At 63.0% G+C, this 457,731-nt stretch carries 391 protein-coding genes, 3 tRNA genes, 1 other RNA gene, 11 pseudogenes and 1 riboswitch (2 of these 407 running past the window's edge); of the genes and pseudogenes, 214 read left to right on the top strand and 192 right to left on the bottom strand.

From position 1 onward, the window contains the following. From B0G74_RS10905 to B0G74_RS10850, 11 genes are all read right to left on the bottom strand, one after another. Positions 1-410, bottom strand: partial view of a C40 family peptidase gene (locus tag B0G74_RS10905; RefSeq protein WP_132374805.1) — the 5' portion only. Its footprint begins 790 nt before the window's first position; only the first 410 of its 1,200 coding nucleotides appear in the window; it begins with the start codon at positions 408-410; its stop codon lies off the left edge, out of view. A gap of 205 nt (positions 411-615) precedes the next feature. Then, positions 616-2,475 (bottom strand): PhoH family protein, encoded by a 1,860-nt coding sequence (locus tag B0G74_RS10900; RefSeq protein WP_132374804.1) that lies wholly within the window; start codon positions 2,473-2,475, stop codon positions 616-618. 353 nt (positions 2,476-2,828) lie between these two features. Next, on the bottom strand, positions 2,829-3,290 hold the full coding sequence (locus tag B0G74_RS10890) for a peroxiredoxin (RefSeq protein ID WP_132374803.1): 462 nt from the start codon (positions 3,288-3,290) through the stop codon (positions 2,829-2,831). Between the two features lie 141 nt (positions 3,291-3,431). After that, positions 3,432-4,325 (bottom strand): polysaccharide deacetylase family protein, encoded by an 894-nt coding sequence (locus B0G74_RS10885; RefSeq protein ID WP_132374802.1) that lies wholly within the window; start codon positions 4,323-4,325, stop codon positions 3,432-3,434. A gap of 10 nt (positions 4,326-4,335) precedes the next feature. Further along, positions 4,336-5,382: a bifunctional UDP-4-keto-pentose/UDP-xylose synthase gene (locus B0G74_RS10880; RefSeq protein ID WP_132374801.1), complete on the bottom strand. Its 1,047-nt coding sequence runs from the start codon at positions 5,380-5,382 to the stop codon at positions 4,336-4,338. After that, positions 5,379-6,314, bottom strand: a complete 936-nt coding sequence (locus B0G74_RS10875; RefSeq protein WP_132374800.1) for a formyltransferase — start codon at positions 6,312-6,314, stop codon at positions 5,379-5,381. Before B0G74_RS10875 ends, B0G74_RS10880 begins: the two co-directional genes overlap by 4 nt. Then, complete coding sequence (locus B0G74_RS10870; protein ID WP_132374799.1) at positions 6,311-7,354, bottom strand: glycosyltransferase; 1,044 nt, start codon at positions 7,352-7,354, stop codon at positions 6,311-6,313. Before B0G74_RS10870 ends, B0G74_RS10875 begins: the two co-directional genes overlap by 4 nt. A 6-nt stretch (positions 7,355-7,360) precedes the next feature. Continuing rightward, positions 7,361-8,512 (bottom strand): DegT/DnrJ/EryC1/StrS aminotransferase family protein, encoded by a 1,152-nt coding sequence (locus B0G74_RS10865; protein ID WP_132374798.1) that lies wholly within the window; start codon positions 8,510-8,512, stop codon positions 7,361-7,363. Between the two features lie 257 nt (positions 8,513-8,769). After that, a complete protein-coding gene (locus B0G74_RS10860) occupies positions 8,770-9,141 on the bottom strand; it encodes an SMR family transporter (RefSeq protein WP_132374797.1) in 372 nt (123 codons plus the stop codon). 25 nt (positions 9,142-9,166) lie between these two features. Beyond that, positions 9,167-10,909 (bottom strand): glycosyltransferase family 39 protein, encoded by a 1,743-nt coding sequence (locus B0G74_RS10855; RefSeq protein WP_132374796.1) that lies wholly within the window; start codon positions 10,907-10,909, stop codon positions 9,167-9,169. A gap of 413 nt (positions 10,910-11,322) precedes the next feature. Then, positions 11,323-11,697: an Mth938-like domain-containing protein gene (locus tag B0G74_RS10850; RefSeq protein WP_132374795.1), complete on the bottom strand. Its 375-nt coding sequence runs from the start codon at positions 11,695-11,697 to the stop codon at positions 11,323-11,325. Between the two features lie 1,226 nt (positions 11,698-12,923). Between B0G74_RS10850 and ltrA the strand changes: the two genes are divergently transcribed. From ltrA to B0G74_RS10815, 7 genes are all read left to right on the top strand, one after another. After that, on the top strand, positions 12,924-14,624 hold the full coding sequence (gene ltrA, locus B0G74_RS10845) for a group II intron reverse transcriptase/maturase (RefSeq protein WP_132374794.1): 1,701 nt from the start codon (positions 12,924-12,926) through the stop codon (positions 14,622-14,624). A gap of 314 nt (positions 14,625-14,938) precedes the next feature. Beyond that, entirely contained in the window at positions 14,939-16,189 is a 1,251-nt protein-coding gene (locus B0G74_RS10840; RefSeq protein ID WP_132374793.1) for a pyridoxal phosphate-dependent aminotransferase, read from the top strand. A 97-nt stretch (positions 16,190-16,286) separates the two neighbouring features. Beyond that, positions 16,287-17,618, top strand: coding sequence for a homoserine dehydrogenase (locus tag B0G74_RS10835; protein WP_132374792.1), 1,332 nt, complete (start codon positions 16,287-16,289; stop codon positions 17,616-17,618). 8 nt (positions 17,619-17,626) lie between these two features. After that, a complete protein-coding gene (thrC, locus tag B0G74_RS10830) occupies positions 17,627-19,078 on the top strand; it encodes a threonine synthase (RefSeq protein ID WP_132374791.1) in 1,452 nt (483 codons plus the stop codon). A gap of 236 nt (positions 19,079-19,314) precedes the next feature. Continuing rightward, on the top strand, positions 19,315-20,577 hold the full coding sequence (gene glp, locus B0G74_RS10825; RefSeq protein ID WP_132376912.1) for a gephyrin-like molybdotransferase Glp: 1,263 nt from the start codon (positions 19,315-19,317) through the stop codon (positions 20,575-20,577). Positions 20,578-20,603: 26 nt separating this feature from the next. Continuing rightward, positions 20,604-20,861 carry a molybdopterin converting factor subunit 1 gene (moaD, locus tag B0G74_RS10820; RefSeq protein WP_132374790.1) on the top strand — a complete coding sequence of 86 codons (258 nt, stop codon included), beginning with the start codon at positions 20,604-20,606 and terminating at the stop codon, positions 20,859-20,861. 34 nt (positions 20,862-20,895) lie between these two features. Further along, on the top strand, positions 20,896-21,372 hold the full coding sequence (locus B0G74_RS10815; protein WP_132374789.1) for a molybdenum cofactor biosynthesis protein MoaE: 477 nt from the start codon (positions 20,896-20,898) through the stop codon (positions 21,370-21,372). A gap of 154 nt (positions 21,373-21,526) precedes the next feature. Here the strand turns inward: B0G74_RS10815 and B0G74_RS10810 are convergent, their stop codons facing one another. Further along, a complete protein-coding gene (locus B0G74_RS10810; RefSeq protein WP_132374788.1) occupies positions 21,527-22,072 on the bottom strand; it encodes a group III truncated hemoglobin in 546 nt (181 codons plus the stop codon). A 305-nt stretch (positions 22,073-22,377) separates the two neighbouring features. On the opposite strand from B0G74_RS10810, the gene B0G74_RS10805 reads away from it, so the two are divergent. Together B0G74_RS10805 and clpB are read left to right on the top strand one after the other, a co-directional pair. Beyond that, positions 22,378-22,878 carry an Rrf2 family transcriptional regulator gene (locus B0G74_RS10805; RefSeq protein WP_132374787.1) on the top strand — a complete coding sequence of 167 codons (501 nt, stop codon included), beginning with the start codon at positions 22,378-22,380 and terminating at the stop codon, positions 22,876-22,878. Between the two features lie 118 nt (positions 22,879-22,996). After that, a complete protein-coding gene (clpB, locus tag B0G74_RS10800; RefSeq protein WP_132374786.1) occupies positions 22,997-25,594 on the top strand; it encodes an ATP-dependent chaperone ClpB in 2,598 nt (865 codons plus the stop codon). Between the two features lie 149 nt (positions 25,595-25,743). Here the strand turns inward: clpB and B0G74_RS10795 are convergent, their stop codons facing one another. Both B0G74_RS10795 and B0G74_RS10790 read right to left on the bottom strand, forming a co-directional pair. Continuing rightward, positions 25,744-26,172, bottom strand: a complete 429-nt coding sequence (locus tag B0G74_RS10795) for a YidB family protein (protein ID WP_132374785.1) — start codon at positions 26,170-26,172, stop codon at positions 25,744-25,746. A 217-nt stretch (positions 26,173-26,389) separates the two neighbouring features. After that, positions 26,390-26,980 carry a helix-hairpin-helix domain-containing protein gene (locus B0G74_RS10790; protein ID WP_132374784.1) on the bottom strand — a complete coding sequence of 197 codons (591 nt, stop codon included), beginning with the start codon at positions 26,978-26,980 and terminating at the stop codon, positions 26,390-26,392. A gap of 321 nt (positions 26,981-27,301) precedes the next feature. Here B0G74_RS10790 and B0G74_RS10785 point away from each other — a divergent pair, with 321 nt between their 5' ends. Together B0G74_RS10785 and B0G74_RS10780 are read left to right on the top strand one after the other, a co-directional pair. After that, complete coding sequence (locus tag B0G74_RS10785; protein ID WP_132374783.1) at positions 27,302-27,796, top strand: MerR family transcriptional regulator; 495 nt, start codon at positions 27,302-27,304, stop codon at positions 27,794-27,796. After that, on the top strand, positions 27,748-28,197 hold the full coding sequence (locus B0G74_RS10780) for a carboxymuconolactone decarboxylase family protein (protein WP_132374782.1): 450 nt from the start codon (positions 27,748-27,750) through the stop codon (positions 28,195-28,197). Before B0G74_RS10785 ends, B0G74_RS10780 begins: the two co-directional genes overlap by 49 nt. A 181-nt stretch (positions 28,198-28,378) precedes the next feature. Here the strand turns inward: B0G74_RS10780 and B0G74_RS10775 are convergent, their stop codons facing one another. From B0G74_RS10775 to trxA, 8 genes are all read right to left on the bottom strand, one after another. Continuing rightward, a complete protein-coding gene (locus tag B0G74_RS10775; protein WP_132374781.1) occupies positions 28,379-29,758 on the bottom strand; it encodes an MATE family efflux transporter in 1,380 nt (459 codons plus the stop codon). 2 nt (positions 29,759-29,760) lie between these two features. Continuing rightward, positions 29,761-31,518, bottom strand: a complete 1,758-nt coding sequence (locus tag B0G74_RS10770; RefSeq protein WP_132374780.1) for a glycosyltransferase family 39 protein — start codon at positions 31,516-31,518, stop codon at positions 29,761-29,763. 293 nt (positions 31,519-31,811) lie between these two features. Continuing rightward, entirely contained in the window at positions 31,812-32,078 is a 267-nt protein-coding gene (locus B0G74_RS10765; RefSeq protein ID WP_064269917.1) for a type B 50S ribosomal protein L31, read from the bottom strand. A 238-nt stretch (positions 32,079-32,316) separates the two neighbouring features. After that, positions 32,317-33,150: a M90 family metallopeptidase gene (locus tag B0G74_RS10760; RefSeq protein ID WP_132374779.1), complete on the bottom strand. Its 834-nt coding sequence runs from the start codon at positions 33,148-33,150 to the stop codon at positions 32,317-32,319. Between the two features lie 15 nt (positions 33,151-33,165). Then, the gene (locus B0G74_RS10755; protein WP_132374778.1) at positions 33,166-34,722 is read right to left on the bottom strand and encodes an MFS transporter; all 1,557 of its coding nucleotides are present in this window, start codon (positions 34,720-34,722) and stop codon (positions 33,166-33,168) included. Continuing rightward, entirely contained in the window at positions 34,719-35,255 is a 537-nt protein-coding gene (locus tag B0G74_RS10750; RefSeq protein WP_132374777.1) for a MerR family transcriptional regulator, read from the bottom strand. Before B0G74_RS10750 ends, B0G74_RS10755 begins: the two co-directional genes overlap by 4 nt. A gap of 224 nt (positions 35,256-35,479) precedes the next feature. Further along, positions 35,480-36,748, bottom strand: coding sequence for a transcription termination factor Rho (rho, locus tag B0G74_RS10745; protein WP_006048863.1), 1,269 nt, complete (start codon positions 36,746-36,748; stop codon positions 35,480-35,482). A gap of 238 nt (positions 36,749-36,986) precedes the next feature. Further along, a complete protein-coding gene (trxA, locus tag B0G74_RS10740; protein WP_006048864.1) occupies positions 36,987-37,313 on the bottom strand; it encodes a thioredoxin TrxA in 327 nt (108 codons plus the stop codon). 444 nt (positions 37,314-37,757) lie between these two features. On the opposite strand from trxA, the gene ffs reads away from it, so the two are divergent. From ffs to B0G74_RS10700, 8 genes are all read left to right on the top strand, one after another. Continuing rightward, positions 37,758-37,856, top strand: an RNA gene (gene ffs, locus B0G74_RS10735) — signal recognition particle sRNA small type. Between the two features lie 230 nt (positions 37,857-38,086). Beyond that, positions 38,087-40,792, top strand: coding sequence for a DNA polymerase III subunit gamma/tau (gene dnaX / locus B0G74_RS10730; RefSeq protein WP_132374776.1), 2,706 nt, complete (start codon positions 38,087-38,089; stop codon positions 40,790-40,792). A gap of 67 nt (positions 40,793-40,859) precedes the next feature. Then, positions 40,860-41,186, top strand: a complete 327-nt coding sequence (locus B0G74_RS10725; RefSeq protein WP_007182071.1) for a YbaB/EbfC family nucleoid-associated protein — start codon at positions 40,860-40,862, stop codon at positions 41,184-41,186. A 265-nt stretch (positions 41,187-41,451) separates the two neighbouring features. Then, positions 41,452-42,048 (top strand): recombination mediator RecR, encoded by a 597-nt coding sequence (gene recR, locus B0G74_RS10720; RefSeq protein WP_132374775.1) that lies wholly within the window; start codon positions 41,452-41,454, stop codon positions 42,046-42,048. A 100-nt stretch (positions 42,049-42,148) separates the two neighbouring features. Beyond that, complete coding sequence (locus B0G74_RS10715) at positions 42,149-43,390, top strand: CaiB/BaiF CoA-transferase family protein (RefSeq protein WP_132374774.1); 1,242 nt, start codon at positions 42,149-42,151, stop codon at positions 43,388-43,390. Positions 43,391-43,464: 74 nt separating this feature from the next. Beyond that, entirely contained in the window at positions 43,465-44,502 is a 1,038-nt protein-coding gene (locus tag B0G74_RS10710) for an ABC transporter substrate-binding protein (protein WP_132374773.1), read from the top strand. A 112-nt stretch (positions 44,503-44,614) separates the two neighbouring features. Then, entirely contained in the window at positions 44,615-45,427 is an 813-nt protein-coding gene (locus B0G74_RS10705) for an ABC transporter ATP-binding protein (protein ID WP_132374772.1), read from the top strand. A gap of 58 nt (positions 45,428-45,485) precedes the next feature. Next, positions 45,486-46,310, top strand: a complete 825-nt coding sequence (locus B0G74_RS10700; protein ID WP_132374771.1) for an ABC transporter permease — start codon at positions 45,486-45,488, stop codon at positions 46,308-46,310. A 113-nt stretch (positions 46,311-46,423) separates the two neighbouring features. On the opposite strand, the gene B0G74_RS10695 is transcribed toward B0G74_RS10700, so the two are convergent. Next, positions 46,424-47,398 carry an NADPH:quinone oxidoreductase family protein gene (locus tag B0G74_RS10695; protein ID WP_132374770.1) on the bottom strand — a complete coding sequence of 325 codons (975 nt, stop codon included), beginning with the start codon at positions 47,396-47,398 and terminating at the stop codon, positions 46,424-46,426. A gap of 224 nt (positions 47,399-47,622) precedes the next feature. On the opposite strand from B0G74_RS10695, the gene surE reads away from it, so the two are divergent. The 6 genes from surE (at position 47,623) to rlmD (ending at position 53,832) form a co-directional block, all read left to right on the top strand. Further along, entirely contained in the window at positions 47,623-48,381 is a 759-nt protein-coding gene (gene surE, locus B0G74_RS10690) for a 5'/3'-nucleotidase SurE (protein WP_132374769.1), read from the top strand. After that, positions 48,378-49,445, top strand: coding sequence for a protein-L-isoaspartate(D-aspartate) O-methyltransferase (locus tag B0G74_RS10685; protein WP_132374768.1), 1,068 nt, complete (start codon positions 48,378-48,380; stop codon positions 49,443-49,445). The genes surE and B0G74_RS10685 overlap by 4 nt, the downstream gene beginning before the upstream one ends. Positions 49,446-49,450: 5 nt before the next feature. Then, on the top strand, positions 49,451-50,398 hold the full coding sequence (locus B0G74_RS10680) for a peptidoglycan DD-metalloendopeptidase family protein (protein ID WP_132374767.1): 948 nt from the start codon (positions 49,451-49,453) through the stop codon (positions 50,396-50,398). Between the two features lie 16 nt (positions 50,399-50,414). Continuing rightward, positions 50,415-51,497 (top strand): RNA polymerase sigma factor RpoS, encoded by a 1,083-nt coding sequence (rpoS, locus tag B0G74_RS10675; RefSeq protein ID WP_132374766.1) that lies wholly within the window; start codon positions 50,415-50,417, stop codon positions 51,495-51,497. Positions 51,498-51,501: 4 nt separating this feature from the next. Then, positions 51,502-52,278: a 3'-5' exonuclease gene (locus B0G74_RS10670; protein ID WP_132374765.1), complete on the top strand. Its 777-nt coding sequence runs from the start codon at positions 51,502-51,504 to the stop codon at positions 52,276-52,278. A 135-nt stretch (positions 52,279-52,413) separates the two neighbouring features. Continuing rightward, the gene (gene rlmD / locus B0G74_RS10665) at positions 52,414-53,832 is read left to right on the top strand and encodes a 23S rRNA (uracil(1939)-C(5))-methyltransferase RlmD (RefSeq protein WP_132374764.1); all 1,419 of its coding nucleotides are present in this window, start codon (positions 52,414-52,416) and stop codon (positions 53,830-53,832) included. Between the two features lie 94 nt (positions 53,833-53,926). Here the strand turns inward: rlmD and B0G74_RS10660 are convergent, their stop codons facing one another. Then, positions 53,927-54,787, bottom strand: a complete 861-nt coding sequence (locus B0G74_RS10660; protein ID WP_132374763.1) for an outer membrane protein assembly factor BamD — start codon at positions 54,785-54,787, stop codon at positions 53,927-53,929. Positions 54,788-54,825: 38 nt separating this feature from the next. Between B0G74_RS10660 and B0G74_RS10655 the strand changes: the two genes are divergently transcribed. From B0G74_RS10655 to B0G74_RS10595, 13 genes and pseudogenes are all read left to right on the top strand, one after another. Beyond that, positions 54,826-56,103 (top strand): RluA family pseudouridine synthase, encoded by a 1,278-nt coding sequence (locus tag B0G74_RS10655; protein WP_132374762.1) that lies wholly within the window; start codon positions 54,826-54,828, stop codon positions 56,101-56,103. Continuing rightward, positions 56,100-56,957, top strand: coding sequence for a peptidoglycan editing factor PgeF (gene pgeF / locus B0G74_RS10650; protein ID WP_132374761.1), 858 nt, complete (start codon positions 56,100-56,102; stop codon positions 56,955-56,957). Before B0G74_RS10655 ends, pgeF begins: the two co-directional genes overlap by 4 nt. A 639-nt stretch (positions 56,958-57,596) precedes the next feature. Next, positions 57,597-59,426, top strand: coding sequence for a class I poly(R)-hydroxyalkanoic acid synthase (gene phaC, locus B0G74_RS10645; RefSeq protein WP_132376911.1), 1,830 nt, complete (start codon positions 57,597-57,599; stop codon positions 59,424-59,426). Between the two features lie 136 nt (positions 59,427-59,562). After that, on the top strand, positions 59,563-60,744 hold the full coding sequence (locus B0G74_RS10640; RefSeq protein WP_132374760.1) for an acetyl-CoA C-acetyltransferase: 1,182 nt from the start codon (positions 59,563-59,565) through the stop codon (positions 60,742-60,744). A gap of 182 nt (positions 60,745-60,926) precedes the next feature. Next, positions 60,927-61,667, top strand: a complete 741-nt coding sequence (locus B0G74_RS10635) for a 3-ketoacyl-ACP reductase (protein ID WP_132374759.1) — start codon at positions 60,927-60,929, stop codon at positions 61,665-61,667. A gap of 132 nt (positions 61,668-61,799) precedes the next feature. Further along, positions 61,800-62,429: a polyhydroxyalkanoate synthesis repressor PhaR gene (phaR, locus tag B0G74_RS10630; RefSeq protein WP_132374758.1), complete on the top strand. Its 630-nt coding sequence runs from the start codon at positions 61,800-61,802 to the stop codon at positions 62,427-62,429. 291 nt (positions 62,430-62,720) lie between these two features. Beyond that, a complete protein-coding gene (locus tag B0G74_RS10625; protein ID WP_132374757.1) occupies positions 62,721-63,743 on the top strand; it encodes a tRNA-dihydrouridine synthase in 1,023 nt (340 codons plus the stop codon). Positions 63,744-63,824: 81 nt separating this feature from the next. Continuing rightward, complete coding sequence (rimO, locus tag B0G74_RS10620; protein WP_132374756.1) at positions 63,825-65,210, top strand: 30S ribosomal protein S12 methylthiotransferase RimO; 1,386 nt, start codon at positions 63,825-63,827, stop codon at positions 65,208-65,210. 3 nt (positions 65,211-65,213) lie between these two features. Further along, positions 65,214-66,164 (top strand): sugar kinase, encoded by a 951-nt coding sequence (locus tag B0G74_RS10615; protein WP_132374755.1) that lies wholly within the window; start codon positions 65,214-65,216, stop codon positions 66,162-66,164. 67 nt (positions 66,165-66,231) lie between these two features. Then, complete coding sequence (gene bktB, locus B0G74_RS10610) at positions 66,232-67,416, top strand: beta-ketothiolase BktB (RefSeq protein ID WP_132374754.1); 1,185 nt, start codon at positions 66,232-66,234, stop codon at positions 67,414-67,416. A gap of 49 nt (positions 67,417-67,465) precedes the next feature. Further along, positions 67,466-68,110 (top strand): hypothetical protein, encoded by a 645-nt coding sequence (locus B0G74_RS10605; RefSeq protein ID WP_132374753.1) that lies wholly within the window; start codon positions 67,466-67,468, stop codon positions 68,108-68,110. 139 nt (positions 68,111-68,249) lie between these two features. After that, a pseudogene (locus B0G74_RS10600) lies at positions 68,250-69,435 on the top strand (cystathionine beta-lyase). Between the two features lie 192 nt (positions 69,436-69,627). After that, complete coding sequence (locus B0G74_RS10595) at positions 69,628-69,918, top strand: hypothetical protein (protein ID WP_132374752.1); 291 nt, start codon at positions 69,628-69,630, stop codon at positions 69,916-69,918. A gap of 101 nt (positions 69,919-70,019) precedes the next feature. Here B0G74_RS10595 and serB read toward each other — a convergent pair whose 3' ends face one another. Continuing rightward, complete coding sequence (gene serB / locus B0G74_RS10590; protein ID WP_132374751.1) at positions 70,020-70,859, bottom strand: phosphoserine phosphatase SerB; 840 nt, start codon at positions 70,857-70,859, stop codon at positions 70,020-70,022. Between the two features lie 363 nt (positions 70,860-71,222). On the opposite strand from serB, the gene B0G74_RS10585 reads away from it, so the two are divergent. The 4 genes and pseudogenes from B0G74_RS10585 (at position 71,223) to B0G74_RS10570 (ending at position 77,005) form a co-directional block, all read left to right on the top strand. Further along, the gene (locus B0G74_RS10585; RefSeq protein ID WP_132374750.1) at positions 71,223-72,476 is read left to right on the top strand and encodes a cytochrome P450; all 1,254 of its coding nucleotides are present in this window, start codon (positions 71,223-71,225) and stop codon (positions 72,474-72,476) included. Positions 72,477-72,620: 144 nt separating this feature from the next. Next, positions 72,621-73,632: pseudogene (locus tag B0G74_RS10580) on the top strand (Ku protein). A 43-nt stretch (positions 73,633-73,675) separates the two neighbouring features. Beyond that, positions 73,676-76,669, top strand: a pseudogene (gene ligD / locus B0G74_RS10575) (non-homologous end-joining DNA ligase). Between the two features lie 42 nt (positions 76,670-76,711). Beyond that, positions 76,712-77,005, top strand: coding sequence for a hypothetical protein (locus tag B0G74_RS10570; protein ID WP_132374749.1), 294 nt, complete (start codon positions 76,712-76,714; stop codon positions 77,003-77,005). Positions 77,006-77,048: 43 nt separating this feature from the next. Here the strand turns inward: B0G74_RS10570 and B0G74_RS10565 are convergent, their stop codons facing one another. Then, the gene (locus B0G74_RS10565) at positions 77,049-78,002 is read right to left on the bottom strand and encodes a LysR family transcriptional regulator (RefSeq protein WP_132374748.1); all 954 of its coding nucleotides are present in this window, start codon (positions 78,000-78,002) and stop codon (positions 77,049-77,051) included. A 163-nt stretch (positions 78,003-78,165) separates the two neighbouring features. On the opposite strand from B0G74_RS10565, the gene B0G74_RS10560 reads away from it, so the two are divergent. Next, positions 78,166-79,188 (top strand): zinc-binding alcohol dehydrogenase family protein, encoded by a 1,023-nt coding sequence (locus B0G74_RS10560; RefSeq protein ID WP_132374747.1) that lies wholly within the window; start codon positions 78,166-78,168, stop codon positions 79,186-79,188. Between the two features lie 362 nt (positions 79,189-79,550). After that, the gene (locus B0G74_RS10555; RefSeq protein WP_132374746.1) at positions 79,551-80,108 is read left to right on the top strand and encodes a DUF6013 family protein; all 558 of its coding nucleotides are present in this window, start codon (positions 79,551-79,553) and stop codon (positions 80,106-80,108) included. 44 nt (positions 80,109-80,152) lie between these two features. On the opposite strand, the gene fetB is transcribed toward B0G74_RS10555, so the two are convergent. Further along, positions 80,153-80,959: an iron export ABC transporter permease subunit FetB gene (gene fetB / locus B0G74_RS10550; protein ID WP_132374745.1), complete on the bottom strand. Its 807-nt coding sequence runs from the start codon at positions 80,957-80,959 to the stop codon at positions 80,153-80,155. Then, positions 80,956-81,684 carry an ATP-binding cassette domain-containing protein gene (locus tag B0G74_RS10545; RefSeq protein WP_132374744.1) on the bottom strand — a complete coding sequence of 243 codons (729 nt, stop codon included), beginning with the start codon at positions 81,682-81,684 and terminating at the stop codon, positions 80,956-80,958. The genes fetB and B0G74_RS10545 overlap by 4 nt, the downstream gene beginning before the upstream one ends. A gap of 158 nt (positions 81,685-81,842) precedes the next feature. Here B0G74_RS10545 and B0G74_RS10540 point away from each other — a divergent pair, with 158 nt between their 5' ends. Together B0G74_RS10540 and B0G74_RS47435 are read left to right on the top strand one after the other, a co-directional pair. Beyond that, positions 81,843-84,344, top strand: coding sequence for an AsmA family protein (locus B0G74_RS10540; RefSeq protein WP_132374743.1), 2,502 nt, complete (start codon positions 81,843-81,845; stop codon positions 84,342-84,344). Then, positions 84,344-84,472, top strand: a complete 129-nt coding sequence (locus B0G74_RS47435; protein WP_279388571.1) for a hypothetical protein — start codon at positions 84,344-84,346, stop codon at positions 84,470-84,472. Before B0G74_RS10540 ends, B0G74_RS47435 begins: the two co-directional genes overlap by 1 nt. Positions 84,473-84,619: 147 nt before the next feature. Here the strand turns inward: B0G74_RS47435 and B0G74_RS10535 are convergent, their stop codons facing one another. After that, positions 84,620-85,114 carry a hypothetical protein gene (locus B0G74_RS10535; protein WP_091794435.1) on the bottom strand — a complete coding sequence of 165 codons (495 nt, stop codon included), beginning with the start codon at positions 85,112-85,114 and terminating at the stop codon, positions 84,620-84,622. Positions 85,115-85,527: 413 nt separating this feature from the next. On the opposite strand from B0G74_RS10535, the gene B0G74_RS10530 reads away from it, so the two are divergent. The 3 genes from B0G74_RS10530 to B0G74_RS10520 all read left to right on the top strand — a co-directional run bounded on the left by B0G74_RS10530 (position 85,528) and on the right by B0G74_RS10520 (position 89,791). Then, positions 85,528-87,147 (top strand): ATP-binding protein, encoded by a 1,620-nt coding sequence (locus tag B0G74_RS10530; protein ID WP_132374742.1) that lies wholly within the window; start codon positions 85,528-85,530, stop codon positions 87,145-87,147. A gap of 79 nt (positions 87,148-87,226) precedes the next feature. Then, positions 87,227-87,736 carry a response regulator gene (locus B0G74_RS10525; protein WP_132374741.1) on the top strand — a complete coding sequence of 170 codons (510 nt, stop codon included), beginning with the start codon at positions 87,227-87,229 and terminating at the stop codon, positions 87,734-87,736. Positions 87,737-87,817: 81 nt separating this feature from the next. Beyond that, positions 87,818-89,791: a response regulator gene (locus B0G74_RS10520; RefSeq protein WP_132374740.1), complete on the top strand. Its 1,974-nt coding sequence runs from the start codon at positions 87,818-87,820 to the stop codon at positions 89,789-89,791. A 119-nt stretch (positions 89,792-89,910) separates the two neighbouring features. Here B0G74_RS10520 and mscL read toward each other — a convergent pair whose 3' ends face one another. From mscL to mfd, 4 genes are all read right to left on the bottom strand, one after another. Next, complete coding sequence (mscL, locus tag B0G74_RS10515) at positions 89,911-90,357, bottom strand: large conductance mechanosensitive channel protein MscL (RefSeq protein WP_132374739.1); 447 nt, start codon at positions 90,355-90,357, stop codon at positions 89,911-89,913. An 88-nt stretch (positions 90,358-90,445) separates the two neighbouring features. Beyond that, positions 90,446-91,480, bottom strand: a complete 1,035-nt coding sequence (locus tag B0G74_RS10510; RefSeq protein ID WP_132374738.1) for a threonine/serine dehydratase — start codon at positions 91,478-91,480, stop codon at positions 90,446-90,448. A gap of 55 nt (positions 91,481-91,535) precedes the next feature. Then, a complete protein-coding gene (gene argE / locus B0G74_RS10505) occupies positions 91,536-92,774 on the bottom strand; it encodes an acetylornithine deacetylase (RefSeq protein WP_132374737.1) in 1,239 nt (412 codons plus the stop codon). Between the two features lie 164 nt (positions 92,775-92,938). Further along, positions 92,939-96,421 (bottom strand): transcription-repair coupling factor, encoded by a 3,483-nt coding sequence (gene mfd / locus B0G74_RS10500; protein ID WP_132374736.1) that lies wholly within the window; start codon positions 96,419-96,421, stop codon positions 92,939-92,941. 121 nt (positions 96,422-96,542) lie between these two features. On the opposite strand from mfd, the gene ispD reads away from it, so the two are divergent. Both ispD and ispF read left to right on the top strand, forming a co-directional pair. After that, complete coding sequence (ispD, locus tag B0G74_RS10495; protein ID WP_132374735.1) at positions 96,543-97,256, top strand: 2-C-methyl-D-erythritol 4-phosphate cytidylyltransferase; 714 nt, start codon at positions 96,543-96,545, stop codon at positions 97,254-97,256. Between the two features lie 45 nt (positions 97,257-97,301). Beyond that, positions 97,302-97,781, top strand: coding sequence for a 2-C-methyl-D-erythritol 2,4-cyclodiphosphate synthase (ispF, locus tag B0G74_RS10490; RefSeq protein ID WP_132374734.1), 480 nt, complete (start codon positions 97,302-97,304; stop codon positions 97,779-97,781). Between the two features lie 83 nt (positions 97,782-97,864). On the opposite strand, the gene B0G74_RS10485 is transcribed toward ispF, so the two are convergent. The 3 genes from B0G74_RS10485 to ompR form a co-directional block, all read right to left on the bottom strand. Beyond that, positions 97,865-98,413 carry a peroxiredoxin gene (locus B0G74_RS10485; protein ID WP_132374733.1) on the bottom strand — a complete coding sequence of 183 codons (549 nt, stop codon included), beginning with the start codon at positions 98,411-98,413 and terminating at the stop codon, positions 97,865-97,867. A 186-nt stretch (positions 98,414-98,599) separates the two neighbouring features. Beyond that, positions 98,600-99,949: an ATP-binding protein gene (locus tag B0G74_RS10480; protein WP_095419485.1), complete on the bottom strand. Its 1,350-nt coding sequence runs from the start codon at positions 99,947-99,949 to the stop codon at positions 98,600-98,602. A gap of 44 nt (positions 99,950-99,993) precedes the next feature. Continuing rightward, complete coding sequence (gene ompR / locus B0G74_RS10475) at positions 99,994-100,719, bottom strand: two-component system response regulator OmpR (RefSeq protein WP_033379433.1); 726 nt, start codon at positions 100,717-100,719, stop codon at positions 99,994-99,996. A 238-nt stretch (positions 100,720-100,957) separates the two neighbouring features. On the opposite strand from ompR, the gene B0G74_RS46545 reads away from it, so the two are divergent. The 3 genes from B0G74_RS46545 to B0G74_RS10460 all read left to right on the top strand — a co-directional run bounded on the left by B0G74_RS46545 (position 100,958) and on the right by B0G74_RS10460 (position 104,440). After that, positions 100,958-101,278 carry a hypothetical protein gene (locus tag B0G74_RS46545; protein ID WP_132374732.1) on the top strand — a complete coding sequence of 107 codons (321 nt, stop codon included), beginning with the start codon at positions 100,958-100,960 and terminating at the stop codon, positions 101,276-101,278. A 182-nt stretch (positions 101,279-101,460) separates the two neighbouring features. After that, positions 101,461-103,098 carry a DUF1800 domain-containing protein gene (locus B0G74_RS10465; protein WP_132374731.1) on the top strand — a complete coding sequence of 546 codons (1,638 nt, stop codon included), beginning with the start codon at positions 101,461-101,463 and terminating at the stop codon, positions 103,096-103,098. A gap of 97 nt (positions 103,099-103,195) precedes the next feature. Then, on the top strand, positions 103,196-104,440 hold the full coding sequence (locus B0G74_RS10460) for a DUF1501 domain-containing protein (protein WP_132374730.1): 1,245 nt from the start codon (positions 103,196-103,198) through the stop codon (positions 104,438-104,440). 44 nt (positions 104,441-104,484) lie between these two features. On the opposite strand, the gene B0G74_RS10455 is transcribed toward B0G74_RS10460, so the two are convergent. Beyond that, a complete protein-coding gene (locus B0G74_RS10455; RefSeq protein ID WP_132374729.1) occupies positions 104,485-105,309 on the bottom strand; it encodes a squalene/phytoene synthase family protein in 825 nt (274 codons plus the stop codon). Positions 105,310-105,718: 409 nt separating this feature from the next. Between B0G74_RS10455 and B0G74_RS10450 the strand changes: the two genes are divergently transcribed. The 11 genes from B0G74_RS10450 to B0G74_RS10400 all read left to right on the top strand — a co-directional run bounded on the left by B0G74_RS10450 (position 105,719) and on the right by B0G74_RS10400 (position 118,201). Continuing rightward, positions 105,719-105,805 (top strand) — tRNA-Leu (locus B0G74_RS10450). Positions 105,806-106,187: 382 nt separating this feature from the next. After that, complete coding sequence (locus B0G74_RS10445; protein WP_132374728.1) at positions 106,188-107,324, top strand: porin; 1,137 nt, start codon at positions 106,188-106,190, stop codon at positions 107,322-107,324. 156 nt (positions 107,325-107,480) lie between these two features. Beyond that, the gene (locus B0G74_RS10440) at positions 107,481-108,890 is read left to right on the top strand and encodes an MFS transporter (RefSeq protein ID WP_132374727.1); all 1,410 of its coding nucleotides are present in this window, start codon (positions 107,481-107,483) and stop codon (positions 108,888-108,890) included. Positions 108,891-108,899: 9 nt separating this feature from the next. Further along, complete coding sequence (locus tag B0G74_RS10435; RefSeq protein WP_132374726.1) at positions 108,900-109,445, top strand: GAF domain-containing protein; 546 nt, start codon at positions 108,900-108,902, stop codon at positions 109,443-109,445. A 162-nt stretch (positions 109,446-109,607) separates the two neighbouring features. Continuing rightward, entirely contained in the window at positions 109,608-110,756 is a 1,149-nt protein-coding gene (locus B0G74_RS10430; protein ID WP_132374725.1) for a branched-chain amino acid ABC transporter substrate-binding protein, read from the top strand. Positions 110,757-110,816: 60 nt separating this feature from the next. Beyond that, complete coding sequence (locus B0G74_RS10425) at positions 110,817-112,091, top strand: FAD-binding oxidoreductase (protein WP_132374724.1); 1,275 nt, start codon at positions 110,817-110,819, stop codon at positions 112,089-112,091. A 73-nt stretch (positions 112,092-112,164) separates the two neighbouring features. Beyond that, positions 112,165-113,067, top strand: coding sequence for a dihydrodipicolinate synthase family protein (locus B0G74_RS10420; RefSeq protein WP_132374723.1), 903 nt, complete (start codon positions 112,165-112,167; stop codon positions 113,065-113,067). 57 nt (positions 113,068-113,124) lie between these two features. Next, positions 113,125-114,123 carry a 4-hydroxyproline epimerase gene (locus B0G74_RS10415; RefSeq protein WP_132374722.1) on the top strand — a complete coding sequence of 333 codons (999 nt, stop codon included), beginning with the start codon at positions 113,125-113,127 and terminating at the stop codon, positions 114,121-114,123. A gap of 46 nt (positions 114,124-114,169) precedes the next feature. Continuing rightward, positions 114,170-115,405 (top strand): amidohydrolase family protein, encoded by a 1,236-nt coding sequence (locus tag B0G74_RS10410; protein WP_132374721.1) that lies wholly within the window; start codon positions 114,170-114,172, stop codon positions 115,403-115,405. A 133-nt stretch (positions 115,406-115,538) separates the two neighbouring features. Next, positions 115,539-116,216, top strand: coding sequence for a GntR family transcriptional regulator (locus B0G74_RS10405; RefSeq protein WP_243658260.1), 678 nt, complete (start codon positions 115,539-115,541; stop codon positions 116,214-116,216). Positions 116,217-116,584: 368 nt separating this feature from the next. Beyond that, the gene (locus B0G74_RS10400; protein ID WP_132374720.1) at positions 116,585-118,201 is read left to right on the top strand and encodes an aldehyde dehydrogenase (NADP(+)); all 1,617 of its coding nucleotides are present in this window, start codon (positions 116,585-116,587) and stop codon (positions 118,199-118,201) included. Positions 118,202-118,277: 76 nt separating this feature from the next. Here B0G74_RS10400 and B0G74_RS10395 read toward each other — a convergent pair whose 3' ends face one another. Next, positions 118,278-119,051 carry a pyrroline-5-carboxylate reductase gene (locus tag B0G74_RS10395; protein ID WP_132374719.1) on the bottom strand — a complete coding sequence of 258 codons (774 nt, stop codon included), beginning with the start codon at positions 119,049-119,051 and terminating at the stop codon, positions 118,278-118,280. Between the two features lie 129 nt (positions 119,052-119,180). Here B0G74_RS10395 and B0G74_RS10390 point away from each other — a divergent pair, with 129 nt between their 5' ends. Further along, on the top strand, positions 119,181-119,732 hold the full coding sequence (locus B0G74_RS10390; protein ID WP_132374718.1) for a cupin domain-containing protein: 552 nt from the start codon (positions 119,181-119,183) through the stop codon (positions 119,730-119,732). Positions 119,733-119,991: 259 nt separating this feature from the next. Here B0G74_RS10390 and B0G74_RS10385 read toward each other — a convergent pair whose 3' ends face one another. From B0G74_RS10385 to B0G74_RS10365, 5 genes are all read right to left on the bottom strand, one after another. Beyond that, positions 119,992-120,462: a DUF126 domain-containing protein gene (locus B0G74_RS10385; RefSeq protein ID WP_132374717.1), complete on the bottom strand. Its 471-nt coding sequence runs from the start codon at positions 120,460-120,462 to the stop codon at positions 119,992-119,994. Between the two features lie 10 nt (positions 120,463-120,472). Beyond that, on the bottom strand, positions 120,473-121,729 hold the full coding sequence (locus B0G74_RS10380; RefSeq protein WP_132374716.1) for an aconitase X catalytic domain-containing protein: 1,257 nt from the start codon (positions 121,727-121,729) through the stop codon (positions 120,473-120,475). Positions 121,730-121,831: 102 nt separating this feature from the next. Further along, complete coding sequence (gene hpnR / locus B0G74_RS10375; protein WP_132374715.1) at positions 121,832-123,370, bottom strand: hopanoid C-3 methylase HpnR; 1,539 nt, start codon at positions 123,368-123,370, stop codon at positions 121,832-121,834. A gap of 250 nt (positions 123,371-123,620) precedes the next feature. Beyond that, a complete protein-coding gene (locus B0G74_RS10370; protein ID WP_132374714.1) occupies positions 123,621-124,286 on the bottom strand; it encodes an ureidoglycolate lyase in 666 nt (221 codons plus the stop codon). A 96-nt stretch (positions 124,287-124,382) separates the two neighbouring features. Further along, positions 124,383-124,997 carry a TetR/AcrR family transcriptional regulator gene (locus B0G74_RS10365; protein WP_132374713.1) on the bottom strand — a complete coding sequence of 205 codons (615 nt, stop codon included), beginning with the start codon at positions 124,995-124,997 and terminating at the stop codon, positions 124,383-124,385. A gap of 85 nt (positions 124,998-125,082) precedes the next feature. Between B0G74_RS10365 and B0G74_RS10360 the strand changes: the two genes are divergently transcribed. Next, positions 125,083-126,213, top strand: coding sequence for an MBL fold metallo-hydrolase (locus B0G74_RS10360; protein WP_132374712.1), 1,131 nt, complete (start codon positions 125,083-125,085; stop codon positions 126,211-126,213). A gap of 451 nt (positions 126,214-126,664) precedes the next feature. Here the strand turns inward: B0G74_RS10360 and B0G74_RS10350 are convergent, their stop codons facing one another. Next, on the bottom strand, positions 126,665-127,573 hold the full coding sequence (locus B0G74_RS10350) for a LysR family transcriptional regulator (RefSeq protein ID WP_132374711.1): 909 nt from the start codon (positions 127,571-127,573) through the stop codon (positions 126,665-126,667). Positions 127,574-127,746: 173 nt separating this feature from the next. Between B0G74_RS10350 and B0G74_RS10345 the strand changes: the two genes are divergently transcribed. Next, positions 127,747-128,451 (top strand): SDR family NAD(P)-dependent oxidoreductase, encoded by a 705-nt coding sequence (locus tag B0G74_RS10345; protein WP_132374710.1) that lies wholly within the window; start codon positions 127,747-127,749, stop codon positions 128,449-128,451. An 80-nt stretch (positions 128,452-128,531) separates the two neighbouring features. Here the strand turns inward: B0G74_RS10345 and B0G74_RS10340 are convergent, their stop codons facing one another. From B0G74_RS10340 to B0G74_RS10300, 9 genes and pseudogenes are all read right to left on the bottom strand, one after another. Beyond that, positions 128,532-128,885 carry a RidA family protein gene (locus B0G74_RS10340; protein ID WP_132374709.1) on the bottom strand — a complete coding sequence of 118 codons (354 nt, stop codon included), beginning with the start codon at positions 128,883-128,885 and terminating at the stop codon, positions 128,532-128,534. 81 nt (positions 128,886-128,966) lie between these two features. Then, positions 128,967-130,139 (bottom strand): FAD-binding oxidoreductase, encoded by a 1,173-nt coding sequence (locus B0G74_RS10335; RefSeq protein WP_132374708.1) that lies wholly within the window; start codon positions 130,137-130,139, stop codon positions 128,967-128,969. Further along, positions 130,132-131,550, bottom strand: a complete 1,419-nt coding sequence (locus B0G74_RS10330; protein ID WP_132374707.1) for an NAD(P)/FAD-dependent oxidoreductase — start codon at positions 131,548-131,550, stop codon at positions 130,132-130,134. Before B0G74_RS10330 ends, B0G74_RS10335 begins: the two co-directional genes overlap by 8 nt. Next, entirely contained in the window at positions 131,540-131,920 is a 381-nt protein-coding gene (locus B0G74_RS10325) for a (2Fe-2S)-binding protein (protein WP_132374706.1), read from the bottom strand. Before B0G74_RS10325 ends, B0G74_RS10330 begins: the two co-directional genes overlap by 11 nt. Before the next feature lie 7 nt (positions 131,921-131,927). Continuing rightward, positions 131,928-133,076, bottom strand: a complete 1,149-nt coding sequence (locus B0G74_RS10320; RefSeq protein WP_132374705.1) for an FAD-dependent oxidoreductase — start codon at positions 133,074-133,076, stop codon at positions 131,928-131,930. Then, on the bottom strand, positions 133,073-133,870 hold the full coding sequence (locus B0G74_RS10315) for an ABC transporter permease (RefSeq protein ID WP_132374704.1): 798 nt from the start codon (positions 133,868-133,870) through the stop codon (positions 133,073-133,075). Before B0G74_RS10315 ends, B0G74_RS10320 begins: the two co-directional genes overlap by 4 nt. A gap of 16 nt (positions 133,871-133,886) precedes the next feature. Next, positions 133,887-134,759: an ABC transporter permease gene (locus B0G74_RS10310; RefSeq protein WP_132374703.1), complete on the bottom strand. Its 873-nt coding sequence runs from the start codon at positions 134,757-134,759 to the stop codon at positions 133,887-133,889. Continuing rightward, positions 134,746-135,825 carry an ABC transporter ATP-binding protein gene (locus B0G74_RS10305; protein WP_132374702.1) on the bottom strand — a complete coding sequence of 360 codons (1,080 nt, stop codon included), beginning with the start codon at positions 135,823-135,825 and terminating at the stop codon, positions 134,746-134,748. The genes B0G74_RS10310 and B0G74_RS10305 overlap by 14 nt, the downstream gene beginning before the upstream one ends. Positions 135,826-135,882: 57 nt before the next feature. Beyond that, positions 135,883-136,948 (bottom strand): annotated as a pseudogene (locus B0G74_RS10300) (ABC transporter substrate-binding protein). A gap of 157 nt (positions 136,949-137,105) precedes the next feature. Between B0G74_RS10300 and B0G74_RS10295 the strand changes: the two are divergent. Together B0G74_RS10295 and B0G74_RS10290 are read left to right on the top strand one after the other, a co-directional pair. Beyond that, positions 137,106-138,074, top strand: coding sequence for a LysR substrate-binding domain-containing protein (locus tag B0G74_RS10295; RefSeq protein ID WP_132374701.1), 969 nt, complete (start codon positions 137,106-137,108; stop codon positions 138,072-138,074). 201 nt (positions 138,075-138,275) lie between these two features. Next, positions 138,276-138,956, top strand: coding sequence for an alpha/beta hydrolase (locus B0G74_RS10290; protein ID WP_132374700.1), 681 nt, complete (start codon positions 138,276-138,278; stop codon positions 138,954-138,956). 120 nt (positions 138,957-139,076) lie between these two features. Here B0G74_RS10290 and B0G74_RS10285 read toward each other — a convergent pair whose 3' ends face one another. Further along, the gene (locus B0G74_RS10285; RefSeq protein WP_106283485.1) at positions 139,077-139,364 is read right to left on the bottom strand and encodes a hypothetical protein; all 288 of its coding nucleotides are present in this window, start codon (positions 139,362-139,364) and stop codon (positions 139,077-139,079) included. A 451-nt stretch (positions 139,365-139,815) separates the two neighbouring features. Between B0G74_RS10285 and B0G74_RS10280 the strand changes: the two are divergent. Further along, positions 139,816-143,227 (top strand): annotated as a pseudogene (locus B0G74_RS10280) (DUF2339 domain-containing protein). Then, positions 143,224-144,684 (top strand): DUF3999 domain-containing protein, encoded by a 1,461-nt coding sequence (locus tag B0G74_RS10275; protein ID WP_132374699.1) that lies wholly within the window; start codon positions 143,224-143,226, stop codon positions 144,682-144,684. The pseudogene B0G74_RS10280 and the gene B0G74_RS10275 overlap by 4 nt, the downstream one beginning before the upstream one ends. 27 nt (positions 144,685-144,711) lie before the next feature. On the opposite strand, the gene B0G74_RS10270 is transcribed toward B0G74_RS10275, so the two are convergent. Both B0G74_RS10270 and B0G74_RS10265 read right to left on the bottom strand, forming a co-directional pair. Then, positions 144,712-145,161: a MarR family transcriptional regulator gene (locus tag B0G74_RS10270; RefSeq protein WP_132374698.1), complete on the bottom strand. Its 450-nt coding sequence runs from the start codon at positions 145,159-145,161 to the stop codon at positions 144,712-144,714. A 62-nt stretch (positions 145,162-145,223) separates the two neighbouring features. Then, positions 145,224-146,369, bottom strand: coding sequence for a glycerate kinase (locus B0G74_RS10265; RefSeq protein WP_132374697.1), 1,146 nt, complete (start codon positions 146,367-146,369; stop codon positions 145,224-145,226). 566 nt (positions 146,370-146,935) lie between these two features. Between B0G74_RS10265 and tig the strand changes: the two genes are divergently transcribed. The 8 genes from tig (at position 146,936) to B0G74_RS10225 (ending at position 156,123) form a co-directional block, all read left to right on the top strand. Further along, complete coding sequence (gene tig / locus B0G74_RS10260) at positions 146,936-148,282, top strand: trigger factor (RefSeq protein WP_132374696.1); 1,347 nt, start codon at positions 146,936-146,938, stop codon at positions 148,280-148,282. Positions 148,283-148,474: 192 nt separating this feature from the next. Then, entirely contained in the window at positions 148,475-149,128 is a 654-nt protein-coding gene (gene clpP, locus B0G74_RS10255; protein WP_007182010.1) for an ATP-dependent Clp endopeptidase proteolytic subunit ClpP, read from the top strand. A gap of 183 nt (positions 149,129-149,311) precedes the next feature. Next, positions 149,312-150,583 (top strand): ATP-dependent Clp protease ATP-binding subunit ClpX, encoded by a 1,272-nt coding sequence (clpX, locus tag B0G74_RS10250; protein ID WP_006048928.1) that lies wholly within the window; start codon positions 149,312-149,314, stop codon positions 150,581-150,583. Between the two features lie 202 nt (positions 150,584-150,785). Then, positions 150,786-153,209, top strand: a complete 2,424-nt coding sequence (gene lon, locus B0G74_RS10245; protein ID WP_132374695.1) for an endopeptidase La — start codon at positions 150,786-150,788, stop codon at positions 153,207-153,209. A gap of 342 nt (positions 153,210-153,551) precedes the next feature. Further along, positions 153,552-153,824 carry an HU family DNA-binding protein gene (locus B0G74_RS10240; RefSeq protein WP_012432917.1) on the top strand — a complete coding sequence of 91 codons (273 nt, stop codon included), beginning with the start codon at positions 153,552-153,554 and terminating at the stop codon, positions 153,822-153,824. 73 nt (positions 153,825-153,897) lie between these two features. Continuing rightward, positions 153,898-153,973 (top strand) — tRNA-Val (locus B0G74_RS10235). Between the two features lie 49 nt (positions 153,974-154,022). Continuing rightward, positions 154,023-154,099, top strand: a tRNA-Asp gene (locus tag B0G74_RS10230). 86 nt (positions 154,100-154,185) lie between these two features. After that, complete coding sequence (locus B0G74_RS10225; protein WP_132374694.1) at positions 154,186-156,123, top strand: SurA N-terminal domain-containing protein; 1,938 nt, start codon at positions 154,186-154,188, stop codon at positions 156,121-156,123. 93 nt (positions 156,124-156,216) lie between these two features. On the opposite strand, the gene B0G74_RS10220 is transcribed toward B0G74_RS10225, so the two are convergent. Beyond that, positions 156,217-156,558, bottom strand: a complete 342-nt coding sequence (locus B0G74_RS10220) for a hypothetical protein (protein ID WP_132374693.1) — start codon at positions 156,556-156,558, stop codon at positions 156,217-156,219. Positions 156,559-156,676: 118 nt separating this feature from the next. Beyond that, the gene (locus B0G74_RS10215) at positions 156,677-157,348 is read right to left on the bottom strand and encodes an arylesterase (protein ID WP_207915635.1); all 672 of its coding nucleotides are present in this window, start codon (positions 157,346-157,348) and stop codon (positions 156,677-156,679) included. Positions 157,349-157,376: 28 nt separating this feature from the next. Between B0G74_RS10215 and B0G74_RS10210 the strand changes: the two genes are divergently transcribed. Further along, positions 157,377-158,063 (top strand): ABC transporter ATP-binding protein, encoded by a 687-nt coding sequence (locus B0G74_RS10210; protein ID WP_106307454.1) that lies wholly within the window; start codon positions 157,377-157,379, stop codon positions 158,061-158,063. Between the two features lie 137 nt (positions 158,064-158,200). Here the strand turns inward: B0G74_RS10210 and pgi are convergent, their stop codons facing one another. The 3 genes from pgi to B0G74_RS10195 all read right to left on the bottom strand — a co-directional run bounded on the left by pgi (position 158,201) and on the right by B0G74_RS10195 (position 163,077). After that, the gene (gene pgi, locus B0G74_RS10205; RefSeq protein ID WP_132374691.1) at positions 158,201-159,823 is read right to left on the bottom strand and encodes a glucose-6-phosphate isomerase; all 1,623 of its coding nucleotides are present in this window, start codon (positions 159,821-159,823) and stop codon (positions 158,201-158,203) included. Positions 159,824-160,070: 247 nt separating this feature from the next. After that, entirely contained in the window at positions 160,071-161,660 is a 1,590-nt protein-coding gene (locus B0G74_RS10200) for an NAD(P)H-hydrate dehydratase (protein ID WP_132374690.1), read from the bottom strand. A gap of 118 nt (positions 161,661-161,778) precedes the next feature. Then, the gene (locus B0G74_RS10195) at positions 161,779-163,077 is read right to left on the bottom strand and encodes an FAD-dependent oxidoreductase (RefSeq protein WP_132374689.1); all 1,299 of its coding nucleotides are present in this window, start codon (positions 163,075-163,077) and stop codon (positions 161,779-161,781) included. Positions 163,078-163,471: 394 nt separating this feature from the next. Here B0G74_RS10195 and purL point away from each other — a divergent pair, with 394 nt between their 5' ends. The 3 genes from purL to B0G74_RS10180 all read left to right on the top strand — a co-directional run bounded on the left by purL (position 163,472) and on the right by B0G74_RS10180 (position 169,451). Further along, positions 163,472-167,557 (top strand): phosphoribosylformylglycinamidine synthase, encoded by a 4,086-nt coding sequence (gene purL, locus B0G74_RS10190; RefSeq protein ID WP_132374688.1) that lies wholly within the window; start codon positions 163,472-163,474, stop codon positions 167,555-167,557. A 354-nt stretch (positions 167,558-167,911) separates the two neighbouring features. Further along, positions 167,912-168,169, top strand: coding sequence for a helix-turn-helix domain-containing protein (locus B0G74_RS10185; protein ID WP_132376909.1), 258 nt, complete (start codon positions 167,912-167,914; stop codon positions 168,167-168,169). Continuing rightward, positions 168,159-169,451 carry a HipA domain-containing protein gene (locus B0G74_RS10180; RefSeq protein ID WP_132374687.1) on the top strand — a complete coding sequence of 431 codons (1,293 nt, stop codon included), beginning with the start codon at positions 168,159-168,161 and terminating at the stop codon, positions 169,449-169,451. The genes B0G74_RS10185 and B0G74_RS10180 overlap by 11 nt, the downstream gene beginning before the upstream one ends. Before the next feature lie 163 nt (positions 169,452-169,614). On the opposite strand, the gene B0G74_RS10175 is transcribed toward B0G74_RS10180, so the two are convergent. The 5 genes from B0G74_RS10175 to B0G74_RS10155 all read right to left on the bottom strand — a co-directional run bounded on the left by B0G74_RS10175 (position 169,615) and on the right by B0G74_RS10155 (position 173,492). Next, positions 169,615-170,394 (bottom strand): peptidylprolyl isomerase, encoded by a 780-nt coding sequence (locus tag B0G74_RS10175; protein ID WP_132374686.1) that lies wholly within the window; start codon positions 170,392-170,394, stop codon positions 169,615-169,617. Between the two features lie 11 nt (positions 170,395-170,405). Further along, the gene (locus B0G74_RS10170) at positions 170,406-170,720 is read right to left on the bottom strand and encodes a BolA family protein (protein ID WP_132374685.1); all 315 of its coding nucleotides are present in this window, start codon (positions 170,718-170,720) and stop codon (positions 170,406-170,408) included. Position 170,721: 1 nt separating this feature from the next. Then, on the bottom strand, positions 170,722-171,252 hold the full coding sequence (locus B0G74_RS10165) for a septation protein A (RefSeq protein WP_095419421.1): 531 nt from the start codon (positions 171,250-171,252) through the stop codon (positions 170,722-170,724). Positions 171,253-171,419: 167 nt separating this feature from the next. Beyond that, complete coding sequence (gene msrB / locus B0G74_RS10160; protein WP_132374684.1) at positions 171,420-171,842, bottom strand: peptide-methionine (R)-S-oxide reductase MsrB; 423 nt, start codon at positions 171,840-171,842, stop codon at positions 171,420-171,422. A 93-nt stretch (positions 171,843-171,935) separates the two neighbouring features. Then, the gene (locus B0G74_RS10155) at positions 171,936-173,492 is read right to left on the bottom strand and encodes a protein adenylyltransferase SelO (protein WP_132374683.1); all 1,557 of its coding nucleotides are present in this window, start codon (positions 173,490-173,492) and stop codon (positions 171,936-171,938) included. Between the two features lie 191 nt (positions 173,493-173,683). Here B0G74_RS10155 and B0G74_RS10150 point away from each other — a divergent pair, with 191 nt between their 5' ends. From B0G74_RS10150 to B0G74_RS10140, 3 genes are all read left to right on the top strand, one after another. Continuing rightward, positions 173,684-175,375, top strand: a complete 1,692-nt coding sequence (locus B0G74_RS10150) for a 3-(methylthio)propionyl-CoA ligase (protein ID WP_132374682.1) — start codon at positions 173,684-173,686, stop codon at positions 175,373-175,375. 158 nt (positions 175,376-175,533) lie between these two features. Further along, the gene (locus B0G74_RS10145; protein WP_132374681.1) at positions 175,534-177,618 is read left to right on the top strand and encodes a 3-hydroxyacyl-CoA dehydrogenase NAD-binding domain-containing protein; all 2,085 of its coding nucleotides are present in this window, start codon (positions 175,534-175,536) and stop codon (positions 177,616-177,618) included. 87 nt (positions 177,619-177,705) lie between these two features. Continuing rightward, positions 177,706-178,884, top strand: a complete 1,179-nt coding sequence (locus B0G74_RS10140) for an acetyl-CoA C-acyltransferase (RefSeq protein WP_132374680.1) — start codon at positions 177,706-177,708, stop codon at positions 178,882-178,884. Between the two features lie 109 nt (positions 178,885-178,993). Here the strand turns inward: B0G74_RS10140 and B0G74_RS10135 are convergent, their stop codons facing one another. Further along, complete coding sequence (locus tag B0G74_RS10135) at positions 178,994-179,497, bottom strand: LEA type 2 family protein (protein WP_132374679.1); 504 nt, start codon at positions 179,495-179,497, stop codon at positions 178,994-178,996. 70 nt (positions 179,498-179,567) lie between these two features. After that, positions 179,568-179,942: a hypothetical protein gene (locus B0G74_RS10130; protein WP_132374678.1), complete on the bottom strand. Its 375-nt coding sequence runs from the start codon at positions 179,940-179,942 to the stop codon at positions 179,568-179,570. Between the two features lie 178 nt (positions 179,943-180,120). On the opposite strand from B0G74_RS10130, the gene B0G74_RS10125 reads away from it, so the two are divergent. The 6 genes from B0G74_RS10125 (at position 180,121) to B0G74_RS10100 (ending at position 186,255) form a co-directional block, all read left to right on the top strand. After that, positions 180,121-181,617 carry a PLP-dependent aminotransferase family protein gene (locus B0G74_RS10125; RefSeq protein WP_132374677.1) on the top strand — a complete coding sequence of 499 codons (1,497 nt, stop codon included), beginning with the start codon at positions 180,121-180,123 and terminating at the stop codon, positions 181,615-181,617. Positions 181,618-181,865: 248 nt separating this feature from the next. Further along, on the top strand, positions 181,866-182,255 hold the full coding sequence (locus B0G74_RS10120; protein WP_132374676.1) for a hypothetical protein: 390 nt from the start codon (positions 181,866-181,868) through the stop codon (positions 182,253-182,255). A gap of 409 nt (positions 182,256-182,664) precedes the next feature. Continuing rightward, positions 182,665-183,150: a PaaI family thioesterase gene (locus tag B0G74_RS10115; protein WP_132374675.1), complete on the top strand. Its 486-nt coding sequence runs from the start codon at positions 182,665-182,667 to the stop codon at positions 183,148-183,150. A gap of 116 nt (positions 183,151-183,266) precedes the next feature. Then, positions 183,267-184,265, top strand: a complete 999-nt coding sequence (locus tag B0G74_RS10110) for an NADP-dependent oxidoreductase (protein WP_132374674.1) — start codon at positions 183,267-183,269, stop codon at positions 184,263-184,265. A 58-nt stretch (positions 184,266-184,323) separates the two neighbouring features. Beyond that, positions 184,324-185,214 (top strand): SDR family oxidoreductase, encoded by an 891-nt coding sequence (locus tag B0G74_RS10105; RefSeq protein ID WP_132376908.1) that lies wholly within the window; start codon positions 184,324-184,326, stop codon positions 185,212-185,214. A gap of 81 nt (positions 185,215-185,295) precedes the next feature. Further along, a complete protein-coding gene (locus B0G74_RS10100; RefSeq protein WP_132374673.1) occupies positions 185,296-186,255 on the top strand; it encodes an alpha/beta hydrolase in 960 nt (319 codons plus the stop codon). Positions 186,256-186,299: 44 nt separating this feature from the next. Here B0G74_RS10100 and B0G74_RS10095 read toward each other — a convergent pair whose 3' ends face one another. Together B0G74_RS10095 and B0G74_RS10090 are read right to left on the bottom strand one after the other, a co-directional pair. Then, positions 186,300-187,145: an NRDE family protein gene (locus B0G74_RS10095; protein WP_132374672.1), complete on the bottom strand. Its 846-nt coding sequence runs from the start codon at positions 187,143-187,145 to the stop codon at positions 186,300-186,302. Between the two features lie 89 nt (positions 187,146-187,234). Further along, positions 187,235-188,308, bottom strand: coding sequence for a folate-binding protein YgfZ (locus B0G74_RS10090; protein WP_132374671.1), 1,074 nt, complete (start codon positions 188,306-188,308; stop codon positions 187,235-187,237). A 78-nt stretch (positions 188,309-188,386) separates the two neighbouring features. Between B0G74_RS10090 and mltG the strand changes: the two genes are divergently transcribed. The 11 genes from mltG (at position 188,387) to B0G74_RS10035 (ending at position 199,894) form a co-directional block, all read left to right on the top strand. After that, positions 188,387-189,397 carry an endolytic transglycosylase MltG gene (gene mltG / locus B0G74_RS10085; protein ID WP_132376907.1) on the top strand — a complete coding sequence of 337 codons (1,011 nt, stop codon included), beginning with the start codon at positions 188,387-188,389 and terminating at the stop codon, positions 189,395-189,397. Next, positions 189,397-190,017, top strand: coding sequence for a dTMP kinase (gene tmk, locus B0G74_RS10080; RefSeq protein WP_132374670.1), 621 nt, complete (start codon positions 189,397-189,399; stop codon positions 190,015-190,017). The genes mltG and tmk overlap by 1 nt, the downstream gene beginning before the upstream one ends. Positions 190,018-190,111: 94 nt before the next feature. Beyond that, positions 190,112-191,146 carry a DNA polymerase III subunit delta' gene (locus B0G74_RS10075; protein WP_132374669.1) on the top strand — a complete coding sequence of 345 codons (1,035 nt, stop codon included), beginning with the start codon at positions 190,112-190,114 and terminating at the stop codon, positions 191,144-191,146. 101 nt (positions 191,147-191,247) lie between these two features. After that, positions 191,248-191,772, top strand: a complete 525-nt coding sequence (locus B0G74_RS10070; protein ID WP_132374668.1) for a GNAT family N-acetyltransferase — start codon at positions 191,248-191,250, stop codon at positions 191,770-191,772. A gap of 33 nt (positions 191,773-191,805) precedes the next feature. Then, complete coding sequence (locus tag B0G74_RS10065; RefSeq protein WP_132374667.1) at positions 191,806-192,597, top strand: TatD family hydrolase; 792 nt, start codon at positions 191,806-191,808, stop codon at positions 192,595-192,597. A gap of 52 nt (positions 192,598-192,649) precedes the next feature. Continuing rightward, complete coding sequence (locus tag B0G74_RS10060) at positions 192,650-193,390, top strand: ankyrin repeat domain-containing protein (RefSeq protein WP_132374666.1); 741 nt, start codon at positions 192,650-192,652, stop codon at positions 193,388-193,390. A 317-nt stretch (positions 193,391-193,707) separates the two neighbouring features. Continuing rightward, positions 193,708-194,064: a Rap1a/Tai family immunity protein gene (locus B0G74_RS10055; protein ID WP_132374665.1), complete on the top strand. Its 357-nt coding sequence runs from the start codon at positions 193,708-193,710 to the stop codon at positions 194,062-194,064. Positions 194,065-194,464: 400 nt separating this feature from the next. Next, positions 194,465-195,688: a mechanosensitive ion channel domain-containing protein gene (locus B0G74_RS10050; RefSeq protein WP_132374664.1), complete on the top strand. Its 1,224-nt coding sequence runs from the start codon at positions 194,465-194,467 to the stop codon at positions 195,686-195,688. 212 nt (positions 195,689-195,900) lie between these two features. Beyond that, positions 195,901-197,313, top strand: a complete 1,413-nt coding sequence (otsA, locus tag B0G74_RS10045; RefSeq protein WP_132374663.1) for an alpha,alpha-trehalose-phosphate synthase (UDP-forming) — start codon at positions 195,901-195,903, stop codon at positions 197,311-197,313. 115 nt (positions 197,314-197,428) lie between these two features. Continuing rightward, positions 197,429-198,595, top strand: coding sequence for an AAA family ATPase (locus tag B0G74_RS10040; RefSeq protein WP_132374662.1), 1,167 nt, complete (start codon positions 197,429-197,431; stop codon positions 198,593-198,595). A gap of 231 nt (positions 198,596-198,826) precedes the next feature. Continuing rightward, positions 198,827-199,894, top strand: a complete 1,068-nt coding sequence (locus B0G74_RS10035; RefSeq protein WP_132374661.1) for a glycosyltransferase family 4 protein — start codon at positions 198,827-198,829, stop codon at positions 199,892-199,894. Positions 199,895-200,180: 286 nt separating this feature from the next. On the opposite strand, the gene B0G74_RS10030 is transcribed toward B0G74_RS10035, so the two are convergent. The 3 genes from B0G74_RS10030 to B0G74_RS10020 all read right to left on the bottom strand — a co-directional run bounded on the left by B0G74_RS10030 (position 200,181) and on the right by B0G74_RS10020 (position 202,152). Continuing rightward, the gene (locus B0G74_RS10030) at positions 200,181-200,768 is read right to left on the bottom strand and encodes a YSC84-related protein (RefSeq protein ID WP_132374660.1); all 588 of its coding nucleotides are present in this window, start codon (positions 200,766-200,768) and stop codon (positions 200,181-200,183) included. A gap of 401 nt (positions 200,769-201,169) precedes the next feature. Continuing rightward, complete coding sequence (locus tag B0G74_RS10025; protein ID WP_132374659.1) at positions 201,170-201,619, bottom strand: hypothetical protein; 450 nt, start codon at positions 201,617-201,619, stop codon at positions 201,170-201,172. A gap of 236 nt (positions 201,620-201,855) precedes the next feature. After that, positions 201,856-202,152 (bottom strand): PsiF family protein, encoded by a 297-nt coding sequence (locus tag B0G74_RS10020; RefSeq protein ID WP_132374658.1) that lies wholly within the window; start codon positions 202,150-202,152, stop codon positions 201,856-201,858. Between the two features lie 447 nt (positions 202,153-202,599). Between B0G74_RS10020 and B0G74_RS10015 the strand changes: the two genes are divergently transcribed. Then, a complete protein-coding gene (locus tag B0G74_RS10015) occupies positions 202,600-202,896 on the top strand; it encodes a YciI-like protein (RefSeq protein WP_132374657.1) in 297 nt (98 codons plus the stop codon). Positions 202,897-202,970: 74 nt separating this feature from the next. Here the strand turns inward: B0G74_RS10015 and B0G74_RS10010 are convergent, their stop codons facing one another. After that, positions 202,971-203,255 (bottom strand): hypothetical protein, encoded by a 285-nt coding sequence (locus tag B0G74_RS10010; RefSeq protein ID WP_132374656.1) that lies wholly within the window; start codon positions 203,253-203,255, stop codon positions 202,971-202,973. Between the two features lie 234 nt (positions 203,256-203,489). Between B0G74_RS10010 and B0G74_RS10005 the strand changes: the two genes are divergently transcribed. Continuing rightward, positions 203,490-204,683, top strand: a complete 1,194-nt coding sequence (locus tag B0G74_RS10005; RefSeq protein ID WP_132374655.1) for a transposase — start codon at positions 203,490-203,492, stop codon at positions 204,681-204,683. Positions 204,684-204,812: 129 nt separating this feature from the next. On the opposite strand, the gene B0G74_RS10000 is transcribed toward B0G74_RS10005, so the two are convergent. Next, positions 204,813-206,366: a mannose-1-phosphate guanylyltransferase/mannose-6-phosphate isomerase gene (locus B0G74_RS10000; RefSeq protein ID WP_132374654.1), complete on the bottom strand. Its 1,554-nt coding sequence runs from the start codon at positions 206,364-206,366 to the stop codon at positions 204,813-204,815. Positions 206,367-207,000: 634 nt separating this feature from the next. On the opposite strand from B0G74_RS10000, the gene B0G74_RS09995 reads away from it, so the two are divergent. From B0G74_RS09995 to B0G74_RS09950, 10 genes are all read left to right on the top strand, one after another. Continuing rightward, positions 207,001-208,398, top strand: coding sequence for an undecaprenyl-phosphate glucose phosphotransferase (locus B0G74_RS09995; RefSeq protein ID WP_132374653.1), 1,398 nt, complete (start codon positions 207,001-207,003; stop codon positions 208,396-208,398). Positions 208,399-208,438: 40 nt separating this feature from the next. Further along, positions 208,439-209,887: a UDP-glucose/GDP-mannose dehydrogenase family protein gene (locus B0G74_RS09990; protein ID WP_132374652.1), complete on the top strand. Its 1,449-nt coding sequence runs from the start codon at positions 208,439-208,441 to the stop codon at positions 209,885-209,887. 43 nt (positions 209,888-209,930) lie between these two features. Beyond that, a complete protein-coding gene (locus B0G74_RS09985; RefSeq protein WP_132374651.1) occupies positions 209,931-210,386 on the top strand; it encodes a low molecular weight phosphotyrosine protein phosphatase in 456 nt (151 codons plus the stop codon). Then, the gene (locus B0G74_RS09980; protein WP_132374650.1) at positions 210,386-211,609 is read left to right on the top strand and encodes a polysaccharide biosynthesis/export family protein; all 1,224 of its coding nucleotides are present in this window, start codon (positions 210,386-210,388) and stop codon (positions 211,607-211,609) included. The genes B0G74_RS09985 and B0G74_RS09980 overlap by 1 nt, the downstream gene beginning before the upstream one ends. Positions 211,610-211,741: 132 nt before the next feature. Continuing rightward, positions 211,742-213,940 carry a polysaccharide biosynthesis tyrosine autokinase gene (locus B0G74_RS09975; RefSeq protein WP_132376906.1) on the top strand — a complete coding sequence of 733 codons (2,199 nt, stop codon included), beginning with the start codon at positions 211,742-211,744 and terminating at the stop codon, positions 213,938-213,940. A 61-nt stretch (positions 213,941-214,001) separates the two neighbouring features. Next, entirely contained in the window at positions 214,002-214,934 is a 933-nt protein-coding gene (locus B0G74_RS09970; protein ID WP_132374649.1) for a glycosyltransferase, read from the top strand. A 100-nt stretch (positions 214,935-215,034) separates the two neighbouring features. Next, positions 215,035-216,210 (top strand): glycosyltransferase, encoded by a 1,176-nt coding sequence (locus B0G74_RS09965; protein ID WP_132374648.1) that lies wholly within the window; start codon positions 215,035-215,037, stop codon positions 216,208-216,210. A gap of 3 nt (positions 216,211-216,213) precedes the next feature. Beyond that, a complete protein-coding gene (locus B0G74_RS09960; protein WP_132374647.1) occupies positions 216,214-217,683 on the top strand; it encodes a glucose-6-phosphate isomerase in 1,470 nt (489 codons plus the stop codon). Next, positions 217,680-218,909 carry a glycosyltransferase family 4 protein gene (locus B0G74_RS09955; protein WP_132374646.1) on the top strand — a complete coding sequence of 410 codons (1,230 nt, stop codon included), beginning with the start codon at positions 217,680-217,682 and terminating at the stop codon, positions 218,907-218,909. Before B0G74_RS09960 ends, B0G74_RS09955 begins: the two co-directional genes overlap by 4 nt. A 79-nt stretch (positions 218,910-218,988) precedes the next feature. Continuing rightward, positions 218,989-220,155 (top strand): glycosyltransferase family 4 protein, encoded by a 1,167-nt coding sequence (locus B0G74_RS09950; protein ID WP_132374645.1) that lies wholly within the window; start codon positions 218,989-218,991, stop codon positions 220,153-220,155. A 129-nt stretch (positions 220,156-220,284) separates the two neighbouring features. Here the strand turns inward: B0G74_RS09950 and gmd are convergent, their stop codons facing one another. The 3 genes from gmd to B0G74_RS09935 form a co-directional block, all read right to left on the bottom strand. Beyond that, positions 220,285-221,328 carry a GDP-mannose 4,6-dehydratase gene (gene gmd / locus B0G74_RS09945; protein WP_106307326.1) on the bottom strand — a complete coding sequence of 348 codons (1,044 nt, stop codon included), beginning with the start codon at positions 221,326-221,328 and terminating at the stop codon, positions 220,285-220,287. Positions 221,329-221,488: 160 nt separating this feature from the next. Beyond that, a complete protein-coding gene (locus B0G74_RS09940) occupies positions 221,489-222,217 on the bottom strand; it encodes an SGNH/GDSL hydrolase family protein (RefSeq protein ID WP_132376905.1) in 729 nt (242 codons plus the stop codon). A gap of 5 nt (positions 222,218-222,222) precedes the next feature. Beyond that, a complete protein-coding gene (locus B0G74_RS09935) occupies positions 222,223-223,323 on the bottom strand; it encodes an acyltransferase (RefSeq protein ID WP_132374644.1) in 1,101 nt (366 codons plus the stop codon). A gap of 670 nt (positions 223,324-223,993) precedes the next feature. On the opposite strand from B0G74_RS09935, the gene B0G74_RS09930 reads away from it, so the two are divergent. From B0G74_RS09930 to B0G74_RS09920, 3 genes are all read left to right on the top strand, one after another. Next, positions 223,994-226,195: a hypothetical protein gene (locus B0G74_RS09930; protein WP_132374643.1), complete on the top strand. Its 2,202-nt coding sequence runs from the start codon at positions 223,994-223,996 to the stop codon at positions 226,193-226,195. A 63-nt stretch (positions 226,196-226,258) separates the two neighbouring features. Then, on the top strand, positions 226,259-227,725 hold the full coding sequence (locus B0G74_RS09925; RefSeq protein ID WP_132374642.1) for a flippase: 1,467 nt from the start codon (positions 226,259-226,261) through the stop codon (positions 227,723-227,725). Further along, positions 227,722-230,178 carry a glycosyltransferase family 4 protein gene (locus tag B0G74_RS09920; RefSeq protein WP_132374641.1) on the top strand — a complete coding sequence of 819 codons (2,457 nt, stop codon included), beginning with the start codon at positions 227,722-227,724 and terminating at the stop codon, positions 230,176-230,178. The genes B0G74_RS09925 and B0G74_RS09920 overlap by 4 nt, the downstream gene beginning before the upstream one ends. Positions 230,179-230,295: 117 nt before the next feature. Here B0G74_RS09920 and B0G74_RS09915 read toward each other — a convergent pair whose 3' ends face one another. Further along, positions 230,296-231,507, bottom strand: a complete 1,212-nt coding sequence (locus B0G74_RS09915) for an acyltransferase (protein WP_132374640.1) — start codon at positions 231,505-231,507, stop codon at positions 230,296-230,298. Between the two features lie 240 nt (positions 231,508-231,747). Between B0G74_RS09915 and B0G74_RS45720 the strand changes: the two genes are divergently transcribed. Together B0G74_RS45720 and galU are read left to right on the top strand one after the other, a co-directional pair. Then, entirely contained in the window at positions 231,748-231,891 is a 144-nt protein-coding gene (locus B0G74_RS45720; protein ID WP_165923841.1) for a hypothetical protein, read from the top strand. A gap of 307 nt (positions 231,892-232,198) precedes the next feature. Beyond that, positions 232,199-233,116, top strand: a complete 918-nt coding sequence (galU, locus tag B0G74_RS09910; RefSeq protein ID WP_132374639.1) for a UTP--glucose-1-phosphate uridylyltransferase GalU — start codon at positions 232,199-232,201, stop codon at positions 233,114-233,116. 145 nt (positions 233,117-233,261) lie between these two features. Here the strand turns inward: galU and B0G74_RS09905 are convergent, their stop codons facing one another. Beyond that, a complete protein-coding gene (locus B0G74_RS09905; protein ID WP_132374638.1) occupies positions 233,262-235,436 on the bottom strand; it encodes a malate synthase G in 2,175 nt (724 codons plus the stop codon). A gap of 117 nt (positions 235,437-235,553) precedes the next feature. Beyond that, a complete protein-coding gene (locus B0G74_RS09900; RefSeq protein WP_132374637.1) occupies positions 235,554-235,958 on the bottom strand; it encodes a heme-binding protein in 405 nt (134 codons plus the stop codon). A 343-nt stretch (positions 235,959-236,301) separates the two neighbouring features. Here B0G74_RS09900 and B0G74_RS09890 point away from each other — a divergent pair, with 343 nt between their 5' ends. Then, positions 236,302-237,183 carry an MOSC N-terminal beta barrel domain-containing protein gene (locus tag B0G74_RS09890; protein ID WP_132374636.1) on the top strand — a complete coding sequence of 294 codons (882 nt, stop codon included), beginning with the start codon at positions 236,302-236,304 and terminating at the stop codon, positions 237,181-237,183. An 83-nt stretch (positions 237,184-237,266) separates the two neighbouring features. Here B0G74_RS09890 and B0G74_RS09885 read toward each other — a convergent pair whose 3' ends face one another. Continuing rightward, positions 237,267-237,647 carry a response regulator gene (locus tag B0G74_RS09885; protein WP_132374635.1) on the bottom strand — a complete coding sequence of 127 codons (381 nt, stop codon included), beginning with the start codon at positions 237,645-237,647 and terminating at the stop codon, positions 237,267-237,269. A 116-nt stretch (positions 237,648-237,763) separates the two neighbouring features. On the opposite strand from B0G74_RS09885, the gene B0G74_RS09880 reads away from it, so the two are divergent. Continuing rightward, positions 237,764-238,972 carry a GAF domain-containing sensor histidine kinase gene (locus B0G74_RS09880; protein WP_132374634.1) on the top strand — a complete coding sequence of 403 codons (1,209 nt, stop codon included), beginning with the start codon at positions 237,764-237,766 and terminating at the stop codon, positions 238,970-238,972. Between the two features lie 32 nt (positions 238,973-239,004). Here B0G74_RS09880 and cobA read toward each other — a convergent pair whose 3' ends face one another. Further along, positions 239,005-239,820 carry a uroporphyrinogen-III C-methyltransferase gene (cobA, locus tag B0G74_RS09875; RefSeq protein WP_132374633.1) on the bottom strand — a complete coding sequence of 272 codons (816 nt, stop codon included), beginning with the start codon at positions 239,818-239,820 and terminating at the stop codon, positions 239,005-239,007. Positions 239,821-240,524: 704 nt separating this feature from the next. Between cobA and nirB the strand changes: the two genes are divergently transcribed. From nirB to B0G74_RS09835, 8 genes are all read left to right on the top strand, one after another. Next, the gene (gene nirB, locus B0G74_RS09870) at positions 240,525-243,065 is read left to right on the top strand and encodes a nitrite reductase large subunit NirB (RefSeq protein ID WP_132374632.1); all 2,541 of its coding nucleotides are present in this window, start codon (positions 240,525-240,527) and stop codon (positions 243,063-243,065) included. Between the two features lie 32 nt (positions 243,066-243,097). Continuing rightward, a complete protein-coding gene (nirD, locus tag B0G74_RS09865; RefSeq protein ID WP_132374631.1) occupies positions 243,098-243,451 on the top strand; it encodes a nitrite reductase small subunit NirD in 354 nt (117 codons plus the stop codon). Between the two features lie 43 nt (positions 243,452-243,494). Next, complete coding sequence (locus B0G74_RS09860; protein WP_132374630.1) at positions 243,495-247,691, top strand: bifunctional nitrate reductase/sulfite reductase flavoprotein subunit alpha; 4,197 nt, start codon at positions 243,495-243,497, stop codon at positions 247,689-247,691. Between the two features lie 200 nt (positions 247,692-247,891). Next, on the top strand, positions 247,892-249,259 hold the full coding sequence (locus B0G74_RS09855) for an MFS transporter (RefSeq protein ID WP_132374629.1): 1,368 nt from the start codon (positions 247,892-247,894) through the stop codon (positions 249,257-249,259). Between the two features lie 159 nt (positions 249,260-249,418). Continuing rightward, positions 249,419-250,093 (top strand): type IV pili methyl-accepting chemotaxis transducer N-terminal domain-containing protein, encoded by a 675-nt coding sequence (locus B0G74_RS09850; RefSeq protein WP_132374628.1) that lies wholly within the window; start codon positions 249,419-249,421, stop codon positions 250,091-250,093. Between the two features lie 61 nt (positions 250,094-250,154). Continuing rightward, positions 250,155-250,643 (top strand): MgtC/SapB family protein, encoded by a 489-nt coding sequence (locus tag B0G74_RS09845; protein WP_132374627.1) that lies wholly within the window; start codon positions 250,155-250,157, stop codon positions 250,641-250,643. Positions 250,644-250,748: 105 nt separating this feature from the next. Beyond that, positions 250,749-251,210, top strand: a complete 462-nt coding sequence (locus B0G74_RS09840) for an SRPBCC family protein (RefSeq protein ID WP_132374626.1) — start codon at positions 250,749-250,751, stop codon at positions 251,208-251,210. After that, positions 251,194-251,559 (top strand): metalloregulator ArsR/SmtB family transcription factor, encoded by a 366-nt coding sequence (locus B0G74_RS09835; RefSeq protein ID WP_132374625.1) that lies wholly within the window; start codon positions 251,194-251,196, stop codon positions 251,557-251,559. The genes B0G74_RS09840 and B0G74_RS09835 overlap by 17 nt, the downstream gene beginning before the upstream one ends. 77 nt (positions 251,560-251,636) lie before the next feature. Here the strand turns inward: B0G74_RS09835 and B0G74_RS09830 are convergent, their stop codons facing one another. Further along, positions 251,637-252,827: a porin gene (locus B0G74_RS09830; RefSeq protein ID WP_132374624.1), complete on the bottom strand. Its 1,191-nt coding sequence runs from the start codon at positions 252,825-252,827 to the stop codon at positions 251,637-251,639. 282 nt (positions 252,828-253,109) lie between these two features. Between B0G74_RS09830 and aldA the strand changes: the two genes are divergently transcribed. From aldA to B0G74_RS09810, 4 genes are all read left to right on the top strand, one after another. Next, positions 253,110-254,546, top strand: a complete 1,437-nt coding sequence (gene aldA / locus B0G74_RS09825) for an aldehyde dehydrogenase (protein WP_132374623.1) — start codon at positions 253,110-253,112, stop codon at positions 254,544-254,546. Between the two features lie 152 nt (positions 254,547-254,698). Then, the gene (locus tag B0G74_RS09820; RefSeq protein ID WP_132374622.1) at positions 254,699-256,021 is read left to right on the top strand and encodes an MFS transporter; all 1,323 of its coding nucleotides are present in this window, start codon (positions 254,699-254,701) and stop codon (positions 256,019-256,021) included. Further along, entirely contained in the window at positions 256,022-257,239 is a 1,218-nt protein-coding gene (locus B0G74_RS09815) for a mandelate racemase/muconate lactonizing enzyme family protein (protein WP_132374621.1), read from the top strand. It abuts the gene before it with no gap. A 70-nt stretch (positions 257,240-257,309) separates the two neighbouring features. After that, entirely contained in the window at positions 257,310-258,971 is a 1,662-nt protein-coding gene (locus tag B0G74_RS09810) for a GMC family oxidoreductase N-terminal domain-containing protein (protein ID WP_132374620.1), read from the top strand. Between the two features lie 129 nt (positions 258,972-259,100). On the opposite strand, the gene B0G74_RS09805 is transcribed toward B0G74_RS09810, so the two are convergent. From B0G74_RS09805 to B0G74_RS09790, 4 genes are all read right to left on the bottom strand, one after another. Further along, positions 259,101-260,036 carry a LysR substrate-binding domain-containing protein gene (locus B0G74_RS09805; protein ID WP_132374619.1) on the bottom strand — a complete coding sequence of 312 codons (936 nt, stop codon included), beginning with the start codon at positions 260,034-260,036 and terminating at the stop codon, positions 259,101-259,103. 120 nt (positions 260,037-260,156) lie between these two features. Continuing rightward, a complete protein-coding gene (gene styD / locus B0G74_RS09800; protein ID WP_132374618.1) occupies positions 260,157-261,635 on the bottom strand; it encodes a phenylacetaldehyde dehydrogenase StyD in 1,479 nt (492 codons plus the stop codon). A gap of 37 nt (positions 261,636-261,672) precedes the next feature. Beyond that, positions 261,673-262,683 carry a hypothetical protein gene (locus B0G74_RS09795; protein WP_132374617.1) on the bottom strand — a complete coding sequence of 337 codons (1,011 nt, stop codon included), beginning with the start codon at positions 262,681-262,683 and terminating at the stop codon, positions 261,673-261,675. Next, positions 262,664-264,649, bottom strand: a complete 1,986-nt coding sequence (locus B0G74_RS09790) for a primary-amine oxidase (protein ID WP_132374616.1) — start codon at positions 264,647-264,649, stop codon at positions 262,664-262,666. Before B0G74_RS09790 ends, B0G74_RS09795 begins: the two co-directional genes overlap by 20 nt. Positions 264,650-264,847: 198 nt before the next feature. Between B0G74_RS09790 and B0G74_RS09785 the strand changes: the two genes are divergently transcribed. The 3 genes from B0G74_RS09785 (at position 264,848) to B0G74_RS09775 (ending at position 268,855) form a co-directional block, all read left to right on the top strand. Continuing rightward, on the top strand, positions 264,848-265,852 hold the full coding sequence (locus B0G74_RS09785; RefSeq protein WP_132374615.1) for an AraC family transcriptional regulator: 1,005 nt from the start codon (positions 264,848-264,850) through the stop codon (positions 265,850-265,852). Positions 265,853-266,133: 281 nt separating this feature from the next. Beyond that, positions 266,134-267,585, top strand: coding sequence for an APC family permease (locus B0G74_RS09780; protein WP_207915634.1), 1,452 nt, complete (start codon positions 266,134-266,136; stop codon positions 267,583-267,585). A 55-nt stretch (positions 267,586-267,640) separates the two neighbouring features. Continuing rightward, a complete protein-coding gene (locus B0G74_RS09775) occupies positions 267,641-268,855 on the top strand; it encodes a porin (RefSeq protein WP_132374614.1) in 1,215 nt (404 codons plus the stop codon). Between the two features lie 875 nt (positions 268,856-269,730). Here B0G74_RS09775 and B0G74_RS09765 read toward each other — a convergent pair. Next, positions 269,731-270,096 (bottom strand): hypothetical protein, encoded by a 366-nt coding sequence (locus tag B0G74_RS09765; protein ID WP_132374613.1) that lies wholly within the window; start codon positions 270,094-270,096, stop codon positions 269,731-269,733. 165 nt (positions 270,097-270,261) lie between these two features. Beyond that, a complete protein-coding gene (gene tam, locus B0G74_RS09760) occupies positions 270,262-271,038 on the bottom strand; it encodes a trans-aconitate 2-methyltransferase (RefSeq protein ID WP_132374612.1) in 777 nt (258 codons plus the stop codon). Between the two features lie 146 nt (positions 271,039-271,184). Here tam and B0G74_RS09755 point away from each other — a divergent pair, with 146 nt between their 5' ends. Next, positions 271,185-272,081: a LysR family transcriptional regulator gene (locus B0G74_RS09755; RefSeq protein WP_132374611.1), complete on the top strand. Its 897-nt coding sequence runs from the start codon at positions 271,185-271,187 to the stop codon at positions 272,079-272,081. A gap of 189 nt (positions 272,082-272,270) precedes the next feature. On the opposite strand, the gene B0G74_RS09750 is transcribed toward B0G74_RS09755, so the two are convergent. The 3 genes from B0G74_RS09750 to B0G74_RS09740 are packed head-to-tail and all read right to left on the bottom strand — an operon-like array spanning position 272,271 to position 275,726. Next, positions 272,271-272,918 carry a GntR family transcriptional regulator gene (locus B0G74_RS09750; protein WP_132374610.1) on the bottom strand — a complete coding sequence of 216 codons (648 nt, stop codon included), beginning with the start codon at positions 272,916-272,918 and terminating at the stop codon, positions 272,271-272,273. Positions 272,919-272,971: 53 nt separating this feature from the next. After that, on the bottom strand, positions 272,972-274,330 hold the full coding sequence (locus tag B0G74_RS09745) for an aspartate aminotransferase family protein (protein WP_132376903.1): 1,359 nt from the start codon (positions 274,328-274,330) through the stop codon (positions 272,972-272,974). A 46-nt stretch (positions 274,331-274,376) separates the two neighbouring features. Next, positions 274,377-275,726 (bottom strand): glutamine synthetase family protein, encoded by a 1,350-nt coding sequence (locus B0G74_RS09740; protein ID WP_132374609.1) that lies wholly within the window; start codon positions 275,724-275,726, stop codon positions 274,377-274,379. Between the two features lie 206 nt (positions 275,727-275,932). On the opposite strand from B0G74_RS09740, the gene B0G74_RS09735 reads away from it, so the two are divergent. Continuing rightward, the gene (locus B0G74_RS09735) at positions 275,933-276,415 is read left to right on the top strand and encodes a hypothetical protein (protein ID WP_132374608.1); all 483 of its coding nucleotides are present in this window, start codon (positions 275,933-275,935) and stop codon (positions 276,413-276,415) included. Between the two features lie 75 nt (positions 276,416-276,490). Here the strand turns inward: B0G74_RS09735 and B0G74_RS09730 are convergent, their stop codons facing one another. Further along, complete coding sequence (locus B0G74_RS09730) at positions 276,491-277,321, bottom strand: oxidoreductase (RefSeq protein WP_132374607.1); 831 nt, start codon at positions 277,319-277,321, stop codon at positions 276,491-276,493. 219 nt (positions 277,322-277,540) lie between these two features. Here B0G74_RS09730 and B0G74_RS09725 point away from each other — a divergent pair, with 219 nt between their 5' ends. The 3 genes from B0G74_RS09725 to B0G74_RS09715 all read left to right on the top strand — a co-directional run bounded on the left by B0G74_RS09725 (position 277,541) and on the right by B0G74_RS09715 (position 279,670). Beyond that, entirely contained in the window at positions 277,541-278,488 is a 948-nt protein-coding gene (locus B0G74_RS09725) for an AraC family transcriptional regulator (RefSeq protein ID WP_132374606.1), read from the top strand. 74 nt (positions 278,489-278,562) lie between these two features. Further along, positions 278,563-279,186, top strand: a complete 624-nt coding sequence (locus tag B0G74_RS09720) for a glutathione S-transferase (protein WP_132374605.1) — start codon at positions 278,563-278,565, stop codon at positions 279,184-279,186. A gap of 205 nt (positions 279,187-279,391) precedes the next feature. Then, positions 279,392-279,670, top strand: coding sequence for a hypothetical protein (locus B0G74_RS09715; protein ID WP_243658157.1), 279 nt, complete (start codon positions 279,392-279,394; stop codon positions 279,668-279,670). A gap of 30 nt (positions 279,671-279,700) precedes the next feature. Here the strand turns inward: B0G74_RS09715 and B0G74_RS09710 are convergent, their stop codons facing one another. Then, positions 279,701-280,060 (bottom strand): darcynin family protein, encoded by a 360-nt coding sequence (locus tag B0G74_RS09710; RefSeq protein WP_132374604.1) that lies wholly within the window; start codon positions 280,058-280,060, stop codon positions 279,701-279,703. Positions 280,061-280,162: 102 nt separating this feature from the next. Here B0G74_RS09710 and B0G74_RS09705 point away from each other — a divergent pair, with 102 nt between their 5' ends. Continuing rightward, on the top strand, positions 280,163-280,801 hold the full coding sequence (locus tag B0G74_RS09705) for a TetR/AcrR family transcriptional regulator (protein ID WP_132374603.1): 639 nt from the start codon (positions 280,163-280,165) through the stop codon (positions 280,799-280,801). Between the two features lie 45 nt (positions 280,802-280,846). Here B0G74_RS09705 and fabV read toward each other — a convergent pair whose 3' ends face one another. Beyond that, positions 280,847-282,043, bottom strand: a complete 1,197-nt coding sequence (gene fabV, locus B0G74_RS09700) for an enoyl-ACP reductase FabV (RefSeq protein WP_132374602.1) — start codon at positions 282,041-282,043, stop codon at positions 280,847-280,849. Between the two features lie 170 nt (positions 282,044-282,213). Here fabV and B0G74_RS09695 point away from each other — a divergent pair, with 170 nt between their 5' ends. Next, complete coding sequence (locus tag B0G74_RS09695; protein ID WP_132374601.1) at positions 282,214-284,718, top strand: transglycosylase domain-containing protein; 2,505 nt, start codon at positions 282,214-282,216, stop codon at positions 284,716-284,718. Positions 284,719-285,036: 318 nt separating this feature from the next. Here the strand turns inward: B0G74_RS09695 and B0G74_RS09690 are convergent, their stop codons facing one another. Beyond that, positions 285,037-286,389, bottom strand: a complete 1,353-nt coding sequence (locus B0G74_RS09690) for an MFS transporter (protein WP_132374600.1) — start codon at positions 286,387-286,389, stop codon at positions 285,037-285,039. A gap of 117 nt (positions 286,390-286,506) precedes the next feature. Further along, on the bottom strand, positions 286,507-288,378 hold the full coding sequence (locus tag B0G74_RS09685) for a glycoside hydrolase family 15 protein (RefSeq protein WP_132374599.1): 1,872 nt from the start codon (positions 288,376-288,378) through the stop codon (positions 286,507-286,509). A gap of 144 nt (positions 288,379-288,522) precedes the next feature. Between B0G74_RS09685 and B0G74_RS09680 the strand changes: the two genes are divergently transcribed. The 3 genes from B0G74_RS09680 to B0G74_RS09670 all read left to right on the top strand — a co-directional run bounded on the left by B0G74_RS09680 (position 288,523) and on the right by B0G74_RS09670 (position 290,683). Beyond that, positions 288,523-289,095, top strand: coding sequence for a TetR/AcrR family transcriptional regulator (locus tag B0G74_RS09680; RefSeq protein ID WP_132374598.1), 573 nt, complete (start codon positions 288,523-288,525; stop codon positions 289,093-289,095). 111 nt (positions 289,096-289,206) lie between these two features. Continuing rightward, entirely contained in the window at positions 289,207-289,578 is a 372-nt protein-coding gene (locus B0G74_RS09675; protein WP_132374597.1) for a hypothetical protein, read from the top strand. A 289-nt stretch (positions 289,579-289,867) separates the two neighbouring features. Beyond that, on the top strand, positions 289,868-290,683 hold the full coding sequence (locus B0G74_RS09670; RefSeq protein ID WP_132374596.1) for an N-acetylmuramoyl-L-alanine amidase: 816 nt from the start codon (positions 289,868-289,870) through the stop codon (positions 290,681-290,683). A 63-nt stretch (positions 290,684-290,746) separates the two neighbouring features. On the opposite strand, the pseudogene B0G74_RS09665 reads toward B0G74_RS09670, so the two are convergent. The 3 genes and pseudogenes from B0G74_RS09665 to B0G74_RS09655 all read right to left on the bottom strand — a co-directional run. Beyond that, positions 290,747-290,965 (bottom strand): annotated as a pseudogene (locus B0G74_RS09665) (phosphatidate cytidylyltransferase); the annotation flags it as partial. 119 nt (positions 290,966-291,084) lie between these two features. Then, on the bottom strand, positions 291,085-291,516 hold the full coding sequence (locus tag B0G74_RS09660; protein WP_132374595.1) for a cupin domain-containing protein: 432 nt from the start codon (positions 291,514-291,516) through the stop codon (positions 291,085-291,087). Next, positions 291,513-292,190, bottom strand: a complete 678-nt coding sequence (locus B0G74_RS09655) for an NAD(P)H-dependent oxidoreductase (RefSeq protein WP_132374594.1) — start codon at positions 292,188-292,190, stop codon at positions 291,513-291,515. Before B0G74_RS09655 ends, B0G74_RS09660 begins: the two co-directional genes overlap by 4 nt. Positions 292,191-292,416: 226 nt before the next feature. Here B0G74_RS09655 and B0G74_RS09650 point away from each other — a divergent pair, with 226 nt between their 5' ends. From B0G74_RS09650 to B0G74_RS09630, 5 genes are all read left to right on the top strand, one after another. After that, positions 292,417-292,854, top strand: coding sequence for a MarR family transcriptional regulator (locus B0G74_RS09650; RefSeq protein ID WP_132374593.1), 438 nt, complete (start codon positions 292,417-292,419; stop codon positions 292,852-292,854). Positions 292,855-292,924: 70 nt separating this feature from the next. Further along, positions 292,925-294,442 carry an efflux transporter outer membrane subunit gene (locus tag B0G74_RS09645; protein WP_132374592.1) on the top strand — a complete coding sequence of 506 codons (1,518 nt, stop codon included), beginning with the start codon at positions 292,925-292,927 and terminating at the stop codon, positions 294,440-294,442. A 42-nt stretch (positions 294,443-294,484) separates the two neighbouring features. Further along, entirely contained in the window at positions 294,485-295,804 is a 1,320-nt protein-coding gene (locus tag B0G74_RS09640; RefSeq protein ID WP_132374591.1) for an HlyD family efflux transporter periplasmic adaptor subunit, read from the top strand. Between the two features lie 4 nt (positions 295,805-295,808). Continuing rightward, positions 295,809-297,371, top strand: coding sequence for a DHA2 family efflux MFS transporter permease subunit (locus B0G74_RS09635; protein WP_132374590.1), 1,563 nt, complete (start codon positions 295,809-295,811; stop codon positions 297,369-297,371). A 350-nt stretch (positions 297,372-297,721) separates the two neighbouring features. Continuing rightward, positions 297,722-297,913: a DUF2964 family protein gene (locus B0G74_RS09630; protein ID WP_132374589.1), complete on the top strand. Its 192-nt coding sequence runs from the start codon at positions 297,722-297,724 to the stop codon at positions 297,911-297,913. A 129-nt stretch (positions 297,914-298,042) separates the two neighbouring features. On the opposite strand, the gene B0G74_RS09625 is transcribed toward B0G74_RS09630, so the two are convergent. The 9 genes from B0G74_RS09625 to B0G74_RS09585 form a co-directional block, all read right to left on the bottom strand. Beyond that, entirely contained in the window at positions 298,043-298,738 is a 696-nt protein-coding gene (locus B0G74_RS09625; RefSeq protein ID WP_132374588.1) for an HD domain-containing protein, read from the bottom strand. A 420-nt stretch (positions 298,739-299,158) separates the two neighbouring features. Next, positions 299,159-299,437, bottom strand: a complete 279-nt coding sequence (locus B0G74_RS09620) for a DUF971 domain-containing protein (protein ID WP_132374587.1) — start codon at positions 299,435-299,437, stop codon at positions 299,159-299,161. After that, positions 299,434-300,432: a HEAT repeat domain-containing protein gene (locus tag B0G74_RS09615; protein WP_132374586.1), complete on the bottom strand. Its 999-nt coding sequence runs from the start codon at positions 300,430-300,432 to the stop codon at positions 299,434-299,436. The genes B0G74_RS09620 and B0G74_RS09615 overlap by 4 nt, the downstream gene beginning before the upstream one ends. Positions 300,433-300,495: 63 nt before the next feature. Further along, positions 300,496-301,284 carry an ABC transporter ATP-binding protein gene (locus tag B0G74_RS09610; protein ID WP_132374585.1) on the bottom strand — a complete coding sequence of 263 codons (789 nt, stop codon included), beginning with the start codon at positions 301,282-301,284 and terminating at the stop codon, positions 300,496-300,498. Beyond that, positions 301,281-302,135 carry an ABC transporter permease gene (locus B0G74_RS09605; protein WP_132374584.1) on the bottom strand — a complete coding sequence of 285 codons (855 nt, stop codon included), beginning with the start codon at positions 302,133-302,135 and terminating at the stop codon, positions 301,281-301,283. Before B0G74_RS09605 ends, B0G74_RS09610 begins: the two co-directional genes overlap by 4 nt. Positions 302,136-302,174: 39 nt before the next feature. After that, positions 302,175-303,605, bottom strand: a complete 1,431-nt coding sequence (locus B0G74_RS09600; RefSeq protein ID WP_132374583.1) for an ABC transporter substrate-binding protein — start codon at positions 303,603-303,605, stop codon at positions 302,175-302,177. A 65-nt stretch (positions 303,606-303,670) separates the two neighbouring features. Beyond that, positions 303,671-303,916 carry a ferredoxin family protein gene (locus B0G74_RS09595; RefSeq protein ID WP_132374582.1) on the bottom strand — a complete coding sequence of 82 codons (246 nt, stop codon included), beginning with the start codon at positions 303,914-303,916 and terminating at the stop codon, positions 303,671-303,673. 9 nt (positions 303,917-303,925) lie between these two features. Beyond that, positions 303,926-305,659: a fumarate reductase/succinate dehydrogenase flavoprotein subunit gene (locus tag B0G74_RS09590; RefSeq protein WP_132374581.1), complete on the bottom strand. Its 1,734-nt coding sequence runs from the start codon at positions 305,657-305,659 to the stop codon at positions 303,926-303,928. Beyond that, positions 305,656-306,435: a GntR family transcriptional regulator gene (locus B0G74_RS09585; RefSeq protein WP_132374580.1), complete on the bottom strand. Its 780-nt coding sequence runs from the start codon at positions 306,433-306,435 to the stop codon at positions 305,656-305,658. The genes B0G74_RS09590 and B0G74_RS09585 overlap by 4 nt, the downstream gene beginning before the upstream one ends. A gap of 241 nt (positions 306,436-306,676) precedes the next feature. Between B0G74_RS09585 and B0G74_RS09580 the strand changes: the two genes are divergently transcribed. From B0G74_RS09580 to B0G74_RS09565, 4 genes are all read left to right on the top strand, one after another. Continuing rightward, complete coding sequence (locus B0G74_RS09580; protein ID WP_132374579.1) at positions 306,677-307,999, top strand: LLM class flavin-dependent oxidoreductase; 1,323 nt, start codon at positions 306,677-306,679, stop codon at positions 307,997-307,999. 183 nt (positions 308,000-308,182) lie between these two features. After that, on the top strand, positions 308,183-309,001 hold the full coding sequence (locus tag B0G74_RS09575) for an ABC transporter substrate-binding protein (RefSeq protein WP_132374578.1): 819 nt from the start codon (positions 308,183-308,185) through the stop codon (positions 308,999-309,001). 94 nt (positions 309,002-309,095) lie between these two features. Beyond that, positions 309,096-309,836 (top strand): amino acid ABC transporter permease, encoded by a 741-nt coding sequence (locus B0G74_RS09570; protein ID WP_207915633.1) that lies wholly within the window; start codon positions 309,096-309,098, stop codon positions 309,834-309,836. Then, on the top strand, positions 309,833-310,585 hold the full coding sequence (locus B0G74_RS09565) for an amino acid ABC transporter permease (protein WP_132374576.1): 753 nt from the start codon (positions 309,833-309,835) through the stop codon (positions 310,583-310,585). The genes B0G74_RS09570 and B0G74_RS09565 overlap by 4 nt, the downstream gene beginning before the upstream one ends. 303 nt (positions 310,586-310,888) lie before the next feature. On the opposite strand, the pseudogene B0G74_RS09560 reads toward B0G74_RS09565, so the two are convergent. Continuing rightward, positions 310,889-311,092 (bottom strand): annotated as a pseudogene (locus B0G74_RS09560) (ABC transporter substrate-binding protein); the annotation flags it as partial. Positions 311,093-311,418: 326 nt separating this feature from the next. Between B0G74_RS09560 and B0G74_RS09555 the strand changes: the two are divergent. Continuing rightward, on the top strand, positions 311,419-312,285 hold the full coding sequence (locus B0G74_RS09555; RefSeq protein ID WP_132374575.1) for an SDR family oxidoreductase: 867 nt from the start codon (positions 311,419-311,421) through the stop codon (positions 312,283-312,285). Between the two features lie 25 nt (positions 312,286-312,310). Here B0G74_RS09555 and B0G74_RS09550 read toward each other — a convergent pair whose 3' ends face one another. Beyond that, entirely contained in the window at positions 312,311-313,345 is a 1,035-nt protein-coding gene (locus B0G74_RS09550) for a DNA-binding protein (RefSeq protein WP_243658156.1), read from the bottom strand. A gap of 193 nt (positions 313,346-313,538) precedes the next feature. Between B0G74_RS09550 and B0G74_RS09545 the strand changes: the two genes are divergently transcribed. Continuing rightward, complete coding sequence (locus B0G74_RS09545; protein WP_132374573.1) at positions 313,539-314,744, top strand: tyrosine-type recombinase/integrase; 1,206 nt, start codon at positions 313,539-313,541, stop codon at positions 314,742-314,744. A gap of 49 nt (positions 314,745-314,793) precedes the next feature. Here B0G74_RS09545 and ilvD read toward each other — a convergent pair whose 3' ends face one another. The 3 genes from ilvD to B0G74_RS09530 all read right to left on the bottom strand — a co-directional run bounded on the left by ilvD (position 314,794) and on the right by B0G74_RS09530 (position 318,739). Next, positions 314,794-316,656, bottom strand: coding sequence for a dihydroxy-acid dehydratase (gene ilvD / locus B0G74_RS09540; RefSeq protein WP_132374572.1), 1,863 nt, complete (start codon positions 316,654-316,656; stop codon positions 314,794-314,796). Between the two features lie 272 nt (positions 316,657-316,928). Further along, a complete protein-coding gene (locus tag B0G74_RS09535; RefSeq protein WP_165923840.1) occupies positions 316,929-317,936 on the bottom strand; it encodes a DUF1571 domain-containing protein in 1,008 nt (335 codons plus the stop codon). Positions 317,937-317,956: 20 nt separating this feature from the next. Beyond that, positions 317,957-318,739: an anti-sigma factor gene (locus B0G74_RS09530; protein WP_132374570.1), complete on the bottom strand. Its 783-nt coding sequence runs from the start codon at positions 318,737-318,739 to the stop codon at positions 317,957-317,959. 383 nt (positions 318,740-319,122) lie between these two features. Between B0G74_RS09530 and B0G74_RS09525 the strand changes: the two genes are divergently transcribed. Continuing rightward, positions 319,123-319,863 (top strand): hypothetical protein, encoded by a 741-nt coding sequence (locus tag B0G74_RS09525; protein ID WP_132374569.1) that lies wholly within the window; start codon positions 319,123-319,125, stop codon positions 319,861-319,863. A 32-nt stretch (positions 319,864-319,895) separates the two neighbouring features. On the opposite strand, the gene B0G74_RS09520 is transcribed toward B0G74_RS09525, so the two are convergent. Then, the gene (locus B0G74_RS09520; protein WP_132374568.1) at positions 319,896-322,355 is read right to left on the bottom strand and encodes a bifunctional diguanylate cyclase/phosphodiesterase; all 2,460 of its coding nucleotides are present in this window, start codon (positions 322,353-322,355) and stop codon (positions 319,896-319,898) included. Between the two features lie 368 nt (positions 322,356-322,723). On the opposite strand from B0G74_RS09520, the gene B0G74_RS09515 reads away from it, so the two are divergent. The 4 genes from B0G74_RS09515 (at position 322,724) to B0G74_RS09500 (ending at position 325,330) form a co-directional block, all read left to right on the top strand. Then, the gene (locus B0G74_RS09515) at positions 322,724-323,359 is read left to right on the top strand and encodes an MFS transporter (RefSeq protein WP_132374567.1); all 636 of its coding nucleotides are present in this window, start codon (positions 322,724-322,726) and stop codon (positions 323,357-323,359) included. A 4-nt stretch (positions 323,360-323,363) separates the two neighbouring features. After that, positions 323,364-323,550, top strand: a riboswitch (yybP-ykoY riboswitch). Positions 323,551-323,555: 5 nt separating this feature from the next. Beyond that, positions 323,556-324,146: a TMEM165/GDT1 family protein gene (locus B0G74_RS09510; protein WP_132374566.1), complete on the top strand. Its 591-nt coding sequence runs from the start codon at positions 323,556-323,558 to the stop codon at positions 324,144-324,146. A 192-nt stretch (positions 324,147-324,338) separates the two neighbouring features. Further along, a complete protein-coding gene (locus B0G74_RS46190) occupies positions 324,339-324,722 on the top strand; it encodes a hypothetical protein (protein ID WP_132374565.1) in 384 nt (127 codons plus the stop codon). A gap of 374 nt (positions 324,723-325,096) precedes the next feature. Further along, positions 325,097-325,330, top strand: a complete 234-nt coding sequence (locus B0G74_RS09500; protein WP_132374564.1) for a hypothetical protein — start codon at positions 325,097-325,099, stop codon at positions 325,328-325,330. A gap of 1,011 nt (positions 325,331-326,341) precedes the next feature. Here the strand turns inward: B0G74_RS09500 and B0G74_RS09490 are convergent. The 7 genes from B0G74_RS09490 to B0G74_RS09455 form a co-directional block, all read right to left on the bottom strand. Then, positions 326,342-326,854, bottom strand: coding sequence for a low affinity iron permease family protein (locus tag B0G74_RS09490; RefSeq protein ID WP_132374563.1), 513 nt, complete (start codon positions 326,852-326,854; stop codon positions 326,342-326,344). A 273-nt stretch (positions 326,855-327,127) separates the two neighbouring features. Next, a complete protein-coding gene (locus tag B0G74_RS09485) occupies positions 327,128-327,532 on the bottom strand; it encodes a GFA family protein (protein ID WP_132376900.1) in 405 nt (134 codons plus the stop codon). A 369-nt stretch (positions 327,533-327,901) separates the two neighbouring features. Next, positions 327,902-328,438 carry a hemerythrin domain-containing protein gene (locus B0G74_RS09480; RefSeq protein ID WP_132374562.1) on the bottom strand — a complete coding sequence of 179 codons (537 nt, stop codon included), beginning with the start codon at positions 328,436-328,438 and terminating at the stop codon, positions 327,902-327,904. A 106-nt stretch (positions 328,439-328,544) separates the two neighbouring features. Then, positions 328,545-328,739 (bottom strand): hypothetical protein, encoded by a 195-nt coding sequence (locus B0G74_RS09475; protein ID WP_132374561.1) that lies wholly within the window; start codon positions 328,737-328,739, stop codon positions 328,545-328,547. Positions 328,740-329,107: 368 nt separating this feature from the next. After that, complete coding sequence (locus B0G74_RS09465) at positions 329,108-330,502, bottom strand: TIGR00366 family protein (protein ID WP_132374559.1); 1,395 nt, start codon at positions 330,500-330,502, stop codon at positions 329,108-329,110. A 198-nt stretch (positions 330,503-330,700) separates the two neighbouring features. Next, positions 330,701-331,120, bottom strand: coding sequence for a DUF1810 domain-containing protein (locus B0G74_RS09460; RefSeq protein ID WP_132374558.1), 420 nt, complete (start codon positions 331,118-331,120; stop codon positions 330,701-330,703). Positions 331,121-331,176: 56 nt separating this feature from the next. Beyond that, positions 331,177-331,896, bottom strand: coding sequence for a Crp/Fnr family transcriptional regulator (locus tag B0G74_RS09455; protein WP_132374557.1), 720 nt, complete (start codon positions 331,894-331,896; stop codon positions 331,177-331,179). A gap of 621 nt (positions 331,897-332,517) precedes the next feature. On the opposite strand from B0G74_RS09455, the gene B0G74_RS09450 reads away from it, so the two are divergent. From B0G74_RS09450 to B0G74_RS09440, 3 genes are all read left to right on the top strand, one after another. Next, positions 332,518-332,751 carry a hypothetical protein gene (locus B0G74_RS09450; RefSeq protein WP_132374556.1) on the top strand — a complete coding sequence of 78 codons (234 nt, stop codon included), beginning with the start codon at positions 332,518-332,520 and terminating at the stop codon, positions 332,749-332,751. 88 nt (positions 332,752-332,839) lie between these two features. Beyond that, entirely contained in the window at positions 332,840-333,055 is a 216-nt protein-coding gene (locus B0G74_RS09445) for a hypothetical protein (protein WP_132374555.1), read from the top strand. 198 nt (positions 333,056-333,253) lie between these two features. Beyond that, entirely contained in the window at positions 333,254-334,543 is a 1,290-nt protein-coding gene (locus B0G74_RS09440; protein WP_132374554.1) for a divalent metal cation transporter, read from the top strand. A gap of 10 nt (positions 334,544-334,553) precedes the next feature. Here the strand turns inward: B0G74_RS09440 and B0G74_RS09435 are convergent, their stop codons facing one another. After that, positions 334,554-334,865: a chaperone modulator CbpM gene (locus tag B0G74_RS09435; protein WP_132374553.1), complete on the bottom strand. Its 312-nt coding sequence runs from the start codon at positions 334,863-334,865 to the stop codon at positions 334,554-334,556. Continuing rightward, positions 334,862-335,905 (bottom strand): DnaJ C-terminal domain-containing protein, encoded by a 1,044-nt coding sequence (locus B0G74_RS09430; protein ID WP_132374552.1) that lies wholly within the window; start codon positions 335,903-335,905, stop codon positions 334,862-334,864. The genes B0G74_RS09435 and B0G74_RS09430 overlap by 4 nt, the downstream gene beginning before the upstream one ends. Positions 335,906-336,264: 359 nt before the next feature. Here B0G74_RS09430 and B0G74_RS09425 point away from each other — a divergent pair, with 359 nt between their 5' ends. After that, positions 336,265-336,789 carry a universal stress protein gene (locus B0G74_RS09425; protein WP_132374551.1) on the top strand — a complete coding sequence of 175 codons (525 nt, stop codon included), beginning with the start codon at positions 336,265-336,267 and terminating at the stop codon, positions 336,787-336,789. Between the two features lie 24 nt (positions 336,790-336,813). Here B0G74_RS09425 and B0G74_RS09420 read toward each other — a convergent pair whose 3' ends face one another. The 7 genes and pseudogenes from B0G74_RS09420 to B0G74_RS09390 all read right to left on the bottom strand — a co-directional run bounded on the left by B0G74_RS09420 (position 336,814) and on the right by B0G74_RS09390 (position 345,198). Further along, positions 336,814-337,851, bottom strand: a complete 1,038-nt coding sequence (locus B0G74_RS09420; protein WP_132374550.1) for a zinc-dependent alcohol dehydrogenase family protein — start codon at positions 337,849-337,851, stop codon at positions 336,814-336,816. A 72-nt stretch (positions 337,852-337,923) separates the two neighbouring features. Then, positions 337,924-338,523, bottom strand: coding sequence for an acetate uptake transporter family protein (locus B0G74_RS09415; RefSeq protein WP_132374549.1), 600 nt, complete (start codon positions 338,521-338,523; stop codon positions 337,924-337,926). Between the two features lie 58 nt (positions 338,524-338,581). Then, positions 338,582-340,556, bottom strand: a pseudogene (gene acs / locus B0G74_RS09410) (acetate--CoA ligase). Positions 340,557-340,832: 276 nt separating this feature from the next. Beyond that, entirely contained in the window at positions 340,833-342,032 is a 1,200-nt protein-coding gene (locus B0G74_RS09405; protein ID WP_132374548.1) for a fatty acid desaturase, read from the bottom strand. 342 nt (positions 342,033-342,374) lie between these two features. Continuing rightward, positions 342,375-343,157, bottom strand: coding sequence for an ABC transporter substrate-binding protein (locus B0G74_RS09400; RefSeq protein ID WP_132374547.1), 783 nt, complete (start codon positions 343,155-343,157; stop codon positions 342,375-342,377). 283 nt (positions 343,158-343,440) lie between these two features. Then, a complete protein-coding gene (locus B0G74_RS09395) occupies positions 343,441-344,313 on the bottom strand; it encodes a manganese catalase family protein (RefSeq protein ID WP_132374546.1) in 873 nt (290 codons plus the stop codon). 417 nt (positions 344,314-344,730) lie between these two features. Further along, entirely contained in the window at positions 344,731-345,198 is a 468-nt protein-coding gene (locus B0G74_RS09390) for a sensor histidine kinase (RefSeq protein ID WP_132374545.1), read from the bottom strand. Positions 345,199-345,329: 131 nt separating this feature from the next. On the opposite strand from B0G74_RS09390, the gene B0G74_RS09385 reads away from it, so the two are divergent. Next, on the top strand, positions 345,330-345,746 hold the full coding sequence (locus B0G74_RS09385; protein ID WP_132374544.1) for a response regulator: 417 nt from the start codon (positions 345,330-345,332) through the stop codon (positions 345,744-345,746). Between the two features lie 43 nt (positions 345,747-345,789). Here the strand turns inward: B0G74_RS09385 and B0G74_RS09380 are convergent, their stop codons facing one another. Next, the gene (locus B0G74_RS09380; RefSeq protein WP_132374543.1) at positions 345,790-346,713 is read right to left on the bottom strand and encodes a LysR family transcriptional regulator; all 924 of its coding nucleotides are present in this window, start codon (positions 346,711-346,713) and stop codon (positions 345,790-345,792) included. Positions 346,714-346,829: 116 nt separating this feature from the next. On the opposite strand from B0G74_RS09380, the gene B0G74_RS09375 reads away from it, so the two are divergent. Further along, positions 346,830-347,687: an oxidoreductase gene (locus tag B0G74_RS09375; RefSeq protein ID WP_132374542.1), complete on the top strand. Its 858-nt coding sequence runs from the start codon at positions 346,830-346,832 to the stop codon at positions 347,685-347,687. A 158-nt stretch (positions 347,688-347,845) separates the two neighbouring features. On the opposite strand, the gene B0G74_RS09370 is transcribed toward B0G74_RS09375, so the two are convergent. Together B0G74_RS09370 and B0G74_RS09365 are read right to left on the bottom strand one after the other, a co-directional pair. After that, the gene (locus B0G74_RS09370; RefSeq protein ID WP_132374541.1) at positions 347,846-349,063 is read right to left on the bottom strand and encodes an MFS transporter; all 1,218 of its coding nucleotides are present in this window, start codon (positions 349,061-349,063) and stop codon (positions 347,846-347,848) included. A 113-nt stretch (positions 349,064-349,176) separates the two neighbouring features. Next, positions 349,177-349,611, bottom strand: coding sequence for a helix-turn-helix domain-containing protein (locus B0G74_RS09365; protein ID WP_132374540.1), 435 nt, complete (start codon positions 349,609-349,611; stop codon positions 349,177-349,179). Between the two features lie 157 nt (positions 349,612-349,768). Between B0G74_RS09365 and B0G74_RS09360 the strand changes: the two genes are divergently transcribed. The 4 genes and pseudogenes from B0G74_RS09360 to B0G74_RS09345 all read left to right on the top strand — a co-directional run bounded on the left by B0G74_RS09360 (position 349,769) and on the right by B0G74_RS09345 (position 353,879). Continuing rightward, a complete protein-coding gene (locus B0G74_RS09360) occupies positions 349,769-350,767 on the top strand; it encodes an aldo/keto reductase (protein ID WP_132374539.1) in 999 nt (332 codons plus the stop codon). A 14-nt stretch (positions 350,768-350,781) separates the two neighbouring features. Continuing rightward, positions 350,782-351,093 (top strand): high-potential iron-sulfur protein, encoded by a 312-nt coding sequence (locus B0G74_RS09355; protein ID WP_132374538.1) that lies wholly within the window; start codon positions 350,782-350,784, stop codon positions 351,091-351,093. A 71-nt stretch (positions 351,094-351,164) separates the two neighbouring features. Further along, a complete protein-coding gene (locus B0G74_RS09350) occupies positions 351,165-351,617 on the top strand; it encodes a (2Fe-2S)-binding protein (protein ID WP_132374537.1) in 453 nt (150 codons plus the stop codon). Continuing rightward, positions 351,614-353,879 (top strand): annotated as a pseudogene (locus B0G74_RS09345) (molybdopterin cofactor-binding domain-containing protein). The gene B0G74_RS09350 and the pseudogene B0G74_RS09345 overlap by 4 nt, the downstream one beginning before the upstream one ends. A 104-nt stretch (positions 353,880-353,983) precedes the next feature. Here B0G74_RS09345 and B0G74_RS09340 read toward each other — a convergent pair. Further along, on the bottom strand, positions 353,984-354,598 hold the full coding sequence (locus B0G74_RS09340; protein WP_132374536.1) for an ankyrin repeat domain-containing protein: 615 nt from the start codon (positions 354,596-354,598) through the stop codon (positions 353,984-353,986). Between the two features lie 72 nt (positions 354,599-354,670). After that, entirely contained in the window at positions 354,671-356,125 is a 1,455-nt protein-coding gene (locus B0G74_RS09335) for a catalase (RefSeq protein WP_243658259.1), read from the bottom strand. Between the two features lie 581 nt (positions 356,126-356,706). Here B0G74_RS09335 and B0G74_RS09330 point away from each other — a divergent pair. After that, positions 356,707-357,651, top strand: a complete 945-nt coding sequence (locus tag B0G74_RS09330; protein ID WP_132374535.1) for a cupin domain-containing protein — start codon at positions 356,707-356,709, stop codon at positions 357,649-357,651. Here B0G74_RS09330 and B0G74_RS09325 read toward each other — a convergent pair. Continuing rightward, positions 357,648-358,601, bottom strand: a complete 954-nt coding sequence (locus tag B0G74_RS09325) for a LysR family transcriptional regulator (RefSeq protein ID WP_132374534.1) — start codon at positions 358,599-358,601, stop codon at positions 357,648-357,650. The two genes, B0G74_RS09330 and B0G74_RS09325, sit on opposite strands and share 4 nt — an antisense overlap. Positions 358,602-358,907: 306 nt before the next feature. Further along, positions 358,908-359,792 (bottom strand): LysR family transcriptional regulator, encoded by an 885-nt coding sequence (locus B0G74_RS09320; protein WP_207915677.1) that lies wholly within the window; start codon positions 359,790-359,792, stop codon positions 358,908-358,910. A 78-nt stretch (positions 359,793-359,870) separates the two neighbouring features. Between B0G74_RS09320 and B0G74_RS09315 the strand changes: the two genes are divergently transcribed. Continuing rightward, positions 359,871-361,172 carry an aspartate aminotransferase family protein gene (locus B0G74_RS09315; protein ID WP_132374532.1) on the top strand — a complete coding sequence of 434 codons (1,302 nt, stop codon included), beginning with the start codon at positions 359,871-359,873 and terminating at the stop codon, positions 361,170-361,172. Positions 361,173-361,290: 118 nt separating this feature from the next. On the opposite strand, the gene B0G74_RS09310 is transcribed toward B0G74_RS09315, so the two are convergent. Beyond that, the gene (locus tag B0G74_RS09310) at positions 361,291-362,238 is read right to left on the bottom strand and encodes a pseudouridine-5'-phosphate glycosidase (RefSeq protein WP_132374531.1); all 948 of its coding nucleotides are present in this window, start codon (positions 362,236-362,238) and stop codon (positions 361,291-361,293) included. 137 nt (positions 362,239-362,375) lie between these two features. Between B0G74_RS09310 and B0G74_RS09305 the strand changes: the two genes are divergently transcribed. Then, a complete protein-coding gene (locus tag B0G74_RS09305; RefSeq protein WP_132374530.1) occupies positions 362,376-365,117 on the top strand; it encodes a glucosidase in 2,742 nt (913 codons plus the stop codon). Positions 365,118-365,215: 98 nt separating this feature from the next. Here the strand turns inward: B0G74_RS09305 and B0G74_RS09300 are convergent, their stop codons facing one another. The 6 genes from B0G74_RS09300 to B0G74_RS09275 all read right to left on the bottom strand — a co-directional run bounded on the left by B0G74_RS09300 (position 365,216) and on the right by B0G74_RS09275 (position 371,744). After that, positions 365,216-366,520 (bottom strand): MFS transporter, encoded by a 1,305-nt coding sequence (locus tag B0G74_RS09300; protein WP_132374529.1) that lies wholly within the window; start codon positions 366,518-366,520, stop codon positions 365,216-365,218. An 84-nt stretch (positions 366,521-366,604) separates the two neighbouring features. Continuing rightward, entirely contained in the window at positions 366,605-367,474 is an 870-nt protein-coding gene (locus tag B0G74_RS09295) for a class II aldolase/adducin family protein (protein ID WP_132374528.1), read from the bottom strand. A 115-nt stretch (positions 367,475-367,589) separates the two neighbouring features. Next, on the bottom strand, positions 367,590-368,498 hold the full coding sequence (locus tag B0G74_RS09290; protein ID WP_132374527.1) for a LysR family transcriptional regulator: 909 nt from the start codon (positions 368,496-368,498) through the stop codon (positions 367,590-367,592). A 25-nt stretch (positions 368,499-368,523) separates the two neighbouring features. Next, positions 368,524-369,279, bottom strand: coding sequence for a hypothetical protein (locus B0G74_RS09285; protein ID WP_132374526.1), 756 nt, complete (start codon positions 369,277-369,279; stop codon positions 368,524-368,526). Positions 369,280-369,646: 367 nt separating this feature from the next. Next, entirely contained in the window at positions 369,647-370,594 is a 948-nt protein-coding gene (locus B0G74_RS09280; RefSeq protein ID WP_132374525.1) for a PTS sugar transporter subunit IIA, read from the bottom strand. Between the two features lie 187 nt (positions 370,595-370,781). Further along, positions 370,782-371,744 (bottom strand): GlxA family transcriptional regulator, encoded by a 963-nt coding sequence (locus B0G74_RS09275; protein WP_132374524.1) that lies wholly within the window; start codon positions 371,742-371,744, stop codon positions 370,782-370,784. A gap of 190 nt (positions 371,745-371,934) precedes the next feature. Here B0G74_RS09275 and B0G74_RS09270 point away from each other — a divergent pair, with 190 nt between their 5' ends. The 4 genes from B0G74_RS09270 (at position 371,935) to B0G74_RS09255 (ending at position 375,288) form a co-directional block, all read left to right on the top strand. Then, the gene (locus B0G74_RS09270) at positions 371,935-373,128 is read left to right on the top strand and encodes an MFS transporter (RefSeq protein ID WP_132374523.1); all 1,194 of its coding nucleotides are present in this window, start codon (positions 371,935-371,937) and stop codon (positions 373,126-373,128) included. A gap of 331 nt (positions 373,129-373,459) precedes the next feature. After that, entirely contained in the window at positions 373,460-373,897 is a 438-nt protein-coding gene (locus B0G74_RS09265; protein WP_243658155.1) for a hypothetical protein, read from the top strand. A gap of 311 nt (positions 373,898-374,208) precedes the next feature. Then, complete coding sequence (locus B0G74_RS09260) at positions 374,209-374,799, top strand: hypothetical protein (RefSeq protein ID WP_132374522.1); 591 nt, start codon at positions 374,209-374,211, stop codon at positions 374,797-374,799. A gap of 285 nt (positions 374,800-375,084) precedes the next feature. Next, positions 375,085-375,288: a hypothetical protein gene (locus B0G74_RS09255; protein ID WP_132374521.1), complete on the top strand. Its 204-nt coding sequence runs from the start codon at positions 375,085-375,087 to the stop codon at positions 375,286-375,288. Positions 375,289-375,414: 126 nt separating this feature from the next. On the opposite strand, the gene dld is transcribed toward B0G74_RS09255, so the two are convergent. Then, the gene (dld, locus tag B0G74_RS09250) at positions 375,415-377,154 is read right to left on the bottom strand and encodes a D-lactate dehydrogenase (RefSeq protein WP_132374520.1); all 1,740 of its coding nucleotides are present in this window, start codon (positions 377,152-377,154) and stop codon (positions 375,415-375,417) included. A gap of 155 nt (positions 377,155-377,309) precedes the next feature. On the opposite strand from dld, the gene B0G74_RS09245 reads away from it, so the two are divergent. Continuing rightward, positions 377,310-378,209, top strand: coding sequence for a LysR family transcriptional regulator (locus B0G74_RS09245; RefSeq protein ID WP_132374519.1), 900 nt, complete (start codon positions 377,310-377,312; stop codon positions 378,207-378,209). 123 nt (positions 378,210-378,332) lie between these two features. Here the strand turns inward: B0G74_RS09245 and B0G74_RS09240 are convergent, their stop codons facing one another. From B0G74_RS09240 to B0G74_RS09225, 4 genes are all read right to left on the bottom strand, one after another. After that, positions 378,333-378,803, bottom strand: coding sequence for a universal stress protein (locus B0G74_RS09240; protein WP_132374518.1), 471 nt, complete (start codon positions 378,801-378,803; stop codon positions 378,333-378,335). 184 nt (positions 378,804-378,987) lie between these two features. Continuing rightward, the gene (glnA, locus tag B0G74_RS09235) at positions 378,988-380,493 is read right to left on the bottom strand and encodes a type I glutamate--ammonia ligase (protein WP_132374517.1); all 1,506 of its coding nucleotides are present in this window, start codon (positions 380,491-380,493) and stop codon (positions 378,988-378,990) included. An 82-nt stretch (positions 380,494-380,575) separates the two neighbouring features. Further along, complete coding sequence (locus B0G74_RS09230) at positions 380,576-380,785, bottom strand: hypothetical protein (protein WP_132374516.1); 210 nt, start codon at positions 380,783-380,785, stop codon at positions 380,576-380,578. Positions 380,786-380,847: 62 nt separating this feature from the next. Then, positions 380,848-381,141, bottom strand: coding sequence for a GYD domain-containing protein (locus B0G74_RS09225; protein ID WP_132374515.1), 294 nt, complete (start codon positions 381,139-381,141; stop codon positions 380,848-380,850). Between the two features lie 114 nt (positions 381,142-381,255). On the opposite strand from B0G74_RS09225, the gene B0G74_RS09220 reads away from it, so the two are divergent. Beyond that, on the top strand, positions 381,256-382,113 hold the full coding sequence (locus B0G74_RS09220) for a c-type cytochrome (protein WP_243658154.1): 858 nt from the start codon (positions 381,256-381,258) through the stop codon (positions 382,111-382,113). Positions 382,114-382,494: 381 nt separating this feature from the next. Here B0G74_RS09220 and B0G74_RS09215 read toward each other — a convergent pair whose 3' ends face one another. Beyond that, entirely contained in the window at positions 382,495-383,133 is a 639-nt protein-coding gene (locus tag B0G74_RS09215) for a septal ring lytic transglycosylase RlpA family protein (protein ID WP_243658153.1), read from the bottom strand. A 280-nt stretch (positions 383,134-383,413) separates the two neighbouring features. On the opposite strand from B0G74_RS09215, the gene B0G74_RS09210 reads away from it, so the two are divergent. The 4 genes and pseudogenes from B0G74_RS09210 to B0G74_RS09195 all read left to right on the top strand — a co-directional run bounded on the left by B0G74_RS09210 (position 383,414) and on the right by B0G74_RS09195 (position 386,531). Next, positions 383,414-384,376, top strand: a complete 963-nt coding sequence (locus B0G74_RS09210) for an AraC family transcriptional regulator (RefSeq protein ID WP_132374514.1) — start codon at positions 383,414-383,416, stop codon at positions 384,374-384,376. A 285-nt stretch (positions 384,377-384,661) separates the two neighbouring features. Beyond that, positions 384,662-385,205, top strand: a pseudogene (locus B0G74_RS09205) (peroxidase-related enzyme). Positions 385,206-385,245: 40 nt separating this feature from the next. Next, positions 385,246-386,070, top strand: coding sequence for an isocitrate lyase/phosphoenolpyruvate mutase family protein (locus B0G74_RS09200; protein WP_132374513.1), 825 nt, complete (start codon positions 385,246-385,248; stop codon positions 386,068-386,070). A gap of 41 nt (positions 386,071-386,111) precedes the next feature. Beyond that, positions 386,112-386,531, top strand: a complete 420-nt coding sequence (locus tag B0G74_RS09195) for a RidA family protein (RefSeq protein WP_132374512.1) — start codon at positions 386,112-386,114, stop codon at positions 386,529-386,531. A 109-nt stretch (positions 386,532-386,640) separates the two neighbouring features. Here the strand turns inward: B0G74_RS09195 and B0G74_RS09190 are convergent, their stop codons facing one another. Together B0G74_RS09190 and B0G74_RS09185 are read right to left on the bottom strand one after the other, a co-directional pair. Continuing rightward, on the bottom strand, positions 386,641-387,600 hold the full coding sequence (locus B0G74_RS09190) for a TIM44-like domain-containing protein (protein WP_132374511.1): 960 nt from the start codon (positions 387,598-387,600) through the stop codon (positions 386,641-386,643). A 79-nt stretch (positions 387,601-387,679) separates the two neighbouring features. Further along, positions 387,680-388,174: a CBS domain-containing protein gene (locus tag B0G74_RS09185; protein WP_132374510.1), complete on the bottom strand. Its 495-nt coding sequence runs from the start codon at positions 388,172-388,174 to the stop codon at positions 387,680-387,682. Between the two features lie 148 nt (positions 388,175-388,322). On the opposite strand from B0G74_RS09185, the gene nhaR reads away from it, so the two are divergent. Together nhaR and B0G74_RS09175 are read left to right on the top strand one after the other, a co-directional pair. Further along, positions 388,323-389,219, top strand: a complete 897-nt coding sequence (nhaR, locus tag B0G74_RS09180) for a transcriptional activator NhaR (protein ID WP_132374509.1) — start codon at positions 388,323-388,325, stop codon at positions 389,217-389,219. Positions 389,220-389,283: 64 nt separating this feature from the next. Next, positions 389,284-389,685, top strand: coding sequence for a hypothetical protein (locus B0G74_RS09175; RefSeq protein WP_132376896.1), 402 nt, complete (start codon positions 389,284-389,286; stop codon positions 389,683-389,685). Between the two features lie 28 nt (positions 389,686-389,713). Here B0G74_RS09175 and B0G74_RS09170 read toward each other — a convergent pair whose 3' ends face one another. From B0G74_RS09170 to B0G74_RS09160, 3 genes are all read right to left on the bottom strand, one after another. Then, positions 389,714-390,838 (bottom strand): aminotransferase, encoded by a 1,125-nt coding sequence (locus tag B0G74_RS09170; RefSeq protein WP_132374508.1) that lies wholly within the window; start codon positions 390,836-390,838, stop codon positions 389,714-389,716. Between the two features lie 45 nt (positions 390,839-390,883). Further along, entirely contained in the window at positions 390,884-392,125 is a 1,242-nt protein-coding gene (locus B0G74_RS09165) for an FAD-binding oxidoreductase (protein ID WP_132374507.1), read from the bottom strand. A gap of 117 nt (positions 392,126-392,242) precedes the next feature. Further along, positions 392,243-393,031 (bottom strand): ABC transporter substrate-binding protein, encoded by a 789-nt coding sequence (locus B0G74_RS09160; protein ID WP_132374506.1) that lies wholly within the window; start codon positions 393,029-393,031, stop codon positions 392,243-392,245. 239 nt (positions 393,032-393,270) lie between these two features. Between B0G74_RS09160 and B0G74_RS09155 the strand changes: the two genes are divergently transcribed. The 5 genes from B0G74_RS09155 (at position 393,271) to B0G74_RS09135 (ending at position 399,706) form a co-directional block, all read left to right on the top strand. Beyond that, positions 393,271-394,239 (top strand): ornithine cyclodeaminase family protein, encoded by a 969-nt coding sequence (locus B0G74_RS09155; protein WP_132374505.1) that lies wholly within the window; start codon positions 393,271-393,273, stop codon positions 394,237-394,239. A gap of 123 nt (positions 394,240-394,362) precedes the next feature. Then, positions 394,363-395,058: a PAS domain-containing protein gene (locus B0G74_RS09150; protein ID WP_279388568.1), complete on the top strand. Its 696-nt coding sequence runs from the start codon at positions 394,363-394,365 to the stop codon at positions 395,056-395,058. 388 nt (positions 395,059-395,446) lie between these two features. Beyond that, positions 395,447-397,765, top strand: a complete 2,319-nt coding sequence (locus tag B0G74_RS09145) for a sigma-54 dependent transcriptional regulator (protein WP_132374503.1) — start codon at positions 395,447-395,449, stop codon at positions 397,763-397,765. Beyond that, positions 397,755-398,972, top strand: coding sequence for a DUF917 domain-containing protein (locus tag B0G74_RS09140; RefSeq protein WP_132374502.1), 1,218 nt, complete (start codon positions 397,755-397,757; stop codon positions 398,970-398,972). Before B0G74_RS09145 ends, B0G74_RS09140 begins: the two co-directional genes overlap by 11 nt. Beyond that, entirely contained in the window at positions 398,969-399,706 is a 738-nt protein-coding gene (locus B0G74_RS09135; protein ID WP_132374501.1) for an aspartate/glutamate racemase family protein, read from the top strand. The genes B0G74_RS09140 and B0G74_RS09135 overlap by 4 nt, the downstream gene beginning before the upstream one ends. A gap of 265 nt (positions 399,707-399,971) precedes the next feature. Here the strand turns inward: B0G74_RS09135 and B0G74_RS09130 are convergent, their stop codons facing one another. After that, positions 399,972-400,334 carry a hypothetical protein gene (locus B0G74_RS09130; RefSeq protein WP_132374500.1) on the bottom strand — a complete coding sequence of 121 codons (363 nt, stop codon included), beginning with the start codon at positions 400,332-400,334 and terminating at the stop codon, positions 399,972-399,974. Positions 400,335-400,599: 265 nt separating this feature from the next. Here B0G74_RS09130 and B0G74_RS09125 point away from each other — a divergent pair, with 265 nt between their 5' ends. From B0G74_RS09125 to B0G74_RS09115, 3 genes are all read left to right on the top strand, one after another. Beyond that, positions 400,600-400,788, top strand: coding sequence for a hypothetical protein (locus B0G74_RS09125; protein ID WP_132374499.1), 189 nt, complete (start codon positions 400,600-400,602; stop codon positions 400,786-400,788). Between the two features lie 543 nt (positions 400,789-401,331). After that, positions 401,332-403,593 carry a catalase/peroxidase HPI gene (gene katG, locus B0G74_RS09120; RefSeq protein ID WP_132374498.1) on the top strand — a complete coding sequence of 754 codons (2,262 nt, stop codon included), beginning with the start codon at positions 401,332-401,334 and terminating at the stop codon, positions 403,591-403,593. 252 nt (positions 403,594-403,845) lie between these two features. Beyond that, positions 403,846-404,538, top strand: a complete 693-nt coding sequence (locus tag B0G74_RS09115) for an NnrU family protein (protein WP_132374497.1) — start codon at positions 403,846-403,848, stop codon at positions 404,536-404,538. 36 nt (positions 404,539-404,574) lie between these two features. On the opposite strand, the gene B0G74_RS09110 is transcribed toward B0G74_RS09115, so the two are convergent. Further along, positions 404,575-404,886 (bottom strand): hypothetical protein, encoded by a 312-nt coding sequence (locus tag B0G74_RS09110; protein WP_132374496.1) that lies wholly within the window; start codon positions 404,884-404,886, stop codon positions 404,575-404,577. Positions 404,887-404,902: 16 nt separating this feature from the next. Here B0G74_RS09110 and B0G74_RS46540 point away from each other — a divergent pair, with 16 nt between their 5' ends. Together B0G74_RS46540 and B0G74_RS09100 are read left to right on the top strand one after the other, a co-directional pair. Continuing rightward, complete coding sequence (locus B0G74_RS46540; RefSeq protein ID WP_243658152.1) at positions 404,903-405,334, top strand: hypothetical protein; 432 nt, start codon at positions 404,903-404,905, stop codon at positions 405,332-405,334. A 348-nt stretch (positions 405,335-405,682) separates the two neighbouring features. Next, positions 405,683-406,123 carry an NUDIX domain-containing protein gene (locus B0G74_RS09100; RefSeq protein ID WP_132374495.1) on the top strand — a complete coding sequence of 147 codons (441 nt, stop codon included), beginning with the start codon at positions 405,683-405,685 and terminating at the stop codon, positions 406,121-406,123. 75 nt (positions 406,124-406,198) lie between these two features. Here B0G74_RS09100 and B0G74_RS09095 read toward each other — a convergent pair whose 3' ends face one another. The 5 genes from B0G74_RS09095 to B0G74_RS09075 form a co-directional block, all read right to left on the bottom strand. After that, positions 406,199-406,642, bottom strand: a complete 444-nt coding sequence (locus tag B0G74_RS09095; RefSeq protein ID WP_132374494.1) for a hypothetical protein — start codon at positions 406,640-406,642, stop codon at positions 406,199-406,201. A gap of 95 nt (positions 406,643-406,737) precedes the next feature. Further along, the gene (locus tag B0G74_RS09090) at positions 406,738-406,968 is read right to left on the bottom strand and encodes a hypothetical protein (protein WP_132374493.1); all 231 of its coding nucleotides are present in this window, start codon (positions 406,966-406,968) and stop codon (positions 406,738-406,740) included. Between the two features lie 46 nt (positions 406,969-407,014). Further along, on the bottom strand, positions 407,015-408,499 hold the full coding sequence (locus B0G74_RS09085; RefSeq protein WP_132374492.1) for a CHASE2 domain-containing protein: 1,485 nt from the start codon (positions 408,497-408,499) through the stop codon (positions 407,015-407,017). Between the two features lie 38 nt (positions 408,500-408,537). After that, entirely contained in the window at positions 408,538-409,101 is a 564-nt protein-coding gene (locus B0G74_RS09080; RefSeq protein WP_243658151.1) for an OmpA family protein, read from the bottom strand. A gap of 47 nt (positions 409,102-409,148) precedes the next feature. Further along, positions 409,149-409,616 (bottom strand): FecR domain-containing protein, encoded by a 468-nt coding sequence (locus tag B0G74_RS09075; RefSeq protein ID WP_132374490.1) that lies wholly within the window; start codon positions 409,614-409,616, stop codon positions 409,149-409,151. A gap of 407 nt (positions 409,617-410,023) precedes the next feature. Here B0G74_RS09075 and B0G74_RS09070 point away from each other — a divergent pair, with 407 nt between their 5' ends. Next, the gene (locus B0G74_RS09070; RefSeq protein WP_132374489.1) at positions 410,024-411,481 is read left to right on the top strand and encodes a cytosine permease; all 1,458 of its coding nucleotides are present in this window, start codon (positions 410,024-410,026) and stop codon (positions 411,479-411,481) included. A gap of 120 nt (positions 411,482-411,601) precedes the next feature. On the opposite strand, the gene B0G74_RS09065 is transcribed toward B0G74_RS09070, so the two are convergent. Beyond that, the gene (locus B0G74_RS09065) at positions 411,602-412,972 is read right to left on the bottom strand and encodes an MFS transporter (RefSeq protein WP_132374488.1); all 1,371 of its coding nucleotides are present in this window, start codon (positions 412,970-412,972) and stop codon (positions 411,602-411,604) included. Between the two features lie 55 nt (positions 412,973-413,027). Further along, on the bottom strand, positions 413,028-414,278 hold the full coding sequence (locus tag B0G74_RS09060; RefSeq protein WP_132374487.1) for an amidohydrolase family protein: 1,251 nt from the start codon (positions 414,276-414,278) through the stop codon (positions 413,028-413,030). Between the two features lie 349 nt (positions 414,279-414,627). Between B0G74_RS09060 and B0G74_RS09055 the strand changes: the two genes are divergently transcribed. Both B0G74_RS09055 and B0G74_RS09050 read left to right on the top strand, forming a co-directional pair. Next, positions 414,628-414,834 carry a hypothetical protein gene (locus B0G74_RS09055; protein ID WP_132374486.1) on the top strand — a complete coding sequence of 69 codons (207 nt, stop codon included), beginning with the start codon at positions 414,628-414,630 and terminating at the stop codon, positions 414,832-414,834. 323 nt (positions 414,835-415,157) lie between these two features. Then, positions 415,158-415,565 carry a DUF2784 domain-containing protein gene (locus B0G74_RS09050; protein WP_132374485.1) on the top strand — a complete coding sequence of 136 codons (408 nt, stop codon included), beginning with the start codon at positions 415,158-415,160 and terminating at the stop codon, positions 415,563-415,565. A gap of 119 nt (positions 415,566-415,684) precedes the next feature. Here the strand turns inward: B0G74_RS09050 and B0G74_RS09045 are convergent, their stop codons facing one another. Beyond that, a complete protein-coding gene (locus B0G74_RS09045; protein ID WP_132374484.1) occupies positions 415,685-417,247 on the bottom strand; it encodes a class I adenylate-forming enzyme family protein in 1,563 nt (520 codons plus the stop codon). A 146-nt stretch (positions 417,248-417,393) separates the two neighbouring features. Beyond that, positions 417,394-417,837, bottom strand: coding sequence for a universal stress protein (locus tag B0G74_RS09040; protein ID WP_132374483.1), 444 nt, complete (start codon positions 417,835-417,837; stop codon positions 417,394-417,396). 320 nt (positions 417,838-418,157) lie between these two features. On the opposite strand from B0G74_RS09040, the gene B0G74_RS09035 reads away from it, so the two are divergent. The 9 genes from B0G74_RS09035 to B0G74_RS08995 all read left to right on the top strand — a co-directional run bounded on the left by B0G74_RS09035 (position 418,158) and on the right by B0G74_RS08995 (position 426,938). Beyond that, positions 418,158-419,258, top strand: a complete 1,101-nt coding sequence (locus B0G74_RS09035; protein WP_132374482.1) for a TIGR03118 family protein — start codon at positions 418,158-418,160, stop codon at positions 419,256-419,258. A gap of 106 nt (positions 419,259-419,364) precedes the next feature. Continuing rightward, complete coding sequence (locus tag B0G74_RS09030) at positions 419,365-419,559, top strand: hypothetical protein (protein ID WP_132374481.1); 195 nt, start codon at positions 419,365-419,367, stop codon at positions 419,557-419,559. 148 nt (positions 419,560-419,707) lie between these two features. Further along, the gene (locus B0G74_RS09025) at positions 419,708-420,781 is read left to right on the top strand and encodes a catalase family peroxidase (RefSeq protein ID WP_132374480.1); all 1,074 of its coding nucleotides are present in this window, start codon (positions 419,708-419,710) and stop codon (positions 420,779-420,781) included. 195 nt (positions 420,782-420,976) lie between these two features. Beyond that, complete coding sequence (locus B0G74_RS09020) at positions 420,977-421,522, top strand: RNA polymerase sigma factor (RefSeq protein ID WP_132374479.1); 546 nt, start codon at positions 420,977-420,979, stop codon at positions 421,520-421,522. Beyond that, positions 421,519-422,406: an anti-sigma factor gene (locus tag B0G74_RS09015; protein ID WP_132374478.1), complete on the top strand. Its 888-nt coding sequence runs from the start codon at positions 421,519-421,521 to the stop codon at positions 422,404-422,406. Before B0G74_RS09020 ends, B0G74_RS09015 begins: the two co-directional genes overlap by 4 nt. Before the next feature lie 288 nt (positions 422,407-422,694). Next, on the top strand, positions 422,695-423,696 hold the full coding sequence (locus B0G74_RS09010) for an anti-sigma factor (protein ID WP_207915632.1): 1,002 nt from the start codon (positions 422,695-422,697) through the stop codon (positions 423,694-423,696). A 73-nt stretch (positions 423,697-423,769) separates the two neighbouring features. Next, the gene (locus B0G74_RS09005) at positions 423,770-424,621 is read left to right on the top strand and encodes a hypothetical protein (RefSeq protein ID WP_132374477.1); all 852 of its coding nucleotides are present in this window, start codon (positions 423,770-423,772) and stop codon (positions 424,619-424,621) included. Between the two features lie 31 nt (positions 424,622-424,652). Further along, positions 424,653-425,546: a DUF3365 domain-containing protein gene (locus B0G74_RS09000; protein WP_132374476.1), complete on the top strand. Its 894-nt coding sequence runs from the start codon at positions 424,653-424,655 to the stop codon at positions 425,544-425,546. Between the two features lie 3 nt (positions 425,547-425,549). Further along, a complete protein-coding gene (locus B0G74_RS08995; protein WP_132374475.1) occupies positions 425,550-426,938 on the top strand; it encodes a serine/threonine-protein kinase in 1,389 nt (462 codons plus the stop codon). Here B0G74_RS08995 and tagF read toward each other — a convergent pair. The 16 genes from tagF to B0G74_RS08915 form a co-directional block, all read right to left on the bottom strand. Beyond that, positions 426,935-427,480 carry a type VI secretion system-associated protein TagF gene (gene tagF / locus B0G74_RS08990; RefSeq protein WP_132374474.1) on the bottom strand — a complete coding sequence of 182 codons (546 nt, stop codon included), beginning with the start codon at positions 427,478-427,480 and terminating at the stop codon, positions 426,935-426,937. The genes B0G74_RS08995 and tagF overlap by 4 nt on opposite strands. After that, complete coding sequence (gene tssM / locus B0G74_RS08985; RefSeq protein ID WP_132374473.1) at positions 427,477-431,031, bottom strand: type VI secretion system membrane subunit TssM; 3,555 nt, start codon at positions 431,029-431,031, stop codon at positions 427,477-427,479. Before tssM ends, tagF begins: the two co-directional genes overlap by 4 nt. Further along, positions 431,028-432,359: a type VI secretion system protein TssL, long form gene (gene tssL / locus B0G74_RS08980; RefSeq protein ID WP_132374472.1), complete on the bottom strand. Its 1,332-nt coding sequence runs from the start codon at positions 432,357-432,359 to the stop codon at positions 431,028-431,030. Before tssL ends, tssM begins: the two co-directional genes overlap by 4 nt. Before the next feature lie 65 nt (positions 432,360-432,424). Beyond that, positions 432,425-433,759 carry a type VI secretion system baseplate subunit TssK gene (gene tssK / locus B0G74_RS08975; RefSeq protein ID WP_132374471.1) on the bottom strand — a complete coding sequence of 445 codons (1,335 nt, stop codon included), beginning with the start codon at positions 433,757-433,759 and terminating at the stop codon, positions 432,425-432,427. Positions 433,760-433,763: 4 nt separating this feature from the next. After that, positions 433,764-435,224: a type VI secretion system-associated FHA domain protein TagH gene (gene tagH, locus B0G74_RS08970; RefSeq protein WP_132374470.1), complete on the bottom strand. Its 1,461-nt coding sequence runs from the start codon at positions 435,222-435,224 to the stop codon at positions 433,764-433,766. 9 nt (positions 435,225-435,233) lie between these two features. Then, entirely contained in the window at positions 435,234-437,210 is a 1,977-nt protein-coding gene (gene tssI, locus B0G74_RS08965) for a type VI secretion system tip protein TssI/VgrG (RefSeq protein ID WP_132374469.1), read from the bottom strand. Further along, complete coding sequence (tssH, locus tag B0G74_RS08960) at positions 437,197-439,800, bottom strand: type VI secretion system ATPase TssH (RefSeq protein ID WP_132374468.1); 2,604 nt, start codon at positions 439,798-439,800, stop codon at positions 437,197-437,199. The genes tssI and tssH overlap by 14 nt, the downstream gene beginning before the upstream one ends. 4 nt (positions 439,801-439,804) lie before the next feature. Continuing rightward, on the bottom strand, positions 439,805-440,833 hold the full coding sequence (gene tssG / locus B0G74_RS08955) for a type VI secretion system baseplate subunit TssG (protein WP_132374467.1): 1,029 nt from the start codon (positions 440,831-440,833) through the stop codon (positions 439,805-439,807). Then, on the bottom strand, positions 440,818-442,671 hold the full coding sequence (gene tssF, locus B0G74_RS08950) for a type VI secretion system baseplate subunit TssF (RefSeq protein WP_132374466.1): 1,854 nt from the start codon (positions 442,669-442,671) through the stop codon (positions 440,818-440,820). The genes tssG and tssF overlap by 16 nt, the downstream gene beginning before the upstream one ends. Positions 442,672-442,720: 49 nt before the next feature. Then, on the bottom strand, positions 442,721-443,227 hold the full coding sequence (gene tssE, locus B0G74_RS08945) for a type VI secretion system baseplate subunit TssE (protein WP_132374465.1): 507 nt from the start codon (positions 443,225-443,227) through the stop codon (positions 442,721-442,723). 6 nt (positions 443,228-443,233) lie between these two features. Then, positions 443,234-443,725: a type VI secretion system tube protein Hcp gene (locus B0G74_RS08940; protein ID WP_132374464.1), complete on the bottom strand. Its 492-nt coding sequence runs from the start codon at positions 443,723-443,725 to the stop codon at positions 443,234-443,236. 53 nt (positions 443,726-443,778) lie between these two features. Then, positions 443,779-445,296: a type VI secretion system contractile sheath large subunit gene (gene tssC, locus B0G74_RS08935; RefSeq protein ID WP_132374463.1), complete on the bottom strand. Its 1,518-nt coding sequence runs from the start codon at positions 445,294-445,296 to the stop codon at positions 443,779-443,781. A gap of 10 nt (positions 445,297-445,306) precedes the next feature. After that, the gene (gene tssB, locus B0G74_RS08930) at positions 445,307-445,828 is read right to left on the bottom strand and encodes a type VI secretion system contractile sheath small subunit (protein ID WP_132374462.1); all 522 of its coding nucleotides are present in this window, start codon (positions 445,826-445,828) and stop codon (positions 445,307-445,309) included. 47 nt (positions 445,829-445,875) lie between these two features. Then, positions 445,876-446,916, bottom strand: coding sequence for a type VI secretion system protein TssA (gene tssA / locus B0G74_RS08925; protein ID WP_132374461.1), 1,041 nt, complete (start codon positions 446,914-446,916; stop codon positions 445,876-445,878). 159 nt (positions 446,917-447,075) lie between these two features. Beyond that, on the bottom strand, positions 447,076-447,579 hold the full coding sequence (locus B0G74_RS08920; RefSeq protein ID WP_132374460.1) for a DUF3455 domain-containing protein: 504 nt from the start codon (positions 447,577-447,579) through the stop codon (positions 447,076-447,078). A gap of 51 nt (positions 447,580-447,630) precedes the next feature. Next, on the bottom strand, positions 447,631-448,386 hold the full coding sequence (locus B0G74_RS08915; RefSeq protein WP_132374459.1) for a superoxide dismutase: 756 nt from the start codon (positions 448,384-448,386) through the stop codon (positions 447,631-447,633). A gap of 172 nt (positions 448,387-448,558) precedes the next feature. Between B0G74_RS08915 and B0G74_RS08910 the strand changes: the two genes are divergently transcribed. The 3 genes from B0G74_RS08910 (at position 448,559) to B0G74_RS08900 (ending at position 449,974) form a co-directional block, all read left to right on the top strand. Then, positions 448,559-448,816 (top strand): hypothetical protein, encoded by a 258-nt coding sequence (locus B0G74_RS08910; RefSeq protein WP_132374458.1) that lies wholly within the window; start codon positions 448,559-448,561, stop codon positions 448,814-448,816. Between the two features lie 10 nt (positions 448,817-448,826). Next, positions 448,827-449,276, top strand: a complete 450-nt coding sequence (locus tag B0G74_RS08905; RefSeq protein ID WP_132374457.1) for an ester cyclase — start codon at positions 448,827-448,829, stop codon at positions 449,274-449,276. A 320-nt stretch (positions 449,277-449,596) separates the two neighbouring features. Continuing rightward, positions 449,597-449,974: a DUF1090 domain-containing protein gene (locus B0G74_RS08900; RefSeq protein ID WP_132374456.1), complete on the top strand. Its 378-nt coding sequence runs from the start codon at positions 449,597-449,599 to the stop codon at positions 449,972-449,974. Between the two features lie 36 nt (positions 449,975-450,010). Here the strand turns inward: B0G74_RS08900 and B0G74_RS08895 are convergent. From B0G74_RS08895 to B0G74_RS08860, 8 genes and pseudogenes are all read right to left on the bottom strand, one after another. After that, positions 450,011-450,793: pseudogene (locus B0G74_RS08895) on the bottom strand (helix-turn-helix domain-containing protein); the annotation flags it as partial. 6 nt (positions 450,794-450,799) lie between these two features. Continuing rightward, positions 450,800-451,483 (bottom strand): hypothetical protein, encoded by a 684-nt coding sequence (locus B0G74_RS08890; RefSeq protein WP_132374455.1) that lies wholly within the window; start codon positions 451,481-451,483, stop codon positions 450,800-450,802. Further along, positions 451,480-452,886, bottom strand: coding sequence for a selenium-binding protein SBP56-related protein (locus tag B0G74_RS08885; protein WP_132374454.1), 1,407 nt, complete (start codon positions 452,884-452,886; stop codon positions 451,480-451,482). The genes B0G74_RS08890 and B0G74_RS08885 overlap by 4 nt, the downstream gene beginning before the upstream one ends. A 327-nt stretch (positions 452,887-453,213) precedes the next feature. After that, a complete protein-coding gene (locus tag B0G74_RS08880) occupies positions 453,214-454,092 on the bottom strand; it encodes an ABC transporter permease (protein WP_132374453.1) in 879 nt (292 codons plus the stop codon). Then, entirely contained in the window at positions 454,089-454,919 is an 831-nt protein-coding gene (locus B0G74_RS08875) for an ABC transporter ATP-binding protein (RefSeq protein ID WP_132374452.1), read from the bottom strand. Before B0G74_RS08875 ends, B0G74_RS08880 begins: the two co-directional genes overlap by 4 nt. Positions 454,920-454,989: 70 nt before the next feature. Beyond that, complete coding sequence (locus tag B0G74_RS08870; protein WP_132374451.1) at positions 454,990-456,042, bottom strand: ABC transporter substrate-binding protein; 1,053 nt, start codon at positions 456,040-456,042, stop codon at positions 454,990-454,992. A gap of 69 nt (positions 456,043-456,111) precedes the next feature. Continuing rightward, positions 456,112-457,020 carry a TauD/TfdA family dioxygenase gene (locus tag B0G74_RS08865; RefSeq protein WP_132374450.1) on the bottom strand — a complete coding sequence of 303 codons (909 nt, stop codon included), beginning with the start codon at positions 457,018-457,020 and terminating at the stop codon, positions 456,112-456,114. A 184-nt stretch (positions 457,021-457,204) separates the two neighbouring features. Further along, positions 457,205-457,731, bottom strand: the 3' portion of a protein-coding gene (locus B0G74_RS08860) for a cytochrome c (protein WP_132374449.1). It continues 52 nt past the right edge of the window; only the last 527 of its 579 coding nucleotides appear in the window; the start codon falls outside the window, past its right edge; its stop codon occupies positions 457,205-457,207.

The raw sequence follows: 457,731 nt of genomic DNA, 5'->3' as shown, positions 1-457,731 counted from the left end.
ACGTGCGAATGCGCGCGCCCCGTCGTGTTGAAGAAAATCAGATCGCCCGGGGCGATCCCGTCCGGTTCGATCGATTCGCCGCGCCCGCTCATGTCCGCCGTCGTGCGAGGCAGATTCACCGACGCCGCGCGCAAGACGACATAGCGAACCAATCCGCTGCAATCGAAGCCGCTGTCCGGCGTATTGCCGCCCCAGCGGTATGGAATGCCGACGAGGCTCATCGCCTGAATCGAGATTTCCTCGCGGCCGATGCTGTGGTCGACGAAATTCGGGAAGCCGGGCGGCGGAGCATGATAAGCGCCGTTCGCCACCACGACCGAGCCGCCCGAGCGCGACGACGTTTTCTGCGGCGCGCCGGCGCAGGCGGCGAGCAGAAAAACGGTCAACAGCGAAAAGGCGAGTCGGCGCATGAAGACGAGGAGAGCGGTAAACGCCCGTTTAACGGCGAACGATGTCGGGATGGTAGCCCTTGGAACCTCGCTCCGGCAAGAATTCTTGACAAATTACATGAAGTTCGTGCGCTAAGTGTTGCCCGGCGAGAACGCGCAGTCAAGAAAAAAGCCGCGCCCGGAATACTCCGGAGGCGGCTTCTGGTTAAAGCTAACTAACTGAAACTTAAAGAATTTCCGATGCGTAGTCGGCAAGGCGCGAGCGCTCGCCGCGCGCCAGTGTCACATGCCCGCTGTGCGCCCAACCCTTGAAGCGATCGACCACGTACGTCAAACCCGAACTGCCTTCCGTCAGATAAGGCGTATCGATCTGCGCGATGTTGCCCAGACAGATGATTTTCGTGCCCGGACCCGCGCGCGTGACCAGCGTCTTCATCTGCTTAGGCGTCAGATTCTGCGCCTCGTCGATGATCAGATACTTGTCCACGAACGTGCGGCCACGCATGAAGTTCATGCTCTTGACCTTCAGGCGCGAGCGGATCAGCTCCTGAGTCGCGGCGCGGCCCCATTCGCCGGCTGCGTCGTCGGTCTTTTGCAGGACTTCGAGGTTGTCGTCGAATGCGCCCATCCACGGCTGCATTTTTTCCTCTTCCGTACCTGGCAGGAAACCGATGTCTTCACCCACCGGCACCGTCGCGCGCGTCACGATGATCTCGTTGTAGCGCTTGTCGTCCAGCACCTGCGCGAGACCGGCGGCGAGCGCGACCAGCGTCTTGCCGGTACCGGCCTGACCCAGCAGCGTGACGAAGTCGATCTCCGGATTCATCAACAGGTTCAGCGCGAAATTCTGCTCGCGATTGCGCGCCGTGATGCCCCACACGTTGTTCTTGTGGTGGCCGTAGTCGCGCAAGGTTTGCAGCAGCGCCGTCTTGCCGTTCAGCTCGCGCACCAGCGCGTGAAACGCCGGCTCGCCGTTCTGCGGCTCGAGATAGACGAACTCGTTGACCAGCATCGAGGCGCACAGCGGACCCGTCACACGGTAGTACGTGGTACCCGTCTTGGTGTCCTGCCAGCTCTCCATGCCCTTTGCGTGCTTGGTCCAGAAATCCTGCGGCAGCGCGCGGATGCCGGAATACAGCAGATCGCTGTCTTCGAGCACCTGGTCGTTGAAGTAGTCTTCAGCGGGCAGGCCGAGCGCATGCGCCTTGATGCGCATATTGATGTCTTTCGACACCAGCACGACCTGACGATCCATCCGGTCGCGCTGCAATGCGCGCACCACGCCGAGGATCTGATTGTCGGCCTTGCCTTCCGGCAGACCTTCCACCGGTTCGATGGCGGTCAGCTTGGTCTGGAAGTACAGACGCCCGGACGCCTCGCGGCTGCCCAGACGCGCGAGCGAAATGCCGTCGGACATGTTGCCGGCGTTCGCCACCAGCGCGTCCAATGTGCGACTCACCTGACGGGCGTTGCGCGCGACTTCCGACATGCCCTTCTTGTGGTTGTCGAGTTCTTCCAACGTCATCATCGGCAGATAGACGTCGTGTTCCTCGAAACGGAACAGGCAGCTCGGATCGTGCATCAGCACGTTCGTGTCGAGCACGAAAAGCTTCTGGACTTCGGCCGGCTGGGTGCCGGTGCCGCGTTTCTTGCTGGTGCCGCGCGTGCTCGGTGCGACGGCTGCGGGTGTGCTGGCTTCCGCCTGCTTCGCGCTCGGCGTGCGGGCGACGACCGGCTGCGCAGCCGGCTCGGCTTGCGGACGGGTAGCGGGAACCGGTTGCAGCAGGGCGGCGGTCTGCTTCGATTTGCGGCCGGGCGCCGTTGCGCTGCGCGCCGGAGCAGCTTGCCCGGCGGACGCAGCGGGAGCCGCCGACGATGCCGGCACCGGCCGCAAGGTGGTCGCGGCATTGGCGGCGTGCGCCATCGGCGTGGCGACGTTCGCGCGGCCGTAGTCGGCCGACTCTGCGGATTCCCCGTCGGCAGCCTGTTTCTTCGCGGCGGAGCGCGCCGGGCTGGCGGCTTTGGCCTTGTATTCGTCAGGCGGCAGGAGATTGCCGAGCTTGCTGGGGGGGGTAGGCAAAGGCATGGTTTCCCTCGAATTAATCGGGTCACATATCGTGCGCCGCCTGTCGCATTCTGCCGGTGCCACTGAGTGCGCACGCAGATTGCGCCCGGAGGCGCGCATTCGGTCTAGAGATGCCGGTTCGCCTGGTCTTCGATCGGCTCCTTAACGGAAGCGCGTGGCCGAGTGAACGAACGGCTGCGCGCAATTAAAAAAGCCGCCGCCCCGGCGTACGGGGCAAGCGGCTCGCCTACAGTGCTCGCGTTGCACCTCACGACTCCGACGGAACCCAGGAAACGGGAAGCGGCCGTCAAGTCTGGCGCAGCGGCAAAAAATTGGGGTGTACAGGCACTCATTGCAACCCAATATAACGCGCCTCAAAGCGCTTGTACAGCCTCCAGAATATCGTCGACGTGGCCGGGCACTTTCACACCGCGCCACTCCTGGCGCAGCACGCCTTCGCCGTCGATGAGGAACGTGGAGCGTTCAATTCCCCGTACTTCTTTGCCATACATTTTCTTCATTTTGATGACGCTAAAGAGCGCGCACAGCGATTCTTCAGGATCCGAGATCAGCGGGAAGGGCAATTCGAGCTTTGCCTTGAAGTTGTCATGCGAGCGCAGGCTGTCGCGCGACACGCCGAGGATTTCCGCGCCGGCCTTCTTGAACTTCGGATACAGATCACGGAACTGCAGACCTTCGGTCGTGCAGCCCGGCGTGTTGTCCTTCGGATAAAAGTACAGCACCACCTTCTTGCCCCGCAGCTTGGACAGCGTGATCTCGCCACCGGTAGCAGGGGCGGTGAAGTCGGGGATGGGTTGGTCGACTGCAATGGGCACGAGGTTCTCCGGTTGTGATGGCCTGCGCCGGATGAGTGCGGCGGCGTCGGCCTGGCATCGAGACTTGGGGGTGGGGCAGCCGGCGCGCGGCATGCTCTCGCGCGGCGGACGGATCGTCAGGGCCGGCTGCACGTTGATCAGTCAGGGCTGGACAATCAACTCGCCGGAGCGCCCTGGAATTTCGCCCCATGTAACAGGGTACGATGGCAGCGTGCTGCGGTCTAGCGTGGCGTAGTAATCGCCCATCGTCGCGAAGGTGTGGCCTTGCGCGCGCCAGCCTTCCAGAAGCTGCTCGAAGATCGGCGCGAGCTTTTGCCCTTCGAGTTCCGCATGCAGCGTGTACACCTGATCGTGTGGATTGTTTTCGGTGTGCTTCAACATCCATGCGGCGACGTTGTGCGCTTCGACACCGTCCACGCCGAGTACTTCGTCGAGCGTGGGCAGCGTGGTGGGCATCTGCACATGCGTGAGCGTGCGGCCGTCGACCACCGGCAGATACGGCGAGTGGCCGCGTCCGTCGGACGCGTAGCGCATGCCCCACGCGTCGATCTGTTCGAACGCATGGCCGTTCATCTGCCAGCCGGCCGCGCCGTGCGTGGTCGGCGGCGCGCCGAACACCTCGACGAAACGGTCGTGGCTTTGCTGCATCTGCGCCGTGGTCCATGCGCGATCTTTCGAGCGCACGTTGTCCTGCCAGTAGACGTGATCCCACGTATGAATGCCGCATTCAAAGCCGGCTTCGTGGATCGCGCGCATTTCCGCCGAGGCTTTGGCACCGATGTCCGGACCGGGCAGCAGCACGCCGTACATCAGCTGCTTGACACCGTAGTGTTCGACCACCGAGGTACGCGAAACCTTTTTCAGAAAGCCCGGGCGCAACACGCGGCGCATTGCCCAACCGGTGTGGTCGGGCCCGAGGCTGAAGAGGAAGGTGGCGCGCGCCTTGAAGCGGTCGAAGATACGTGCGAGGTTCGGCACGCCCTCGCGGGTGCCGCGCAGCGTGTCGACGTCGATCTTCAGGACGATACGAGCCAAGGATCAGCCCTTATTGCTGTTCGACGAGCGCGCGCGCTTCGCCGACGTGGCCGCGATACGCTTCGAAAATCTTGCGCAGCGCTTCGTCGAAGGTCGACTTCGGCGCCCAGCCGAGTTCCTGCATCGTGTTGTCGATCTTCGGCACGCGGTTCTGCACGTCCTGATAGCCCGCGCCGTAGTAAGCGCCCGACGACGTTTCGATCAGTTGCACCTGCTTGGCCGTATCCGCGTACTCCGGGAATTCGGCGGCGAGCGTCAGCATCTTGTGCGCGAGTTCGCGCACCGAGAAATTGTTGGTCGGGTTGCCGATGTTGTAGATCTTGCCCGTGGCGATGCCGTCCTTGTTCTCGATGATCTTCATCAGTGCGCCGATGCCGTCGTCGATATCCGTGAACGCACGCTTTTGCGCGCCGCCGTCGACGAGGCTGATGTTCTCGCCGCGCACGATATGGCCGAGGAACTGCGTGACCACGCGCGAGCTGCCTTCCTTCGGCGTGTAGATCGAGTCGAGGCCCGGTCCGATCCAGTTGAACGGACGGAACAGCGTGAAGTTCAGGCCTTCCATGCCGTAACCCCAGATCACGCGGTCCATCAACTGCTTGGAGCACGCGTAGATCCAGCGCGGCTTGTTGATCGGGCCGTACGAGAGTTGCGATTCTTCCGGATCGAACTGCTCGTCCGTGCACATGCCGTAGACCTCGGACGTGGACGGAAACACGAGGTGCTTGCCGTATTTGACGGCCGAACGCACGATCGGCAGGTTCGCCTCGAAGTCGAGTTCGAACACGCGCAGCGGCTGCTTCACGTACGTGGCGGGCGTGGCGATCGCGACCAGCGGCAGGATCACATCGCACTTCTTGACGTGATATTCGACCCACTCCTTGTTGATCGTGATGTCGCCTTCAAAGAAGTGCATCCGCTCATGATTGATCAGATCGCCCAGACGCTCGGTCTGCATGTCCATGCCGAAGACTTCCCAATCGGTCGTTTCGAGAATGCGTTTGGACAGGTGATGGCCGATGAAGCCATTCACACCCAGAATCAGGACTTTTTTCATGAGTAACGGGGAGTTTGGATGAGCTGGGCAAATTCGGCCGGAGTGACGACAGTCTCGCTGCCGTCGTGCTGGTGCCGCAATTCGTGGATGGCGATCGCGCGGCCGTCGCCGCATATCGCGAAAACGGCATTATCGCTTACGTGCAGGCCCGGGGGCAAATCCGAGCGAAGCGCGCCGGGCGCGGCGAGGCGCGCGCGCGTCACGACGAAACGCCGCTCGCCGATATCCGTGAAAGCGCCGGGATAGGGCGGTGCGACCGCGCGGATCAGGTTGTAGACCTGCTGCGCCGATTGTGTCCAGTCGATGCGGCCGTCTTCCGGCTTGCGCCCACCGTAGTAGCTGCCGTGCGCGATGTCGTTCGGCAGATGCGGCGCCTCGCCCGCCAGCAGGGACGGCAGCACGCGCCACAGCGTTTGCTCCGCGGCCACGGTGACCTTGTCGAACACTTGTGCGGCGGTATCGTCGGGCAGGATCGGCACCGGTGTTTGCGCGAGAATCGCGCCCGCGTCCGGCTTGGCGGCCATTTCGTGCAGCGTCGCGCCGGTTTCCGTTTCGCCGTGAATCACCGCCCAGTTGGTCGGCACGCGGCCGCGGTATTTCGGCAGCAGCGAGCCGTGCATGTTGTAAGCGCCCCGTGCGGCGAGCGCCAGCACGTCGACCGGCAGCATGTGGCGGTAGTAGAACGAGAAGATGAAGTCCGGGCGCGCGGCGCTTACCGCGGCGCGCAGTTCGGGGCTCTTCGGGTCGTTCGGCGTCACGACCGGAATGCCGTGCTCGGCCGCGACCGAGGCGACGCTGCCGAACCAGATGTTTTCGGTCGGGCTGTCTTCGTGCGTGACGACGAGCGCCACGTCCACGCCGCGCGCGAGCAGCACCTGCAGGCAGCGCACGCCGACGTTGTGATACGCGAATACGACAGCGCGTGGCTTCATGGATTCGGGCCCTGATCGAGGAGCGGCGCGGCCTGCACGGCCTGCACGACGGTCTGGCGCGGCGCTTCGGTCACGGTCGTGCCGTCGCGCTGTTCGAGAATGGTCTGCACGAGGTAGCGCGGACGCGCACGCACCTGCTGATAGATCCGGCCGATATATTCGCCGAGCAGGCCGAGCGCGAAGATGATTACGCCGAGCAGGAAGAACGTGATAGCGAACAGCGTGAACACACCTTGCACTTCCGCGCCGATGATGAAGCGCCGAATCAGCAGCAGCACGAACAGCGCCGCGGACCCGAGCGACAGGATCACGCCGATGAACGACAGCCATTGCAGCGGCACGACCGAGAAGCCGGTAACGAGGTCGAAGTTCAGGCGGATCAGCGAATACAGCGAGTACTTCGATTCGCCGGCGAAACGCTCTTCGTGCGCGACTTCGATTTCCACCGGATTCTGCGCGAAGGTGTACGCGAGCGCCGGAATGAACGTGTTGATTTCACCGCAGCGATTGATCGTGTCGATGATGTGCCGGCTGTACGCGCGCAGCATGCAGCCCTGGTCGGTCATCTTGATGCGGGTGATGCGCTCGCGCAGCCGGTTCATCGCGCGCGAAGCCTTGCGGCGCCACAGGCTGTCCTGGCGTTGCAGGCGAATCGTGCCGACGTAGTCGTAGCCTTCGCGCATCTTGTTGACCAGCTTGCCGATTTCTTCCGGCGGATTCTGCAGGTCGGCGTCGAGTGTGATGACGATCTCGCCGCGCGATTGCTCGAAGCCCGCCAGAATCGCCATGTGCTGGCCGTAGTTGCCGTTCAGCAGAATCACGCGCGTCGTGTCGGGGCGCGCGCGAAACTGTTCGGCGAGCAGGGCGGCGGATTTGTCGCGGCTGCCGTCGTTGATGAAGATCACTTCATAACCGGTGCCGAGCGCATCGAGCGCCGGATACAGGCGCGCGAACAGCGCAGCCAGACCGGCTTCCTCGTTGTACACCGGGATGATGACCGACACTTCCGGTGCGGCAGCGCGATGTTCCGAATAAATCATTTCCGCTTATTTTCCGTATTGTTCGCAAATTTCATTGACCGCGCGGCACACGCGCTCCACGTCGCCTTCGTTCATCAACGTGAAGAGCGGCAGCGTGACGTTGGTCGCGCCGAACCGCTCCGCATGCGGGAACATGCCTTCCTTGAAGCCGCGCGCGCGGTACAGCGAGAACAAGTGGATCGCCGGGTAGTGCACGCCCGAGCCGATGCCGCGCTCCTTCAACTGACCCATGAAGCCGGCGCGGTCGATCGACAGTTTCTCGAGCGGCAGCGTGATCTGGAACATGTGCCAGTTGCTGTTTTCAAGGTCAGCAAATGGCAGGCCGACTCCCAGTTTCAACGCCGCGCCACCTTCCAGGCCCGCGAAATACGCGCGGACCAGTTTCCTGCGCTGCGCGAGGAAACGCTTCAGATGCGGCAACTGGCCGAGGCCGACGCGCGCGGCGACATCCGTCAGGTTGTATTTGCCGCCGAGCACGTCGCAGTCCATGCCGTCGAAGCCGGTGCGCGTGATGCCCTGCAGGCGGTATTTTTGCGCGAGGATCGCTTCTTCCTCGTTGTTCAGCACCAGCGCGCCGCCTTCGATCGAGGTGAGGTTCTTGTTCGCATGGAAGCTGAACGAGACCATGTCGCCCAGCTTGCCGATGCGCTCGCCTTTCCACGTCGAGCCGAACGCCTGCGCGGCGTCTTCGATCACGCGCAGCTTGTGGGCGCGGGCGATCTCGTACAGACGGTCCATGTCGACCGGCAGGCCCGACAGATACACCGGAAGCAGCGCCTTGGTGCGCGGCGTGATGGCCTTTTCGAGCAGGTCGAGGTCGATATTGCGGGTGGCCGGGTCGATATCGACGAACACCGGCGTCGCGCCCACTTCATAGATCACGTTGCTGGTCGAAACCCACGAGGCCGGTGTCGTGATGACTTCGTCGCCTTCGCCCACGCCGGCGATGCGCAGGCCGATCTCCAGCGTCGCCGTGCCCGAATTGAACGTGCGCACCGGACGGCCGCCGCAGAACTCGGAGAGCGCCGCTTCGAATTTCTGGTTCTGCGGGCCGGTGGTGATCCAGCCGGAGCGCAGCACGTCGGCGACGCCCTGAATCGTTTCCTCATCGATCTCGGGTTTGACAAAAGGCAAGAACGGGACTGTTGACTGGCTCATGAATGCTTCGCTCGATTGAAAGGGCGCAACCCGAAGGGCGCGAAGTAAACCACACACTGAGCGCAAATTGTGCGCAAATCCAGGCCGCGGCAAAAAAGGGCGCAACCGCACAGCATACCGTGGTCAACCTTACGGATTCCTTAGCCGGTTGGGTTGCCCGCTTACGGTTTCTTTTGCCGTCTGCATCTTCCCAGTCGGCGCTGGCGATAAACAGTAATAAATTGTGTCCGGCACACCGTTGCCCCGGATCGCGGCATCTAGCTGCGCGCCAGCACCAGCACGCCGATCAGGATGATGCCGATACCGATCAGCTTCTGTACCGACAGCACTTCGCCAAACAGATACCACGCCGCGAACGCATTGACGACGTAGCCGAGCGACAGCATCGGATAGGCGATCGACACGTCCACCCGCGACAGCCCGATGATCCACACCGCCACGCTGATCACATAACAGGCCAGCCCGCCGATGATCGGCGGCTGGGTTGCCAGGCGAAAGGCGATGGGCAGGATGTTCGCACGGGTGAATTCGAAGTGTCCAACGGCATTCGTACCGGCTTTGAGCAGCAACTGCGCACCAGCGTTCAACGTGACGCCTGCAAGAATGCAAAAGAGGGAAATCGGGTTCATCGAACGGTTAGATCCTGATATGGGGTCATTGTTGTGGTTTTTCTACTGACGCGGGTGCCGATGCGTCGGTTGCCGGCGCGCCGGGCGTGGCCAGCGGCTTTTCCACCACCACGCGGCGCGAGTCACGGGCGATAACCTGCATCGGCAGGCCTTCCTTGAGGAGCCGGTCGTAGGTCGGCGGCGGGAGCAGTGCGAGCGCGTAGCGGTCGGCCTTCCAGCGCTCGATCCAGGCATCGATGGTGGGAATCCATTTCTGCGGCTCGACGGACACGCCGAACGCCAGTTCGTCCGGATGCTCGACCATGATCATGGCGTGGTCGACATAGAACGGCATCGTGTGGTCGAGCACGCCTACCGAGTAGAACGGCGTATCCGCCGGCAACTTCGCGATCTCCGCCTTGATGGCGGGCGCAAGCGGCGCGCCGGAACTCAGGCGGCCGAACACGTCGTGACCCGTGCCGGCGATGGTGCCGAGCAGCAGCCACGCCGCGCCGAAGGTGGCGACGGCACCGAGGCTGCCGGCCCGGCTGCGGCGGTTCAGCCACAGCGCGGCCAGCGTCAGCACGAAGGCGACCGCGAGCGCCGCCAGCACCCACGTGCGGTACTCCGCATAGAGTTCGGCCGGATTGCGGGCGCTGCCGAAGCGCGACATGAACAACGCGGCAAACGCGGCGACTACGAGAAAAAGTGCATAGCCGGCGAGATGGCGGCGCAGTTGTTCGCGCGTGACGAGCGGCAGGTACATGCCGATCAGCAGCGCGATCGGCGGCGCGATCGGCAGCGTGTAAGACAGCAGCTTCGAATGCGACGCGCTGAAGAACAGGAAGATGAAGACGGTCCACGTCAGCATCAGCGTGACCGGTGCGAAGCCGTTCGGCTGGCGCGGCAGGCGCCACGCGTGGCGCACGCTTTGCAGCGTCACCGAGAGCCACGGCAGGAAGCCGACGATCATCACCGGCACGAAGTAGTAGAACGGTCCCGGACGGTTCTGCTCGGGCGTCAGATAGCGCTTGAACTGCTGAACGATGAAGAAGAAGTTCAGGAATTCCGGGTTGCGCTGCTGCACCAGCACGAACCACGGCGTGACGATCGCGAAGAACACGATCAGGCCACCGATCAGATGCAGGCGCTTCCACACGGCCCAATCGCGCGCGATCACCGTGTACAGCACGAGCACCGCACCCGGCAGGATCACGCCGACGAGTCCCTTGGAGAGCACCGCCAGCGCCATCGAGCCCCAGCACACCCACATCCAGCCGCGCACGCAGGCGGTCGGCAGGTTGGGCCGCTGCGCGAGCAGCAGCGCGCAAAGCGTCAGCTCCATCCAGAACGACAGGCCCATGTCGAGCGTGTTGAAGTGGCCCATCAGGTTCCAGTACGGCGAAGTCGCCAGCACGATCGCCGCGAACACGCCGGTCGCCGCGTTGAACACGCGCGCGCCGGTGAAGCCGACCAGCAGCACGCCGGCAAAGCCCGTCAGCGCCGTGTAGAGCCGCGCCTGCCATTCGCCGATGCCGAACCACGCGAACGTGAGCGCGTTCGCCCAGGTTTGCAGCGGCGGCTTTTCGAAATACTTGTAGCCGTTGTAGCGCGGCGTGATCCAGTCGCCGGTGGTGAACATCTCGCGCGCCATTTCGGCGTAGCGGCCTTCGTCGCTCGGCAGCAGGTGGCGCCAGCCGAGCGGCACGAACCAGATCACGGCAAGGGCCAGCACCAGCAGCAGGATCGTGGTGCGGTTGAGCGGTAGCCTGGACGGCGTATCGTTCATGGATTTCAACCTTTGTGGCGACGCCGCGCGGGCGGCGAAGCGGTGTTGTTCGGAAATGGCGACCGTTCAGGCGGGCGGTCGCCCGCGAGGCGGCGGGCGCCTGGCGGGACGGCCATCCTCGGGGCGCGCGTGCATGAGACCGTCCGCGTGGCGTTCTGGTTGCGTTGCGACGCGCCGCTAGCCTCGACGGCGGCGCTTGCTTCACCTTCCGTCGACAGAGGTCGCTGGCGGCGCGCGCGGTCATGCTCAGACTGGCGGTCCGGCAATCAATGGCGCGCAGTGTACGTTATCGGCCGTGACGCGGCCAGGGCGTGCGCTTCAACGCGGTGGCGCGAACGCCCCGGACAAGTTGCAAAGCAGCCCGCGCGCGCGTTGCAACCGACACGCTCCAGGCCGGCAGCGCGACCACGGCTCTAGGCTTCGATCAGCAGCGCGGCCGCGACCTTGCGGCCCTCGGCCATCAGAATGTTGTACGTGCGGCAGGCGGCCTTGAAGTCCATCGTTTCGACGCCGATGCGCTTCGCAGTGAGCGCGGCGATCAGGCGCGGATGCGGAAAGCGCAGCCGTTCGCCGCTGCCGAACACCACCACTTCGGGCGCGGAGTCGACCAGCATGGCGAAGTGCTCGGCACTGAGCTGCTCGAAAGAGGAGACGGGCCAAGGGACGACCGGTGCGTCCGGCAGCACGAGAATGCTGCCCGAATGGCGCACCAGATTGATTTCGACGTAGTCGGCGCCGTAGCCGGTGACGGTGTTGAGGGCGCCGCTCGAATCCTGATGTAATTTCAAATTGGTTTTCCGAAGTCGTCGTGAGACATCATGCGTGTGGGCGGCCTGACCGGCTTGAGCCGAAGCAGGGCGATTCGACGCGAGTGGGACACGCGCATGGGGCACAAACGGGGCACAACCCGGTCACAAGCGGGTCACAAGCGGCCGAAAAGGCTTGCCGTTGCGGTTGGTGCATTGCGGAAGTCGGCCAAAATCCGCTAAATTATAACTTTTTGTGCGACGCGAGTCGCATCGACTGGACGGCGAAAGCCGTCCCATTGGTGGCACCTTGTGGCCACCCCTTGTGTAGCAAGCGAAACTGAGCGCTGTACGGTTTGGAATCGCTGCCTTACACGCGTGCGAGTCTTCGGACCCGTGTGCGTAATTGCATTGGCCTGATTACCGTCAGGTCCCGCCCAGTTAGCGGCTTCAACTCCGCTAACAAAGCGGATTGGAGTATGTGATTTTCAGGTGTGTCGAGCGCAAGCTCGGTGTGTCATTGTTCCAGCCCGCGGCTTAGTGCGGGAGAGGGAACCTGCTGTACGACCAGCAGTAGCCTAGGAGGACGTGCGTCACTGGTAGCGGTGGGGTATGAAGCTTCTCTGACAACGTAGCCCCCGGAAGTTTCGGGCGGGTGAGTGCCGTGAGGTGGTCATCCGGAGACTCCTAGCAGCAATGGGGTCGAGGAGCTAGGCTGGCTGATAAGGTTAATGCAAGTGAACTGCTGTTAAACCTCGTTAATAATGCAGTGCCAAAGCTGCTGACAGGCACTAACCAAAAGGTGAGCGGTCGGTCAATCCGCTAGAAGGTCGGATTGCGTCGTCGTTGGACCGTCGGGGAATAGGCAGAACCTAAGTCAGTCGTGTGACATGCCGGGAACGCGGTAAGCCCGTATCGTCGCCAGCGCAGTCTGGCTGGCAGGTGGACCGCAAGGAACGCTGTTGACGGTGCGGGTATGGGAGGACGGAAAAAGCGAATGCCGGGCTGTAATGGCCCGGATAGGGGTTGAGACATTACCTCACGCGAAAGCGGGCAGACTTCCGTCTGGTCTACCGTCGCAAGATGGCTGACAGACCTTATGACTTGGTGAGACATGGGCGCTTGCGTCCGTGCGTAGTACCTGGATGATGTATGGGCGCATGCGTCCATACCTGTTCAACTGTTGTTCCCCAGCGGGGTGTGTCTACCCCGCTGGGGAAGATGCGCCTTCTGCTGTGGGAATGATCAACCCAAGGTAGGAGAGCAGCATGAAAGTATCCGTCCGAAAGGATGGATCTGCGCTTTCCCACGCGCCGGACAACTGGTACGCCGTAGATTGGCGTCGAGTCGAACGGAACGTGAGAGGGATGCAGATTCGAATTGCGAAGGCGACGCGGGAAGGCGACTGGCGCAGGGTGAAAGCCCTGCAACGGATGCTGACCCGCACGTTGTCCGCAAAGTTGTACGCGGTGCGACGTGTTACGCAGAACCAGGGTGCGCGAACGGCTGGAGTCGATCGCGAACTATGGGATTCGCCTGAACGCCGATGGGAAGCCATCGGCAGGTTGAAGCGGCGTGGATACAGGCCTCTGCCATTACGGAGGGTCTTTATTCCCAAGGCCAATGGGAAGGAGCGCCCTCTGGGCATTCCGACCATGCGGGACAGGGCGATGCAGGCCCTGTATCTGCTGGCACTGGAGCCGGTGGCAGAGTCCACGAGCGACCCGAACTCGTACGGGTTCAGGATCAACCGCTCGACGGCCGACGCCATGTCCCAGATTTTTGTCGCCATGTCCCAGAAGGGCTCTGCCCGCTGGGTGCTGGAGGCGGATATCAAGGGATGCTTCGATCACATCAACCACGAGTGGCTGGAGAACCATGTCCTGATGGACCGGGAGATCCTGCGCAAGTGGCTGAAGGCTGGCCTGATTTACAAGGGGCAGCTACAGGCGACTGAGGCCGGTACGCCGCAGGGAGGGATCATCTCCCCGACGCTGGCAAACGTGACGCTGAACGGGCTGGAACGTGAACTGGTTGCGCACCTCGGTGCGAAATTCGGGATCGCGAAGGCGAAGAAGCTGAAGGTGAATGTGGTGCGGTACGCGGATGACTTCGTGATTACCGGTGACTCGAAAGAGGTGCTGGAAAGCGAGATCAGGCCTTGGGTGGAAGCATTCCTTGCTGTTCGGGGGCTGCAACTGTCGGAGGAGAAAACGCGGATTACCCACATCGAGGACGGCTTCGATTTCCTGGGGTGGAATTTCCGGAAGTACTCGGGAAAACTACTTATCAAGCCGAGTAAGAAGAACGTGCAAACGTTCTATCGCAAGGTGTCGGAAACGATCAGTGGCCACAAGACGGTGAGGCAGGAGGATCTGATCCGTTTGCTGAACCCGATGCTACGGGGCTGGGCGCAGTACCACAGTCCGGTGGTTGCCAAGCAGGCGTACAACCGCATGGAGTATCTGGTTTTTCGGAGACTCTGGTGGTGGTCAAAGAGGCGGCATCCGCAGAAGAACGCCCGCTGGGTGGGGCAGAAGTACTTCCACTCAGTTGGCGAGCGTCAATGGGTGTTCGCTGCTCCCGTGGTTTGGAAAGACGGCAGCAAAGGACTGTTTGAGCTGTACCAGATCAACGGTACGGTTATCAAACGGCACAAGAAGGTGAAAGGGGATTACCACCCCTTTGATCCGATGTGGGAGCAGTATGGCGAACAGTTGCGTCAGGAGCGCATGTGGGAATCGGTGCGTTACCGGAAGCAATGGGCGATGCTATATATGTCACAGAACGGGTTGTGTGCGCACTGTGGCTGCGCCTTGACGGACGAGACCGGCTGGCATGACCATCATCTGGAATATCGGATGCATGGCGGGTCGGACGCGTTGTCCAACCGGGTGCTGCTTCACCCGCACTGCCATCAGCAAGTGCACGCTGGTAAACTTGTAGTATCGAAGCCGGCCCCGTTATAGACGAGGCATTGTTTGTAGGCTCGAGCTGTATGCGGTGAAAGCCGCACGTACAGTTCCAAGGGGGCCCCTTTTCCGAGAGGAAAGGGGGCTACCCTACAGCCGCTTTGCGGCGCCCCTCGCTCATGTGCCGCCACAAGCCGCGCTGAGTCCACGGGTGCGGCCCACCGGCTACCCGCCTTGGTTTTGCCCGCTTTCGGCCGCTTTTCGTCTGCTTTTGTCTGTGTGTGTTCTGTTCGCTGCTGTACCGGTGCAATGCACCGCTGGCGCGCCTGAGGAACGCACGTCTGTTCGCCCAAGCCATCAACCAGGATGAAGTGCCCGCCGTGAAACCGATTCTCAAATCCAACAAGTTGTTGAATGTCTGTTATGACATTCGCGGGCCCGTCCTCGAACACGCGAAGCGGCTCGAAGAAGAGGGCCATCGCATCATCAAGCTGAACATCGGCAATCTCGCGCCGTTCGGCTTCGAAGCGCCGGACGAAATCATTCAGGACATGATCCTGAACCTGCCGGGTTCGTCGGGTTACTCCGATTCCAAGGGTGTGTTCGCCGCGCGCAAGGCGATCATGCATTACACACAGCAAAAGGGCGTGCACGGGGTCGAACTGGACGACATCTACATCGGCAACGGCGCCTCCGAGCTGATCGTGATGGCGTTGCAGGGCCTTTTGAACGACGGCGACGAAGTGCTGCTGCCCGCGCCCGATTACCCGCTGTGGACCGCCGGCGTGAGCCTGTCGGGCGGCACGCCGGTGCATTACATCTGCGACGAATCGAACAGCTGGATGCCCGACCTCGACGACATTCGCGCGAAGATCACGCCGAACACGCGCGCGCTCGTGGTCATCAACCCGAACAATCCGACCGGCGCGCTGTATTCGGACGAACTGCTGCTCGGCCTGATCGAGATTGCCCGCCAGCACGGCCTCGTAATCTTCGCCGACGAGGTCTACGACAAGATCGTCTACGACGGCAAGAAGCACACGTCCATGGCGGCGCTCTCCGAAGACGTGCTCACGGTCACCTTCAACAGTCTGTCGAAGAGCTACCGTTCGTGCGGTTACCGCGCCGGCTGGATGTTCATCTCCGGTCTGACCGCCGGCGAGAACCGCCGTCACGCCAAAGACTACTTCGAAGGGCTCGGCATTCTGGCGTCCATGCGCCTGTGCCCGAACGTGCCCGGCCAGTACGCGATCCAGACCGCGCTCGGCGGCTATCAGAGCATCAACGACCTGATCGTGCCGACCGGGCGCCTGTACAAACAGCGCGAACTCGCGTATGACATGTTGACGGCCATCCCGGGTGTGAGTTGCGTGAAGCCCGAAGCGGCGCTGTACATGTTTCCGCGTCTGGACCCGAAGATTTATCCGATTCAGGACGACCAGCAGTTCATCCTCGACCTTCTGCTGGAAGAGCGTGTGCTGCTCGTGCAGGGCACGGGCTTTAACTGGAAAACGCCGGATCACTTCCGCGTCGTGTTCCTGCCGAACGTGGACGATCTCGCGGATTCGATCAACCGCATCGCGCGCTTCCTCGACGGTTACCGCAAGCGTCACTCTGCCTAGCGCACAATAGGGCGTACGACGCGGCTCCCACCGCGTCGCGCCGTCCGCCAGGCGCCACCCGTTTCCTTTTAATCATCTACTCGAAAACACACGCTGCATGGAACCGATCAAAGTTGGACTGCTGGGCTTCGGCACGGTAGGCAGCGGCACCTTCACGGTACTGCGCCGCAATCAGGAAGAAATCAAACGCCGCGCGGGCCGCGGCATCGAGATTGCGCGCATTGCCGTGCGCAATCCTGCGAAGGCGACAGCGGCGCTGGGCAGCGAAGCCGGCACGGTGGCGCTGACCGATGACTTCAACGCGGTGGTCGACGATCCGTCGATCGATATCGTGGCCGAAATGATCGGCGGCACGGGCGTGGCGCGCGACCTCGTTCTGCGCGCGATCAAGAATCGCAAGCACGTGGTCACGGCCAACAAGGCGCTGCTCGCGGTGCACGGCACGGAGATTTTCGAAGCGGCGCGCGCCAACGGCGTGATGGTGGCGTTCGAGGCGGCGGTGGCGGGCGGCATTCCGATCATCAAGGCGCTGCGCGAGGGTCTGACGGCCAATCGCATCCAGTACATCGCGGGCATCATCAACGGCACGACGAACTACATCCTCTCGGAGATGCGCGACCGCGGGCTCGATTTCGCGACCGCATTGAAAGCCGCGCAGGAACTGGGCTACGCCGAAGCCGATCCGACCTTCGACATCGAAGGCGTGGACGCCGCGCACAAGGCGACCATCATGAGCGCGATCGCGTTCGGCGTGCCGGTGCAGTTCGACCGCGCCTACGTCGAAGGCATCAGCAAGCTCGCGGCGATCGACATCAAATATGCCGAGGAACTCGGCTACCGCATCAAGCTGCTCGGCATCGCGCGCCGCACCGACAAGGGCATCGAATTGCGCGTGCATCCCACGCTGATTCCGGAAAAGCGCCTGCTGGCGAACGTGGAAGGCGCGATGAACGCGGTCGTCGTGCACGGCGACGCGGTCGGCACCACGCTGTACTACGGCAAGGGCGCGGGCGCCGAGCCGACGGCCTCGGCCGTGGTGGCCGATCTGGTCGACGTGACGCGTCTGCACACGGCCGACCCGGAGCATCGCGTGCCGCATCTGGCGTTCCAGCCGGACAGCCTGTCGAGCACTCCGATCCTGCCGATCGACGAAGTCACGAGCGGCTACTACCTGCGTCTGCGGGTGGCGGACGTGACCGGCGTGCTGGCCGACATCACGCGCATTCTGGCTGACACCGGCATTTCGATCGACGCGCTGCTGCAGAAGGAATCGGAGCAGGTCGACGCGAACGGCAAGGGCGAAACCGACATCATCCTGATTACGCACGAAACGGTTGAGAAGAACGTCAACGCCGCGATCAAAACGATCGAAGCGTTGAAGACCGTTGTCTCGCAAGTCACGAAGCTGCGCATGGAAGCGCTGAACTAGGCCGAACTATGAACTACCTCTCCACGCGCGGCGCCGGAGCCGGCGAGCGCCATACCTTTTCCGACATCTTGCTGGGCGGCCTCGCCAAAGACGGTGGCCTCTACCTGCCCGCCGACTACCCGCGCGTCACGGCTGACGAACTGACGCGCTGGCGCACGCTGCCGTACGCGGACCTCGCCTTCGAGATCCTGTCCAAATTCAGCGACGACATTCCCGCCGAAGACCTGCGCGCGCTCACGCGTAAAACGTACACGGCGGCCACATACTGCAACGTGCGCGACGACGAAAGCGCCGCGCAGATCACGCCGCTGAAAACACTGGGCGTCGAGAACGGCGCGCCGCTGTCGCTGCTGGAACTGTCGAACGGTCCGACGCTCGCGTTCAAAGATATGGCGATGCAGTTGATCGGCAACCTGTTCGAATACGCGCTCGCCAAGCACGGCGAAACGCTGAACATTCTCGGCGCGACCTCGGGCGACACCGGCAGCGCCGCGGAATATGCGATGCGCGGCAAAAAGGGCATCAGCGTGTTCATGCTGTCGCCGCACAAGAAGATGAGCGCGTTCCAGACCGCGCAGATGTACAGCTTGCAGGACCCGAACATCTTCAATATCGCCGTGGAAGGCGTGTTCGACGACGCGCAGGACATCGTCAAGGCCGTTTCGAACGATCACGCGTTCAAGGCGAAGTACAAGATCGGCACCGTCAACTCGATCAACTGGGCGCGCGTCGTCGCGCAGGTCGTGTACTACTTCAAGGGCTATTTCGAAGCCACGAAGTCGAACGACGAGCGCGTGTCGTTCACGGTGCCGTCGGGCAATTTCGGCAACGTGTGCGCGGGCCACATCGCGCGCATGATGGGCTTGCCGATCGAGAAGCTGGTCGTGGCGACCAACGAAAACGACGTGCTCGACGAGTTCTTCCGCACCGGCATTTATCGCGTGCGCAAGGCGGCCGAGACGTATCACACCAGCAGCCCGAGCATGGACATTTCGAAGGCGTCGAACTTCGAGCGTTTCGTGTTCGATCTGCTCGGCCGCGATCCGGCGCGCGTGCTGCAACTGTTCCGCGATGTCGAGGAGAAGGGCGGCTTCGATCTCGCGGCGAGCGGCGATTTCGCGCGCGTGAAGGAGTTCGGTTTCGTGTCGGGCAGCAGCAGCCATGACAGCCGCGTGGATACGATCCGCGACGTGTTCGAACGTTACGACACGATGATCGACACGCACACGGCCGACGGTCTGAAGGTGGCGCGCGAACATCTGCAGCCGGGCATTCCGATGATCGTGCTGGAGACTGCGCAACCGATCAAGTTCGGCGAGACGATCCGCGAAGCGCTGTTGCGCGAGCCGGAGCGGCCGGCCGCATTCTCGGGCCTGGAGTCGCTGCCGCAGCGTTTCGAAGTGCTGCCGGCGGATGCGCAGCGCGTGAAGGACTTCATCGTGGCGAAGGCGGGCGCTTAAGACGCGGTTGCCGTGAAGCGTGAGCGCGTTGTCCAGGGCTCACGCAGCCTGGCCGACATGCTCCAGGCGCCTCACGCAAAATGACGCTTGCCGCGAAGCCTCGCGGCAAGCGCTCAAGCTCCAAAAAACTCCCCTCATAACGCCCGCCGCCCAGGCTATCTGCTTCGACCGCTACAATATTCTTTTAACCTGCGGCTTCGAGACCTGAGATGTCCACACCCACGCCCCGCGCGCCGATGCTCGCCACCGCCGAAGCCTTGGCGACCCTGCTCAGCGCAGCGAGTCCGATTGCCGGCACAGAATCGATCCCCACGCTGGAAGCGCTGAACCGCGTGCTCGCGGCCGACGTCACGTCGCCGCTCGACGTCCCGCCGATGAACACGAGTTCAATGGACGGCTACGCGATCCGCACGGCGGATCTGACGACGCAGGGCAACAGCCGCTTGCCGGTCTCGCAGCGCATTCCGGCCGGTCACGCGCCGGAGCCCCTGAAGCCCGGCACGGCGGCGCGCATCTTCACCGGCGCCACGGTGCCGCCCGGCGCCGACGCGATCGTGATGCAGGAGCAAACCGAAGCCGCCGGCGCGGAAATCACCATCCTGCACAGTCCGCAAGCGGGCGAATGGATCACGGCGCAAGGCGCGGATATCCGCAGCGGCTCGGTCATTCTTCCGGCGGGCACGCGGCTCACGCCGCAGGCGCTGGGACTCGCCGCCTCGGTCGGTTGCGCCGAACTGGTGGTGCGGCGGCGCGTCAAGGTCGCCGTGTTCTTCACCGGAGACGAGCTGACCATGCCCGGCGAGCCGCTGAAGCCGGGTGCGATCTACAACTCGAACCGTTTCACGCTGCGCGGCCTGCTGGAGAAGCTCGGCTGCGAAGTCACCGACTACGGCATCGTCGTGGACAAGCTCGACGCGACCCGCGCGACGCTGCGTGAAGCCGCCGAGGCGCATGACCTCATCCTGACTTGCGGCGGTGTGTCGGTGGGCGAGGAGGATCACGTCAAGCCGGCTGTGGAGGCAGAGGGCCGGCTTGCGATGTGGCAGATCGCGATGAAGCCGGGCAAGCCGCTCGCGTTCGGCGCGGTGCGCCGCGCGGCGCAGCGTGGTGAGGCGGCGGAGTCGGCATCCGCTGCGGCATTGGCCTCGGCCTCGGCGGAAACCTTCTTTATCGGCTTGCCCGGCAATCCGGTGTCCAGCTTCGCCACTTTCCTGCTGTTCGTGCGTCCGTTCATCCTGAGCCTCGCCGGCGTGCAGACGGTCGCGCCGCGCGCGCTGTCGCTGCGGGCGGATTTCACGCAGAGCAAGGCCGACCGCCGCAACGAATTTCTGCGCGCGCGCATCAACCCGGCCGGCGGCCTCGATCTGTTTCCTAATCAAAGTTCGGCCGTGCTGACGTCGACGGTCTGGGGCGACGGCCTGATCGACAATCCGCCGAATCACGCGATCAGCGCCGGCGAGACCGTGCGCTTCATTCCTTTTTCCGAATTGCTGAACTGAGGCCGGCCAGAGCCGGTGGCATCCCGATGAAGATTCAACTGCGATATTTTGCGAGCGTGCGTGAAGCGCTCGACCTGGCCGACGAAACCGTCGACCTGCCCGACGGCATCGCGACCGTCGGCGATGTGCGCGCGTGGCTGCGCGTGCGCGGCGGCATCTGGGCCGACACGCTGGCCGAAGGCCGCGCGCTGCGCATGGCCTGCAATCACGTGATGACCAGCGCCGGCACGCGCGTCACCGAAGGCTGCGAAGTCGCGTTTTTTCCGCCCGTCACCGGCGGCTGAACCGCCACGCCGCTTAACCGCATAGGAGCCACAGATGCCCGTTCGCGTCCAGACGGAAGACTTCGACCTCACCGCCGAGGTCGCCGCATTGCGCGCGCGCAATCCGAAGATCGGCGCGGTGGCGTGCTTCGTCGGCACCGTGCGCGATCTGAACGACGGCAGCGCGGTCGAGACGATGGAGCTCGAACACTATCCCGGCATGACGGAGAAGTCGCTGGAGGCGATCATCGTGAGCGCGCGGGAGCGCTGGCCGGGCATCGAGGTGTCGATCGTGCATCGGGTCGGCAAGCTCTATCCGCTCGATCAGATCGTGCTGGTGGCGACGACGGCCATGCATCGCGGGGAAGCGTTCGCGTCGTGCGAATTCGTGATGGACTACCTGAAGACCCAGGCGCCGTTCTGGAAGAAAGAGAAGACCGAGGCCGGTGAGCACTGGGTCGACGCCCGCGTCACCGACGACGCGGCGCTCGCCCGCTGGGGCATTGAATCGGGCAATCGGACGGGGGAATAGACGCGGCGGGTTCGGGTTTGCAGGATTCTGCGGGCCAAACAAGCATCTTGGCGTCACTCACGACGTTCTGAAGCGCTCGCAAAACTGTAACCGCTCGGGTGATGCTTTCCGGCCCGCCGGATGGGACAAAACGGCCCTGAAGCCTGAACCCGGCTCATTCATCCCGCGCCCGGCCAATGATCCGCGCCGGAAACGGCTCGCCTGACGGACGCGCCGCGTGAGCCGCATCCTCACCGTCGCGCGGACGCCGTTTCGGCGTAACGCGCTCCAGCAGCGCCTGCTGTTCCTCCGGAATCTTGTAGTCCCAGCCGAAACGGCTCAACTGTAGACTCTGCGCGATCCGCAGCGCCGGTTCCATGAAGCGCACCGCCGCGGCGGGCTGATAACGCGATTCGACCGTATCCAGAAACAGATACAGCCAGCGGCTGAAGTGCTGCGGCTCGATTCCCTCGAGCGGCTGATGCGCCTGCTGCACGTTGCCGCGGTATTGCTTCGCGCCCAGCACGAGGCTGCCCCAGAACGTGCACATCTTGGGCAGATGATCGTCCCAGCGGCCCGCCAGCGTCGCGTCGAATACAGGGCCGAGCAGCGCATCGGCACGCACGCGCTCGTAAAAGCCGTAGACGAGCTCGCGAATATTCGCCTCGGTGGGTTCGGCGGCGCGCTCGACGGCCGGCGCGGCAGGGAAGGACGGGTTCATGCAAATTCCAAGAGAATGCGGCTATTCATCGCGCCTCGCAATAGGGCGCCGCGGAGCGTCAGGAATGGCCTCAAATCGAGGCCGAATGGAAGGAAGTAGGATGCGAACACCCCGCTTTTCGTAAGAATGCCCCAGCCAGGAAACGTTACCATTACTGCCGGACGACCCACCCCGCCTGTCTGCGCAGAACCGGAAAATATGCGTAGCGCCTGCATCTTAGGGCGAAGCGACGGCCCACGGCAACCCTTGCATCGACGCGGTTATCTCCCGGATCGCGGCTTGCGCTCATTGCGATACCTGCACTCATGAGACTGACCGACTATACGGATTACTCACTACGCGTCCTGCTCTACCTCGCCGTTCGCGGCAGCGGGTTGTCGACGATCCAGGACATTTCAGACGCGTACGGCATTTCCAAGAACCACTTGATGAAAGTCGTGCAGCAACTCGGCGAACTCGGCTGGGTCGAGACCGTGCGCGGCCGCAACGGCGGCCTGCGGCTCGCGGAACAGACGAACGCGCTGACGGTCGGCGAAATCGTGCGCGCGACGGAAAGCGACTTTGCGCTGGTCGGCTGTTTTCCGGATCAGCACGGCGAGCGCCGTGGTTGCGTGATTACCGCGCAGTGCCGTCTGCGAAACACGCTCGAGGCGGCGCGCAATGCCTTCCTCGCCGAACTCGACCGTCATACCATTGGAGAGGTGGCGCAGCCGCACGGCCCGTTGGCCGCGCTGCTCGGTTTGAGCAACGTGATTCCGATTACGCCGGTCGCATCGGCTGGCGGCGACTCTGCGTCGCTGACCTGAATGCGCCAGGCATTTCTCTCGCGTCAAATGTTAAATAGTTGACGCTTGAGGCAAAAAAGCGCTTGAAACCTGGATAAAACGCCTCATTTTGGTGGTAATCGAAATTGGAGGTCGCTTGATGAGAATCGACAAACTCACCACTAAATTCCAGGAAGCGCTGGCGGATGCCCAGAGTCTGGCCGTCGGCCATGACAATCAATACATCGAACCGGTTCACGTCCTTTCGGCGCTCGTCGCCCAACACGACGGCTCGGCGCGCTCGCTGCTCTCGCGTGCTGGCGTGCATGTGCAGGCGCTGCAAACGGCGCTCGGCGACGCCATGACGCGTCTGCCGCAAGTGCAGGGCACGGACGGCAACGTGCAGATCGGCCGCGAGCTGACCGGTCTGCTGAACCAGGCAGACAAGGAAGCACAAAAGCTCAACGACACGTTCATCGCGAGCGAGATGTTCCTGCTCGCGGTCGCGGACGACAAAGGCGAGGCCGGCCGTCTCGCGCGTCAGCACGGCTTGTCGCGCAAATCGCTGGAAAGCGCGATCGCCGCGGTGCGCGGCGGCTCGCAAGTGCATAGCCAGGACGCCGAAAGCCAGCGTGAAGCGCTGAAGAAATACACCGTGGATCTGACCGAGCGCGCGCGGGCCGGCAAGCTCGATCCGGTGATCGGCCGCGACGACGAAATCCGTCGTTCGATCCAGATCCTGCAACGCCGCACCAAGAACAACCCGGTGCTGATCGGCGAACCGGGCGTGGGTAAGACCGCGATCGTCGAAGGTCTGGCGCAGCGTATCGTCAACGGCGAAGTGCCGGAAACGCTGAAGGGCAAGCGCGTGTTGTCGCTCGATATGGCGGCCTTGCTGGCCGGCGCCAAGTATCGCGGCGAGTTCGAGGAACGCCTGAAGGCCGTGCTGAGCGACATCGCGAAAGACGAAGGCCAGACCATCGTCTTCATCGACGAAATTCACACCATGGTCGGCGCGGGCAAGGCCGAAGGCGCAATGGACGCGGGCAATATGCTCAAGCCGGCGCTCTCGCGCGGCGAACTGCATTGCGTTGGCGCGACCACGCTCGACGAATATCGCAAGTACATCGAAAAGGATGCCGCGCTCGAGCGCCGCTTCCAGAAGGTGCTGGTCGACGAACCGACGGTGGAAGCGACCATCGCGATCCTGCGCGGTCTGCAGGAAAAGTACGAGCTGCATCACGGCGTCGATATCACCGACCCGGCGATCGTGGCGGCGGCGGAACTGTCGCATCGCTACATCACGGATCGTTTCCTGCCGGACAAGGCCATCGACCTGATCGACGAAGCCGCTTCGAAGATCAAGATGGAAATCGACTCGAAGCCGGAAGAGATGGACCGGCTCGACCGTCGTTTGATCCAGTTGAAGATCGAACGCGAAGCCGTCAAGAAGGAAAAAGACGAAGCGTCGCAAAAGCGTCTGCAATTGATCGAGGAAGAAATCGAGCGGCTGAATCGCGAATATTCGGACCTCGAAGAAATCTGGACTGCGGAAAAAGCCGCGGTGCAGGGCAGCGCGCAACTGAAGGAAGAGATCGAGAAAACGCGGGCGGAAATCACGCGTCTGCAACGTGAAGGCAAGCTGGAAAAGGTCGCCGAGTTGCAATACGGCAAGCTGCCTGGTCTCGAAGCGCAGTTGAAGGAAGTGACCAAGGCCGAGGCGAACGAGCAGAACAATCCGACGCGTCCGCGGCTCTTGCGCACGCAGGTCGGTGCGGAAGAAATTGCTGAAGTCGTGTCGCGTTCCACCGGTATTCCGGTGTCGCGCATGATGCAGGGCGAACGCGAAAAGCTGCTGCAGATCGAGGAGAAGCTGCACGCGCGCGTGGTCGGCCAGGACGAGGCGATCAGCGCGGTGGCCGATGCGATCCGCCGCTCGCGCGCGGGTCTGTCGGATCCGAACCGGCCGTACGGTTCGTTCCTGTTCCTCGGACCGACCGGCGTCGGCAAGACCGAGTTGTGCAAGGCGTTGGCGTCGTTCCTGTTCGATTCGGAAGATCATCTGATCCGTATCGACATGAGCGAATTCATGGAGAAGCACAGCGTCGCGCGGTTGATCGGTGCGCCGCCGGGATATGTCGGCTACGAAGAAGGCGGTTATCTGACGGAAGCCGTGCGTCGCAAGCCGTATAGCGTGATCCTGCTCGACGAGATCGAGAAGGCGCATCCGGACGTGTTCAACGTGCTGCTGCAAGTGCTCGACGACGGCCGCATGACCGATGGACAGGGCCGCACCGTGGACTTCAAGAACACGGTGATCGTGATGACGTCGAACCTCGGTTCGCAAGTGATCCAGTCGATGGTCGGCGAGCCGCAGGAAGCGGTGAAGGACGCGGTCTGGGAAGAAGTGAAGCTGCACTTCCGGCCCGAGTTCCTGAACCGGATCGACGACGTCGTGGTGTTCCATGCGCTCGACCGCTCGAATATCCAGTCGATCGCGCGGATCCAGTTGCAACGTCTGCACGAGCGGCTGGCCAAGCTCGACATGCAACTGGTGGTGTCGGATTCGGCGCTCGAACACGTCGGCAAGGTCGGCTACGATCCGCTGTTCGGCGCGCGGCCGTTAAAGCGCGCGATCCAGCAGGAGATCGAGAACCCGGTCGCCAAGCTGATACTCGCCGGCAAGTTCGGTCCAAAGGACGTGATTCCGGTCGAACTGGAAGAAGGCAAGCTGGTGTTCGAACGCGTCGTGCATTAAGCGAAACGCGTTCTACGGAGAGAGGAACGGCGGCGGTCGAGCCGTTCCCGACGACGTTAAAAGCGGCAACGAAGGTGACTTCGTTGCCGCTTTTTTATGCCCGTTGATTGCGCAAGCGGGCACACGGGCAGGCGAGGCCGCCCGCGTTGTTACGCGTTGCCTTTACCGAATAGCGCGGACAAGCCGCCGAGCGCGCCGAGTACGGTGGTGGCGTTCAGCTTGCCTTCGGCCGGCACTTCGCCTTCCGGCGTGGCCGCGTTGACGACGTGCGGCAGAATCTGCGACAGCAGGCCAGTGACCTGATCCGGCTGCACGCCTGCCTTCGCCGCAAGGTTGGTCACGGTCTCCGAGCCGAGCACGCTATGCAGCGCATCGGGCGCGATCGGCTGGTTCTCGCCGTTGCTGACCCACGAGGTCACGATGTCGCCGAGGCCTTTTTCCTTGAAACGGTCGATCAGGCCGTTCAGCCCGCCCGGCTGGCTATTGACGAATTCGAGTGCGGCCGAAACCAGGGCTTGCTGGCCACCGCCTTCGGGGGATTTGCCAACCAGGGAACCGAGTGTGTCGAGTAGGCTCATGACGGTCTCTCTTGAATGCCGACACGTGCTTGACGGGTCAGCGGGTGAAAACGCTGCGCGGTTGCGCGGCGCCGTGGAAGGAAGGCGGGCGGCGGCGCGGCGGCGCTGATGGTTCGTCGCGTGGGGATCACGCGCGTATCACCTGGGCCGTTACGCTGCCGGCGCACAATCCTGTTTCGTACTCCGTTTCATTCTGTCCGGTCCTCGTTTCGTGCGGTCAGGCACCGCCCGAGGCCGCCGCAGCCGATGCGGCCTTGCTCTTCTTGGCTTTCTTCTTCGATGCTTTGGTATCCGAGGCATCAGCCGGCGCCGCCGCTGCCGCAGTAGCCGGCGCGGAAGCTGCTGCCGCCTCGGACGCCGCAGCCTTGCTCTTCTTCTTCGACTTCGACGCCTTCGCGCCGGAGGCATCCACCGGGGCGGCTGGCGTCGTGTTCGCAGCCGTGGTTGGCGCCGCCGTAGGCGCAGTAGCCGCGGGCGCTGCCTTGGTGCCGGCCGTGCTGCTCGGCTTCGCAGCGGGCTTGGCGCCGCTCGGCGGCGTTGACGAGCCGTTGATCGTCAGTCCGGCCGCTTCGAGATTGGTTACCGATTTGGCTCCGATGCCCTTGACGCGCGTGGCGAGATCATTGGCGTCTTTGAACGGGCCATTCTTGGTGCGTTCGTCGATGATCGCTTTCGCATGCACCGGGCCAATACCCTTAACCGATTCGAGCGCCGCCTGATCGGCGGAGTTCACTTCGACGGCCGCCGCAAATCCGGCCGACAGCGACAAAGCCAAAGCGACGCAAAGCATTAAAAGCTTCTTCAGCATGGCAAGCACTCCATTGAGGGCAAAAAAGTGAGCCGCAAAGGGACGACTCAAACGACTCGGGACGACGCATCCTGTCAGCATTCGCTGCGCTTAAGCATAGAACAAATTGCGCGCCCTTATTTGCGAACGCGGACGATTTATACCGATCGATTCATGACAAGTAAATCAGTGTGAACAAGATTTAAACCTTTTGCCTCGTTATTAGGCTGTTATGAGTTTATCGATCAAACCCCCACGCCATAAAAAAATGACCGTGCAGACAAATGACAGCACGACGCGCTTGACTTAGAGTGCACTCGAAGTCCTAACCTGAGTTCCGTCATGTCGAATATCTCGAAAGCACTCACCATCGGGCAGGTCGTTGAAACGATCGGCGTTTCGACGCATACGCTGCGCTACTACGAACAGGCCGGGCTGATTCGCGCCGTCGGCCGCACGCAGGCGGGGCATCGGCTGTATTCGCCGGCCGATCTCGACTGGCTGCAGTTCGTGATGCGCCTGAAGGCGACCGGTATGCCGATCGCCGGCATGCAGGCGTTCGCGGCGTTGCGCGCGCAAGGTCAGCCGACGGTGGGCGCGCGCCGCGACATGCTGGTGGCGCATCGGGATGCGGTTTTGGCGCGAATCGCCGAGTTGCAGATCAACCTCGGCGCGATCGTCGACAAGATCGCGTACTACGAAGCGGCCGGGCGCGCACCGGCCGCCGATCATTCGAAACGACAGACCGACGAAACCCAGGCGCATTCACATTCGGAAGAGGACTCACCATGGACCACGCACACAACGACCGCTACACCCGAGGCTGGGACAAACTGAAGCAGATCGACGGCTCGGCCGGCGAGCAGGTGATCGCCGCGCTCGCGCCGATCGCGCCGGATTTTGGCCGTCTGCTGATCGAATTCGGCTTCGGCGATATTTACAGCCGGCCGCAACTCGATCTGCGCGCGCGTGAAATCGCCACCATCGCCTCGTTGGCCACGCTCGGCTCCGCGCAGCCGCAACTGAAGGTGCATATCGAGGCGGCGTTGAACGTCGGCTGCACGCGCGAGGAGATCGTCGAGGTGTTTATGCAGATGGCGCTTTATGCGGGATTTCCGGCGGCGCTGAATGCGCTGTTTGCCGCACGCGAGATTTTCGAGCGCCATGATCAGGCATTGAATGACGCGCAATCGGCGAGCGCCGCGCAGGTGCGGGAGGAGGAAACCCACGCGGGTTGAGATCCGCGAGGCAAGGGCAGGGCAAGCGGCTGCTTGGCGCAGCCGCTTTTATTGAGACTCCAACGCAACTAACGGTCTATCATTACCAGCCCCTACGACAGAGCGTGTGTGGGCAGGAACCAAACAGCGGCTTATCAGGAAGAAAGCCCGGCCATTCTGCAGCCTACGACAGACAGCCCCGTCAAGCCGCCGAATCCGCCCGAAGCGCCGCCTCGGCATGCGAATACCGCCTGCTCACCACACGCCAATACATCAGCAAGCCGATGCCCGCAATCGCCAGACTCGCGGTGTTCGCCACCCAGAAGCCGCGCGCGCCGGTCAGCCATTCCGGCGTGACGCCGGTCACGTTGAAGCCGAGCACATAGCCGCCGCCGAGCCCGACGCCCCACAGCGCCACCGCGTAGATCACGGTCGGCACGACCGCCACCTTGTAGGCGCGCAGCACGAACGCGGTGGTGATCTGCAACGCATCGAACAGGTGATAGCACACGACGATCAACACCAGCGGCAACGCCGCCGCCACGACCTGCGCATTCGGCGTATAGCCTTCGATGATGTAGGGCCGCAGCACCAGCACGATCGCGCCGTAACAGCAGGCGATCGCCATGGCCATCATGATGCCGTGACGCGACAGCGTGCGCGCCGCTTCCGGACGATGCGCGCCGAGCGCCTGCGCGACCAGCGTCGACGAAGCGATGCCGATCGACAGCGGCGTCATATACAGCACCGCGCCGATATTCCCGGCGATCTGGTGGCCGGCCAGCGTCGTCGTGCCGAAGCGCGCAATGAAGAGCGCCATGAACGTGTAGGAGGTCACTTCGATCAGATACGACAGGCCCATCGGAATGCCCAGCCGCAATTGCGCCGCCTGGCGTCGCCAGACCGGCCAGCAGAACTGCGCGAAGATCGCGAACGGCGCGAATACGTCGACGCGCGTCAGCAGCAGCATGCCGAGTGCGGCCAGCGCCCAGTTGATCATGGTGCTGGCGAGCGCGCAGCCCGGCCCACCGAGCGCCGGCACGCCGAACCCGCCGAAGATGAACCACGTATTGAGCGGCACCTTGAGCAGCAGCGCGCCGATCTGCAGGATCATCACAAGCCGCGGCTTGCCGACCGCATTGGTGATCGAACTGTAGACGCGAAAAGCGAGGCCGGCCGGCAAGCCGAAGGCCAGAATCCGCAGATACGCGACAGTGCGCTCGTGCAGCGCCTCGGGCACGCGCGCCAGCTGCAGCACGGGGCCCGGAAAAAACAGAATCAGGAAGCCGATCACGGTCAGCGCCGCCGCGAGCCACAAGGCCTGGCGAACTTCCTCGCCGATCTCGGTGTAGCGGCGCGCGCCGTAGAGTTGCGCGGTAATCGGTTGCAGCGCGGTCAGAATGCCGGTCAGGCCGATATATACGGAGATATAGATCGACGAGCCGAGGCCGAGCGCGGCCAGATCGACAGCCGAGTAGCGGCCGACCATCGCCGTGTCGATCACGCCGAACGCGATGATCGCCAGTTGGCCGATCAACACCGGCCACGCGAGGCCGGCGATTTTCCGTACGTCGGCGAGCATGCTCAGTCGGACTTCTTGTGCCAGTTGCGGCGTTTGACGACCGGCGGCTTCGGACGGTCGATGCGCACGTACAGACGGAAGCGTTCGTCACGGTCGGCCACGCGGCGGCCTTCCCACACCAGCTTCCAGACGAAGTCGGACATTGCGCTCGGTTCGCCGTAATCCTGCGTGTCCTGACGCAGGATCACGTCGCAGTCCTGGTCGAAGGAGAAGTGCATGTCGCCGAAATAGGCGAAGGTCGCGATCTGCGCATTGCCGAGGCGTACCGGTGAAATGCAGGTGTAATCGTCCGGCAGATGGGCGGATATCTGTTCAGCGACGTCCTTATAGGTCCGGCTGTAGTTGACGACCGGCAGCCATAACGTCATGAGCAGCACCCACATCAAGGTGGTGCCGGCGCTCGAAAGCACCACGCTGCGCCACAAGACTTTCGGATGGCGCGCGAGACGCCACCGCACCAGCACGAACCAGCAGATCGTCACGGCGACCGCGCACACGAACGACAGGATCTTGAACTGCGGCGCGAAGCCCGGCGCGAGACGCGCGAGGTTGCGCGCGAGCGGATGCGGGAAGCCGGTCAGCCCCGCGATATAGACCAGCCAGACGAAGCTGCCGAGAATCGTGAAGCTCAGGAGCGCGAACCAGTCGATCGCGTTGATCGCGCCGCGCTTGAGCGTGGGCAGCGCGAAAGCGGCCAGCACCGCGAGCGGCGGCAGCAGCAGCATGTAAAGCCGGTTCGACTGATGGCTCTGCAGCACGACCAGCACGAACAGCGGCCCGATCACCGACAGCGGAATGGCCACGTGCGGCGCGCGCCGCAAGCCCGACCAGCTGAACCATGCCCAGAGTGCCAGCGGCCACGCCGGCCAGGTGAAGAGCGGCAGATTTTTCAGCGCATAGCCGGCTACCGAGCCGGGCGGCCCGGCGAACGAACTCAAGCTGACGTGCACCCACTGATTGAGGTACCAGACGGCGTCGTTGGGGAAGGCGGCGAGCGCGGCGATCGGCCACGCTACGGACAGCGCGAGCGCCACCGGCAGACCCGCCAGCAGGAGCCAGCGCGAGCGCGTCTCGCGCACGATCAGGGTCATCGCCAGCGTGCCGAGCAGCAGTGCGCCGACCAGCACCGGGCTGCTGGCCAGGGTGACGAGCGCGATGGCGAGTCCCCAGATCAGCGCGCCCTGAATCGGTTTGTCGATCATGCGCACGAGCCCGTACACGAGCATCGCGATGCCGAAGAACTGCGCGAGCTGCGGCGTGGTTTCGTGGCCGCGCTCGGCGAGGCCGAAGCAGGCGAGCAGGATCAACAGCGCGCCGTCGGCAAGCGTGCGGCCGTAGTCGCGTGGTTCCGGCTCGCCGCCGAACGCGTACTTGAACGGCTGGACTTCGGCGCGGCGGCCGAGCAGGTAGGCGGCGTACCAGACGAACGCGCAGCCCGCGCAGAACATCAGGCCGGTGAAGACACGCGAGGCATTGCTCGCATCGACCCACGGCGCGAGCAGGCGGATCGCGCTGGCGCCGAACCAGTAGCCGAGCGGACCGTCTTCAGTGAGGTATTTGCCGACCAGATTCGGCAGCAGCCAGTCGTGCGCGCCGCCGTTCGCCATGGTCCACATGACGCCGAAGCCGGCTGCATCCTCGTTCTTCCACGGATCGCGGCCGAACAGTCCGAACGATGCGTAGACGATACAGATGGTCAGCAACAGCCAGCGCGGCAACGCACTGGTCGCTGAGGCAGTGAGGCGAACGACAGGTCTCATGCGGTGTGTGGATATCGGATAAGCGGTGCAGCCGGGACCGGACGGCATGTCCGGCTGGAGTGGCCAATTTGGAGCATCCGGCATTGTAGTCGTGCCGTGCGATGCGCGTCACGGCCGGTAACGGCTCGCAACGTCGTTGGGAAAGCTGTAACACGGGTTCGGCGCTGCGCCGCGCGCGAGCGTTTGACCCTCGGGCATTGGCGATGAATCAGCCAGGCGACAAAAAAGGGCAGCTCGCGCTGCCCTTTTTGCTCCTGCTTCGCTGCCGGCCAAAGCCGGCGACGAGCCAGGTATTACTTCGCTGCTGCCTTGCCGGTAGCGCGCGAGCCAAACTTGTTGCGGAACTTCTCGACGCGGCCTGCCGTGTCCATGATCTTTTGCTGGCCGGTGTAGAACGGATGCGATTCCGACGACACTTCGATCTTGGCGAGCGGGTAGGTCTTGCCGTTGAATTCGGCGGTTTCACGCGTCTGGATGGTCGAGCGCGTCACAAACTTGAAGTCGTTCGACACGTCGATGAACAGAACTTCGCGGTAATCCGGGTGAATGCCTTCTTTCATGGTCTTTCCTTTAATCTGGCGGTAGCCAACCCGCGTGCGACCGTATTTTAACGGACCGCATCTAGGCGCGAGCCACTTGCCTATGGTCGAAAAACGGCGATTATGCCAGAAAATCAGTCGCTTGACGACTTTTGCGCCGGCTTTTTGCTAACGGTGCATGCCGTTTTCACGGCTGTTTTGCAGGGTCGCGGCGCGTGTGCGCACCGGGCGGCGGCCGTTGCCTGGCGGGCGTTGCGCGTCAGGCGGACGTGAATGTCATGCCGACCCGTGCCGGATCCTGCCTGTAATAGCGTGCGAGCAACCGGTAAAGCTCCGGATACTCGGCTTCGAACGCCTGCGGTTGGACGAACAGCGCCTCGCTGCAAACGGCAAAAAATTCCGATGGATGATCCGCCGCGTACGGATCGATCAGCGAGTCGCGCTCGAAGCGCGCCCAGCGGCGCTCCGGCACCGCGTCGACTTTCGCGCAGAAGTGGTCGTAAGCGTGGTCGAACACGTCGGCCCACGCTTGGGAATCGAGCGGCGCGTGCCAGCGGCGAATGAGTGGTGGGTGGCCATCCGCCTCGCCGTTCAGCATGTCGATCTTGTGCGCGAATTCGTGAATGACGACGTTATAGGCGTCCGAGCCGTCCGTCATCTGCGCGTCTTCCCACGACAGCACCACGGGCCCGCCTTCCCATGCTTCGCCGCTCGCGTCCTGTTCGACTTCGTGCACCACGCCGTCTTCGTCCTCGACGGTTTTGCGGATCACGAACTCGCCCGGATAGACGATCACGCCGACCCAGCCGCGATACAGATCGAGGCTCAGGTTCAAAACCGGCAGACACGCTTGTGCCGCGATCGCCACGGTCATCGCGTCGGTCAGCTCAAGCTCGTGCGCGGTCGAAAATTCCTTCTCCGCGAGGAACAGGCTCGTCAGTTCGCGCAAGCGCACGAGCTCCGGCGCATCGAGATGGGCGAGGAACGGCAGGCCGTCGAGCGTGGCTTGCCACAGGGAATCGTCGATCGCGTAGTCGCGCAGCGCGCGCTCGCGGCGGCGTGTGCCGAACCATTGAGTCAGTTTCGAGAGCATGGCCTGAAGCAACCCTTAGTCGATCTGTTTTTGCCACGCGGCAAATAGGCCGCCGCATATCGCTACGCCGATCAGGAAGTAGAAGCCGTCCAGCGAAGCCAGAAAACTGGCCTGTTGCGCGACCGCGCGGCTGACTTCCACGATCGCCAGCGAGTGCGCCTCGGACGGCGAGCGGCCGGCGACGGCAAAGCCATTCGTCAGCGCGGCGAGCGAGTTCTGGAACAAAGGATTGTACGGATTCACGAACTCCGCGAGGCGAGTTTCGTGCAGCGCCTGCCGATGCTGCTCGACGATAATCACGGAGGCCGTCGCGAACGACATGGTCAGTTGCCGCACGATGTTTTTCAGCCGGTAGCCGTGCGTGAATTCTTCGATGGCGAAAATTCTGAACGTCAGATTGGCGACCGGCAGCACGATGAACAGCAACAGCAGGCCGCGCAACAGCAGCGGCAGCAGCAACGCCGCTTCGCCGACGCCGGGCGACATGCGCGTCATCCACGCCGCCGCGAACGCGGCCACCGCGAAGCCGGGCACGATGATCCACTTCTTGCGCGGCAGCAGCTTCGCATAACGGAAATAGACGAACAGGGCACTCGCCGAAATCAGCGACGTCACGCCGACCAGTTGCCCGGTGTTTTCGACCGGATAGCCGAGTCCACTCTCGAGAAAGCGCGAGATCAGATAGCTGAACACGGTCGAGATGTAGTAGTAGAACATGTAGAGCACGAGCCCGACCTGGAAGACCTTCTCTCGCAACGCATTGAGGCGCACGAGCGGCGCGGGATGATGCCACTGGTGATAGGCGAACCAGCCTAGCGCGACGATCCCGGCGACGCTCAGCAGAATCAGTCCGGGCGACGCGCTGAACAACTGGAAGCGCACCTGCTGCATCACGATTTGCAGCGCGCCTTGTGCGAACGCGAAGATGATGTACGGCCAGAAATGCGCGGCGCCGCGTTCCTCGGGCAGGCGGTTGCCGGAGTCGGGCAGCGCGAGCAAGGCCAGCATGGCGAACAGCACGCCCACGGGCGCCGTGCACGCGAACAGTGCGCGCCAGTCGAAATGCCCGACCAGTTGGCCGCCGATCAGCGGCGCGAGCGCGCTGCTCAGGACGATCAGCACGAGAAACGCACGGGTGGCCGCGGGCCGCTGCTGCGGTTTGAAACTCATCTGAATCAGGATGCGGCAGGTGCCCATCATCGGCCCGATGAAATAGCCCTGGAAGCCACGCGCGAACGCCAGTTCGATCGACGATTCGCACATCGCGGCGGCCATCGCACCGGCAGCATAGAGCAGCATGCAGCCGGCCACGTAGCGCCGGTAGCCGAAGCGTTCGACCCACCATTGCTGCTGCAGGATGCCCAGCACCGCCGCGACTGCATAGGCGCTCGACGCCCACACCAGTTCATCGGGCGACGCGTTGATGCCGCCGGCGATATAGCTGGTGAAAAACGAGAAGATCGAGTTGTCGAAATAATCGAGGCCGGTGACGACGGCCAGCACCCAGGGGAAGAAATCGCCGCGCAGTTTTTCGACGCTGAACAACGGTACGCGGGATGACGTCGTGCTCATGAAGATTCGCCCGGCGCGGGGTCGTCAGATTCTTTTGCCTGCTTTGCGGGTGGCGCATTGCCCGCTTTGGCGCGCGCGTTGCGGCGCTGCTCCAGCAGCGCCTCTGCGTTCTCGCCGGCGAGGCGCCGCTTGAGATAGTCGAGGTCGGGGCTCAGTTCGGCGCGCAGTTTCTGCGCTTCCTTCAGTTCGCGGCGCATGCTTTCGATGCGCGCGTCGAGTGCTGCGACCTGTTGCTCGATGGCGTCATGAATCTGCTGCAGCGATTCGGTCGAGTAGCGGTGCCCGCCGTCGACGGCTTCCAGCGGACGCTTGAGCATTTCGGTGACGCTGTGCAGCGAGAAGCCGAGCGAGCGCAAACGCAGAATGCGGCCGAAGCGCTTCAGATCGTCCTCGTCGTAAAGCCGGTAGCGGCCTTCGCTGCGCGTCGGCGAAACAAGGCCGCGTTCCTCGTAGTACTTCAGGGTGCGCGCGGTGACGCCGAGACGTTCGGCGGCGTCGCGTACCGTCAGCAGAGTGGGTGAGTCCTTGGACATAGGCGTGTGACAGATATGACGGACTGGTTGCATTGTACTTCAACGTGTACGTTCACGTACACGTTGCTGCGCTAAACGACATCGACGTTGGGAAGCTGACGTGGTTTGCGCGCGACGCGGAGACGACAAAAAAGACGGACGAAAAAAAACCGCTCGTTTGCGACGAGCGGCTTTTCTATGCGATGCGGATGAAACGGCTAGTGCGGCAATATCGGCCCAAGGCCTTAGCTGCCACCGCCACGACGCATCATGTCGAAGAACTCGGAGTTGCTCTTCGTCTGACGGATCTTGTCGAGCAGGAATTCCATCGACTCGACTTCGTCCATGTCGTGAATGAACTTGCGCAGCACCCAGATCTTTTGCAGCACTTCGGGCTTGATCAGCAGTTCTTCGCGGCGCGTGCCGGACTTGTTCAGGTTGATCGACGGGTAGACGCGCTTTTCAGCAAGACGGCGCTCGAGGTGCACTTCCATGTTGCCGGTGCCCTTGAATTCTTCGTAGATCACGTCGTCCATGCGGCTGCCGGTTTCGATCAGCGCCGTGCCGATGATAGTCAGCGAGCCGCCTTCCTCGATATTGCGCGCCGCGCCGAAGAAGCGCTTCGGACGTTGTAGCGCGTTGGCGTCGACACCACCCGTCAGCACCTTGCCCGAGGCCGGCACGACGGTGTTGTACGCACGCGCGAGACGCGTGATCGAGTCGAGCAGAATCACCACGTCGTTCTTCATTTCGACGAGGCGCTTGGCCTTCTCGATCACCATTTCGGCGACTTGCACGTGACGCGCGGCCGGTTCGTCGAACGTGGAGGCGATCACTTCGCCCGCCACCGAACGCTGCATTTCGGTCACTTCTTCCGGGCGTTCGTCGATCAGCAGCACGAACAGCACGACATCCGGATGGTTCTGCTTGATCGCGTGAGCGATGTGCTGAAGCATCACGGTCTTGCCGGACTTCGGCGACGCCACCAGCAGGCCGCGCTGCCCTTTGCCGATCGGCGCGATCATATCGATGATGCGGCCCGTGACGTTTTCTTCGCCACGCATTTCACGTTCGAGCAGCAGCACCTTGTTCGGGTGCAGCGGCGTCAGGTTTTCGAACATGATCTTGTGCTTCGAGGCTTCCGGCGGCTGGCCGTTGACCTTGTCCACCTTCACCAGCGCGAAATAGCGTTCGCCGTCCTTCGGCGTGCGCACTTCGCCTTCGATCGTGTCGCCCGTATGCAGGTTGAAGCGGCGGATTTGCGACGGGCTGATGTAAATATCATCCGTGCTGGCGAGGTACGAGGTTTCCGGCGAGCGCAGGAAGCCGAAGCCGTCCGGCAGCACTTCAAGCGTGCCGTCGCCGAAGATCGTGTCGCCCGTTTTGGCTCGTTTTTTTAGAATGGCAAACATCAATTCCTGCTTGCGCAGGCGGTTCGCACTTTCGATCTCGAGGCCATTGGCCATCTCGATCAATTCGGACACGTGCAGAGTCTTAAGCTCGGATAAATGCATACGGAGAACCCGCAGGAGAAGGTGCGACGAAATGAAATCTGGGAGGAGAGTGAGCGGAACCGCTCAAGGACTTACACGTCTTTTCGACGTTTTGCGGATTCTAGCATAGCACACGCCAGTTTCCGTCAGTGCGACGGCATGGCATCTTTCTTGTTGAGCGTGTTGCCGGCTGACAACACGCTCAACACAACGCGCCCGCGGGCCTCGGAAGGCTCGGAGCGCGCCGTTGCGACCGCTTTTACAGGTTGCCGTCGAGGAACGCGGTGAGTTGCGACTTCGACAACGCGCCGACCTTCTGCGCGGCGACAGCGCCGTTCTTGAACAGGATCAGCGTGGGGATGCCGCGCACGCCGAACTTGACCGGCGTCGATTGATGTTCGTCGACGTTGATCTTGGCGATTTGCAGGCGATCGGCGTAATCCTTCGCGACTTCGTCGAGGATCGGCGCGATCATCTTGCACGGACCGCACCATTCAGCCCAGAAATCGAGCAGCACGGGTTTATCGGATTTAACGACGTCCTGTTCGAACGATGCGTCGCTAATATGCTTGATTTGTTCGCTCATTGTATGAATACCTCTATCGGTTCGAGGCCCGCCTGAATTGCTCGCCACGATACGTCAAAACCTAAGGAAACTTCCGTTCGCTTTGCCGCAATCGGAGCCTTGCCGACACACGCCGGAAAAGGTGAAAGCCCGTTTCGGAATATGCGGAGAGCTCGCGCTTGCGGGTCATCCGTACGGCAGTTTAGCTTAATTCGCTATGCGTTGCCGGGGGCGATAGTACCCATCAGAGGCAGTGGGGCCAACGGCTGCCGATGAAGTGCCACCGTGTTTCATCAACCATGACGCCACCTATCTGGAGGCTCGACGGCCAAACTCAAGTGGCATCCGCACGGGTTGGTCGCGGCATTCGTCTATATGGTGTGAAGGGCGCGATTCGGCGCGCCGTTGACGCTTTGCTCGTATTAACAGTCGCACGGCGGCCCAAGCGGTGATAGAATGTTTCGTGACGGGCCTCCTCGCATGGAGGGATGGTCAACCTGGTCAGGTCGGGAACGAAGCAGCCACAGCCGTTTTCCACCAGTGCCGAGGGTCGGGCTCGTCACCTTCCTTTTTCTGTTTTCTCTAGTTGTTCTCCGCGGGTTCTTCCGCGAACGCTTTCCATCTCCTGTTTTACCCTGAGTGCAGCGGCATGCAACCGTGCCTTATCGTGTTTTCGCGCGCCTTATCTATTTTTTTCTATCGGTCCGTTAGGCAGTTTCAATGAAGTGGCGCGAAGCGTTCGCGCGCCGTCGCGAATCGGTTTTGCGCGGCATCGTTACTGATACAATTTCCGGATGACCTATCAAGTTCTCGCACGCAAATGGCGGCCGAAGGATTTCGCTTCGCTCGTCGGACAGGAGCACGTGGTGCGCGCGCTCACGCACGCGCTCGACGGCGGCCGTCTGCACCATGCCTATCTGTTTACCGGCACACGCGGCGTCGGCAAAACCACGCTGTCGCGCATCTTCGCCAAGGCGCTGAATTGTGAAACCGGCGTGACCTCCACGCCGTGCGGCGTGTGCCGCGCGTGCCGCGAGATCGACGAAGGGCGCTTTATCGACTATGTGGAGATGGACGCGGCGAGTAATCGCGGCGTCGACGAAATGGCGGCACTGCTGGAGCGCGCCGTCTACGCGCCGGTGGATGCCCGCTTCAAGGTCTACATGATCGACGAAGTGCACATGCTGACCAACCACGCCTTCAACGCCATGTTGAAGACGCTGGAAGAGCCGCCTTCGCACGTCAAGTTCATTCTCGCGACTACGGATCCGCAAAAGATTCCGGTCACGGTGCTGTCGCGCTGTCTCCAGTTCAATCTGAAGCAGATGCCCGCCGGCCATATCGTCTCGCATCTCGAGCACATTCTCGGCGAAGAGAAAGTGCCGTACGACGCCCAGGCGCTGCGCCTGCTCGCGCGCGCGGCCGACGGTTCGATGCGCGACGCGCTCTCGCTGACCGATCAGGCAATCGCCTATTCGGCCAATCAGGTCAATGAAGAAGCCGTGCGCGGCATGCTCGGCGCGCTCGACCAGAGCTACCTGATTCGTCTGCTCGACGCGCTCGCGGACGGCGACGGCGCCGCGGTGCTGTCGGTCGCCGACGAGATGGCGTTGCGCAGCCTGTCGTTTTCGACGGCGCTGCAGGATCTGGCGAGTTTGCTGCATCGGATCGCGTGGGCGCAATTTGCGCCGTCGTCGGTGCTGGACGAGTGGCCCGAGGCGGCCGACCTGCGCCGCTTCGCTGAAGCGCTGAGCGCCGAGCAGGTGCAATTGTTCTATCAGATCGCGACGATCGGCCGAAGCGAACTGGGTCTCGCGCCGGACGAATACGCCGGCTTCACCATGACGCTGCTGCGCATGCTCGCGTTCGAACCGGCGCCGACGGGCGGTGGTGGCGCAGTGGGTTCGGGCCGTGCGCCTGGTCAGGCGGGGGCGAGTGGGGCGAAACGCGCGGGTGCGCCGGCTGTGGCCGCGCACCAGGGCGCGTCGGCAGCGCCGGCGATCGCGGGTGCGAGCGCTGTGTTGGGGAGTTCGCGTGGAGCGCGCGTGGACGCCACTGCGCCGGTCCGCGAAACGCAGACTGGCAATGTTGCGGCGGTAGATAAGGGAGCTGCGGTTGGCGCATCGGTTCAGCCTGCGCAGCAAACCAATAGCTCGATTGAAGTGCGGCCTGCTGATAACAGCATGCAAGCTACGCCGCCGGATTCTGCTCAAGGCGTAGCAGCCGAACAATCGCTTGATGCGCAGCCGGCAATCACCGCCGAGTCGGCGCCAGTTGTTCATGAGGTGAATTCAGCGCCGTTGCAGGCGGTGGACGATGCCGTCGCGACACCTGCGTCGCCAGTGTCGTCTGCAGCCCCTGCGGCCGCCGCCTTGGCGCCGTGGGATGACGCGCCCGCCGACTCGGCGGTGAACGAAGCTTCCGTAACCGCTGGCGTTGATGGCTCGGCCACAACTGAAGCCCCCGCAGCCGCATCCCTCGACGACTCAGCGCCCGCGTCTTCGCTAAGCGCACCCGCAGCCGCCGCGTTCGCGCGCACCGAGCAGGCCGCAGCAGCACCGTCTCAAGAGCCGTCACCCGCAGCCGATAGCGCGCCGCGTCGCGCAGGCGGCGCGAGCGCCGCACTCGACGTCTTGCGCAGCGCCGGTTTGAAAGTGTCCTCGGACCGTGGCCGCGCAACCGCGGCAGCGGCCGCGAAGCCCGCCGCGCCGGCTACGCCGAAACCGGCCGCGCCGCGCGTCGTTGTTCCCGTGCCGACGCCGGGCGCCGCGCGCCGCGCACCGCAGCAGGATGCCGCACCAGCAGCGCCGGCCGCTCGCGCCGCAGGGTCAGCGCAGTCAGCGCCCGCGCAGCGTAACGGCGCCGAGCAAAGCGGCTCGTCGGTGCCGCCGTGGGACGACATGCCGCCCGACGAATACATGCCGCTCACCGCCGCGGACGAAGGCTACTACGGCCTGCCGGACGACAGCTACATGCCCGTGTTCGACAGCGGCCCTGACGATGTCCGCGTAAGCGCGACGCCAGCGGCCACACCCGCGCCGGTGGTCGATCAACGTCCGCTGCCGCCCGCCGTGCCGCTCGATCCGCTGGGTTTCAAAGGCGACTGGCCGGCGCTCGCCGTCGACCTGCCGCTCAAGGGCATCTCATATCAGCTCGCATTCAACAGCGAACTGATGGCGCTCGAAGGCAACACGCTCAAATTGAACGTGCCTGTTCCGCAGTACGCGGAAACCTCGCAGGTCGCTAAACTGAAAACGGCGCTCGCCGACAAGCTCGGCCAGACGGTCGAGGTGCTGGTCGAAGTCGGTCCGGCGCGCCGCACGGCCGCCGCGCACGACGCCGCCCTGCGCGCGCAGCGTCAGCAGGAGGCGGAGCGCGAGATCGGCGCCGATCCGTTCGTGCAGTCGCTGATCCGCGAGTTCGGCGCGAGCATCGTGCCAGGCTCGATCCGCCCGATTACTCCGGACGCCGGTTCGAACGGCGCGCCGTCGGTCCACTGATTCGCCGCGCGATGCACCATAGCGCGCCCGATTTCCGAATTTCACGCTATCAAGAAGGAGCATGTCCATGATGAAAGGCCAACTCGCCGGGCTGATGAAGCAAGCCCAGCAGATGCAGGAAAACATGAAGAAGATGCAGGAGCAACTCGCGCTGATCGAAGTCGAGGGGCAGTCGGGCGCCGGTCTCGTGAAGGTGACGATGACCTGCAAGAACGACGTGCGGCGCGTATCGATCGACCCGAGCCTGCTCGCCGACGACAAGGACATGCTGGAAGACCTCGTCGCCGCTGCGTTCAACGACGCCGTGCGCAAGGCCGAAGCCACCGCCCAGGAAAAGATGGGCGGCATGACCTCGGGGCTGCCGCTGCCGCCGGGCTTCAAGCTGCCGTTCTGAACCAGGCCGCCGCAAGGCGGCGGGTCACGCGCCGTAGCTGCTGTCGCCGCGGCGTGAACGGAACGCGCGAATTGCGCACGCTGCATGTGCCGTCTGTGCGGCACTCGCTGCGCGCGTGTTCCGGCTGGACCCGACCGGCCGTGGCTCGGCTGAAGTGCGCATCGCGCGCGCTTAACCGGGCCGTCGCCGGAATGATGTAAACCGATCGAATCAACCGCATCGCCACCCGGATAGCCGGGCACTACCCACTTCGACGCCGATCCGCATGAAACAACCTTCCGCCTTGTCGGCGCTCGTCGAAGCGCTGCGCGCGCTGCCCGGTGTCGGGCCGAAGTCCGCGCAACGCATGGCGTACCACCTGATGCAGCACGACCGTGACGGCGCCGAAAAACTCGGCCGCTCGCTGCTGTTCGCCACCGAGCATCTGCAGCACTGCGAGAAGTGCAACACCTTTACCGAAGCGCAGATCTGCGAGGTCTGCCTCGATGAAGAGCGCGATCCCACCTTGCTGTGCGTCGTCGAGACGCCCGCCGACCAGATCATGCTCGAGCAGACCATGACCTATCGCGGCCTCTATTTCGTCTTGATGGGGCGCCTGAGTCCGCTCGACGGCATCGGTCCGAAGGAGATTCATTTCGACCGGCTGGTCAGACGCGCGTTGGATGGCGTCGTCAAGGAAGTCGTGCTCGCCACCAATTTCACCAACGAAGGCGAGGCGACCGCGCATTACCTCGGGCAGACGCTCAAGGCGCGCGGCCTCGCCGTTACGCGCCTCGCGCGCGGCGTGCCGGTGGGCGGCGAACTCGAGTATGTCGACGCCGGCACGATCGCCCGCGCCATGCTCGATCGTCGCTCGATGTAGAAGGCGCCCGCCGCACGGCAACGGGCGTCAGGATCGGAACGGCTTTGCATGGGGCAGGAGTAGGCGCTAAAGCGCCAACTCCTGCCGACAAAGGAGACACATGAGCGCTACCTCTGAATCAGGCGCGAGCGCCGCGCCTCAGGATAAAATCGGCCCGCTCGCCGGCGTCAAGGTGCTGGAGCTCGGCACGCTGATCGCCGGCCCGTTCGCCGCGCGCTTTCTCGGCGAGTTCGGCGCCGACGTCATCAAGATCGAAGATCCCAAGGGCGGCGACCCGCTGCGCAAGTGGCGCAAGCTCTATCCGGAAGTCGGCGGCACGTCGCTCTGGTGGGCCGTGCAGGCGCGCAACAAGAAATCCGTCACGATCAATCTGAAGGCCGAAGAGGGCAAGGAGATCGTGCGGCGCCTCGCGAAGGAAGCGGATATCGTCGTCGAAAATTTCCGGCCGGGTTTGCTGGAAAAACTCGGGCTCGGCTATGACGTGCTCTCTGCGGACAACCCCGGCCTCGTGATGGTGCGCCTGTCCGGCTACGGCCAGACCGGTCCGTATCGCGACCGGCCCGGTTTTGGCGCGATTGCCGAATCGATGGGCGGCCTGCGTCATATCACCGGCTATCCGGATTTGCCGCCGCCGCGCATCGGCATTTCGATCGGTGATTCGATCGCCGCGCTGCACGGCGTGATCGGCGCGCTGATGGCGCTGCATCACAAGCAGGTGAACGGCGGCAAGGGGCAGGTCGTCGACGTCGCGCTGTACGAGGCCGTCTTCAACATGATGGAAAGCGTGGTGCCCGAGTACGGCGTCTACGGCATGGTGCGCGAGCGCACCGGCGCGTCGCTGCCGGGGATCGTGCCGTCCAATACGTATCCGTGCCGCGACGGCAGCATCGTGATCGGCGGCAATAGCGATCCGATCTTCAAGCGCCTGATGATCGCCATTGAGCGCGAGGATCTCGCGAACGATCCGGCGCTCGCGCACAACGACGGCCGCGTGCCCCGCACCCAGGAAATCGACGGCGCGATCGCCGCGTGGCTCGCCACGCGCACCATCGACGAAGCCCTCGCGGTGCTGAATGCCGCCGACGTGCCGGTGGGCCGCATCTACAGCGTGGCGGACATGTTCACCGATCCGCAGTTCATGGCGCGTCAGATGATCCAGCGTTTCAAGTGGCAGGACGGTCAGGAAATCACGCTGCCGTCGGTTACGCCGAAGCTCTCCGCCACGCCGGGCGAGACGCGCTGGCTGGGCCCGGAACTGGGTGAACATACCGATGAAGTCCTGCAATCGCTAGGTTATGATGCAGACCACATTGCAAGGTTGCACGCGCAACAGATCGTTTGAGCAGCACACGCGGCGCCCACGAGCGCCGTGCTAAAAGATAAAACCGGACAACAAAAGTTTGGAGACTCGAGACCATGCAACGGAGAAGTTTTCTCGCCGGCACCGCCGCACTCGCGGGCGCTACGCTCGCCGCCACGCCACTCGCCTTCGCGCAGGGCAAACCTGAAACCACCAAGGTGGCGATCGCCGTCGGCGGCAAGAACCTGTTCTACTACTTGCCGCTCACCATCGCCGAGCGTCGCAACTACTTCAAGGACGAAGGGCTAGAGGTCGAAATTTCCGACTTCGCCGGCGGCTCGCAAGCGTTGAAGGCGGCGGTCGGCGGCAGCGCGGATGTGGTGTCCGGCGCGTTCGAGCATACCTTGCTGCTGCAGGCGCAAAAGCAGATGTTCCGCGAATTCGTCCTGCAGGGACGCGCGCCGCAGATCGTGCTCGCGGTGTCGAAGAAGACCATGCCGAACTACAAGTCGATCGCCGATCTGAAGGGCAAGAAAATCGGCGTGACCGCGCCGGGTTCGTCGACCTCGATCATGGCGAGCTTCGTGCTGGCAAAAGCCGGGCTGAGCGCGAAAGACGTCGCGTTTATCGGCGTGGGCGCGGGCGCCGGCGCGATCGCCGCGTTGCAGTCGGGGCAGATCGACGCGATCGCCAATCTCGACCCGGTCATGACCAAGCTCGAGCGCACCGGCGAGATTCGCGTGGTGTCGGACACGCGTACGCTTGCCGACACGCGCAGCGTCTTCGGTGGCGATATGCCGGCGGGCTGCCTGTACGCATCGCAAAGCTTTATCACGAAGAATCCGAATACCACTCAGGCGCTGACCAACGCGATGGTGCGCGCGCTCAAGTGGCTGCAAACGGCGACCGGCAGCGAACTGATCAACACGGTGCCGGAAGGCTACCTGCTCGGCGACCGCGCGGTGTATCTGGACGCATGGCAGCACGTGAAGGAAGCGATGTCGCCCGATGGCCTGATGCCGGCGGACGGCCCCGCGACGTCGCTGAAGACCTTGCAGGCATTCGACCCGAACGTGCAGGGCAAGCCGATCGATCTGTCGAAGACGTGGACCAACGACTTCGTCAAGAAAGCGCTGACTACCGTCAAGGCTTAAGTTGAACGCGTGGACAGGGAGGCCGTGACGCGCGGCGTTTTCGCCCGGCCGCGGCCCCGCATGCCATGACGCGATCACCAACCCAATCCGATCTTTCGAAGCGAGCTGAACGATGACCGTTGCCGCACTGGCGCTCGACAACATCACCTGCACGTTCGCTGCGCGCGACAACCGCGCACAGCGCTACACAGCGGTGAAGGACACTACCTTGCGCATCGCACCGGGCGAGTTCGTCTCAGTGGTCGGCCCGACCGGCTGCGGTAAGTCCACGCTGCTCAATGTCGGCGCGGGTCTGCTGGGGCCGTCGTCGGGCACGGTCAGCGTGTTCGGCGAGCCGCTCAAGGGCATCAACCGGCGCGCCGGCTATATGTTCCAGGCCGACGCGTTGATGCCGTGGCGCTCGGCCATCGACAACGTCATGGCTGGTCTCGCGTTCCACGGCGTGCCGCCCGTCGAAGCCCGCGTCAAAGCCGACGAGTGGTTAAAGCGCGTCGGGCTCGGCGGCTTTGGCGATCGCTATCCGCATCAACTGTCGGGCGGCATGCGCAAGCGCGTCGCGATGGCGCAGACGCTGATTCTCGATCCGGACATCATTCTGATGGACGAGCCGTTTTCGGCGCTCGATATCCAGACGCGTCAGTTGATGGAAAACGAGTTGCTCGACTTGTGGGCCGCCAAACGCAAAGCGGTGTTGTTCATCACGCACGATCTCGACGAAGCGATCGCCATGTCGGACCGCGTGGTGGTGCTCTCGGCCGGGCCGGGCACGCATCCGATCGGCGAGTTCACGATCGATTTGCCGCGTCCGCGCGACGTTGCTGAAATCCGTTCGCATCCGCGTTTCGTCGAGTTGCATGCGCAGATCTGGAGCGTGTTGCGCGACGAAGTGCTCAAGGGTTATCAGCAGCAACTCACTGCCGTTTAAACGCGTCACGTTTTTGCGTCACGTATTGGCCACTCAATCGTCCAAGGCAAACCGAGTCATGTGGAAGACGTTGCGCCCGAACCGGGCGAATCTGGTGATCTGGCAATGGCTGCTGCTCGTGCTGTGCTTCGTGCTCTGGTACGTGCTGACCAGCCCGACGCTACTGCCGGCGTTCTATTTCGACGACCCCAACAAAGCCGCGTTCTTCTTCGGCGAGCCGCAGAAAGTGCTGCAGCGGATCTGGGAATGGTTCACGGGCGGCGAGATCTATCTGCACCTATGGATCACGCTGGTCGAAACCGTGCTCGCGTTCACGCTCGGCACGGCGCTCGGGCTCGGCGTCGGCTTGTGGCTCGCACTCTCGCCGCTCGCGAGCGCGCTGTTCGATCCGTACATCAAAGCCGCTAACTCGATGCCGCGCGTGATTCTCGCGCCGATCTTCGGCGTGTGGTTCGGGCTAGGCATCTGGTCGAAGGTGGCGCTTGGCGTCACGCTGGTGTTCTTTATCGTGTTCTTCAACGTCTATCAGGGCGTGAAGGAAGTCAGTCCGGTCGTGCTCGCCAACGCGCGCATGCTCGGCGCGAACGGCAAGCATTTGCTGCGCTTCGTCTATTTGCCGAGCGCGATGAGCTGGGTGTTTTCCAGCTTGCATACGTCGGTGGGACTGGCGTTCGTCGGCTCGGTGGTGGGGGAGTATCTCGGCTCGGCGCGTGGCGTCGGCTATCTGATTTTGCAGGCCGAAGGCACCTTCGATATCAATACCGTGTTTGCGGGGATTCTGGTGCTAACCGCGTTCGCGCTGATTCTGGATGCGATCGTCGGCATCGGCGAGCGGCGCTTGATGAAGTGGCAGCCGAAGACGGGCGATACGGAAAAGCTGTAGGTCGGCGCGGCGCGGGGTTGTAAAGCGCGAAGCTCAATAAAAAACGACGCGCCGGTGGAAAACCGCGCGTCGTTTCTTTTGGCGCCGAGCAGAATGAATCGATCGCGCCAGGACTAAGGCGTCACCACCACCTTCCCGATCACACGACGCTCGGCCATGTCCCGCAACGCGCGCCCGGTGTCCTCGAGCGAATAGCGCGCCGACACGTACGGCTTGAGCTTGCCTTCACCGATCCACCGCGTCATCTGTTGAAACGCCGCGTGATTGTGCTGCGGTTCGCGCTTCGCAAAGTCGCCCCAAAACACGCCGACCAGACTCGCGCCTTTGAGCAGCGTCAGGTTGAGCGGCAGCTTCGGAATCTCGCCGTTGGCGAAGCCCACCACCAGATAACGCCCGCGCCAGCCGATGCTGCGAAACGCCGGCTCCGCATACACGCCGCCGACGGGATCGTAGATCACATCCGGGCCTTTGCCGTCGGTGAGCGCCTTGATGCGCTCGCGCAGGTCTTCGGTGCTGTAGTTGATGGTGGCGTCCGCGCCGTGCTTGACGCAGGTCGCGAGTTTCTCGTCGCTCGACGCCGCCGCGATCACGCGCGCGCCGAGCGCTTTGCCGATTTCGACGGCCGCTAGTCCGACGCCGCCGGCCGCACCGAGCACGAGCATCGTCTCGCCCGCTTGCAAGGCGCCGCGATCGACCACGGCGTGATGCGACGTGCCGTACGCCAGCGTGAACGCTGCCGCCAGCTCGAAGTCGACATCGTCCGCCAACGGTACGCAGGCCGCGGCAGGCGCGAGCGCCTGCTCCGCGAAACCACCGTGGCCGGTGAAGGCGACCACGCGCGAGCCGGGCTTGAATTGCGTGACGCCGGCGCCAACCGCGCGCACCACGCCCGCGACTTCCGAGCCGGGCGTAAAGGGCAGAGGCGGTTTGAACTGGTATTTGTTCTCGATGATCAGCACGTCGGGAAAGTTGACGGCCGCGGCTTTGACGTCGATCACGACTTGGCCTGGCGGCGGCTCGAGGTCCGGCAGGTTTTCGACGACCAGGCTCTCCGGCGGCCCGTATTGTTTACAGCGAATCGCGCGCATCGTGTCTCCATATCGATCAGGGGTTCGCAAGTATTCTGAGTGTAAAACAATCAGCACGACCGTGCGTTTTTATTGCTTCGCACGCGATCGGCAAATGCTCGATGCATGTCCGGCCGCGGACTCGCGCCAGCCTTTCACGATCCCGACGCGTGCGTGTTGCATACGTCGTGCGCACGGCCTGCCGTGTCGTTCGCGCGTCTTCTTTCCTCGGTTACAATCGCCGCATGCGAATCCTACTCAGTAACGACGACGGTTATCTGGCGCCCGGCCTTGCCGCGCTTTACGAAGCGCTCAAGCCGATCGCTGACGTCACCGTGATGGCACCCGAACAGAATTGCAGCGGCGCGTCGAATTCCCTGACGCTGTCGCGGCCGCTCTCGGTACTGCGCTCGGCCAATGGTTTCTATTACGTGAACGGCACGCCCACCGACTCGGTGCACATCGCGCTGACGGGCATGCTCGACCATACGCCGGACCTCGTGGTCTCGGGCATCAACAACGGTCAGAACATGGGCGAAGACACGCTCTATTCGGGCACCGTCGCGGCCGCCACCGAGGGCATCATGTTCGGTGTGCCGGCCATCGCCTTCTCGCTGGTCGACAAGGACTGGGTGCATCTCGACGACGCCGTGCGCGTCGCCGCTGAAATCGTCGCGCACTATCTCGAGCAGCCGTTGCCCGGGCATCCGCTTCTGAACGTCAACATTCCCAATCTGCCGTACGAGCAACTCGGCGACTGGCAGATCACGCGTCTCGGCAAGCGGCATCCGTCGCAGCCGGTGATCCGCCAGACCAACCCGCGCGGCGAACCGATCTACTGGATCGGCCCGGCGGGCAGCGCGCGCGACGCGAGCGAAGGCACCGACTTTCACGCCATCGCCAACGGCCATGTGTCGATCACGCCGCTGCAACTCGACCTGACCCACACGCAAATGCTGCCCGCGGCGCGCGACTGGGCACGCGCAGGCAGCGGCGCTTCATGAGCAGCGAGCGCGCCAAGCGCTTTCCGCTCGGCCTCGAGGACCTGGTGCGCGAACCACGCAGGCCCGAAGGACGCCCAGGCGAAATCCGCGCGGCGGCGCTGGCCGCGAGCGCGGCACTGAACGCGCGTCAGCAACCCGCGAAGAACGCGCCGCTCGGTTCCACGGGTAAGTCCCAATCCAAGCAAGCGAGGGCGCAGACCGCGGTGCAGATAAAGCCGCAAGCCAAGCCCTCGGCGGTGACGCCGCCGAAGCCGCTGGCCGCGCCTTCCGCCAAAGCACCGGTCAAGGCGCCGCCTAAACCTGTCGTGCAGAGTTCGACCGCGCGTGCCGTGTCATCGTCGGCACCCACGCCGGCCAGGCCCGCTGCCCGATCCAACGAGCGCAGCGCCGCGCCGAATGTCGCTTTGAACGGCGCGATGGCACTGACGTCGGAACGGGTTCGCGAACGGATGGTCGAACGCCTGCGTGCGAACGGCGTGACCGATCAGCGCGTGTTGAACGCGATGTCGGTGGTGCCGCGCCACATGTTCGTCGACCCGGGTCTCGCGGTTCAGGCCTACGAAGATGCGGCCTTGCCGATCGGCCATCACCAGACGATCTCCAAGCCGTCGGTAGTCGCGCGGATGATCGAACTGGCCGCCGCCGGCCGCGCGCTGAACAACGTGCTCGAAATCGGCACCGGCTGCGGCTATCAGGCGGCCGTGCTGAGCCAGGTCGCGCGCGAGGTTTACTCGATCGAGCGCATCAAGCCGTTGTCCGAACGCGCGAAGACGAACTTACGTCCGCTGCGCATTCCGAACATCCGCTTGCACTATGGCGATGGGCGGTTGGGATTGCCGTCGGCGGCGCCGTTCGACGCGATCGTGATCGCCGCGGCGGGGCTCGACGTACCGCAAGCATTACTTGAACAACTCGCGATCGGCGGCCGTCTGGTCGCGCCGGTCGGCTCGCAGGACGGCCAGAACCAGGTGCTGACTCTGGTCGAGCGCCTCGGACCCGCGCAGTGGCGCGAGTCGCGGCTTGATCGCGTTTTCTTTGTACCCTTAAAATCCGGAGTGATTTGACACCGATGAGTATGTTGCGCGCGATGCAAAGAACCAGACTGAATGTCCCCATGACCGTAACCCAGCGTAGCGTGTGCGTGCTCGCCTTGTCCCTGTTGATGACGGCCTGTGCATCCCGGCTCGATCAGGCGCCGGTCGTCGACCGCTCCGGCGGCGGCGTGCTCACCACGCAAGGCGCGCAGCCAGCCGTGCCGCTTGGACCGCCGCCGCCGGGCTACTATCGCGTGAAGCCGGGCGACACGCTATACCGGATCGCGTTGGAGAACGGCCAGAACTACCGCGACATTTCGGCGTGGAACAATCTGACCAACCCGAATCAGATCGAAGTCGATCAGTTGCTGCGCGTCGTGCCGCCGGGAGCGAACACCGCGGCGCTGACGCCGGGCGTGTCGACTGCGCCGATCGGCAGCGGTGGTGCGGTGCAAAGCGCACCGCTCGGCAGCACGCCGCCGTCGGCGACGGGTGGGACTGCTGGCGCCGCCGGCGTCGCTGCACCGCCGCTCTATGGATCCGCCACGAACAACGCGTCGCTGACGCCGCCGGCCAGCCCGGGTGCGGCCAGCGACTCGAACGCCGGCGCGTCCGGCAACGTCGCCTTCGCATGGCCGGTACGCGGACCGCTGCTCGGCACGTTCAACGATTCGACCAACAAGGGCGTGAATATCGGCGGCGCTGCGGGCGATCCGGTGAAGGCGTCGGCGGACGGTCGCGTCGTTTATGCAGGAAATGGGCTGCGTGGTTACGGCAATCTCATTATCATCAAGCATGATGCAACTTATCTCACGGCGTATGCACATAACCGCGCTTTGATGGTAAAAGAGGGAGACGCGGTAACGAAGGGGCAGAAGATCGCCGAGATGGGCAATAGCGATTCCGACCGTGTGATGTTGCATTTCGAAGTTCGCCGGCAGGGTAAACCTGTCGACCCACTGAAGTATTTGCCGCCGCAATAAGCGATACGATACGACCATGCCGAAATCGAAGCGCCGCCCACCGCAAGCCGAGTCTGAGACGATCAGCCACGCTATGTCCGCTTCGGTCGAAGAAAGCGGCGCTTCGGAAGTGGAAGAAGAGATCGCCGAGGAGCGCGATCTCGACGAACGCCAGGGCGGCGTGGATGAAGCCGGCGAGACCCGTGAAGGCGCGGCTGAAGCCGCGCCGGATGCGGACGATTTCCGCGCGCTGCTGCAAGCCGAGCTGACGGCCGACACGATTCAGCACTACCTGAACCGTATCAGCGTCAAGCCGCTCCTGACCGTCGAGGAAGAGCAGAAATATTCGCGTCTTGCCAAGGCGGGCGAGTTCGAAGCGCGGCAGGTCATGATCGAGCGCAATCTGCGGCTCGTCGTCAGTATCGCCAAGGGTTATCTGAATCGCGGCGTGCCGCTGCTCGATCTGATCGAGGAAGGCAATCTCGGCCTGATGCACGCCATCGAAAAATTCGATCCGACGCGCGGTTTCCGGTTTTCTACTTACGCCACGTGGTGGATCCGCCAGAGTATCGAGCGCGCCATCATGAACCAGGCGCGCACCGTCCGTTTGCCGGTGCACGTGATTCGTGAGCTCAACCAGGTGCTGCGCGCCAAGCGCCATCTGGAAAAAAATTCGATGAATTCCGGCGAGGCCGCCGAGCGCCGCGACGCCAGCATCGACGACATCGCCTATCTGACCGGCAAGACCACCGACGAGGTCACCGACATCCTCGCGCTGAACGAGCACACCGCATCGCTCGACGCGCCGCTCGATCTCGATCCGGCGAGCAGCCTGCTCGATCTGCTGTCGGACGACCAGAGCCAGTCGCCGGATGCCGAAGTGCAGCACCGCGAACTGGAAACGCTTACACGCGCGTGGCTCGCTCGCCTGTCGGACAAGCATCGTCATGTGATCGAGCGCCGCTTCGGCCTGAATCACATCGAACCCGCCACGCTCGAAGAGCTGGCCGACGAAATGGGCCTCACGCGCGAGCGTGTGCGCCAGATCCAACAGGAAGCGCTCGTGCGGTTGAAGCGCTTCTTCGCCTCCAATGGTGTTCGGAAGGACGCCGTTCTATAACCTGATGACACCGATTCTTGTATTCGACATCGAGACGATTCCCGATGTCGCCGGCATTCGCCGCCTCGAAGATTTGCCTGCCACCTTGAGCGACGCCGAAGTCGCCGAGCATGCGTTCGCCGCGCGCCGCGAAAAAACCGGTAACGATTTCCTGCCGCACCATCTGCAACGGATCGCGGCGATTTCCTGCGTGTTCCGCGACAACAACGGTTTCCGCGTACGCTCGCTCGGCACGCTGGAAGACGGCGAAGCGGCGCTGGTGCAGTCGTTCTATCGCGTAATCGAGAAGTACACGCCGCAACTCGTGTCGTGGAACGGCGGCGGCTTCGATCTGCCGGTGTTGAACTACCGGGCGCTCGTCAACGGTATTCCCGCCTACAAGTTCTGGGATCTCGGCGAGGACGACCGCGAGTTCAAGTGGAACAACTACATCAGCCGCTATCACGCGCGTCATACGGATCTGATGGACGTGCTTGCCATGTACCAGGCGCGCGCCAACGCGCCGCTCGACGCGCTCGCCAAGATGTGCGGCTTCCCCGGCAAAATGGGCATGGACGGCAGCCAGGTGTGGCACGCGTACCAGCAAGGGCGCATCGAGGAAATCCGCAATTACTGCGAGACCGACGTCGTCAACACGTACTTGCTCTATTGCCGCTTCCAACTGATCCGCGGCGCGTTTTCGCCCGCGGAGTATGCTGATGAGATCAACCTGGTCAAGAACGCACTGGCGCTGGAAACGGCGCCGCAATGGGCCGAGTATCTGGCGGCATTCGATCAGTAAGGTTGTACGGGGAGGGGGCGACGCCGTCTGACTGGCCAGCGCGTGCAGCGGCCGTTGCCGCCGTGCCGAATGATGGCGAGGCGCGGCGCTTCGTCTACAATCTCGCCTTTCCCCAAGTTTGTCAGGAAGTCGCAGGTGTCCCGAACTGCCCCCCATCGCCGCGCACCGAAGCGCTACAAGACGCCCCCGCCCGCGCCGGCACACGTCGTCACCGGCAACGAGCCGGTCATCGAAATCGTTTCGCTCGATATGGAAGCGCGCGGCGTTGGCCGCACCGAGACCGACGACGGTACGCCCGGCAAGGTGATCTTTGTCGAAGGCGCGTTGCCCGGCGAGCGCGTCAGCTATTCGACGCATCGCAGCAAGCCCAAATTCGAGCAGGCCGAAGTGGTTCAGGTGTTCCGCGAAAGCGTGATGCGCACCAAGCCGAAATGCACTTACTTCGATATCTGCGGCGGCTGTTCGATGCAGCATCTCGACATCCGCGCTCAGGTGGCGGTCAAGCAGCGCGTGCTCGAAGACAACCTGCAGCATCTGGCGAAGCTGCGCCCGGAAACGGTGTTCCGGCCGATTCACGGGCCGTCCTGGGGTTATCGCTACCGTGCGCGTCTGGCAGTGCGTTTTCTGCCGGAAAAGGGCGGCATGCGGATCGGCTTCCACGAGAAGAAGAGCAGCTACATCGCCGACATGAAGACCTGCGAAGTGCTGCCGCCGCATGTGTCGGCCATGCTGATGCCGCTGCGTTTCATGGTTCGCAAGCTGTCGATCTACGATCGCATGCCGCAGCTCGAACTGGCGGTGGGCTCGTCGGTCACGGCGCTGGTGGTGCGCAATCTCGAGCCCATCACGGCCGCGGACGAGCAGGTGCTGCGCGATTTCGCCGACGAGCACAAGGTGCAGTTCTGGCTGCAGCCGGGCGGCCCGGACACGGTCATGCCGTTCTATCCGCTCGACGTGGAACTCGACTACACGCTGCCGGAATACGGCATCCGCATGCCCTTCAAGCCGACCGACTTCACCCAGGTGAATCACGCCATCAACCGCGTGCTCGTGAGCCGCGCGTTGCGGTTGCTGGCGCCGGCTCGCACGGATCGCGTGCTCGATCTGTTCTGCGGGATCGGTAACTTCACGCTGCCGCTCGCGCGGATCTCGAAGGAAGTCGTGGGCATCGAAGGCAGCGAGGTGCTGACCTCGCGCGCGCTGGACAATGCCGAGCTGAACGGCGTGGCGGGGCATACGTCGTTTGCGTGCCGCAACCTGTTCGACATCACCGCCGACGACCTGCGCGCGCTCGGCCACTTCGACAAGTTCCTCATCGATCCGCCGCGCGAAGGCGCGCTAGCCGTCGCCAAGGCGCTGGTGGAGATTGCGCAGAGCGGCAATGGGCCGCTGCCGAAGCGCATCGTCTACGTGTCGTGCGCGCCGGCGACGCTCGCCCGCGATGCCGGCCTGCTCGTGCACGAGGCGGGCTACCGGCTGGTGGGTGCGGGCGTGGTCAACATGTTCCCGCACACGTCGCATGTGGAGTCGATTGCGTTGTTCGAGCGGGATTGAGTCGCGCCGCGGCAAAGTAAGGCGCAAACAAAAACGCCACGACGGAAGTCGTGGCGTTTTCTATTGCCGGCTGATTTTCAGCGAGTCGCGTGGCTTAGAACTGCCACCACGACTTTTCCTTACCCGGCCTTGCATGCCCCGTGATGTACGGGCTGTCGGGGAAGGTGCCGGCCAGCACGCGCTTCGTGTCGTCGGCCAGTTGCGGCTGGTTCAGCTTCTCATACGACAGCATCATGATGTGCAGTGCGTCTTCGATAGCCGGTGCGTTCTTGTATTGCGTGAGCGCCAGTTGCGCGCGGTTGATCGCCGCGACATAGGCGCCACGGCGGTAGTAGTAATCCGCCGCGTGGACTTCGTGCGACGCCAGCGCGTTGACGATATAGCGCATGCGCTGCGCGGCGTCCGGCGCATACTTGCTGTTCGGATACTTGTCCACCACGACCTTGAAGGCGTCGTACGACTCGCGCAGCGACTTCGGATCGCGCTCGCTCATGTCCTGGCCGGAGAAGCGGCCGAACAGACCGAGGTCGTCGTTGAAGTGGATCATGCCCTTCAGGTAGTACGCATAAGCGATGTCCGGATGATCCGGGTGCAGCTGGATGAAGCGGTCGATAGCCTGGTCGGCGGCGGCGTTTTCGTTGTCTTTCCAGTTGCAGTACGCAACGTTGATCTGCGCCTGCTGGGCGAAGTGGCCGAACGGATCGCGACCTTCGAGCATTTCGAAGTACTTGGCGCACTTGCCGAAGTCACCACCGCTCAGGGCGTCGTTCGCCTCCGTATATAATTTGTTGTTGTTCCACGTTGCCGTCTCGTCGGTCTTTTCCGGCAGGCCGTGGCAAGCCGCGACAACCGCGACGGCTGCGGCGCACGCAATGTATCCGGCCACTTTCCGGGCCGCCTTCTTGATGGCCGCCAAATTGATCGCCGCTTTAGTGATGGTGTTCAAGGCTCGCATTTTCCAGTCTAGCTTTACGTCCAGGTGACCCAGACTCAATGACCCGCTCAAATACTCCAGGCGCCGCAACCGGCGCCGGGAATAGCAACAAAGATTATAGCGTAAGCGCTGACCCCTCCGACGCGTTGGGCGTCGATTCCCTCGACGACGATCTCGGCAGCGACGCGCTCGGCGCCGCCGTTCTGCCCAGCCACGTGCCGACCGTGGCGAGCCGCGTGGCGGACGAGACGCCGCGCAGCGTCGTGGTGCCCGACGAGATGGCCGGCGAACGTCTCGACAAGGTGCTCGCGCGGGTTTTTCCCGAGTTCTCGCGCAACCGTCTGCAGAGCTGGATCGAGGCTGAGCGCGTGCGGATCGACGGCAAGCCTGCGAAAATCCGCCAGCCCGTGCCGCTCGGCGCGACCATCGAGCTCGTGCCCGATCTGCTGCCGGAGCAGCTCGCGTTCACGCCGGAGCCGGTGCCGCTCGAAATCGTCTATGAAGACGACACCCTGGTGGTCATCAACAAGCCGGCCGGCATGGTGGTGCATCCGGCGGCCGGCAACTGGAGCGGCACCGTGCTCAACGGTCTGCTGTATCGCTATGGCGACGCGGCGGCGGGCCTGCCGCGCGCGGGCATCGTGCACCGGCTCGACAAGGAAACCTCCGGCCTGATGGTGGTGGCGCGCACGCTCGAGGCGCAGACCGACCTCGTGCGGCAGTTGCAGGCGCGCACGGTGAAGCGCCGCTATCTCGCGCTGGTGTGGGGCAACATGCCCGAAGAAGGCACGATCGACGCCCCGATCGGCCGCGATCCGCGCGAACGCACGCGCATGGCGGTGGTGACGAGCGCTTCGGGCAAGCCGGCGCGCACGCATTTCCGGCGTGTCGATTCGGCGATCTGGCAGCGTCAGCCGGTCACCGCGATTCATTGCGATCTGGAAACCGGGCGCACCCATCAGATTCGCGTCCATTGCGCGCACATCGGTCATCCGCTGCTCGGCGACCCGGTGTACGGGCGCGCCCGCGGCAAGCGTTCCGTCACGCCGCTGCCTGACGGGTTCGCGCGCCAGGCGCTGCATGCATGGCGCCTCGGCCTGATCCATCCGCAGACCGGCCGCACGATGCAATGGCGCGCCGATGTGCCGGCCGACATGGAAGCGCTGTCGGCGGCGCTCGGCCTCGGCCGCGACGACGCGGGCGAATTCGACGAGACGTACTACGAGGAAGACGACTACGATGCGTCGCTCGACGAGGACGCCGATGAAGACGTCGCACTCGAACACGACGAAGCCGACGACGAAGCCGATGAACACGACGAGGACGATCACCCATGAATGTGCCCGAGCTGAGCTTTGCCGATGTCGTGCAGCCCGCATGGAATGTCTCGCCGCGCGTGCGTGCGCTCGTCACCACGCGTGACGGCGGCGTGAGCGAAGCGCCGTTTGGCCGCTGGCAGGACGGCGTGGACTTGCCGGGTGGCCTGAATCTGGGCATGAAATCGGGCGACGATCTGGCCGCGGTCGCGGCTAACCGCGCGCGTTTGCTGAAGCTGGCCGGCGTGAGCGAGGCCGCGTGGCTCGAACAGATTCATGGCGCTGTCATTGTGCGAGCGGAAGACGTGCTCGCACAGGCGCATGCGAACGGCACGCCGACGCGCGCCGATGCCAGCGTCACGGATCGTCCCGGCACCGTGTGCGTGGCGATGGTGGCCGATTGCATGCCGGTGCTGTTCTGCGACGAAGCCGGCCGCGCGGTCGGCGCGGCGCACGCGGGGTGGCGCGGACTGGCGGCGGGCATCGTCGAACAGACGGCGCAGCGCGTCGCCGAACTTGCCGGCGTGGAGGTGGGCGCACTGCACGCTTATCTCGGTCCGTCGATCGGTCCTGATGCCTTTGAAGTCGGTGCAGACGTGCGTGACGCCTTCATGAACGGCGTCGGCGCCGCACAGCGCGATGCGACTGCGAACGCCTTCGTCGAGCATCCGCGCAATCCCGGCAAATATCTCGCCGATCTTCCGGCGCTGGCGCGTTTGCGTCTGCAACGGCTCGGCGTGACGCGCATTGTCGGTGGCGATCTCTGCACGGTCACGCAACGTGAGCGTTTCTATTCCTATCGCCGCGATCGCGAGACCGGCCGCATGGCCGCGTTGATCTGGCTGGACGATCAGGCGCAGTCGATTGCGGACTAGCTTGCGACGCGCATCGCGCGCGGCCATTTTTCTGCGGAATCCAAGGCACGTGTGCCCGCATCACGACGTCGACATGGCGAAACGTCCTGCATGCGGGCATGCTTGTCTGAGCATTGTGATGTGCCGTATGCCCCTTGCCCACGAACACACGTATGAGGGTTTGTTCGGAGAAGCACGGGCGTTTTTGCTGCGCTGCCGGAATTCCCGACGCTGGCGTAAATCTGCCGCCAAAACTGTCTGCCCGCGAACGGATAAATGCACATAAGCCCATGCAATTTGGGAGCTTTTTTCGTTCGCGTGCGTCTCGAATCACGCAGGTTCCAAAAGCGCGTTCTTCTACACAGGGAAAACGATAATTAAAAAACTATCGCACTGCGGCAAAATCGGGAACAAGCATTGACATGCCTTGCGATGGGGAGCAAGAATGTTCCTCACGGCTCCTCGTACAAGGGACAGGGCGTGACGAGGTCGCGAGCATTTGCTCACGTGCGCACGAACCTGCCTCTCAACCCGTCCGCAAGGACTTACCGGTCAAAAGCAGGTATGGCAGCTTCACATTCCTCAGCTTCCCCCAGCACGGACTCCTCGACGGAGCACACGCAGCAGGCCGGTACGAGCGGTGCAACACCGGCCGCAGGCATGCAGCAGTTTCTCGACGCCTGGATGAACGCATGGCGTTCGCTCGGCACATCGCCTGGCGGTAGCGGCATGCCTTTCGCGATGCCTCAGATGCCGCTGCAAATGCCTCAAATGAGTCTGCCGCAGGTTTTCCCTCAAATGCCTTCGTTTCCCGGCATGCCGGACTTCAGCAAACTGGCGGCGGGATCGATGCCCGGCATGCCGTCCTTCGCAGGTCTGAGCATACCGAGCGCGGCCATTCCCTCCGAGCGTCTACAGAAACTGCAGGCTGACTATTCGCGCGAGGCAATGGATCTGATCCAGCAAGCCACCACGTCCGCGACTCAGGCGCCCCAACTCAAAGACCGCCGCTTCAGCTCCGACGCATGGAGTTCGGCGCCGGCCTATGCATTCACCGCCGCGTGGTATCTGTTGAACGCGCGCTATCTGCAGGAAATGGTCGACGCGCTCGACACGGAACCCAAGGTGCGCGAGCGCATCCGTTTCGCTGTCCAGCAGTGGACCGCGGCGGCCTCGCCGAGCAACTTCTTCGCGTTGAATCCGGAAGCCCAAAAGACCTTGCTGGACAGCAAGGGCGAGAGCCTGCGCCAGGGCGTGATGAACCTCCTCGGCGACTTGCAGCGCGGCAAGATCTCGCAGACCGACGAATCGGGTTTCGTGGTCGGTGAAAATCTCGCGAACACCGAAGGCTCGGTCGTGTTCGAAAACGACCTGATGCAGGTGATCCAGTACAAGCCGCGCACGGCGACCGTGCGTGAGCGGCCGCTTCTCATCGTGCCGCCTTGCATCAACAAGTTCTACATTCTCGATCTGCAGCCGGAGAATTCGCTGGTCGCTCACGGGCTCGATTCGGGGCACCAGGTGTTCCTGATTTCGTGGCGCAATGCCGATCAATCGATCGCGCATAAAACGTGGGACGACTACATCGGCGAGGGCGTGCTCACCGCCATCGATACGGTGAGCAAGATCAGTGGGCGCGAGCAGATCAATACGCTCGGTTTCTGCGTCGGCGGCACGATGCTCGCCGCGGCGCTGGCGGTGGCCGCCGCGCGCGGCGAACATCCGGCCGCCTCCATGACGCTGCTCACCGCCATGCTCGATTTTTCGGACACGGGCGTGCTCGACGTGTTCGTCGACGAGGCGCACGTGCAGATGCGCGAGCAGACCATCGGCGGCAAGAACGGTACGCCGCCGGGCCTGATGCGCGGCATCGAGTTCGCCAACACGTTCTCGTTCCTGCGCCCGAACGATCTGGTGTGGAACTACGTCGTCGACAATTACCTCAAAGGGCGCACTCCGGTGCCGTTCGACCTGCTGTACTGGAACAGCGACTCGACCAGCCTGCCGGGCCCGATGTACGTCTGGTATCTGCGCAACACGTATCTCGAGAATCGTCTGCGCGAGCCGGGTGCGTTGACCACGTGCGGCGAGCCGATCGATCTCTCGAAGATCGATGTGCCCACCTTCATCTACGGTTCACGCGAAGACCATATCGTGCCGTGGCAAACGGCGTACGCGTCGGTGCCGCTTCTCAACGGGCCGTTGAAGTTCGTGCTCGGCGCTTCGGGTCACATCGCCGGTGTGATCAATCCGCCCGCGAAGAAAAAGCGCAATTTCTGGATGCTGGACGGCGACGTCAAGACGCTGCCGGAGAACCCGGAAGAATGGCTCGATCAGGCTACGGAAGTCCCTGGCAGCTGGTGGCCCGAATGGACCACCTGGCTCGATCAGTACGGTGGCAAGAAGGTGAAGCCGCGCGCCACGGCCGGCTCGGCTGACTTCCCGGTGATCGAACCGGCGCCGGGGCGTTATGTGCGGCAACGAGAGTAGGTTCGAGCGCGCTTCATGGCGCGGTTGTTTGCGGTGTGAATGAGCGTCTGATTGAGTTAGGGCGTGATTAAGAGCAACGAGATTTTTAACTTGACGGGCAGCGGCGCATGCGGCCGACCGCCCGGAGGATATGGAAATGACTGATGTTGTGATCGTATCGGCCGCCCGTACGGCAGTAGGCAAATTCGGTGGGTCGCTGGCGAAGATCGCCGCGCCCGAACTCGGCGCCACGGTGATTCGCGCCGTACTCGAGCGGGCTGGCTTGAAGCCCGAGCAGGTGAGCGAAGTGATCCTGGGTCAGGTGCTGACGGCAGGGTCGGGCCAGAATCCGGCGCGTCAGTCGCTGATCAAGGCGGGCTTGCCCACGGCTGTGCCCGGCATGACGATCAACGTGGTGTGCGGCTCGGGTCTGAAGGCCGTGATGCTCGCGGCCAACGCCATCATCGCGGGTGACGCGGATATCGTGGTGGCCGGCGGTCAGGAGAACATGAGCGCGGCGCCGCACGTGCTGCCGGGCTCGCGCGACGGGTTCCGCATGGGCGACGCAAAGCTGATCGACTCGATGATCGTCGACGGCCTGTGGGACGTCTACAACCAGTACCACATGGGCGTGACGGCGGAGAACGTCGCCAAGGAATACGGCATCACGCGCGAGCAGCAGGACACGTTCGCGGCGTTGTCGCAGAACAAGGCGGAAGCCGCGCAAAAGTCGGGCCGTTTCGACGACGAAATCGTGCCGGTCGAAATTCCGCAACGCAAGGGCGAGCCGCTGCGTTTCGCCACCGACGAGTTCGTGCGTCATGGCGTGACGGCCGAATCGCTGGCGGGCCTGAAGCCGGCGTTCTCGAAGGAAGGCTCGGTGACGGCGGCCAATGCGTCGGGTCTGAACGACGGTGCGGCGGCGGTGCTGGTGATGTCGGCGAAGAAGGCCGAAGCGCTCGGCCTCAAGCCGCTCGCGCGCATCAAGGCTTACGCCACCTCGGGTCTGGATCCGAAGGTGATGGGCATGGGCCCGGTGCCGGCCTCGCGCCGCTGTCTCGAACGCGCGGGCTGGACGCCGGCCGATCTGGACCTGATGGAAATCAACGAAGCGTTTGCCGCACAGGCGTGCGCCGTGAATCAGCAGATGGGCTGGGACACGTCGAAGATCAACGTGAACGGCGGCGCGATTGCAATCGGTCACCCGATCGGCGCATCCGGCTGCCGGATTCTCGTCACGCTGCTGCACGAAATGCAGAAGCGCGATGCGAAGAAGGGGCTGGCGTCGCTGTGTATCGGCGGTGGCATGGGTGTGGCGCTCGCGCTCGAGCGCGCCTGAGCAAGGGCGCGTGGCGGGCGCCGCGGGCGTCGGCCACGCGTCGAACGGAACGTTGTCGCGCGCTGTGGCGCGCGGTCAGCGGAGGCCTCGTCAGCCGGTCGCCCGGCGGCAGCGGAGATGAAGCACAGGCGAGGGAAGAGGCAGCCAGTCGGCGCCTCGAAAACGATAACGGAGTGTAGTTTATGACACAGCGAATTGCGTACGTAACGGGCGGGATGGGTGGCATCGGCACGAGCATTTGCCAGCGGCTGCACAAAGAGGGCTTCAGGGTCGTCGCGGGCTGCGGCCCGAACTCGCCGCGCCGCGTGAAGTGGCTCGAAGAGCAGAAGGCCCTGGGCTTCGATTTCGTCGCGTCAGAAGGTAATGTCGGCGATTGGGAATCGACCAAGAGCGCGTTCGACAAGGTCAAGGCCGAAGTCGGCGAGATCGACGTGCTGGTGAACAATGCCGGCATTACGCGCGACGTCGTGTTCCGCAAGATGACGCACGAAGACTGGACGGCGGTGATCGACACCAACCTGACCAGCCTCTTCAACGTCACCAAGCAGGTGATCGACGGCATGGTCGAGCGTGGCTTTGGCCGCATCATCAACATTTCGTCGGTGAACGGCCAGAAGGGCCAGTTCGGCCAGACCAACTATTCGACCGCGAAGGCCGGCATTCACGGCTTCACGATGTCGCTGGCGCAGGAAGTGGCCACCAAGGGCGTGACGGTCAACACCGTGTCGCCGGGCTACATCGGCACCGATATGGTCAAGTCGATCCGCCCCGACGTGCTGGAAAAGATCGTCGCGACGATTCCGGTGCGCCGTCTCGGCCAGCCGGACGAAATCGGCTCGATCGTGGCATGGCTGGCATCGGATGAATCGGGTTTCTCCACGGGCGCTGATTTTTCGCTGAACGGCGGTTTGCATATGGGCTGAGTCAGCGGCGCGCCGCTCACAAGGCAGCGCGCTTCGGCTCAGATGGTTCGGCGGCGTCTCGACTGCGCAATAGCCCGATTGCGCAGCCGCATGACGCCGTTTCCGCGCTCAACTTGCGCTCAAAGGCGTTACATGACCACTACTACAAAGAAAACAGCCGAACGACTGATCAAGAAATATCCGAATCGTCGGCTCTACGATACCGAGACAAGCACGTACATCACGCTGACGGACGTCAAACAGCTCGTGTTGGATCAGGAGGATTTCAAGGTCATCGATGCGAAGAGCAACGAGGATCTGACGCGCGCCATCCTGTTGCAGATCATTCTCGAGGAGGAGAGCGGCGGCTTGCCGATGTTCTCGTCGTCGATGCTCTCGCAGATCATCCGTTTCTACGGTCATGCCATGCAGGGCATGATGGGCACGTACTTGGAAAAGAACATCCAGGCCTTCATCGACATTCAGGCGAAGCTCGCCGACCAGTCGAAGAATCTGTACGAAGGCAAGGCCATGAACCCCGAGGTCTGGTCGCAGTTCATGAACATGCAGGCGCCGATGATGCAGGGCATGATGACCAGCTATATCGAGCAGTCGAAGAACATGTTCGTGCAGATGCAGGAGCAGATGCAGAACCAGGCGAAGTCGATGTTCGCCACGTTCCCGTTTACGCCGGGTGGTGCGGTCAACGCGGCCAATCCCGGGAATGCGCCGGCCAATCCGCAAAGTAATCCGGAAGTCAATCCGGAGCCGGAGAAGAAGTAAGGGCGGCAAGGGCGTTCGGGCGAGCGGGGTTTCCCGGCGTTGGCCGTCGCCGGGGCACGGCCCCGGAGCCCTGTCGCGTCGGCAGCTCAGCCTTTGCGATGGGGCCAGGTGGCCTGGCGGCGGCCGGTTGGTGCCGACGCGGTACAATCGCCACCTGCGTGTGTGGGGCATTTTCCTCGGAGAGGGCGCTCTGGCCGCCAACTCCAACCCCATTCCGACGGCCGATCGCATGTTTCATGGATGTCCCACCTATCCTCAGGGAAAGCGCCACCTCCCGGCGCCCATTCCTGCATGAGCCGGCTCTATCTCGCGCCGATGGAAGGCCTCGCTGACTACGTATTGCGTGACGTGCTGACCGGCATCGGCGGATTCGACGGATGCGTGTCCGAGTTCGTCCGCGTGACGGGCTCCCTGCTTCCGAGCCGCGTCTACGAGCGGGAAGCGCCCGAAGTGCTCGATGGAGCCCACACTCCCAGCGGCACGCCGGTGGTGATCCAACTGCTCGGCAGCGATCCCGAATGGATGGCCCTGAATGCCGCCCACGCGGCCACCTTGTCGCCCCATGGGATCGACCTGAACTTCGGATGTCCCGCCAAAGTCGTGAATCAGCACGGCGGCGGAGCCATGCTGCTGGCCGACCCTGAACAACTGAACCGGATCGTGTCCGCCGTTCGCGCCGCGGTGCCTGCCGGCATCGCCGTGACGGCAAAAATGCGCCTCGGCGTGTCCGACACCTCGCTGGCGATCGATTGCGCCACGGCGCTGGCGGAAGGCGGCGCGGCCTCGCTCGTCGTGCATGCAAGAACGCGCGATCACGGCTACCGGCCGCCCGCGCATTGGGAGTGGATCGCGCGTATCGATGCCGCCGTGGACGTGCCTGTCGTCGCGAATGGAGAAGTCTGGACGGTGGCCGACTGGGAGCGCTGCCGCGCGGTCAGCGGTTGCGCGGACGTGATGATCGGGCGCGGCGCCGTATCGGACCCTTTCCTGGCGCTGAGGATACGCGGACTGATGGACCGCTCGCCATCCGCCTGGGAATGGCAGCACGTGCTTGGTCACGTCGCCGGTTATCTGCGGAAATTGCAGGACCGTGTCGGCTCCCGGCACGAGCACGGACGCGTCAAAAAGTGGCTCAGCTACCTGCAGCGCACCTGGCCGCAGGCGGCCGAGCTGCATGCGGCGATCCGCAGAGTGCATGATTCGCACGAAATCCTGCAAGTGATCGAACGCGCTTTGAGCGTCGGCCAATTAATGGCGACGCATCAATCCGCGCGCGTCGGCCGACTCGACCTGGCGGACGCCGCAGTCGTTTGAGGGCGAATATTCAAAGACTTACGAGCGGCAGCCTTGGCGAACCGCTACAATTCAGGGTTTAACGTCTTCAAGCGGTCCCCCATGTCTGCCACCCCCCCGATTGCCCCGACTGCCACGCCGAAGGTCGGCTTTGTGTCGCTCGGCTGCCCGAAAGCCCTGGTCGATTCCGAGCAGATCATCACCCAACTGCGCGCCGAAGGTTACGAGATTTCCGGCACGTACGACGGCGCGGACCTCGTGGTCGTCAACACCTGCGGCTTCATCGACGAAGCGGTGCAGGAAAGTCTCGACGCGATCGGCGAAGCGCTCAACGAAAATGGCAAGGTGATCGTGACCGGCTGTCTTGGCGCCAAGAAGAGCGCGAGCGGCTCGGGGCTGATCGAAGAAGTGCATCCGAAGGTGCTGGCCGTGACCGGCCCGCACGCGCTCGGCGAAGTGATGCAGCATGTGCACACCCATCTGCCGAAGCCGCACGATCCGTTCGTCGACCTGGTGCCGGCTGCGGGCGTGAAGCTTACGCCGCGTCATTACGCGTACCTGAAGATTTCCGAAGGCTGCAATCACCGCTGCACGTTCTGCATCATCCCGTCCATGCGCGGCGACCTCGTGTCGCGTCCCGTCGCCGACGTGATGCTCGAAGCGGAGAATCTCTTCAAGTCGGGCGTGAAGGAACTGCTGGTGATTTCGCAGGACACGAGCGCCTATGGCGTCGACGTCAAATACCGCACGGGTTTCTGGAACGGCAAGCCCATCAAGACGCGCATGACCGATCTGGTCGGCGCGCTCGGCGAACTCGCCGCGCAATACGGCGCGTGGGTGCGTCTGCACTACGTGTATCCGTATCCGAGCGTCGACGAAGTGATTCCGATGATGGCCGAAGGTCCGTACAAAGGCCACGTGCTGCCGTACCTCGACGTGCCGTTCCAGCACGCGCATCCGGAAGTGTTGAAGCGCATGAAGCGCCCGGCCAACGCCGAGAAGGTGATGGAGCGCGTGAAGAAATGGCGCGAGATGTGCCCGGATCTGACTATTCGCAGCACGTTCATCGCCGGCTTCCCCGGTGAGACGGAAGAGCAGTTCCAGACGCTGCTCGATTTCATCCGCGAGGCGGAACTGGATCGCGTCGGCTGCTTTGCCTATTCGCCGGTCGAAGGCGCGACGGCCAACGAACTCGACGGCGCATTGCCCGACGAAGTGCGCGAAGAGCGCCGCGCGCGTTTCATGGAAGTCGCAGAAGAAGTGTCGGCCAAGCGTATCGCGAAAAAGGTCGGCAAGACGCTGAAGGTGCTGGTCGATGAGATCAACGCGGACGGCGGCATCGGCCGCACCGCGGCTGACGCGCCGGAGATCGACGGCGTCGTGTATATCGCGCCGGCCGTCAAGGCGTCCAAACGCTACAAGGTCGGCGATTTCGTGTCGGTGGAGATCACCGGCGCCGACGGTCACGACCTGTGGGGCGAGGTTTAATCGATGACGGTGAGCACGGCCGCAGTGCCGCAAGCCCGGCACCCCGAGATCCTCGCGCTCGGCGAGGCGATGATCGAATTCAACCAGTCGGCGAAAGACCAGCCGAACTATCTGCAGGGCTTCGGCGGCGATACCTCGAACTTCTGTATCGCGGCCGCACGTCAAGGCGCGCAGACTGGTTTCGTGTCCGCGGTCGGCGCGGATCACTTCGGGCGTTTGCTGGTCGATTTGTGGGAACGTGAACAGGTGGACACGTCGCTGGTGCGCGTCGATCCGCAGGCGCCCACTGGCGTCTATTTCGTGTCGCACGGTCCGAATGGCCACGCGTTCGATTATCTGCGCGCCGGCTCGGCCGCGAGCCGCTATGCGCCGCACGATCTGCCGCTCGACGCGATCGCCGCGGCCAAGGTGATTCATCTGTCCGGCATCAGCCTCGCGATCAGCCTGAGCGCTTGCGACGCGGCGCTCGAAGCGATCGCGCATGCGCGCGCCAACAGCGTTCGCGTGAGCTTCGACACCAATCTGCGTCTGAAGCTGTGGCCACTCGCGCGGGCGCGCGCGGTGATGCTCGAAGCCATCCGCCAGACGGACATCTGCCTGCCAAGCTGGGACGACGTCACCGACCTCACCGGCTTGACCGGCCGTGATGAGATTGTCGATTTCCTGCTGTCGCACGGTCCGAGCGTCGTTGCGCTGAAGCTCGGCAAAGAGGGCTCCTATATCGCGACGCCGAACGAGCGGCGCGTCGTGCCGGGCCACGTCGTCAATGCCGTCGACGCAACCGGTGCGGGCGACTGCTTCGGTGGCGCGTTCATCGCGCGCATCGTCGCGGGTGACGATCCATTCGCAGCGGCGCGTTATGCGAACGTCGCCGCGGCGCTGTCCACGCAAGGTTACGGCGCGGTGGCGCCGATTCCGTCGCGCGCGACAGTCGAACAACTTCTGGCGGGCTGAGCACGCGCGCTATGGAGCGCGGCCCGCCGAGGCAAGATCATCTTAGAGACTGGAAGAGGAGCGAGCGATGCAACGGGACGTAGTGGTGGTAAGCGGTGTGCGTACGGCAATCGGCGGTTTCGGCGGCAGTCTGAAGGATTTTTCGCCGACCGATCTCGGCGCACGCGTCGTGCGTGAAGTGCTGGCGCGCGCCAACGTATCGGGCGACGAAGTCGGCCACGTGGTGTTCGGCAACGTCGTGCATACGGAACCGAAAGACATGTATCTGGCGCGTGTGGCCGCGATCAACGGCGGCGTCGCACAACATGCGCCGGCGTTGACCGTGAACCGTTTGTGCGGCTCCGGCCTGCAGGCCATCGTCTCGGCCGCGCAAAGCGTGCTGCTCGGCGACGCCGATATCGCGATCGGCGGCGGCGCGGAAAACATGAGCCGCGCGCCTTACTCCATGCCGGCCGCGCGCTTCGGTCAGCGCATGGGCGATGCGCGTCTCGTCGACATGATGGTCGGCGCGCTGAACGACCCGTTCCAGTCGATCCATATGGGCGTGACCGCCGAGAACGTCGCGCGCAAATACGACATCTCGCGCGAAGCGCAGGACGCGCTCGCGCTCGAATCGCATCGCCGCGCGGCCAACGCGATCACGAGCGGCTACTTCAAGCAACAGATCCTGCCGATCACGATCCCGTCGAAGAAAGGCGACGTCGTATTCGACACGGACGAGCACGCGCGCATGAACGCATCGGCGGAAGACTTCTCGAAGCTCAAGCCGGTGTTCGCGAAAGAAAACGGCACGGTGACGGCCGGCAACGCGTCGGGCATCAACGACGCGGCCGCGGCCGTCGTGCTGATGGAGCGCAGTCTTGCAGAACAGCGCGGTATCAAGCCGCTGGCACGGCTGGTGTCGTACGCGCATGCCGGCGTCGATCCGGCATACATGGGCATCGGCCCGGTCCCGGCCACGCGCAAGGCGCTCGAACGCGCCGGGCTGACCGTTGCCGACCTCGACGTGATCGAGGCCAACGAAGCGTTCGCCGCGCAGGCCTGCGCGGTCAGCAAGGAACTGGGCTTCGATCCGGCCAGGGTCAATCCGAACGGCTCGGGCATTTCGCTCGGCCATCCGATCGGCGCGACCGGCGCGCTCATCACCGTCAAGGCGCTGTACGAACTGCAACGGATCGGCGGGCGTTATGCGTTGGTCACGATGTGTATCGGCGGTGGGCAAGGCATCGCGGCGATCTTCGAACGGATCTGATGCGCGGCATGTCAGTAGCAAGCGGTATCGAGCAATGAGGAAGGAAGGGATGCGGGAATTGAAAGCGATGAAGGGTGCGGTGCGCCGGCGCGGTTGGGTAGTGACGAGCGTCGCCGCATTGCTGTGTGCCGGCGCAGCGGCGATGCTGCCCGCGCAGGCATGGGCGGAAAGCGACGCGGTGAAGGAGTTGGCGGCGCCCCCGCCGATCCAGTTGCCGCTCAAGCCGAGCCCTGAATTCGCGAAGTTCCCGCGCTACGCCGGCATGCTGGGCTCGCGCCAGATCGTGCTGAAGCTCGGCCCGAAAAGCGACGACCCATCCGGCGTACACGGCGAGTATCAGTTCACGGATACCGGCGCCGTGATCCTGATCGCGGGCGACCGCGACGGCGACACGCTCGAAGTCGAGGAATCGAACGACGGCACGCATATCACTGGCAACTGGGTCGGCAAGTTCGCGGCGGACGGCTCGGTGGCGGGCGACCGCATGAACGTCGACGATTCCGACCCGCAGCCGTTCGACCTGAAACCGCTGGCAGCGGGGCAGGCGGTGCCGCCTGCCGGCGCGCCGGCGAGCGCCGCGAACAAGGCTGCGCCGCAGCCTTCCGCGGGCGCTGCCACGGTGCCGGCTTCAAGCGCCGCCGCTACCGGCGGCCACGCCGTGGGCGGCGTCAGCAACTTGCAAACCGGCGAGTGAACCCGCAGCCGCGCGGCGCCCGACAACTCGCGCGTTGTCTCTCAAGCGAAATCCCGCCGGCTCGTCTACTCTTGCGTGTGCGGCGCGCGCCCTGAAACCGCGTGCCTCCGTTTCCGTCTGCTTCTCAACGAAACTCACCATGACCCAATCCAAACTCCAACGCGGTCTGCAAACCCGCATCGTGCGTGCCGAGGACCAGCTCACGCCGGGCTTCGAGTCGTTCTCGATGCCGGTCACGCGGGCATCGACGGTCGTGTTCCCCGATCTCGCGACCATGCGCGCGCTCGACTGGAAAAACGACGCGCAATGGCGCTACGGCCTGCATGCCACGCCGACTTCGCTCGCGCTGGCGCAACGCCTTGCCACCATCGAAGGTGGCAACCACGCGTTGCTGCAGCCGTCGGGGCTGTCGTCGATTTCGAACGTGTATTTCGGCCTCGTCAAAGCCGGCGACGACGTGCTGATTCCCGATAACGTCTACTCGCCGAACCGCGATCACGGCGACTGGCTGGCGCGCGATTTCGGCATCACCGTGCGCTACTACGATCCGATGATCGGCGCGGGCATCGCCGATCTGATCCAGCCGAACACGCGCCTGATCTGGCTCGAAGCACCCGGCTCGGTGACGATGGAAGTCGCCGACGTGCCCGCCATCACCGCGGCGGCGCGCGCGCGCAACGTCGTCACGGCGATCGACAACACGTGGTCGGCGGGGCTGGGTTTCCGGCCGTTCGATCATGGCGTCGATATCTCGGTGCAGGCGCTCACCAAGTATCAATCGGGCGGCGGCGACGTGCTGATGGGCGCGACCATCACCGTCGATCGCGAGCTGCATCTGAAGCTGAAGGCGGCGCGCATGCGCATGGGCATCGGCGTCTCATCGGATGACTGCTCGCTGATTCTGCGCAGCCTGCCAACCATGCAATTGCGCTTCGAGCAGCATGATCGCGCGGCGCTCGGCTTGGCGAAATGGCTGAAGACGCGGCCGGAAATTTTCAGCGGTGTTGCACCCGGCGCTATCCGATTGTCCGGGCCATGAGTTTTACAAACGCGACTTCACGGGCGCGGGCGGGCTCTTTTCGGTCGTGTTCGACGGCCGCTACAGCCCGGCGCAAATCGACACGTTCTGCGAGTCGCTCGAACTGTTCTCGCTCGGCTGGAGCTGGGGCGGGGCGCACAGCCTCGTGATGCCGTACAACGTCGCGTCGATGCGCACGGCGGGGCAGTGGCCGCATCGCGGGACGTTGGTGCGGTTCTATATCGGGCTCGAAGCCGAGGCGGACTTGCGTGCGGATATGGAGCAGTCTCTGGCGGCACTGGGTTAAACGTCCGAGCGACGTTTTTCCGTAGGACAAGCAGGCCCATCGGGACGTGTTCCCGGTGGGCTTTTTTCTTGTCAACAGTGTGTGTCAAGGTAGCCAGTAAGCCTAACCATTCGGCTGAATGTTCAGCGTGAAATCTCGACGCTACGATGGCGTGCATCCCGGCTAACGGTTGCCGCACCATGGTGAGCTTCGATGAATTTTTTCTTCTGGATGTTGCTGAATCTCGGCGTGCCGATCATCGGCCCGATCTTTACGCTTGCGCTTGTTTCGCCAACGGAAATAGCCCTGTCAATTTTCTTCACGCTCGCTGCCGCAGCTTTCTTTGCATTCCTACATGTGCTGCTCATTTGGATTTTTCAGATAGTGCAGCATTTATACTGGTCCTCTCAAGGAGGCAATCATGAAAAAATTCTCGTTGTGGCTAGTCTCAGAGGAAATCTACCCACGCTTTTTGATGTGGACCACGATCATCGTGAGCCTTGATGCGATCAGCATGATCGTGGTACTCACAACGGACATTCTGAAAAAATAGAGCCACTGCCAGCGCTGGCCGTCATTGCATCTGCCAGCGCATCGAACCAATGTCAGAACAGGCGCAGCAGCCCGTCCAGCCCGACATGGTTGAACGCCACGCTTGCCGCTTCGCGCACTACCGGCTTCGCACGGAACGCAACGGAGAGCCCGGCCTCGGCCATCATCTTCAGATCGTTCGAGCCATCGCCCATGGCGATTGCCCGGCTCGGTTCAATGCCCAATTGCGCGCATGTTTCGCGCAGTGTGCGTGCTTTGACATCGGCATTGACGATCTCACCGATCACCTTGCCGGTCAGCTTGCCGTCCACGATTTCAAGCGTATTCGCGCGCGTGAAATCCAGGCCGAGACGTGCCTTCAGCTTCTCGGTGAAGAAGTTGAATCCGCCCGACACGAGCAGCGTTTTCAACCCAGCGGCCTTCGCACCAGCCAGCATCTGCTCGGCGCCCGGTGAGAGTTGCAGTCGCTCTTCGTATACACGTTCAAGCGCGCTTGCGTCGAGGCCTTCGAGCAGCGCCACGCGACGCGTCAGGCTTTCGTTGAAGTCCTTGATTTCGCCGCGCATCGAGGCCTCGGTGATCGCGGCCACTTCCGCTTTCAGCCCGCAGAAGTCGGCGATCTCGTCGATACATTCGATCGTGATCAGCGTCGAATCCATGTCCATCGCGACCAGCCCGAAGTCGCGCAACTGACGGCCGGCTTCGACAAACGCGTAGTCCAGTTGATGAGTGCCGCAATACACGTCGAGGTCGGCGCGCTGGGCGACATTTGCATCGGCGATGCGAATCGCGTTCGCGTCGATGACGCTGGCGTGCGAACCGCGCGCGAGCGCGACGAGCGCTTTGTGATGATCGGCGGAAAGGGGCGCGGAGCTTTGAATGACGAGGTTCATGGACGACGACGCAGTAACGCGGAAAAGGACGGACGCGCGGCGCGCGCGGAAAATCCCGCTATTGTAACGGTTCGCCGGTTGGCCACGCCTCTTGCGGATCGGCATGGAGCGCTGAGCCGCACCTGTTGCAACCGCTTGGGACGTTGCGTCCCGCCGCACCTCTTGCAATCCACCGGGCACGCCGCGCCGCACGCCGCGCCGTGCAAACCTGCGGCGCGCGGTCCATACTGGCGCTTCGAACAAACAACGCCTTGCAGCCAGTAAGTGCACCGGCCGGCGGCCGCGCCACCACACGCGGTGCGCAACGTCGCTATGCACTCACACCGGCACCCATGACGAGGCGCATCACTACGGAGACAACGCATGCCCCCGGCGACCGCCAGCGACGAATCCACTCTCGCGCGCGACTTCGATCTGCGCCACCTCAATCCCGCTTTCTATGCCGATCCGTATCCGGTCTACCACGCGCTGCGCGCTCACGAGCCGGTCAAGCGCATGCCGGACGGTTCGCTGTTTCTGACGCGATTTCGCGACGTGCAGGCGGTCTATCGCGACCCGAAAACCTTCAGCTCCGACAAGACCGTCGAATTCAAGCCGAAGTACGGCGACTCGCCGCTCTACGCGCATCACACCACGAGTCTCGTCTTCAACGACCCGCCGCGCCATACGCGAGTGCGCAAGCTGATCGCCGGGGCGCTGACGGCGCGCGCCATCGCGGCCATGGAGCCGGGACTGGTGCGCCTCGTCGACGGCTTGCTCGATGCCGCCGCCGAACGCGGCCGGATCGATCTGATCGGCGAGTTCGCGTCGGCGATTCCGGTCGAGATCATCGGTAATCTGCTGGATGTGCCGCACGCGGAACGCGAGCCGCTGCGTGACTGGTCGCTCGCGATTCTCGGCGCGCTCGAACCGTCGCTCACCGAGGCGCAGCTCGAACGCGGCAATCGCGCGGTGAGCGAATTCGTCGACTATTTGCGCGGTCTGGTCGCGCGACGCCGGCGCGAGCCGGGTGACCCGCAGCATGACGTGCTGACGCGTCTGATTCAGGGCGAAGAGGGCGGCGAGCAATTGTCCGAAGCGGAGTTGCTGCAAAACTGCATTTTCATTCTGAACGCCGGTCATGAGACGACCACCAATCTGATCGGCAACGGTCTCGTCACGCTGACGCAATGGCCCGAGCAGCGCGAGGCGCTGCTGCGCGAGCCGTCGCTGATCGGATCGGCGGTGGAGGAGTGTCTGCGTTTCGAGAGTTCGAATCAGCTCGGCAACCGCATGGCGACCGTCGACACCGAGATCGGCGGTGTCGCGGTGGCGCGCGGCACGCCGGTCACGCTGTGCATCGGCGCGGCCAATCGCGACCCCGAGCAGTTCGCGGATCCGGACCGCTTCGACATTCGCCGCGATCCGAACCGGCACCTTGCATTCGGTTTCGGCATCCACCAGTGCGCCGGGTTGTCGCTCGCGCGACTCGAGGCGCGCATCGCGATCGGCCGTTTCGTCGAGCGCTTTCCGGCCTATCGCCTGGATGGCGAGCCCACGCGCGGCGGGCGCGTGCGGTTTCGCGGCTTCGCCGCGGTGCCGCTCGAACTCGAACCGGCGGGATCCCAAACGACGTAGCGCACGGCGTAGCTTTTGCAGGCCTGACGCAAGACTTACAGCCTGTGCATGAGGGCGTCAAATGGCGGCGCGCGCCGGCTATGGCTGACAAGCGGTGGCACGCTTGCTGCTTGACGTCAGGTCTTAGGCATAGGGGAGCGCACGATGGCACACATGATCTGGAAGGGCGCAATCAGCTTCGGCCTCGTCCACGTACCGGTGCAGTTGTATCCGGCGACGCAGTCGGAGAAAGTCGGCTTCAATCTGCTGGATAAGCGCACGATCGATCCGATCGGCTACAAGCAGATCAACAAGCGCACCGGCAAGGATGTCACGCGCGAGAACATCGTGCGCGGCTTCGAGTACGAGAAGGACAAGTACGTCGTGCTCTCGGACGACGAGATCCGCTCGGCGAACCCCGAGTCGACGCAAACGGTCGATATTCTCGCGTTCGTCGACGCCCCCGACATCTCGTTTCTCTATCTCGACACGCCTTATTTCCTCACGCCCGACCGCAAGGGTGAAAAGGTCTACGCGTTGCTGCGCGAAGCCATGAAGGCGTCGGGCAAGATCGGCGTGGCGAGCGTCGTGTTGCACAACAAGCAGCATCTGGCGGCGCTGATTCCGGTGGGTCCGGTGCTGGCCTTGAACACGCTGCGCTGGGCCGCGGAGGTTGCGCGATTTCGACGACTTCAAGCTGCCGGCCGACGGTGTCAAAGCCGCGGGCGTGTCCGCGCGCGAACTCGACATGGCGAAGAAGCTGATCGACGACATGAGCGACAAGTGGGATCCGTCGCAGTATCACGATACCTTCCGCGACGACATCATGGCGCTGGTCGATCGCAAGATTCGCGCGGGCAAGACCGAGGAAATCACCGAAGTCGAAGCGCCGCACGAGTCGCGTCAATCCGCCGACATTCTCGATCTGTCCGACTTGCTCAAGCGCAGCCTTGGACGCGGCAAGAGCAAGCCGGCGGCGGGCGGCCGCAAGCGCGCCGCGGACGAGGACGGCGATGAGGACGACTCTGATGCCGAAACAGAAGCTCCAGCCCGCAAGAAACCGCGCACGGCGCGCACGGCAAGCAAGACCACCACGCGCGGCAGCGGCACCGGCGGCCGTGCAGCTGCCAAGACGGCAGCCACGCCAGCCGCCCGCAAACGTCGGGCAGCAGCCTGATTCGTCAACGTCGCGCTGAGCCACTCACGACGAAGTCATCGCCATGAACGACAGACTCGACCTCTACAACCGCAAGCGCCGTTTCGACGAAACGCCGGAGCCATCGGGCGCGCGTGCGAGTCGCAAGCAAGGCGCCCGGAAAACGACAAGACAGGCAGCCGACGAAGCGCTCTCCTACGTGATTCAGGAGCACGACGCGCGGCGCTTACACTACGACTTCCGGCTCGAACTGAACGGCACGCTCCTGTCGTGGGCGGTGCCGAAAGGGCCGAGCCTCGATCCGTCGGTAAAACGGCTTGCGGTGCATGTCGAAGACCATCCGGTCGAATACGGTTCTTTCGAAGGCGAAATCCCGGCCGGCAACTACGGAGCGGGCAGCGTGATCGTGTGGGATCGCGGCACCTGGGAACCGATTGGCGGCACCGCGGAAGCGGCGCGATCATATGCGGCCGGCAAGCTCAAGTTCCGGCTGCATGGCGAGAAGCTGCAAGGCGGCTGGACACTGGTGCGCAGCCATATGCGCGGCAGCGGCGACAAGGAGCAGTGGCTGCTGATCAAGGAACGCGACGACGAAGCGCGTGATGAGAGCGACTACGACGTTCTGAAGAAGCGTCCGGGCAGCGTGCTCAGCGGCAGCGCCTCGGCGGGTAAAGGCACGAAAACGACGCGGACAGCGGCAACCAAGGGAACTGGCAAAGCCGCAGCAGCCGCAAAAGCGACTGCTGGGGCTTCCGATACGACGCCAGCCGCAAAACGAGCCGGCAAGAACGGCGCGAAAGCCGCTTCATCGAGCCGCGCCGATCCCAAGCGACCCGACATCGTAGCGACGCGCAACGCGCAGTCGCTGCGCGAGCTAGCCGCCGCGCCCTCGATCGAGGGCGCGGTGAAAGCCCGCTTGCCCGCGACCTTCAAACCGCAACTGGCGACGCTTGTCGACGCCGCGCCTCCCGGCGATGAATGGTCGTACGAAATCAAGTTCGACGGCTACCGAGTGCTGGCCCGAATCGATCGGGACACCAAGGGAAGCTCAGTTAAAGTATTCACTCGCGCGGGCAACGACTGGACCGCGAAATTCAGCAAACAGGTCAAGGCGTTCGAACAACTCGGCATCGAAAGCGCATGGCTCGATGGCGAAGCGGTGGTGCTGGACCAGAACGGCGTGCCGAATTTTCAGGGGCTGCAAAACGCCTTCGATGCGAACCGTCCGCAAGACATCATCGTCTACCTGTTCGACATACCGTTCCTGAACGGCTACGACTTGCGCGGCGTGCCGCTCGAACAGCGCCGCGCGATTCTGCGCGCCTTGATGGAAGAGGTCGACGACAGCGTCCTGCGCTTCTCGAACAATTTCGACTTCAGCGCGGAAGACCTGTTGAGGAGCGCGTGCGATATGGCGCTGGAAGGCATCATCGGCAAACGGCGCGACAGTGGCTATCTATCGGGCCGTTCGTCGACGTGGATCAAGCTGAAATGCCGCCGACGCCAGGAGTTCGTGATCGGCGGCTATTCGGAACCGTCCGGCAGCCGCGCGGCGTTCGGCGCGCTGCTGCTCGGCGTCTACGACGGCAAAGGCAAATTGCAGTATGCGGGCCGCGTCGGCACCGGCTTCGATGCGGCGTTGCTGCGCTCGGTCAAGAAAGAACTCGACGCGCACGAGACCCAGCGCATGCCGTTTGCCGCCGCGCCGCGCGAGCGTAGTCGCACGCCGGTGCATTGGGTCGAACCGGTGCTCGTCGCCGAATGCAATTTCGCGGAATGGACGAGCGAGGGCATCGTGCGTCAAGCGTCGTTCGTGAGTCTGCGCAACGACAAGCCGGCACGCCAGATCGTCAAGGAAACACCTCGCCAAGGAGCCGACGTGCAACAGCAAACCGATTCTGGGTCCGACGAAGCGCCGAAGAAACGTGTGGCGCGGAAAACTTCCGTCAGTACTGAGGCCGTATCCGGCGCGGGGAAAACCGGTGCGGCGAACTCGAAGGCCGAGGCGAAAACGGCGGGCGCGAAAGACGTTAGCATGAGGAGCCGCGGCGTGGAGACAGGCAGCGCGAAGGCGAGTGCTGCGAAAACCGTTGCAACGAAAACCTCCGCCACCAAAGCCAACGCAACCGAAGGCAAAGCCACAAAATCAAGCGCCGCGTCCGCTCCCGCCGAGGTCGCAGGCGTCCGCATCTCGCATCCCGATCGCGTCATCGACAAAAGCAGCGGCGCGCGCAAGATCGATCTCGTGCAGTACTACGAATCGGTCGCCGACTGGATGCTGCCGCATCTGCAAGATCGCCCGGTGTCGCTGGTGCGTGCGCCCGAGGACATCGGCGGCGAGCTGTTTTTCCAGAAGCACAGCCAGAAGCTGTCGATTCCGAATGTCACGCAGCATCCTGGTCTCGATCCGGGCCATCCGGCGCTGATCACCGTCGATACGCTCAAGGCGCTGGTCGGCGCGGCGCAAATGGGCACCGTCGAATTTCACACGTGGAATGCCGTCGTGTCGAACATCGAAAAGCCGGACCGCGTGGTGTTCGACCTCGATCCCGACGCGTCGCTGGTTGGGAGCGCATGAATCGAAGCCGCGCAACTGACGCGTTCGCTACTCGAAGAACTCGGCCTCAAGTCGTTCTGCAAGACGAGCGGCGGCAAGGGCTTCCACGTGGTCGTGCCGCTCGCGAAACAGGCCGGCTGGGACGAAGTGAAGGACTTCTCGCAAGCCGTCGCGCAGCACATGGCGGCGACGCTGCCCAAGTACTTCAGCGCGAAGATGGGCGCGCAGAACCGCAAGCAGAAAATCTTCGTGGACTATTTGCGCAACAACCGCGGCTCCAGCACGGTCGCCGCATTCTCGGCGCGAGCGCGGCCGGGCCTGGGCGTATCGGTGCCGCTTTCGTGGGATGAAGTCGCCAGCACCACGGGCGGCGATCAATGGACCATCGAGAATTTGCATGAGCGCCTCGCCGACCTCAAAAGCGACCCGTGGGCGGACTATACGAAGACGCGTCAGCGCATCACCGCAGCCATGAAGAAGCGTCTGGATGACGCAGAGTAAGCGCTTCGACGGACCCGATTCAGAACGACAAGGAGCAAGACCATGAAGACCTCACCGCAATCGTCCGACGGCGACAAGCAGGCAGACCCGCATTCCAGGAAACAACCCAAATCGATGCAGGAAGCTGCGGCGCCGCTGCCGCATGAAGCCGATCAGGATCCCGAATCGCAGCACGAGGACGGTCCGCGCCATATCGGCAAGCAGGCGCATCGCGATCTCGAACGCGGGCTGAAAGATACCGACCGCCGCGGCGGCGACGAGTATCAGCAAAAAACGCAGAACGACGCGCACACCGACGTCAACTCCGACGGCAAAGGCGCCGGCGGCAAGCATTGACTCACGACGTATCGATTTGTGCACCATCGCCGGCGCATCTGTCTCAGCCCGGCTCTCTGTCCCAGTAAGGTGGGTCGCCGAAGTGCGCCGCCAGGAATTCGATCAAGGCGAGCGTCTTTGGCGGCACGAACGAACGGCTCGGATACACCGCCCAGATTGCCACGTTCTCGGCGAGCGGATAGCTGTCCAGCACGCTGACCAGTTCGCCGCTGCGCAAATAAGGCGCGACGTCCCAGGTCGATTTCAGCGCGATGCCGAAACCGGCCAGGAGGGCGTCGCGGATCACTTCGCCGTTGTCGGTGACGAGGCGCCCGCTCACGCGCACCTCGAGCGCTCCGGCGGGCGTCACGAAGGCCCAGTCGCGCTGGTCCGACAGAATCATGCACTCGTGCTCCGCGAGGTCCGAAGGATGATGCGGCGTGCCGCGCCCGGCAAGATAAGCGGGCGCCGCGCACAGCACCCGCCGATTCACCGCGAGGCGCCGCGCCACCAGCGACGAATCCTTCAGCACGCCGACGCGGATCGCCACGTCGATACCCGCATCGACGAGATCGACCAATTTATCGGTGAGCCGCAAATCGACGCTCACGCCGGGATAGCGGCGCAGAAATTCGCTGATCACCGGCGACACATGCTGCCGCCCGAACGACGACGGCATCGAGACCCGCAAGCGGCCCTGCGGCTCGGCCTGCGCCCGGCCCACCGAGGCGCGTGCGGCGGCGGCCGCGTCGAGCAGGGCTTCGGCGCGCGTCATGAAGACTTCACCGTCTTGCGTGAGGCTGATGCGGCGGGTGGTTCGATGCAACAGCCGCGCGCCGAGCAGCTTTTCCAGCTGCGCGATGCGGGAGCTGGCCACCGCCGCCGACAGCCCGAATTCGCGCCCGGCCGCCGACACGTTGGCCAGCAGCGCGGCGCGCACGAACAGGGCGACGTCGAGCAGATCGAGGCGCTCCCGTTCTCCGGGCGAGGTACGTATGGATGTAGCCGGAAGGTTCATTCTTCTGGAATTCAAAAAGATGTTTTAGCCATTATGACGGTTTTAAGAGAATAAGAACCGCCTTAGGATGACGCCAATGGGATCGATGACGCGCAAACGGCACCACAGGCCGCCCGCATAAACCGCGATCCTTCAAACCTCGTCTGAACCAACAGGAGCATGTATGAAAGCCGTCGGTCTCTATCGCTATTTGCCGATCGATCAAGCCGAAGCCTTGGTCGATGTCGAAATCCCGAAACCGGAAGCCACCGGTCGTGACCTGCTGGTCAAGGTCGAGGCGATTTCCGTCAATCCGGTCGACACCAAAGTGCGCGCGCCGAAAGACACGGTCGAAAAGACGCCGCGCGTCCTCGGCTGGGACGCCGCCGGCACGGTAGTCGCCGTCGGACCGGACGTCACGCTGTTCAAGGTCGGCGATCCGGTGTTCTATGCGGGCAGCATCACACGGCCGGGCGCCAACAGCGAGTTCCATCTGGTCGATGAGCGGATCGTCGGGCGCAAGCCGGCGTCGCTCGATTTCAGCCACGCTGCCGCGTTGCCGCTGACCGCGATCACCGCCTGGGAGGCCCTGTTCGACCGTCTCGGCGTGTCGCCGCAAGGCGCGGACGAGGGCCGCACCGTGCTGATCATCGGCGGCGCGGGCGGGGTCGGCTCGATCGGCATTCAACTCGCGAAGCAACTCGCGAAGCTGAAGGTGATCGCGACCGCGTCGCGGCCCGAGTCGGCCAAATGGGCCACGGAACTGGGCGCGGATCACATCGTCGATCACTTTGGCGACATGCCCGCGCAATTGAAAAAGCTCGGCATCGACCAGGTCGATTACGTGCTGATGTTCAACGACACCGACAAGAACTTCCCGGCCGCGGCCGAGGTGATCAAGCCGCAAGGCAGCATCTGCACGATCGTGGAAAACAGCAAGCCGGTGCCGGTCGAATTGTTGAAAGCGAAGAGCGCCGCCTTTCATTGGGAGTTCATGTTCACGCGCTCGATGTTCGGCACGCCGGACATGATCGAGCAGCACAAGCTGTTGACCGAAGTAGCGCGTCTCGTCGACGCGGGCACGCTGTGCACGACCGTCGGTCAGAACCTCGGCGCCATCAACGCCGCGAATCTGCGCCGCGCGCATCAGATGCTCGAAGAAGGGCGCGCGATCGGCAAACTGGTGCTGACGGGATTCGAGGCGTAAGCCGCAATTCGCCTGAACCGGGCCTGAACGAACATGGCCGGCGTCGCAGCAATGCGCGCCGGCCATGTTCATTTGATGCGCAACAAACGGTGCGATCGGGCGACGCGGCGTGTCGAATTGCAGCAGTGCGGCGCGGCGGGCGCGTGTGTGCGCCTGAGCCGCCACACGCGCAGAAAACGCGTCGCCGCAAGCGGGTTAACACCCGATTCGCGGGCAGCGCGCGCAGCGTCGCTTGGCGTTAGACTGGCAGGGCATCATGCTAAAACAGTTGCGTGTCTCGCAGCCCGGCGTCGTCCAGTCGGGCGGTGCGTGAGCAGTAGCGCTGAAGCGGGCGCGCAGCGGCACAACAACGAGGTGACAGTATGAGCTTCCGACTCTCCGCCGTTTCAGTTGTTGCTTCTCTCGCATGCGCGCTCGCGCCCGGCATGCTCGTGCCGGCGGCTCACGCCGCCACGCCGATCACGGTCACGTCCCAATCCGCCCTCGACGGCCCGATCCGCTACACGGTGCGCGTCACGTCGAAACAGTTCGGTAATTCGCAGGAAACGCGCACGATCCGCTCCGGCGAATCGGACGACTTCACGTGGAAGACCGTGCCGCCGGGTGGTCCGGTTCCCGCGACGGATGCGTGCCCGAACTACGCGTCGCTGCCGATCGACACCAACGGCGCGATGATCAGGCAGACGCAGATCCGGTTCGCGCCGGTCGTCGGCGGCGACGGCACGGCGACCGTGCAATTGAGCTTCCAGGCGCAGACGCCGAAGGGCGTGAAAACCGTGACGAGCGGCGGCAAAACGCTCAAGTGTCCGAACGACGTGACCGTCAGTCAGATCGTGCGATTCACGATGCCGGTCAATGGCAGCACGAAAACGCTCACGCTCAGCGACGGCACGGAAGTCGCGATCAGCGCGAAGCGTTGAGTCAGGCGTGTGATTGAGGGCACAGCGGCGGGTCGGAGCGCGGCTCAGCGCCGCGCCGCGGCCCGCTCGACCAGCCGCGCCGACAGAAAGCGGTGCTCCGCCGAAAAGAGCCGCCGGTACGTGAGCAGCACCGCGCCCACCGTCCCCAGGGCCGACGACGCGGCGATCAGGAACATGATCACGATCTGATAGCGCACCGCCTGCAACGGCGACTGCCCGGCCAGCACCTGGCCGGTCATCATGCCGGGCAGGCTCACTACGCCGACCACGGCCATCTGATTGAGCGTCGGCATCATGCCCGCGCGCACGGCTTGGCGCGCCGGCGCCTGCGCCGCTTCCCAGCGTGTCGCGCCTAGCGCGAGCGCCATGTCGACGCGGTCGCGCCGAGCGGTCAATTCCTCGGTCATCCGTTCGATGCCGAGCGACACGCCGGTCAGCGTATTGCCGAGGATCATGCCGAGAATCGGAATCGCATACTGCGGCTCGTACCACGGGTGAATGCGGATCACGACGAACAGCCCGACCGCGGCCACCAGCCACGAACTGAACCAGATCGACAGCACACTGTCCGCGCGTTGCCCGCGATAGGTGCGGTTGCCGCGCTGCGCGCCCGCGAAGCCGGCGATCAGCGTCATCACAATCATCAGCGGCAGCACCACGTACCAGCGGTCGTAACGGAACACCCAGCCGAGCACGTAGCCGATCGCCAGCAACTGTACGACGGTGCGCACGGCGGCCCACGCCAGCTTGCGCTCGAGATCGAGCTTGAGCGCCACCGACACGGCACCGTTCACGACGATCAGTAGCGCCGCGATCGCGACATCCCACAGACTCAGGTTTTGCAATGTCATTGGCCGAACTCCTGGTGACCCTGATGCGCGGGCGGTAGCTCGCGCTGCGCGGTTTCGTCGAGCACGCCGGCGCGCATGGTCAGATGCCGCGCGCTCATGCGCGTGGCTTGCGCCGGATCGTGGGACACCCAGATCGACGCATGACGCCCGGGATTGGCGTCGAACCATGCGTGCACCAGACCTTCGATCGCATGCGACGACTCCGGGTCGAGCGACGCGGTGGGTTCGTCGAGCAACAGAACCTCGGGCGCGAGTTGCAGCACGCGAATCAGCGCGGCGATCTGCGCCTCGCCGCCGGACAACTCGCTCGCGCGCTTGTCGAGAAAGTCGTCGTCGCGGCCGGCCTGAGCGGCGAGGCTCGCCGCGCGCGCGCGATCGAAACGCACGTCGTGGTACGTGCGCAACTCGAACGGATAGCGCAGATTGTCTTCGACGCTGCCGTCGAGCAGCGCGGGCCGCTGCCGGATATACGCGACGTTGCGCCGGTAGCGCGGAATAGCGGTGCGCTCCACCGGCGCGCCATGCCACATGATGCGTCCCGCATCGAGCGGATCGAGCAGCGCAAGGGCGCGCAGGAACACGCTCTTGCCCGAGCCGGATGGCCCGGTGATGGCGACGCGGTCGCCCGCGTGCAACGCGAAAGTGGTCGGCTGCAGTAGCGTCTGGCCGCGCACGGCATCGCGCCGGACAATGCCGTCGGCGAGGACGAAGGGAACATCGGTCATGAGTGAATTTGTAATGGGGGATGCGTAAGGTCGAAGCTCGCTGCGACCTGCGTGTGCAACATGATAAAGCGGCAAAGGCATAGCGCTTGCCGGCCACGGACCGGGCACGCAACGTGCTGCACGGTGCTCAACGTAGAAAAAAATAGCGGAGCTTCTCAATGGCAGTGTCGAGCACGATCGGAAGGCGGATCGGGAAAATCATCGCATGGCTGCTGGCGATCATCGTCATGCTGATTGTCGCGCTGGCCATTTTCATCATGACCTTCGACTGGAACCGGGCAAGACCCTATATCAACGACAAGGTCACGCAAGCCATCGGCAGGCCGTTCGCCATCAACGGCGATCTGAAGGTCGGCTGGCGGCATCCGGTCGGCGAGACCGGCTGGCGAGGCTGGGTGCCCTGGCCGCGTTTCTCGGCGGCCAATATCACGGTGGGCAATCCGGACTGGACCAAGCAGCCGCAGTTCGCCACGCTCGACGAGATCGACTTCCAGGTCAAGGTGCTGCCGCTGCTCGCGCACGATATCGTGATTCCCACGATCAACCTCGTGAATCCTTCGGTCGACCTCGAGCGCGTGCTCGACGGCCGCAACAACTGGACCTTCAAACTTGCGTCATCCAGCGGGCCTTCCGAATGGAAGCTCGATCTGCACGATATCGCCTTTGCCAAGGGCAATATCGCGCTGTCCGATCAACAGAAGAAGGTCGATTTTCAGATGGCGATCGACACGCTCGGCCAGCCGATTCCGATCGGCGAAGCGATGAAGCAGCAGGAAGCGGCATCGCGCAGTTCCTCGGCGCAGACAATCGGCAAGTCGGGTGCGAACAAACTGACGCAGCAGGCGAATGCGCAGGCGGCGTCGGAAGCCGCGGCGGCGTCCGCGGCGGCAGCCTCCGGCGCGTCGTCGACGGATATCACCGCGTCCGGTACGACGGCGGCCACGGGCGCTTCGGGCGGGCTGGTCGCGGGCGGCTCGAAGGGCGCCAGCGAGGCCGTCGCCGCCGGCGCGAGCGGGGCAGTCGTGGCGTCCGCGCCAGCATCGGCTTCGGGCGCGAGCGGGGCACAAGCTCAGGGCGGCGCGAAGCAGGAGATTCCGCCGTACGCCATCGGCTGGACCGTCAAAGGGACTTACAACAAGACGCCGGTGTCGGGCAGCGGTAAGGTCGGCGGCGTGCTGGCGTTGCAGGACGCGAACCGGCCGTTCCCGGTGCAGGCCGATGTGAAGGCGGGCGATCTGCATGTCGGCCTCGTCGGCACGATCACCGATCCCGCGCATCTCGCGGCGGTCGATCTGCGCCTCTGGCTGCAAGGCAACAGCATGGCGCGTCTCTATTCGCTGACCGGCGTGACCTTGCCCGACACGCCGCCGTATGCGACCGAGGGGCGGCTCGTCGGCCAGTTCAAGTCCACCGGCAACGTCTTCAAGTATGAAAATTTTACAGGCCGGGTCGGCGGCAGCGATATCAACGGCTCGCTGACGTACACGGCGCGTGAACCGCGTCCGCTGTTGCAGGGCGAACTGGTTTCGCGTCTGCTGCAGTTCTCCGATCTGGCGCCGGTGATCGGCGCGGATTCGAACGCGAGCAAAGCCAAGCGCGGTGATGCGACGGCGCAGCCGTCCAGCAAAGCGTTGCCGGTCGAGGAGTTCCGCACCGACCGCTGGAAGGCGATCGACGCCGACGTGAAATTCACTGGCCGGCGCATCGTCAAGGACGTGAATCTGCCCATCACGGATCTGTACACGCACGTCGTGATGACCGATGGCGTGCTCTCGCTGGAACCGTTGAAGTTCGGCGTGGCCGGCGGCACGCTCGCTTCGGATATTCATCTGGACGGCAGCGCGACACCGCTCAAAGGACGCTTCGCGACGTCGGCGCGGCATCTGAAGCTCAAGCAGTTGTTCCCGAACTTCAAGACGATGCAGAACGCGCTCGGTGAAATCAACGGCGACGCCGCGCTCACCGCGACGGGCAATTCGCCGGCGGCGCTCGCGGCATCATCGAACGGCGAGGTCAAGGCGCTGGTGACGGACGGCACGGTGAGCCGCCTGCTAATGGAAGCGGCCGGGCTGAACGTGGCGAACGTGGTGTATGAAAAGCTGTTCGGCAATCGCGACGTGAAGATCAACTGCGCGGCCGCCGATTTTGTCGCGACCAACGGCGTGCTCGAGTCACGCGTCTTCGCGCTCGATACGGACGACGCCGTGATCGATATCGACGGCAACGTGAACATGCGTGACGAATCGATGGATCTCGGCGTGCATCCGCATACCAAGGGTTTCAGGGTGTTCTCGCTGCGCTCGCCGCTCTACGTGAAAGGCACCTTCAAGGATCCGCACGTGGGCGTGAACGCGGCCGCGCTGGCGTTGCGCGGGGGCGCGGCGGTCGGCCTCGGTTTGATCAATCCGTTCGCGGCGCTGATTCCGCTGCTCGCGCCGAGCAACAACAAGCCGTTGCCGTGCACGCAGTTGCTGGCCCAGGTCCGGCAGGCGCCGACTGCGCCGCCGCCGGGCACGAAGCAGCAACCCAAGTCCGCCATTTCTCTGGATGGCGCGCCAGTGAACAAGTCTTCTGGCGGCGCTTCGTCGCCGGCTGCGACGGACAGGAAAAAGCCGGCGGTGATGTCGCCCGCCAGCGCGGCTGAATACAAGGGGAGTTGATGATGCCTTTCATCCTGCCTGCGGACTGGCTGAACTGGAGCTTCGGCGGCGGCCTGTCCTTGATTCTTTTGTGGCTCATCAGCGTGCCCCCCGGTGGCGACCACATCGATGACATCACGATGAAATGAGAAGGCGAAATGAGGCAAGGCGAGCGCAAACACATCACCTGAGATGACACGCGCCGAATCAAGGAAGGGTGATGACGCAACGCCGCCTGACGAGCTTTGCCAACAGACGGTGTTGCGAGTGTGAAGGTCTACCGTAAAGCTAAAGGTCTACCTGAGCGAGCGCGGCGCGGCGTCTCCGGCAGCATCCTGCCGACGCACCCCACGACGGGCGCCGCCAATGCGAGTCGCGCCGAATTCCGTCAGGATCTTGCCGCGAGCGCGGCTGGCGAACACCAGAAAGCCGAAACCGTCCGCCTCATACCAGTAGCCGCCGTTCTCGAGGCCGTCGAGCGGTTGCTCCAGCGCATTGGTAATCGATTCGATACAGCGACGTCGCAACTCCGCGGGTGCAGGATAGGGCGGTTGCGCGCCACGCACACTGCACAGAAGCACATCGAGCCCTGGCAGCACATGTGCATAAAGGACAGGCTCGTCTTGCGCGCGAGCGCGCGCAATCTTGGTGTCGAGCTGACCGAACGGCTTGAAATGCCGTAGTACCGCGAGGAACGACTCATCGCCGTCCACCTTCGCGCGTCTACGCTTTTTCGGGAAGGACATAAAAATTCGCCTGAAAAAGAATTGCAAGAAACGCAGCGTCCTCATGCGACCACTCCCGGCTTCGCGCGCCGCACGTCGATCTTTTATAGCATACGACAAGGCCGGATTCACGGTGATTCGACGATTACGCCGCCCCACCGCCTCCCGCACGAATCATGCCGAACCGCCTCGCCGCGCGCTTTCGCTTCCCAGCACATCTGTCTCCATCATAGACGCACGAGGCGCTGAAAAATCATCTCATACCAATAAAAAAGTCATTTTTGTGTGGACGAGCGCATCCTGCCGCTACGTTGAAATATCTCGAATTCACGTCGATAATGGCCCGTCCGGCTGCACTGCGCCGAGCTCGCCGATCCGGCACCGCAAAGTCCCGCCAGGGCGGCGCGGCGTGGCCGGTCACGCGACCGCCGCGGCTTGAGTGACCGCTTGAGTGACTCTTTGCGACCCTTCGGGCGAACATGAAACTATTCACCAAGGGTCTGCTGCTGATTGCAGTGCCGAGCGTGGTCGAGCTGGCGCTTCTCGGCGTCGTCTTCGATACCCAGGAGCAGACAGCGCAGGCCGCGCAGTGGGTCACCAACAGCAAGCAGATCCTCTATCAGTCGTCGGCCATCGTCGATCCGTTGCTGCGTCAGGCGGCGCGGGTTCGCACGGCTATGGTCATCGGTGATGCGTCGCTGATCGACCGCCATACGGTGTGGGTCGATCTGGGCGACCGGCTGTCGAATCTCGAGGTGCTGGTCGCCGGCACGCTGCAGCAGGTCGAGCGTGTGCACAAGATGCAGCGGGCGATCGACGCGTATCGCGCGCAGACTGTCGCGATCTCACAGGCGCTGCATGCGGGGCATCGCCCAAATTCGTTTGCCGCGCTGGAGACCGGCGCGTTGCCGCAGCAGATCGCGGTGTTTCGTGACGAGCTCGCGGCGTTCGGCGACGAGGCGTCGCGGCTCGACGCCGAGCGCTCGGCCGCGCTCGCGCGCCGGCGCGACCGCCAGCAGTACGCGCTGATCGGCGCAGTACTGGGCTCGATGTTGATCTGGGCGGCCACCGCGGTGGTTTTTGCGCGCAGCATCGGCCGGCGGCTGGAAGTGTTGACCGATAACGCCGAGCGTTTGGGCAGCGGACGCACGCTCGCGCCGCCGCTGTCGGGTAAAGACGAGATTGCCGCGCTCGACACCGTGCTGCATCAGACGGGCGCACGCCTGCGTGAGGCCGACGCCGAGCAGGCCATGCTGAAAACGCGGCTCGAAGCGCGCGCGCAGGAATTGGCGGGCGTCAACGAGGAACTGCGTCAGGAGACGCAAGATAATGAAATGTTCATCTACAGCGTGTCGCACGATCTGCGCTCGCCGTTGGTGAATCTGCAAGGTTTCTCGAAGGAGTTGCAGGTCTCGTGCGACGAGCTGGACAGCGTCGTCGCGGCGGCAAAATTGCCGGAGGCCGAGCATCGGCGCATGGCGCATATTCTCGACGGCGAGGTGCGCGAGTCCTTGCAATATTTGCGCGCGGCAGTGACGCGGGCCGCCGCGATCATCGACGCGCTGCTGCGCATCTCGCGCGCCGGCCGGCTCGAGTACCAGTGGCAACGTGTGAGCGTCGGGCGCGTGGTGGGACGAGTGGTCGACGCGCTGCAGGGCGCGATCGGGCAGCATGCGGCCGTGGTGACCGTGCGCGACTTGCCACCGGCATGGGGCGACCCGGGCGCGATCGAGCAGATTTTCAGCAACCTGATCGGCAATGCGTTGAATTATCTCGACCCGGCGCGCAACGGGCGTATCGAAGTCGGCGCGCTGGAACCCGAACCGGTCGAGCCGAGCGAGGCGGGCGAACCGCGCGCGGTGCGCATGCGCACGTATTATGTGCGCGACAATGGCCTCGGCATTCCGGCCGCGTATATGTCGAAAGTGTTCCGGGCATTTCAGCGCCTGCACGGCGACGTCGCTAGTGGCGACGGCATTGGCCTCGCGGTGGTGCGTCGCACGGTGGAGCGGCATGGGGGCCGCGTGTGGGTCGAGTCGGCGGAAGGCGCGGGGTCGACGTTTTTTGTGGTGTTGCCGGAACAGCCCGCGCGTCTCTGAATAAGAGCGGGTAGACGCGGCAGCGGCGCGGATCTTCACAAGTGGCAGGCATCAACCAATCGTTCAGCACGGAGAGCATATGAGTCACGGGGAAACGGTCAGCATCGTACTGATCGAAGACGACGACGGCCACGCCACGCTCGTCGAGCGCAATCTGCGCCGTGCCGGCATTTCGAACGGTTTCGTGCGCTTTCGCGACGGCCAGCAGGCACTCGATTATTTTTTCGGTCCAACGCCGTCCCCGGCGGACGCCGCCGCGAGTTCCTCGGCCGATCCCGCTGACAGCGCTGTACCCGCGCGCGAAGATTTGATGAATTTCGTCGTGCTGCTCGATCTGAAAATGCCGCGGGTGGACGGCTTCGAAGTCTTGCGGCGTCTGAAAGAGTCGCCGCAAACCGCCGCGGTGCCGGTGATCGTCCTGACCACGACCGACGACCCGCGCGAAATCGCGCGCTGCTACGAACTCGGCTGCAATGTCTACATCACCAAGCCGGTCGAGTACGATGCGTTCATCGAAGCCGTGCGGCGCCTCGGGTTTTTCCTGCAGGTGGTCAAGCTGCCCTCGGGGCATCGTCTCGCGGCGCCGTAATGGAAGGTTCGCATGAAGCCGGCCGAAAGCCGCTCGTGACAAGATAGACCACTTGAAGACCCTAGCCAGAGAAGACTCCGCATGACCGAAGAAGTGTCCACGCCGCCTGCCGCGTACGTGCTGGTCGTCGATGACGACGAAGGCATCCTGCGGCTCGCGCGCAAGTCGCTCGAGCGCGCGGGCTGCCGGGTCGCGATCTGCGCCGGCGTCGAAGCGGCCCGTGAGCGGCTTGCGGGCGGCGGTCCCGACTTGCTGGTGCTCGACTATCAACTGAGCGGCCCCGAGACCGGCCTGGACTTCTTTCGCCGTTTGCGCACGGAAGGCGTGCGAATTCCCGCCATCCTCGTGACCGGTTTCACCGACGAATCGCGTGTGATTGAAGCGCTGCGCGCAGGCGTGTCCGACGTGGTGCCGAAATCCGGCGATTACCTCGATTACCTTCCTGAAGCCGTCGAACGTGTGCTCTCGCAAGTGCGCCTGCAGCGCGCGTCGGACGAAGCCTTGTTGCTGCGCGATCGCGAGCAGCATTACCGCACCTTGTCGGAGGCCTTGCCGCACCTCGTCATGACTTGCAACGCCACGGGCGACTGCGATTTTCTGTCGAAGCAGTGGTACGACTATACGGGCCTCGCTGAAAGCTGTTCGTACGGTCTCGCCTGGCTCGACGCCGTGCACCCGGACGACCGCGAAGAGGTTCGCCGTAGCTGGCTGAAGGCGGTGTCGGACAAGGTCGGCGACTACCGGCACGAGTTGCGGATTCGCCGGCACGACGGCGAATACCGCTGGTTCGACGTCCGCGTGGTGGCGATGCGCGACGCCGAAGGCAACGTCAGCAAATGGTTCGGCAGTTGCACGGACATTCATTCGCAGCGCGAGGCGAACGAGGAGCGCGAACGGCTGCTGGCGTCGGAGCAGGCCGCCCGCCAGACCGCCGAAGAAGCCAATCGCGCCAAGGACCGCTTTCTCGCCATGCTGTCGCACGAATTGCGCACGCCGCTCACGCCAGTGCTGGCCGGCGCCAGCGTGCTGGAGATGATCCCGGATCTGCCCGATCAGGCGCGCGCGAGCGTGCGCATGATCCGCCGTAACGTCGAACTCGAAGCGCGGCTGATCGACGACCTGCTCGATCTCACGCGCGTGGCGAACGGCAAGTTGCGGCTGTCGCTCGAAACCGTCGACGTGCACGAGGTGATAGACAGCGTGCTCGAACTGTTTCGCAGCGAGATTCAGGTCAAGCAGCAGGACGTGCACGTCCATAAGGACGCCCAGCACCATTACGTGCTGGCCGATCGCGCGCGGCTGCAGCAGATGCTGTGGAACCTGATTCGCAATGCCGCCAAATTCACGCCGGACGGCGGCCATATTTATGTGCGCACCCGCGACGAACGCATGCACGTGCAGATATCGGTCGAAGATACGGGGATCGGCATCGAGCCGGACCAGATCGGCAAGCTCTTCAACGCGTTCGAGCAGGGCAATCAGAACATGACGCGGCAGTTCGGCGGCCTCGGCCTCGGACTCGCGATCACGAAAGCATTGACCGACGTGCACGGCGGCACGGTGACCGCGCAGAGCCCCGGCGCGCACTGCGGCGCGACCTTCACGATCACCTTGCCGACCGCTGCGGCGCCTGAGGTGACGTCACCGGTCGTGGTGCCGGACGAAGTGCATTCGGCCGGTCTGCTGAACATCCTGCTGATCGAAGACCATTTGGACACCGCCGAGGTCATGGAGCAACTGATTCGCAGCCTTGGCCATGAGGTCACGACCGTGGGCCGGGTCGACGACGCGTTGGCCGCGACTCAATCGCAGACCTTCGATCTGATCGTCAGCGATGTCGGTTTGCCCGACGGTACCGGCCTCGACTTCATCAAGGCGTTCCGCGAGCACTCGGACGCGCCCGCGGTCGCGTTGACCGGTTTCGGCACCGACGAAGACGTGCGTCGCTGCCTGAGCGCCGGCTTCACTTCGCACCTGACCAAGCCTGTCAACTTCGGCCAGCTCGAAACGATGATCGAAGGCGCGGTCAGTCAGAAGGAGCAGAAGGACGCTTGAGCGCGTGCCGCCGGCATCGGTCATCGGCGCTCGGTAAGGAAAAATGCCTGTTGCGAGGGAATCGCAACAGGCCTTTTGCTTGCGGCTTGTGGCTGGCTCCGGCTGAGACGCCGGCATGCTCAACGCGGTGAGCTCTTCAACGAATCGCGGATTTCACGCAGCAGCAGCACGTCTTCCGGTGTCGGCGGCGGTTCTGCCGGCGCGGCTTCAGCCGGCTTGCGCAGATTGTTGATGAACTTGACCATCAGGAAAATGATGAACGCGAGAATCAGGAAGTTGATCAGCACGGTGATGAACGAGCCATAACCGAACACGGCAACACCCGCCGTTTGCAAGTCTTTATACGACTCGGGACTGCCCTTGAAGCTAGGTGGAATTGCACCGAGGCGAACGAACTTATTGGAGAAATCGAGGCCGCCGGTGGCAAGCCCGACAACCGGCATGATCAAGTCTTTAACAATTGAATTGACGATGGTGGAGAAGGCGCCGCCGATAATCACACCGACCGCGAGATCCATCACGTTGCCCTTGAGGGCAAATTCCTTGAATTCCTTGACCATGCTCATAGAGGTTCCTCCCAGAAGTCGATATTCGAATGATACCAACCTGAGAATGATAGGCTAGTCTTTTGCCGGGGAATGCGAGGATTGTTTTTTATTGAGGAAACAGTGACTCGCTATGTCGCGCCTGGTCTATATGCGTGGCAAATGTGACCGGGTCGGTATTGGTGCCGCATAGCAGAACGCCCACGCGTTTGCCTTGCAACTGTTCGCGCAGCGGGCCGAGCAAGCCGGCGGTAGCCGCGGCGCAGGCCGGCTCGACCGCAAGCTTCAGTTGTCCGAACAAGGTCAGCATGGCCGCGCGCAACTGGTCGTCGGAAACCGTGACCAGCTGATCGATATGACGGCGGCACAATTCGTAGCTGTATTCCTCGGTATGCGGCGACATGAGCGAGTCGGCAATGCCGTGCATCTGGCGCATCTTGACCGTGTGATTGGCGGCGAAACTCTTGCCCATGACATCCGCGCCTTCGGGTTCCACGCCATATACATGCACGTTCGGATTCGCGAGCCGCATGGCGGTCGCCACACCCGCCGCGAGGCCGCCGCCGCCGATCGGCACGATCACCGCTTCGAGATCCGGCGTTTGCGTGGCCCACTCGTAGCCGAGCGTGGCCGAACCCAGCACCGTGCGATAGCCGTTGAACGGATGCACGAAATAGCGGCCTTCTTCAGCCTCGATACGGCGCACCAGTTCGAATGCTTCGGCAATGTCTTGCGCGAACACGATCTCCGCGCGGTATTGCCGGCACAGCGCTACGCGCGCCGGATTGGCCGCGTGAAACAGCACGACCTTCGCGCTGATGCCGAGGCGCATGGCCGCATACGCGACCGCCACCGCATGATTGCCGCCCGACACGCAAGTGACGCCCGCGCTGCGTTGCGCTTCGTCCAGTGCGAGCAGATTGGTGAACGCGCCGCGCGCCTTGAAGCTGCCGCCCGCCTGCAACAGCTCGAACTTGAAGTTCACCACCGTGCCTTCCAGCGACGGAAAGTCCGCCCTGTCGAACACCGGCGTTCGCGTCACCCACGGCGTCAACGCAAAGTGCTGTGCGGCGATGTCGTCGAGCGTGGGGATCGGCTCGCCGTCGATCGTATGGTCGGTGTGTTGCGGCGTGGCGGTGGACATGGCGTGGGGCGTGCTTGGGTCGGTATGGGTAAGACTCTTTCTACGCGCGTCAGTTTCAGTGCGCGTGCGCGTCGACCGACATGCTGTGAATAAATTTGTGCAGGAAACGCTCGCACGCCACCAGTTGATCCAGCGCGACGAATTCGTTGGGCTTGTGCGCCTGCTGAATGTCGCCTGGGCCGCATACGATGCTCGGAATGCCCGCCAGCGAGAAGAGGCCGGCTTCCGTGCCGTAGGCGACCTTGCGCCTGTCCTGATCGGCGGTCAGCGCGCGCACCAGTTGCGTGATGGCGGCTTGTTCAGACGAATCGAGTCCGGGCGCCGCGGCGATCTTCGTAATCTCGATCGCCGCCGATGGATGCTCGCGCAACATTTTCGGCAGCAGCGTTTCGCGTGCGTATTGATCGATGCGCGCGAAGATCGGTTCGGGATCGAGCGTGGGCAGGTTGCGGAATTCGAACTGGAACTTGCATTCGGCCGGCACGGTATTGATCGCATTGCCGCCCACGATCGTGCTGGTTTGCGCGGTGGTGAAGGGCACGTCGTACAGTTCGTCGAACGGGCCCTGCTCGCGGAACTGGTCGGCCATGTCGCGGATGTAGCAGATCAGCCGCGCGGCGTATTCGATCGCGTTCAAACCCTTCGGCGTAAGCGACGAATGCGCCGCCTGACCGCGCACACAGCACTGGTAAGCATTGATGCCTTTGTGCGCCACGATCGGCCGCATGCTGGTCGGCTCGCCGACGATGCAGCCGTCCGGCTTCACGCCGCGCTTCATCAGGTCGGCAATCAGGAGCGGCGCGCCCGCGCAGCCCACTTCCTCGTCGAACGACAGGGCAAAGTGAATCGGCTTGGCGAGTTTGGTGCGCTGCATCTCCGGCACGAGTGTCAGCGCCGCGCCGATGAAGCCTTTCATGTCGCAGGTGCCGCGGCCGTACAGCTTGTCGCCGCGAATTTCCGGCTTGAACGGATCGCTGTCCCATTGCTGGCCGTCCACGGGTACGACGTCGGTGTGGCCCGACAGCACCACGCCGCCGTTCGTTTCACCGTCGTGTGCGGGAATCGTCGCGAACAGGTTGGCCCATTTGCCGCTTTCGTCGTGCGTGAGCGTGGCCTGAATACCGACGGCACGCAATTCGTCGCGCACGGTTTCGATCAGGCCGAGATTCGGATTGCGGCTGACCGTGTCCATCGACACGAGACGGGTGACCCACGGGAGCGAGACAGGCGAGGAGGAATTCGAAGCGGAGGCGGACGATTGCGAAGACTGCGCTGATTCAGCGACATGAGACATGACAAGACTCCGGCATTTAAGTCTTTCGATCATACCCAAAAAAAAGCCGTCCGTATGCTGCGGCGCGCGTTTGCGCACCGCAGCATGAACGAAAAAACGCTAGACGTCCCGCGTTTTTTTTAACGCCGCGCCAACGCCGCATTAGCGCGGCGCGATCGACGAACTCATCGCGCAGCAACGCTGGCCGCGGTGCCGCGGCTCGGCGTGCCGAGCGCGCGCAAGGTTTCCTTGACCGTGGCGACACGCACCGCGAGATCCGGGCTGCGCGTTTCGATACGCAGCTTGTCCTGGCCCGCGAGCTTGATGTGCTTGTGCTTCTGCACCATCTCGATGATCCGCATCGCGTCGATCGGCGGATTGGGGATGAACTGCAAACCGATCACCGCTTCGCCGGCGTCGATCTTCGAAATACCCAGCGGCTTCGCCGCCAGCCGCAGACGATGCGTCTCCACCAGCGCATGCGCTTGCGGCGGCAACTTGCCGAAGCGGTCGATCAATTCTTCCTGAATGCCGTCGATCGAATCGTTGTGTTCGCAATTAGCCAGCCGCTTGTAGAGCGACAGACGCTCCTGCACATCGCCGCAATAGTCCGCCGGGAGAATCGCCGGCGCGTGCAGGTTGATCTCGGTGGTCGCGGCGAGCGGTGCGGTGAGGTCGGGCTCCTTGCCTTCCTTGAGCGCCTTCACGGCGTCGTTCAGCATGTCGGTGTAGAGCTGGAAGCCGATCTCGTGAATCTCGCCCGACTGTTTGTCGCCGAGCACTTCGCCCGTGCCGCGAATCTCGAGGTCGTGCATGGCCAGATAGAAGCCCGAACCGAGTTCCTCCATCTGCTGGATCGCTTCGAGGCGACGTTGCGCCTGTTTGGTCAGCCCTTGCGGATCGTGGACCAGCAGATACGAATACGCCTGGTGATGCGAACGGCCCACACGGCCACGCAACTGATGCAATTGCGCGAGACCGAACTTGTCGGAGCGATGAATCAGGATCGTATTGGCGCTCGGCACGTCGATACCGGTTTCGATAATCGTCGTGCACAGCAACACGTTGGCGCGCTGCGCAACGAAGTCGCGCATCACGCGTTCGAGTTCACGTTCATGCATCTGTCCATGCGCGACCGCGATACGCGCTTCCGGCACCAACGCTTCGAGCATCTGCCGGCGATTTTCGATCGTCTCGACTTCGTTGTGCAGGAAGTAGACCTGGCCGCCACGCTTTAACTCGCGCAGCATGGCTTCGCGAATCACGCTGTCTTCCTCGCGCCGCACGAAGGTTTTGATCGCGAGGCGCTTTTGCGGCGCGGTGGCGATCACGGAGAAATCGCGCAGGCCTTCGAGCGCCATGCCGAGCGTACGCGGGATCGGCGTGGCGGTGAGCGTGAGCACGTCCACTTCGGCGCGCAAGGCCTTCAAAGCCTCTTTCTGACGCACGCCGAAACGGTGTTCCTCGTCGATGATCACGAGTCCCAGCCGCTTGAACTGCACGTCGGACGAGAGCAGCTTGTGCGTGCCGATCACGATATCGACACTGCCGTCGTTGATCTGCTGGATCGCCGCGCTGACTTCCTTGGTCGACTTGAAACGCGACAGTTCGGCGATCCGCACCGGCCAGTCGGAGAAGCGGTCGCTGAAGGTTTGTGTGTGCTGTTCGGCGAGCAGCGTGGTGGGCGAGAGCAGCGCAACCTGCTTGCCGCCCATTACCGCGATGAACGCCGCACGCAGTGCCACTTCGGTCTTGCCGAAGCCGACGTCGCCGCACACGAGGCGATCCATGGGTTTGCCGCTCGTCATGTCGCCGATCACGGCCGCGATCGCGGCGGCCTGGTCGGGCGTTTCCTCGAAGCCGAAACTCTCCGCGAACTTCACGTAGTCTTTCGGTTCGAGCGCGAACGCATGGCCCGAACGGGCGGCGCGGCGCGCGTAGAGATTCAGCAGTTCTGCGGCGGTGTCGCGGATCTGTTGCGCGGCCTTGCGTTTGGCTTTTTCCCACTGGCCGGAGCCGAGCGAGTGCAGCGGCGCGCTTTCCGGATCGGCGCCGCTATAGCGCGAGATCACGTGCAGCTGCGCGACCGGCACGTAGAGCTTGCTGTCGCCCGCGTATTCGAGGTGCAGGAACTCGGTCTCGCCTTCGCCGAGATCCATGGTCACGAGTCCCATATAGCGGCCGATGCCGTGCTGCGAATGCACGACCGGATCGCCCACTTTGAGCTCGGACAGATCGCGCACCATCGAATCGACGTTGCTCGCCTGTTCCTGACGGCGGCGCCCCGAGCGACGCGCGAGCGGACCATACAGCTCGGTTTCGGTGATGATCGCGATGCCGTCGACCGGCACGGCAAAACCGTTGGCGAGCGGCGAGACGCCCAATGAAAAGCGCTCGTCGCTCGTGAGCCAGTCCTGGAAGCTGTCGCTCGATACCGGTCGCAGATGATTGTCGGCGAGCAACTGCAACAGCGTTTCGCGCCGGCCCGCCGATTCGGTGGCGAACAGCACGCGATTCGGCGTGGTGTCGAGATACGCGCGCAAGGCTGCGACCGGATCTTCCGCATGACGGTCGATCGCGAGATTCGGCAACGGCGTCGACCAGCCGCCGCCGGCGTTGGCGGGCAGCGAGAGCCGCGCGAAGGGTTTGGCGAGCGTGAAGAAGTCTTCGTCGGACAGGAACAGGCGCTGCGGCTCCAGAATCGGCCGGTCGCGGTCGTGCGAGAGGAAGTTGTAGCGCTGCTTCGTGTCGTTGGTGAAGCGCCGGATCGCCGCCTCGAGATCGCCGACGAACGCCAGTTGCGCGCCTTCGGGCAGGTAATGGAACAGCGTGGCCGTGTCGTCGAAGAAGAGCGGCAGATAGTATTCGATGCCCGCGGACGGCACGCTGTTGCCGATGTCCTTGTAGATCGACGCGCGGCTCGGGTCGCCCTCGAAGGTCTCGCGCCAGCGGCTGCGGAAAGCGGTGCGGGCGGCTTCATCGAAGGGAAATTCGCGGCCCGGCAAGAGGCGCACGTCTTTCACCGGGTACAGGCTGCGCTGCGTGTCCGGGTCGAACGCGCGGATCGAGTCGACCTGGTCGTCGAACAGGTCGATCCGGTAGGGCAAGGGCGAGCCCATCGGATAGAGATCGAGCAGCGAGCCGCGTACGCAGTATTCGCCCGGACGCACCACCTGGCTTACGTGTTCGTAGCCGGCCAGGGTCAACTGCGCCTTGAGCTTGGCTTCGTCGAGGCGCTCGCCTTGCGAGAAGGAGAACGTGTACGCGGCCAGGAACGAGGCGGGCGGCATGCGGTACAGCGCCGTGGTGGCGGGCACCAGCAGGATGTCGCAGCGGCCTTCGCCGAGATCGTGCAGCGTGGCGAGGCGCTCCGAGACCAGATCCTGATGCGGTGAAAAGGTATCGTAAGGGAGCGTTTCCCAGTCCGGCAGCAGGCGCACGCGCGCCTCGGGCGCGAAAAAGCCGATTTCTTGTGCCAAACGCTGCGCATCGACGGCGCTTTCGCACACGACCGCCAGCAGCGGCACCTTCTCGCGATACGCGAGATGGTAGCGGGCGATCAGCAGCGCGTCGGACGAGCCGTGCGTGCCGTCGAAGGCGAAACGCTGGCCGGCCTTGACGAGCGCGACGGGCGGGGAGTACTGCGATGATGCGGCGATGTCTGGCATAGATGAGAAAAAGCGGCCTCAGGCTCACACGTGACCGGCAAGTTTACGCGTGTCGGGGCGTGGATGCGAAGGACCTATTATAAAATCCGTCCTTTACTTTGACTTCGCGGCATCCGCACTCGTGACTTCCCGTCTATTTGCCCTGATTCCGTGCGCTGGCACCGGCAGCCGTTCCGGCGCCGCGATGCCCAAACAATATCGCACTGTCGCCGGCCGCGACATGTTGCATTACTCGCTGGCGGCATTCGACACCTGCAGCGAGTTTGCGCAAACCCTTGTCGTGATCGCCCCGGACGACGCGCACTTCGACGGCCGCCGCTTCGGCGGCTTGCGTTTTGCCGTGCGCCGCAGCGGCGGGGCCTCGCGCCAGGCGTCGGTGCTCAACGGCCTGCATGCGCTCGCCGAGTTCGGCGCGCGGGACGACGACTGGGTGCTCGTGCACGACGCGGCGCGGCCGGGCATCACGCCCGCGCTGATTCGCACGCTGATCGGCGCGCTGAAGGACGACGCGGTGGGCGGCATCATGGCCTTGCCCGTGGCGGACACGCTGAAACGGATCGACGCTAGCTCGTCCGACGGCCGGATCGCCCGCACCGAGGCGCGCGACGGCTTGTGGCAGGCGCAGACGCCGCAGATGTTCCGCATCGGCATGCTGCGCGAGGCGATCCTGCGCGCGCAGGCCGACGGTCACGACCTGACGGACGAAGCGAGCGCGATCGAGTGGCTGGGCTATGCGCCGAAGCTGGTGCAGGGCAGCTTGCGCAACTTCAAGGTGACGTATCCGGAAGACTTCGATCTGGCCGAGGCGATTCTGAGCCGGCCGGCGGCTGCGTGATCAGCGATTTCAATTTTAGTGAGCGGATTCAAGGACATGACGCATATGGATTTCAGAATTGGGCAAGGGTATGACGTGCATGCGCTGGTGCCGGGACGTCCGTTGATCATCGGCGGCGTGACGATTCCTTATGAGCGCGGCCTGCTCGGCCATTCGGACGCGGACGTGCTGCTGCACGCCATTACCGACGCCATTTTCGGCGCCGCCGCGATGGGCGATATCGGCCGGCATTTCTCCGATACCGACGCGAAATTCGCCGGCGCCGATAGCCGCGTGTTGCTGCGTGAATGTTTCGCGCGCGTGAAGGCGGCGGGTTTTTCCATCGCCAACGTGGATAGCAGCGTGGTGGCGCAGGCGCCGAAGCTGGCGCCGCATATCGAGGGCATGCGCGCCAATATCGCCGCGGATCTTGATTTGCCGATCGAGCGGGTCAACGTCAAAGCCAAGACCAATGAGAAGCTCGGTTATCTCGGCCGAGGCGAGGGCATTGAAGCTCAGGCTGCGGTTCTGCTGATCAAGAACTGATTGGTTTTACAACGAGCGCAGCGGCGGGAGCCTCGCCGCGGTGCACGCATTCAAGCCCCAGGCGGGCTTTTCACCAGCACCGCTTAGAGCGTGTCGCCGCCGACTTCGCGGTTGCAAGCACACTGCTCGTCCGTTTGCAGGCCGTCCAGAATGCGCAGCACTTCTTCCGGGTTGCGGCCCACGTTCAAATTGTTCACCGACACGTGCTGGATCGTGTTGTCCGGATCGACGATGAAGGTGGCGCGCAACGCGACGCCGGCTTCCTGGTCACGCACGCCCAGCTGGTCGATCAGCTCGCCCTTCACGTCGCCGAAGGCGTAGTGGTTCAGCCTGTCCAGGTCCTTGTTCGCGCGGCGCCATGCCAGTTTCACGAATTCGTTGTCGACGCTGCCGCCCATCAACACCGCGTCGCGCTCTTCGAAATCTTTGGCCAACTTGGCGAATTCGACGATTTCCGTCGGACACACAAACGAGAAATCCTTCGGGTAGAAGTAGATGATCTTCCACTTGCCCGGGAACGACTGCTCCGTGATCTCTTCGAACGCCGACATGCCGTTCTCTTCATGATGGTTGAAGCCCGGCTTCGCGGCAGTGACGGTGAACGCTTCGAGTTTATCGCCAACGGTTCTCATGGAAGTGCTCCTTCGTGTGTCGGAAAACAGCATGCTTCAGGCTATCAACTCGCCGCAACGAGCGCGTTCCATGTGATTCGCGGTCGTGCTATTGAATTATCTGTCCGATAGCTATAAATAACTAACCGGGTGGTTATTATTCGACGCGGCATATCCTCACGAAGGACGGATGACGCCCCGTTCCGATCAGATGCCCTTGGCGAGCGGAAACTCGATGGTGACCTCCAGACCCGGTCCAGGCGTGCGATTGCGCAAGCGCAGCGCGCCACGGTAACGGCCCACGAGGCGCTGGACGATGGCCATGCCAAGGCCCGTGCCGTTCGCCTGAGTGCGCGCCGAATTCACACGATAGAACGGCCGCGTGACAAGCGCCAACTGGTCTTCCGGAATACCGGGGCCTTCGTCGACCACGGACAGCTCGACCCGCGAGTGCGACACCCGCGTTTCCAGAATCACGTGCGGAATGCCGTCGCCGTCGCTCAGACCATACTTGCGCGCGTTTTCCAGCAGGTTGCCGACCACCCGCCTCATGTCGGTTTCGTCGGCTTCGATCACCGCCGACGGCGCGAGCCGTGTAATCAGGCGCATGCTGTCTTCGCTCTGCATGCGCGCGGCCAGTTCTCCCGCGATCACGGACAGGTCCACGGGTTCCGGCACGCGCTGCACCGGGCGCGCGTAATCGAGGAACCGGCCGATGATCATGTCCATCTGCTCGATGTCGTCGACCATCGCATCTTTGGTGGCCTGGTCGGACGGGCTCATTTCGGTTTCGAGCCGCAGCCGCGCGAGCGGGGTGCGCAGATCGTGCGAGATGCCCGCGAGCATCAGCGCACGGTCGGCCTCGAGCTGTTCGAGGTCCTGCACCATCTGGTTGAAACTGCGATTGGTTTCCGCGGCGACGCCCATGCCGCGCTCGGGCAGCGGCTCCGGCGACTGCCCGGAGCCGACCTTGCGCGCGGCCATGGCGAGGCGCGCGAACGGACGGTTCACGAGACTCGTAATGAAGGCCGCGCCGAACAGCGACAGCGCCAGCGCGAACACGCCCCAGCCGGCCCATTGCAAACCGGTGGCGTTGTCGAGCTGATCGCGGTCGAGCGCGACCCAGTAGTCATCGTCGTCGATCTTGAAGCTGATCCAGACGCCGGGGATGTCGTTCACGCTCTGGGCAATCACGGTGTCGTCGCCGAGACGGCCGCGAATGTCGTGTTCGATCAGCCGGTTCAGCGACTCGTCGGGCTGCAACTTGTACTTGTCGGTGGTTTCGCGCGGGTACACGCGCACCCCTTCATTGCTTTCCAGATCCTGCAGCAAGGCGCGCCGCAGGTCGGGATCGGAATAGAGGAGTGCGGTGCGCGTGAGCTTGACGATGGCGACGAGCTGCAACGCCACGCGCTGCGCGCGCGGCTCGCGTTCGATCACCCGGAAGCTCTGGAACCACGCGGCGAGACTGACTGCGATCAACAGCGCGATCAACAGAAAGGTCCGCCAGAAAAGGCCGCCGAACGCGAGCGTCAGGAGGCGCCGGTCGATCCGCATGGGCCCTTCTTATTTAGAATCAAAAGCAGCAGATGAAAACAAACTCAGGCTGCACCGTCGGGGATGAACACGTAGCCCAGACCCCAGACGGTCTGAATGAAACGCGGGCTGCCCGGATCGGGTTCGATCAGCTTGCGCAGACGCGAGATCTGCACGTCGAGACTGCGGTCGAAGACTTCGTACTCACGGCCGCGTGCGAGCTCCATGAGCTTTTCACGCGACAGCGGCTGGCGCGGGTGACGCGCGAACACCTTGAGTACCGAGAACTCGCCCGTGGTCAGCGGAATTTCCTGGCCCGCCTTGGTGAGCGTACGGGTGGCGAGATTCAACGCGAACTCGCCGAACTCGAACACCTCGGTGGTTTCGGACGGCGCGCCCGGCAACTCCGAAGGCGACTGGCGGCGCAGCACCGCGTGAATGCGCGCAACCAGCTCGCGCGGGTTGAACGGCTTGGGTAGATAGTCGTCGGCGCCCATTTCGAGGCCGACGATCCGATCGACGTCTTCGCCCTTGGCCGTCAGCATGATGATCGGCGTGCGGTCGTTGCTGCCGCGCAGGCGCCGGCAGATCGACAAACCATCTTCGCCTGGCAGCATCAGATCGAGCACCAGCAGGTCGAAGCGCTCACGCACCCAGAGCTTGTTCATGGACGGCGCGTTCTCGGCAACATAGACATTGAAGCCCTGTTCACCGAGGTAGCGGCGCAGCAGATCGCGCAGGCGCGGATCGTCGTCGACGACGAGGATTTTCGAAGGGTTTTTAGTTTCCATGGTCGGCATCTTAGCGCGATTAGAAAGTGGTGCGCGTTTGCATCATTTAACGGGTTACAGTCAGTTACAAAATTTACCCGCACTGTGGCACGACGTAAAGCGGGGGCAGGTAGACTCCTTTACTGAATGCGGCTGTTCGGTGGATACTTCACACGACTAAAACTATCGCACCCGGCTCGTTACCGGGGTTCGTATACGCATTTGAGGTAGCCGGTTGCCGCGCCACGAAGGGAACAACATGAAGGGAGGGGTTTGGCCGAATGTGCGCCTAAGCGTGATTGCACTGGCGGTAGCCGGTACGCTTGCAGGCTCACTAGGACCAACGCTCGCCCATGCCCAGCCTTCCGCCGACAGAGCTGCGAGCGAGCACGCGCCCAAGCAGGGCAAGCCCAGCCGCCACAACCCGAACACCGACCACCCCGCCTCAGACGTCATGTTGCGCACCGCAGTTCCCCCTGATCTTGATCAACGTCGTCGTGACGGTCATATGACGCCCGACGAACGGCGTCTGTTACGGCAGCATATCGAAGACGCTGTCCGCGAACTTTATAAACGGTAGCTATTATCGTGCCAGCCCTCGGCACGCGTTTCACGCTTCTTCCCCGCGTGAAAGAATTCATCGCACTTCCCCCGTCAACTTTCCCGTTCAGTCTGCCGTTGAGTCGTCAGAGCGAAGCGCGCCATGCACGCACTGCACGCGCCAACGCCTGTTCCATGACGTCGCGCCAATCTTGATGACCGATGATGAAATTGCTCACGCGTGGTAGTCATGGCCGCCGGTTCGCAGCATCGGCGATTGCGTTGGCGGTGGTGGCATGTGGCGGACCGGCCGCCGCTGTGCAGCCGGGCGCGACCCATGGTCAACACTTCAGGCACCGTGTGGCGACCGCCGATGAGCGTGCAGCTTCAGAGCGCGAACAGAGCATCCTCGATGCCGACGATGCGCGCTTCTTCCTGACGCGCGTCGGCTTCGCGCCGGATAGCGCCGAGCTTGCGCCATACGTTGGACTCACGCGAGCGCAGGCGGTCGACAAGGTACTCGCGAGCACTCGAACCGAGGCGGTCACGCCGTTGCCCGACTGGGTCCTCGAACCGATTCCGATACGCGAGACGCGCAAGGCGTGGACCGACGATCAACGTCGCGAAGCGCAGCGCCTGCGTGGCCAGCGTTACGAACTATTACGCGCGTGGTGGGTGCGCGAGATGTTGACCACACCGTCGCCGCTCACCGAGCGCATGACGCTCTTCTGGCATAACCACTTCACGTCGGGTCAGGACAAGGTGCCGTATCCGCAGCAGATGGCGCTGCAGAACATGTTGTTGCGGCGAGACGCGCTCGGCCACTTCGGCGAGCTGTTGCACGACGTCGCCAAAGATCCGGCGATGCTGCAATATCTCGACGGCGCGAGCAATCGCAAGGGCAAGCCCAACGAAAATTTTGCCCGTGAAGTGATGGAGCTGTTCACGCTCGGCGAAGGGCATTACACGCAGCGCGACGTGTCGGAGGCTGCACGTGCGTACACCGGTTGGAGTCTCGATCCGGACACGCAGGCCTACGTGTGGCGCGCCAGCCAGCACGACGACGGCGAGAAGACCGTGCTCGGCGAGACGGGGCCGTTCGACGGCGACCAGGTGCTCGATATTCTGCTCGCACGGCCGGAAACGGCGATTTTCGTGACCACCAAACTGTGGCGAGAGTTCGTCTCGGATACGCCGGACCCGTCGCGCATCGAACCGATCGCGGCGCGGTTTCGCGCGAGCCACTACGATATCAAGATCGCATTGCGCGGTGTCTTCCTGAGCGACGCGTTCTGGGACGACGACAATCGCGGCGTCCTCGTGAAGTCGCCGGCGGAGTTCGTGGTCGGCACGCTCCGGGCGTTCGACATCGGCTACGACAACACCGCGCCGTTCGCCTCGCAAATCCGCGCGCTCGGCGAGAACCTGTTCTATCCGCCGAACGTCAAAGGATGGCCGGGCGGCACGACATGGATCAACAGTTCCACGCTGCTCGCCCGCAAGCAATTCGTCGAGCAGCTGTTTCGCGCGACCGAGGCCGCCGGTCCGCGGCGCATGACCAATCCGATGAACGCAGAGTTCGCGGCAAGCGGCGCGATGCCGGACATGCAGACGGCGCCAACGCCGCAACGCACGATGGCGCGGGCCGCTCAAGGTGGCAAAGGTGGCGTACGCTTCGACATCGAGACGTGGCTCGCGCACTACAACACCGCGCCGACGGCCAGGCCGGGCGTGTCGGCCGAGTTGCAGTTGCAGCATGCGGTCTTGCCGCTCACGCCGGTGGATGCGATCGAAACCGGTTCGACCGCGAGTGCGTATCTGGAGGCATTGCTGATGGACCCGGCGTATCAACTGAAGTGAGGTGAGCCGCTGAAATAAGCACGCGCCAGGCCGCTAAAAAGAATGTGTCTGTCGACGGCGACACGATTCGCGCCGCGACAATCGAACGAGGTGCAGCATGAAACGACGCAGCTTTCTCTCGATGAGCGCGGCCGCCAGCGCAACGCTCTGGCTGCCCCGCGCGTTCGGCGCGCAGATGGCGGCGCCGGGCGCGTCTCCGGCACGCGGCTACGACAACCTGTTGATTCTCGTCGAACTGAAGGGTGGCAACGACGGTTTGAATACCGTGATTCCCTTTGCCGATCCCGCCTACTACCAGTTGCGCAAGAACATCGGCATCAAACGCGAGCAGGCGATTCAACTCGACGAGCGCACCGCGCTGCATCCGTCCTTGCAACTGCTGATGCCGCTGTGGCGCGGCCAGCAACTGGCGATCGTGCAGGGCGTGAGCTATGCGCAACCGAACCTGTCACATTTCCGCTCGATCGAGATCTGGGACACCGCGTCACGTTCCGACCAATACTTGCGCGAGGGATGGTTGACGCGCGCGTTTGCGCAGACGCCGGTGCCCGCCGGTTTTGCCGCCGACGGCGTGGTGATCGGCAGCGCCGAGATGGGGCCGCTCGCGAACGGCGCGCGTGCGATCGCGCTGGTCAATCCGGCGCAGTTCGTCAAGGCTTCGCGGCTCGCGAAGCCGGTATCGGTGCGTGAGCGCAATCCCGAGCTGGCGCATATTCTCGACGTCGAGAACGACATTGTGAAAGCTGCCGACCGGCTGCGTCCCGCGCAAGGACAGGCTCAGTTGAAAACCGTGTTTCCCGGCGGCGCGTTCGGCAGCTCGATCAAAACGGCGATGCAGGTAGTGGCGGCGGGTGAAGCGCCGAAGAAAGTTTCTTCGGGAAACGCGCCACAAGAACAGCCGAAGCGTGGCCAGGGCGTCGCGGTGATCCGCCTCACGCTGAACGGCTTCGACACGCATCAGAATCAGCCAGGTCAGCAGGCGGCGTTGCTCAAGCAGCTCGCGGAAGGATTGATGTCGATGAAGTCGGCGCTCGTCGAACTCGGCCGCTGGGACGATACGCTGGTGATGACCTATGCCGAGTTCGGCCGGCGTCCGCGTGAGAATCAGAGCAACGGCACCGATCACGGCACCGTGGCGCCGCATTTCGTCATGGGTGGACGCGTGCGCGGCGGCTTATATGGCGTGCCGCCGGTGCTGGCGCGGCTCGACGGCAATGGCAACTTGCCGGTCGGCGTCGATTTCCGGCAACTTTACGCCACCGTGCTCGGGCCGTGGTGGGGACTCGACGCGTCGACGATTCTGCAGCAGCGCTTCGAGCCGCTGCCGTTGCTACGCGTCTGACAACGTGCTGAGCGCAACTGGCGTGATGCAGCCGCGCCGGTCGATCACCTCGCGCGCCACGCGATCCAAAGCTTGCGGATCGGCGTCAACGCGATGCGCTGATGCAGAACGTGATAGCCGTCGCGTTCGATTTCATCCAGCAAGGCCAGCGCCAATGCCGCCTGCGCAACGAGCGTGCGCTGCGAGCGGCGCTCGCTGGCGGGCACGGCGCCGAGCGCGGCCTGCAACGCATCGCGGGCGCGCTTGGTCTCGAAGCGCATCAACTCGGTGAACGCGTCGCTATATTTTCGATTGATCAGGTCCGCGGCAGTCACATTGAAGCGCTGCATTTCGTCGATGGGAATATAGATGCGGCCGTGGCGCGCGTCATTGCCCGTTTCGACGACGATCTGCCCGAGCAGCAGCGCCTCGCCAAGCGGTGCGGACCAGTTCGACGCCTGCGCGGGATCTTTCGCCGTCGCGCGCGCGATCAACGACGCGAAGGTGCCGCCCACGCCTTGCACGTAGCGCCGCAGATTCGGGTAGTCGAGATAACGCGCCTGGTCGAGGTCCATCTCGAAGCCGGCGAGCAACGCCTGCAGCGCCGGGTACTCGGCTTTCACATCGGGCAGATAGGCTGCCAGCGCCTCGGACACCGGATGCGACGGCGAGCCCGAAGCCAGTGCGGCGAGCTCGTTTTGCCACCACGCGAGTTTCGTGCGGCCGATGGCCGGATCGTTGGTCTCCTTGACCGTTTCCTCGAACTCACGGCGCAGCGCGCACAGCGCGGTCAACAGCGGCTGGGTGGCTGCGGGCGCCTGCCGAAGCGCATAGTAAGTGCTCGATCCGGGCGGCGCCGCTTTCTGCTGGCAATATTCGTCGAAATTCACTGGATTGGAATGTGGGGAAGGGCAGGCGAAGAAGGGGCACGCCGTGCGTGCATCAAGCCAAAAATTGTAGCATCGGCGCCGCCCGGACAGATGCCAGGCAAATGCAGACAAGTGCGAATCAATCGGTTAGAATCTCGCGCTTACGCTTTCGGGCGCGTGTTTCTGACGCGGCTGACGGCATGCGGGACAACGGGCAGGCGCATCGTGCCATGTCCGCCTGCGCGGGTAGCGAAATGGGTGGACGCACCAGGTTCAGGTCCTGACGCTGCACCGGGCGGCGGCAGGGCTGAAGTCGCGGGAACCCGCGTAGAATAAGGGCTGTTGCTGGTATCGCAGAAGTTCGATGTCTCGCCCAGGTTTGTATCGCTCGCGATATCGTAGCGGTCCTGCCTGCCAGGTAAAAAAATTCGCGTGAGTGGCGAAATTGGTAGACGCACCAGGTTTAGGTCCTGACGGGAGCAATCTCGTGCCGGTTCGAGTCCGGCCTCACGCACCAAAGAAATAAGGCCACGTTCCCAAAAGGTACGTGGCCTTTTTTACGTCCGTCGCGCGCTCAAGCTGTCGATCCGCCATCAACGTCGGGCTTGTGATCGCATCCAGCATATTTGGGCAGTTCTCGCCATAGGCGCACGCCCGAGCCTCACAACATCCACTGAAACGCTGCGGGAACCGCTTGACCGATTATATTGGATCCAGGATATTGTAGTTCGTTGCGAGGGTCTTTCTGTGTGGAGACCGCAAGCGTCGTCCTGTGAAGATGACGGGGCAATCGGTTCCCGTCCGGCTGTCACCCAAGCCGCGCGGGCGGCGCCATACACAGAGACCTCGCAGGACATTCCATTTGCTATCAGTAGTACCACTTATTAAAGAGGGGCGAGATGAAGAAGGCAGGTATGGCAGCTGCGATCATGTCCACCGCGGTCGTGTGTCACGCGCAGAGTTCCGTCACGTTGTACGGCACGCTGGACGATGGGATCACGTATACAAACAACCAGGGCGGCCACTACAACGTCCAGGCCTCCAACGGTGCATTAGGCAGCACAAAATGGGGGTTTCTGATCAACGAGGATCTCGGCGGCGGATACAGTACGGTGGCCCGTCTGGAAAGCGGCGTCGATATCAATACCGGAAAGCTGAATAACGGTGGGCGTCTGTTTGGCCGTCAGGCCTACGTCGGCCTCGGCTCGCCCTTCGGTACCGTGCTGATGGGGCGCCAGTACGATCTGGTGCTCGATTCGCTGATCGGTCTTTCAGCTTCTGGCCGGTTCAATGGAATTCTCGCTACGCACGCAGCAGACGTCGATAACGTCTGGGGCAACTACTCGCTGAGCAATTCGATCAAGTACATCTCGCCTACCTACGGCGGTTTCAAACTGTCGGGGCTTTTCAGCCTGGGCGGCGTGGCAGGAGACTTCTCCAACGGTAAAAAGGAGGCGATCAGCCTCAGCTACGCGAACAACGCACTCAGCGCCAGCGCGGTATTTTCGCGAATCAATAACCCCGCGACGTCCATCTACGACGCGACGGCAAACCCCGTGGCAGGCGGCACGTTTGTGAACCCGATCACCAATCCGACTTACAGCGGGTACACGTCGGCCCAGACCCTGCAGGTTGCGGGCGCTGGCGTCAACTACCGCATCGGCGCGGCGCTGCTGGGGTTCACCTATACGAATACCCGCTTTGAAGACGTGGTGCGGACGTCGTCGACGCCGTTTTCGGGCACAGCGACCTTCAATAACTACGAGGCGCTGGCAACGTACAACGTCACACCGGCACTTCTGCTGGGAGCCTCATACGACTATACGAAGGCTGAATCGGCGAAATATTTGCAGCTCAACGTGGGCACTCAGTACAGCCTGTCGAGGCGGACGTTGCTCTATGCGACGACCTCCTGGGAGCGAGCGACCGGTATCGATTCGACCGGTAAGCCCGCCGTCGCGGCATTGTCCTTCCTGACGCCGTCGTCCACGAATAGCCAGGTCGCCGTCCGCGCGGGCATCCGCCATACGTTTTAAAGGCTCCAGATTCGGATTCACGGTCGCGTTCCGGGCGACGGAAGCACACGCGGAGGTTTACCCGGCCTTGACTCTGGATTTTGGATACAGGATATTGTTATCGCACTTCGGTCCGGAACTCCGGGCTGGTCGATCCCTCATTGCGGGAGCAACTACATGTCACCGATTGCAGCCCGGCTCGAACGCCTTCCGTTCAGCCGTTTCCACTTCAAGCTGCTCATCATGGGCGGCTTGGGCTTCATGTTCGAAGCCGTTGACGCAGCCATCATCGCGTTTATCCTGCCCGTTGTTCGTACCAAATGGCATCTGACGAGTTTCGAAACCGGGCTTCTCGGTAGCAGCACTTATGTCGGCTTTCTCGTCGGCGCGCTATTCGCCGGCCTGCTAGGCGACCGATTTGGCCGCCGTGTCGTCATGATGTGGGCGCTGACCTTCTTCTGCGTGCTCACGTTCGCCAACGCGTTTGTGAACGACTGGCACACGTTCGCCCTGCTGCGAGCCATAGCCGGCATCGGCATGGGCGCCGAGGGCGCAATCATTGCGCCGTTCCTGGTGGAGTTCGTCAGCAACCGCTATCGGGGCGCCTTCACCGGCGCACTGGCCGGCTTCTTCTCGTTCGGTTTCGTGGCTGCGGCGCTGATCGGCTACTTCGTGATCCCGCTGAACCCGGAAGGCTGGCGTATCGCGCTGGTGATCGTTTCCGTGCCTGTCGTCGTGCTGCTGTGGTGGCGGCGTTCGCTACACGAGTCGCCGCGGTGGCTGGAGATTCGCGGCCGTCATGCCGAGGCCGAAGCCGTCGTGTCCGATATCGAACGGCAGATCGAACGCACGGGTGTGACGCTGCCTCCCGTCGTGCCTGTGGCGGGTGCCGCCGCCAGCTATGAGCACTCGGGTTCCTTCTTCGGAAACCTGAAGCTGCTGTGGAAGCCGCCGCTCGCCAAAACGACGTTGATGAGCTGGTGTCTATGGCTGTCGGTGACGTTCTGCTCTTACGCCTTCTTCGTCTGGATCCCCGGCTTGCTCGTTCAGCACGGCATGACCATTACGAAGAGCTTCTCCGTCTCGATCCTGATCTACCTCGCGCAGATTCCGGGCTACTACTCGTCGGCATATTTTTGCGAAAAGCTGGGGCGCAAGGCCACGATCGTCACGTACATGGGACTGGCTTGCGTCGCAGGTATCTGGTTGGCGAATGCGGGCAGCGACACATCGATCGTGCTTGCTTCGATCTTCATGTCCTTCGCGATGAACGGCGTCAACGCGGGCGAATATGCCTATACCCCTGAGGTGTTCCCGACGCATCTGCGTGCGACGGGGATGGGCACGGCTTCGGCGTTCGGCCGCATCGGCGCGATCTGCTCACCCATGCTGGTGGGCTACATCTACCCGCTGTGGGGTTTTGCCGGCGTGTTCGGCATGACCACCGTCATCCTGCTGATCGGCGCGCTCGCTGTGATTTTCCTGGGCGTCTCGACGACCGGGAAGACGCTCGAACAGATTTCCGACGAGGAGTACGGCTCAATGCGTCCCGACGCGCAAAGCGCCGCGCTTCGAACCGCGAAATAAGGAGTTTTCATGACGAACACAAACCACGCACACAATTTTCAGGCGATCGAGCGTCTGGCCGCGATTCAACAGCAAGGCGGCGACGCCGACAGCATATGGTCCGAGTTCGAGCGCTCCCTCACGGAGGTATTCGGACAGCGACTCTTCACGGTGCTGGCGTATGACGAGGCGTCGAGCCGGCTGGGACGTCTGCATAGCAATCGCCTGGATATCAATCCGGTAGGTGGGCTCAAGCGAGTGACGCAAAGCCGCTGGTCCGACCAGGTGCTTCGCCGCGGTGAGATCTTTGTCGGCTCATCGCGCGAGGATATCAAGGCGGTGTTTTCAGAGTACGAGATGTTGTGGTCGATCGGGTGTGAGAGCGTGCTGAACATCCCCGTGCGCAAGAACGGCGTCACGCTGGGCACAATGAATCTGCTTGGCGAAGCTGGGCTGTATGACCATGCTGATATCGGACTGGCGCTGGTGTTCGCACAACTGGCGGTTTCGCCGCTCGAAGATCAGGTTCACAGGCTGCGCGGCCTCGAGGATCCTGACTTCATGGAACAGGTGTAGGACCTGGGGCGGGGCGGCCGTCATCGCGCGCCGCCAATATTTCGGACGCATTTGACAGACCCGCTGAAGGGGCGCATCATACGCAGAATATTTGTATATTGGATCCAATATAATATGTTGCGGCGAACCCAACGCGGCTTTATGGGTAGTAAGGAGACTGGTATGAAAGTTCGCACGATCGCTTTTGCAGCTGCTGCTTCGGGATTCCTCGTCCTGTCCCTCGGAGCCGCCCAGGCCGCCGAAACACAAACGGTCAAGCTGGGTCTGGCCGCTCCGATGACAGGCGCGCAGGCGCAGTACGGCAAGGATTTTGAATCGGGTGTGCAGCTCGCCATTGACGACTTCAATGCCACGAAGCCCAAGGTCGACGGCAAGGAAACGAAGTTCGTGCTGGAGGCGCTCGACGACCAGGCGGACCCGAAGACGGGCACGGTCGTCGCCCAGAAGCTTGTCGATGACGGCATCAAGGGCATGCTCGGTCACTTCAACTCCGGCGTGACGATTCCCGCCTCGGCGATCTATTCACGCGCAGGCATTCCGCAGATTTCGACGGCAACCGCGCCCGCCTATACGCGCCAGGGCTTCAAGACTACGTTCCGGATGATGACGTCGGATACGCAGCAGGGCAGTGTGATGGGCAAGTACGTCGTCGAGACACTCCATGCGAAGCGTATTGCGATCATCGATGACCGCACGGCATACGGTCAGGGTCTTGCGGAGCAGTTCGAGACGGCAGTGAAGGCGGCTGGCGGCAACATCATCGATCATCAGTTCACGTCCGACAAGGCCGTCGACTTCAAGGCCATTCTGACCGGCATCAAGTCGAAGAATCCTGATTTCATCTACTACGCAGGCGCCGATGCGCAGTCCGCACCGCTGGTCAAGCAGGCGCGCTCGCTGGCAATGAAGGCAACGTTTGCCTCGGGTGAAATGTCGAAGACGGAAGATTTCATCAAGATCGCCGGGACGGCTGCGGACGGTGCGATTGTCTCGCTCGCGGGGCTGCCGCTGGAGAAGATGCCGGGTGGCGCGGGCTTCACGCAACGCTACAAGAGCAAGTTCGGCACTGAACCGACAACCTATGCGCCGTACACGTACGACGGCGCGATGGCCATGATGCAGGCGATGCAGAAGGCCAATTCGTCGGACCCGGCCGTCTACCTGCCGGTGCTCGCGAAGACTGACATGAAGGGTGTCACGAGTGAGCACTTCGCCTACGACAAGTTCGGTGATCTGCGCGACGCAATCATCACCGTCTACAAGTGTGAAAACGGACAGTGGAAGCCGATCACGGTACTCGGATCCAAGTAACTGAAGCAACGGCGGACGGCGAGTCTGCCGTCCACTCATGCAATACCTCGACTCACGGAAATGACTCAGCAAGCTCAACACTCCCGGACGACTCCCGACGTCGTGGTTATCGGTAGCGGAATCGTCGGTCTCGCCTGTGCGTGGTCCGCACTGCGCGACGGCGCGAGCGTCACCGTCATCGACCGCGACTTCGAAGGCGACCGTACGTCGCACGGAAACGCGGGCGGTATAGCCGTGACGGAGAGCACGCCCATTTCAGTGAACGGGTTGTACATGAAGGCGCTGAAGTGGCTATTCGATCCGCTGGGGCCGCTGGCGCTCGACTGGAAACATGTGCCGAGCGCGTTGCCCTGGTTCATGGAGTTTCAGCGCTCGGGCAACAAGGACCGTTTCCGCGAAATCTCGCTGGCTCTCGCCAAACTGAACAATCGTGTCTATGACGACATCGTCCCGATGTTCGAGGACATCGGTGCGATGGACAGTTTCTATCGCCGCGGCGCCTTGACGGTCTACGAAAGCGACGAAGCCTTCGCCGCGGATCAGCATGAATGGGAATTCAAGCGGGATCTGGGCGTGCGCTGGCATGCCATGTCGGCCGACGAGGTTCGCGATTGCGAGCCGTCGCTCGCGCCGGTTTTCCGCCACGGCGTATTTCTCGACGACTGGTCGCACATCGGTGACCCGAAGCGTCTCGTGACGCAACTGCGTGAGCGCGTGAAGCAACTCGGCGCTACGTTTGTCGTCGGCACCGTCAAGGCACTCGATCTCGCTGACGAGCTTGCGCCGGCAGCGGTCACCGAGACCGGTGAACGGGTGAAGGGGCGCCGCCTCGTCGTGGCGACGGGTGCATGGTCCGCCGCGCTGGCCGGATCGATCGGCGACCGCGTCCTGCTGGACAGCGAACGCGGTTACAACACGACGCTTCCCGCGCATGGCATCAGCCTGTCACGCGAAGTGATTTTCGCCGAACGCAAGTTTGTCGCCACCCCGCTGGATATCGGTGTGCGCATTGGCGGCGCGGCGGAGTTCGCCGGCCTCAAGGCGCCACCCAACTACAAGCGCAGTGACGCGCTGCTCGCGCTCGGCAAGCGCTTCCTGCCCGGCATCAACGACCAGGGCGCCGTGAAATGGATGGGGCACCGTCCAGCCACGCCCGACTCGTTGCCCGTCATTGGCCGGTCGCCACGCTCGCCGTCCGTCATCTATGCGTTCGGCCACGGTCATCTCGGGCTGACACAATCGGCAACGACAGGTGCGCTGGTTGCCGACCTGCTTGCCAATCGAACACCTGGAATCGGCCTCGATCCGTACTCGATCAGCCGCTTCCGGAATTAACGGGGCCCCCGCGACCTCGATCGACCCGCGGGACATCCCGCCTCTGATTATCATTTTTTGAAAAGGTGTAGCCATGCAAGTCAACTGGAAAGGTGTATTCCCCGCTGTCACGACGAAGCTGAAGGACGACGGTTCCCTCGATCACGAAGCCATCAAGGCGGGTCTGAATCGCCTCATCGAGAACGGCGTCGGTGGCGTCGTCATGATGGGTATGGTCGGTGAGAACGCCCAACTCACGCCGGAAGAGAAGCGCACGGTGATCAAGCTTGCGGTTGAGGTCGTGAACGGCCGCGTGCCGGTGATCGCCGGTCTCGCCGAAACCAATACGGCAAACGCGGTCCAATACGCGAAAGAAGCGCAAGCGCTGGGCGTTCAAGGCCTGATGGTTTTTCCGGGACTGACGTACAAGTCCGACCCGCGTGAAACCGTCGCCTTCTATAAGACGATCGCGCAAGCGTCGACGCTGTCCATCCTGCTCTATAACAACCCGCGTGGCTACGGCGTGGACCTCACGCCGGACCTGGTGGCACAGTTGCTGGAAGAGCCGACGATCGAAGCCATCAAGGAAGAATCGTATGACACGACGCGCGTCACCGATCTGATCGGCCGCTTCGGCGATCGGCTGGCAGTCGTGTGCGGTGTCGACGATCTGGTGCTCGAGTCGGCTGCCCTGGGCGCGAAGTGCTGGGTCTCGGGCATGGCTAACGCGGTTCCGAAGGAATCGGTCGAGCTACTGAATCTGGCGATTGCCGGCGACTATGAATCGGCCCGCAAGCTATACCGTGTACTGATCGACCTGTTCCACCTGGATACGCATGTGAAACTCGTTCAGTACATCAAGCTGGCGGAGAACATCACGGCGGGTTACTCGGAAGCCGTCAAGGCTCCGCGACTGAAGCTCGAAGGCGAAGAACGCCGGAGGGTCGTTGCAATCGTGGAGAAGACGCTCGCCGACGTGCGCGCCCTGTCGAAGTAATCCGCACGGGCCTGGACCGGGCCACTTTTTGCAGGTCATTCTGGATGGAGCAGGGCTATGAAATCGACATTCTTTTGCATCGACGGACATACGTGCGGCAATCCGGTCCGCGTCGTCGCAGGAGGTGCACCGCGGCTGGAAGGCGCGAACATGATCGAGCGACGCGCGCATTTTGAGCGCGAGTTCGACTGGATCCGGACATCGCTCATGTTCGAACCTCGGGGCCATGAAGTGATGTCGGGCAGTATCCTCTATCCGCCGACCCGTTCCGATTGTGACGTCGCCATCCTGTTTATCGAGGTCAGCGGATGTCTGCCCATGTGTGGCCACGGCACCATCGGGACGGTGACAACGGCCATCGAGCACGGTCTGGTGCGTCCGCGTGAACCGGGTGTGCTGCGTCTGGACACGCCTGCCGGTCTCGTGGTTGCGCGCTACAAGATGGACGGAGACAACGTCGACTCGGTGCAACTCATCAATGTTCCGTCATTCCTTCACTCGACGGACCTGACAGTTGAAGTCGAGGGGCTCGGCGAAATCCGCTTCGATGTCGCCTACGGCGGAAATTTCTACGCGATCGTCGAACCGCAGCAAAACTTTGGTGGCCTCCATACACTCAAGCCTTCGGATATCCAGCGTCTGAGTCCGATCTTGCGCCAGGCAGCGAACGAGAAGTACCTGTTCGTTCACCCAGACAAGGCGGAAATCCGTGGTCTAAGCCACGTGATGTGGACAGGCGAACCCACGGTCGAAGGGGCAAGCGCACGCAATGCGGTGTTCTACGGTGACAAGGCGATCGACCGGTCACCCTGCGGCACCGGGACTTCCGCCCGTATGGCACAACTGGTCGGCAAGGGCAAACTCAAGATCGGCGAGCGTTTTGTTCACGAGAGCATTATCGGCACGCTCTTCACTGGTGTGCCGGAAGAAGCGACCAGGGTCGGTGAACTCGACGCGATTATTCCGAGCATCGAAGGGTGGGCGCGGGTGACGGGACACAACACGATCTTTGTCGATGACCGTGATCCGCTCGCCAAAGGCTTTTTGCTGAAATGACCTACCGCGGCCCGTGGGCCGCTCAACTATCAGTTGAGGAATCGAAATGTTGATCCTGAAGAACGCACGTGTCCTGGACGTGAATCACGAAAACGACACGGCCCGCTATTCGATTGTCGTGGACGGGGATGTCATCAAGGAAGTGACCCGCGAGCCGGTGTCGATAAATGGCGCGCAGGTCATTGACGTCGGGGGCAAGACAGTCATGCCTGGCATGATCGATTGCCACGCGCACGTCATTGCCTCGGTGGCGCACCTTGGTAACAACGGGCGTTTGCCGAATACCTTCGCCGTGTTGCGGGCGGTACCTATCCTGAGCGGTATGCTCAACCGGGGTTTCACCACGGTGCGGGATGCCGGCGGCGCCGACTACGCGCTCTCGCGTGCCATCGAGGAAGGCGTGATCGCCGGGCCGCGGCTGTTCGTGGCCGGCAAGGCGCTCTCGCAGACGGGTGGTCACGGCGACTTTCGCGAGCGCTTCGACAACTCCGATCCTGATCCTTGCGGCTGCCATCGCAATCTCGGGGCAATCGGACGCATCGTCGATGGCGTGGACGACGTTCGCAAGGCCGTGCGGGAAGAGATGCGCGCCGGCGCGCATCACATCAAGATCATGGCTTCGGGTGGCGTTGCGTCGCCGACGGATCCGATCGGCAACCTGCAATTTTCCGTCGACGAGGTCAAGGCCATCGTCGAGGAAGCCGCGTCGCACCAGACCTATGTCATGGCACATGCCTACACAGGGAAGGCGATTGCTCGCGTCGTGAAACTCGGTGTGCGCACGATCGAGCATGGCAACCTGATCGACGACGAGGCGGCGGCGGTCATGGCGGAGTTTGGAGCGTTTGCGGTGCCCACGCTCGTGACCTATGACGCAATGAACAAGGTCGGTGCAAAAGCGGGTGTGGCGGAAAGCGCGCTCGCGAAAAACGAGAATGTTCGTATCCAGGGCCTGAAGGCGCTTGAACTGCTCAAACGCAACGGCGTGAAAATGGGTCTTGGCACCGACCTGCTGGGCGACATGCACGAGTATCAAAGCGATGAACTGACGATCCGTTCAGCCATTCTCGGTGCTTTCGAGACGATCTGCCAGGCCACCGCCGTAGGTGCCGAGATCGTCGGACAGCAGGGGCGTCTGGGCGTCGTGTCCGCGGGAGCCTTCGCTGATCTGCTGGTCGTCGATGGTGATCCGCTAGCGGATATCAGCGTGCTTGCCGGGCAGGGTGAGCGCATCGCCGGCGTGATGAAGAACGGCGCGTGGGTCCGGCAAACGTTGCAGTGACGCGGCGTCGGTCATTGGATTTTGTATCCGAAAGCCGGGAGCATGGTAGCATGTCCACTGTATCCTGAATCCCCACGTGAACCTGACCATGCCCCCGGTAGCCGCCAAACGTCGTACCAAAGAGGCGTCCGCGATGAGCGAAGTTATCGCGGACGAAAGCACGCGAAAAATCGTCCGGCCAACTACGGTCGAACTCGTCACCACGGCGGTTCGGCAGCGAATCCTGAGCGGCGACCTGGCGCCGGGTGAGGTATTGCGGCAGGAGGCGCTCGCCGAAGAGCTCGGCGTCAGCCGTGTTCCTATCCGCGAGGCAATCACCCGTCTGACGGCAGAGGGCTTGCTGATCAATGTGCCGCACAAGGGCGCCTATGTCGCTGAGCTGTCGATAGGCGAGGTGAAGGAGACGTTCGACATCCGGCTTCGTCTTGAACCGTGGATATTTTCGGAAGCAATCCCGCGCATCACCGAAGCCGAGATGGGCAAGGCGGAGCGGCTTATCAAGGAAATGGACAAGGCGGACTCGGGCGTGTGGGGGCAACTGAACTGGCGTTTGCACGAAACGCTCTATCTGCCTGCGCAGCGGGATATCACGCTTCAGTTGTTGCGGGTACTGCATGACCGCTGCGATCGGTATTTCCGCTTTCAGGCCGTGCAGGTGCCGATCCGCGAACAGTCGCATGACGAGCACATGGCGTTGGTCGAGGCGTGCAGGAAGCGCGACGCGAAGCTTGGAGCCAAACTCCTGGAGCAGCACGTCAAGACGGCCGCACAGCAGATCATGTCGGTTGTCGAGGCGGTGGTGACCCGTTGATTCCGCTGGTCAGCGTGTGCAATGCTTCGTGCTGTCTACCCTTGTCACGCTGAGAGCGCAGATCAAGTCCGCAACGCGTTTCGGTAAGCTCGCCGCGCATCCGTAGTGCTGATAGTGCGCGTCCGCGCGCTGCTACTTTTCCACGCGCTGCTTTTTCAACGCTGATTGCGTTCCACTACATCGCAGAAACGAACCTGCTATCTGCCCGGCGGACCCAAGACCTCGGCGGTGTTTGCACTGCGTGCGGTGACTTGCATAACGCGGTCGAGTCTAGTCAACGGCATTCACGGCGTGGCCTTCGGTCCCTGTACGAACCACGACTCCGCCGTAGTCCACGCCATCCCATTGAACCTTTTGAGGATATCGACATGACTCTTACTGGCGAAATGCTTATCGGCTTTTCCGCGGTGCGTGGCACCGAAGGCAGCCAGCGCGCGTTCAATCCTGCCACCGACGCCGAGATCCCGGAGCCATCCTTTGGTATGGGCGGCGCGGCGGAAGTCGAGCGCGCGGCCTCTCTGGCCGCGCAAGCCTTCGACGTGTTCCGGAACGTCTCCCTTGCGAAACGCGCCGCGTTTCTCGATGCAATCGCCGACAACCTCCTCGGTATCGGAGATGAACTGATCGAGCGGGCCCATGCCGAGACGGGTCTTCCCGTTCCGCGTCTGCAGGGCGAGCGTGGCCGCACTGTCGGTCAGTTGCGTCTTTTTGCGAAGGTCGTGCGGGACGGGCACTTCCTCGGGGCCACGATCGATCATGCCCAGCCGGAACGGCAGCCGCTGCCGCGTGCGGATCTGCGCCTCGCAAAAGTACCGGTTGGTCCCGTCGCTGTGTTCGGCGCGAGTAACTTTCCGCTAGCCTTCTCGGTTGCGGGAGGCGACACCGCTTCGGCACTCGCGGCGGGCGCACCGGTTATCGTGAAGGCACACGGCGCGCATCTTGGAACCTCGGAGCTGGTAGGTCGCGCAATCCAGAAAGCAGTCAAGGAGCAGGGCTTGCCGGAAGGCGTGTTTTCGCTGCTTTTCGGCGCCGGCCGCAAGCTCGGCGAAGCGTTAGTCGCGCATCCTGCCATCAAGGCGGTTGGCTTCACGGGTTCCCGTCAAGGCGGTCTCGCGCTGGTGCGGATCGCGAACGCTCGACCCGAGCCGATTCCCGTCTATGCCGAAATGAGCAGTATCAACCCGGTGTTTCTGTTCCCGGGCGCGCTCGCGAGCCGCGCAGAAGCGATCGGCAAGGCTTTCGCGGACTCGCTGACGTTAGGTGCCGGACAGTTCTGCACGAACCCGGGGTTGGTGCTTGCGATCGACAGTCCGGACCTCGAGCGTTTCGTCAAGGCGGCGGGCGAAGCGCTGGCAAGCAAGCCGGCCCAGACGATGTTGACACCCGGAATCTTCGATGCCTTCCGCAACGGAGCGCAAAAAGTCGACGCGGTTCAGGGCGTGACAAAGGTGGCAGAAGGCAGGTCGGCGGGCGAACTTCCGAATGCCGCGCAGGCTGCCTTGTATGTGACCGATGCACGCCGCCTGCTGGCTACGCCCGAGCTTGAAGCAGAGATGTTTGGCCCGGCTTCTGTGGTGATTCGTGCCCGCGACTTTGAGGAATTGCTATCGGTTGCGGAACATGTGGAAGGGCAGCTTACCGTCACTCTGCAGATCGATGCTGTCGATTATGCAGACGCCCAGCGCCTGCTGCCGGTGCTCGAGCGCAAGGCCGGACGTATCCTCGCCAATGGTTTCCCGACGGGGGTGGAAGTCTGCCACGCGATGGTTCACGGCGGTCCCTTCCCGTCCACGTCGAATTCGATGTTCACCTCGGTGGGCGCGACAGCAATCGACCGATTCCTGCGGCCTGTGTGCTATCAGGATCTGCCCGATGCATTGCTGCCGGCAGCGGTAAAGGGAGCCAATCCGCTGGCCGTTTGGCGTCTGGTTGACGGCGAGCTGAGCGCACCGGAGCAAGCCGCGAGTGCAGCGGCCAAAAGCTGACGTGCCGGAAAGTGCGGGTCGCCAATCCAACACCGGCGACCTGCAAAGGCGGCGGACTTTTCCCTCGAGCAGGTGTTCAGCGATTCTTGATGCGTTCGAGAACGCGATCGAGGGCGAGGTGCTGAGCGTCCAGTGCTCCCGCGCGTTCAAGATCGGCTGTCATCTGCTCATTCAAGCCGCCCGGCGTTGAAAATTCCTTCGACAGCTCGGCAAAGGTTTCAAGCCGCGTTTGGGCGGTGCGCGCCAGCCCGCTGAATAGCGACGCGAGGTAAGTCCGCGCGTCGGCGTAGGGAATGCCTTTGTCTTGCAGCCAGATTGCGTGTCTTTCGAGCATGGCGAAAAAACTGCCCATCAAGGCGGTCGACGCGAAAAGGCTGTCGAACGCATCTTCGTCGTCGACGGGTATTGCTGTGCCGAGCGGTGCGAAAAGCTCGATCGCGACAGGATCGGCCGGAAACACGATGGTCGGGCCCATTGCCTGGGCGACCATCGGCAAGGGGGCCAGACGCACTATATGCGCGACATCAGGCATCAACGCGGCCAGCCGCTCGCGATTCCACGTAGCAACGAAGCTGAGAACGCGGTGTGTTGGCCCAAGCCGAAGCTCCGACAGTACCTGTTGTGCGATTTGAGGTCGAATTGCCAGACAGAGCACGGTGCACCGATCCGCGACGTCCTGGTTGTCGCGTCCGACGTGCACTAGCGGGTGTTCGTGTGAAAGCCTTGCAGCGGTTTCGTGATTGCGAGGCGAGACCCATATCTCGCGCAGACCGCGCGGCTGTGCCGCCAAGCCGGTGACGATCGCCTGCGTGATGGTGCCTGTCCCGATGAAACCTATTCGCTCGATCATTTCCAGACCTCCTGCCTGAATGCCCGTATTCGCGGTGTAGGGAAAATATGCGTTGAACCATCTTTGGATACAGGATATTGTTTCACACTAGTGGGCTTGCTGTGCATCCCGCTTACAAGTGAGGCGCAAATGACGGATGACGCATCCGATAGCCCGGCCTCGGGCGTCAATCTTGACGACCGCGACGGCAAATCCCAGTTCCTGATCGTGTATCCGGGCGAGGAAGAGAGCTACTGGCAGCCCGTGCCCGCCAATGGGTATGCCGCGGTCCACGTTGCGCCCCACCTCGTGTCGATGCAGCGACCCTTTTCGGCAGGCACGCAGACAGTTCCACCCGGAGGCTTCGTTCGCCTGCACGCGCATGCAGAGTCTGAAGAGGTGCTTCACTTCATTCGGGGAAAGGGAACGGCAATAGTGGAGGGGCGCGAGTATCGAATCGAGCCTGGCGTGACGGTCTTTCTCGGGCCTCGACAGTCGCATACGTTGATCAACGACGGGACCGAAGACCTGCACTGGGTGTGGTTCTTTCTACCGTCCGGCCTCGAGACATTTTTCAAGGCTATCGGACGTCGGCGCAATCCTGACGAAGAGGCTCCAGGCCCGTTTAAGAGACCCGAGAACGTCAGCGAAATCGAAGCGAGCACAGGGTTCGCACCGTTGGAAGCGAAGCGCGCAGAATAGGGCGCTTGCGTCGGCCGTTTCTTTTACTGTTTCAGGACAGAGTTTGTCATGGTACACATCGCATCACCGCGTTCATTCCATCACCAGATCAGGAACATTGGCCATCGCAACGGCCAACGCTCGAACGCTGCCGCGCTGGTTTCTTCCTATGCGGCACTTCTGAGGCCGCCGCTTTCGGGGCTAGCAGGCAATACGCTCGAGCGGGCTGATGTCGCTTCAGTCGCTATCCTGGGTTACAACTAGGGTTTGTGCGAAACCGCTACGCGTCGCGGCGTCCTTCGCCTTCACTGTCCTTGACATAGATGCTCGCAGGCCGCGCGGCATCGCACGCGTCAAGCTCCAGTGTCGCGGTGAAAGACGCAATCTGCGCGAACACGTTCTCGCCGACGCTCACCACCGGCACGTCGAGGGCGTAGAGCTCATTGGCGGCAATCACACCGATGGCGAGAATCAGGTCGCGTTCCGCCAATATGATGCCGCTCGGGCCAGTCCCGTTGCGCAACGCTTCAGCCAGCACGCTGCTGCTGGAACTCGATCCGCGCGCTCGCGCCATCACGAGCATCCGGCCTTTCAGGCTTTGACCGTAGCCGGAATGGGTCTTGTCGATGATCATCCCGCTTTCGGCATCGTAGCCGCCCCAGAAGCTCAGGGGCGGCAGCGCGATTGCAAGGCCGCTTGCGCGGCCCGGAACGAGTACTTGCCCGGCAAGCACGGTAGTGGGTGAAATCATGGTCGTCGCTTTAGCCGGCCAGTTCATCGATGCAAACTCTCCCTTCGAAGGCTGAGCGAACACACTCGGCCATGCTTCCAAACGCAACGGTGACACCGATGTTCGCAGGTGCGTAGTGGGCCCACTTCCCTGAGTTAGTCATCACGAGTCCACTGATCTGTTTCATCACGGGAGTGATGTAGGTGCAGGTGTCCACCACAATCTGGACGCCGCGGGAGGCGAGTTGCTGGGCGACCCCTTCAGCTTCGATCTGCCACAGCACGAAACGGCTCGTATTCACATAGAAGTCGCATCGTGGCGAGCCATCGTGTTCTTCGAACAGCTTGCCAAGCGTGTGGAACTCATCGACCGAAAAATGCGGGGTTCCCAGACTGATCGCGGCGAGTGGCTCGCTAGAACGAGCACCGTTCCACTTTCGATGGATGCCGACGAGATCCGCCTCGGTGACAACAATGGTCCGTTCCGGTTCGCCGCCTTGCAGCGCGGCGTCGAGTGTCGGCGCTTCCGGCGTGATGCCTACCGCGTGAAAGAGCGCCACAGAGCCACTGGAAGCGGCTGCCGCGCCCAGAGCCTTAAGCTCGTCTTCCGTTGTGTCGACAGGCAGTCCCGTGATTGCCGCCACCGTCGCGCCGGCATTGAGGCCAAGCAGAAAACCGAGCGCCGCGAAGCAGGCGTCGCGTCGCGGGGAATCACCGAAGCTGGGCGCTTCGAGCACGATGCGGGCGGCCCTGTTTTCGGTGACGTGCAGTCCGGCGTTTGGCACGCGGCCGGTAATGGCCGCCGCAAGATCAAGAAAATCGCCGTAGCGACTTGTACGGGCGCCCAACACGGAGTTGGCGAAAACGATCGCGTTCGATTCAGCCCATGCGATCTGATCGCCCAGACGCGGGCGGTGCTTGAGTTGATACGGCGCGCATGTGAAGGTCGCTTCGCAGCCGAGTTCCAGATGCGCTTCCATCAGGCGTTTGGCAGCATTCGCAATTTCCGCTTTGCCGCGATACAGCTCTGGATGAATGAGATCGAGCGATCCGACATTGAGCGTGGTCGGCACGGCGACCCGCGTTCCGGATGCGACAAACCGTTCGACGAAATCGAGACTGACGGATCCGTGATACAGACACCCGTCGATGTGGGCGGAGGAAACGTCGACGAGTTCCTGGGCGTTCATCACATGCGCCGTGGCGGCAACTATTCGCATCGCGAGCGCTGCACCTTCACCCAATTCACCACTCAGCATTGCTTTGTCACGAACCGATAGTTCAAGCACTGTCGCCTCTTCGTTGTGGTCATTCTCAAATCAGGAATGAGGATACCCGAAGTCCGCATCGGCGACTGTATGACCGCTGTAAAGAACGGCTAGATCAAAACATCAGCCCGCACCCGTGCGGGTTTCGTCGACGAAGCTTTCCGTTGCATCGTCGAGCTTGCGGCCCTTGCGTCCCGCCGGCCCGTGCACATACAGCACCTTGACATTGGCGTGCTCGGTCGAGGCGGCGGGCGGCGTCATCGAATACCGGACTTCGCGCGCGTGGTCGTTCAATTGCAGGTTCGGATTGAACACCGAGTTGAAGCGCCACAGCATCCGCACAAAGTTCGTTTGCCCGTGCATCAGCAGATGTGCCGCTTCGCTCGCCGCGCCGCGCAGTGCGCTCCAGCCAAGGTGTTTCCGGTTGAGTACCTGCTGCGTGCGCACCAGTTCGCGGTAGAACTCGGGCAAGGGCAGCTTCGTCGGCAGGACGGCGTGCTGGATGTCATAGAGCCGGTAGTCGAGGCTCGTCAACTGGCGATGCTCGCGCAGCCAGATTTCCGTACCCGGATAAGGCGTGTTCACGCTGATGTTGACGATCTCGGGAATCTCCAGACACCATTGCCTGATCGCTTCGAAGCGGTCATGGTCCCAGTCGGGATCGGCGATCAGATTGATCGCGACCGTGATGCCGAGCGAGCGCGCGAAGGCGAGCGCCTCGAAGTTCTTGTCGAGATTGACGCGCTTGCGAAACGCCTTGAGGCCTTCTGCATCGATCGCCTCCATGCCGATAAACATGTATTGCAGGCCCAACTCGCGCCAGTATTCGAAAACCTCCTTGTTGCGCAACAGCACATCGCCGCGTGTCTCGAGGTAGTACTTTTTACGTATGCCGCGGCGCTCGATTTCGCGGCCGATCGCCATGCCGTGATCCGCATGCACGAAGGCGACGTCGTCGACAATGAAGATGCCTGGCTCGCGAATCGACGCCAGTTCGTCGGCGATCACTTCGGGGCTGCGCGAGCGATAGCTGCGTCCGTAGAATGTCCACGCACTGCAGAACGTGCAATCCCACGGGCAGCCGCGCGCGAATTCGATCGAGGCACACGGATCCAGCACGCCGATGAAGTATTTGCGCCGATGTCGCAGCAGATCGCGCGCGGGGCGAACCTGATCGAGGCTTTCGGCGAAGCCTGGCAGCGGTCCTTCGCCGCGGCAGGTCACGACGCCAGGTATCGACAATAGATCGGCGTGGCGCGCGACGGCGTCGAGAAGTTCGGCGACCTTCGCTTCGCCTTCGCCTCTTAACACGCAGTCGATTGCGCCGTCGGCGTGCTTGAGCATATCGGCTGCGGTGAACGACGCGCTGTGTCCGCCCACGAACACGAAGCAGTCCGGCCACTGCGCCTTGATCGCTTTCGACAGATCGATGATTTCGGGAATATTGGCGAGGTAGTTGCCGGAGAAACACACGGCATCAGGGCGCCATTTGCGGATCAACCGCTCCAGATCGCGATGCGATTCGACTTGCAGGTCGAGCAACCGGACCTCGTGCGCAGCCGCGCGGAGGACGGCCGCGACTGTCTCCAGGCCGAGCGGTTCGAGTCGCAGGAACACGCGGGTGTACATCAAGCCACTGGGATGTACGGCGAGCACCTTCATGAGATCTCCTTGGCAGAAAGGGCGCGTCCGAGACCTGTCGGTGCGCGCCGGACCTTCCTGCAGAAATCCTTGGTACGGTTGACTGCCGCGCCTTGCGTCCTGGCGATGTCAACGCGCGCGGCTTCTTGCGATTCTACTGCCCGTCGTCGCGGCTTGCTCGTATGAGGGCAGAGGCGCAGTGACTGCGTCGCATTGATTTGGCACAGGCGACGACAAAACCATCCGCGCTCTACCGCTGCGGGTCGCCGCCTCAACCAGACCGTTGCGCCTCACGGGCGATCGGCGCCTCGAGAAGACAACCGAACTCGCGGGCAAAGTCGACAGAGACCCGTGCATGGACGGCGCCCTGCTTGTCAAAGAACCGCTGGGTCCCGCCAAGAGCGAACACCCCTTCATGCCAGATGTTCGGATGGATGTAGAGACCCTGCTGTCCATCGAAGCGAAAGCACACGAACTTCTCCGGCGCAATGTCGTCGCCGGGCAATGCCAAGGGAACGTAGAACGGGCGATGGTCGAGAGGGAAGAACAGTTGCCCACCATCCGGGTGGTAGTTCGCGTGCCAAAGCAACATCCGTTCCGGTGCATGGGCGTTGTCGTCACGGGCAGCTTCAGGCTCTGTCGCGTACGCAAGAATGTAGTCGCCGCCCACGGCCTCGTTTGAACCGTACAGAATGTCCCCGCGCCATTCGCTCACAAACGTGCCTTCGGTAGTGCCGGCCTCGTCACCGGTTCCGGCGTCTATGGGCCGTGTCCCCATTGCAGGCCACTGCACGATCTCGATCGGGCACTCGCTCGGATTCGCCACGAGCCTGCCAAATCCGTCAAGCGTTGTCGGGGTCGCGTCGACCACGGGCATCGACACGCGCCGGAGGCCAGGAGGAAGAGCGGGGTTGAGGTAGTCGATCTTTTGGGACATCGGCACAGTTTGAACGGGTCGAAAATACAGATTGTAGACGCTCGAACAAGACGTTTGGCCGACCCTTATGCACATGAAAACGCTCCGGCGGTCCGCTCATGCGTAGCGTGCGAGGAACATGTCGGCGGCCGATTCCGCGACCTGCTTTTGCTCCCGTTCGCCGAGCGGCGCCTGGCCCATCGTCACCTGCGGCCAGAAGGCGAAGGCCTTCACCAGCGCCTGCAGTTGCAGCGCCGCGAAGAGCGGATTGTCGGTCTTGAGACGGCCGTCGGCGACGGCCGCCCGGATCCACACGGTCAGGTCTTCCTCGCGTTCGCCGAGGCGCGCGACCATGTCCCGCGCCCGCTCCGGCGAATGGATCCCGGCCGCGATCGCCACACGTGCCAGCGACAGAAAGGACTCGTCGTTCAGGAGCCGCAGCTTGCGGCCCAAAAGGTCGAGCAGCTGCGCGCGCAACGGTTCGTCGGCGCGGTAGGCGGGCGCGTCGCCGCTCTGGCTCGCGTCCCACAACTGATGGAGAATCGCGGCGAAAAGGGCTTCCTTGCTTGGGAAATGGTTATAGACCGTACGTTTGGAGACGTTCGCGCGGGCGGCGATGCGGTCCATGCTGGTCGCGTCGTAGCCGGCCGCGAGGAATTCCTCGATCGCGGCTCCGACGATGGCGACCCGCTTGCGGTCAGTCAGGCGTTGATGGGTGGCACTGGGATCCATAAAAGGATTTTACACCGGGCAGTTTACTTTTCTCGAAAATAAACTACACTGGCTAGTGTACATTTATCTACGGATGGCCTGACTTATGACGTCGCTTCCCGCTGTTGTCAGCCGCATGCTTGGCTTTACCGCCGCGCGACGCGGTCGCGCGTTGTCCAGCACCTCGCCGCAGCACGACGGCGAACGCTTTCGCAACGTCAAGCCGCGTCCCGTCGAGGGCCTGCGCAAGACGCTCGGCATTGTGTGGAACGTGTTGCTCAACAAGCCGAACGGCACCGTTCCGACAGACGCGTTGCCCGTCGATGCGCTGACGCGTGCGCAGCTCGATGCGGCGCCCGACCGCAGCCTCTACCGGCTCGGCCATTCGACGATGCTGCTGAAGCTGCGCGGCCAGTTCTGGCTGACCGATCCTGTGTTCGCCGAACGTGCCTCGCCGTTCCGGCATCTCGGCCCGAAGCGCTTCCATGCGCCGCCGATCGCGCTCGCCGATTTGCCGCCGTTGCGCGGCGTGATCCTGTCGCACGATCACTACGACCACCTGGACCGCGAAACCGTGCTTGCGCTCGCGCAGACCACCGGCGTGTTTCTAACGCCGCTCGGCGTCGGCGACCGGCTGATCGAATGGGGCATCGACGCATCGAAGGTGCGGCAGTTCGACTGGTGGCAGGGCGCCGACGTCGATGGCGTGCAGTTCACCGCTACGCCCGCACAGCATTTTTCCGGCCGCAGCCTGTTCGACGGCAACAGCACGTTATGGGCGTCGTGGGTGATCGTCGACGATGATCTGCGTGTGTTCTTCAGCGGCGACACCGGCTACTTCGAAGGCTTCAGGACGATCGGCGAGCGCCTTGGGCCATTCGACGTCACGCTGGTCGAGACGGGCGCCTACGACGCGCAGTGGCCGTACGTTCACATGCAGCCCGAAGAAACCGTGCAGGCGCACATCGATCTGCGCGGCCGTTGGCTCGTGCCAATTCACAACGGCACCTTCGACCTCGCGATGCATCGCTGGCAGGAGCCGTTCGAAAGGGTGACGGGCCTGGCCCTCGCTCGCGGCGTCGTGTTGTCGACGCCCCGCATGGGCGAGCGGCTGGATCTGAGCGCGCCGCATCGCGGCGAGCGCTGGTGGCGCCACGTTGCCGAGACCGTCGCTGCACCGAAGGCCGCATGGCGTCTGTGCCCCGCGCGCAATGCCGGAGATGCGGAGTCTTCGTGATCTTTTGCGAGCGTCGCCTGTCTGAAGGCACGCTCACCTGGGGCCACACGGAGTGCATTGCGGGCATGACCATCGGCGCGCTGTCGACCGCCGGGTGATCTGCGGGCGGCTGCGTCGAACAGCAGCCAGATCAACCCGCCCAGGGTTCGTCGTCCCCGGTACTTAGCGTCGCGATGCGCACACGGTTGCGGCCTTCCCGCTTCGAACGGTAGAGCGTCTCATCGGCGCGTCGCAGGATGCCTGGCTACCCCATGTAACGGAAATGCGCCGGTCACGCCGGCAACCGCGACGTTGCGCCCAGCGATGCTAGCAGCAAACCTCGCTGCGGATTCGAGCGCTTTGACGAGCGGCACGGCTACCCGACCAGGCGTATCAGGCTGAATCCCCTAGCCCCCGCGCGAAGCTTTCAAAACACCCTGGCGAAACCGTTTGAGGCAAGCTCGACTTGCGTTCAGAACGGCACGTGCTGACGACACACGCTAAGCACCAGCTGCCGAAACCAACGATGAACAGGGTCATTCTCTAAACGAGGATGCCACATCTGAGAAATCGTAAAGCCATCGGTCGCTACAGGAAGCTCGAAAGCGTAGACGGACGCGGCATGCTGAGCGTTCGCGAACGATGCAGGCAGGAGCGCAACCAGATCGGACGCGCGCGCCACCGCCAACGCGGCCGGAAAGCTGGGCACGACCGCTACGGTCGTTCGTTCCAACCCTAACAGGGCAACCGCAGCGTCGAGAGAATCAATTATCTGGCGACCGTGCGGAGCGACTACGTGGCCAAACGCTGCGTATTGCTCGGTAGTCACTTGCTGTTTCATGTCGAGTGCATGTCCCTTTCTGACAACAGCGACGTAGCGGTCTCGAAACAATGCCCGGACGCGTATTTCAGGTCCCATTTCCTCCAGGACACCAATCTCGAGATCGGCCGAACCATTTCGAAGATACTCCGCACTCTTTTCCGATTTGGACGAGAAGTGCAAACGCACAAGTGGCGCCACTGCAGTCACTTCAGCAATCAAGGGTGCACCGAGGGCTTCCACGAAAGCTTCATTGGCACGAATCCGAAAGGTTCTGCGCAACGTTGAAAAATCTGGCGCCACCGGCGACGGATGGAGCAAGGCGCGCGCCTCAAGAACAGTATTGTGTGTCTGCTCACGAATCTCCTCGGCGTACGGCGTCAGCACCATGTGGCGCCCGGCGCGGACCAACAATGGATCGCCGGTCGCAGCACGAAGGCGAGTCAGCGTGCGGCTCATTGCCGAGGCACTCAGATGCAGCGACCGGGCAGCGCGCGTCACGTTTTTCTCGGTCAGCAACGCGTCGAGCGCGAAAAGTAGATTGAGGTCCGGTTCAGGCATCGCTTGATCGTAGTCAGCAAGGTGAGATAGGGCGTTCGATGCATATATTAGTTGCATTCAGCGCGGCTTCCGCCATGCCCCATGAACCGCTACATTGGTTTGCGTGATTGACCCAGGAGGATCGCTCCCGTTACGTTCAGGTTCGAGGGCGCCTTTGTTTATCGAGGATGCCAATGCAAAACACACTTTCGCAGAAAACCGTTCTCTTGATCGGCGCCTCGCGCGGCCTTGGCCTGGCGATGGTTGAGGAGTATCTGAAGCGCGGCTACCGAGTCATCGCCACCGCGCGAGCGGCCTCCACAGATAAGCTTCGGCACGTCGCGGAAGCGTCCGCTGGCGCCCTCGAAGTAGAGACTGTCGATATCACGATCCCCGAGCAGGTCGCAGCTCTGCGCGCCCGCCTTGAAGGTCGGCGTATCGATGTGCTTTTTGTGAATGCCGGTGTCAAAAACGACGATGGTGAAACGATAGCGGACGTCTCGACCGAAGAATTTATACGGGTGATGGTAACGAACTCGCTGAGTCCCATGAGGGTCATTGACGCGTTTCAAGACCTCGTCCCGCCGACTGGAACGATCGGTGTCATGTCGTCGGGGCAGGGCAGTATCACCAATGCCACTAACGCGAATTATGAAGTCTACAGAGGGAGCAAGGCCGCGCTGAATATGTTCATGCGTACCTTCGCGGCGCGCAGCGCGAGTTATCCGCGCAGCCTCCTGATCATGGCGCCTGGATGGGTCCGCACAGACATGGGCGGCCCGACGGCGCGCCTGACGATCGAAGAAAGCATTCCGAACCTGGTCAATACGATCGAGGCTTATGAAGGGCGCCCGGGCTTGCACTACCTCGACTATCTCGGAAGGCCCGTGCCTTGGTGACGGGCCGCTTGCAAACTTGCGCCGCCTCACGCGGTACATCAGTGCAGATGTGATTACCTCGGACGCGCTAACGGCACCTCTCAACCAAGCGCCACGACCGCGATCTCGACTAGCAGCTCGGGCGCGGCAAGCTTCGCTTGCACCGTCGCGCGCGCCGGTGCGTGACCTTGCGGAATCCACGCATCCCACACCTCGTTCATGCCTGCGAAATCGTGGGCGATGTCCGCGAGCCAGACTTGCGCGGAAACGAGGCGCGTCTTGTCGATGCCGGCCTTCTCCAGATAGCCGTCGATCTTTTCCAGCACCTTCGCGGTCTGGAGTTTCACGTCAGCGGTGTGATCGGCGGAAGTCTGGCCGCCGACGAACACGAGGCCGCCGGCTTTGACGACGCGGCTCATGCGTTGGTTGGTTTCGATGCGAACGATATCGGTCATGACAGTCTCTCCACTTGAACGCGAATGAAATCGCCGCGCGCTTCGACCGAAGGCGCGACGGAGCAAAAAAAATAAAACCGGTTAGTGCGTCACGAGATGCGAAGCGCCCGTGCGGGAAGCCGCCGCGTCGCGGCCAAAGCGATCGACGGCAAACGCATCGAGCGAAATGGACGGCGCGCCGTCCAGCATCAGTTCGGACACGAGCTTGCCGCAACCCGGCCCGAGCTGAAAGCCGCTGCCGCAATAGCCGAACGAGTAATACAGATTCGACGCCTGGCGGCTCGCGGAAATCACCGGCAGTTCATCTTCCGTAAAAGCTTCGACACCGGCCCAAGCGCGGTTCACGACGAGATTGCGCAGATGAGGAAACAGATCGGTCACGGTCCGCGCACTGCGCACGAGGCGGGCGAAGTCGACTTCGCCGTGACGGTTCGCCAGATCCGCGATGCCGATCAGTTTGCCGCCGATTACTACGGTGCCGTTGTCGAACTGCTTGAAGGACAACGGCCGGCCCGTTGCGCCGAGCGTCGCGTGGCAGAAGGGCGCGACGCGCTGCGTGACCATCAGCATCAAACCTTCGGCATGCACCGGCACCGGCTCGCCGACCTGCTTCGCCAATTCGCCGGACCATGCGCCCGCGGTGACGAGCAGCTGGTTCGCGCTGAACGTGCCATGCGGCGTGACGGCGAACCATCTGGTGCCGCGCTGCTCGATATGACGCACCGGCGTACCTTCCAGAAAACGCGCGCCGAGCCGCTGCGCGGCGAGCCGGAACGCCGTCGTGGTTCGATAAGGCAGCGCGTAACCGTCGCGCTCGACCCAGATGCCGCCCGTGAGATGCCGCGCCAGCGCCGGTTCGAGTTCGAGCACGGTTTCGCGGTCGATCACCTTCTCGTGCGTGAATCCATGCGATTCGAGCAGCGCGACCCGCTGGCGGCACGCTTCGAGTTCGTCATCCGTTTCGGCGATCTTCAACTGACCTGAAGCAACGAAGCCGCCAGTCTCGCCGAGCAGCTCGCTCATGCCGTGCCAGATTTCCCGCGACATCAGCGCGAGCGGAATTTCAGGCAGCGGACGGCCCAGCGTGCGCACGCCGCCCGCGTTCACGCCCGACGAATGACGCGCGACATAATCGGCTTCGAGCACGATCACCTTCACGCCGCGCCGCGCCAGGTGGAACGCGCTGCTCGTGCCATGCAGGCCGCCGCCGACCACGAGCACATCGGCTTCCTGGATGTCGGTCGGGTCACTCACCGGCGAGTTCTCCGAGCGTGAGCGGCTTGATCGGCGGACGGATGCGGTAATAGCCGACTTCGGCGGGCGAGACGCGGCGCGCATCGGCGATCACTTCCGTCACCGTGAGGCCGCACATGCGTCCCTGACACGGACCCATGCCGCAGCGTCCGAACGACTTTGCCTGATTCGGTCCGACGCAGCCGAGCTCGACGAACTTGCGCAACTCGCCCGCGGTGACTTCCTCGCAACGGCAGACGATGGTCTCGTCGCGCGGAATGCGGTTGATGTCGCGCGGACGATACAGGCTGTCGAGAAAAGGCCGGATGCGCATGACGCCCGCGAGCGCGCGGCGATGCGCGAGAGCTTCGGCATCGCGCGACCCGGAGGTGATCGCGCCGAGCTGCGCAGCCGCCGCGAGACCCGCGAGCGTGCCCTGCAAGGCTGCCGCCTGCGCGCCGCCGATGCCCGCGCCATCGCCCGCGACGAAGATGCCGGGCACGTCCAGTTCGCCCCACGCGTCGACTTTCGGCGTGAAGCACAGTTGTGCGTCGTCCCAGCGGTGCGAGGCGCGCAGCGCTTGCGTGAATTGCGTGTTCGGCACGACGCCCTGATGCAGCAGGATCACATCGGCTTCGAGACGATGTGCCGTGCCTTGGGTCGTGAAGTGAAGCGCGGCGGCGCGCTCGATATGATCCGTGCCGATCCGTGCTTCCACGCGCAGATCGTCGGCTGCCTCGAAGATCGGCACGTTCGCTTCGCGCAGTGTGCGGATCAGTTGCAAGCCTTTGCTCAGGAACGGCCACGCGCGCAGCGCCGCCAGCATGTGACGCTTGGCGCGCCAGCGGTCTTCGTGGCGCGTGGTGTCGACCAGCGCGCGGATCGGTACGCCGGCGCGCACGTATTGCCAGCCGAGCAGATACAGCAGCGGTCCGCAGCCCGCGAGCACCGGCGGCGCGGCGGGCACTTCGCCCGCGCTCTTCAACAGGATCTGCGCCGCGCCCGCTGTCAGCACGCCGGGCAGCGTCCAGCCGGGAATCGGAAAGGGCCGCTCCAGCGCACCGCTGGCGAGAATCACGCGTTGCGCGTCGAAGCTGCCGATCTTGCCGCCCTGCAGATAATTGACGCCGCGCTCGCGAGTAACCTGCCACACGCTCGCGTTCGTCAGGTGGCGCGCACCGGAGGCGGCGAACGCTTCGGCGACAGCCGCACCCGCCGCGTAGTCCGGCCCGAGAATATCCTTGCGGCGCGCATCGGCGCGGCCGATGGCGCGATAGATCTGGCCGCCCACGGCGTCCTGTTCGTCGATCAGCACGGTCGTGAGGCCGGCGCGCGCCGCGCGCGTCGCCGCGCTCATGCCGGCGGGACCGGCGCCGACCACGACGACATCGACGGCTTCGGAAGCGAAATCGGATGCGAAATCAGCGGTCATGGGCGTTCTCCAGCGGTGCGTCGGTCGCGGCACTCGCGCCGAAGGGCGGCAGATCGCGCGCGCCTTCCTGCGAGCGGATTCGCATGCCGGCCTTGACTTCGACCATGCAGGCCTGGCGGCTCGGCATGCCGTCGATCTCGACGAGGCATTCGAAGCACGCGCCCATCATGCAGAAAGGCCCGCGCGGTGCGCCGGATACAGGCGTCGCACGAAACCGCGACACGCCTGCGGCGAGCAGGGCCGCCGCTACCGAGCAGCCGCCCGGCACGGACAGCGGCTGATCGTTGAACCAGATGGCGACGTTCGTGGCGGCCGCGCCTTGCACGCCCGGCAGCGGCTTGAAAAGCGTGTGAGTCGATTGAGTAGTCATGTCGAATTCAATGAGCGGGAGTCAGTTCTCCGGCGTGCTCGAAGCGGCGCGCGGAGAAGTGGGGCAGTTCCTCGGGCATCGGCGCGCCCATGATCCACGGCGCGACGCGCAGCGCATGCGCGGCCGCCAGCGTCACGCCGCTATGGCAGGTGACGACGAACGCGCCGGGGTGCGCCTCGGAGTGGTCGTAGATCGGAAAACCGTCGGGGCTATAGACACGCAACGCGGCCCACATGCGCACGAGCCGCACGTGCTGCAACATCGGGAACGCACGAACGCCGCGCCGGGCGATGTCGGCAAGCACGTGCGTGGTGGTGAAATCGTTGAAGCCGACTTCTTCCATCGAATCGCCGAACTGCACGCTGCCTTCGTCGGTCTGGCGCACGTTGAGCGTCGGATAGTCGAGAAACCGCGCGACACGCTCGCTCACCAGCACCTGTCCGCGATTGGGCGCGACCGGCGCGTCGAGCCCGACGAACGGCGCGAGCGCGCGATTGCCGAGGCCCGCGGCGAGCACGACCCGCGCCGCGCGATACATCCCGCGCTTTCCGTGCACGACGAAGCCCTGCGCTTGCGGTTCGATGCGCTCCGCGCGTTCGCCCGACACGAGCCGCACGCCTCGCGCCTGCATGGCGGTATGCAGGCCGCGCAGGAGCTTGAGCGGATTCACGTGACCGTCCATCGGCGAATAGCTCGCGCCGATCACCGCGGGCCCGATTTGCGGAATGCGCGCGCGGACTTCGGCGGCGTCGAGCATCTGATACGGGTAATCGCCCAGTTCGGCTTGCAGCGTCGAGAGGCGCTGGTCGCGTTCAGCGAGTTCGTTGTCGTTGAAGCAGAAGTGAAAGCCGCCCGGTTGACGCAACGCCACGTCCACGCCCGTTTCCTTCAGCAGCGCTTCGGCGAGTCCCGGCCAGCGCGTGGCCGAACTGCGCGACCAGCGTGCATAAGGCGACAGGCCATAGCCCTTGCCCTGAATCCAGACGAGGCCGAAATTGCCGCGCGACGCGCGAAAGCCGCCGTCGTCCTCGTCGAGCACGGTCACGCGCGCGCCTTCGCGGGCAAGGCCGTAGGCCACGGCCGAACCGACGAGGCCGCCGCCCACAACCACCACATCCGCCGGGACGCCGGGGCGGGCGCTACTAGTCAATGTCATCGGGTTTCTCCGATCAGAATGCGATCCAGTCCGACCATGCGGTCGAGCAGGACCATCAGTAGGACCGTGCCGACGATCAGCACCGCCGACACCGAAGCGACCAGCGGATCGATCGTCTGCGCGATCTGGTTGTACATGGCGACGGGCAGCGTAGTCGTGCCGGGCGTCGCGACGAAGATGGTCATGGTCAGTTCGTCGAAACTCTGGATGAACGAGAGCACCCAGCCGCCCGCCACGCCGGTGCGGATCATCGGCAGGACCACGCGGCGAAACGCGGTGAAGCGGCTTGCGCCACAGGAGAGCGCGGCGCGTTCGGCGTCGCGATCGAGCCCGACGGCCGACGACAGCGCGAGCCGCAACGCATACGGCAGCACAATGATGACGTGCGCGCAGACCAGCGACCAGAACGATCCCGACAGATGCAGCAGCGAGAGAAAGCGCAGGAACGCGATGCCGAGCACGACTGCGGGAATCATCATCGGCGAAAGGAAGAAGCTCGTGAGCGCGGCGCGGCCCGGGAAGCGATAGCGCGCGATCGCCAGCGCGGCGGGCACCGCGAGCAGCACGCCGATGCTCGCCGCCGCGAACGCGAGCCGCACCGACAGCCAGAAGGCCGCCACGATGTCGCCGTTCTCGATGATCGCGCGGAACCAGCGCAGCGACGCGCCATCGAACGGCATCGAGATGAAGCCCTTGTCGGTGAAAGCCACCAGCATCACCACCGCGAGCGGCGCGAGGATGAAGGTCAGAAAGAACGCGTTGTAGACGAGCCCGAGAATGCCGTTCTGTTTCATGATCGCTGTCTCCCGCTCAATCGAAGATGTGCTGGAAGCGGCGCTCGGCGAGGCGGCTGCAGCCCATCACGATCGCCACGTTGGCGATCAGCAGCAGCACGGCGATGCTTGCGCCGAGCGGCCAGTTGAGCGTGCCGAGGAACTCGTCGTAGGCGGCGGTGGCGACCACCTTGAGGCGCCGGCCGCCGATCAATGCCGGCGTGGCGAACGCCGATGCCGACAACGCGAACACGATGATCGAGCCCGACAGCACCCCCGGCATGATCTGCGGCAGCACCACGCGGCGGAACACCGCGAACGGCGAGCCGCCGAGCGAGCGGCCGGCCCATTCGACTTGCGGATCGAGCTTCTGCATGGTCGCCCAGACCGACATCACCATGAAGGGCACCAGCACGTGCGTGAGCGCGATGATCATGCCGGTCATCGTGAAGACGAGGCGGATGGGTTCGTCGGTGACGTGCAGCGTCTGGAGCAGGTTGTTCAGCACGCCGTTGTTGCCGAGCAGAATCTGCCAGCCGAGCGTGCGCACCACTACGGAGATGAGCAGCGGGCCGAGCACGATCAGCAGACACAGCGACTGCCACGGACGCTTCATGCGCGCGAGCACGATGGTCTCCGGCACGCCGAGCACGATGGACAGCAGCGTGACGGCGAAGGCGAGGCCGGCGGTGCGCAAAAAGATCGTGCCGTAGTACGGGTCGCTGACGACTTCCCAGTAGTTCGCGAGCGTATAGGCGGCGGTGACGCCCGCCGTATCGCTGAAGACACGGAACGACAGCATCAGCGTGAGCAGCAGCGGCACCAGCAACAAGCCGACGAAGAGCAGCAGCGCGGGCCCCGACAGCAGCCACGGCGCGGCGCCGGGACGGGCGTCGTCAAGCGTGGCCATGAGCGTTCTCCGGATTGTCTTGCGTGAGCACGCGCAGGTCGTCGTCGGTCCACGCGAGACCGACTTCGTGGCCTTCCTCGGGCGGCGGCGCGCCATGGTTCGGTTGCGCGACGCGCAACTTGCCGAGTTCGGTGTCGACTTCGAGCAGCCATTGATTGCCGACGAAGACACGCGTCGCGATGCGGCCGCGCACGCGCGCATCGCCATTGGCCAGATGAACCTTTTCCGGGCGGATATAGACGTTCACCGTGCCGTCGACATGGCGGCCTTCGTGCGGCACATGCAGCGTCGTGCCCGCCACGTCGATTTCCGCGCAGCGCGGGTTGCGGCGCAGCACTTCGCCGGAAAACGCGTTGGTGCGCCCGAGAAACGTCGATGCAAACGGCGTGGCGGGACGCTCGTACGCGTCATACGGCGTGCTGAGCTGCGCAATGGCGCCGCGATGCATCACCGCGATGCGGTCGCTCATGGTCATCGCTTCAACCTGATCGTGCGTGACGAGAATCGTCGTGATGCCGAGGCGCTTCTGGATCGCGCGCAATTCGATGTGCATCTCCTCGCGCAGCTTGGCGTCGAGGTTGGACATCGGTTCGTCGAGCAGCAGCAGTTCCGGCTGCATCGCGATGGCGCGCGCAATCGCCACACGCTGACGCTGGCCGCCCGACAGTTCCTTCGGATAGCGGTGGCCGAGGCCCTTCAGACGCACGAGCGAGAGCGCTTCGGCGACGCGCTCATCGCGCTCCTTGCGCCTGACCTTGCGCATCTCCAGTCCGAAGCCGACGTTGCCCGCCACCGTCATGTGCGGAAACAGCGCATAGCTCTGAAAGACCACGCCGATGCCGCGCTTCTCGGGACGCTCGTTGGTGATGTCGCGGCCATCGAGCAGAATGCGGCCCGTCGTCGGCGTGATGAAGCCCGCGACCATTTGCAGCGTGGTGGTCTTGCCGCAGCCGGAGGGTCCGAGCAAAGACAGCAGTTCGCCGCGTTCGACGGCCAGATCGAGTCGATCGACCGCCGTGAAATCGCCGTAGCGTTTCGAGATGCCTTGCAGAGTCAGGAAGGCCATGCGCCTCGCTCCTTCATCAGATCGCGCGCCGCGCGAGGAACCTGCTGGTGCCGCACTTCAGCGTTCGACCGAACGGTTCCAGCGCTCGGTCCATTCGGTCCGATGCTGGTTGATCGTGGCCCAGTCCATTGCGGTCAGCTTCGAGATCTGCTCGGGACCGTAGGGCACGCGCGCGGCGATCTCAGGCGTGAGCTTGACGGTCTTGTTGACCGGACCCAGACCGATGCCTTGCGCCTGCAGTGCCTGCACTTCCGGGCTCAACAGGTACTGCACGAACTGCTGCGACAACTGCGGCTGCGCGTTCTCCGCGATCGCGCAGGCCGCCACCTGCAACGCGACCGCGCCTTCCTTCGGGTAGATGAACTTGAGCGGGAAGCCGGTGTTCTGCAAGGCGACCGCGCGGCCGCTGCCGTAGGGCGCGAGGATCACGTCGCCGGACTGCATCTGGCCGTCCATCTCGCCGGGCGTCGGCGCCCAGGACAGCACGTTCGGCGCGACTTGTCGGGTCATCGCGGTGAAGCCGGGATCGATGCTTCTCGCCGCCGCCGGACAGACGCGCGAGCATCACGAGCGTATGCAGACCATAGGTATTGGTGATCGGCGGCACGCCGAGTTTGCCCTTGATGCGGCTGTCGGTGAGCGCCTTCCACGAGTCGGGCGGCGGCAGGCCGGCCTTTTTGAAGGCCTCCTCGTTATAGCCGATGCCGGTTGCCACCATGCCGACGCCGATCGCGCTCGGCCCCAGCTTCGCGAGCGGGTACACGTCTTTCATCACGGGCGCGTCGTCGAGCTTCGCGCACAGGTTCAACTGCATCGCCTGGTACATGGGACCATCGTCCATGACCGCGACGTTGATCTGCTGATGGCCTTTCTGCGCCTGCAGCTTGGCGAGCGTATCGCTCGAATTGCCCGCCACGTAGACGATCTTGACGTTATGCGCCTTCTCGAACGGCGGAATGATTTTCTGCCGGTAGAGCTGCTCGTTCGAGCCGCCGACGTTGGCGACATAGAGCGTCGTTTCGGCCTGCGCGAAGAGCGGAGCGGCGAGGGCGCAGGCGCATAAAAGCGCCGCGAAGGCAGGGTGGGACGGGGCGGACAGGCGGCGATGCAACGCTCTTCTCATGACGACGATCTCCAGTTCCGGTGTGGGGAGGCGGGCTTCGCTGCCCGTCGTTGGAATGCAGTGTCGCGCCGGCTGGTCATGTCGTCCAATACGAATAAAATACCTATCTATGCATGGATGATATGGGTTGCAGGACGTCGTCTAAGGGAGAATACGGATGAATCTCAAGCACATCGAGGCGTTTCGCGCGGTGATGGTGTCGGGGTCGATGACCGCCGCGGCCAAGGCGCTCTTCACGTCGCAGCCGAACGTGAGCCGTCTGATCGCGCAACTCGAACGCGACACGGGGCTGCAACTTTTTCAGCGCAGCGGCGTGCGGCTGATTCCGACGAGCGAGGGCGAAGCGTTCTTTCGCGAAGTCGAACGCGCGTTTGTCGGCTTGCAGGGGTTGGCGAATGCCGCGGCGCAGATTCGCAATCTCGGCAGCGGGCGTCTGCGCATCGCGGCGATGCCCTCCGCGGGCATGACGCTGGTGCCGCATGCCATCAAGCGGTTTGTCGAACTGTTTCCGGATGTCACCGTTTCGCTGCACGTGAATACGTCGGGCACGGTCAATCATTGGACGGCGTCGCAGTTTTGCGATCTCGGCGTCGCGGTGTATGTCAGCGAGGCGTCCGATTGCGAGGTCGAACAACTGGCGGACGTGGCTGCCGTGTGCGTGATGCCGGCGGCGCATCGGCTGGCGGCGAAGCGCAGCATCAAGCCGGAGGATCTGGAGGGCGAGTCGTTCATCTCGCTGTGTCACGGCGACGGCACGCGCGCCTTGATGGACGAGGTGTTCCAGCGCGCGGGCGTGCAGCGTGTCATGGCGATCGAGGCGCAATACACCGCGATGTGCTGCGAGATGGTTCGTCACGGCATGGGCGTAACGCTCGCGCATCCGATCGTCGCGCGCGACTTCGCCGGGCCGGAAATCGCGATTCGCCCATTCCTGCCGGCCACGCGCTTTCAGACCTATCTGCTGTTTCCTCCGCACAGGCCGCGAGAGCGGCTGGCGTCGGCGTTCGTCGAGGTCTTGCGAGCGCTGCACGAGGAACTGCTCGCTGAGGTCGTGGCGCCGGCGCGGAGCGCGGCGGGACGCGGGCGGGCGCGGTCGCGGGCGGAGGCGGGAGGAGACAGGCTTTGAATCGAACGGCCTGCAATTGACAACCGGAGGATCACGGCGCTTTGGAACAAACAGGAGGCGAGCCGTGCTCGCGCCGTACTTTGATGACTGGGCCCGATGACAATCGAGATGACTGGTGTACCTTGTCTAACTTGGCGGTATATCCTCCCTGTACTCATTCCGATCCTCTGAACGTTTTCTGAAGCCGAGTAATCGCGATACATGAACGAGCAACCGTCCACCATCGAAATTGAAAGTGCGCCGAATCCCAGGTTCGCCGTGATCCTGATGCACGGTCTCGGCGCCGACGCCAACGACTTCGTGTCGCTCGTGCCCGAACTGCGTCTCGCCGATGCGCCCGCCGTACGCTTCGTGTTTCCCAATGCGCCGGAGATTGCCGTTACCGCAAATAACGGCTATGTGATGCGCGCGTGGTATGACATCCGGTCGTTTCAGAACATCAATGAGCAAGTCGACGAAGCGGGTATCGAATTGTCTTGTGCAACCGTGCGGCAATTGATCGAAGCGCAGAACCGGCGCGGCATTCCGACTTCGAACATCTTTCTCGCGGGTTTTTCGCAAGGCGCGGCGATGACCTATTCAGCGGGGCTGACGCACGCTGAGACACTTGCCGGCTTGATCGTGCTGTCGGGTTATGTGCCATCGCCGGGCTTTATCGACAGCCGCTTGAGCGCTGCGAACCGTGGCACGCCGATCTTTGCCGCGCATGGCATGTACGACGACGTGTTGCCGATCCAGTTAGGCGAGGCCGCGCGCGACTTTGCGATCACGCGAGGTTGCAAGGTCGACTGGAGCGCATATCCGATGCCGCATTCAGTGTGCGGGGAGGAGATATCGGCGCTGCGCACGTGGCTCGGCACAATTCTCGCAGCGTCGTCCTGAAGGGTATAGGCGTTCGACCTTCTCCTTCGCACCGTCTATTCGTGGAAGAAAACCCCGTTGAATCCGTGGACTGACAGGGTTCCGTTTTTCGGCGCTACCGGCGGCGCGGTCTGGCCGGGCTCAGGCGTCCGGCGTTTGCGCAGGCGCTTGCGTGCCCGGCAGGTCCGCTTGCGCGGCGCCTTCGAGAAAGCGGCGGGTCGATTCGAACGCCTGCAGCATCGGCTCGGGCCACGGCGTTTGCAGCATGACCGCCTGATGGTTTTCGAACGCCGACGACAACAGCTTCGCTAGCTCAGGCGAGCGCAGATGACGCAGCAGCACGCTAACCGCAATCGCCGTGGCCTGGCTCGCGCCGGCCGTCTGGAGTTCCGAAGCGGTGAGGGCCGCGACCTGTTTGTTGATGTCCACTGCAACTTCCTTGGATGAGATGTGGGAGATGGATGGCCCGATGGCCGGTGCCGAATTTTGACATGGTTGGCCGCTCGTCGTGAGCAGCGGGCGGTGCGAGTCTATATTGACGACCTCACGCAGGCCGAGCGTTAGACGTATGAGATGCTTTCCGGTAATGGCCATTGCCACAGTTTGCTAATTCGCCGGCTGAATTAATCGGGGTATTCGCTAGCGCGGCTTGCGCGGCTGCGGGAATCAATTCGCTGGGTATCAATGGCGGAATGTCGTAGGAAAAATCATTAAGCATCGTTGCATATTCGCTATTCACCGCGTTGTTGGCTCGAAAGCGCGATTTGCATGGTATTCTGCGCGCCGATTTTCGCCGTATCGTTGACGTAATACTCGCGGATTAATCCGTGCGTGACCAAACAGATCTCGCTACAGAACACAATAAAATGGTGGGGGTGCGATGAGCGTGATATTGACCGTGCTTGGCGCGGTGGTCGGCATGCTGGCCGCCTTATCGAACGATTTTTCGATCAGCCTCGGTGCACTGCTGGGCGCCGTGGCCGGTTTCGCGTTTTCGCGTCTGCTGCAAAAGAAGTCGTCGGGTGCCGCGACGGAATCTGCTGCCAAAGCGGCCGCGAGTGATAGCTGGAATTCTTCGGGTGAACTGGCGGCGCGCGTCGAGCGGCTCGAACGCGAGATCGTCGTGTTGCGCGGCGAGATTCGTCAGTTGCGTACGGGCGGCGTCGAGGGCGCTACGGATACCACTACGCAGGCCGCCGATAGTGCGGCGTTCAAGCCGCGGCCAGCGGACGCCGCGTCGAGTCCTTACGCGATCCCGCCTGCAAATGAGCAGACGGCACGTCCGCAGCCTGCGGTGCTGACGATGCAACTCGCTGCCGCGCGCTCACCGACAAGCGCCGAAGCCAGCGTGCCGGCCTCCCAGAGTGCGGCGCGCATAGCCGGCGCACCCGGCACTCCAAGCACTCCAGGCGCACCAGGCGCCACACCGGCCACCTCGACCGCACCACTGGTTTCAGCCCAGCCGACAACGTCAGCGCCGCTGCCTCCCGTACCACCTTCACCACCCGCGCCCCCGCGTGGCCCCGGTCTCGCCGAACGTCTCTTCAAAGCGGGCCGCGACTGGCTTCTAGGTGGCAACACGGTCGTGCGCGTCGGCATCATCGTGCTGTTTTTTCGGCATTGCCTTCCTGCTCAAATACGCGGCCGACAACAGCCTGCTGCCGATCGAATTCCGCCTCGCCGGTGTAGCGCTCGCCGCGACGGCCTTGCTCGTGCTCGGCTGGCGTATCGGCGAGCGACGCGGTGCGTACGGTCTGATCCTGCAAGGCGGCGGCGTCGGCGCGCTGTATCTGACCGTGTTCGCGGCCACGAGGCTTTACCACTTGCTACCGGCGGGCGCAGCCTTGCCGCTGATGGTCGCGATCTGCGCGCTCAGCGCGTTTCTCGCGGTGCGGCAGAACGCTTCGTCGCTGGCCTTCATGGGCAGCGCGGGCGGTTTTCTCGCGCCGGTGTTGCTGTCGACGGGCGGCGGCAGCCATGTGATGCTGTTCAGCTACTACGCGCTGCTCAACGCGGGCATCTTCGCGATCGCCTGGTTCAAGGCGTGGCGCCCGTTGAATCTGCTCGGCTTCGTATTCACGTTTTCGATCGGCGCCGCGTGGGGCGTGATGGCCTACCGCCCCGAGCTGCTCGCGAGCACCGAGCCGTTCCTGATTCTGTTTTTCCTGATGTACGTCGGCATCGCGCTGCTCTACGCGGTACGGCGCGAAATCGCGCTCAAGCATTACGTCGACGGCACGCTGGTGTTCGGCACGCCGCTGGTGGCGATCGGCCTGCAAGCCGCGCTGATGAAGAACACCGAATTCGGCCTGGCGTGGAGCGCGGTGGCGCTGGCCGCGTTCTATCTTGCGATCGCGGGCTGGCTCTCGCGGCGCCGCGAACGCCTCGGCATGATGTTCGAGGCGATGCTCGCGCTGGCGGTGATCTTCGCCACGCTCGCCGTGCCGCTCGCATTCACCGGACCGACGACGAGCGCGACCTGGGCCATCGAAGGCGCGGCGATCACCTGGCTCGCCGTGCGTCAGCGGCGCCTGAGCGCGTTTGGCTTCGGCCTGCTGTTGCAACTGGCGGCGGCGGGCGCCTACGCGATCGGCACGATCACGCAGAGCTCCGACGCGAGCGTCTGGCCGGTCCTGAACGGCGCCTATATCGCGTCCGTGCTGATCGCGCTCGCGGGCATCTTCACGGGATGGCGTTTGCACGGCCGCAGCGAAGCAGGCGAGTGGCACCTGTGGATGCCGCAGATCGGTCTCGTCGCCAGCGTGTGGGGTTTGTTGTGGTGGACCTTTGGTGGCCTGTACGAAATCCATGCGTACACGAGCGCTCATCCTGGCTACGGCCACGCCCGCTTCGACACCGCGGCCGTCGCGCTCTTCGCCGTGCTGACGGCGTGGCTCGCTCACGGCGCGCGCCGCACGCTGCGCTGGCCGCTTGCCGAATTGCCGGCGCTGGCGCTCGTGCCGGTCCTCGCGCTGCTGACCGCGGAGCTTTTCACGTTGGGCATGGCGCCCGTGACCGGCTACGGCTGGCTGGTCTGCGCGCTCGCAGCGCTCTCGGCGTATGCGTTGTTGTGGCGTCAGCAGCGCGACGTCAGCGATATCCTGCTCGCGCCGCTGCATACGCTGATGTTCTGGACGGCCGGCGCGCTCGCCGCGCTCGAAGGCTACTGGGGATTGCGGGCCTACGTGCCCGAAGGCGCGTGGAGCTGGAGCGCGTGGGCGTATGGCTTCGGTGTGCTGCTGCTGTTGCTGGCGGGCGCCGGCCATCGTCTGCGCTGGCCGGTCGCGCGCTTCATGCAGGCGTATCAGGTGTGGGCCGCGGCGCCGCTCGCCGTCCTGCTGTGGGCGTGGAGTATCGCGAGCGTGACGAGCGACGGCAGCGCCGCGCCGCTCGTGTGGTTGCCGATCCTCAATCCGCTCGACGTCGCGCAGATCCTCGTGTTCGTCGCCTGCGCGGTATGGCTGCGCAGACTACGCGCATTGGGTGTGCAATGGCATCCGCGCGCCTTCGATTACCTGGTGCTCGCCACGCTGTTTCTATGCTTCAACGCGCTGCTTTTGCGCACGCTGCATCATCACTTTCACGCGGCGTACGATGTCGATGCGGTGCTCGCGTCGTTCAGTCTGCAGCAGGTGTTTCTGGTCGGCTGGAGCGCGTTTGCTTTTGCCGGCTTGTGGCTCGCGCGCCGCGACAGTATCGTGCGGCTGTGCGCGATCGCCTCGACGCCGCTCGTGCTGGTGATGTGGATATGGACGTTCATTGCGAACCTGACGCAGGACGGCGGCACATGGGCGCGTCTGCCGTTGCTCAATCCGCTCGACCTGGTGCAGGCGCTGATATTCGCGCTGGCGGCGTTCTGGCTCGTGCGGATTCACCGGCTAGGCGTGCCGATCGGCGAATATCGCGTGCCGTTGCAGGTGGCGGCCGGCGCGACTGGATTCTTCTGGCTGAACGCCATGCTGCTGCGTACGCTGCATCATTGGACGGGAGTGCCGTACCAGCTCGAGACCATGTCACACTCGATGCTCGTGCAGGCGTCAATATCGGTATTCTGGACCGTGTGCGCGCTTGCCATGATGATCTGGGCGACGCGCCGCGCGAGCCGGATCTTCTGGTTCATCGGCGGCGCGCTGCTGGCGGTGACCGTGGTCAAGCTGTTCCTGTTCGACCTGTCTCACGTGACCGGAATCGAGCGGATCGTTTCGTTTATCGGCATCGGGTTGATGTTGTTGCTGATCGGCTACTTCTCGCCGTTACCGCCTAAGGCTCTGGTCGTGGAAACTAAGCAATGAAACGTGTCTTTACATTGACCGGCTGGTGTTTTGCGATCGTGGCGACGTGGGCGTCCGCGCCCGCGGTCGCGGCCGACGACTTCGCGCAGCATTTTGCGCTGCAACTCGACGAGAGCGCCGCGTACTACAGCGTGACGCTGCCGGCAACTGTCTACGCGGCAAGCCAGCGTCACGATCTCGGCGACGTGCGCGTCTTCAACGGCACCGGCGAACCCGTGCCGTACTCACTCGATGCGCCGCGCGAGCCTGCCCGCACGCCGCCCACGCTGCGTCCGGTGCGCTGGTTTCCGTTGCCGCCCGCCGCCTCCGGCAGTTCCGGCGCGCCGCTCGGCGTGACGATCGCCGCCGACGGTTCGCTGCGCGCGACCTCGGCTCCGCCTTCCCGCGCGCAACACGACACCGACCTGATCGACCTCGGACGCGCGTCGCGTACCAGCCGCGTGAGCGCGTTGCTCGTGCACCTGCGCGACGACAATTACCAGGGGCGCGTCACGGTCGAAGCGAGCGACGACTTGCGGCACTGGCAACCCGCCGGCGATGCGCAACTTCTCAAGGTCAGCTACAACGGCAGCACGCTGAGTCAGGACCGGATCGAACTGGACGGCATGCGGGCGCGTTACCTGCGTTTGCGCTGGCTCGACGGCGCGCCGTATGTCGAGTCGTTGGACATGGAGATACAGGCGCTGGCCGCCGACGCCGCGCAACGCGCGGAGCGGACGTGGCGCGAAGGCATCGTCGCGCACGCGGGGCCGAAACCCGGCGAGTATTTCTTCAGCACCGGCGGCCCGTATCCCATCGACCGGTTGCGCCTGAATCTGCCTCAGCCGAATACGGTTGCGCCTGCGGTCGTCTATTCGCGCGCGGGGCTGGATACGCCGTGGCGCGAAGTCGCGGGCGCGACATTGTTCCGCCTGCACAACGGCGACGTGGAGCAAAGCAATCCTTCGCTCGAATTGACGCCCGATACGGATCGTCAATGGCGCGTGGTGGTCGACCCGCGCAACGGCGGACTCGGCAGCGGCACACTGACCATTGCCGCGGGCTGGCGTCCGGCGACGCTGACGTTCGTCGCGCGTGGGACCGCGCCGTTCACGTTGGCGGTGGGTAGCGCGACGACGGTGTCCTCGGCGGTGACCCGCGACGAGCTGTTGATGGGTGCCTCAGCGGTCCCCGCGACGGCGCGCCTGGGTGATGCGCTGTCACCGGAGCAGGCCGCGAGGGCGCAGTCCGCGAAGGATCCCGATGCGATGCGCCGCTACCTGTTATGGGCGGCGCTGCTACTGGCAGTCGGTTCGCTCGCGGCGATCGCGTGGCGGCTCGCGCGTGGTGCTCATGCGCAGGCGGGCGTTACGCCCGTTGGCGCACCTGGCGCGTCGAAAGGGTCCGGGGTAGCGGGCGCGGCGGCTAGCGATCCCGGCGCGGGCGACGCGAACGGGCAGGGCGAGCGCAAAGGCTGAATTCAGCGCCCGCATGCGGCGCGCAGGTCACTCCTCGCGCGCCGTCATCGTGCCGATGATCTTGTCGAGCGCGTCGCCGAAGGCAAGCTTCTCCTGCTCGTCGAGACAGTCGAACATATCGCCGTTCCATTTGCGCGCGATCGGCATCACCTTCCGATACAGCGCGCGGCCCTCGGGAGTGAGCGACACCAGCACGACGCGGCCGTCTTCGGCGCTCGCCTCGCGCTTCACGAGTCCCTGCTTGATCAACGCCTCGGCGGCGCGGCTTGCCTGGCTTTTGTCGAGATTGGCATGCCTTGCCAGTTCCATGATCGAGAACGGCCCGAACGATCCCACCGACGCAATCACGCGCGCTTCAGGCAAGGTCACGCCGAGCTTGTTCTGATAGCGTTCGCTGATGCCGCGTTCGGCGAGTTTGTTGAGGACATGCAGACGGTACGTCAGGAACTGTTCGAGCCCGGCTTTGGCGTCCTTCATGGTCTTCCCGTAGTGTGTGAGCGGTCGCGGCGCTGTGATTGTTGCCGCAACCGTCTTGCCGGTCAACGCGTGCCGTATTTCAGGCGCGTCAACTGTTCGGCTTCGTCCGCCAACAGGCGCGCCGCGTCGCGGATCGCGACTTCGAGCGTGATCGGTCCAGGCGCCGGCGAGAAGCAGCCGCTGAAATATTCGGCGAGGCGCGGCAAGGCGGCGGAGTCGACGCCACCTGAGAGGAGCGTGGCCGGCACGCCGGCAGCCTGTGCGTGACGGCAGGCGATGAAGGGTGCCTTGCCGTGCAGCGTTTGCACATCGGAACGGCCTTCGCCGGTGATCAGCCAGTCCGCGCCTTCGAGCGCGGCGTCCAGCCCGATTTGTCGCGCGACGGTTTCCGCGCCCGGTTCGAACTGCGCGCCAAGCATATGCAGCGCGAAGCCGAGGCCGCCGGCCGCGCCCGCGCCGGGCAGTTCGCGCGCCGTGCGGCCGAGCGCCGGTTCGAGCAGATCGGCGAAACGGGCCAGCGCTGCGTCGATCGCGGCCACCTGGTCCGGTTTCACGCCCTTTTGCGGACCGAACACCGCGGTGGCGCCGTGATCGCCGGTAAGCGGATTGTCCACGTCCGACATGCCGACGAACTGCGTGTCGGCGAGACGCGCGTCGAGTTGCGACACGTCCACTCGCGCGAGACGGGCGAGCTGTTCCGGCGTGGCGTCGAGTTCATTGTCCTGGGCGTCGAACAGCTTGAGGCCGAGGCCGGCCAGAAGGCCCGCGCCACCGTCGTTCGTGCTGCTGCCGCCAAGCGCGACGAAAAAGCGCCGCACGCCGGCGTCCATCAGTGCGCGAATCGCTTCGCCCATGCCGCGCGTGCTGCGCGCCTCGACGGGCACGCCCATTCCCACCGGGTCCGTAATGCCGACGACCTCCGCCGTTTCGATGATCGCGCTGCCGTTGGCGAGCAGACCCGTGAGCGCGTCGCGCACCGGACCGGCCGCGCCGCGCACGCTCAGGGTGCGGCGTTCGCCGCCGCCCGTGAGCATGGCGTCGAGCGTGCCTTCGCCGCCGTCGGCCATCGGGCAGATGCGCACGTCCGCGTCAGGACGGGCGCGCTGGATGCCCGCTGCGATCGCTTGCGCGACCTGTTCCGCGCTGAGCGAGCCTTTGAAGGAATCGGGAGCAATGACGACGACGGGCGAGGACGGCGAATTCGGCATGGTGTCTCTGAATGGTTGGAATCGTTGCGAGGGCGGGTGAAATGTCGGGATGCGCGCGCAGCCCCGAGCGCGTCCATTAGCTTATCAGCATGGGCGCGCCGACTGAATATGTCGAATGGCATAGCCGGCATTGACAGCGTCAGCGCGCGCGCGCGGCGCGTGCTTTAGCTTTGCTCTTGCTTTCGTCCGCGCCGGGTGATGGAAGCGAAGCTGTCGGGAAAAATTCGTGCGGACAGGCGCGGCGTAGTAGTGGCGCGGCACTCCTGCCGCACTGGAACAGTGCGCAAACGGGCCTGAAACAGCGCGGAAAGCGGCCGGAATCCGAGCAAAAACGCGATAAAAACGCGCCCATGCATCGAATCCCGGCTAGGCGCGCAAATAGTTTGCTAAAATATTCGGCTCTTTGGACCCAACCGTGCTGCCGACGGCCTGCAAGCCCGCGGCGCAGGCGCGCAATCGGTGCGAAGCGATCAACACGCGACCAAAAACGCGAGATCGCGCGACATCGACAAGCGGCACGGAGAAGATAACTGATTCGCTCGAATAATTTTAGGACGATTGAAGCCATGGCTAACGTTGTTGAAAACCTCGGCAAGCTCGAACGCCGCGTAACGATTTCCCTGCCGAAGGACGCCGTGCAGAAGGAAGTGGACTCGCGTATCCGTCAACTCGCGAAGAACGTGCGCATGCCGGGTTTCCGCCCGGGCAAGGTGCCGCTCAAGATGGTGACGCAACAGTATTCGGGCCAGGTGGAAGCCGAAGTGCTGAGCGACAAGGTCGGCAAGGAATTTTTCGACATCAGCCGCGCCGAAAACCTGCGCGTCGCCGGTCAGCCGAGCTTCGCGCCGAAGGCCGAGGCCACTGAAGGCGACTACGCGTTCGACGCGACGTTCGAGGTGTATCCGGAAGTGAAGCTGGGCGACGTCGCCACGGCTGAAATCGAGCGCACCACGACCAGCATCAGCGAGGCGGAAATCGACCGCACGCTGGACATCCTGCGCAAGCAGCGCGTGCACTTCCACGCTCGCGGCGAAGCCGGCGAGCACGGTGATGGCGGCGGCGACACGGCAGCGAAAGAAGGCGATCGCGTGACGGTCGACTTCGTCGGCAAGATCGAAGGTGAAGTGTTCCAGGGCGGCAGCGCAGACGACTTCGCGTTCGTGCTGGGCGAAGGCCGCATGCTGCCGGAATTCGAAAAGGCAGCCACGGGCCTGAAGGTCGGCGAGTCGAAGGAATTCGATCTGGCGTTCCCTGAGGACTATCACGGCAAGGACGTTGCCGGCAAGACCGCGCAATTCACGATCGCGATGAAGAAGATCGAGTGGCCGCATCTGCCGGAAATCGACGCTGAATTCGCGAAGTCGCTCGGCATCGAAGACGGTGACCTGACCAAGATGCGCGCCGAGATCAAAGACAATCTCGAGCGCGAAGCGAAGCGCCGCACGCAAGCCATCGTCAAGAACCAGGTGATGGACGCGCTGCTGAAGATTTCCGAACTGGACGTGCCGAATGCACTGATCGAACAGGATCAGGAACGCCTCGTCGCGATGGCGCGTCAGGATCTGGAGCAACGCGGCGTGCCGAACGCCAAAGATGCGCCGATTCCGGCTGCCATGTTCAAGGAACAGGCTGAGCGCCGCGTCAAGCTGGGCCTCGTGCTGGCCGAGCTGGTCAAGGCCAACGAACTGCAAGCCAAGCCGGAGCAGATTCGCGCCGAAGTGGACGAGTTCGCGAAAAGCTACGAAGACCCGAAGGAAGTCGTCCGCTGGTATTATTCCAACCAGCAACGTCTTGCCGAAATGGAAGCGTACGTCGTTGAAGCCAACGTCGTCGATTTCGTCCTCAGCAAGGCCAAGGTGACGGACAAGGAAGTGAGCTTCGAAGAACTGGCAAGCGCAACGGCGCAAGCGTAAGCGTCGCTGCAACGGCGTGCCGGCTGTCGGAGCGACGGCCCGCACGCCGTTTTTTTGTGCTGTGAATGTGTATTGCGTTTTTGCTTCGTGTTGCGCGGCGCACATGCACTGATCGCGCACTTGAATACGGGGTTGTCGACCACACCTGTCCAGCATCTAATAGTTAGAATATTTCAGACAAGGATCCACTGCATGACCTTTCGCGCTCAAATGCTGGACACGTTGACCTCCCAGTCGTCGCGGGATCTCGAAGCGCAGGCGCTCGGACTGGTGCCGATCGTCGTGGAAACGAGCGGCCGGGGCGAGCGCTCGTATGACATCTACTCCCGTCTGCTCAAGGAACGCATTGTGTTCCTGGTCGGTGAAGTGAACGACCAGACGGCCAATCTCGTCGTCGCGCAGATGCTGTTCCTCGAAAGCGAGAATCCGGACAAGGACATCAGTTTCTACATCAACAGCCCGGGCGGCTCGGTTTCCGCCGGCATGGCGATTTATGACACGATGCAGTTCATCAAGCCGGACGTCTCCACGCTGTGCATGGGTCTTGCAGCCAGCATGGGCGCATTCCTGCTGGCGGCCGGCGCGAAAGGCAAGCGTTTTGCTCTGCCGAATTCGCGCGTGATGATTCACCAGCCGCTCGGCGGCGCGCGTGGTCAGGCGTCGGACATCGAAATTCAGGCGCGCGAAATCCTGTATTTGAAGGAACGGCTAAATCATCTGCTCGCGCATCACACCGGCCAGCCGGTCGAGCGTATCGCACGCGACACCGACCGTGACAACTTCATGTCCGGCGACGACGCGCAAGCTTACGGCCTCGTCGACCAGGTGGCGCACAAGCGTCCTTGAGATGGTGCGTTTTTGCCCCGAATTGGGGCAAAAACGTCGCCGGATCGGTTGTGAAATAATCAAATTTCGTCCGAGTGCCTGCGGCAAACGCCGTCACCTTGGCTCAAGCCCGGCCCCGCCCAAACTGCGAGGCCAGGGCAAACGGCGTATCATGTAATCGAGTGTCCGGAGGCTCACACATCTATGGCGGACAAGAAAGGTTCTAACAGCGAAAAGCTGTTGTATTGCTCGTTTTGCGGCAAGAGCCAGCATGAGGTCAAAAAACTGATTGCCGGCCCGTCGGTGTTCATCTGTGATGAATGTATCGACCTGTGCAACGAAATCATCCGTGATGAGGCTGCAGGTGCGGGCATCGAGGCGGGCTTGTCGAAGTCCGACCTGCCGAGTCCACAGGAAATCCGTGAAATCCTCGACCAGTATGTGATCGGTCAGGAACGCGCGAAGAAAATTCTCGCGGTCGCGGTGTACAACCACTACAAGCGTCTCAAGCATCTCGACAAGAAGGATGAGATCGAGCTGTCCAAGAGCAACATCCTGCTGATCGGCCCGACCGGTTCCGGCAAGACGCTGCTCGCGCAGACGCTCGCACGCCTTCTGAACGTGCCGTTCGTGATTGCCGATGCAACCACGCTGACGGAAGCCGGCTATGTCGGTGAAGACGTCGAGAACATCATTCAGAAGCTGCTGCAAAACTGCAATTACGAAGTCGACAAAGCCCAGCGCGGCATTGTCTACATCGACGAAATCGACAAGATCAGCCGCAAGTCCGACAACCCGTCGATCACCCGCGATGTGTCGGGCGAAGGCGTGCAACAGGCCTTGCTGAAGCTGGTCGAGGGTACGATGGCGTCGGTGCCGCCGCAAGGCGGCCGTAAGCACCCGAATCAGGACTTCATCCAGGTCGACACCACCAACATTCTGTTCATTTGCGGTGGCGCGTTTGACGGCCTCGAAAAGGTCATCGTCGATCGTACCGAGAAGACCGGTATTGGCTTCGGCGCGAGCGTGAAGAGCAAGCAGGATCGCGACGCCGGCGAAGTGCTGCGCGAAGTGGAACCGGAAGATCTGATCAAATTCGGCCTCATTCCGGAACTGATCGGCCGTCTGCCGGTGGTCGCCACGCTCGGCAAGCTCGACGAAGCGGCGTTGATGAAAATTCTCGTCGAACCGAAGAATGCACTGGTGAAGCAGTACCACAAGCTGTTCAACATGGAACGCGTCGAGCTCGAAATTCGCCCGGCCGCGTTGCAAGCTGTCGCGCGTAAGGCAATTCGTCGCAAGACGGGTGCGCGTGGTCTGCGCTCCATCCTGGAACAGGCGTTGCTTGATGTGATGTACGACCTGCCGCAAATGAAAGGCGTTAGCAAGGTCATCATCGACGACAACGTGATTGACGGCGACGGCAAACCGCTACTGATCTACGAAGACGCGCCCAAAGTGGCGGGTTCGAACTGATCGGCTTTCGGGTTCTGCAAAAAAAGCCGTTCATGGCAACGTGAACGGCTTTTTTCGTTTATCGTGTGGTCAGGCTGGTTGTTTTCACTATGGAGTCACTGAACCTTCGGAGTCACTGAACTTTTCCCACACGCGGAGGCTTGCAATCTTTTCTGCTGGCCTCACCTATCGAACGAACTGATTCCACTCATGGGGAAATGAAATGTCAGGAACCCAACTCCTTCCGCCGGAACGCATTACGCTCCCGCTGCTCCCGCTGCGTGACGTAGTCGTCTTCCCGCACATGGTGATTCCGCTCTTCGTAGGCCGCCCGAAGTCGATCAAGGCTCTCGAAGCAGCGATGGAAGGCGGCAAGCACATCATGCTCGTCGCCCAGAAGACGGCTGCGAAAGATGAGCCGACCGAAAAGGACATGTACGAAGTAGGGTGTGTCGCGAACATCCTGCAAATGCTGAAGCTGCCCGATGGCACCGTGAAGGTGCTCGTCGAAGGCTTGCAGCGCGCGAAAACGCTTTCCATCGAAGAACAGGAAACGCAGTTCTCGTGCGAAGTCATGCCGCTCGAACCCGACCACGCCGACAGCGCTGAAACTGAAGCGCTGCGCCGCGCGATCGTGTCGCAGTTCGACCAGTATGTGAAGCTGAACAAGAAGATCCCGCCCGAGATCCTGACGTCGCTGTCGGGTATCGACGAGGCCGGGCGTCTGGCCGACACGATCGCGGCGCACTTGCCGCTCAAGCTCGACCAGAAGCAGCACATCCTCGAAATGTTCCCGGTCATCGAGCGACTCGAGCATCTGCTCGCGCAACTCGAAGCCGAGATCGACATCCTGCAGGTCGAAAAGCGCATCCGTGGGCGTGTGAAACGCCAGATGGAGAAGAGCCAGCGCGAGTACTACCTGAACGAACAGGTCAAGGCGATCCAGAAGGAACTCGGCGAAGGCGAAGAAGGTGCGGACCTCGAAGAACTCGAGAAGCGCATCACGGCTGCCCGCATGCCGAAGGAAGCCAAGAAGAAGGCCGACGCCGAGCTGAAAAAGCTCAAGCTGATGTCGCCGATGTCGGCTGAAGCGACCGTCGTGCGCAACTACATCGACACACTGATAGGCTTGCCGTGGCGCAAGAAGAGCAAGGTCAACAACGACCTCTCGAATGCGGAACGCGTGCTCGACGAGGACCACTTCGGTCTCGAGAAAGTGAAGGAACGCATTCTCGAGTATCTCGCGGTCCAGCAACGTGTCGACAAGGTCAAAGCGCCGATCCTGTGCCTCGTCGGGCCTCCGGGTGTCGGTAAGACGTCGCTGGGTCAGTCGATCGCTCGCGCCACGAACCGCAAGTTCGTGCGTATGGCGCTCGGCGGCGTGCGCGACGAAGCCGAGATTCGCGGTCACCGTCGTACGTACATCGGTTCGATGCCCGGCAAGATTCTGCAAAGCCTGACCAAGGTCGGCGTGCGCAATCCGCTCTTCCTGCTCGACGAAGTCGACAAGATGGGTCAGGACTTCCGCGGCGATCCGTCGTCGGCTTTGCTGGAAGTGCTCGATCCGGAACAGAACCATACGTTCGCCGATCACTACGTCGAAGTCGACTTCGATCTCTCGGACGTGATGTTCGTCGCGACGTCGAACTCGCTGAACATTCCGCCGCCGTTGCTCGACCGGATGGAAGTGATCCGTCTGTCGGGTTACACGGAAGACGAGAAGGTCAGCATCGCGCAACGTTATCTTTTGCCCAAGCAGAAGAAGAACAACGGCCTCAAGGAAGGCGAGGTCGATGTGACGGAAACCGCGATCCGCGACATCATTCGTTACTACACGCGTGAAGCGGGCGTGCGTTCGCTCGAGCGTGAAATTTCGAAGATCTGCCGCAAGGTCGTGAAGATGCTTCTGCTGAAGAAGGCGGAAGGCGCGGTGAAGGTCGACGGCAGCAACCTCGATACGTTCCTCGGCGTGCGCAAGTACGACTTCGGTCTGGCCGCGAAGGAAAATCAGGTTGGCCAGGTTACGGGTCTCGCATGGACGGAAGTGGGCGGCGATCTGCTGACCATCGAAGCTGCGGTGATGCCGGGCAAGGGCAATGTGATCCGCACGGGTTCGCTCGGCGACGTGATGAAGGAATCGGTCGAGGCAGCACGCTCGGTGGTTCGTTCGCGTTCGCGCCGTCTCGGTGTCAAGGACGAAGCGTTCGAGAAGCAGGACATTCACATTCACGTGCCGGAAGGCGCGACGCCGAAAGACGGTCCGTCTGCCGGTATCGCGATGACGACCGCGCTGGTGTCGGTGTTGACCGGAATTCCGGTACGCGCCGATGTCGCGATGACGGGCGAAATCACGTTGCGTGGCGAAGTTCTGCCGATCGGCGGCTTGAAGGAAAAACTGCTGGCGGCGCATCGCGGCGGTATCAAGCTGGTGCTGATTCCGGAAGAGAACGTCAAGGACTTGACGGAGATTCCGGACAACGTGAAGAACGCAATCGAAATCGTGCCGGTCCGTTGGATCGACAAGGTGCTCGAACTGGCGCTCGAACGTGTGCCGGCGGCGTTGCCGGAAGAAGAGCCGAAGCCTGCTGCGCCGGTCGCAGCGGAGCCGGGCAAAGACGCCGCAGCAACGGAAGTCGTGAAGCACTAAGACAGTCAGTAACGAAGCTGTTTGCTTGAAGAAAACCCGCGGTCACGACCGCGGGTTTTTTTATGGCCGCGCGACTTGCGTCAGGCGTCGCGCGAGGCGCGTTTTCCCACCTATTGAGCAAAGCTGCGGTGCGCTTGCCAACTGGTTGTATGTGCATCGATTTGCGGCAACATCTTGTTATAGGAAGCCCCCTCGAAAACCACCCAAATCAGGCTCAACCCCGCTTGACACAGGGGTTTCGGCCAATTCTAATGATTGCGCCCGGCGTTGCCCGCCGGCCGCGTGATGCCAGGCGCTAACAGAGCGCCGTCACGATTGCCATAAACATTCTCGGGGGTTGGAATGAACAAGACGGAATTGATCGATCACGTTGCACAGCAAGCCGACATTTCGAAGGCAGCGGCAGGCCGTGCACTCGACGCTGTGATCGATGGTGTCAAAGGTACGTTGAAGAAAGGTGGTTCGGTGACGCTGGTCGGTTTTGGCACCTTCGCGGTTGGCAAGCGTACCGCGCGCACCGGGCGCAATCCGCGCACCGGCGCTGCCATCAAAATCAAGGCGGCCAAGGTTCCTAAATTTAGGCCTGGCAAAGCTCTGAAGGATGCGCTAAACTAATGGGCTCGCTGCTTGAGGAACGTCGGTTAACGAGAATCGGGCGGCAGACAGAAGAAGCACTGAATCGTGAAACGGGTGCTTAGCTCAGTTGGTAGAGCGGCGCCCTTACAAGGCGTAGGTCGGGAGTTCGAGCCTCTCAGCACCCACCAGTTTCAGATTCGTTTAAGTGTTTCAGCGCAGCGCAGTTGTGCTGCATAAGGAGTGGTAGTTCAGTCGGTTAGAATACCGGCCTGTCACGCCGGGGGTCGCGGGTTCGAGTCCCGTCCACTCCGCCAGTATCCTCGAAAGGCGAACTCCGGTTCGCCTTTTTTATTGCCCGCTGTTGTAAGATCGGGCGTTCTGTTTTTGGCACTCCTCACGCATGCTCGATTTTTTCCGCAATCACAAACGCCTGATGATGTTCATGCTCATCCTCGTCATTGTGCCGGGGTTGGGTTTTGTGGGTATTCAGGGCTTCCGCGGCTTCTTTGACGAAAGTGCAAACGTCGCGAGCGTCAACGGTCACAAGATCACGCGCGCTGAATACGACGACGCGATGCGTCAGCAACTCGACCGCGCCCGTCAGATGCTCGGCGCGCAGTTCGACATGAAGTCGTTCGACACGCCGGAACGCCGCGCTCAGATGCTCGATGGTTTGATCGAGCAACGCGTGCTGGCCGATGAAACACAGCGCCTGCATCTGACCGCGTCTGACGACGCCGTGCGCCGTGTGTTGATGAACGATCCGGTGATCTCGTCGCTGAAGAATCCTGACGGCACGGTCGACGTCGAACGCTACAAGCAGTTGCTCGCCATGCAGGGCATGACGCCCGACCAGTACGACGAACGCGTGCGCTACAGCATTGCCACGCAGCAGTTGCCGGCCAGCATTCAGGGCAGCGCGTTCACATCGAAAACGCTGGCTCAGCATCTGACCGAGCTCGCGGAACAACAGCGCGAAGTGCAGGGCATTGCGTTTCATCCGCGCGACTACGCCGCGAAGGTGCAGCCCACCGACGCGCAGCTGCAAGCGTATTACGACGCGCATCGCAACGAATTCGCTACGCCCGCGACGGCCACGATCCAGTATCTCGTGATGTCGCCGGCCACGCTCGCCGCTTCCGCGCAGCCAAGCGATGCCGATCTGAAGAAGTACTACGACGACAACATCGCGCACTACCGCACCGACGGCCAGGTGCGTGCAAGCCACATCCTGATCGCGGCCCCGAAAGACGCGAGCGCGGCTGACAAGGCCAAGGCCAAGCAGAAGGCCGAAGAGTTGCTCGCGCAGATCAAGGCGCATCCGGACCAGTTCGCGCAGATCGCGCAGCAGAATTCGCAGGATCCGGGTTCGGCGTCGAAGGGCGGCGATCTGGGTTACTTCGGCCGCGGCATGATCGCGGGCGGCCAGGCGTTCGACGACGCCGTGTTCGCGCTGAAGAAAGACGAAGTCAGCGGCATCGTGCAAACCGACTTCGGCTATCACATCGTCAAGGTGACGGATGTGAAGCCGGCGGTCACGAAGCCGTTCGACGAAGTGAAGGATCAGATTTCGAAAGACCTGAAGACGCAGTTGGCCAGCAAGGCGTTCACCGACGATTCGGAAGGCTTCACGTCGATCGTCTACGAAAAGGCGAAGAGCCTGCAGCCCGCTGCCGACAAGTACAAGCTGCAATTACAGACCGCCACGGTCACGCCGCAGCCGGATCCGAAGCTCGCGCCTGACAGTCCGCTGAACAACGCGAAGTTCCTCGCCGCGGTGTTCGCTAGCGACGCCACGACGGCACGCAACAACACGCAGGCCATCGACGTCGGCGGCAACACGTTGATCGCGGCGCGCGTGACCGACTACAAGGCCGCGGCGGTGCCGGCGCTCGACGCCGTCAAGGACGCCGTGCGTCAGAAGGTGATCGCCGTTCAGTCGAATGAAGCGGCTCACAAGGACGGCGTGGCCAAACTGGCCGAGTTCGAAAAGTCGAAGGCGACCACGGGCTTCTCGTCGCCGTTGAAGGTGTCGCGCAACGACGCGCAAGGCGTGCCGCCGGCCGCATTGAGTGCAATCTACAAGGCGGACGCGCAAAAATTGCCCGCCTATGTCGGCGTGGATCTCGGCGACGACGGCTATGCAATCTATCGCGTGAACGCGGTGGTGGCCGGTAACACGGTCGATCCGCAACGTCTGGCCGCAGCGCAGCAGCAGATCGCACAGGTCGACGCGCAGTCCGAAGCAGAGGCCTACGTCGAAGCGCTGCGTGCGCGTTCGAAGGTGAAATTCTACGGCTCGCTCGACAGCAGCAATGCGCAGGCGAGCGGCGAATAACACCGCGCAAACACAAAAAAGCCCCGCAATTGCGGGGCTTTTCATTTGACGAGTGCAAGCTCGTCAAACGGTTTGCTGCGGCACGCCGCGGTATTACAGGCAGCCGCTGATTGCACCCGTGGCGTCGCTGCCCGCAGCGCCATTCGCGCGGAAGCCGACCCACGTACCTTTGCCGGTGTACGACGGGCGTACGACAGCGGCTGCGCCATTAGGCGGCTGCTGACCCGGAACATAGACATCCATGGCTTGATCGTTAGCCAGCGTGTCTTGCGACACGACTTGTTGTTGCGAGCTGTCTGCCCACTTCTGCGCGATACAGGTAGCGACAGCCTTCGGCGGTTGCTGGCTTTGACCAACGGACTGAACGCCAGCGGGTGGTTGAGCGGCGCAGGCAGAAATTGCCACGGTCAAAGCGATTAACGGTAAATATTTCACGTTATCTCCTCAAAAGTCGCTCAAAATCGAGCCGGTTACGCGGGATTACGAAAGTGTCAGAGAGAACTTACCGATCCGCGTTCCCGCAGTTCTGGAAACAAGTTGTTAGCAGGCTTTTTCAGTGCGGCGAACTTGTGCGAAGGAGTGGCTTGACTGCGGGCCACACGTTGTTCAGTAGCACTGGCTGTGCCTGCTGGGTCGGATGAATCTGATCGGCCTGGAACATGTCCGGTTTGTCAGCAATGCCGGCGAGCAGAAACGGCACGAGCGGCACACGCAATTGCCTGGACAGTTCGCCGTACAAGCCGTGGAACTTTTGCGTGTAGTCCGGGCCGTAATTAGGCGGCACATACATGCCCACCAGTACGACCTTCGCGTGACCTTGCTGAGCCTGCTCGATGATCGTGCGCAGGTTGTCTTCGGTGGTGGAGAGCGGCACGCCGCGCAATGCGTCATTGGCGCCGAGTTCGACGATCACGATGCTCGGCTTCAGGCGCTGCATGAGCGCGGGCAGGCGGGCTCGTCCGCCGCTCGTGGTGTCGCCGCTGATGCTCGCATTGGCGACGCTATAATCGATTCGCTCGTCGGTGAGGCGCTGGCGCATCAAGGCAACCCAGCCCGTGTCTCGGGGCAGGCCGTATTCGGCGGAGATGCTGTCGCCGAGCACGACGATCACCGGCTTGGCCGGTTCGGGTGCGTTGGCGGCCCGGGCCGCGAGGCTCACTGAAAACAGGGTAGCGGCCACGGCAACGCCGCATGCCGTTGTCAGCGCCGTGGCGCGAGACGTCATGGCACGCACTTTCAACCTACGCTTCACCATGCTAAACAAAACTGATCCAGTCATTGAAGTGCGGGGTTTGTGCAAGAAGGTTAAGGATGCAACGGGCGAACTGACGATTCTCGACGACATCGATCTTGCTATCGATGCCGGCAGCAGTGTGGCAATCGTCGGTGCATCCGGATCGGGCAAGTCTACGCTGCTCGGCTTGCTCGCAGGATTGGACAGCGCGAGCTCGGGCTCGGTTCGGTTGCTCGGCCGCGAACTCGGTGAACTGAACGAAGACGAGCGCGCCGCATTGCGCAGCGGCTCCGTCGGCTTCGTGTTCCAGTCGTTTCAATTGATGCCTCATTTGACAGCGCTCGAGAACGTCACCTTGCCGCTGGAACTGCAAGGCGGCATCGGCACCCGCGAAGCCGCAACGCGCGCGCGCGGCTTGCTGGAGCAGGTCGGTCTCGGCAAGCGCACCAGTCATTATCCGAAGCTGCTGTCGGGCGGCGAGCAGCAACGTGTGGCGCTCGCGCGCGCGTTCGTCACACACCCGGCGATCCTCTTCGCCGACGAGCCGACCGGTAGCCTCGATGCGGCCACCGGTCACGCGGTGATCGATCTGATGTTCGAGATGAACCGCGCGAACGGCGCTACGTTGATTCTCGTCACGCACGACATCGAACTGGCGCGCCGCTGCGATACGACGGTGACGATCGAGGCAGGACGTCTCGCCTGAGCGGGCGTCGATACAAAAGCAAAAGCGGGCCGCAAGGGCCCGCTTTTTTCATCCGGCTCACTTCGTCAGCGGGCGAATTCGCCAACCACCTCAGCATAAAACTTCAGCGGCGCGGCGAAGCACCGTGCCGCTCACCATTACTTCTTCAACGCCGCGCGCGCCCGCGCGATCAATGCGGACGTCGACGAGTCGTGCTTCTTCTCATCGACGCTCGACGCCGTCAGGTCGGCCTCGACCACCTTGCCGAGAATCTTGCCCAACTCCACGCCCCACTGATCGAAGGAATTGATGTTCCACACCGACCCCTGCACCAGCACCTTGTGCTCGTACAGCGCGATCAATGCGCCGAGGGAACGTGCGGTGAGCGCGTCGACCAGCAGCGTGCTGGTCGGACGGTTGCCCGGAAATACCAGATGCGGTGCGAGTTCGGGCTTGTCCGCACCGGCCACTTTCTTCGCTTCTTCGAGCGTGCGGCCGAGCATCAGCGCTTCACTTTGCGCAAAGCAATTGGCGAGCAGCTTCGGATGATGGCTGACGAGCGGATGCTCCGGCGTCAACACAGCGATGAAGTCGATCGGCACGATCGTCGGACCCTGATGCAGCATCTGGAAGAAAGCGTGCTGACCGTTCGTGCCCGGTTCGCCCCACGTCACCGCGGCGGTCGGGTAGTCGACCATCGCGCCGTCCAGACGCGCGGACTTGCCGTTGCTTTCCATCTCGAGCTGTTGCAGATACGAGGGCAGGAAATGTAGTGCTTCGGAATACGGCGCGACCAAGTAGCTTTGCGAGCCGAAGAAGTTGCGATACCAGATGCCGATCATGCCGAGCAGCACCGGCAGATTTTTTTCGAGCGGCGCGTCGCGGAAATGCTGGTCCATCTCGTTGGCGCCGGCGAGCAGTTCGTCGAACTGCTTCGGTCCGATCGCAATCATGATCGACAGACCGACTGCCGACCACAGCGAATAGCGGCCGCCGACCCAGTCCCACATCTCGAACACGTTCTCTTTCGCGATGCCGAACTTGACCACTTCCGCAGGATTGGCCGACACGCCGACGAAGTGCTGCGCCAGCGCGCTTTCCGGGCAGCCTTTCTCGATGAACCAGTCGCGCAGCGAGCGCGCGTTGGTCATGGTTTCGAGCGTGGTGAAGGTCTTGGAGACGATGATCGCGAGCGTCTCTTCGGGATCGATCTGCTGCATCACGTTGTACAGATCGGCGCCGTCGACGTTCGACACGAAGTGCGTGGTGATCTCCGGCGTGGCCAGATGATGCAGCGCATGCACGACCATCTTCGGCCCGAGATCCGAGCCGCCGATGCCGATGTTCACGACATAGCGGATCCGCTTGCCGGTATAGCCTTTCCACTCGCCGCTGCGCACCTGGTCGGCGAACGCGGCCATCTTGGCGCGCTCGGCCTGCACCTGAGCGTAGAACGGCGCTTTCGGATCGGTGGCGCGCAGGGCGGTGTGCAGCACGGCGCGGCCTTCCGTCGGGTTGACGATTTCACCGGCGAACATGGCGTCGCGGCGTTTCTCGACGCCGGCTTCGCGCGCGAGTTGCACGAGCAGTTTCAGCGTCTCTTCGGTGATGCGGTTCTTCGAGAAATCGGCCGCGAGACCGCCGCCCGCGAACGCAAAGCGCTCAGCACGGGTGGGGGCGGGATCGTTCTCGGGGGCGAACCAGTCGCGCATATGTGCATCGCGAATCTTTTCGTAATGCGTTTGCAGCGAGGACCAGGAGGGGAGCGAGTTCTGGGTCATAGCGTCCGTCTAACCAAGTGGCACGAAGAAAGGCGCGCGCGTGAAGCGCTGCCGAGGATGATGCAACGATGCTGTTAGAGCGATGCCGCGCGGCCGGGTTCGCCATGGGTGGCGGGGAAAGTTCGCCGTTACCCGTGATGGCTCCGACGCGCGGCGCAGTCAGTCAGTATAACGGCGTTGCGTGACGGGCGGCAGCGGTTTGGGGCGTCGATCCATAGGTTGGGACGGACAGTTTCAGCACTTCGCCTCAGCACTCCGCCGCCGGGTAGAACAAACGGTTCAGCAAGGTTCGCACCATCGGCGCCAGTTCGCCCGCCGTCAGGCCGGCGGGACCGTGGCCTTGCGCGCTCAGCGTGTCGGCGGCGAGACCGTGCAGATAGACGCCCGCGAGCGCCGCTTCGTAGCGCGGCAGATGCTGCGCGAGCAGCGCGCCGATGATGCCGCCGAGCACGTCGCCGGTGCCGCCCGTCGCGAGCGCGGCATTGCCGGTCGGATTGATCGCGAGGCGGCCGTCCGGCGCCGCGATGACGGTGCCGGTGCCTTTGAGCACCACCACGGCGGCATAGCGCGCGGCGAGCGAGCGCGCCGCGGTGAGGCGGTCTCGCTGCACGCCCGGCGCGTCGGTGCCGAGCAAACGCGCGGCTTCGAGCGGGTGCGGCGTGAGGATGCACGGATCGCCTTGCACGCCGCGCGCGGTGACGTCGGCGGCGAGCGCGGAGTCCTTCGAGATCAGGTTCAGCGCGTCCGCGTCGAACAGCTTGGGCACGTCGAGTTGCAGCACGTCGTGCATCACGCGCGTGGCGCGTTCGCGATGACCCATGCCGCAGCCGACGGCGAGCGCGTCCATCTGGTCGAGCGGCAGATCGTCGATGGCATGCAGCATGAGTTCGGGATGCGGCGGGTCGTAGGGCGGCGCGCCTTCGCCCAGCAACGCGACGTGCACCTTGCCCGCGCCGGTGTACAGCGCCGCGCGCGAGGCGAGGATCGGCGCGCCGCACATGCCGGTTTCGCCGCCGACCACGGCGAGGCTGCCGAAGCTGCCCTTGTTGGTCGCGAAATCGCGCGCGGGCAGGAAGGCGGCGAAGAGCTCGGGCGCGTTCAACTGCACGGCCGTGCGGCCGCTAGTGTCGACGCCGATCGGCGCGACCGTGACCGCGCCGGCAAGATCACGCCCTTGCGCGGTGAAGAGCCCGGGTTTGGCGCCGATGAAGGTGACCGTATGGGTGGCATGGACGGCAGCGCCGTCGCCGTTGCCCACAACCGTGCCGGTGTCGCTGTCGAGGCCGCTCGGCACGTCGAGGGCCAGCACGCCGCCTTTGCGCGGCCGCGTTTTGGCCCGTTGCGAAAGCTGCCGGGCGACGGCCGCGAACACGCCTTCGAGCGGACGCGTGAGGCCGATGCCGAACATGCCGTCCACCAGCCACCGGTAGCCATCCAGCGACGCGGGCGGCGCGCTGCTGATCGCGACGCCGGCCGCGCGGGCCGTGTCGAGAGCCCAGCGCGCGTCTTCCGGCTTGACCTCGACCGGCATGCACAGTTCGACCGCGATGCCGGCTTGGTGCAGTTCTGTCGCGAGAATCAGCGCGTCGCCGCCGTTGTTGCCCGGTCCGGCGATGAGCCACACCTTCTGCCTCGATTTCTCGATCGAGGTATCGCGGGTGATCTGCTCGCGCAGGAAGCTCGCGGCGGCTTTCCCGGCGCGCGACATCAGCGTGTGTTTCGGCAGGGCGGCCGCCGCCTGGGATTCGGCGATCCGCAGGTCGGTGAGCGTCAGGAGCGGCAGCGCCCGATTGAGGGGGCTGATGAGCGTCGGCGGCGTGTTGTCAACTTCTGTCATAGCGAGGCTTGGCGGTTCGCCCTGGTGGCAGGCGAAAAAGCTTGGGGAATCGCTATGGTAGTGCCGATGGGCGCCAGGTGGGCGCCTCTTGCGGCCCGCTCGCGCGCGGGCCGGCCATTTACCTGAACCGATCCGGACGTAGGGCGGCCAGCGTGTCCGCGGGGACGTCCGGCGTGCCGCCCGAAATCAGGTCGGCAACCAGTTTGCCCGACCCGCAGGCGAGACCCCAGCCGGCGGGGCCGTGACCCACATTGACGAAAAGCCGCGGATGCAGTGCGTTGCCGATCACCGGCAAGCCGTCCGGCGACAGCAGTTTGACGCCTTCCCAAGGCAAGGCCACCGAGATTCGCGCGGCGCCTGGAATCCAGTCGTGCGTGGCCTGGCCGAGCAGGGCGAGGGCTTCTTTCGTCACCGCTTCGCCCAATGGCTTGTCGATCTGGCCGGCGCTTTGCAAGACCGCGCCGCCCGCGATCCGCAGCCGATGGTTCATGCGGCTGATCGCGATCCGCTTCACCGCGTCGACGATCGCGACGTGCGGCGCGCATTCCTCATGCGCGATCGGTGCAACCAGCGTGTGCAGGCGCAGCGGATGCAATGGCAGCCGCAAGCCGAGTCGTTCGAGCAGCGGCAGGCTGCCGTGGCCGGCCGCCACGACCACCGCGTCGGCGTGGATCACATCCACTTCGCGCGAACGGGAGGTCGCACCCGGCTGCGGCGCCAGTTCCACCGAGGCGCGCTGGCCTTCCAGGCGGATCGACGAAACTTCGCAGCCCAGCATGAATTGCACGCCGCCTTGCGTATCCAGCGTCTGCTTGATCAGCTTGGTGAAGAGCGGCGCATTGGCCGTGCGCTCCTGGTCGAACAGCACGCCGCCCGCGAATTCCGGCTCGGTGCGCACGGAGTGCTCGAACGCGGCGCATTGTTCGGGTGTGAACTCGTGGTGCGGCACTTCGAAAAGCTGGAGCAGGCCACGCGCGGGCCGCATCTGCTGCCACTCCTGTTCGGAGCGCACCAGATAGAGCACGCCGCTGGTCTGTTCGAACTCGAGGCCGAAGCGCGCCTCCATGTCCGCCATGGTTTCGCGCGACAGCTCGATCAGCGGTCGCAGCAGTCCGTATTGATGGCCGAACGCGTCGGGTTCCTGCAACTCGGCGAGCTGCTTGACGAACTGGCGCGCCGATCCGTTGAAGCCGGTCTTGTTGACGACGCCATTTTTGGCGTTTTGACGGCTCGCCATGAAAGTCGGGCCGAACCAGACGTCGAGCGGGGTCGGCAGGACGGTGCCGCCGTGTCCATAGGTTGCGCCCTGCGCGACCGTGGCGTGGCGCTCGACGACGCATACCCGATGGCCGGCCGCGCGCAGTTGATAAGCGGTGGCGACGCCCACAATCCCGCCGCCGATGACGATGACATCCATGTTCTGATTCGAGTTGCCGACGGGACGCCGAAGCGGCGCATTCCCGTTGAGCGTGACATGCGGCGCGCTGCCCGGCCTGCTCAGGCCGCTCGCGCCGATCTGGTGAAAGGGCGAATGATAGCAGTCAAACCGCTGGCGCGGCCACGCGGGTGCAACGCCGGAGCGCCGCCGCCGTGCGTGCCGCGGGCGAGCCCGAATCCGGCCGAAACGTGGCCGGGATCCGCACCGAAGCGCCGCGGAACCATCTCGAAACCCGCCCGAAGCCGCACCGCCAAGCCCGCTGGAAGCCTCTTCCCGGGGTATAATCTCGGACTTCCTGTCCGCCTCACGTCGCCTTCACGCGCGACTCATCGGCATCACTCATCGGCATCATTAGCGACGCAACGTCAAGTCCATGGCCCACTTCTCGTGTTTCCCCGGCGCTTCGGCCCTTTCCGATTTCCGTCAAACCCGCCTGCTCGAAACGCTTACGCGCATCGATCCGAACATCACCGGTGTGCGCGGGCAATATCTGCACTTCGTCAACGCCCAGACACCGCTCTCCGCTGAAGACAACGCGAAGATCGAAGCGCTGATGCACTACGGCGATCCGCTCGAAGAAACCAAGGAGCGCGGCACGGCCGAGACCTTCCTCGTGGTGCCGCGTTTCGGCACGGTGTCGCCATGGGCCAGCAAGGCAACGGATATCGCGCATCTGTGCGGCCTCACGCAGGTGCGCCGCATCGAGCGCGGCGTCGAGTACACGGTCACGCTGAAAAGCGGCCTGCTGGGCGGCAAGAAGGCGCTCACCGACGAAGCCCGCGCGGCCGTCGCGGCGGCCTTGCACGACCGCATGACGGAAAGCGTGTCACCGTCGCGCGACCACGCGCTGCATCTGTTCGACGAACTGCCGGCCAAACCGCTGCAAACCGTCGACGTGTTGAGCAACGGCCGTGGCGCGCTGGAAACGGCGAACACGGAACTGGGCCTCGCGCTCGCCGACGACGAAATCGACTACCTGGTCGACGCCTTCACGAAACTCGGCCGCAACCCGACCGATGTCGAACTGATGATGTTCGCGCAGGCCAACAGCGAACACTGCCGTCACAAGATTTTCAACGCGGACTGGACCATCGACGGCGAGAAGCAGGACATCTCGCTCTTCAACATGATCCGCAATACCGAGAAGCTGAATCCGCAAGGCACGATCGTCGCGTATTCGGACAACTCGGCGATCATGGCGGGCGGCATGGCCGAGCGCTGGTTCCCGCGCACGCCGGCCGATCTGGGCGCGAGTGAGCTGCCGGAGCACTACCGCCGCAGCAACGAACTCACGCACACCTTGATGAAGGTGGAAACGCACAACCACCCGACCGCGATCTCGCCGTTCCCGGGCGCCGCGACCGGCGCGGGCGGCGAAATCCGCGACGAAGGCGCGACCGGGCGCGGTGCGCGTCCGAAAGCGGGTCTGGCGGGCTTCACGGTGTCGAACCTGGAACTGCCGGACGGTGTCGAGGCTTGGGAAAACGCGCGCGACGCCGCGCAGCCGCTCGCGCACCGCAATCCGGACGACAAGCACGAAGCGTACGGCCGGCCTGATCGCATCGCCTCGCCGCTGCAAATCATGATCGACGGGCCGCTCGGCGGCGCCGCGTTCAACAACGAATTCGGCCGGCCCAACCTGGGCGGCTATTTCCGGGCTTACGAGCAGAACGTCGCGGGTCTCGTGCGTGGTTATCACAAGCCGATCATGATCGCCGGCGGCATTGGCAATATCTCGGACCAACACACGCATAAGCACGATCTGCCGGAAGGGTCGCTCTTGATCCAGATCGGCGGTCCGGGCATGCGCATCGGCATGGGCGGCGGCGCCGCGAGCTCGATGGCGACCGGCACCAACACCGCTGAACTCGACTTCGATTCGGTTCAGCGCGGCAACCCGGAAATCGAACGCCGTGCGCAGGAAGTGATCAACGCGTGCTGGCAACTCGGCGAGAAGAACCCGATTCTGAGCATCCATGACGTCGGCGCGGGCGGTCTCTCGAACGCCTTCCCGGAAGTGGTCGACGGCGCCGGCAAGGGCGCGCGCTTCGATCTGCGCAAGATTCAACTGGAAGAGAGCGGCCTGTCGCCGCGCGAAATCTGGTCGAACGAAGCGCAAGAACGCTACGTGCTCGCCATCGCGCCGGCCGATCTGCCGGCGTTCGCCGCCATGTGCGAGCGCGAGCGCTGCCCGTTCGCGGTGATTGGCACGGCCACGGCCGAGCGTCAACTCAAGCTGATCGACTCCGAACTGAACAACGACACCGCGCATGAGCCGGTCGACATGCCAATGGAAGTGCTGCTCGGCAAAGCGCCGCGCATGCACCGCGACGTCAAGCGCGTCGAGCAGAAGCTCGAACCGGTGGATGTCACCGGTCTCGCGCTGTCGGATGTGGCGGTCAGCGTGCTGCGTCATCCCACGGTGGCGAGCAAGTCGTTCCTGATCACGATCGGCGACCGCTCGGTGGGCGGCACGACCGCGCGTGACCAGATGGTCGGCCCGTGGCAAGTGCCGGTGGCCGACGTCGCGATCACCACCATGGACTACGCGGGCTTTACCGGCGAAGCCATGACGATGGCCGAGCGCACGCCGCTTGCCGTGATCGACGCGCCGGCTTCGGGCCGCATGGCGGTCGGCGAGGCGGTCACGAACATCGCGGCGGCGCCGATCGCGTCGCTCGACAAGCTCAAGCTGTCGGCCAACTGGATGGCCGCGTGCGGCGCAGCGGGCGAAGACGCCGCGCTCTACGACACGGTCAAGGCGATCGGCATGGAGTTGTGCCCGGCACTCGGCATCAGCATTCCGGTCGGCAAGGATTCGCTGTCCATGCGCACCAAGTGGGAAGACCGCGGCGTCGCGAAGGAAGTGGTCGCGCCCGTCTCGCTGATCATCTCGGCGTTCGCGCCGGTCGAAGACGTGCGCCGCCATCTCACACCGCAACTGCGCCGCGCCAGCGACGTGGGCGAGTCCGTGCTGATCGCGATCGACCTCGGCCGCGGCAAGCATCGCCTGGGCGGCAGTATTCTCGCGCAGGTCACGCAGCAGGTCGGCGACACGGTGCCGGACGTGGACGATCCGGAAGACCTCAAGCGTTTCTTCGCCGCGATCCAGGCGCTGAACCAGGACGGCAAACTGCTCGCTTACCACGACCGTTCCGACGGCGGCCTGTGGGCGACGGTGTGCGAAATGGCGTTCGCGGGGCACGTGGGTGTGTCGTTGAACGTCGACATGCTGGTGCTCGATCCGAACCATGAATCCGATTACGGCGACGCCAAAGATTGGGCGAAGCAGACCAGCGGCCGCCGCGAAGACCGTACGATCCGCGCGCTCTTTAACGAAGAACTCGGCGCCGTCGTTCAGGTGCGTGCGTCTGAGCGCGACACGGTGCTGGCTGCGTTGCGCGAACATGGGCTGTCGGCGTGCGCGCATGTGATCGGCAAGCTCAACGAGCGCGACACGATCGAAATCTATCGCGACGCCAAGAAGATTTATGAAGCGCCGCGCACCGAATTGCATCGTACGTGGAGCGAAGTGAGCTGGCGTATCGCGCGTCTGCGCGACAACCCCGCTTGCGCCGACGCCGAATACGACGCGCTCTCCGACGCGGCCGATCCGGGCATCACGCCGGTGCTGAGCTTTGATCCGGCTGAAGACGTCGCCGCGCCGTTCATTGGCAAGAGCGCGCGTCCGCGCGTCGCGATCCTGCGCGAGCAGGGCGTGAATTCGCACCTCGAAACGGCCTACGCATTCGACCGCGCCGGCTTCGACGCGCACGACGTGCACATGAGCGACCTGCTGGCCGGCCGCGCGAATCTCGCCGATTTCGCCGGCGCGGTGGCGTGCGGCGGCTTCTCTTATGGCGACACGCTGGGCGCTGGTGAAGGCTGGGCGAAGGCGATCCGCTTCAACGCGCAACTGGCCGATATGTTCGCCGCGTTCTTCGGCCGCGAAGACACGTTCGCACTCGGTATCTGCAACGGTTGCCAGATGATGAGCAGCCTCGCCTCGATGATTCCGGGCGCCGAAGCGTGGCCGAAGTTCACGCGCAACAAGTCGGAGAAATTCGAAGCGCGCTTCTCGCTGGTCGAAGTGCAGGCTTCGCCGTCGATCTTCTTCAACGGCATGGAAGGCTCGCGCATTCCAGTGGCGATCGCGCACGGCGAAGGCTACGCGGACTTCTCGCAGCAAGGCGATGCGTCGAAGGTCGCGGTGGCGATGCGTTATGTCGATCACCGTGGTCAGGCGACCGAGCAGTATCCGTTCAACCCGAACGGTTCGCCGAACGGCATCACGTCGGTAACGACGCTGGACGGTCGCTTCACGGTGCTGATGCCACATACGGAGCGCGTGCATCGCGCTGTGCAGATGAGCTGGCATCCGGAAGGCTGGGGCGAGGGCGCCACGGACGCAAGCCCGTGGATGCGCGTGTTCCAGAACGCGCGCCGCTGGTTGGGCTGATGATGTAAGACAGGCTGCCGTGTAGTTGGCACGGCAGCCTGCTGGCCCGACGGCTGTCTAGTCCGCTTGGCGCCGGCAAGGCGGGCGGCACATGCGCCGGCCCTCGCAGCAGTGAGCAGATTGTCGACGCCTTGGTCCGTATCCGATCTGGTACGGGAAGAGCGATACACTCCAAATTGTTATGTTTCGTATCCGTTCGGGTACGAAACAGGCGTATAAGCCTCCAAAACATCATTTGGTACCCGACCGGGTACGAAATCAAGCCTGCCCCTTCGCCCCGTGGCATAATGTTCCCGAGCGGGTACGAACATACAGGGGCGGAAAGTGGTGCAATCCGAGACTTTCATTGGCGATATGACGGCCTTAGGCGATCTTGTGCGGGCATCGCGGCTCGCACAAGGGCTGACGCGCGACGACGTCGCCACCGCGACCGGCCTGTCTCCCAAGTTCATCACGCATATCGAGGCAGGTAAGCCGACAGCGCAGATCGGCAAGGTGCTGCACCTGCTCGGCGAACTGGGTATCACGCTGCGCGCCCAGGTTTCCGTAGACATCCCCGCAGACGTCTCGACCAAGGCGTCCCATCGCCGACGGAATCCTCATGGCCGCTAGAACGCTCGTCGCCTATGCGAATGGCCAACGCGTGGGCATCGTAAGCGATGACAGCGGCGTCTGGTCATTTACCTACGACGAGGATTGGCTGAGTCGTCAGGACGCGTTTGCGCTTTCACCCGCTTTCCCACTGGAAGCCCGGCCTTTCGTCGACGGCTCGAGCCAGCGGCCGGTGCAATGGTTCTTCGACAACCTTTTGCCGGAAGAGGAAATGCGCAGTGCGCTCGCTCGTGAGGCCAGGGTCGATGCGAGCGATGCGTGGGGTCTGCTTGCCTATTACGGCCGGGAGTCGGCTGGCGCCTTGACGCTGCTTGCCGAGGGCGAACAGGAGGCACCGAGCGGTCTGCAACCGTTGACGTACGCGAACCTGGAGGCACGCATTCAGGCGATGCCGCAGCATGCGCTCACCGCCACGGCGCCCAAACGCATGTCCGCGGCGGGCGCCCAACAGAAGCTGCTGCTGACCTTGCGCGGCGACGCGCCCGATTACGTACTCTTTGAGCCCGTGGGCAGTGAACCGTCCATGCATCTGCTCAAGCCCGACATGCGAAGCACGGGCTATCCGCATTCGGCGATCAACGAATTTTTCTGCATGCAACTCGCGCATGCGATGGGTGTGCGCGTACCGCCTACGCATTTTATGCGCGTGCCTTCGGCCTGCTACGTGATCGATCGCTTCGACCGTGACACGAGCAGCGAGCCGGCGCGGCGGCTGCATACCGTCGACGCCATGCAACTGTTGAACTACGACCGCAGCTTCAAATATCAGAACGCCACGGCGCAGGTGCTCAGGGACGCCATCGAGAAAACGAGCACGCGGGCAGTGGCGCGTCTCGATGTATTCCGATGGGCGATCTTCAATGTGCTCATCGGCAACGCCGACTCACATCTGAAAAACCTCTCGTTCTTCGTCACCCCGCGCGGCTACATGCTGGCTCCGTTTTACGACCTGGTCAGCACGGTCGTCTACCATACGCCGACCTATCAGCCGCAGCAGCGGGATCGTTGGCCACACTGCGACCTCACCATGCCAGTCGGAGACGCCATGCAGTTCGCGCAGATTTCTAGGAAGAACATGCTCGCATTCGGCGAAGCGCTTCGTCTCGCGCCGAAAGGCTCGGAAAAATTGCTGGATGACATGCTGGCCACGCTCGACACCCGCGTGGCGGACACCCGGCGCAGCGTCGAGAAGATCGCGCAGCCGAATGCCGGTGAGGTCCGGCTGCTCGACTCGACTGTCGCGATGCCGCTTGCGGAGATGAGCCGGGCGCTGCGCAAGTGATTGCCGCCGGCCTGACCAGACATGAAAAAGCCCCGTTCAGTCATTGACTGAACGGGGCCATGAACAGAAGCCGGGACCGCTGACAAATAAGAACCGAAAAGAACCGAAAAGAACCGAAGTACCCGCTCGAAGCGAGCCGCTCGCTCTTCAGCGGCAAACCTGCTTACTGAATCTTGGCGTTCTTACGCAGACCTTCTTCGAACGCTTGCAGCTTTTCCTGCTGGATCTGCTGCACGATCTGCGGGCGCACTTGCTCCAGCGGCGGCGGCGTGACGTCGCGCACGTCGTCGACACGGATGATGTGCCAGCCGAATTGCGTATGCACCGGCGTGTCGGTCATCTGGCCTTTCTGCAGATGCGTGGCCGCGTCCGCGAATTCAGGCACGTAGGCCTTCGGGTCCGACCAGTCCAGATCGCCGCCGTTCTTTCCCGATCCCGGGTCCTTCGAGAATTGCTTGGCCAGATCCTCGAAGCTTGCGCCGGCCTTGATCTTCGCGATCAGGTCCTTCGCCTGCTGTTCGTTATCCACGAGGATGTGGTGCAGGTGATATTCCTTGCCGCCCGCGTCCTTGATCAGCGCGTTGTAACGCGCGGTGACTTCGGCGTCGCTCGGTGTGTTGTTCTTCACGAAGTCTTCGATCAGCGCGCGCAGCACGACGGTTTGCTGTACCACGGCGATTTGCGCCTTGATGTCCGGACGATTCGGCAGGCCGCGGCGCAGCGCTTCCTGCATCAGGATCTCGCGGTTCACCAGTTCTTCGCGCACGGCCGTTTGCAGTTGCGGCGTATTTTGCTGGCCTTGATGAACCAGTTGGTCGATCAGCGCGTCGGCGCGTGCTTTGGGAATCGGCGTGCCGTTCACGACGGCGATGTTCTGTGCGAATGCAGGTGCGGCTGCAAATGCAGCCAGCAATACCCAGAGGCGGGTTTTCTTCAAGGTCATCGAAAATTTTCCTAGCGGGGCAACAAAGCGAATTCTTCGGGCGTATACGCCGTGATGGCAAGGGCGTGAATGCCGCGCTGCATGGCATCGGCCAGCGCATCATACACCATGCGATGCCGCGCCACGCGGGCCTTGCCGGCGAATGCGGCGGCCACGATCGTGACACTGAAATGACCGCCGGCGGAGGCGCCGGCGTGACCGGCGTGCTGAGCGCTGTCGTCGGTGATCCGGATCGAAGTGACCGGCGCCAGCGCGGCGGCGAGGCGCGCCTCGATCAACGCGGCGCGCTCGGCGGTGGTGGCGTGCATGAATACATCGCTCGTCATGTCATTCTTCCTTCATATACTTCGACAACCACAAACTCTGCCCGACGATGAACACCACCAGGCACCCGGTGGCACCGAACAGCTTGAAATTGACCCACTGGTCGGTCGTGTAGTTGTACGCGACGAACAGATTGACCAGCCCGAGCAGCACGAAAAACACCGCCCACACGACATTCAGCTTGCCCCAGATCGCGTGCGGCAGCGTGATCTGCTTGCCCATCATCGCTTCGATCAGGTTCTTGTTGAAGGCCAGTTGCGAGACGATCAGCGCGACCGAAAACGCCCAGTAGAGCACGGTCGGCTTCCATTTGATGAACGTGTCGTTGTGCAGCACGAGCGTGGCGCCGCCGAACACGGTGACGACGCCGAGGCTCACCCACAGCATCGGATCGACCTTGCGGTGGCGGAAAGCCACCCACGCGATCTGCACCAGCGTGGCGACGATCGCCACTGCCGTCGCCGTGAAAATGCCCCAAATCTTGAAGGCGACGAAGAACAGGATGATCGGGAACAGATCGAACAGGAATTTCATTATCTGGTCGGGGAATCGGAAAGTGAGCGGAAAGCGAGTCGAAGAATAAGGGCGCGGTGCGAAGCGTCGGGGCAGCCGGTTCGCAAACTGGATGAAGGGTGTCGCGGCCGGCGCGCGTCTGAATGGTCGCAGACGCCGGCCGGCAACGCGCCGGACTCCGCGCTGCGTTACTTGGGCTCGAATTGTAACGCAGCTGAATTGATGCAGTACCGCAGGCCGGTCGGCGCGGGTCCGTCTTCGAACACGTGGCCCAGATGCGCGCCGCAGTTCTTGCACTCCACCTCGATACGCAGCATGCCGTGCGAGCGGTCGGTCTTCTCGGTGATCACTTCGCCGTCGATCGGCTTGAAGTAGCTCGGCCAGCCGCAACCGGCGTCGAACTTGGTGTCCGATTCGAACAGCGGCGTGCCGCAACAGACGCAGTCATAGATGCCGCGGTCCCAGTGATCGTGATAGCGGCCGGTGAATGGGCGCTCGGTGGCCGCGTGGCGCGTCACCTGATATTCGATGTCGGAGAGTTGCTTGCGCCACTCGGCGTCGTCTTTCTGCACGGCGGGGGCGTCGGTCTTGAGTTCGTCGGGCTTGTTCATGGTCGGGGTTCCTGTCTCGGGCTTGTTTTGAGGGGACGCATGATGATCATGCAGATTCGGCTCATCACGCGCGATCACACGGCGTTCAGCGCGTCACGACGAGCAGCTCACTTCCAGCGAACTCGCCCAGTCCGGCGGCAGCCCCGCATATGCTTCGTGCTCGGGCTGTTCGTCGAACGGACGGCGCAGCACGGCCGCCAGTCGTTCCACTTCGGAAAAATCCTTCTCTTTCGCGTGACGGATTGCCGTCTCCGCCAGATGATTGCGAAGTACGAATTTGGGGTTCACACGGTTCATTGCAATGGCGCGCTCGGCGTCGTCGCGTGTTTCTTCGGACAGCCGCGCGCGGTAGTCGTTCGCCCAGGCGTCGAACGCGGCGCGGTCGAGAAACAGGTCGCGCACCGGCGCGTCGGCGCTCGCGTCGTGCTTCGACATGCGCGCCAGGTTGCGGAAAGTCAGCGTGAAATCCGCACGATTGGCGTGCATCACTTCGAACAGACCATTCACGAGCGAAGCGTCACCGTCACGTTCGGTTTCGAGGCCGAGCTTGGCGCGCATGCGCCGCTCCAGCGCCGGGGCGAAACGATCCTTGAAGCCGCCGAGCACGCGCTGCGCGTCTTCGATCGCCTTGTCGCCGCGCACACTTTCCTCATGCTTTTCGCCCAGCAGCGGCAACAGCCCCTGCGCGAGGCAGAAGAGATTCCAGTAAGCGATCTGCGGCTGCATCTTGTACGCGTAACGGCCTTGCGAATCGGAGTGATTGCAGATGTAGCCGGCGTCGAAGCCGTCCATGAAACCGAACGGACCGTAGTCGATGGTGAGGCCGAGTATCGACATGTTGTCGGTGTTCATCACGCCGTGGCAAAAGCCGACCGCCTGCCACTCGACCATCAGGTCAGCGGTCGACATGACCGCTTCGTCGAGCAGCGCGAGATACGGATCGTCGGCTTCGCGGCAATGCGGATAGAAACGCTCGATCACGTGATCGGCGAGCGCGCGCAGCGCGTCGGTGCGATCGTTCGAATAGAAGTGCTCGAAGTGGCCGAAGCGCACGAAGCTCGGCGCCACGCGCGTGACCACCGCCGCCGTTTCGATCGTCTCGCGCCGCACCGGCTGATCGGAGCCGATCACGCACAGCGCGCGCGTGGTCGGAATGCCGAGGTGATGCATCGCCTCCGAACACAGATACTCGCGGATCGACGAGCGCAACACCGCGCGGCCGTCACCCATGCGCGAATAGGGGGTGCGCCCCGCGCCTTTGAGCTGCAACTCGAAGCGCTGGCCGTCGTGTTCGACTTCGCCGAGGCCGAGCGCGCGGCCGTCGCCGAGCTGGCCGGCCCACACGCCGAACTGATGCCCGGAATACACCGACGCATAAGGCAGCGTCTCGGCCGGCCACTCGCGCGTGACGTTGCCGGAGAACAGTTCCGCAAAGCCCGGATCCTTCTCGAGGCCCGGCTCTAGACCGAGCAGTGCGGCGGTTTCGGCCGAGAACCCGACGAGGTACGGCGCGCTGAGCGGCGCCGCGGGCAGACGCGTCAGAAACACGCTGCCGAGCCGTGCGAACGCGCTCTCGTGCAACGTGGTGAGCGCGTCGGAAAGGGCCGTCAAAGGCCCGGATAACCCTGCAATGCTTGGGGAAAACGACATGTTGAGCGCCTCTGGATTAACCGATATTGTAAGTCCGCGCCCGCGGAGCTGCTGGCCGGCCGTACGTCTGTCACGTACCGATCCTGTCCAGATCGTTTGCCGGCTTCGCGCTTTTCGCCGATGGCGCGACGAGGCGCGCCCCCCGAGCTGCAAAACCAATTGAAACGATCAAGCCGAGGAGACCACTCTTTATGACGACGCCGCTGCTTGGCCAGATGATGGACGTGCCGCTTACAGTGCCTTCGTTGCTCGCACACGCCGCGCGGCATTTCGGCAGCACCGAAATCGTGTCGCGGCGTATCGAAGGCGACCTGCATCGCTATACCTATCGTGATTGCGAAAAGCGCGCGAAGCAGCTCGCGCAGGCTTTGATCGCGCTTGGCGTCGAACCCGGCGAACGGGTCGCGACGCTCGCATGGAACGGCTACCGCCATCTGGAAGCGTATTACGGCACGACCGGTTTCGGCGCCGTTTGCCACACGATCAACCCGCGTCTCTTTCCCGATCAGATCGCTTACATCATCAATCACGCCGACGACGCCTACGTGCTGTTCGACACCACGTTCGCGCCGCTCGTCGATGTCCTCGCGCCGCAATGCCCGAAAGTGCGCGGCTGGATCGCGCTCGCCGACGAAGCGCATCGGCCCGCCATGCAGACGCCGGCGCTCAGCTACGAAACGCTCGTCACCGCGCAGGACGGCAACTTCGAATGGCCGCCGCTCGACGAGCGGCAAGCCTCGTACCTGTGCTACACGTCGGGCACCACCGGCAATCCGAAGGGCGCGCTGTATTCGCATCGCTCGACGGTGCTGCATGCGTTCGGCGCGTCGCTGCCTGACGCGATGAGTCTTTCCGCGCGCGATTGCGTGCTGCCCGTCGTACCCATGTTTCATGTGAACGCATGGGGCATTCCGCATGCCGCGCCGTTGACCGGCGCGAAGCTCGTGTTCCCCGGCAAGGAACTCGACGGCAAGTCGCTGTATGAATTGATGGAAAGCGAACGCGTTACCTATTCGGCCGGCGTGCCGACCGTGTGGCTCGGCCTGCTCAACTACCTGCGCGAGGCGAAGGTGCGGTTTTCGTCGCTCGATCGCACGGTGATCGGCGGCTCGGCCTGTCCGCCGGCCATGCTGCGCACATTCGAGGACGACTACGGCGTGCAGGTGATCCATGCGTGGGGCATGACCGAAATGTCGCCGCTCGGCACGCTGTCCAAACTGACGTGGGAACAGAGCCAGCGTCCGCTGGAAGATCAGCGCAAATTGCTCGAGAAGCAGGGGCACGTGCTCTATGGCGTCGACATGAAAATCGTCGGCGAAGACGGGCGTGAGCTGCCGTGGGACGGCGTGGCATTCGGCGATCTGCACGTGCGCGGACCGTGGGTGATCAACCAGTATTTTCGCAAGGACGACTCGCCGCTCGTGGACGGCTGGTTTCCCACCGGCGACGTCGCCACCATCGACCGCGACAGCTTTCTGCACATCACGGACCGCTCGAAAGACGTAATCAAGTCAGGCGGCGAATGGATCAGTTCGATCGACGTCGAGAACGTGGCAATCGCGCATCCGGCCGTGGCCGAAGCGGCGTGCATTGCCTGCGCGCATCCGAAATGGACCGAGCGGCCGCTGCTGGTGGTCGTCAAGCGGCCCGGCTTCGAAGTCACGCGCGAAGAACTGATCGCCTTCTATGACGGCAAGGTCGCCAAATGGTGGATTCCCGACGACGTGGCCTTCGTCGACGAACTGCCGCACACGGCGACCGGCAAGCTGCAGAAACTCAAGCTGCGCGACATTTTCCGCGACCATGTCCTGCCGTCCGCGCTCGAAGACGAAAAGGATTGTCCTCTGACGCCGCTTGCCAGGGGAAACCCCGCCTGGAAATAAAACGAACGAGAATTGAACGAGCGTGCTTTTTTGTGTATTCTGCCTGCTGACCTCGGGAAAATCAGACAATGGGTCGGATCGCTGATCCGGCTCGATGAACCGGAAGGGCGGCGCGCCCACGCGTCGCGGTATTGCATGGATCGCATGGAGGCAGGCAGATGGCAGTGGACTACACAACTCATGACGGCGTGGCCGTCATCACGCTGAACAATCCTCCCGTGAACGGCCTCGGCCTGTCGACGCGAGCGGGTATCGTCGAGGGGATCGAGCGCGCGCAGAACGATCCGGCCATCAAGGCCATCGTGCTGACGGGCGCGGGCAAGGCCTTCTCGGGCGGCGCCGACATCACCGAATTCAATACGCCGAAAGCGACCCAGGAGCCGACGCTCGCCACGGTCATCAAGATCGTGGAAGGCAGCGCGAAGCCGGTGATCGCCGCGATTCACAGCGTCGCGATGGGCGGCGGTCTGGAACTGGCGCTCGGCGCGCATTACCGCGTGGCCGCGCCCGGCGCGCAAATCGCGCTGCCGGAAGTGAAGCTCGGCATTCTGCCGGGCGCGGGCGGCACGCAGCGTCTGCCGCGCGCCATCGGTCTCGAAGCGGCGCTCAATATGATCGTCTCCGGCGCGCCCGTCATGTCGGAGAAGCTCGCCGACTCCGGTCTGTTCGATGAACTCGCGCAAGGCGATCTGGCCGAAGCAGCGCTGGCGTTCGCGCGCAAGGTCGGCGCGAAAGAAGGCCCGCATCCGAAGGTGCGCGACCGTAAGATCGAGCATCCGAACGCTGCCGGGTTCATTCAGTTCGCGCGCAATACCGTCGCGGCCGTCGCGAAGAATTTCCCCGCGCCGCAGAAATGTATCGACGCGGTGGAAGCGGGCGTGCAGAACGGCTTCGACAAGGGCCTCGCGTTCGAACGCGAATGCTTCATGGCGCTCGTGCAGACGCCGGAAAGCCATGCGCTGCGTCACGCGTTCTTCGGCGAACGCGCGGCGAGCAAGATTCCCGATGTGCCGTCGGACACGCCGGTGCGCGACATCAGCCAGGTGGCCGTGATCGGCGCGGGCACGATGGGTGGCGGCATCGCGATGAACTTCATCAACGCGGGCATTCCGGTCACGCTGCTGGAAACCAAGCAGGACGCGCTCGAGCGCGGCCTTGCCACGATCCGCAAGAACTACGAAGCGACCGTCAAGAAGGGCAAGCTCAAGCCCGAGGCGCTCGAACAGCGCATGGCGCTGATCACGCCGACGCTTTCCTACGATGACCTGAAGAACGCCGACCTGATTGTAGAAGCGGTGTTCGAAGAACTCGGCGTGAAAGAGCAGGTGTTCAAGCGTCTGGACGAAGTGGCAAAGAAAGGCGCGATCCTCGCCTCGAACACGTCGACACTCGACGTCGACAAGATCGCCGCATTCACGAAGCGTCCGCAGGACGTGGTCGGCATGCACTTCTTCAGCCCGGCCAACGTGATGAAGCTGCTCGAAGTGGTGCGCGGCAAGGAGACGGAGAAAGACGTGCTCGCCACCGTCATGAAGCTCGCCAGGAAGATCAGGAAGACCGCGGTGGTCTCGGGTGTGTGCGACGGCTTCATCGGCAATCGCATGATCGAGCAGTACATCCGCCAGGCGCTCTTCATGCTCGAAGAAGGCGCGCTGCCCGCGCAGGTCGATCGCGCGATCGAGAAGTTCGGCTTCGCGATGGGTCCGTTCCGCATGAGCGACCTGGCCGGCAACGACATCGGCTGGGCGATCCGCAAGCGCCGCTATCAGGAACATCCTGACATGCACTACTCGAAGATCGCCGACCGTCTGTGCGAGACCGGGCGCTTCGGCCAGAAGACCGGCGGCGGCTGGTACGACTACAAGGCGGGCGACCGCACCGCGTATCCGTCGAAAGTGGTCGATGACATGATCGTCGCGTTCTCGAAGGAAACCAATAGCGAGCGCCGCAAGATCTCCGACGAGGAAATCGTCGAGCGACTCGTATTCGCGCTCGTGAACGAAGGCGCGAAGATTCTCGAAGAAGGCATTGCGTCGAAGGCGTCGGACATCGACATGGTCTATCTGACGGGCTACGGCTTCCCGCTCTATCGCGGCGGCCCGATGCTGTACGCGGATACGGTGGGCCTCTACAACGTCGAGCGCGCGATTCGCCGCTATGCGGCGCGGCCGAACGGCGACGCCTGGGAACTGGCGCCGAGCATCGCGGAACTGGCGGCGAAGGGCCGCGGGTTCACCGGCTGAGCCGGCGCTCTTGTGAACTGACTGAGGTGGCGCCGCGCGACGATTCGCCGGCGCGCCACCATCGATATCTGGAAGTAGGAGATATGCATGACTGATGCCGTAATCGTATCGACCGCCCGTACGGGTCTCGCCAAATCATGGCGTGGTGGTTTCAACATGACGCACGGCGCGACGCTCGGCGGCCACGTGACGCAGGCCGCCGTCGAGCGCGCGAAGCTCGACCCGGCGCGCGTCGAAGACGTGATCATGGGCTGCGCCAATCCGGAAGGCGCGACGGGCATGAACATCGCGCGGCAGATCGTGCTGCGCGCCGGTTTGCCGGTCAGCGTGCCGGGCATGACGGTGAATCGTTTCTGTTCATCGGGATTGCAAACTATCGCGCTGGCCGCGCAACGCGTGATCGCCGGAGAAGGCGACGTGTATGTGGCAGGCGGCGTCGAATCGATCTCGTGCGTGCAGAACGAGATGAACCACCACATGCTGACCGAAGGCTGGCTCAGCCAGAACAAGCCGGAAATCTACTGGTCGATGCTGCAGACCGCGGAGAACGTCGCGAAACGCTATTCGATTTCGAAGGAACGTCAGGACGAATACGGCGTGCGTTCGCAACAGCGCGCCGCGGCCGCACTCGAAGCCGGCAAGTTCAAGGACGAGATCGTGCCGTTGACGGTGCTCGCCGGTGTCGCGGACAAAGCTACCGGTCGTCTCTTCACGAAGGAAGTGACCGTCAGCGGCGACGAAGGCATTCGCGCCGACACCACGCTCGAAGGCGTGTCGAAGATTCGCACCGCGCTGCCGGGCGGGGTCATCACCGCGGGCAATGCGAGCCAGTTCTCGGATGGCGCGTCGGCTTGCGTGGTGATGAACGCGAAGGTGGCGGAGCGCGAAGGCCTGCAGCCGCTCGGCATTTTCCGCGGCTTCGCGGTGGCCGGTTGCGAACCGGACGAGATGGGCATCGGGCCGGTGTTCGCGGTGCCCAAACTGCTCAAGCAGGCGGGTCTGAAGGTCGAGGACATCGACCTGTGGGAGCTGAACGAAGCGTTCGCGGTGCAGGTGCTCTATTGCGCCGATAAGCTCGGCATTCCGCAGGACCGTCTGAACGTGAACGGCGGCGCGATCGCGGTCGGCCACCCGTATGGCGTGTCGGGCGCGCGGCTGACCGGCCATGCGCTGATTGAAGGCAAGCGGCGCGGCGCGAAGCTGGTCGTCGTGACCATGTGCATCGGCGGCGGGCAGGGTGCGGCGGGGTTGTTCGAAGTGATTTGATCCGGCAGGAGCGGTAGCGGACAGCGGGTGCCATGTGGTTCGGCGCGAGAGCGGCGAAACCGCGGCACCCGTTTTTATTCGTGCATGGTGTCCACCGTCATGAGCCGTCTCAGGGCAAAGCCATGCTGGACGACGGCAGGCTCAGAGTTCCCTGGTCGATGAAGCGTGTCGTGCCCGTCAGTCCGCCTGCGAGCTTGCCGCGCAGAATGTACGGAATTTGTCCCGACTCCGTGGCCCCCGCGAAGGCAAACGCCTGCCGGATTGCGGCGAAAGCCGGCACCGTCAACGGCACATTGACGACCGTTTCTCCGTAGCGCGGCACGGTGCCCGCCTGGTCGCTCACACCGCTCGCGAACGGCTTGCCGTTCAGTTCGAGATCGAGCGACACGCCGTTGAAGTTGACCGCGGAATCGTTCGGATTCTGCACGCGCAGTTTGACGTTGAAGCGCATCTCGAGGCCTTGACCGTCGATCGGTTCGATGCCCGCCACGTTGACGCGCATCGGGTCGCCGCCGAAGAAGCCGGCGCAACCGTTGAGCGTCAGCGTGACGAGGGCGAGGATCGTGGTCAGACGAACGGAACGTCCGGACAGCAGCGCGCGGAAGAAGGACATGACCTGCACCTCGCAAGAAGCGACTTGTGTCATGCATTGTACCGGGCCGTGCCTCGCGCCAAGCGGTGTTTCAGGCCGCGCGCCGCAGCCGTGTTTTGACGAGGCTGGCCAGATGGTGCAAAGCTTGGCCTATCAGACTGCGATCGTCCTTCCGCGCGCCCGGAGGTTGTACGACAAACGCAGCCGCGTTCACATGCGCGGCACTGATCGACACGACGCCGCGCTGCGGCGTCACGAAGCACTCGCCTTCGTGCAAGGTGATCGACGTGAGCGGCACGGCGTCGCCGAGCCATGCCAGCGAGTGATCGCGGAATTCGAGTTGCAAGTCGCCTTCCACTGCGACGATCGAGGTCCGGGCGCGCAGGTCGCGCACGGCCAACTGGCCGGCCGTGAGGCGAGAAGCAGCGCCGCATGCCGGACCAAAGCGGGATTGACAGACTGACATGGCCGATTCCTTTAAAGCGTTTCCATACCACTCAGCTTATTGAGTTCGTTCGCGTGGAAACAGCCGCAGCCACCGGCAATGTGAACCGGTACAGCAGCGCGTTTCGGTGCGCTGTATTGGTCGGAATCGAACGGATGTGTATCTGTCGCGACGCGCGAACTGTGCGCACCATCGGTTCATGACCCAATCCCTCCTGACCCGGCAGGCAGCACCTGCGGACCGACTGCCGGATAGCCAGCCTCTCTATCGGCAATTGGCTGATCAATACCGTCGTGCGATCGGCAGCGGTGTGCTGCGTCCGGGCGACCGCATGCCGTCGATGCGCGCCTTCATGCAGCGGCACGGCGTGAGCCTCGCCACGGCGACCGAAAGCTACCGCGTGCTGGAACGCGACGCGCTGATCGATGCCCGGCCGCGCGCCGGCTACTTCGTGCGCGTGCCGCCCACGGCTGCGCTGCCGGGCGCGTCCGAGCCCGATCTGGGGGTGCTACCGGGCGCCGCGCAGTTCGTCGGCATTCACTCGGCGATTTCCGCGATCGTGTCGAAGTTCCAGCGCTATCCGGACGCGCTGAATCTCGGCGGCGCGACGGCGTCGCCCGATCTGTATCCGACAGATGCGTTGCAGAAAGCCGCGCTGCGCGCGTTGCGCAAGCGGCCCACCTTGCTGACCGCCGCCGGGCACGACCAGGGCGATCCAGCCCTGCGCGCGATCATTGCGCGCCGCGCGCTCGACGCCGGCATCCAGATCGGCGCCGACGACATCATCATGACGCACGGCGGCATCGAGGCCGTGAACCTCGCGTTGCGGGCGGTGACCCAGCCCGGCGACACCGTCGCGGTCGAGTCGCCGTGTTTTTTCGGACTGCTGCAGGCGCTCGAAAGCCTCGGCTTGCGCGCGCTCGAAATTCCGGCCAGTCCGAGCACCGGCCTCGCCGTCGAAGCGCTGGCCTTCGCGCTGCAAACGCATCCCGATATCAAGGCCGTGGTCGCGGTGCCGAACTTGCAGAACCCGCTCGGCAGCGTGATGCCCGACGCGCACAAGGCGCGGCTCGTCGAGCTGTGCGCGCGAGCCGGCATTCCGCTGATCGAAGACGATCCGTACCGCGAACTGGCCGACACCGCCCAGCCGCCCAAATCGCTAAAGGCGTGGGATACCGACGGCACCGTGATTCACTGCACGTCTTTCAACAAGGTGCTGGCGCCCGGCATGCGGGTCGGCTGGATCAACGGCGGCCGCTGGCATCCGCGTATCGGCATGCTGAAGTTCGCGCAGTCGCGGCACAACGAACAACTGTCGCAAGTGGTGCTCGCCGAATTTCTGGAAACGAACGCGTATGAGCGGCATTTGCGGCGCTTGCGTGACCGGCTACGGCTTCAGCGCGAACGGATGGCGGCCGCGATCGCGACCTCGTTTCCCGACGGCACGCGCTTCACGCCGCCGGGCGGCGGGATGTTTTTCTGGATCGAACTGCCGCGGGAAATATCGTCGACGGCGTTCTTCGAGGCCGCGCTGGACGACGGCATTCGCGTGATGCCGGGGACGGTGTTTTCGAATGCCGGGCGCTTCGACCATTTCATCCGGCTCAGTTCACCGAGCACGGATCTCGATCTGGCCGACGAAGCCGTGCGCAGGTTAGGGCGGCTGGCCGCGCGCATGGCGGCGCATTCAGGTTGATGCGGATGCGGCGCCGATGTATAAGTGCTTGAAGAACCACATTACTTTGATAATCGGCGGATCGTCTGCCAGCGCAGTGGTTCGTTGCAAGGAGTCACGAAAGACCTGGAAAGCACTCCGAATGGCATCTTCCTATCATTAGCAATCCGGTCATGTGCTGATTGCTCCCTGACTGCTTCTGGCAGATCGTTTTGAAGGCAATGCCGATCTGCCCCGCGTTACCACTCGAAGATCACCACGGAGACGATATGCCATTCATTTGTGAAAATGTCGAGTGCCGAGCTGTGCTTGCCCGCAAACAGGTCAAACCGAATCGGGACAACAATTCGTTTTACTTCTATTGCCCCGACTGCAATACGCGCAACGAACTGATCGACGTCGGCGCCGCCGGCGGTCCCCTGGAACTGATTCAGCCCGTCCGGCAAGGGCTTCCGCACAAGGTGGTCGCAACGGCCCGGCCTCTGGAAGACGGAAGATACGCGGCGCAGTTATGCATCCAGAAAGCGCTTGGAATCAAGGGGCCTTTTGCTGCGGAGGAACGTTGGGATCAGCTAGGCATTTTCCCCGACCCGCAAGATGCCGTCAGCTATGCGAAGACCACCGCAGCCGATTGGCTGGGGGCTGACTTCAGACACTAAAAACGCCGGACGGTTCGGTGCCGCGCTCGCGCGCCGATCTCGACGGTTTGTCTGTGAACGTCTCGTAGGCTCCTTCTAATTCGCCGCCGACTTAGCCTGTACCCGATTGGAGTCAATCGCCGACTCCAATCGGGGAGCAGCCCTGCCGGTCGTCGCAATGCCTTTCCGTTCGACCCCACGGGCGTGATTTCGCCGCAGTGCGCAACGTTCGCGAGCGAGCCGTCAACCGCATCGCCGGGGCCCGTTTCTGCCCGCCCAAACCGCCCGATAAAACTCCACCCATCGCGTAAGTTTGATAGGCTTGCTCTTTGCCTTGGCCGATGAGGAAGCTCGAACAAAATGCCAAAGCCTCCTCACGCGCCCCGCATCAATCTCATGAACGTACCGACTACACAATCTGCAAACAGCCATGACCGATTCGCCTTCATCTAACGCGAGCACTGCTTCGATGCCCGAGAGCCCGTTCGTCGACCGCCTCGGCGCGCAGCTCCTCTCGGCCGCGGACGGCGCCAGCGAAGTCGTGCTGCCGCTGCGGCAAGATCATATGAACACGTGGGACGTTGCCCACGGCGGCGTCACGATGACGCTCGCCGACGTCGCGCTTGCGATGGCCGCGCGCAGTCTCGCCGGCGACGGCGTCGGCGTCGTCACGGTCGAGATGAAGGTCAACTTCATGCAGCCGGGCCGCGGCGAATTGCGCGCGAGCGGCCGCGTGCTGCACCGCTCGACCACCATGGCCTACTGCGAAGGCGAGATCCGCGACAGCGAAGGCCACTTCGTCGCCAAGGCGCTCGGCACCTTCAAGTACATGCGGCGTCTCGCCGTGGGCCGCGACATCACGCAACAGCGCCTGCGCAGCGACCCGTCGGCAAAGCCCGGTCCTAGCGACGGCTGAATGCCACCGTGCGAACCGCGCGTGTGTGCGAGAGAGCCGTGCGCTGGTTCCTGCCTTCACAAAACGCCGTTCGAATCATTCGCCGAATTCATCGGCAACTCATGGAGACGATCGTCATGCCCCAGATCAACCGTCAACTCGTGCTGGCGTCGCGCCCGCAAGGCGCCGTGACGCCCGACAATTTCCGCCTCGTCGAAACGCCGCTCGCCCCACTGGCCGACGGAGAATTGCGCGTGCGCAATCATTTCCTGTCACTCGATCCGTACATGCGCGGCCGCATGAACGACAGCAAGTCGTACGCGGCGCCGCAGCCGTTGAACGAAGTGATGATCGGCGGCACGGTCGGTGAAGTGGTGGAGTCGAAGAATCCGAAGTTCGCGGTCGGCGACAAGGTCGTCGCGATGTTCGGCTGGCAGGAATACGGCACCTCGAACGGAACCGGCGTGCAGAAAGTCGATGATACGCATGTGCCCTTGTCGGCCTATCTCGGCCCGGTCGGCATGCCGGGTGTCACGGCGTGGTACGGGCTGAACCGCATCATCGCGCCGAAAGCGGGCGAGACCGTGGTGGTCAGCGCGGCGAGCGGCGCGGTGGGCAGCGTGGTCGGCCAACTGGCGAAGCTGGCGGGCGCACGAGCGGTCGGCATCGCCGGCGGCGCGGACAAGTGCCGCTATGTCACCGAGACGCTCGGCTTCGACGCTTGCGTCGACTACAAGGCCGGCAATCTCTATCAGGACCTCAAGGCCGTGACGCCGAATGGCGTGGACGGTTACTTCGAGAACGTCGGCGGCGAAGTGCTCGATGCGACGCTCGCGCGCATGAACGCGTTCGGCCGGATCGCGCTGTGCGGATTCATCGCGGGCTACGACGGCCAGCCGCTGCCGCTCAAGCATCCTTCGCTGATGCTCACGCAGCGTTTGCTCGTGCAAGGCTTCATCGTCAGCGAGCACATGGACGTGTGGCCGGAAACGCTCAAGCAACTCGGCACGCTGGTCGCGCAAAAGAAGCTGGAATATCGCGAGACCATCGCGCAAGGACTCGATGCGGCGCCCGACGCGTTCATCGGCCTGCTCAAAGGCAAGAACTTCGGCAAGCAACTCGTCAAGCTGATCTGATGGCGACGGCGGTCAAGCGAATCACACAACACGCCGATCAACCCAGGGGAGTCACATGATGTTCGAATTCGCAGGCAAGGTGGCGGTGATCACCGGTGCGGCGAGCGGTTTCGGCCGCGCGTTCGCGCAGAAGGGGGCGGCGCTCGGCATGAAGCTCGTGCTGGCCGACGTCGATCCCGACGCGCTCGCGCAAACCGTCGATGCCTTGCGCGCCGACGGCGCCGAGGCGATCGGCGTGCCGACGGATGTCGCGAGCGCCGCGCAAGTCGAAGCGCTCGCGCAAGCGGCGCTCGACGCCTACGGCCGTGTGCATCTGCTCTTCAATAACGCGGGCGTGGGCTCGGGCGGCTTCCTCTGGGAAAGCTCGGCGAACGACTGGTCGTGGGTGTTCGGTGTGAACGTGATGGGTGTCGCGCATGGCGTGCGGGTCTTCACGCCGATCATGCTGGCGCAGAACGAGCCGGCGCATATCGTCAACACGGCGTCGGTGGCGGGGCTGCTGTCGCCGCCCGCGATGGGCATCTACAACGCGTCCAAGCATGCCGTGGTGTCGCTCACCGAAACGCTGTATCACGACCTGCAGTTGGCCCAGGGTGGAGAGGCGGCAGCGGGTGGGCTCGTCGGCTGTTCGCTGCTGTGTCCGGCCTTCGTGCCGACCGGCATCGCCGATGCGGAACGCGCGCGCCCCACGGACCTGCGCAACGACAGCGGCCCGACGCGCTCGCAGATCGCCGCGGGCAAGCAACTGCAGCGTGCGGTGCAATCGGGCAAGCTGAGTGCCGACGATGTCGCCGACATGACCTTCGAGGCGATCGCCGCGCGGCGTTTCTACATCATCACGCATCCAGGCATCATGGCGACGGTGAAGCTGCGTCACGAGGACATCGAGCAGTTGCGCAATCCCACCGATCCGATGTCGCTCAAGCCGGAAGTGAAGAACGCCGGTTAGGCGCGACTTTCGTCGCATCGCCGGCGCGCTATCGCGCCGGTTTTTTTGAACCTTCGGCGCTCATGCGCCAACAGACGCACCATGCCGCTGAATCCGAAGATCGAGCAGGTGCTCGACATGATCGCGCGGGCGAAGCGCCCGAAGCTTCACGAAATGACCGCGCAAGACGCGCGGGCCTCGTACGAAAAAAGCGCACCGATTCTGGAGATCGCCAGCGCGCCGATGTTCGCGCTCGAAGATCTGCGAATCCCGACACGCGACGGCGCGACGATTCGCGCGCGCCTTTATCAGCCAGTCGAGCCGAGCTGGGCCGAGCCCGCGCCGGCGCTGGTGTACTACCACGGCGGCGGCTTCACGGTGGGCAGCATCGATACGCACGATGCGCTGTGCCGCATGTTCGCGCGCGACGGCCAGTGCACGGTGATGTCGGTCGATTACCGGCTTGCGCCGGAGCACAAATTTCCCACAGCCGTCGACGACGCGTTCGACGCTTTGATCTGGCTGCATACGCACGCCGCGGAATACGGATTGGATACCGGCCGGCTCGCGGTAGGCGGCGATAGCGCGGGCGGCACATTGGCGACGGTCTGCGCGGTGCTCGCACGCGATGCCGGGATCAAGCTCGCGTTGCAAATGCTGATCTATCCGGGCACGACTGGCTATCAGCAAACCGATTCGCACTCGCGCCTCGCAAACGGCTTTCTGCTGTCGGGCGACACGATTCAATGGTTCTTCGAGCACTACGTGCGCGATACAGGCGACCGCGACGACTGGCGTTTCGCGCCGCTCGACGGCCAGCGCGGCGCGCCCGATTTCAGCGGCGTTGCGCCGGCATGGATCGCCACCGCCGAATACGATCCCTTGAGCGACGAAGGCGATGCCTACGCGGAGAAATTGCGCGCCGCGGGCAATGCGGTCACGCTCAAGCGCTATCCGGGCATGATCCACGAGTTCTTCAAAATGGGCGGCTTCGTACCCGAGGTCGCAGAGGCGCACGCGGATGCCGCCGCGGCATTGCGTGCGGCGTTCGGCATCGAGTGAACGCGGTTGTGTGGCTGGCCAATCAACCGCCGACGGAATGACCTTCAGACAATCTCGCGTTCGATATTGAAAGCGAAGCTGCGCTCGAAGTCGCCGGGCCGCGCGATCCGATGCGAGCCGTTGTCGTCGCTACGCTCGGCGACGGCCACGCTGATCACTTCGCCATGCGCGGCCACGCGCAACGCGGTCGTGCCGCGCGTGCCGTACTCAGGTGTTTCGATGAAGGCCGCCGACAACGCCCGCTCGCGTTCGAGCGGAATGCCGGTGGACGGCAATTCGTCGTCGCGCGCGAGGCGCGGATCGCGCATCAGATCGATCAGGCGTTCGAGCGGCGGCATGGCGTCGCGCGCGAGCAGCGTGCCCAGTTCCGCGCGCTTTTTCACCAGCTTCGGCCACGCGGTATCGAGCACCGCGTTCGAGATGCCGTGCGTGCCCGGAGCGAGCAACGCGGGCGCGAGATCGCCCCGGTTGCAGTACCAGGCGAGTTCGCGGCGCGTCCAGTCGCCCACCAGCAGATTGAAACCGTTGTAGATGTCGCCGGTTTGCGCGACGTGTTGCAGGTACGCGAGCGGGGTGTCGTGCGGGTTTCCCGCCGCGTCGCGCGCGGCGCCGCTCAGCCAGTTGCTGACGAGCGTGCCGCGGGTCGGCGCATCGGCGCGCATTTCGTGCGGCGCGCGGTAATTGGTCAGCGCGGCGAACCGGCCGTCGCGCGACATGCCGAGCCACGTCCCGCCGCCCACCAGATCGCGGCCGGCCAGCACGCCCGGCTCGTCATGCCACCAACTGATCGGTTCGGCCGTGCGGCGAAAGAATTCGTCGCGATTCGCGGCGAGCGTGAAAAGCGGGCCGTCGACCGCGTCGGGTCGCCAGTCGAAGACGATCAGGCACATCGGGGAGCATCTCCCGGTGGGGGCGTTGCAGTTGAAGAGACCAGTAAAAAGCGGCGCCTGATTGCGCCGCTTCGTACCATGCGAGAAGTTCAAATTTCGGTCGGCAACCCGTAGGGCAGCGCGAGAAAGCGAAGCGCCGGGCCGTCCGCCGCGCCCAGATGCACCGAGCCGTTTTCCAGCGCCGCGAGCTTGATTTCGACCAGCACATCGACGCCGCCGTCCGGCGCCGACGCCGCGTTCACGACCATGCCGCACGGCTGGCCCGGATCGTCCGAATGGAACAGTTCCGCGCCAGCGTGCACCGTGTCGAGTTCGCCGGCCACGTTGGCCAGCGACGTGCGCCGCTTGATCGTGCCGCGATACTGGCTGCGCGCCACCACTTCCTGGCCGGGATAGCAGCCTTTGCGGAAATTCACCGCGCCGAGCACGTCGAAATTGACCATTTGCGGCACGAACTGCTCGACCACCGGCTGGGTGATGCGCGGCTCGCCTGCGCGAATGTCGAGCCAGTCCCACACGGCGGGCGAGACGCGTTTGAGTTTTTCGTCGAGCAAGGGCAGGACCGACTCGACCTGCGCTTTCGGGCCGATCCACAGAAAACGCAGATGTTCGAGCGCATCCGGCACGCGAATCAGCGAGCCCGCCGCGCCGTCCACCTTCACGTGCACACCGTCCGGCAACGCGTCGAATACGCCGGAGAGCGCCTTGCGCACGTCGCCGGCGAGGCCGATCACGGCCAGTTCGCCGCTCGCATCGGCGAGCTTGGCTTTGGCGCGCAGCACGAACATGGAGAGCCGCTTCTGCACGGCGGCCTGCACGTCTTTCGACGCCAGCAGGCGGATCGTATCGCCGCTGCGCCAAGTCAGGAACGACGCCAGCAGACGTCCCTTGGCTGAACAATAGCCGGCCAGACGCGCATTGGCGGCGTCGAGGTGCTGGGTGTCGTTGGTCAACTGGCCGTGCAGGAAGCTCGCTGCGTCGTCGCCGGTGGCGTCGATCACGCCGAACTGCGTGAGCGGCATGTATGCGCCGTGGTGAATCACGGCGTCGAATTCATCGGCAGAAGGGCGCGGCAGCGTGGGCAGGCCGGCGGGCGCCGTGGAAGCTGCCGTGACGGCGGTGCCAGAGAGAGTGCCTGAAGCGGTAGCGAGCGGTGTGTTCATGGATTCCGAGAACAGTCAATTCTGACTTTAGCTAAGGCAAACAAGTATTATATGCAGTCCAACCCTGCCACGTTTCGCATGACCCTTTTCAAGAAATGTTTCGTCGCCGGCGCAATCGTCGTTGTGCTGGCCGCAGCCGCAATTGCCGGCGGGTACCACTGGGCCAACAGCCCGCTCGAGCTGACCCCCGCGCAACTCGATGTCACCGTCAAGCCGCACAGCAGCTTGCGCAGCGTCACGCTGCAGCTCAATCGCGGCGGCGTGCCGGTCGAGCCCGAACTGTTCGTCATCATGACGCGGCTGCTGGGGCTGCAAAGCGAGCTGAAATCGGGCAACTACGAGTTCAAGACGGGCGTGACGCCCTATGAGGTGCTGCAGAAAATCGCCCGCGGCGACGTCAACGAGTATGTGGCGACCATCATCGAAGGCTGGACCTTCAAGCGCATGCGCGCCGAGCTGGACGCCAATCCGGCGCTCAAGCACGACACGATCGGCATGAGCGACAGCGATCTGATGAACGCGATCAATGCGCCGGAAGCGCCGATCGGCAATGGTGAAGGACTGTTTTTCCCGGATACGTATCTGTTCGACAAGAACACCAGCGATCTCGACGTGTACCGCCGCGCTTACCGCCTGATGCGCCTGCGTCTGGATGAGGCGTGGACCGCGCGCGCGCCGAACCTGCCGTACAAGACGCCGTACGACGCGCTGACCATGGCGTCGATCATCGAAAAGGAAACCGGCAAGAAGTCCGACCGGCCGATGGTGGCGGCGGTGTTCGCGAACCGTCTGCGCGTGGGCATGCCGCTGCAAACCGATCCGACCGTGATCTACGGCATGGGTGACGGCTACACCGGCCACATCAGGAAAAAAGACCTGCAGACCGACACTCCCTACAATACCTACACCCGGATGGGTCTGCCGCCGACGCCCATCTCGCTGCCCGGTGTGGCGTCGCTGCAAGCGGCGCTGAACCCGGCGCAAACCACCGCGCTGTATTTCGTGTCGCGCGGCGACGGTAGCAGTATCTTTTCTGACACCCTCGGCGATCACAACAAGGCCGTGGACAAATACATTCGAGGGCAATGATGGCGCGGGGTAAATTCATTACGTTTGAGGGCATCGACGGGGCGGGCAAGACCACCCACCTCGGCTGGTTTCGGGAGCGCCTCGAACAGAAAGTCGCAAGCACCGGCCGCGCGGTCGTCATGACGCGCGAACCGGGCGGCACGCCGCTTGGCGAGCAGATCCGCGAGATTGTGCTGCATCAGAAAATGGACCTCGAAACCGAGGCGCTGCTGATGTTCGCGCTGCGCCGTCAGCATCTGGCCGAGGTGATCGAGCCGGCGCTCGCGCGCGGCGACTGGGTGCTATCTGACCGTTTCACCGACGCGACCTTCGCTTACCAGGGCGGCGGCCGCGGTCTGCCGCGCGACAAGCTCGAAACGCTGGAGCGCTGGGTGCAGGGCGGTTTCCAACCGGACCTGACGGTGCTGTTCGACCTCGCGCCGGAGGTCGCCAACGAACGGCGCAGCGCGGTGCGCGATCCGGATCGTTTCGAAAGCGAGTCGGTGGCGTTTTTCAACCGTACTCGCGCCGAATATCTGCGCCGGGCCGAGGAAGCGCCATACCGGTTCGCTATCATTGACTCCGCGCAGAGCATTGTGCAGATTCAGAGAAAACTTGAAGAGTGGATCGCAGTTCTTTGATTTTAAAAGAATATAACTTCGTTTTATAACACTATGCAGAGTTCGTGTTATGTCTCATAAAACTCCTGCAACAGTTTGATTTCAAAGAGAAACGATGATTTATCCGTGGCAAGCCGATGACTGGAACCGCCTGCAGCAGCTGCGCGGCCACTGGCCGCACGCCCTGTTGCTGCATGGACAGGCCGGAATCGGCAAGCTGCGCTTCGCGCAGCATCTCGCGCAAGGCCTGCTGTGCGAAGCGCAACAGCCCAACGGCGAGCCGTGCGGCGCGTGTGTGGCCTGCACCTGGTTCGCGCAAGGCAATCATCCGGACTACCGCATCGTCGTGCCCGAGGCGCTGGCCGCCGAAGCGGGCCTGAACAATGCCGCGGACGAGAAAGCCGACAAGGCCGAGGCCGATGAAAGCAAGAAGACCCGCACGCCGAGCAAGGAAATCAAGATCGAGCAAATTCGCGGCTTGCTCGACTTCGTCGGCGTGGGTTCGCACCGCGGCGGCGCGCGCGTGGTCGTGCTGTACCCGGCGGAAGGGTTGAATATCGCCGCGGCCAACGCGCTCCTGAAAACGTTGGAAGAACCGCCGGCGGGCGTCGTGTTCCTGATGGTGTCGGCGCGTATCGACCGCCTGCTGCCCACCATCATCAGCCGCTGTCGCCAATGGCCGATGACCATCCCCGCGCCCGAGGTGGCGACGAAATGGCTCGCCGCGCAAGGCGTGGCCGAAGCGCCCGCGCTGCTCGCCGAAGCCGGTGGTGCGCCGCTCACCGCACTCGCGCTCGCCAGCGACGAGAACCGCGCGCTGCGCGACTGGACACTCAAGCAGCTCGCCGCCGGGCCCGATTGCGACGCCTTCGCCTGCGGCGAGGCGCTGCAAAAACTGCCCGTGCCGCTGGTGCTAGGCTGGCTGCAACGCTGGATGTACGATTTGCTGGCGCAGCGCACGGCAGGCGCGCCACGGTACTTTCCACAAGCGTCGGCGGCGCTGACGCGCTGCGCGTCGCAGGCCGATGCCAGCGCGTTCGCGCGCTTCATGCGCAACGTCACGCGCCAGCGCGCCGTCGAGAACCATCCGCTGAATGCGCGGCTGGTGTTCGAAGAACTGTTTATCGGCTACCGCGAGCTGTTCGCGTAAGCCCTGTCCGCGGGACAGGCCGGCAGCGGCGCGCGGCTGGCGCTCCGGTCCATCTTTCGTCCTGTTCCTGCATTGGCCTTTCATCTCACGTTCAACGCACCATGAGCCTTTCCTACCGCGATGCCACGCTCGACGATCTGCCCGCCATCGTCGCCATCTACAACTCGACTGTGCCGTCCCGGCAAGTCACGGCCGATCTCGAGCCGGTCAGCGTCGAAAGCCGGCTGGGCTGGTTTCACGCGCACGGTCCGCAAAAGCGCCCGTTGTGGGTGGTGGAAGATGCGCAGCAGCCCGGCCGCGTGATCGCGTGGTTGAGCTTTTCGGACTTCTACGGCCGTCCGGCCTATCAGCGCACCGCCGAGGTCAGCATCTATCTCGACGAAAGCGCGCGTGGCCGCGGCCTCGGCAAGCAAATGCTGGCGGCTTCGCTGGCGGCGGCGCCGGCGCTCGGCATCGACTCCGTGCTCGGTTTTATCTTCGGCCACAATGAGGCGAGCTTGCGCCTGTTCCGCGCGTTCGGTTTCGACACGTGGGGCGAGCTGCCGCGCGTGGCCGTGCTGGACGGCGTGGAGCGCGATCTCGTGATTCTCGGCAAACGCCTTGACGCCGCCGCGGCCGCCGCCTGATTCACCCCGAGCACTCCTACGCAGGACATCATCATGTTTGTCGACTCGCACTGCCATATCAATTTCGAAGGACTCGCCGACCGCCTGCCGCAAGTGCTCGAGAATATGCGCAGCCACTCGGTCACGCATGCGCTGTGCGTGTCCGTCGATCTCGAAACGCTGCCGTCCGTGCTCGATATCGCCAGCAGATATGAGAACGTGTACGCCTCGGTCGGCGTGCATCCGGATCACGAGGACATGCGCGAGCCGAGCGTCGCCGAACTGGTCGAACTGGCCGGGCATCCGAAGGTGGTCGCGATCGGCGAGACGGGTCTCGACTACTACCGTCTGGAAGGCCGCACGATCGCCGACATGGAATGGCAGCGCGAGCGCTTTCGCACCCATATCCGCGCGGCGCATGCCACTGGAAAGCCGCTGATCATCCATACGCGCTCGTCGTCGGAAGACACGCTGCGCATCATGGCCGAGGAGCGCGCGGGCGAGCCGGGCGGCGTGATGCATTGCTTCACGGAGCCGTGGGCCGTCGCCGAGCAAGCGCTGGCGCAGAATTTTTACATCTCGCTGTCGGGCATCGTCACGTTCAAGAGCGCGACGGATGTGCAGGACGTCGCGCGCCGCGTGCCGCTCGAGCGCTTGCTGATCGAAACCGACTCGCCGTACCTCGCGCCCGTGCCGTATCGCGGCAAGCCTAATGAACCTGCGTACGTCAGTTATGTCGGACGCTTCATCGCGCAGCAACGCGAGATGCAGGAAACGGCGCTGGCCGCCGCGACCACGCAGAACTTTTTCCGCCTTTTCAAGATCCCCGCGCCCACTGGCGTGTGAGACGTAAAGTCGATCAATATCAAAAGGATAGGGACGTTTCCTAAAGTTAAATATGAGAGAAATTTCGATGTCGATCGCAGTATTCCAGGACACTTTGGCGGCGCGTGGCGCGCTGGCTTCGGCACGGCGCCGCGCCTCGCGCGTCGCATTCGCGGCAACGCTGGCCTGTGCGGCGCTGACTTCGCTGATGGTGTCTCCGGCTCAGGCTGCGCCGATCGATTCGCTGATCAAATCGGTCAAGTTCGACGACGTCGACGGCGTCAACAAACTGCTCGCCAAGGGCATGGACCCGAACAGCGTGGACAACCAGGGCATGCCGCTGCTGGTGCTGGCGGCGCGCGAAAAATCGGACAAGGTCGGCGCCGCGCTGGTCGCCAATCCGAAGACCAACATCGAGATTCAGGACAAAGCCGGCGAGAACGCGATGATGATGGCGTCGCTCAACGGCGACCTCGACTTCGTCAACCTGCTGATCGCGAAAGACGCCGAGGTCAACAAGAAGGGCTGGGCGCCGTTGCACTACGCGGCGGCGAACGGCCATGACGACGTCGTCAAGGTGCTGCTCGATCATTCGGCCTACGTCGACGCCGGTTCGCCGAACGGCACCACGCCGCTGATGATGGCCGCGCGCGGCGGCCATGTGTCGACGGTGAAGCTGCTGCTCGACAACGGCGCGGACCTGACGGTGAAGAACCAGATCGGCATGACGGCGCTCGATTTCGCCAAGACCTACAAAGAGCCGGATGTGGTCGAAGGGCTGACCGCGCGCCTGCAGCAGATGCAACAGAAGTGATGCGCGCGGCGGCGCGAGTCGGCGGCGGTTCATGGGCAGCCGACGCGCGTCGCCCAAACGCCGCGCTCAAAGGCGAGCCTGGTCAGCCGGCCGCCTGGCGCGCTATCCGAGCTTCAGGCGTGCCAGCGTCGAAGCGCGAAAGTACCGGTGCAGCGGCCGCCGCCTGGCGAGGCAGTAAAAAGTGCCTGAAGATAGCGGCGCCGCGCACGCTTGAGCTTCGCAAAACAGTGCAGAATGACGACTTTGGCGCGCCGCCTGGGCGCGCCGTTTGGACGCGGCGAAAGACCGCCTGATAAACGACCCTGGAAAGGAACACCATGCTGCGGGCTTTGATTTTCGCCAGCGCGCTTGCCGTACCGCTATCGGCAGCCGCGTTTACGGGAGGCGACCTCAACAAGCTGTGCACCAAGACGGACGTGGCATCGCGTAGCGCGTGTGCCGCTTATATCGAAGGCGCCGCCGACGGCATCTTCAACACCATCGACGCGATCGGCGGCACGACCGGTCCGCGCGTCGGCCAGTACTTCTGCTTGCCGCAGGACGCGCGTTCGGCGCAGCTGACTGACGCGGTGCGCAAATATATTGCGGAGAATCCGAACGTCGCGGGCTACAACGCCAGCACGGCGATCTCGCTGGGGCTCGGCAAGGCGTTTCCCTGCAGGAGCGGTAGTTGAATTGAATCACGGCTGATGCCTCGCGTGCCCGCATCGGGTGCGTTGGGCGTTTTAGCTAGCGGATGTGTTTCGGGTTTTCAGCCGCCGAAACCCCGCCGGGGCTTTTTCGAAACCCCGCCTGAAAACCGGTTTGAACCCCGGCCGTCCGTTTGCAGAAGCGGCTCGCCTCGGCACCTTTCCAGGATCGCGCTGACGAACGGCCTAAGATGGTTGTAGGCAGTCCGCGACGGCGCGCAGTCGTGCGGCCCGCGCCCGCTTCTTTGGCGGATGCTTCGCCACCGGCGCCGTTCGGCGCAAGGGCGCATCACGCACCACCGCAGCCACGTTCGATGCTCGCCGGTTCCGCGCCCGCTCTGCGCTGGTCCTGTTCACCGCTCAAGCCAGGAGGAAAAGCCCCTTCATGCCAACTCTCGACGAACTCAGCCGCATGGCCGAAGCGCCGCTGCATACGTGGCTCGGCGCGTTGGTCGTCTCGGTCATCGCGATGGTGCTGGCGGTGGGCATTCATCGGATCGGCGCGCGCATCGTGACGCGGGTCGCGCGGCCTTATCCGCTCACCAGTGTGATGCTGCGCTATATCGACAAGCCGTCGCTGTGCGTGCTCGTGATCCTCGCGCTGGAGGCGGTGTGGTGGGAAGCGCCGGACACGCTGACCTTCATCACGCCGTTGCGCGACGCCGTCGCGATTACGCTGATCGGCGCGATCACGTGGCTCTCGGTGCGCTCGGCGGCGGCGATCGGCGAGGCGATCATTCAGGCCCATCCGCTCGATACCGCCGACAACCTGCAGGCGCGCCGCATCCATACGCAAGCACGCGTGCTGGCGCGCTCGGTGATGTTCGTGATCGTGATCGTCGGCGTGGGCGGGGCGTTGATGACGTTTCCCAACGTCCGGCAGATCGGCGCGAGCCTGCTGGCGTCGGCGGGGGTGGCGGGCCTGGTCGCCGGTATCGCGGCGCGGCCGGTGCTCGGCAATCTGATCGCCGGCTTGCAGATCGCGCTGTCGCAGCCGATCCGTCTCGACGACGTCGTCGTGATTCAGGGCGAGTGGGGGCGTATCGAGGAAATCACCGGCACGTATGTGTCGGTGCGTCTGTGGGATCAGCGACGGTTGATCGTGCCGCTGCAATGGTTTATAGAAAACCCGTTTTCCAATTGGACCCGCAGCAGTTCGCAGATCATCGGCACGGTGTTTCTTTACGTCGACTACCACATGCCGCTCGCGCCGTTGCGCGAGGAGCTGGCGCGCATCGTCGAGGACGCGCCCGAGTGGGACCGGCGCGTGCAGGTGCTGCAGGTCACGGACGGCACCGAACGCTCCATGCAATTGCGTGCGCTGGTCAGTTCGCTCGATTCCGGCCTGAACTGGGATTTGCGCTGCCGGGTGCGCGAGGGGCTGCTCGATTTCATCCAGCAGCATTACCCGCAGTATTTGCCGCGGGCCCGTGCGGAAGTGTCGGCCGAACTCGAAACCGGCAACGGCGAACCGCTCGACTGGGTGCCGCGCAGCACGCAGACGCCGGCCGGCAGCACCGCCGCGCATACCGAGGCCGATCCGGTGGCGAGCCGCGCCGGACGGCCGTCGGCGGCCGATGCGCCGCGGCAGGTGAAGGAAAAGGTTTGACACCGGAAAGCAGCGTACTCTGGCATGGCGGTGCCGATGAATGCAACTGATCCGGCACCCAAGCGGTCGAACCGTCCACGCACTCACCAACCTGGCGCGGCATCGCGTGCTTCATCGTGCTTCCGGTTCTCGCTGCGCCATTGCGCGCGAGACACCGCGAACACCTGACAACGCACCCGAGCGCGCCGCGCGAACCAAGGAGGACATGCAACATGGGCCGACTGATCGTCGTGTCGAATCGCGTCGCAACGCCGACGGAAACCAAGGGATCGGCCGGCGGCCTCGCGGTCGGCGTATTCGGCGCGCTGAAGGATGCCGGAGGAGTGTGGTTCGGCTGGAGCGGCGACGTGGTCAGCGAGACCGTCGCCAACGCCGGTCCGACGCTGGAACAGGACGGCGCGGTCACCTTCGCGACCGTCGGTCTGACGCGCAAGGATTACGACCAGTACTATCGCGGCTTTTCCAACGCGACGCTGTGGCCGGTGTTCCACTACCGCAACGACCTCGCACGCTACGAGCGCGAGGAGTACGCGGGCTACCGGCGTGTCAACGCGTGGCTCGCGCACAAGCTCATCAAGCTGCTCGAACCCGACGACGTGATCTGGATTCACGACTACCATCTGATCCCGTTCGCCGAGGCGCTGCGCAACGAGGGCATTACGAACCGCATCGGCTTCTTCCTGCACATTCCGTTTCCCGCGCCGCAGATCCTGCTGAACATTCCACCGCATGAAGAGCTGGTGAAGTCGTTGTCGTGCTACGACCTGCTGGGTTTCCAGACCGCCACCGACGAGCTTGCCTTCAAGGATTACGTCACGCGCCACGCGCGCGGCACGGTGGGCGCGGACGGACTCGTCGAAGCATTCGGCCGCAAACTGCGTACCGGCGTTTACCGCATCGGCGTGTTCCCCGACGAAATCGCCGAACAGGCGAAGCGCTACGAAAGCCGTCAGCACGTGCTCGACCTGAAGCAAAGCCTGGAAGGCCGCAAGCTGATCATGAGCGTTGACCGGCTCGATTATTCGAAGGGTCTCGTCGAGCGGTTCCGGGCGTTCGAGCATCTGCTGGAGCGCTCGCCGGAATGGCGCGGCAATGTCACGCTGGTGCAGATCGCGCCGCCGACCCGCTCGGACGTCGCCACCTATCAGAAGATTCGCCAGGACCTGGAGTACGAAGCAGGGCGCATCAACGGCCGCTACTCGGGGCTCGACTACACGCCGATCCGCTATCTGAACCAGCAGTACGACCGCTGGAAGCTGATGTCGCTGTTTCGCGAATCGCAGATCGGTTTCGTCACGCCATTGCACGACGGCATGAATCTGGTCGCGAAGGAATACGTCGCCGCGCAGAATCCCGACGACCCCGGCGTGCTGGTGCTGTCGATTTTCGCTGGAGCGGCGGCGGAGTTGACCGGCGCGTTGCTGGTCAATCCGCATGATGCGATCGGCATGTGCGAAGCCTTGCAGCGCGCGTTGCAGATGCCGCTCGACGCGCGTCAGCGGCGTCATGAGATCAATATGGCGGCGCTGCGCGAGAACGATCTCGGCGTGTGGCGCGATACCTTCCTGCGTGATCTACGCAGCGTGCCGGCACAGAAACCGGGCAAGGGCGGCGGGCATAAGTGATGGGGCGTGTCGGCCAGTGTTTGTCCGGCGTCGGGCGCGGCCGCGTGAGCGCGTGTCCAGGTACGGCAGAGTTAAGGAACGCGCGCGCGTGCGCGACTGAATGTCGGGCCGGCGCATGCTGACCACTTTGGCAATTGCCGGCTATCGCTCGTTGCGCGAGTTGATCGTCCCGCTCGGCAGGCTGAACGTGATCACAGGTCCAAACGGCAGCGGCAAGTCGAGTGTGTATCGCTCGCTGCGGCTGCTGGCCGAAGCGGCGCGCGGCGGGTTGATTACCTCGCTCGCGCGCGAAGGCGGTTTGCCGTCCACGCTATGGGCCGGACCTGAGCGCTTTTCGCGCGCCGTGCTGGCGGGCGAGTTCGCGGTTGAACCGCTGCGCCGCAAAGATCCGGTTAGTCTGCGGCTCGGTTTTTCCGGCGATCAGTTCGGCTACGCGATCGATCTCGGTTTGCCGCTCGTCAATGACGCCACGCGCTTTCCGCTCGATCCGACCATCAAGCGCGAATGCATCTGGAGCGGCCCCGTGCTGCGGCCGTCGGCCTTGCTGGTGGACCGCCATGGCCCCGCGCTGCGCACGCGCGACGAGCGCGGCGACTGGCAGACCATTCCACAACCCGTCGCCAGCTTCGACAGCATGATGACGGAGTTCTCCGACCCGCGGAGCGCACCCGAGATGATCACGGTGCGTGAGCAGATCCGCTCGTGGCGCTTCTACGACCATTTCCGCACCGACGCCGACGCGCCCGCGCGTCTGCCGCAGATCGGCACGCACACGCCCGTGCTCGCCAACGACGGCGCGGACCTTGCCGCCGCGTTACAAACCATCCGCGAAATCGGCGACCCGGCCGCGCTCGACGCCGCCATCGACGACGCCTTTCCCGGCTCGCGCCTCGACGTCACGACACAGGACGGCCGCTTCGAGGTGGTGATGCAGCAGCACGGCCTGGTGCGGCCGCTGAAAGGCGCGGAGCTGTCGGACGGCACCTTGCGCTATCTGCTGCTGGTCGCGGCCTTGCTGACGCCGCGTCCGCCTGAGCTCCTCGTGTTGAACGAACCCGAGACGAGCCTGCATCCGGACCTGCTGCCGGCGCTTGCCCGCCTGATCGCGCGGGCCGCCGCGCATTCGCAGGTGCTGGTGGTGTCGCATGCGGCGCGTCTGATCGCGGCGCTCGAACGTGAGGAGGCGAGCCAGTCGATCGTGCTGGAAAAGCCGTTCGGCGCGACCCGTATCGCCGACGCCGACGACCGCGATTTGCCGGCCTGGAAATGGCCCACGCGCTGACACGCGCCGCTGTTCACGTACGGAGCCGTATGTAAGCTGAATGTAACAGCACCGAGGAAATGCAAGACCAGAGGCTTTTTGTTGTCCTGTAGTGAATAATGCTTCGATGCCGGTGGTGCACGCGGCCGGATTCGGCCGTTGCATTGATCGGAGGTATTGGCGCTGTCATACTCAGCGCCGCTGACGCGCACCGCCCTCAAGGCGCAAGCCGCCAGCTCACGGAGACATAATATGAAGATTGCGCAGATCGCCCCTTTGACCGAATCGGTGCCGCCGAAGCTTTATGGCGGCACGGAGCGCGTCGTGTCGTACATCACCGAGGCGCTGGTCGATCTCGGCCATGACGTGACGCTGTTCGCGAGCGGCGACTCCGTCACCAGCGCGAAGCTCGAACCCGTCTGGCCACGCGCGCTGCGTCTCGATCCGGGCATTCGCGACCGCGTGGCGCCCCATATGCTGCTGATGGAACTGGTGCGCCGCCAGGCCGAAAATTTCGACGTCCTGCACTTTCACCTCGACTACTACTCGTTCTCGGTCTTCAAGCGCCAGGACACGCCGTTCGTCACGACAATGCACGGCCGCCTCGACTTGCCCGAGCAACAGCCGGTGTTCGACACGTTCAACACCGCGCCGGTGATCTCGATTTCGAATTCGCAGCGGCATCCGCTGCCGCAGGCCAAGTGGCTGACCACCGTCTATCACGGCTTGCCGGAACAGCTCTACACGCCGCAGCCGGTCGAGCAGAAGTACCTCGCGTTTCTCGGCCGGATCTCGCCGGAAAAACGAGTCGACACCGCGATCCGGATTGCCCGCCGCTGCGGCATGCCGATTCGCATCGCCGCGAAAGTGGATGCCGCCGATCGCGAGTATTTCGAGCGCGACATCCGGCCGTTACTGGATTTGCCTTATGTCGAGTTCATCGGCGAGATCGCGGATAACCAGAAGGCCGAATTCCTGTCCGGCGCTCACGCGCTGCTGTTTCCGATCGACTGGCCGGAGCCGTTCGGCCTCGTGATGATCGAAGCGATGGCATGCGGCACGCCGGTGATCGCGTTCAACCGCGGCTCGGTGCCGGAAGTGCTGGAAGACGGCGTGACGGGTTTTATCGTCGAAGACGAAATCGGCGCGGTGGCGGCGGTCAATCGGCTGCATAAGATGCCGCGCGCGGGTGTGCGGCAGCGCTTCGAGGAGCGCTTCACTTCGCACCGCATGGCGCAACAGTATGTGGATGCGTATCAGTTGGTGATTCGCGCGCAAAAGCGTTCGCGCTTCAAGGTGATCGATACGTCGGGCAGTTGAGCTGAAGAGATTCGGCTCACGCGGTAGAGTGAAAAAGAGCGGCGATGCGTGGTACGCATCGCCGTTTTTTATTGGCGCACGACTTGAGACGAATGAGGCTTTTGCATCCGGCAACGGGCGGTGGTCTGCGGCTGCGGCCCACAAAAGCTCGCCGTCGCGGCCGCATGCCACGTTGCTCCCACTGCAAAGGCAGGCTGCGCAGGATTGCGTCTGACCCGGCCACCGCTGCTCACGGAACCCGGCGGATCAGACGCACACCCCGCAGGCCGGCAACCAGACGGCGTGCCTAGATCTTCAGACGCGTGACCTTGGTGCCTTGCAGCGATACATCGGCCATCAGGCCGGCATTGGTCAGCACGAACACTTCGACCGGGGCGGTGGCCGTGGTGGTGTCGATCGCGCCATTGGCGCCCATCTTGATCAACGCGACGGACGCGTCGCCGCCCGCCGACCAGCCGTCGGCATTGCGGAATTTGTCCAGTGCGTCCTGCGTCATGAACAGGAAGATGATCGCCTTCGACTGCGCACCCGCCTGCAGGCCGAATGAGCCGGAAATCGTGCTGTAGTAACCGACCGTGCCGCCGCCTACGCGCAGCGAACCTTCGCCATACTGTCCGCCGACGACGAAGCCCACCTGCAGCACCGACGGGAACACGAGAACGCCACGCGCCTTCGAGACCAGTTCGCGCGATCCCTTCACCGTCGTGAAGAGCCGCGACATGGTGCCGTCGACGCTAGCGTCGATCGACTGGCGCTTGGCTGAATCGGTGGCGGGTGTATCCGGGTTGCCTTTGTTGGTCGTACAACCAGCCAGTGCAAGGCCTCCGAAAGCGAGCGCAGCGGTAGTCTTCAACATGAAGTTTCGTCTTTGCATCGTTTTTCTCCGTCATGGTTCCGGGGCGCAACCTCATCTGATTTGCCGGGTTGCCTTTGAGTTATATCACACGCAAGCACAAAAGGCGCAGTTCGTCGCTAGGCGAAAAGCCTTGTGGGGCGGGGGTTTCGGGCTAATCGTAAGGCGCCGTGCCGTAATTTTGACCGGCACCGCAGCGCGCGTGGAAGCTACGCGCAGCGCGCTTTCAAATGGGCTCCGGCGATTCGCGCCGGGTTTGCCCGCAGCCAATAGGAGCAAGGCAGCGACGGTGTCGACCATTCGTTTTTACCGATTTTACGCCGCGCAAATGTGCGTTGAAATCAAATTGAAAGTGTTGCCTCGACGCTGCAGATCGGCCGACGTAGCGGCCCGCAAATCGGCCTTCTGATCCGGACGCGCGCTCAGCCGTGGTTCGCCGGACTCTTGACCGCCGGCGGACGCCGCAGCGCGCGACGCACCATGCCGATCAGCACGCCGAGCAGAAACAGCACCACGGCCGGCACGATCCAGTAGCCGACGAATGCATGCCAGAGATAGGCCATCAAAGTGGAGCGGCGCACGCTGTATTCGTTGCGGGCGTCCTGCTGACGCGGCGCGTTGGCGGCCAGCACCTCGGCCGGACAGCCGGCGGCTTGCGCTTCGTCGGGCTTGCCGTGGCAGCGCGCGGGGGCGCCGGCGGCGCGCTGCGCGTCGGTGAAATTCCAGGTGGTCAGCGCACGGTCGAGGTCGACGGCGTTGTACGCCATTTCCTCCCGGATCTCGCTCACCGCCACGATCGCCACGGGCACCGCCCAAAATATGATGACGACCAGCCACCGCCTTAACCAGCGGTTTTTATGCTTCGATACCATCCTTGCCTCCGATGGATGCTCTGCAGCACCAACGACAAGATGGCGGCCCGTCTAATGTTGTATAGGGGGGTGGGCCGTCTCCGCAGCCATCATAGAAGAAAAATGGCGGGTTCGGGCAGATGGACTGTGAAGGGCGGGGCGGGACGCGGGGCGCGAGTGCCGGATGGCAGCGCCGCTGTGTTCGAGCGGCGCGCGCTCAGGCGCCGCGCATGTCGCGCGACGCCGATTCGTTGTGTTTAATTAGCCGGTGCGGACGACAGGCAGGTCTTCATGAACGCCTTGCGGTCATCACCCTTCTTGCCGGTGGCTTGCGCGTTGCACGCCTTCATCTTGTCCTGCTGGCTCATCGGCGCAGCGGCGGCCGGCTTGGCGGACAGGCAGGTCTTCATGAACGCCTTACGGTCGTCGCCCTTCTTGTCACCGGCCTGCTTGTTACAGTCGGCCATTTTGGTTTGCTGACTGTTCTCTGCGAACACCGGCGAAACGAGGACAGCGCCCAGCACCAGCGTGGCGATAGCGGATTGGATTTTCATGTGACACTCCATCGGTGGTGAAAACGTTTTTGGTCGTTCGTGCGCGCGGGCGTCAACCGTATCCAGGACCCTCGGCACGTCCATTATGGCAAATGCTGTCTGCCAGAACGGCTAAAAGCGCATTCCGGTTGACAGGCGCTCACGCTGGTTTTCCCTTACGTGGCGGGGACTGACGGCGGATTGGAGTATCCGGTGGCAAATGGCGCGAACGTGGAATGATGTTATGCATTCCAGATTAAATGCATGAAGCAAATTCAAACGAATTAGCACCAAGCTATTCCATAAGATTGATGAAAAATTAACACAAACTTTGCGCATTGCTGCACACGCAATTGAATTGTAATTCGGCAGGAAATTCCACCGCCCAACATATGGGTAATATTGACCAGGATGCGTGCCGCCCATTGCGTCGCTGGTCTGCTCTCACGCCGGCCAAGGAGGCTCGCCATGCACTATCTGTTGATGTACGACCTGGTGTCCGACTATCTCGAACGGCGCGCCGCGTATCGCGATGAGCATCTGAAGCTCGCGTGGGCAGCCACGGAGCGCGGCGAGCTGCTGCTGGCCGGCGCGCTGGCAGAGCCCACCGACACCGCCATGCTACTCTTTCAAGGCGACTCTGCCGCTGCCGCCGAAGCCTTTGCCAAGGCCGATCCGTATGTGCTCGCCGGTCTCGTGACACGCTGGCGCGTGCGTCAATGGACGACAGTGGTGGGCGAGGGCGCGGCGAACCCGGTGCGCTGAAACCTGGTCTATCGGTTGTATCGGTGGAGTGTCGAGCGGCGAAACCGGTCGCTCACTCAATGCTCCCGCGTCGTTCAGGCCGCGCTATTTTCATCGCGTTGATGCACTGCACATAGCGTGTTCAGCGCTGCTTCCCGCGCTTTGGTCGATTGGCCAAAGCCGAGCCAAAATGCATCGAAATCCTGTGTCAGACGGACGACCGATTCATAAAAGTTATTCGCCTGTGATGCATTTTGATTGTGCGGTGCAATAGCGTCATTTCGCCGCCGAAAGCGACCGGACTTTTGTGACGGCATTGCGAGAAAAGACGCAGCAAAAAGGACAAGTTTGTTTCCATCCGTAACACTTGTCTCATTCATATTCACGGAAACCCTGGGGATGGTATGCTTCGTGCACAAATTCTCCCATGCACGAGTGAGACCACGTTTTGTGCTTCGCAATAGGGACAAACCGCACTAAGTCGGGGCGGTATTGACCAGCCAACAGAACGTACAAAACATATTTGTGCAACCGAGGCCTGCACACGGGTCGTGACAGTTGAATCCGTGGCAGTCCAAAGCCGCAGCCCGGCCAGGCTGCGTGGAGAAAACCCAATGTTTTTCGATGAGCTAAGCAATGACGAATGGGCGCTGCTGGCAGCGCTTGTTTCAGATGAGCCGGCCGTCCGTCTAAACCGACGCGGCCGGCCCCGCGCCGAACCACGCATCGTGGCGAATGCCGTCCTGTGGATTCTGACAACCGGTGAACCCTGGTCGAAACTGCCAGGGCGCTATCCGTCGGGTCCGACTTGCCGGCGCCGTTTTGAAGAGTGGCAGTTGAACGGCACGCTGCTGGAGATGGTTCGGCTGTTGTCGCAAACCGGGCGCACCTTTGCGTACGTCCCCCAACCGGCGCCGCCCGTCGCGGCCAAACCCGCGGCACCGGTAGCGGAAACCCCCAGCGTGCGCGACGAGCATCCGCGTGGCGTGTCCTGGAGAAGCCCCGAGTCGTGGCAAGCGCCCGGCGGCATGTCGAATAGCCTGAGCAGTTGGCGTTCGGCCGATCCGATCGCCGACATCACGCGCCAGTTGTCCGGCGTCGCGAATGTGCCGCCGGTATCTCGTGCGCCAGCGGCACCCGTCGCGGCGCCCGCACGGCATGTCGTGCGGGCCGGCTTGCCGCGCCCGGATGAAGCGCGCGCGGTAGGCGCGGCCATGCATGGTTTGAATTCGGCCGTCGCTTCGGCGCGCGGCACGGCTGTGCCTGACGATCGGCGCAGTCCGTTGTCGATGAGCCTCGCGCCCCGCGGCACGGAAATCCTCGACCGGCGTGGCTATGTGATTTACGTCGCGGCTGAGCAGGTGCCGAACGCCATGTATCGCGCGTGGGCGGAAATCATGAAGGACGGCAAACGCGTCGAGCGTTCCGGCCTCGTCGGCCCGCGCTTTGAGCAAGCCGAGGCGGCGGAGCAATACGCGCTCGACTGGGCGCGGCAGTGGATCGACCGCGAATGCCTCACGTTGGCGGCAGCGGCGCAATCCGCGGCTGCGGCACAAGCATCCGCTCAAGCGCCGGCTCATGTCTCAGCGAACCCTGCGCCCACGGCGGCTCGTCCGTTGCCTGCCTTGCGCCATGTGCCCGAGCCAGTCGCGGCCAATCACGGCGCGCCGTTGCATGGACCGCTCAACGCGTTCCGTGGTCCGTTGCGCCGTTATCCCGGCGAACCGGCCGCTGCCACGGCGGCGACCGAGAACAGTGCATCCGATCGTTATCCGTCGTACACAGAACTCATCTCCCACGCGGGGTGAGCACAGCAGTTCCCCGCGGCCGGTAGGAGCAACCGCCGCAGGTTCCCGTTTCATTCGTTGTGACATTCGCTGTGATTCACTGGTGTTATCAGAAGGACGCCGTCCACCGACGCCCCTCGTCCACGCGCGTTACTGACGTCCGTAGGTGTCGTCGAAACGCACGATGTCGTCCTCGCCGAGATACGAACCGGACTGGACCTCGATCATTTCGAGCGGCATCTTGCCCGGATTCTCGAGACGGTGGGTGACACCCAGCGGAATATAGGCCGATTCGTTTTCGGAAACGATAAAGCGCTCTTCACCGCGCGTGACGAGCGCCGTGCCGCGCACGACGATCCAATGTTCGGCGCGGTGATGATGCATTTGCAGCGAGAGCCGCGCACCCGGTTTCACCACGATCCGTTTGACCTGGAAGCGCTCGCCGGTGTCGACGGAATCGTAGTTGCCCCACGGACGATGCACCTTGCGATGGTTGGCCGCCTCCAGCCCGCCGTCGTTGCGAATCCGGCCCACGATCTTCTTGACGTCCTGCACGCGCGACTTGTCGGCGACCAGAATGGCGTCGGCCGTTTCCACGACCACGAGATCCTGCGTGCCCACGCAGGCGATCAGGCGTCCTTCCGAATGCGCGAAGGTCGAGGCCGCGCCTTCGAACATCACGCGCCCACGGCCCACGTTCTGATCGGCGTCCTTATCCGAGATGTCCCAGATCGCGTCCCACGAACCGACGTCGGACCAGCCGGCCTGCAACGGCACGACCACGCCCGAGGCCGCGCTTTGATCATTGCCGAGTTGCTCCATCACCGCGTAGTCGATCGAATTCGACGGCGATGCGCTGAACGCGTCGCGTTGCAGCCGGAAGAAGTCGCCGTCCGCCTTGCCGCCCGCGAAGGCCGCATCGCAGGCTTCGTAAATGGCCGGCTGGAAATGGTGGATCGCCTTCAGCCAGGTCGACGCGCGCATGATGAAGATGCCGCTATTCCACCAGTACTCCTTCGATTCGATATATCGCTGCGCGAGCTCCAGATGCGGCTTCTCGACGAAGCGATCGAGTTTGTGCGCGCCGACCTTGCCGGTCACTTCCGCGTCGGCTTCCTGCGTGTCGTTAGTCGTGCCAAGGGCCGCGCCAATGCGAATGTAGCCGTACCCCGTTTCCGCGCGCGTCGGCACGATACCCATCGTGACGATATGACCGGCCGCTGCATGCTGCACGCCGGCGGCCACGGCCGCGTGAAAGCCGTCGATGTCGGTGACCGCGTGATCGGCGGGCATCACGACCATGATGCCGTCTTCGTCCTGCGCGGCGACCGAGAGGGCGGCCACCGTGAGTGCCGGCGCCGTGTCGCGGCCGGCGGGTTCGAGAATCAGCCGGGTCGGCTTGCCGCTCGTGCGCAATTGCTCGGCGGTGGTGAAGCGCTGTTCTTCATTGGCCACCACGACGAGTTGCTCGGTGAGCGGATAGCCGGCCTCGAGTCCCTCGAGACGGCGCGTGGTGGATTGCAGCAGCGAATCGTCGCCGAGCAGGCCGATCAACTGTTTCGGATGCTGTTCGCGCGACATCGGCCACAACCGCGTGCCGGAGCCGCCCGCCAGAATCACGGGATGAACCTTGAGCTTGACGTTCAGGGACTTGACTTGCGTGGACCGGGTGTCGGCGGGCGTGGCCGTGACCGGAGCTGTCATGATGGACTCCTCGAGGCTGGGTGAATGCGTCGAGTTTTATCACGAACTCTGGAATCAATAAAAGCGCGTTAAATAGAAACTATATAAAACGCCTAATAAATTTCTCCATTTCGTGAAGAAAAAATGTCCCGATAATTTTTTAAAAAGAAAAATTACGCGAAAAAAATCGCCGGCTATTTTTTTATCACCGTTCATGCCGCAGAATGATGACGGAAGGCGCGGCGTAAGCTTCGTAGGAAAACACTCGGAAAGTACGAGATTGGCTTACATCAAGGCTTGCAGGATGCCTGTCAAACGCAGAATCCGGTAACAATTGCCGAACAAAATTCAGAAAAAATGCCGAAACATTGACCGATACAATTTGAGATTTTTTGCGGTCTTGCAGTGGGAATTTTAATATCGCTTTATCTATACCTGTACAAGGGTATTCACTCATTCCGACACAGGTTTCCCAATCCGGCTGTTCAGACAGTTTTTCGGGCGGGAAACAGAAGGGCAATTAGCACCGGTTCAAACAGTTACGCGTCGCGCATGGAATTGCATGACGCGGTTACCGGCGTTGTGCGTCCCGTCGCCGGACTGGATTTCAACCAACCAACGGATGGCACTTGACTGACGAACTGAGGGGCAGCGCATGCTGAGCGTTCTATCGAGAATCATCGACATCGCCATGGTCGCGCTCGGCGCCGCCATCGCGACGGCCGTGCACAGCGGGAAAGTCGTGTGGCTGGACGATATGCAAAGCGTCTCGCTCGCATTCGACTGCCTGCTGGTGGTGGTGTTTTTCCCTGCGCTCGGGATCTATCAGTCGTGGCGCGGCAAGCCGCTGTACGACCTGCTGTGCCGCGTGGCGGGCGGCTGGCTGCTGGTGGAAGTTACCGGCGTGCTGATCAGCTTCAGCCTGCACCGCTCGGACAGCCTGTCGCGGCTGTGGCTCGTCTATTGGGCCGTGGCCACGATCGTGCTGCTGATCGTCACCAAGGTGATCGTCTATTCGATTCTGCGCGGACTGCGCCGCGAAGGCTTCAATCAGCGCGCGGTGGCGATCGTCGGCGGCGCACCGTATGGGCGCTTTCTGATCCAGCAGATGCGCAGCCGTCCGGACGCGGGCTTCTCGCCGGTCGTGGTGTTCGATGAAGACAGCACGATCAATCACTACGAAGACCCGGATGCGGGCGAGGTGATCGAAGGCGTGCCGGTCGAGCGCGACTATCAGCGCATGCTGCATCTCGTGCGCCAGCGTGCGATCCGCGAGCTGTGGCTGGCGCTGCCGATCTCGAAGGAGAAAGCCATCCATCGCTTCGTGATGGATCTGCGCAACGACTTCGTGAACATCCGCTTCATTCCGGACGTGCGCAGCCTCACGCTCTTCAATCAGCCGATGGTCGATCTGCTCGGCGTGCCGGCGATCAATCTTGCCGCCTCGCCGATCACGGATCTGCGCGTGCTGCCCAAGCGCGTGTTCGATCGTCTGTTCGCGCTGGCCGCGTTGACCGCGCTCGCGCCGGTGATGCTGGTGATCGCCGCCGCGGTGAAGCTGAACTCGCCGGGCCCGGTGTTCTTCCGGCAAAAGCGCAAAGGCATCGACGGCAATCAGTTCGAGATCTACAAGTTCCGCTCGATGAAGATGCACAAGGAAGAGCACGGCAAGATCACCCAGGCTACGCGGCGCGATCCGCGCATCACCGCGGTCGGCGCGTTCCTGCGGCGCACCAGTCTCGACGAGCTGCCGCAGTTCATCAACGTGTTGCGCGGCGAGATGTCGGTGGTCGGCCCGCGTCCGCATGCGCTCGAACACGACGACATCTACAAGGATCTGGTGAAGGGCTACATGCACCGTTACCGGATCAAGCCGGGCATCACCGGGTGGGCGCAGATCAACGGCTATCGCGGCGAAACCGACCGCATCGAAAAGATGATGGGCCGTGTCAAGCTCGATCTGTACTACATGCAGCACTGGACCTTCTGGCTCGACATCAAGATCGTCGTGCTGACGCTGTGGAAAGGCTTCGTCGGCAGCAACGCTTACTAAGCTCCTTTCCCAATCAACTCAATTCTGCGAGGTGTAATACATGAACCTGACGATCATCGGTAGTGGCTACGTAGGCCTCGTGACGGGCGCATGTCTGGCCGACATCGGCCACGATGTGTTCTGTCTCGACGTCGATCAGCGCAAGATCGACGTGCTCAACAACGGCGGCGTGCCGATCCATGAACCGGGTCTGCAGGAGATCATCGCGCGCAATCGCAAGGCCGGCCGCCTGAAGTTCTCGACCGACGTCGAAGCCGCGGTCGCGCATGGCGATATCCAGTTCATCGCGGTCGGCACCCCGTCCGACGAAGACGGTTCCGCCGACCTGCAATACGTGCTCGCCGCCGCGCGCAACATCGGCCGCCATATGACGGGCTTCAAGGTGATCGTCGACAAATCGACGGTGCCGGTCGGCACGGCCTCGCGCGTGCGCGAAGTGATCGCCGCCGAACTCGCCGAACGCAATGCCGCGCACATGTTCTCGGTGGTGTCGAATCCCGAGTTCCTGAAAGAAGGCGCGGCGGTGGAAGACTTCACGCGGCCCGATCGCATCGTGCTTGGTTGCGACGAGGACGTGCCGGGCGAGAAAGCGCGCGACCTGATGAAGCGCCTCTACGCGCCGTTCAACCGCAATCGCGAACGCACGCTGTATATGGACGTGCGCTCGGCCGAATTCACCAAGTACGCGGCCAACGCGATGCTCGCCACGCGCATTTCGTACATGAACGAACTCGCGAATCTCGCCGACCGCGTCGGCGCGGATATCGAGGCCGTGCGTCGCGGCATCGGTTCCGATCCGCGCATCGGCTACGACTTTCTGTATGCCGGTTGCGGCTACGGCGGCTCGTGCTTCCCGAAGGACGTGCAGGCGCTGATCCGCACGGCCGCCGATCACAAGGCGAATCTGCGCATTCTCGAAGCGGTCGAAGCGGTCAACGACACGCAGAAGAAAGTGCTCGCGAACAAGATCGTCGCGCGGCTGGGCGAAGACCTGTCGGACCGCACCTTCGGCGTATGGGGCCTTGCCTTCAAGCCGAACACCGACGACATGCGCGAAGCGCCGAGCCGTCCGCTGATCGCCGAGCTGCTGCGCCGCGGCGCGCGCGTGAAAGCGTACGACCCGGTCGCGATCGACGAATCGAAGCGCGTGTTCGCGCTGGACCTGAAGGACGTGCCGCAACAGCACGCGCGGCTCGAGTTCGTGAAGGAAGAGATGGAAGCCGCCGAAGGCGCCGACGCGTTGGTGATCCTCACCGAGTGGAAGGCGTTCAAGAGCCCGGACTTCGACTCGCTCAAGCGGATCCTGAAGACGCCGCTGATTTTCGACGGCCGCAACCTGTACGAACCGGACGCGCTGCTCGAGCTCGGTATCGAGTATCACGCGATCGGCCGTCAGCACGCGCTGCGCATCGCGCCTGCGAAGGTCGGCTCGAACGGCTTGCCGCTCGCGCAGGAAGAAACGGCGGACGCAGCCGAAGCCGGCCGCTGATCCGCTGCCACCGCATCGACAAGCCGTTATCACGGAGCCCGCCATGTTCGCCAACGTTCTGATCGTCTGCCACGCAAACGTCTGCCGTTCGCCCGCCGCCGAAATGCTGTTCAAGGCCCGGCAGGGCGCGGCGTCGCGTTCGCAGGCGGCGCCGATCGCGTTTCATTCGGCGGGCATCCGGGCAGTGAACGGCCACGGCATGGACCCGGTCATGCAACGCCTGCTCGCCGAGCAGGGCGTTGCCTCGGGCATCCACTACTCGCGGCGTCTTGACCGGCAGCTCGTGCGCGACGCCGATCTGGTGCTGGTCACCGAGCGCGCGCAGGTGAGCGACGTCGAAGCGCTCGATCCGGCCTCGCGCGGCAAGGTCTATCCGCTCGGCAAGTGGGAAGCGGATTCCGACGTCGCCGATCCGCATGGCGGTGCGGAAACCGCTTATAGGGAGAGTCTCGTGCTCATCGAACATCTGGTCATGGGATGGCTGAAGAAAATATGCTGATGAAAAAACTCACTGCACACTCATTCGCGAACGGCAAGTCGACGCATTTCAACTCGAAACTTGCCGCCACGCTTTTGCTGACGTCCTTTCTGTCGGCCTGCGCCACCGCACCTGGCAACTACCTCGATACGTCCCGTCTGAAAGACGACGGCCAGCACGACAGCCAGCCCGCGGAAACCTATCCGGTCCATGTGATCGATGCCGCCGTCGTGACCGCGCAGGCGCAAGCCGCCGCCGCGAAGACCCAGGTGCTGCCGACCTCGACCCTGAGCGACCCGTCGCAGTACGTGTACCGGCTCTCGCCGCAGGACATTCTCGGCATCACCGTGTGGGACCACCCTGAATTGACCACGCCGCAGGGCAGCACGCTGTCGGCGGGCGGCAACACCACGCAGTCGATCGGCGGCGCCTTGCAGCAGCCGTACACGGCCGCGCTGCCGGGCCAGGCCGATCCGTACGGCCAGACCATCGCGGCCGACGGCACGATCTTTTTCCCGTTCGTCGGCCGTATTCGGGCCGCCGGCAAAACCGTCGGTGAGTTGCGCGATCAATTGAGCTCCGGCCTCGTGCGCTATATCCGCAATCCGCAGGTCGACGTGCGCGTGCTGTCGTACCGCGGCCAGAAGGTGCAGGTGACCGGCGAAGTGAAGACGCCGGGCCCGCTCGCGGTGAGCGACGTGCCGCTCACGCTGGTCGACGCGATCACGCGCTCGGGCGGCACGAACGCGGACGCCGACATTCAGCGCGTACGTCTCACGCGCAACAACAAACTCTACGTGCTCGACGCCGACCGCATGCTCGATCGCGGCGACACCACGCAGAACGTGATGCTGCAAAACGGCGACGTGATCAACGTGCCGGACCGCACCGACAGCCGCGTCTTCGTGATGGGTGAAGTAAAGACGCCGATCCAGTTGCCGATCATCAAGGGCCGCATGACGATCGCCGACGCGCTGACGCAAGGCGGCGGCATTCTCGACACCGACGCCAATCCGCGCCAGATCTTCGTGATGCGCGGCATGAAGGATCACCCGACCACGCCGGACGTATACCGCCTCGACATGACGCAGCCGGACGCCATCATGCTGTCCTCGCAGTTCCAGTTGCAGCCGCTGGATGTCGTGTATGTGGGCACCGCCGCGTCGACCACCTTCAACCGTGTGTTGCAGCAGGTGTTGCCGAGTGTGCAGACGTTGTTCTACCTGAAGCAGCTGACGCGTTGATCATCTGAACCGCAGTCTGAGCCGTCGTCAGGCCCGCGCCGCGCCGTCCGTAAAGGACGCGGCGCGGGACCGAAGCAAACACCGCTGTAACCGATACGGGATCGAATTGTGAGCAACCAAATCTCTCCACACATGGCCGGTCCGATCAAGACCGAAGAAGAGGACGTCGTCCTCGGACAACTGGTGCAGGTGATCCTCGACGACATCTGGTGGCTCATCGCCATCGCCGCGGTGATCGTCGGGATCGCCGGCGCCTATTGTTTTCTCGCCAAGCCGATCTATTCGGCGGATGCGCATGTGCGGGTCGAGCAATCCGACAACACGTCGCAGGCGCTCACGCAGACGCAGACCGGTGCGGCCATCACCACCGGCTCGACCTCGCTGCCGACCGACGCCGAAATCGAAATCATCAAGAGCCGCGGCGTGGTCGGCCCGGTCGTGCAGCAACTGAAGCTGAACTTCAGCGTCACGCCGAAGACGCTGCCGCTTCTGGGCAGCATCGCCGCGCGCATGGCGACGCCGGGTCAGCCGGCGCGTCCGTGGCTGGGTCTGTCGTCGTACGCATGGGGCGGTGAAGAGGCCGACGTCGATTCGATCGACGTGATCCCTGCGCTGGAAGGTCAGAAGCTGACCATGAAGGTGATCGACGACCAGCACTACAGCCTGTATGCGCAGAACGGTTCGCTGCTGCTGCGCGGTCTCGTCGGCCAGCAGGAGCAGGGCGGCGGCGTGACCATCATGGTCAATAAACTGGTGGCGCGGCCGGGCGAGGAATTCACGGTGATGCGTGCCAATGACCTCGACGCGATCTCCGCGTTCCAGTCGGCAATCACGGTGCAGGAGCAAGGCAAGCAGACCGGCGTGATCCAGATCTCGCTGGAAGACAAGAGCCCCGAGCATGCCGCGCTGGTCGCCAACGCGCTCGCGCAGTCGTATGTGCGCCAGCACGTGCTGAACAAGCAGGCCGACGCGAGCAAGATGCTCGACTTCCTGAAGAGCGAGGAGCCGCGCCTGAAGTCCGATCTCGAACGCGCCGAAGCCGCCCTGACCGCGTATCAGCGCCAGTCCGGCTCGATCAACGCGAGCGACGAGGCCAAGGTCTACCTCGAAGGCAGCGTGCAGTACGAGCAGCAGATCGCCGGCTTGCGTCTGCAGATGGCGCAGCTCACCGAGCGCTATGGCGACGACCATCCGATGCTGGTGGCCGCGCGTGAGCAGATGGCCGAATTACAGGCGCAGCGCACCAAATACGCCGACCGCTTCCGCGATCTGCCGGCCACCGAAGTGAAGGCCGTGCAGTTGCAGCGCGACGCCAAGGTGGCGGAAGACATCTACGTGCTGCTGCTCAACCGCGTGCAGGAGTTGTCGGTGCAGAAGGCCGGCACCGGCGGCAACGTGCATATCGTCGACGCCGCGCTGCGTCCGGGCGTGCCGGTCAAGCCGAAGAAGGCGCTGATCCTGTCGGCGGCGGTGATTCTCGGGCTGATCGCGGGCACCGGCTTCGTGTTCCTGCGCCGCAATATGTTCAAGGGCATCGACGACCCCGATCACATCGAGCGCGCGTTCCATCTGCCGGTGTTCGGCCTCGTGCCGCTCTCCGCCGAACAGGGCGTGCTCGAAGCCAGCTTCCTGCGCGGCGGCGAGCGTCTGCGCTCGGTGCTGGCGAATGCGCGGCCCAAGGACGTCACGGTCGAAAGCCTGCGCAGCCTGCGCACCTCCATGCAGTTCACGCTGCTGGACGCGAAGAACCGCATCGTCATGCTGACCGGCCCGATGGCGGGCGTCGGCAAGAGCTTCCTGACGGTCAATCTGGCGGTGCTGCTCGCGAACTCGGGCAAGCGTGTGCTGATGATCGACGGCGACATGCGCCGCGGTGTGCTCGAACGCTATCTGGGCGGTGCGCCGGATAACGGCCTGTCCGAATTGCTGAGCGGCCAGATCTCGCTGGAAGAAGCGATCCGCAGCTCGCAGGTCGACGGCCTGAGCTTCATTTCGTGCGGCCGCCGTCCGCCGAATCCGTCGGAACTGCTGATGTCGCCGCGCCTGCCGCAGTACCTCGAAGGCCTCGCCAAGCGCTACGACGTGATCATGATCGACACGCCGCCGGTGCTGGCCGTGACCGATGCGTCGATCATCGGCGCGTATGCCGGATCGACCTTCTTCGTGATGCGCTCGGGCGTGCACAGCGAAGGCGAAATCAACGATGCGTTGAAGCGCCTGCGCGCGGCCGGCGTGCACGTGCAGGGCGGCATTTTCAACGGCATGCCGGCCCGCTCGCGCGGCGGCTACGACCGTGGCTACGCGGCGGTTCAGGAATACCTGAGCACCTGAGCCCGCAGGTTTGCGGATGCATTCCGAACCTCGCGCAACGACGATTAAAAAGGACATCACGATGAAAGTGACGGTACTGGTTCCGACTTACCGCCGCCCGGCCGATCTGGCGCGCTGCCTCGCGGCGCTGCAACGGCAGTCGCGGCTGCCTGACGAAGTGGTGGTGGTGGCGCGCGCCGACGACGATGCGACCCACGCGTGCCTGCGCGATCCGGCCGTGCCGGGCGCGCTGCCGCTCTCGGTGGCGCTGGTCGAAGCGCCCGGCCAGGTCGCGGCTCTGAATCGCGGTCTGGACGCCGCGCGCGGCGACGTGATCGCGATCACCGACGACGACGCCGCGCCGCACGCCGACTGGGTCGAACGCATCGCCGCCGCGTTCGCCGGCGACGCGCGCCTCGGCGCGCTCGGCGGACGCGACTGGGTGCACGAGAAAGGCCGCGTGCTGGACGGCGAGCGGCCGCTGGTGGGCAAGGTCACGGCGCACGGCAAGATCATCGGCAATCATCATCTGGGCGTTGGCGGTGCGCGCGAAGTCGACATTCTGAAGGGCGCGAATATGAGCTACCGCCGCGAGGCGGTGCGCACCATCCGCTTCGACGCGCGCCTGCGCGGCGCCGGCGCGCAGGTCCACAACGACATGGCGTTCAGCCTCGCCGTGAGAAACGCCGGCTGGAAGCTGATGTACGACCCGCGCGTGGCGGTCGATCACTTTCCCGCCGAGCGTTTCGACGACGACCGGCGCGACGCGCAAACCATGGCGGCCTTGCGCAACGCCGCCTTCAACTTCCATCTGATCCTGCGCGACCAGTTGCCGCCGCTGCACCGCGAAACCGCCTGGTGGTGGTGGACGCTGGTCGGTACGCGCGTTTATCCGGGGCTCACGCACGCGGCGCTCGCGCTGCTCTCGAAGCAGGCCGGCCTGAAGCTGACGCGCTGGCGCGCCGTGCGCAGCGGCGCGCACGAGGCGCGTCGCGCGCTGTCACGCGCCGCGTGATCGCTCTGGCTCGCACCACGTCCCGCACGTTCGTGCATCGGCGCACGGCCCGCGTCAGGGCCGCCGATGCCCCTTTCCACCGGCAGAGCGGAGTGTCTGCATGAGTACGAAAGTTCACGTTCATCTGTTTTACGGCGCCGACCCGCGCTTTTATCGACAGGGCGACGACATTGGCTGTCTGTATGGCTATCACCACGCGGAATCCGACGCGTTCAAGCTCACCTATTCGCAGGATGCCCGCGAAGGCAAGCCGGTGCGCCTGCTGCGCCGCGCGCTGAAGGCGGCGCTCGGATTCGACTTCATCCATACGTGGCGCAACCGCGCCGAGATGCTGCGCTCGGACGTGATCTGGACGCACACGGAACAGGAGTGGCTCTCCGCGGCCCTCATGCTGCTGCTGAGCGGCCGCAAGGCGGGCGCCGATGCCTCGCCCTTGCTGCTCGCGCAAAGCGTGTGGCTGCTCGATAAATGGCCTTCCTACGGCATTCTGCGCAGCTGGCTGTATCGCAAGCTGATGACGCGCGCCGATCAGCTCACGACGCTCGCCAGCGAAAATGCCGAGCTGTGCCGGCGCTATTTCGATCGCGACGCCAAACCGCTGCTCTATGGCCTGAACACGCGCGACTTTCCGGTCAAGACACCGGCCGAATGGGCGCCGCACACGCCGATCCGCATTGCAGCGATCGGCAACGACCGCGACCGCGATTGGGAGACGCTCATCAAGGCGTTCGGCAACGACGCCCGCTACACGGTAAAGCTCGCGACCCGGCGCCGGATTCCCGCGTCGCTGCGCGCGCCGAATGTCGAAATCGCGCTGTTCTCAGGCATCAAGAAGCAACACGAACTGTACGACTGGGCCGACGTGATCGTCGTGCCGTTGCGGCCGAATTCGCACGCCTCGGGCATCACCGTGATGCTCGAAGCAGCGGCGGTCGGCAAGCCGATGGTGGTGACGAATGTCGGCGCGTTGCAGGATTATTTTCCGGCGGGCGAGGCGTCCTATATCCCGCCGTTCAATCCGCAGGCATTGCGTGAAGCGGTCGACCAGCTCGCCGCCGCGCCGCTGGAGGCGCTGCGCCAGGCGCAAGCGGCCGCCGCCGGCCTGCTGTCGCGCGACCTGACCACGCAGCACTACGCGATGCAGCACGTGCGGATCACGCAGGAGATGCTGCGCGCGCGCGCCTCGTCACGCGTGCGCTCGGCGGCCGGCATGGCGACCGCGGCGGGCGTGTCCGACGCTGAGCGGCCGGCGCGGCAGTCGCGCGGAGGTCTCTGAACGATGTCGACGATTGCGCGAAGCGCCGATAGCGTGAACGGCACCGGACGGGCGCCGTCCCGCGGCCGCAAGGAATGGCTGCCGGAGGCTTTGCTGTGGTTCGTCACGACGCTGCTGATCGGCGCGCATCAGGGCACGGTGCTCACGCTCGCGTTTCCGATGCTCGCGATCCTCACGGGCCTGTGGCTGTACTTCAAGAGCCCGGCGCGCTATATCGGCTTCATGTGGTGGCTGTGGTTCCTGAGCCCGGAAGTGCGGCGTCTGGCCGACTGGTCCAAGGGTTCGTTCACGCCGACCAGCCTGATCCAGGTCGCGCCGCTCGCGGTCACGATGATCAGCGCGCTGTCGCTCCTGCGCTACTACAAACTGCTGGCGCAACGGCGCGGCCTGCCGGTGCTGCTGATCCTGCTCGGGCTCATCTATGCGTTCCTCGTGGGCGTGATGTCGAGCGGGCCGCTCGCGGCCACTTACGACCTCGCGAACTGGCTGTATCCGATCCTGATCGGCTTTCACATCATGGCGAACACGCGCCAGTATCCGCAGTACCGCGACACCATCGTCAACACGTTCATCTGGGGCATGCTGGTGATGGGCGGCTACGGCCTGGTGCAGTTCTTCATCATGCCGCAGTGGGACGCGTTGTGGATGCTCGGCTCGCAGATGAACTCGCAAGGCGACCCGGTGCCGATGGGCGTGCGCGTGTTCAGCACGATGAACTCGTCGGGACCGTTCGCCTTCGCGATGATGGGCGCGATGGTGTTCGTCATGGCGGCCACGCACCGGGTGCGCTGGGTCGCGGCGGCGCTGGGTTTTTTCGCATTCGCGCTGAGCCTCGTGCGCTCGACGTGGGGCGGCTGGGTCATCGCGTTGCTGATTCAGCTCGTCAAATCGAACAACAAGGTGCGGGTGCGCATCGTCGCCAGCGCGGTGCTGTTGGCGGGGCTGTGCGTGCCGCTGCTGGCCGTCGGTCCGGTGGCCGAGCGGATGCAGGCGCGTCTCACGACTATCGTCAATCTGAACGACGACCAGAGCTACGCCGCGCGTAACGAGTTCTATGCGACCTTCGCCAAAACAGCCTTTACCGACGTGTCGGGCGAAGGCATGGGCGCCACCGGCACCTCCACCAAGCTCTCGAACGACGGCGGCCAGCTCGGCCAGTACGGCAACTTCGACAGCGGCGTGATGAACATTCCGTTCGTGCTCGGCTGGCCCGGCACGCTGCTCTATATGTCCGGAATCATCTGGCTCGTGACGCGCGCGGTGCTCGCGTCGTTCAAGCTGCGCAACGACAAATTCGTGTCCGCCTGCATGAGCCTGAGCCTCGCGACTTTCGCGATGCTGGTGTTCACCAATTCGCTGGTCGGCACGGGCGGACTGCTGCTTTTCATGGGTGTTTTTTCGATCCTTTCCGCGGTTCATTACGAAAAGATAAACCGCAGACGCACGCTATTTCTCCACGGAGGCACTGATTGAGAGTCGCCATTGTCACGCACGTTGTGCGCCATAACGACGGCCAGGGGCGCGTCAACCACGAGATCGCGCGCGCGGCCCTCGACGAGAACATCGGCGTCACGCTGGTCGCCTCGCACGTCGCGCCGGATCTGCTCGCGCATCCGAACGTCCGCTGGGTGCCGATGAAAATCGGCCGCTGGTGGCCGACCAATCTGCTGCGCCAGCAGGTGTTCGCGTTCAAAAGCGCAATGTGGCTGCGCGCGCATCGCCGCGAATACGACGTGCTGCACGTGAACGGCTTCATCACGTGGATGCCCGCCGACGTCAACACCTCGCACTTCGTGCATAGCGGCTGGTTCGGCAGCAAGTACTATCCGTTCGGGCTCACCAAGGGCGTGTGGTCCGCCTATCAGTCGGTCTATACGCGCTGCAATGCGCTGCTCGAACGCTGGGCCTACCGGCGTTCGAAGGTGATTACGGCGGTGTCGCAAAAGGTCGCCGACGAGATTCACGCGATCGGTCTCACGCCCGATAACCGTGTCGATGTGATCTACAACGGCGTGGATACGCAAGGCTTCGCCGCGGCTACGGGCGACCGCGAGAAATTCGGCCTGCCGAAGGACGCGTTTTTGCTGCTGTTCGTGGGCGACCTGCGCACACCGCGCAAGAACCTCGGAACGGTGCTCGCCGCGCTCAAGTATCTGCCTGAACACGTGCAGATCGCGGTGGCGGGCTTCCTGCCGGGCAGTCCGTATCCGGAACAGGCGAAGGCGCTCGGCATTGCGCATCGCGTGCATTTTCTCGGTCTCGTGAAGGAGATGCCGGTGCTGATGCATTCCGTCGACGCCTTCGTGTTTCCGTCGCGCTATGAAGCAATGAGCCTGTCGCTGCTCGAAGCGATGGCGGCGGGCTTGCCGGTGGTCACGGCGCGCACCGCGGGCGGCGCTGAAATCATCACGCCGGAATGCGGCATCGTGCTCGACGATCCGGACGATCCCAAGGCGCTGGCGCGCGCGGTCGCACGCCTCGCCGACAACCACGTCGAGCGCCGCGCGATGGGCGTCGCCGCCAACGAACTCGCGACCGGCTTCGGCTGGGCGCGCATGGCCGCGCAATACATTGCGCTGTATCGCCAACTCGCGGGACAGCAGAAGCATCGCCGGCAAAGCGAGGCGGAAGCGGCAGCGGTCGCCAAGACCGACGCGTTGACGCTGAACACGCTGGCCGGCCAGAAGAGCGCGGAATGACGTTGCGGGGTTCATTAACCCGGCTGGCGCATTCATCGCTCAACCATCACAACTCTCAAAACGCACAGGGGTCACAACCATGACGACGAGTTCTATCAAATCGCTGCAGATCGGGATGCACTGGTTCCCCGAGCGCGCGGGCGGCCTCGACCGCATGTACTACTCGCTGGTCGGCGCGTTGCCTGGCGCGGGCGTCGCGGTGCGCGGCGTAGTGGCCGGCTCGCCCAAAGTGGCCGCCGACACCGGCGGCGCGATCAACGGCTTCGGCTCCGCCGCGCAATCACTGCCTTTGCGGCTGATGGCGGCGCGCCGCGCACTGCGCCAGGAAATCAGCACGTCGCGCCCCGACGTGATTTCCTCGCACTTCGCGCTCTATACTTTTCCGGGTCTCGACGTGACGCGCGGCATACCGCAGGTCTCGCACTTTCAGGGGCCGTGGGCCGACGAGAGTCACGTGGAAGGCGCCGATTCGCTCGGCCAGCGCGCCAAGCGCTATCTGGAACAATCGGTCTATGCGCGCTCGTCGCGGCTGATTGTGCTGTCCGAGGCGTTCGGCAAGATTCTGACCTCGCGCTATCGCATCGCGCCGGACCGTGTGCGCGTGGTGCCCGGGTGCGTCGATGTCGAGCAGTTCAATCTGCCGATCTCGCCCGCCGAGGCGCGTCTGAAGCTGCAATTGCCGCAAGACCGGCCGATCGTGCTGGCGGTGCGGCGTCTGGTGCGCCGCATGGGTCTCGAGGATCTGATCGATGCGGTGAAGCTGCTCAAGCGCAGCGCGCCGGATGTGTTGCTGCTGATCGCCGGCAAAGGGCGGCTCGAGGGCGAACTGCAGGCGCGCATCACCGAGGCGGGTCTGGAGGACAACGTGAAGCTGCTGGGTTTCGTGCCCGACCAGCATCTGGCGGCGCTGTACCGCGCGGCGAATATCAGCGTCGTGCCGACGGTGGCGCTGGAAGGCTTTGGCCTTATCACGGTCGAGTCGCTGGCCTCGGGTACGCCGGTACTGGTCACGCCCGTGGGCGGCTTGCCTGAGGCGGTGGCGGGTTTGTCGCCGAATCTGGTGCTGCCGGAGACGGGCGCTAAAGCCATCGCGGATGGACTCGCGGGCGCGCTCAACGGCACGCTGAAATTGCCCGATGCCGATGCATGCCGCCGCTATGCGCGCGAGAACTTCGATAACTCGGTGATCGCGAAGCGGGTGGCTTCGGTGTATAGCGAGGCGATTGCGGCGGGTGGGGTGCACTGAGCCAGACGTGAACTACGCTCGTGGCACGATGAAATAAAAAAGACGCGGAGCCTCGATCATCAGGATCAGGCTCCGCGTCTTTTTTTGCATGGAAGATACGCGACCGTGGCCGCGCATCTTCGTTGGGGATCAGAACGTCTCGTGATGCTCGTTACGTCCGAGATCCGCATGAACCATCATGTGGCACAACTGCTCCAGCGTGGTTTCCGGCTTCCAGCCGAGTTTTTCGTGAGCCTTGTCAGCGCAGCCGATCAGCAGGTCCACTTCGGCCGGACGATAGAACTTCGGATTTACGCGCACCAGCGTCTTGCCGGTGGCGACGTCGATACCGGATTCGCGCTCTTCCTTGCCGGACCATTCGAGCTGATAGCCCGCTGCCGCAAACGCCATGCGCACGAAATCGCGGACCGTTTCGGTGCGGCCGGTGGCGAGCACGAAGGTGTCCGGTTCGTCGGCTTGCAGCATGCGCCACATGCCTTCCACGTATTCGAGCGCGAAGCCCCAGTCGCGCTTGGCGCTCAGGTTGCCGAGCTCGAGCACGTCCTGCTTGCCGAGCTTGATCTTGGCGACGGTGTCGGTGATCTTGCGGGTGACGAATTCGCGGCCACGCAGCGGCGATTCGTGATTGAACAGAATCCCGCTGCTCGCAAAGAGGCCATACGACTCGCGATAGTTGATGGTCGACCAGTGCGCGAACAGCTTGGCGACGCCATACGGGCTGCGCGGATAGAAGGGCGTGTCCTCGCGTTGCGGAACGGCCTGCACGAGGCCGAACATTTCCGACGTCGACGCCTGGTAGTAACGCGTCTTCGGATTGAGGATACGGATGCCTTCCAGCAGATTCAGCGCGCCGATGCCGGTCACTTCGGCGGTGGTCACCGGCTGGTCGAACGAGACGCCCACGAAGCTTTGCGCGGCGAGGTTGTACAGTTCATCGGCTTGCGCGCCTTCGAGCAGGCGCAGCGTCGAGCCGAGGTCGGTCAGATCGTGTTCGACCAGACGCAGATTCGGATGATCGAGCACGCCGAGCTCACGCATGCGCCAGAAATTGACGGAGCTCGTGCGCCGGTAAGTGCCGGTCACGATATAGCCCTTGTCGAGCAGCAGTTTGGTCAGATAGGCGCCGTCCTGTCCGGATACGCCGGTGATGATCGCTTTGCGTGGTTGGCTCATAGCTTGCCTTCAAGATTGTTAAAAGAGAAAAAGAAAAAGCAGTCGCGCCGGCTAGGGCGCATTTCATCGGCACACTCGGAAGCGCATCTCAGAAGCACGTTTCGCAAGCATCAAAAACACCCAATGCACCCAATGCACGAAACGCACTTGAAAAAGCGTTTCAGGGCGTGCCGTCCAACAGCCGCCGCACCAACGGTTCGACGACCTGAAAATCCTGTTCGGCCTTCAGCCGGTACAAATCCGGCTTGGGATGCGCGCCGTCGGACATCAGCGTCTTCCAGTCCGGCAGACTGCTGATGTAGGCGAACTGATCGACGAGCGGCACCTGCTGCTCGGCGGCCACGCGGCGCGTCATGGCGACCATCGTCGCGAGCCGCGCGTTGAGCCGGTTGTCGGGCATCGGGTTGGCGGTCTGCAGAACCGGCTGCTTGCCGAGCGCGCGAGCGGTTTTCACGAGCGTCGTTTCGGCCGTGTAGAACTGCTCGGGCGTCTGGTTCTGCATCACTTCGTTGATGCCGTAGTTGATCAGCACGATCTGCGCGGGCGAGGCGGCGAGCCGTTCCTGCCACGGCAACCCGGCCGTCGGGCCGGCGCGGCGATTGCCCGTGCCGTCGCGCAGCTGCGTCGCCATCGTGTTGCCCACGCCGTAGTTCGTGACCAGCACCCGTTCGCCGTGGCGCGCCTGCAATTCATCCTGCAGGTACGCCACGGCGTTCTGCGCCTGCGGACCGCAATCGCCGCCGCTGCAGGTAATGCCGAGCGTGGTCGAGTCGCCGTAGGCCTCGATCAGCACTTGCGATCGCGGGCCCGGCGCCGCGGCGAACGCGGCGGATGCGATGAGCGATGCCGCGGCGCATGCGCTTGCAGCGAGCCGTGCACGGCGCTTCATCCACTTCATGCGCGGCTTTGCGGCGCTTGCGGCGCGGTGCTGACGCCGCCGCCGTTGGCGGATTGCGTCGGCGCATGCGCGTTGCCCGCCGAGCCGAAAATCAGGCGCTTCTCGAACGCGAACCACGTGACGGTGGCGTAGACGAGCGTGATCGCGAGCGCGAGCGCGGCGGTCACGAAGCGGTTCAGATGCAGCGGCCACAGCGCGTACAGCACGCTCAGGTGAATCAGATAAATCGTGTAGCTGATGGTGCCGATATAAACCAGCACGGGATTGCACAGCAGCCGTTTGACGATGCCCTTGCTTTGCAGGGCGATGACCACGACGGAAGTACAAAGAACCAACGAAACGCTGTAGAGCCCGGCGTTCGAGAGCGGCGTATTGGCCGCGCGAAAGCGGGGAAAGTGCAGATGCAGCCACGCGAGTACCGCCAGCGCCGCGACCAATCCCAGCACGGCGACGCCTTTGTAAGGCTCGAGCGCATTGCGGTCACGCCGCACGGCCACCGCCAGCAGCGCGCCGGCTGCGAGCAGGTCCATGCGGAACGGCGTCAGGTAATAGATCGGCCAGAACGAATCGAACCAGGGCGTGGCCACCGCGCGCAGCACGGGCACCAGCAGGATCAACACGGCGGCCACGTAGCCGAGCACGCGCTCGGGCACGAGCAGGATCACGAACGGCCAGACAATGTAGAACTGCTCTTCGACGGCGAGCGACCACAGCACGTTCAGACTGTCGTGACCGCTCTGATTGAGCGCGTCGCCGATATTGGTCGCGAAGAACGCGTACCACTGCCAGTGCTGCGCCCAGCCGAGGCCGAACAGAATCGACGACACCACCATCAGCAGCACATATGGCGGCAGGATGCGGCGCGCGCGGCGTGCGTAGAAATAGCCGAAATACGACTGCTGACGCGCTTTGCGCTCGAGCAGGATGCCGGTAATCAGAAAGCCGCTCAAAACAAAAAACAGATCGACGCCCATCCACAGCGGCGCTTTCAACGCGTGCTGCGCGAACACGGCAAGCACGGCGATGGCGCGCAAGCCGTCGAGCTGCACGATGCGGCGGGAGTGGGAAGGCGCTAAGGGCAGTGCGCTGGCAGTCATGAACCGTCCATGGTGTGAAGCAGATGGGCCGGGCGAAGGATCGCGCGAGGGTTCCGGGGAACAGGCGCGCTCGCTTCGCATCGCAACGGAAGTGCAATCGATTCTAGGGAAAATAAAATCGTGAAAAAACGGGAATGAATTGGATAAATGAATCAGATTGCAACAGGGTGTTTCGTTATCCATTCGCAATGGATTTTTATGCTTGTGTCGAACGGATGACGGGATATGTAATAAGTGCGGATCGCGTTGCTGCGCATCGGTAAGGATGGGTGCCGAGGGGCGCGTGCGGATGTGCACCGTACTTGATTTCGTTTTAATCCATTTTTAATGGTTTTCTTTCACAACGCTTAAGGCGTCGAATATTTTTGAATTATTTTCGATTTTCGTCGCGGTGTTTTTTCCGCGTAATGTGAGCCGTGCGGATTGGGTGGCCAAGGAGGGCGCGTGGGCTGCGCGCTTTGCTTGCCGCCGGGCCCCCGGACTTGGGTTGGCCGTCCCGTCGACGACGCTCGGTCCGTGCACCGCTCCGCACGAATCTGTCTCATGTCCTTGCACGGCTTCTAGCGGTTTGCATCACGAGATCGGCCGCGATTCGTAGCGTCATTTCATTGAGTTGTGTTTCCGCGCGAGCCTTATTGCCCGCGCGCGACGCTGATTGGAGGAAATACCTTTGCCCCGTTTCACGTTCAAAAGCTGGCTCGCTGTCTTTGCGTGTGCCGTCGGACTGGCTGCGGGATCGGCCAGTTTCTCGGCTCATGCGGAAACCGCGTTGAACGCGAAAACGTCGTGGATCGGCAATACCTTCGGTTTCGGCGACGGCACCTGGGCGCAGATCAACATCACCGCCATTGCGGTGGCGCCGGACGGCAAGGTCTATACGAACGCGCCGTGGGACGAAAGCGGCGCTGAAGCGAGCGTCTATCAGAACGGGAAGATGCTCGGCTTCGCGGGCGGCACGCATGGCTGGGGCAACGGCGGCGGCAACGCGGTCGCGGTGAATCGCAAGTACGCGTTCGTTGCGATCGCGGTCGGTAACGAGAAGGGGCGCCTCGTCGAGCAGGGCGTGTGGCCCGAAAAGGGCAAGCAATGGTTCGGCATCTCGCGCCGGCAGATCGCCGATCCGAAACGCGCCGCGCCGTTCCAACCTGCCGCGAAAAGCGCCGACCCGCACGCGCAACTGGCGGCCGGCTTCCTGATGATGAACGAAGTGCCGACCGGCACGAGCGCCGAGATCGGCGGCCTCGCGGCGAACGACACCACGTTGTTTGCGGCGAACACCGCGCGCGATCGTATCGAGGTGTACGACGCGGAATCGATGCAGCAGAAAACCACCTGGAGCGTGCATGAGCCGGGCCGACTCGCGTTGGCGCCGGACGGCACGCTGTGGGTGTTGAGCGGCACGCGCAACGACCGTGAGCCGCATGTCGAGCACTACACGGCCGCGGGCAAACGCATCGACGAAAACTTCGCGCTGCCTGCCGGAACGATCGCGGTGGATATCGCGGTCGATGCGCAAGGCCGCATCCTGATCGCGGATAACGGTCCGCGTCAGCAGGTGCTGTATTTCAGCAAGAACAACGGCCGTTATGCCGAGTCGGGTTCGCTCGGCGAGCGCGGCGGCATTTTCAGCGGCGTCGCCGGCAAGCCGGGCCCGCAGCGTTTCAACGGCCTGACCGGCGTGGGCGTGGATGCGCGCGGCAACGTGTACGTGTCGACCAACGGGATTGGTCCGCGTTACGAGCCGATTGGCGCGGGTCTCGGAGCGACGCTCGAAAGCTATGCGCCCGACGGCAAGCAGAACTGGCAGGTGCAGGGGCTGCTGTTCGTCGACAGCGCGTGGATCGATCCGTCGCGGCCGGACAGCGTCTATACGGGTAATAAGCGCTTCGAACTCGATCTGTCGAAGCCCGCGGGACAGGACTGGAAATACGCGGGCTTTCTGTCGAACCGCTTCAAGTATCCGGACGATCCGGTGTTTCACACCGATCAGTATCCGGGCCTGCCGATCGCCCGCAAACTGAAGGGCCGCACTTTCCTGTACCTCACGGACATGTACGCGGACCATCTGAAGATCTATCGCTTCGACCCGCAGCACGACGGCGAAACGGCGATTCCTTCCGGCTTTATCGCGGGACGCGAGCGCGCGGTGGCCAAGGTGCCGAATGCGCCGCCGGGCGGTGACTGGATCTGGCGCGATGCGAACGGCGACGGCAAGTTCAACACCGACGAATTCACGCTCAATACGAGCGGCACGAAACTCGCGGGCGGCTGGGGCTGGTGGGTCGACACCGCCGGCGACATCTGGCGCACGCGCGATACCAAGGGCATCTATCGCTTCCGCTTCGGTGGGCTGGATGCGAAGGGCAACCCGGTCTACTCGTATTCGAACATGACGCAGTACCCGGTGCCGCAACCGTTCACGGAATTGCACCGTGCGATTTACGACCCCGACACCGACACGATGTACGTGACGGGCTACACGCCCGACACGCCGGTCGATCGCGGCTTCTGGAAAGAAGTGGGCCGCGTGCTGGTGCGCTACGACAAATGGTCGAGCGGCAATCCGGTGCAGCGCTATGCGATCACGCTGCCGTGGCAGACGCAGAGCAAACCCATCGCCACCATCATCGGCCTCACGGTCGAAGGCCAATACATTTTCGGCGTCGAGCCGGTTGGCGCGGTGCACGTGTGGGACAAGGAGAGCGGCAAGGAGATCGGCGTGATCCGGCCGGGCCCGGAAGTGGGCGGCGCGTCGGGCTGGGTCGATGTGCCGAACGGCATCAGCGCCGCGAAGCGCACCAACGGCGAGTACCTCGTGTTCGTCGAGGAAGACGCGCGCGGCAAAGTGATGATGTACCGCTGGAAACCGTGACGGCGCACAGCGCTTCGCAGGTAATCAGCCATCCCAGGTAATGCAGTCAACTCAAGGCATCCGATGGACAAAGGCATTCTCAAGAACGTAGCGATCAACTTTTTCGGGCTGGTGTTGCCGACTTTCGTCTCGCTCGTGACCGTGCCGTCGTATATCAAGCTGCTCGGCGTCGAGCGCTACGGCGTGATCAGCCTCGTGTGGACGCTGATCGGCTACTTCGGGATTCTCGATCTCGGCATGAGCATGGCCGCGCAGAATCACATCTCGAAGGCGCGCGCAAGCGGCGACAAGGACGAGAGCGCGCGCGTGTTCTGGAGCGCGACGTGGCTCAATCTCGCGACCGGCGTGATCGGCGGATTGATCATCTATTTCGGCGCGTTTCTCTACACCGCGTATTTCACCAAGGTGTCGCCAGAGCTGCAGCACGAGGTGTATATGGCGCTGCCGTGGCTCGCGGTGGCGATTCCGATCGCCAACGTGTCGTGGGTGTTCGCGGGCGCGATCAACGGCGCGGAACGCTTCGGCGTCTATAACACCAATCAGACCATCGGCACGTTTCTGTTCCAGCTGCTGCCGCTCGGCGCCGCGCTGTGGATGGGCGCGACCTTGCAGAACGTGCTGGCCGCAGCAGTGTTCGCGCGGATCGTGGCCGCGCTGCTGCTGGGCCGCTCCGCGGTGAAAGTGCTGGAGATCCGCCGCATTCTGCCGCCGCAATTCGGCGTGGCGAAGGGGCTTTTCAATTTCGGTGGCTGGATGCTGATTGCGAGCGTCACCACCATGATTGCCGACTCGCTCGATCGCGTGATGCTCGGCACCAGTCTCGGCGCGCGTTTCGTCACGTATTACACGGTGCCGCAAAACCTCGTGACGCGTCTGAACATCGTGCCGACGGCGCTGGTGCGCACGCTGTTTCCAAGGCTCTCCGCAGTCGGACGCGCCGACGCCGACACCATCACCCAGCAGTCGCTCGAATTTCTCAACGGCGTGTTCACACCCGTCGCGCTGGTCGCGATGCTGGTGCTCGAGCCGTTCCTGCACCTGTGGGTCGGCAACGAGATCGCCACCGTGGCGGCGCCGGTGGGCCGCATCATGATCGTCGCCGTGTGGCTCGTCGGCCAGGCGAACGTCACGCGGATTCTGATCCAGTCGCAGGTCAATCCGGCCACGGCCGCGCGCGTCGGTTTGTTCGAATTGCCCCTGTTTGCAGGGGCATTGTGGTTCGGCATCACGCATTTCGGTCTGACCGGCGCGGCGGTGGCCGTGGCCGGCCGGGCGCTGTTCGACTACGCCGTGCTGCTGCGCCTGTCGGCGATTCGCGCGAAGCAGATCGCGCTCGACATGCTCGCCCACCTTGCCTTTCTGCTGGCCAGCCTGTGGCTCGCCAGCTTCCTGCCGAGTCTCGCAATGGCGATTGTTGCCGGCGTATTGATGGTAGGCGCGAATGTCGCCTGGTCGATCACGATGACACCCGCCTTGCGCGATCTTGCGCGTTCACTGCTGTTGCGACTGAATCCGAGGAAAAGCGCATGAACCACGAAGTCCTTGAAGAAGCCGTGCTGCAACCCGCGACGCGCAGCGCATTGGCCGAACTCACCACCGTTCCCGGCGGTCAGGCGCCACCGCGGCGCGCCGCGTTGCGCGCCGATAAAACAGTGCGCGTTGCGATCGTGCACGACTGGCTCGTCACCTATGCAGGGGCGGAGAAGGTGCTCGAACAGATCGTCGCGTGCTTTCCGGACGCGGATCTGTTCAGCCTCGTCGATTTTCTCGACGACCGCAGCTTTCTGCGCGGCAAGTCCGTCACGACCTCGTTCATCCAGAAGCTGCCGCTCGCGCGCACCAAGTACCGCTCGTATCTGCCGTTGATGCCGCTCGCGATCGAACAGCTCGACGTGTCCGCGTACGACGTGGTGATTTCGAGCAGCCACGCGGTCGCCAAGGGCATTCTGACCGGCCCCGACCAGGTGCATATCAGCTACGTGCATTCGCCGATCCGCTATGCGTGGGACTTGCAGCATCAATATCTCAAGCAGTCGAAGCTGACCAGCGGCCCGAAGTCGGCCATGGCGCGGCTGATTCTGCACTACATGCGCAACTGGGATATCCGCACCTCGAATGCGGTGGATGGCTTCGTCGCCAATTCCGAGTTCATCGCGCGGCGCATCAAGAAGGTCTATCAGCGCGATGCGCAGGTGATCTTTCCGCCGGTCGATGTCGAAGCCTTCGCGCTCTGCACCGAGAAGGACGACTTTTATCTGACCGCCTCGCGCATGGTGCCGTACAAGAAGATCGATCTGATCGTCGAGGCGTTCGCGCGCATGCCGCAGCGCAAGCTCGTCGTGATCGGCGACGGTCCCGACATGCAGAAAATCCGCGCGAAAGCGGGGCCGAACGTGGAGATCATGGGCTATCAGCCGTTCAAGGTGCTCAAGGAAAAGATGAGCCGCGCCAAGGCCTTCGTGTTCGCTGCGGAAGAAGACTTCGGCATTTCGGTGGTCGAAGCGCAGGCGTGCGGCACGCCGGTGATAGCCTACGGCAAGGGCGGCGCGCTCGAAACCGTGCGCGATCTGTCCGAGCCGCGGCCCACCGGCATGTTCTTCGACGAACAGAACGCCGAGTCGATCATCGCCGCGGTCGAGCGTTTCGACGGCCACGTGAAGCGTTTTTCGCCGGTGGATTGCCGCGCGAACGCCGAGCAGTTCTCCGCCGCTCATTTCCGCGAACGCTTCTTCGCGCATGTGCGGGCGGCCGTGCCGGCGTTGCGCACGGCGACGCTGCCGCCGTACGTGCCGTATAAAGCGCCAACCGTTGCGAACGGTCCGCGCATTCTGGCCGTCGATCAAAGCGGCGTGCTCGGCGGCGCCGAACTGTCGCTGCTGGAAATCGTCAAGGCGTTGCGCTCGCGCATCGAGGTCGTGCTGTTCGACGACGGCCCGTTCCGCACCGCGCTCGCCAAAGCGGGCGTGGCCGTCGACGTGCTGGATGCGGGCGCGCTGCGCCATGTTCGCAAGCAGGGCGGTTCATTGCCGAAGGGTCAGGCGCTCAAGGGCCTGCTGTCGCTCGTGCGCGCCACGGCCAAACGCGCGCGCAAGGCCGACGTGATCTACGCGAACACCCAGCGCGCGATGGTGATCGGCGCGATCGCCGGCAAACTGGCGCGGCGCCCGGTGGTCTGGCATCTGCGCGATATCGTGAGCCCCGAGCATTTCGGCGGCAAGCAACTGGCGATCATCAAATGGTGCGCGCGTCTGGGCCTCACGCATGTGATCGCCAATTCGGCCGCGTCGGCGCGCGCATTCGCCGATCTCACGCAGTTCGACAAAAAACGCATCGACGTGGTGTTCAACGGCATTTCCGCCGCGCCGTTCGACGCCTTGCGCCCGGTGCCCCAAGCGACGCTGCGCAAGCGCCTCGGCTTGCCTGAGGATGCGTTTCTGGTCGGCTCGTTCAGCCGCCTCGCACGCTGGAAGGGGCAGCACGTGCTGCTCGAAGCGATGGTGCTCAACCCGCAGATGCATGCGGTGCTGGTGGGCGCGCCGCTCTTTGGCGAGGACCAGTACGAGATCGAACTGCACGCGTTCGTCGCCGCGCACAACCTCGGCGGCCGTGTGCATTTTCTTGGCTTCCAGCACGATATCGCGGCCTGCATGTGCGCGGTCGATGCGGTCGTGCATACGTCGATCACGCCGGAGCCGTTCGGCCGCGTGATCGTCGAAGGCATGCTGGCGCAGCGGCCGGTGGTGGCGGCGCGCGCGGGCGGCGTGCTGGAGATCATCGACGATTACGAGAACGGCGTGCTGTGCACGCCGGGGGACGCGCACGGCCTTGCCGACGCGCTCGCTGAATTGCGCTCGAACGACGAACTGCGCAACCGGCTGGTCAGCAACGGCTATCAGACGGCGCTGAGCCGGTTCGGCACCGCAACCTATGTCGAGGGTGTCGAGCGGATTCTGAAGCGCGTGGCGGGGCCGAAAACGGCTTAGGAAGGTTTTTACGCGGGGGTAGGCAGGGACATGGCCAGTCCCTGCCGTTGGCGCAGCGGAGCGAAAGTCTCACGACGTTCGCTCCGTTTTTTTATCGCGTGGTTTTGAGGCCTTGGTTCAAGCCTTTTTCAAAGCCGCTTTCGGCTTGAAGCTGGCCGACCATTTCATGGCTGGCAGTTCGACCAGCCGGTAGAACACATAGGCCACCGGCACGGCCACCAGCATGTAGCCGAACGACGGCCAGATCGACATTTGCAGCGACGAGCGGAACAGCAGCGACGACAGCAGCACGAAGATCGGCAAATGGATCAGATAGAGCGAGAAACTGAAGTCACCGAACCGCCCGAGCAGACGCGTGCCGAACGCAGGGCCGCGGTCCGCGTTGCCGCGCTCCAGCGCCTTGTACAGGTAGAACGCGAAGCCGATGGCCCAGAGTTGGAACGCACCGTACTGGCCGAAATGGAACGCGGCGCAGCCGAGCGCGACGAACCCCGCAGCGAGCGCGTAGAGCCATACCGAGGAGCGAGCCTGCGGCGCGCGACGGGCCCGGGCGTCGGCGATCCACGCGCCGAGCGTCCACGAAAACCAGTATGACGTGAAGAACTGAATGTCGTGGCGTTCTAGCACGTAGGCGGACACCACGTTGATGACCGCAACGATCGCCAGCACGGAGGTCATGCCGATGCGCCGGCGCAGTGCGAACAGTAGCGGATAGATCGCGTAGAACTGCACTTCGAGCGAGAGCGTCCAGAGCGCGCCGTTCGAGCCGAACGTCTTGCCGGCCACGCCTTGCAGCGAGAACAGATTGACGAGGAAAGCCTGCAGGCCGATCTCGCGGATCTTGTGACTGACGGGCGGCAGTTGCAGGCTGAACCAGTCGAGCGCGAAGGTCAGCACCAGTGCGGCGAGCAGCACGGGATAAATGCGCGCAAAGCGGCGCACCCAGAAATTGCCCGTATCGAGCCGGTAAGCGGGATTGCCGGCCAGGCGCAGCGCGCCGCCGCGGTGAATGCAATAGCCGCTGATCACGAAGAAAATCGGCACGCCCGCGGAGCCCCAGGCAATCGGGAACGTCAAATACGCGGCAATCGAATTCAGACTGAATGCGTGGCCCACGCTCTGGTGAAACGCCTGCATGCCGACCCATTCCACCTGGCGGCAATGAAAATACGCCACCAGCAGCGCGGCAAAGCCCCGCATGGCGTCGATGACATGCTCCTTGCCGGCGCTGTCGGCGCGCGCTTCGCTCTGGGCGCGCGGCGTGGCGGCCGTGCGAGGCGGGGAGAGGGGCAGGGATGAGCCGGCGGCATCCAGTGCTGAGTCGCTCATGCGCGGTCCTTATTCTGACGGAGGAAAAACGAATTCGCGCGGGCGCCATACGCGCCTGCGGTACATGACATGCTAGTGCACAGCGCGGGTAAAAAATCGATAAAAAATTGCGTGGTGAATTGAATTAATTGGCGATTTGTGACGAATTGTAATTGAGCATAAGCAGATGCAGCAGCGAATTATTTACCGCTTTTGTCGTGCTACTTTAAGCCACGGATTCTCTTGACCCGAGGTGAAGTCATGAACCTGCATTTACTCGCCGGCATTGCCGTGCTGCTGATCCTTGTCGCTGCCTCCGCCTATCGGGAGGCGCTGCGCAACGAGCCCATCCGCCGTTTTCGGATGAATCCAGGCAAGCTGCCGCAGCTCGACGAGAACGAATAACGCGGGCCTGAAGAGCCGCGAGGCGCGCCCGTGATCCATCCGCCGGCGCGCCTGGCGCATCTGAAGGCCAGTTGTCAGGATATGTAAAATTTTCGGAATTGCCGGAAAATAAATCGATTTCAATGCGTAATTGTTGCCCGTCGTTTGTCACGCTGCGGCATATTGAAGAAGAATAGATTTATTTATTCCAATTGAGGAAATTTCACATACGGACTGGCGTCATTTTTTTGCTAGTCTTTCCGGCGACATCGATTGGCCGCCAGGCCCGCGAACACACCAATTTCTAACCGATGTGGGAATGCCTACCATGCTGAAAGTCACCAAAGCCGTGTTTCCCGTAGCGGGCCTCGGGACACGATTCCTGCCGGCAACCAAAGCAAGTCCTAAGGAAATGCTGCCGATCGTCGACAAGCCGCTGATTCAATACGCGGTCGAAGAAGCGATTGCTGCCGGCATCACCGAGATGATCTTCGTGACGGGCCGCAGCAAGCGCGCCATCGAAGATCACTTCGACAAGTCCTACGAGATCGAAGCCGAACTCGAGGCGCGTAACAAACAGAAGCTGCTCGATCTGGTGCGCAGCATCAAGCCGGCCAACGTCGACTGTTTCTATGTGCGTCAGGCCGAAGCGCTCGGCCTCGGCCACGCGGTGCTGTGCGCGGAGAAACTGGTGGGTGAGAGCCCGTTCGCGGTGATTCTGGCCGACGACCTGCTGCACAGCTCGAAGCCGGTGATGAGCCAGCTCGTCGATACGTTCAATCACTATCACAGCTCGGTGATCGGCGTGGAAACCATCGCGCGCGAAGACAGCCGCTCGTACGGCGTGGTGGATGGCCGCGAGTGGGAAGACAACGTGATCAAGCTGTCGGGCATCGTCGAGAAGCCGGCACCGGACAAGGCGCCGTCGAATCTCGGCGTGGTGGGCCGTTATGTGCTGATGCCGACCATCTTCAAGCATATCCGCGCGTTGAAGCCGGGCGCGGGTGGCGAACTGCAATTGACCGACGCGGTGCAATCGCTGCTGACCGAGGAGCAGGTGCTCGCGTATCGTTATTTCGGCACGCGCTTCGATTGCGGCAGCAAGCTGGGGTATCTGAAGGCGACGGTGGAATTCGCGCTGCGGCATCCGGAAGTGAAGGCGGAATTCGAGGCCTATCTGCAGGCGTATATGCAGACCAATATGCAGGACGGCGTGCCGGCGCAGTATGCGGCAGAAGCGGCTTAAGCGGCGTCAGTAGTCGCTGCAAATTCACCACGCAGAGGTAACGCGCAGCAGCACCGCGCGCATTAAAACGGGCGCCGCAAACCACGCGGCGCCCGTCTTTTTTTCACCCGACCCGCGCATCACGCGCGGCCCGGCAAACCCGCTGTCAGACTTCCTTCTTCACTTCCAGCCGGAACTTATGCAGCAGCGGTTCCGTGTAACCGCTCGGCTGCTGACGTCCTTCGAACACCAGCGCCTGCGCGGCCTTGAAGGCGATCGTATCGAAGCCCGGCGCCATCGGTTTGTAGAGCGGGTCGCCCGCGTTCTGCTCGTCGACCACCTTCGCCATACGCTTGAACGTCTCTTCGACGAGCTCGCGCTTCACCACGCCGTGATACAGCCAGTTGGCGATGTGCTGGCTGGAAATACGCAGCGTGGCACGGTCTTCCATCAGGCCGACGTTGTGAATGTCCGGCACCTTCGAGCAGCCTACGCCCTGATCGATCCAGCGCACCACGTAGCCAAGGATGCCCTGCGCGTTGTTGTCGATCTCGCTGCGGATCTCGTCGTCGCTCCACTTCGCCTCGGCGACGACCGGAATCGTCAGCAAGCCGTCGAGCAGTTCGTCGCGCACCGTCGCGTATTCCGTGCGTTCCAGTTCCCGCTGAACCTTCTGCACATCGACTTGATGGTAATGCAGCGCATGCAGCGTGGCGGCGGTCGGCGAGGGCACCCATGCGGTGTTCGCACCGGCCTTCGGATGCGCGATCTTCTGTTCGAGCATGGCGTGCATCAGATCGGGCATCGCCCACATGCCCTTGCCGATCTGCGAGCGGCCGCGCAAGCCCGCGCTCAAACCAACCAGCACGTTGCTGCGCTCATAAGCGGCGATCCAGGCGCTCGACTTCATGTCGCCCTTGCGCATCATCGGACCGGCTTCCATGGCCGAGTGCATTTCGTCGCCGGTGCGGTCGAGGAAACCCGTGTTGATGAACGCGACACGCTCCGACGCTTCGGCGATACAGGCGAGCAGGTTCACGCTGGTGCGGCGCTCCTCGTCCATGATGCCCATCTTGATCGTGTTGCGCGGCAGCTTCAGCAGGTCTTCCACGCGCGCGAACAGCTCGCTCGCGAAGGCGACTTCGGCCGGCCCGTGCATCTTCGGCTTGACGATATAGATCGAGCCGGTGCGCGAATTCAACTGGTGCTTGCGGTCGTGCAACGCGCACAGCGTGGTGATGACCGCGTCGAGAATGCCTTCCGGAATCTCGTGGCCGTCTTTGGTCAGCACCGCCGGATTGGTCATCAAATGACCGACGTTGCGAATGAACAGCAGCGAGCGGCCATGCAGCACGACCGGCGCGGTGCCGTTCGCGGCGGTGTACACGCGGTCGGCGTTCAGCCGGCGCGTGAAGGTCTTGCCGTTCTTCGTGACCTCTTCGGTCAGGTCGCCGGTCATCAGGCCAAGCCAGTTGCGGTAGAGCAGGACCTTGTCGTCCGCATCCACGGCCGCGACCGAGTCTTCACAGTCGATGATCGTGCTCACCGCCGCTTCGACCACGACGTCCTTCACATGCGCCGCATCGGTCTTGCCGATCGAATCGTTCGCATCGATCTGGATTTCGAAGTGCAGGCCGTTGTGCTTGAGCAGCACGGCGGACGGCGCGCTTTCCTCGCCCTGATAGCCGATGAATTGCGCCGGCGTCTTCAGCTCGCTCGTGCCGTTCTTCAGCGTGACGATCAGCTTGCCGCCCTCGACGCTATAGCGCGTGGCGTCGGCATGCGAGCCGTTCGCGAGCGGCGCGGCCTGGTCGAGGAATTTGCGGGCATAGGCGATCACCGCGGCGCCGCGCACCGGATTGAAAGACTTCTGCTTTTCCGCGCCGCCCGTCTCGGGGATCGCGTCGGTGCCGTACAGCGCGTCGTACAGGCTGCCCCAGCGCGCGTTCGCCGCGTTCAGCGCATAGCGCTGATTCGACAGCGGCACCACGAGTTGCGGGCCGGCCTGTTCGGCGATTTCGGTGTCCACGTTGTCGGTCGTGGCTTTGACGCTGGCAGGCACGGGCACGATATAGCCGATGCCTTCGAGAAACGCACGGTACGCTCGCAGATCGCGCACCGGACCCGGATTGGCGCGATGCCACTTGTCCAGTTCGGTTTGCAGGCGGTCGCGCTCGGCGAGCAACGCACGGTTCTTAGGCGCCAGCTCGTGCACGAGGGCGTCGAAACCTGACCAGAATGCGGCGCTGTCGATTCCGGTGCCGGGCAGGGCTTCGGTTTCGACGAACTGGTCGAGGTTGGCGGCGACTTGCAGTCCGCCGCGCGTGTTCATCTGAGTCATCGACTGCTCCATCTATCTGAATGGGGCCGATGAGGGGGCATCGGCCCGCGTTGTGCAACGGTTAGCTTGTTTGTTTCATGGCGGCCGCTTTGGTCGGTTTGCGAACCACCCGCAAACTCAAGCGGCGATGGCCTGAATACCCGCCTTGGCGATCTGCGCGTCCTGATCCGACTTGACGCCCGACACGCCGACCGCGCCGACCACCTGGCCGTCGACGATCACCGGCACGCCGCCTTCCAGCGTGCCTTGCAGCGGCGCGCTCAGGAAAGCGGTGCGGCCGTTGTTGATCATGTCTTCGTATACCTTGGTTTCACGGCGGCCGATCGCCGAAGTGCGAGCCTTTTCGGTCGCGATGTACGAGCTGGCCGGCGCGCTGCCGTCCAGACGCAGCATGCCGAGCTGATGGCCGCCATCGTCGACCACCACGATGGCGACGGCCCACTGGTGTTTCTCGGCTTCCGCGCGGGCGGCTTCGAGAATGCGGGTCGTTTCGGCGACGGTCAACACGGGTTTGCTCAGCATAATGAATTTCCTGGTTTGGTTATGGTAAGGATGCTTCTACACGTTCTATCCAGTGGCGCGCGGGAGTGCGGCCGCGTTGATGTTCGGTGACAGCGCGGATTGCACGCAGCCTTCCAGGATCCACATTGTGCGCGGATGCCGCGGCGCCGGCCTTGTCATTGCCCGAGCGCTTTGCTTGGGGATTTTACGTCCAAGCGCGGCCGGAAGAAACGGCGGCATCGCCCCGGCCGGTCTTTGGCGGCTCGTTTGGCCGCCATTCCGGCTGGAACGATGAGCGCGGAGGGCTTTACAATCAGGCATCAAACACAAGAATGCGCACGCTCCCCACGTGCATACCCACGCCATGCCGACCATCAGCGAGCTATTCGTCTATCCGATCAAATCCTGCGCGGGCATTGCGCTGCCTGAGGCACGCCTCTTTGCCACCGGCCTCGAATACGACCGCTACTGGATGGTCACCGACCCGGCCGGCGCCATGCTCACGCAGCGCGCGTATCCGCGCATGGCGCTGATCAAGGCCGAAATCGGCGCCGAGGACCTCATGATCCGCGCGCCCGGCATGAGCGAGTTGCGCACGCCGCTGGAAAGCGCGCGGCTCGAGGCGTCGCACGCGGTAGAGACCAAGGTCTGGCGCGACGCCGCTTACGGGCTCGACACCGGCGAGGCGTGTGCCGCGTGGTTCTCGACGTTTCTCGGCGTGCCCGCGCGGCTCTTGCGCTTCAATCCCGAACGCGAGCGCATTGTCGATCCGGACTACACGGGGAGCGTGGGCGGCGCGACCACCCATTTCGCCGATGGTTTCCCGCTGCTGGTGATCGGCCAGGCGTCGCTCGACGATCTGAACACGCGCCTGAATGGCAAGGGCGCGCCGTCGATTCCAATCGACCGGTTCCGTCCCAACGTGGTGCTGACGGGGCTCGATGCGTACGAAGAGGACTATGTGGAGACGCTGAGCGTCGACGGGGACGGCGACAAGGGCGCCGCCGTGCAGTTGCAACTGGTCAAGCCGTGCTCGCGCTGTCCGATGCCGACCATCGACCAGGCGAAAGGCGCGCCCGATCCGGACTGGCCGAACGAGCCGACCGACACGATGAACGTCTACCGCGCGAATCCGCAGCGAAACGGGGCGATCACGTTCGGCAACAATGCGCTCGTCGCGAGCGGGGCCGGGACGTGGCTGCGCGTGGGGCAGGCGGTGGAAGCGGAACTGGGCTTCGGCGATTGAGGGCGGTGACGGGGTAAAACCCGGTTAAACCTCGGGCACGGGAGCTGCGCGCAAAACCAGGGCACCTGCCTGGACAACACCGGCTAATGCCGGACACGCCCGGTCAACGCCGCGAGAATCACCGGCATCGGCACCGGCTTGACGAAGTGATGGTTGAAGCCCGAGCGCAGCGACTCGCTCTTTTCCTCGGCGCGCTCGAGCCCGCTGACCGCGACCAGCGTGGGCGCAGGGACATCGCCCACGTAGCGGATTCGCCGTGCCACCGCGCGCCCGTCCAGACGCGGCATTTCGACGTCCAGCAGCGCGGCCTGCGGATGCCATGCGCAATATTGAGCCAGCGCGTCGAGGCCGTTGCGCGCGGTCCGGACCTCGAAACCGTGCGCGCTGAAGTAGAGTACGTAAGCGGCCAGCAAATTCGCGTCGTCGTCAGCGATCAGAAGGCGTGCGGCTGGGTGATGGGCCATCTGATTTCCCTCAGGTTGTGTTCCTGATAGTGAGCAATTTGAAGTCCCGATAGAATCGATACTCGATAAAGTGTTTTTTCAGGCCAGATCGGCAAGGGTGCGCAGTTCCGCTTCTTATGAATAATTTACCGATCGGCAACGACGAAGACGCCGACATCGCACTCGATATCGAAGCGGTTCAGCGTATCGATGCCGTGCCTTCCATCCTGCGCATGATCTGCAAGAACACCGGCATGGGCTTTGCCGCGGTGGCCCGCGTCACGGAGCAGCGCTGGACGGCGTGCGCGGTACAGGACGAAGTGAACTTCGGTCTGGCGGCGGGCGGCGATCTGGACCTGCACACCACACTGTGTTTCGAGTCGCGCGCCGCGCGGGCCTCGATCGTCATCGACAATTTCCACACGGATCCGGTTTATCACGGCCATCACACGGCGCAAATCTACAAGCTGGGCAGTTATATTTCCGTGCCGATCATTCTTCCCGACGGCAGCTATTTCGGTAATCTCTGCGCGATCGACCCGAATCCCGCCGAGGTTTCGAATCCGCGCACCTTGCGCATGTTCGAGGTATTTGCCGACCTGATCGCGATCCAGCTTGCGAACGAAGGCCGCCACCAGGCCACTGAGGCCGCCTTGCGCCATGAGCGGGAAAACTCCAGCCTGCGCGAGCAGTTCATCGCCGTGCTGGGGCACGACCTGCGCAATCCCTTGTCGGCGGTGAGCGCGACGGCCGAACTGCTGTCGTTGCGCAAGAACGAGCCCGATCTCGTGAAGATCGGCCAGCGTCTGAAGTCCACCACCTTGCGCATGGCTCGCCTGATCGACGACGTGATGGATTTCGCGCGTGGCCGGCTCGGTTCGGGCATCGGCGTGTCGATCGACGACGTCGACGATCTGGCGATGGCGCTGCGGGTGGTCGTCGCCGAAGTGCGCGAGGCCAATCCGGATCGGCTGCTCGCCGACGATCTCGTCATCTCCGCGCGCGTGCGCTGCGACCGCACCCGTGTGCAGCAGTTGCTTTCGAACCTGCTCGGCAACGCGGTGACGCATGGCGCGGCGGAGTTTCCGGTGCGGGTGCGGGCGCGCATCGAAGACGATGAGCTCCTGCTGAGCGTCCTGAACGGCGGCAACGCGATCGCGCCGGAGAGCTTGAGCAAGGTCTTCGAACCCTACTGGCGTCCGGCGACCAGCAAGCCCGGCGGCGGCCTCGGACTCGGCCTCTATATCTGCAAGCAGATCGTGAGCGCGCATGGCGGCACGCTCGAAGTCAGATCGTCCGCGCAAGAGGGCACGTGCTTCGTCGCAAGACTGCCGACCGGTGTTTGAACTGAGCGGTTGAGATGCGCGCAGACGGCTCATCAGGCGGCCTGCGCGATCGCCTCGCGCGCGTTCTGCATGTCAGCCTGCATCGCGGCTGCTTCGTCGCGCCAGGCGTTATCTCCCGCCCACGCATGCTCGACGCTCTCGCCGATCGCGCTGCCGACCAGAATCACCGCCGGGCTGCCGAAGCCCGCGCGCGTCGCATCCGCGGCGAGCCGATCGAGGCGGCTCACGAGACGCCGTTCGTTGCTGCCACCGGCCCATTGCACGACGGCTGCGGGCGTATCGGCCGGCAGACTCGCGAGCAACGCGGTTGCAATGCTGCCGATGCGCCGCATCCCCATATAGATTGCCAACGTGGTGCGCGTCGCGGCCAAGGCGGCCCAGTCCGGCTCACCGTGATCTTCCGTGTGCGCGGTGACGAAGCTCACGCCGTGGCAATGGCGGCGATGCGTGAGCGAGATGCCGAGCCCCGCGGCGGCCGCGAACCCCGACGAGATGCCGTTGACGATCTCCACCGGAATGCCGGCGCCGCGCAAGACCGCGAGTTCTTCGCCGGCGCGTCCGAACAGCAGCGCTTCGCCGCCTTTTACCCGCACCACGTGCAAGCCCTTGAGCGCATAGCGCTGCATCAGGCGTTCGATAAACGCTTGCGGCGTCGACCGGCAGCCGCCGCGCTTGCCCACACGAATCACGCGTGCTTGCGGCGCAAGCGTCACGATCTCGGGGTTCGCGAGGTCGTCGAGCAGCACGACATCGGCGGCGGCCAGCGCTTTGGCGGCCTTCAGCGTGAGCAGATCCAGGTCGCCGGGGCCGGCGCTCAATAAGGTGACCTTGCCGGTATTCGTGTTCATCGCGGTATCTATCACGGTGTCCTTCGCTTCAGTGTCGGCCGGCGATCGCTGTTTCGCCGGCGCCAAATAAAAAAACGGCGTCCGCTCGTGATGGTCACGAGGGGACGCCGTTGTCCGTTTACTGCCTGGTGTGCTGCTGTTTCGCTTCAAGCGCGGCGAAACACAACGTTGTGTTTCGTCTGCATCGGTGTGTGCGACATGTCATGGCGGCTGCGTTGCCGCCATGAACTCGCCACGGCTTACGCAAGGACTACGCCATCCATCAACGAAGTGCGCTTCACGCCTTGCCACACCTCGCGAATAACGCCTTGAACAGTCGCGCCACGCACCGTTCGCGGGCCCGCACCTCGCACGTGCGGGGTGCTGCGTCGCACCATCCATGTGCCTCGCTGCATCAAAACGCGTCGCGCGTGCGCTGCACCGCGCAGCTGTGCCATGGGCCGCAAAGCCCCGTGCCACGGCCTCTTTGCGGGTATTTTCCGCAACTGGCACAGGCTTTGCATTAAGCCTTGCCATCGGATCAACGTGGATCCGGCGCGCGTGCAACACAAAGTACTCGCTGCAGGACAGGTCAGGACAACGGCGTCCCCCGAATTCAGTCATCGACTGGGTTCGCGGGACGCCGTTTTTTATTTCCGGAATTCGTTTTCGCCCCATGCCATACGGCGTTGCACGCAACCCAGCACATTGAGGAAACCGCGGTCATGAAAATCATCGTTATCGGTCACGGGATGGTCGGTCACAAACTGATCGAGTGCCTCGCACAAGACGCCGCGCACGGTCTCGACATCACGGTGCTGTGCGAAGAATCGCGTCCGGCCTACGACCGCGTGCACCTGTCCGAGTTTTTCGCGGGCAAGACGGCGGACGATCTGTCGCTGGTCGAGCCGGGTTTCTTCGAACGCCAGAACGTTTTGCTCAAGCTGAACGCGAAGGCTGTGGCGATCGATCGCGATGCGCGCACCGTGACGGTATCGACGGGCGAAACGTTGGCTTACGACAAGCTGGTCTTCGCGACCGGCTCCTATCCGTTCGTGCCGCCGGTGCAAGGCCGTGAGCGCGCCGATTGCTTCGTGTACCGAACCATCGACGACCTCGAAGCGATGCGCGAATGCGGCGCGCGTTCGAAGACAGGCACGGTGGTCGGCGGCGGACTGCTCGGTCTCGAATGCGCGAAGGCGCTGCGCGACATGGGTCTGCAAACGCACGTGGTCGAATTCGCGCCGCGTCTGATGGCCGTACAGGTGGACGATGGCGGTGGCCGCGTGCTGCGTACCAAGATCGAAGAACTGGGCGTCACGGTGCACACGCAGAAGAACACCACAGCGATCGTCGACGGCGAAGCGGGCACGCACCGCATGCAATTCGCGGACGGCAGCCACCTCGACACCGACATGATCGTGTTCTCCGCGGGCATCCGTCCGCGTGACGATCTGGCTCGCGACAGCGGCCTGGCGCTCGGCCCGCGCGGTGGCATCGTGATCGACAACGCGTGCCGCACCAGCGATCCGCACGTCTATGCGATCGGCGAATGCGCGCTGTGGAACGGCCAACTGTTCGGCCTCGTGGCGCCGGGCTACGACATGGCCCGCACGGTGGCGAAGCAATTGCTCGGTGATACGGCCGAATTCGCCGGCGCCGACATGAGCACCAAGCTCAAGCTGATGGGCGTGGACGTGGCGAGCATCGGAGACGCGCACGGCAACACGCCAGGCAGCCGCGCCTACCAGTTCAGCGACGAACGCAAGCAGGTCTACAAGAAGCTGGTGGTGTCCGAGTGCGGCAAATATCTGCTCGGCGGCGTGATGGTGGGCGACGCCGGCGAATACGGGACGCTATTGCAGATGATGCTGAACCGCATCGAATTGCCGGCATCGCCTGAATTCCTGATCCTGCCGCAAGCGGACGGCAACGCGAAGCCTGCGCTCGGCGTCGATGCCTTACCCGCTTCAGCGCAGATCTGTTCGTGCAACAACGTCTCGAAGGCCGACCTGTGCGCCGCCGTGTGCGCGGGCGCCGCCGACATCGGCGCGCTCAAGTGCGCGACCAGCGCCGGCACGTCGTGCGGCGGTTGCGTGCCGCTCGTCACGCAGGTGATGAAGGCCGAGATGAAGAAGCAGGGGCTCGCGGTCAACAATCACGTCTGCGAACACTTCGCGTATTCGCGCCAGGAGCTGTATCACATCGTGCGCGTGGAAGGCGTGCGCAGCTTCGGCGAATTGCTCGCGAAGCACGGTCACGGCCTCGGCTGCGATATCTGCAAGCCGGTGGTGGCGAGCGTTCTCGCGTCGTGCTGGAACGAGTTCGTGCTGAAGAAGGAGCATGCCTCGCTGCAGGACACCAACGACTACTACCTCGCCAACATTCAACGCGATGGCACCTATTCGGTCGTGCCGCGCATGGCGGGCGGCGAAGTCACGCCCGACGGTTTGATCGCGGTCGGCCAGGTCGCCAAGAAATACGGCCTCTACACGAAGATCACCGGCGGTCAGCGCGTCGATCTGTTCGGTGCGCGTGTCGAGCAATTGCCGCTCATCTGGGAAGAACTGATCGCCGCCGGTTTCGAATCCGGCCACGCCTACGGCAAGTCGCTGCGCACCGTGAAGTCGTGTGTCGGCTCGACGTGGTGCCGCTACGGCGTCGGCGATTCGGTGGGTCTCGCGGTCGAGATCGAAAACCGCTACAAGGGCCTGCGTACCCCGCACAAGATCAAATTCGGCGTGTCGGGCTGCACCCGCGAATGCGCGGAAGCGCAGGGCAAGGACGTCGGCATCATCGCGACCGAGAAGGGCTGGAATCTCTATGTATGCGGCAACGGCGGCATGAAACCGCGCCACGCCGAACTGCTCGCGTCGGACCTCGATAAGGAGACGCTGGTGCGCTACATCGACCGCTTCCTGATGTTCTACGTGCGCACCGCCGACCGTCTGCAACGCACCAGCGTGTGGCGCGAGAACCTCGAAGGCGGCCTCGACTATCTGATCGACGTGGTCGTCAACGATCGGCTTGGCGTGGCCGGTGAACTCGAGTCGGAGATGCAGCACGTGGTCGACACCTACGAATGCGAATGGAAGAAGGCCGTCACCGATTCCGAAACGCGCAAGCGCTTCCGTCATTTCGTCAACAGCGGCGAGTCGGACAGCAACGTCGCCTTCGTCGAGGAGCGTGGCCAGATCCGGCCGGCCACGCTCGCCGAGCGGCGCTCGAAGCTCGCCGCGATTCCTGTTGTCGTTGAAACCGTTTGATTGAACCGCACCATTCACCGAGGACTTCCGTCATGAACAACGATCGCCTGCCACGCGCCTGGACGCCGGTTTGCCCGCTCGACGACATCGTGCCCAACACGGGTGTTTGCGCGCTCGTCAACGGCGAACAGGTCGCGGTTTTTCACGTGAACAAGGGCGACGCGGACAGCATCGTGTACGCGATCGAGAACTTCGATCCGGGCTCGCAGGCGGCGGTGCTCTCGCGCGGATTGATCGGCAGCCTCGGCGAACGGATCGTGGTGGCCTCGCCGATCTACAAGCATCACTTCGATCTGCGCACTGGCGAGTGCCTCGAAACACCGGCGCATTCCGTCGGTGCGTTCGCCGCGCGCGTGGAAGACGGCCACGTGTGGGTCGCGGTTTGAGCCGCCGATTTGTCTGAAACCTTTTCGAACGACGTTGCCCGCCATGTCCTCCACTAGCGTAAAAACCGTGTGCCCTTACTGCGGCGTTGGCTGCGGCATGGTGCTGCACGTCGAGGACGGCCAGGTCGTGAAAATCTCCGGCGACAAGGAGCATCCGGCCAACTTCGGACGGCTGTGCACGAAAGGGCAGTCGGCGCATGTCGCGTTGCGCAAGTCGGGACGTCTCGAAGACGCATTCGTGCGTCACGCGCGCGGCCAGGACCCGGCGCCGCTGCCGATGGCGCAGGCGATCAGCACTACGGCGGCGCGTCTGCGCGGCCTGCTCGATGAGCACGGGCCGGACGCGCTGTCGTTCTACGTCTCCGGGCAGATGTCGATCGAAGCGCAGTACCTCGTCAACAAGCTCGCCAAGGGCTTTGTCGGTACCAATAACATCGAATCGAATTCGCGCCTGTGCATGGCGAGCGCGGGCAGCGGCTACAAACTGTCGCTCGGCGCGGACGGCCCGCCGGGATCGTACGAAGACATCGACCACGCCGACCTGTTCTTCGTGATCGGCGCGAATATGGCCGACTGTCACCCGATTCTGTTCCTGCGCATGATGGATCGCGTGAAGGCCGGCGCCAAGCTGATCGTCGTCGATCCGCGCCGCAACACGACCGCGGAGAAGGCCGATCTCTTCATGCAGATCAAGCCGGGCACCGATCTCGCGTTGCTCAACGGCCTGCTGCATCTGCTGCACGAAAACGGCCATACGGATGCCGCATTCATCGCCGAGGCGACCGAAGGGTGGGACGCGATGCCCGCGTTTCTCGCCGACTACACGCCGGAGCACGTCGCGTGGATCACCGGCCTCGCCGTCGAGGATATCCGCGAGGCCGCACGCATGATCGGCAGCGCCAAAGAGTGGATCAGTTGCTGGACCATGGGTCTGAATCAAAGCACGCACGGCACGTGGCACACCAACGCGATCTGCAACCTGCATCTGGCGACGGGCAAGATTTGCCGGCGCGGCAGCGGCCCGTTTTCGCTGACGGGCCAGCCCAATGCGATGGGCGGCCGCGAGATGGGTTACATGGGGGCGGGCTTGCCGGGGCAGCGTTCGGTGCTGGTCGAAGAAGACCGCGCGTTTATCGAAGACCTGTGGCGCATTCCGACGGGCTCGCTCAAGCCGCAGGTCGGCAACGGCACGATCGATATGTTCGCGCGCATGGCGGCGGGTGAGATCAAGGCGTGCTGGATCATCTGCACGAATCCGGTGGCGAGCGTGGCGAATCGTCAGAACGTGATCGACGGATTGAGCGCGGCGCAACTCGTGATTGCGCAGGATGCGTACCTCGATACCGAGACCAACCGCTACGCCGACGTGCTTCTTCCTGGCGCGCTGTGGGCCGAGGCCGAAGGCGTGATGATCAACTCCGAGCGCAATCTCACGCTGATGCAAAAGGGCATCGAGCCGCCGGGCGCCGCGTTGCCGGATTGGCAGATCATCGCGCGCGTCGCGTGTGAAATGGGGTTTGCCGATGCCTTCACTTATGCGAGCGCCGAGGAAGTCTTTGCGGAAATCACCCGCGCGTCGAATCCGAAGACCGGCTACGACCTGCGCGGCGCGAGCCATCGCCGCCTGAAAGAAACGCCGTTGCAATGGCCGCTTGCATCGGATGATTCGGCCGATCGCAATCCGGTTCGCTATATCAACGACGGTGTGAGTCAAGCGCTCAAGGAACGGCCGGACGGCAGCCGTCCGCCGTTCGTGTTTCCAACCGCGAGCGGCAAGGCAGCGTTCTTCGCGCGCGACTACGCGGCGCCGGCTGAACTGCCGGATCGTGAATTCCCGATCGTGCTGAATACGGGCCGCTTGCAGCATCAATGGCACACGATGACCAAGACCGGCAAGGTCGCGATGCTCAACAAGCTGAACCCGGGCCCGTTCGTCGAGATTCATCCCGAAGATGCGGCCACGCTCGGCATCAAGGCAAAAGACCCGGTGGAGATTCGTTCGCGCCGCGGCCGCACGGTCTTGCCGGCTGTCGTGACTGAACGCGTGAGCGCGGGCAACTGTTTTGCACCGATGCACTGGAACGACGTATTCGGCGACGACCTGTGCATCAACGCGGTGACGAGCGACGCCATCGACCCGGTCTCGCAGCAGCCCGAACTCAAGTTCTGCGCGGTCGCGCTGAACCCGGTGGCGCCCGAGCGCGTCGAGTCTTTCCTGAATGACGACGACGCATTGTTGACCGATGCATCCGTTGCGGTTGCCGCGAGCGTGGCGCCGGCCAACACCGTATCGGCAAGCGCCGAGGATCTGGATATGCCCCGTATCGATGCACTCACCAGCCTGTTGCAGGTGCCGTCGACACCCGCGCCTTCGTTCACCGATCAGGAGCGTGTCTATCTGGCCGGCTTCGTGAATGGACTGCGCTCGGCGGAAGCGCAAGGCATCGACCGCGTGCCGGTTCTGCCAGGCAACGCGCCGTTCGATACGACGAGCCGTCTTTACGTGGATGGTTTGTTGGCCGGTCTCTATAGCCGCAGCGCGACTACGCCCGCCACTGCAGTTGCGGCGTCGCATGCCGAAGCTTCGCACGCATCCGGTGTGCGCATCGTGCGAGCGCGGCCGAAGGTCACGTTACTGTGGGCCTCGCAAACCGGCAACACCGAGTCGCTGACCGAAGCCTATGCCACGCGGCTAATGGAGTCGGGCTTTGAAATCCGCACGTCGTGCATGGCGGACTATCAAGCTTCGACGCTTGCCAAAGCCCAATACGTGTTGCTGATGACGAGCACGTTCGGCGACGGCGATCCACCCGACAACGCACAAAGTCTATGGACGCAATTGAGCGGCGAAAGCGCGCCGCGGCTCGACGGCGTGCGCTTCGCGGTGCTCGCTCTGGGCGATCGCAACTACGACCAGTTCTGCGGCCACGGCCGCCGCCTCGATGAGCGGCTCGCCGAGCGGGGCGCGCTGCGTTTGATGGAGCGCGTCGATTGCGATGGCGAGTATCAGCAGAGCGCGGACGCGTGGCTCGAACGCATCGTCGTGCGTATCAAGGAAGAGGATGCCGCGCTGTATGCCGTGCCGCCGGGCGGCATGATCAACGCGGTGGTGCCGGGCACGGTGCCGACCAAAACGCGGCCGGCCGCGTCGCGGCTCGTTAGCAATCTGCGCCTGAACAAGCCGGGCGCGGCGAAAGACACGCGCTACTTTTCGCTGAGCACACGCGATTCGGGACTCGAATACGAAGCAGGCGATGCGCTCGGCGTATGGCCGAGCAACTGCCCGGAACTGGTCGACGAATTGATCGCGCTGAGCGGCGTGAACGCGGATGCCGCGGTGAACGTGTCAGGCGTCGGCGAGATGCGTCTTGCCGACGCACTCGGCAAGCACTACGAGATCGCGCGCCCGAATCCGGATCTGCTCGCGTTCGTCGCCGCGCGCAGCAACAACGGGGCGTTGCGCGATCTGCTGTCGCCCGAGCGCAAGGCCGATCTCAAGCAATGGTTGTGGGGCCAGCAGATCGCCGACGTTTTGCATGAATTTCCAGTGAGCCTCACGGCAGCCGAATTGACCGGCCTGCTCAAGCGTTTGCAGCCGCGTCTGTATTCGATTGCGTCGAGCCCGAAGGCGCACACGGGCGAAGTTCATCTGACCGTTGCCGCGGTGCGCTACAGCAATGGCCGGCGTCATCGCAAAGGCGTGTCGTCGACGTTTCTCGCCGACCGTGCGGGCGATGTCAACGTGCCCGTGTTCGTGCAGAAGTCCGCACACTTTCGTCCTCCTCATGGTTCGGACACGCCGATGATCATGGTCGGTCCCGGCACCGGCGTTGCACCGTTTCGCGGCTTTCTGCACGAGCGGCGTGCACGCGGCGACACGGGGCGCAACTGGCTCTTCTTCGGCGAGCAGCACGCTGCCTCGGATTTCTACTATCGCGACGAACTCGAATCGATGCGCGACAGCGGCGTGCTGAACCGGCTCGATGTCGCGTTCTCGCGCGATCAGGCGGACAAGGTCTATGTGCAGGACCGAATGCGCGAGCAGGGTGCGCAATTGTGGTCATGGCTCGAAGACGGTGCGCATTTCTACGTATGCGGCGACGCCAACCGGATGGCGAAGGATGTCGACGCGGCGCTCAAGGAGGTGGTGGCGCAGCACGGCGGCATGAGCGATGAAAAAGCCCTCGACTACGTGAACCGTCTCGCGCAGGAAAAGCGCTACGCACGCGACGTTTATTGATGGCCGCGGGGTTGTCAGCGCGACGAACACGCTCGCCGCTTCAAGGTTTCAAAGAGTACGCAGTACAGCTTCAAAAGACGGAGCCACATGGCATGGAGGTTGCATGTTTATGCCGGTTTTCAACATCGTGATCATTCCGGTGCGTGGCGCGTAGCGCGATCTGCCGGATAGTCGAAAAATCAGTTTTGTGAGGATATCTGATGAAAAACGTGATGAGCTCCCTAAAGAGTGGGGACTGGCGCGCGCTAGTGGCGTGTTTCCTCTATTTCGACACTGGCTTTACCGTCTGGGTCCTGTATGGACCGCTCGCGCCATTCATCAGCAAGAGCATCGCGATGACGCCCGCGCAACAAGGTTTGCTGGTCGCGGTGCCGGTGCTCTCGGCCGCGATTCTGCGCGTGACGCTCGGCAACCTGTATCAATCCGCGCACGGCAAGCGCATTGCGCTGATGGGCGTGCTGCTGTCGGCGGTGCCGACGATCGTGTTGCCGTTGATGCCGTCCGTGCCGTCGTACACGGTGCTGCTGGTGCTCGGCGTATTTCTCGGCGTCGGCGGTGCCAGTTTCGCCGTGGCGCTGCCGATGGCGGGCAGCAACTATCCGCCGAAGGTGCAGGGCCTCGTGTTGGGTCTCGCCGCAGCCGGCAATATCGGCGCGGTGCTCGACGGCTTCCTGTTCCCGCAACTGGCCACGCACTTTGGCTGGCAGATGGCGGCCGGCGGCGCACTGCCGTTGCTCGCGATTGCCGCGATCACGTTGTATTTCTGGGCCAACGATTCCGGCGTGAAAACCGGCAGCGTGCTGCGCGCATTCGGCAGCTTCGCGGTGACGCTGGTCGGATTGATCGTGCTGGTGCTGCTGGTCGAAGCCGGCATGTTCGGCTCCGGCAAGACGGGTGTGCTGCTGTTGCCGGTGATCGGTGCACTGCTCGCGATCGCGGTGTTGCCCAAGCGCTATCGCGCGGTGCTGGCCGAGCGTGACACGTGGGCGATCATGCTGGTGTACAGCATTACGTTCGGTGGTTTCGTCGGCATGTCCTCGTATGTGTCGCTGCTCCTGACCAACCTCTATCAGCTCTCGAAGATCGACGCGGGCCTCTTCATGGCATTGCTCGCCGCGACCGGCGCAATGGTGCGTCCGCTCGGCGGCCTGATCGCCGACAAGGTGTCTGGGGTGCGCGCGCTGACCTTCCTGCTCGCCATCATCTCGCTGTGCGACTTCGTGTTCGCCGCGGCCATGCCGGCGATGGCCGGTGGCATCACGCTGCTGCTGTGCCTGTATGTGGCTTTCGGTCTCGGCAACGGCGCGACCTTCCAGCTGGTGCCGCATCGCTGGGCGGGCCGCACGGGCTTGATGTCGGGCATCGTCGGCGCCGCGGGCGGTATCGGCGGATTCTATCTGCCGGTCGTGATGGGTATCGCGAAGGAAAGCACGGGCAGCTATCAGATGGGCTTTGCGACGTTCGGCGCGCTGGCGGCATGCGCGTTCGTCGCGATCGTCGCGCTGCGCCGTCCGTGGATGGCGTGGTCGATGCACTCCGGTGTGATGCACGCGCACGCGACGGAGTAATGCAGTAATGCAGTAACGCAGTAACGCAGTAACGCAGTAACGCAGTAACGCAGTAACGCAGTAACGCAGTAACGCAGTAACGCGAGCGATCCGCGCCTCCACGCTGAGTGGAGGCGCGGATCGCGCGACGGGGCCGATCAAAATCAAAAAGAAGTCGACATGAGCATCACGACAGAACGGGTTCACGCACCACCGTCCGAAGCGCACGTCTCCAGCGAGGTGTTGAGCTCGTTGATCAATCTGGCGGGGCGTCAGCGGATGCTCTCGCAGCGCATCGTGTTGAAGGCGATGCTGGCGTTTCAACAGTTCGACGGCGCGCTGGCGATCGCACGCGATACCCTGAACACATTTACCGACAGCCACACGGTGCTGACCCAGGGCCGCGATGGTCTGCCCGGCCTGTTTTCCCCAGCGTTGCGCGAAGCATTTCACGGCCGCGACAATGTCGCGAGGAAGATCGCGGACTTCATCGCGCTGGCTTCGGCGGCGTTGGACGCGATCGGGCGCGCTTCACCGCGCGCGGACGATGCGTTGAATGCGCTGATCGATTCCGTCGATCCGTTGTTGACGCATCTGCACGGCGTCACGGCTGTCTATGAACAGGAAAGCCGGCGTATAGCGCGTTTGCAGAAAAAAGAGCAACAGCAGTTGATCGAGCGGATCAAGGCGATCGCGAAAGAAGCGCATATCGTCTCGTTCAACGGTCAGATCGTGGCGAGCCGCGCGCATGTGACCGGCCGCGAGTTCGCCGTGGTGGCCGGCGTGATGACATCGATCACGAAGGAACTGGAGGCTGTGGTGAGCGCGTTCGTGAAGAAGACGACGGCGGGATGAGCCACGCAGTGCGGCGTTATTGTCGTATGCTTGGCGTTTTCCGGACTGTCGGGCAAATGTAATGGACAACTGGTGGCACGCGGTGTGGGCAGTCGCCCGGGCAGAATTCTCCGACCTCGGCAGCATGGCCGACGTCTTGCAGGTCCTGATGCGCCTCGGACTCGCGTTGATACTCGGCGGCATACTCGGTTTCGAGCGCGAGATGTCACGGCGCGACGCCGGCATGCGCACGCACATGATGGTGTCGGTCGGCGCGGCCTTGTTCGTGGTCGTTCCGCTGCAGGCCGGGTTCTCGCAGGACAACATGAGCCGGGTGTTGCAAGGACTCGTGTCCGGTGTCGGTTTTCTGGGCGCGGGCGCCATCATCAAGCTCAGTGCCGAGCGCGAGGTGCGCGGCCTGACGACGGCGGCAAGCCTGTGGCTGAGCGCGGGCGTCGGCGTGGCGGCGGGGCTCGGGCGCGAGGCCACGGCGATTCTCAGCGTAGCGATCGCGCTCGCCATTCTGTCGAGTGCGCGCCTGTTCAAAAGTCGCGAACAGGAAGAGAAGTAGGGACGTGGCAGGCCCTCGTTCCTACGAAAAAACGCCATCGAAACATGCAGGCAATCACTTGCATGTTGACCACGTTGCTCCTAATATGCAGTCAGGAGGCTGCATATGAACACATCGACCGATCGCATTGAAAAACAGATTCTGCTGAAGGCGCCGCGCTCGCGGGTCTGGCGCGCGTTGTCCAATGCCGAGGAATTCGGCAACTGGTTCGGCGTGAATCTTACCGGCAAGCAGTTCGTGGCCGGCCAGTCCGTGAAGGGCAATATTACCTATCCGGGTTACGAGTATCTCGTCATGGACGTGCATGTCGAGCGCGTCGAGCCGGAGCATCACCTGTCGTGGCGCTGGCATCCGGCCGCGGTCGACATCACGGTGGACTATTCGCCGGAGCCGACTACCCTGGTCGTCTTTGAGTTGACCGAGGTCGCATCGGGCACGTTGTTGCGCGTAGTCGAGTCGGGCTTCGATCAGCTTCCCGCCGGCCGCCGCGAAGAAGCGTTCCGCATGAATAACGGTGGGTGGGAAGAGCAGATGGCCAACATCGAACAGCATGTCACCAAGGGTTAAGAAGGCGTTTGGCGCAGCGGATCTGAAGGCGTCGGTGCTGCGCAGTTCCGCGCCGATTTTCGCCGCGCTCGGCGATGAGACACGTCTACGTCTGGTCGCCGTGTTGTGCGCGGGCAGCGCGATGTCGATCGCGCAACTCACTGCGGGAACGGACATTACGCGGCAGTCCGTCACGCAGCATTTGCAGGTGCTCGCCAATGCGGGTCTCGTGCGCGACGTCAAGGTGGGCCGTGAACGCTTGTGGGAATTCGAGCCCACCCATCTCGACGAAGCGCGCCGCGCGCTCGACGCGATCTCGCGGCAGTGGGATCACGCGCTGTCGAGGTTGAAGGCGGCGGTGGAGGAGTGAGGGATGCCGACGTGGGCGTTCAACCCGCGTTGTATACGGAACGTGAACAAAGAAAAAATTTGAACACCCCAGAAAGGCTACCGCCGCCCCCACAATCCTGCTAAAAACTTATGCCGCAGCGCAACCCGAACAGCGACCTGCGTGCCCGTCGACGACGGCGCCTGCACACCCGGAATGAACGCATTGTCGAGAATCGAGTTAGTCGAATCGCCCGCGACCTTCTGATACTCGCCCTGCACATACACGTCGGTACGCTTCGACAGGTTGTAGTCCGCCATCAAGCCCACCGAGTGAATCTTCGGCTTCACGCTGCCTGACGACGCATCGTAGGTTTCCATCGTGTACACGTACTGAGCGCCGACGAAGAACGCCGGCGTGAGCTGGTATTTGCCGTTCACTTCGAAGTTCTGATACTTCAGCGTATTCAACGTCACGCCCGGCGCGGCTAGCGGAATGCCGATATAGCCGTTGCCGGTCGGATTCTTGTAGTTCGAATTGGTGTAGGCAAAACCGGCGGTCGCCGAACCGAATGTGTAGTTGATGCCGCCGCCGAACACCCGCATGCGTCCGGCGATAAAACTCGCGTCGTTCGCGGTAATCGCGCCAGTCGAACCCGCGCCGGGATTGTCCGCTTGCATATAGGCCGCCGCGACCAGCAGGCCGCCGTTCGCATACTGTCCGCCAAAGCTATACGCGCGGTTGTTCGCAAAGTTGGTGTCGTTGCTGAAGGCGTAAGCGCCGCCGAACTGGAAGCCCGCCATCTCCGGGCTCGCGTACTTCACGCTATTGCCGAGACGGAACGAGTTGTCGGTGTTGTCGTTGTCATACGGATGCGCGAACAGGTAGCCGGCCCAGTTGCCGTTGGCCGTGGTCTGCGCGAGGTAATCGACCACCGAATCGTACTGGCGACCGAGCGTGACCGTGCCGAAACGGCCGTCGCTCAGCCCGACGTACGCCTGGCGGCCGAACATGCGGCCGCCCTGGCCGAGCCGTCCCGAACTCACGTCGAAGCCATTTTCCAGTTGAAACACGGCCTTCAGCCCGCCGCCCAGATCCTCCGAACCCTTCATGCCCCAACGGCTGCCTTGCGCATAGCCGCTCGCCATTTCCCAGACCGCGCCGTGCCCCGCGTTGTTGGTGTAGTCGATGCCTTCGTCGAGCACGCCATACAGCGTCACGCTGCTTTGAGCGAAGGCCGGCGACGCCGCCAGCGCAATGAGTGACGTGAGCGCCGTGAATGCGGCGGTGGCAATGCGGTTCTTTTTCATCGTGAGCTCCAGACCTTGGTAGTGAGCGGGCCGAATTTCGGGCAGACCCGAAGGCGTTCGACGCCCGCTGCTTTTTGGCAAAGCCCGGATTCTGCTATTTGCGATGGCAAACGCGTATGAGGCACATCCCTGGATAAACATGATTTTTTCGAATGTTTGTCCCGCGAATTATTCGCTTGTGGCCGGCAGTGCCCCGGAGAAAAATTCCGTTCATGCACCTTTGGCATGCAAGCCATAGCCGAGGGCAATGCGTTTTTCGCACCATGCTTTCAGGAGACGACCATGCGACTCGATCGGAATTTCGCTAACGGCCGGTTTATCGAACCCGCGACTGACACCGCTAGCAGCGAGCTCATCGCCGTTTGCAATCCGGCTACCGAGGCCGTGATCGCCCATGTCACCGGCGCCACCCAAGCGGAAGTCATCGCGGCGGTCGATGCCGCCGCCGTCGCGCAGAAGGGCTGGCGCAAGCTGCCGTCAGCCGAGCGCGCGGTCTATCTGCACAAGCTCGCCGATGCGCTGACCGAATGCGCGCCGGCCATCGGCGCGGCGCTCGCGCTGGAGTCGGGCAAGAGCTTGGCCGACTCCACCAACGAGGCGATCTACGCCGGCCAGATCACCCGCTATCACGCGGAGTGGGCGCGCCGCATCGAAGGCGAAGTGATTCCGAGCGATACGCCCGACGAAAACCTCGTGTTGCATCGCGAGCCGATCGGCGTGGTCGCGTGTCTGATCCCGTTCAACTACCCCGTCTATACGTTCATGCGTAAAGTGGCGCCGGCGCTGATCGCCGGCAACACGGTCGTCGTACGCCCGAGCAACAACACGCCGACGTCCGCATTCGAAATCGCCAAGGCGGTGGAGAAGGCCGGTTTGCCGGCGGGCGTCGTGAACATTCTCGCGATGAACCATGCCACCGCCGAAGCGCTTTGCACGCATCCCAAGGTCGGCATGATCACGCTGACGGGCAGCGTCGGCGCGGGCCGCAAGGTGCTCGAATATTGCAAGGCGAACATCGCCAAGCCGTCGCTCGAACTGGGCGGTAAGACGCCCGCGATCATCGAGGCCGATGCCGATCTCGAGAAAGCCGCGCGCGACCTGGTCGCCTCCAAGACCACGCATTGCGGCCAGTTGTGCACGGCGATCGAACGGGTCTATGTGCAGGAAAGCGTGCATGACCGCTTCGTCGCGCTGCTGAAAAAGCACATGAGCGCGGTGGAGAGCGGCGATCGCAGCGAGCAGCCGTCGCTGATGGGTCCGCTCGTCAACGAGGCGTCGCGCCAGTCGATCCACGCGATGGTTCAACGCGCCATCGCGGCGGGCGCCACGCTCGAAACCGGTGGCAAGCTGCCGCAAGGCAAAGGCTTCTTCTATCCGGCCACGTTGCTGTCGAATTGCCGTCAGGACATGGAAATCATCCAGGAAGAAACCTTCGGTCCGATCATGCCGGTCGTCAAATACCGCACGCTCGACGAAGCGCTGGAAATGGCCAACGATCATCAATTCGGTCTCTCGTCGGTGCTGTATACGGAGAACTATCGCGGTGCGATGAAGATCGCCAACGGCATCGAAGCCGGCGAGCTGTATGTGAACCGTACGCCGGCCGATCCGTATCAGGGCTTTCACGCCGGCTGGAAACGTTCGGGCCTCGGCGGAGACGACGGCAAGCACGGCATGCTCGAATTCACCCAGACCCGTCTCGTGGTCATGAAGTACTGAAGCCGAACCGGCACGCGCCGCACGTTGAAACGACGGCGCGTGTCTCCTTTGCAACCTGAAAAGCGCGGCGAATCTGCTGCCAGTCCATAACAAAACATATTGGAGACCGGGCGGCCCGATGGGCTGGCGCTGTGTCTCTGAGGAGCGCTCACGTGTCATCTCAACCCGTCCGAACCGACGCTTCGCTCGCTTTAAGCGACGAAGAGGCCGCCCTGCAAAACAGTAAGGCGCAACGCTATATCCAGCTCATCCTGCTGGTGATCGCAGCCGGCGCGATCTACCCGATTCTGTATCTGCGGCAGGTGTATCAGCCAACGATGCTCGAAGTGTTCCACATCACCGATAGCCAGCTCGGCTACTTGTATTCGTCGCTGGGCACGATTTTTCTGTTGAGTTATCTGCCGAGCGGCTGGCTCGCGGACCGGATCGCGCCGCGTTTGCTGATCTGCTTTTCGCTGATCGCCACCGGTGTGCTCGGGCTGTGGTATTCGACCGCACCGTCGTTCCCGATGCTGATGATGATCTTCGGCGGCTGGGGTTTGTCGACCGGCTTGACGTTCTGGGCCGCGGTCATCAAGCGCGTGACCATGATTGCCGGCACGCATGAGCAGGGCCGTTTCTTCGGCTTGCTCGACGGCGGACGCGGCCTGATCGAAGCCATGCTCGCGACCATCGCGATCACGCTGTTCGCATGGGTGACGCAGACCAAAGGCGAACCGGTCGCGGCCGGTTTCAAGCTGGTGGTCTACATGTACGCGTTTCTTTGCATTGCGCTCGGCGTCGTGCTCGCACTCGTCAAAGACCCGCAAGGCACCGAAGATGCAGCCGCCAATCGCGCCGCGCGCCAACGCAACAACGTGCTGGTCGATCTGAAGACGCTCGCGAAGATTCCAGAACTGTGGCTGGTCGCCGCCATCGTGTTCTGCGGCTACCAGGTGTTCTGGGCTACTTACAGTTTCTCCGCCTATCTGCATGAAGGCGAGATCGGCCTGACGGTCGTGATGGCCGGCACGATCACTACGCTCAAGCTGTGGATGCGGCCGATCGGCGGCATTGGCGGCGGCTTTCTCGGCGACCGCTATTCGAAGGTCTCGGTGCTCGTGATCGCGCTCTTTCTCGCCGCGCTGTCGCTGGTGGGCCTGATGGCGGCGCCGCGTATTTCGAGCCACGCGCTGCTGGTGTTCCTCGTGCTGTTCATCGGCATTCTGACTTACGCGATTCGCGGCCTGTACTGGTCGCTGCTGGATCGCTGCAATATTCCGGTGACCACGATGGGCCTCGCGATCGGCCTGATCTCCGTGCTGGGTTATTCGCCGGACGTGTTCCTGCCGCTCATCAACGGCTATCTGACGCAGACGTTCCCAGGCGTCTTCGGCTACCAGCTCTACTTCGGCTATGTGGCCGCCATGGCGGCGCTCGGCGGCTTTGCCGGGCTCGCGCTGAGAAACATGCTCAACAGAAAAGAAGGTGCGTAAATGAAAGTTGTCTCGCTCGAAACGCATATCGTCGCCGTACCGCCGCCGCATGTGGGCGGCATGTACTGGATCTTCGTCAAGCTCAAGACCGATTGCGGGATTGAAGGTGTCGGCGAAATCTATTCGGCGACGTTCCATCCGAAAGCGATGACCCACATCATCGACGATGTATTCGGCCGCTATCTGCTCGACAAGGACCCGCATCACATCGAGCGGCTCTGGCGCGAGGCGTATTCGAGCGGTTTCACGCAACGCCCCGATCTGACGATGATGGGCGTGGTCAGCGGCCTCGAAATGGCATGCTGGGACATTATCGGCAAAGCGGCTAACAAGCCGGTGTATGAGTTGCTGGGCGGCATGGTGAATCAGCGCCTGCGTTCATATACTTATCTGTACCCGAAGAACAGCCGCGGCGAATACGACTACGATGATCCCGATCTGGCGGCCGAATGCGCGCTTGAAAACGTCAAGCGCGGCTTCACTGCGGTGAAGTTCGATCCGGCCGGACCGTACACGGCGTACTCGGGTCATCAGTTGTCGATGGAAGTGCTGGACCGTTGCGAAACTTTCTGCCGCCGTGTACGTGAAGCAGTGGGCAACAAGGCCGACCTGCTGTTCGGCACGCACGGGCAGATGGTGCCTTCGTCGGCGATCCGGCTCGCGAAGCGACTGGAAAAATACGATCCGCTGTGGTTTGAGGAGCCGGTGCCGCCGGGTCAGGAAGGCGCGATGGCGCAGGTCGCGCAGCACACCAGCATTCCGATTGCGGCCGGCGAGCGCCTCACCACCAAGTACGAATTCTTCAAGCTGCTCGAAGCCGGCGCCGCGTCGATTCTGCAACTGAATGTGGCGCGCGTGGGCGGCCTGCTCGAAGCGAAGAAAGTCGCGGCGCTGGCCGAGGTGTACTACGCGCAGATTGCGCCGCACCTGTACAACGGGCCGATCGGCGCGGCGGCCAGCATTCAGCTCGCGACGTGCACGCCGAACTTCCTGATTCAGGAAAGCATCGGCACGTGGGACGGTTTTCATGCAGCCGTGCTGAAGAAGCCGATTCAATGGGAAGACGGCTACATCATTCCGTCGCAGGAACCGGGTCTCGGCGTCGAACTGAACATGGAGGTCGTCAGGCAGCACACGCCCTACACCGGCGAGCGTCTGCATCTGCAGATGGCGGCGCAACCGGCCGATGTGAAAGACCTCGCGCCGGCCAAGGGTTGAGCGCGGTTTGAGTCTGGCGGGTTTCACCACTACGTTTCAATGGATTGAGCGCCGTCTGGCGACATAGAGCATGAACTACGATTACATCATCGTCGGCGCGGGTTCGGCGGGCTGCATTCTCGCCAATCGCCTGTCGGCGTCGGGCCGATATTCGGTGCTGCTGCTCGAAGCGGGTGGCAAGGACAGCTCGTTCTGGTTCAAGATTCCGGTGGGTTTCACCAAGACGTACTACAACGAAACCTATAACTGGATGTACTACAGCGAGCCGGAAAAAGAACTCGACAACCGGCCGATCTATTGTCCGCGCGGCAAGGTGCAGGGCGGCTCGGGCTCGATCAACGCGATGATCTACGTGCGCGGCCAGCCGCACGATTTCGACGATTGGGCCGCCGCCGGCAACACGGGCTGGGCGTTTCGCGACGTGTTGCCGTACTTCCGCAAGCTCGAATCGCATCCGCTCGGCAACACGGAATATCACGGTGCCGACGGCCCGATCCGCATCTCGCCGATGAAAGATGCGGTGCATCCGATCTGCCACGTGTTCCTGAAGGGCTGCGATCAGGCCGGTTATCAGCGCAGCGACGACTTCAATGGCGCGCAATTCGAAGGCGCCGGCATCTACGACGTGAATACACGTAATGGCCAGCGCTCGTCGAGCAGCTTCGAGTATCTGCACCCGGTGTTGTCGCGCAAGAATCTGACCGTCGAGCGCGACGTGCTGGCAAGCCGCGTTCTATTCGACGGCAACCAACGCGCGATCGGCGTGAGCGTCACGCAGAACGGCGTCACGCGGCAATTCATGGCGACGCGCGAAGTGATTCTGTCGGCGGGCGCGGTCGATTCGCCGAAGCTGCTGCAACTCTCCGGCGTGGGCGACAGCGCACTGCTGGCGAAGCATCGCATCGCGATGGTCAAGGAACTGCCCGCCGTGGGCCAGAATCTGCAGGATCATCTGTGCGTGAGCTTCTACTATCGCGCGAACATGAAGACGCTGAACGACGAGATGCGGCCGCTGCTCGGCAAGCTCAAGCTCGGTCTGCAATATCTGCTGACGCGCAAGGGGCCGCTCGCGATGAGCGTGAATCAGTCGGGTGGGTTCTTCAAAGGCAACGATCAGCAAGCGCAGCCGAATCTGCAGTTGTACTTCAATCCGTTGTCGTACCGCATCCCGAAGAGCAACAAGGCGAATCTCGAGCCTGAACCGTACTCGGGCTTTCTGCTGGCGTTCAATCCGTGCCGGCCGACGAGCCGCGGTTCGATCGAGATCGCATCGAATCGCGCCGAGGATGCCGCGAAGATCCGTATCAACGCGCTGACCACCGAGAAGGACATCGACGAAGTGATCCAGGGTTGCGAACTGGTGCGCAAGGTGATGGCGTCGCCGGCGCTGAAAGCGATCACGGTCGAGGAAATCTCGCCGGGACCGCAGGTGAATACGCGCGAAGGTTTCCTCCGGTACTTCCGCGAGCAGTCGGGGTCGATCTATCACCTGTGCGGTTCGTGCGCGATGGGCGACGATCCACGCACGTCGGTGGTGGATGCGCGTTTGCGTGTGCACGGCATTGACGGCTTGCGCGTGGTGGATGCGTCGATCTTTCCGAATATCACGTCGGGCAATATCAATGCGCCGACCATGATGGTGGCGGAGAAGGGCGCCGACATGATTCTCGAGGATGCGGCGCGCGAAATTGCGTACCGGCCCGCGGCGGCGGAGATGGCCGCGGCGGCTTAATGGCTCGCTTGGCCTGGCGGTGTTGGGCTAGTGGCCACGTAGTGTGAAACCGCGCCGATGGCATCGCATCGGCGCGTTTTTTTTCGTTCGAAGCGGTGCATAGGGCGCACCGCGATGCCGCTCAGCGCCTCAACCCGCGTCGCTCAACGGCGCCGACTCCGATGCATCGAGCGCCCGTCCGCTCAACCAGATTTCCTGTTGCAGCCAGTCGCGGAACAACGCGACGTGCGGTAGTTCATCCTGTTCCGCGCGCGTGACGAACCAGTACGACTGATGCCCGTCCACATGCACATTCAGCACCTGCACGAGTTGGCCTTCGGCCAGTTCGCGCGCGATCATATGACGGTCGGCGATGGTCACGCCGAGCCCGTCGATCGCGGCGCGAATGGCGTGATCGAGCAGATCGAATTCATAACCGCCGCGAGTATCCACGTTTTCAATCCCCGCCGCCTTCAGCCAATGCTGCCACGTGAGGTAGCGCTGATCGGCGCTCGCCAGCACGTGCAATAGCGTGAACTGATTCAGGTCGATCGCGGCGCGGCCCGCCTGACGTGCGAGCAACGCGGGCGAGCAGACGGCGATATGCCGCTCGCTCATCAACAGACGGTTGTCGACGCCTTCCCACTCGCCATTGCCGAAGCGGATCGCGCAGTCGAGCACACCGGATTCCGCGAGGTTATCGTCGACACGGGTCGACAGACTCAGTTCGAGTTGCGGATGCGCATCACGCAGGCGGCCGAGGCGCGGCATCAGCCAACGGCTCGTGAAGGTGGGCGGCGCATTGATGCGCAGGCGGTTGCGGTGGGTTTTTTCTTGCAGGCCGCGAACCGTGAGTTCGATGCGGTCAAAGGATTGCTGCAGCGCTTGCAGAAGAATGCGGCCGGCAGCCGACAGTTCCAGATGGTGATGGTGACGCTGCAGGAGCGTCTCGCCCAGTTGCGCCTCGAGCTGCCGGACCTGGCGGCTAACTGCGCTTTGCGTGACGTTGAGCAGTTCCGCGGCGCGGGTGAAGCTGCCCGTGCGGCCGGCGACTTCGAAGGCTTTCAGCGCATTCAGCGCGGGCATTTTGCGTTTCAAGATGGTCGACCGGAGGTAAGGCGCGGTAGCGCGATGTCCCGGTATTTTACTGGTTTGCCTGCGCGGCGCGTTGCCTTGCTCGCGATGCGCCGCGCAGGCACCGCATCATTAGTAAGCGATGCAGATCGACTTGCTCTCCGTATACGAGTCGATGATCGCCTTGCCATGTTCACGGCCGATGCCGGATGCCTTGAAGCCGCCGAACGGCATGGCCGGGTCGACCATATTGTGCGTGTTGACCCATACCGTTCCGGCCTCGATGCCGTCCACGAGCCGCAGCGCCTTGTCGAGCTGGTTGGTCCACACGCTCGCGCCGAGTCCATACTCTGAGGCGTTTGCCTGAGCGAGCACTTCGTCCAGGTCGTCATAGGGCATGGCGACCAGCACAGGGCCGAACACCTCTTCCTTGACGACGGAAAGCGGCTTGCAGGCGCGATTGGCGATCACCGTCGGACGCACGAAGTAACCGTCGCGGTCCACGTGGGCATCGCGCGAGAGGATCTCGCCACCTTCGTCCTTGCCTTGGACAATCATGCCGGCCACCTTGTCGCGGTGCCGTGCGGAGACCATCGGGCCCATCTGCGTCGCCGCGTCGAAACCGGAGCCGAGCGTGATGCCGTCCGCGACGGCGGCAATGCCTTGCACGACTTCGTCATAGATCGAGCGCGCGACATACAGGCGCGAGCCCGCCGTGCAAACCTGGCCGTGGTTGAAGAAGATCGCGCCGGCCGCGCCTTCGATCGCCTTGCACGGGTCGCAGTCGTCGAGCACGATCACCGGGCTCTTGCCGCCCAATTCGAGCGACGCTCGCTTCAGATCGTCCGCGCATTGACGACCGATGATGCGCCCGACCTCGGTCGATCCGGTGAACGTGACCTTGTTCACAAGCGGATGCCGCACGAGCGCCGCACCGGCGGTTTCGCCACGGCCAGTGACCACGTTGAATACGCCGGCAGGGAAACCCGCTTCGTGCGCGAGTTCGGCGAGGCGGATGGCGGTCAACGGAGTCTCTTCAGCGGGTTTGAGCACGACGGTGCAACCGCAGGCCAGCGCCGGGGCTATCTTCCACACTGCCATCAGCAGTGGGAAATTCCACGGGACGATCGCCGCGACCACGCCGGCCGGCACGCGTTTGGTCGACGCGTTGTAGCGCGTGCCAGGCGGGAAGGGAATCGACAGATCGAAGGTGGTGCCTTCGATCTTGGTCGCCCAGCCGGCCATATAACGCAACCACTGGACGCTGCCCGCCACTTCCAGCATCTTCGAGAAGCCGATCAGCTTGCCCTGATTCAGCGTTTCCAGCGTGGCGAGTTCGTCGCTGTGCCGCTCGACGAGGTCGGCCAGTTTGAGCAGCAGGCCCTCGCGAACGGCCGGCGGCATTCTGCGCCATGCGTCGGTTTCGAAGGCCGCCTTCGAGGTTCTGACCGCGTGATCGATATCCGCTTCGGATGCGTCGGGGATCTGCGCGATTTCTTCGGCGGTGGCCGGGTTGAAGACCGGAAAGGTTTTGCCCGCGGCACTACCGGTTTTTTCGCCGTTGATGAACATGGTGCGCGGCAACGTGGCCGCTAGCTTGTGTTCGGTCATGGTGGTTCGTCTCCGTTGGGGTTGAGTGGCCGTGGCGCTAGCCGGAAGGGTTCGCCTGACGGCGGTATGGACCTGGGGGAAGATGGATGTGTTGCCTTGCACGCCAGTGTGTTGCTAACGACGCGGCACAGATCACGTTCGCCGTCGCGCTCAATGTGTACAGCACAACGAATCCGTCGCCGAAAAAGTAGGGTGTGGTCGACAATGCCGCGCCGAGCACCATGCCGATGTGATGCGCGACGCCGGGGCAGCTCGCGCGCAATACGCTGGTCGAGTTGCCGCGCAAGTTCACTAGTGCGGGAATCGTCAGGCAGTCAAGAATCAGGAAGATCGCTGCCGCAAGCGGTGCGAGCGCGGGATTGTCGCTTGCCGCGAGCGTGCCGATCAGCACCGCACGCGCGATGTACAACCCCATCAGCATGCGATGGCCGCGCGAGCGTTCGGCGATGATTGCCAGCGCGCAGACCGCGGCAAGTGAAAGCGCAATGTGCCAGAACGGCTGTGCATCGCTTAAGCCGCAAATCGCAAAGAACTGGAAGCGGGCGAGACTGCCGCTCGACAGTCCCGCAAGCAACGCGAGCAGAGCCGTTGCGCCTGAAGGAGTCGCCGCCTTGACCGAGTCGGAGTCATGCGCGCTGCTGCGATCCACGTCGTGACGCGATTCGGCGTTGGCGAGCAAACGGTAGAACAACATGCCGAGGAAGCCCGTCACGATCATCAGCAAGGCAATGGCGATGCCATGCGCTGAACCATTCAGATACGCCGGTACGCTATTCATTGCGCTGATCGTCACGATCAGCGTCGCCGCACTAGCCAGCATCGTGTAGCGGCCCGATGAGCGCGACATCAGCAATGGCACGCTCATCATGGCCGCCAGCATCAGCGCGCTCATCCACAGCGCGGTGGCGTGGCGACCGAGAGCGGCCTGTGTCAACAGCGCAGCGCCGCCGCCCGCGAGGCACACGCATGCCGCACTCGCGCACAGCGTGCACGCGAGAGCGGCGTGCCGTGCGCGACGCACGACCGGATCAGTGCTTGCAGCAGCCATGATCCGTGGACTTGCCGTCTTCGACGCTGTTCAGATCACGTTCGGCCGGCAAGTCCATGGTCGGGTTGCCGGAGAAGAAGTTGTTCGGCTTGAGCATGAAACCGGCGTACTCCACCGGCATCACCGGGAAATCCTCGGGTTTGCACACATGCGTGTGGCCGAAGCTATGCCACAGCACGACGTCTTCGTTCTCGATGTTGCGATTCGCCTCGATATAGCGCGGCAGGCCGTCGCCCCCCGAATGCTGATTCGGATAGTCACCGCTCGCATAGCGCTCAGCCGGATCGAACGGCGTGACCCACACGTGACGCGTGGCAAAGCCGCCGCGCTGACGCACCTTCGAACGCTCGTCGGCCAGCATCAGCGGCGAGTCGTTGACGACCAGCTTGTAGCCCGGATTTGCGCCCACGGCATTCTTCACGTTGGGGTTGCTGACCTTCCAGTAGCGACCCGTGCTGCCGCTTGCCACACGTGCGGCTTCGCTTTCCGTTTTCAACACGCGTTTGGTCGTGTCGAACACATTGCCGTACGGATTGTTCTCGCCCATAGGACGCGGCACGAATTCGTGTTCGGTCACCGTGTTGCGCTCGCCGTCCACCATCATGTGCAAGCGCGCGTTGAAGAAGTGCTGATGCGTCGGGCCACCGAGGTTTTCCGTGATCATGCCGCCCCACGGATAAGTGTCGCCATCAGCCACCGCCGAGGTCTGCACGATGCCGGTCAGCTTGCATTCGAGCTGAATCGTGCCGTCCTGATACAGATACCAGTAGAAGCCGTAGTCGTAATTGCCGACGGTGGCGAAGAAGGAAATCACAAGGCGTCGCGAGCGGCGCATTTCGAATACGCCGGTGCGGAATTCGTAGTGCTTCCAGAGCGTGCCGTAGTCTTCTTCGTGCATGCAGACCGCGTTCTTCATCACGAATGCGTTGCCGAAATCGTCTGCGGACGGAATGTCGAAATAGCGGATCGTGCCGAGGCAGTCGCAACCGAGTTCGAGTTGATTCGCCAGTTTGCCGAGACCGTATTCGCCCGCGTCGAACGCGCTTTTCCAGTAGTGGTTGGTGCTCGGGTCGGAGTAGGGCACGCACATTTCCGTGACGCTCGCACGGTAGATGATCGGGCGCGTGCTCCTGCCGTCGTCCCACGACAGTTGATGCAGCACCAGCCCTTCGCGCGGCGTGAAGCCGACACGGAAGTTCCAGTTCTGCCAGTTCACATGCCAGCCCTCGATCGTAAAGCTCGGGCCGTCGGGTTGATTGATCGACAGCGGTTTGAGCGTGCTGCGCGGCTCGCCGAGACTCGGCGTGTCGTAGTTATGCTTGGCGCGCGGAATCGGAATGATGCGGCCGTCGTCCACCAGTTCGATCACTTTCTTTTCGAGCAGATCGACCACGGCCATCACGCCTTCAATTGGGTGTGCGTAGCCGTTATCGGTCAGCGTCTCGCGGTAGTAGCTCACGCAACGCACCAAACGCCGGCCGTTTTCGTTCTCGCGATCGAAACAGCCCGCCGAGAACGGATCGACCTGCACGCGTTCCAGATCTTTTTCGCTGAGGCCGCGCTTCATGACAGCCACGCGCCATGCTTCATCGCTCTTGACGATCTGTTCCGCGTTCATGAAGTCGTCGATCATGATGGGCGGCTGGCCGTAAGGCGCCTCGCCAAACGGCATGACACGGCGCGCGGCAATTTTCTTTTCTCTCAGGTCCACCTCGAATTCGATCGTCGCGCCATTCGACCGATCGATTGCGAGCACGAAGGCCGTGCGCGAAAAATATTCGCCGGTCTTGAATGCCACCACTTCGGCTTTTGGCGGCTCGCGCAATTCGACCATCGGAAAACGCGCGTGCGAATCGAGTTTTTCGGCGGCTTTCACGAGGTCGCACGCGAGCTGCATTTCTGCGCCGCTCAGTGGGTCGAGCGGATGAGCGGGGGCATGAGCGGCTTTCGTGGCATTCGTGTTCATAAGATTCCCGTAAGAAGTTGCTGGACCGGACAGCGTGCTCGCGAGGCGAATGAGGCGCGGCGAACGCTGAGTCGATGGCAAATCGTAGGAACCCAATAATATTTTCGCGCTTGCCTATCGCGCCAAATGAACGATAAAGTGCGCCAAGAGGAATGACACGAGCCACCATCAGCGAAGACTGGAGAGGAGACGCTCAGCATGAAAAAAGTCACGCTCAACGGCAGTTTCCCGATGATCCGCGCCGCGGTCATGGGGCCGGTTGTGCGCGCACTCGATGCATCGGGCGCGCAATGCGACGCGCTGCTGGAGGAGTTCGGCATGAGCCGCAAGCTCCTGTCGAATCCCTATGAAATTCTGCCGCTCACGCGCTATGTGACGGCGTTCGAGCGCGCCGCCGAGGTGCTCGGCGAGGCCGCGCTCGGCCTGCGCCTTGGCAGTGAGTTGCAATTGACGGAGCTGGGGCCGGCGGGTCTGGTGTTTCTTTCGTCGCCGACCTTGAATGCGGCCATGCGCAAGTTCTCGCTCGCGCTCGCCTCGTGGCAGAACACCACCACCTGCGAATTGCTGCGCGACGACGAATGGCCGATCTGGACCTACCAGATCGCCAGTCCGCAAATCTGGCCGCGCCGGCAGGATGCGGAATACAGTCTTTCGACGATGTGCCACATGGTTCGGCTCGTGCGCGGCGCCGCGTGGAATCCGGTAGAAGTGCATTTCGAACACGCTGCGCCGGCCGATCTCAAACCGTATGCGCGTATCTTTCGCGTGCCGGTGCGCTTTCAGCAGCCTTTCAACGGCTTGATTCTGCGGCCCCAGGATCTCGACGCTTCGCTCAAAAGCGCCGACACGCAAATGGCGCGCATGATGGAGCGCCACGCCACCGATCTGATCGCGCGCGATGCGATGCCGCACAGCATCGTCGAGCAGGTTCGGGATCTGGTGACGCGGCGGCTCGCGCACGAAAAGCTGATCGTCGCCGACATCGCGAAGGATCTCGGTCTCTCGCATCGCTCGTTGCAACGGCACCTCGCGCAGGAGGGCACATCAGTGCGGCAGATCGTGCGCGAAGAACGGCAGCGCAGCGTCGAAGGGTTGCTCGAGCGAGAAGAGCTTACCAATGCGGCGATTGCACGCGCCGTTGGTTATGCCGATGCCACGGTCTTGTGGCGCGCCACACGCAACTGGAAAAAGAATAGCGCGTGACGTCGGTGCATTTTCTTTCACTCTGAAAGCATCTCGCGGTTTTGCCATTGCCGCGCGAGAATAATTCAGGTTCCTAAGTATTCGCTGCAAACCACCGCACTCGGGCTTCCCCGCATTGGCGCAAATTATCGAAAATTTGGCGCGGTTCGCGAAGTCGCTTTATTTTTTAGCTACCTACCATGCGCACACACCGAAGCATCGGAGATCGGTCAAGTGAGCGTCTGGATCAGCAGTACGGGGTTCAGGCGAGTCCCAGACTAGCCAACACACAAGAGGCAGCGATGAGTGAACCCTATTCTCCGACCCGAGCGGTCGACGCGGAGAACCCCGTGGAATTGAAAGGCAATACGCTGGGCTTATGGCAGATCGTGTTCCTCGTGATTTCGGCGGCCGCGCCGCTGACCGGCATGCTCGGCGCGGTGCCGCCCGCGATCAGTCTGGGCAATGGCGCGGGCATTCCGGGCGCGTTCGTGATTGCCGGCGCGGTGCTGCTGATTTTCAGCGTGGGCTTTGCGTCGATGAGCCGGCATGTGGTGCGCGCCGGCGCGTTTTACGCGTATATCACCGCCGGACTCGGGCGGCCGCTGGGCATGGCCGGAGCGCTCGTCGCGCTGATGTCGTACACGTTCATCCAGATCGCGCTGTACGGATTGTTTGGCTTCTTCTGCACGGTGATCCTCTCGCCGCTTTTGCATACCGCGTTGCCCTGGTACGGGTATTCGCTGATCTGCGTGGCCGTGGTGCAATTCACCGGCATCCGCGGCATCGATCTGAATAGCCGCCTGCTCGGCGTGCTGATGTGTCTCGAACTGGGCATTCTGCTGGTGCTCGCAATTGCGATCGTCGTGCATGGCGGCGGACCTGACGGCCTCACGCTTGCGCCGTTCACACCGCAGCATGTGTTCAGCGGTCACCTTGGCATTGCGGTGATGTTCGCCTTTGCCTCGTTCATCGGTTTCGAAGCGACCGCGATATACGGCAAAGAATGTCGCGATCCGAAGGTGACGGTGCCGCGCGCCACGTACGTATCCGTGATGCTGATTCTCGTGTTCTTCGCTTTCGTCACGTGGACGATCGTCTGCGCGTATGGCCTTGCGGATGTGGTCACGGTCGCGACCAAAGAGCCCGGCGATTTCTGGTTCATCCAGTCCGGCAAATATCTGGGCGGCGCGGTGACGACGGTGATGAGTTTCCTTTTGCTCAGCAGTATCTTCGCGAGCCTGCTGTCGTTTCATAACACGCTGGTGCGTTATATCCATGCGCTGAGTCTCGAAGGCATCCTGCCGCAAGCACTCAATCGCGTGCACGAAAAATATCGTTCGCCGTATGTGGCGAGCTATCTGCAGACACTCTCCGTGTGCGTGCTGCTCGGACTTTTTATCGCGGCGGGCAGCGACGTGTTCAACATCGTGTTCAGCTGGAGTTCGGCGCTCGGCACGATCGGCATTGTGATGTTGCAGGCGGTGACGAGTTTTTCGGTGATCGCGTTCTTCCGCAAGACGCGCAAGGACACACGCGTATGGCACTCGTTCGTCGCACCGCTGGTGGGTGGCTTCGGCCTGTTGTATATCGGCGTGATTCTGGTGCGCAACCTCGATGCGCTCAGCGGCTCCGATAGTCCGATCGTCAAATCCTTCCCCTGGATCGTGTTCACGGTGGCGCTGGTCGGCGTGGTGATCGGTCTCATCCTGCGCAAGAAGCGCCCGGATATCTACGCGCGCTTCGGCCAGTAAGGGAAACGCGCGAATCGCGCGACAACCACCTACCTCACTTCTCGACAAGACAATCATGGCAGACACTTTCGTCAAGCGCTCGGCGCTTGCGTTGGCCGCGTTCGGCCTTTCGATGGGCGCGCACGCGCAATCTTCGGTGACGCTTTACGGCACGGTCGACGCCGGCCTCGTCTACACGAACAACCAGCAGACGACGCTCGCCGACGGCAACACCAACGGACACGCGAACTATCAACTGGCGGGCGACAATCTGGTGCCGTCGCGCTGGGGCTTGATCGGCACGGAGGATATCGGCGGCGGCACGACGGTCAATTTCGCGTTGGAGAACAGCTTTCTGATCGGAAGCGGCGCGATGCTGCAATCGAATACGCTGTTCAATCGCAATGCGTGGGTCGGTGTGAACAACTCGACGTATGGCGCGCTGACGTTCGGTCGTCAATACGATCCGTTCTCGGACTACATGGGCGCGTATGCATCGAGTAATAACTGGGCGACGTTGTACGGTTCCCATTTCGGCGACGTCGACAATCTGAACGAGGCGTTCAACTTCAACAATTCGATCAAGTACATCAGTCCGAGTTTTGGCGGGTTGACTGTTGGGGGATTGTTCAGCCTTGGTGGCGTGGCGGGGAATTTTTCGCAGAACAAGGGGTGGGCGCTGGCGGCGAATTATGTGCAGGGACCGTTGTCGCTGAGCGCGGGGTATCTGGAGTTGAATCAGCCATTGCAGGCGGCGTTGGGGGGCACGAGTGGCTATATCGGCGACTTCAGTTGTGCGAATGCGGACGCGTCGTATTGTCTGTTGCAGGATGCTAGCAAGGTACGGATTTTTGGGGCAGGGGGGTCGTATTCGTTCGGCAAGGCGAATGTGGCGGTGACCTATACGCATACGCGGTTGTCGCAGAGTCAGTACTTTGCGAGTGCGGCGCGGCCTGCCGGGGCTGATGTGTCGTTCGATATTGCCGAGTTGAATACGACTTATGCGCTCGCGCCGGATTTGCAGCTAGGGTTTGCTTATATTTTCAATGACGCCAAGCCGAGCGGCAGTGCTTCTACTCGCGTGCATCAGATCAACCTTGGTGCTGTGTATAGCTTGTCCAAGCGCACTGCTGTTTATGCGGTGGCGATTGGGCAGAAGTCCTCGGGGGCTGGATTAGGGATTGACCCGGCAACCGGCGCGACGGAGAACCTGGCGCAGATTCCGAATATCGTTAATTCGGATACGGATAAGCAGGTTTCTGTGATTGTGGGGCTGCGGCATAATTTTTGAGGTTGGTTTTTTTGGGTGGTTGAATTGGATGTGGTCTTTTTGGGGTTTTGGGCCTTTCCTTGGAATCTTGTCGGTCTATTGGCGTTGCCCCTGTGCGGGGCGGCACCTACTTTCTTTGCCGCCGCAAAGAAAGTAGGCAAAGAAAGCGGCTTCACACCGCCAGCTTGTAAGCGGGTCCCCCGCGCAGCCACGGTAGTGGTCCATCTGGAATCCGTGCCCCCGCACACTCCGCGTTCGTGACCAGGCTGTCATACTTCCCGCCTCGCACTGCGTGCGCGTCGGAAGGGTATGCACTGAAACCAGTGGTTCGTTTGGGTTTGGTGGGGGCCATCTGCTTCGCCTCGGCGAAGCGTCGGAACACGGTGGGGGATGCGAGAACTGCCCCTCGGCGCAAGAGACCGTCGTTTCAGAAATGCTTGGTAGCGCACGAAACGTTAGCAAAATGCCGGATAGCGCGCGAAACGATTGGCAGCGTGAGAAGTACCCGCGAGCGCGAAAAGCGCTGGCTTTGGAAACTCCCGTTGGCGCGAAGACTTGGGACGGTCACGACGCGCAGCCGCGCCGCGAGAAACGGTCGGCAGTTGGAAAGTGCCGCTGACGCAAAAAACGATGGGCAATACTTGAAGTACCGCGACGGTGCGCGCAGCGCCGCCGGAAGAATGACGGCCTTGTCACTGGGGCTGAATGTGCGGGGGCACGGATTCCAGATGCACCACTACCGCGACTGCGCGAGGGACCCGCTTAAGAATTAGCGGTGTGAAGCCGATTTCTTTGCCTACTTTCTTTGCGGCATGCAAAGAAAGTAGGTGCCGCCCCGCACAGGGGCTACGCCAATAGACCGACATGATTTCAAGGAAAAAGGCCAAAACCCAAAATCAATCCGCCAACCTCTTATCCGCCAAAGCACTCTGACAATCCGCAATAACTTGCCTCACAAGCCTTGCTTGAGGATCGAGCTCATCAGTATCAAGAATCTCCTCAACCGCATCTCTCGCCCAATCCGCTTCGACAAACTGCGCATGCCGCCGCGCAATCTCCACCGCGGTAGCGCTCAACTTGGCGATCGTGAGCCAATCAGCCTCGCGCGCCCGCCGGTCGAGCCACTTATGCGCGGCCTGCACATGAAACGCCGCGTCCGGCCAGTCCTCATTCAGGTAATAGGCGCCAAGACTCCCGCATGTGAGCCAGCACAACAGCTCCAAACGGTCTCGTGGACTCAGATGATGGCGTACATCACTCATGGCGACGCTCGCTGCTGAAAATTGCGTTCCGGTGAGAACGGCGAGTCGCCGTTCCCCACTTTCATTGAACAATATCACGCAGAATTCAAGCAGGGCAATTCCTGAGTACCCTGGCGCGCGCCGGCGCCACAGCCGGCACGGCCACCCGCTCGCGGGCCGCCGCCGCTAGCGGGTGGCGACGATGAACAGCCGCGGAAATGGCAGCAGCACCGTGCCGTCGGCGAGCGCAGGATAAGCCGCGGCGATCGCGTCCCGGTAACGCTGCAAGAAAGCGGCTTGCCCGGCGTCGTCGAGCTCGGCGAGGAACGGCCGCAGCGCGCTGCCCTTGAACCATTCGACCACCGCGTCCGCGCCGCCCGCGAGCGGGTGATGGTAGACGGTGCGCCACACGTCGACCCGCGCGCACAGCGGTTCGAGCAACGCGTAGTACCAGCCGGCGCCGTAGCGCATGGTGCGCTCGACGCCCTTGAGCTGGTGGGCCCAAGGGCCGTCCGCAGCGATTTCGCGCAGCAGACGGTGCGCGGGTTCGTCCAGATTGTCCGGCATCTGCACGGCGAGGCTGCCGCCCGGCGCGAGCTTCGTCACGAGCGACGGAAACAGCCGCTCGTGGTCGGGTACCCATTGCAGCACCGCATTGGCGAGGATCAGGTCGTACGGTCCCGGCGCGTCCCACGTGGAAATGTCGCTCACGTCGAACTGCAATTGCGGCAGACGCTTGCGGGCCGCCTCGATCATGTCGGGCGAACTGTCCATGCCGCTGACCGCCGCGCCCGGCAGGCGCGCGGCGAGCGTCTCGGTCGAGTTGCCGGGTCCGCAGCCGATGTCCACCGCGCTCTTGACCTCCGTCGGCGGCACGGCCGCCAGCAGATCCCTGACCGGGCGGGTGCGCTCGTTTTCGAACAACACGTACTGCTTCGCGTGCCAATCCTTCTTCGACGTCATCTGATGCTCCTTGTGTCCGTGGTGGCCGGATCGGTGGGCGGCGATTGCGTCTCTTCGACGGTTCGAACCGATCCAATCCGCTCATTCTCAGCGCCCCCAAGGGCGGAGTAAAATGAATTTATCATTCCGATTCCTTCATTTTTCTAATGAAAATCGACACGCTCGGCGTTCAGGCGTTCGTCGCCATTGCGGATCGCGGCAGCTTCCAGAGCGCCGCCGATTCATTGCACGTCACGCAAACGGCCATCACGCAGCGTCTGCGCAAGCTCGAAACCTACCTCGGCGTCACGCTGATCGAGCGGACCACACGCTCCATGGCGCTCACCGAAATCGGGCGCAGTTTTCTGCCGCAAGCGCGCCGCTTGCTCGGTGAACTGGCCGACGCGCTGGTCGAAATCCGCGAGACCGGCGTGGCGCGCCGCGGCGATGTGTCGATCGCCTGCGTGCCGACGGTGGGCGTGCAATATTTGCCGCGCATTCTGCAGGCGTATTCGGCGCGGTATCCGCATAACCGCATCAGGATTCTCGATCACGCGTCGTCAGCGGTGGAGGCGGCGGTTTTGGGCCGGGAGGTCGAGTTCGGCATCAATATCGCGCGCGAGCATCATCCGGATCTGGCCAGCGTGCCGCTCACGGAGGACCGCTACGTTCTGATCTGCCACGAGCATCATCCGCTGGCCAAGCGGCGCCGCATCGCCTGGCAGCAGCTGCAGGCTTATCCGCTGATCTTTGCGGGCGAGGTGAGCGGCAACCGCGCGTTACTGGACGTCGCGCTGGAAACGAGCGAACTGGCGCTGCGCTCCTTTTACGAGGTGCAGCGCAGTTCGACGGCGGTCGGGCTGGTCGCGCAGGGCGTGGGCGCGGCCGTGGTGCCGGCGCTCGCGCTTCAGAAGGGCGCGTATCCGACGGTGCGCACCGTAGAGCTCACGCATCCCGCCGTGTCGCGCACGCTCGTTCTCGTGGCGCGCAAGACCGCGCAGTTGTCGCCGGCGGCGCAGGCGCTTTACGACATGATTCTCGAGCAGGCGACGCTAAAAGGCTGAGCGCGGCCAGGTCACTCCGGTGCTTCAGGTCGGAACGTCCTCAGGCTCGGCAAGCGCAAATATGTTGTTGCGTGGCGCAGGTCGCGTTCAGTCACCGTCGCACGGTTCAGAGTGAGCATCTTGGGCAATGCGCCCGCACACACATTGCTGCACGACTCGGAAGATTGCGCCCGATCACCCATCGCATGCCTACAAGCACTGCGCCCGCAAGCACGTCGCAGCATGATTCAGGTCACGCTCGATCGCCCGCCGCACGCCGGCAGCGTCGCGCGCTCTGGCAGCGCTCAACAGATCGTCGTGCGCATCATTAAGCGAATCGGCAAATAGCGCCTCGCCGAACAGCAAATTCGAAATCGGCCCGACCTGCAGCCACACGGTTTCGATCAACTCCAGCAGCAGCGGCGAGCCGGCCGCCCGGTACAGAATCAGATGGAATGCCTCGTTGGCGTCGAGATAGCCTTTAGTGTCGGCACTGCGCAACGCCTGCGCCATCTGCACATTCAGTTTTTCCAGCGTGCCGAGGTCGTGCGCCGTGAGATGCGGCACGCCGAGTTCGGCGGCCTGGCCTTCGAGAATCAGGCGCACGCGCAGCACATCGTCGAACTGTTGTTTCGACAGATGCGGCACCGTCACGCCGCAATTGGGCACGTTGACGAGCGCCGATTCGGCCGCGAGGCGCTGCAAGGCGGAGCGCACCGGCATTTCGCCCACGCCGAGTTCGGCGGCGACGTGGCGGATCTTGATGCGCTCGCCGGGCACGAAGCGTCCGATCGTCAGCCACTGCCGCAGCGTGTCGTAGGTCTGGTCCTGCAGCGTGTGATGGCGCGAAGTTTTCATAATGCTCGATGCAAAACCCCTTCAAAAAGGGTGCAAAAAAAGTCGACGCGACTTTAGGTCAGTTCGCCAAGGCAGGCGTCGAACGCGGCGACCAGCTTGTCCACGTCTTCTATCGACGTTTCCGGGCAGACCAGGATCATGTTGTGAAACGGCGTGATCAACACGCCACGGTTCAGCAAATAAAGGTGCAAGACGTGTTCCAGTTCGGGATCGAGTTGGCGCCCGGCTTCGCTGCCGTTGCGCGGCGGCGTCGGCATGAACTGGAATTCGTTGCGGGCGCCGACACGCGTCACGCACCACGCAAGTCCGTGCCGCCCAATCGCGTCCCGCAGTCCGCTCTCGATGCGCTCCGCCAGCACGAACATATGCTCGTATGCCGCCTCGGTCATCACCTCGGCGAGCGTGGCGCGGATCGCGCTCATGGCCAGCATGTTCGCGGTGAGCGTCGTGCCGATGCCGGAGTGTCCCGGCGGCGCACCGCGCTTGGCCTGCTGGGCACGCGCGGCGAATTCGGCGCTAAAGCCATATACAGCGCACGGAAAGCCGCCGCCGACCGGTTTGCCGAGCACGAACAGATCGGGTTCGAGCCCGTGCGCCTTCGTATAACCGCCGGGGCCGCAACTGATCGTGTGCGTTTCGTCGAAGGCGAGCAGCGTGCCGTAGCGGCGCATCAGCGCTTGCGCCTCGCGCCAGTAGTCCGCCTCGGGCAGCACCATGCCGATGTTGGTCAGCGCGGGTTCGGCGAGCACGCAGGCCACGTCGCCATCTTTTAGCGCGTTTTCCAAGGCGGCCAGGTCGTTGAATTCGATGACGCGCGTGCTGCCGAGCAGGTCGTGCACCTGGCCGATCAAACTGTTGCGCTGTTGCGGCTTGCCGTCGACCAGATCGACGAAGACGTCGTCCACGGTGCCGTGATAGCAGCCGTTGAAAATCACGATCTGCTTGCGCCCGGTCGCCGCGCGCGCCCAGCGCAGCACGAAGCGGTTGGCGTCGCTCGCGGTCATCGCGAACTGCCAGTACGGCAGCCCGAAACGGCGCGCGAGTTCTTCGCCGACCCAGGCGGCGTCTTCGCCCGGCAACATGGTCGTCAAACCGCGTTGCGCCTGCGCGGCGAGCGCTCGTGCGACGGGCGCCGGCGAATGGCCGAACATCGCGCCGGTGTCGCCGAGGCAGAAGTCCGCATAGCGGTGACCGTCCACATCGGTGAACGCGGCGCCGCGCGCCTCTTCGACGTAAAGCGAGAAGGGTGTCGACCAGTCGTTCATCCAGTGCAGCGGCACGCCGAACAGCAGGTGACGCGCCGCGCGTTCGGACAACGCGCGCGACTTCGGCATGGCCTCGACGAACGCGCGGCGTTCGCGTTCGACGAGCGCTTGCGCACGCTCCCAGTTGATGCCGTGACGGGTATTCAATTGCAATTGCACGCTCTCCAATCAGATTGTCGGCGGCGGTCCACGCTCAGACGAGCAGTTGCAGATGCTCGCGTTCCCACGCGGTAATGCCTTGCGAGAAGGTCTCGAATTCCTTTTCCTTCACCGCGCAATACGCCTGCACGAAGCTGTCGCCGAGCACCTCGGCGAGTTCGCTGCATTTCGACAGCGCCTTGAGCGCGTCTTCGAGACCGCGCGGCAATTCGTACTCGAGGTCGTAGGCGCTTTCGATCATCGGCGTCGACGCTTCCTGCTGCTCCACCATGCCGAGATAACCGCAGGCGAGGGTGGCCGCCATGGCGAGATACGGGTTCACGTCGACGCCCGGCACGCGGTTTTCGAGCCGCCGGCCGTCCGGCCCGGAGTTCGGCACACGGATTCCGCAGGTGCGGTTGTCGTAACCCCAGCGCACGTTGATCGGCGCGGCGGTGAAGCGCGACAGGCGCCGGTAGGAGTTCACGTACGGCGCGAACATGGGCATGGCTTGCGGCATGTACTTCTGCAAGCCGCCGATATAGTTGAAAAACAGCGGGCTCGCCGAGCCGTCCGGCAGCGAAAAAATGTTCAGGCCACTTTCCCGATCGACGATGCTTTGATGAATATGCATCGCACTGCCCGGTTCGTGCTCCATCGGCTTGGCCATGAAGGTGGCGAAAATGCCGTGACGGAAGGCCGTTTCGCGCACCGCGCGTTTGAACAGGAACACGCGGTCGGCGAGATCGAGCGCGTCGCCGTGCGAAAAATTGATCTCCATCTGCCCGGCGCCGACCTCATGCACGAGCGTCTCGACGCCGAGCTGCGTCATCTCGCAGAAACGCGACAGGTCCTGGAAGAACGGATCGAATTCGTTGACCGCGTCTATCGAAAACGACTGGCGGCCGGCTTCGTGGCGCCCCGCGCGGCCGAGCGGCGGGCGCAGCGGTTCATGCGGATTCTTGTTCTGCGCGATCAGATAGAACTCCATCTCCGGCGCGACCACCGGGCGCCAGCCGCGCTCTTCGTAAAGCTGCAGCACGCGGCGCAATACCGCGCGCGGCGAGATGCCGATCGGTTTGCCGTCCAGCCCGACGCAGTCGTGAATCACCACGGCCACCTGTTCGATGGCCCACGGCACGAGGCGCACCGTGTTCGGATCGGGAATGCAGACCATGTCGGGATCGCTCGGCCCGACAAAGCGCTCGAAATTCGCGAATTCGCCGTTGACGGTGATCATCAGCAGCGCATTCGACATATGCATCTTGCCTTCCGAGAGAAACAGGTTCTTAGGCACGATCTTGCCGCGCGCGACGCCGGTCATGTCCGGTATCACGCACTCCACTTCATGGATCCGGTGATGTTCGAGGAATTCGCGCAAGCCGCCGTGTAGGTCGCTTTGCAAGGTTGACTCCAGTCGGTTGATGACAGCGGCGCGAGGCGCTTTCGACAACGGAGCGCGATGAGCCGCTTGTTCGGAAAAGCTGGATTTTTTTGCATTGTGGGATTTGATCAAATCATGCCACGAATTCTGCCTTCGTGAAATGGGATGAAACCCGTGCGCGCGGCGCCCGGTTCCGCCGTTCCCTGGGTTGCTTTGCCGCAGGCTTTATGCGACGCGGTGTCACTCTCGTGGCGTCGAGCTATGCGGAACAATCGATCGCATGGCATCTTTTCACGCAGCAGCCGGGCACGAAGTCCAATCGCATCGCAGGACAGTTCCCGGTGACCGCGGGCTTGCCGCTGAGCATGAGATATATCCAGTCCGAGCAATCCGTGGTCGGCAAGGGCTATAGCGCGTTCGTGGTCAACAACATTGCTGAACACGGCGAGAAGGACAAGCTGGTCGACGTTCTTTCGCTTGGCCCCATCAACAAGCCGGCGCGCGGCGCCGAACGGATCGATGGGGAGCCGGTGAAACATCAATGGAAGTCGGCGTGGACCAACGCTACCGCGGTGTCGATCAGCATGATGCCGACAATGGGCGGCACGTCCAACCGGGGTAACGGTGGCCACGCGCAGCCGCAACTTTTCCCGAACGGCGACTTGTTGTGCAACAGCATCGGCGGCCCGATTCGGGTTCGCAATCAGTAAGCGGTCGAGTTAGCCGAGGCGCCGCTTTTCACCGCGCCCCTCACGCGCCCATGGCGGCGCATGAGGGGCGTTGCTTCAAGCGAAGTCTGTGGAGCGCGACAGTGGTTCCCACTGTTCGATCTCCTCGTTCAGCGCCGCCAGCTTCGTCTTCACCAGGTCGAGCGCATCGTTGCCGAGCAGCAGATGCACCGGCGGATTCTTTGCCGCAACGATTTCCAGCAGCGCCTGCGCCGCTTTGTGCGGATCACCCGCCTGCTTGCCGCTCTTTGCTTCGCGCGCCTCGCGGATCGGGTCGAACAAGGTGTCGTAGTCGGCGACGCTGCGGCTTGCCCGGACCATCGAGCGGCCCGCCCAATCCGTACGGAACGAGCCGGGCGCGACAGCCGTGACCTTGATGCCGAAACCCGCCACTTCTTTCGCCAACGCGTCGGTGATGCCTTCGAGCGCGAACTTGCTGCCACAGTAGTACGCAATGCCGGGCATCGTGGTGAAGCCGCCCATCGACGTGATGTTGATGATGTGACCCGAGCGGCGCTCGCGCATGACGGGTAGCACGGCCTTGATCATCGCGACCGCGCCGAAGACATTGACATCGAATTGACGGCGCAGATCGTCGAGCGGCGATTCCTCCAGCGTCCCTTCGTGTCCGTAGCCGGCGTTGTTGACGAGGACGTCGATCGGGCCGACCGTTTGCGCGATCGCGGCGACAGCAGGCGCGATCGCCTCGAAATCCGTGACGTCGAGCACGACGGCATGCGCCCGTTCGGCCGCCAACGCCGTGAACGCATCGCGCGCCGCCGCATTGCGCACCGTGCCGACGACGGTATGGCCCGCGTCGAGCGCCGCCTGCGCGAATGCGCGGCCAAAACCGGAACTGACGCCGGTGATCAGAAACGTTTTGCTCATGGTGATCCACTCCTTTGTTTTGTCCGTCATCACATAGCGCTTTCGGGCGAAAACGCGTGGCATCGACGGAAACCAGCATAGGACTGAATGGTAGGAGCGGCAGGGCTGGGCGCAAATGCCGGTTCGTCTGCGGTGACTGCCTAATTCTATGAGTGGATGGATTTTCCGGTGCAACGATGGCACAGTGCAATCTGCTTAGCCATGTCGACGGAGCCCGCAGTGAAGCACAAACACCATGATCCGAGCGCGCGGCAACGTATGGTGGCCTTGCTCGAAAATCTCGCGCCGCTGGAAGGCTACAACCTCACCGCGCTGCCCGACGTGCGCTTTCTGCGCTCGAACCGGCCGCTCAGCCGCACACCGGTGCTGTACGACCCCGGCGTGGTGATCGTGTGCCAGGGGCGCAAGCGGGGCTTTCTCGGCGAGACGGTCTATGTGTACGACGCGCAGCACTACCTGGCCGTCTCGGTGCCGGTGCCGTTCTCCATGGAAACCGAAGCAAGCGAGGCGGAGCCCTTGCTCGCCATCTATTTCCGCCTCGACTTCAAGTTGGCCGCCGATCTGATGCTGCAACTCGACGAGCGGGAGGCAGGCGTGCCGGCCGAGCCGCGCGGCATGATGTCGACGCCGCTTGACGCGAAGCTGAGCGCTTCGGTATTGCGCTTTCTTGAGGCAATGAGCGTGCCGCTCGAGGGCGAGTTGCTCGGCCCGGCACTCGTGCGCGAAATCTACTTCCACGTGCTGACCGGCGAGCAGGGCGGATCGATGCGCGCCGCGCTTACCGCGCAAGGCCAGTTCGCCCGAATCGCCAAGGTGATCCGCAAGATTCACGCATGCTATCGCGAGCCGCTCGACATCGAGCAACTCGCGCTGGAAGCGAACATGAGCGTGCCGAGCTTCCACTCGCATTTCAAGGCGGTGACGCGCACCTCGCCGATGCAATATCTGAAGTCGACGCGGCTTCACCAGGCGCGCCTGCTGATGGTGAGAAACGAGGTGACGGCGGCGCTCGCGTGTGTGCAGGTGGGGTATGAAAGCGCCTCGCAATTCAGCCGCGAATTCAAGCGCCTGTTCGGTCGCAGTCCGGTCGAGGAGGCCGACCGGATGCGCAAATCCTTTGCCGTGCCACCGCCCGCGCCGGGGTCGATCTTCGTCGCGTCGCACTGAACGGCGCTGGCCCGGTGCGCATGACGCAAACTGTGCCTGTCCGTTTCATCGAGCCGTCGATACGCTTTGAACCCATGCTACAGATACTCGGCAAGACCTCATCCATCAACGTCCGCAAAGTGTTGTGGACGTGCGCGGAGCTCGCGCTTCCATTCGAACAGGAAGACTGGGGCTCCGGTTTCCGCGCGACCAACGTGCCGGAATTTCTTGCGCTGAATCCCAACGCGATGGTCCCCGTTATCAAGGACGGCGAGTTCGTGTTGTGGGAGTCGAATTCGATCATCCGCTACCTGGCGGGCCGCTATCACGGCGAGTCGTTATATCCCGTCGAACCTGGCGAGCGCGCCCGCTGCGATCAGTGGATCGACTGGCAGGCGAGTGAATTGAACCGTTCATGGAGCTACGCGTTTCTGGCGCTGGTCCGGCATTCGCCGGCGCATCAGGATCCGCAGCAGATCGAGCTGTCGTGCGCGAACTGGGCGAGGCATATGGCCATGATCGAAGACCAGTTGCGGAAAACCGGCGCGTTCATCGCGGGGGACGCATTTTCGCTCGCGGACATTCCGATCGCGCTGTCCATCAACCGCTGGCTGGAAACGCCGTTGCAGCACAGCGAATTGCCCGCGGTCGCGGCGTATATGGCGCGTCTCTCCACGCGCGAAGCCTACCGAACCTATTGCCGCAACGGCACGCCATGACGCGTTCGCGCGCACGCGCGACGCTTACAAGAATCCGTATGCGATGCTTACGGATTCCTGCTCATGCAAGCGCTTCTGCGTGGTACGCCCCGACTCGCCTACAATGGCCGCTTTTGCGACACCGATTGAAGGTTCCATGATGCGGGTATCGAAAGTTGCGCTGGCGTTTGTGGCCGCGTGTTCCACTCTGAATGCGAGCGCCGAGATGACGGCCGCCCAGTATAAGAAATGGGCGCATGCCGATAACAACTCGGTCTACGCCGCGTACATTACCGGCACGATCAACGCGTTCGGCTGGGCCAACGGCGAGCTGGTATCGAAGAAGAAGCCGCCGCTCTTCTGCCCGCCGCAAAATCTCGCCATTGGCAACCAGAACGTCTATCCGCTGCTCGACGAGTTCTTCAACAATCACCCGGGCATTTCGGACGACTTTCCGATCGGCCTGGCGATTCTTCGTTCGCTCCAGGCCGCGTTTCCCTGCTGAAGTGGATCGTGACGGCGCGGCGGGCGCGGCTCAGGCCGCCGTCAGCGCGTCGCGGTCGTAGTTCTTCGCGTAGGCGTTCTCCACGCCCGGCAGAATCTCCACGATGTCGAAGTAGCGGTCCCAGAACGGCGTCTCCCGCAAGGCTTCGACCACCATTTCATACGCGTGATGGCTCGTCGCATTCCACACGCAGATATCGGTGACGCGCGCCGAATAAAATTCGATGTCGTAAAAGCGCATGCTGACTTCGTCGGCGTGACGCTTGAGGATCGGCTCGACGTGTTCGGCCAGCAGACGGAAGCGTTCGTCGACGGAAAAGCCGAGCCATTCGGGCGTCGTTTTGACGAGCATGAATACGGTCAGTACGGGTGCTTTGGCGGATGAAGTCATGAGGCTCGAGTCCTGTTGGATGTCGAAGGGCTAATGGGGGTTTTCGCGAAAACAGGATTAGAATACGAGCGAATACTCACATTTGAAACTCGCATTCCGGACATGGCCAGATCAGCTTCCACGCAGCGTCTGAAGCCCCGTAAAGCGCCCCTTCAGCGGCGTTCGGCGCAAACCGTCGAGACCGTGCTCGAAGCGGCGGCTCGCATTCTGGAGACGCGCGGACTCGACGGCTACACCACCAACGCAGTCGCGGAGCGGGCCGGCGTCAGCATCGGCTCGCTTTATCAATACTTTCCGAATCGCGACGCGTTGACCGTTGCGTTGATCGAGCGCGAAACCGCGCAACTGGTGGTGGACGTCGAGGCGGCGTCGTTACTGGAGAACTCGCGTGACAGCGTGCAGGCGATGGTGCGCGCGTCCGTCTCGCATCAGATGCGCAGGCCGGTGCTGGCGCGCATCATCGATGCCGAGGAGCGCCGCTTGCCGGTCGACGAGCGCAATCAACGCATCGCCGACACCATTCATACGGCGCTGGTCAGCGCGCTGACGGAAAAGGCGCAGGTGCCCGAACTGGACGACGTGGATCTGGTCGCGCGCGATCTGCTGGCGATCGTGCGCGGCATGGTCGACCAGGCGGGTGAGCGCGACGAGCGTGACGCGGCCGCGCTGGAAGTGCGTGTGATGCGCGCGGTGGACGGCTACGTGGCGCAGTCTAGGAGGGTGGACGGCGACGCGATTTAGCGGCGCAAGAGACTGAAGCGGGGCCGCCCAAGGCCCCGCGCTTCATCAAACCTGCACGAGCTTCGGAATCTGCACGTCCGGATTGACGTCCGCTTCATAATCCACGCCCGCGATTTCGAAGCCGAACAGACGCAGGAAATCCGTCTTGTAGCCGCTGAAATCAGTGAGTTCGTAGATATTGTCGTTGGTCACCTGAGTCCAGAGTTCCTGCACGCGGTTCTGCACTTCAGGATCGAGCTCCTTGTAGTCCGCGCGCAGACGTCCTTCGTCGTCGAGATGCGGCGCCGCGCCGTACATGCTGTCCTTGTACAGGCCGTAGACCTGTTCGATACAGCCTTCGTGCGTGCCTTTCTCCTTCATCACCTTGAAGAGCAGCGACAGATACAGCGGCATCATCGGGATCGCGGAGCTGGCTTGGGTGACGACCGCCTTGAGCACGGAGACGCGCGCGTCGCCGCCCTTGGCCGCCAGCTTCTCGCGAATGCCCAGCACCTTCTGGTCGAGATCCTTCTTGGCCGCGCCGATCGAGCCGTTCCAGTAGATGTCGTGAGTGATCTTCTCGCCGAGGTAGGTGAACGCGGTGGTCTTCGCGCCGTCCGCGAGCACGCCGGCTTCGAGCAGGGCGTCGATCCACATTTGCCAGTCTTCGCCGCCCATCACCGCGACGGTGTCGTCGATCTCTTGCTGGGTGGCGGGTTCGAGTACGGTCTCCTTGATGACTTCCTTGTCCGTGTCGATGCCGCGCAGATTCACGGCACGGCCGACCGGCTTGAGCGTCGAGCTGAACACTTCACCGCTTTTCGGATGCGTGCGCTTGGGCGCGGCGAGGCTGTAGACGACCAGATCGACCTGACCCAGATCGCGCTTGATGACTTCGATGGTGCGCTGCTTGACTGCGTCGGAAAAGGCGTCGCCGTTGATGCTGGTCGCGTACAGGCCTTTTTCCGTGGCGAATTTCTCGAAGGCGGCGGTGTTGTACCAGCCGGCCGTGCCCGCCTTGGTTTCACTGCCGGCGCGTTCGAAGAACACGCCGAGCGTGGCGGCGTCTGAGCCGAACGCCGCGCTGATGCGGGCGGCAAGGCCGTAGCCCGTGGATGCGCCGATCACGAGCACCTTCTTCGGGCCGTTGGCGATGGGGCCGCGTGCCTTGACGTAGTCGATCTGTTCGCGGACGTTGGCCTCGCAGCCGGTCGGATGGGTGGAAACGCAGATGAAGCCACGCACGCGCGGTTTGATGATCATGAAGCACCTCTTGTCGGAATTGGCGACATTATAGTGGGCCGCGATTGTTGCGGGCGCGCCGCGGCGGTTTGGCGGATTGCGAGGCGCTTGCAGCGCGTTCGCGGCAAAAAATCGGCCGCCGCCGCGCATCTTGGTAGGATTGCGCCTTTCCAAGCCGACGGTAAGCTAGTGTGAAGCGCTTCATCCCCTCATTTCTGGCGGCCCTTGAAAAAGGGCTGACTCTCGCGAACCCGCTCGTCGCGCAGGCCCTGTGGCACTTGCGCCATCCTACGCGCCGCGGCGTGCTGAAGGCTTGCGCGGCGCTTCCGCTGCTGGTCGTGCTGTATGTGCTGATCCTGATTCCGTTCACACCGAGCATCGGCGATATCCGCAAGGCCAAGATCGAGCAGCCGGCGCAGATTCTGTCGGCGGACGGCAAGCTGCTGGCCGAGTTCAAACCCTCCAACCGCGAGTGGGTCAAGCTCAAGGACATCTCGCCCAACGTGGTGAACGCGCTGATCGCCACCGAAGATCACCGCTTCTACGAGCATTGGGGCCTCGACTGGCGGCGTACGGCGTCGGCCGCACTGCATACGTTTTCCGGCGACCGGCAGGGCGGCTCGACCATTACCCAGCAGCTCGCCCGCAATCTGTATCCCGACGAGATCGGCCGCGCGCCGACGCTCACGCGCAAGCTCAAGGAAGCGATCACGGCCTTCAAGATCGAGGCGCTCTACACCAAGGACGAGATTCTCGAAACCTACCTGAATACGGTGCCGTTCCTCTACAACGCCTACGGCATCGAGATGGCCGCGCGCACCTATTTCGACAAATCGGCTTCCGATCTGACTGTGCTGGAAAGCGCCACGCTCACCGGCATGCTCAAGGGCAACAGCTACTACAACCCGGTGCTCAATCCCGAACGCGCGTTGCAGCGGCGCAATACCGTTCTCGGGCAGATGGTCAAGTACGGCAAGCTGACGCCGGCGGCCTACGCGACCTTGAGCCGCCGGTCGCTGCGGATCGATTTCGAGCGTCAGACCGAGCCGCCCGGACCCGCGCCGCATTTCGCGCAGCAACTGCGCAAGTGGCTGGCGTCGTGGGCGGATCGCAACGACTACAACATGTATGCCGACGGCCTGGTGGTGCGCACCACCATCGATTCGCGTCTGCAGACCATGGCGACCCAGGCCGTGACTTTGCAGGGCAATCAGTTGCAAGGCATCGCCAATTCCGCGTGGGGCACCCGCGCGGGCTGCTCGAACGGCAAGGATCTTCTGCAGACCTTCCTGCGCGAAACACCTGATTACCGCGCCGCCAAAGACGCCGGCCTGAGCGATGACGACGCGCTCAAACGCGTCTCGTCCGACCGCGATCTGGTCAAGTCGGTTTGTGAGTCCAAGACGCGCGTGCAGGCGGACTTTCTCGCAATGGACCCGCGCAACGGCCAGATCCGGGCGTGGGTGGGCAGCCGCGACTTCAGCCAGGACCCGTTCGACCACGTGCAGCAGGCGCGGCGCCAGCCGGGCTCGACCTTCAAGCCGTTCGTCTACGCGGCGGCCTTCGAGTCGGGCGCGAAACCCGCCGACACCTTCGTCGACAAGCCCGTGGAGATTCCGCTGGCAGGCGGCGAAGTCTGGCGTCCGAGCGACGAGGACGAGCCGAGCGAGCGCAAGATCAGCCTGCGCGACGGCCTCGCGTATTCGCGCAACCGGATCACCGCGCAACTGATGGAAACGGTCGGCCCGAACAAGGTCGCGCGCCTCGCTCGCGCGATGGGCGTGCGCGATAGCGAACTGGACCCGGTGCCGTCGCTCGCGCTCGGCACGAGCCCGGTCACGCTGAAGGAAATGGTCTCGGCATACGGCACGATCGCCAACCTCGGCGGCTATGTGGAGCCGGTGATGGTGACGCGCATCGAGAACCGCAAAGGCGAAGTGCTGGCCGAGTTCGCGCCGGCGCCGTCCAAACAGGAACTGTCCGCCGACGCCGACCGCGTGCTGATCGACGTCATGCGCGACGTGGTGAACCGCGGCACGGGCTCGAGCATTCGCAGCCGCTTCGGCGTGCGTGGCGACGTCGCGGGCAAGACCGGCACGACGCAGGGCAACGCGGACGGCTGGTTCATTCTGATTCATCCGCAGCTCGTGGCGGGCGCGTGGGTCGGGTTCAACGACAGCCGCGTGACCTTGCGCAGTGACTATTGGGGCCAGGGGGCGCACAGCGCGCTGCCGATCGTGGGCGATTTCTTCCAGCGCGCGCAGCGTTCGAGACTGGTAGATAGCCGCGTCAAATTCGCGACCGACCAGGAACCGGGCTGGTTCGCCGAACGCTCGGAGCGCTTGCGCGGCTGGTTCCAGAACCTCTTCGCGAAGTCGCCGACGAAGCAGGAGGCGCCGGTTGTGCCGCGCAGCACGACGCGTCGTGCGCCGGCTGCTACGCCGGTCGAGCCGTCAGTTGAGCCGTCGGCGTCGGCCGCAGTGGCGGAGCCGCGAACCTTGCCGCAACCGCCGATGCTGCCGGCGCCGGGTTCCGCGCCGGTGGCGGCGAGCGGGGCGGTCGACGGTGAAGCGCGCGGCGGCGGTGAGCCGGCCTTGGCGCCGACGCCCACGCCGGACGATGTGGTGCCGCCGGATGCCGGCAGTCCGGCTAACGCGCTGCCGGAAACGCCGGCGGGCGGACGCGGCTCGCCTTGAGCGGTGTGGTCTGGCCGCGCTGCGCGGTTGAGCCGGGTCGGCGCTTTTCGCAGGCGCGGCTGAGCTCGTGCGGCGCTTTTCCATCGACGCGGCTGAGTTCGTGCGGCGCTTTCGCCAGCGCGACAAGACTCGCAACGCTTTCCGCAGGCCTGGCTGCGCTCGGGTGGTTTCTTTCCAAAAGCACGGCTCAACTCGCGCGGCATTTTCCACAAATGCGTCAGAGCGACGCATCTCTTTCCAGAGGCACGGATGCGCGCGCCGCGCTTTCCCACGGACGCGGCGGTCCACGCAATCCGCATTAGCCGCGGCACCAGGCCCCTACGACCTCACCGCCTCGCTCCCGCTCGCCACGTCAGGGTCCGAAAAACCCGCGCCCGCTTCGAGCGAAGCATCGTGATGCAGCAATAGCACGGCCGCGACTCCCACCAGACCGGCGCCCGACAGACACAGCAGACCGGCGCCGAAGCCGCCGGTGCTGTCCTTGATCCAGCCCATCGCGTACGGTCCGAAGAAGCCCGCCAGATTGCCGAGCGAGTTGACCGCGGCAATACCGCCCGCCGCCGCCGCGCCTGACAGGAACGCGGCCGGCAAGGTCCAGATCACCGGCAGGCAGCCGAAGATGCCGAACCCGGCGATCGACAGCGCGATCATCTTCTGCACCGGATTGTCGAGCCCGGCCGCCGCCGCGATGCCGGCCGCCGCCACCAGCAGTGCAATCGCTACGTGCCGTTTGCGTTCGAGCTTGCGGTCCGAGTGACGGCCCCAGAACACCATGCTGATCACGCCGACGATATACGGCAGCGACGTCACGAAGCCCGTCTGCAGATTGGTGAGCCCGAACGATTTGACGATCTGCGGCAGGAAGAAACTCAGTCCGTAGTTGGTTGCGTTCGCACCGAAGTAGATCAAGGCGACGGCCAGCACGCGCGGATTGAAAAGTGCTTCTTTCACGCTGAAAGCATGCACCGCTTCGCGATGCGCGCGCTCCTGCTTCTGGCGCGCGACCAGCCAGCCGCGTTCCTCGGCGGCGAGCCAGGTGGCGTCGGCGGGCTTGTCGGTGAGGTAGTAGAGCACGACGAACGCGAGCACCAGCGCGGGCGCGGCTTCGATCAAATAGACCCATTGCCAGCCGGCCAGTCCGCCGAAGCCGTCCATCGACAACAAGGCGCCGGAGATCGGGCCGCCGATCACGGTGGACAGCGGAATCGCCGCCATGAAATAGCCGACCACGCGACCGCGATATGCCGCTGGAAACCACAGCGTGAGCAGGAAGATGATGCCGGGAAAGAAGCCTGCCTCGGCCACGCCGAGCAGAATGCGCAGTCCGTAAAACACGTGCGCGGCGGAGAGTCCCGTGAAGCGCGCAATATCTGGGATATACGCCATCGCGCCCGCGAGAATGCCCCACGTGAACATGATCCGCGCGATCCAGCGGCGCGCGCCGAATTTCTCCAGCAGCAGATTGGAGGGGACTTCAAAGAAAAAATAGGCGATGAAGAAAATCCCGGCGCCAAAACCGAAAGCACTCGCGGACAGGCCGAGCGCCTTGTTCATCTGCAGTGCAGCAAAGCCGACGTTGACGCGGTCGAGATAGGCAATGAAATAACACAGGATCAGGAACGGCACGAGCCGAACCGTTACACGTTTCATAGTGCGTGCTTCGAGCTCCATCGATGTCTCCTCCGGTTCAGCGTCCGGCTGGTTTAAATGGTGTTGTTACAGACTAGACGCTGAAATCCGATTCCGGAAGATTTTTGCGCTGTCGGCGATGCGAGCGATGCTGCGTGCTCAGGTCCACGGAACGTGAACCTTGTCCAGGTTGCGGTCGAGCTGATAAGCCGCGCTGATCAGCGCGAGATGCGTGAGGGCCTGCGGAAAATTGCCGAGCGCCTCCCCGCTGGTGGCCACTTCCTCGGAAAACAGGCCGACGTGATTCGCATACGCGAGCATCTTCTCGAACACGAGGCGGCCTTCATCGACGCGTCCGGCCCGCGCCAGCGCTTCCGCATACCAGAACGAACAGGCGCTAAAGCCGCCTTCGATGCCGGGCAGTCCGTCGAGTTTCGTGCCGCGCGTGTAGCGGAAGATCAGCGGGTCCACTTTCAGTTCGCCGCCGATCGCGTCGAGCGTGCCGAGCCAGCGCGGATCGGTTGGGCCGATGAAGCGCACGAGCGGCATCATCAGCGCGGACGCATCGAGCCGCTGCGAATCCGGCGTCTGCACGAACGCGTTCAGTTCCTCGTTCCAGAAGTGCTCGTGGATATCGGCGTGGATCGCGTCGCGCGTGTCGAACCAGCGCTTGAGCGGCGCGGGCAGCGAACGCTTTTCCGCGAGACGCAGCGCGCGGTCCACGGTGACCCAGCACATCAGCCGCGAATGGAGCAGGGGCCGCAGGCCGTTGCGAAACTCCCAGATGCCGTGGTCCGGTTCGCGCCAGTGCTCGACCACATAGTCGACGGTACGCGTGACGTCGTGCCAGCCGTCGTGCGAGATCGCGGCGCCGTACTTGTTGTACAGATAGATCGCGTCGAGCAGTGCGCCGTACACGTCGAGCTGGATCTGATCGCGCGCGGCGTTGCCGATGAGCGGCACGCCCGCCACGCCGTTTTCGTTCGACAGCGCCGCGATTTCGGTTTCTTCAGGCGGCACTTTGCCGTCGACGGTGTACATCACGCTCAGCGAGCCGTCCGAGTCGCAATGACGGCTGCGCCCGGCAATCCACGTCATGAAATGCCGCGCTTCGCCGGTATAGCCGAGGCGCAGCAGCGCGTACACGGAGAACGCGGCGTCGCGAATCCAGGTGAAGCGGTAGTCCCAGCGGCGCGAACCGTCGAGCGCTTCGGCGAGCCCGAAAGTCGGCGCGGCGACGATCGCGCCATGCTCGCTGGAACTGAGCAGCTTCAAGGTCAACGCCGAGCGCATCACGACTTCGCGGTAGCGGCCGCGATACGTGGATTGCGCTGACCAGCTTCTCCAGAAGCGGATCGTATCGGTCAGCGCCGCTTCGCAATCGAACGACTTTTCGCGCAAGCCTTCGGCATCGCCGAAAGCGAAGCCGGCCGACTCGCCATTGCGCAGTTCGAATTCGGCGTGCGCCGCGCCGTCGTCGAGCGTGAGCGGCAGGGTGCTGTTCAGGCGCAATTGCATGCCGCCTTCAATGCCAGCGTCTGCTGCGGCGTGGAATTCCACCGCGCCTTCCTTATCGATGTGAGCCGTGTGCGCGCCGCGCGCATAGTCGAAGCGCGGCTCGCAACGCATCCTGAACGCCATGCGCCCATGCACGACCCGCACGACGCGGATCACGCAGTTGGGCAGCGGCGCGTCGGCGCTGGCGCCGCTGCCGTCCTCGGGCACCGGCATGAAGTCCATCAGTTCGCACACGCCTTCGGGCGTCATGAAACGCGTCAGCAAAACGTTGGTATCGGGCAGATACATCTGCTTGACGTTGGCGGTGTCGAACGTGGGTTCGATCGAGAAAGCGCCGCCGCGCGACGGCTCGAGCAGTCCGGCGAAAATGGCCGGCGAGTCGATACGCGGAAAGCACATGAAGTCGATCGAGCCGCGCAGCGAGACGAGCGCTGTGGTTTTCATGTTGCCGATCATGCCGCGCGCGTCGGTCGGCAGTGCCGGTCTCGGTGGGATAGGTCGGTGATCGGGCATGTCTGCACACTCCGTGAAGCGAGCCGCGATGCGCTCACACGAAACCCTTTAGCAACGACTGTGCCGCGCCGTTCGTGCGGGCCGTACGGCGCATGAAGAACGCCGCCGAATGTTAAGATGCGGGCGGAATTCATGGAGCTATCGATGCGCGAAAGCAAGCGCCAGCAGGTCGTGGACAAGGCCACCGAACTCTTCTCGAAACACGGCTTTCACCCTGTCGGCGTGGACTGGATCATCGACGATTCGGGCGTCGCCAGAATGACCTTGTACCGGCACTTCGCGGGCAAGGACGATCTCGTCAGGGAAGTGCTGGAACAGCGCTACGACTACATCATCGAAAGCGTGGGACAGCGTGTTCAAAGTGTGGGCGAACCGCTTGCGCGCGTGAAAGCGATATTCGACTGGTACGAAGCCTGGTTTCGCACGCCGGAGTTCGCCGGTTGCCTGTTCGAGCGCGCTCTCGCCGAATTCGGCACGTCCTACCCGAAGGTCTCCGAAGTCGCGATCCGTTACCGCGAAAAAATGGTGGACTGGATCGACGAGATCCTGCGCGACATCGTGCCGCCCGACACGGCGCGGCATTTCGCCAGCGTGTGCATGATGCTGCTCGACGGCGCGACGGTCGAAGCGCGCGCGTTCAACGATCCGTCTTCCGCCAAGCGCGCCTGGCAGGCGGTCGAATTGATGCTGAGCCGGAGCAAGGTGGCGTCGTCCTGAGCGATTGTTTAGGCGCCAGCAACAGTGTTTTCAGGTGGTGAGGCTGATCTCTTACGCGTGATTGCGGATAATTTCATGATTGGTTAATCCGCAAAAATGTGCAGGTGATACATGTTCAATACTGTCTCAGGCCGCATGCCCGAACAGGAGGGCGCAACCGGCGCGCCCGCGGCGCGAAACGCTTTGTCGAGACGGGCGCGCGCCTTCATTGCGGCCGTGGCGGCGTGCGCGAGCCTCGTGGGCTGCGCCAGCTCCAGCGACGTGGTCGCCACCAGCAAAGCCAATAGTTATACGGTCGCGGCAAGCGCGACCGGCGGACGCCTCGCCTGGGCCCGCGCGCACGAGCACGCCATGAACGAGGCGCGCGATTACTGCGAACGTCGCGGCATGCAGACCAGCGTGACGACGGAAACCGTCAGCGGCGTGCAAGGGCTGACGGAGCACGGGTCGTCCATGAGTTTCGAATGTCATCCGAAGTTCTAGCGCCGAGCCTGATCGGCCAGCCGAGTGCGGTAAATTCTGGATCGCCTTTTGATTTTCAAACTTTGAAAAAGGAAAGAAAGATTCGCGGCCGCGTTATTCGCGACCCATTGCCACAGTAAAAATTAACAACTGCGGCGCACTGACCCGATACAGTGCAAGTGAAAATCAACCGCAGAGCAACTCGCTCGATTAAAATCCCGCTTGATCATTTCCGCCGAAAAAAACGTATCGCACATTTCTAGTTTAAGACCGCCGCGAATATCATCGTTTATGAATGCCGGCGCGCTGAATGAAGGCAATCGCAAGCACTCGCAGGCAATCCGGCATTTCAAAAGTCCGCGTGCCGAAGCTCAATAAAAAGGACTCGATTGTGATCACGGCGTCGAAACGACAGAAACATGCGGTTATCGCCTCGCGTTACGCCGCATGGACACGGCGCGCGCTGCTCGCCAGCTTTACCGTCGCGGCGCTGGGCGCCGTTCCGTGCGAGGCGGCTTATATCGTCGTCGACACCGGGCACACGCCGCAGCGGCCGGGCGCGACCGGGGCAAGCGGTCGTGTCGAATATCTCTACAACCTGGATTTGAGCGCGGCTGTCGCGCAAGACCTGCAAGCGTATGGCGATCACGTCGCGCGCACCTCCGCCGACGGCAAGGAGATCGCGCTGCAGAATCGCTCGACGCATTCGCCCGGCGCCGATCTGTTCGTGTCGATTCACCATGACTCGCTGCAGCAGGCATGGATCGATGCGGGGCGTCGCCGCGACTATCGCGGCTACGCGATCTTCGTGTCGCAACTGAATCCGCATTACGAAGAGAGCCTGCGCTGCGCGAAGGCCATCGGCGAACAGATGCTGGCCGCAGGGGAAAAGCCCTCGCTGTATCACGCCACGCCGATCAAAGGGGAGAACCGGCCGTTGCTGGATCAGCGCCTTGGCATTCATCGTTTCGACGATCTGATTGTGCTGAAAACCGCGCCGATGCCCGCCGTGCTCGTCGAAGCCGGCGTGATCGCGAACCCCGACGAGGAAACCCGCCTGCGCAATCCGGCGACCATCGCGCGTATCGCGCAAGCAATCAGCAAGGGCATCGAGGCTTGCCGCTGACGCGCGTCGAGTGCGCGCGCGGCGGCGAGGACGAAACGCGTAAAAGTCCAGAACGGCTTTCGGTTACGGCACGTACAGATAACGCACGAGGTGGAAAAATACCGGCGCGGCAAAACGGATCGAATCGACGCGGTCGAGCGCGCCGCCGTGCCCGCGATCATCGCGCCCCAGTCTTTCGCACCGAGCGAGCGCTTGGCGGCCGGGAGCACCAGTCCGCCGACAAAAAAAACCCGCCAGCACGATCGCAAGCGACATCAGAAACGCCGCACCGAAACTGAACGGCGGCGGCTGGCGGCAGCCGGTGTGAGCGCCAATGCGACGGAGCCGGCAAGCAGGCAACTCGGGCGTGAAAAGCCCCGCGCTCACCTGCATGCCGCTCACGCGTCCGTGTCAAAGCAGATTCACTTCTTGTCGAACGTAACAAGATTCTTGTCTTTCGTATCAGCCACGAAGATCGCCAGCAGCTTCGCCGGTTCGGTATCGCTCGCGTTTTCGCTGACCGTGTGATGCACGCCGGGCTTCTCGGTCCAGTGCTCGCCGGCATGGTAGACGCGTTCTTCGCCGTCGTTCACGCGGCTGCGGATCGCGCCCGACAGCACATAGCCGACCACGAACGCCTGACCGTGCCGATGCGACGGCGACTTGGCGCCTGGCGCATAGTCGACGACGAGCGCCGTGATCGTCTTGCCGGGCACGTTGGCGATCGCCTCGGCGAACGCAGGCGTGATCGTCTCGTGCTGCGCGGTTGTGTCAGCGGCGAATGCGGACTGCGAGGTCCCCAGAATAGAAAGGCTGGCGAGTGTGGCCGCCGCGATCAGTGTGCGAATTTTCATGCTGTAACTCCTGACAAGAGATCCTGGGTTTCCTTGCTCGAATCCGACGACGCCCAGCCCGACGCCACCGCGTCGAGTTCGGCACGGGCGCGCCGAAGCGCTTCGGTACGCGCTTCGGGATCGGCAAACTGCAGCGGCTGAGCATCGACAAAGGTCGGATCAGCAACGCCGAGAAAGCCGAACGCAGCCTTCAGTGAGGGCGTGAGCGCATCCATGCCTGCGTAAGGCGAGCCCGGACGCAAATCCGCGCCGCGGCTCGTGATGAAGAGCACCTTCTGACGTGACAGCTGACCAACCACGCGGCCGTCGTCCGCGTTCACATAGGTCAGGCCCGTACGCGTGACGCTGTCGATAAACGCCTTGAACGCGGAGGGCATCGACCAGTTGTACATGGGCATGGCGAAGACGAACGCGTCGGCGGCGAGCAGGCGTTGGCACAGCGCGTCCGAGCCGGCCAGCGTCGCCTTCATGGCAGGCGTGCGATCCGGCGCGGCCGTGTAGGTGGCAATGGCGAAATCCTCAGTGACGTGCGGCGGTGTGTCGATCGTCACATCCAGATAATCGACTTCGAACTGGCCGCCTTCTTCGCGCAGGCGTTCCAGAAAATAGCGGCTCAACGCGCGGGAGTTGGATCGCTCGCGTTTGGCGCTGGCGTCGACGTGCATGATCTTCATGGTTTCCGTCCTTCCATTTGTGATTTAGCGTGAGGGCAGATTAAACGCTCGAGTGGCTTTGTGAAATGACCGGTTTTGGCTAATTCAAGGTGACCACTTTTCACGCTTTCGGTAGCCGCGAAGAGGCGCGATTGTGCACGTGACTGAAACAGTCATATGCCGAAATCGATCTTTGACAATATCTGACTCTGCAGATAAAGTTCAAGCCATCGAACAGGAGGCATGAATGAACCACTACACGCCGGAAAATTTCAGCCTGACGCAGAGCGTGGGTTTCTCGATCAACAAAGCACGTAACTTGCTGATTACTGAAATGGACACTGCGCTGAAGGATCTGGACATCACCAGTCAGCAGATGGGCATTCTGCTGTCCGTGCACTGGAGCGTCGCGACCACGCCGTTCGAACTGTCGCGGCTGCTCGGCATCGACACCGGCCTGATGACGCGCATGCTCGACAAGCTGGAAGCCAGGGGGTTGCTGGAACGCTCACGCAGCATCGAAGACCGCCGCGTCGTCAACCTCGAGTTGACAAAGGAGGGCAACGCGATCGCCGTGCAGCTTCCTTCGATCGCTCCGGTGGTGCTGAACCGGCGCCTGAAGAGGTTTACGAAAGCCGAGTTCGAGGAGTTTCGCCGTCTGCTGAACAAGTTTCTCGCCGAGTAGGCGAGGCCAGCCAATCATGCTGCGGACGCTCGCGGCGTTTTTTTCAACCATATATCTGACAAGTCAGAAAATGAAACCACAGTTAATTCCACGGATAGCCGGCTCGCGGGTCGCGAAGGCTGGTGTGACGGTGATCGTCGCGGCCGTGCTCTCCGCTTGCGCGAATTACGCCGGTATCTCGAGCGACAAGCAGATGGCGCAGCCGCAGACTTACGCGACTCAACAAAGCATTCCGCAGGACAACGGTCATTGGCCCGCCGCCGATTGGGCCGACCAGTTCGGCGACGCGCAGCTGAAGGCCTTGCTTGCCGAAGCGCTGAAAGGCAATCCGTCGGTCGAGCAGGCCCGCGCCCGCGTCGCAGCGGCTGCCGCGTACAGCGACACGGCGAAGGCGAGCACCCTGCCGAAAGTCGGCGCGGACTATTCGTTGACGCGCCAGCAGTATTCGGGCACGGCGCTCGTGCCGCCGCCGTACGGCGGTTCGTGGCAAACGGAGAACAAGGGCTTGCTGTCCGCGTCCTACGATCTCGATCTGTGGGGCAAGAATCGCGAAGCGCTGAAGGCCTCGCTGTCGCAGTTGCAGGCGACCCAGGCGGACGCGGAAGTCGTCAAGCTGTCCCTCACGTCGGCCACCGCGCGTGACTACAACCAGCTTGCGCGGCTCTATGCGTTGCGCGACATCGCGCAGGAAGAAATCACGCGGCGCGAACAGATCGACCGCATTACGGCCGGCCGCATTGCAACGGGCCTCGACACGCAAGTCGAACGCAAGACGGCGCAGGCGAATCTCGCCACGAGCCGCGGGACGCTCGCTTCGATCGACGGCAGCATCCTCACGACGCGCTATCAGTTGGCCGCCTTGCTCGGCGCCGGACCGGACCGCGGTCTCGCCATCGCTCGGCCGACGCTCGGCGTAGGCGACGAAGTGCGTCTGCCCGACAACCTGCCGGCCGATCTGGTGAGCCGCCGCCCGGACCTGGTCGCGGCCAAATGGCGCGTCGACGCGCTCACGCACGACGTGAAAGAGGCCAAGGCCGAGTTCTATCCCGACATCAACCTGAGCGCCGCGATCGGTCTCGACGCATTCGGTTTCGGCCGTTTCCTGACGGCGGCGAGCCGCACGGCGTCGGTCGGCCCAGCGATCCATCTGCCGATTTTCGACGGCGGTCAATTGCGCGCGCAATTGAAAGGGCGTTACGCCGATTTCGACTACGCCGTCGCCACGTATAACCAGACGCTCGTCACCGCCCTGTCCGAAGTGGCGACGCAACTCGCGCAAATCCGTTCGACGGACGAGCAGCTCACCGACGCGCAAGCCGCCCAAGAAGCCGCCCGCGGCGCCGATCAACTGGCGCTCACGCAATACAAGGCCGGCCTCACGAATCAGTTGACCGTGCTGAACGCCGACACCACCGCGCTCGCCGCGGACCAGCAGGTCGCGAATCTGAAGATGAACCGGCGCGACCAGCAGATCGCGTTGGCCGCGGCGCTCGGCGGCGGTTATGTCGACAACGCCGATTCTGTCGCCAGCAGCGGCGCCGTCGTTCCAGCAGCATCCGCCAACCCCATCGTCGCCGCCGCTCGCTAAAGCGCCATCGCGACACTTTCCCAATCAGTCAGGACTCCCATCATGAGCGATACGATCGACACCAAGCGCGCGACGGCGGACGCGGGCCAACCCGTGCAAGCGCAGACCCCCACGAAGCGCAAACTACTGCTCTCCCTGCTCGCGGCCAGCGTCGTGCTGGCCGGCGCGGGCTACGGCGCGTACTACTTCACGACCGGCCGCTACTATCAGTCCACCGACGATGCGTACGTGAGCGGCAACCTAGTGCAACTGACACCGCAAGTGAGCGGCACGGTGGTCGCGGTCAACGCGGACGACACGCAGATCGTCAAGCAGGGCGCGCCCATCGTCACCTTGGATAACGCCGACGCGAAGGTCGCACTGTCGAACGCGGAAGCGACGCTCGGCCAGACCGTGCGGCAGGTGAGCGGCCTGTACGTGAACAACGATTTCTATGCGGCGACCATCGCGCAACGTCAATCGGATCTGGCCCGCGCCAACGACGACCTGAAACGTCGTCAGGCGGTGGCCGAAACAGGCGCGGTGTCCGGCGAGGACATCGCCCACGCTCGCGACGCCGTCAGCTCCGCGCAGGCCGCGCTCGACGCCGCTCGTCAGCAGGCCGAGGCCAACCACGCGCTGACCGACCGCACGTCGATCGAACAGCATCCGAACGTGCAGGCCGCCGCCTCGAAAGTGCGCGACGCCTACCTGAGTTACGCGCGCAACACCTTGCCCGCGCCGGTGACCGGCTATGTCGCGCGCCGTTCGGTGCAGGTCGGCCAGCGCGTGGCGCCGGGCAACCCGTTGATGGCGATCGTGCCGCTCGACGGCGTGTGGGTCGACGCGAACTTCAAGGAAGGCCAACTGAGGCACATGCGCATCGGCCAACCCGTCACGCTCACAGCGGACGTGTACGGCTCCAGCGTCAAGTATCACGGCCGGGTGGTGGGCTTTTCGGCAGGCACGGGCGCGGCGTTCGCCACGCTGCCCGCGCAGAACGCCACCGGCAACTGGATCAAGGTCGTGCAGCGTCTGCCGGCGCGGATCCAGCTCGATCAAAATGAATTGAATGCGCATCCGTTGCGGATCGGCCTGTCGATGCAGGTCGACGTCGACACCCACGAGGAAACCGGCGCTCAACTCGGCGCGGCGGTCAACACCTCGTACCACACGGACGTATTCGCGCAATACGGCGACGAAGCCGACGCGGAGATCGCGCGGATCATCGCGCAGAACATGCCGGCGAAGCACGAGATGGCCGCGAGCACCGCGCAGAAAAAACGCCGCACGCAAGGCAGGCTGAATCCGCGGCCACCGAGCGCCGTTTTTTTTGCACGTTTAACTGATAAGTCAGATTGTTTTACCGTTCCCGACAGGTGATGAAATGAATGGATCGACGAAGCCCGCCACGCTGCCGCCGCTGACCGGCGGCAAGCTGGTGCTGGCGACGCTTGCCGTGGCGCTCGCCACGTTTATGAACGTGCTGGATTCATCGATTGCGAACGTGGCGATTCCGACCATCGCCGGCAATCTCGGCGTCTCGGTGGACGAGGGCACGTGGGTGATCACGCTGTTCGCCGCCGCCAACGCCATCGCGATTCCGTTGACCGGTTGGCTCGTGCAGCGCGTCGGGCAGATCAAGTTGTTCGTGTGGGCGATTCTGTTGTTCGTGCTGTCGTCGTGGTTGTGCGGGATTGCACCCAATCTGCCGGTGTTGCTCGCCGCGCGGATTCTGCAGGGCGCGGTGGCCGGTCCGTTGATTCCGCTGTCGCAAGCGATTCTGCTCGGCTCGTATCCGAAGGAAAAATCTTCGACTGCGCTCGCCTTGTGGGCGATGACCGCGACGGTCGGTCCGATTGCGGGTCCGGCGCTCGGCGGCTGGATCACCGACAGCTACTCATGGTCATGGATCTTCTACATCAACATCCCGGTGGGCCTGTTCGCGGCCGGCGTGACGTGGGCGATCTATCGCACCCGCGAAACCCCGACGAAGCGTTTGCCGATCGACAAGGTCGGCCTGCTCTCGCTGATCGCATGGGTTGGCTCGTTGCAGATCATGCTCGACAAAGGCAAGGATCTCGACTGGTTCAACTCGCGGGTGATCGTCGCCCTGACTGTGTTCGCGGCGATCAGCTTCGCGTTCTTCGTGATCTGGGAGTTGACTGAAAAGAACCCGATCGTCGACTTGCGGTTGTTCGGAAAGCGCAACTTCCTCGGCGGCACGGTTGCGATTTCAGTGGCGTACGCGGTGTTTTTCTCCAACCTCGTGCTGTTGCCGCAGTGGATGCAAGAGTATCTGAACTACCGTTCCGTCGATGCCGGTCTGGCCACCGCGCCGCTAGGCATCTTCGCCGTGATTCTCGCGCCGGTCATGGCGAAGATTATGCCGAAGTCGGATGCGCGGGTCCTGGCGACGCTGGCTTTCGTCGGTTTTGCCGGCGTGTTCTTCATGCGCTCGAACTACACCACGGGTGTGGATACATGGACGCTGGTTTTGCCGACGCTGTTGCAAGGTATCCCGACGGCCCTTTTCTTTGTGCCGCTGACCGCGATCATTTTGTCCGGCCTTGCGCCCGACCGGATTCCGGCCGCGGCGGGCCTGTCGAATTTCGCGCGGGTGTTCGCCGGCGCGGTGGGAACGTCGCTGGCTTCGACCGGATGGAACGACCGGACGATCCTGCATCATTCGCAACTGGCCGAGCAGACGAGCGTGAACAATCCGACGTACACGTCGGCACTGGATGCGCTGCAAAGTTCGCTGGGAGGCAGTCACGCCCAGGCGATGGCGTTCTTCGAACGTTCGATGAATGCCCAGGCGGCCATGCTGGGACTGAACGATATTTTCTGGCTGTCGGCGGTGCTCTTCGTACTGATCATCCCGCTGATCTGGGTGACGAAGCCGGATCGCGCCAGTTCGGCTGCGGCGGCGGGAGCGGGCGGTCATTGAGGGCGGCGCAGGCGGCGAGCGGCATGGTTACCCGTATTTACTATTGCCCGTTCGCCGCCTACGATAGATTGAGGTTTCGGGCTGACGACGCACGTGATCGCCGTAGCCGAGATTCGATGACCGGCTGACAGACCGGCTTATAAACTGACTTGCAACGGATTCAAGGCGAACCGACGCAAGCTTTCCGACAGGCATCGCCGAAGCATGAGCGCACCGGCTCATCGCGATGACCCGAGCGGAAGACCCGACTGCAGCGCGCAACGCTGGTTGCCAGAAAAAATACTGCGCGGTTCGAGGTCTTCCGTTGTTCCTGTGCGTCTTACGGCACCAACATCTTGCGGGAGAGCGCCATGATTCGCGCCGAACGTCGGATCGTATTCGCGGCCATCGCGGTGTTCGTCGCGCTGGGCGGCATGGCGATGGTCATTCACGGTGTGCTGTTCGACACGCGCAATTCCACGCTCTATGGCGGAGTGTTGCTGGTGCTCGGCGTCGCAGTGCTGGCGCTGATGCTGACGCCGCGACCAACGGATAAATCGTGAAGTAAGGCTCGCAACGGCCGTTGAAATATGGCCGCGCCAACAGATGTGGCGCGCCACCGGCTTTCCGGTTCGGCGCGCCCTGAGTCCTGCAGCGGCCGGCACAATGCGCCGGCCGTCCTGCGCAAGCAGTTATTCCGCCGCTGCGCCGTGACTGCATCCAGCGTGATGAACGTGACCTGCCTTGCTGTCGTCCCATGCCGAGCCGAGAATGATCTTGCAGAAATTCAGCCGCTTGTAATTGGGATCTTTCATCTCGAGGACATCGGCTTTGACGTTGCCGAACGTGGTTTCGGGTTTGCTGATCGTGCCTTGCGCAAACGCATCGATGATCTTGTTCTTGAAGTCCTGCTCGCGCGGATGCGCGGCCACCACGCTGACGCGTTGCGCGTCGTCGAATTCGTGATACCGCATGCCGAGCACGTCCATTTCCACGCCCGCGGTCACCAGCGAGACGACCGGCTTCAGGTGCTCGGGCACACCCGGCGTGGTGTGAAGCGCGATCGACAACCAGACCTGTTCGATGTCGTACTCGTTGACGCCGTGGCTCTTGAGAAAGTCGCGCGCGGCATTGGCGCCGTCGACTTCGAAGCGATCTGTTTTGCTGCTGTAGTCCGGCGTGAGGCCCATGTCATGAAACATCGCGCCGATGTACAGCAACTCGGGGTCGTACGCGAGGTTGCGGCGCGCTCCCGTCAACGCACCCCACAGGAACACGCGGCGCGAGTGATTGAAAAGCAGATCGTTCTCGGTGTCGCGGACCAGATCGGTTGCTGCCCGCGCGAGACGGCTGTCTGGAATGTGAATGCCGGCAATGGTCGTACTCATCGAATTTCTCCTGGACAAAGATAGTGCCTCGTGAGGCGATGGACTTCGTGTCGTTCGGGCAATGCCCGGACAGCGTTCTTGATTCGCTGTGAGCACCGCCCGGTGATGTCCAAGTATCCGTCGGAGTCGCCTCTGGGTGAGGCGCAATCGACCGGTAAAGCGTGCCAGTGATACGCCGTTTTCTGCCATCCGCGCCCATTGCGCGGTGGCCAGTGGCGGACGAGGCGCTTGTGGCGCAACCGCCGGGTTTGATTTCGCTAGTTCACTGGCGAATATGGATCGATGGATTTGTTCGTGGCGAGATGCGAGAGAGAGGCGCCGAGAATCCAGTGAGCCGCGCGAGAATTCTGGTATCGATATGTCGGCACAGACTAAAGGCTTGCTGACGCAGAAGATGAGTACCGGCCCTGATGCCTGTACTCAATCCAGTCTCTTCAGATATTCCCACGGGTAAATCCCCTGCGCGTGGCCATCGCTGAAGACGATCTGCACGCCATAGCCCATCGGCTGCATATCGACGATCGCGACGCGCGACGAATCGAGTCGCGCCTCGCCCGAATGCGTGAGGCGACGGCATGTCGAGCAAGGGCAGCGTTCTCTCAACGTTGTGTTGTCGATCGATTGCGTACGTCCGTCATCCCACGTGAGGGACAATCGCCCGCTCGCGGCGTGGACCGTGATCCGCTGAGGGGCGTTCATCGCCGTGCGCTTTCGATTTGAGTCGAGGCGATCCGCGCCGCCTTGCGGACTTCCGGATCGGGATCCGTCGCGGCTGCCTGCAAGGCCGCCAGCGACGCTTCGTCGCCCAGTTCGCCCAGCGACAAGGCCGCTTCCTTGCGCAAATTGCTGATCGCGTGTGTCAGCAGCGACGCGACCGCCGTGCTCGTGCTTGCGTCGCGTAGCTTGCCCAAAGCGCGGACCGCTTGCAGCCGGACTTGCCAGTAGTCGTCGGCAAGAGCGTCGATTAGCGCATCTCTTGCGGCCGTCGCGCGCAGTTTGCCGAGCGTGGCCGCCGCTTCTTCACGGACCTGCCACGCGGCATCGCGTAAGGCGCCGAGCAACGCGACAACGGTGTCTTCGGTCGACGCAGCGCCGATCCCCAATGCACCGATCGCCGCGCGCCGCACGGCGGCATTCGGATCCTGCGCGGCGATGCTGGTGAGGGGTCCAAGCGCGCGCTCGCTTTTCAGCCAGCCGAGCACGCTCACGGCTTCGAGCCGCACGAGGTCTTCGCTCGCTGTCAGCGCGTCCAGCGCGGGGTCGAGTGCGCCGGCATAGCGCAACTCGCGTAGCCCGCGAAGCACCGCCTGGCGCACGAACGGATCATGGTGCGTGGTCCAGGCTACGAGCAGGGGACCCGATTGCGAGTCCTTCAAACCGGACAGACTCTGCGCGGCCGCTTCGCGGACTTCATCATCAGGATCCGCCAGCGCCTCGCAGAGCGCCGTTACCGCATCGGCGCGTTCCCACGCACCGAGCACCTGAGCGGCCTGCGCGCGAACTTCCGACGACGTGTCCTGACGCAACGCGGCGACGATCGGTTCGAGCACGGTTTCGTCCTCGAGATCGGCAAGCGCGAGCAGGGCGATGCGGCGCACCGCGGCGTCCGCGGATGTCAAACGCGGCAACAGTTCGGCGGCTTCCGGATCGAGAGAGGCGGGGTCGAAGGTCAGCGGAAGCGAAATATCGGTCATGAAAGGAGTGATGTCTGGAGTGGAACGGATAGGGCCATTACGCCGCTCGGGCAGGCGAAGTCGTCATGCCGCCGCTTCGCGCAGCAATGCGAGGCAGCGCCGCTTGATCTCGACGAATCGCGCTTCGGTCGTGGTCTCGTCGTCGCGCGGACGCGGCAACGTCACGCGCAGATCGGCGACGATGCGCGCGGGCCGCTGCGAGAGCACGAGAATGCGGTCGGCGAGAAACAGCGCTTCGTCGATATCGTGCGTGACGAACAGCACGGTCGTGGGGACCTGCGTCCACACGTCGAGCAGCAAGGCCTGCATCATGCGGCGCGTTTGCGCGTCGAGCGCGCCGAACGGCTCGTCCATCAGCAGCACCCGCGGCCGGTTGATCAGCGCGCGTGCGATTTCCACGCGCTGCTGCATGCCGCCCGACAACTGTGCCGGATAGCGTGTGCCAAATCCGCTCAGGCCAACCAGATCGAGCAGGTCGCTCGCTTGGCGGCGCCGCTCGTCGGCGGCGAGGCCCTTCATCTTCAGGCCGAACGCGACGTTGTCGATCACGCGCTTCCACGGAAACAGTGTGTGCTGCTGAAACACGAGGCCGCGTTCCGGATGCGGACGCAGCACTTGTTCGCCGTCGACGGCGATCTCTCCCGCGCTGGCCGACACATGACCGGCGAGCGCGGCCAGCAGGGTGGATTTTCCGCATCCCGACGGTCCCAGCACGCAGACGAATTCGCCGGGTTCGACGCTGAAGTCCAGTTGATCGAGTGCGGTGAACCGCTGCTCGCGCAAACCCACTTCGACGCTCAGAGCCCGCACGTCGATGCGGCCCGCCGGTTTCGATTGCAATTGCGTACTCATCGCTGCGATGCCTCCATGCGGTACCACGGTATCAGCGCGAGGCCGGCACGCCTCACCAGCAGACTGCTGCCCATGCCCAACGCGCCGATCAGCAGCATGCCGACGACGATGTCCGCGTAGTTCTGCAACGTGTACGACTCCCATGTGAAATAGCCGATCCCGTATTGACCCGCGATCATCTCGGCGCTCACCAGACAGAACCACGCGGTGCCCATGCCGATCGACAGGCCCGTGACGATGGCGGGTGCGGCGCCGGGCAGGATCACTTCGCTGAACAGTGCGCCGCCTCGCGTGCCGAGCGAACGCGCCGTCGCGACCAGCCGTGGATCGACGCCTTCCACGCCGTGAATCGTGTTGAGCAGGATCGGAAACAGCGCGCCGATAAAAGTGATGAACATCATGCTCATCTCCGATGAAGGAAACATCAGGATGGCGAGCGGGATCCACGCGACCGCGGGAATCGGCCGCAATACTTCGAGCGGCGGCAGCAAGGTGTATTCGAACGCGCGATAGCGGCCGATAGCGAGCCCGAGTCCAATGCCGACGACGCTCGCCGCAACAAAGCCAACCAGCACGCGTGTGAGGCTCGACAGCAGATGCATCGGCAGCTTCGGCGAGTGGAGCAGGGCCCACGCCGCCGGCACGACATCGCTCGGCGCCGGCACATTGGCGAAGGTCACGAAGCCCAACGAGACATGATGTTCGGCGAGCACTTGCCAGATCCCCACGCACGCCAGGACGGCGGCGATCCTGGCCAACGCGCGGATAAGGCGCGCTGGTCTCCAGATCTGCTGACCGGCTGCGGCGCGCCGGATGCTTGCGGTTTGCGCTGCTTCAAGAATGGCTGACATCGAGGACTCTCCTGAGTGAGGCAGGCCGCGGCTCGGCGGTTAGCGCGCCGCGACGGCTTGTGTCGCGTCGGTTTTGGCGGCGGCGAAATCCACGACATTGCCGTTCACCTGTTTCGCGTAGCTATCCGCGTTTTCTTTCAGGAGGAATCCGGCGAGGTTGCCCTTGGCATCCTTCACGTACCAGGCCTGATTGGCAAAGAGCTTCAGTCCGCTCGAATGATCCTGGATGTAGACGACGCGCACTTTCTTGCCGCCTCGCTCGAGCGTATTGACGGCGGCGAACGCTTCCTGGGCCGACGCGTAGTCGCGCACCTTGCCTTCGCCATCGACCCAGACCTGCGTGACGCTGCGCAGATCGGTGATGCGCTTGCCGGTTTGCGCGTCATCGGCGACGAGCGGTTGTTTCGCGTAGTTCTTGAGCGCCGCGTCGTAGTTCAGGCCGGATTGCTTGAACGCTTCGCGGATATAGCGATCGTCGATGAAGGTGTTCACATCCAGATCGACGTCGGTCTTCTTCAGCAGCTTGAGCGTGCTGATGGCCGTGACCGTCGCCTGGCGGTATTCGGGCTTCCACGTCAGATCACGCGTTTGCAGACCGAGCGGCCCGTGGAACAGATAATTGACTTCGGCGTCGATGCCGGTCACTTTCTGGATCAGCTGACTGTACTTCTCCGGATCTTGCGCGAACAGCTGGTTGGCTTCGATCACCGCGCGCAGATACGCGACCACCACCTCCGGATAGCGCTTCGCGTAGTCGGCATCGACCAGCGTGCCGTGGAAGGTCGGCGCATGCGTCTGCGCGCCGTCGTAAATCTTGCGCGCAAAGCCGCGGAACGGGAACAGTTCGGCGAACGGCACGAAGTCGGCATGGGCGTCGATCTTATGCGCCTTTAGCGCGCTGCCTGCCACTTCCGGCGACTGCGTGATGATGTTCACGTCAGTGTCGGGATTCCAGCCTTGTGCCTTCACGGCCCGCAACAGCATGCCGTGCGCTGCCGAGGCGAACGGCACCGAGATCGTCTTGCCCTTCAGGTCGGCGACCGAGCGGATCGGCGAGTCGTCCGGCACGACAATGCCGTTGCCGCTGCCCTCGATGCTGCCTGAGAGCACGGTAATGAACACGCTCTTCTTACCCGCCTTCTGGAAGGCCGTGCCGTTCAATGAACCAGGAAAGTCCGCCATCGATCCGAAATCGAGCTTGCCCGCGACCATCTCATTGGTGATCGGCGCGCCGGACGTGAAGTCCTTCCATTGCACGTCGTATTTGACGTCCTTGTACTTGCCGTCGTGCGGCAGATACTTGTCGAGCAGATTCAGTTCGCGGATCAGCAGGCCGCCGGTGGCGCAATTGATCGTCGTGTCCTGAGTGCCGATCGCAATGCGGATGGTCTCGGCGCGCGCCGCGCCGGCGGTGAGCGCCAGCAGGCCGCTCGCGAGGAGCGTCGTGGCAAGCAGATGACGGATATTCATGAGTTAAACCCCGGTTGATAAGCGGCCGTGTTTCAAAGTGGATGGTTCGTCGCGATGCTTCGTCGTTACCGCAGCAGATAGGGAATCTCGACCCTGACCGCATCGGTCGGGCAATCTTTTTCGCAAGGCATGCAGTACCAGCATTCGTCGAACTTCATATAGGCCTTGCCTTTGCTCAGATCGATCGCGAGCAGGTCGAGCGGGCAGACATCCACGCAGACCGTGCAGCCTTTGTCGGCAATGCACTTGTCCTCGTCGATCGTGACGGGTGCGGCGCTGCGCTGGAAAATGTTGTGCGGTGTCGTCGGCATGGTGGCTCCTCAGGCGTCGGCAAGCGCGGGTTCGCCGATGCGCAAGTTCTGATAGGCGTGACTGTCGTGAGCGTCGAGTGGCACCACGTAGGGTTCGACGGCGCGTTTTTCGCTGCTCATGCGACCCGTTGCGTCCTTGCGCAGATGCGTGTGGCAAAACCAGTCCGCGTCGTTGCGCTGCGGATAGTCGACCCGATGGTGGTACAGCCCCCAGCGGCTCTCCGTGCGATACAGCGATGCGTGCGCGGCCATTTCGGCGCAATCGCGAATCGCCCGCACTTCGGCGGCGCGCATCAGTTCGTGCGGATTGTCGGCCTTGATCCGGCCGATGTCGTCGGCGATTTCGGCAAAGCGCTGCTGGCCGATTTCCATCTTGCGCGTGACTTTCGGCGGTTGCAGATAGTCGTTCACCATGCGGCGCAGCTTGTATTCGACCTGCGCCGGCGCGAGCCCGGTGTCCCGTTCGAGCGGGGCGTAGATGCGTGAGCGCTCAGCTTCGATCTGCTCGTCGTCCAGCGCGGCATGCTCGCGGCCCTCGATGTATTGCGCGGCGTTGTGGCCGGCGAACCAGCCATAGGTAAACGCGCCGAGCATGTAGTTGTGCGGCACGGCCGCCATGTCGCCGGCAGCATAGAGACCCGCAACCGTAGTTTCCGCGCGCTCGTTCACGTACACGCCGGATGCGCTATGACCGCTGCAAAAGCCGATCTCGGAGATGTGCATCTCGATCATCTGCTCGCGATAGTCGGTGCCGCGTCCCGCATGAAAACGTCCGCGGCTCGGGCGCTCGTTCGTATGCAGAATCTGCTCGATGGTCTGAATGGTTTCTTCCGCGAGATGGTCGAGCTTCAGAAACACGGGGCCATTGCCGCTCTGCAGTTCCTGATAGAACTCCCACATCATCTGCCCGCTCCAGTAATCGCATTCGATGAAGCGTTCACCCTTGCCGTTGGCCGTAAAACCGCCGAGCGGTCCCGTCACGTAGGCGCAGGCCGGGCCGTTGTAGTCCTTGATCAGCGGGTTGATCTGGAAGCACTCGAGGTTCGCCAGCGCGGCGCCGGCGTGATAGGCCATCGCGTAGCCGTCGCCGGCGTTGGTGGGGTTCTCGTAAGTGCCCATCAGATATCCCGACGACGGCAAGCCGAGCCGGCCCGCCGCGCCGCAGCAGAGGATCACCGCCTTGGCGCGCACCACGTAGAAATCGGCCGTGCGGCAATCGAAGCCCAGCACGCCGCAGGCGCTCCCTTGCGCATCGGTCAACACGCGAGTGACAACGATCCGATTGGTGATCGCAATGCGCGCGCGTTTGAGCTGCCGGTACAGCACTTTCTTGATGTCGTGGCCTTCCGGCATCGGCAGGACATAAGAGCCCATGTGATGCACTTTCTTGACGGCATAGTCGCCGGTACCGTCTTTTTCGAACTTCACGCCCCAGCGGTCCAGTTCCTCGATGGTCTTGAAGCTGTGCCGCGCGTAAGCGTAGACGGCCGACTGATCGACGATGCCGTCGTTTGCGATGGTGATTTCGCGCGTGTATTGCTCGGGTGTCGCGTGACCGGGGATGATGGCATTGTTCAGGCCATCCATCCCCATCGAAATCGCGCCGCTGCGCTTGACGTTGGCCTTTTCCAGCAGCAGTACCTTGAGGTTCGGGTTCTGTTCCTTGGCCTTGACGGCAGCCATAGGGCCGGCCGTGCCGCCGCCCACGACGACCAGGTCGTACTCGATCACATGCGTATTCATTTCGTCTTCCTTGTGCTCTTCTTCTCTTTCTGACGATCGATGCGAAAGCGGTACTGGAATGCATCGCCGCGGAAATAGAGGTATTCGTAGTCGATCGGCGTGCCGTCCGCGCTATGGGTGAGACGTTCGATCCGCAGCACTGGGCTGCCTTCCTCGACGTTCAATGCTTCGACGATGTCTTCGTCGGCGAGAATGGCGTCGATGGAAACGTCCGCGTGGCCGAGCGGCACGGCGCAATCGTTCTCGAGAATCAGAAAGATGTCGCGCGTGACGAGGTCGGCATTGGCGAGGCGCTTGCCTAATGCTTCGGGCACCCATGTGATTTCCAGCGACACCGGTTCACGATTGAGCAGACGCACGCGGTGGATCTCGGCCACTTTCGCGCCTTCGGGCAACTCAAGGCGCTGAGCGATCTGGGCGGTGGCCGGCATGAAACGGATGTGCTTGAGCTGGTTGACGATTTCATAGCCCATCGACGACATCGCTTCGGCGAAGCCCTGCAGCGCGCCGACGTTCTGGAATGCTTTCGGCTTGGAAACGAAGGTGCCCTTGCCGTGCAGCTTGAAAACGAGGCCTTCCTTCTGCAGATCGCCGAGTGCTTGCCGCACGGTGATGCGGCTGACGTCGAACATCGCGCACAGATCGTTTTCGGAGGGCATCTGCGAATGGGCCGCATACGTGCCGTTGAGAATGCGTGCGCGCAACTCCGTCTTGATCTGCTCGTAGAGCGGAGCAGCGGCAAGCGGCAGCACGTTGGCGAGGTCGGGTTTCGTCATGGTTTTGCGGGGTTGTCCGTACTTGTTATGACAAGTTGAATCACAGTCTAGTGATGGAGTCGTGCCGGGCGAACGAAGATTTTGTGCTTTGTATTTCTTCAGGGACGCATTTGGGATGGATGCCGGCGCGCATCCGCGCGGCACGGCGGCCGGGAGTGGGAATGACCCGCGAATCGGCCGCAAGCAGCCGCGGCGAAGCGCGATTAAACTGGCCCGACCTATTCGCAATGGAGAGCGGCACATGTCACGTCAGCTTCGCCTCGGCGCCTTCATGCGTCCCACGACGATTCATACCGGCGCATGGCGCTATCCCGGCGCCTATCCGGACGCCAACTTCAATTTCGGCCACCTGAAGCGTTTTGCGCAGACGCTCGAACGCGGCCGCTTCGACGCGTTCTTCATGGCCGACCATCTCGCGGTGCTCAATATGCCGCTGGATGCGCTCAAGCATAGCCACACGGTCACGTCGTTCGAGCCGCTGACGCTGTTGCCCGCGCTGGCGGCGGTAACCGAAAGGCTAGGGCTGGTCGCCACCGCGTCCACCACGTTCGACGCGCCTTATCACGTGGCCCGGCGTTTCGCCTCGCTCGATCACATCAGCGGCGGCCGCGCAGGATGGAATCTCGTGACGACGTCGAACCCGGACGCCGCGCTCAATTTCGGCCTCGACGAGCATGTCGAGCATGACGAACGCTATCGGCGTGCCCGCGAGTTCTTCGATGTGGTCACCGGCCTGTGGGACAGTTGGGCCGACGACGCCTTTGTCCGCGATACGGCAACCGGTACCTACTTCGATCCGCAGAAACTGCATGTGCTGAATTACAAGAGCGACAGCTTCTCCGTGCGCGGACCGTTGAATATCGCGCGCCCCATTCAGGGCTGGCCGGTCATCGTGCAGGCCGGTTCATCCGAAGCGGGGCGGCAGATCGCGGCCGAAACCGCCGAGGTGGTGTTCACCGCGCAAAGCAATCTGGCTGACGGAAAGCGCTTCTACGCCGATGTAAAAGGCCGCATGGAGAAACTCGGTCGGCAGCGCGATCACATGAAGATCTTGCCGGCCGCCTTCGTCGTGGTGGGCGATACGCTGGACGAGGCGCAGGAGACGCGCGCGCGACTCGACACGTTCGTTCACTACGAGAGCGGCCTCGCTTCGTTGTCGATTGCATTGGGGCACGATGTGTCCGGCTTCGATCCGAACGGCCCATTGCCGGAAATCCCCGAAACCAATGCGAGCCGTACGGCACGGCAAAGGGTGGTCGAATGGGCGCAGCGTGATGGCCTGACGATTCGCCAGCTCGCGCAGCGCATTGGCGGCTACTCGGGACTTGAGATGGTCGGCACGGCTGCGATGATCGCGGATCAGATGGAGCAGTGGTTGGTGGAGGAGGGCTCGGACGGGTTCAATGTGATGTTCTCGCACCTTCCCGCCGGCCTCGATGACTTCGTCGATAAAGTCATTCCTGAATTGCAGAAGCGAGGGCTGTTCCGGCGCGAGTATGAAGGCGTGACGCTGCGCGAGAATCTCGGGTTGCCGCGGCCTGAAAACCGGTTTTTTCCCGCGTGATGTGAGCCGCTCCTGGCAACGCGGGCATTCCAGCGCCGGCGATATGACTTTCGCCGCTTAGCACCTGAGAATTGCTTCGTTTGTTCTGTCCGGCAGCGTTGGTAGAGTGAGTGGCTCACGCGCAAGAAAGAACGTCGATCGACGTCTTGCGCGGATCATCAAGAACAACAGGAAACCACCGCTATGAATTTCAGAGTGCTTGGGGCAGTGCTTGCCGGAAGTCTGCTCGTCTTGTCTACCGCCGCGCACGCGGATCGCCTCGACGACATCAGGAAAGCGGGCGTGCTGCGAGTTGCCGCGTTCGACAGCAATCCGCCGTTCGGCTTTGTCGATCCGAAGAACAACCAGATCGTCGGGCTCGACATCGACTATGCGCGTGCTCTCGCGACCCGGCTCGGCGTCAAGCTCGATATCCAGCCGACCAATCCGGCCAACCGCATCGCCTTCCTGAAGTCGGGCAAGGTGGATCTGGTGTTCGCCAACTTTACGATTACCGACGATCGCAAGAAGGAGGTGGATTTCAGCACCCCGTATTTTGCGTCCGGCACGCAGTTCATCGCGAAGAAGGGCACGCTCACGTCGCCGCAGCAGTTGAACAGCTTGCGTATCGGTGCGGACAAAGGCACGACCAATGAGCAGCAGGTGCGCGCGCAATTCCCGGGCGCCACGATCGTCGCTTACGACGACACGCCGTTCGCTTTCGCCGCGCTGCGCACGGGCAATGTGCAGGCGATTACGCAAGACGGGCCGAAGCTCGTCGCGTTGCTGGCTAAAGTGCCGGACAAGGCGAACTACGAGATCCCGCCGTTCACCATCTCCAACGACTACGAAGGCGTGGGTGTGCCGAAGGGCGAGACGCGACTGCTGAATGTCGTCAACGAGACGTTGAAGGATCTGGAGGCCAAAGGCACGGCCGGCAAGATTTACGACACCTGGTTCGGCCCGACAAGTGCCGCGCCGTTGCCACGTTTGTTCAAGATCGGCGACGCGCAAAAGAGCTGACGTACGTCGCTTTCTAAGCGCCTGAATACGGCCCGGTCATGACTCGAAACGCGCGGCCGGGCCGTCTTGCTGATAGAGGACCGCGGTTTTTCGAATGCATTTCATGAATCTCTGGCTGGAGCCTCGCTATCTCGACTGGCTCGCACATGGCTTTGTCATCACCCTGGTTCTGTCGGCTTGCGTGAGCGTATGCGCCACGTTGCTAGGCTTCGGGCTGGCCGTGGCTCAAATCTCCCAACATCGCACGGTCGCCGCTGCGGCACGGCTCTATGTGCTCGTGTTTCGCAATTCGCCGCTGCTGGCGCAGTTGCTATTCTGGTACTTCGGCGCGGCGACGCTGCTGCCCCAGCTGTGGATGACGTGGCTGAACGCGCCGCATCTGTTGAACGTTGGGCCTATTGTTCTGCGCTGGCCGAGCTTCGAGCTGTTCGCGGGCTGGCTCGGCTTGACCTGCTACAGCACCGCCTTTATCGCCGAAGAGTTTCGCGCCGGCATTCGCGGCGTGGGCGTCGCGCAATATCAGGCCGGCGCCGCCTTGGGCATGACGCGTTACGCCACCTTACGTCATGTGATCTTGCCGCAAGCGGTGCGTATCGCCACGCCGCCGCTCGCGGGGCAATACATGAATATCGTGAAGAACTCGTCGCTGACAATGGCGATCGGCGTGGCCGAGCTGTCGTATATGTCGCGTCAGGTCGACACGGAGAGCTTCCGGACTTTTCAGGCCTTCGGTACGGCAACCGTGCTGTATGTCGTCACCATCGCGTTGATCGAAATTGCATTGGTGATCTGGCAACGCACGGGTGCGCGTGCGTTGCAAAGGGGGCACGCATGAGTGCGCTCGAATCGCTGCCGACGCTGCGATATCTGCTGCTAGGTGCGTTCCCCAATGGGCCGCTGGGTGGCGCGGCGTTGACTGTGGTGCTGTCGGTGGTGTCGGCGCTGCTGTCCGCTGCGGTAGGTCTGGCAGGCGGTGTGGCGCTCTCGATGACGCGCGGCGCCGCGCATCTGCTTCTGCTCGGAATCGTCGCGTTTTTCCGGGCGATTCCGGTGCTGATGCTGATTTTCTGGACGTTCTTCCTGATGCCGATTCTGCTGCATGTCGACGTGCCGGGTCTGGCGGCGGTGGTGTGCGCGCTGTCGTTGATCGGTGGCGCGTATCTGTCGCATTCGGTACATGCGGGCATCGTCTCGATCGGAGCGGGCCAGCAGAACGCGGCGCTGTCACTCGGGCTGACGCGTTGGCAAGCGTTACGCTATGTGGTGCTGCCGCAGGCGGTACGCGTGATGATGCCGTCGTTCGTCAATCAGTGGGTGTCGCTCATTAAAGATACTTCGCTCGCGTATATCGTTGGGGTGCCGGAATTCACCTTTCTCGCCAATCAGGTCAACAGCCGTCTGATGATTTACCCTGCGCAGATTTTCGTGTTCGTCGGGATCGTGTATCTGGTTTTGTGCTCTGCGCTGCAATGGATTGCGTCTCGTGTGTTGTTGCGCGCGCCAGCCGTTCACGTCACTGGCACCGACACGGAAACCGAGGCCGGCACGGCGCGCAGCAGAGAGCGTGGCGTGGCGATGCCCTAACGCGCTGTGTTTGTGCATGGACCGGGGCACGGCTCGTTGGCGTGACCTGTGCGCCGATCCGGGACGTTCAGTGCTGCCCGACAGTCCCGATCAATCCGTCCAGTAACTGCAAACGCAGTTCCGTCAACCACAAGTCGCGCCTGTCGCGCGGCCTCGCTGTGTCGATGGCGGCAACGCAAGTCCCGCCACGCGCCAGGTCTTCAGCGGATCGCGTCGTGGTGGCGCTTCGCGATGCCGTCGAACGGTTGATGCGGAGTCCTCGAGCGACAGTGAATCGTCGGTAGCCATGGCGGTGTGGTCGGCTTACTTGCCTGCGTCGGCCGCGATAATTGGCTGCGCGGGCTTTGCATCGATCAACGCGTCGATGATCTGGTTCAGGTTCGTGTCCGGTTTAACCAGTTGCTCCTGCGTGAGAATAGGCGCAGCGGCCTTGAGCGCGGCGAGTTGTTTGACGCCCGGTTGCGGCTGGCTGAAGTCGTTGCGGCTCAACTGCAGTTTCGCCACCGGCTTGCCAAGCGCGACGATGTCGTCGTCTCGCTCGTGGGCCTCGATGCGTTCAACTGGAAGCTCGCGCGTTTTACGCTGAGCACGGCGCCGCTGCGCGCGATTCGAGGGTGTCGTCGGCTATGAAATCGCCTATCTGGCTGCGCCGGGGCTGGCGCGTCCGCGGGAGCTAACCGCGCATGCCGTGCCGACCACGCCGTTGAGCAGCACGCATGCCTGACGACGGTTCGGTACGGCGATGCGCGCGGGCCCGAACGTTGCTGCGTCTACGGCAGCCGCCGCGTGCTTTTAGCGCGCCGCGTATGTTCATTCGCGCTTTGGAGATCGCCATGACCGACCCGCAACGTCCCACGCCACCGTTTCCAAACCAGCAGCAGGACCAGACGCCGGGGCAAACCGCGCCCATGAAGCCGCAACCGGATCACGGCGAGCAATCGTATAAGGGCTCAGGGCGTCTTGCCGGCAAGGCCGCCATCATTACCGGCGGCGACAGTGGAATCGGCCGCGCTGTCGCCATTGCGTTCGCGCGTGAGGGCGCGGACGTGTTGATCTCCTACCTCAACGAAGACGACGATGCGCGCGAAACCGCGCGCTGGGTGGAGGAGGCCGGCCGCAAGGCGTTGCTGCTGCGTGGCGACATCACGAACCCGGCGCACTGCAAGGAGATCGTCGAGCGAGCCGTCGAGGCGTTCGGGCGCCTCGACGTGCTGGTCAACAATGCGGCCTATCAGATGAGCTATCCGTCGCTCGAAGACATCAGCGATGAAGAATGGGACAAGACGTTCGATACCAACATCGGCGCGATGTTCAGGATTACGCGGGCGGCGGTGAAGTATATGAAGCCAGGGGCGTCGATCGTGAATACGTCGTCGATCAATGCGGATCATCCCAATCCGGGGTTGATCGCCTACGCGACCACCAAAGGTGCGATTCAGAATTTCACCGGCGGTCTTGCTCAATTGCTGGCGGAGAAGGGCATACGGGCGAATTGTGTCGCGCCCGGGCCGATCTGGACGCCTTTGATTCCGTCGACCATGCCGCGCGAGAAAGTGGAGAAGTTCGGCGAGCAGGTGCCGATGAAACGCCCGGGCCAGCCGGCCGAACTGGCCGCCGCCTACGTGATGCTCGCCTCCGATGAAGCGAGCTATATCTCGGGCGCAACGATCGCGGTGACGGGCGGAGCGCCCATTATCTAAGATCACACGCGCGTACCACGTTGCGTCAGCTTTCCGAGGTTGACCTGCGAACCGCCGCTGTTTCCGTGAACTTCAAATCGCGGCGCACGTCCCGTCTCCTGGCTGATGACGGGCGGCGAGAAGAGGGTGAGGACGTCGCAGCAGGGCGCCCGCTTTCCACCAGTTGACGAGACAGCGCTTCAAGCTTTTTGCGAAGGAGTTCGCTCGCCGCGATTTGTTCGTCGAGCGCAATGTCCCGTGATGCGAGTTCTCCTTCGACGCTCGCGCAACGTGTCATCGACGTCGCCAACTGGGTTTTCGCCGCAGCGAGCGCATCGCGCAGCTGATCTCGTTCTGCCTGATGCGTGGCCTGCGCCTCGGCCATCCGATCGATAGCGGCCTGCAGTTCCTGGCGCGTCTGGCGCGCGGCCGTCCGCTCGCTGTCGATCTCCAGGAGCGCCCGCTTTTCAGTCGCGGCGAGGCGCTGTTCGCTCTGATTGTGCATGACGCGTAGCTTGCTCAACTCCTCGGCGAATTCCCGTCTGGCTTCCGACAGCGCCGTGGCGGCAACCGCGCTTTCGTTTCTGGACTGCGCGAGCTGATCAGCGAGCATGGTTTTGGCGGTTTCCAGTTCGACGAGGCGCGCGAGCAGCTTTGCGTTTTCAGTGCGAACGTTTGCCGCGTCGCGGGACGTCTGCTCGGCGGCGGCGATCGCAGTGTCGCGTTCCGCAGCCAATCCTCGTGCATGTTCGCGTGCCTCGGCTATTTCGCGCTGCGCGTCTTGCCTGAAGACTTCCAGCGCCGCATTGGCCGCGTCGCCCGATAGCCGCCAAAGCGTCGCCGCCAGTTCGCCGGCGGCGCTCGCGACCTCTGGCGGCAAATCTGGTTGCCCGACGTCGACCCGCGTCCTGTCCCTGACTTCCGTCCAGAAATCCCGCAAGGCTTTCGCCGGAGCGCTCATGCTGCCTTTGCGAACAAGTTGATAGAGCTTGTTCGCTGTCGGCGTTTCTCCGTAACGGAAGAACATCAGCGCGCAAACCTCACGATAAAGCTCCTGCGTGTCCGGGACGCGTTCACGCAACGCTTCGATATCGGCTTCGAGAGTCATAGGAATCCTTGGGCGGCTGTATTATCCGAATGTGTTGATAATACAACGTATAACGTCGAATACACAATTTACTCTTATCCGCTACACGACATTAGTACTATAATGTCGTGTATGATGTGCCGAGTGCTTTTCGCGCAAGAATCTCGTCTTTGGGACCTTCAAAACCGTGCCTGATGCTCAACTCGTTACCGTTCAGCCTGTCGAATCGCTAGTCGTTCCCGAAATTCTCGACGGTCGTGACGGCACCAACCGTGGCGCAGCCAGTGGCTCACAGCTGTCGGCCACCAACGATCTGGACGCCGTCCGCGCGTGGCTGTCGAACTACGCCGACACCAAAACGACGTTCGACAACTACCGCAAGGAAGCCGAGCGGCTGCTGCTGTGGGCCGTCGTGCAACTCGGCAAACCGCTGTCGTCGCTGACGCACGAGGATCTGCTGCGGTTCAAGGGGTTTCTCGTCGATCCGCAGCCGGCGGCGCGCTGGGTTTCGGCCACCGGCGGCAAATTTCCCCGCGGCGACGAGCGCTGGCGTCCGTTCAATGGGCCGCTGTCGCCGGCCAGCCAGCGTCAGGCGCTGATCATCCTGAACGCGATGTTCACGTGGCTGGTCAACGCCGGCTATCTGCGGGGCAATCCCATGGCGCTGCTTCGACAACGCGCCAAACGCTCCGCGCCCCGAGTGACGCGCTATCTGTCGACGTCGCTATGGGACGAAGTGAAGGTGTTTGTCGAGCAACTGCCGCGCGAGTCTGCCGATGAGCGGGCGTATTACGCCCGTAGCCGCTGGCTGACGACGCTTTTCTATCTTCAGGGCATGCGGATATCTGAAGTCGCCGGCGGGAAAATGGGCGACTTTTCCCGCTGGCTAGGCGCTGACGGCAAAGATCAGTGGTGGCTTGAAACGCTCGGCAAAGGGAACAAGGAGCGCATCGTCCCCGCCTCGCCTGAGCTGATTCAGGAAATGCGGCTTTACCGAACTGAAAATGGTTTGGCGCCTCTGCCGACCCGGAGCGAAGAAACGCCGTTGGTCATTCCGTTCAGAGGCCGGAACCGGAATCTGTCCCGCTCCGCCATTCACGACGCGATCAAGAGCATTTTTGGCAATGCCGCCAGTTGGTTGCGCTCCAAAGGCGCCGAGTTCGCCGATCGAGCGGACGAACTGGAAAGAGCATCGGCGCACTGGCTTCGACATACCGCGGGTTCGCATCAAGCAGACGGCGGTGTGGATCTGCGGACGATCCGTGACAATCTGGGCCACGTGTCACTCAACACGACCAGTCTTTACCTCCATACCGAAGACGATGCGCGCCATCGCGAAACAGTCGATCGCCACCGCATGAACTGGGACGATTCCAAACCTGAGGGGAAGTGAATCCGGCCGGCCCTGACCGCCCTGCTGCGGGTGCCAGAGCCGTCCCATCTCATTTGCGCTTAAGTTGCGAAATATCCCGCACCGCGCCGCGATCAGCCGAGGTCGCCAGCGCGGCGTAGGCCTGCAACGCTTGCGACACCACGCGTTCACGATTCACCGGCAGCCAGGCCTTGTCGCCGCGTGCCTCCATGGCTTCGCGACGGCGCGCCAGTTCCGCGTCCGACACCACCAGGTGCATCTTGCGGTTGGGAATGTCGATCTCGATCACATCGCCCTCTTCCACCAGGCCGATCGTGCCGCCTTCCGCAGCTTCCGGCGACGCGTGCCCGATCACCAGCCCCGACGAACCGCCCGAGAAGCGGCCGTCGGTAAACAGCGCGCAGGTCTTACCCAATCCCTTGGACTTCAGATACGACGTGGGGTAAAGCATTTCCTGCATGCCGGGGCCGCCCTTGGGACCTTCGTAACGGATCACGACCACGTCGCCCGCCACGACCTTGTCGCCCAGAATGGCTTCGACGGCGTCGTCCTGGCTTTCGAAGACGCGAGCGCGTCCGGAGAAGATCCACTGCGATTCGTCGACACCGGCGGTCTTGACGATGCAGCCCTTGTCCGCGAGGTTGCCGTAAAGCACGGCGAGGCCGCCGTCTTTCGAATACGCGTTCTGCTTGCTACGGATGCAGCCGGTCTTGCGGTCGGTATCCAGCGACGCGAACGTGGCTTCCTGGCTGAACGCGACGGTGGTCGGAATGCCGCCCGGCGCCGCGCGGAAGAATTTCTGCGCTTCTTCGCCCGCGTCGCCGGCCACGTCCCACTTGGCGATGGCGTTGCCCAGCGTGCCGCTATGCACGTTGCCGCACGACAGGTCGAGCAGCTCCGCGCGGGCCAGCTCGCCGAGAATGCCGAGAATGCCGCCGGCACGATGCACGTCTTCGATATGGTATTTGTCGGTGGCGGGCGCCGCTTTGCACAGGCACGGCACCTTGCGCGAGATGCGATCGATGTCGGACATCGTGAAATCGACGCCGGCTTCCTGCGCCGCTGCCAGCAGGTGCAGCACGGTATTGGTCGAACCGCCCATGGCCACGTCGAGCGCCATGGCGTTCTCGAACGCCTGCTTGCTCGCGATGCTGCGCGGCAGGACCGACACGTCTTCTTCCTGATAGTAGCGGCGGCACAGGTCCACCACCAGGCGGCCGGCCTGCTCGAACAGGCCCTTGCGCCAGGCATGCGTGGCGACGATCGTGCCGTTGCCGGGCAGCGCCAGACCGATCGCTTCGGTCAGGCAGTTCATCGAGTTCGCGGTGAACATGCCCGAGCACGAGCCGCACGTCGGGCAGGCGCTGCGCTCGACCTCGGCCACTTCGGCGTCGCTGATCTTCGGGTCGGCCGCCTTGATCATCGCGTCGATCAGGTCGATCTTGGCGATCACCTGGCCGTCCGTCGGCGATTTGACCTTGCCCGCTTCCATCGGACCGCCGGAAACGAACACGACGGGGATGTTCAGGCGCATGGCGGCCATCAGCATGCCCGGCGTGATCTTGTCGCAATTGGAGATGCAGACCATGGCGTCGGCGCAGTGCGCGTTGACCATGTACTCCACCGAGTCGGCGATCAGTTCGCGCGAGGGCAGCGAATACAGCATGCCGCCGTGACCCATGGCGATGCCGTCGTCCACGGCAATGGTGTTGAATTCCTTGGCGACGCCGCCGGCCGCTTCGATTTCCTTCGCGACCAACGCGCCGAGGTCGCGCAGATGCACATGGCCCGGCACGAACTGCGTGAACGAGTTCACCACCGCAATAATGGGCTTGCCGAAATCACCGTCCTTCATTCCGGTGGCGCGCCACAAGGCGCGTGCGCCGGCCATGTTGCGGCCATGGGTCGAAGTTTTCGATCGATAGTCAGGCATTTGTGTCCTCAGGTATTGGGGTCGTCGACATTGGAATTGTGCCCAGGCCGCCACATGCACCATCGCGAACGGCGACCGGCGCGGCGATTGCCGCAGGGTGGCCCGCAATGGCGCGCGCGTGCGCGTGCGGCTGGGAAGGTACGAATAGTGCGAGAGGGCGCTTAAGACGTCCAATATATTTTTCCGGTGCAATTAAGTCGGAAAAAATATTAATGGACGGTCGGCGCAGGCGAGGAACTGGCGGTTGCGTGAACGTTCCGCCGGGCGGTGCATCAGCGGAAACCGTATTCAGGGTTGCCACGATCGAAAATGGATTCGCTCCACTGACGAGGCACGACATCTTCGAAGCGGATCAGCTCCAGCAGGCCGCCCTGTTCGTCCCACGCGGCTTCGCCACAGGGCCAGGTGTGCTGAAGATCGAACAGCAGTCTGACGCGCGGGGCGTAATGCGCGGGCGGTCCTGACGGAGCGGTCCATGTCCACGCCAGCAATCGCGTGCCGTGCGCGTTCATGAGTTCGATGCGGCCCGGCTTTTCGCTGAGGCCCTCTTCACGAAAGCTGCGCGCATCGTGCTCGACAGTGCGCGCGATGAACTGCAAGCCGAGATCCCGGACGCTATGGCGGGACTGGGCGTGCGCGAACGGGCCGTCGACGGCGACCTTGCCCGACACGAGACGCAGCCGGCCGCCTAGATGGCCGAACATGCTTTTCGGGTCCGTGGTTTCGTCGTAAAGGATCTCCTGGCCCGCATGAGCGCCATCAGGCAGCCATTTTGCGTAGACTTTTCGAGGGCTGTGCTGGTAGCGGATAAGCATGTGATCGGGGCGCTCCGGCCATCTTCCGGATATGCGCTCCTGACGGAACATGCTGTATTCGTAGGCGTCTTCGGCAATCATGTCGGACTTCGCGTACTCGACGAAGGCCTCAGGCTTCATCGCGTCCATCAGGGCGAGGATCTGATCGTCGGTCAGGGACAGTATCGAGTGGTTTTCGATCCGCGTGCGCAATGACGCTGCCTGTTCGCGAGCCGGGAGACACCGGAACTGCTCGATATCCGCATTCACGGTATCCGACGCGACAGCATTCGCGCATTCCGCCGCTGTCCCGGATGAAGCCGGCGCAATCGGGCTGGTCGATTGGGCGAACGCGCCCATTGAGACGATCAGGCACGTCAAGGCGAGCCCATGCAACAACGTCCGCGCGATTGTCCGCCATCCCGCAGCAGGCAGCGTGCGCCGGCGTACCGGATGATTGGAGATGCCAAATCCGCAAAACGTCATGGGTTTAATCCGTGGCTGGTTTACCGGCGTTTGAAGGGTTGCCCTAGCATGCTGCATGCGTCGATCGCCATGGGTCGCAATTGCGCCTCAGAGAGTTGACCGGTCAGCGCGCAGCCCGTTCCCTGGCTCCCCCAGTAGAACGTGCTGCGATTGCCGTCACGAAACAGGCGGAATGCTGTCGCATCCTTTGGAATCGCTGCGACGTACATCGTAAGCCGGGCGCCTGCCGTGTTCTGATACATGAATTGCGCGGCAGGCCCGGACTCGCCGGGCAGCAGGCGGCCGCCCATCAGCGAATACCCATATTCCCGAAGCGAAGCCACCGTCAACTGTCGATCGAGGCGCCGTGACAACCAGTTGACCAGTTGATCGCGTTGCAGCGCCGCGACCTCTACGGGGTGGCGTTTCTCGGGCGCGTACACCGCGAAAGCGATGTCGGCGCGCTCCGCGAACACGGGCGGAGCGGCCGCGAAATTCGCCGACACCCAACCGGATGACGAGCCGAGCGCCACGCCTATCGCCATGCAGGAGGCTGCGAGGCCAGCCTGCCGCCACCACGGCGTGAAGCGGCGGCGCACGACGATGCAGCGCGCGTCGTCTCGCGGATCCCTGAACAATGCCGCCAGCGCGGCTTTTTGCGCGCGGTAGTCGCCCACGCGTTCGGCCGCTCCCAGGTCGGTTGCCAGCCAATGGAGCGCGGCTGCGCGCTCCGACGCGGAGAGTTCATTGTCGGCAAACGCCGATAGCGGCCGCAGATCGGTACCACCCAAGCCTTGAGTCCTCCGGTCACGGTCGTCGTTCATGGCTAGTTTGCAGGTTGCAACTGCTCTGCCCTGATGCCTCTTGATGACGGAATGCCGTCCGTCGCAGATCCACGCACACGCGCGGTGAATCGGAGCCCGCGGCATAACCCCTTCTTTCTAGCCGGGAATGACGTTCCGGCACAGAACGGGCTCGAAATATCCGGCGCCAATACCGTGAGTAAACGTCCGCATGGTGCGCTCTATTCCAATCGTATGAAGTGAGCGTTTGCCGTTGCGTATCTGTTTATCGCGCAAAGGTCCGCCCGCCGCTCAGGCGAGTCAATTTCGCCGAGCCTACTCAGCATGAAGGTTTACGCGAAAGATGGAATAGGCGGTCGCACCGGATCGTTTAGACAGCATGTCCGAACCAACGGCAGACTTCGATGAACATTCGACAGCAGCACTTCATTCGGCCTGTCGGCACAACGCTGCTGATGGCATCCATGGCGTTGGTCGCCGGCTGCGGAGGCGGTGGTGGTAGCGGCAGCAGCACGTCGATGATTTCGATCGCCGGCACCGCGGCAACCGGCAAGGCACTTGCGAACGCGACGATCAACATCGACTGCGTGCGAGGCTCGATGGCGGTTGCGGCGGATGCGAACGGAAACTACCACGTGACGCTCGGCGCAGTGATGCCCTGCCTGATCGCCGCAACCTCGGGCGTGACGATGCTGCATTCCGTTGCATTCGCCGGCGGCACGTACAACGTCACGCCGGAGACGGATCTGCTGGTGTCGTATCTGGCGGCGCAACTCGGCACGAATGAAACCGGACTGATCGCCGGCTTCGGGGTGAACACACAGTTCCAGCAGACGCTCGCGAATCAGACCGACGTGCTGACCGCGCAGGCCGCGGTCGTCCAGAATCTACAGCAAACGTATGGTGTTACGCTGTCCACACCCAACTTCCTGACCACCACGTTCGCTGCCGGTCAGCCTGGCGAGGACAGTGATCTCGAAGCCCTCCTCGCTCGCGGCGCCATCGACGCCAACGGCGAACCGGCCGCCGCCGCCGTCGCGCTGATGGCCACGGCGGGAGCGGCACATCCGATTGCGGTCTCACCGAATAACAGCACGGGTGGGACCGGGGTCGGCGGCATTGGAAGCTCGGGCGGCATGATGTGACCCGACAGGTCGAGCCACATGACGCCCGCGAGTCAGAGCAATTCCATGGTGACGTCCCCCGCTAAGTCGCTGCGGCTGGAGCTGGAAGAACGCGCGCGAAACAGAGTCGTGAACTCTTCCGCAGGCAGAGGCCGCGAAAAAAGATAGCCCTGTCCCGCCTGGCAAGACCATTCCCGAAGGAGCCGTGCTTGCTCATCCGTTTCAATCCCCTCGGCCGTGACGGACAAGCCAAGAGACTGCGCCATGGAGATGACGGCTCGAACGATGGCGTCGTCTTCGGCACTCGTGCCGATGCCCTGAACGAAGGAGCGGTCGATCTTCAGCACATCGAGCGGCAGCTTGCGAAGATAGCTTAGCGACGAGTAACCCGTACCGAAGTCGTCGATTGCGATCGTTACGCCAAACTCTTTCAGCTTACGGAGCGTCTCGATGCTCTTTGCCGTATCCCGCATGATCAGACCTTCCGTGACCTCCAGTTTCAGCGCCGCTGCGCCGATCTGAGCACTGGACAGCGCCGCCGCCACGTCGGCAACGAGGTTGGGATCATCGAACTGCCGGGGCGAGAGATTGACACTGATCTGCAGGGGCGGCTCGGTTGGGAACTCCTGCTGCCAGCGGGCGACTTGCTGGCAAGCCTCTTCGAGTACGTATCGTCCGAGCGGAATGATCAGGCCGCTTTCTTCTGCAATCGCAATGAACTCGGACGGCGGCAACAAACCTCGCGTGGGGTGCTGCCACCTCACGAGCGCTTCCATTTCACTGAACCCTGCTGCCTGGAGCTGCATGATGGGCTGAAAATACACGCGTAGTTCACGATGCTCGATCGCGTAACGCAGGTCCGTCTCGATCTCCAGCTTCTTGACGGCTTCGGTGTGCATGTCTTCTTCGAAAACCACATAGCGGCCCTTGCCGCCGTTCTTGGCCCGGTACATCGCAACGTCGGCGTCCCGCAACAACGTTTCAGCATCGCCGCGGCCACCGCCGGCGCGCGCGAATGCGAGCCCGACGCTCGCGCTGACGATGTACTGCTTGTTGTCGAGATCGAACGGTTGACTGAATTGAGCAAGGATGTTGTCCGCGACCAGAGTGCCTTCGCTGGTTGCTTCACTGCCGAGGTGTTCCAGCAGGATGACGAACTCGTCTCCGCCCAATCGCGCGACGGTATCGGAGGGACGAACGCAGCCTTCGAGGCGCTTGGCCGCTGCGATCAGCAGCCGGTCTCCCACGTGATGCCCAAGACTGTCATTGACGCGCTTGAAGTTATCCAGGTCGATGAAAACGACGCCGATCATCGCATTGCGCCGACGCGCGCGAACTTCGGCCTGACCAATCCGATCGAGCAGCAGCGCGCGGTTCGGTAACGCGGTGAGCGTATCGTAGAACGCCCTTCGCGCGAGTTGCTCCTCGAAGTTCTTTCTTTCGGTGATGTCGCTCGCTGTCGCCACGATCGCACCGACCGCCGGTTCGTCGAGCAGATTCGTCAAAGTAAGCTGAATATAGCGCCACGTATCGCCCTCGCCTCGCGTGCGAATCTCGATGGACTTCGTGGATCGAGTCGTCGACGCTACGGTTTGCAACAGATCCGCCAGCGCGGGACGATCAGTGGGATGAATCGGACCGAGCAGACTGGTGCCGACGAGCTGACCCATGTTCCGCAACGGATCCGGTCTTCGCGTCGGCGCCTCGTAAGTCACCGTCCCATTGATGTCGGAAACGAGTATCGCGTCCGACGTGTTCGCGACAAGCGCCTGCAGCCGCTGTTCGCTCGTGCGCAGTGCATCCTGGGCCGCCGCGTCCGCGTTCTTGCGAATACGCCGCAGCATCCGCAGAAACAGCAGCGTCAGCCCCACCCCGATCGCCAGAACCACCGGGGTCGATATCAGAACGATCCGTTGCACGGCGACGAGCCGGTTGAGTTGCGTCGTCGCATCGTCGCGATGCTGTGCCGCTGCTGCAAGGACCTGGTGCTCGATATCGTCGAAGAGCGGATCGGCCGAATCCTCGTCGATCTCATTGGCTTTGGCGATGTCGTGATCGTCGACGGCCTTGAACATCGGCTTCGCGAACGATCGATACTTCGCGTGCTTCTCCAGCAGGCCGAGCAGCATCGTGCTGCTGCCGGGTTCAAGCACCATCGCCTTCTTCAGCGAAGCATCCAGTGCCGCGCCGGCTTCGCTGTGCTCCCGCAGAACTTCCGGACGTGGGTCGAGGAAGTACTTGCGTTCGGCCGACTCCTCCCATGCGACGCTATAGCGGGCTTCCTCGAAAGCGTTATCCGCCTCGTTGACGGCTTGCGCGGCGAAACCGGCGCTCAAGCTTTCATAGGCTCCCCAGAAGGCCAGAAGCGGCACGCTCAGCAGAACGAGGATCAGTCCGAATACTGCGGTGCGCCGCGCCGGCGGTACATTCAACGCCGGCTGCTCCAATGGGTCTGCTCCTGAATTGCCTCGCCACAGGTAACGACGCCTTTGGGTATCTTTCTTTCTGGTCACGATTGCTCCAATGTGGAACGTCACGTCGACGGGTTGATCTGTTCGAGCAGGCTGGGCGGAAGGCCATCAGAGGTGCCGGTCTTCTGGGAGAAGACGCGCGCATTCTGAAGTCGTGGCCCTGAGCGTGACTCAATTCATTCCTTGACTCCGAATCGCGTCGATGACGAACGACGCTGATTCCGGCCCGCGTTTTATCGGACCACCGCTTGTTTACGGCACACGCCGGATCTTCTGGAGGTCTCGCGCTGTCGTTCCACGCCGGGAACACGGTTTTGCCGTAGACGGATTTTGTTCGCCGGCTTTTCGCACGATCATAGACACCATTCCCGCTCGCGAAAGCGAGCCGACAATCGTAGCGAGGAGACAGTATGCAAGCGGCCATTCCGACGCCAACGGGCTGTAGTGAGCAAGCAGAAGCCGCCCGATTCCGTTGGGTGATTCTATTTTTCGCGTGGGCCGGGCTCATGCTGAGCACGGTCTGCCGCCTCGCCTGGGGAACGGTGGCACTTCCCGCAGGACAGTCGCTCGGGCTTCCCATTGCCGCCCTCGGTGTGTTTGTCACGGCGTTCTACGCGGGCTACGTTCTCTCCAATGTCGTGGGGGGTGTCACGACCGATCGGATCGGTGGCCGCATAACCCTGTCGGTCTCCCTTTTCGGCCTCGCAGTCGCGACGTTCTGCTTCGGTTACACCCCCTCATTAGCTGTGGGGCTCGTATTGCAATGCATCATGGGGCTCACCGCGGGCGCCGACTACGCGGCCGGCGTGAAACTCGTTTCGACCTGGTTTGCCCGGCACGAACGCGGCAGAGCCGTCGGTCTGCTGATGAGCGCGTCGTCCATCGCGGTCATCGTGACCAACGCGGGTCTGCCTGGCGTCGTCACCCAGCTTGGCTGGCGCAACATCTATCACGGACTCGGTATTTGCGCGCCTCACGCCGTTCCATCTCGACGCACCGGCTTTCGGAAAACTGACGATTTGCGTTACCGGGCCAGGACACTGTAGAATCGCCCCTCTCATTGGGGAGTAGCCGCCTCGAGCGCAATGTTCGAGGGTGCCCGTCAACATACTTGGTGGTCGACAGACCGCCATGGCGTGCACAGCACTATGCCTGGCAAGACCGATGACTCGCATTCCGACCTGACCGGGTCGCCGGAATGCGCGTCATCGCGTACCTATTGCGCGGCCCGGCCCACAACCTATGCAATCGTTCCTCGTTTCGACCAGCGTGGTCGGCCTAGCCGAAATCGGCGACAAGACCCAACTGCTGTCCTTGGTGCTCGCTGCCCGATATCGCAAGCCCATTCCGATTATTCTCGGCGTCTTTGTCGCAACGCTCGTCAATCATGCGGCGTCCGGCGCGTTGGGGGCATGGCTTGCGAGCGTTCTGAGCCCCACGATCCTGAACTGGGCGGTCGTCGCATCATTTGCTGTCATGGCCGTCTGGATTCTGATTCCCGACAAGCTCGACGGTGCCGAGGCGGTGTCGACCAGGCATCCGATGGGTGTGTTCGGCACCACTGCGCTAACGTTCTTTCTGGCCGAAATGGGTGACAAGACGCAGATCGTAACGATCGCTCTGGCTGCGCGATTTCACGAGTTCTTCGGGGTGGTCGCCGGGACCACGCTCGGCATGATGCTGGCAAACGTGCCCGTCATCTACCTGGGGCACAAGTTCGCCGACCGTCTGCCAACCAAGGCGGTCCACATTCTGGCCGCCGTCATCTTCGTTGTCCTCGGTGGCTTTGCCCTCAGGACTGCGCTGTATCCGCACGAGCACCCGCTGTTCTAGGTCGAAGGGTTGCTTTTGTATGATCGAGGTCGTGCCGTCCGCGGTCGCCTGAGATGCCCTCGAAGATCACAGAGCCGGCCCCGACATCTGTTGCCTACGATGTTGGGCCTGTTACTTCAGCACGGCTGATAAGCATGCTCTGACGAACGCTGAAGAGTCAAAGTGCCCGCACTGCCTCGCGGGCACTGTTTGATGAACACCTTTTGCAAAAACACGCGAAAGGATGGGTTGCCGAAAATTTCCAGCGTGCCGTTGCGCGTTGGAGAAAAAAGCAGCCCTACCGTTCCGGTTTTCACCTTTGTAAAGGAAAGCGTGCTTGCATCGGGCGATGGGTATACAGTCAGTACATGGGTCGCACTTAGCGTCCCTTGCTCTGGAATCATCATGCGATCACAAATCAAAATTGCAGCACGCACGTCTGGCAACGTGAGCGAATACGCTCTGTCGCGTCAGGCACAAGCACTCTCCCTCGAACAGGCGGATCGTGCACGGGCGGAAAAACGACGCGTCAATGACGCCCGCATCGATTCAAACGCAAGCAAGTGGCGCTATTCAGCGCCGTCGGCAGAGCGTTGACGCTGAGGTCTCTGACCACATCCACTTGATTGACCGGCAAGCCTACTGGCATGCGGCACGCGGCCGTTCCGGATCCGCACACTGACTGCAAGGCCTGAAGAGTCAACGGCGGCACTTGCCACTGGCTCAACAAACGCGTTTCTGTTTCGTCCTGTCCGAATCGTGTCTCGCCGCTTTCACTCGTTGCTGCGGTCGCTGCAACGCAACTATTCCGGACGTCGATGCCTGCGGCACTTCGTGTACGAAAAAGATCGTACGAGCTGGCGCGCAAAGAAGACCGTGCCCGGAACTACGAATGTGCCCCGTCGCCGACGTTATGGGACGGATGCCGACATCCCGTTGGTGAAGCCGTTTTCTATTGCTAGGAGAGAATCATGAATGATGACCAGGTCAATACAGAGGAATTGGAAGAAAGCAGAAGGCGAAGGGAAGCCGCGGAAAATGCGACGGATGATGGCATGCCAGTGGTTGCGGAAGAAAAGGAACGCGACACGGAGTCGGCTCAATTCGTAACGAGCAAACGATGGATCAGGCACACGGGAAATGCCCGTAGGAACTGGATATTCACGGGCCTGCGGCGGAACTCGATCTTGATTCGCCACGTATGAATGCCTCGCAGCGTCGTTGTCCATTCCCGCGCGAGAAACAAGGCCTTCGCGGTACGGCACCGTACGGACATGCTCCCGCATGGCAGATAGATTGGAAACGACAACTGCAATGCTGCAGTGATGCACCGCGAATCGCACATATGGCCGTTAAAGCGTCCATGTGATGATTTCCATTTGGATAGTGTCGATATGGGCGAAACGAAAATTTCGCCGTCGCATGTCCACATCCAGATGTTGATGGCCGACAGCGCATGCGTATAGAGGCTTGCACAGTCCGTGACGCGCTCGGCATGGCTATGCGCGGCTATGGCCAACGCCAAAAACGGTGAGTGATCATCGAATACCAAGCGGTAATTCGTTGCCTGCGCGCTTCGGCCGCTTCGTCGGTGATCTCCACACCCTCCTTTCCGAGGTTCCTGGTTGCATTCGAGGACTAGTCGGTCGGCGTAGCCAAGTGAACCGTATACAAGGCTCTGCCGATAAATGGCGGAGGGACTGGCCGCCATATCGACTGGAGCGTCAGGTTTCCGGAGCTTCAATCTCGGCAAAAGGATCAATATGTCGCATCATCAGCTTGAAAAAGATCTCGCTCACCTCGAACACATACTCCCGCAACTCGTCACCAACAATGTTCTTGGACTTGTCTATTGGCGTCAGCGTATTACAGCGCTCGAAACTGCGCAGACATTGCTTCCCGGCAGTGCAAGGCGAGTGACTCGCCTGCGATTCATGTTTGACCAGATAGACAGTGGAATTAGCCGCCTGTAAAGCAGCGACATAGTCAATTGTTGATCAACAGGTACTGGCCGGCTTTCACGCCGCCATGATCGAATCGCCCTTGCCACGCCGTCAACGCTGCCAGCGGAACGGCTCGCGAGTGCGGCACAGCCCCACGCAATCGCCTAAACCGGGCGAGCGACTCGCCTTCCACCCTGAACGCCCGCTCACAAAAAAGCGGGCCATGAAACGTTGATGCAACGCTTCGCGCGACACTGTTCGCCAGCACTGAAGTCAACTTTCGACGGGATGCCCGGCAAGTCCCTCTACTACGCCGCCCTTTCCGGGCGAACCTTGAGCATCACACTGAGTGGACAAACGTAGGTAAGCTGCCGCCAGTCTTCGGAGTTCTTCCTCAGACGCGTCCTCGATGCCGATCAGATTGTTGTTTGCGGCTCGATGCGAGGAAAGCAGTTCATTCAGCTTGAGATGCAACGCGACGCTGTCTTTGTTCTGGCTCTGCTGGATCAGAAAGACCATCAGAAACGTAACGATGGTGGTCCCGGTGTTGATGACAAGCTGCCATCCGTCCGAGTAGTGAAAGATAGGCCCCGTAAGCACCCAGGAAACGACTGTCAGCACCGCGAGAGAGAACGCAGCGGGTGATCCGGCCCATCGCGTGACGAGGCTCGCAAACCGGTCGAATAGACGCGTTAGCGGGTGGCGGCCGGCGTACGCAGGACTCGATGTGTCTGGAACGGTGTCGAGTTCGTCAGTTGGCGAAGGGGCGACAGGTTGGGTGGTCATGACCGGCTCCAGAAGGTTGCGCGTCTCCTCTTCTGCAAACTTGATGCCGCGGCGGCAGGTTGGATTCGTTCTGCAAGGATAGAGCCGCCGCGGACGTCGATTGATCGCTCACAGCGGCGTCCGCGTGGATTGCGCTATGGCAACTGATACCGGCTTTGTACTTCTTGCCTGGTGAGAGCGACTTCAAGATCCAGCAAGCAAACCGCGTTCGGCACTGGTAGGCGACCGTAGCATCCACGCCATCAAACTTCCCCTGCTTTCATCGAACAAGCGTCATGGTCCGTTCTCGTTATATTCGGCGCGCACTCCGCCGGGCAGCCACGGCTCTTTATGGCAGCACCAAAGCTCGTAGCTCGGCTCATACAGGCCGACGCGGTCGAAGGCTCCCAGCGGGAGATCCAGTTCGTCGCTGCCGAGGTATTCCATGAACGCGACCGATCCACATGTCGGGCAAAAATGTCTTCGCGCCTCAGGCGAACTCTGCCACGCCTGCGTAGCGCCGGAAAACTCCACAGCGCCACGCTCGAACATGGCATAACCGCCGAACACGTTGCCATGTATTCGCCGACACGTCATGCAGTGACATATCGACACTCGCCGGGGCCGGGCGCTGACGCGGAATCGCACCGCGCCGCACGCACATCCGCCGGTTTCTTCGACTGATTCACTCGTCGCCATCACCACGCCCTCCTTCGCGGACTCCGAGGTCTGCGCACCAGCCTTTACTTGTCGCTCTTCTTCGAAATCTTCGCGCCGACTTGCGCCCCCGGCTCGACGCAATCGCTGCAGCCTGTTTGTGCGGCTTACCCTGTTTCGTTTTGGCCTTGCTACTGTGCGACACAGTGCCCTTCGACGTTCCTTTCTGCAGCGGTGCTGATCGTGTCCTATCAAGAGCAAAGAGTCTTGAAGAGGCAACCGCTCAACGAAGCGGCTGCCGGGTAGAACGACGGCAGCATACAGCGTGCCTTTCTCGCAGCGGGCTGCTCCAGCGTTATATATTTTCGGTTTTTTGCCGCGCGTTCGCGATCCACTATCGCTTTGCTACGCTTAAAGCGCCGCCGTCTTATCGCCCACCGATCTGCTCCCCACCGCATCGAGCTTGCTCTGCAGTTCCGCCTTGCGTTTCGCCATCTTCTCGCCCAGCGAGCGCAGATTACAATTCGACTTGCGCAGTTCCGGAAAGAGTTCCTCCTCCTCTTCCTCGACGTGATGCCCCACCATCTCGCTCATCACCTTGAAGGTCGCGTCGAAGCCTTTATCGCCCGCTTTCATCGTTTCAAACTTCGCGATCAGCGTCTTGACGAGGAAGTGCTTGACGTACGCTTCTTCGACGTCGACCTTGTCGCTGTCAGGCAGAGCTTCCTGCGCCGCCGGATAAAGCAGTTCCTCTTCGAGCATCGCATGAATGGATAGCTCTTCGCAGGCGCGCTGCGCGAGCGCCGACTTCGCTTCAAGATCATCGTCCGCGGCTTTCTCGAACGCCGTGAATAATCTTTCGACCGCGCGATGTTCCGCCTCGAGAAAGGCTAAGGCATCGTGCGCGCCGGATACAGTCGCCTTGTTGTCCTGCTTTGTCGCTTCCATGCTGCTCTCCTCGGTGATCGGGTTTAACGGTTGAACGCTTAATCGCGCAAGCGTCATGCCCAGTCACGGTGAGTTCTGCCGAAGTGATCGGCCGGACGTGTTCGCGTCAGCCCGACTGCGCGAATGTACAACTGGTGTGTTCAATTCGCCGTCGGTCGGAGAAGCGATTTCCGCCGGTAGTTGCCGTCTCGCGCGCGCGATCTGCCGATTTACGTTCGGCAGGATCGATTCCGCGCTCGATTTGCACCGGCGCGCCGATCGCGGTCCGATAGGTATGCCCGTTGCGATCTTCGTTCGGCATGAACTGGACAACCCTTAATCGATCGGGCCTGACATGAAAAATCCGTGGATGAAAAAGAATCCCTTCCTCAGCATGTGGTTGAGCGGCGCAAATGCAGTGGCGGGTTCAGCGCGCGGTCACGCGACGGCGGCGGCGAAGCGCGGGACCACCGCTTTCTGGACCGCTGCGCTCGCGCCGCCGAAACCCAAAAAGAAAAGGCGAACGCGTCGCTGACTCGCACCTCGTGTGGCATGTCGAACGCGATGAAGCGTGCGATTCATCAGACCATGCCCACCCGCTTCCGAGCGAGCGACGCGCGTAAACCAGGCCTATCAACAGACGCAGCGGCGCGCCAGCAGCTTCTTCTGCTCGGCGCACGTGTAATCGGATCACGGAATCAGCCAAAGCGCCGCTGCATAGATCACGAGCGATACAACAAAAGTGATCGCCGTGTAGCCCATGACCCGCTGGATGCGAATGCCAGCGATTGCAACAACGGGCACCGCCCAGAAAGGTTGCAGCATGTTCGAGACGTTCTCGGCCATGGCGACGCCCATCGCCGTGCGCGGAACCGAAGCATGCAGGCTCAATGCGGCCGGAAGAACGAAAGGCCCCTGAACAGCCCAGTGTCCGCCGGCGCTGGGAATGAGCAGCGTGATGATCAGCGAGCTGAAGTAGCTCAGGACGGGAAGCGTCACCGGCGTGGCAATGGCCACAAACGTCTTGGCGATCGTCGACGCCAGTCCGGTCCCCGTCATGATGCCCATGATGCCGCCGTACATCGGATATTGGAGCAACATCGAGCCGGTCTGCCGCGCGGCGCGGCGAATTGCATCGGCATAGGCGATCGGTGTGCGCTGCAGCGCCAGCCCTGCCAGCAGGAAGATCAGGATCGTCGTGTTGATGTCCAACTCGAAGCCTTTGCTGGACCACGTCAGCGCGAGATAGCCCACGCCCAGCGCCAGCAGGAGCAGCGTACCGAGCATGGACCGCTCGGCGCGGGCAGCGAACGATGATGTCTTCGCGTCCCTCGCATGCGGATCGGCCTCTGTCTGTGCTTCAGGCGCCGGCTGCGTTTCATTGAAAGCGACCACATTCTCCTGCTTCGGGTGCATCCAGATGAAGATCGCCGTCATGACGACAACGACGAGGACGGTCGGGATGAAGACGAAAGGCGCAAACACGGTCTCACTCAACGGAATCACTTGTCCGGTGGCTTTTTCGACCAGGTTCAATGCATTGCCGTGCGATGCCTGTGACAACGCGATCGAACTGGACAAGCCGCTATTGCAGACCGACCACGCGGAGTAGCTACCCGCGACGAGCCATGCGAAATCCACCTTTACGCGCCTCGCGATTTCGCGCGACAGGAGCGCGCCGACAACCAGGCCGAGCCCCCAGTTGAGCCACGCGGCCACCGCGACGATCGGAAAGACCAACAGCGCGGCGCGCATCGGCGTGCGCACGCCCGCAGCCATCGCCCGCAGTCCGCGCTGGACGAGCGGTGCGTCGGCGATTGCATAGCCGGTCGCGAGAATCAGGATCATCTGCAGCGCGAAGCCGAGAATGTTGAACGTGCCGCCGTACCACGCGCTCAGGATGACGGCGAGCGACGCATGCGGTGCGAAGGCCATGGCCAGCAGGACCACCACGAGGGTCAAGCCAATTGCAAGGACGAATGGGTCTGGCATGACCTGTTCGAACACGTAGACGAGACCCGCGACGACGTTCCGGCGGCGCGCGCTGCGAGTTGTGCTGGCTGAGTGAATGTCTTTCTCGTTCATGATTGTCCAAAGCGTTATTGACATTACATCGCTTACGGCACCGGCAATCGATGACGGGCCGCTCGCAGATGCGTTCGCTACTTTGTACGCTCGCGAAGCGTCCTGGACAAGGCTTACTGTTCGCCTGAAAGGTGGTCGATGGGGGGGAAGTTGAATCAATGCAGGGCGCAGCAATTGCGCTGCGCCGGCAGGTGCCCGCTAGAGGCGCTCTAACGTTAGAGGATCGCCTCGGCCATGGAAATACTTGCCGAGCGCTTGCGCAAAGGGCTCTTTATCGATCGCCGCGCGCTCGAATAGCGTCATCGACGAGTGAAACTTCAGGTAATCCGGATACCCGAAAATTTCCTCGATTGAACGACCATCGACAACGTTGACCAGTTGCGTCGATTGCCTCAGCCGTTCGCCCAGAAGCGGGTGGCGCAGATAAGCATCGGCCTCGGCCAACGACGAAATCGCGAACCGCTGCGCCATCGAACTCGTTCCAAGCCCCTGGATCTGCGGAAACACGAACCACATCCAATGGCTGCGCTTACGCCCGTTGCGCAGTTCGTCACAGACCTGCGCGTACAGCGGATCCTGAGCGTCGACAAAGCGCTGAAGGTTGAAAGGATCGTCCAATTCGCTCTCCGTTCACACTGAATTGAATTCGCGCCAGCACGCGCTCACACCGTTTTTTATAGCGCTTTCAAAGCCGGCAGCAACCGATCGAATTCGCGCTTCACTACGCCGTAACATTCGCACACACGCTTTTCTAGCCCCGGCCGATCCAATACCTCGATGTGTCCATGGCTGTACCGAATCAAACCTGCATCTTGCAGTTTCAGTGCGGCCTCGGTTACGCCGGAGCGGCGCACGCCCAGCATATTGGCGATCAGTTCCTGCGTCATCTTCAGTTCGTTCGACGAGAGGCGGTCGATGCTGAGCAGCAGCCACCTGCACAGCTGCTGGTCGATCGAATGGTGACGATTACATACAGCGGTCTGCGCCATCTGCGTGATCAATGCCTGGGTATAGCGCAGCAAAAGGCGCTGGACAGGCCCTGCACGATGAAACTCCTCTTTCAGGATTTGAGCGTCCAGGCGATATGCCTGCCCCGCGCTTTGTACGACCGCGCGGCTCGGCGTGGTTTCACCACCCATGAAAAGCGCGACGCCGATGAGCCCTTCGTTGCCGACGATCGCGATTTCGGCGGACGCCCCGTCCTCCATCACATACAGCAGCGACACAATGCAGGTGGTTGGGAAATAAACGTAACTGAGGCGATCGCCGGATTCATAGACGACGTTGCCAAGCGGCATCTCCACGAGCGACAGATGCGGCGCCAGACGCTCCCACTCCAGGTCAGGCAACACGGCCATCAGATGATTTTCGTTTTGACGGTGATCTTGAGACATTTCACACTCTCCGCAGCTCGCCCGGAACCGCGCCGCTTTCGCCGACGATTTCCTGACGGGTGAATATGGATAGAAGGAGGAATGCTCCAACACCTTTGCGGCTTGTGCCGCAGCGCGTCACGATGCGGTAATCTTCGCGTTACTCGAGATCTGGCTAATACGCAAAAAAGATTATAAGTCGCGTCGAAGTCACGCGCCGATCCGTGTCCTGGCATGAATTCACGGTGCGAGACGCCGTGCATGCGGATTGCACGACCTTCGAAACGATTGCCATGCTCGGCCTTCTCGACCTAACCGCTCGGCTGAACGGCAATCGTTGGTTCCACTTGTACGTCGCCAAAAAAGGCGCTGCCGGACGCGTATTGAGCCGGAGTTCAACGAAATGAAGGTTTAGCCCACGTCTGATGATTGCCGCAAGCCTTGGCGGATCAGTGCCCGCCGACATCCAAAGAATCTCGCGAGACCGGCGCGGATTGTGCGTTTGAACATGGACGGGCGTCTGTACGTTGTCGTACCGCTTTCTCCCGCGCGTGCGCGTAGCGTGTCTACTATCGTCGCCCAGCGATGACCGAGGAGTCGCTAGTCCGTTGTATTCAAAGGCATATAAGGCAGGAGCAGGTCATGAGGCAAAACATCCAGAAGTTGTATCAGGCCCGTATTCATACATTCACCCCCGAATGCATGGAACTGCAGGACGGCACCTTCAATTTTCATCTTCGGCATGCTGTGGAAGGTTGCCTTCCTTCCGCCGACCAGCACTATGACGTCGGCGTCTTTGCAACCAGCGAGGAAGGCTATGCGGCTGCACTCGCATATGGCGACAGATACATTGCGGAACACAAGTTCGGGATGTAGCAGCGCCGACAGTTATCGACGAACCTCAAGCTTAACCCGGCAGCGACGGCGACCAGCGTGGCTGTCGTTCAATCAGACAGGCGGCACCATGGCAGACAGAATCATTTCAAGCAGGACACACGACGCCTACATGACGGTCAAAGATCATGTCGCCGATGGCTGGGTGGCGAGCGTGTGTATCGTTCGGAAAGGCGCGGCAAAGGGCAAGGAACTGATCAAACTCGACACTTTCTTCGAACGTGAAGATGTCGCATGGGAATCGGTCGAGACGCTCGCGCGTGCCGAACTCAACAATCTGAAATAGCACAGGGCCGCACTTCCAAAGCTCGTTGTGCACGGCGCAGCAGCCTGCATACCTCTCACCTTTTCAAGGACCACTCGCATGGCTCCCTATGACGTCGGAATCGCGGTCTTCGACGACCACCGTAACGCCGGGTCCACCGCACCCGATACTGCCTGAGAGTCCGATACCGACTCGCCCGCCACGAGGAGCGCCCCGCTCATGGACACGCTCACCCACGATCCGGTCAAACAGCCGACTCGTCCAAAGCTGCTACAGGTGATGGGCCCCGGCCTCATCACCGGCGCATCGGACGACGATCCGAGCGGTATCGCAACGTATTCCCAGGTCGGTGCGCAATTCGGCTATGGCCTCGCCTGGACACTCCTGTTCAGCTATCCGTTGATGGCCGCGATCCAGGAGATCAGCGCGCGCATCGGGTGCATCACCGGAAGCGGCATCGCCGGCAATCTGCGCGAGCACTATCCGCGCTGGTTGTCGACCAGCCTGGTCGGATTGCTGCTCATCGCGAACACCATCAACCTGGGTGCGGACCTGGGCGCGATGGGCGCTGCGCTCAAGCTGCTGATCTCCGGTCCTGTCCTGCTCTACGTTTGCGGTTTCGGGCTGCTGTCGGTCGTGCTGGAAGTATTCACGCGCTATGCACGCTATGTGTCGGTTCTGAAATGGCTGTGCCTGTCGTTGTTCAGCTACGTGATCTGCGCCTTTGTCGTTAAAGTGCCGTGGGATCAGGTCGGCTGGGCCGTACTATTGCCGTCGCTATCCATCAAACCGGATTATCTCGTCGCCATCGTCGCTGTCATGGGTACGACGATCAGCCCCTATCTGTTTTTCTGGCAGGCAGAGCAGGAAGTCGAAGACGAAAAGGAGCGACCCGGCGCGCATCCGTTGACCCACGCACCGTGGGAAGCGCCTGCCGAGTTCGCGCGGATCCGCGTCGACACGTACCTCGGCATGGCACTTTCGAATGTGATCGCGTTCTTCATCGTCGTGACGACGGCGACGACCTTGCACGCGCACGGGCTCTTCGATATTCAGACTTCGGCGCAGGCGGCTGAGGCGCTGCGTGGCATAGCAGGTCCATTCACGTTCTTTGTGTTCGCCGCCGGCATCATCGGCACCGGTTTGTTGACGCTGCCTGTGCTGGCCGGCTCGGGTGCCTATGCGGTGGGCGAATTGTTCGCGTGGCGGGTGGGCCTCGCGCGGCTTCCCTCGCAGGCGAAGGCGTTCTACGGCGTGATTGCCGCCGCGACGGCAGTCGGCGCCGGTCTGAACTTCACGTCGATCGATCCGGTCAAAGCGCTCTATTGGAGCGCCGTCCTCAACGGTGTTGTCGCGGTGCCCGTGATGATCGTCATGATGCATCTCTCGATGCGTACCCGCATCATGTCCGGCTTCACGCTGCCGCCAGCTCTACGCATCCTTGGCTGGGTGGCGACAGGCGTGATGGCGGCTACGGTCGTAGCGATGGGGCTCGCATGGTTCACATGAGGGAGCCGTACTATCGCCTCGTATACTGCGCTCGCAAGGCTTCGATTTCATCCAGCAGATCGAGTGCGAGCGCGATACCCGCAGCGTTGATCTCGAGATCCCGCGCAAGATGACGGGCCTTGCGGGCACGTCGCAACGAGGCGCCGTCGAAGTGCGGGCCGTCGTCCTCGCTGACGCGTTTCGGCTCGATCGCGCCTTGCTCGATCCAATCGAATATCTCATTCTCAGAAGCGCCGGACACCCGGCACAATTCGTGTAGCGTGAACTCGATCTCTTCCTCGACGATCAGGCATTCGAGCCAGCCCGTGCGCGATTCGTTCATGATGGATCACCTGAGAAATGCGCGCGCGGGTCGAATTCGCAGGCCTGTCGTAGTGCCTCGTAAGCCGCGCGTGCCGGCTCACTGTCAGCCGACGGCAGGACGATGTTCAATTGCGCATAGAGATCACCCGATGTACCGGCCGGACCGCTCGCGGGGATTCCCTTGCCTTTCAGGCGCAAGCGTTGGCCGCCGCCAGAATCTTTGGGCACGGTTATTTCGACGGCTCCGTCAGGCGTCGGCACGGTAACGCGTGCGCCCAGTGCCGCTTCCCAAGGCGCAACCGGCACGATGATCGTCACATCGCGGCCGTCGACACGGAAATGTGCATGCTGGCGCAACGTGATTTCCAGGTACAGGTCTCCGGCACGCCCCTCTCCGAAACCGGCGCCCCCTTGGCCGGCCAGCCGCAGATGCTGCCCACCGTGCACGCCCTTCGGAATGGAGACATCGAGCGTGCGCGATTTCAGCACGACATGTCCGCTTGCTTCGAGCACCGGCGTCTCCAGCGAAATCGTGCGCTGCGCTCCACGATAGGTATCCTCCAGATCGATCACCACTTTGGCGTGGTGATCCTGACCCGGAACCGAGAAACCGACACCGGCATAAGCATCTTCCAACTCCTGGTCCGTCGCGCGTGCGTGACCGGCGCCGGCAGTATGTCGCGCCTGCCTGGTCGACTTACGATCACCACCGGCATCCTGGCCACGAAATAGCGCGTCGAAAAATTCACTGAAGCGTGCATCCTCCGCACCGCTGTTGTCGGCGCCGCTGAATTCGAACCCTTCGTCCCATCGTGGCGGCGGCTCGAAGTCCTGACCATTGCGCCACTGGTCCCCCAGCCGGTCGTAGGCCGCACGCTTCTCCGTATCTTTGAGCACGCCATACGCCTCGCCTACCTCCTTGAAGCGCGGCTCCGCATCGTCGAGTTTGCTCAAGTCCGGATGATACTTGCGGGCGAGCTTGCGATACGTACGCTTGATGTCGTCCTGCGTCGCACTGCGCGGCAATCCCAGCACTTCGTAGTAGTCTTTGTATTTCATACCGAAGACCTTTAAGAAAATCCGCGCGCGCTGACTTCAGCGGTACCACAGCGGGACGAAGGAGCCGATGAAATGGCACCGTCGAGGCAATGCGAACCCTTCCATTCCACGGTGCGCGCAGGACCGACCGAAGTCGGTACGCTGCCGTACCGCATCGCGGCAATTCAGGTGATCTGTTCATTGCATTACACCGCTATTGAGCGCAAGGTGGGCTATTCACTGTGCTGTTTACCATCGACTGGCACGCCGTCGATATCCGAGTCGAGCCCAGCGAAATACACCGTTCGTCAAGGAGCCCATCATCATGATTATCCCTACCGCGACATACGACGGACACGAACGAATTCTTCGAGGCCGACATGTATAAACGCATTCTGGTAGCGATCGACGGTAGCGAGACGTCTGAACACGCGTTCGACAGCGCGCTGCAACTCGCACGCGCCAATGACGCGCAGTTGCAGCCACTCTATGTGGTCGACAACGCATTGATGGCATACGACGCCTCCGGCTATGACCCGACAATCCTGCGCGATGCCTTTGTTAAAGAGGGCGAGCAACTGCTGGCCGACGCACTGGCGCGAATGAAGCACGAGAACGTAGCCGGCACACCGCGAATCGTCGACGTCGCGCCGATCGGCGAGGACATTTCGGAACGGATCCGCATTTCCGCCAACGAATTCAATGCGGACCTGCTGGTGCTCGGCACGCATGGGCGACGAGGTTTCAAGCGACTGTTCCTGGGCAGCGTGGCCGACCGTGTCGTGCGCAGTGCAAGCCTGCCCGTGTTGCTGGTCCCGAGCCGGCAAACGCAAACCACGGTCGCGCAGACCGCCGGTCCCGCACACACCGACGTCGCCGCGGCAATGTATGAACTGCCGCGCTAATGGCGACCGATGCATCGCGGCGCGCTAGGCGGCGATGATCACCTTGAGCGCGCGGGTGTCGGCCGCGTGCGCAAAGGTTTCATACGCATCGAGGATCTGCTCGAATGTGAAGCGATGGGTGATCAGAAGTTTGGGATCGAGCCTGCGGGAGCGCAACGTCTCCAGCAGCATCGGCGTGCTCACGGTATCGACCAGCCGCGTGGTGATCGTGATATTGCGGTCCCATAGGTGCTCCATGTGAAGGTCCACCTTCACGCCATGCACGCCGACGTTTGCAATCGTGCCGCCCGGCGCGATGATCTCCTCGCACAATTCAAAGGTGGCGGGTATGCCCACCGCTTCGATGGCAGTATCGACGCCACGCCCGGACGTGAGCGTCATGATCGCATTCACTGCGTTGCCGTCCGCGCTGTTGATCACCGCGGTTGCACCGAATCGCTTCGCGGTCTCCAGCCGGTTGTCGTCCAGATCGACCATGATGATCTCGGCAGGCGAATAGAAGCGCGCCGTGAGCAACGCCGCGAGTCCGATCGGCCCGCTACCGACGATGGCTACCGTACTGCCCGGTTCAACCTTGCCATTGAGCACGCCGCATTCGAATCCCGTCGGCAGGATATCGCTCAGCATCACGAGCGCTTCTTCGTCGGCGTTGTCGGGAATGCGGTAAAGACTGGTATCCGCATGCGGGATCCGGACGAATTCGGCCTGCGTGCCGTCGATCTTGTTGCCGAGAATCCAGCCGCCGCTCACGCAATGGGAGTACATCTGTTTGCGGCAATACTCGCATTTGCCGCAAGCACTAATGCATGAGATGAGAACGCGCTCACCCGGCCCGAACGTGGTCACGCCCGGCCCTACCTCGTCGATGACGCCCGTACCTTCATGCCCGAGCACCCGGCCCGGCTGGCAGGTCGCGACGTCACCCTTGAGAATGTGCAGGTCTGTTCCGCAGATCGTCGTCTTGCTGATCCTGACGATGGCGTCGGTGGCCGCGTCGATGACCGGTTTGGGACGGTCTTCAACCGCTTTCTTGCCTGGGCCGAGATAGACCAGTGCCTTCATTTTCGGTAACTCCGGTTGCATGCGCGAGGTGCTGACTCTCGCCTCTTGCGGATTCAGCATCGGTTCGAGCGGTCAGAGCGCGACGGCGTGCCGGCTGAAGACTCGTGGCTCGCCAATCGGCATGACTATCCGGCCGTGCACCTCGTTGATCACATCGGCTGCGGACAGATAGAACGCGAGTGCCGCCGTGACAAGTCCCATGTAACCACCGGCCATTCGCAAGAGAGCCGAACCCGTCCACTCGCCACCCGCCAGCAAGCCGAACGTGATCCACAGCGCCAGAAAGATAGCCTGCAGCGCGCGGGGCGAACGAAACGTGGCCAGCCACATATAAAACGTAAACACGCCCCACAGAAACAGATACCAGCCAACGAAAGCGGCCGGCACTTTATCGTGCAGAAACAGCACGAAGAGCGCGAATGACCACCAGAAAGCCCCGTAGCTTAGAAAGGCCGTCGCGCCGAAGGTGTTGCCGCGCGGCAACTCCATCACGCCGGCAATCGCCTGCGCGGTCCCGCCGTAGGCAAGCGCGCAGGCGAGCACGAGACCCATCGACTCGCCCGAGAACCAGCCGGTGTTGATCATGCTCAGCAGCCACGTCGTCAATGCAAAGCCAGCGAGGCCCAGTGGCGCCGGGTTCGCTAGTGTGGTTCGAATCGGTGCGCTGGCCATGGCCTGCTCCTGAAGAGTAAAACGTTCGTTCCGGCGATCTCGCGACTTTCGCGAGCTATCACCCGAGCTGATCGAGAATCGCCGGATTTTCCAGCGTAGATATGTCCTGGGTGATTTCTTCGCCGGCCGCAAGCGAACGCAGCAAACGGCGCATGATCTTCCCTGAACGGGTTTTCGGCAGATTCTCGCCGAAGCGGATTTCCTTGGGCTTCGCGATTGGCCCGATCTCCTTGCCGACCCAGTTGCGCAGCTCATTCGCGATTCTGATCGCCACGTCACCGGTCGGGCCGCTCGCCCTTCAACACCACGAACGCGACGACGACTTCGCCGGTAGTCTCGTCAGCGCGCCCGACAACAGCGGCCTCCGCAACCAGCGGATTGGCGACCAATGCCGATTCGATCTCCATGGTGCCGAGCCGGTGGCCCGATACGTTGAGCACGTCGTCGATCCGACCGGTAATCGTGAAGTAGCCCGTGTCTTCGTCACGCACCGCCCCGTCACCCGCGAGATACAGCTTGCCGCCGAGTTCTTCGGGAAAGTAGCTCTTCGTGTAGCGGTCCGGATCGCCCCATACGTTGCGCAGCATCGAAGGCCATGGACGTTTGACGACGAGGATGCCGCCCTGCCCGTTCGGCACATCGCGCCCGGTCTCATCGACCACCGCGGCCATGATGCCCGGCAACGGCAGCGTGCATGAGCCCGGCACGAGCGGCGTGGCGCCCGGCATTGGCGCGATCATGTGACCGCCCGTTTCGGTTTGCCACCAGGTGTCGATAACAGGACAATGGCCGTGACCGACGTGCTCATAGAACCATGTCCACGCAGCCGGGTTGATCGGCTCGCCGACCGTGCCGAGCAGACGCAGCGTCGACAGGTCGAAGCGGTCCGGATGAACCTTCGGGTCGGAATCGGCCAGCTTGATCAGCGAGCGGATGGCGGTCGGTGCGGTGTAGAACACGGTCACCCGGTGTTTCGCGATCATCTCCCAGAAGCGGCCGGCGTTCGGCCACGTCGGCACGCCCTCGAACACGACCTGGGTCGCGCCGATTGCCATCGGACCATACGCAATATAGCTATGACCGGTGATCCAGCCGATGTCGGCGGTGCACCAGAACACGTCGCTACGTTTTGCGTCGAAAGTCCACTTCATGGTCTGCGCGGCCCACATCAGGAAGCCACCCGTAGAGTGCTGCACGCCCTTCGGCACGCCGGTCGAACCGGAGGTATAAAGGATGAAGAGCGGATGCTCCGCGCCCACCCATTCCGGCTCGCAAACGTCTGCCTCGGCTTGCGTGAGATCATGCATCCACAGGTCGCGCCCTTCGTGCCACGCGACCTTGCCGCCCGTGCGCCGATAGACGATCACGCTCTTCACCGCGTCGCAGCCGCCCATCGCGAGGGCTTCATCTGCAATGTTCTTCAGAGGCAACGCCTTGCCGCCGCGCATCTGCTCATCGCAAGTGACGAGCGCAATCGCCCCCACATTGACAATCCGTTCATTGAGCGACTTCGACGAAAAGCCGCCGAACACGACTGAATGCGTCGCGCCGATCCGGGCGCAGGCCTGCATGGCCACGATGCCTTCGATCGACATCGGCATATAGATCACCACGCGGTCGCCTTTTTTCACACCGCGGGTTCGCAGCGCGTTGGCAAAGCGGCTCACCTTTTCGAGCAACGCGCGATAGGTGACATGCGTCACAGTACCGTCGTCGGCTTCGAAAATCACGGCGACATGATCCCCGTTACCCGCTTCGACATGGCGGTCGAGACAGTTGTACGAGGCATTTAGGGTCCCGTCTTTAAACCATTCATAGAACGGCGCGCGGGATTCATCGAGAATCGAGGAAAACGGCGTTTTCCATTGCAGCGTTTCGCGTGCGAGACGGGCCCAGAATCCGGTGTAATCGCGCTCCGCCTCGGCAACCAGCGCGCGATAGGCATCCATGCCGGATATCTCGGCGTAAGCCGCGACACTGGGGTGTGGGAGGAATGCCTGTGGCTCCTCCAGAGTCGAATCGGTAGTTGACATCATGTGTTCCTCGCACGCTTTTGCGCGTGCTTGAAAAATGCTTTCCGGCAAGCCGTTGCGCCGCCGTGGCGCAATGACCGGGCATGGCAATAGAAATCGGTGAGGGAGATCGTGACACGAGAGATTGCTTCGTTTCCGGTGGCTGCGCCACGCCAGGACCTTGCAATGACGGTGCACGCGCAGTGACCAGAAGTCGGTACGGTGGCGTACCAGTCTGGGAAATCCGCTTCGCTACGGAGATCGCCGGCCGGGCCGCGATCGATCTAAACCCAGCTATCAACCGTAAAGACGAAGACGTAGCGAAAATTGCCTCAGGGCGTCGATGCGACTTTGTTCCGCACGATGGCACCAGTCCTGCAACTGGCAGAGTAGCTGTTCACGAGAGAGATTCGAGCGCGTCCAGATTGCCGACAGATCCTCGCGCAATTCGACGTAGACACGAAGCGTCGGGGCGTGCTCGTATAGTCCTTTGGGCACCGGTTGGCACGCCTTGGCTTGCCCTGCCTGCCCGTCGTCGCGAAACCAGTGCCTGACGCCACGCATAAGCAGGGCTTTCTCGCGGCGGCTCGTGTATTTCACATGCACCAGTTCCTGCCGGAAGGCACGCTCAGCCGTTCGGGCATAGCTTGCCATCACCTCGAAACGGTTTCGAAGTACAGCTTGCAGCGTGTCGTCGTCGATCTCCGCTTTGCCTTTGACCAGATGCGGCCGCGGCGCCACTTTCCTGACCGTGGCCAGCCCAAGCGCGGAAAGGACGCAAATGTACATCCAACCGATGTCGAACTCGTACCATCGGTTCGACAACTTTGCGGATGTCGCATAGGCGTGGTGATTGTTGTGCAGTTCTTCGCCGCCGATCAGCACGCCGATGGGAATCACGTTCGTGCTCGCATCAGGAGTGCCGAAGTTGCGGTAACCCCAGAAATGCCCCAGTCCGTTGACCACGCCGCCAGCCCAGAAAGGAATCCAAATCATCTGGATGGCCCACACCGACACACCAACGACTCCAAACAACGCAACATCGATCACGATCAGCAGGCTGATGCCGAGGTTCGGATACTTCGCATAGACGTTCCGCTCAATCCAGTCGACCGGCGTGCTGTGGCCGAATCTGCGCAGTGTTTCCTCGTTATTCACTTCAGTGCGATAGAGTTCGGCACCGCCGAGCAGTACTTTCCAGATGCCCTTGATTTGTGGGCTGTGAGGATCTTCTTGTGTCTCGCACTTCGCATGGTGCTTGCGGTGCACCGCAGCCCACTTGCCTGTCACCATGCCGGTCGTCATCCACAGCCAGAACCGGAAAAAATGGCTGACGAGAGGATGCAGGTCGAGTGCGCGGTGAGCCTGGCACCGGTGCAGGTAGACCGTCACACTGACAATCGTGACGTGCGTCGATATCAGCGTAGCCAGCAGGATCTGCCACCCGGAAAGGGCAAGCAGGCCGTCCGAGAGGAATGCGAGCGAAGTACTGAACAAGTTGGCCTTCTTTCTACAGCAACGTAGCGCCGATCCGAACGTTTCGCTGCCGACCAGTCGTATCGCGCAGCGTGCAAGACCTTCAGGATGCCGGAATCCGTAGGAGGCGTCGGTACGGTGCCGCACTGGTTGACAACACTTCGTGACAGGTGCTCGCTTAAGTGGGGACAGCGTGGCGGCAAAAGTGCAGATTCTTCGCTGAAGGTTGCCGCGCACCCGGAGCGAAAAGCCCGGGACCGCAGCAACCCGGCCAGATGCGAGCTTTGCGGGAACTAGGGTGACATTGTCCCTAAGCGGACATTGAACGCGCTGATCCGCCGCGTCCACGCGTTGTGGCCGCGTTCACTGGCCATAGACGTCAAAGTCGAAATATTTTTTCGCGATCCGGTCGTATGTGCCGTCCGCGCGTGTGTCGGCGATCGCCTTGTCGATCTTCGCCTTCAGGTCGGTGTCTTCCTTGCGCAAACCGATAGCAGTGCCGCTTCCGAGCGTCTTTGCATCGTAAAGCGCATTCCCGGCGAACGCAAAATCCTTGCCTCGCGCCGTGCGCAGGAAACCGACGTCAGCCTGCACGGCGTTCTGCAGCGATGCGTCGATGCGGTCAGCGATCAGGTCGGAGTAAACCAGATCCTGATCCTGGTAAGAGACGATCACCGCGCCGACCGGCTCCCAGTAAGTCTTCGCATAGGTTTCCTGGATCGAGCCCTGCTCGACGCCAATTCGCTTGCCCTTCAGCGTTTCCGGCGTCGGCGTGATCGCCGAGCCCTTCTTCGCGACGAGGCGTGTCGGGATACGGAACACCTTCGACGAAAATGCGATCTGCGCCTGACGCGCCGGCGTCATCGACATTGTCGACAGCACGCCGTCGAACTTGCGCCCCTTCAGCGCCGGAATCATCCCGTCGAACGCGTTTTCGACCCACACGCATTTTGCGTTCAGACGACGGCAAATCTCGTTGCCCAGGTCGATGTCGAAGCCAACGAGCTTGCCATCGGTGGATTTCGATTCGAACGGCGGATAGCTCGCGTCGACACCGAACCGCACGGTCGACCATTCCTTCGCGATCGCGTTGCCGGAAGATATGGCCAGCAGCGCAATGGTCAGGCTTGCAAGCAGGTATTTCATGTTTCTCCTTTCATGATTTTTTAAACGAATGAGCGGCGGGCCCCGTTGTCGGAGCCACGTCCGGCGCGCAGCGCCCGCCATTCGACCGTAATTTGTCCGGTCTGACCAATTCATTAAAAAAATCAACTCATGCGTGCGGTGCATGTCAACACGCCACCGGCCGGCGGCCGAGTTCCTGACGCGCCTTTTCATTCCATGACGAGATGAGCGGGCGTCGGACTGAGGCAAGGCCCACGGAATGGAAGGCGCAGCCGTCAGGACGGCTGCGACTTCGCCGACAACGTCAGACAGTCTGACCCGCGCCGAGGTCCGCACCTGTCGTCGGATCCGAAGCCACATCCGACGCCGTTCTCGATGCCATGGCCTGCAACACCTTCACGTCGCGTTGCGATACGTTGACGGTGGCCATGCCGTCACCACCATCCACGGCCGGCTCCGGAGACTCGACGAACTCCCAATCCGGGCCTTCGTTCCATGGCCCACGCGGCGCATCGTCGCCTCGCGACATGTTGTAGTACACACTCGTGTATTGCGGCACGCCAGGGAGCTTGCCCTGCGGAAAGTTTGGCTGGATCGAATGCAACGCCTTCTCGAACGATTTCTGGTGGGCGATTTCTCGTGTCATCAGAAAGCCGAGTGTTTCCTTGATGCCCGGATCGTCGGTGACATTGATCAGGCGTTCATAGACGATCTTCGCACGAGCTTCTGCCGCGATGTTCGAGCGCAGATCGGCCGTCGGATCGCCGATCGTGTCGACATAGGAGGCGCACCAGGGCACGCCGGCCGAATTGGTCAGGGCCGGGCCACCACCGTACAGCAGCGCCGTCGTGTGGGAGTCGTTTCCTCCCCCCGTCATCGAACGATAGAGCTCCGCCTCCGCTTCCACGGCTTCGGCCAGTTGGCCCTTGGCACTTTTGTTCAGCATCGCGACGATCGAGCCAACGATTTCCAGATGGCTCAGCTCTTCGGTTGCGATATCGAACAACAGATCCTTACGGCCAGGATCATCTTCGCCGACCGCCTGGGTGAAGTACCGGCAGGCGGCACCGAGTTCGCCCTGCGGCCCACCGAACTGCTCCAGCAGCAGATTCGCAAGACCCGGATTCGGCGCGGCGACGCGCACGGTGTACTGCAGGCGTTTGTTATGGATGAACATGAGGTTTCTCCGGTAACTGGCAGAAGCAACTCCGTGCGGGTGCAGACGTGGACCTGTTATGTCCCTGTACCTGTCCAGAATCGCATGCGACCATGGATCAACCCGGACAGCGGTGCAACCGAATGGCTGCCCGCACCCAACGGTGGGCGTCCGGCTCTCAGAGCGGACGCTCTGGCGGATGCACGGCGGAAATGCCGTGCATGGCAACGCATTGCCGATCGTTGTTCAGCATGCGCTGTGCCCATCGTGCAAATCCGTTGCTCAACTGGCCATGCGGGGCTAGCACCATGGCTCTGCGGAAAAATCAGCGAGGTGGCGCCGACGCCTCGTGAGTTCAATTGACAGGCACGCCCGCAAGTACAGAAGAGTTATTTACGTGCTCGCCGCCAGGCATTTGGGTAACGACACAGTGAATTGCTACCTGGTGCGCGGCAGTCGTACGGCGAACGCAGTTTCGCCTTGTCCGGAACGCAGTTCGATCTCGCCCCCGTGAGCCTTCGCAATTTCGCGCACGATATACAGTCCGAGACCGAGGTGGCTGTCCTCCTCGTAGCTTTCCGCAGGACCCCCACCGCGTTTCAGAGGCTCAAAAATCTGTTCCATGTCTAACGGCTCAATTGAAGTTCCACTATTGGCGACAACGATACGGACATCCTCCTCCTCACCGGTCACTCGGGGCGCACGTCCCCGTGATTTTTCAAGTTGTGCTTCCCTCGTCTGGGCGGTCGACAGATCCTTCGCCACTGCCTCGAGAATCTGTTGCGCGTGGTCGCGTAACGCCGGGGATTCCATGTTCGCCGCGGCTGGCAACAGGGTGCCGGCGAAAGCCTCCCATTGCGCCAGGATCGCTTCCATGTTCCGCAGGATGAAGTCAGCCAGTCGCATGTGCGCCTCGAATAGTGGCAAAACCTTGAACTGCGCGGTGATGCCACGTCCATGTTACGCGGAAATCCGCCGTGCGATCGGTCCGGGTCCGCCAATTGCGTTCGTCCGCTACACGATCCGGAGAAACGGCGATGAAGCCTGTCCGCTCTCACCACCTACTCATTGCAGACGACGACCCTGCTCTGCTCGCCGCATACGTCCAGTATTTCGAGCTTCACGGCTACGAAATTCGAGCCACACGAGACGGAGTCGATGCGTTATCCGAGTACTGCCGGTGGTTTCCCGCAGTGGTTATTCTTGACGTTCAGATGCCTCGACTCGACGGTCGAGAGGTGGCCAGGAAAATCAGGGGTCTCAGGGGCAAGCCCATACCATTGCTTGTCGCGGTGTCCGGGTTGTCGTCGCAGACCGAGAGGGCCGTATCGCTCAGGTCCGGTTTCGATCACCATTTCGCCAAACCGGCCCAGCTTCCGGTCATTCTTTCCGCGATTGCTTTCCGCTCACGTACCCGCGACCCGGACATCGCCCAGCTTCAGAGCCGTTGTTGACCATCCGTTCTCGGAGCATGCGCACGCCGGCAAGCTCGCAGATTCAACGGGCCGCACGAAGTTCGGACGGCTCGAAATAAAAACTCCTGTTCCCCGCCAGGCGCGCGACCATGAAGTCGATGAATGTCCTCACCCGCAGCGGCTGCTCGGTTCGATGACGATAGTAGATATAGACCGCCTCGCGCTGCGTGACATGCTGAACCAGCAACGGAACCAGTTGGCCGCTCCTGATCGGCGCGATGGCGGAAAAGCTGCCGAGTTGACCAATGCCGAGTCCGGCGATCACGGCCGCCGTCTCGGCGTCGGTGTCGTTGACGCATAGGGCCGTCGCAACGTCGCGGTAGACGATTTCATCCCCGATCAGGAATTCCCACGGGGCCTGCTTGCCCGTGTTCGCGCGCCGGTATCCCGTGCAGCGGTGAGCGTCGAGTTCGTCGATAGTGCGCGGCGCGCCATGGCGCTCGATATAGGCGGGCGACGCGCAGACGATCAACTGGATCGGCAAAAGCCGCCGCGCGATGGCGCCGCCCGACGGCGGAGACCCGCCGCGAAAGCCCACATCGGCGCGATCGTTGATCAGGTCGGTGAAGTGGTCGTCGAGTTGCACGTTCGGATGCAATTCAGCGAATTCCAGAAAGTAAGGCCACAGCACCAGATGCCCTATCGCCCTTGGCGCGCTCACCCGGAGCGGACCCGCAATCTCGGCTTTCGATCGGCGCGCGTCGTCGAGTGCAGACGAGAGGACGGCCAACGCAGGCTTCACGCTGTCGAGCAGGCCCTGCCCCTCCTCGGTCAAGCTCAGCTTGCGCGTGGTTCGATGGAAGAGCCGCACGCCCAGCTCTTTTTCTAGTTGCATCACCGCGTGGCTCGCGGCCTGCGGCGAAATGCCCTGATCCACAGCCGCCTTGCGCAGGCTTCCGAGCTCCGCCGCCCGGACGAATATGGTGATCGCACGAACTTCGTTCACCGCCACCCCCATTAGCAAATAAAAGTTGATTATCAGTCTAGCAATCTACGCCTAGTTCGTGCGAATCAATACTCCTATGATCCGTTCACACCCACCCCAAACGTAGGAGAAGCATCATGGTTGAACTCACGAAGAACAACTTCAAGCGTGTCTGGTTCATCACGGGCGCATCGCGCGGCCTGGGCGCGCTGATCGCCGAGGCGGCCCTGGCTGACGGCAATGCGGTGGTCGCCGCCGGCCGCAATGTTGCGGCGATCGTCGAGCGCCTCGGCGACTCGCCGGCATTGCTGCCCGTGGCGCTGGACGTCACGGACGAAGCGCAGGCGAAAGCCGCCGTTCAGGCCGCGCTCGAAAAATTCGGCCGTATCGACGTTCTCATCAACAACGCGGGATTCGGTTTGCTCGGCGCGATCGAGGAGTCCACCGACGCGGACGTGCGCCGCATGTACGACACCAACGTGTTCGGGCTGCTGACCGTCACGCGCGCCGTTCTGCCGGCGATGCGCTCGCAGCGCGCCGGTCACGTCATCAATATGTCGTCGATCGGCGGCTATCGGGCCGCGGCGGGATTCGGCGCGTACAGTTCGACGAAGTTCGCGGTCGAAGGCTTGACCGAAGCATTGCACGCCGAATTGAAGCCGCTCGGCATTCACGCGACGGTCGTCGAGCCGGGTTACTTCCGGACTGACTTCCTCGATACGTCATCGCTCGTCGTCGCACGCGAGGTCATTGCGGACTATGGCGCGACATCGGGCAACGTGCGTCGGATCGCTGCCAACCTGAACCACAACCAACCGGGAAATCCCGCCAAGCTCGCAGCGGCGATGATCGAACTGGTCGATGCGCAAACGCCTCCACTGCGTCTGCCGCTTGGCACCGATACGCTGAAGGCCATCGCTGACAAGAATGCCTATGTCGCGCAGGAAACCGAAACCTGGAAGGCACTGTCGGCATCGACTGACTTCAACGATTGATAATTGACGCGATCAGATAGACGAGTGCCGGGTGACGGCCAGCAATTCCGTCGGGAAGACAAGCCGGGCGAATTGAGCAATCGAAGCCGTCACCGGCGAGATCGACAAAATAATCGCCGTAGGCAGAGCTCGTCTCGATGAGCGGAGCGAATGGCCTATCAATCACCGATCGCTCTGGCATCTTGCTCCGTGTCCGCTTGCTTACGCATCAGCAGGAGCAACGCAATAAGCACGAGGACTATCGTCAAGCCGACGAAGAGCAGCGTCGCGCGTTGAATGTCGGACATCTGCACGGCGATACCAAGGCCGATCACGGGTAGCGAGATCGCCACATAAAGCACGACGAAAAAGCTGGACGTGACTTCCGCTCGCCGTTGCGCAGGCGCCGCCGCCGCGATCTCGCCCAACCCGGCGCGGAAGCTGATGCCCTGCCCGATGCCCGCCAGGGCCGTGCCGAGCAAAAGCGCCCCGAGCGATTGCGCCGGCACGCACAGGCCGACACACATCAGCCCCACGACGAGTCCAACGCAGCCGGCCGCCTGCCTCCATCGGGCAGTAATGAACGTCTGCACGATCTGTCCGAGGGCGGAGCACGCGAACAGCAGGAACACGATCGCGCCGGTCACGATGCCGCTGTGAAAGCCGAGTACACCGCGAATCAGTTGAGGGGCGACCGCCGCAAAGAAGCCCACCACGACGAAGCCTGCAAAGCCTGCCAGCGCGGCAGGAATAAACGCGGGGCGTACTTCGGCGGGAAGCGAAATTTTCTGGACGCCGAGCTTCACGCGCGAAGGAATCCCAGCGGTCTCCGGCACGCCAAGGACGATCAGTGCGGCGACACCGACGAGCATGAGATGCGCCGCATAAGGCAAGCGCATCGGCAAGGGAAACAGTTCGACGAGGACGCCGCTTAGCAACGGGCCGCAACCCAGCCCCAGCATATTGGAGGCGGTAGCCGCGAGCATCGCTTTGCTGCGCCACGCAGGCGGCGCGAGTTCGATCACGGCGACGGTGGCGGTTCCTGTGAAGATGCCGGCGGAGATACCCGACAGCAGGCGGCCGAGCATCAGAAGCGCCAGCCCGTCGCTGAGCAGGAATGTCAGCGCCGACGCGGCCGACGCACACAGTCCCGCCAGCAGCATGCGACGACGGCCTAGCTGATCGGACCAGTTGCCGACCAGCAGCAGCGCACCCAGCACCCCGATTGCATACGACGCATAGATCACCGTGATGATGGTCGGGGTAAAACCATATTGCAGCTCGTAGTACCGATAGATCGACGTTGGTAGCGTAGTGCCCATCATGTTGATCGCGAACGCCAACGCGACGGCCAGAAATGCGATCGGGGATTGCGGTGCGGCAGAAGCGGCTTTCATGAAACGTCCCAACGGTTGCTCGAACAGTGCGCGCAATTATGGGCAATTTCTCACGACCTTGCTGACAGCTCGACGCTCATGCTGAGCGCCGAGCTCCTCTTGCTACGACTACGCTAAGCGATGGGCACATCACGCGGACGTAGATGATCGATCCGCTTTTCGCCGTGGTCGAACTCGCGGCGCGCCAATTCCATTTCACTCATGTGGGCTTCGACCCAATCCCATATCCCGCAGATCTTGTCGAGCAGGCTGCGTCCCAATGGCGTCAGCTGATAGTCGACTCGCGGCGGAATCACCGGATGCACGTAGCGCGTAACGAGGCCGTCACGCTCGAGTTGCCGCAATGTCTTGGTGAGCATTTTCTGGCTCACGCCCTCCACCACTTCGCGCAGCCGCGAAAAGCGCATCTCGCCGTGCGTGCCGAGCGCGTCGATGACGAGGATCGTCCACTTGTCCGCGATCTGCTCGATGATGTTGCGCGCGAGGTCATCGGTTTTTTTTTGCGGGTTGTCGTGCGCGCAAGCGCCGTCGTAGCAATTAGTTTCCATGGGGAAAGTATGAAACCGTCAGGTGCCTTCTTGTGATCGCCGGATGCCGCTGAAATAATCGGCTCGCCTGCCCGTTCGATGGGCACGTCGCCGTTAGTCAGATTGCATTCGACCCGTATGCGGTGCTTTACGCAGTGCTTTGATTAAAGAGCTTCACATGACTATTGAAACAATCGCAATTGAAGGTTTAACGACCCCCGTCTCACGCATCGGCCTTGGCACCTGGGCGATCGGCGGATGGATGTGGGGCGGCACCGACGAGAAAGACTCGATCGCGGTGATCCGCCGGGCGCTCGACAGCGGTGTCAATCTGATCGACACGGCACCGGTGTATGGCTTCGGCGCTTCGGAGGAGATTGTCGGCAAGGCGCTGGCCGACGGGTATCGGCACAAGGCGGTCATCGCGACCAAGGTCGCATTGGAATGGCACGACGGCGCGGTGTTTCGCAATTCGTCGCCAGAGCGCATTCGTCAGGAAGTAGAGGATACGCTTCGGCGCTTGCGGACAGATTACATCGACCTGTATCAGGTCCACTGGCCCGATCCGCTGGTGCCGATCGAAGAGACCGCCGCGGTGCTCGACGCTCTGCGCAAGGAAGGCAAGGTGCGCGCGCTGGGCGTGAGCAACTTCTCGCCGGCGCAAATGGATGCGTTCCGCCGTGTGGCGCCACTGTCGGCCACGCAGCCGCCGTACAACCTGTTCGAGCGCGATATCGAGCGTGACGTGCTGCCGTATGCGAAACAGCATGGGCTCGTCGCGCTGGCCTATGGGGCATTGTGCCGCGGACTGCTGGCGGGGCGCATCGGCGTCGAGACGCGTTTCGAGGGCGACGATCTGCGCCAGCGCGATCCGAAGTTTCGCGAGCCGCGTCGCGAGCAGTATGTCGCGGCGGTGAAAGCACTGAACGTGTTCGCGCGCGATAACTTCGACAGGTCGGTGCTCGCGCTGGCCGTGCGCTGGGTGCTCGACCGCGGTCCGACGATCGCGCTGTGGGGTGCACGCCGTCCTGCGCAACTGGACGGGATCGACGACGTGTTCGGCTGGCATCTCGACGAGAAGGCGTTCGCGCAGATCGACGCGATTCTCGCGCAGTTCGTCAAGGATCCCGTGGGGCCGGAATTCATGGCGCCGCCGGAACGCGTACTCGTTGCGTGAAGGAGCCATCGATCATGCGAACTCATCGACGCACCTTCATGCTCCGTTCAATCGGTGCCGCAGCGCTCGCGATCACCGGACGCGCTGTCTGGGCCGCGCCCGCGCAACTTCAGGAGAGCGATCCCGCTGCGCAGGCGCTCGGGTACAAGACCGACGCCAGTCACGTCGATCGCTCGAAATACCCCCATTACAGCGACAACCAGCGCTGCTCGAACTGCCAGTTCTTCCAGGGCAAGCCAGCCGACGCCAGCGCGCTGTGTGCGCTGTTCGGCCCGAAGCAGGTGAACGGCGCGGGATGGTGCAACGCCTATCAGGCAAGAACATGAACGGTGCGCGCCGGTAAGGCGATGCCATGCAGCGTCGACAGGTGCGTGCGTCGACAACAAGGAGTGGACGGATGGAACTGATTGTGAATGGCGTGCGTCACAACCTCGACGCCGACGCGAACATGCCGCTGCTATGGGCGGTGCGGGACCTGTTGGGATTGCATGGCACCAAGTTCGGCTGCGGCGTGGGCGCATGCGGCGCATGCACCGTGCATCTGGATGGCGTGGCGGTGCGTTCGTGCGTGACCTCGCTGGCCGATGTACAGGGCAAGCCCGTGACGACGATCGAAGGCTTGGGCAAAGGCGGCGAGCATCCCGTGCAGCGAGCGTGGAAAGCCGCCAATGTGCCGCAGTGCGGCTACTGCCAGCCTGGCCAGATGATGCAGGCAGCGTCGCTGCTGAAACAGACGCCGAAGCCGAGCGACGAGCAGATCGTCGAAGCGATGTCCGGCAATGTCTGCCGCTGCGGCACCTATCAACGCATCAAGATTGCCATCAAGGCAGCAGCGGAGCAGGCGTCATGAGCGAGATCGTCAATCTGAGCCGGCGCCGGGCGCTGAAGGGTACGTTGGCGGGCGGGATGGTGCTGGGCCTGCATGTCGGCGGCGCGCGCATGGCGTTTGCAGCGAGCCCACTCGCTTCGGCGAGCGGCGCCAAAACCGTATTTGCGCCGAACGTCTATGTGTCGGTCGCGCCGTCCGGCGAAATCGTGCTGGTCGTGCATCGCTCCGAGATGGGCACCGGCATCCGCACCAGCCTCGCCATGATCCTCGCCGACGAACTCGATGCGGACTGGAACACCGTCGAGGTCGTGCAGGCGCAAGGCGATGCGAAGTACGGCGACCAGAATACCGATGGCTCGCGCAGCATCCGCCAGTTTTTCCAGCCACTGCGTGAAGCAGGCGGCGCCGCGCGGCAGATGCTGGTGGCGGCCGCCGCTGCGCAGTGGCGCGTGAGCCTGGCGAGTTGCCGGACTGAACCCGGCCATGTCGTGCATGCAGCGAGCGGGCGGCGGCTTTCATACGGTGCGTTGGCGGTCGCCGCGGCACGTCAGCCGGTGCCCGGCGTCGCCACGCTGCGCCTGAAAAGCGAGGACACGTGGCGCTATATCGGCAAGTCGCTGCCAATCGTCGATCTCGACGACATCGTTCATGGCCGGGCGACGTACGGCATCGATGTCGTATTGCCGGGGATGAAGTACGCATCGGTCGAACGTTCCCCCGTTTATGGCGCAACGCTCAAGAGCGTCGACTCGAGTCAGGCGCTGAAGGTGCCCGGCGTGCTGCGCGTGGTGCGTATTCCAGCCGCCCCGCTGCCCGCCGGCTTCCGGCCGCTGGGCGGCGTCGCGGTGATTGCGACCAGCACGTGGGCCGCACTGCAAGGACGCCGGCAACTGAAGCTCGAATGGGACCTCGGGCCGAACGGCACGTACGATAGCCACGCGTATCGCAAGGCGCTTGAAGACGCCGCGCAACAGCCTGGGAAGGTGGTGCGCAACAACGGCGATACATCGGCCGCGCTGAAGAACGCCGCGCAACACGTATCGGCCGACTATTACGTGCCGCACCTCGCGCACGCGGCGATGGAGCCGCTGGCCGCGACGGCATCGTTTGCGAACGGCGCGGTCGAGGTCTGGACCGCGACGCAAAACCCGCAGCAGGCGCGTACCACCGTCGCACAGATGCTCGGCGTGCAGGAGCAGGCCGTGACGATCAATGTCACGTTGCTCGGCGGGGGCTTCGGCCGCAAGTCGAAGCCGGACTATGTGGCCGAGGCCGCGTTCCTGGCGCGTGAAGCCGGCGCGCCCGTCAAGCTGACGTGGACACGCGAAGACGACATACGTAACGACTATTTCCACGCCGTGTGCGCGCAGCACATGGAAGGCGGACTCGACGCCCAGGGCGCGACGATTGCGTGGTTGCATCGCAGCGTGTTTCCGTCGATCGGTTCGACGTTCACGCCGAACGTGGTGTACGGCTCGGCGGGCGAACTCGGTCAGGGCGTGACCGACATGCCTTATGAAGTCGCCAATGTGCAATGCGAAAACGGCGCGGCGCCGGCGCATACACGCATCGGCTGGTATCGCTCGGTGTACAACATTCCGCACGGCTTCGCGCTGGGCTCATTCGTCGACGAACTCGCCGCTGCCGCACGGCAGGACCCGGTGCGGCATCTGCTCGCGCTGCTGGGCAGTCCGCGCCATGTCGATCTGCATGCGCTGGGGGTCGACTATCCGAACTACGGCGCGTCGATCGACGAGTATCCGATCGATACCGCGCGCTATGCCGCCGTGGTCCGCGCGGCGGCGGTGCGTTCGAACTGGTCCGCCGCATTGCCCGCCCGCCATGGACGCGGCATCGCCGTTCATCGCAGCTTTCTGACGTACGTCGCGGCGGTCGCGCAAGTGCAGGTTGCCGACGATGGCTCGGTGCGTGTAACGCGTGTCGATCTGGCGGTCGACTGCGGACGCATCGTCAATCCCGATCGTGTGATCGCGCAGTTCGAAGGCGCGGGTGGTGATGGCGCTCGGCAACACGCTGTACAGCGAACTGACCTTCAGCAGCGGGGCCGCCGATCAGTCGAACTTCACGGACTATCGGGTCGCCCGTATCGACTCCGTGCCGGACACGCACGTGTACATCGTGCCGAGCGCCGCCCCGCCCGGCGGTGTGGGCGAACCGGGCGTGCCGCCGACATCGGCTGCGATCTGCAACGCTATCTTCAATGCGACGGGCACGCGAATCCGGGCGTTGCCGGTGGATACCGCGCTATTGAAGCGGACGTGATCGGCAAATGGATGAGTGCCAGAAGCAGCAGCTTGTGCGAGTCTCGCGATCGCTTGACTTACCGACCGGCGACACGGCATAGGAGACGTTCCATCGGCCACGTCTCACTGTGTCGCGCCGGCGTGCCGCAATGCATCTTCCGCGGCCGGGCTGTGTTGTGCGATCGCCATTTGCAACGCGGTCCCGCCGCGCGCATCGACATGATTCGCGTCGGCGCCGTGCGCGACAAGCACGGGAATCATATCGAGCCGGCCGAATAACGCGGCGAACGACAATGCCGTTTCCCCCGCGTTGTTGGTTTGATCGATGGCGCAATGCGTGTCGAGCAGCGTCATTGCAATATGCGTCTCGCCTTTGAAGAGCGCGCCCATCAGCGCCGTGTTGCCATGCCGGTCGGCGGCGCAGGCGTTGGCGCCTGCGGAAAGCAAAGCCTTCAATGTCTCCGGATGGTTGTCATACGCGCTAAGGATCAGCGCGGTATAGCCTTCGGGCGTCGTCGTCTCGAGCGGGAAATGGGCATCGATCAAGGCCTGAACAATATCCGTGCGTCCCGCGCGCGCCGCGGCAAACCAGTCTTCGGTGTAACGCGGCGTGTCCGTCGCGGCCGAATACGTTCCCGGCTGATACACGTGTTGCGCACAACTGGCCGTCAACAGTGCGGCCAGGGCGGCGGCCGCCACGGTCCGAACAAGGCGCCGGGCGGTGAAAGAGCATTGCATTACTACGTCCTCCGTGTGAAAGCCTGCCTAGTCATTCGGGAAGCCTGCTTGCGCAGGCCTCCCGTGCAAGCTTCAGTTATCGCTCAGGTGTGCTGCCGCATCCTTCACTCGGGTGACATCCGCATGGGTCGCCTGCGCGAGGCGGGTGCCGTAGTCGGCATCCGCCTTATAGAAGTACGAGAGCATCGCGTACTTGTTCGCGTCGTTGGTCACGCGGCCAAGGTCGCCCGACAGCGCCGTAATCAGATCTGTCTTGTCGGTCGCGGACAGCGTCCGGTAGTACTCGCCGGCTTGACGGAAGTCGAGCGTCTTGTGAATCGCTCTCTGCTGGGTTGTCCCCTTCAGCGGTGTCTGCACGGACTTGTACTTGTCCTGCTGCGCGATTTCAGCGACTCCGGATGGCTCGTAGTTCACTTCGCCCTTTCGACCGTCCTCATTCATCAAGCCGTCCTGGTTATTGTTGTAGACCGGGACGATCGGACGGTTGATCGGCAACTGGTTGTAGTTCGGGCCGAGGCGATACATCTGCGTGTCGGCATAGGCGAACAGGCGGCCCTGCAACATCCGGTCTTCGGACGGCTCGATGCCCGGCACGAGCCGTGAAGGCGCGAATGCCGATTCTTCCGTAGACTCGAAATAGTTATCCGGAATGCGGTTGAGCGTCATCGTGCCCACCTTCTGCTCCGGGATGGAGGACGGCCACACCTTCGTGTCATCGAGCGGGTCGAAATCGAACTTGTCCAGATCCTTCGGCGAGAGCACCTGGATATAAAGATCCCATTGTGGATAGGAATGCGCCTTGACCGAGTTGTACAGGTCGTTGGTCATCATGTTCCAGTCGGCGCCGATCGAATGCGGGATATCCTGGGGACGAATGCCTGCGACGCCCTGACGGCTTTTCCAGTGGAACTTCACGTAGTGAACTTCCCCTTTCGCGTTCACGAACTTGAATGCGTGCACACCGAAACCGTCCATGTGACGATACGAATCCGGCATGCCCTCGTCCGTGTAGAGATGCGTCAGCATGTTCGTCGCTTCGGGCGAGTGAGCAAAAAAGTCGAACGCCAGATTCGGATCCTGCACACCCGTCACCGCCGACGGTTTGTTCGCATGCACGAAGTCAGGAAACTTGATGGCGTCGCGAATGAAGAAGATCGGCCAGTTGATGCCGACCATGTCCCAGTTGCCTTGCTGCGTGTAGAACTTGATAGCGAACCCGCGCGGGTCTCGTGCCTGCTCGGGCGACCCGCGATAGCCCATCACCGTCGAGAACCGAACGAAGACCGGAGTCTTCGTTCCCGGCGTGAACACCTGGGCAGTGGTCAGCGAACTGAGGTCCGTAGTCGGCACGAACTCGCCGAAGAGACCTGTGCCGCGCGCATGAACGACGCGCTCGGGTATGCGCTCGCGATCGAAGCGTTGCAGCTTCTCGATGAGATGAGAGTCCTGCAAAAGAACCGGACCTTCAGGGCCCGCCGTCTGCGAGTTCTGGTTGTCGCCGACCGGCGACCCGCTATCCCGGGTCATATCCGCGGCATGCGCCGGCTGAGCGATCGAGATTGCCGAGATGATTGAGAAAATGCTTGCTGCAATCTGTGTCTTCAGTATTTTCACGTTGTATTCCTGGGTTCAGTTAGAAGCCGGAGGAATCCTATTGCTCAGCTATTAGATTAGCCAATCTCTTTTTCCTATCATCTCAATAGAGGCCGAATTACTTTCAAAGATAACAATGGCGGGACGCGAGGAGGAGATGCGCGCAGTGCCTCAACACAGAACGATTGCAGGTGGTCAGTCGCTGCGTGTTTTATCTGTAATGAGAGCCATTACAATTGAATTTAGTCTTTCAGCACATACCCTTATGAGCAATATGTTTTTATCTGGAATATCTGATCCGCATTCGATTATTTTATAAACCACCTTAACTAACCCTTATCATTGCGCGGAATAACGGCAATGAATGAGCGGCGTGCCCATTTGCGCAAAGGTGATTTCGACATCCGGTACTTCTGAGGCCTGCTACCCGCGCCTATAGTCAGCTCAGCTTTCGGACGCCAATCCAACTTCGTGACGGATCCGCACGAAGTTTTCCCAATCCAAAGGAGCAGACCATGTTGACCCGTACGTCTCCGGCGCCTCTCGCCGAATCCGCCGACGTGACCCTCGATGCGCAATACTTCGAATACACGTCGTCAGCCAATCCGATTGGCGCGAAGCTCATCTCGCGGGTGCCCTTCCGCAATTTCCCGCCTTCGCTGTACGCGGACGGAGTGACCCGGATCGTGCCGCTTGACCTCTCCGCGGAGTTGGGTTGCCCTGGCCCCGCGACCGGTCCCGGCCTGAGCGCCAATTTCCTGCGCATCAACGCTGGGGACGCATTGACGCTCGCTCCGAACGCGACCTCGCAGGTCTGCTACGTCATCAGCGGGACCGGCAGCGTGACGCAGGCCGACATCCACTTCCCGTTCGCGCAGGGCGATTTCTTCACCTTGCCCGGCGGCGATGCCGCTGTGCTATCCGCCGGCACGACGGCCACGCTCTACTACGTCAACGACGCGCCGCTGCTCACCTATCTCGGCACGACCGGCGTCACGGCGCGCTTTGCGCCGACGCTCTACCCGGCCGCTCAGGCGCAGGCGGAATTGCGCAGGGTTTCAGAAGAAGCCAATGCGGGCCGCCGCAACCGCATCAGTGTGCTGATGGGCAACGCCAACTTTCCACAGACGCGAACGGTCACGCATGTGTTGTGGGCCATGTTCGGCATCGTGCCGCCCAACTCGATGCAAAAGCCGCACCGCCATCAGTCGATTGCACTCGACTTCATCGCCGGGGGCAAGCCGGGCGTGTATACGTTGGTCGGCACCGAACTGGATGAGAGCGGCAATATCGCGCATCCCACCCGCGTCGATTGGGAAGCCGGGATGGCGTTCGTGACGCCGCCGGGATACTGGCATGCGCACTTCAATGAAACGGACGAGAACGCTTATGTGATTCCGATCCAGGATGCCGGCTTGCAGACCTGGCTGCGCACGCTCGACATTCGCTTCGCCCGTTAAGCCCGAAGCGCCGGTGCGAGTCCGTCGTCCCAGTACGGCGGCTCGCCAATCGCCTCGGCGTAGAAGTCCACGAACGCGCGCACTTTCGACGATACGATTTTCTTCGGCGGGTAGACTGCCCAGACCGCTGGTTCGGCGCGCCCCGTGCGCGCTTCCCATTCAGGCAGCGCGTGCTGCAGACGCCCGTCGCGCAGGGCCGCAGCGGCGAGCCACGTCGGCAGGAGAGCAAGCCCGCAGCCGGCCACGGCGAGTTCCAGCACGGCTTCGGAGTCGTCCGCGCGCAGGCGCCCTCGCAATGCCACCAGCACCTGCTCGGGCGATGCCTGTGCATCCGCGATGCGTGTGAACGACCATTTGTCGTCTGGCAGCAGGGACAAGCGAAGCACGTCATGCGTGGCCAGATCTTCAGGGACGCGAGGCATCCCGCTCCGCTCGAAATACGCCGGGCTGCCGCAGACGATACGGCGATGCGGCGCCATGCGTTTGGCCATCAATGACGAATCGGGCAGCACGCCGATACGGATCGCCACGTCGATGCCGGCTTCGATCATATTGAGCGTTTCGTCGGTCGACACGATATCGAGGCCGATGTCAGGGTAGCGCGCCATGAACGCCGGCAGATGCGGCACGATATGCCGGCGCCCGAATGCCGGCGGCATCGTGACGCGCAGCACGCCTTGCGGTGTGCGGTTCAATGACGACGTCACCTGGCGCGCGTCATCGAGTGCCTGCAGGGCAAGCATGGCGTGCTCACGAAATAGCCTGCCGCCTTCGGTCAGGACGAGCCCTCGCGTCGACCGGTTGAACAGGGCAATGCCCAGATCCTTTTCCAGTTCGCTCACGTAGCGCGAGATGGTCGAGGTCTTGACTGCCATTTCATGGGCCGTCTTACTGAAGCTCTGCAGTTCCGCTGCGCAAACGAAGGCGCGTACCGCGGCAAAATAATCCATGGCATGTCTGACGCGAATCGAGCGTTCTACAGGGAGCTTCAAAACCGGACCCGCGCAACGCTCTGCCCGCGAGACTTCGGCGCATGTGCGCGGACCGGACAAGCCGGATTTTGCTTAGACCGGTAGTGTACTGGCAGGAGCGCATGAAACCATGAGCGCTACGGCGGTCGCGGGCGCCGATCGTTCCAGCGCCAGGGGCGTGATTTTTCGCGGATCGTCGTCGAAAGCCAGTGCCGCCCTGCTTGCCAGCTGCGAGAGCGTAGCAACTGCGAGTCGACGATCGTCGACCTCGTTGAACCCGTTCGATCACAGCAACGGCAGCGTCAGTCTGATGTGCTCCGCGAATACCGTGACCAGATGAGCCGGCCGCTCTCGCTCGAACTTCAGCGTAATGCCTATGGTCGGCAAAGGCGGAAGTGCAGGATCGCCATTGAGTATGTGGAGATCCGGGGCGACGGCAGTCTGTGTGAGGACGGCAACGGCCTGCCCCGAGCGGACCAGGGCCGTGAGGCCGGCAAGACTGCTGCTCGCATAGGCGATGCGGTAGGCCCTGCCGGCACGTCGCAGCGCTTCGCAGGCCGCCACATGGTCGAGCGTGTCCGGATCGGAAAGCGCCAGCGGCAACGGGTCGAAGTGTGCGGAGTCGAGTCCCGGATAGCCAACCCAGACCAGCGGCTCGCGGCGAATGATGTCGTCGTTCGAGGCGTCTTCCGGCAACGAGATCATGGCAAGGTCCAGCGCATGCATCTCCAGTTGTTCGAGCAATCGCGGCGTGGGAGCGCAGATCACTTCGACCAGCGCATGCGGATGCTGGCTCGAAAACTGACGCAGTAAATGCGGCAGAAAAACGGCGGCGTAGTCGTCCGGGCAGCCGAAGCGGATCGTCCCCGACAGCCCTTTGCCGGACAGATCGGCCATCGCCTCGTCGTGCAGTCGCAGAATGCGTTGGGCGTGGATCAACAGACGTTCGCCGGGATTGGTCAGCACCACCCCACGACCCGTGCGCTGGAACAACGGCTGGTCGACGATTTCTTCGAGGCGCTTCATCTGCTGACTCAGCGCCGACTGGGTTCGGCCGATCCGGTTCGCCGCCCGGCTGAGCGCCCGAACTTCGGCGACGACAGTAAACGATCGCAGCAGATCGATTTCAAGTGAAAGACTCAAGGTATTAGGTCCGCTTCTAGCTTCGATAAGAACTATTCGATTCTATGAAACCAGAGAGCCATCTAGACTGCAAGTTATTCCCGCTACCCGCCAAGGAGAAGCAAGGTGTCCCTGAACAATGATGCGGTTTTCTGGCGCAACGCCAGGCAGCACCTGATCCGCTACGGCGGCACCTTCGAGCCGATGATCATCGAGCGCGCCCAGGGCAGCTTCGTCTATGACGCGGACGGCCGCGCGATTCTGGATTTCACCTCCGGGCAGATGAGCGCGGTGCTTGGGCACAGCCATCCGGAAATCGTCGCGGTCATCAACGAATACGCCGGCAAGCTCGACCATCTTTTCAGCGGGATGCTTTCGCGGCCGGTGGTCGACCTCGCGACCCGCCTCGCCGACATCACGCCTGACGGACTCGACCGGGCGCTGTTGCTCAGCACGGGCGCGGAATCGAACGAGGCCGCGATTCGCATGGCGAAGCTGGTCACCGGCAAATATGAAATCGTCGGTTTTGCGCAGTCGTGGCATGGCATGACGGGAGCGGCAGCCTCCGCCACCTACAGCGCCGGTCGCAAAGGCGTCGGTCCGGCAGCGGTCGGCTCCTTTGCGATCCCCGCGCCCTTCCTGTACCGGCCGCGTTTCGAGCGCCACGGTGAGTACGATTACCTGGCGGAATTGGACTATGCGTTCGATCTCATCGATCGTCAGTCCAGTGGCAATCTCGCCGCCTTCATTGCCGAGCCGATCCTCAGTTCCGGCGGCATCATCGAACTGCCGGAAGGCTACATGGCCGCGTTGAAACGCAAATGCGAGGAGCGCGGCATGCTGCTGATCCTCGATGAAGCGCAAACCGGGGTCGGCCGCACGGGCACGATGTTCGCGTGCCAGCGCGACGGCGTCACGCCCGACATTCTTACTCTGTCGAAAACGCTAGGCGCCGGTCTGCCGCTCGCGGCCGTCGTGACTTCCGCGCAGATAGAGGAGCGGGCCCACGAATTGGGCTACCTGTTCTATACGACTCATGTATCCGATCCCCTCCCCGCCGCCGTCGGTCTGCGGGTGCTGGATGTGGTCGAGCGCGAGGGGCTGGTCGCGCGTGCGAACCTGATGGGCGAGCGACTCAAACGCGGCCTGCTGGATCTGATGGAACGCTTCGAGTGCATCGGCGACATTCGCGGCCGGGGGCTGCTTCTGGGTATGGAGATCGTCAAGGACCGCCGCACGAAGGAGCCGGCGGATGGGCTTGGCGCGAAGATCACGCGCGAATGCATGAACCTGGGGCTCAGCATGAACATCGTGCAGTTGCCGGGTATGGGCGGTGTCTTCCGGATCGCCCCTCCGTTGACCGTCCACGAGGATGAGATCGACCTGGGCCTGGCACTGCTCGGGCAGGCAATCGAGCGTTCGCTGTAGTTGCCTCGGCATTCGGCGATAAGCGACGGGCGGCCCGTTCAGTGATGCGCGTTGAGGCCACGACCCAGGTCCGTTGCTCGCCGGATGCGGAAGTTCGATGGCCGAAACGCTCAGGCGGCTACGCCGCGTCCGCCCCGCGCCCTGCGTGTGCCAACGCCAGCGCCAACCTTGCCCCCACCTCGGCATTGTGTTTCACGAGCGCGATGTTTGTCGCCAGACTGCGCCCGCCCGTCAGCGCCTTGATGCGAGCCAGCAGGAACGGTGTCACGGCCTTACCGGTGATTCCTTGCGCCGCGGCCTCGGCGAGCGCCTGCTGGGTCAGCGCGTCGATCTCTTCGAAACTCATCGCTGCCGCTTTCGGCACCGGCGTGCTCAAGATCACGCCGCCCACGAGGCCCAGGTCCCACTTGGTGCGGATGAAGCGTGCCTGCTGCGCCGGGTCGTCCAGTCTGAAGTCCGAGCGAAAGCCGCTGTCGCGCGTGTAAAACGCAGCGAAATTGTCTTGCTCGCAACTAAGTACCGGCACGCCGTGCGTCTCCAGGTATTCCAATGTGAGGCCGATGTCCAGGATGGACTTCGCACCGGCACAGACCACCGCCACGGAGGTCTTCGCCAGTTCCTGCAGGTCGGCTGAGATGTCGAACGTTTCCGGCGCGCCCCGATGCACGCCGCCAATGCCCCCGGTGACGAAGACCTCGATGCCCGCCAGCGCGGCACATATCATCGTGCCGGCCACTGTCGTGGCGCCGAGCCCGCCGCCGGCCAGCACAGCCGGCAGGTCGCGGCGGCTGACTTTGTGCACGTGATCCGCGCGGCCGAGCAGTTCCAGTTCGTCGTCCGACAGGCCGATGCGGATTCGCCCATCGATCAGCGCGATCGTAGCGGGCTCGGCGCCCAGGTCACGGATCGAAGCCTCCACTTCGCGTGCCGTGCGGACATTCTCCGGGTAAGGCATGCCGTGAGCGATGATGGTCGATTCAAGCGCCACGAGCGGGCGGCCAGCGGCCTGTGCCGCGGCCACGGGTGCGCTGCAGGTCAGCCAGGAGCGTGCAAGGTTCGCAACCATGTCGATGTTTCCGGCAGTGTGTGATTCGCGTAAGTATGCAACACAGGGCTGGTCCGCGGTTCACGCGTACAGCGCGATGGCGCCTATCATTACGGTACTGAACATGTCGGATGGTCGATGTCGGGTCGGGAGGTTCCATGCCACCGCTACGCGCAATCAATCTTCTCCAGTCGACGGAAGGTGTCCGGCTCCATGGTCCGGAGCGCGACCGCTGGCGCCGTTGGGGGCCTTATCTGAGCGAGCGGCAATGGGGCACTGTTCGCGAAGACTACAGCGAATATGGCACTGCCTGGGACTACTTTCCGCACGATCATGCGCGCAGCCGAATGTACCGCTGGGGTGAGGACGGCATTGCCGGATTCGGCAACGACCCGCTCGACTGGTGCGTGTCGCTCGCGCTCTGGAACGGGCGCGATCCGATCATCAAGGAACGGCTCTTCGGGCTGACGAATGAGCAAGGCAATCACGGCGAGGACGTCAAAGAGCTTTACTTCTATCTCGACGGCACACCGACGCATTCGTACATGAAGATGCTGTACAAGTATCCTCACGATGCGTACCCGTACCAGGATCTGATCGACGAAAACATGCGGCGCGGCGCCGATCAGCCCGAATATGAAATCCTCGATACGGGCGTGTTCGACGATAACCGCTACTTCGACGTCTGCGTCGAGTATGCGAAGCACACACCCGACGACATCGTGATGCGCGTCAGCGTCGAAAATCGCGCCGGTCAATGCGCGACGCTTCATGTGTTGCCGCAATTCTGGGCGCGCAACAGATGGGCGTGGTCGGGCAAGCCCGGCAAGCCATCGCTCACGCTTGAGTCGAACACCGAGGAAGGCGCTCGCGTCGTCGCGCACAGTCCCGCGCACGGAACGATGATCGTGACGGCGTCGGCGCAACAGCCGCTCGAGTGGATCTTCTGCGAAAACGAAACAAATGTGCGCCGTATTTTCGGCGCCGAAGGCGCGGGGCCGTTCAAGGACGGCTTCAACGACTACCTCGTCGACGGCGACGAGCAGGCAATCCGGCGCGACAAGGGCACCCGCGCCGCCGCGCATGTGTGCCTGCGCTTCGCGCCTCATGAGCGCTCGGTGCTGTACCTGCGCTGGCGTGCCGAATCGGCTGTGGGTTCAGTGCCGCTCGACATGGAAGCGCTCTTCGCGCGCCGGCAGGCGGAAGCCGACGAATTCTATGCTGCGCTTCAGCACGACATCCCCGACGCGGATGCGCGGCTCGTGCAGCGCCAGGCGCTCGCCGGCATGCTGTGGACGAAGCAGTACTACCAGTTCGACGTGACGCGCTGGCACGACGGCGACCCCGGGCAACCGAATCCACCGGGAGCACGCAGGCACGGCCGCAACGCGGACTGGCGGCACATGTGCAATGGCGACGTCGTGTCGATGCCCGACAAGTGGGAATACCCGTGGTACGCATCGTGGGATCTTGCATTTCATGCGGTCGCATTCGCCGTGATCGATCCCGACTTCGCGAAGAAGCAATTGCTGCTGCTCGTGAAGGAACGCTATATGCATCCGAACGGGCAATTGCCGGCCTACGAGTGGGCGTTCGGCGATGCGAATCCGCCGGTTCATGCATGGGCCACATGGCGTGTGTACGAACTCGACCGCGAGGTGACCGGCGTCGGCGACCACGAATTTCTCGAAGTCATGTTCCACAAGTTGCTGCTCAACTTCTCGTGGTGGGTCAACCGCAAGGACGCTGAGGACCACAACATCTTTCAGGGCGGCTTTCTCGGGCTCGACAACGTGGGCATCTTCGACCGGTCTTCGCCGCTGCCCACCGGCGGCCGCATCGATCAGGCCGATGGCACGGCATGGATGGCCTCCTACGCGCTCGACCTGATGCAGATCGGACTCGAACTGGCGATGACGAACAGCGCGTACGTCGAAATTGCGGTGAAGTTCTTCGAGCACTTTCTGTACATCGCGGAAGCGGTCAGTTGCGGCGAAGGGTGCAGAACAGGGTTATGGGACGCACAAGACGAATTCTTCTACGACGTACTCCACCTGCCGGACGGCACCCGTGTGCCGATGCGCATTCGTTCGATCGTCGGGCTGATTCCGCTATTCGCCGTACACGTGCTCGAGGATCGCGTGTACGGCCATCTGCCGGGATTGCGCGAACGGCTGGCGTGGTTTCTCGATCATCGGCCGAATCTCGCCAGGCTAGTGTCGCGCTGGACCGAACCCGGCACGGGTAACACCACGCTGCTGTCGTTGTTGCGCGGACAGCGGATGACCGCGCTGCTGCGCCGCGCACTCGATGAAGCCGAGTTTCTCTCCGGGCACGGCGTGCGGGCGCTGTCCCGTGTGCATCGCGACGCACCTTATGTCTTCGACCATGATGGCGTGAACGTCTGCATTCAATACCAGCCGGCCGAATCGGACTCGCGCGTATTCGGCGGCAATTCGAACTGGCGTGGGCCGGTCTGGATACCGGTCAACTACCTGCTGATCGAATCGCTATATGAGTTCCATCGCTACTACGGCAATGAGTTTCGCGTCGAGTACCCGACCGGATCGGGCAAGCGTTTTTCGCTGAGTGAGATTGCCGACGACCTCGCACGGCGTGTCACCACGCTCTTTCTCAAAGATGCACAAGGCGTGCGGCCGGCGATGGCGGCCTATCCGATGCTGCAAGCCGACCCGCGGTCGCAGGATCTCATCCTGTTCCATGAGTACTTTCACGGCGACAACGGACGCGGCGTCGGCGCTTCGCATCAGACCGGCTGGAGCGGGCTCGTGGCGCTGCTCTTGCAGCCGCGCATGATGAAGCTGTCCCATGTTGCGGCTGATGTTGCGTCGGTGGAGGCGCCATTGGTGGAAGACACCGCACCGGCCATGGGCCGGTAGCGGTTGGGCCGCTGGAATCGGCGGCCACCAGCCGGAACGAAAGCTGGTGGCCGCCGCTGCATTCGACATCTCGGGCATTGCTGCCGCGCAACTTGTCCTTAACGGTTGACCACGCTCCTCGGCATCGTCAGCACGATGGCGGCCGCCACGAGCAACGAGGCTGCCACGCAATACAGGCCCATGTCGGTGCTGTGCGTCATATCCTTGATCCAGCCGACCAGATAGGGACTGACAAAGCCCGCCAGATTGCCGACCGAATTGATCAGCGCAATGCCCGCGGCTGCCGCCACGCCACCCAGGAATGCAGGCGGGATCGCCCAGAACTGGCACAGTGCACCAAGGATGCCGATCGTGGCGAACGTGAGGGACACGACAGCCAGCGCGACGCTGTGGGGCATCAGCGTGCTCGCCACCAGGCCGATTGCGCCGATCACGGCGGGCAGCGCCACATGCCAGCGCCGCTCCTTGCTCCGGTCCGAACTGCGTCCCAGCAGCACCATCGCGATGGCCGCGGCGCCGTAGGGGATCATCGTCAGCAGGCCGACGTTGAAAGCGTCGTTCACGCCCGAGGCCTTGATGAGCGTGGGCAGCCAGAAGCTGATGCCGTACAGGCCCATGATGATGCCGAAGTAGCACAGGCACAGCACCCACACTCGCCGGTTGGTGAATGCGCCGCTTGCGCTATGCACCTCGATGTGCCCTGACTCGTTCGCGAGCCCCTTCTCGAGCTGCGACTTTTCTTCAGCGCTCAGCCATTTCGCCGCGCTGATCTTGTCGTCGAGGTAAAACAGCACGGCAATGCCGCCGATAATGGAAGGCAGCGCTTCGAGCAGGAACAGCCAGCGCCAGCCCACCATGCCACCCGTGCCGTTGAAGGTGTTCAGTATCCAGCCCGACAGCGGACCGCCAATGACGCCGGCAATTGGAATCCCCGTCATGAACATCGCGGTGATCTTTGCGCGGCGCGAGGACGGAAACCAGTAGGTCAGATAGAGGATGATGCCCGGAAAGAATCCGGCCTCAGCGACGCCGAGCAGGAAGCGCAGCACGTAGAAGGCGGTAGGCGTCCTCACGAAAATCATCGCGGCGGATATCACGCCCCAGCTGAGCATGATTCGGGCGATCCATTTGCGCGCGCCGAAACGATGCAGCGCGATGTTGCTCGGCACTTCAAAGATGAAATAGCCGATAAAGAAAATACCCGCGCCCAGGCCGTAGATGGTTTCGCTGAACTTGAGGTCGGTCAGCATCTGCAGCTTGGCAAAGCCTACGTTGACCCGGTCCAGATAAGCGAAGACGTAACACATAAAGAGGAAAGGAATCAGCCGCCACGTCACCTTGGCGTAGGTCCGGTCCTCGGCGTTGGCTGGCGTGACGACATCGCCGTAAGCGGATTTCAACATCGTTGTCTCCTTGAATCGCCGCCGGCGCGCTTGACTGTCGCGCCAGTGCGGCTTGTTGTGTATGCGACGGCCTATGCTGGCCGTTCAGTCGAACATGTCCGGGCTGGTCTGCACGAGCTGGTCATAGATGGGCTGGAAATGCAGCCAGCCGATGTATTCGCTGCCGACATGTTCGCGGCTATAGCGCGAGCTATGCTCCGGCACCATGACGGGTTTGATGCCGGTGGCCTCGACCAGCAACTGCTGCTGGCAGCAGCGCTCCAGCGCGATGAACCAGAACGCGGCGGCTTCGATGCTGTGGCGGCTCACCGTCAGCAGCCCGTGATTCTGGTGAATCGCCGCCTTGACGTTTTTGAAGTAGTCGGCAACCGACAGCCCGGCCTCTTCCTCGACCGCGACTGCGCCGGCCTCGTCCTTGATCACGATATGGTCTTCATAGAAGGCCGCGGCATCCTGGGTGATCGGGTCCAGCGGACGTCCGAGCGCCGCGAACGCGGTGCCGTAGACAGTGTGCGCATGACACATCGCCACGATGTCGGGATTGGCTTCATGCACCGCGGCATGCAGTACGAAGCCGGCGCGGTTGAGCGCGTACTTGCCTTCGACGACTTTGCCGGTATGGTCGGCCAGGATCAGGTTGGAGAGCTTCACCTGGGAGAAATGCACGGCCATCGGATTGGTCCAGTACAGCTCCGGGAACTCGGGATCACGCACGGTGAGGTGGCCGGCGAAACCGTAATCGAGATGGTGCAGCGCAAAGGCGCGGCATGCGGCCACGAGGCGTTCCTTGCGGTGCTGGCGCTCCTGCGCAAAGGACGAAAAGTCGGGCAGATCGGGGAACTTCAGCCCTGCCTGCTTCGGCCGATAGATGGAATTGTTCGAAGGATGCGAAATCGTGCGGCGCAGTTCGGTCTGCTGCGCGCTGCTATCGTTTTTTCCAGTGCCGATGCTCATGGTGTCTCCTGTGTTGACGGTGATCGCATGCCGCTAACGATAAGGAAACACCCGGCGCCGATCTAGGCCCGCCGGACAATAGGATTTATTACGCCGGTATATAAATGCCGGGCGCCTAGGGCTTCTGCCAGGGCGGCTCGCGGAAGACTTCGACGAAATAGTCGATGAAGGCGCGGATGCGCGGCACCAGTTGGCGCTCGGGCAGATAGACGACATGGATCGCGGTGTCGTCCTTCGCCTGGTACTCCGAGAGGAGCGGCACCAGATCGCCTCGGCGGATCGCGGGCAAGGCAAGGTGGGCGGCGAGTCGCATGATGCCCACGCCGGCCACGCACAGCTGGAACAGGGTCGTGCCGTCGGTGCTGCGGAAACTACCCTGCACCACGACGCGTTCGAGCCTGCCGTTGATCATGAACGGCCACTGGTTCAGATGCTCGCGCGGCGACTCCCAGGTCAGGCAGGCGTGCCTGGACAGGCCGAGCGGCGTCACGGGCGTGCCGTGCGCGGCGAGATAGTCCGGCGAAGCGACGACGATTCGTTGCAGGTCGCAGAGCTTTCGGCTGCGCAAAGAGGAATCCTGCAGCCGGCCCATGCGGACCGCGACATCGAAGTTGTCCTCGATCAGGTTGACATTGGAGTCCGACAGGGAAAAATGCACGCACAACTTCGGGTAGGACGACAGGAAACCGGGCAACGCGGGCACCAGTTGATCCATGCCAAACGCCTGAGGCACGCTGATGCGCAAGTTGCCGGTCGGCTCGCTGGAGCGGACCTGCGCTTCCGCTTCCTCCAGGCTATCGAGAATGTCGTTGCAGGACGAAAGAAAACGCTCGCCTTCATGGGTGAGCCGCTGCGTGCGCGTCGAACGATGCAGCAGTTGCACGCCGAGCCTGCGCTCGAGACTGTTGACGCTTTGGCTGACGAAGGGCTGGCTGACCCCCAGAAGATTCGCCGCCGCGGTGAAGCCGCCGGCCTCCACGACCGCCTTGAAGACGCGCATCTCGAGCAATCTTTCATCTTTCATCTGTCGAATCCATGTGCAGCAAACCTCACATCATGCCGCCGGCGGCGGTACTTGTGCTGCCGGCGCCGGACGAAGATGAGGACGCCGCTGTGAGCGGATGGGCGAGCCCCGCCGCTGACAGGAGCGCGACGGCGGGCTGATCGGGCATGCCGTTGGTGCCGATCGCGCCCGCGGCCGCCAGCGCGTCGAGATCGCTGTCGACGCTGGCTTGCCCAACATTAAACGGCGTCGTCAGAAACGCCGGCGCCGTCAGCGTGACACCGTAGCGCTGTTGCAGATTGGTGACGACCGCCGATTGCGCAGCAAGCACATCGGCCTGATTCGCCAGCACTTGCTGGAACTGTGCGTTACTCGGGAAGCCCGCAATCAGAGCGCTCTCGGTGGTGCCGAGTTGAGAAGCGAGATAGACGAGCATCAACTCGGTCTCTGGCGTCGTATTGAAGGTGCCGCCGGCAAATGCGAGCGAATGCAGGCTCGTGCCGCCGGAGGTCACGGTAAGGATGCAGGGAAGCGCGGCGTTGAACGTGAGGGTGTAGTGCCCACCGCCGTCCGACAGGGTGGAGCCCGAACCCTGAGCACAACTGACGCTGACCGCCGCGCTGGCGAGCGCCTTGCCGGTGGCGGCCGTCCCGGATAGCGTGACGTCGGGCACGCTATTTCCGCTGACACACCCGCCGAGGCTAATGCAGGTATTTCCGCCGCACGCGACGAGCGTTGCAAGCGAAGCCACACAAATTGCAGCCACTGCCGGGCGAACGAAACACGCATAGTGAGTGTTCATGGTTGCCTGCCGTTGATAGATCGGGATCGGACAATCGGTTTCACGCAGAAGACCGGCGCTACGTTTTATTTTAGCGTCCGATGCCCCGAGGTCGTTGCAACCTCAATCAGATTCGCTGTGTTATCGGCTGGTGAACGAATACAAGGAGATCGACGCCGCTCGCGTGATCAGAGACATCGCGTCGGCGCGCTACCGCATGACAAGCCGGAAAGGACCTTCGCGACGAGGATCGCCTGGCGCAATACGCCGGCCTGATCTGATGGACTGCAATCCGAGGACGAAGGCGCGGCTCAGGACACGGCGACGGCATAAACCGCGCCGGAAGCGACCAGGTGTTCGGCAACCCGGAAGAGACCTGGGAACGATGCTAGCCGTGCGCGCGGACCCGTTTGCCCGCCGCACCGTCGTGACGGGCGGGATCGCCGTGCGAAATGCCGCGCTCCGCACGATCCGCCTCCTCGTAGCTTGCGAACAACTGGCACACGGCTCCCGCATCGAGACAGCCATGCAGCAGTTCGCGGAACCGATGGTCGCAGAAGCGCTGCGCGACATCGGCCAGCAGCCGCAGGTGCGTGCTGTTTGCCCATTCCGGGACGAGCAGGACGACCACGTCGCTCACCGGTTTGCCATCGGGGGCATCGAACGGAATCGGCTTCGCGGGACGAACGTAAAAAGCCATGGCCTGGCGCAGCAATCGTATTTGACCGTGCGGCACGGCTACGCCCTGGCCGAGGCCTGTCGAGCCTAGCGCCTCACGTGCCGTGAGCCCTGCAGCCACGCCCGTTGCCGGTAACCCATAGTGCCGTTCGAAGAAACGGCCGAACTGCGCGAAAAGTGTCTCCCGGTCAGCCACGTCCAGGCCGAGCAGAACATGATGCGGTGTAAGCAGTTGCGCAAGGGTGTCCCCTTTTTCAACCGCTTCGATGCCGTTGGCGGGCGAGTCGGCGCGCGGCAACGGCTCGCCATCCATCAAATCCCGCCATGCGTCCGTCGGCGCCTCGGGGATTTCAAGCAGCCGCCCCACCTCGGCGGCCGGCGCCAGATGCGCGAGCCGTTGAATCGCTCCGTTGACTGCGTCTTTGGGTAGGTAGAGCGATAACCGCACGCGGCCCGTTCCGTGCAGCGGCGCGACGCGAATGGTCCATTGCTGATCGCCGCAGTCTCGGATCAGCGCCTGGCGCAATGGCGTGGCGTGCTGGGCGTCCAGGGTGACCCGCATCATCACATTGCGGCCTGGCGCGGACCGCGAGCGGTCATGGGGCTGAGTTTTGCCGAGTCCAAGAAGAGTCCGTAGACCAACCAGCGCGCGACTCATGACGGCTCCTGTGCATTGTCTGTCATCAGGTTAACCAAATCGCCGTTAACTTGCTGTAAATAATCGCTGCGACGCGCAAACAGATCAGAGCATCGTGGACAGGCATCGCTTGCCGTTTCGCAAGAAGCTGCGACCGGATGCCGTGCGGCCTCGACCAAACGCGAGGTTGACGGCAACGAGCGCACGGTTATTGGTGGTCGCGCGCAGTCGGCCCACGGGTGTCCCTGCCGGAGCGACGGACCGCTTGGGGCGGTTGCCCAATGGTCCGCAGGAACGCGCGCCTCATTCGCTCCCGATCCGAGAAGCCGACTTCGTCTGCGATCACATCCAGAGATAAACGCCCTTTTTCCAGCAATAGTCTCGCGGCTTCCACTCGCAAATGTTCAACGGCTTTGGCGGGGGATTGGCCCGTTTCAGCACTGAACGCCCGACTGAACTGGCGTGGGCTGAGGCCTGCGACGTCGGCTAATTCTTCGACGGTCAAGGCATTGCGCAGATTGGCGTTCGCATGGTCGATCGCTTTCTGGATCCGGTCGGATTTAGGCTCCAGGTCGAGCAACGTGGAGAACTGCGATTGCCCGCCGGCGCGGCGATGATAAACGACGAGCTTGCGGGCGACCGCGCGTGATACGTCCTGACCATGATCCTTCTCGATCATGGCGAGCGCCATGTCGATCGTGGCTGTCATGCCTGCCGATGTCCAGATCGGTCCGTCGACGATGAAAATCTGGTCCTCTTCGACGGCTATCTCGGGAAAACGGCACTGCAGATCGTGCGCGAAGCGCCAATGTGTCGTCGCTCGTCGGCCGTCCAGCACCCCTGCTTCAGCCAGGATAAAAGCGCCTGTGCAGGGTGCCGCGATGCGCCGCGACGTGCTCAGCGCGCGCCTGACGAAGGCTGTCAATGCGGCAGAGACGATGTCGATCTCGACGCCGGAGCCAAACATGACGGTGTCGAACGCGGCGTCGCTGAATGGCTGCGTTTCTACACGGATACCTGCCGAGGACAATACAAGCCCGCCCTCTTCGGACAGAACCGTCACCTGGTATGCCTGCTCTGCGAGCACGACGTTCGCCAGTTCAAAGGCGGTGACCGCCGCGAAGCCCATTAGATAGAAATTCGGAAATACAACGAAGCCGATCGTGTGCATAGCGCGCCGAGGTCATGTCCTGAATCGCTTGTATATATGACATTTGAGACATGGTCAACGACGCTTATTCTCTACCCATACCGCTCCGGCGCAAAAAGTCGGCCGGGCGGACACCGTGATCGCGTGCCAGTCAAAGCGCGACGCGCGTCTTTGGACTCAACCTCAAACCGCTTATCGCAAGAGCTTTCGTATGGACCGCCGACTACTAATACTCGCCGTGGGCATGTTCGCAATGGGTACCGACAACTTCGTGGTTGCCGGTATTCTTCCTGGCGTCGCTGCATCGCTGAATACATCCGTCAGCCTCGCCGGGCTGATGGTCACCTTTTACGCCTTGACTTACGCGTTGGCTGCCCCGGTCATGGCGGCTTTGGCGGGCGGCTGGCCGCGCAAGCTTCTGCTGGTTTCCGCGCTCGGTATTTTCGTCGCCGGCAACATGCTCAGCGCGATCGCTACGGACTTGCACTGGGTTTTATTGAGCCGGGCTCTGTCGGGATTCGGCGCAGCTTTGTTCTCGCCTACTGCATTGGGCGTTGCCTCCGCGCTTGCCCCGCCCGAAAAACGCGGCCGAGCGTTGGCTGCGGTCACAGCCGGCTTGACGGGTGCGACCGCTCTCGGCTCGCCGATCGGCACGTTTATCGGCGGTTTCGGAAGCTGGAGAACGACTCTCTGGTTCGTCACGCTGCTCGGGGTCGTGGCGATGATCGGCGTCTGGACGATGCTGCCATCCGTTCCCCGCCCTGCATCCGTCCGGTTGCGAGAACGGCTTGCGCCGGTCCGCGATGTGCGGATCGCGCTCACCTTGCTCACTTCGCTATTCGCCTTTGGCGGGTTCCTCATGGTGTACACGTATGCGGGCGTGGTGCTGCAGCGTGTCACGCACGGCGACGGACGCATTCTCGCAGGGATGTTTTTGCTGTGGGGCGTGGCGGCGACGGCCGGGAACCTCTTATCCGGCCGCCTTGTGGACCGATTCAAGAGCCGCAACATCATCAATGCGATGCTGTGGCTTGCCATCATCAATTTTTGTGCGTTGCCGTGGACATCCGCGCATGCATTCAGCACTGCAGTTGCACTCACGATCTGGGGCATATGCGGCTGGGGGCTCATCGTCCCGCAACAACATCGGCTCGTGCAGCTCTCGCCGGGCGTGGCACCCCTGCTGCTGGCCCTCAACAATACCGCGACATACATCGGGCTTGCCTGCTCCGGCGTGCTCGGCGGTGCAGTGCTCGAGTCGATCGGCGGGCAGTACCTGAGTCTGGTTGCGGCCGCGCTGATTGCGATCGCTTTCCTGTTCGCCGAAGCCGCGCATCGTTGCATGAAACCGCCGTGCATACAGCACCGCGCGACGACCCATCGTCGCGAAACCGAGACCGTCTGATTCGCCCCGATCGTCGTCGATAACCGACGATCACGTCTTGACCACACCTGTTAAACAACATGGACAGTGACATGCAACGTCTCGACTACACCCAAGTTGCGTCAGCGCTCACTATCGCGAAGGGTTGATGAACATGTACAACCGCCGATTCCAGCAAACTATTGTATCCACCGGTTGAATCCGACCTCAAGGCAACGTGACGGTGTTTCGCCACAAGGCATAACGGATACATTTGCACGCAACGCGTCTGCGCCACTTCGGCATCGGCTATCAACTCGAAGCCAAGGGCGAGCCCGGTCCGCGACAGCGCCCGATACCACGGACAACGAAGGTGACGAATAACGAAATCACCGCGATGTTCGGCAAGACGATCCTGAACAGCGACAACTCCGAGTCGGCCAATGCCGGAAGTCTCGAATACCGGCGCGGGTTGTGGCGCTATGTGGATGTGACGGCCTCATACATCCACGAAGGAGGGAAAATCCAGTCGCGCCGCGACGGTATTGCCGCGCAATTTTGGGCGACCCGCGCTTTCTTCGACGAAGAACTCGCGCTGTCGATCGGCGTTGGGCCCTATGTCTCCATCACACAGAACGATGACCTTCCGCAAAACCGCACCGGCGACTGCCGCGTCTCGGCGCTCGTAGCCGTATCAGCGAGTTACCGGCTCGGCCAGCACTGGCTCACACGCATCACATGGAACCGCATCGTCACGCGCTACGACCGCGACACGGATCTGATCGAAGCCGGAGTGGGCTTGCGCTTTTGAGGCCTTGCCGGCCATCGCTCAAAGCAACCATGAGCCGCGTGAGAGATGTCTCGCCGAGATCTTCCGGGCAGAAACCATTGGCCTAAGGTCCTATTGCCAGGCGCCTGCCTCGCGACGATAGTTGATGAATGAGCGATCCTACAGGCCGCGCAACATGCAATGCCAGCTCACAGGACATGATTTGTGCAAGGACGATTCACGTGTGTAGGCGAGCGCCTTCCCCGGGGGGGCGCGTAATCCACACACGCAACGCGATCCGCGCACGGCCGGTCCGCTACCAACGAAGCCTTAGCGTCTCAAAGGAGCAGTTCATGACGAACGCAAAATTTCTCGTCATCGCCGCCTTGGTGGCCGTGGCGCCCGCGGCATGGGCACAGCAGGAAGCCGACACGCAAGTGACCAGAGCGCCTGGCTCGGTCACCATCAAGGGAACGAGGAGCGTGACGGCCACTGTGCAGGACATTGATCGCGAGACAAGAACTGTCCTGCTAAAGGGCAAAAACGGCAAGGTCGTCGAGGTGGAAGTCGGGGACGAGGCACGCAACTTTGACCAGCTCAAGGTTGGCGACATCGTCACAGTCGTTTATCGTGAAGCACTTAGCCTGAACCTGAAGAAAGGAGGCGACGGCATTAGTTCGGCCGAAGAGCGCCCGTCGATGGAGCGCGCACCCGCTGGCGGCAAGCCCGGCGGCACCGTAGGCCGGGAAGTGAAAATCGTGGCTAATGTCATTGCCGTCAATCCAAAAAACAGGACCGTCACGTTGAAAGGTCCAAAGGGCAACACACTAGACCTGCTGGTGCAGGACCCCGATCAGTTCGCCAACATCAAAAAGGGCGATCAGGTGGAGGCCGTGTACACCGAGGCCCTTGCGATTTCCGTGGAGCCGGCGGTCAAGAAATAGACGGCCAAAGGTTCATCACATCCTGCTCGCGCTGTTGTACCGGCCGCGGGCCGCCCCCGCCAACGCTGGCACGCGACGTTTTAGCTCTCGTCGCTACTGCAGTGTTGGCGTGCGGGCAACTGAAATCAATTCAGGTGGCGGCCGTTAGCCCACCGCGCCTCACTCCGATGCCGTTGGATGGACAAGCCAGCGCAAACCCGCGCGATGGCACGACATATGCATTGTTCCTGCAAGCGTCCGGCCGCTCGTCCAGTCCTCATCCTCTACTCACCTAAGGAGCGCATCATGAAAGCACTAACGATCATGGACCTTTCCACGTCCATTGACCTGGACCGCGAGGCGATGGCCGAAATTCACGGAGGCCGCATGAAGCTCATCGGCCAACATGCCAACGGCGCAATATTGACATCGGCCGACGGGGATCCCGTGGGCGTTTACGTCGACGGCGTGCTGCAGAATTCCGTTGGCGACGGCTATTACCACCTTTGATATGGCGAGGCGAGGCGCGCGCTCTATGGCGCGCCCCGTCTAGAATTTCAGCCTTTCCACGATCTCCTGCGAAATCAGCGTGCCGTGCAATGAAGCGCGCGGGCACTCCGCAATGGCAGTGTTCCGCTAGACCGCCGCTTCCCGATAGTTCTGGAACTTCGACATCTGCCCGATCCCTGGGTTAAAGCAGTTGCAAGGATCGAGTTGCTGATAGAACGTCGCAAGCTCGGGCTTCGCACGGTAAAGATGGCCGACGTTATGTTCCGCCGGATATTCGGCGCCGCGGCGGTCCAGCAGCGTCCACATCTTGTGTTCGACATCGAGACAGTCGTTGCCCTTCTTGACGATGTAATCCTGATGGAACACGTGGCACAGGAAGTGGCCGTAGTACAACTTGATGGCGATCGATTCCTCGATGTCGGGCGGCAGCGTCTCGATCCAGTCGCGATCGTTGCGGCGCAGTGCGATGTCGAGCGCAACGATGTCCTCTACCTCGCGGGTATGCACGGCACGATAGCGAACCGCGGCGCCGGCGGCGGCGAAGCGATGCAGGAACGCTTTCCTGCCCTCCTCATCGGTGCATTCGAAATAACCACCCGTGGAGTTCGCAAAATAGCCGGAGAGGAACGCGCGGGTTTCGTCGACGCTCTCGGCGGCGACCTTCAGCATCAGGTGATGCTCGTACTTGTCGCGGTACTGTTTCATTCGCGGCGGCAAATGGCTCGGGAACTGCCGGCTCGCGGCCTGCATGACGCGATCGGTGAAATGCGAAGGGAGAAAGCCGAGACGATCGAACAGCGCGTCGAAACGGCTCTTTAGTCCGAACAGCGCGGGGAGCCGCGACGTGCCGAGATAGTTGATCGCCAGAAAAGTATCCTTACCGTATTCTTCAGCGACGTCGAAAGCGTCTCGATGGAGATATTCGCCCGAGATCGGCAAGAATTTGAAGTCGTGCAGCGCGTGGCGGCGGATCTCGGTGAGTTCGTCGGGATAGTTCGTGCCGATATAGAACACCTTGGCGTTCTGTTCGATCGGAAACGTGTCGAGCCTCACTGCGAACACCATCAGCTTGCCAGCCGAGCCTGACGCTTCATAAAGACGCTGCGGGTCGGCATTGAAGCGCGCCGGCGTGTCGGCATCGACCTCACGCACATGGCTCGCATAACCGCGATCCGACCCGGCGCCCACGTTGTGCCGGACATCGGAATCCGAGAACTCGCCGCGCTCGAGCCGGCCAAGAATTTCCTCGGGCGTCTCACCGAGCTGAATCCCGAGATGGTTGACGAAGTGCAGCTTGCCCGTTTCATCGACCTGCGCAAATGCCGCCATTTCCGTATACGCCGGGCCACGCTGCACCAGCGCACCGCCCGAGTTGTTGCAGACACCACCAAATACCGACGCTCCGATGCAACTCGAGCCAATCACCGAGTGCGGCTCCCGGCCAAGGGGCTTCAGCGTTTTTTCCAACTGGTCGAGCGTTGCGCCGGGCAGGCAGACGACCTGCTTGCCTGCGTCGATCACAAACACCTTTTTCATACGGCTCGTGCTGACGATCACGATGTCGCGATCATAGTCGTCGCCATCGGGCGTCGAGCCGCCAGTGAGGCCCGTATTCGACGCCTGTGTGATCACGATCATGTTCGCCGCTACGCATGCCTGCAGTACTTTCCATTGCTCGACGATCGTGCCTGGCCGCACCACCGCGAGCGCCCTGCCCCCGCCAAAACGAAAGCCGGTCCGGAAGCGGCGGGTTGCGGCGTCATCGGTCAACGTATGTTTCTTGCCGACGATGCTGCGTAACTCCGCGATCAACGTGTGAGCCACGTCGGACCGGGCGGCTACCCATGGTGTGTGCGCTGCTGACATCGATTTCTCCTCGTGAGGCGTTGGGCGCGACGCGCGTCGCCTGGGTCCAGCGAATTCGGCTGCGACCTTTGAGCGCATCGGATTGACACGAAGGTTAAAATCAGTCCGGTCATTAGTCCAATATCTTGAAGTCGCTATTTGGAGACGAAAAACATATGGAATTTCGCCAATTGCGATACTTCCTCGCGGTCGCCGAACACCTGCATTTCACCGATGCCGCGACTCATCTGGGCATCGCCCAGCCACCGTTGAGCCAGCAGATCCTGAAGCTCGAACGGGAAATCGGCACGCCGCTGTTTATCCGTCATCCGCGTCGCGTCGAATTGACTGAGGCAGGACGACTCTTTCGCGAACGCGCGCGACGCATCGTCGAGGACACGCAGCAGGCGTTCGTCGAGGTGCAGAACGCGGGACGCGGAGAGACCGGGCGGCTTTCGCTCGGTTTCGCGGGTTCGACGGTGTTTCATCCTGCGGTCGCGATGACCATGCAGCGCTACCGCCATGCGTATGAGCGCGTGTCGATCAGCTGCGAGGAGAGCAACAGTTCGCTGCTGCTGGATAAAGTCGCCGAGCGGCAGATCGATGCCGCCCTGGTGCGCATGCCGCTGAACTGCCGGGAGCTGATTGTCGAACCGCTCGTCGACGAAGACATGTTAGCTGTGTTGCCGGCGAATCATCGCTTGAACCGGCGACGGCGCATCGATCTGGCGGATCTTGCAAACGATCCGTTCATCCTTTTTCCACGTCCCATTGGCCCGGATTTGTATGACTCGATCATCGGCGCCTGCCGCGAAGCCGGCTTCGCGCCTTCGATCGGCATGGAGTCGCCGCAGATCTCATCGGCGGCCAATCTCGTGGCGGCTGGATTCGGCGTTGCGGTGGTTCCCGCATCGATCCGGCAGATCCAGGTCGAAAGCGTGTCGTATCACGCGCTGCGGGGCAATCCGCTGTCGACGGGTATCGCGTTGATTCATCGGCAACGCGAAAAGTCCCCGACCGTACTGAACTTTGTGAGGATTTTGCGGCAACAACGAGTCGCCGCCCGCAAGGGGTGACGGTACGGCGCCACACGAGTTAAGAACCGCTCCGTGGCGCGAATGCCGGATCCTATATAAGGATTCCGATTCAATTCATTCGTACACTTCCGGGCCGACGCACCCGTTCGGCTACGAGCCGGACTACCGCCCTGGATGCGCGCCGGCTGGCGTCGACTGCCGGACGACGAGAACCGGGATCTGACTGTGCGTCAGGACCTTCTGGGTCTCGCTGCCGAGCAAAAATGCCCGCATGCCACTTCGACCGTGCGACGCCATGACAATGAGATCGCAGTTCTGCTCTGCTGCAACGCTGATAATCGCCTCATAAGGATGGGCGCGGCTCGTGGCAACTATATTGCACTCGACACCAGCTTGCGCAGCGGCTTTTTTGATAACTTCCAGGTAGTCGTCCGCACGCTGTCGCGCGGCCTGAATGATTCGATCCTCGTTGTCCGCGATCATCTCCGTGCCATAAGCGAGGACATGAAACTCCGGAATGACATGGAGGCCCGTGACTTTGGCTCCGCTTTCCACGGCGAGCGTGACCGTCATCTGAATGGCGGCCTCGGAAAGCGTCGAGCCGTCGGTCGGCACCAGCAGATGCTTGAACATACGTTTCTCCCCCGCGGCCCGGCCGGCTCGCGTTGAAATCCTGCGCGGCGCCTCTACCACCTGAACCCGGTGAACCTGAATCAGAGGCGGCCTCTTTGAGTATAGTCATCCTCGCCTCACAGGCACTGCGTATCGTCGAAACGAAACCTGCCCGCCTCGCCATAACCGGTCCCGAATGTTCGGTTTAAATATCGAAATACAGGTAAAACTCCCAGGGATGCGGACGCAATTTGATCGGCTCGATCTCGTGTTTGCGCTTGTAGTCGATCCAGGTCTGCAGCACGTCGTCGGTGAAAACATCGCCTTTGCGCAGGAACGCGGTGTCGTCCTCCAGCGCTGCCAGCGCCGCGTCGAGCGAGCCCGGAACCTGCCGTATGTTGCGGGCTTCTTCGGGCGAAAGGTCGTAGATGTTGCGGTCGAGCGGATCGCCCGGATCAGTCTTGTTCTCAATCCCATCGAGACCGGCCATCAGCATCGCCGCGAAAGCAAGGTACGCATTGGCCGACGGGTCCGGACAGCGAAACTCGACGCGCCGCGCATTCGGCGAAGCCGAATACATCGGGATGCGCGCCGCTGCCGAACGGTTGCGCTGCGACATCGCGAGATTGACGGGCGCCTCGTAGCCCGGCACCAGACGCTTGTATGAATTGGTGGTTGGGGCGCAAAAAGCCATCAGCGCGGGCGCGTGTTGCAGCAAGCCGCCAATGTACCAGCGGCACAGGTCGGAAGTCAGCGCCCAGCCGTTCGCGTCGTAAAAGAGATTCTCGTCGTCTTTCCACAGGCTTTGGTGACAATGCATACCGCTCGCGTTGTCGGCAAACAGCGGCTTCGGCATGAAAGTTGCCACTTTTCCATGCCGGCGCGCGACGTTCTTGCAAACGTACTTGTAGATCATCACGTTGTCGGCCATGCGCGTGAGCGTGGCAAACCGCATGTCGATTTCGTTCTGGCCGGCGGTCGCTACCTCATGGTGGTGCACTTCGATCCGCACGCCGACCTGCTGCAGTGTCAACGCGATCTCCGAGCGGATTTCCTGTAGCGTGTCGTGAGGCGGAACCGGGAAATAGCCCTCCTTGTAGCGCTGTTTATAGCCGAGATTGCCGCCACCATACGCGCCCTCGTCACGACCTGTATTCCAGTCGCCCTCGGACGACTCGACATAGTAAAAGCCGCAATGCTGGTCCTGACCGAAGCGGATCGAGTCGAAGATGAAGAACTCGAGTTCGGGTCCGACATAGCAAGTGGTCGCAATGCCGGTTTGGCGTAGATAGTTTTCCGCCTTTTTCGCCACATAGCGCGGATCGCGTGAATAGGGCTGCTGCAAAATCGGGTCGACGACGTCGCAGATGATCGACAGAGTCGGCGTGTCGCAAACCGGATCGACAAAAGCGGTCGCCGGATCGGGTCTGAGCAGCATGTCCGATTCGTGGATCTCCTGAAAGCCGCGGATCGACGAGCCGTCAAAGCCGATGCCGGCGTCGAACAGGTCCGGATGAACCTCAGGCAGTGTGATCGAGAAGTGCTGCCAGAGTCCGGGTAAGTCGGTGAACTTCAGATCGACGATCTGGATATTCTTTTGCCGCACCAGGTCGATCACATCGTTCGCGCTTGCTGGCCGATCGACGTGGAAGCGACCTGCTTCGACAGACACCGTGGGAGGCGATGCCGCAGCTTGTGGCGTGGTGGACATTGGCTTCCTCCTCTCGCGGCCCTCTGCCTTTGGTCCAACTTTAGTCTGTCCGCGAGCGAAGACAAGGCGCCTGCCCGCCTCGCTACCGGTCTTCCGTCAGCCCCTTCAGATAGGCTTCGCCGGCGTCCTGAGCCGCGGCGCGCATGGCGAATGTGTCGTCCGAAACCATCGACCGTTTGACCTTTTGTGCCCCGAAGTCGACCAGCGTAATGACCCAGACAAACTCGCCGGCCTGCTCGGCCGTTTGAACGAATGCACGGACGTCTTCGCTGTCGTTTGCTTTTGCGTTCATTGTGATCTCCTGAGAAAGAGTCGCGGAAAGAGAACGGCTCACGTGTCAGATGACTGCTCGTTTTATGGAAGTTTGCCGATAATCGCGCTGCATTCGTCCCTCGTGAACGCACGCAGCGTTTGCGTGCGGACATTGCCTGCCGACCCCAACGCGTAGCCGAATGCCGCGAAGCTTTGCTCATCCGGTGCGTCGATGACCGTGACGATGTCGTATTTGCCTACCGTCCAGTAGATCTCTTTCATTTCACAGCCAAAGGTCTTGGCCAACTCCGCCGCCTGACCGGCCCGTTGCGGGCTGTTTTTGATGTTGCGTATGCCCTGATCGGTGAATTGCGCAAGAACCACATAGGTCGCCATGACGATTCTCCTTACGATTAGTACGAATCGCGTTGTATACGCGCAAGCTCGACCGCGAACGCGACTGCGATCGTGTTGCCCGAAAGCGTTCTGCGCGTAACCTGATTCTATGCAATGGAATCGCGCGCCACTGGCTGTTTGGCTTTATGGGCAGTCGAGCGACGCGTGAGGGCGGCAGACAGGCCCATCGCCTTAGATAACAAATCCGTAATTCTTTCGTCGCTCGCTGGTCAGAATCATTTCCGCACAATCGCCTCACAGCGTCGTTCACCGGACGCTTGTCCGGAGGATATCGGGAAGACCATGATGATCAGTTCACGTTCTACCAACATGCTGCGCGACGGCCTGCGTTCGCTTTCGATTGCCGCGCTCGTCGCTTTCGCCGGCACCTGTCATGCACAGTCCGCAGTGAATGCGCAAGGTATGGCCGCGGGGGCGACGGCGCCCTCCATCGCAACGTGTGTGGCGTGCCACGGCGCCTTGGGCGCCGGCACCGCCACCGGTGGGCCGCGGCTTGCCGGCAAGAATGCGGATTATCTCGCGCATGCGTTGTCAATGTTCAAGGCGGGCACCCGTGCAAGTTCTGTCATGCAGACGGTCGCACTCAATCTTTCCGATAGCGAAATACACGAACTCGCCAACTTTTTTTCCAGGCAGAATCCACCCCTTGCCGAAGGCACGCCGCCGCAGCAGAGTCTGGTGATCGCCGGAAAGCAGCTCGCCGAGATGGGTGCGGGATCCAACGTTCCCGCCTGTTTCAGCTGTCACGGGGCCGGCGGTAAAGGTAATGGCGCGCGCTTTCCAGGCATCGCGGGTGAACCGGCGGCATTTGTCGTTGCGCGGCTACACGAATTTCAAGCTCGAGCGAAGGGGAAGCCGCCGGCGCCGGGAACAATGACAGCCGTCGCGGCGACGTTGAACGACACGCAGATCGAAGAGGCCGCGGCTTACCTTTCGGTGACCAGACCTTGAAGATCGACAGCAGGCCTGTAGCGTTCGCGAAGCAAATCCCCTACCGCAACCCGTTCCTGTTGTGTCGAGCACCTATGCGATCTACTGTGTGGAGTCACGTCGCGGTCATATCGAGTCTGGCGATGATGCTTGCCGGCTGCGCCGCGACTGGTGGCGATTCGAATCTGAGTGCAGCGGGGATCCCGCAGCTGCCTCAATCGTATCCCTGCCAGAGCTTGCATATTAAGTCGATGAGTTGCCCACCCGCATAAGGCGGCACCAACCGCGCGCCATCTCCCGGCATTGCGTCGATGCGGGCAAACGTCCGCTCACGAAGCCTTCTGACAAGCCGAACGATGGGAAGCGTCCGTTGTCATCGCGCAGTCCATTCAATGCAAGGATTCAACGCAAGGAATGGCTATCCTGCAACTCCGCCGACGTCCTGCCGCGCTCGCTTTCCTGTACACCTGCGCCCGGCTTCACGCTACCGTCGGCCTGCGGAACTTCCACCGGCTTGACCTCGACGGGGGCCACGCCATCTTTTTTCAACCCGAGCTTATCCGCAGTCTTGGGCGACAGGTCGACGATTCGACCCTTGACATAGGGACCGCGATCCCTGATTTCGACCACCTCGCTGTTACCGTTTTTCAGATTCGTGACCCGGGCCTTGGTGCCAAGCGGTAGCGTCTTGCTTGCGGCGGCATTGGATTGCGGATTCATCGGCGTACCGTCGGCCATCTCCTTCTTATAGAACTCCCGCCCGTAATACGAGGCCTTGCCCTTGCGGGACTTGCCGGAGCGATCGAGATGGCTGTGTTGAGCTGCCTTGGCGCTCGGCGTGCTCGCCGGGCTGGCATCGGCGGATACTGACTTTTGCGCCGGAAGCGCCGTGCTCAGGAAGCACGACAAGGCCACGAACAGAAGCGCTCGAGCCTTGCATAGCGGCGCGCGAGGTATCCGCCGCGTTTTCGCACGCATCAATTCAGCTTCGAGACTTGGGCCGGATAACCGGCTCTCTGTGGTATGAAGTTTGTTTTTCATTTGCGCTCCTCTTCACCGTGTGAAGGCAGCGGGCACCCACTTCAGCAAGAAAGACACGTAAATCAGGGTGTAGTCGGGCTTCTAGAAAAGCCTCTCGCGCCACGCTTAGGGGTGTCCGCATGGTTCAATCCGACGTCCGTGCGTGAACTCCACTCGCCGCCTGGCGAGTGCAGGCGCGGCTGTGCCGCCTGCCGCACACGATTGCGTTCACCGGAAACCTGCGACAATCATCGTCCACGCTCAAACATCTGTTGATTGCCTCACTTCCCGCGGATGACCCATGCCTGTTTCACAAGCAATTTCGTCGCCACGTCTATCACCCAGCAATCTGAACGAGCTGATCACCCTGCTCGACATTCAGGTATTGGGGCTTTCCGAGTGCCTGGTCAGCCAGGGATTCATGCTGGAACTGGATGGCCACGACGCGCCCGGCATCCACTACATCCTCTCGGGCGTGGGGCGCCTGCACATCGCAGGCGCCGAGACCGTGCCGCTCAAACCTCACACGCTGCTGATCGTGCCGCCGCGTCATTCACTGAAGCTCGAGGTCCCGGCAAACCAGGCGGGTATCGCGCCGACCGTGGTGCCTGGACGCGAGCACAAACAGGTCGTCGATTCGATCAGTCGCTTCCGCGCGGGGAATGCCGAACCGATGACCGTCATGATCTGCGGCTATTTCAAGGCGTCTTTCGGCGCGTCGATCAATCTGTTCGGGACGTTGTCGACGCCAATCGTCGAGCAGTTCGAAGCTTCCGACCGGCTCGACGTTTATCTGCGCACGGCGTTCGATGAACTCGTCGCGCAGGAGATCGGCGCCGGCGCAATGTCGGGCGCGTTGCTCAAACAGGTGATCGTCGCGCTCGTGCGCCGGTCGCTGAAATCCAACGCACTGTGGATGGAGCGATTCGCGCTGCTCGGCGATCCGCAAATCGCGCGCGCCTTCGCCGACATGGTGGCCCGCCCCGGTGCGCAGCACACCGTCGCCAGTCTTGCGGATGCAGCGATCCTCAGCCGCTCGGCGTTCATGGCGCGCTTTTCGGCCGCGCTCGGCCAGTCACCGATGCAGGTGCTGCGCGACATCCGCATGCGCCAGGCGGCCGCCCAGTTGCGCGCCGGCGACCTGTCGCTGGATCAGGTAGCACGGCACGCCGGGTATGCGAGCCGCGGCGCGTTCGTGCGCGCGTTTCGCGAGGTGTTCGATACGGGCCCCGCCGAATACCGTGAGGGACCCGCAAAGGGCTGATCGCCAGGATTTCGTGCGTCGTTTGCCGGACCCTGCATTCCTGACTCGCACGCTCTTGCGCCCTGGCCGGCGCGTTGCACCGGCATGTCAACGCCGAGGCAACGCGCCGGTTTCGTTTTTAAAGCGATCGCGCCTTCACGTGCATCCACGGACTTTTGCGTCTGTTCTCAGGATTTTTTGTTCGACCTGCACGCCTAGAATTTTCATCAATGCAGCCGAGAACGCACGCCGATATTTCGATGCAGACGCACCCTTCTCCCGATCATCCGAAACAGGAGCACGACCATGACCCGCATCGCCCTCCCTGCCAACGACGCTATCCCGGCCGCTTCGCAGCCGGTCATTGATGCAATGACGAAGCAACTGAAGATGACGCCCAACCTCTTTCGCATCATGGCCCTTAGCCCAAACGCACTGAACGGTTGGGCCGCCCTGCAAGGCGCGCTTGCGAAGACGCTCGATGCGAAAACTGCGCGACGGCATCGCGCTCGCCGTGTCCCAGGTCAACGGCTGTCAGTACTGTCTGTCGGCGCATAGCTATGTCGCGAGCAACATGGCGCATATCGACGACGAAGAGATTCGCCTGAACCGGCTCGGCAAATCGCATACGCCCAAAACCGCCGCGGCCGTCGCCTTCGCGAAGGCGCTGATGGAAACCCGCGGCAAAGTCACAGAAGACGATCTGCACGTCGTGCGCGAAGCCGGCTTCAGCGAAGCGAACATCGTCGAAATCATCGCGCTCGCCGCGCAATTCATGCTGACGAATTTCGTCAACAACGCCTTCGATACCGAGGTCGATTTTCCGGTCGTCGAAACCGAAGTCGTGTAACGACTGCGCGCTGCCACGTCCTCAAACAAGGAGATCGATCATGTCTCGCCATACTGCTGAAAAACGCGCGGCGTTTCGCGCGTTGCACAAAGACGGATGCTTCGTGTTGCCGAATCCGTGGGACGTGGGCAGCGCGCGTTATCTGGCGTCGGCCGGCTTCAAGGCGATTGCCACGACCAGCTCCGGCTTCGCATGGTCGACCGGCCGGCCGGACAACGGCGTGTCACGCGATGCGATCCTCGCGCACCTTCGCGAGATGGTCGGTGCTACAGATCTGCCGGTCAACGCCGACTTCGAGAACGGCTTCGGTGACGATCCCACCGAGGTGGCGCATAGCGTCCGGATGGCGGTCGATACCGGCATCGCGGGGCTGTCGATCGAAGACTCGACGGGTGATCCGAAGTCGCCGCTGTTTCCGCTCGATGTCGCCGTCAAACGTCTCGCCGCGGCAAGACGCGCGATCGACGAGACAGGCGGTGACACGCTGCTCGTCGGCCGTGCTGAGAATTTCTTTGTCGGTGTGCCCGATCTCGAAGACGTAGTTGCGCGCTTACGAGCCTATGCGCAAGCCGGCGCCGACTGTCTGTACGCGCCGGGCATCCAGACGCGCGAGCAGATCGAAGCGGTGCTCGCCGCGGTCAGCCCGAAGCCCGTCAATCTGTTGATCGGCGGACCCTCCGCGTTTACGCTGGGCGAACTGGCGAGGCTCGGCGTGCGGCGCGTGAGCGTGGGCGGCGCACTCGCACGCGCGGCATGGGGCGGGCTGGTGACTAGCGTTCAGTCGCTTGCGGACGGCCGCTTCGATCGCTTGCCGAAGGAGCCGTCGGGCGCGTGGTTGAACAATATGTTTCAGGATGTGGCGTAGCGTCTTCTTCATCGAATAACCCCTTCTACATGGAGCGAACCATGAGCCGTGAAATCATTCGTGTCGAACCGCTTTCGAGCTGGCTCGAGCGCTGGAAAGCGCCGACTTCCGCTGTCACCCGCCATGGCGACACGATCTACGTGTCCGGGTTTCCGCCGTTCGATCCGAGCACCGGCGAAGTAATGGACGCACCGATCGAACTGCAGACGGAACGGGTATTGGAACAACTGAAACTGTGCGTCGAGACGGCGGGTTCATCGCTCGATCAGGTGCTCAAGTGCAACGTGTATTGCACATCGGTTGAAGCGTTTCCTGCCGTCAACGCGATCTATGCGCGCTTCTTCGGACCGAACCCGCCGGCGAGGATTTTCATCAATGTGCCGGCGTGGCCAGGACACTTCGACATCGAGATCGATTGCGTCGCGGCGATCGACAACAGCCGCACCTCAGTGTCCGGATGATGACGGTCGCAGGGCGACTCGTTGCCGTTCTTTGACATCAAATGCATGAGCGGCCGAAAGCCGGCGCTGCTTCGCGCCGGCCTTAACCGGGCCGCTATCGGTCGGTCTATCAGTCGATCTGCTGGATACCGGCCAGCCGCCACGCCTGGTCGCCCTGCGTCTGTTTGACCAGGTTCCAGATTTCCTGGAACGGCTGCGCGGTCTGTGCATCGTCTTCCCGGATCTGACCGTAAAAGCGAACGCTGACGAGCGTTTCATCCGCATTGCTTTCGGTGCCCAGTACCTCGGCATCGAGTTGCGGCACGTCCGTATGGCTCGGCTCGCGGCCCCGCGCTTCCAGATCCTGCTTGAGCCGCGCGAACATCTCCGGCGTCGTCAACTCGAACAGGTCGCCTTGTTCGTTCCTGTCCCACGCACCCTGGAGACGCATGAACATCGCCTTCGCCGAGACGAGAAATGCCGCCTGATCTGGTCCGAGCGACAGCTCAGGCGCCTTCATGCCGTTCGCTGCTCCGGTCGAACCCATCGCTGCGCGCGGCCAGCCCCGAAAAGTCGCTTCAGGCCGCGATTGCCCCATCTGGTTCAGGAATGTTGAACCGCCCGTTTGCTGCCGGTTCGCGGCACCGTGTCCATAAGCAAGATCCGGACGGCGCCGGTTGGCGATAAAGCGGAACAGCAGCACGCCCGCGAGAATCACCGCTCCGATCAGCAGCGCATTCGACAGCATTTGCGCGAGCCCCTCGCCAAGACCAAACGACGACAACAGCGCTGCAATGCCAAGCCCGGCGGCGAGCCCCGCGAGCGGACCCATCCAGCGGTTGCCCGCGGCGGCGGCCGGCGTCTGTGCGGCCTGCGCCGGTTGAGCTTGCTGGCTCCGTTGTGTTTGCCCGGACGGCGACGCCGTTTGCGACTGACGCCCGATGCTTTGGCTCCCGCCCACGCGCTTCGCTTCGGCATCGTTCGAAGCCACGGCGCCGAGAGCAAGGAGCCCCGCCAGTCCGAGCGCCGCCGTCCCGCGCGTCACCGAGCCGGCAACCCGTCGAAGTTGATTGATGATCTGCGTGTACATAAAAACCTCTTTGGTGAGTCAGGGGACTGCCCGCTTCGCGCGCCTTTTCATCGCGCGGAAAACATTACGAACAGTAATATTATTGAGTGGTCAAACTTGCTGGTGATTGCGCCTGAAAGCCATGTTGGGCAACCTGAAGACTGTTGCCGTGAATGTAGTGCTCCAACTGCCTGATCGTGTCTTCCTGCTCGGCAATCTGATTCTTGATCAGGTCGCCGATTGACACCATGCCGACCACCTGCCCCGCGGTAATCACAGGCAGATAACGGATCCGGAGCTCCGTCATGAGCGCCATGCATTCCTCGGTGGTCTGCTCCGGGCTGACATAGCGCACGGCCGTCGACATGATGTCGCGCACCGGCGTATTCCTTGACGAGCGGTCCATCAGCACGATTTTTCGCGCGTAATCGCGCTCCGTGACGATGCCGGCCACGCGTCCTTCGTGGACGACGATGAGCGCGCCCACCTGCCGGTAAGCCATGATCGCGATCGCGTCGTAAACCGCGGCGGATGCCTGGGTCGACCATACTGTCTGGGATGCCTTTGAACGCAGGAATTGCGCAACCGATGCCATCTGCCACCTCCGTCAGGTACCGTTAGCCGCCCCGCATGAACTCATGGGCGAGACCTCAATCTACCTGAACGCGAGATAACGTAAAATGCGTATTTTCAATGCTGACACTTCGAGAAAACCGTAGCATTGCGTAATCGACGGAGAGATCGTGAACTTTAAGCATCTGCATTACTTCTGGGTCGCAGCGCACGCGGGCGGCATCGTTCGGGCGGGCGAGCAGTTGCACATCTCGCCGCAAACGCTCAGCGGGCAGATCAAGCTGCTCGAAGAGGCGCTGGATAAAAAGCTGTTCAGGAAAAGCGGCCGCACCCTCGAACTGACCGACGCGGGCCGCCTCGCGCTCGATTACGCCGACGAAATATTCTCGCTAGGCTCTGAGCTCGAAAGCGCCGTGCGGCGCGAGAACGAAGCGGGCCCGCAAACGCGGTTTCGCGTCGGAATCGCGGATTCGGTGCCGAAGGCGATCGCGTACCGGCTGCTGGAACCCGCGCTGAGCGCGTCCGTGTCGCTGCGCATGATCTGCCACGAGGGCAAGCTGCATGCGCTGCTCGCGCAACTGGCCCTGCACCGCCTCGACCTGATCATCGCGGACGCCCCCATTCCCGCAGACGTCAACATCAAGGCGTTCAATCACCGGCTCGGCCGCTCGACGCTCAGTTGCTTCGGCGCGGAAGCGCTGATCCAGAGCTGCAGAAAGCGCTTCCCGTTGTCGCTCGGTCAGTTGCCGGTGTTGCTGCCCGGTACGGAATCGGCGGTGCGTCGCAAGCTGGATCATTGGCTGGCGTCCCATGCCATTTCGCCGCGCATCGTCGGCGAGTTCGACGACGGGGCCATGACCATGGCGTTCGCCCGTGAAGGCCGCGGCTTGCTGTTCGCGCCCACCGTGCTGGAAAGCCAGCTACAGGCCGAACACAAGCTGACGACGGTCGGCCAGATCAATTCCATCGTCGAAGAATTCTTTGCGATCTCGATCGAGCGCCGCATCAGCCATCCGGCTGTCGCGATGATTCTGGACGCGGCGCGTAGCGAGCTGTTCAATGTCTAGCGGAGCATGCTTGCGAAGATGCCATTACAATCCAGCACTTCGTCCGACCATCGTGATTCGCGCCATGAAATACCTTCTTGCATCGACATTCGCGGCGCTCATCGCGGCCGCCAGCACGGCCGCGACAGCCCAGACAGCCGGAAGCAGCGACACACCCAAGCTGCAGTGCGCGATTGGGTATGTCACCGGCATCGGCGGATCGGCGCAGAGTTTTCGTGAATACCTGGCGACCCCCAACCGGGACCGATATCGCTTCCTTGCGGACAACCCGATTCAATGCAAGGTTTCCGACGAGGGCCGCGCGTCCGGTTGTACCGGCCTCACGAGCCTGCGGAATGAAAAGGTCAGCGTGTACGACGATGTCGACAATGAGACGATGTCCGTCGTCGCACGCGTGGAACTCGAACACGGGACCTATCCGGTGATCATCGTCGTGCGTAGGCAGGACGTGAAGTGCGAGGAGTGAATGCCCTCACGTCCCGGTCGACAATGAATCAGGCTCGATACTTCGCGAGAAATTCTGAAACTTTGGCGAGTCCTGTTTCGAGTATGTCGCGATTGTTGGCGTATCCAAGGCGCACGTAACCTTCCATGTCGAGCGCACTGCCCGGCGTCAGCATCACGCCGGTCTGTTCGATCAGCTCCACGCAGAATTCAAGCGACGACATCGGCAGGTCGAATTTCAACAATGCTGTGGTTCCCGACTTCGGCTTGATATAAGACATAGCCGGTTCTTTGGCAATCCACGCGTCCACGATCGCCAGGTTGGTCCGCACGATGTCGTGATTGCGGGCTAGAATCGCCTTGCGGTTCTCCAGCGCGATGGAGGCGAAATGATCGTCGATCATGCCGACGCTGATCGTGTTGTAGTCGCGATGAATCGCGACGGCGCGGATCAGATCCTTCGGACCGGCGATCCAGCCGAGCCGAAGTCCCGCGAGCGAGTATGTTTTGGACATGCTGCCGGTACTGATGCCGCGCTCGTACACATCCGCAATCGAAGCGGTATAGCCACTGCCTTCCTGATCGGTGCCGCGATATACCTCGTCGCATAGCACATATGCACCGCACGAACGCGCAATCTCGCTGATCTCGGCGAGGAACGCCTCGTCCATCAGCGAGCCGGTCGGATTGTTCGGGTTATTGATCGCGATGAGTCGGGTTTTATCGTTGACGAGACTGCGCAGTTCCGCGAGATCGGGAAGAAACCGGTGCTCCTCCCGCAGCTTCAGGATTCGCACGTCGGCGCCGTAGCTCTCGGGAATCGAATAGTGCTGCTGGTAGGTCGGCAGAACGGAAATCACCGTGTCGCCAGGCTCGACCAGGGTTTCATACACCAGCGCGTTGCCGCCGATAGCGCCGTGCGTGACGATCAGATTCTCCGGCGACTGGCGCGCGTACATTGCCGAGATCGCTTCACGCAGCCGGGTCGAACCTTCGATTGCACCGTATGTGAGCTTGAGCGCGCGTAGCTCGTCGAGAATGCTGTCCTGTTTGTTGGCGAGCGTCAGCAACTGATCGACGGTCAGCGATTCCACGCAGGTTTCCGCCAGGTTGTACGTACACCTGGTTTCGTACAGATCCATCCACCGCTCGACGCCGAAGTCCTTGATCTTCATGTCACTCTCCTTTGTTATTCAATCAGGCGATCCGTTGATGAACAGCTAGCCGAACCGCTCGGGACGGAATGGACGCGCATCGATAAATGGCTGAGCGCCGGTCATCATTTCCGCCAGCAAACGGCCTGTCACCGGGCCGAGCGTCAATCCGTGGTGGTTGTGGCCGAACGCAAACCAGAGCCCTTTATGGCGAGCCGCAGGCCCAATGACCGGCCGCATGTCGGGCGTGCACGGACGCAAGCCGAGCCACGGACGCTCGTCGAGCCGCGCACCGAGACCGAATGTCGGTCTGGCAGTGCGCTCGGCGCGCTCCAGCTGGATCCCTGTCGGCTTTGCATCGCGCCGGGCTATTTCGACGCCCGTGGTCAGCCGAAGGCGCCCTTCCATCGGCGCCACCACGTAACCCTGCTGCGAGTCTACGAGCGGCATCGAGAGGATCGGCTTCGTGGGTTGGTAGTGCATGTGATAGCCGCGTTTGGCCCGCAGTGGAATACGATATCCGAGCGGCGCGAACACCTGATCCGACCACGGGCCCAGCGCCACGACGACGTCCCGCGCGCTGATCCTGCCCGATGAGGTTTCAACGGTCCACGCGCCGCCTTCCGCCTTCAACGTCGTCGCTTCGCCGATCAACAACGCGCCGCCGCCCTGCTCGAACAGACGTGCGTAGCCTTTCGTCAACGCGCCGGGGTTGACAATGCTTTTCGGATCCTGCCAATGCAACGCTCCGCAGAATCCCGTCGCGACGCCGGGTTCGCGCGCGGCCAACGCCGCGGCATCGAGCGCCGCTACATGCAGTCCATAGGTACTTGCCGTTACTTCGGCGGCGGCCGCCTGCCGCGAGAATTCCGCCGGCGTGCGAAACGCCTCGATCCAGCCTTTGTCACTCGATAGTTGCTCGAGGCCGGCACGCTCGATCAGCGCATCGTGCTCCGCAACGCTTTGCCGGATCAGCGGCAGCATGTCGTGCGCCGCGGCCATCAGCCGCTCGGGGGACGACTCCCACCAGAAACGGGCGAGCCAGCCTGCAAAAGACGGCAGCGCCCGATAGTCCCAGTAAAGATCGGTCGAGCGATTGCGCGCATAGCGCAGCAGTGTGCCTAGATTGCGCGGAAAAGCGTACGGAACGACCGACGAACTCTCGATCAGGCCGGCGTTGCCGAAACTGGTTTCTTCACCCGGACCGCGCCGATCGACCAGCGCCACCCGTTGGCCGCGATCCTGCAAGTGCAGCGCGGACGACACGCCGACGATCCCGGCGCCCAGCACGATTACATCGAAATCCATACGCTCGCTCTGCTTTCACTGACGGGACCGGAAGCGCGCATGCGACAACTCGCGCGCGGGTCCGGCGCGAATCCGTTCGCACCGGTTCGCACCGGTTCGCACTAGTTCGACAACGCCTTACTTCGCAATGATGTCGCGTTTGAAGTACTTCTGCGAAAGCGCGCTGAGCGTGCCGTCTTTTTTCAGCGCGTCGAGCGCGGCATCGATCTTCCCGGCCAGCGCCTTGTCGCCCTTGCGCAAACCGAAACCGGTCCCTTCGCCGAGCGTCGCCGGATCGCTGAGCGGTTGGCCGGCAATCGCATAGTCATGGCCTGCGGGCTTGTTCAGGAAACCGTCCTGAACAGTCTGCGCTTCCTGAACGGCCGCATCGAGCCGCCCCGCCACGAGGTCGGTGTACACCTGATCCTGGTCGGCGTATGAGACGATCGACACGCCGGCATTCGCCCAGTGGCGTTTCAGGAAATCTTCCTGCGACGACGCCTGCAGCACGCCCACGCGTTTGCCTTGCAAACTCTTCACGTCAGGCATCAAGCCCGAACCGCGCTTGGCCACCATCACGATCGGCACGACATAGATCGGCCGCGTGAAATCGATCGTCTGCTTGCGCTTTGCGGTGATATTCATGGCCGAATTGATCACATCGAATTTGCGGGCCTGCAAGGCGGGAATCAGCCCGTCGAATGCATTCTCCACCCACTCGCATTTCACGCCCATCTTGGCGCAAACAGCGTTGCCGACGTCGACGTCGAAGCCCTCCAGTTGCCCCGTCGGCGATTTGCTTTCGAACGGCGGATACGCTGCCTCGATGCCGAAGCGCAAGGTGTTTTGAGTCTCCGCGCTGACGGTGCCGACCGAACCGAGCAACGCAGCAGCGACGAAAATTGAAAGTGACAGCTTCTGAAGCATGGTGGCTCCCTGGGTAGTTGGGCATCGCGAATTGAGGGCACGGACAACGGCTGACTGCAAAGCCTCGAGACGGCGCATGGGGCGCCGGGCGAAGCCGGCCTCACACTCTCTCTGGATCAACAGTCTATTCTGGACTCCGGTAAAAGCAAGCAATTTTCAAAATAAAAGTCCAGACTGGACTTTTTGACTTTAGAATTGCTTCCACGCCGGAGGCCGGCAACGTTGTGGAGAGCAATCCAATGAGCAAGATAGAAAAAGCCGTTCCGTTGATCGTCGACCAGGAAACCGTTCGCGAAGCCCTACCTCATCTCGACGTGCGCGATGCGTTGACGCAGATGTTTCGCTCGCTCGGCAACGACGCCGCGGTGCAGCCGCCCCAAACGCTGACTCTGTTTCCAGGCGGCGCGGGAGACTTCATTACGTACCTCGGCGTGATGGCGAGCGCCAAGGTATTCGGCGCGAAACTGTCGCCGTACATCGTCACGCCAACGAAGCCGGTCATTACCGCGTGGACCGCGCTGATGTCGATGGAAACGGGACAGCCGTTGATGTGGTGCGATGCCGGCTTGCTCACGATCGAGCGCACCGCCGGTGCAACGGCGCTTGCCGTCGAGCACCTCGCCGCGCCCGATGCGGGAAAACTCGCGATCATCGGCTCGGGCGCGGTGGGCCAGGCGCATCTGCGCCACCTGGCGTCGGTGCGTCAGTGGCGCTCGATTCAGGTGTTCTCGCCCGATCTCAAGGACAACGCGGCGAAGCGCGCGGCGGTCGCGGCCCTCGACAAGCGCGTCGTCGTTTCCAACACGATTGAAGATTGCGTGCGCGAAGCCGATGTGGTGGCCTTGTGCACCTCATCGGGTACGCCCGTGCTGCACGAAGGCATGCTCGGCAAGCCAGCGCTCATTACGTCGATCAGCACCAACGCTGTGAACGCGCACGAAATTCCACCCTCATGGATTCCCACCATGGACGTCTATTGCGACTACCGGCAAACCACGCCGGCCAGCGCGGGCGAAATGAAGTTGGCCGCGCAGCGACACGGATGGTCCGCCGACAACGTCGTGGCTGATTTGCCCGAACTCGTTTCGGGCGTCGCGCAAAAGCCGTCCTATCACAAACACGCGTTTTTTCGCTCGATCGGACTTGGCCTGGAAGACGTGGCCATCGCGTTCGAACTCTTCAGGTATTTGACGCAGCGGGATGCGTGACATTGCGGTGACACAGGGCGTGCGATGAGCAGGTCCAGCACGGCGCGACGAGCGCCGGGAGAGCAACTGGACCGAGATCCCGCTCATGGCAAAATGGCGGATAACACACGGACTTGCAGCACCATGACGCAACACGCTGCGGACTTTCCGAAAACTGGAACTTCACCCATCCCTATGCGCAAGACCAAGACCACAGCCGCGCGCCGGCTTCTTCTGGATCGCTACAGCCGGGTCGCCGACGGCATCGCGCTGCTGTTCTTCCCGTACGTCGAAATTGTCATCCATGACTTGCAAAGCCAGACCGTGGCCTACATAGCCAACAACCTGTCCAAGCGCGAACTGGGCGACGAGTCGGCGCTGGAAGAAATGGACCATTCAGCCGAGTCCGGCACTATCGGCCCGTATGAAAAGATCAACTGGGATGGCAGGCGCATGCGCTGCGTCAGCACCGTGCTCTTCGACGACGCCGAGGCCGCCATCGGCGTGATGTGCGTGAACTACAACATTGCGGTATTCGAAGACGTGAAGCATGTCATCGACCGCGTGATCTCCGGCGCCGGCGTGGTGAAACAGCCCGAGGAACTGTTCAAGGACGACTGGCAGGAGCGCATCAACACGTTTCTCCACACGTGGCTTCAGGAGCGCCAGTTGGCATTGAACTCCCTGACTCGCGACCACCGCCGCGAACTGGTCGAAGCGCTGTGGGCCGAGGGCGCATTCAAGGGGAAAAGCGCGGCGAATTATGTGGCGAACGTACTCGGGATGGGGCGTGCCACGGTCTATCAACATATCAGGGATCTGCGAGGCGCGGCAGCCTGATAGGGCTTGATAGGAAGTCCGACTTCCATTAAAGAATCATCGCTGAAACGCCGTTATCAGGGTAACGCATCGTCAATCGGCCAGGCGCGCTTTCGCCGTCGCGGCCAATACCCATTCGTGCCTTGCCTTTACACGCCCTATACCATGCCTGTCGCCGAATCGGCGGCAGCGCCGCAAGCTTTCATCAACCTCCGGCCAGGATTAATTTCGACAAGGACAAGATCGGCAACAAGCCGTCATACTCTGTCTCTTCTTGCGGCGGACGGTCCCGACAACGTAACCGGAAGATTTCGCCGGAAACGCGCTCGATGCATGACCGTCCGTCCCGTCCTTTCGACGGCAATTTCCGCGTAGCGCCACGCGCGGTTCAAGTGGAGCGTGCATTGCAATGAGTTACACCCCTGTCGTTCCGTTCGCCCACGACAAGGCAGATTCGGGCGCCTTCGTGGGCGGCGCCCCGGCATTTCGCCAACTGGTCCGCATGATCGATCGGGTCGCCCCGACCGAACATCCTTTGCTCATCTTCGGCCCGACCGGTTCGGGTAAGGAACTGGTGGCTCGCCGCGTGCATGCCCACAGCCAGCGCCAGGACCAACCGTTCGTCGACGTCAACTGCGGCGCGATTCCAGAAAACCTCGTCGAAGCCGAACTATTCGGGCATGTCAAAGGCGCGTTCACCGGCGCGGGCGAAAACCGCCAGGGACTTTTCCAGCAGGTCGGCAAGGGTACGCTGCTGCTCGACGAAATCGGCGAACTGCCGCTTGCGTTGCAACCCAAGCTGTTGCGCGTGCTTGAAACGCGCACCTTCCGTCCGATCGGTTCGTCCACCAATCTGCATTTCGCCGGGCGCGTCGTCGCCGCGACCCACCGCGACCTGCGTGAACTTGCGCGTGAAGGGTTATTCCGCGAGGACCTGTTCTATCGGCTCGCGGTTTTCGTGCTGGCAGTGCCCGGACTCGAGCAGCGCATCGAGGACATCCCGGCGCTGGTCACCCATTTCGCATCACAGCACGCGCGCCGTCTCGAGTTCTCGCCGGCTGCCATCCGGCGGCTTTGCCAGCATTCGTGGCCGGGGCATATCCGGCAATTGCGCAATCTGATCAGCCAGTTGAGCGTGCTCGCCGAAAACACGCTCATCGATGTCGACTCGCTCGAACCGTTTCTCGCCAACGAAACCAGCGGACCGGTGTCGCGCGCGAGCCTCGCCGACATGCTGCTGCAACTCGAAGGCCGCGACAAGCTCGCGGCCGCCGAGGACCTGTTGATCGACCGCGCGCTCGAGCGGACCAGCGGCAACAAGAGTGCGGCCGCAACCATGCTCGGCGTGGGCCGCAAGACCATCGAGCGGCGTCTGAAGTCACGCGAGGAACATCACCGGGAAGCGCGCAAGTGTCTCGAACATGCGAGCGCGCTGATCGAGGAGTCGAAGTTCGCCGAAGCCATTCCGCTGTTGCGCCGCTGCCTCGACTTGTTGCAGACGCCCCACGAACAGGAGGCGGTGCGCCGTCTGCAGTTCGACGCGTACCGGCTGCTCGGCATGAGCTTGCGCAGCGTGCACGGCTGGCTGTATGCGGAGGCCACCGCCTGCTACGCCGCCGCGCTGACGATCGGCGAAGGCGTTTGCGAGCCCGCCGAAATCGCCGCGATCCAGTTCGGCATCTGGACCACGCAGTTGACGACGCTTCAGCTCAAGCAGGCGCGCGCCACCGCGCAGAACATGCTGGAGCGCGCACAGAATGGCGGCGACCGGGTCTCACTCGACGAAGCTCACGTCGCGATGACCAACACGCTTTTCTGGCTTGGCGACAGCGAGGAAGCGCTGGCCTGTCTCGCGCGCGGCAACCTGCTCAGCGTGGGGCGCAACGACACCCGTACCGGCTCGCAAGGGATCGATCTGGCCAGCCTCGCGTTGACTTTCGAAGGGCTGGCCGCCTATCAGATCGGCGCATTCGGGCAGGCGCGGCGCGCCATGGAGATGTTGATCCTGCGCGCGTCCGAACCGGGCGCGCACGCGCTCGCTCACGCCGTCAATCTGCAGGGCGCCGCCTGGCTCGCCTGCCTGTTCGATGACGTCGACCGGCTAGGCAGTCTCGCGAGCGAACTCGAATCGGTGTCGATCGCGAACGGCTTCGCGTTCTATCGCGGTGTGGGCCAAGTGCTCCGCGCCTGCCACCTCAGCGCGCTCGGCCATTCCGACGAAGCGGAAACCGTCATGCTCGACGGCTACGACAACCACGTCGTTTGCAATGGCGGCGCGCTGTTCTATTCCTTCAAGACGTGGCAGCACGGCGAACTGCTGCTGCGCGCCGGCCGCGCGAAGGCCTGCGAGGCGATTCTCGCCACCGCGATCGACGAGACCCTCGCCCGTCAGGAACGTGTCTACCTGGGCGAACTGCTGGTCACCCGGGCGCGCGCGCAGTGGGCCCTCGGCGATGTGAACGCCGCCGAACTCGGTCTGCGCACCGCGCTGTCCACCGCGCTCGCCTTCGGCTCGGTGCCGGCGCGCGTGGACGCCGCGCGCTACCTCGCAGATCTGCTGCGCTCCATCGGCCGCGGCGCAGAAGCCATCGACACACTCGAGCGCGGTCTGCGCTCGCTGACGACGGATCCGACCACGCGCGTCACCAGTGCCGCGAATTTGCTTGCCGAACTTCAGCAGGACGCTTCTTTCAACCTCGACAGTAAAGGAATCGCAAATGGCATATGAATTACGCCGGGAAGATCTGGAACCGCTGCTATTGGGAGCAGCGTTCTTCGGAAGCGGCGGCGGTGGCACGATCGAATCCGCGCGGCATCTGGCCGAGCATTTCGTCACCGGCGACTATTACCCGTCCGACACGGTCAAAGTGGTGTCGGTCGACGAGGCCACCGAAGGCGCGGCCGTCATGGTCGCCTATCTCGGCGCGCCTGAAGCGATCAATTCCGCCGTCTATCCGATCGGACCCGTGACCGCCGTGCAGAACGTCCGGGCCCGCCTCGCCTCGCAAGCGACGAAGCTCGCCTACGTGATGCCGCCGGAAAGCGGCGCGCTGGGCTTCACGGTGGCGGCGCTCGTGGCCGCGAAACTCGGCCTCGCGGTGATCGACGCCGACGGCGCCGGCCGCGCCGTGCCCTCGCTGCCGATGCTCACCTTCGCGGCCGCCGAGATCGATCCGCGCCCGGCGTTCCTCGTGAGCCAGGGCGGCCTGTGCGTCGAACTCGACGTGACGCCGCGCGCCAGCAACCAGGGTGGCCCGACCCATCAACGCGACGTGTCGGCGATCGTCGAGCAGATGATGCGTCCGGTCGTCGCCGATCCCGAGTTCGGCCAGTTCGGCGGCCTCGCGATGTGGGTGATGAAGCCGGCCGACATCCGTCGCGCGACGCCGATTCATGGCACCTTGACGCGCGCACTGGAGCTCGGGCGCGCGGTGCAGGCCGGGCGGATCGGCAGCGCCCAGCAGATGATCGGCTATCTCGCCGAACATTGCGGGCTCGCCGCGCGCGCCATCTCGGAGCCCGGCGAGTTGGTCTCCGCCGAAGTCGATACGAGCGGCGGTTTCGACGTCGGCAAGGTTCATATTCAGGCCGGACAGCGCACCTATACGGTGATGTACCAGAACGAGTCGCTGCTCGCGTGGGACAGCGCATGTCCGCAGCCGATCGTGCTGGCGCCGGACAGCGTCGCGTATTTCGTTGGCGGCGAAGGTCAGGCGATCTTCAGCAACGGCGACCTGCTCAAGGATGACGGTTCGTTGAACCCGGTGATCGGCAAGCGCCCCGTGACGCTGATCGCCTGGCGTGCCGAAGCCGAATTGCGCAAGCCCGGCCTGATTCTCGACAGCTTCATGCAGTTGCTGAACTCGCTCGGCTATCTCGGGCCGTATGTGCCGCTTGAGTCGCTGCAGTCCGCGCGCAAGGCAGACGCATCATGACCTCGCCTTCGAACTCACCTCTGCGCATCTGCGTACTCGTGCCCGTCGCCACATCGGCCTACAACGACCGCATCATGAAAGCCATCGCGCCGGTCGTGCCGCCGGACGTGCAGGTCGAAATTCGCAATATCACCGAGGGGCATCCCGATATCGAGAGCCGCACGAACTGGCTGCAGAACGGCATGCCGGTGGTCGAACTCGCGCAGTCCATTGCCAACGACGGTTTCGACGGCATCTGGCTGACCGACTTCGATATGTGCGGCGTCGAGGCCGCGCGCGAAGTCATCGACATTCCGATCATCGGCGGTTTTCCCGCTTCGGCCTTCGCGGCTTTGATGCTCAGCCAGCGGTTCTCGATCATCACGATCCTGCAAAGCACGCTGGCGATGCAGCGCGGTCATCCGCAGACCTATGGCATCCAGGACACGTTCGCGTCGATCCGCGCGATCGATTGCCCGGTCGCGCAGCTCGATAACGTCGACGTGGTGGTCGTTCGCACCTTCGAGGCGGCGCTGAAGGCCATCAAGGACGACGGCGCGCAAGCCATTCTGCTCGGCTGCACGGGTTTCGTCGACGTCGCGAGCCGCGTCTCCACGCTGCTCGGCGAGGCGCTCGGCGCGTATGTGCCGGTGATCGATCCGAATCAGACCGGCTTCAGCTTCCTTGTCTCGCTGGTGCGGATGAAGGTACGCCCGAGCCGGTTGACTTATAGCAAGGTCAGTCTCCAGTCGTAAGCGGGACACTTCACTTCTCTCCGTGCTCGTCCGGCGCGGCGCGCTTGCCGCGCCGGATTCTCTCGCCTTCCAGTTCCGCGTTTTTCCCCTGCCTCGCAATCGCCTTTCGTTCCCATGTGGACGAAAGCGCCCTCTCGCCCTGCCGGATACCGTCAATTGGACGAAATCGTCCAGTCTTCTGGGTATGCATGGACGAGAGTGACCAATTTCGCGCGTGAAATTTTCCGGCACGCCCGCTCCGGTGCAGTTTCGATGCCTGGCACAGTCATTGCTTAAATAATGAGACAAGATGCCGCCTTAAAAAACACCCTGGACAGGCGGTTTCCGGAACACGCAGCAAATCCGTCCGACAAACCGGGGGAACCTGAGAGACCAACAAGATCACGCGCTGCAAAGCGTTCGACACACCGACGTCCGGCGACGAGCAGATTGCTGCCGAATCGCCGGCGCCGCCGACACCCGGGCCGCCGCTATTCAGCGAGGCCATTCGGTTAGTGATCCGAACAATAATTGACGCGCCGATCGAGTCCAACGATGTCGAGTCGTTGGCAACAGACCGAGAGAGGGCTGTGCAGTTGTTGTAGTTGTGACTGTCGTGTGTCAGCGCATCGCGACCGAATGCTTCCATAGAGAAGTTCGTTGCGATGCGCGACTGCGAAATGGCGGAAACCGTCTGGCTATGCACCAGGCGAGCTGCTACGGGGTTCGACCGTCGTTGCCCTCCCTTCCGGGGACAAGCAGCGGCGGCTCGTTCTTTCTAATCAGTCTGCGCCGACCGCGGTGAAAACGCGGATCCAGGCGTGGAACAGAATCTGCTACTGGCAACCCTACGCGGCGTCAGACTGTTAGACCTCGCGAGTCGACCACACTGGCCATTTACGGGGTTTCAAACAATGCATCACCACATTTTCGAAAGCGAACTCGTTCATCTGGAACGCGTAATTGCCTGCGCGTCGCGAGAGCCCTTTCCGCCCACCTATTGGCGCGACCGCGTCGAGCATCTGAAAAATTGTCCACACGCGCCTCTGTTCGGCTATCGCATTGCCCGTCTGTCCCGGCTCGTTGCCGAACTGAACGGTTAGGCGACACGCTTCGGTAGCCGGTTGGCCTTATTTGGCGGACCGCCCGGCAACGAGCAAACACAACGCTTTCAGTCAAATGAATCGGCTGGGTCCAGCCGGTCGCATCCCCTTTTTCCGCCGGTGTTCGCCCGAACGCCGTCACTGGTTTCGTCCACTTGCCGCAACGTCGCCGCCTTCGGCCGCCCCGGCAATGGCGCCGGCCATTGCCGCCTATGACACCGAAAACCCGCGGCATTTCATAGGCGTGTACTATCGACGGCATTGCCTTAATCTCATTCTATTGATGGTGACTCTCACCTATATTTTGAGTTGCAGCAGCAGGCCTGCCGACGCGAGCTATGCTCGTCCAATGCATGCCACGATATCCGTATCGGATGGAGAGCATGTGCGTCGGGTTATCGCAGTGGTACACCCAGTACCCCCACAAGAGCCCACCAGGTAATGTTCCGGCAGCCCCCTCGGCGCGGGATCGTGCAATGCGCCACAGAAGACAGACACCGTAACAGAACAAATAGTGGGTACGTCCTCTCAAGGAGATAGCGCATGTCAACCGAAGCAAAGTGCCCGTTCAACCATACTGCCGGCGGCGGCACGACGAACCGTGACTGGTGGCCGAAGCAGCTGCGGCTGGACCTGCTAAGCCAGCACTCAAGCAGGTCGGACCCGCTGGACGGCGGCTTCAATTACGCGGAGGCTTTCAAGAGCCTCGATCTGGCGGCGGTGAAAAAGGACCTCGCCGCGCTGATGACCGATTCGCAGGATTGGTGGCCAGCGGACTTCGGCCACTACGGGCCGCTCTTCATCCGCATGGCCTGGCACAGTGCCGGCACGTACCGCATCGGCGACGGCCGCGGCGGCGCCGGGCGCGGCCAGCAGCGCTTCGCGCCGCTCAACAGCTGGCCGGACAACGTCAGCCTCGACAAGGCGCGCCGCCTGCTCTGGCCGATCAAGCAAAAGTATGGCCAGAAAATTTCCTGGGCGGATCTGCTGATCCTCACCGGCAACGTCGCGCTCGAAACCATGGGCTTCAAGACCTTCGGCTTCGGCGGTGGTCGCCCCGACACCTGGGAGCCGGACCTGGACGTCTACTGGGGCAACGAAAAGACGTGGCTGGGCGGCGACGTCCGTTATGGCAAGGGAGCCGCGGGCGATAACGACGACGGCGGCGTGATCGTCGCGGACGAACAGAAGCACGGCGAAGAGGTCAGCCGCGACGACAACGGACGCAACCTGGAAAATCCGCTGGGCGCCGTGCAGATGGGCCTGATCTATGTCAACCCGGAAGGTCCCGACGGTAATCCGGACCCAATCGCCGCCGCACACGACATCCGCGAAACTTTCGCTCGCATGGCCATGAACGACGAGGAAACGGTCGCGCTGATCGCCGGCGGCCACACCTTCGGCAAGACGCATGGCGCAGGTCCGGCCGACAACGTCGGTCCCGAACCCGAGTCCGCCGATCTCGCGAACCAGGGGCTCGGCTGGAAGAACAGCTTCGGCACCGGCAAGGGCGCCGACGCCATCACCAGCGGTCTGGAAGTCACCTGGACCACCACGCCGACGAAATGGGGCAACGGTTTCTTCGAGAACCTGTTCAAGTACGAATGGGAACTGACCAAGAGCCCGGCCGGCGCCAACCAATGGGTCGCCAAGGGCGCCGACGAGACGATCCCGCACGCTTACGATCCGTCGAAAAAGCGCCGGCCGACGATGCTCACCACCGACCTCTCGCTGCGCATGGACCCCGTCTACGAGAAGATTTCGCGACGCTTTCTGGACAATCCCGACCAGCTCGCCGATGCCTTCGCCCGTGCATGGTTCAAGCTGACTCACCGCGACATGGGACCGCGTGCCCGCTACCTCGGGCCGGAAGTGCCTGCTGAAGAACTGATCTGGCAGGACCCCATTCCGGCAGTCGACCACCCGCTCGTCAATGACCAGGACGTGGCCTCGCTCAAGCAGAAGATCCTGGCGTCGGGGCTGCCCGTCTCGCAACTGGTGTCGACGGCCTGGGCGTCGGCGTCGACCTTCCGCGGCTCGGACAAGCGTGGCGGCGCCAACGGCGCGCGCATTCGCCTCGCGCCGCAGAAAGACTGGGCCGTCAACCAGCCCGAGCAACTGGCGAAGGTGCTGAAGGTCCTCGAAGGCATCCAGAGCGAGTTCAACGGCGCGCAGTCCGGCGGCAAGAAAATCTCGCTGGCGGACCTGATCGTGCTGGCGGGTAACGCCGGCATCGAACAGGCGGCAAAGAGCGCCGGCCATCAGGTGACGGTGCCGTTCGCGCCGGGACGCATGGACGCCTCGCAGGAGCAGACTGACGTCGAGTCCGTCGGCGCGCTCGAACCATTCGCCGATGGTTTCCGCAACTATCTGAAGGGCAAAGTCGGCGTTCCGGCTGAGGCTCTACTGATCGACAAGGCGCAATTGCTGACGTTGACCGCACCGGAGATGACGGTGCTGATCGGCGGCTTGCGCGCCCTGAAGGTAGGAACCGGGCAGAATCCGCAAGCCACCTTTACCAGCAAGCCGGAGACCCTGACCAACGACTTCTTCCGCAACCTGCTCGACATGGGCACGGAATGGAAGCCGGCCTCGTCGGCCCAGGACGTGTTCGAGGGACGTGACCGCAAAACCGGCGAGTTGAAGTGGACCGGCAGCCGCGTCGATCTGGTGTTCGGTTCGCACGCGCAGTTGCGGGCGCTGTCCGAAGTCTATGCAAGCGAGGACGGCAAGGAGAAATTCGTCAGCGACTTCGTTGCCGCGTGGGTCAAGGTGATGAACCTCGACCGGTTCGATCTCGCCTGAGCGGGCGCCGCGGTTCCGTCAGGGTTGCCGCCCTGACGGAACGTTGCCCCGCCGGGCGAAAGATAAACTGCCAGGTTAAACCAACGGTGCGAGCCCCGCTGTATCGGAGCCGCACCGTTTGTTTTTGCGCGAAACGATGTGGGAGTGTGCGAGAGTGGCGGATGGGCGAAATCCTGTTTCAAGATCAAGAGCCCGCGCACCGCGTCATCGACAATGAGGGCGATACGGTCAACGACTTGAGGAGCCGGATCAATGGGAAGCACCAGTGCAGTTGCGGCAGCGGCAGTCGCCTTCCTGGGCAGCCACTTTCTCTTATCCCATCCACTGCGCGGACCGTTGGTTCGCGCAATTGGCGAAACGGCGTTCCAGGGCGTCTATTCGCTGGTTGCGTTCCTGACGCTCGGCTGGCTGATCGTGGCTTACGGAAAGGCGCCCCTCTCCGCACCGCTATGGCCGGTAGGCGACGGGCTCTGGGCGATTGCGACCGTGATCATGCTGATTGCGTCGATCCTGCTGATGGGTTCCCTGATCCGCAATCCGGCGCTGCCCACCGGCGGCCGGCCCGGCTCGTTTCCCGACGCGGCCCGCGGCGTATTCGCGATCACGCGTCACCCGATGATGTGGTCGTTCGCGCTTTGGGGGCTGTGCCACATCGCCGTGTTCCCCGTGGCCAAGAACATTATTCTTGCAGCGGCCATGGTGATCCTCGCGCTCGTCGGCGCCGCGCTGCAGGACCGCAAGAAGCAGCAACTCCAACCCGATCTCTGGCCCGCATGGGAAGCGAAGACCAGCTACCTGCCGTTCGCGGCGATCGCCGCCGGTCGTGCGCGGCTGAGCGGGTTCGGCATGCACGCGCTGCTGGGCGGGCTGGTCGTCTGGCTTGCGGCGACCTGGGCTCATATCCCGCTCACCGGCTGGGCGGCGGGCATCTGGCGCTGGTTGTAGACGCAGCCTCGTCAATGCCGTCGCTCAAGCCGCGCTTCATGCCACTGCATGCCGACTCGATGTGAACTGCTCTCTGCTCGTCGAGATGAAATCGGCGGCCTGGAGTGGAACCGTATCGGGACCGGAGAACGACCGCTTCACGCTGGCTCGGGCCAGGATGCGCGTCAGATGCGAATAGAAGTGCTGCAGTTGTTTCGCGTCGGAAGCTCGTGGTTCGAGGTCGAACACATCTTCGAGCACGCGTCGCGAGACGTAGAAACGTTGAAGTCCGTGGACGATGCGAATCTGAAAGACGACGCCGTCACTGTTGTGCGGCACCGCTGCCCAAATGAGCGAATGGCTACCCATGGAGCCCCCGTAGATCATGTCGATCGAAAATTCGTCAATTCATGGTCGCACATCTCAGCGGGCGGTGAATCTTTTCAAAATTGTGACGGGTCGTCATTTGACATTTTTACCACGGTCGCCATATTGCAGCGCAGCAAATACCTGTAGACTGAGGACGGGGCAACTGCAATTGGGCACCCACGGTCGCAATATGACGGGAGAATGCGCCATGACGACTTCTCAGTCTTCACACACTCCAACCGTCCCTGTATTGCATGTCTTCGAGCAAGCCGGAGGCTGGCATTGGGGCATCACGGTCCCGCGCGCGAAGGGAAGCGGATTCAAACTGATCGCCTTCAGCGAACGAACCTTCGCGGTCGAGGACGCCGCTCGCACGGACGGAAGCCAGGCGTTAGAAAGCCTGGCAAATAGCGGTGCGCGCGACCGGCTTACTACCGACGTCGCGTGAGTTCAATCGCCCGCGGCGACGATCGAGCCTGAGCCGCGCCGCGCGGCACTTCCTTGAATCACCTTGAGACCGATGGTCGCGTCGGCGACCCGGAAGGCTTGCGGGGAAAAGACGCGCCTCGGACGAGCCTCGATCGCCCGCGCCACGCCGCATATGAAATTCGCCGCTGCGCCGTCGCCACACTATTGTCACACTTTGAAACGACGATCGGTGGTTGCACCGTCCCTGGCCCGGACGGCCGGCACGGCGCAGAAATTCTGTCGCTGTCCCGACGATAGTGACCGCAGTGTCGCACCGCTTCGCCAGATCCCCGGCATGCGACGTGCTCTACACAACGCGGCGAAAAACATGAGAGACACCGTGAAGCAACGAGCGACTGTTGTCTGCCAGCTTGGCAGGCGAATCCTCCTGGTCAGCCGGGAAGGCACCCGTTGGTCGCTACCTGGCGGCAAGCCCGTGACAGGGGAAGATCTTCGTGAAACCGCGATGCGCGAATTGATGGAGGAAACGCGCCTTCATGCAATGGACATGCGGTACATGTTCGGCTTCACCGGCATCCACACCTGTCATCATGTATTCGTTGCGACGATTGCCGATGGCGGGCAGCCCGTGCCCAGCAACGAAATTACGCGTTGTACCTGGGCGAAGGTCACGGAGGTAGCCAATCTGCCGGTCAGTACTTCTACGAAGGGAATCGTTGAAGTATTGGCCATGGCGTCCAACGGCGCGTCAAGACTGCCCAGCGACTATGACCAGGCAGCCGATATCGGAGCCCAATTCTCTCGCTGATGAAACCGCCCCGGCCAGCATAGCCATCACGACCTGAATGGGCGGCATCTACAGCGAATCAAAGCTCGTCGAGGCCTACGACTTTGCCGGGCGCCCCGTCTTGACCTGCTCCACAGCGGACACGGCTGCAAGGAGACGCTTCAGTGCCGCGGATTCGAGCAGAACCAATCCAGCGCGCAGAATTTCGCTCTTCTTCACGGACACACCAGCCTCCAGGCATTTCTGTTTCAGCGCAGCAATTTTGTCGTAGTCGGACTTCGGCATTGTGAAGCTGTCACGCACGACTTTCTCTTTCTTCGCGCGCTTGTCTTTGACCGCCACAGTTGCTTTGACAGGCGCGGCCTTGTCAGCGGCAACCGTCTTTTCCTTCGGCACTTTCTTCGCGCTTGCGCTCTTCTTTTTTACCGCGACGCTCGCGGTTGGCTCGGCAACGTCGCTCTCAGTTTCGGGGGCGGCGCCAGCACCCTTCGGGAAATGAAAAGTCTTCTTCGTTGCTTTCTTGAGGCTCGGCTCACTCATCAGGATCTCCATGCAAAAATTAACGGTATAAACAGTATATACGGTTATTTGGCGGCATGAGTCGCGGACGTGGAGGATGTGCCGATTACCGGCGTTTACGCAGCGCAGCAAATCCGCAGTTCGAGTCGTCCCGTCAACGAGTAACGGCCGCGTTTGCCATGCGTGCCCAGTGTGAAATTCGTCCGCAGCTCTTTAACGTGCGCGGTCACCCAGACGCCATGATTCGATGGAATAATGACGTTTCGTGCTCGCCTGGATGACTCGTAGAATTGCAGCCGGATGCGCTGCAAGCCGACATCATTCAGGCGGGCGCGCTTCACCTGCATGGAGCTTTTCGTCGCTGACCGACGCACCCCATGATCAGCGTTTCCCTCAGGGTCCTGGCGCCTTGCCCGTGCGACCGTCGGCTTCTTCACGCCCCTGCGCGTGCGTGGTTTCTGTTCTGCCTGGTTCGTCGGCATGAAGCAATGCGGGCGTAAGAAAGCAGCCCATCACGGCGGACAGGATAATAAATATCGAGGCCGCATCGACCAGCAGCCCGAAACGAATAAAAATCAGGAAGCAGCACAAAACATTCAGCAGATGCAGGAGTAAGCCCAGAACGGTGGAACCCTTTGGGACGGCGCGGATGAAGACCGCAAGCCGCGATTGGCGGCGCGGCACGTACCAGATGATCAGCAGCCCGAACGTCATGATGAAGGCGCTTTCCGCCCATTTCAGCCAGGTGGGCCGACGCAGGAAACGCCCCTCGACGATCGTCTCGATCACTTGCGCCTGAATCTCGATACCTGGCACCAGTTCGCCCAGCGCGGTCGTGCGCATGTCGGTGACGCCCGCGCCGGTCAGGCCGACCAGCACCAGCTTGTTGCGGATCCGGTCGGGGTCGACTGTGCCCTGCAGGACGTCGCGCGCCGACACGTAGCGGCTCAGCGTCGAGCGAATGGATGCGAAATGCAACCAGATGTCGCCGCCGGGTTGCGTGGGCACCTGCACATCCGCGACGCCCACCGCCTGCACGCCCGATGTGTCGGCAAACACGTCGATCGCCGATGATCCGGTGGCGAGGCGGAGCATTTCCATCGGCAGACTGGGGACCAGCTTCTCCCGCAAACCCATGATCAACGGAATATGCCGGACCACGCCTTGTTCGAGTGCCACGCTCAGCATCGCCTGACCGTGAGCCGCCGCCTGCAATTCGGGCAAGCTGGCGAGCACATAGTCGAAGCGTTGCACAGAGTCGAGTGGGTCGGCGCCATGCACGAGGATCGGCGCACTGCGCAGATCGGTGCTGGCGGCGGAGGTTGCGTGATCGAGCGGCGCGGCGCCCAGGATGGTCGGCGCGGCGCGCAACGATCGCTCGAGAATGGCCTCGTGACTGGGCAGCGCCCGCAAGCCGGCCGCCAGAGCCGCAGCCGATTTCGGCAGATTGGCGGCCACCTTGTCGGGCGAGGTCTGATCCGGTTCGGGCATGTAGATGTCGAGACCGATGGCCAGCGGTTTCAGTGCGTCGACGGCATCGACCAGGCTCGCGAGTCGATTTCGCGGCCACGGCCATTGACCGACGGTCGCCAGCGTCTCCTCGTCGATCTCCACGATGGTCACGGGCTGCGCGGTCGGAACCCGCGGGAAGTGACGTTGATACTGATCGAACAGAATTTGCCGGGCGGTTTTGAAGGAATCAGGCAGCGCCGCGTCGAGCGCGTCGACGAAAGCCGGACGCGGTATGTCGCTCGGCCATTCGCTGGTCAGATTGAGCAGGCTCAGGCCGAACAATAACGCCAGCGCCACCGGACGCCCCTGGGCGGCCTTCAGCAGATGCCTGGTCCGGGCAATCCATGGGTCGAAATAGCGTTTCATCGACGGAAAGGCCACTTAGCGCCGATGACTGGCGCGGGTCATTGGACGGTGATGACCGCGCGCCGGTTCATGCGATGGGGAACGCCATCCGCCGTGGGGACCAGTGGCTCGCGTTTGCCCCGCGCGGCGATCTCAATCTGTTGGGCAGGAATGCCTTGCTTGATCAGGAACGTCGCCACCGTCTGCGCCCGCTGCATGGACAGTTTGTCATTGAAGTCCTGCGAGCCGGCGAGATCGGTATGACCGACCACCACGAGTTGGGGCGCAGGCCAGGTCGCAAGAACGGCCTTCAGTTTCTTAACCGTGGCGGCCGACTCCGGGGCCAATTCGGTGGCGGAGTCGAAGAGAAAAAAGATCGTGAAGGTCATGGGGCGCGGCGGCCGGGCCGCGAGCAGTTCACCATATCGTGCCTGCACAGTGGACTGGCTATCCAGCGTTTTTTCAATGGAGCCGCTCTTCGTGACGTCGACTCCGGCGTAAGCCTTGTCTATGGTCTGCTCGCCGGTCGCGCTGTGGACAACGACCGCGCCGACCTTGCCGTCGGGATCCGGCAATAGAATGATTTTGTCCGGAGTGCTGCACGCGGCCAGCAAGGCCAGCATGACGAATGCCGCTGCCCATGCCAGCCCGCGACGTCGGATTGCAGCCTTCAATGTGCGCCCTCCCCTTTATCCCCGACTTCGATGATGAACTCAGTGCCGCGCACGCCAAGCGTGGTGGTCGGTGTGCTGAAACGGACGGCATCCGGATTCGCCTTCGCCAGTTTTCCGGAAATCACGGCCAGTGAGCCGCGTTTGACGGAGGCGTCGAGCACGCCGTCATGGGTCGTGGTATTGAATGCGAATTTGTTGAGGTCGAGGATGGTATCGGCGCCGGCCGAGAGCTGGGTGGTGTCACGCAGCGTGATGCCGACGGAGGACTGCGGGCCGGTCACGATACGATCCTTGCCATACACCTCGCTGCCGATGGCCGCGCCCGAACTTGCTCCGGACCGCTCGATCTGCACCGTGCCCTTGACGGTCTTGACGACGCCGGCAGCATCGTCGGCAAGTGCATCCGCGACAGCCATGCATCCGCAGGCTAGAAGCAACGCATATTGGGCGGCTTGGAGACGCATCGGTGGCACCTGATGGCGTAAACGCTGCATTCCGCGGGACAGCGCGGCTCCCTGATGTCGACCTGGTGTTGTGAGCAATCATTGCCTGACCGCTCGCAGAGCTGGGGCTTGCGAAAGACTTGCAGAAATACGGTTCCTGGAAGCCGGGGAGGCTTTTCTACGGCATCCATCAGACTAGCGCCGCGCCCCTGGGTGACTCTGTGCGCTTCCGCGCATATCGCCACGAGACACTTGATTGGCAGCCTGTTTGCGTCGCCGCGCCTCTCGATTAAGGGTTAACCCATTCAGAACTGCGCATCAAAGTGCATACAGTTCTTGCATACGAGCTTGCTTCAGACGCGGGGGGATTGCCGCCCAGGACTTCCGGCGGTGTTTCCTCAGTTCCACGAACTCAAAGGAGAAGACAGATGGAAATCCGCAACCCTTCCCCCGGCCTCTACAACGAAGATCTCGCCCCTTCAAGGGTGCGCAACTGGGGCGCCTTCAGCATCTTCAACGTCTGGACTTCGGACGTGCACAGCCTCTGGGGCTACTACCTCGCAGCCAGCCTGTTCCTGCTGTGCGGCACGTTTACGAACTTCGTGCTGGCGATTGGAATCGGCTCGCTGGTGATCTTCGCGCTGATGAACCTGATCGGCTACGCCGGCGAGAAGACCGGCGTGCCCTACCCGGTGCTGGCGCGCGCCTCCTTCGGCGTGTGGGGCGCCAACCTCGCGGCGCTGGTGCGCGCCGTGGTGGCCTGCTTCTGGTACGGCGCGCAGACGGCCGCGGCAGCGGGCGCGCTGGTCGCTCTGCTTATCCGCAACGACAGCATGATGACGTTCTACAAGGGCACGCACTTCCTCGGCCACTCCGGGTTGGAGGTGATCTGCTACGTGGTGATCTGGGCGCTGCAGTTGCTCATCATCCAGAAGGGCATGGAGACGGTGCGCAAGTTTCAGGACTGGGCCGGCCCGGCGGTGTGGGTCGCGATGCTGATTCTCGCGATCGGCCTGTGCGTGAAGGCCGGCGGCTTCTCGTTCTCGCACGGCATTCCGATGGACGTGCTGCTCGACAAAACCAAAGACGCCGGTGTCAGCGGCGAGCCGGGCTCGTTCTGGGCGCTGATGGCAGTGGGCGCGACCTGGATCACCTACTTCGCGGCGCTGTACCTGAACTTTTGCGACTTCTCGCGCTACGCAAAGAATCGCGAAGCCGTGAAGAAAGGCAATCTGTGGGGCCTGCCGGTCAACCTGATCGCGTTCTCGCTGGTCGCGGGCATCACCACCATCGCCGCCTTCAAGGTGTATGGCGAAGTCCTGCTGCACCCCGAGCAGATCTCAGCCAAGTTCGACAGCTGGGTACTGGCGCTCATCGCGGCGCTGACCTTCGCGGTCGCCACGCTGGGCATCAACGTGGTCGCCAATTTCGTCTCGGCGGCGTTCGACATCTCCAACGTGTTCCCCAAGCAGATCAGCTTCAAGAAAGGCGGCTATATTGCCGCGGCCATCGCGCTGGTGCTCTACCCGTTCGCGCCGTGGGAAGGCAACGCCGCGCACTTCGTCAACGCCATCGGCGCGACGATGGGCCCGTTGTTGGGGATCATTCTGGTGGACTACTATCTGGTGGCCAAGGGCAACATCAACGTTGCGGCGCTCTATCAGGAGCATGGCGAGTACCGTTACGAAGGCGGCTGGAACGTCAACGCGTTGATCGCGGCGGCGATCGGCAGCGTGTTTTCGACCTTTCTGCCGAACTTCACCAACCTGCTGCCGGTCTGGTGGAACACCTATGGCTGGTTCTTCGGCGTGTTGATCGGTGGCGGCACCTATCTGATCATGGCGACGCTGCGGCCACGTACCGCCATTGCGACGACCCGCGCTTAAGGCTTCTTCGTGGAGCTGGATGCGGTGACCCGCGTTCAGCTCCACGAGGCAGAGTCAAGCATTAGCGCGCGCTGCATCCCGCAGGCGGACGGTTCGTCACGATAGGCGGCTCCGCCTTTCTCACTGGTTGATCTGCCCTGCCGCAATGTCCTCTAGCGATCTTCCGCGGGTCGGCACGCCCATGAGCAACACCGCCAACGCGCCGATCAGCAGCACGAGCGTCGTCGCCCCGAACACGCCGGCAAAGCCCAGCAGCGGATAGACGTACCCGACGAGGATAGGCGCGGCAATCGCGCCCAGCCGGCCAATCGACGAAGCGAGCCCGGTGCCCGTCGCGCGCACGTCGGTGGGAAAAACCTCCGGGGTGTAGGCATAAACGCCGGCATAGGTGCCGTTCATGAAGAACGAAAGCAGGATGCCCGACACCATGATGCCGGTATCCGTACCCGTCAACGCAAGCCCGAGCGCCGAGATGCCGCCCAATATCATGTACGACGCAATCGTCGCCTGGCGGCCGATCTTCTCGTTGAGCCACGCGCCCGAAAAGTATCCGGGAATCTGCGCGATGTAAATCACGAGCGAATACGAAAAGCTCCGCGTGATCGTCATCCCGTTCTGAACCAGCAAGCCGGGAATCCACGTGAAAAACGCGTAGTAGCTGAACGTGATGGATAGCCACATCAGCCACGTCATGGCCGTGATGCGCGCGAGCTTCGCCGCCCACAGCGCCTTGACGTTGGCGATGATCGAGGCCCGTCCGGCCGCGAGCGGAACGGATCCCTCGCGCGCGGGAGACAGCGGCTCCAACTGTATGCCGGCTTTCATCACCTCCGCTTCCATCCGCGACACGATCGCATCGGCTTCCGCGTGCCGGTCGCGTGCCTCGAGCCAGCGCGGCGACTCGGGCAACGCGCGGCGCCACCAGAGCAGCATCACAATGGGCAGCGCCGTGATCACCATGACCGCGCGCCACGCATTGGGTGCGAGCGGAATCACCAGATAGCCCAGCAGTGCGGCCGCCACGAAGCCAAACGAGAAAAATCCCGCGAGGCTGCCGGTGAAACTGCCGCGATATCGCCGTGCCACGAACTCGGAGAGAAACGGCGCGACGATGGCGCTTTCCGCACCCGTCCCCAGGCCGGCGACAATACGCGTCGCCAGAAAAAATCCCCAGTCGTTCGCGAGCGCGCTGGCAAGGGACGCGACACAGTAAATCACGAGCGCATACATCATGACCTTGCGTCTGCCGATGATGTCGCCAAGCATGCCCGCGAGCATCGCACCGACGAAATAGCCCATGAACGTACCGCTTCCCAGCACGCCGGTCTGCACGCTCGTCAACCCCCATTGCGTGCGCAGCACGGGCAGCAGGAATGCGAGCACGGCGGCGTCCATCGCATCGAAGGTGTAGCCGAGGCCGCCCATCAACAACAGACGGCGGTGAAAACCTGAAAACGGCAATCGCTCGATGCGAGCGGCAATCATCGACATGGACAAGCTCCGATTGGGACATTGGGGCGCCGCGAACGCGGGCGGGCTCATAAGGTCAAGCGCTTTCGAGTTCGTTGACGAAGATCCGGCCATCCTTCATTACGAGCGGAATATGCTCGCCCTGGCCCAGCAGGCAATCTACGGACTTCAAAGGATTGCCGTCGACCACCAGCACATCGGCATGCGCGCCCGCCATGATTCTGCCGAGCTTGTCCTGCATACCGAGCACTTCCGCGCCAACGATGGTCGCGCTCGCGATCACCTCGGCCGGCGACATGACGTCGGCCAGAATCCGGAACTCATCGCTTTGCAGCCGCTGTGCCTCGCCGAGCAGGTCCGTGCCGAAGCCCATCTTCACGCCGGCGCGCTTCATGATTTCAATCGATTGGAGCCCCGCGCCATGCACGTCCGCGACCTTGGCGATGCTGGCCGGCGGCAGTCCATATTTCTCGCCTTCGCTTGCAAGGGCGTCGTAAGTGACGAGGGTCGGCACGACATACGCGCCGTGTTCCGCCACGAGACGCGCGGTCTCCTCGTCGATCAGATTGCCGTGCTCGATCGTGCGCACGCCGCAACGCACGGCGCGCGCGATCGCCGCGGGCGTATAGGCATGCGCCAGTACATACGTGCCACGCCCCTGAGCTTCGGCGACGATGGCGCGGATCTCGTCTTCGGAGTAACCGAATGCGCCGACCGGATCGGTGGGCGAAGCAACCCCGCCCGAAGCCATGATCTTGATCTGGTCGGCGCCCATCTGCAGTTCCTCGCGCACGGCCCGGCGCACTTCATCGACACCGTCCGCCACGCGGCCGAGCGCGCCCACGCGCACGCAGCATCCGCACGGTGAATCGGGCGGCATGTAGTCGGAGCGGGCGCGCGGATCCGCATGACCGCCCGTCTGGCTCAACGCGCGGCCGGATACAAAGAGGCGCGGACCTTCGATGAGCCCCGATTCGACCGCCTGCTTGAATGGATACCCTGCCCCGCCCGCGTCGCGCACGGTGGTGAAGCCGCGGCGCAGCATCGCGCGCATGATCGGCACGGCGCGCAGCGTGACGAGCACGTTGGGGAGCGTCGCCACGCGCGGCAGATTGAACTCGATTGCAACGACATGCACATGCAGATCGATCAGCCCCGGCATGATCGTTTTGCCTTTGACGTCGATCACGTGCGCGTTGCTGCTCTTGATCGGTTTATCGGACACTTCGCGGACGAAGCCGTCCTCGATGAGAATTTCGAAACCTTCCAGCAGATCAGGATGGGTAGGATCGAGAAGCGCGCCGTTACGTAAGAGAAAGCTGGTCAAGTGTTATCTCCTTCAGGTTTCGACCGCAGCGCCAGGCATACGGGCCTCGCTTCGAGTGTGGAGGCCGGCGTATGGAAGCGCTGCCAGGATATTCATCAGGATAAATCCCGCATGTATCAAGTATGGCGCTGACCTACACATGCCGCAAAGCGGATCCAAAAAAAAGCTTTTCCCACATGTTGATCTATTGCAGCTGTCCGCATTAAGATGGGCACCTCGGCGCGCGACATGCCACCCGAACGCAAGGTGACATCCCGCAGCGGCCACCACACCGAATTGATCCTGCTCGCGAAGCGAGGCCAACGGATCAGGTTCCCAGCCAGGCAGCAAGCTCAGCCAGGAGACAACGATGCTCAGTCCACACGAATTCGCGACCCTCATGTTGCTCAAGGATGCACCGGATCTACCGAGTCTGGACGGTGCCGATCTGGAAGCGCTTCTGGAGCGCCAACTCGTCACGCTGGAAGAGCTCGCTTCCGGGCAACAACGCCCTCTCATTACCGATGACGGACAGATTTTTCTGAAGGCCGCCGCTCGTATCCTGAACGACGAATGACACGTATCGCTTGATCAGTTGCACAGTCAAGGAGTGTTGCATGGCCGAATCGGGGGCGGGAATCGTCGTGGGTCTGTGTGGTCTGAGTGTCGCCATGCTGTTGGTCGCCGGACATTATTGGCGCGAGATGATCAGGCGTCGGCAGCTCAGACGAATGAACCATCACGATTGCTGGGAAGTGATGCGCCACAGGCGCTGAAGGCGCGCTGCCGGATGCGTCGATAGTCACGGCATCAAGTGGCTTATGTGCATTTCGCGCGCAGTCTTGCGGACCTGTTTGATTCAATCGTACCCGCAGCGAGCAGGTCACGAGAAAGCCGATCATGAACTGGCTGGCCAATGCGGTGCTTGTCGCGCATGCGCTGCTTGCGTTGTTCATCGTGTGCGGATTCGTCGCGATCTGGGTGGGCGCCGGCCTCCGCTGGAAGTGGATACGCCAGCGTTTCTTCCGGCTCGTTCATCTGTCAGCGATCGTGATCGTGGCCACGCTGTCGCTGCTGGGTATCGCGTGCCCGTTGACGACGCTGGAGGACTGGCTGCGTACGGGTTCGCCGGATACGCAAGGATTCACGCAAGGCTTCATTCAGCGCTGGGTGAGCCGCCTGCTCTACTACGATTTGCCGGGCTGGGTCTTCACGCTTCTGTACGTCGCTTTCGGTCTGGTGGTGTTGCTGACCTGGCGGCTGATTCCTCCTGAGAGCGCACGTCGTTCGAAAGCAATGCGCTCGTGAGTCAGAGCTAACGCGCTGGACACCTCAAAGACGAGCAACCGCTACGATGGCCATCTGAATGTCCACGGCCCGTATCGCGCAGATACGTGTTCCACAGCCGGCGCACGTATATTGCCCGCTCACGCCGCGCGCCAATCGTCCAGTCGCTCGCCGATTGCTTCCAGCTTGGCACGGTCCAGTTTGCCTAACGAATTGCGCGGCAACCGGTCAACCACGATGAGCCGCTCCGGCATCTTGTAGTTCGCAACTCTGGTGGACAGATCACGCAACACGTCCTCGACCTGCGTCGCGGTTTCGGTCAGTTCAACGAAACCGATCACGCGCTGCCCGAGGACGGCGTCCCGCACGCCGACTATCGCCGCCTCGCGCACGCCGCGATGGACCGTGAGCGCATGCTCGATTTCAGTTGGCGAGATGTTCGACCCGCCGCGAATGATCAGGTTTTTCTTTCTGGCGACGTACCAGAAGTCGCCGGCCTCGTCCTGGCGCATCACGTCGCCGGTGGGCCACCAGCCATCCTTGCGTGCGTCGTCGATGCGCCCGGCGCCGAGCCAATAGCCGACGAACAGGTTCGGTCCGCGCAGCATCAGTTCGCCCGCTTCGCCGCGCCTGACCGTGTTGCCTTCTGTGTCGGCGAGACGAACGAGGTCCACGTCGACCGCGCGGCACACAGGCCCGCTATCGAATCCATAGGTGAAGGTGCCCGCGCTTTCGCTCATGCCGAGGAAATTGCGCATTCTGACGCCGAACACCCGCAAAAACTCCTCCTGCAGACTCGGCGGCGTCGCGTCGCCTCCGACGAGGCAGGTGCCCAGTGACGCGACGTTGCGTGGCTGCGCGATCTGCTCGACGATCGCCGCCGAATACATGAACGGCAACCACATCATCATCGTGCAACGGTGCCGTTCTATCAGGTCAAGCGCGGCCGCCGGCTCGAATCGGTCCATCAGGACGCAGGTGCCGTCTGTGGCGAGCGTCGCGAGCGCAGTGAAGAGCCCTGCAGCATGCATCATGGGCGTGGCAATCAGCGTGACGTCGTATGGTCTCGACGCAATGGCCTGGTAAGCTTGCATCATCGCGCACGCAGTGCGCGGGGTGTGCGTGACGAACTTCGGTTCTCCCGTGGTGCCGGACGTCGACAGCAGAAGCGCCGGTTCGTCGACGCGCACCGGCTCGAGCCGCATCTCGTCTGCCTCGTGCTCGATCAACTCACTCCATGCTCTGCCGCCCGCGCCTTGCGCCGAGCCGTCGACAAGAAAGCGCTTGTCCGCAACGAGAATCGAAGCATCCATGCCGGCAATCGCACCGTATAGATCCCGCTGGCCCAGATACAACGAAACCTGCAATCGTCGCAGTTGCGGCTCGAGTTCCGCGCGTGTGAGCCGGTTGTTCAGCGGCACCGCAATCATGCCTGTCAACATGCACGCGTAATACGCGGCGACGGTTTCCGGTTTGTTCGTCATGTGCAGCGCAATGCGATCGCCGGGTTTCAGACCGTGAGCGAGCAGACCTCGCGAAAGCCTTCTGATATACCGTGTCAGGCGATCGTAGGTCCATGTGTCATCTCCGGCGATCAGCGCAATGGCATGCGGGCGGGCTGCCGCGGAGTCGAACAGGCGTTCGTGCACAGTGGCGAGTTGCGGTACCTGCATGGGTTGCGGGCGTGTTCCGGGACAAGACATGGCGGTTGCTCCAAGGGTCGATTGGCTGTCGATGACAGGTCTGCCCTCACAACAGACAACGCTCGCAGATTATTCCGGCGCCTGTGTTGAACCAACTCCTCTTCCCGCGTCAATGACAACGACAAGTCGAGCCATGGCGCCGCCATCTAGTCCAGCGGCACGGTAATAACAGCACGCCCTGCCGCGCGTTTCATCAGCTCCGCGTGATTGGATGGCTGGCCTAACCATCTCGCCAGTCCACGCGGTTTCCGGTGACCCAGCACGAGCAGATCCGCGTTGAGCAGGCCCGCATAATTAGCCATGCTATCGACCACGTTCCCCACTGCGACATAGCCGCGCGCAACCGTTCCGCTCTCTCTCAAATGATCCAGCGCTTCCTTCAAGGTCTGCTTCGCCGTGCCTTCCATCTGTGAACACGCGACGTCCGATAAGTATCCAAGACTGCTGCCCACAGCCGAGCCGATATCCACTACCGACAGTACATGAACAGTAGCGGTCAACGCATATCCCAAACGGGTCGCGCGCAGTAATGCCGATCTGGATTCAGGCGATCCATCGTAGTAGACGAGCAGGTTGTAGTGGTCAGGCATGGGATCCTCGAATCGTGCGACGAAGGGAGTGGCGGCGGTTGCGTCATCCCCATAACACCCGTGGCCGACGAGGTATTCCAGAAAAGCGCAACGCTTCTTTTCGCTCGCGGCTCTTTGCCGTCACGGAATAAAACCGAAACACCAGGCGTTCGGAGGAGGACGATTCAGCGCCAAAGAGATCGGGCAGTTCAATCCGCGGACTCACTGTTCGCTGATTGCACGCCCATTCCTTTGCGCACTCAGGGATCGTTCGTTCGCGTGCATCGCAGATACAAGACGATTGCGGCGGGCGCTACTCCGAACATAAAAGGAATCGCGAAATGAAACTGCGTCAAAAGGCAGTGCTTGCCTGGTCATTCGCCGCTTGCACGGCAACGCTCACCGCATGTGGCGGCGGCAGCGACAATTCCACGCCACCGGCCCCGGCCACCGGTCCTTTCAAAGCCACCATGCTGGTTTCCGATGGCAGCGTAAGCGCACCGAACACGGACGCCAATCTCAAGAACGGCTGGGGTATCGCCTTCAACCCGACCGGCGTCATGTGGGTGTCCGACAACAATACGAAAAAGTCGACGCTTTATGACGGCAATGGCGTGGTGCAGTCGCTCGTCGTGACGATCCCGCCCGCGGCGAGTGGACAGGCTGCCGGGCCGACGGGCATCGTGTTCAATACCAGCACCGACTTCGGCATTAGCGCAAACGGCCTCACGAGCAACGCGGTCTTCCTCTGGGCCACCGACGCCGGCACGATCGCCGGCTGGTCACCGAAAGTACTGCCGACGCAAGCCGTCAACGCGCACGACGACGGCACCGGCGGCGCGGTTTACAAGGGCCTTGCCATCGGCGCGAATGCCGGTCAGAACCTGCTCTACGCGGCGGACTTTCATAACGGCAAAGTCGATGTGTTCGACAAGTCGTTCAACAAGATCCAACTCGACGGGCAATTCAAGGATCCCAACTTGCCTGCCGGCTTGTCCCCTTTCGGCATTCGTGTAGTCGGTACGACCGTCTATGTGACGTTTGCGAAGCTCGGTCCCGATGGACACACACAGGTGAACGGCCCGGGCAACGGCGCGGTCGACGCGTTCGATACAGCGGGGCACCTCACGAAGCGCATTGCCGTGGGCGGATCGCTGAATTCGCCTTGGGGTCTTGCGGTGGCGCCGGCGAATTTCGGTGCGCTTAGCAATGATCTGCTGGTCGGAAATTTCGGCGACGGCACGCTCGACGCGTTCGATCCCAATTCCGGGGCGTTCATCGGTGCAGTGACACAAGCTGACGGATCGACTTTCAAACAACCGGGTATCTGGGGCATCTCGTTCGGCAACAACGCTGCCAATCAACCGCTCAATACCCTGTTCTTCGCCGCCGGCCCGACACCGACGACCGGCGTCTACGGTCGGCTCGACGTCGCCCAGTAACGAGCCGGCGGACGCGGCGCGAGCGGCGCCTACCCAGGACGCTCTCAGGATCCGCATGCGCCGCGGACGCCGACTCTGACCACGCAAGCCAAACCCGGTGCCACCCATGTCCGGTGAACAGCCCCTCCACTACGAACGACGCGAGAGTCCGCGCGTCGGCCGCGCGATCGGGCTGAAGCAAATTCTGGTGCGGGTGGTAATCGAGTGCGCCGGCGTTTTTTCCCCCCTCATAGTCCAGCGCCTGTTGCCGTTGCCCGGTCAGTTGCACGGCAAGAACGTCCGTCTGTGCGTCTTCGCATAACACCCCATAAGCCTTTTTATTCCGCCGCGAGATAGCGAAACACGCGTTTCGCCGCGAATGGATTTCATTACGCGGCCCTGCACCGAAACGTACCCTGCTCTATACTCGTCAGCTTTTTGGATCGGCGCGTTCGCTTTCACGCTGCATCATGTCCCGACCCCAGCCATCAGCGCTTCTGCTTCGCTACGCCTTCATCGTGATCGTCATTGCGGCTGTCGCGGGAGCGTTCGCATGGGTCGCCGGCTGGATTCGCTGGCCGGGCAGCGAGCCCGCATTGACGCCCGCCCGGATGATCGACGCCTTCGAGAACAGCATGGGCAGGCATCCCGGCTTTCGCCGCAATCATGCCAAGGGCGTGTGCGTGCGCGGCTATTTCGACAGCAACGGAAACGGCGCCGCGCTTTCGCGCGCGAGCGTGTTCGAGCGCGGCCGCACCCCTGTGATCGGCCGCCTCTCCGCACCGGGCGGCAATCCCGCCCAGGACGACGCCGACGCATCCGTGCGCAGCTTTGCATTGCTGTTCTCGATGCGCAACGCAGAGCAATGGCGCACCGCAATGAACTCCGTGCCGATCTTCCAGGTCGCCACGCCACAGGCGTTGTACGAACAACTGGTGGCGCTGCGCCCGGATGCGCGGACCGGCCGGCCGGATCCCGCGAAACTGAACGCGTTTCTTGCGCAGCACCCCGAAACAATGGCCTTTCACCAGTGGGTCGACACCCATCCGCCTTCCACGGCTTTCTATAACGCGAGCTACTTCAGCATCGACGCGTTCCGATTCGTCGATGCCGATGGCAACACACGTTTCGTCCGCTGGAGTGTGGTTCCCGACACGCCCTATGCGCCGTCGAACGAACGCACGAACCCGGCGCGCGATCCCGACTTTCTGGCACACGATCTCTATCTGCGCTTGCAGGCCGGCCCCGTCTCCTGGCACCTCATGCTCACGCCGGCAGGCCCGGGGGATCCGGTCGACGACGCGACGCGCGCATGGCCGCCCGAGCGCGAATTGCATCGGGTGGACGCCGGCACGATCGTGATCGAGCGCGCCGAAAGCCAGATCGACGGCGCCTGCCGGGACATCAATTTCGATCCGTTGATCCTGCCCTATGGCATCGCGCCCTCGGACGATCCGCTACTCGCCGCGCGCTCGGCGGTCTACGCGGTTTCGTTCAACCGGCGCACGCGCGAAGAGGCGGGAATTGGCACGCACCGCCGCTAGAAAGGGCGGCATCGAGATCTCCTCGATGGAATAAAGACGGCTTTCACACGTTGTGCGGTCTCAAGTTAAACTACACCGTTCGAACTTCGTAGCGAAAAAAAACGGTGGCGAACGACAGTGCAATTTTTAGTGCGAGGTCGACGGGTTCGCAATGCTGTCGAACCCGTCTCGGGGAACATGGGAGATTTTCGTTCAATGAACGGTGTAGATTTACCTGGCATGCTTCCCGAAATGCTGCCGCGCCTGTGGGCGTTCGCGCTTCGCCTGTCGGGGGACCAGCATGACGCCGAGGATCTCGTGCAACGCGCCTGCCTGCGCGGGCTCGAACGCGCCCATCAGCTTCAGCCCGACACGGCTCCTTTGAGCTGGATGTTCTCGATTGTCCATTCGACCTGGATCAACGAGCTGCGCGCCCGCAGCGTGCGAAGACGGTCCAGTTTCGACTGGGATGACGACTTCCTCGAAAATCTTCCCGACCCCGTCGACCGGGGTCCCGAAACGCAATTGATGCACGGGCAGATCATCGACGCAGTCGAACGCTTGCCGGAGGCGCAGCGCGTCGTGATGCTGCTCGTCGCCGTGGAAGGCCTGAGCTATCAGCAGGCCGCCGACGTGCTCGAGGTGCCCATCGGCACGGTCATGAGCCGCCTGTCGCGCGCCCGCCAGGCGGTCGGCGCGCTGCTTGGCGGCGAGACGCCGAAAGCCCGGCCCGCGAAGACACAAAAGGATTCAATCGCATGATGGCTGACGACGCTCAACTGCTCGCTTACGTGGATGGCGGCCTGTCGCCCGAGGATCGCAGCGCGGTCGAAGCGCGACTGCGCGAGTCCGCCGAAGCAAGGCAAAAGGTCGCACTGTTGCGCGCTTCGCGGCTCGATTTCGCGGACGCCTTCGCGCAACAGAGCCTCCCGCCAGTGCCCGATTCATTGAAGCTCAAGATCGACGAGATGGTCCGCGCGCAGCGCGCCCGGGAATCGAACGACCCGGTCCTGCCCGCCAGCGAAAAAGCACCCTCCGAACCCGTGCGCTCGCGCCTGCGCGGCATGCCGGTCTGGCTTGCGGCGGCCTGCGTCGCCGGCGCTTTCGCCTGCGGCCTGTTCGTGCGGGTCGGCCCGCTTGCGGGCGGCGGCATGCAGATGGCCGCCAACGCCGACGTATCGCCGTGGGTGGCGGCGGCGGTCGGGTATCAGAAGCTGTACACGCGCGACACCCTCGCGTACACGGAGGAAGATCCGGCGGCCGCGGCGAAGATCGTCAGGGACATCCGCAGCGACGACAAGCTCGCCCTGCGCGTGCCGGACCTGACGAGCGCCGGGCTGACGTTCAAGTCGGTGCAACGGCTGCGCTTTAACAACAAGCCGCTCGTGCAGATCGTCTATCTGCCGCAAAATGGCCCGCCGATTGCGCTGTGCGTGATGAAAGACTCGAAGCCGGACCAGCCGGTCGCGACGAAGACGGTCGATGCCATGGACGTCGCAACGTGGCGGCAAGCGGAGTTGAGCTATGCACTCATCGGGCAGTCGGGCAACGTCGATCTCGCCGCGCTCGGCAAGCGCATCTCCAATCTCGACATGGCGCCGCTTTTCAGCGATGCCTCGCCGATCGCGCGTCCCGTGTCCGGATAACGGCATGCCCGAGCGCGTCACGCGACAGTGACGCATCGGGCCGTGGCGTGGCGATGCGCGGTAAGCCTTTACCGCGCATCGCCACGCGTTAGACGGCATCCTCAAGCGCCGCCAATACACAGCCGCGCACCCCGCCGCTGAACGGCGAAGGCGCTCGCGTCGGCCCGAAAAAATCTTCAAGGCCCGACGGAATAATGTCGAGCCACGGGTGTTATGTCATTAGCCCTTATGGCGTCATGCAGGTTTGGGAGGGGTGTCCCATTCCCGCCAGGAGCGAAGACAGGCCTTATGAATCTGGACGACATCGAATTGATGGGCTACGTGGACGGCACACTGCCTGCCCGCGAGTGCGTAGCCGTGGAGCGCGCGCTGAGTGGCTCTCCCGAGGCCACGCGACGCGTCGCGTGGCTCATGAGGTCGCGCCTGCCGTACGCGCAAGCGTTCGCGCAGCAGACTCTGCCGCCGGTGCCCGAAAGCCTCAGCGTGCGGATCGGCGACATGGCGCGCGCGGCGAAAAAGCCTGCGCAGGATTTCGCGTGGAGCGAGCCGCCGAGCCCGACCGGCGCGGCCGCGCCGGTCGGGCGCGATGCGAGTGCCAACGACGCCGTCATGCCGCATCCTGACGGCGCTGCGGCGTCAGCGCCGATCCGCTCGCGCTTGCGTATCGCGCCCGCGTGGCTTGCCGTCGCATTCGTCGCGGGGGCGTTCGCCTGCGGCTTCGTGCTGCGCCTCGGCAGCGGCGTGGGGCCCGCGTCGACGGCAGGCGCATCGTTGGCGTCGGTGGGAACGGGGGTGTCGCCCTGGGTCGCGGCCGCCGCCAGCTATCAGCAGCTCTATTCTCGCGACACGCTCGCCAACATCGAAGCCGATCCCGCGCTGGTGGAAAAAACCACCGCGCAGATTCACGACGACGATGGCCTCGCCGTTCGCATTCCGGATCTGAGCGCCTACGGCCTCACCTTCAAGCGCGTGCAGCGCCTGCGCTTCAACAACAAGCCGCTGGTTCAGATCGTCTATCTGCCCGAACGGGGTGCGCCTGTCGCGTTGTGCGTGATGAAGGAGGCCAAGCCCGACGCGCGCACGGCAACGCAGCAGGTTGCGTCGATGACGGTCGTCACCTGGCGTCAGTCCGAACTCGGTTACGCATTGATCGGCCAGCGCGAAGGCATCGATATGAATGCGCTGAGCAATAGCATTTCCAGCCACCGCGCCGCGCCGCTGTTCGGTTCGCTGCCCGCGCCCATTCCGATTGCCGCCCTCGACACGCCGCTTCTTCCCGCCACGGAATAATTTCGCCGCTTCGCTGTTGTGTTGAAGAGACCGGCGTTGTCTGTCCGGCATCGTCAACTTGCGAGCAAAGCACATGGTTTATCGACTGCGGGCATGGACCCTGGGTATCGTCTTGCTGGCCGCGCTGTCCTCGCCGGCACGCGCGGCCTGGACGCTTGTCAGCGCGGATTCTCCCGTCACCGTGGTGCGCGCGGCCAACGTGTTCGCGTTCGGCGTGGGCGAGTCCTTGCGTGCCGACGATCTGATTCTGTCGCCGCGACAAGGCGTCGTGCAGATTCAGGACGACAACGGCACACTCGTCGCACTCGGTGCGCAGTCGCGCCTGATGCTGCAATCAGATGAACGCATCGACATGCTGGGCGGCTGGATGAAGATCGCCCCTGCCTGCAAGGCTGCGCCGTGTTCGCAGCGGATCGTGGAGACGGAGCGCGGTGCCATTCGCCTGAGCACGAATGCGAGCGCGGCGGCCATCGTCGCCACGCCCGGCGACGCAGGCGAGATCGCCGTGTTCAGCGAAAGCGGCGTGCAAACGCTCGCCCTCAAACCGCCACTGACGATCGACGCCGGGAGCTTCGCCGAGATTTCCGGGAACGCGCCCGCCCACGTTTTGCCGCGTCCATCGAGCGCGTTCCTTGCAGCCATGCCGGTCGCGTTTCGCGACGCGTTGCAGCCGCTCGCCATCAACGCCACGCCTGCCAGCGACGCCGCCCCCAAGCCGTTGCGCCCGGCGACCTACGACGACCTCGCGCCGTGGCTCACGAGCACGCTGCCCGCGCGCAAACGCTTCGCCGCGCGCTTTCATACGCGGCTCGCCGACAGCGCGTTCCGCGCATCGATCGAGAGTCATCTGAACGCGCTGCCCGACTGGCGCGGGTTCCTCTACCCGCCCGCGCACGCCGCTCGCAGCAAAGTCCGCTATCCATGAAACGTCGCGCCAAAACCGCTTACAGCACGCCATGAAACTCAAGCTTTCGCTCAGCGTCAAATTCAACCTCGTGTTCCTGCTCATCTTTTCGATCGGGCTCGTCGCCGCCGGCATCGTGGCGGATCGCCTTCTGCAAAAGCAGGCGCTCGAAGAAACCGTCCACGACGCCAACGTACTCATCAGCGCGGCGGGGTCGATGCAGAGCTATACGGCCGCGCACATCACGCCGCTCCTCGCCACGCAGATCAAATATCGCTTCGTGCCGGAATCCATCCCCGCCTTCTCGGCGATCGAAATGCTCAATCTGCTGCAGAAGGATTTCCCGAACTTTTCGTACAGGTCGACGATGGTCAATCCGACCAATCCGCGCGACCGGCCCACCGATTGGGAAGCCGATGTGATCAGCCATCTGCATGACCGGCCCGAACTCAAGGAGCTTACCGGCCAGCGCGATTCGCCCGGCGGCCGCACCCTCTTTCTCGCGCGCCCGAGCCGCATCACCGATTCCGCCTGCATGCAATGCCACAGCACCCCAAGCGCGGCGCCCGCCACCATGCTGGACAAGTACGGTTCCGCGAACGGCTTCAACTGGCCGATGAACGAAGTGATCGGCGCGGAATTCGTGTCGGTGCCAATGGCGCAGCCGATCGAACGCGGCCGCGCGATCTGGCGCGCGTTCATGCTCTCGCTCGGCGGCGTGTTCGCAGTCGTCCTGATCGTGATGAACGTGATGATGCATCTGTTGATCACGCGGCCGATCCAGTCGCTCTCGCGCGCCGCCGATGAAATGAGCCTCGGCAAACTCGGCGCGACGCCCTTGCCGACGAGCGGATCGGACGAGATCGCCTCGCTTGCCGTATCGTTCGGACGCATGCAGACGAGTCTCGTCGAGGCGTTCAGGATCCTCGACGAAGAAGAGGCCTAAGCCATGCCCTCCCCGGCCGACTTCCCCGCCCGGCTTGGCCGCTACGTCATCGAACGGATACTCGGACGCGGTGCGATGGGTGTGGTGTATCTGGCCTTCGATCCGCATATCGAGCGCGAGGTGGCGCTGAAAACCATCCGGCGGGAGCTGACGCCGGGTGAAACGCCGGACGACTCCACGCACGATCTCACCGCCCGTTTTCTGAACGAAGCGCGGGCGGCGGGCCGTCTCGTTCATCCGAACATCGTGGCGGTGTACGACTACGGCGAAGCCGACGACACCGCCTTCATCACGATGGAATACGTGCGCGGCGAGAGCCTCGCGGCGCGTCTCGCGCAGCACGTGCGCGCCGGTTCGCGCATGGGGGCGCCGCGTGCGTTGCGATGGTTCGTGCAACTGCTCGATGCACTCGACTACGCGCACGGCGCGGGCATCGTTCATCGCGACATCAAGCCGGCCAATCTGCTCATCGCGCAACGCGGCGAATGCAAGATCGCGGACTTCGGTATCGCGCATCTCGACACCTCGTACCTGACGCAATCCGGCACGATGCTCGGCACGCCGAGCTATATGTCGCCGGAGCAATTCACCGGGGAACCCATCGACGCGCGCGCCGACCTGTTTTCCGCCGCCGTCGTGCTGTACGAAATGCTGACCTGCGTGTGCCCGTTCACAGGAACGCCGAGCGTGGTCATGCAAAAGGTCCTCAACGACACGCCGCCTGCTCCGAGCACCATCGCGCCGGAATTGCCCGGCTATATCGACGCCATGCTGATGAAAGCATTGTCGAAGCGTCCGCAAGACCGTTTCGCTTCCGCGCGCGAATGGCGCGACACGCTGCTTGCCGAACTCGCCACCTATAACGAGAACGCCGAGGACCCAGAGCGTACCGTGCTCGCCTACGCGAGTCCCGCCGCCACGCTCGATATGGCGCCCGCGTCAGAGACGTCGAAGGCGTCGAAGGCAGCGAGGAATTGGCCGCCCGAATTGATCGCGCAACTGGAGGAGCGGCTCGCCAGTCACGTGGGCCCGGTGGCGACCTTGCTGCTGCGGCGCGCGTCGGCGAGCGCCGCGGACGTCGACGCGCTACGCGAGCGGCTCGTCACGTACCTGCCCGACGGCGCCGCGCGCCGCGAGTTCGATTCGCTTTTGTCGCAACTGGAGGCCGGCTCATCGCGCGCGCTACCGGCGCAAAAGATCAGCGTCGAGCAGGTGAGCGACGCCGCGCGTCATCTCACGACCTATCTGGGCCCGATCGCGCGCGTCATCGCGCGCCGTGCGGCGGCGAGCGCGCCCGATCTGCAAACGTTCCATGCGCGTCTGCTCGACGCCGTGCCGCAACAGAAAGACCGCGACGCGCTACGTCGCGAGTGGGATACGGAACGCGATTAATCGGCATCGAGCAGGCGCAGGAACAAAGCGGCATCGAACGGCCCGTCATGATGCACGACCTCACCCACATCCGACCACCAGACGCTGTCTGCCGCGCGCGACGCGGTGCCGGATAACTGCGCCCGCAATCCGGTCAATGACGCCTCCAACTCGGTCAGCGAAAAGGCCGGCTTGAGGGTGGAGAGCGCGAGTGCCGCGGCATCGGTATGCCACGATGAAGCCGACACGCATGCGTCGCCGTCGACCGGCCGCGCGATCACGAACGGGAAGTAGCGTCCCACCGCATCGATGCCCGGCATCAGCACGCCGGTGTGCGCTTCCTCGGCGATCACGCCGCGCCGCACCGCGAAGCACCACACGGGCATGGCGAGATACCGGCACAGCCAGTTGTCGGCATAGCGCGCGCGCGCGGCCACGAGGCCGCGCTGCAGCCATGCATCCCATTGCGCGACGAATCCGGCCGACAAGCCCCGCCTGACAAAATCGCCGTGCGTGCGGACTTTGCCGTAGAAGCCCGCGTCCATCCGATCGTCAGGTTTCATAGCGAGGCGGGGCAACGAAAGCGGTCGAGCACGCCCGCGCGAAACGGATTATCCGCGCTGTTCGCGACGAGTGCGAGCGACACGCGGCCTCCATCGAAGGACACGTTGAAGTGATCGGCCTGACCGGACTGCTGGACGCGCGCGGCATCGAAGAGATGAAACAGCGCCCACGGTCCGTCCGCGTGCGGCGGCGTGCCTTGCGCCGGGTCGAGTTCGACGTGCGCCTGCGCCGTGCCTTTTCCGCTCGGCCACTGGAACGCGGCGGTGGCGTTCGGCGCGTCGCTGGTCGCGATGAGTTGCTGTCCGTCGATATCGAGCACGAAGCGCTTGAGCGACGGATCGAGCGACGCGACCTTCACCGTGAAACGCACCGAGACATCCCGGCCGCCGTCGCGGAACAATGCGTCGCGCAGCATGGCCGCGTTCTGGAATTGAACCGGCACATCGTCCGGAATGCCAAGCGATTTTGCTTCCGGCCGCCATTTCCACACGGCGCCCGAGGTATCCACGCGATTCTGCAAATTCTTCTGGAAGAAGTCGTCGATGAGACCGCCCGGCGCCAGGATGCGCGCGAAGTCGTCCGGCGCGGCGTCGCGCGTCGATGTCTTCACGAGCGGATAGCGCCCGTCGAGCGCCTGCCTGCAAGCGGGAGCCACGCTCGCCGCCCACAGCGCACTCAGTTGCGCGCGCTGGCTCTGCAGCTGCACGGTGTCGGCATTGCCGGCCACGCCTTGCAGCACTGCCGCGAGCGGCGCGGGCGCGTTCTGTGAAAGCAGCTTCAGGCGATCGAGCGGGCCGGTCGCGGGCAGCGGCAACGACTGCTTGCGCGCGGTGTCGTCGGCCTGCAGCGTGGCGGCGGCATCCTTGAACGCGCCGATGGATTCATCGAGTGCAGGACCGGCCAGGTCGTGCAGCGGCTGAAAATGCGTATCGACGAGCGTGGGCGCCGGCGCTTCCCCTGCTCCCGCTCCCGTCACCAACGCCTTGCCGAGGTTCTGCTTGAGCGCGTCCAGCTTGCCCGGCGGCGCGGGGGCCGGGGTGAACGTCGTCTCGCGCGCGGCGGCCTGAATCAGGCCGCGCAACGGCGAGGCGGGCGACCCCAGCAGATTCGCGATGCGCGCGCCCTGATCCGGCGCGGCAAACGGCACGACGCCCACATCGGCGAGCAGGCCGTCCCATTGGCGAATCGTCGCCTCGCAGTAGAGCCGCGTCAGCGCGGCGCGCAGCGCATCCGTGCCGGCGGGATCGGGACGCGCCTCCCCGCGGCCGAGCACCCAGTCGTCCTTCGACAAGTCGGCGAGCGCGGCTTCACGCAGACGCACGAACGCATCGAAGCCTGCGCGCGTGTACGCTCCATCGATGCCTTGCGTGAGCGGCGCTCCGCTCTTCCTCACGAACACCAACAGACCGCTCGGTCCGGCCGCTTTCGCGATCGTGAAGTCCGGCAGGCGAAGCTGCGCCAGTTGTTGCTCGATGCGTCCATCCAGACGCTGCGCGAGCGGCACGCGATTCAGCGTGGCCCGCGCCTGCGCGATCAGGTTCTGGTCGAGCGGCAGGTTCGCATCGAATTGCCCACGGCGGAACAAGGCTTCCAGATGCCCGTCGATGCTGGCGCGTTGCGCATCCGTCGCGTTCTGGAGCGCGCCGCGCTGCCAGGCGTGCATCGCCCAGACGCGCAGCGCGGCCGGATCGAAGTGCGTCGGATCGCCGAGCATCAAATACGCTCGCAGCGCTTCGTATTGCGTGGCGGCGTTGTCGGCGTCGCCGCGGCGCAGTTGCTCCTCCATGCGCTGCACGACGATCGGCAGCAACGTCTGGCGCAACAGGCGCTGATACACGCGCTGCGCTTCCAGCCCGAGCTTCTGCCGCTGGTCGAGGCCGAGTTTCTCCCACCACGCGTCATGGCCCGCCGCGCGCTCGGCCTCGCCGCCGGGCAGATTGCGCGCGGCGTCGAGCAGCGGCAATACCGCCAGCGGGTCGTCGCCGGCCGTCGTCTGCTGCGCGCGCTGGGTCAGCGCGGCAATCTGCTGGCGGCTTTCGTCGACGAAGCGGCGGTTCGCCCGGTCGGCCGCGAAAAGGCCGATCAGCCCCGCCGCCAGCAACACGCCGATCACACCGATCGCGACCCGCTGAAAACGCGCACGGCGGCGCTCCACGCGCGGATTGCTGCCGGCAATGCCCGCTTCCTCGAAGATCACATCGCGAAGCAGGCGCTTGACGAAGTAAGCGCGCCCGCTCGATGAATCCGTCAGCAACACCTCGCGCTGAAGTCCGAGCGACGCCGCCATTGAACTCATCATCCGGTCGAGCGGCCTGCCGGTCTGCGTCCCGCTCGTGAAGTAGACGCCGCGAAGCATCGCGGCGCGGGCGAAGCGCGACTCGCCGAACGCGTCGTCGAGGAAGCGCTGCAACGCGCCTTCGATGCCCGCGAACTGCTGCGGAAAGGCATAGATCAGCGCGCGCCGCCGAACGTCGGTCTCCTGCTGCATGCGCTGCAGCACGCGATCCTGCAACTGCCGGTGCAGCAAGCGGAATTCATCGGGAAAACGCTGCAGCGGAGAGTCAGCGTTTGCCGCGTCGTCGCGCTCCGCGAGCGGGAACGTCACGCCCCAGACCTGCTCGCGCTCGTCGCGGCCCAAGTCGTCGAAGAATTCGGCGAAGCCGGCGAGCAGATCGCTTTTCGTGACGACGACATAGACCGGCAATTGCACGCCCAGTTGCCGGTTCAATTCGGCGAGGCGTTCGCGCACGGACGCCGCATGCTTCGCGCGCGCCGCGTCGGTCTGCTGCAACAGATCGGTGGCCGACACGACGGCCATCACACCGTTCAGCGGACGGCGCGGCCGGTACTTGCGCAGCAAGGCGAGAAAACCGAGCCATGCGCCGCGATCGGCCTCCTCGTGACTGTCCTGGGTCGTGAAGCGGCCCGCGGTGTCGAGCAGCACGGCGTCGTCGGCGAACCACCAGTCGCAGTGGCGCGTGCCGCCCACGCCGCCGATCGCCTGCGCGCCGAGCCGGTCCGCGAGCGGAAAGCGCAGCCCCGAGTGCACGAGCGCGGTCGTCTTGCCCGCGCCCGGCGCGCCGACGAACATGTACCAGGGCAAGTCGTAGAGCGTGCGGCGGCGCAGGTTCAGCCATGCAAGAACGCCGCGCATTTTGCCCTGGCCTGGGCCTTTGCCTTCCGACGGGCCCTGCACATGCCGCAGCGTTTTGATGGCCTCTTCGAAACGCGTGCGCAAGACCGCGAGGTCGGCGGCCGCGGCCTTGCGCGCCGGACTCGGTTCGCGATTCGCCGGATCGAGCGCATCGGCGACGATCCCGCGCACGAAATTCGAACTCGCGATGCGCGTCTTCACGAAGCGGACTCCCCACCAGAGCGCCCAGCACGCGAAGATGAACGCGATGGCCAGCCAGCGGCGCGACTCGCTTTCGAGCGGCGCGTGGCCGTCGAATGCGAACAATGGGCCTTCGAACCACACGAGCGCCGACAGCGCCAGCACGCCGGCAAACGATACGGCTGCCGGTCTCCTCAATCCGTTCAACCACTTCATGGCGCCGCTCCTGGCGAAAGAATGTCGATGGTTACGCGCCGGTTCCGCGCGCGTCCGGCCGGGGTGTCGTTCGATGCGACCGGCTCGGTATCGCCGCGGCCTTCGGCGGTGACGCGCGAAGGCGTGTCGAGCTTCGCGGCGATGATGGCCCGCACCGTGTCCGCACGCGCCTGCGACAGCGCGACGTTGGAGGGGAACTGCGCCGACACGATGCGCTGGTTGTCCGTGTGCCCGATCACGACGATGTTGCCGGGCTTGTCCCGCAAGGCCAGCGCGATGCGCAGCATCAACGGCGCGAAGTGCGCGTCGAGCTCCGCGCTGCCCGAGGCGAACAGCTGCGTGCCTTCGGCGGCGTTGTTGATCGTCACGGTGGTCCGGTCGGCGGAGTCGCCGACCGAGACGAGGCCTTGCGCGATCTCCGGCGCGAGGAATCCGGCGAGCGCCGCCGAGAGCCTCGGCGCGGCGCTCGTCTTCGCCGCCAGCACCGGCGCCGGCGCGACGCGGATCGCGCGCATGGAGGCGAACACCGGGTCGGAGAAGTCATTGATGCGAATGGCGAGCACGAGGCTCGTCGCCATCAGAACCAGCCCGGCGAGCGCCAGCGCGACCCACAGCGGCACGAACTGCAGCAGCCGCTTGCGCTCGCGCGCCGCGGGCTGCCAGTGCGGCGAGAGCGCCCGTTCGATCGTGCCGCGCTGCGTGCGAATCATCTGCTCGAGCCGTTCGCGGATCACGTCGAGCTGCGTCTTGCCGCCTTCGATCAGCCGGTAGCGTCCGTCGAAGCCGAGCGCGAGCATTACGTAAATCAATTCGAGCATGTCGATGTCGACCGCCGGGGTCTGCACGAGGCGCTGCAAAATCACGAAGAGCCGTTCGCCGCCCGACGCTTCGTTATGAAACGTCACGAGCAGGCTGCGCCGGCCCCACACGCCCGCGCCCCACGGCGTCGCCGCGATCGCCTCGTCGATGAACGTGCACAGGCAATAGCGCGCGGGGCCGAGTTGCGCATCCGGCACGCCGAAGGAACGGCCGTCGGCTTCGAAGCGGCGCATCATCTGGATCAGTTGCGTGCGCAAGGCGTCGAGGTCCGGATGACTCGCGAGCCTCCGCAGCGGCAGCGCCAGTTCAAGGAGCGGATTGGCCGCCCGCAAGAGCGGATTGCGCCCGGCGAGCGAGGCATCGAGCGGTGCGAGCGCGTCCGGCTTTCCCTGAGGTTTCGCCTCTGGCCTGGCGGACTCGCGCCCGCGGCCCGGCGTCGGCATTCTGATGGTGCGCGCGGCGTCGAGAAACTCCGCGTCGTCAAGCGTCGGATCGGTGTTGTCGGTCATGGAAGAGTCCTTGTTTCGGCGCCTTCGATTGGCGTGGCGTCATGGGCGTGGCGTCGTCGGCATGGTCAGCGGCGGATGGCCCAACATTCCATTGCGAGTCCGGGGAATTCCCCCGCCACGTGCAGCGCCATGCCGGCCGATGAGCCGAGCGAAGCCCACGCATCGCTCTTGTCGTCGAGCTCGAAATAGGTGTAGCCCGCGTGGAACGGCAACTGACGCGGCGCTACAGGCAGCGCGCGCAAGCCAATGCCGGGCAACTGCAGATTGACGAGATCGCGGATCTTCTCGATGCTGCCGATCTTCACCTGGCTGCCGAACGCCGAGAGCAGCGTCTCGGTGGGCACTTGCGCGCGCACGGCGAGCACGAACGTCGCGCTCGTGAAGAGCGACCGATCCGCGACCTGCGCCACCCGCAAACCGTATTTGCGCTCCTCGAGCGGGATCGACACGACCTGCGGGTCCGCCACGCGGCTCAACGCAAGCCGCAACGCGTCGATCACCGGCGCGAAGGTCTCCTTCAGGCGCTCGTGACGATACGCCGGAAACAGCGGCGGCCGCCGCTCGCGCTGGCTGAAGGTCGCGAGCTCGCCAGCGAGCGCCACGCACGCCTGATACAGCGTTTCGGGATGCAAGCCGGTCATCGCGCCGAAATGCGCGACGAGCGGTTGCGCGCGGTTGACGATCTGCAGCAGCAGAAAATCCGAAATCTCCGCCATGCCCGCACCGTCGGGCTGCGCAAGCCTGCCCGCGAGCGCTTCGCCGCGTTGCTGCAAGAGCCCGCTCAGTTCCGCCGCGAAGCGCCCGAGCCCGTCCGCGACGCGATAGTCGAGGCACGGCGGGCAATAGTCGCCGTCGAGCAGAATGCGCGAGTCGCTCAGGCGTTCGGTCACCCGCGCGACGCCCGCATATGCGTGCGCGTGCGCCACGTCGGGTTCGAGCGCGAGACGCAGGCGCAGCTTGCCGATCTGCAACAGCGTGGCGAGCGCGTCCGGGTCGTTGCTGTCGTGAACCTCGAAATCGCCGGCGCCGTAGCGGGCCAGATTCTCCGCGCTGTCGGCGCCGCCGGACTCCGGCGCGCCCGGCCGGCGCACCGGCAACGCCAGCACGACCAGCTGGTTCGAGGTGCCTTCCGGAATATCGAGCGGCACCGGCAAATCGCCGTCGGCAGGCAGGTTGAACGGCGTGCCATCGGGCAACACGCCGGCAGCCGAGCGCAGCGCGAGCTTGCCGAGCTTCAGGAGCGCCTCGTCGAGCTCCAGCTTCGTGAAGCCCCAGCCATACGCGCGCAGACCGCCCGCGCGGCCTTCGAGTTGCGTCTCGATGTGGCGGTCGTGCTGCTGCAGATGCTGCGGCTGAAGGAACATGCCTTCCGACCAGATAACCTTGTTGTTCCAGTACATGGCGTCAGTTTTTTGAGGATTTCAGTGCGTCGAGCTGCGCCTGATAGGCACGGCCGAACGGTTCGCCGAAGCTGCGCTGGAGGTCGTCGCCCGCGTCGCGCGCCACGTGCTCCCAGGTCTCGACGAAGCGTTGCCACAGCCGCGCGCGGCGGTTGCCGATGAGCGCGTCGAAACCGCTCGGCGCGTCGAGCGAACGTTCGATGGCGCTCGGATCGATGCGCTCCATCGCGTGAGCGAGCGCGGCGCGCATGCCCGCGACCATCGCGAGTTCGTGCGCCTGGATATCGCGGAACGCCGCACGCATGGCTTCCTGCGGCGGCAGATAGCCGCTGCCGCGCGCGCCGAGCATTTGCGCGAGGGCCCGGTCCGCATCGGGGAAGAACTTGAGCGGGTTGTTGTCGCGCTCTTCGATCATCGTCATCGCCATGCGTGTCTCGCGCTTGGTCATGGCGCGCGAGCGCAAGGCCGTCATGGCGCCTTGCGTCGCTTCGCGCAGCATCGTGCCCGCGAGGCGCGCAAGCTCCGCGGCCTCGACGTGGCTCACGGCGGCGGGCTCGATGCCGAGTCCTTCGATCAGCGCGTCGAGCAACGAGGCGTGATCGGCGTGCGGGTCGGCGTGCGGGGTGACATGCGGCTCGCTGCGCTCGCGCGCCTCATGAACCGGCAAACGCGTTGGCATCGACGTGAATTCGGGATTCGGCAGAGGCAGGCCGGGCATATCGTCCTCCCGCGCCAGCGAAGGCGGCTCCGGCACCGCGGGCATCACCGAGAAAGCCTGTTCCGGCGACACATGCTCGAAGCTGCGCGACAACGGCACTGGCTTCGCCACCGCACGTGCGCCGATATCGCGCAGCGGATCGCGGGGACTGAGCGCGTCGATCAGCGCCTGATCGGCGTCGCCGCGGAAGTGTCCGGGCTCGCGCAGAAGCGGCGTCGCGGCCAGCGGGTCGGGCAGGAACAGCGCGTGCGCGCCATCGGCCGGTGCCGCATCGTGCGGCCCGTTCCAGTCGTCGGGGATCAGGGGTGCGGGCGGCGGCGCTTCGAACTCCGGCGTACCCGGCATGCCCTGCGCACTCGCGGTAGGCCGCGCGTCGGGCCACGACTGCGTCATGATGGTCTGGTCGACCACGAAGCCGCCGGCTGCGTCGCCGCCTGCTTCGCCGGTTGCCGAGACGACGAGCGTGTACGCGCCGATCCTCAGGCAATCGCCCTCCTCCAGCGGCGCCTCGTGCGTGCCGTCCAGCGCGCGATCGTTGAGCAGCGTCGGATTGCTGCCCGCATCGATGAGCACATACGCGTTCTCACGCCGCTCGATGCGCGCCTGGATGCGTGAGATGCCGCGTTGCCCGTCGCTCAGCACCATCGTGCAATCCGGCGCGCGGCCGATCGTGGCGCCCTCGCCTTCGATCTCGATCGCGCGTGGCGACGCGCCTTCGCCGCTTTGCACCGTCAATGTCATTCTCATCGGGTTCTCCTATTTGCGGACCTTGCGCGTGCCGTCGTCAGCGTCGCGCGGCGGCGTGGGCGGCGGCGGCGGTGTCGTGAGCGGCACAGGGGGCACGCCGGGGCCGAGCGGAATCGGGAAGCTCGACATCTCGATCGTTTCGGGACCGATGAGGATGTACGACGCCCCGGCTCGCAGCGCGATGGTCGCGCTCGACTCGATCTCGACCGCCACGCCCGCCTTGATCTGCACCGCCACGCCCGCGTTGAGCGCATAGGCTTCGCCGACGAACTGGTTGTGCGTGGTCATGGTCGCGGCCGACACGCTGCCGAGCACGCTGGACTTGCTGCTGCCGCGCACCGCGTCGTTGCGCGTGCCGCGCGTCTCGCGGAATTCGTTGCCATCGATGCGCACGTGGCGCTCGCCGGATACGTTCATCAGCGCGTCGTGCCGGACCCAGGTCTCGTGATCGCGCTCGGCGTGGAAGAACAACTGTTCGTCGCCCTTGCGGTCGTCGAAGCGCACCTCGTTGTAGCCATTGCCGCCCTTGGTGGACTGGCTCTTCATCGTCGATACCGCGCTCCCGGTCGGCAACTCGTAGGGCGGCATGTTCGTCGAGTTGTAGACCGCGCCCGTGATGACCGGTCGGTCCGGATCGCCCTCGATAAACTCGACCAGCACCTCCTGCCCGACGCGCGGCAGGAACATCGCGCCCCAGCGCCGGTTCGCCCAGCTTTGCGCGACGCGCACCCAGCACCGGTCGAGCCGGTTCGCGCCGTCCGGCTGAGTGAGCTGCTCCCAGTGAAACTGCACCTTCACACGGCCGTACTGGTCCGTGAGAATCTCCTCGCCCGGCGGACCGATCACGACAGCCGTCTGCGGGCCGCCCACGTTCGGGACCGGTGTGGTCTTCGGCGTGCGGAACGTGTTGTCGCTGCGAATCGCGCGGAAGCTGCAATCGAAAATGGGCAGCGTGGAATCGCTTGTCGACACATACGCGTCGGAGACGATTTCCGCGCGATTCTCGATCACGAGGTACTGCCGGTTCTGCGCGCTGCCCGGATGATCCCGCAGCCGGAACAGTCCGCCCGCCGCCATGCCGCGCGACGTGGAGCGCCCTTCGATGGCATCGTTCTGCGCCTGATGAATCTCGACGTTGACGCGGGCAAGCCGTTCTCCATCGCCCGCCTTGACGTGCCCCGTCAGGTGCTCCTGCATCAGATAGCGCGGCGGATCGAAGGGCGCGCTGCGCGTCGCGCGCGCGACCATCCCTTCGCTGTTGCTGACCGAGGCCTTCTCGAAGTCGTAGTCGTTCACTTCGTAGCGGCCGGTCTGCAGCGTCGCGCCCGACATCCAGCGGTACACGCATTCTTCATCCTGCTCGGGCGTATCCCAGGCCTGAAACGGAATCGACTCGTAGTGCGCGATCGGCCGATGCTCGGCGCTCGAATCCGTGAGTACGAGTGTGTGCTTGCCGCCCGCATGCTCGAAGAAATAGTGGATGCCTTCGCGCTCCAGAAGCCGGTTGACGAAATCGAAATCGGTCTCCCGGTACTGCACGCAATGCTCGAGCGCCGGATAGCTCGCCGTACAGGCATTGCGAAAGTCGATGTCGAACGACTCCAGCACCTGCGTGACGATCTGCGGGACCGTGCGCTGATAGAAGAACCGCCGGTGCGACGCCTGCGTGAGCAGCCAGAGCCGCGGGTGCACGACGGCGTCGTAGCGCGCCATGCGGTTGTGGGTGGTGTCGCCTGGCGCGATCAGACGCAGCGTCGTCACGATGCCGTTGAACTGGCGCTCGCCGCCGGCCGGATAGTCGAGCGTGACGGACAGGTTCTCGCCCAGCACCGTGCCGGGGTCGATATCGTTGCGCGTGCTCAGGAACACCAGCTCGAAACGGCTCAGGCGGCCCAGGGCTTCGCTCGCGGACATCCGCAGGAAGATGGCCTCGTCGCCGAGCGGCGCGCACTGCATGCGCACGTGGCGCGTGCTAGTCGAAGGCATAGGTGAACTCCTCTTGCTCGACGCCGACGTGAACGCGCGCGAGCGAGTGGCCGTCCATCACGCGTGTCAGGAACTCAGTGCTGATGCGCGGCAGCACACTGTTGGTGAGAATCGCGTCGATCATGCGGCCGCCGCTTTCGAGGCGCGTGCACCGCAGCGCAATCTGCGCGATGACCGCTTCGTCGTAGGTGAACGGCACCTGGTGCGTGCGCGTCACGCGGTCGGCCACGCGCCCGAGTTGCAGGCGGATGATCGCGCGCAGCATGTCGTCGGAGAGCGGGTAATACGGGATCGTCACCATGCGCCCGAGCAACGCGGGCGGGAACGTGTGCAGCAATTGGGCGTGCAGTTCCTGTTCGATGACGTCCAGCGGCGGCCAATCGTTCGGATCGCGGCACAGTTCGGCAATGCAGTCGGTGCCCGCATTGGTGGTCAACAGGATCAGCGTGTTGCGAAAGTCGATGGAACGGCCTTCGCTGTCCTCCATCCGGCCTTTGTCGAAGACCTGAAAGAACAGTTCGTGGACGTCGGGATGCGCCTTCTCGACTTCATCGAGCAACACGACGCTATGCGGGCGGCGGCGCACGGCTTCGGTGAGCACGCCGCCCTCGCCGAAACCGACATAGCCGGGCGGCGCGCCTTTCAATAGCGAGACCGTGTGTGCCTCCTGGTACTCGCTCATGTTGATCGTGATCAGATTCTGCTCGCCGCCGTACAACACCTCGGCCAGCGCCAGCGCGGTCTCGGTCTTGCCGACGCCGGACGTGCCGGCGAGCAGGAATACGCCCACGGGCTTGTCCGGATTGTCCAACCCCGCGCGGGAGGTCTGCACGCGCCGGGCGATCATCTGCGTCGCATGCTGCTGGCCGATGATGCGGCCGTCGAGCAGTTCGTTCAGCCGCAACACGTTGCCTATTTCGTTCTTCAGCATGTTCAGCACGGGCACGCCCGTCCAGTCCTGCACGACCGCCGCGACCGCGTGACGATCGACGCCCGGCAGAATCAGCGGCGCGTCGCCTTGATGCTGCGCGAGGCGCGCCTGCTGCTCGCGCAGCGCGGCGAGATCGGCCTCGGGCGCGCCATCGCGAAGCTGGGCGCGGCGCGCGAGAATGTCCTTCACCATCTCGCGCTCGATGCGCCAGCGCGCATCAAGTTCGGCGAGGCGCTCCGTTTCGCGCTGCAACGCAGCCGATGCCGCCTCATGACGCGCCGTCGTGTCGATACCAATCGCACTTTCGCGCGCGATCACTTCGAGTTCCGTGTTCAGCGCGTCGATGCGCTTGCGGGCGTCGTCCACTTCCGGCGGCGTGGCGTGCTGGCTGACCGCGACGCGGGCGCATGCTGTATCGAGCAGGCTCACGGACTTGTCGGGCAACTGCCGCGCCGGAAGATACCGATGCGAAAGCCGCACGGCCGCCTCGACGGCCTCGTCGAGAATCTGCACGCCGTGATGCGCCTCCAGCGCAAGCGCGATGCCGCGCATCATCGTGACCGCGCGCGCCTCGTCGGGCTCGCGGACCTGCACGACCTGGAAGCGCCGCGTGAGCGCCGGATCCTTTTCGATGTGCCGCCGATACTCCGACCATGTCGTCGCCGCGATCGTGCGCACGCTGCCGCGCGCGAGCGCCGGCTTCAGCAGGTTCGCGGCGTCGCCCGTGCCGGCCGCGCCGCCCGCGCCGATCAACGTGTGGGCTTCGTCGATGAAGAGAATCACCGCTCGCTCGGCCGACTGCACTTCCTCCAGCACCTGGCGCAAGCGCGCCTCGAACTCGCCCTTCATGCCCGCGCCGGCCTGGAGCAGCGCGACATCGAGCGTGCGCAGCGTCACGTCGCGCAGCGCGGGCGGCACGTCGCCCGCCACGATCCGATGCGCGAGACCTTCCACCACCGCCGTCTTGCCCACACCGGCCTCGCCCGCCAGCAGCGGATTGTTCTGCCGGCGGCGCATGAGAATGTCGATCACCTGACGAATCTCGTCGTCGCGGCCGACGATCGGATCGAGCTTGCCCGCGCGCGCCTGTTCCGTCAGGTCGAGCGTGAAGCGCTGCAACGCGTCCTGCGTGCCGGGTGGCGTGTCCAACGTGCGCGTCGCGGCGGGCTCCTCCAGTGCCGCTTCGGGCGAACCGTCGAGCACGCTGGCGAAATCGTCGGCGAGTTCGTCGACCTTCACACGATCGAATTCGCGCGAGATGCCGCGCAGCGCATTACGCAATGCGGGCGTCTGCAAGGCCCCGATCAGCACATGCGCGCTGCGGACCTTTTGCGCGTCGAACAGCAGCGAGCCGTAGACCCAGCCGCGCTCGACGGCCTCCTCCATCTGCGACGAGATATCCGTGATCGACGTCGAGCCGCGCGGCAGACGATCGAGCGCATCGGTCAAATCGCGCGCGAGCACGGCGGTCTCGACGTCGAAATGCCGGATCACGCGATGCAGGTCCGAATCCGGCAACTGCAACAACTGATGCAGCCAGTGCACGAACTCCACATACGGATTGCCGCGCAGCCGGCAGAACGTGGTTGCGCTTTCCATTGCGCGAAAGCTGAGCGTGTCGAGTTTGCCGAACATGACGGCGCGGCTGATGTCTGCCATTGAACTAGTCCTTTGCGCGATGTGAAGTGGAGTGTGAGGTGGGTGGTTTGAGCATCAGTTGCCTTGCGTCGGCGGTCGCCGCGCGAGCATGCAGCCAGGTGGTGTAGCCCAGACGCTGACGGCGGCCGAGCGCGAGGCGCGGCACTTCGGATTGACGCAACTGGAGATTGACGTCCCAGTCGAGCGGATCGCGCACGTAGAGACGCACCCAGTCGGTCAGGCTCACGAGGCTCGCGCCACCCGGAAGGAAGCGCTGATAATCGCGCATGGAGAGCGGCCCGAGCACCACGCGAAACTTGTGTTGCCGGTCGAAGATGCGCGCGCCGAGCATCGTGCCGACACCCAGTCGTGCGCTCTCGTCGCGTGTGCCCAGACGGCTCATCGAATGCGCGGGCAAATTCATCCAGTGGCCGACGTTTTCGCGCACGTCGACCGGCAGACCGAAGAAACGCGCCAGGACGAGCCGCAAACCCGCGGCGTGCCGCGTGCCGCCGGCAAGCAGTCCGGCGAAGTGCAGCTTGGCGAAATCGGGCACGCTGTCGCGCTTGCGCAGCGCGGGCTCGCCGAGACCGAAGGTCGTGCCCACATAAGCGGAAAAACGGTCGCCGTTGTCGCGATCGAGGCTCACGACCGGCTGCGCCACCGCCCACGCGCGGTAGAACAACGACGCGATCCGATGATGAAACACGTCGAGAAAGCGCGCGAAAGTAGGATCGCCGGCATTGCGCGCGCGGTCACGCACGTATTCGGTCAGGTGCGTCGGCATCGGGCCATTCGGTCCGAGCAAGCCCAGGAAATTCACGACGAGTTTCGGCGCAGCCTCGCCCGCGGTCGCGAAATGGCGCAGCGTGGTCGGGAAGAAAATCAGCTCGGGCTCCTGTCCGAAGCGCACGGCATCTTCGCGCGGACGCAGCGACGAACCGACGCGCGGCAAGCCCGGATACGCACATTCGACGAGACGTACCGCCTGAAAGAAGTCGAAGCGGTTCGCATCGGCGGAGAAACGATCGAGCAAGGTCAGAGCGTCCGGCATTGCCCGCTCCCTGGCGCCCAGCGCATGAGTTCACCGCGCGTCACACTGGACACGATCGTTTCGGTGAACGAGTTCATCGACACGTACTGCGTGAAAAACCGCGCGAGCACCGCGCCGAACAGGAATGCGCCCGCGCCTTCAAAGCCGCTTTCGTCGAGCAGCACCTCGATCGCGAGGCCGCGGCCGAACACGATCGGCCCTCGCGAAGGCAAGCGCCGCGTGACCGGCGCCGAGCGGATGGAGCGCAAGCCGTCGATCTGTCGTGCCGCGGCGCTGTCGCCGGTGGGCGCGTACAGTCCGAGGAGATCGCGCATGGCGCGCGCGCCGCTGCCGTCGGCATCGTCCACGAGCGACGCATAGTTGAGCGACAGATGGCTCAGCAGACGCCAGGCAACCGGCCCTTCCGCATACGACGGCAGCGGACGGCTGGGCCCGCCGATGCATCGCACGCTCGACACGGGCGCCTCGAGTTCGAGCGTGAAGTCCGTCTCGCCCTGCCCGCGCGGCATGCTCAGCGTCAGGTCGCGATTCGTGCACAGCACGCTCAAACCCAGTTGCTGAAGGTCCGCCGGATACGGCGCCTCGCGCGTATCGACCAGCGCGAGCCAGGTTTCGCTGCCGGTATAGGACGAGCGGGCGCCACGCTCGTCCCGCTGCGCGGGAAGCAGCCGCTTTTCGCGCCGTACCTGATAGAAGGCGTGTCCCGGCTCGTCGCTTCCCAGATCGCGTGCACGATAGAACGGCTGAAACTCGATCGGTCCGCCGCCGCCCGACCGATAGCCGGTGACGCTTTCCACCCGGTACACCTCGAAGTCCCGCGGGCGCGTGCGATCCACCACGACGTGGTGCTCGAATTGTTCACCCGTGACCGGAATGCGATCGGTGCGACGCGCGAACAGATTGATCGCGGGCGTGCAATGCAGCGCGAAATTGGCCTCGTCGACGATCTGTTCGAGCGCCGGGTCGATCTTCGACAGCAGCACGATCAACTCGATTTCATCGCGCTCACAGCGCTGCAAATGCAGGCGCAAGCCGTCGATGCCGATGAACATGAAGCGTTGCGCGAACGCAAAATACTCCTGCAGCAAGCGATAGCCGGGAAACGACTGCTCGCTCACGGGCAACAAGGCTTCGTCGTCGGAGAATCCGAGGGGGCGCAGGGCCGAGGGCGGCAATACCGCATCGGGCAGCGCCACGCCGAGCGCCGAGCCCAGCAGCAATTCATATAGCCGCGCGGCCAGACCGTCGCCGCCGCGCAGATGGATCGGCAGATGATCGAATGCAAGGTCGCTGAATTTCAGCTTGTTCAGCGCGCGCAGCTTGAGGCGCAGGCCGGCCTTCACGCCCTGCGGCAGCCTTGCGTCGACACCGGGCAGCGTGCCGCTGTGCGTAAAGAGACGCGCCTCGACGAGTTCGATTGGAGACAGCGTGAGCGCGTGCGCGGTGCGGAATTCGCAACGCGTGGAGCGCTCGCCGTCGAGCCTGCCGAACAGCGCCGTGCCGCGCGGAATCGCCACGCCGTCGGCAAGCGCGGGATGCGTCATGTCGGGCTGCATTTCGACGATCGTCATTGCCGGCGTGGGCGCGAGGTAATGCGGGTAGACCAGCTCGGCCAGATGCTCCGTGAAACGCGGGAACTCGGCGGCGATCTTCATCTGCACGCGCGCGGCGAGAAAGCCGAAGCCTTCCAGCAGCCGCTCCACGTAGGGATCGGCGCACTCGAAGCCTTCCAGCCCGAGCCGGCTCGCGATCTTCGGAAACGCCTTCGCGAACTCGCCGCCCATCTCGCGGACGTGCTGAAGCTCCTCGCTGTAGTACTGAATCAGGTCCGGGTTCATGGCGTGGGATTTCCTGGTATGGCTTCGATGCAACGACGCGCCGGCGGGGTCACGCGCGCGGTCCTTCCGAGACGTCGACCTTGCCCGCTTCGAGGTCGAGTTCCGTGCGCAGATACAGACGCTCCGGCACGGGATGCGCGTGAAGATCGCCTTCGACGATGAACGCAATCGCGTTGTGCTGGCCACTCGTTTCGCCCCTCTGGATCGCGCGAACGCGCAGCGTGCCCGGCAGAATGCGTGGTTCGAACGCGCGGATCGCATCGGCCATCAGGCGTTCGATCCGCGCGACATCGACATTCGACGCGCTCTTGCCCGCGAGGTCGGAAAAGCCGAAATTCAGCACCGACTCCGCGACGCCCGGATAGCGGGCGACGTCCTGCGACGACGCGATACCCTGCGCATTGAGCAGCCAGCCGAGATCGCGCATGACGTTGCGGCGCAGCGAGCGCGCCGAACTCGACCGATGCTCGCGCACTTCGCGCGTGGCATCGGGCTCGTGATCGGTCAGCCTCTCCAGCAGCGAAGGCTGCACACGTTCGGCGTTTTTCAGGCGCATAGCCGCTTACGCCGTCGCGTTCGCCGGGATGTTCCACTTGCTCTCGACGACCCCGCCGAGCGCCGAGCCCGAGGTCGGGTCCTGCTGCTGATAGGTCACATGGAACTTCTCGAAGTTGAGCGTCACGGTTTCGGTGAAGCGGTCCTCGCCATCCGAGCCGCCGGTCGAGTAGTTCGTCACCAGCACCTTCTCCATTTCGATCGTGTAGTACTCGAGCGGCTTCGTGCCGCCGGCCTTGCGCACGGTGAGCTTGCCGGTGGGGAAATGCTTGCCGGTCGAACAGGCCGTGATGATCGACGGCGTGGCCCGGTCGGTGTACTTGGTAACCGACAGATCGTGGACCGCCACCTTGCCGCCTCCGCCGCCCGTGCCGAGGTGCATCGTGCCGGACTGGGAGAGACCCCAGCTCCACGAGAGCACATCGATTTCGTCCTTATGCGTGGAATCGAGCGATTCGCCCTTGACGGTGCCCAGATCCAGAAAAATATCGACTGCCATGGTGTATCCCTATGTAGATGACTGCGGTGAAAAGAATCGTGTACTCGTGTGCGTCAGGCGGCTTTGGCCGACGGCAGCTTCGAGACGAGCCGCAGCGACACGGTCAGCCCTTCGAGCTGATAGTGCGGACGCAGAAAGAATTTCGACGTGTAGTAACCCGGATTGCCCTCGACCTCCTCGACCACGACTTCCGCCGCCGCGAGCGGACGACGGGCCTTGGTCTCTTCGGACGAGTTCGCGGGGTCGCCATCGACGTACTGAAGAATCCAGTCCTGCAGCCAGCGCTGCATATCGTCCTTTTCCTTGAAGCTGCCGACCTTGTCGCGCGCGATGCACTTGAGGTAATGCGCGAAACGGCTGCATGCGAACAGGTAAGGCAGCCGCGCGGCCAGATTCGCGTTGGCGGTCGCATCTGGATCTTCATACTCGATCGGCTTGTTCAGCGACTGCGCGCCGATAAAGGCCGCAAAATCCGAGTTCTTCTTGTGAACCAGCGGCATGAAGCCGTTCTTCGCCAACTCCGCTTCGCGGCGGTCGCTGATTGCTATTTCGGTCGGGCATTTCATGTCGACGCCGCCGTCATCGGTGGGAAACGCATGCACCGGCAAGTTCTCCACCGCACCGCCCGACTCGATGCCGCGAATGCGCGAGCACCAGCCATAGGTCTTGAAAGACCGATTGATGTTGACCGCCATCGCGTACGCCGCATTCGACCACGCGTACCGGGACGCATCGGTGCCGGCGGTGTCTTCCTCGAAGTCGAATTCCTCGACCGGGCTCGTCTTGGCCCCATACGGCAGGCGCGCAAGAAAGCGCGGCATGGCGAGGCCGATATAGCGTGAATCTTCGGAGTCGCGCAGCGAGCGCCATGCGGCGTGCTCGGGCGTCTGGAAAATCTTCGTCAGATCGCGCGGATTCGCCAGCTCCTGCCAGGAATCCATCAGCATCACCGCAGGGTCCGCGCCCGCGATGAACGGCGCATGCGCCGCCGCGGAGATCTTGCCCATCTGGGTCAGAAAATCGACATCGGGGCTGCTATTGTCGAAGTAGTAGTCCGCCACCAGCGCGCCGTATGGCTCGCCGCCGAACTGGCCGTACTCCTCTTCGTAGAGCTTCTTGAAGAGCGGGCTCTGATCCCACGCCACGCCTTTGTATTTGCGCAACGAGCGATGCAGATCGGACTTCGAGATGTTCATTACCCGCAGCTTCAGGCTTTCGTCGCTTTCCGTATTCGTGACCAGATAGTGCAGGCCGCGCCATGCGCTCTCCAGCTTCTGGAATTGATCGGTGTGCAGGATCACGTTGATCTGCGCGCTGAGCTTTTCATCGATTTTCGCAATCAGCGATTCGATGCTCGCAAGCGCATCGTCCGACACGCGCTGGGTGTCGAGCAATGCCTGCTCCGCCAGCGTGCGCACCGCGTTCTCGACGGCCTCGCGGGCCTTGTCGGTGCGCGGGCGAAACGCCTTTTGCAGCAGCTTCTGAAACTCGCCGGATGAACTGGTGTCGTCGACCTGCTGCTCGGCCGGCTGCTGCGTGCTCGTGGATTGCTCCAGGTTGGTATCTGCCATCGTGGCTCCTTTATTCCGAATCGTCGGTTTGGCTCGTTTGCGGCTTGGGCGCGGCGGCGAGCGCGCTCAACAGCGCCGGGTCTTCGAGCAGCTGGCCGACGAGTTTTTCGGCGTCGGTCTTGCCATCCATGTAGGTAAGCAGGTTCTGCAGCTGGCTGCGCGCCTCGAGCAGCTTCGCGAGCGGCTCGACCTTGCGGGCGATCGCAGCCGGCGAGAAGTCGTCCATGCTCTCGAAGGTCATGTCCACGCCGATCTTTCCTTCGCCCGTCAGCGTGTTGTCGACGTGCATCGCGACGCGCGGCTTCATCGAGCGCAGCCGCTCGTCGAAGTTGTCGATATCGATCTCGACGAACTTGCGCTCGGTAACCGGCGGCAGCGGCTCCTGCGGCTGACCCGACAGGTCCGACAGCACGCCCATCACGAAAGGCAGATTGACCTTCTTCTCCGAGCCATACACTTCGACGTCGTATTCGATCTGCACGCGCGGCGCACGATTGCGCGCAATGAACTTCTGACTGCTTTCCTTGGCCATCCTGTGATCCTCCTCAATGAAAACAATGTGATGCGGCGCGATTCGAATCAGGTGGCCGGCAAATCGGCGGCCGCCGTTCCAATCACCTGAGTCAATTGCGCGAGCCCTTCCGGCGCGAGTTCCTTGAGCAGATCGACGAACGACTTGTCGATCAGGCCGCGCGCACGTGCGAGCAGAAGCGGCACCGGGCTCGCGGGCTCGTGCCTGGCGTAATACGCGCACAGGCGGTCCAGCGTCGCGGCGACGTCGGCGCGGCTCGAGATAACGTCACCGGCCCCCGCGGACCTCGTTTCGGTTGCACGATCGTCCGCCGGCGCGGCTGGCTCCGCCGCAATGCCCTGCTCCTTCAGGCATCCGCCCAGCAGTGCTCCCGCCCGGCGAAGCAAGGTCTTGAGCGCGTGCAGTTCGAGCGCCTGCGTCACGCCCACGCGCTCCGTCAACACGCGTTCGAGCGCCTCGGCGTTGGCGAGCGCCATGTCGGATGCGGTCTTCGCGCGCAGCGCCGCTTCCGGCGACGAGGCCGTGGCCGCTTCGATCTCCGCAAGGCTCATGACCCCACGGTTGTCGGGGGCAACGGTCTCGCCATTCGCATACGACCACTCGCGCAAGGTGACAGGCACGTCATGCGGCACGAGCCGGCAATCCATGAGATCGGCGAGCAGACCGGCTGCATCCACGAATGCGGCGAGTGCGTTGATCCGCACGGTGGGATCGTTGCCGTCGCTCGCGTCGAGTTGCGGATGGACGTGATCCCAGTTGCGATTGAGAAGCGCCGCGGCGAGCGCGAGGCCATCCGCGAGCCCGGCAATACCCTCGTGAGCAAGCCGCGCTCGCGCAAGCCACGCGACCACACGCAGGTCTCGCGTGCGCGCCATCAACTCGACGCACAAGGCGTCCGCCGCCGCCCAGTCGGGCGGTACGGCGGCGACGAGCGTGGCGCCATATTCCGCTTCAGGACGTCCGCCGACGGCTTCCTCGAGTTCGCGAAATCGCGGGTCGTATTCGAGATCAGGGCCGCACGGCGCTTCATGCGACAGCGTGTCCAGCCATTCCGTCCAATCCTGATGAGCGATGAATTCAGTTTTCATGGTCTGCGTTGTGCGTTGAAACCAGGCGGTCCGTTCATTTGCCTCCTGCTTCAGAAAACACGCGAACGGTCTCTCTATTCCATCGACTTTTCAACTGTAGTAATCCGAATTAATTTGACCGGTCATCATGCGCGAGGGGCCAACGTCTTCCGCCGCTTGCTACTTGAAAAAAGTGTAAGTGGCGATGTACGGCGAGTTGCCCGCCGCGTGTTCGACGGTGCAAGGCGCTGTTGGCGCCGCGCCGCCTGCGGTCATCGTGCGTTGCACGTAGCGCACCTCGCTCAACATGCCCTGCGCGCCCGTCGAACGTGTTTCCAGCAGGAGCTGCGGCACGCCGTTCGGCGTGTCGCTCGGCATCTGCGCGAGAACATGGCCCACGATCCGGCTGCCGTCGCGAGCTTCCCAGGACGGTCCCGCCGAATGCTCGATCACCGCGGTCCCGCTGGAGTCAAACAACGTGGCGCGCGGACTGCGGAACACCCAGCCGAGCGTGTGCTTCGCATCGTATTCACACGAGTAAATCTGCACGCCGGATGCGGTCGCGCTCAGGAGCGCTCGCGCATCGGGTGGGTCGATCGGCGCGGCGCCGGCTGACGTGCCGACTACCGCCAACAACCATCCGGCGCTGATCGAATGGCGCGTTCTGCGTGACAAGCGAATCATGGCGATGCTCCTTGTTGACCCGATACGATGAAAGCCTGCAACCGCCCCTCGTCAGACACGGTCGAGATTGGCCGAGGCGAACGCCCAGTTCAGGTGACGCGAGACCGTTGCAACGAGATAGTCCGGCCGGCGGTTCTGATAGTCCAGGTAGTACGCGTGCTCCCATACATCGACGGTGAGCAGCGGCACGAGTCCGCGCGTGAACGGCGTTTCCGCGTTGCTCGTCTTGACGACCGCGAGTTCCCCGCGATCGAGCACGAGCCACCCCCAGCCACTGCCGAACTGCGAGGCCGAAGTCGCGACGAGCGTCTTGCCGAGCGCATCGACGGAACCGAACTTGCGCACGATCGCCGCCTGAAGCTTCGCGCTCGGCGCGCTCGGCGCCGGGCTCAGCGAGTTCCAGTAGAAGTTGTGGTTCCATGCTTGCGCGGCGTTGTTGAAGACGTCGGCGAGCGCGGGCTGGTCATGCGACTGCATGATGACCTGCTCGAGCGATGCCTGTTCGAGCGGCGTGCCGGCAAGGAGCTTGTGCAGATTGTCGAAATACGCCCGGTGGTGCTTGCCGTGATGAATGCCGATGGTGCGCGCCGAAATGGTCGGTTCGAGCGCATTGTCGGCCCATGGCAGGGGCGGCAGCGTTTGCGGCGACGAGCCGAGAAATGCCGGAACGACACTCGTCGCCATGCTGGCCGCGGGCTCGGCGTCGGGAGTGGTCGCGCCGGTCGCAAGCTTCGAGAACAGCACGCCAAATGAGGCCATGGACCCCGCCGCCATCAGACGCCGCCGGGAAATGAAGGAGTTGAGCATGTTTGAACCTGTTGTTGTGTGGGCGACCAGTTCACCCGGTCTGCTGACACAACACCTCGTCATTGCGATCTATTCCACGCCGCTTTGAAATCTCCGCGCGCGGCTGCCGGCGGGATAACAGCCGTTACCTGACTATTCCTTGCACGTGAAGAAACCGCCAGCCGGAGATGCGATGAAAGCGAGAATGACCATTGAAAAATGGTCGAATCCCTACGAAAAAATTACGACGGTCGGAGGGCGCCCGTTTCGACTGCGGCCGGCACGCGTGTCGATGGATAGGCGCATCCGTTATCCCCTGTCCAATGCTCAGCTGGAATTGCGCGCAACGCGAGTATTGCAGCAAGAAACGGAAGGCGGCCGACTGCTGGCGCCCATATTGTTCAGGCAGAGGGAAGCGATTGCGTTTTCCTCGTTCAACCACAGTCAATGAGGAATTCACCATGTCCAAAGAAGATGACAACAAGGCCGTCGTAGGCCGCTGGTTTGCCGATTTCTGGGGCAAGACCTGCAACCTCGGCATCGTCGACGAACTCGCCGCTCCTGACATGCTTCTTCAATACTCGCTGCACGAGCCGCGCCGTGGCCGCGAAGACATCAAGGCCTTCATGACCGGTTTCCGCGAAGCGTTCCCCGACCTCAACTTCTGGGGCGCGGCCGATCTCATTGCCGAAGGGGACTATGTCGTGGGCCGTTGGGAGGGTGGCGGCACGCATACCGGTCCGGCATTCCGCGATTTCCTCGTCGGCTCGTTGCCTGCGGCCACCGGCCGGACCATGCGCTTTACGGGCACCACCGTGTTGCGGCTCAAGGACGGCATGATCGTTGAAGAAATCGGCCTGGACGATGGCGTCACCGCCCTGCAGCAACTCGGACTCATCAAGCCAGTGTGATCGAAGACGCGGCGCTGCCGGTATCTCTCGACGTCGCCGTGTGCCGATAACGGGCGTCGACCGTGAATGTCAACCTTGAGTTTGCGGCGCAGTCATTCAACGCGACGACGTTGACCTTTGCTTCGATTGACTGCGCCGTAACGCCATCAAAGTCCGATCAACCAGCTAAAGTCTGCCACCGGCAACAAGCAAACCCATGAGCCGTGCAAGAAGGATAGACTGGTCGGCCGAAAAGTCACTGTTCAAGCTGAAACGTCGGCTCCAGCATCGCTGCAAAACGCACGATGGAAGAACAACCAACCACGATTGTGAGGTCTCTCATGAAAACGGCGGTCAAGGTTCTGCTCGGCATGGTTGTCTATCCGATGGTCTGTTCTGCTCAAACAAACGGCTGCGATGCGAAGCGCAGTTCGATAGAAAAAGAAATCGCCTACGCGCAAACGCACAGCAATGCGAAGCGCGTCGATGGTCTGGAAACCGCCCTCGCCCAAATGAACGCGAACTGCACGGATGCCGTGCTGCGCAGCGAGGCGCAACGCAAGGTGGCCGCGTCGCAAAAGAAACTGGCTGAACGCGAGCACGACCTGCAGGAAGCGAAGGCCAACGGCAAGAGCGCGAAGAAAATCGCCGAGCGGCAACGCAAGGTCGATGAGGCGCATGCGGAGCTTGAACGGGTGCAGCTGGAAGCATCGCAGTAAGCCGACATGCTCGGCACCGTCTACAGAGTAGTCGTCTTATCGCTCACCCGGCCTGGCCTCACGCCGCATCTCCCGCGGCGGCACGCCAAACCCGCGCATGAACATTTCGCGCATATGCCGGCGATCGCGAAACCCCGTCTCTTTCGCGATCACCTCCAGCGAGTGCCGGCTCTTTTCGATCATCAACCGCGCGGCTTCGAGCCGCAGCCCCTCGATCGCCTTGGCAGGCGACTGTCCCGTCTCCAGGGTGAACACCCGGCTGAACTGCCGCGGGCTTAGGTGCGCCTGACTCGCGAGTTCCTCGACGGTGAGCGGCCGGCTGAGATGCTTGCGCGCATAGTTGAGCGCGTCCTGGATGCGGTCGGACCTGGGTGCGAGATCGAGCATTTCCGAATGCTGCGACTGGCCACCCGAGCGCCGCTGATGCATCACCAGCTTGTGCGCGACTGAACGCGCGATATCGGCGCCGAGGTCCTTCTCGACCATCCCGAGTGCGAGATCGAGTCCAGCAGTCATGCCGGCCGAGGTCCAGATCGGGCCATCGACCACGTAGATGCGATCTTCGTCGAGCTGGATGTCCGGAAACCGGCCCATCATCTCGCGGGCATACGCCCAATGCGTGGTCGCGCGCCGGTTCGCGAGCAGCCCTGCTTCGGCCAGTACGAAACCACCTGTGCAGATGCCCGCGATGCGCCGCGCGCGCATCGCCGCCTTGCGCAGGAACTCGAGCACTTCGGCGGACGGCGGCGCGGTGAGCGGGTTGTTGACGCCCGCGGCGATCCACGTGTCGATCGCCATGCGCCCGCCAAGCGGCCGCGTGCCCGATCACACCTCGCCGCTGACCACCGCGGCATTAAGCGCCAACGAGAGCGCGCCAACCAGGACAAGACTCAACGCCCAGACCGCATCCAGATTGAACCAGCTCCGCGACACGAACTTCAACCCCAGGTAGCGGTAGACCAGCCAGGCCAGAAGCCCACCGGCAATCATCATCGCGCATGCATGCACACCCGAGACAAGCAGCGCCATCCCCAGATTCGCTTCGATCAGGGTCTGCGCGGCCCGATGTCCTCGATCCATGTCGTAAGCGCTGCACAGTCCGAGGTAAATCGGTACGAGCATCAATCCCGCACCGTGCGCAATGGCAACGGCGAACGACCACAGCGCGAGCCGGGACGGCGGAATCCGTACGAGGACACGCGGATGACGTCGCCGGATCAGCAGGACAACGCCGAAGCCGATCACGAGCACGCTGGCGCCGATCTGGATCTCGCGCTGCCAGGCAAGCAGGATGGTCAGCATGGCAAACGGCAGCATCACCAATAACACCGCCAGCACGTGTCCAACCGCAAGATAGACGAGCGCGCTGAACAGCGCCCGCGCGCGCCGCTCCATCAAGCCGCTCGATACGGCGAGCGGCCATCCCATCGCCGGGTTGATACCGTGATAGAGACCGCTCGCCAGAATGGCCAACCACAGGCCGGTCTGCGACCAGCCTCCCCCGATCAAACGCCCACCGACGGGTAACAGAACGAATCGGTCGAGCAGTCTCCGCCTTCGAGCCGGATCTGGTGGGCCCGGTATCCGTCTGGGAACGACACCCAATAGTCGTCGGCCAACGCGAGCCCCCCGCCGGGTTCGGCCCGCGCCATGACCTGCGCACCCGGCACGCCGTCCGGATAGAACTGGTTGTCCCAGGTCGAATAGAGCGAGTTGGTCCAGTAGACCCGCTTGCCGTCGCGGCTGATCTCCACCATCTGCGGACCACCCGCAAAGGTCTTGCCGTTCGGATGCGGCGTGCGCCGCACGATCCCGCCGATGTGGACCGATCCCGTGAGCTTCGGCTTGCGCGGCTCCGTCACGTCGTACTGGCGCATCTCACCGGTGCCCCAACAGGCGACATAGAGGAATTTGTCGTCGATGGAGAGATCGATGTCGGTGACGAGCGGCGGCACCGCGCCGAAACCCTGCAGCAGAGGCGGCAACTGTTCGGTGGCGGCGGGTTCGGGCGGAATGGTGGCGGTCTTCTCGATGTGAAACTCGCCCCCCTCGCGCCACCACGTCCAGATCGACCCTTCCAGATTCGTCGTATCGACCACGACCCCGATGAAGCCGTACTCCCGGCTTGGATCGTGCGCGGGCCGCACTTCTAGCGCCATCTGATGGTTCGCGCCGAGGTCGAGCGTCTGCACGTTGCGCCGGCCCCGCAAGTCCCAGAAGTGGATGCGGTGCCCGTATTGGTTCGACAGCAGATCCTCGGGGACGATGCCGTTCTCGAATTGCGGCGGCAACGCCCATTCGCTCGACACCATATAGTCGCGCGGCAGGTTCCACCAGAAATCGTAGTGCTTCTCCTGCATCCCGCGGTCGATCTCCCAGCGGCCGAGCACCTCGAACGTTTCGCAGTCCATGATGAAGATGCCCGGCGGCCCGTCGGTGCCATCTTTGCCTGCGCCGCCGAGCGTGCTGACGTAAATCCCTTCCGGCCCGCAGTGAACCGTGTGCGGGCGCGAGTAGCCCGTTTTGCGGAAAATCTCCTCGGGCTCGATGATCTTGTAAATCTTCGCCTGGGTCGGATGCGGATGGGTGTCGACGATGTAAATGCGTGAAGAACGCATGCCCGGAATGATCAGATAGCGTCGCTCGAGGAATGCGTGGCCGGTCAGCGGCGAGAGCGACGACGAACAGGCATTCCAGCCGAAATGATGGAATTCGTCCCCCTTGTACGGCACCGGCACGGTGTGAACCACCTGGCTGTAAGTGGGCGAACCGGGCTTCACGTCGATGACGGCGAGCGCGTCGGGCTGCGAGAAATCGGGGCTGAGAAGCACGGTGTAGGCGTACTCCTCCGCGGGCGCATCCATCGCGAGTTTCGGTGATGCATGGAACGTGGGATCTGGGCGTATACCCATGGCGGGAGTCTCCTTGTTTATCTGATTCGGGGCCAGGGCTTTTGCGTATTCACCGTCACGGACGGGCCGCTTGCCTTGTTACGAAACATCGTGTGTCAATGAGAAGCACGGCCCGATGGTGGCGAACCGTGGCGCACCCTTAGATTTGTAGTTCACGGCGGCAGCGACAGCAACCGGGAGTTTCGTCAGGTTTTGTGCAGTGCACCTTTCGTCATACTTTGGCGCCTTCTACATTAGAGTAGTCGCCAGCACCAGATAGTTCGACAGGATCGTTGCGCAACCGTTCAGTTCTTGCGGCGCGCGCAGATGGCGCCATGATTGCGGCCGTCAGTGCTGCACGCCCCAGCGCCGTACGGTCACGCGTTCGAGTGTATCGAACACCAGATGCTCGATCAGCAAGCCGATTACGATTACCGCGGCGAGGCCCGCGAAAACGCGGTCCGTGTACAGCTCGTTGCGATTCTGGAAGATGTACCAGCCGAGACCACCGCTGCCGGAACTCGCGCCGAACACGAGTTCGGCCGCAATCAGCGTACGCCAGGCAAACGCCCAACCTACCCGCAAGCCCGCCAGAATCGCCGGCAATGCCGCAGGCACCAGAATCAGCAGCACATGGCGCATGCCGGTGAGCCCGTAGTTGCGGCCGGTCATGCGCAGCGTCGCCGGCACCGACTGAAAACCGGAATAGGTGTTCAGCGCCAGCGGCCAAAGCACCGAATGGACTAGCACGAACAACAGGCTTCCGGTACCGAGGCCGAACCAGAGCAACGCGAGCGGCAACAGCGCGATGGACGGCAGCGGGTTGAACATCGCGGTCAGCATCGACAGGACATCGCGGCCCAGACGGGTCGACACGGCGAGCGACGTCAGCACGAAGGCGAGCGCCGCGCCCAGCAGATAGCCGCGCAGCAGCACGGACATCGACACCGCCGTTTTTTGCAGCAGTTCGCCCGACCACACGCCTTGTACGAACGCACTGAACGTCGCGCCGAACGTCGGCAGCAGCAGATCGTTGTCGATCGCGCGCGCGGTGATTTCCCAGATACCGATCAACACCAGCGCAATCAGCGTCTTGCGCAACCAGCTCTGCGCGAAGAGGCGCTTGCCGAGCGGCAGCGGCGCTTCGAGCACGAGCTCGCCGAGCGGTTCGAGCGGACGCTCGTACTCCTTGCGAACCGGCGGCAGCAAGGTGGCGGGAGAACTCATTGCACGGCCTCCGTCTCTTCGAACAACAGGTGATGAATACGCGCGACGCTGCGCTGAAAATCGCTGCGCCCGAAACTGTCCTGCGAAAATTGATGGCTGTTGAGCTCCGCACGCACGCGGCCCGGATGCGGCGACAACAGCAGAATGCGGTTGCCCACCACCAGCGCTTCTTCGATCGAATGCGTGACGAACAGCAGTGTGAAGTTCACCTCTTCCCACAGACGCAATAGCTCTTCCTGCATCTTGCGGCGAGTCAGCGCGTCGAGCGCGGCGAACGGCTCGTCCATCAGCAGCACGCGCGGCTGCATCGCCAACGCGCGAGCAATCGCGACGCGCTGCTTCATACCGCCCGACAACGTATGCGGATAAGCATTGGCAAACGACGCAAGCCCGACCTTCTCCAGATAATGCAGCGCCCGCTCGTTGGCCTCCGCGCGCGAGAGCTTCTTCGCGACGCGCAGCGGAAAGGCCACGTTCTGCAATACGGTCTTCCACGGCGGCAACTGGTCGAATTCCTGAAACACGACAATGCGATCGGCGCCGGGGCCTCGGATAGTCTGACCGTCGAGCGAGATGCTGCCGGATGTCGGCTCGATAAAGCCGGCCACCGCTTTGAGCAGAGTCGATTTGCCGCAACCGGACGGTCCCAGCAGCACGAAACGGTCGCCGCCGTAGACGTCGAAACTCACGTCATGAGTCGCGCGCACGATCTGCTCACGCGTGCGGTATTCGAGGTTGACGTTTTCGACCGCAAGCAATTTTTCGCTGGTCGCCGGCGCGGTTGCTTCGGCGCGGTTCGGAAACAGCACAGTAGGATTGGCCACCATCAGATCGCTCCCTGTAAGCCGACCACTCGGGCCGATAGATATCCAGCGATGCTCGCGTATGCACTCATGTTCAGCTTCCGGTGGCGGTCGCCGGGTCGTCGAAGAAATAGTCCTTCCAGGACTTCGGTTCGTTCCTGATCACACCGACGCGATGCATGAACTGCGCGAGTCCGAACGTGTTCTGCGGTGCGACCTTGAACTGCACTTGCGGATCCTTGATGACTTTCAGCAGCAGATTGCGGTCGATCTTCGACTGATTCGTGCGGATATAGATATCGGCCGCGGCATCGGGATTCGCCGTGATGAAGCGCGCCGCGTCGGCGAGCGCGTCGACGAATGCGCGGTACGTCTTCGGATTGTTGTCGCGGAATTTTTCCGTTGCGTACAGGACGGTCGCCGAACTCGGGCCGCCCAGCACGTCGTATGAATTCAGCACGATGTGCGCCTTCGGATTGCCCGCCAGTTCCTGCTCCTGAAACGGCGGATTGCCGAAGTGTCCGGTAATTTCCGTGCCGCCCGCGATGATCGCCGCGGCCGCGTCGGGATGCGGCAAAGCCTGCGTGAACTTGTCGAGGCGGTTGTAATCCTTGTCGCCCCAACGTTTCGCCGCCGCATATTGCAGCACGCGCGATTGCACCGACACGTTGACGGCCGGCACCGCGATGCGGTCCTTCTCGCTGAAGTCGGCAATCGTCTTGACGTCGGGATTGTTGCTGATGAGGTAATACGGCAGATTACCGAGCGACGCCACGCCCTTCACGTTCTGCTTGCCATGCGTACGATCCCAGATCGTGAGCAACGGGCCCACGCCCGCGCCGGCGATATCCACCGCGCCGGAGAGCAGCGCGTCGTTGACGGCGGCCCCGCCCGAGAGCTTCACCCAGTCGACCTTGATATCGAGCCCCTGCTTACGCCCTTCCTTCTCGACGAACTGCTGATCGCGCGCCACGTTCAGCAGCAGATAGACGATGCCGAACTGCTCGGCCACGCGAATCTGCCCTTCGGCATGCGCGGGCATGGCTGCGCCGAGACCGGCCGCAGCCGTCGACAGAGTCAGCAGCGTCGCGGTCAAACGGCGAGCGAAAGACGACCGCGCGGCGGTCGGGCGAAACATGGCGAGCATCGGAACTCCGGTCAGCGTGTGAGCGTGTAGTTTTGGTAAAAGCAGTGGCCAAAGCGGGCCACGTGGCCGTCAGAACGGCACGTCGCCTTCAATCGTCGTGCGATACAGTTTGCGGCGCAGATGATCCGGCGTGCCGGCCGCGAGATGCATCAATGAGCGGTTGTCCCAGAACACCATGTCGTGTTCGGCCCACTGATGGCGGTACAGATGCTCGGGGCGCACGCTATGCGCGAATATTTCGTCGAGCAACTGCTTGCTCTCGTCTTCGGGCAAGCCGATCACGCGGGTCGTGAAATGCTCGCCGACAAAGAGCGCCTTGCGTCCGGTCTCCGGATGCGTGCGCACGATCGGATGCACGACCGGCTTCACCTGCGCGATCTGCTCGGCGGAGAGATTCGGGCGCCACGGGCTGCGCTTTTGCAGCTCGGCGTATTTCGCGAGATACGTGTGCTCCGCCGAACGCCCTTCCACCGCGGCGCGCAAATGCGCGGGCAGCGTCTCGTACGCCAGATGCATGTTGGCGAACAGCGTGTCGCCGCCTTCTGCCGGCAGTTCCTGCGCGTGCAGCAGCGAGCCGAGGCTCGGCTTCTCCTTGTACGACAGGTCGGAATGCCAGTAGTGACCGGCATCGCCGAGACCGATCGGCTGGCCGTTCTCGACGATGTTCGAGACGACCAGCACCTCCGGATAGCCAATCAGCTGGAACTGATGCAGCACATGAATCTGCAGCGGACCGAAGCGGCGGCTGAAGGCGATCTGCTGATCCGGTGTGATGCGTTGGTCGCGAAACACCAGCACGTGATGATCCAGATGCGCGCGGTGAATGCGGCGGAAATCGTCGTCGCTCAGCGGCTGGCCGAGATCGAGGCCCAGCACTTCGGCACCGACGGGGCCGTCGAAAGCGCGAATTTCGATGGGCTGGGCTTGATGGACGCGGCCAGTCTCGCTGGCGGCGGTAGGTGCAAAGGCAGTCGTCACAGGAAACTCTTCGTCGAATCTGTTCGGAAACGCCGGCTAGGGCGCAGTCAGACGAATTTACCGGCGCGGGCGCGCGCCGACAACGAAGCAAATCCGATACTGTTATCTGCTGGAGTGATAAACCCGATGCTTTAACGCGTTCCGGGCAGTTGATCGCCTCTGGATGCATCCATTCACCGAGCCTTTAAAGTCGCCCAGGACGTGGATCGGCGACGAAACCATCGCGATTGGGCATGACCACGCGCGGCAGCGACGCCGCGTCGAGCCGCGTATTCGCCGGCACGATGCCGTTCTGGTTGAGCAGGAATGCGCTCACCGCGTACACCTCGTCGGCGGAAAGCGATTCGGGCGCGTTGTAGGGCATCGCGCGGCGGATATAGTCGAACAGCGTGGTCGCGTACGGCCAATAGCTGCCCACCGTGCGCTTCGGCTTTGCGCTCGTCAACGTGCCCTGCCCGCCTATGAGCTGATCGCCGAGACCGCCTTGGCCCTGCGCGCCGTGACAGGCCGCGCATTTCGCGGCAAAGATGTGCGCGCCTGTGGCGACGTCGCCGCTGCCCGCCGGCAGGCCGCGGCCATTCGGCGCGATGTCGATGTCCCATGCGGCGAGGTCTTGCCCGGTAAGCGGCGTGCCGATGTCGTGACTCGCATCAGCGCTGCGCGCGCCCGGCGTCACCGATGAACACGAAGTCAGCGCCGTCAGGGCCAGCA

This window comes from Paraburkholderia sp. BL9I2N2, assembly GCF_004339745.1.
Classification (GTDB): Bacteria; Pseudomonadota; Gammaproteobacteria; order Burkholderiales; family Burkholderiaceae; genus Paraburkholderia.
The sequence above is the reverse complement of the archived record's forward strand: the minus strand, read 5'-3'. Positions and strand labels throughout refer to the sequence as shown.

What these genes read in the sequence shown, in the direction of transcription:
- B0G74_RS10180 (WP_132374687.1), top strand. Translation starts at nt 168,159, where the DNA reads ATGGCCGCTAGAACGCTCGTCGCCTATGCGAATGGCCAACGCGTGGGC.
- B0G74_RS10425 (WP_132374724.1), top strand. Translation starts at nt 110,817, where the DNA reads ATGACTCAGCAAGCTCAACACTCCCGGACGACTCCCGACGTCGTGGTT.
- B0G74_RS10290 (WP_132374700.1), top strand. Translation starts at nt 138,276, where the DNA reads ATGAACGAGCAACCGTCCACCATCGAAATTGAAAGTGCGCCGAATCCC.
- B0G74_RS09905 (WP_132374638.1), bottom strand. Translation starts at nt 235,436, where the DNA reads ATGACTCAGATGAACACGCGCGGCGGACTGCAAGTCGCCGCCAACCTC.
- B0G74_RS09425 (WP_132374551.1), top strand. Translation starts at nt 336,265, where the DNA reads ATGTATAAACGCATTCTGGTAGCGATCGACGGTAGCGAGACGTCTGAA.
- B0G74_RS09035 (WP_132374482.1), top strand. Translation starts at nt 418,158, where the DNA reads ATGAAACTGCGTCAAAAGGCAGTGCTTGCCTGGTCATTCGCCGCTTGC.
- B0G74_RS10705 (WP_132374772.1), top strand. Translation starts at nt 44,615, where the DNA reads ATGACCGTTGCCGCACTGGCGCTCGACAACATCACCTGCACGTTCGCT.
- B0G74_RS09030 (WP_132374481.1), top strand. Translation starts at nt 419,365, where the DNA reads ATGTCCGGTGAACAGCCCCTCCACTACGAACGACGCGAGAGTCCGCGC.
- B0G74_RS09330 (WP_132374535.1), top strand. Translation starts at nt 356,707, where the DNA reads ATGTTGACCCGTACGTCTCCGGCGCCTCTCGCCGAATCCGCCGACGTG.
- B0G74_RS08900 (WP_132374456.1), top strand. Translation starts at nt 449,597, where the DNA reads ATGAAAACGGCGGTCAAGGTTCTGCTCGGCATGGTTGTCTATCCGATG.
- B0G74_RS10465 (WP_132374731.1), top strand. Translation starts at nt 101,461, where the DNA reads ATGATGAAATTGCTCACGCGTGGTAGTCATGGCCGCCGGTTCGCAGCA.
- B0G74_RS09830 (WP_132374624.1), bottom strand. Translation starts at nt 252,827, where the DNA reads ATGAAAAAGAACCGCATTGCCACCGCCGCATTCACGGCGCTCACGTCA.
- B0G74_RS10090 (WP_132374671.1), bottom strand. Translation starts at nt 188,308, where the DNA reads ATGAACACACCGCTCGCTACCGCTTCAGGCACTCTCTCTGGCACCGCC.
- B0G74_RS09655 (WP_132374594.1), bottom strand. Translation starts at nt 292,190, where the DNA reads ATGAAGATCATGCACGTCGACGCCAGCGCCAAACGCGAGCGATCCAAC.
- B0G74_RS10595 (WP_132374752.1), top strand. Translation starts at nt 69,628, where the DNA reads ATGAATTTTTTCTTCTGGATGTTGCTGAATCTCGGCGTGCCGATCATC.
- B0G74_RS09735 (WP_132374608.1), top strand. Translation starts at nt 275,933, where the DNA reads ATGCGACGCGGTGTCACTCTCGTGGCGTCGAGCTATGCGGAACAATCG.
- tssM (WP_132374473.1), bottom strand. Translation starts at nt 431,031, where the DNA reads ATGAAGTGGTTGAACGGATTGAGGAGACCGGCAGCCGTATCGTTTGCC.
- tagF (WP_132374474.1), bottom strand. Translation starts at nt 427,480, where the DNA reads ATGAAACCTGACGATCGGATGGACGCGGGCTTCTACGGCAAAGTCCGC.
- B0G74_RS09720 (WP_132374605.1), top strand. Translation starts at nt 278,563, where the DNA reads ATGCTACAGATACTCGGCAAGACCTCATCCATCAACGTCCGCAAAGTG.
- B0G74_RS10445 (WP_132374728.1), top strand. Translation starts at nt 106,188, where the DNA reads ATGAAGAAGGCAGGTATGGCAGCTGCGATCATGTCCACCGCGGTCGTG.
- B0G74_RS09100 (WP_132374495.1), top strand. Translation starts at nt 405,683, where the DNA reads ATGAGAGACACCGTGAAGCAACGAGCGACTGTTGTCTGCCAGCTTGGC.
- B0G74_RS10710 (WP_132374773.1), top strand. Translation starts at nt 43,465, where the DNA reads ATGCAACGGAGAAGTTTTCTCGCCGGCACCGCCGCACTCGCGGGCGCT.
- B0G74_RS09350 (WP_132374537.1), top strand. Translation starts at nt 351,165, where the DNA reads ATGGAACTGATTGTGAATGGCGTGCGTCACAACCTCGACGCCGACGCG.
- B0G74_RS10185 (WP_132376909.1), top strand. Translation starts at nt 167,912, where the DNA reads ATGACGGCCTTAGGCGATCTTGTGCGGGCATCGCGGCTCGCACAAGGG.
- B0G74_RS10835 (WP_132374792.1), top strand. Translation starts at nt 16,287, where the DNA reads ATGGAACCGATCAAAGTTGGACTGCTGGGCTTCGGCACGGTAGGCAGC.
- B0G74_RS09580 (WP_132374579.1), top strand. Translation starts at nt 306,677, where the DNA reads ATGTCACGTCAGCTTCGCCTCGGCGCCTTCATGCGTCCCACGACGATT.
- B0G74_RS09220 (WP_243658154.1), top strand. Translation starts at nt 381,256, where the DNA reads ATGGAATCGCGCGCCACTGGCTGTTTGGCTTTATGGGCAGTCGAGCGA.
- B0G74_RS09620 (WP_132374587.1), bottom strand. Translation starts at nt 299,437, where the DNA reads ATGAACGCCCCTCAGCGGATCACGGTCCACGCCGCGAGCGGGCGATTG.
- B0G74_RS09455 (WP_132374557.1), bottom strand. Translation starts at nt 331,896, where the DNA reads ATGTCTCAAGATCACCGTCAAAACGAAAATCATCTGATGGCCGTGTTG.
- B0G74_RS08885 (WP_132374454.1), bottom strand. Translation starts at nt 452,886, where the DNA reads ATGGGTATACGCCCAGATCCCACGTTCCATGCATCACCGAAACTCGCG.
- B0G74_RS10040 (WP_132374662.1), top strand. Translation starts at nt 197,429, where the DNA reads ATGCTGACCACTTTGGCAATTGCCGGCTATCGCTCGTTGCGCGAGTTG.
- B0G74_RS09440 (WP_132374554.1), top strand. Translation starts at nt 333,254, where the DNA reads ATGGACACGCTCACCCACGATCCGGTCAAACAGCCGACTCGTCCAAAG.
- B0G74_RS09680 (WP_132374598.1), top strand. Translation starts at nt 288,523, where the DNA reads ATGCGCGAAAGCAAGCGCCAGCAGGTCGTGGACAAGGCCACCGAACTC.
- B0G74_RS10715 (WP_132374774.1), top strand. Translation starts at nt 42,149, where the DNA reads ATGAGCGCTACCTCTGAATCAGGCGCGAGCGCCGCGCCTCAGGATAAA.
- B0G74_RS10615 (WP_132374755.1), top strand. Translation starts at nt 65,214, where the DNA reads ATGACGGTGAGCACGGCCGCAGTGCCGCAAGCCCGGCACCCCGAGATC.
- B0G74_RS46540 (WP_243658152.1), top strand. Translation starts at nt 404,903, where the DNA reads ATGTCGATCGAAAATTCGTCAATTCATGGTCGCACATCTCAGCGGGCG.
- B0G74_RS10365 (WP_132374713.1), bottom strand. Translation starts at nt 124,997, where the DNA reads ATGGATCCCAGTGCCACCCATCAACGCCTGACTGACCGCAAGCGGGTC.
- B0G74_RS09940 (WP_132376905.1), bottom strand. Translation starts at nt 222,217, where the DNA reads ATGAAGCGCCGTGCACGGCTCGCTGCAAGCGCATGCGCCGCGGCATCG.
- B0G74_RS09805 (WP_132374619.1), bottom strand. Translation starts at nt 260,036, where the DNA reads ATGCCCGCGCTGAATGCGCTGAAAGCCTTCGAAGTCGCCGGCCGCACG.
- B0G74_RS10035 (WP_132374661.1), top strand. Translation starts at nt 198,827, where the DNA reads ATGAAGATTGCGCAGATCGCCCCTTTGACCGAATCGGTGCCGCCGAAG.
- B0G74_RS09430 (WP_132374552.1), bottom strand. Translation starts at nt 335,905, where the DNA reads ATGAAATACAAAGACTACTACGAAGTGCTGGGATTGCCGCGCAGTGCG.
- B0G74_RS10360 (WP_132374712.1), top strand. Translation starts at nt 125,083, where the DNA reads ATGACGTCGCTTCCCGCTGTTGTCAGCCGCATGCTTGGCTTTACCGCC.
- B0G74_RS10785 (WP_132374783.1), top strand. Translation starts at nt 27,302, where the DNA reads ATGTCGAATATCTCGAAAGCACTCACCATCGGGCAGGTCGTTGAAACG.
- B0G74_RS10510 (WP_132374738.1), bottom strand. Translation starts at nt 91,480, where the DNA reads ATGTCCACCGCCACGCCGCAACACACCGACCATACGATCGACGGCGAG.
- tssH (WP_132374468.1), bottom strand. Translation starts at nt 439,800, where the DNA reads ATGGCAGACATCAGCCGCGCCGTCATGTTCGGCAAACTCGACACGCTC.
- B0G74_RS10695 (WP_132374770.1), bottom strand. Translation starts at nt 47,398, where the DNA reads ATGCGCGCGATTCGCTGTAAACAATACGGGCCGCCGGAGAGCCTGGTC.
- B0G74_RS09650 (WP_132374593.1), top strand. Translation starts at nt 292,417, where the DNA reads ATGAACCACTACACGCCGGAAAATTTCAGCCTGACGCAGAGCGTGGGT.
- B0G74_RS09510 (WP_132374566.1), top strand. Translation starts at nt 323,556, where the DNA reads ATGCAATCGTTCCTCGTTTCGACCAGCGTGGTCGGCCTAGCCGAAATC.
- B0G74_RS09025 (WP_132374480.1), top strand. Translation starts at nt 419,708, where the DNA reads ATGTCCCGACCCCAGCCATCAGCGCTTCTGCTTCGCTACGCCTTCATC.
- B0G74_RS10200 (WP_132374690.1), bottom strand. Translation starts at nt 161,660, where the DNA reads ATGACAGAAGTTGACAACACGCCGCCGACGCTCATCAGCCCCCTCAAT.
- B0G74_RS10055 (WP_132374665.1), top strand. Translation starts at nt 193,708, where the DNA reads ATGCTGCGGGCTTTGATTTTCGCCAGCGCGCTTGCCGTACCGCTATCG.
- B0G74_RS10485 (WP_132374733.1), bottom strand. Translation starts at nt 98,413, where the DNA reads ATGAGAACCGTTGGCGATAAACTCGAAGCGTTCACCGTCACTGCCGCG.
- B0G74_RS10585 (WP_132374750.1), top strand. Translation starts at nt 71,223, where the DNA reads ATGCCCCCGGCGACCGCCAGCGACGAATCCACTCTCGCGCGCGACTTC.
- B0G74_RS09860 (WP_132374630.1), top strand. Translation starts at nt 243,495, where the DNA reads ATGTCCTCCACTAGCGTAAAAACCGTGTGCCCTTACTGCGGCGTTGGC.
- B0G74_RS09585 (WP_132374580.1), bottom strand. Translation starts at nt 306,435, where the DNA reads ATGACGAAACCCGACCTCGCCAACGTGCTGCCGCTTGCCGCTGCTCCG.
- B0G74_RS09230 (WP_132374516.1), bottom strand. Translation starts at nt 380,785, where the DNA reads ATGAACGCAAAAGCAAACGACAGCGAAGACGTCCGTGCATTCGTTCAA.
- B0G74_RS10405 (WP_243658260.1), top strand. Translation starts at nt 115,539, where the DNA reads ATGAGCGAAGTTATCGCGGACGAAAGCACGCGAAAAATCGTCCGGCCA.
- B0G74_RS09160 (WP_132374506.1), bottom strand. Translation starts at nt 393,031, where the DNA reads ATGCTTCAGAAGCTGTCACTTTCAATTTTCGTCGCTGCTGCGTTGCTC.
- B0G74_RS09375 (WP_132374542.1), top strand. Translation starts at nt 346,830, where the DNA reads ATGGTTGAACTCACGAAGAACAACTTCAAGCGTGTCTGGTTCATCACG.
- B0G74_RS10775 (WP_132374781.1), bottom strand. Translation starts at nt 29,758, where the DNA reads ATGCTCGCCGACGTACGGAAAATCGCCGGCCTCGCGTGGCCGGTGTTG.
- B0G74_RS10525 (WP_132374741.1), top strand. Translation starts at nt 87,227, where the DNA reads ATGAGTCACGGGGAAACGGTCAGCATCGTACTGATCGAAGACGACGAC.
- B0G74_RS10860 (WP_132374797.1), bottom strand. Translation starts at nt 9,141, where the DNA reads ATGAACCCGATTTCCCTCTTTTGCATTCTTGCAGGCGTCACGTTGAAC.
- thrC (WP_132374791.1), top strand. Translation starts at nt 17,627, where the DNA reads ATGAACTACCTCTCCACGCGCGGCGCCGGAGCCGGCGAGCGCCATACC.
- aldA (WP_132374623.1), top strand. Translation starts at nt 253,110, where the DNA reads ATGCGACTCGATCGGAATTTCGCTAACGGCCGGTTTATCGAACCCGCG.
- B0G74_RS10460 (WP_132374730.1), top strand. Translation starts at nt 103,196, where the DNA reads ATGAAACGACGCAGCTTTCTCTCGATGAGCGCGGCCGCCAGCGCAACG.
- B0G74_RS09170 (WP_132374508.1), bottom strand. Translation starts at nt 390,838, where the DNA reads ATGAAGATCAAGGACTTCGGCGTCGAGCGGTGGATGGATCTGTACGAA.
- B0G74_RS10310 (WP_132374703.1), bottom strand. Translation starts at nt 134,759, where the DNA reads ATGGCCACGCTTGACGACGCCCGTCCCGGCGCCGCGCCGTGGCTGCTG.
- B0G74_RS10655 (WP_132374762.1), top strand. Translation starts at nt 54,826, where the DNA reads ATGACCCGCTCAAATACTCCAGGCGCCGCAACCGGCGCCGGGAATAGC.
- B0G74_RS10560 (WP_132374747.1), top strand. Translation starts at nt 78,166, where the DNA reads ATGAAAGCCGTCGGTCTCTATCGCTATTTGCCGATCGATCAAGCCGAA.
- clpP (WP_007182010.1), top strand. Translation starts at nt 148,475, where the DNA reads ATGACCTTTCGCGCTCAAATGCTGGACACGTTGACCTCCCAGTCGTCG.
- B0G74_RS10165 (WP_095419421.1), bottom strand. Translation starts at nt 171,252, where the DNA reads ATGAAATTCCTGTTCGATCTGTTCCCGATCATCCTGTTCTTCGTCGCC.
- ispF (WP_132374734.1), top strand. Translation starts at nt 97,302, where the DNA reads ATGGATTTCAGAATTGGGCAAGGGTATGACGTGCATGCGCTGGTGCCG.
- B0G74_RS10135 (WP_132374679.1), bottom strand. Translation starts at nt 179,497, where the DNA reads ATGTCCTTCTTCCGCGCGCTGCTGTCCGGACGTTCCGTTCGTCTGACC.
- B0G74_RS10130 (WP_132374678.1), bottom strand. Translation starts at nt 179,942, where the DNA reads ATGTCAGTCTGTCAATCCCGCTTTGGTCCGGCATGCGGCGCTGCTTCT.
- B0G74_RS09795 (WP_132374617.1), bottom strand. Translation starts at nt 262,683, where the DNA reads ATGGCTGCTGCAAGCACTGATCCGGTCGTGCGTCGCGCACGGCACGCC.
- B0G74_RS10790 (WP_132374784.1), bottom strand. Translation starts at nt 26,980, where the DNA reads ATGCTGAAGAAGCTTTTAATGCTTTGCGTCGCTTTGGCTTTGTCGCTG.
- B0G74_RS09395 (WP_132374546.1), bottom strand. Translation starts at nt 344,313, where the DNA reads ATGTTCATCCATAACAAACGCCTGCAGTACACCGTGCGCGTCGCCGCG.
- B0G74_RS10325 (WP_132374706.1), bottom strand. Translation starts at nt 131,920, where the DNA reads ATGACTACTCAATCGACTCACACGCTTTTCAAGCCGCTGCCGGGCGTG.
- lon (WP_132374695.1), top strand. Translation starts at nt 150,786, where the DNA reads ATGTCAGGAACCCAACTCCTTCCGCCGGAACGCATTACGCTCCCGCTG.
- ltrA (WP_132374794.1), top strand. Translation starts at nt 12,924, where the DNA reads ATGAAAGTATCCGTCCGAAAGGATGGATCTGCGCTTTCCCACGCGCCG.
- B0G74_RS10540 (WP_132374743.1), top strand. Translation starts at nt 81,843, where the DNA reads ATGGCAGTGTCGAGCACGATCGGAAGGCGGATCGGGAAAATCATCGCA.
- B0G74_RS09290 (WP_132374527.1), bottom strand. Translation starts at nt 368,498, where the DNA reads ATGAAAGATGAAAGATTGCTCGAGATGCGCGTCTTCAAGGCGGTCGTG.
- B0G74_RS09050 (WP_132374485.1), top strand. Translation starts at nt 415,158, where the DNA reads ATGAACTGGCTGGCCAATGCGGTGCTTGTCGCGCATGCGCTGCTTGCG.
- B0G74_RS09270 (WP_132374523.1), top strand. Translation starts at nt 371,935, where the DNA reads ATGGACCGCCGACTACTAATACTCGCCGTGGGCATGTTCGCAATGGGT.
- argE (WP_132374737.1), bottom strand. Translation starts at nt 92,774, where the DNA reads ATGTCTCATGTCGCTGAATCAGCGCAGTCTTCGCAATCGTCCGCCTCC.
- cobA (WP_132374633.1), bottom strand. Translation starts at nt 239,820, where the DNA reads ATGAACACGAATACCGGCAAGGTCACCTTATTGAGCGCCGGCCCCGGC.
- glnA (WP_132374517.1), bottom strand. Translation starts at nt 380,493, where the DNA reads ATGTCCACCACGCCACAAGCTGCGGCATCGCCTCCCACGGTGTCTGTC.
- B0G74_RS10900 (WP_132374804.1), bottom strand. Translation starts at nt 2,475, where the DNA reads ATGCCTTTGCCTACCCCCCCCAGCAAGCTCGGCAATCTCCTGCCGCCT.
- B0G74_RS10095 (WP_132374672.1), bottom strand. Translation starts at nt 187,145, where the DNA reads ATGTGCCTGATCGTCTTCGACTGGCGACCCGACGCGGTCGACGGCCCG.
- B0G74_RS10105 (WP_132376908.1), top strand. Translation starts at nt 184,324, where the DNA reads ATGTTCGAATTCGCAGGCAAGGTGGCGGTGATCACCGGTGCGGCGAGC.
- B0G74_RS09995 (WP_132374653.1), top strand. Translation starts at nt 207,001, where the DNA reads ATGCTGAGCGTTCTATCGAGAATCATCGACATCGCCATGGTCGCGCTC.
- B0G74_RS09705 (WP_132374603.1), top strand. Translation starts at nt 280,163, where the DNA reads ATGGCCAGATCAGCTTCCACGCAGCGTCTGAAGCCCCGTAAAGCGCCC.
- otsA (WP_132374663.1), top strand. Translation starts at nt 195,901, where the DNA reads ATGGGCCGACTGATCGTCGTGTCGAATCGCGTCGCAACGCCGACGGAA.
- B0G74_RS09920 (WP_132374641.1), top strand. Translation starts at nt 227,722, where the DNA reads ATGAACCACGAAGTCCTTGAAGAAGCCGTGCTGCAACCCGCGACGCGC.
- B0G74_RS09080 (WP_243658151.1), bottom strand. Translation starts at nt 409,101, where the DNA reads ATGCTGGCCTTGCTGGCCGCGTGCAGCACTCCGGACAAAATCATTCTA.
- B0G74_RS09980 (WP_132374650.1), top strand. Translation starts at nt 210,386, where the DNA reads ATGAAAAAACTCACTGCACACTCATTCGCGAACGGCAAGTCGACGCAT.
- B0G74_RS10880 (WP_132374801.1), bottom strand. Translation starts at nt 5,382, where the DNA reads ATGAAAAAAGTCCTGATTCTGGGTGTGAATGGCTTCATCGGCCATCAC.
- B0G74_RS09730 (WP_132374607.1), bottom strand. Translation starts at nt 277,321, where the DNA reads ATGAGCAAAACGTTTCTGATCACCGGCGTCAGTTCCGGTTTTGGCCGC.
- B0G74_RS09130 (WP_132374500.1), bottom strand. Translation starts at nt 400,334, where the DNA reads ATGGAAGCATTCGGTCGCGATGCGCTGACACACGACAGTCACAACTAC.
- B0G74_RS09285 (WP_132374526.1), bottom strand. Translation starts at nt 369,279, where the DNA reads ATGAACACTCACTATGCGTGTTTCGTTCGCCCGGCAGTGGCTGCAATT.
- galU (WP_132374639.1), top strand. Translation starts at nt 232,199, where the DNA reads ATGCTGAAAGTCACCAAAGCCGTGTTTCCCGTAGCGGGCCTCGGGACA.
- B0G74_RS09625 (WP_132374588.1), bottom strand. Translation starts at nt 298,738, where the DNA reads ATGAGTACGACCATTGCCGGCATTCACATTCCAGACAGCCGTCTCGCG.
- B0G74_RS09140 (WP_132374502.1), top strand. Translation starts at nt 397,755, where the DNA reads ATGGCATATGAATTACGCCGGGAAGATCTGGAACCGCTGCTATTGGGA.
- B0G74_RS10530 (WP_132374742.1), top strand. Translation starts at nt 85,528, where the DNA reads ATGAAACTATTCACCAAGGGTCTGCTGCTGATTGCAGTGCCGAGCGTG.
- B0G74_RS09570 (WP_207915633.1), top strand. Translation starts at nt 309,096, where the DNA reads ATGCATTTCATGAATCTCTGGCTGGAGCCTCGCTATCTCGACTGGCTC.
- B0G74_RS09935 (WP_132374644.1), bottom strand. Translation starts at nt 223,323, where the DNA reads ATGACTGCCAGCGCACTGCCCTTAGCGCCTTCCCACTCCCGCCGCATC.
- B0G74_RS10535 (WP_091794435.1), bottom strand. Translation starts at nt 85,114, where the DNA reads ATGAGGACGCTGCGTTTCTTGCAATTCTTTTTCAGGCGAATTTTTATG.
- B0G74_RS09300 (WP_132374529.1), bottom strand. Translation starts at nt 366,520, where the DNA reads ATGTTGAAATCCGCTTACGGCGATGTCGTCACGCCAGCCAACGCCGAG.
- B0G74_RS10315 (WP_132374704.1), bottom strand. Translation starts at nt 133,870, where the DNA reads ATGAAACAGAACGGCATTCTCGGGCTCGTCTACAACGCGTTCTTTCTG.
- mfd (WP_132374736.1), bottom strand. Translation starts at nt 96,421, where the DNA reads ATGCCAGACATCGCCGCATCATCGCAGTACTCCCCGCCCGTCGCGCTC.
- B0G74_RS09355 (WP_132374538.1), top strand. Translation starts at nt 350,782, where the DNA reads ATGCGAACTCATCGACGCACCTTCATGCTCCGTTCAATCGGTGCCGCA.
- pgi (WP_132374691.1), bottom strand. Translation starts at nt 159,823, where the DNA reads ATGACCCAGAACTCGCTCCCCTCCTGGTCCTCGCTGCAAACGCATTAC.
- B0G74_RS10520 (WP_132374740.1), top strand. Translation starts at nt 87,818, where the DNA reads ATGACCGAAGAAGTGTCCACGCCGCCTGCCGCGTACGTGCTGGTCGTC.
- B0G74_RS10565 (WP_132374748.1), bottom strand. Translation starts at nt 78,002, where the DNA reads ATGAACCTTCCGGCTACATCCATACGTACCTCGCCCGGAGAACGGGAG.
- B0G74_RS09965 (WP_132374648.1), top strand. Translation starts at nt 215,035, where the DNA reads ATGAGTACGAAAGTTCACGTTCATCTGTTTTACGGCGCCGACCCGCGC.
- B0G74_RS09785 (WP_132374615.1), top strand. Translation starts at nt 264,848, where the DNA reads ATGAAAAAAGTCACGCTCAACGGCAGTTTCCCGATGATCCGCGCCGCG.
- B0G74_RS09435 (WP_132374553.1), bottom strand. Translation starts at nt 334,865, where the DNA reads ATGAACGAATCGCGCACGGGCTGGCTCGAATGCCTGATCGTCGAGGAA.
- B0G74_RS09975 (WP_132376906.1), top strand. Translation starts at nt 211,742, where the DNA reads ATGGCCGGTCCGATCAAGACCGAAGAAGAGGACGTCGTCCTCGGACAA.
- B0G74_RS09950 (WP_132374645.1), top strand. Translation starts at nt 218,989, where the DNA reads ATGACGACGAGTTCTATCAAATCGCTGCAGATCGGGATGCACTGGTTC.
- B0G74_RS10770 (WP_132374780.1), bottom strand. Translation starts at nt 31,518, where the DNA reads ATGAGACCTGTCGTTCGCCTCACTGCCTCAGCGACCAGTGCGTTGCCG.
- B0G74_RS10320 (WP_132374705.1), bottom strand. Translation starts at nt 133,076, where the DNA reads ATGACATTGACTAGTAGCGCCCGCCCCGGCGTCCCGGCGGATGTGGTG.
- pgeF (WP_132374761.1), top strand. Translation starts at nt 56,100, where the DNA reads ATGAATGTGCCCGAGCTGAGCTTTGCCGATGTCGTGCAGCCCGCATGG.
- B0G74_RS09490 (WP_132374563.1), bottom strand. Translation starts at nt 326,854, where the DNA reads ATGACCACCCAACCTGTCGCCCCTTCGCCAACTGACGAACTCGACACC.
- B0G74_RS10570 (WP_132374749.1), top strand. Translation starts at nt 76,712, where the DNA reads ATGAAGACCTCACCGCAATCGTCCGACGGCGACAAGCAGGCAGACCCG.
- B0G74_RS10395 (WP_132374719.1), bottom strand. Translation starts at nt 119,051, where the DNA reads ATGATCGAGCGAATAGGTTTCATCGGGACAGGCACCATCACGCAGGCG.
- B0G74_RS09500 (WP_132374564.1), top strand. Translation starts at nt 325,097, where the DNA reads ATGAATGATGACCAGGTCAATACAGAGGAATTGGAAGAAAGCAGAAGG.
- B0G74_RS09275 (WP_132374524.1), bottom strand. Translation starts at nt 371,744, where the DNA reads ATGCACACGATCGGCTTCGTTGTATTTCCGAATTTCTATCTAATGGGC.
- B0G74_RS10070 (WP_132374668.1), top strand. Translation starts at nt 191,248, where the DNA reads ATGAGCCTTTCCTACCGCGATGCCACGCTCGACGATCTGCCCGCCATC.
- B0G74_RS09370 (WP_132374541.1), bottom strand. Translation starts at nt 349,063, where the DNA reads ATGAAAGCCGCTTCTGCCGCACCGCAATCCCCGATCGCATTTCTGGCC.
- rimO (WP_132374756.1), top strand. Translation starts at nt 63,825, where the DNA reads ATGTCTGCCACCCCCCCGATTGCCCCGACTGCCACGCCGAAGGTCGGC.
- B0G74_RS10390 (WP_132374718.1), top strand. Translation starts at nt 119,181, where the DNA reads ATGACGGATGACGCATCCGATAGCCCGGCCTCGGGCGTCAATCTTGAC.
- B0G74_RS09890 (WP_132374636.1), top strand. Translation starts at nt 236,302, where the DNA reads ATGCCGACCATCAGCGAGCTATTCGTCTATCCGATCAAATCCTGCGCG.
- B0G74_RS10120 (WP_132374676.1), top strand. Translation starts at nt 181,866, where the DNA reads ATGCCATTCATTTGTGAAAATGTCGAGTGCCGAGCTGTGCTTGCCCGC.
- B0G74_RS09450 (WP_132374556.1), top strand. Translation starts at nt 332,518, where the DNA reads ATGAGGCAAAACATCCAGAAGTTGTATCAGGCCCGTATTCATACATTC.
- B0G74_RS09210 (WP_132374514.1), top strand. Translation starts at nt 383,414, where the DNA reads ATGCCTGTTTCACAAGCAATTTCGTCGCCACGTCTATCACCCAGCAAT.
- B0G74_RS10350 (WP_132374711.1), bottom strand. Translation starts at nt 127,573, where the DNA reads ATGCCTGAACCGGACCTCAATCTACTTTTCGCGCTCGACGCGTTGCTG.
- B0G74_RS09685 (WP_132374599.1), bottom strand. Translation starts at nt 288,378, where the DNA reads ATGCCCGATCACCGACCTATCCCACCGAGACCGGCACTGCCGACCGAC.
- mscL (WP_132374739.1), bottom strand. Translation starts at nt 90,357, where the DNA reads ATGAGCATGGTCAAGGAATTCAAGGAATTTGCCCTCAAGGGCAACGTG.
- B0G74_RS09840 (WP_132374626.1), top strand. Translation starts at nt 250,749, where the DNA reads ATGAACACATCGACCGATCGCATTGAAAAACAGATTCTGCTGAAGGCG.
- B0G74_RS10400 (WP_132374720.1), top strand. Translation starts at nt 116,585, where the DNA reads ATGACTCTTACTGGCGAAATGCTTATCGGCTTTTCCGCGGTGCGTGGC.
- B0G74_RS09815 (WP_132374621.1), top strand. Translation starts at nt 256,022, where the DNA reads ATGAAAGTTGTCTCGCTCGAAACGCATATCGTCGCCGTACCGCCGCCG.
- tmk (WP_132374670.1), top strand. Translation starts at nt 189,397, where the DNA reads ATGGCGCGGGGTAAATTCATTACGTTTGAGGGCATCGACGGGGCGGGC.
- B0G74_RS10370 (WP_132374714.1), bottom strand. Translation starts at nt 124,286, where the DNA reads ATGTCCCAAAAGATCGACTACCTCAACCCCGCTCTTCCTCCTGGCCTC.
- B0G74_RS09555 (WP_132374575.1), top strand. Translation starts at nt 311,419, where the DNA reads ATGACCGACCCGCAACGTCCCACGCCACCGTTTCCAAACCAGCAGCAG.
- B0G74_RS09145 (WP_132374503.1), top strand. Translation starts at nt 395,447, where the DNA reads ATGAGTTACACCCCTGTCGTTCCGTTCGCCCACGACAAGGCAGATTCG.
- B0G74_RS09095 (WP_132374494.1), bottom strand. Translation starts at nt 406,642, where the DNA reads ATGAGTGAGCCGAGCCTCAAGAAAGCAACGAAGAAGACTTTTCATTTC.
- B0G74_RS09480 (WP_132374562.1), bottom strand. Translation starts at nt 328,438, where the DNA reads ATGGAAGCGACAAAGCAGGACAACAAGGCGACTGTATCCGGCGCGCAC.
- B0G74_RS10140 (WP_132374680.1), top strand. Translation starts at nt 177,706, where the DNA reads ATGACTGATGCCGTAATCGTATCGACCGCCCGTACGGGTCTCGCCAAA.
- phaC (WP_132376911.1), top strand. Translation starts at nt 57,597, where the DNA reads ATGCAGCAGTTTCTCGACGCCTGGATGAACGCATGGCGTTCGCTCGGC.
- B0G74_RS09040 (WP_132374483.1), bottom strand. Translation starts at nt 417,837, where the DNA reads ATGCCTGACCACTACAACCTGCTCGTCTACTACGATGGATCGCCTGAA.
- hpnR (WP_132374715.1), bottom strand. Translation starts at nt 123,370, where the DNA reads ATGAAGGTGCTCGCCGTACATCCCAGTGGCTTGATGTACACCCGCGTG.
- recR (WP_132374775.1), top strand. Translation starts at nt 41,452, where the DNA reads ATGAAACAACCTTCCGCCTTGTCGGCGCTCGTCGAAGCGCTGCGCGCG.
- B0G74_RS10865 (WP_132374798.1), bottom strand. Translation starts at nt 8,512, where the DNA reads ATGAGCCAGTCAACAGTCCCGTTCTTGCCTTTTGTCAAACCCGAGATC.
- B0G74_RS10020 (WP_132374658.1), bottom strand. Translation starts at nt 202,152, where the DNA reads ATGAAAATCCAATCCGCTATCGCCACGCTGGTGCTGGGCGCTGTCCTC.
- B0G74_RS09485 (WP_132376900.1), bottom strand. Translation starts at nt 327,532, where the DNA reads ATGGCGACGAGTGAATCAGTCGAAGAAACCGGCGGATGTGCGTGCGGC.
- B0G74_RS10605 (WP_132374753.1), top strand. Translation starts at nt 67,466, where the DNA reads ATGCGGGAATTGAAAGCGATGAAGGGTGCGGTGCGCCGGCGCGGTTGG.
- B0G74_RS09045 (WP_132374484.1), bottom strand. Translation starts at nt 417,247, where the DNA reads ATGTCTTGTCCCGGAACACGCCCGCAACCCATGCAGGTACCGCAACTC.
- B0G74_RS46545 (WP_132374732.1), top strand. Translation starts at nt 100,958, where the DNA reads ATGAAGGGAGGGGTTTGGCCGAATGTGCGCCTAAGCGTGATTGCACTG.
- B0G74_RS09640 (WP_132374591.1), top strand. Translation starts at nt 294,485, where the DNA reads ATGAGCGATACGATCGACACCAAGCGCGCGACGGCGGACGCGGGCCAA.
- trxA (WP_006048864.1), bottom strand. Translation starts at nt 37,313, where the DNA reads ATGAGCGAACAAATCAAGCATATTAGCGACGCATCGTTCGAACAGGAC.
- B0G74_RS09715 (WP_243658157.1), top strand. Translation starts at nt 279,392, where the DNA reads ATGACGGCCGCCCAGTATAAGAAATGGGCGCATGCCGATAACAACTCG.
- B0G74_RS10700 (WP_132374771.1), top strand. Translation starts at nt 45,486, where the DNA reads ATGTGGAAGACGTTGCGCCCGAACCGGGCGAATCTGGTGATCTGGCAA.
- B0G74_RS09595 (WP_132374582.1), bottom strand. Translation starts at nt 303,916, where the DNA reads ATGCCGACGACACCGCACAACATTTTCCAGCGCAGCGCCGCACCCGTC.
- B0G74_RS09475 (WP_132374561.1), bottom strand. Translation starts at nt 328,739, where the DNA reads ATGCCGAACGAAGATCGCAACGGGCATACCTATCGGACCGCGATCGGC.
- B0G74_RS10640 (WP_132374760.1), top strand. Translation starts at nt 59,563, where the DNA reads ATGACTGATGTTGTGATCGTATCGGCCGCCCGTACGGCAGTAGGCAAA.
- B0G74_RS09855 (WP_132374629.1), top strand. Translation starts at nt 247,892, where the DNA reads ATGAAAAACGTGATGAGCTCCCTAAAGAGTGGGGACTGGCGCGCGCTA.
- B0G74_RS10750 (WP_132374777.1), bottom strand. Translation starts at nt 35,255, where the DNA reads ATGTCCAAGGACTCACCCACTCTGCTGACGGTACGCGACGCCGCCGAA.
- B0G74_RS10000 (WP_132374654.1), bottom strand. Translation starts at nt 206,366, where the DNA reads ATGACAGCTCCGGTCACGGCCACGCCCGCCGACACCCGGTCCACGCAA.
- B0G74_RS09675 (WP_132374597.1), top strand. Translation starts at nt 289,207, where the DNA reads ATGTTCAATACTGTCTCAGGCCGCATGCCCGAACAGGAGGGCGCAACC.
- B0G74_RS10385 (WP_132374717.1), bottom strand. Translation starts at nt 120,462, where the DNA reads ATGATTTCACCCACTACCGTGCTTGCCGGGCAAGTACTCGTTCCGGGC.
- tssA (WP_132374461.1), bottom strand. Translation starts at nt 446,916, where the DNA reads ATGAAAACTGAATTCATCGCTCATCAGGATTGGACGGAATGGCTGGAC.
- B0G74_RS09135 (WP_132374501.1), top strand. Translation starts at nt 398,969, where the DNA reads ATGACCTCGCCTTCGAACTCACCTCTGCGCATCTGCGTACTCGTGCCC.
- B0G74_RS10065 (WP_132374667.1), top strand. Translation starts at nt 191,806, where the DNA reads ATGTTTGTCGACTCGCACTGCCATATCAATTTCGAAGGACTCGCCGAC.
- B0G74_RS10815 (WP_132374789.1), top strand. Translation starts at nt 20,896, where the DNA reads ATGCCCGTTCGCGTCCAGACGGAAGACTTCGACCTCACCGCCGAGGTC.
- B0G74_RS09245 (WP_132374519.1), top strand. Translation starts at nt 377,310, where the DNA reads ATGGAATTTCGCCAATTGCGATACTTCCTCGCGGTCGCCGAACACCTG.
- B0G74_RS46190 (WP_132374565.1), top strand. Translation starts at nt 324,339, where the DNA reads ATGAACACCTTTTGCAAAAACACGCGAAAGGATGGGTTGCCGAAAATT.
- B0G74_RS08920 (WP_132374460.1), bottom strand. Translation starts at nt 447,579, where the DNA reads ATGATTCGCTTGTCACGCAGAACGCGCCATTCGATCAGCGCCGGATGG.
- B0G74_RS08870 (WP_132374451.1), bottom strand. Translation starts at nt 456,042, where the DNA reads ATGCTCGCCATGTTTCGCCCGACCGCCGCGCGGTCGTCTTTCGCTCGC.
- B0G74_RS10025 (WP_132374659.1), bottom strand. Translation starts at nt 201,619, where the DNA reads ATGGTATCGAAGCATAAAAACCGCTGGTTAAGGCGGTGGCTGGTCGTC.
- ilvD (WP_132374572.1), bottom strand. Translation starts at nt 316,656, where the DNA reads ATGCCTGACTATCGATCGAAAACTTCGACCCATGGCCGCAACATGGCC.
- B0G74_RS10015 (WP_132374657.1), top strand. Translation starts at nt 202,600, where the DNA reads ATGCACTATCTGTTGATGTACGACCTGGTGTCCGACTATCTCGAACGG.
- B0G74_RS10075 (WP_132374669.1), top strand. Translation starts at nt 190,112, where the DNA reads ATGATTTATCCGTGGCAAGCCGATGACTGGAACCGCCTGCAGCAGCTG.
- B0G74_RS10170 (WP_132374685.1), bottom strand. Translation starts at nt 170,720, where the DNA reads ATGACGAGCGATGTATTCATGCACGCCACCACCGCCGAGCGCGCCGCG.
- tssF (WP_132374466.1), bottom strand. Translation starts at nt 442,671, where the DNA reads ATGAACCCGGACCTGATTCAGTACTACAGCGAGGAGCTTCAGCACGTC.
- tagH (WP_132374470.1), bottom strand. Translation starts at nt 435,224, where the DNA reads ATGAGAATGACATTGACGGTGCAAAGCGGCGAAGGCGCGTCGCCACGC.
- B0G74_RS09200 (WP_132374513.1), top strand. Translation starts at nt 385,246, where the DNA reads ATGTCTCGCCATACTGCTGAAAAACGCGCGGCGTTTCGCGCGTTGCAC.
- B0G74_RS10270 (WP_132374698.1), bottom strand. Translation starts at nt 145,161, where the DNA reads ATGAAGGACGCCAAAGCCGGGCTCGAACAGTTCCTGACGTACCGTCTG.
- B0G74_RS09600 (WP_132374583.1), bottom strand. Translation starts at nt 303,605, where the DNA reads ATGAATATCCGTCATCTGCTTGCCACGACGCTCCTCGCGAGCGGCCTG.
- B0G74_RS10060 (WP_132374666.1), top strand. Translation starts at nt 192,650, where the DNA reads ATGAGAGAAATTTCGATGTCGATCGCAGTATTCCAGGACACTTTGGCG.
- mltG (WP_132376907.1), top strand. Translation starts at nt 188,387, where the DNA reads ATGACCCTTTTCAAGAAATGTTTCGTCGCCGGCGCAATCGTCGTTGTG.
- gmd (WP_106307326.1), bottom strand. Translation starts at nt 221,328, where the DNA reads ATGAGCCAACCACGCAAAGCGATCATCACCGGCGTATCCGGACAGGAC.
- B0G74_RS10480 (WP_095419485.1), bottom strand. Translation starts at nt 99,949, where the DNA reads ATGCGGATCGACCGGCGCCTCCTGACGCTCGCGTTCGGCGGCCTTTTC.
- tssK (WP_132374471.1), bottom strand. Translation starts at nt 433,759, where the DNA reads ATGTACTGGAACAACAAGGTTATCTGGTCGGAAGGCATGTTCCTTCAG.
- B0G74_RS09835 (WP_132374625.1), top strand. Translation starts at nt 251,194, where the DNA reads ATGTCACCAAGGGTTAAGAAGGCGTTTGGCGCAGCGGATCTGAAGGCG.
- fetB (WP_132374745.1), bottom strand. Translation starts at nt 80,959, where the DNA reads ATGACATTGCAAAACCTGAGTCTGTGGGATGTCGCGATCGCGGCGCTA.
- B0G74_RS09085 (WP_132374492.1), bottom strand. Translation starts at nt 408,499, where the DNA reads ATGAAACGCTATTTCGACCCATGGATTGCCCGGACCAGGCATCTGCTG.
- B0G74_RS10115 (WP_132374675.1), top strand. Translation starts at nt 182,665, where the DNA reads ATGACCGATTCGCCTTCATCTAACGCGAGCACTGCTTCGATGCCCGAG.
- rpoS (WP_132374766.1), top strand. Translation starts at nt 50,415, where the DNA reads ATGCCGAAATCGAAGCGCCGCCCACCGCAAGCCGAGTCTGAGACGATC.
- tssI (WP_132374469.1), bottom strand. Translation starts at nt 437,210, where the DNA reads ATGCCTTCGACTAGCACGCGCCACGTGCGCATGCAGTGCGCGCCGCTC.
- B0G74_RS09670 (WP_132374596.1), top strand. Translation starts at nt 289,868, where the DNA reads ATGAAGGCAATCGCAAGCACTCGCAGGCAATCCGGCATTTCAAAAGTC.
- B0G74_RS09185 (WP_132374510.1), bottom strand. Translation starts at nt 388,174, where the DNA reads ATGGCATCGGTTGCGCAATTCCTGCGTTCAAAGGCATCCCAGACAGTA.
- B0G74_RS10005 (WP_132374655.1), top strand. Translation starts at nt 203,490, where the DNA reads ATGTTTTTCGATGAGCTAAGCAATGACGAATGGGCGCTGCTGGCAGCG.
- dnaX (WP_132374776.1), top strand. Translation starts at nt 38,087, where the DNA reads ATGACCTATCAAGTTCTCGCACGCAAATGGCGGCCGAAGGATTTCGCT.
- B0G74_RS09755 (WP_132374611.1), top strand. Translation starts at nt 271,185, where the DNA reads ATGAAAATCGACACGCTCGGCGTTCAGGCGTTCGTCGCCATTGCGGAT.
- phaR (WP_132374758.1), top strand. Translation starts at nt 61,800, where the DNA reads ATGACCACTACTACAAAGAAAACAGCCGAACGACTGATCAAGAAATAT.
- B0G74_RS10870 (WP_132374799.1), bottom strand. Translation starts at nt 7,354, where the DNA reads ATGATTTATTCGGAACATCGCGCTGCCGCACCGGAAGTGTCGGTCATC.
- tssG (WP_132374467.1), bottom strand. Translation starts at nt 440,833, where the DNA reads ATGCCGGACGCTCTGACCTTGCTCGATCGTTTCTCCGCCGATGCGAAC.
- B0G74_RS10680 (WP_132374767.1), top strand. Translation starts at nt 49,451, where the DNA reads ATGAGTATGTTGCGCGCGATGCAAAGAACCAGACTGAATGTCCCCATG.
- B0G74_RS09110 (WP_132374496.1), bottom strand. Translation starts at nt 404,886, where the DNA reads ATGGGTAGCCATTCGCTCATTTGGGCAGCGGTGCCGCACAACAGTGAC.
- B0G74_RS09790 (WP_132374616.1), bottom strand. Translation starts at nt 264,649, where the DNA reads ATGAACACGAATGCCACGAAAGCCGCTCATGCCCCCGCTCATCCGCTC.
- B0G74_RS09340 (WP_132374536.1), bottom strand. Translation starts at nt 354,598, where the DNA reads ATGCAATGCTCTTTCACCGCCCGGCGCCTTGTTCGGACCGTGGCGGCC.
- purL (WP_132374688.1), top strand. Translation starts at nt 163,472, where the DNA reads ATGGCCCACTTCTCGTGTTTCCCCGGCGCTTCGGCCCTTTCCGATTTC.
- B0G74_RS08905 (WP_132374457.1), top strand. Translation starts at nt 448,827, where the DNA reads ATGTCCAAAGAAGATGACAACAAGGCCGTCGTAGGCCGCTGGTTTGCC.
- B0G74_RS10265 (WP_132374697.1), bottom strand. Translation starts at nt 146,369, where the DNA reads ATGCCGAATTCGCCGTCCTCGCCCGTCGTCGTCATTGCTCCCGATTCC.
- B0G74_RS09960 (WP_132374647.1), top strand. Translation starts at nt 216,214, where the DNA reads ATGTCGACGATTGCGCGAAGCGCCGATAGCGTGAACGGCACCGGACGG.
- B0G74_RS09530 (WP_132374570.1), bottom strand. Translation starts at nt 318,739, where the DNA reads ATGAACGACGACCGTGACCGGAGGACTCAAGGCTTGGGTGGTACCGAT.
- B0G74_RS09365 (WP_132374540.1), bottom strand. Translation starts at nt 349,611, where the DNA reads ATGGAAACTAATTGCTACGACGGCGCTTGCGCGCACGACAACCCGCAA.
- B0G74_RS10345 (WP_132374710.1), top strand. Translation starts at nt 127,747, where the DNA reads ATGCAAAACACACTTTCGCAGAAAACCGTTCTCTTGATCGGCGCCTCG.
- B0G74_RS09215 (WP_243658153.1), bottom strand. Translation starts at nt 383,133, where the DNA reads ATGAAAAACAAACTTCATACCACAGAGAGCCGGTTATCCGGCCCAAGT.
- B0G74_RS09780 (WP_207915634.1), top strand. Translation starts at nt 266,134, where the DNA reads ATGAGTGAACCCTATTCTCCGACCCGAGCGGTCGACGCGGAGAACCCC.
- B0G74_RS09710 (WP_132374604.1), bottom strand. Translation starts at nt 280,060, where the DNA reads ATGACTTCATCCGCCAAAGCACCCGTACTGACCGTATTCATGCTCGTC.
- B0G74_RS09515 (WP_132374567.1), top strand. Translation starts at nt 322,724, where the DNA reads ATGCAAGCGGCCATTCCGACGCCAACGGGCTGTAGTGAGCAAGCAGAA.
- B0G74_RS09115 (WP_132374497.1), top strand. Translation starts at nt 403,846, where the DNA reads ATGGGAAGCACCAGTGCAGTTGCGGCAGCGGCAGTCGCCTTCCTGGGC.
- B0G74_RS09970 (WP_132374649.1), top strand. Translation starts at nt 214,002, where the DNA reads ATGAAAGTGACGGTACTGGTTCCGACTTACCGCCGCCCGGCCGATCTG.
- B0G74_RS10545 (WP_132374744.1), bottom strand. Translation starts at nt 81,684, where the DNA reads ATGACCGATGTTCCCTTCGTCCTCGCCGACGGCATTGTCCGGCGCGAT.
- B0G74_RS10810 (WP_132374788.1), bottom strand. Translation starts at nt 22,072, where the DNA reads ATGAACCCGTCCTTCCCTGCCGCGCCGGCCGTCGAGCGCGCCGCCGAA.
- B0G74_RS09565 (WP_132374576.1), top strand. Translation starts at nt 309,833, where the DNA reads ATGAGTGCGCTCGAATCGCTGCCGACGCTGCGATATCTGCTGCTAGGT.
- B0G74_RS09750 (WP_132374610.1), bottom strand. Translation starts at nt 272,918, where the DNA reads ATGAAAACTTCGCGCCATCACACGCTGCAGGACCAGACCTACGACACG.
- B0G74_RS10295 (WP_132374701.1), top strand. Translation starts at nt 137,106, where the DNA reads ATGAATCTCAAGCACATCGAGGCGTTTCGCGCGGTGATGGTGTCGGGG.
- B0G74_RS09155 (WP_132374505.1), top strand. Translation starts at nt 393,271, where the DNA reads ATGAGCAAGATAGAAAAAGCCGTTCCGTTGATCGTCGACCAGGAAACC.
- B0G74_RS10805 (WP_132374787.1), top strand. Translation starts at nt 22,378, where the DNA reads ATGAGACTGACCGACTATACGGATTACTCACTACGCGTCCTGCTCTAC.
- B0G74_RS09415 (WP_132374549.1), bottom strand. Translation starts at nt 338,523, where the DNA reads ATGGCCAGCGCACCGATTCGAACCACACTAGCGAACCCGGCGCCACTG.
- B0G74_RS10440 (WP_132374727.1), top strand. Translation starts at nt 107,481, where the DNA reads ATGTCACCGATTGCAGCCCGGCTCGAACGCCTTCCGTTCAGCCGTTTC.
- B0G74_RS09390 (WP_132374545.1), bottom strand. Translation starts at nt 345,198, where the DNA reads ATGCGACTGGCTGACTTCATCCTGCGGAACATGGAAGCGATCCTGGCG.
- tssC (WP_132374463.1), bottom strand. Translation starts at nt 445,296, where the DNA reads ATGGCAGATACCAACCTGGAGCAATCCACGAGCACGCAGCAGCCGGCC.
- B0G74_RS09305 (WP_132374530.1), top strand. Translation starts at nt 362,376, where the DNA reads ATGCCACCGCTACGCGCAATCAATCTTCTCCAGTCGACGGAAGGTGTC.
- tam (WP_132374612.1), bottom strand. Translation starts at nt 271,038, where the DNA reads ATGACGTCGAAGAAGGATTGGCACGCGAAGCAGTACGTGTTGTTCGAA.
- B0G74_RS09000 (WP_132374476.1), top strand. Translation starts at nt 424,653, where the DNA reads ATGAAACTCAAGCTTTCGCTCAGCGTCAAATTCAACCTCGTGTTCCTG.
- B0G74_RS10410 (WP_132374721.1), top strand. Translation starts at nt 114,170, where the DNA reads ATGTTGATCCTGAAGAACGCACGTGTCCTGGACGTGAATCACGAAAAC.
- B0G74_RS47435 (WP_279388571.1), top strand. Translation starts at nt 84,344, where the DNA reads ATGATGCCTTTCATCCTGCCTGCGGACTGGCTGAACTGGAGCTTCGGC.
- B0G74_RS09525 (WP_132374569.1), top strand. Translation starts at nt 319,123, where the DNA reads ATGAACATTCGACAGCAGCACTTCATTCGGCCTGTCGGCACAACGCTG.
- B0G74_RS10685 (WP_132374768.1), top strand. Translation starts at nt 48,378, where the DNA reads ATGAGCAGCGAGCGCGCCAAGCGCTTTCCGCTCGGCCTCGAGGACCTG.
- surE (WP_132374769.1), top strand. Translation starts at nt 47,623, where the DNA reads ATGCGAATCCTACTCAGTAACGACGACGGTTATCTGGCGCCCGGCCTT.
- B0G74_RS10725 (WP_007182071.1), top strand. Translation starts at nt 40,860, where the DNA reads ATGATGAAAGGCCAACTCGCCGGGCTGATGAAGCAAGCCCAGCAGATG.
- B0G74_RS10555 (WP_132374746.1), top strand. Translation starts at nt 79,551, where the DNA reads ATGAGCTTCCGACTCTCCGCCGTTTCAGTTGTTGCTTCTCTCGCATGC.
- B0G74_RS09295 (WP_132374528.1), bottom strand. Translation starts at nt 367,474, where the DNA reads ATGAGCATCGGCACTGGAAAAAACGATAGCAGCGCGCAGCAGACCGAA.
- B0G74_RS10240 (WP_012432917.1), top strand. Translation starts at nt 153,552, where the DNA reads ATGAACAAGACGGAATTGATCGATCACGTTGCACAGCAAGCCGACATT.
- B0G74_RS10340 (WP_132374709.1), bottom strand. Translation starts at nt 128,885, where the DNA reads ATGACCGATATCGTTCGCATCGAAACCAACCAACGCATGAGCCGCGTC.
- rho (WP_006048863.1), bottom strand. Translation starts at nt 36,748, where the DNA reads ATGCATTTATCCGAGCTTAAGACTCTGCACGTGTCCGAATTGATCGAG.
- B0G74_RS09325 (WP_132374534.1), bottom strand. Translation starts at nt 358,601, where the DNA reads ATGGATTATTTTGCCGCGGTACGCGCCTTCGTTTGCGCAGCGGAACTG.
- B0G74_RS09630 (WP_132374589.1), top strand. Translation starts at nt 297,722, where the DNA reads ATGATTCGCGCCGAACGTCGGATCGTATTCGCGGCCATCGCGGTGTTC.
- ompR (WP_033379433.1), bottom strand. Translation starts at nt 100,719, where the DNA reads ATGGAAACTAAAAACCCTTCGAAAATCCTCGTCGTCGACGACGATCCG.
- B0G74_RS09015 (WP_132374478.1), top strand. Translation starts at nt 421,519, where the DNA reads ATGATGGCTGACGACGCTCAACTGCTCGCTTACGTGGATGGCGGCCTG.
- B0G74_RS10275 (WP_132374699.1), top strand. Translation starts at nt 143,224, where the DNA reads ATGAAACGTGTCTTTACATTGACCGGCTGGTGTTTTGCGATCGTGGCG.
- nirB (WP_132374632.1), top strand. Translation starts at nt 240,525, where the DNA reads ATGAAAATCATCGTTATCGGTCACGGGATGGTCGGTCACAAACTGATC.
- B0G74_RS08915 (WP_132374459.1), bottom strand. Translation starts at nt 448,386, where the DNA reads ATGCTCAACTCCTTCATTTCCCGGCGGCGTCTGATGGCGGCGGGGTCC.
- tssE (WP_132374465.1), bottom strand. Translation starts at nt 443,227, where the DNA reads ATGCGCCTGAAAAACGCCGAACGTGTGCAGCCTTCGCTGCTGGAGAGG.
- B0G74_RS09360 (WP_132374539.1), top strand. Translation starts at nt 349,769, where the DNA reads ATGACTATTGAAACAATCGCAATTGAAGGTTTAACGACCCCCGTCTCA.
- B0G74_RS09005 (WP_132374477.1), top strand. Translation starts at nt 423,770, where the DNA reads ATGGTTTATCGACTGCGGGCATGGACCCTGGGTATCGTCTTGCTGGCC.
- tssL (WP_132374472.1), bottom strand. Translation starts at nt 432,359, where the DNA reads ATGACCGACAACACCGATCCGACGCTTGACGACGCGGAGTTTCTCGAC.
- B0G74_RS09985 (WP_132374651.1), top strand. Translation starts at nt 209,931, where the DNA reads ATGTTCGCCAACGTTCTGATCGTCTGCCACGCAAACGTCTGCCGTTCG.
- B0G74_RS09400 (WP_132374547.1), bottom strand. Translation starts at nt 343,157, where the DNA reads ATGAAATACCTGCTTGCAAGCCTGACCATTGCGCTGCTGGCCATATCT.
- B0G74_RS09090 (WP_132374493.1), bottom strand. Translation starts at nt 406,968, where the DNA reads ATGCAGGTGAAGCGCGCCCGCCTGAATGATGTCGGCTTGCAGCGCATC.
- B0G74_RS09850 (WP_132374628.1), top strand. Translation starts at nt 249,419, where the DNA reads ATGAGCATCACGACAGAACGGGTTCACGCACCACCGTCCGAAGCGCAC.
- B0G74_RS10855 (WP_132374796.1), bottom strand. Translation starts at nt 10,909, where the DNA reads ATGAACGATACGCCGTCCAGGCTACCGCTCAACCGCACCACGATCCTG.
- B0G74_RS09615 (WP_132374586.1), bottom strand. Translation starts at nt 300,432, where the DNA reads ATGACCGATATTTCGCTTCCGCTGACCTTCGACCCCGCCTCTCTCGAT.
- B0G74_RS09190 (WP_132374511.1), bottom strand. Translation starts at nt 387,600, where the DNA reads ATGTACACGCAGATCATCAATCAACTTCGACGGGTTGCCGGCTCGGTG.
- moaD (WP_132374790.1), top strand. Translation starts at nt 20,604, where the DNA reads ATGAAGATTCAACTGCGATATTTTGCGAGCGTGCGTGAAGCGCTCGAC.
- B0G74_RS09575 (WP_132374578.1), top strand. Translation starts at nt 308,183, where the DNA reads ATGAATTTCAGAGTGCTTGGGGCAGTGCTTGCCGGAAGTCTGCTCGTC.
- B0G74_RS10155 (WP_132374683.1), bottom strand. Translation starts at nt 173,492, where the DNA reads ATGTCGTTTTCCCCAAGCATTGCAGGGTTATCCGGGCCTTTGACGGCC.
- B0G74_RS10305 (WP_132374702.1), bottom strand. Translation starts at nt 135,825, where the DNA reads ATGGCCTTCCTGACTCTGCAAGGCATCTCGAAACGCTACGGCGATTTC.
- B0G74_RS10760 (WP_132374779.1), bottom strand. Translation starts at nt 33,150, where the DNA reads ATGCTCTCGAAACTGACTCAATGGTTCGGCACACGCCGCCGCGAGCGC.
- clpX (WP_006048928.1), top strand. Translation starts at nt 149,312, where the DNA reads ATGGCGGACAAGAAAGGTTCTAACAGCGAAAAGCTGTTGTATTGCTCG.
- B0G74_RS10765 (WP_064269917.1), bottom strand. Translation starts at nt 32,078, where the DNA reads ATGAAAGAAGGCATTCACCCGGATTACCGCGAAGTTCTGTTCATCGAC.
- B0G74_RS09765 (WP_132374613.1), bottom strand. Translation starts at nt 270,096, where the DNA reads ATGAGTGATGTACGCCATCATCTGAGTCCACGAGACCGTTTGGAGCTG.
- B0G74_RS10010 (WP_132374656.1), bottom strand. Translation starts at nt 203,255, where the DNA reads ATGAATGAGACAAGTGTTACGGATGGAAACAAACTTGTCCTTTTTGCT.
- B0G74_RS09645 (WP_132374592.1), top strand. Translation starts at nt 292,925, where the DNA reads ATGAAACCACAGTTAATTCCACGGATAGCCGGCTCGCGGGTCGCGAAG.
- B0G74_RS09125 (WP_132374499.1), top strand. Translation starts at nt 400,600, where the DNA reads ATGCATCACCACATTTTCGAAAGCGAACTCGTTCATCTGGAACGCGTA.
- B0G74_RS09610 (WP_132374585.1), bottom strand. Translation starts at nt 301,284, where the DNA reads ATGAGTACGCAATTGCAATCGAAACCGGCGGGCCGCATCGACGTGCGG.
- B0G74_RS09690 (WP_132374600.1), bottom strand. Translation starts at nt 286,389, where the DNA reads ATGGAGCTCGAAGCACGCACTATGAAACGTGTAACGGTTCGGCTCGTG.
- B0G74_RS10660 (WP_132374763.1), bottom strand. Translation starts at nt 54,787, where the DNA reads ATGCGAGCCTTGAACACCATCACTAAAGCGGCGATCAATTTGGCGGCC.
- bktB (WP_132374754.1), top strand. Translation starts at nt 66,232, where the DNA reads ATGCAACGGGACGTAGTGGTGGTAAGCGGTGTGCGTACGGCAATCGGC.
- B0G74_RS09535 (WP_165923840.1), bottom strand. Translation starts at nt 317,936, where the DNA reads ATGACGTTTTGCGGATTTGGCATCTCCAATCATCCGGTACGCCGGCGC.
- B0G74_RS09075 (WP_132374490.1), bottom strand. Translation starts at nt 409,616, where the DNA reads ATGCGTCTCCAAGCCGCCCAATATGCGTTGCTTCTAGCCTGCGGATGC.
- B0G74_RS09150 (WP_279388568.1), top strand. Translation starts at nt 394,363, where the DNA reads ATGACGCAACACGCTGCGGACTTTCCGAAAACTGGAACTTCACCCATC.
- B0G74_RS09810 (WP_132374620.1), top strand. Translation starts at nt 257,310, where the DNA reads ATGAACTACGATTACATCATCGTCGGCGCGGGTTCGGCGGGCTGCATT.
- B0G74_RS09990 (WP_132374652.1), top strand. Translation starts at nt 208,439, where the DNA reads ATGAACCTGACGATCATCGGTAGTGGCTACGTAGGCCTCGTGACGGGC.
- B0G74_RS09885 (WP_132374635.1), bottom strand. Translation starts at nt 237,647, where the DNA reads ATGGCCCATCACCCAGCCGCACGCCTTCTGATCGCTGACGACGACGCG.
- B0G74_RS10780 (WP_132374782.1), top strand. Translation starts at nt 27,748, where the DNA reads ATGGACCACGCACACAACGACCGCTACACCCGAGGCTGGGACAAACTG.
- B0G74_RS09880 (WP_132374634.1), top strand. Translation starts at nt 237,764, where the DNA reads ATGAATAATTTACCGATCGGCAACGACGAAGACGCCGACATCGCACTC.
- B0G74_RS10430 (WP_132374725.1), top strand. Translation starts at nt 109,608, where the DNA reads ATGAAAGTTCGCACGATCGCTTTTGCAGCTGCTGCTTCGGGATTCCTC.
- B0G74_RS10330 (WP_132374707.1), bottom strand. Translation starts at nt 131,550, where the DNA reads ATGACCGCTGATTTCGCATCCGATTTCGCTTCCGAAGCCGTCGATGTC.
- fabV (WP_132374602.1), bottom strand. Translation starts at nt 282,043, where the DNA reads ATGATCATCAAACCGCGCGTGCGTGGCTTCATCTGCGTTTCCACCCAT.
- B0G74_RS09165 (WP_132374507.1), bottom strand. Translation starts at nt 392,125, where the DNA reads ATGGATTTCGATGTAATCGTGCTGGGCGCCGGGATCGTCGGCGTGTCG.
- B0G74_RS09280 (WP_132374525.1), bottom strand. Translation starts at nt 370,594, where the DNA reads ATGAGTCGCGCGCTGGTTGGTCTACGGACTCTTCTTGGACTCGGCAAA.
- B0G74_RS08875 (WP_132374452.1), bottom strand. Translation starts at nt 454,919, where the DNA reads ATGGTGGCCAATCCTACTGTGCTGTTTCCGAACCGCGCCGAAGCAACC.
- B0G74_RS10755 (WP_132374778.1), bottom strand. Translation starts at nt 34,722, where the DNA reads ATGAGCACGACGTCATCCCGCGTACCGTTGTTCAGCGTCGAAAAACTG.
- B0G74_RS10625 (WP_132374757.1), top strand. Translation starts at nt 62,721, where the DNA reads ATGAGCCGGCTCTATCTCGCGCCGATGGAAGGCCTCGCTGACTACGTA.
- B0G74_RS09020 (WP_132374479.1), top strand. Translation starts at nt 420,977, where the DNA reads ATGAACGGTGTAGATTTACCTGGCATGCTTCCCGAAATGCTGCCGCGC.
- B0G74_RS09465 (WP_132374559.1), bottom strand. Translation starts at nt 330,502, where the DNA reads ATGAACGAGAAAGACATTCACTCAGCCAGCACAACTCGCAGCGCGCGC.
- B0G74_RS08995 (WP_132374475.1), top strand. Translation starts at nt 425,550, where the DNA reads ATGCCCTCCCCGGCCGACTTCCCCGCCCGGCTTGGCCGCTACGTCATC.
- B0G74_RS09590 (WP_132374581.1), bottom strand. Translation starts at nt 305,659, where the DNA reads ATGAATACGCATGTGATCGAGTACGACCTGGTCGTCGTGGGCGGCGGC.
- B0G74_RS45720 (WP_165923841.1), top strand. Translation starts at nt 231,748, where the DNA reads ATGAACCTGCATTTACTCGCCGGCATTGCCGTGCTGCTGATCCTTGTC.
- B0G74_RS08880 (WP_132374453.1), bottom strand. Translation starts at nt 454,092, where the DNA reads ATGAGTTCTCCCGCCACCTTGCTGCCGCCGGTTCGCAAGGAGTACGAG.
- B0G74_RS08940 (WP_132374464.1), bottom strand. Translation starts at nt 443,725, where the DNA reads ATGGCAGTCGATATTTTTCTGGATCTGGGCACCGTCAAGGGCGAATCG.
- B0G74_RS09900 (WP_132374637.1), bottom strand. Translation starts at nt 235,958, where the DNA reads ATGCTGAGCAAACCCGTGTTGACCGTCGCCGAAACGACCCGCATTCTC.
- B0G74_RS10420 (WP_132374723.1), top strand. Translation starts at nt 112,165, where the DNA reads ATGCAAGTCAACTGGAAAGGTGTATTCCCCGCTGTCACGACGAAGCTG.
- B0G74_RS10175 (WP_132374686.1), bottom strand. Translation starts at nt 170,394, where the DNA reads ATGACCTTGAAGAAAACCCGCCTCTGGGTATTGCTGGCTGCATTTGCA.
- B0G74_RS09925 (WP_132374642.1), top strand. Translation starts at nt 226,259, where the DNA reads ATGGACAAAGGCATTCTCAAGAACGTAGCGATCAACTTTTTCGGGCTG.
- B0G74_RS09420 (WP_132374550.1), bottom strand. Translation starts at nt 337,851, where the DNA reads ATGAAGGCACTGGTCTATCTCGGCCCAGGCAAGAAAGCGGTTGAAGAC.
- B0G74_RS09225 (WP_132374515.1), bottom strand. Translation starts at nt 381,141, where the DNA reads ATGGCGACCTATGTGGTTCTTGCGCAATTCACCGATCAGGGCATACGC.
- B0G74_RS10030 (WP_132374660.1), bottom strand. Translation starts at nt 200,768, where the DNA reads ATGCAAAGACGAAACTTCATGTTGAAGACTACCGCTGCGCTCGCTTTC.
- B0G74_RS10415 (WP_132374722.1), top strand. Translation starts at nt 113,125, where the DNA reads ATGAAATCGACATTCTTTTGCATCGACGGACATACGTGCGGCAATCCG.
- B0G74_RS09635 (WP_132374590.1), top strand. Translation starts at nt 295,809, where the DNA reads ATGAATGGATCGACGAAGCCCGCCACGCTGCCGCCGCTGACCGGCGGC.
- B0G74_RS09335 (WP_243658259.1), bottom strand. Translation starts at nt 356,125, where the DNA reads ATGACCCGGGATAGCGGGTCGCCGGTCGGCGACAACCAGAACTCGCAG.
- B0G74_RS09195 (WP_132374512.1), top strand. Translation starts at nt 386,112, where the DNA reads ATGAGCCGTGAAATCATTCGTGTCGAACCGCTTTCGAGCTGGCTCGAG.
- B0G74_RS09775 (WP_132374614.1), top strand. Translation starts at nt 267,641, where the DNA reads ATGGCAGACACTTTCGTCAAGCGCTCGGCGCTTGCGTTGGCCGCGTTC.
- B0G74_RS10215 (WP_207915635.1), bottom strand. Translation starts at nt 157,348, where the DNA reads ATGACGTCTCGCGCCACGGCGCTGACAACGGCATGCGGCGTTGCCGTG.
- B0G74_RS08910 (WP_132374458.1), top strand. Translation starts at nt 448,559, where the DNA reads ATGAAAGCGAGAATGACCATTGAAAAATGGTCGAATCCCTACGAAAAA.
- clpB (WP_132374786.1), top strand. Translation starts at nt 22,997, where the DNA reads ATGAGAATCGACAAACTCACCACTAAATTCCAGGAAGCGCTGGCGGAT.
- B0G74_RS09010 (WP_207915632.1), top strand. Translation starts at nt 422,695, where the DNA reads ATGAATCTGGACGACATCGAATTGATGGGCTACGTGGACGGCACACTG.
- B0G74_RS09175 (WP_132376896.1), top strand. Translation starts at nt 389,284, where the DNA reads ATGAAATACCTTCTTGCATCGACATTCGCGGCGCTCATCGCGGCCGCC.
- nirD (WP_132374631.1), top strand. Translation starts at nt 243,098, where the DNA reads ATGAACAACGATCGCCTGCCACGCGCCTGGACGCCGGTTTGCCCGCTC.
- B0G74_RS10225 (WP_132374694.1), top strand. Translation starts at nt 154,186, where the DNA reads ATGCTCGATTTTTTCCGCAATCACAAACGCCTGATGATGTTCATGCTC.
- dld (WP_132374520.1), bottom strand. Translation starts at nt 377,154, where the DNA reads ATGTCAGCAGCGCACACACCATGGGTAGCCGCCCGGTCCGACGTGGCT.
- glp (WP_132376912.1), top strand. Translation starts at nt 19,315, where the DNA reads ATGCTCGCCACCGCCGAAGCCTTGGCGACCCTGCTCAGCGCAGCGAGT.
- B0G74_RS09240 (WP_132374518.1), bottom strand. Translation starts at nt 378,803, where the DNA reads ATGTTCAAGCATCTGCTGGTGCCGACCGACGGCTCGACGCTTTCCGAG.
- B0G74_RS10795 (WP_132374785.1), bottom strand. Translation starts at nt 26,172, where the DNA reads ATGAGCCTACTCGACACACTCGGTTCCCTGGTTGGCAAATCCCCCGAA.
- styD (WP_132374618.1), bottom strand. Translation starts at nt 261,635, where the DNA reads ATGACCGAACACAAGCTAGCGGCCACGTTGCCGCGCACCATGTTCATC.
- B0G74_RS09605 (WP_132374584.1), bottom strand. Translation starts at nt 302,135, where the DNA reads ATGTCAGCCATTCTTGAAGCAGCGCAAACCGCAAGCATCCGGCGCGCC.
- B0G74_RS09310 (WP_132374531.1), bottom strand. Translation starts at nt 362,238, where the DNA reads ATGGTTGCGAACCTTGCACGCTCCTGGCTGACCTGCAGCGCACCCGTG.
- tig (WP_132374696.1), top strand. Translation starts at nt 146,936, where the DNA reads ATGGCTAACGTTGTTGAAAACCTCGGCAAGCTCGAACGCCGCGTAACG.
- B0G74_RS09445 (WP_132374555.1), top strand. Translation starts at nt 332,840, where the DNA reads ATGGCAGACAGAATCATTTCAAGCAGGACACACGACGCCTACATGACG.
- serB (WP_132374751.1), bottom strand. Translation starts at nt 70,859, where the DNA reads ATGAACCTCGTCATTCAAAGCTCCGCGCCCCTTTCCGCCGATCATCAC.
- B0G74_RS10125 (WP_132374677.1), top strand. Translation starts at nt 180,121, where the DNA reads ATGACCCAATCCCTCCTGACCCGGCAGGCAGCACCTGCGGACCGACTG.
- tssB (WP_132374462.1), bottom strand. Translation starts at nt 445,828, where the DNA reads ATGGCCAAGGAAAGCAGTCAGAAGTTCATTGCGCGCAATCGTGCGCCG.
- B0G74_RS10210 (WP_106307454.1), top strand. Translation starts at nt 157,377, where the DNA reads ATGCTAAACAAAACTGATCCAGTCATTGAAGTGCGGGGTTTGTGCAAG.
- B0G74_RS09055 (WP_132374486.1), top strand. Translation starts at nt 414,628, where the DNA reads ATGCTCAGTCCACACGAATTCGCGACCCTCATGTTGCTCAAGGATGCA.
- B0G74_RS10875 (WP_132374800.1), bottom strand. Translation starts at nt 6,314, where the DNA reads ATGAAGCCACGCGCTGTCGTATTCGCGTATCACAACGTCGGCGTGCGC.
- B0G74_RS10050 (WP_132374664.1), top strand. Translation starts at nt 194,465, where the DNA reads ATGCCAACTCTCGACGAACTCAGCCGCATGGCCGAAGCGCCGCTGCAT.
- B0G74_RS09385 (WP_132374544.1), top strand. Translation starts at nt 345,330, where the DNA reads ATGAAGCCTGTCCGCTCTCACCACCTACTCATTGCAGACGACGACCCT.
- B0G74_RS09065 (WP_132374488.1), bottom strand. Translation starts at nt 412,972, where the DNA reads ATGTCGATGATTGCCGCTCGCATCGAGCGATTGCCGTTTTCAGGTTTT.
- B0G74_RS09660 (WP_132374595.1), bottom strand. Translation starts at nt 291,516, where the DNA reads ATGAAAATTCGCACACTGATCGCGGCGGCCACACTCGCCAGCCTTTCT.
- B0G74_RS10435 (WP_132374726.1), top strand. Translation starts at nt 108,900, where the DNA reads ATGACGAACACAAACCACGCACACAATTTTCAGGCGATCGAGCGTCTG.
- B0G74_RS09260 (WP_132374522.1), top strand. Translation starts at nt 374,209, where the DNA reads ATGACGAACGCAAAATTTCTCGTCATCGCCGCCTTGGTGGCCGTGGCG.
- msrB (WP_132374684.1), bottom strand. Translation starts at nt 171,842, where the DNA reads ATGAACAAGCCCGACGAACTCAAGACCGACGCCCCCGCCGTGCAGAAA.
- B0G74_RS09915 (WP_132374640.1), bottom strand. Translation starts at nt 231,507, where the DNA reads ATGAGCGACTCAGCACTGGATGCCGCCGGCTCATCCCTGCCCCTCTCC.
- B0G74_RS09255 (WP_132374521.1), top strand. Translation starts at nt 375,085, where the DNA reads ATGAAAGCACTAACGATCATGGACCTTTCCACGTCCATTGACCTGGAC.
- B0G74_RS09070 (WP_132374489.1), top strand. Translation starts at nt 410,024, where the DNA reads ATGGAAATCCGCAACCCTTCCCCCGGCCTCTACAACGAAGATCTCGCC.
- B0G74_RS10100 (WP_132374673.1), top strand. Translation starts at nt 185,296, where the DNA reads ATGCCGCTGAATCCGAAGATCGAGCAGGTGCTCGACATGATCGCGCGG.
- B0G74_RS10195 (WP_132374689.1), bottom strand. Translation starts at nt 163,077, where the DNA reads ATGGATGTCATCGTCATCGGCGGCGGGATTGTGGGCGTCGCCACCGCT.
- B0G74_RS10635 (WP_132374759.1), top strand. Translation starts at nt 60,927, where the DNA reads ATGACACAGCGAATTGCGTACGTAACGGGCGGGATGGGTGGCATCGGC.
- B0G74_RS10110 (WP_132374674.1), top strand. Translation starts at nt 183,267, where the DNA reads ATGCCCCAGATCAACCGTCAACTCGTGCTGGCGTCGCGCCCGCAAGGC.
- B0G74_RS09845 (WP_132374627.1), top strand. Translation starts at nt 250,155, where the DNA reads ATGGACAACTGGTGGCACGCGGTGTGGGCAGTCGCCCGGGCAGAATTC.
- B0G74_RS10145 (WP_132374681.1), top strand. Translation starts at nt 175,534, where the DNA reads ATGGCAGTGGACTACACAACTCATGACGGCGTGGCCGTCATCACGCTG.
- katG (WP_132374498.1), top strand. Translation starts at nt 401,332, where the DNA reads ATGTCAACCGAAGCAAAGTGCCCGTTCAACCATACTGCCGGCGGCGGC.
- B0G74_RS10150 (WP_132374682.1), top strand. Translation starts at nt 173,684, where the DNA reads ATGACGACGCCGCTGCTTGGCCAGATGATGGACGTGCCGCTTACAGTG.
- B0G74_RS10670 (WP_132374765.1), top strand. Translation starts at nt 51,502, where the DNA reads ATGACACCGATTCTTGTATTCGACATCGAGACGATTCCCGATGTCGCC.